The 456,433-nt window shown below is 63.6% G+C and carries 410 protein-coding genes and 17 pseudogenes (2 of these 427 cut by a window edge); 202 read left to right on the top strand and 225 right to left on the bottom strand.

What is annotated here, in order from left to right; genetic code table 11:
• On the top strand, positions 1–858 hold the 3' portion of the coding sequence (locus tag P6U29_RS16095; protein ID WP_407118479.1) for a DUF3616 domain-containing protein. The gene continues 339 nt to the left of window position 1, outside the view; 858 of the gene's 1,197 nt are visible here — the last part of the coding sequence; its start codon lies beyond the left edge, outside the window; it ends in the stop codon at positions 856–858.
• A gap of 53 nt (positions 859–911) precedes the next feature.
• Here the strand turns inward: P6U29_RS16095 and P6U29_RS16090 are convergent, their stop codons facing one another.
• On the bottom strand, positions 912–2,579 hold the full coding sequence (locus P6U29_RS16090) for a fumarate hydratase (RefSeq protein WP_407118478.1): 1,668 nt from the start codon (positions 2,577–2,579) through the stop codon (positions 912–914).
• A 212-nt stretch (positions 2,580–2,791) separates the two neighbouring features.
• Here P6U29_RS16090 and P6U29_RS16085 point away from each other — a divergent pair, with 212 nt between their 5' ends.
• The 3 genes from P6U29_RS16085 (at position 2,792) to P6U29_RS16075 (ending at position 4,530) form a co-directional block, all read left to right on the top strand.
• Positions 2,792–3,265 carry a hypothetical protein gene (locus tag P6U29_RS16085; protein WP_407118477.1) on the top strand — a complete coding sequence of 158 codons (474 nt, stop codon included), beginning with the start codon at positions 2,792–2,794 and terminating at the stop codon, positions 3,263–3,265.
• Positions 3,266–3,564: 299 nt separating this feature from the next.
• Positions 3,565–3,738 (top strand): hypothetical protein, encoded by a 174-nt coding sequence (locus P6U29_RS16080; protein ID WP_407118476.1) that lies wholly within the window; start codon positions 3,565–3,567, stop codon positions 3,736–3,738.
• 117 nt (positions 3,739–3,855) lie between these two features.
• Positions 3,856–4,530, top strand: coding sequence for a methyltransferase family protein (locus tag P6U29_RS16075; RefSeq protein ID WP_407118475.1), 675 nt, complete (start codon positions 3,856–3,858; stop codon positions 4,528–4,530).
• Between the two features lie 28 nt (positions 4,531–4,558).
• On the opposite strand, the gene P6U29_RS16070 is transcribed toward P6U29_RS16075, so the two are convergent.
• From P6U29_RS16070 to flgB, 10 genes are all read right to left on the bottom strand, one after another.
• Positions 4,559–5,266 (bottom strand): glutathione S-transferase, encoded by a 708-nt coding sequence (locus P6U29_RS16070; protein WP_407118474.1) that lies wholly within the window; start codon positions 5,264–5,266, stop codon positions 4,559–4,561.
• A gap of 181 nt (positions 5,267–5,447) precedes the next feature.
• A complete protein-coding gene (locus P6U29_RS16065) occupies positions 5,448–6,125 on the bottom strand; it encodes a lectin (protein ID WP_407118473.1) in 678 nt (225 codons plus the stop codon).
• Between the two features lie 143 nt (positions 6,126–6,268).
• The gene (locus P6U29_RS16060) at positions 6,269–7,270 is read right to left on the bottom strand and encodes a Tim44 domain-containing protein (RefSeq protein WP_407118472.1); all 1,002 of its coding nucleotides are present in this window, start codon (positions 7,268–7,270) and stop codon (positions 6,269–6,271) included.
• A gap of 316 nt (positions 7,271–7,586) precedes the next feature.
• Positions 7,587–10,172, bottom strand: a complete 2,586-nt coding sequence (gene cckA / locus P6U29_RS16055; RefSeq protein ID WP_407118471.1) for a cell cycle histidine kinase CckA — start codon at positions 10,170–10,172, stop codon at positions 7,587–7,589.
• Positions 10,173–10,326: 154 nt separating this feature from the next.
• Positions 10,327–11,406, bottom strand: coding sequence for a flagellar biosynthesis protein FlhB (gene flhB, locus P6U29_RS16050; RefSeq protein ID WP_407118470.1), 1,080 nt, complete (start codon positions 11,404–11,406; stop codon positions 10,327–10,329).
• 13 nt (positions 11,407–11,419) lie between these two features.
• Complete coding sequence (gene fliR, locus P6U29_RS16045; protein ID WP_036027906.1) at positions 11,420–12,190, bottom strand: flagellar biosynthetic protein FliR; 771 nt, start codon at positions 12,188–12,190, stop codon at positions 11,420–11,422.
• 17 nt (positions 12,191–12,207) lie between these two features.
• Complete coding sequence (gene fliQ, locus P6U29_RS16040; RefSeq protein ID WP_011088555.1) at positions 12,208–12,471, bottom strand: flagellar biosynthesis protein FliQ; 264 nt, start codon at positions 12,469–12,471, stop codon at positions 12,208–12,210.
• Between the two features lie 169 nt (positions 12,472–12,640).
• Complete coding sequence (gene fliE, locus P6U29_RS16035) at positions 12,641–12,949, bottom strand: flagellar hook-basal body complex protein FliE (RefSeq protein WP_122402438.1); 309 nt, start codon at positions 12,947–12,949, stop codon at positions 12,641–12,643.
• A 17-nt stretch (positions 12,950–12,966) separates the two neighbouring features.
• Complete coding sequence (gene flgC / locus P6U29_RS16030) at positions 12,967–13,392, bottom strand: flagellar basal body rod protein FlgC (RefSeq protein WP_407118469.1); 426 nt, start codon at positions 13,390–13,392, stop codon at positions 12,967–12,969.
• Positions 13,393–13,431: 39 nt separating this feature from the next.
• Entirely contained in the window at positions 13,432–13,836 is a 405-nt protein-coding gene (flgB, locus tag P6U29_RS16025) for a flagellar basal body rod protein FlgB (RefSeq protein ID WP_407118468.1), read from the bottom strand.
• A gap of 352 nt (positions 13,837–14,188) precedes the next feature.
• Here flgB and P6U29_RS16020 point away from each other — a divergent pair, with 352 nt between their 5' ends.
• From P6U29_RS16020 to P6U29_RS16010, 3 genes are all read left to right on the top strand, one after another.
• Positions 14,189–15,163, top strand: coding sequence for a flagellar biosynthetic protein FliO (locus P6U29_RS16020; protein WP_407118467.1), 975 nt, complete (start codon positions 14,189–14,191; stop codon positions 15,161–15,163).
• On the top strand, positions 15,160–15,921 hold the full coding sequence (gene fliP / locus P6U29_RS16015; RefSeq protein ID WP_407118466.1) for a flagellar type III secretion system pore protein FliP: 762 nt from the start codon (positions 15,160–15,162) through the stop codon (positions 15,919–15,921). Before P6U29_RS16020 ends, fliP begins: the two co-directional genes overlap by 4 nt.
• A gap of 159 nt (positions 15,922–16,080) precedes the next feature.
• Positions 16,081–17,247: an IS110 family transposase gene (locus tag P6U29_RS16010; RefSeq protein ID WP_407112656.1), complete on the top strand. Its 1,167-nt coding sequence runs from the start codon at positions 16,081–16,083 to the stop codon at positions 17,245–17,247.
• 561 nt (positions 17,248–17,808) lie between these two features.
• Here the strand turns inward: P6U29_RS16010 and P6U29_RS16005 are convergent.
• The 3 genes from P6U29_RS16005 to P6U29_RS15995 form a co-directional block, all read right to left on the bottom strand.
• Positions 17,809–21,549: a tetratricopeptide repeat protein gene (locus tag P6U29_RS16005; protein ID WP_407119341.1), complete on the bottom strand. Its 3,741-nt coding sequence runs from the start codon at positions 21,547–21,549 to the stop codon at positions 17,809–17,811.
• 222 nt (positions 21,550–21,771) lie between these two features.
• Positions 21,772–22,602 carry a tetratricopeptide repeat protein gene (locus P6U29_RS16000; protein ID WP_407118465.1) on the bottom strand — a complete coding sequence of 277 codons (831 nt, stop codon included), beginning with the start codon at positions 22,600–22,602 and terminating at the stop codon, positions 21,772–21,774.
• Positions 22,603–22,743: 141 nt separating this feature from the next.
• Positions 22,744–23,463, bottom strand: coding sequence for a FecR domain-containing protein (locus tag P6U29_RS15995; RefSeq protein ID WP_407118464.1), 720 nt, complete (start codon positions 23,461–23,463; stop codon positions 22,744–22,746).
• 303 nt (positions 23,464–23,766) lie between these two features.
• Here P6U29_RS15995 and P6U29_RS15990 point away from each other — a divergent pair, with 303 nt between their 5' ends.
• Positions 23,767–27,870 carry a VCBS domain-containing protein gene (locus P6U29_RS15990; RefSeq protein ID WP_407118463.1) on the top strand — a complete coding sequence of 1,368 codons (4,104 nt, stop codon included), beginning with the start codon at positions 23,767–23,769 and terminating at the stop codon, positions 27,868–27,870.
• A gap of 22 nt (positions 27,871–27,892) precedes the next feature.
• On the opposite strand, the gene P6U29_RS15985 is transcribed toward P6U29_RS15990, so the two are convergent.
• From P6U29_RS15985 to fliL, 5 genes are all read right to left on the bottom strand, one after another.
• A complete protein-coding gene (locus P6U29_RS15985) occupies positions 27,893–28,090 on the bottom strand; it encodes a hypothetical protein (protein ID WP_407118462.1) in 198 nt (65 codons plus the stop codon).
• A gap of 601 nt (positions 28,091–28,691) precedes the next feature.
• Positions 28,692–29,453 (bottom strand): MotE family protein, encoded by a 762-nt coding sequence (locus P6U29_RS15980; RefSeq protein ID WP_407118461.1) that lies wholly within the window; start codon positions 29,451–29,453, stop codon positions 28,692–28,694.
• Positions 29,454–29,462: 9 nt separating this feature from the next.
• Positions 29,463–29,909 carry a DUF6468 domain-containing protein gene (locus P6U29_RS15975; protein ID WP_407118460.1) on the bottom strand — a complete coding sequence of 149 codons (447 nt, stop codon included), beginning with the start codon at positions 29,907–29,909 and terminating at the stop codon, positions 29,463–29,465.
• The gene (gene fliM, locus P6U29_RS15970) at positions 29,906–31,108 is read right to left on the bottom strand and encodes a flagellar motor switch protein FliM (protein WP_209296368.1); all 1,203 of its coding nucleotides are present in this window, start codon (positions 31,106–31,108) and stop codon (positions 29,906–29,908) included. The genes P6U29_RS15975 and fliM overlap by 4 nt, the downstream gene beginning before the upstream one ends.
• A 19-nt stretch (positions 31,109–31,127) precedes the next feature.
• Positions 31,128–31,625, bottom strand: coding sequence for a flagellar basal body-associated protein FliL (gene fliL, locus P6U29_RS15965; protein WP_407118459.1), 498 nt, complete (start codon positions 31,623–31,625; stop codon positions 31,128–31,130).
• A 383-nt stretch (positions 31,626–32,008) separates the two neighbouring features.
• Between fliL and flgF the strand changes: the two genes are divergently transcribed.
• The 4 genes from flgF to flgH are packed head-to-tail and all read left to right on the top strand — an operon-like array spanning position 32,009 to position 35,490.
• Complete coding sequence (flgF, locus tag P6U29_RS15960) at positions 32,009–32,770, top strand: flagellar basal-body rod protein FlgF (protein ID WP_407118458.1); 762 nt, start codon at positions 32,009–32,011, stop codon at positions 32,768–32,770.
• 16 nt (positions 32,771–32,786) lie between these two features.
• A complete protein-coding gene (gene flgG / locus P6U29_RS15955; RefSeq protein WP_407118457.1) occupies positions 32,787–33,575 on the top strand; it encodes a flagellar basal-body rod protein FlgG in 789 nt (262 codons plus the stop codon).
• A gap of 10 nt (positions 33,576–33,585) precedes the next feature.
• Positions 33,586–34,725, top strand: a complete 1,140-nt coding sequence (gene flgA, locus P6U29_RS15950; RefSeq protein ID WP_407118456.1) for a flagellar basal body P-ring formation chaperone FlgA — start codon at positions 33,586–33,588, stop codon at positions 34,723–34,725.
• Positions 34,726–34,728: 3 nt separating this feature from the next.
• The gene (flgH, locus tag P6U29_RS15945; protein WP_407118455.1) at positions 34,729–35,490 is read left to right on the top strand and encodes a flagellar basal body L-ring protein FlgH; all 762 of its coding nucleotides are present in this window, start codon (positions 34,729–34,731) and stop codon (positions 35,488–35,490) included.
• A 341-nt stretch (positions 35,491–35,831) separates the two neighbouring features.
• Here flgH and P6U29_RS15940 read toward each other — a convergent pair whose 3' ends face one another.
• The 3 genes from P6U29_RS15940 to P6U29_RS15930 form a co-directional block, all read right to left on the bottom strand.
• Complete coding sequence (locus P6U29_RS15940; RefSeq protein ID WP_407118454.1) at positions 35,832–36,611, bottom strand: 2-keto-4-pentenoate hydratase; 780 nt, start codon at positions 36,609–36,611, stop codon at positions 35,832–35,834.
• Positions 36,612–37,073: 462 nt separating this feature from the next.
• Positions 37,074–37,439 carry an RNA polymerase-binding protein DksA gene (dksA, locus tag P6U29_RS15935; protein ID WP_085966600.1) on the bottom strand — a complete coding sequence of 122 codons (366 nt, stop codon included), beginning with the start codon at positions 37,437–37,439 and terminating at the stop codon, positions 37,074–37,076.
• Positions 37,440–37,654: 215 nt separating this feature from the next.
• The gene (locus tag P6U29_RS15930) at positions 37,655–38,266 is read right to left on the bottom strand and encodes an NAD(P)-dependent oxidoreductase (RefSeq protein WP_407118453.1); all 612 of its coding nucleotides are present in this window, start codon (positions 38,264–38,266) and stop codon (positions 37,655–37,657) included.
• Positions 38,267–38,429: 163 nt separating this feature from the next.
• Between P6U29_RS15930 and P6U29_RS15925 the strand changes: the two genes are divergently transcribed.
• Complete coding sequence (locus tag P6U29_RS15925) at positions 38,430–38,801, top strand: winged helix-turn-helix transcriptional regulator (RefSeq protein WP_407118452.1); 372 nt, start codon at positions 38,430–38,432, stop codon at positions 38,799–38,801.
• Between the two features lie 248 nt (positions 38,802–39,049).
• Here P6U29_RS15925 and P6U29_RS15920 read toward each other — a convergent pair whose 3' ends face one another.
• Positions 39,050–39,463: a flagellar assembly protein FliX gene (locus tag P6U29_RS15920; protein WP_407118451.1), complete on the bottom strand. Its 414-nt coding sequence runs from the start codon at positions 39,461–39,463 to the stop codon at positions 39,050–39,052.
• Positions 39,464–39,735: 272 nt separating this feature from the next.
• On the opposite strand from P6U29_RS15920, the gene P6U29_RS15915 reads away from it, so the two are divergent.
• From P6U29_RS15915 to P6U29_RS15900, 4 genes are all read left to right on the top strand, one after another.
• Positions 39,736–40,860, top strand: coding sequence for a flagellar basal body P-ring protein FlgI (locus P6U29_RS15915; protein WP_407118450.1), 1,125 nt, complete (start codon positions 39,736–39,738; stop codon positions 40,858–40,860).
• Complete coding sequence (gene flgJ, locus P6U29_RS15910) at positions 40,860–41,231, top strand: flagellar assembly peptidoglycan hydrolase FlgJ (RefSeq protein WP_407118449.1); 372 nt, start codon at positions 40,860–40,862, stop codon at positions 41,229–41,231. The genes P6U29_RS15915 and flgJ overlap by 1 nt, the downstream gene beginning before the upstream one ends.
• 11 nt (positions 41,232–41,242) lie before the next feature.
• Entirely contained in the window at positions 41,243–41,740 is a 498-nt protein-coding gene (locus tag P6U29_RS15905) for a hypothetical protein (protein ID WP_407118448.1), read from the top strand.
• A gap of 159 nt (positions 41,741–41,899) precedes the next feature.
• On the top strand, positions 41,900–42,259 hold the full coding sequence (locus P6U29_RS15900) for a hypothetical protein (RefSeq protein WP_407118447.1): 360 nt from the start codon (positions 41,900–41,902) through the stop codon (positions 42,257–42,259).
• Between the two features lie 89 nt (positions 42,260–42,348).
• On the opposite strand, the gene flaF is transcribed toward P6U29_RS15900, so the two are convergent.
• The 6 genes from flaF to P6U29_RS15870 all read right to left on the bottom strand — a co-directional run bounded on the left by flaF (position 42,349) and on the right by P6U29_RS15870 (position 52,261).
• On the bottom strand, positions 42,349–42,717 hold the full coding sequence (flaF, locus tag P6U29_RS15895) for a flagellar biosynthesis regulator FlaF (protein ID WP_407118446.1): 369 nt from the start codon (positions 42,715–42,717) through the stop codon (positions 42,349–42,351).
• Positions 42,718–42,993: 276 nt separating this feature from the next.
• The gene (locus P6U29_RS15890) at positions 42,994–45,234 is read right to left on the bottom strand and encodes a DUF1522 domain-containing protein (protein ID WP_407118445.1); all 2,241 of its coding nucleotides are present in this window, start codon (positions 45,232–45,234) and stop codon (positions 42,994–42,996) included.
• Positions 45,235–45,476: 242 nt separating this feature from the next.
• Positions 45,477–47,741 carry a DUF1522 domain-containing protein gene (locus P6U29_RS15885; RefSeq protein WP_407118444.1) on the bottom strand — a complete coding sequence of 755 codons (2,265 nt, stop codon included), beginning with the start codon at positions 47,739–47,741 and terminating at the stop codon, positions 45,477–45,479.
• 333 nt (positions 47,742–48,074) lie between these two features.
• Entirely contained in the window at positions 48,075–48,884 is an 810-nt protein-coding gene (locus P6U29_RS15880) for a group II intron maturase-specific domain-containing protein (RefSeq protein ID WP_407118443.1), read from the bottom strand.
• A 7-nt stretch (positions 48,885–48,891) separates the two neighbouring features.
• Positions 48,892–49,470: a reverse transcriptase domain-containing protein gene (locus tag P6U29_RS15875; RefSeq protein ID WP_407118442.1), complete on the bottom strand. Its 579-nt coding sequence runs from the start codon at positions 49,468–49,470 to the stop codon at positions 48,892–48,894.
• Between the two features lie 520 nt (positions 49,471–49,990).
• Positions 49,991–52,261: a DUF1522 domain-containing protein gene (locus P6U29_RS15870; RefSeq protein ID WP_407118441.1), complete on the bottom strand. Its 2,271-nt coding sequence runs from the start codon at positions 52,259–52,261 to the stop codon at positions 49,991–49,993.
• 322 nt (positions 52,262–52,583) lie between these two features.
• Between P6U29_RS15870 and flbT the strand changes: the two genes are divergently transcribed.
• Positions 52,584–53,021 (top strand): flagellar biosynthesis repressor FlbT, encoded by a 438-nt coding sequence (gene flbT / locus P6U29_RS15865; RefSeq protein WP_407118440.1) that lies wholly within the window; start codon positions 52,584–52,586, stop codon positions 53,019–53,021.
• 71 nt (positions 53,022–53,092) lie between these two features.
• On the opposite strand, the gene P6U29_RS15860 is transcribed toward flbT, so the two are convergent.
• The 8 genes from P6U29_RS15860 to P6U29_RS15825 all read right to left on the bottom strand — a co-directional run bounded on the left by P6U29_RS15860 (position 53,093) and on the right by P6U29_RS15825 (position 65,215).
• Positions 53,093–54,592 carry a pyridoxal phosphate-dependent decarboxylase family protein gene (locus P6U29_RS15860; protein ID WP_407118439.1) on the bottom strand — a complete coding sequence of 500 codons (1,500 nt, stop codon included), beginning with the start codon at positions 54,590–54,592 and terminating at the stop codon, positions 53,093–53,095.
• Positions 54,589–55,842 carry a hypothetical protein gene (locus tag P6U29_RS15855; RefSeq protein ID WP_407118438.1) on the bottom strand — a complete coding sequence of 418 codons (1,254 nt, stop codon included), beginning with the start codon at positions 55,840–55,842 and terminating at the stop codon, positions 54,589–54,591. Before P6U29_RS15855 ends, P6U29_RS15860 begins: the two co-directional genes overlap by 4 nt.
• 103 nt (positions 55,843–55,945) lie before the next feature.
• Positions 55,946–56,716, bottom strand: coding sequence for a hypothetical protein (locus P6U29_RS15850; RefSeq protein ID WP_407118437.1), 771 nt, complete (start codon positions 56,714–56,716; stop codon positions 55,946–55,948).
• Between the two features lie 70 nt (positions 56,717–56,786).
• On the bottom strand, positions 56,787–58,670 hold the full coding sequence (locus tag P6U29_RS15845; protein ID WP_407118436.1) for a flagellar protein: 1,884 nt from the start codon (positions 58,668–58,670) through the stop codon (positions 56,787–56,789).
• A gap of 21 nt (positions 58,671–58,691) precedes the next feature.
• Complete coding sequence (flgK, locus tag P6U29_RS15840) at positions 58,692–60,575, bottom strand: flagellar hook-associated protein FlgK (protein ID WP_407118435.1); 1,884 nt, start codon at positions 60,573–60,575, stop codon at positions 58,692–58,694.
• 35 nt (positions 60,576–60,610) lie between these two features.
• Positions 60,611–62,875 (bottom strand): flagellar hook-basal body complex protein, encoded by a 2,265-nt coding sequence (locus P6U29_RS15835; protein WP_407118434.1) that lies wholly within the window; start codon positions 62,873–62,875, stop codon positions 60,611–60,613.
• A 270-nt stretch (positions 62,876–63,145) separates the two neighbouring features.
• Positions 63,146–63,658: a peptide-methionine (R)-S-oxide reductase MsrB gene (msrB, locus tag P6U29_RS15830; RefSeq protein ID WP_407118433.1), complete on the bottom strand. Its 513-nt coding sequence runs from the start codon at positions 63,656–63,658 to the stop codon at positions 63,146–63,148.
• An 87-nt stretch (positions 63,659–63,745) separates the two neighbouring features.
• Positions 63,746–65,215, bottom strand: coding sequence for an NAD(P)/FAD-dependent oxidoreductase (locus P6U29_RS15825; protein WP_407118432.1), 1,470 nt, complete (start codon positions 65,213–65,215; stop codon positions 63,746–63,748).
• 224 nt (positions 65,216–65,439) lie between these two features.
• Between P6U29_RS15825 and P6U29_RS15820 the strand changes: the two genes are divergently transcribed.
• The 3 genes from P6U29_RS15820 to P6U29_RS15810 all read left to right on the top strand — a co-directional run bounded on the left by P6U29_RS15820 (position 65,440) and on the right by P6U29_RS15810 (position 67,155).
• Entirely contained in the window at positions 65,440–65,976 is a 537-nt protein-coding gene (locus P6U29_RS15820; RefSeq protein ID WP_407118431.1) for a SixA phosphatase family protein, read from the top strand.
• A 167-nt stretch (positions 65,977–66,143) separates the two neighbouring features.
• Positions 66,144–66,569: a universal stress protein gene (locus P6U29_RS15815; RefSeq protein ID WP_407118430.1), complete on the top strand. Its 426-nt coding sequence runs from the start codon at positions 66,144–66,146 to the stop codon at positions 66,567–66,569.
• A gap of 136 nt (positions 66,570–66,705) precedes the next feature.
• Positions 66,706–67,155: a hypothetical protein gene (locus P6U29_RS15810; RefSeq protein WP_407118429.1), complete on the top strand. Its 450-nt coding sequence runs from the start codon at positions 66,706–66,708 to the stop codon at positions 67,153–67,155.
• Between the two features lie 791 nt (positions 67,156–67,946).
• Here the strand turns inward: P6U29_RS15810 and P6U29_RS15805 are convergent.
• The 3 genes and pseudogenes from P6U29_RS15805 to P6U29_RS15795 form a co-directional block, all read right to left on the bottom strand.
• Positions 67,947–68,225: pseudogene (locus tag P6U29_RS15805) on the bottom strand (transposase); the annotation flags it as partial.
• 229 nt (positions 68,226–68,454) lie between these two features.
• Complete coding sequence (locus P6U29_RS15800; protein WP_407118428.1) at positions 68,455–69,039, bottom strand: hypothetical protein; 585 nt, start codon at positions 69,037–69,039, stop codon at positions 68,455–68,457.
• A gap of 263 nt (positions 69,040–69,302) precedes the next feature.
• On the bottom strand, positions 69,303–69,491 hold the full coding sequence (locus P6U29_RS15795; protein ID WP_407118427.1) for a DUF1127 domain-containing protein: 189 nt from the start codon (positions 69,489–69,491) through the stop codon (positions 69,303–69,305).
• A 234-nt stretch (positions 69,492–69,725) separates the two neighbouring features.
• Between P6U29_RS15795 and P6U29_RS15790 the strand changes: the two genes are divergently transcribed.
• Positions 69,726–71,069 (top strand): PLP-dependent aminotransferase family protein, encoded by a 1,344-nt coding sequence (locus P6U29_RS15790; RefSeq protein WP_407118426.1) that lies wholly within the window; start codon positions 69,726–69,728, stop codon positions 71,067–71,069.
• Positions 71,070–71,087: 18 nt separating this feature from the next.
• Here P6U29_RS15790 and P6U29_RS15785 read toward each other — a convergent pair whose 3' ends face one another.
• Positions 71,088–71,687: a YdcF family protein gene (locus P6U29_RS15785; protein WP_407118425.1), complete on the bottom strand. Its 600-nt coding sequence runs from the start codon at positions 71,685–71,687 to the stop codon at positions 71,088–71,090.
• Between the two features lie 62 nt (positions 71,688–71,749).
• Complete coding sequence (locus P6U29_RS15780; protein WP_407118424.1) at positions 71,750–72,340, bottom strand: hypothetical protein; 591 nt, start codon at positions 72,338–72,340, stop codon at positions 71,750–71,752.
• Between the two features lie 56 nt (positions 72,341–72,396).
• Here P6U29_RS15780 and P6U29_RS15775 point away from each other — a divergent pair, with 56 nt between their 5' ends.
• Entirely contained in the window at positions 72,397–72,831 is a 435-nt protein-coding gene (locus P6U29_RS15775) for a hypothetical protein (protein WP_407118423.1), read from the top strand.
• A gap of 4 nt (positions 72,832–72,835) precedes the next feature.
• On the opposite strand, the gene P6U29_RS15770 is transcribed toward P6U29_RS15775, so the two are convergent.
• Positions 72,836–75,235 (bottom strand): EAL domain-containing protein, encoded by a 2,400-nt coding sequence (locus P6U29_RS15770; RefSeq protein WP_407118422.1) that lies wholly within the window; start codon positions 75,233–75,235, stop codon positions 72,836–72,838.
• 159 nt (positions 75,236–75,394) lie between these two features.
• On the opposite strand from P6U29_RS15770, the gene P6U29_RS15765 reads away from it, so the two are divergent.
• The gene (locus P6U29_RS15765) at positions 75,395–76,726 is read left to right on the top strand and encodes an MFS transporter (RefSeq protein ID WP_407118421.1); all 1,332 of its coding nucleotides are present in this window, start codon (positions 75,395–75,397) and stop codon (positions 76,724–76,726) included.
• A 57-nt stretch (positions 76,727–76,783) separates the two neighbouring features.
• On the opposite strand, the gene P6U29_RS15760 is transcribed toward P6U29_RS15765, so the two are convergent.
• The gene (locus P6U29_RS15760) at positions 76,784–77,290 is read right to left on the bottom strand and encodes a ferritin-like domain-containing protein (RefSeq protein WP_407118420.1); all 507 of its coding nucleotides are present in this window, start codon (positions 77,288–77,290) and stop codon (positions 76,784–76,786) included.
• Between the two features lie 427 nt (positions 77,291–77,717).
• Here P6U29_RS15760 and P6U29_RS15755 point away from each other — a divergent pair, with 427 nt between their 5' ends.
• From P6U29_RS15755 to P6U29_RS15710, 10 genes are all read left to right on the top strand, one after another.
• A complete protein-coding gene (locus tag P6U29_RS15755; protein ID WP_407118419.1) occupies positions 77,718–78,800 on the top strand; it encodes a YbhN family protein in 1,083 nt (360 codons plus the stop codon).
• Positions 78,801–78,882: 82 nt separating this feature from the next.
• Entirely contained in the window at positions 78,883–80,832 is a 1,950-nt protein-coding gene (locus P6U29_RS15750; RefSeq protein ID WP_407118418.1) for a hypothetical protein, read from the top strand.
• 122 nt (positions 80,833–80,954) lie between these two features.
• Positions 80,955–82,121 carry an IS110 family transposase gene (locus P6U29_RS15745; protein WP_407118417.1) on the top strand — a complete coding sequence of 389 codons (1,167 nt, stop codon included), beginning with the start codon at positions 80,955–80,957 and terminating at the stop codon, positions 82,119–82,121.
• 829 nt (positions 82,122–82,950) lie between these two features.
• Complete coding sequence (locus tag P6U29_RS15740) at positions 82,951–84,303, top strand: MFS transporter (protein WP_407118416.1); 1,353 nt, start codon at positions 82,951–82,953, stop codon at positions 84,301–84,303.
• Between the two features lie 123 nt (positions 84,304–84,426).
• The gene (locus P6U29_RS15735; RefSeq protein WP_122402395.1) at positions 84,427–85,332 is read left to right on the top strand and encodes a LysR substrate-binding domain-containing protein; all 906 of its coding nucleotides are present in this window, start codon (positions 84,427–84,429) and stop codon (positions 85,330–85,332) included.
• Between the two features lie 123 nt (positions 85,333–85,455).
• Entirely contained in the window at positions 85,456–86,400 is a 945-nt protein-coding gene (gene kdgD, locus P6U29_RS15730; protein WP_407118415.1) for a 5-dehydro-4-deoxyglucarate dehydratase, read from the top strand.
• Positions 86,401–86,424: 24 nt separating this feature from the next.
• Entirely contained in the window at positions 86,425–87,768 is a 1,344-nt protein-coding gene (gudD, locus tag P6U29_RS15725) for a glucarate dehydratase (protein ID WP_407118414.1), read from the top strand.
• Between the two features lie 18 nt (positions 87,769–87,786).
• Positions 87,787–89,235: an aldehyde dehydrogenase family protein gene (locus tag P6U29_RS15720; RefSeq protein WP_407118413.1), complete on the top strand. Its 1,449-nt coding sequence runs from the start codon at positions 87,787–87,789 to the stop codon at positions 89,233–89,235.
• A 125-nt stretch (positions 89,236–89,360) separates the two neighbouring features.
• Entirely contained in the window at positions 89,361–90,902 is a 1,542-nt protein-coding gene (gene garD / locus P6U29_RS15715; protein ID WP_407118412.1) for a galactarate dehydratase, read from the top strand.
• Positions 90,903–91,108: 206 nt separating this feature from the next.
• Positions 91,109–91,363 (top strand): hypothetical protein, encoded by a 255-nt coding sequence (locus P6U29_RS15710; protein ID WP_407118411.1) that lies wholly within the window; start codon positions 91,109–91,111, stop codon positions 91,361–91,363.
• 56 nt (positions 91,364–91,419) lie between these two features.
• Here P6U29_RS15710 and P6U29_RS15705 read toward each other — a convergent pair whose 3' ends face one another.
• The 3 genes from P6U29_RS15705 to P6U29_RS15695 all read right to left on the bottom strand — a co-directional run bounded on the left by P6U29_RS15705 (position 91,420) and on the right by P6U29_RS15695 (position 93,810).
• On the bottom strand, positions 91,420–91,773 hold the full coding sequence (locus P6U29_RS15705) for a hypothetical protein (RefSeq protein WP_407118410.1): 354 nt from the start codon (positions 91,771–91,773) through the stop codon (positions 91,420–91,422).
• Positions 91,774–92,085: 312 nt separating this feature from the next.
• On the bottom strand, positions 92,086–92,676 hold the full coding sequence (locus P6U29_RS15700) for a DUF2147 domain-containing protein (protein ID WP_407118409.1): 591 nt from the start codon (positions 92,674–92,676) through the stop codon (positions 92,086–92,088).
• A 105-nt stretch (positions 92,677–92,781) separates the two neighbouring features.
• A complete protein-coding gene (locus P6U29_RS15695; RefSeq protein WP_407118408.1) occupies positions 92,782–93,810 on the bottom strand; it encodes an NAD(P)/FAD-dependent oxidoreductase in 1,029 nt (342 codons plus the stop codon).
• A gap of 182 nt (positions 93,811–93,992) precedes the next feature.
• Between P6U29_RS15695 and P6U29_RS15690 the strand changes: the two genes are divergently transcribed.
• A complete protein-coding gene (locus P6U29_RS15690) occupies positions 93,993–94,469 on the top strand; it encodes an acyl-CoA thioesterase (RefSeq protein ID WP_407118407.1) in 477 nt (158 codons plus the stop codon).
• A gap of 6 nt (positions 94,470–94,475) precedes the next feature.
• Here P6U29_RS15690 and P6U29_RS15685 read toward each other — a convergent pair whose 3' ends face one another.
• Both P6U29_RS15685 and P6U29_RS15680 read right to left on the bottom strand, forming a co-directional pair.
• The gene (locus P6U29_RS15685) at positions 94,476–94,796 is read right to left on the bottom strand and encodes a 2Fe-2S iron-sulfur cluster-binding protein (protein ID WP_128264441.1); all 321 of its coding nucleotides are present in this window, start codon (positions 94,794–94,796) and stop codon (positions 94,476–94,478) included.
• Positions 94,797–94,961: 165 nt separating this feature from the next.
• Complete coding sequence (locus P6U29_RS15680) at positions 94,962–95,306, bottom strand: Hpt domain-containing protein (RefSeq protein WP_407118406.1); 345 nt, start codon at positions 95,304–95,306, stop codon at positions 94,962–94,964.
• 426 nt (positions 95,307–95,732) lie between these two features.
• Between P6U29_RS15680 and P6U29_RS15675 the strand changes: the two genes are divergently transcribed.
• Positions 95,733–101,438, top strand: a complete 5,706-nt coding sequence (locus P6U29_RS15675) for a negative regulator of septation ring formation (RefSeq protein ID WP_407118405.1) — start codon at positions 95,733–95,735, stop codon at positions 101,436–101,438.
• 72 nt (positions 101,439–101,510) lie between these two features.
• On the opposite strand, the gene P6U29_RS15670 is transcribed toward P6U29_RS15675, so the two are convergent.
• The 7 genes from P6U29_RS15670 to P6U29_RS15640 all read right to left on the bottom strand — a co-directional run bounded on the left by P6U29_RS15670 (position 101,511) and on the right by P6U29_RS15640 (position 110,700).
• On the bottom strand, positions 101,511–102,164 hold the full coding sequence (locus P6U29_RS15670; RefSeq protein ID WP_407119340.1) for a response regulator: 654 nt from the start codon (positions 102,162–102,164) through the stop codon (positions 101,511–101,513).
• Complete coding sequence (locus tag P6U29_RS15665) at positions 102,161–105,703, bottom strand: NahK/ErcS family hybrid sensor histidine kinase/response regulator (protein WP_407118404.1); 3,543 nt, start codon at positions 105,701–105,703, stop codon at positions 102,161–102,163. Before P6U29_RS15665 ends, P6U29_RS15670 begins: the two co-directional genes overlap by 4 nt.
• Before the next feature lie 149 nt (positions 105,704–105,852).
• Positions 105,853–107,343 (bottom strand): monocarboxylate uptake permease MctP, encoded by a 1,491-nt coding sequence (mctP, locus tag P6U29_RS15660; RefSeq protein ID WP_407118403.1) that lies wholly within the window; start codon positions 107,341–107,343, stop codon positions 105,853–105,855.
• Positions 107,333–107,509 (bottom strand): DUF3311 domain-containing protein, encoded by a 177-nt coding sequence (locus P6U29_RS15655; protein WP_407118402.1) that lies wholly within the window; start codon positions 107,507–107,509, stop codon positions 107,333–107,335. Before P6U29_RS15655 ends, mctP begins: the two co-directional genes overlap by 11 nt.
• 398 nt (positions 107,510–107,907) lie before the next feature.
• Positions 107,908–108,777, bottom strand: coding sequence for an MlaD family protein (locus tag P6U29_RS15650; protein ID WP_407118401.1), 870 nt, complete (start codon positions 108,775–108,777; stop codon positions 107,908–107,910).
• A 16-nt stretch (positions 108,778–108,793) separates the two neighbouring features.
• Positions 108,794–109,564 (bottom strand): ABC transporter ATP-binding protein, encoded by a 771-nt coding sequence (locus P6U29_RS15645; RefSeq protein ID WP_407118400.1) that lies wholly within the window; start codon positions 109,562–109,564, stop codon positions 108,794–108,796.
• Between the two features lie 2 nt (positions 109,565–109,566).
• Positions 109,567–110,700 (bottom strand): MlaE family ABC transporter permease, encoded by a 1,134-nt coding sequence (locus tag P6U29_RS15640; protein ID WP_407118399.1) that lies wholly within the window; start codon positions 110,698–110,700, stop codon positions 109,567–109,569.
• A 134-nt stretch (positions 110,701–110,834) separates the two neighbouring features.
• On the opposite strand from P6U29_RS15640, the gene dgcA reads away from it, so the two are divergent.
• Entirely contained in the window at positions 110,835–111,830 is a 996-nt protein-coding gene (dgcA, locus tag P6U29_RS15635) for an N-acetyl-D-Glu racemase DgcA (RefSeq protein ID WP_407118398.1), read from the top strand.
• On the opposite strand, the gene P6U29_RS15630 is transcribed toward dgcA, so the two are convergent.
• On the bottom strand, positions 111,800–112,996 hold the full coding sequence (locus P6U29_RS15630; protein ID WP_407118397.1) for an MFS transporter: 1,197 nt from the start codon (positions 112,994–112,996) through the stop codon (positions 111,800–111,802). The genes dgcA and P6U29_RS15630 overlap by 31 nt on opposite strands.
• Before the next feature lie 75 nt (positions 112,997–113,071).
• Here P6U29_RS15630 and P6U29_RS15625 point away from each other — a divergent pair, with 75 nt between their 5' ends.
• Positions 113,072–114,463 (top strand): hypothetical protein, encoded by a 1,392-nt coding sequence (locus P6U29_RS15625; RefSeq protein ID WP_407118396.1) that lies wholly within the window; start codon positions 113,072–113,074, stop codon positions 114,461–114,463.
• Positions 114,464–114,738: 275 nt separating this feature from the next.
• Here P6U29_RS15625 and P6U29_RS15620 read toward each other — a convergent pair whose 3' ends face one another.
• Positions 114,739–115,098, bottom strand: coding sequence for a hypothetical protein (locus tag P6U29_RS15620; RefSeq protein ID WP_407118395.1), 360 nt, complete (start codon positions 115,096–115,098; stop codon positions 114,739–114,741).
• 138 nt (positions 115,099–115,236) lie between these two features.
• On the bottom strand, positions 115,237–115,623 hold the full coding sequence (locus P6U29_RS15615; protein ID WP_407119339.1) for an RbsD/FucU family protein: 387 nt from the start codon (positions 115,621–115,623) through the stop codon (positions 115,237–115,239).
• Positions 115,624–115,843: 220 nt separating this feature from the next.
• Between P6U29_RS15615 and P6U29_RS15610 the strand changes: the two genes are divergently transcribed.
• Positions 115,844–117,643 (top strand): caspase family protein, encoded by a 1,800-nt coding sequence (locus tag P6U29_RS15610; RefSeq protein WP_407118394.1) that lies wholly within the window; start codon positions 115,844–115,846, stop codon positions 117,641–117,643.
• 156 nt (positions 117,644–117,799) lie between these two features.
• Here P6U29_RS15610 and P6U29_RS15605 read toward each other — a convergent pair whose 3' ends face one another.
• The 4 genes from P6U29_RS15605 to thiD form a co-directional block, all read right to left on the bottom strand.
• Positions 117,800–118,783, bottom strand: coding sequence for a threonine/serine dehydratase (locus P6U29_RS15605; protein ID WP_407118393.1), 984 nt, complete (start codon positions 118,781–118,783; stop codon positions 117,800–117,802).
• Positions 118,784–118,847: 64 nt separating this feature from the next.
• On the bottom strand, positions 118,848–119,906 hold the full coding sequence (locus P6U29_RS15600; RefSeq protein ID WP_407118392.1) for a glycosyltransferase family 4 protein: 1,059 nt from the start codon (positions 119,904–119,906) through the stop codon (positions 118,848–118,850).
• 15 nt (positions 119,907–119,921) lie between these two features.
• Positions 119,922–120,734, bottom strand: coding sequence for a UDP-2,3-diacylglucosamine diphosphatase (locus P6U29_RS15595; RefSeq protein WP_407118391.1), 813 nt, complete (start codon positions 120,732–120,734; stop codon positions 119,922–119,924).
• 363 nt (positions 120,735–121,097) lie between these two features.
• Positions 121,098–121,895 (bottom strand): bifunctional hydroxymethylpyrimidine kinase/phosphomethylpyrimidine kinase, encoded by a 798-nt coding sequence (thiD, locus tag P6U29_RS15590; protein WP_407118390.1) that lies wholly within the window; start codon positions 121,893–121,895, stop codon positions 121,098–121,100.
• 131 nt (positions 121,896–122,026) lie between these two features.
• Between thiD and P6U29_RS15585 the strand changes: the two genes are divergently transcribed.
• Positions 122,027–122,272 (top strand): Lrp/AsnC family transcriptional regulator, encoded by a 246-nt coding sequence (locus P6U29_RS15585; protein ID WP_018642903.1) that lies wholly within the window; start codon positions 122,027–122,029, stop codon positions 122,270–122,272.
• 233 nt (positions 122,273–122,505) lie between these two features.
• On the opposite strand, the gene P6U29_RS15580 is transcribed toward P6U29_RS15585, so the two are convergent.
• Positions 122,506–123,432 (bottom strand): c-type cytochrome, encoded by a 927-nt coding sequence (locus P6U29_RS15580; protein ID WP_407119338.1) that lies wholly within the window; start codon positions 123,430–123,432, stop codon positions 122,506–122,508.
• Between the two features lie 155 nt (positions 123,433–123,587).
• Between P6U29_RS15580 and P6U29_RS15575 the strand changes: the two genes are divergently transcribed.
• On the top strand, positions 123,588–124,004 hold the full coding sequence (locus P6U29_RS15575; protein ID WP_407118389.1) for a CHRD domain-containing protein: 417 nt from the start codon (positions 123,588–123,590) through the stop codon (positions 124,002–124,004).
• A 70-nt stretch (positions 124,005–124,074) separates the two neighbouring features.
• Here P6U29_RS15575 and P6U29_RS15570 read toward each other — a convergent pair whose 3' ends face one another.
• The 11 genes from P6U29_RS15570 to P6U29_RS15520 all read right to left on the bottom strand — a co-directional run bounded on the left by P6U29_RS15570 (position 124,075) and on the right by P6U29_RS15520 (position 138,837).
• Entirely contained in the window at positions 124,075–125,358 is a 1,284-nt protein-coding gene (locus P6U29_RS15570; protein ID WP_407118388.1) for a cystathionine gamma-synthase family protein, read from the bottom strand.
• Between the two features lie 287 nt (positions 125,359–125,645).
• Positions 125,646–127,022 carry a group II intron reverse transcriptase/maturase gene (ltrA, locus tag P6U29_RS15565; protein WP_407115831.1) on the bottom strand — a complete coding sequence of 459 codons (1,377 nt, stop codon included), beginning with the start codon at positions 127,020–127,022 and terminating at the stop codon, positions 125,646–125,648.
• Positions 127,023–127,534: 512 nt separating this feature from the next.
• Positions 127,535–127,984 carry a cytochrome c gene (locus tag P6U29_RS15560; RefSeq protein WP_407118387.1) on the bottom strand — a complete coding sequence of 150 codons (450 nt, stop codon included), beginning with the start codon at positions 127,982–127,984 and terminating at the stop codon, positions 127,535–127,537.
• Between the two features lie 95 nt (positions 127,985–128,079).
• Positions 128,080–130,389, bottom strand: coding sequence for a xanthine dehydrogenase family protein molybdopterin-binding subunit (locus tag P6U29_RS15555; protein ID WP_407118386.1), 2,310 nt, complete (start codon positions 130,387–130,389; stop codon positions 128,080–128,082).
• A 274-nt stretch (positions 130,390–130,663) separates the two neighbouring features.
• Positions 130,664–130,897 carry a DUF1127 domain-containing protein gene (locus P6U29_RS15550; RefSeq protein ID WP_407118385.1) on the bottom strand — a complete coding sequence of 78 codons (234 nt, stop codon included), beginning with the start codon at positions 130,895–130,897 and terminating at the stop codon, positions 130,664–130,666.
• An 855-nt stretch (positions 130,898–131,752) separates the two neighbouring features.
• Positions 131,753–132,193, bottom strand: coding sequence for a DoxX family protein (locus P6U29_RS15545; RefSeq protein ID WP_407119337.1), 441 nt, complete (start codon positions 132,191–132,193; stop codon positions 131,753–131,755).
• A 146-nt stretch (positions 132,194–132,339) separates the two neighbouring features.
• A complete protein-coding gene (gene murJ, locus P6U29_RS15540; RefSeq protein WP_407118384.1) occupies positions 132,340–133,866 on the bottom strand; it encodes a murein biosynthesis integral membrane protein MurJ in 1,527 nt (508 codons plus the stop codon).
• A gap of 188 nt (positions 133,867–134,054) precedes the next feature.
• Positions 134,055–135,206 (bottom strand): DegT/DnrJ/EryC1/StrS family aminotransferase, encoded by a 1,152-nt coding sequence (locus P6U29_RS15535; protein ID WP_407118383.1) that lies wholly within the window; start codon positions 135,204–135,206, stop codon positions 134,055–134,057.
• Between the two features lie 34 nt (positions 135,207–135,240).
• Complete coding sequence (locus P6U29_RS15530; RefSeq protein ID WP_407118382.1) at positions 135,241–136,245, bottom strand: Gfo/Idh/MocA family protein; 1,005 nt, start codon at positions 136,243–136,245, stop codon at positions 135,241–135,243.
• Positions 136,246–136,427: 182 nt separating this feature from the next.
• Positions 136,428–137,840 (bottom strand): mannose-1-phosphate guanylyltransferase/mannose-6-phosphate isomerase, encoded by a 1,413-nt coding sequence (locus P6U29_RS15525; RefSeq protein WP_407118381.1) that lies wholly within the window; start codon positions 137,838–137,840, stop codon positions 136,428–136,430.
• A 7-nt stretch (positions 137,841–137,847) separates the two neighbouring features.
• On the bottom strand, positions 137,848–138,837 hold the full coding sequence (locus tag P6U29_RS15520) for an SDR family NAD(P)-dependent oxidoreductase (protein ID WP_407118380.1): 990 nt from the start codon (positions 138,835–138,837) through the stop codon (positions 137,848–137,850).
• Positions 138,838–139,043: 206 nt separating this feature from the next.
• Here P6U29_RS15520 and P6U29_RS15515 point away from each other — a divergent pair, with 206 nt between their 5' ends.
• A complete protein-coding gene (locus tag P6U29_RS15515) occupies positions 139,044–140,003 on the top strand; it encodes a lysylphosphatidylglycerol synthase transmembrane domain-containing protein (RefSeq protein WP_407118379.1) in 960 nt (319 codons plus the stop codon).
• A complete protein-coding gene (locus tag P6U29_RS15510) occupies positions 140,000–141,019 on the top strand; it encodes an MraY family glycosyltransferase (RefSeq protein ID WP_407118378.1) in 1,020 nt (339 codons plus the stop codon). The genes P6U29_RS15515 and P6U29_RS15510 overlap by 4 nt, the downstream gene beginning before the upstream one ends.
• On the opposite strand, the gene P6U29_RS15505 is transcribed toward P6U29_RS15510, so the two are convergent.
• From P6U29_RS15505 to rfaD, 6 genes are all read right to left on the bottom strand, one after another.
• Positions 141,007–141,954 (bottom strand): NAD-dependent epimerase/dehydratase family protein, encoded by a 948-nt coding sequence (locus P6U29_RS15505; RefSeq protein ID WP_407118377.1) that lies wholly within the window; start codon positions 141,952–141,954, stop codon positions 141,007–141,009. The two genes, P6U29_RS15510 and P6U29_RS15505, sit on opposite strands and share 13 nt — an antisense overlap.
• Entirely contained in the window at positions 141,951–143,171 is a 1,221-nt protein-coding gene (locus P6U29_RS15500) for a glycosyltransferase family 4 protein (protein WP_407118376.1), read from the bottom strand. The genes P6U29_RS15505 and P6U29_RS15500 overlap by 4 nt, the downstream gene beginning before the upstream one ends.
• A gap of 2 nt (positions 143,172–143,173) precedes the next feature.
• The gene (locus tag P6U29_RS15495) at positions 143,174–145,087 is read right to left on the bottom strand and encodes an SDR family NAD(P)-dependent oxidoreductase (RefSeq protein WP_407118375.1); all 1,914 of its coding nucleotides are present in this window, start codon (positions 145,085–145,087) and stop codon (positions 143,174–143,176) included.
• Between the two features lie 84 nt (positions 145,088–145,171).
• Positions 145,172–146,458, bottom strand: a complete 1,287-nt coding sequence (locus P6U29_RS15490) for an O-antigen ligase family protein (protein WP_407118374.1) — start codon at positions 146,456–146,458, stop codon at positions 145,172–145,174.
• Complete coding sequence (gene rfaE1, locus P6U29_RS15485) at positions 146,455–147,939, bottom strand: D-glycero-beta-D-manno-heptose-7-phosphate kinase (protein ID WP_407118373.1); 1,485 nt, start codon at positions 147,937–147,939, stop codon at positions 146,455–146,457. The genes P6U29_RS15490 and rfaE1 overlap by 4 nt, the downstream gene beginning before the upstream one ends.
• Before the next feature lie 12 nt (positions 147,940–147,951).
• Positions 147,952–148,932: an ADP-glyceromanno-heptose 6-epimerase gene (gene rfaD / locus P6U29_RS15480; protein WP_407118372.1), complete on the bottom strand. Its 981-nt coding sequence runs from the start codon at positions 148,930–148,932 to the stop codon at positions 147,952–147,954.
• A 172-nt stretch (positions 148,933–149,104) separates the two neighbouring features.
• Between rfaD and waaF the strand changes: the two genes are divergently transcribed.
• Entirely contained in the window at positions 149,105–150,172 is a 1,068-nt protein-coding gene (gene waaF / locus P6U29_RS15475) for a lipopolysaccharide heptosyltransferase II (RefSeq protein ID WP_407118371.1), read from the top strand.
• Between the two features lie 11 nt (positions 150,173–150,183).
• Here the strand turns inward: waaF and P6U29_RS15470 are convergent.
• The 3 genes and pseudogenes from P6U29_RS15470 to P6U29_RS15460 all read right to left on the bottom strand — a co-directional run bounded on the left by P6U29_RS15470 (position 150,184) and on the right by P6U29_RS15460 (position 152,083).
• A pseudogene (locus tag P6U29_RS15470) lies at positions 150,184–150,370 on the bottom strand (type II toxin-antitoxin system HicA family toxin).
• Positions 150,367–150,648 carry a DUF1902 domain-containing protein gene (locus P6U29_RS15465; RefSeq protein WP_407118370.1) on the bottom strand — a complete coding sequence of 94 codons (282 nt, stop codon included), beginning with the start codon at positions 150,646–150,648 and terminating at the stop codon, positions 150,367–150,369. The pseudogene P6U29_RS15470 and the gene P6U29_RS15465 overlap by 4 nt, the downstream one beginning before the upstream one ends.
• A gap of 397 nt (positions 150,649–151,045) precedes the next feature.
• Entirely contained in the window at positions 151,046–152,083 is a 1,038-nt protein-coding gene (locus P6U29_RS15460) for a glycosyltransferase family 4 protein (RefSeq protein WP_407118369.1), read from the bottom strand.
• 126 nt (positions 152,084–152,209) lie between these two features.
• Between P6U29_RS15460 and galE the strand changes: the two genes are divergently transcribed.
• Positions 152,210–153,223, top strand: a complete 1,014-nt coding sequence (gene galE / locus P6U29_RS15455; protein WP_275514412.1) for a UDP-glucose 4-epimerase GalE — start codon at positions 152,210–152,212, stop codon at positions 153,221–153,223.
• Between the two features lie 118 nt (positions 153,224–153,341).
• Entirely contained in the window at positions 153,342–155,150 is a 1,809-nt protein-coding gene (locus P6U29_RS15450) for an ABC transporter ATP-binding protein (protein ID WP_407118368.1), read from the top strand.
• A gap of 4 nt (positions 155,151–155,154) precedes the next feature.
• Here P6U29_RS15450 and P6U29_RS15445 read toward each other — a convergent pair whose 3' ends face one another.
• The gene (locus tag P6U29_RS15445; protein ID WP_407118367.1) at positions 155,155–156,150 is read right to left on the bottom strand and encodes a dipeptidase; all 996 of its coding nucleotides are present in this window, start codon (positions 156,148–156,150) and stop codon (positions 155,155–155,157) included.
• Positions 156,151–156,477: 327 nt separating this feature from the next.
• Here P6U29_RS15445 and P6U29_RS15440 point away from each other — a divergent pair, with 327 nt between their 5' ends.
• The gene (locus P6U29_RS15440) at positions 156,478–157,179 is read left to right on the top strand and encodes a fumarylacetoacetate hydrolase family protein (RefSeq protein WP_407118366.1); all 702 of its coding nucleotides are present in this window, start codon (positions 156,478–156,480) and stop codon (positions 157,177–157,179) included.
• Positions 157,180–157,232: 53 nt separating this feature from the next.
• Here P6U29_RS15440 and P6U29_RS15435 read toward each other — a convergent pair whose 3' ends face one another.
• The 9 genes and pseudogenes from P6U29_RS15435 to P6U29_RS15395 form a co-directional block, all read right to left on the bottom strand.
• Positions 157,233–157,691, bottom strand: a complete 459-nt coding sequence (locus tag P6U29_RS15435) for a YybH family protein (protein WP_407118365.1) — start codon at positions 157,689–157,691, stop codon at positions 157,233–157,235.
• A gap of 12 nt (positions 157,692–157,703) precedes the next feature.
• Positions 157,704–158,633, bottom strand: coding sequence for an aspartyl/asparaginyl beta-hydroxylase domain-containing protein (locus P6U29_RS15430; protein ID WP_407118364.1), 930 nt, complete (start codon positions 158,631–158,633; stop codon positions 157,704–157,706).
• 133 nt (positions 158,634–158,766) lie between these two features.
• Complete coding sequence (locus P6U29_RS15425; RefSeq protein ID WP_407118363.1) at positions 158,767–158,922, bottom strand: hypothetical protein; 156 nt, start codon at positions 158,920–158,922, stop codon at positions 158,767–158,769.
• A gap of 183 nt (positions 158,923–159,105) precedes the next feature.
• Entirely contained in the window at positions 159,106–159,759 is a 654-nt protein-coding gene (locus P6U29_RS15420) for a hypothetical protein (protein WP_407118362.1), read from the bottom strand.
• Complete coding sequence (locus P6U29_RS15415) at positions 159,728–160,384, bottom strand: AAA family ATPase (RefSeq protein ID WP_407118361.1); 657 nt, start codon at positions 160,382–160,384, stop codon at positions 159,728–159,730. The genes P6U29_RS15420 and P6U29_RS15415 overlap by 32 nt, the downstream gene beginning before the upstream one ends.
• Positions 160,385–160,526: 142 nt before the next feature.
• Positions 160,527–161,988, bottom strand: a pseudogene (locus P6U29_RS15410) (flavin-containing monooxygenase).
• Between the two features lie 184 nt (positions 161,989–162,172).
• The gene (gene ahcY, locus P6U29_RS15405) at positions 162,173–163,594 is read right to left on the bottom strand and encodes an adenosylhomocysteinase (protein WP_407118360.1); all 1,422 of its coding nucleotides are present in this window, start codon (positions 163,592–163,594) and stop codon (positions 162,173–162,175) included.
• 126 nt (positions 163,595–163,720) lie between these two features.
• Positions 163,721–164,917 carry a methionine adenosyltransferase gene (metK, locus tag P6U29_RS15400; protein ID WP_407118359.1) on the bottom strand — a complete coding sequence of 399 codons (1,197 nt, stop codon included), beginning with the start codon at positions 164,915–164,917 and terminating at the stop codon, positions 163,721–163,723.
• A gap of 60 nt (positions 164,918–164,977) precedes the next feature.
• Positions 164,978–166,333, bottom strand: coding sequence for a hypothetical protein (locus tag P6U29_RS15395; RefSeq protein WP_407118358.1), 1,356 nt, complete (start codon positions 166,331–166,333; stop codon positions 164,978–164,980).
• Positions 166,334–166,506: 173 nt separating this feature from the next.
• On the opposite strand from P6U29_RS15395, the gene P6U29_RS15390 reads away from it, so the two are divergent.
• Positions 166,507–168,225, top strand: coding sequence for a caspase family protein (locus P6U29_RS15390; RefSeq protein WP_407118357.1), 1,719 nt, complete (start codon positions 166,507–166,509; stop codon positions 168,223–168,225).
• Positions 168,226–168,386: 161 nt separating this feature from the next.
• On the opposite strand, the gene P6U29_RS15385 is transcribed toward P6U29_RS15390, so the two are convergent.
• The 6 genes from P6U29_RS15385 to P6U29_RS15360 form a co-directional block, all read right to left on the bottom strand.
• Positions 168,387–169,505: a cobalamin-independent methionine synthase II family protein gene (locus P6U29_RS15385; protein WP_407118356.1), complete on the bottom strand. Its 1,119-nt coding sequence runs from the start codon at positions 169,503–169,505 to the stop codon at positions 168,387–168,389.
• A 19-nt stretch (positions 169,506–169,524) separates the two neighbouring features.
• Complete coding sequence (locus tag P6U29_RS15380) at positions 169,525–170,241, bottom strand: ABC transporter ATP-binding protein (RefSeq protein ID WP_407118355.1); 717 nt, start codon at positions 170,239–170,241, stop codon at positions 169,525–169,527.
• Positions 170,234–170,989, bottom strand: a complete 756-nt coding sequence (locus P6U29_RS15375) for an ABC transporter ATP-binding protein (protein ID WP_407118354.1) — start codon at positions 170,987–170,989, stop codon at positions 170,234–170,236. The genes P6U29_RS15380 and P6U29_RS15375 overlap by 8 nt, the downstream gene beginning before the upstream one ends.
• Entirely contained in the window at positions 170,986–172,014 is a 1,029-nt protein-coding gene (locus P6U29_RS15370; protein ID WP_407118353.1) for a branched-chain amino acid ABC transporter permease, read from the bottom strand. The genes P6U29_RS15375 and P6U29_RS15370 overlap by 4 nt, the downstream gene beginning before the upstream one ends.
• A gap of 8 nt (positions 172,015–172,022) precedes the next feature.
• Positions 172,023–172,892, bottom strand: a complete 870-nt coding sequence (locus P6U29_RS15365) for a branched-chain amino acid ABC transporter permease (protein WP_407118352.1) — start codon at positions 172,890–172,892, stop codon at positions 172,023–172,025.
• A gap of 197 nt (positions 172,893–173,089) precedes the next feature.
• Positions 173,090–174,268, bottom strand: a complete 1,179-nt coding sequence (locus tag P6U29_RS15360) for an ABC transporter substrate-binding protein (protein WP_407118351.1) — start codon at positions 174,266–174,268, stop codon at positions 173,090–173,092.
• Between the two features lie 589 nt (positions 174,269–174,857).
• On the opposite strand from P6U29_RS15360, the gene P6U29_RS15355 reads away from it, so the two are divergent.
• Positions 174,858–175,151 carry a hypothetical protein gene (locus tag P6U29_RS15355; RefSeq protein WP_407118350.1) on the top strand — a complete coding sequence of 98 codons (294 nt, stop codon included), beginning with the start codon at positions 174,858–174,860 and terminating at the stop codon, positions 175,149–175,151.
• Between the two features lie 96 nt (positions 175,152–175,247).
• Here the strand turns inward: P6U29_RS15355 and purU are convergent, their stop codons facing one another.
• Positions 175,248–176,111 carry a formyltetrahydrofolate deformylase gene (gene purU, locus P6U29_RS15350; RefSeq protein ID WP_407118349.1) on the bottom strand — a complete coding sequence of 288 codons (864 nt, stop codon included), beginning with the start codon at positions 176,109–176,111 and terminating at the stop codon, positions 175,248–175,250.
• A 152-nt stretch (positions 176,112–176,263) separates the two neighbouring features.
• Here purU and P6U29_RS15345 point away from each other — a divergent pair, with 152 nt between their 5' ends.
• Both P6U29_RS15345 and P6U29_RS15340 read left to right on the top strand, forming a co-directional pair.
• Positions 176,264–177,106, top strand: coding sequence for a uroporphyrinogen-III synthase (locus P6U29_RS15345; protein WP_407118348.1), 843 nt, complete (start codon positions 176,264–176,266; stop codon positions 177,104–177,106).
• 120 nt (positions 177,107–177,226) lie between these two features.
• Positions 177,227–178,489, top strand: coding sequence for an MFS transporter (locus tag P6U29_RS15340; RefSeq protein ID WP_407118347.1), 1,263 nt, complete (start codon positions 177,227–177,229; stop codon positions 178,487–178,489).
• On the opposite strand, the gene P6U29_RS15335 is transcribed toward P6U29_RS15340, so the two are convergent.
• Positions 178,486–179,160 carry a Crp/Fnr family transcriptional regulator gene (locus P6U29_RS15335; protein ID WP_407118346.1) on the bottom strand — a complete coding sequence of 225 codons (675 nt, stop codon included), beginning with the start codon at positions 179,158–179,160 and terminating at the stop codon, positions 178,486–178,488. The genes P6U29_RS15340 and P6U29_RS15335 overlap by 4 nt on opposite strands.
• Positions 179,161–179,476: 316 nt before the next feature.
• On the opposite strand from P6U29_RS15335, the gene P6U29_RS15330 reads away from it, so the two are divergent.
• The 6 genes from P6U29_RS15330 to P6U29_RS15305 all read left to right on the top strand — a co-directional run bounded on the left by P6U29_RS15330 (position 179,477) and on the right by P6U29_RS15305 (position 186,771).
• Positions 179,477–180,319, top strand: a complete 843-nt coding sequence (locus P6U29_RS15330) for an ABC transporter ATP-binding protein (RefSeq protein WP_407118345.1) — start codon at positions 179,477–179,479, stop codon at positions 180,317–180,319.
• Positions 180,316–182,247, top strand: a complete 1,932-nt coding sequence (locus P6U29_RS15325) for a long-chain fatty acid--CoA ligase (protein ID WP_407118344.1) — start codon at positions 180,316–180,318, stop codon at positions 182,245–182,247. Before P6U29_RS15330 ends, P6U29_RS15325 begins: the two co-directional genes overlap by 4 nt.
• Positions 182,248–182,470: 223 nt before the next feature.
• A complete protein-coding gene (locus P6U29_RS15320; RefSeq protein ID WP_018643253.1) occupies positions 182,471–183,364 on the top strand; it encodes a branched-chain amino acid ABC transporter permease in 894 nt (297 codons plus the stop codon).
• A 3-nt stretch (positions 183,365–183,367) separates the two neighbouring features.
• Positions 183,368–184,441, top strand: coding sequence for a branched-chain amino acid ABC transporter permease (locus tag P6U29_RS15315; RefSeq protein WP_407118343.1), 1,074 nt, complete (start codon positions 183,368–183,370; stop codon positions 184,439–184,441).
• Positions 184,442–184,486: 45 nt separating this feature from the next.
• Positions 184,487–185,770: an ABC transporter substrate-binding protein gene (locus tag P6U29_RS15310; protein ID WP_407118342.1), complete on the top strand. Its 1,284-nt coding sequence runs from the start codon at positions 184,487–184,489 to the stop codon at positions 185,768–185,770.
• A 161-nt stretch (positions 185,771–185,931) separates the two neighbouring features.
• The gene (locus tag P6U29_RS15305) at positions 185,932–186,771 is read left to right on the top strand and encodes an ABC transporter ATP-binding protein (protein ID WP_407118341.1); all 840 of its coding nucleotides are present in this window, start codon (positions 185,932–185,934) and stop codon (positions 186,769–186,771) included.
• Here P6U29_RS15305 and P6U29_RS15300 read toward each other — a convergent pair.
• A complete protein-coding gene (locus P6U29_RS15300; RefSeq protein WP_407118340.1) occupies positions 186,768–187,922 on the bottom strand; it encodes an AGE family epimerase/isomerase in 1,155 nt (384 codons plus the stop codon). The two genes, P6U29_RS15305 and P6U29_RS15300, sit on opposite strands and share 4 nt — an antisense overlap.
• Positions 187,923–188,008: 86 nt before the next feature.
• Here P6U29_RS15300 and P6U29_RS15295 point away from each other — a divergent pair, with 86 nt between their 5' ends.
• Together P6U29_RS15295 and P6U29_RS15290 are read left to right on the top strand one after the other, a co-directional pair.
• Entirely contained in the window at positions 188,009–189,232 is a 1,224-nt protein-coding gene (locus P6U29_RS15295; RefSeq protein ID WP_407118339.1) for a phenylacetate--CoA ligase family protein, read from the top strand.
• 850 nt (positions 189,233–190,082) lie between these two features.
• On the top strand, positions 190,083–190,289 hold the full coding sequence (locus tag P6U29_RS15290; protein ID WP_407118338.1) for a hypothetical protein: 207 nt from the start codon (positions 190,083–190,085) through the stop codon (positions 190,287–190,289).
• Positions 190,290–190,476: 187 nt separating this feature from the next.
• Here the strand turns inward: P6U29_RS15290 and P6U29_RS15285 are convergent, their stop codons facing one another.
• From P6U29_RS15285 to P6U29_RS15270, 4 genes are all read right to left on the bottom strand, one after another.
• Positions 190,477–190,689 carry a hypothetical protein gene (locus P6U29_RS15285; RefSeq protein ID WP_209296451.1) on the bottom strand — a complete coding sequence of 71 codons (213 nt, stop codon included), beginning with the start codon at positions 190,687–190,689 and terminating at the stop codon, positions 190,477–190,479.
• Positions 190,690–190,856: 167 nt separating this feature from the next.
• The gene (locus P6U29_RS15280) at positions 190,857–190,994 is read right to left on the bottom strand and encodes a hypothetical protein (RefSeq protein ID WP_407118337.1); all 138 of its coding nucleotides are present in this window, start codon (positions 190,992–190,994) and stop codon (positions 190,857–190,859) included.
• 258 nt (positions 190,995–191,252) lie between these two features.
• On the bottom strand, positions 191,253–191,513 hold the full coding sequence (locus P6U29_RS15275; RefSeq protein WP_407118336.1) for a hypothetical protein: 261 nt from the start codon (positions 191,511–191,513) through the stop codon (positions 191,253–191,255).
• 61 nt (positions 191,514–191,574) lie between these two features.
• Entirely contained in the window at positions 191,575–192,138 is a 564-nt protein-coding gene (locus P6U29_RS15270) for a D-glycero-alpha-D-manno-heptose-1,7-bisphosphate 7-phosphatase (protein ID WP_407118335.1), read from the bottom strand.
• Positions 192,139–192,634: 496 nt separating this feature from the next.
• On the opposite strand from P6U29_RS15270, the gene P6U29_RS15265 reads away from it, so the two are divergent.
• The 11 genes and pseudogenes from P6U29_RS15265 (at position 192,635) to P6U29_RS15215 (ending at position 202,626) form a co-directional block, all read left to right on the top strand.
• Positions 192,635–193,390: a YqaJ viral recombinase family protein gene (locus tag P6U29_RS15265; protein ID WP_407118334.1), complete on the top strand. Its 756-nt coding sequence runs from the start codon at positions 192,635–192,637 to the stop codon at positions 193,388–193,390.
• Positions 193,374–193,601 (top strand): annotated as a pseudogene (locus P6U29_RS15260) (single-stranded DNA-binding protein); the annotation flags it as partial. The gene P6U29_RS15265 and the pseudogene P6U29_RS15260, both read left to right, overlap by 17 nt.
• Before the next feature lie 86 nt (positions 193,602–193,687).
• A complete protein-coding gene (gene tnpA / locus P6U29_RS15255; protein ID WP_407118333.1) occupies positions 193,688–194,110 on the top strand; it encodes an IS66-like element accessory protein TnpA in 423 nt (140 codons plus the stop codon).
• Positions 194,073–194,455 (top strand): annotated as a pseudogene (tnpB, locus tag P6U29_RS15250) (IS66 family insertion sequence element accessory protein TnpB). The gene tnpA and the pseudogene tnpB overlap by 38 nt, the downstream one beginning before the upstream one ends.
• A 50-nt stretch (positions 194,456–194,505) precedes the next feature.
• A complete protein-coding gene (gene tnpC / locus P6U29_RS15245) occupies positions 194,506–196,071 on the top strand; it encodes an IS66 family transposase (protein ID WP_407118332.1) in 1,566 nt (521 codons plus the stop codon).
• The gene (locus tag P6U29_RS15240; RefSeq protein WP_122405333.1) at positions 196,068–196,670 is read left to right on the top strand and encodes a plasmid pRiA4b ORF-3 family protein; all 603 of its coding nucleotides are present in this window, start codon (positions 196,068–196,070) and stop codon (positions 196,668–196,670) included. The genes tnpC and P6U29_RS15240 overlap by 4 nt, the downstream gene beginning before the upstream one ends.
• Positions 196,671–196,682: 12 nt before the next feature.
• Positions 196,683–197,132, top strand: a complete 450-nt coding sequence (locus tag P6U29_RS15235) for an ERF family protein (protein WP_407119336.1) — start codon at positions 196,683–196,685, stop codon at positions 197,130–197,132.
• 516 nt (positions 197,133–197,648) lie between these two features.
• Positions 197,649–198,269, top strand: a complete 621-nt coding sequence (locus P6U29_RS15230) for a hypothetical protein (RefSeq protein ID WP_407118331.1) — start codon at positions 197,649–197,651, stop codon at positions 198,267–198,269.
• Between the two features lie 854 nt (positions 198,270–199,123).
• On the top strand, positions 199,124–199,549 hold the full coding sequence (locus tag P6U29_RS15225; protein WP_407118330.1) for an NUDIX domain-containing protein: 426 nt from the start codon (positions 199,124–199,126) through the stop codon (positions 199,547–199,549).
• Between the two features lie 165 nt (positions 199,550–199,714).
• Positions 199,715–201,670, top strand: coding sequence for an SDR family NAD(P)-dependent oxidoreductase (locus P6U29_RS15220; RefSeq protein ID WP_407118329.1), 1,956 nt, complete (start codon positions 199,715–199,717; stop codon positions 201,668–201,670).
• Positions 201,667–202,626 (top strand): NAD-dependent epimerase/dehydratase family protein, encoded by a 960-nt coding sequence (locus P6U29_RS15215; protein ID WP_407118328.1) that lies wholly within the window; start codon positions 201,667–201,669, stop codon positions 202,624–202,626. Before P6U29_RS15220 ends, P6U29_RS15215 begins: the two co-directional genes overlap by 4 nt.
• Before the next feature lie 343 nt (positions 202,627–202,969).
• Here the strand turns inward: P6U29_RS15215 and P6U29_RS15210 are convergent, their stop codons facing one another.
• A complete protein-coding gene (locus tag P6U29_RS15210; protein WP_407119335.1) occupies positions 202,970–204,547 on the bottom strand; it encodes a carbamoyltransferase in 1,578 nt (525 codons plus the stop codon).
• Positions 204,548–206,088: 1,541 nt separating this feature from the next.
• Between P6U29_RS15210 and P6U29_RS15205 the strand changes: the two genes are divergently transcribed.
• Positions 206,089–207,348 (top strand): hypothetical protein, encoded by a 1,260-nt coding sequence (locus tag P6U29_RS15205; protein ID WP_407118327.1) that lies wholly within the window; start codon positions 206,089–206,091, stop codon positions 207,346–207,348.
• 49 nt (positions 207,349–207,397) lie between these two features.
• Here the strand turns inward: P6U29_RS15205 and rfbA are convergent, their stop codons facing one another.
• The 13 genes from rfbA to P6U29_RS15140 all read right to left on the bottom strand — a co-directional run bounded on the left by rfbA (position 207,398) and on the right by P6U29_RS15140 (position 219,034).
• Positions 207,398–208,264, bottom strand: coding sequence for a glucose-1-phosphate thymidylyltransferase RfbA (rfbA, locus tag P6U29_RS15200; protein WP_407118326.1), 867 nt, complete (start codon positions 208,262–208,264; stop codon positions 207,398–207,400).
• Positions 208,261–209,163: a dTDP-4-dehydrorhamnose reductase gene (gene rfbD, locus P6U29_RS15195; RefSeq protein WP_407118325.1), complete on the bottom strand. Its 903-nt coding sequence runs from the start codon at positions 209,161–209,163 to the stop codon at positions 208,261–208,263. Before rfbD ends, rfbA begins: the two co-directional genes overlap by 4 nt.
• Positions 209,160–210,218, bottom strand: a complete 1,059-nt coding sequence (gene rfbB, locus P6U29_RS15190) for a dTDP-glucose 4,6-dehydratase (protein ID WP_407118324.1) — start codon at positions 210,216–210,218, stop codon at positions 209,160–209,162. Before rfbB ends, rfbD begins: the two co-directional genes overlap by 4 nt.
• Positions 210,219–210,234: 16 nt before the next feature.
• The gene (gene rfbC, locus P6U29_RS15185; protein ID WP_407118323.1) at positions 210,235–210,789 is read right to left on the bottom strand and encodes a dTDP-4-dehydrorhamnose 3,5-epimerase; all 555 of its coding nucleotides are present in this window, start codon (positions 210,787–210,789) and stop codon (positions 210,235–210,237) included.
• Between the two features lie 49 nt (positions 210,790–210,838).
• Positions 210,839–211,765 carry a glycosyltransferase family 2 protein gene (locus tag P6U29_RS15180; protein WP_407118322.1) on the bottom strand — a complete coding sequence of 309 codons (927 nt, stop codon included), beginning with the start codon at positions 211,763–211,765 and terminating at the stop codon, positions 210,839–210,841.
• Positions 211,766–211,929: 164 nt separating this feature from the next.
• Complete coding sequence (locus P6U29_RS15175) at positions 211,930–212,814, bottom strand: hypothetical protein (protein ID WP_407118321.1); 885 nt, start codon at positions 212,812–212,814, stop codon at positions 211,930–211,932.
• Between the two features lie 2 nt (positions 212,815–212,816).
• Positions 212,817–213,950 carry a hypothetical protein gene (locus tag P6U29_RS15170; protein WP_407118320.1) on the bottom strand — a complete coding sequence of 378 codons (1,134 nt, stop codon included), beginning with the start codon at positions 213,948–213,950 and terminating at the stop codon, positions 212,817–212,819.
• Positions 213,947–214,864, bottom strand: coding sequence for a glycosyltransferase family 2 protein (locus P6U29_RS15165; protein WP_407118319.1), 918 nt, complete (start codon positions 214,862–214,864; stop codon positions 213,947–213,949). The genes P6U29_RS15170 and P6U29_RS15165 overlap by 4 nt, the downstream gene beginning before the upstream one ends.
• A 155-nt stretch (positions 214,865–215,019) precedes the next feature.
• Positions 215,020–216,123 carry a DegT/DnrJ/EryC1/StrS family aminotransferase gene (locus P6U29_RS15160; RefSeq protein ID WP_407118318.1) on the bottom strand — a complete coding sequence of 368 codons (1,104 nt, stop codon included), beginning with the start codon at positions 216,121–216,123 and terminating at the stop codon, positions 215,020–215,022.
• A complete protein-coding gene (locus tag P6U29_RS15155; protein WP_407118317.1) occupies positions 216,120–217,055 on the bottom strand; it encodes a hypothetical protein in 936 nt (311 codons plus the stop codon). The genes P6U29_RS15160 and P6U29_RS15155 overlap by 4 nt, the downstream gene beginning before the upstream one ends.
• An 18-nt stretch (positions 217,056–217,073) precedes the next feature.
• The gene (locus tag P6U29_RS15150; RefSeq protein ID WP_407118316.1) at positions 217,074–217,940 is read right to left on the bottom strand and encodes a glucosyl hydrolase; all 867 of its coding nucleotides are present in this window, start codon (positions 217,938–217,940) and stop codon (positions 217,074–217,076) included.
• A 72-nt stretch (positions 217,941–218,012) separates the two neighbouring features.
• Positions 218,013–218,678, bottom strand: a complete 666-nt coding sequence (locus P6U29_RS15145; RefSeq protein ID WP_407118315.1) for an acetyltransferase — start codon at positions 218,676–218,678, stop codon at positions 218,013–218,015.
• On the bottom strand, positions 218,675–219,034 hold the full coding sequence (locus P6U29_RS15140; protein WP_407118314.1) for a sugar 3,4-ketoisomerase: 360 nt from the start codon (positions 219,032–219,034) through the stop codon (positions 218,675–218,677). The genes P6U29_RS15145 and P6U29_RS15140 overlap by 4 nt, the downstream gene beginning before the upstream one ends.
• A gap of 512 nt (positions 219,035–219,546) precedes the next feature.
• On the opposite strand from P6U29_RS15140, the gene P6U29_RS15135 reads away from it, so the two are divergent.
• The 5 genes from P6U29_RS15135 (at position 219,547) to P6U29_RS15115 (ending at position 224,385) form a co-directional block, all read left to right on the top strand.
• The gene (locus tag P6U29_RS15135; protein ID WP_407118313.1) at positions 219,547–220,725 is read left to right on the top strand and encodes a glycosyltransferase; all 1,179 of its coding nucleotides are present in this window, start codon (positions 219,547–219,549) and stop codon (positions 220,723–220,725) included.
• 126 nt (positions 220,726–220,851) lie between these two features.
• Complete coding sequence (locus P6U29_RS15130; RefSeq protein WP_407118312.1) at positions 220,852–221,298, top strand: hypothetical protein; 447 nt, start codon at positions 220,852–220,854, stop codon at positions 221,296–221,298.
• Entirely contained in the window at positions 221,295–222,416 is a 1,122-nt protein-coding gene (locus tag P6U29_RS15125; protein ID WP_407118311.1) for a DegT/DnrJ/EryC1/StrS family aminotransferase, read from the top strand. The genes P6U29_RS15130 and P6U29_RS15125 overlap by 4 nt, the downstream gene beginning before the upstream one ends.
• Positions 222,413–223,180: a class I SAM-dependent DNA methyltransferase gene (locus P6U29_RS15120; RefSeq protein WP_407118310.1), complete on the top strand. Its 768-nt coding sequence runs from the start codon at positions 222,413–222,415 to the stop codon at positions 223,178–223,180. The genes P6U29_RS15125 and P6U29_RS15120 overlap by 4 nt, the downstream gene beginning before the upstream one ends.
• Positions 223,177–224,385 carry a glycosyltransferase gene (locus P6U29_RS15115; RefSeq protein ID WP_407118309.1) on the top strand — a complete coding sequence of 403 codons (1,209 nt, stop codon included), beginning with the start codon at positions 223,177–223,179 and terminating at the stop codon, positions 224,383–224,385. Before P6U29_RS15120 ends, P6U29_RS15115 begins: the two co-directional genes overlap by 4 nt.
• A 9-nt stretch (positions 224,386–224,394) precedes the next feature.
• Here the strand turns inward: P6U29_RS15115 and P6U29_RS15110 are convergent, their stop codons facing one another.
• Both P6U29_RS15110 and P6U29_RS15105 read right to left on the bottom strand, forming a co-directional pair.
• Complete coding sequence (locus tag P6U29_RS15110; protein ID WP_407118308.1) at positions 224,395–225,972, bottom strand: lipopolysaccharide biosynthesis protein; 1,578 nt, start codon at positions 225,970–225,972, stop codon at positions 224,395–224,397.
• Positions 225,973–226,311: 339 nt separating this feature from the next.
• Positions 226,312–229,233, bottom strand: coding sequence for a M10 family metallopeptidase C-terminal domain-containing protein (locus P6U29_RS15105; RefSeq protein ID WP_407118307.1), 2,922 nt, complete (start codon positions 229,231–229,233; stop codon positions 226,312–226,314).
• A gap of 195 nt (positions 229,234–229,428) precedes the next feature.
• On the opposite strand from P6U29_RS15105, the gene P6U29_RS15100 reads away from it, so the two are divergent.
• The 7 genes from P6U29_RS15100 (at position 229,429) to P6U29_RS15070 (ending at position 237,279) form a co-directional block, all read left to right on the top strand.
• A complete protein-coding gene (locus P6U29_RS15100; protein ID WP_407118306.1) occupies positions 229,429–229,743 on the top strand; it encodes a hypothetical protein in 315 nt (104 codons plus the stop codon).
• Between the two features lie 144 nt (positions 229,744–229,887).
• On the top strand, positions 229,888–231,081 hold the full coding sequence (locus tag P6U29_RS15095) for a CaiB/BaiF CoA transferase family protein (RefSeq protein WP_407118305.1): 1,194 nt from the start codon (positions 229,888–229,890) through the stop codon (positions 231,079–231,081).
• 206 nt (positions 231,082–231,287) lie between these two features.
• Positions 231,288–232,058, top strand: a complete 771-nt coding sequence (gene rfbF / locus P6U29_RS15090; protein ID WP_407118304.1) for a glucose-1-phosphate cytidylyltransferase — start codon at positions 231,288–231,290, stop codon at positions 232,056–232,058.
• Positions 232,055–233,176: a CDP-glucose 4,6-dehydratase gene (rfbG, locus tag P6U29_RS15085; protein WP_407118303.1), complete on the top strand. Its 1,122-nt coding sequence runs from the start codon at positions 232,055–232,057 to the stop codon at positions 233,174–233,176. The genes rfbF and rfbG overlap by 4 nt, the downstream gene beginning before the upstream one ends.
• Before the next feature lie 5 nt (positions 233,177–233,181).
• Positions 233,182–234,540 carry a lipopolysaccharide biosynthesis protein RfbH gene (gene rfbH, locus P6U29_RS15080; RefSeq protein ID WP_407118302.1) on the top strand — a complete coding sequence of 453 codons (1,359 nt, stop codon included), beginning with the start codon at positions 233,182–233,184 and terminating at the stop codon, positions 234,538–234,540.
• Between the two features lie 15 nt (positions 234,541–234,555).
• Complete coding sequence (locus P6U29_RS15075; protein ID WP_407118301.1) at positions 234,556–236,313, top strand: thiamine pyrophosphate-binding protein; 1,758 nt, start codon at positions 234,556–234,558, stop codon at positions 236,311–236,313.
• Between the two features lie 45 nt (positions 236,314–236,358).
• Positions 236,359–237,279 carry an NAD-dependent epimerase/dehydratase family protein gene (locus P6U29_RS15070; protein WP_407118300.1) on the top strand — a complete coding sequence of 307 codons (921 nt, stop codon included), beginning with the start codon at positions 236,359–236,361 and terminating at the stop codon, positions 237,277–237,279.
• Between the two features lie 3 nt (positions 237,280–237,282).
• Here the strand turns inward: P6U29_RS15070 and P6U29_RS15065 are convergent, their stop codons facing one another.
• Complete coding sequence (locus tag P6U29_RS15065; RefSeq protein ID WP_407118299.1) at positions 237,283–238,236, bottom strand: glycosyltransferase family 2 protein; 954 nt, start codon at positions 238,234–238,236, stop codon at positions 237,283–237,285.
• A gap of 147 nt (positions 238,237–238,383) precedes the next feature.
• Here P6U29_RS15065 and P6U29_RS15060 point away from each other — a divergent pair, with 147 nt between their 5' ends.
• A complete protein-coding gene (locus tag P6U29_RS15060) occupies positions 238,384–240,060 on the top strand; it encodes a hypothetical protein (protein WP_407118298.1) in 1,677 nt (558 codons plus the stop codon).
• A 114-nt stretch (positions 240,061–240,174) separates the two neighbouring features.
• Here P6U29_RS15060 and P6U29_RS15055 read toward each other — a convergent pair whose 3' ends face one another.
• The 6 genes from P6U29_RS15055 to P6U29_RS15030 all read right to left on the bottom strand — a co-directional run bounded on the left by P6U29_RS15055 (position 240,175) and on the right by P6U29_RS15030 (position 245,889).
• Entirely contained in the window at positions 240,175–240,561 is a 387-nt protein-coding gene (locus P6U29_RS15055; RefSeq protein ID WP_407118297.1) for a hypothetical protein, read from the bottom strand.
• A gap of 41 nt (positions 240,562–240,602) precedes the next feature.
• Positions 240,603–241,280, bottom strand: a complete 678-nt coding sequence (locus tag P6U29_RS15050) for a hypothetical protein (RefSeq protein ID WP_407119334.1) — start codon at positions 241,278–241,280, stop codon at positions 240,603–240,605.
• Positions 241,281–241,626: 346 nt separating this feature from the next.
• Complete coding sequence (locus P6U29_RS15045) at positions 241,627–242,493, bottom strand: outer membrane protein (RefSeq protein ID WP_407118296.1); 867 nt, start codon at positions 242,491–242,493, stop codon at positions 241,627–241,629.
• Between the two features lie 168 nt (positions 242,494–242,661).
• Positions 242,662–244,179, bottom strand: a complete 1,518-nt coding sequence (locus tag P6U29_RS15040; protein ID WP_407118295.1) for a tripartite tricarboxylate transporter permease — start codon at positions 244,177–244,179, stop codon at positions 242,662–242,664.
• 13 nt (positions 244,180–244,192) lie between these two features.
• The gene (locus tag P6U29_RS15035) at positions 244,193–244,735 is read right to left on the bottom strand and encodes a tripartite tricarboxylate transporter TctB family protein (RefSeq protein WP_407119333.1); all 543 of its coding nucleotides are present in this window, start codon (positions 244,733–244,735) and stop codon (positions 244,193–244,195) included.
• Between the two features lie 179 nt (positions 244,736–244,914).
• A complete protein-coding gene (locus P6U29_RS15030; RefSeq protein WP_407118294.1) occupies positions 244,915–245,889 on the bottom strand; it encodes a Bug family tripartite tricarboxylate transporter substrate binding protein in 975 nt (324 codons plus the stop codon).
• A 288-nt stretch (positions 245,890–246,177) separates the two neighbouring features.
• Between P6U29_RS15030 and P6U29_RS15025 the strand changes: the two genes are divergently transcribed.
• The gene (locus P6U29_RS15025; RefSeq protein ID WP_407118293.1) at positions 246,178–246,531 is read left to right on the top strand and encodes a hypothetical protein; all 354 of its coding nucleotides are present in this window, start codon (positions 246,178–246,180) and stop codon (positions 246,529–246,531) included.
• An 810-nt stretch (positions 246,532–247,341) separates the two neighbouring features.
• On the opposite strand, the gene P6U29_RS15020 is transcribed toward P6U29_RS15025, so the two are convergent.
• The 3 genes from P6U29_RS15020 to P6U29_RS15010 form a co-directional block, all read right to left on the bottom strand.
• Positions 247,342–248,139, bottom strand: coding sequence for an enoyl-CoA hydratase/isomerase family protein (locus P6U29_RS15020; RefSeq protein WP_407118292.1), 798 nt, complete (start codon positions 248,137–248,139; stop codon positions 247,342–247,344).
• A 52-nt stretch (positions 248,140–248,191) separates the two neighbouring features.
• Entirely contained in the window at positions 248,192–249,391 is a 1,200-nt protein-coding gene (locus tag P6U29_RS15015; protein WP_407118291.1) for a pyridoxal-phosphate-dependent aminotransferase family protein, read from the bottom strand.
• 131 nt (positions 249,392–249,522) lie between these two features.
• Entirely contained in the window at positions 249,523–250,725 is a 1,203-nt protein-coding gene (locus P6U29_RS15010; protein WP_407118290.1) for a pyridoxal-phosphate-dependent aminotransferase family protein, read from the bottom strand.
• A gap of 132 nt (positions 250,726–250,857) precedes the next feature.
• Between P6U29_RS15010 and P6U29_RS15005 the strand changes: the two genes are divergently transcribed.
• From P6U29_RS15005 to P6U29_RS14995, 3 genes are all read left to right on the top strand, one after another.
• Positions 250,858–251,595, top strand: coding sequence for a GntR family transcriptional regulator (locus P6U29_RS15005; RefSeq protein ID WP_407119332.1), 738 nt, complete (start codon positions 250,858–250,860; stop codon positions 251,593–251,595).
• A 103-nt stretch (positions 251,596–251,698) separates the two neighbouring features.
• The gene (locus P6U29_RS15000) at positions 251,699–254,674 is read left to right on the top strand and encodes an FAD-binding and (Fe-S)-binding domain-containing protein (RefSeq protein WP_407118289.1); all 2,976 of its coding nucleotides are present in this window, start codon (positions 251,699–251,701) and stop codon (positions 254,672–254,674) included.
• A complete protein-coding gene (locus tag P6U29_RS14995) occupies positions 254,667–255,095 on the top strand; it encodes a heme-binding protein (protein ID WP_143840933.1) in 429 nt (142 codons plus the stop codon). The genes P6U29_RS15000 and P6U29_RS14995 overlap by 8 nt, the downstream gene beginning before the upstream one ends.
• Positions 255,096–255,279: 184 nt before the next feature.
• Here P6U29_RS14995 and P6U29_RS14990 read toward each other — a convergent pair whose 3' ends face one another.
• Positions 255,280–256,062, bottom strand: a complete 783-nt coding sequence (locus tag P6U29_RS14990) for an enoyl-CoA hydratase/isomerase family protein (protein ID WP_407118288.1) — start codon at positions 256,060–256,062, stop codon at positions 255,280–255,282.
• A gap of 129 nt (positions 256,063–256,191) precedes the next feature.
• Positions 256,192–257,712: pseudogene (locus P6U29_RS14985) on the bottom strand (molybdopterin-dependent oxidoreductase); the annotation flags it as partial.
• Here P6U29_RS14985 and P6U29_RS14980 point away from each other — a divergent pair.
• Positions 257,660–257,953 carry a hypothetical protein gene (locus tag P6U29_RS14980; RefSeq protein WP_407118287.1) on the top strand — a complete coding sequence of 98 codons (294 nt, stop codon included), beginning with the start codon at positions 257,660–257,662 and terminating at the stop codon, positions 257,951–257,953. The pseudogene P6U29_RS14985 and the gene P6U29_RS14980 overlap by 53 nt on opposite strands.
• Positions 257,954–258,013: 60 nt before the next feature.
• Here P6U29_RS14980 and P6U29_RS14975 read toward each other — a convergent pair whose 3' ends face one another.
• The 3 genes from P6U29_RS14975 to P6U29_RS14965 all read right to left on the bottom strand — a co-directional run bounded on the left by P6U29_RS14975 (position 258,014) and on the right by P6U29_RS14965 (position 259,339).
• Positions 258,014–258,352, bottom strand: coding sequence for a hypothetical protein (locus P6U29_RS14975; RefSeq protein WP_407118286.1), 339 nt, complete (start codon positions 258,350–258,352; stop codon positions 258,014–258,016).
• On the bottom strand, positions 258,327–258,941 hold the full coding sequence (locus P6U29_RS14970) for a hypothetical protein (protein WP_407118284.1): 615 nt from the start codon (positions 258,939–258,941) through the stop codon (positions 258,327–258,329). The genes P6U29_RS14975 and P6U29_RS14970 overlap by 26 nt, the downstream gene beginning before the upstream one ends.
• A gap of 239 nt (positions 258,942–259,180) precedes the next feature.
• Positions 259,181–259,339 carry a hypothetical protein gene (locus P6U29_RS14965; RefSeq protein ID WP_407118283.1) on the bottom strand — a complete coding sequence of 53 codons (159 nt, stop codon included), beginning with the start codon at positions 259,337–259,339 and terminating at the stop codon, positions 259,181–259,183.
• 1,241 nt (positions 259,340–260,580) lie between these two features.
• Here P6U29_RS14965 and P6U29_RS14960 point away from each other — a divergent pair.
• The 3 genes from P6U29_RS14960 (at position 260,581) to P6U29_RS14950 (ending at position 264,029) form a co-directional block, all read left to right on the top strand.
• The gene (locus P6U29_RS14960; RefSeq protein WP_407118282.1) at positions 260,581–261,216 is read left to right on the top strand and encodes a DUF3102 domain-containing protein; all 636 of its coding nucleotides are present in this window, start codon (positions 260,581–260,583) and stop codon (positions 261,214–261,216) included.
• 582 nt (positions 261,217–261,798) lie between these two features.
• Positions 261,799–263,436: a MobA/MobL family protein gene (locus P6U29_RS14955; protein WP_407118281.1), complete on the top strand. Its 1,638-nt coding sequence runs from the start codon at positions 261,799–261,801 to the stop codon at positions 263,434–263,436.
• 395 nt (positions 263,437–263,831) lie between these two features.
• The gene (locus P6U29_RS14950) at positions 263,832–264,029 is read left to right on the top strand and encodes a hypothetical protein (protein ID WP_407118280.1); all 198 of its coding nucleotides are present in this window, start codon (positions 263,832–263,834) and stop codon (positions 264,027–264,029) included.
• A gap of 264 nt (positions 264,030–264,293) precedes the next feature.
• Here the strand turns inward: P6U29_RS14950 and P6U29_RS14945 are convergent.
• A pseudogene (locus P6U29_RS14945) lies at positions 264,294–264,672 on the bottom strand (enoyl-CoA hydratase-related protein); the annotation flags it as partial.
• A 299-nt stretch (positions 264,673–264,971) separates the two neighbouring features.
• Between P6U29_RS14945 and P6U29_RS14940 the strand changes: the two are divergent.
• Positions 264,972–265,166 carry a hypothetical protein gene (locus tag P6U29_RS14940; RefSeq protein ID WP_407118279.1) on the top strand — a complete coding sequence of 65 codons (195 nt, stop codon included), beginning with the start codon at positions 264,972–264,974 and terminating at the stop codon, positions 265,164–265,166.
• Positions 265,167–265,632: 466 nt separating this feature from the next.
• Complete coding sequence (locus P6U29_RS14935; RefSeq protein ID WP_407118278.1) at positions 265,633–265,773, top strand: hypothetical protein; 141 nt, start codon at positions 265,633–265,635, stop codon at positions 265,771–265,773.
• Here P6U29_RS14935 and P6U29_RS14930 read toward each other — a convergent pair.
• The gene (locus P6U29_RS14930; RefSeq protein WP_407118277.1) at positions 265,770–266,666 is read right to left on the bottom strand and encodes a hypothetical protein; all 897 of its coding nucleotides are present in this window, start codon (positions 266,664–266,666) and stop codon (positions 265,770–265,772) included. The two genes, P6U29_RS14935 and P6U29_RS14930, sit on opposite strands and share 4 nt — an antisense overlap.
• Here P6U29_RS14930 and P6U29_RS14925 point away from each other — a divergent pair.
• Positions 266,656–267,015: a hypothetical protein gene (locus P6U29_RS14925; protein WP_407118276.1), complete on the top strand. Its 360-nt coding sequence runs from the start codon at positions 266,656–266,658 to the stop codon at positions 267,013–267,015. The two genes, P6U29_RS14930 and P6U29_RS14925, sit on opposite strands and share 11 nt — an antisense overlap.
• A gap of 304 nt (positions 267,016–267,319) precedes the next feature.
• Here the strand turns inward: P6U29_RS14925 and P6U29_RS14920 are convergent, their stop codons facing one another.
• Together P6U29_RS14920 and P6U29_RS14915 are read right to left on the bottom strand one after the other, a co-directional pair.
• The gene (locus P6U29_RS14920; RefSeq protein WP_407118275.1) at positions 267,320–268,201 is read right to left on the bottom strand and encodes a metallophosphoesterase; all 882 of its coding nucleotides are present in this window, start codon (positions 268,199–268,201) and stop codon (positions 267,320–267,322) included.
• A 445-nt stretch (positions 268,202–268,646) separates the two neighbouring features.
• A protein-coding gene (locus P6U29_RS14915) for an IS3 family transposase (RefSeq protein WP_407119331.1) occupies positions 268,647–269,836 on the bottom strand; the annotation gives its coding sequence in 2 pieces (ribosomal slippage) (positions 268,647–269,587 and positions 269,587–269,836; 1,191 coding nt in all).
• Positions 269,837–269,932: 96 nt separating this feature from the next.
• On the opposite strand from P6U29_RS14915, the gene P6U29_RS14910 reads away from it, so the two are divergent.
• The 5 genes and pseudogenes from P6U29_RS14910 to P6U29_RS14890 form a co-directional block, all read left to right on the top strand.
• A complete protein-coding gene (locus P6U29_RS14910; RefSeq protein WP_407118274.1) occupies positions 269,933–270,064 on the top strand; it encodes a hypothetical protein in 132 nt (43 codons plus the stop codon).
• Between the two features lie 47 nt (positions 270,065–270,111).
• Positions 270,112–270,579, top strand: a pseudogene (locus P6U29_RS14905) (transposase); the annotation flags it as partial.
• A 73-nt stretch (positions 270,580–270,652) separates the two neighbouring features.
• Positions 270,653–270,994 (top strand): annotated as a pseudogene (locus P6U29_RS14900) (transposase); the annotation flags it as partial.
• Positions 270,931–271,326 carry a transposase gene (locus P6U29_RS14895; RefSeq protein WP_407118273.1) on the top strand — a complete coding sequence of 132 codons (396 nt, stop codon included), beginning with the start codon at positions 270,931–270,933 and terminating at the stop codon, positions 271,324–271,326. The pseudogene P6U29_RS14900 and the gene P6U29_RS14895, both read left to right, overlap by 64 nt.
• A gap of 188 nt (positions 271,327–271,514) precedes the next feature.
• Positions 271,515–271,783: pseudogene (locus P6U29_RS14890) on the top strand (hypothetical protein); the annotation flags it as partial.
• Here P6U29_RS14890 and P6U29_RS14885 read toward each other — a convergent pair.
• Positions 271,780–273,873 (bottom strand): molybdopterin-dependent oxidoreductase, encoded by a 2,094-nt coding sequence (locus tag P6U29_RS14885; protein WP_407118272.1) that lies wholly within the window; start codon positions 273,871–273,873, stop codon positions 271,780–271,782. The pseudogene P6U29_RS14890 and the gene P6U29_RS14885 overlap by 4 nt on opposite strands.
• A gap of 233 nt (positions 273,874–274,106) precedes the next feature.
• Here P6U29_RS14885 and P6U29_RS14880 point away from each other — a divergent pair, with 233 nt between their 5' ends.
• Genes P6U29_RS14880 through P6U29_RS14865 form a run of 4 tightly spaced genes read left to right on the top strand, consistent with a single transcriptional unit; the run spans position 274,107 to position 278,383 of the window.
• Positions 274,107–275,081, top strand: coding sequence for a tripartite tricarboxylate transporter substrate binding protein (locus P6U29_RS14880; RefSeq protein WP_407118271.1), 975 nt, complete (start codon positions 274,107–274,109; stop codon positions 275,079–275,081).
• Positions 275,082–275,094: 13 nt separating this feature from the next.
• Positions 275,095–275,565: a (2Fe-2S)-binding protein gene (locus tag P6U29_RS14875; protein WP_407118270.1), complete on the top strand. Its 471-nt coding sequence runs from the start codon at positions 275,095–275,097 to the stop codon at positions 275,563–275,565.
• On the top strand, positions 275,562–277,688 hold the full coding sequence (locus P6U29_RS14870) for a molybdopterin cofactor-binding domain-containing protein (protein ID WP_407118269.1): 2,127 nt from the start codon (positions 275,562–275,564) through the stop codon (positions 277,686–277,688). The genes P6U29_RS14875 and P6U29_RS14870 overlap by 4 nt, the downstream gene beginning before the upstream one ends.
• On the top strand, positions 277,685–278,383 hold the full coding sequence (locus P6U29_RS14865) for a molybdate ABC transporter substrate-binding protein (RefSeq protein WP_407118268.1): 699 nt from the start codon (positions 277,685–277,687) through the stop codon (positions 278,381–278,383). Before P6U29_RS14870 ends, P6U29_RS14865 begins: the two co-directional genes overlap by 4 nt.
• 9 nt (positions 278,384–278,392) lie before the next feature.
• Here P6U29_RS14865 and P6U29_RS14860 read toward each other — a convergent pair whose 3' ends face one another.
• The 4 genes from P6U29_RS14860 to P6U29_RS14845 form a co-directional block, all read right to left on the bottom strand.
• A complete protein-coding gene (locus tag P6U29_RS14860) occupies positions 278,393–279,199 on the bottom strand; it encodes an SDR family NAD(P)-dependent oxidoreductase (protein ID WP_407118267.1) in 807 nt (268 codons plus the stop codon).
• A 22-nt stretch (positions 279,200–279,221) separates the two neighbouring features.
• Positions 279,222–280,514, bottom strand: coding sequence for a TRAP transporter large permease (locus tag P6U29_RS14855; RefSeq protein ID WP_407118266.1), 1,293 nt, complete (start codon positions 280,512–280,514; stop codon positions 279,222–279,224).
• A complete protein-coding gene (locus tag P6U29_RS14850) occupies positions 280,505–281,056 on the bottom strand; it encodes a TRAP transporter small permease (RefSeq protein ID WP_407118265.1) in 552 nt (183 codons plus the stop codon). The genes P6U29_RS14855 and P6U29_RS14850 overlap by 10 nt, the downstream gene beginning before the upstream one ends.
• Positions 281,057–281,121: 65 nt before the next feature.
• On the bottom strand, positions 281,122–282,093 hold the full coding sequence (locus P6U29_RS14845) for a TRAP transporter substrate-binding protein (RefSeq protein WP_407118264.1): 972 nt from the start codon (positions 282,091–282,093) through the stop codon (positions 281,122–281,124).
• Between the two features lie 292 nt (positions 282,094–282,385).
• Here P6U29_RS14845 and P6U29_RS14840 point away from each other — a divergent pair, with 292 nt between their 5' ends.
• On the top strand, positions 282,386–283,168 hold the full coding sequence (locus tag P6U29_RS14840; protein WP_407118263.1) for a cyclase family protein: 783 nt from the start codon (positions 282,386–282,388) through the stop codon (positions 283,166–283,168).
• 4 nt (positions 283,169–283,172) lie between these two features.
• On the opposite strand, the gene P6U29_RS14835 is transcribed toward P6U29_RS14840, so the two are convergent.
• The 4 genes and pseudogenes from P6U29_RS14835 to P6U29_RS14820 all read right to left on the bottom strand — a co-directional run.
• Positions 283,173–283,901 (bottom strand): Crp/Fnr family transcriptional regulator, encoded by a 729-nt coding sequence (locus tag P6U29_RS14835; RefSeq protein ID WP_407118262.1) that lies wholly within the window; start codon positions 283,899–283,901, stop codon positions 283,173–283,175.
• A gap of 277 nt (positions 283,902–284,178) precedes the next feature.
• Positions 284,179–284,305 (bottom strand): annotated as a pseudogene (locus P6U29_RS14830) (helix-turn-helix domain-containing protein); the annotation flags it as partial.
• Positions 284,306–284,376: 71 nt separating this feature from the next.
• Positions 284,377–287,070, bottom strand: coding sequence for a GNAT family N-acetyltransferase (locus tag P6U29_RS14825; protein WP_407118261.1), 2,694 nt, complete (start codon positions 287,068–287,070; stop codon positions 284,377–284,379).
• Positions 287,071–287,133: 63 nt separating this feature from the next.
• Positions 287,134–287,394, bottom strand: a pseudogene (locus tag P6U29_RS14820) (universal stress protein); the annotation flags it as partial.
• A gap of 112 nt (positions 287,395–287,506) precedes the next feature.
• On the opposite strand from P6U29_RS14820, the gene P6U29_RS14815 reads away from it, so the two are divergent.
• From P6U29_RS14815 to P6U29_RS14805, 3 genes are read left to right on the top strand one after another with little or no spacing between them, the layout of a single operon-like run.
• On the top strand, positions 287,507–288,490 hold the full coding sequence (locus P6U29_RS14815) for a zinc-dependent alcohol dehydrogenase family protein (protein ID WP_407118260.1): 984 nt from the start codon (positions 287,507–287,509) through the stop codon (positions 288,488–288,490).
• 23 nt (positions 288,491–288,513) lie between these two features.
• A complete protein-coding gene (locus P6U29_RS14810; protein WP_407119330.1) occupies positions 288,514–290,052 on the top strand; it encodes an AAA family ATPase in 1,539 nt (512 codons plus the stop codon).
• Between the two features lie 11 nt (positions 290,053–290,063).
• Positions 290,064–291,038, top strand: a complete 975-nt coding sequence (locus tag P6U29_RS14805; RefSeq protein WP_407118259.1) for a CHAD domain-containing protein — start codon at positions 290,064–290,066, stop codon at positions 291,036–291,038.
• A gap of 165 nt (positions 291,039–291,203) precedes the next feature.
• On the opposite strand, the gene P6U29_RS14800 is transcribed toward P6U29_RS14805, so the two are convergent.
• The 3 genes from P6U29_RS14800 to P6U29_RS14790 all read right to left on the bottom strand — a co-directional run bounded on the left by P6U29_RS14800 (position 291,204) and on the right by P6U29_RS14790 (position 294,016).
• Positions 291,204–291,662 (bottom strand): RidA family protein, encoded by a 459-nt coding sequence (locus P6U29_RS14800; RefSeq protein WP_407119329.1) that lies wholly within the window; start codon positions 291,660–291,662, stop codon positions 291,204–291,206.
• Positions 291,663–291,683: 21 nt separating this feature from the next.
• The gene (locus P6U29_RS14795) at positions 291,684–293,375 is read right to left on the bottom strand and encodes a benzoate-CoA ligase family protein (protein ID WP_407118258.1); all 1,692 of its coding nucleotides are present in this window, start codon (positions 293,373–293,375) and stop codon (positions 291,684–291,686) included.
• A 149-nt stretch (positions 293,376–293,524) separates the two neighbouring features.
• Complete coding sequence (locus P6U29_RS14790) at positions 293,525–294,016, bottom strand: MarR family winged helix-turn-helix transcriptional regulator (RefSeq protein ID WP_122406549.1); 492 nt, start codon at positions 294,014–294,016, stop codon at positions 293,525–293,527.
• A gap of 277 nt (positions 294,017–294,293) precedes the next feature.
• Here P6U29_RS14790 and P6U29_RS14785 point away from each other — a divergent pair, with 277 nt between their 5' ends.
• Both P6U29_RS14785 and P6U29_RS14780 read left to right on the top strand, forming a co-directional pair.
• Positions 294,294–295,469, top strand: a complete 1,176-nt coding sequence (locus tag P6U29_RS14785; RefSeq protein WP_407118257.1) for an ABC transporter substrate-binding protein — start codon at positions 294,294–294,296, stop codon at positions 295,467–295,469.
• 29 nt (positions 295,470–295,498) lie between these two features.
• Positions 295,499–295,954, top strand: a complete 456-nt coding sequence (locus tag P6U29_RS14780) for a cupin domain-containing protein (protein WP_407118256.1) — start codon at positions 295,499–295,501, stop codon at positions 295,952–295,954.
• 9 nt (positions 295,955–295,963) lie between these two features.
• On the opposite strand, the gene P6U29_RS14775 is transcribed toward P6U29_RS14780, so the two are convergent.
• The 4 genes from P6U29_RS14775 to P6U29_RS14760 all read right to left on the bottom strand — a co-directional run bounded on the left by P6U29_RS14775 (position 295,964) and on the right by P6U29_RS14760 (position 301,357).
• Positions 295,964–297,214, bottom strand: coding sequence for a flavin-dependent oxidoreductase (locus P6U29_RS14775; RefSeq protein ID WP_407118255.1), 1,251 nt, complete (start codon positions 297,212–297,214; stop codon positions 295,964–295,966).
• Positions 297,215–297,265: 51 nt separating this feature from the next.
• Entirely contained in the window at positions 297,266–299,617 is a 2,352-nt protein-coding gene (locus tag P6U29_RS14770; RefSeq protein WP_407118254.1) for a bifunctional salicylyl-CoA 5-hydroxylase/oxidoreductase, read from the bottom strand.
• A 102-nt stretch (positions 299,618–299,719) separates the two neighbouring features.
• A complete protein-coding gene (locus P6U29_RS14765; protein WP_407118253.1) occupies positions 299,720–300,556 on the bottom strand; it encodes an enoyl-CoA hydratase family protein in 837 nt (278 codons plus the stop codon).
• A gap of 39 nt (positions 300,557–300,595) precedes the next feature.
• Complete coding sequence (locus tag P6U29_RS14760; protein ID WP_407118252.1) at positions 300,596–301,357, bottom strand: SDR family NAD(P)-dependent oxidoreductase; 762 nt, start codon at positions 301,355–301,357, stop codon at positions 300,596–300,598.
• Positions 301,358–301,546: 189 nt separating this feature from the next.
• Here P6U29_RS14760 and P6U29_RS14755 point away from each other — a divergent pair, with 189 nt between their 5' ends.
• The 5 genes from P6U29_RS14755 to P6U29_RS14735 are packed head-to-tail and all read left to right on the top strand — an operon-like array spanning position 301,547 to position 307,284.
• Positions 301,547–302,362 carry an alpha/beta fold hydrolase gene (locus P6U29_RS14755; RefSeq protein WP_407118251.1) on the top strand — a complete coding sequence of 272 codons (816 nt, stop codon included), beginning with the start codon at positions 301,547–301,549 and terminating at the stop codon, positions 302,360–302,362.
• Between the two features lie 13 nt (positions 302,363–302,375).
• Complete coding sequence (locus tag P6U29_RS14750; RefSeq protein ID WP_407118250.1) at positions 302,376–303,665, top strand: acyl-CoA dehydrogenase family protein; 1,290 nt, start codon at positions 302,376–302,378, stop codon at positions 303,663–303,665.
• Between the two features lie 2 nt (positions 303,666–303,667).
• Positions 303,668–305,203, top strand: coding sequence for a class I adenylate-forming enzyme family protein (locus P6U29_RS14745; protein WP_407118249.1), 1,536 nt, complete (start codon positions 303,668–303,670; stop codon positions 305,201–305,203).
• Positions 305,200–306,288, top strand: a complete 1,089-nt coding sequence (locus P6U29_RS14740; RefSeq protein ID WP_407118248.1) for an NAD/NADP octopine/nopaline dehydrogenase family protein — start codon at positions 305,200–305,202, stop codon at positions 306,286–306,288. Before P6U29_RS14745 ends, P6U29_RS14740 begins: the two co-directional genes overlap by 4 nt.
• 3 nt (positions 306,289–306,291) lie before the next feature.
• On the top strand, positions 306,292–307,284 hold the full coding sequence (locus tag P6U29_RS14735; RefSeq protein WP_407118247.1) for a 3-hydroxybutyryl-CoA dehydrogenase: 993 nt from the start codon (positions 306,292–306,294) through the stop codon (positions 307,282–307,284).
• Here the strand turns inward: P6U29_RS14735 and P6U29_RS14730 are convergent.
• The 6 genes from P6U29_RS14730 to P6U29_RS14705 all read right to left on the bottom strand — a co-directional run bounded on the left by P6U29_RS14730 (position 307,281) and on the right by P6U29_RS14705 (position 313,594).
• Positions 307,281–308,327 carry a peptidase M29 gene (locus tag P6U29_RS14730; RefSeq protein ID WP_407118246.1) on the bottom strand — a complete coding sequence of 349 codons (1,047 nt, stop codon included), beginning with the start codon at positions 308,325–308,327 and terminating at the stop codon, positions 307,281–307,283. The genes P6U29_RS14735 and P6U29_RS14730 overlap by 4 nt on opposite strands.
• Positions 308,328–308,355: 28 nt before the next feature.
• On the bottom strand, positions 308,356–309,123 hold the full coding sequence (locus P6U29_RS14725) for an ABC transporter permease (protein ID WP_407118245.1): 768 nt from the start codon (positions 309,121–309,123) through the stop codon (positions 308,356–308,358).
• Positions 309,120–309,905, bottom strand: a complete 786-nt coding sequence (locus P6U29_RS14720; RefSeq protein WP_407118244.1) for an ABC transporter permease — start codon at positions 309,903–309,905, stop codon at positions 309,120–309,122. Before P6U29_RS14720 ends, P6U29_RS14725 begins: the two co-directional genes overlap by 4 nt.
• Positions 309,902–310,747 carry an ABC transporter ATP-binding protein gene (locus tag P6U29_RS14715; protein ID WP_407118243.1) on the bottom strand — a complete coding sequence of 282 codons (846 nt, stop codon included), beginning with the start codon at positions 310,745–310,747 and terminating at the stop codon, positions 309,902–309,904. The genes P6U29_RS14720 and P6U29_RS14715 overlap by 4 nt, the downstream gene beginning before the upstream one ends.
• 94 nt (positions 310,748–310,841) lie before the next feature.
• Complete coding sequence (gene ilvD / locus P6U29_RS14710; protein ID WP_407118242.1) at positions 310,842–312,536, bottom strand: dihydroxy-acid dehydratase; 1,695 nt, start codon at positions 312,534–312,536, stop codon at positions 310,842–310,844.
• A 74-nt stretch (positions 312,537–312,610) separates the two neighbouring features.
• Positions 312,611–313,594 (bottom strand): ABC transporter substrate-binding protein, encoded by a 984-nt coding sequence (locus tag P6U29_RS14705; protein ID WP_407118241.1) that lies wholly within the window; start codon positions 313,592–313,594, stop codon positions 312,611–312,613.
• A 165-nt stretch (positions 313,595–313,759) separates the two neighbouring features.
• Here P6U29_RS14705 and P6U29_RS14700 point away from each other — a divergent pair, with 165 nt between their 5' ends.
• Positions 313,760–314,677, top strand: a complete 918-nt coding sequence (locus P6U29_RS14700) for an NAD(P)-dependent oxidoreductase (protein WP_407118240.1) — start codon at positions 313,760–313,762, stop codon at positions 314,675–314,677.
• 16 nt (positions 314,678–314,693) lie between these two features.
• Here the strand turns inward: P6U29_RS14700 and P6U29_RS14695 are convergent, their stop codons facing one another.
• The 4 genes and pseudogenes from P6U29_RS14695 to P6U29_RS14680 form a co-directional block, all read right to left on the bottom strand.
• Positions 314,694–315,257 (bottom strand): flavin reductase family protein, encoded by a 564-nt coding sequence (locus P6U29_RS14695; RefSeq protein WP_407118239.1) that lies wholly within the window; start codon positions 315,255–315,257, stop codon positions 314,694–314,696.
• Positions 315,258–315,266: 9 nt separating this feature from the next.
• On the bottom strand, positions 315,267–316,496 hold the full coding sequence (locus P6U29_RS14690; RefSeq protein WP_407118238.1) for an acyl-CoA dehydrogenase family protein: 1,230 nt from the start codon (positions 316,494–316,496) through the stop codon (positions 315,267–315,269).
• A 125-nt stretch (positions 316,497–316,621) separates the two neighbouring features.
• Complete coding sequence (locus tag P6U29_RS14685) at positions 316,622–317,890, bottom strand: CaiB/BaiF CoA transferase family protein (RefSeq protein ID WP_407118237.1); 1,269 nt, start codon at positions 317,888–317,890, stop codon at positions 316,622–316,624.
• 232 nt (positions 317,891–318,122) lie between these two features.
• A pseudogene (locus P6U29_RS14680) lies at positions 318,123–318,299 on the bottom strand (GNAT family N-acetyltransferase); the annotation flags it as partial.
• 5 nt (positions 318,300–318,304) lie between these two features.
• Here P6U29_RS14680 and P6U29_RS14675 point away from each other — a divergent pair.
• From P6U29_RS14675 to P6U29_RS14660, 4 genes are all read left to right on the top strand, one after another.
• Positions 318,305–318,739, top strand: coding sequence for a hypothetical protein (locus P6U29_RS14675; protein ID WP_407118236.1), 435 nt, complete (start codon positions 318,305–318,307; stop codon positions 318,737–318,739).
• Positions 318,717–318,977, top strand: a complete 261-nt coding sequence (locus P6U29_RS14670) for a hypothetical protein (RefSeq protein WP_407118235.1) — start codon at positions 318,717–318,719, stop codon at positions 318,975–318,977. The genes P6U29_RS14675 and P6U29_RS14670 overlap by 23 nt, the downstream gene beginning before the upstream one ends.
• Before the next feature lie 18 nt (positions 318,978–318,995).
• Complete coding sequence (locus P6U29_RS14665) at positions 318,996–319,196, top strand: hypothetical protein (protein ID WP_407118234.1); 201 nt, start codon at positions 318,996–318,998, stop codon at positions 319,194–319,196.
• A gap of 187 nt (positions 319,197–319,383) precedes the next feature.
• On the top strand, positions 319,384–320,901 hold the full coding sequence (locus P6U29_RS14660; protein WP_407118233.1) for an FAD-dependent monooxygenase: 1,518 nt from the start codon (positions 319,384–319,386) through the stop codon (positions 320,899–320,901).
• Between the two features lie 365 nt (positions 320,902–321,266).
• On the opposite strand, the pseudogene P6U29_RS14655 reads toward P6U29_RS14660, so the two are convergent.
• The 3 genes and pseudogenes from P6U29_RS14655 to P6U29_RS14645 all read right to left on the bottom strand — a co-directional run.
• Positions 321,267–321,650 (bottom strand): annotated as a pseudogene (locus tag P6U29_RS14655) (reverse transcriptase domain-containing protein); the annotation flags it as partial.
• A complete protein-coding gene (locus P6U29_RS14650) occupies positions 321,650–322,420 on the bottom strand; it encodes a reverse transcriptase domain-containing protein (protein WP_407118232.1) in 771 nt (256 codons plus the stop codon). The pseudogene P6U29_RS14655 and the gene P6U29_RS14650, both read right to left, overlap by 1 nt.
• A 989-nt stretch (positions 322,421–323,409) precedes the next feature.
• Positions 323,410–323,895: a DUF417 family protein gene (locus P6U29_RS14645; RefSeq protein ID WP_407118231.1), complete on the bottom strand. Its 486-nt coding sequence runs from the start codon at positions 323,893–323,895 to the stop codon at positions 323,410–323,412.
• Positions 323,896–324,071: 176 nt separating this feature from the next.
• Between P6U29_RS14645 and P6U29_RS14640 the strand changes: the two genes are divergently transcribed.
• The 3 genes from P6U29_RS14640 (at position 324,072) to P6U29_RS14630 (ending at position 325,127) form a co-directional block, all read left to right on the top strand.
• Positions 324,072–324,362 carry a hypothetical protein gene (locus P6U29_RS14640; RefSeq protein WP_407118230.1) on the top strand — a complete coding sequence of 97 codons (291 nt, stop codon included), beginning with the start codon at positions 324,072–324,074 and terminating at the stop codon, positions 324,360–324,362.
• A gap of 346 nt (positions 324,363–324,708) precedes the next feature.
• The gene (locus P6U29_RS14635; RefSeq protein WP_407118229.1) at positions 324,709–324,909 is read left to right on the top strand and encodes a hypothetical protein; all 201 of its coding nucleotides are present in this window, start codon (positions 324,709–324,711) and stop codon (positions 324,907–324,909) included.
• A complete protein-coding gene (locus tag P6U29_RS14630; protein ID WP_407118228.1) occupies positions 324,906–325,127 on the top strand; it encodes a hypothetical protein in 222 nt (73 codons plus the stop codon). The genes P6U29_RS14635 and P6U29_RS14630 overlap by 4 nt, the downstream gene beginning before the upstream one ends.
• Here the strand turns inward: P6U29_RS14630 and P6U29_RS14625 are convergent.
• On the bottom strand, positions 325,121–325,390 hold the full coding sequence (locus tag P6U29_RS14625; protein ID WP_407118227.1) for a DUF6894 family protein: 270 nt from the start codon (positions 325,388–325,390) through the stop codon (positions 325,121–325,123). The genes P6U29_RS14630 and P6U29_RS14625 overlap by 7 nt on opposite strands.
• A gap of 111 nt (positions 325,391–325,501) precedes the next feature.
• Complete coding sequence (locus tag P6U29_RS14620; RefSeq protein WP_407118226.1) at positions 325,502–325,750, bottom strand: hypothetical protein; 249 nt, start codon at positions 325,748–325,750, stop codon at positions 325,502–325,504.
• A gap of 402 nt (positions 325,751–326,152) precedes the next feature.
• Here P6U29_RS14620 and P6U29_RS14615 point away from each other — a divergent pair, with 402 nt between their 5' ends.
• The 4 genes from P6U29_RS14615 (at position 326,153) to P6U29_RS14600 (ending at position 329,606) form a co-directional block, all read left to right on the top strand.
• Entirely contained in the window at positions 326,153–327,400 is a 1,248-nt protein-coding gene (locus P6U29_RS14615; RefSeq protein ID WP_407118225.1) for an IS1182 family transposase, read from the top strand.
• Entirely contained in the window at positions 327,303–327,812 is a 510-nt protein-coding gene (locus tag P6U29_RS14610; RefSeq protein WP_407118224.1) for a transposase, read from the top strand. Before P6U29_RS14615 ends, P6U29_RS14610 begins: the two co-directional genes overlap by 98 nt.
• 89 nt (positions 327,813–327,901) lie before the next feature.
• Positions 327,902–328,087 carry a hypothetical protein gene (locus P6U29_RS14605; protein ID WP_035676373.1) on the top strand — a complete coding sequence of 62 codons (186 nt, stop codon included), beginning with the start codon at positions 327,902–327,904 and terminating at the stop codon, positions 328,085–328,087.
• Between the two features lie 232 nt (positions 328,088–328,319).
• Entirely contained in the window at positions 328,320–329,606 is a 1,287-nt protein-coding gene (locus P6U29_RS14600) for an NRAMP family divalent metal transporter (protein ID WP_407118223.1), read from the top strand.
• 64 nt (positions 329,607–329,670) lie between these two features.
• Here the strand turns inward: P6U29_RS14600 and P6U29_RS14595 are convergent, their stop codons facing one another.
• On the bottom strand, positions 329,671–329,955 hold the full coding sequence (locus P6U29_RS14595) for a hypothetical protein (RefSeq protein ID WP_407118222.1): 285 nt from the start codon (positions 329,953–329,955) through the stop codon (positions 329,671–329,673).
• A 176-nt stretch (positions 329,956–330,131) separates the two neighbouring features.
• A complete protein-coding gene (gene rocF / locus P6U29_RS14590; RefSeq protein ID WP_407118221.1) occupies positions 330,132–331,109 on the bottom strand; it encodes an arginase in 978 nt (325 codons plus the stop codon).
• Positions 331,110–331,373: 264 nt separating this feature from the next.
• Here rocF and P6U29_RS14585 point away from each other — a divergent pair, with 264 nt between their 5' ends.
• Entirely contained in the window at positions 331,374–331,634 is a 261-nt protein-coding gene (locus P6U29_RS14585) for a hypothetical protein (protein WP_407118220.1), read from the top strand.
• Between the two features lie 17 nt (positions 331,635–331,651).
• Here P6U29_RS14585 and P6U29_RS14580 read toward each other — a convergent pair whose 3' ends face one another.
• On the bottom strand, positions 331,652–334,393 hold the full coding sequence (locus P6U29_RS14580) for an EAL domain-containing protein (protein WP_407118219.1): 2,742 nt from the start codon (positions 334,391–334,393) through the stop codon (positions 331,652–331,654).
• A 58-nt stretch (positions 334,394–334,451) separates the two neighbouring features.
• Positions 334,452–335,669, bottom strand: a complete 1,218-nt coding sequence (locus P6U29_RS14575) for a FecR domain-containing protein (RefSeq protein WP_407118218.1) — start codon at positions 335,667–335,669, stop codon at positions 334,452–334,454.
• 131 nt (positions 335,670–335,800) lie between these two features.
• Between P6U29_RS14575 and P6U29_RS14570 the strand changes: the two genes are divergently transcribed.
• Together P6U29_RS14570 and P6U29_RS14565 are read left to right on the top strand one after the other, a co-directional pair.
• Complete coding sequence (locus tag P6U29_RS14570) at positions 335,801–337,597, top strand: ShlB/FhaC/HecB family hemolysin secretion/activation protein (RefSeq protein ID WP_407118217.1); 1,797 nt, start codon at positions 335,801–335,803, stop codon at positions 337,595–337,597.
• A 153-nt stretch (positions 337,598–337,750) separates the two neighbouring features.
• A pseudogene (locus P6U29_RS14565) lies at positions 337,751–338,254 on the top strand (alpha/beta hydrolase); the annotation flags it as partial.
• Between the two features lie 227 nt (positions 338,255–338,481).
• On the opposite strand, the gene P6U29_RS14560 reads toward P6U29_RS14565, so the two are convergent.
• The 3 genes from P6U29_RS14560 to P6U29_RS14550 form a co-directional block, all read right to left on the bottom strand.
• Positions 338,482–338,562 (bottom strand): hypothetical protein, encoded by an 81-nt coding sequence (locus P6U29_RS14560; protein ID WP_407119328.1) that lies wholly within the window; start codon positions 338,560–338,562, stop codon positions 338,482–338,484.
• 394 nt (positions 338,563–338,956) lie between these two features.
• Entirely contained in the window at positions 338,957–339,301 is a 345-nt protein-coding gene (locus P6U29_RS14555) for a phasin (protein WP_407118216.1), read from the bottom strand.
• Between the two features lie 138 nt (positions 339,302–339,439).
• Positions 339,440–339,625 carry a hypothetical protein gene (locus tag P6U29_RS14550; RefSeq protein WP_407118215.1) on the bottom strand — a complete coding sequence of 62 codons (186 nt, stop codon included), beginning with the start codon at positions 339,623–339,625 and terminating at the stop codon, positions 339,440–339,442.
• 619 nt (positions 339,626–340,244) lie between these two features.
• On the opposite strand from P6U29_RS14550, the gene P6U29_RS14545 reads away from it, so the two are divergent.
• On the top strand, positions 340,245–340,601 hold the full coding sequence (locus P6U29_RS14545; protein WP_407118214.1) for a hypothetical protein: 357 nt from the start codon (positions 340,245–340,247) through the stop codon (positions 340,599–340,601).
• Between the two features lie 46 nt (positions 340,602–340,647).
• On the opposite strand, the gene P6U29_RS14540 is transcribed toward P6U29_RS14545, so the two are convergent.
• Together P6U29_RS14540 and P6U29_RS14535 are read right to left on the bottom strand one after the other, a co-directional pair.
• Complete coding sequence (locus tag P6U29_RS14540) at positions 340,648–341,223, bottom strand: hypothetical protein (RefSeq protein WP_407118213.1); 576 nt, start codon at positions 341,221–341,223, stop codon at positions 340,648–340,650.
• Between the two features lie 46 nt (positions 341,224–341,269).
• The gene (locus P6U29_RS14535) at positions 341,270–341,794 is read right to left on the bottom strand and encodes a GcrA family cell cycle regulator (protein ID WP_407118212.1); all 525 of its coding nucleotides are present in this window, start codon (positions 341,792–341,794) and stop codon (positions 341,270–341,272) included.
• 164 nt (positions 341,795–341,958) lie between these two features.
• On the opposite strand from P6U29_RS14535, the gene P6U29_RS14530 reads away from it, so the two are divergent.
• Both P6U29_RS14530 and P6U29_RS14525 read left to right on the top strand, forming a co-directional pair.
• Positions 341,959–342,567 carry a helix-turn-helix transcriptional regulator gene (locus P6U29_RS14530; RefSeq protein WP_407118211.1) on the top strand — a complete coding sequence of 203 codons (609 nt, stop codon included), beginning with the start codon at positions 341,959–341,961 and terminating at the stop codon, positions 342,565–342,567.
• A gap of 104 nt (positions 342,568–342,671) precedes the next feature.
• Complete coding sequence (locus P6U29_RS14525; protein WP_407118210.1) at positions 342,672–342,947, top strand: hypothetical protein; 276 nt, start codon at positions 342,672–342,674, stop codon at positions 342,945–342,947.
• 38 nt (positions 342,948–342,985) lie between these two features.
• On the opposite strand, the gene P6U29_RS14520 is transcribed toward P6U29_RS14525, so the two are convergent.
• On the bottom strand, positions 342,986–343,960 hold the full coding sequence (locus tag P6U29_RS14520) for a quinone oxidoreductase family protein (protein WP_407118209.1): 975 nt from the start codon (positions 343,958–343,960) through the stop codon (positions 342,986–342,988).
• A gap of 222 nt (positions 343,961–344,182) precedes the next feature.
• On the opposite strand from P6U29_RS14520, the gene P6U29_RS14515 reads away from it, so the two are divergent.
• The 3 genes from P6U29_RS14515 to P6U29_RS14505 all read left to right on the top strand — a co-directional run bounded on the left by P6U29_RS14515 (position 344,183) and on the right by P6U29_RS14505 (position 346,857).
• On the top strand, positions 344,183–344,383 hold the full coding sequence (locus P6U29_RS14515) for a hypothetical protein (protein WP_407118208.1): 201 nt from the start codon (positions 344,183–344,185) through the stop codon (positions 344,381–344,383).
• Between the two features lie 144 nt (positions 344,384–344,527).
• On the top strand, positions 344,528–345,475 hold the full coding sequence (locus P6U29_RS14510) for an AAA family ATPase (RefSeq protein ID WP_407118207.1): 948 nt from the start codon (positions 344,528–344,530) through the stop codon (positions 345,473–345,475).
• A 5-nt stretch (positions 345,476–345,480) separates the two neighbouring features.
• On the top strand, positions 345,481–346,857 hold the full coding sequence (locus P6U29_RS14505; protein WP_407118206.1) for a vWA domain-containing protein: 1,377 nt from the start codon (positions 345,481–345,483) through the stop codon (positions 346,855–346,857).
• Positions 346,858–346,876: 19 nt separating this feature from the next.
• Here the strand turns inward: P6U29_RS14505 and P6U29_RS14500 are convergent, their stop codons facing one another.
• The gene (locus P6U29_RS14500) at positions 346,877–347,059 is read right to left on the bottom strand and encodes a hypothetical protein (protein ID WP_407118205.1); all 183 of its coding nucleotides are present in this window, start codon (positions 347,057–347,059) and stop codon (positions 346,877–346,879) included.
• A 348-nt stretch (positions 347,060–347,407) separates the two neighbouring features.
• On the opposite strand from P6U29_RS14500, the gene P6U29_RS14495 reads away from it, so the two are divergent.
• Together P6U29_RS14495 and P6U29_RS14490 are read left to right on the top strand one after the other, a co-directional pair.
• Positions 347,408–347,629, top strand: a complete 222-nt coding sequence (locus tag P6U29_RS14495) for a hypothetical protein (protein ID WP_407118204.1) — start codon at positions 347,408–347,410, stop codon at positions 347,627–347,629.
• A 200-nt stretch (positions 347,630–347,829) separates the two neighbouring features.
• Positions 347,830–349,149, top strand: a complete 1,320-nt coding sequence (locus P6U29_RS14490; RefSeq protein WP_407118203.1) for a dicarboxylate/amino acid:cation symporter — start codon at positions 347,830–347,832, stop codon at positions 349,147–349,149.
• Between the two features lie 11 nt (positions 349,150–349,160).
• Here the strand turns inward: P6U29_RS14490 and P6U29_RS14485 are convergent, their stop codons facing one another.
• Both P6U29_RS14485 and P6U29_RS14480 read right to left on the bottom strand, forming a co-directional pair.
• Positions 349,161–350,534 (bottom strand): hypothetical protein, encoded by a 1,374-nt coding sequence (locus tag P6U29_RS14485; RefSeq protein WP_407118202.1) that lies wholly within the window; start codon positions 350,532–350,534, stop codon positions 349,161–349,163.
• A gap of 97 nt (positions 350,535–350,631) precedes the next feature.
• Positions 350,632–351,906 carry an allantoate amidohydrolase gene (locus P6U29_RS14480; protein ID WP_407118201.1) on the bottom strand — a complete coding sequence of 425 codons (1,275 nt, stop codon included), beginning with the start codon at positions 351,904–351,906 and terminating at the stop codon, positions 350,632–350,634.
• A 405-nt stretch (positions 351,907–352,311) separates the two neighbouring features.
• Between P6U29_RS14480 and P6U29_RS14475 the strand changes: the two genes are divergently transcribed.
• Genes P6U29_RS14475 through P6U29_RS14450 form a run of 6 tightly spaced genes read left to right on the top strand, consistent with a single transcriptional unit; the run spans position 352,312 to position 358,182 of the window.
• Positions 352,312–353,424 carry a BMP family ABC transporter substrate-binding protein gene (locus P6U29_RS14475; protein WP_407118200.1) on the top strand — a complete coding sequence of 371 codons (1,113 nt, stop codon included), beginning with the start codon at positions 352,312–352,314 and terminating at the stop codon, positions 353,422–353,424.
• Positions 353,421–354,533, top strand: coding sequence for an ABC transporter permease (locus P6U29_RS14470; protein ID WP_407118199.1), 1,113 nt, complete (start codon positions 353,421–353,423; stop codon positions 354,531–354,533). Before P6U29_RS14475 ends, P6U29_RS14470 begins: the two co-directional genes overlap by 4 nt.
• Positions 354,533–355,459 (top strand): ABC transporter permease, encoded by a 927-nt coding sequence (locus P6U29_RS14465; protein WP_407118198.1) that lies wholly within the window; start codon positions 354,533–354,535, stop codon positions 355,457–355,459. The genes P6U29_RS14470 and P6U29_RS14465 overlap by 1 nt, the downstream gene beginning before the upstream one ends.
• An 11-nt stretch (positions 355,460–355,470) precedes the next feature.
• A complete protein-coding gene (locus P6U29_RS14460; RefSeq protein ID WP_407118197.1) occupies positions 355,471–356,154 on the top strand; it encodes a cysteine hydrolase family protein in 684 nt (227 codons plus the stop codon).
• Positions 356,151–357,683 carry an ABC transporter ATP-binding protein gene (locus P6U29_RS14455; protein ID WP_407118196.1) on the top strand — a complete coding sequence of 511 codons (1,533 nt, stop codon included), beginning with the start codon at positions 356,151–356,153 and terminating at the stop codon, positions 357,681–357,683. The genes P6U29_RS14460 and P6U29_RS14455 overlap by 4 nt, the downstream gene beginning before the upstream one ends.
• 13 nt (positions 357,684–357,696) lie before the next feature.
• On the top strand, positions 357,697–358,182 hold the full coding sequence (locus P6U29_RS14450; protein ID WP_407118195.1) for a nucleoside deaminase: 486 nt from the start codon (positions 357,697–357,699) through the stop codon (positions 358,180–358,182).
• 77 nt (positions 358,183–358,259) lie between these two features.
• Here the strand turns inward: P6U29_RS14450 and P6U29_RS14445 are convergent, their stop codons facing one another.
• Entirely contained in the window at positions 358,260–359,363 is a 1,104-nt protein-coding gene (locus P6U29_RS14445) for a hypothetical protein (RefSeq protein WP_407118194.1), read from the bottom strand.
• Between the two features lie 571 nt (positions 359,364–359,934).
• On the opposite strand from P6U29_RS14445, the gene P6U29_RS14440 reads away from it, so the two are divergent.
• The 4 genes from P6U29_RS14440 to P6U29_RS14425 all read left to right on the top strand — a co-directional run bounded on the left by P6U29_RS14440 (position 359,935) and on the right by P6U29_RS14425 (position 364,638).
• Positions 359,935–361,506, top strand: coding sequence for an ABC transporter ATP-binding protein (locus P6U29_RS14440; RefSeq protein ID WP_407118193.1), 1,572 nt, complete (start codon positions 359,935–359,937; stop codon positions 361,504–361,506).
• A complete protein-coding gene (locus P6U29_RS14435; RefSeq protein WP_407118192.1) occupies positions 361,490–362,581 on the top strand; it encodes an ABC transporter permease in 1,092 nt (363 codons plus the stop codon). Before P6U29_RS14440 ends, P6U29_RS14435 begins: the two co-directional genes overlap by 17 nt.
• Positions 362,568–363,485 (top strand): ABC transporter permease, encoded by a 918-nt coding sequence (locus tag P6U29_RS14430; RefSeq protein ID WP_407118191.1) that lies wholly within the window; start codon positions 362,568–362,570, stop codon positions 363,483–363,485. The genes P6U29_RS14435 and P6U29_RS14430 overlap by 14 nt, the downstream gene beginning before the upstream one ends.
• A 76-nt stretch (positions 363,486–363,561) precedes the next feature.
• Positions 363,562–364,638, top strand: a complete 1,077-nt coding sequence (locus P6U29_RS14425; protein ID WP_407118190.1) for a BMP family ABC transporter substrate-binding protein — start codon at positions 363,562–363,564, stop codon at positions 364,636–364,638.
• A 110-nt stretch (positions 364,639–364,748) separates the two neighbouring features.
• Here the strand turns inward: P6U29_RS14425 and P6U29_RS14420 are convergent, their stop codons facing one another.
• Positions 364,749–366,098 (bottom strand): 8-oxoguanine deaminase, encoded by a 1,350-nt coding sequence (locus P6U29_RS14420; RefSeq protein ID WP_407118189.1) that lies wholly within the window; start codon positions 366,096–366,098, stop codon positions 364,749–364,751.
• A gap of 146 nt (positions 366,099–366,244) precedes the next feature.
• On the opposite strand from P6U29_RS14420, the gene P6U29_RS14415 reads away from it, so the two are divergent.
• Together P6U29_RS14415 and P6U29_RS14410 are read left to right on the top strand one after the other, a co-directional pair.
• Positions 366,245–367,072, top strand: a complete 828-nt coding sequence (locus tag P6U29_RS14415) for an FAD binding domain-containing protein (protein WP_407118188.1) — start codon at positions 366,245–366,247, stop codon at positions 367,070–367,072.
• Entirely contained in the window at positions 367,069–369,795 is a 2,727-nt protein-coding gene (locus P6U29_RS14410) for a molybdopterin-dependent oxidoreductase (RefSeq protein ID WP_407118187.1), read from the top strand. The genes P6U29_RS14415 and P6U29_RS14410 overlap by 4 nt, the downstream gene beginning before the upstream one ends.
• Positions 369,796–369,974: 179 nt before the next feature.
• Here P6U29_RS14410 and uraD read toward each other — a convergent pair whose 3' ends face one another.
• The 4 genes from uraD to P6U29_RS14390 form a co-directional block, all read right to left on the bottom strand.
• Positions 369,975–370,862, bottom strand: a complete 888-nt coding sequence (gene uraD, locus P6U29_RS14405) for a 2-oxo-4-hydroxy-4-carboxy-5-ureidoimidazoline decarboxylase (protein WP_407118186.1) — start codon at positions 370,860–370,862, stop codon at positions 369,975–369,977.
• A gap of 4 nt (positions 370,863–370,866) precedes the next feature.
• Positions 370,867–371,802 carry an allantoinase PuuE gene (puuE, locus tag P6U29_RS14400; RefSeq protein ID WP_407118185.1) on the bottom strand — a complete coding sequence of 312 codons (936 nt, stop codon included), beginning with the start codon at positions 371,800–371,802 and terminating at the stop codon, positions 370,867–370,869.
• Complete coding sequence (locus P6U29_RS14395; protein ID WP_014493672.1) at positions 371,803–372,216, bottom strand: DUF3830 family protein; 414 nt, start codon at positions 372,214–372,216, stop codon at positions 371,803–371,805. It lies immediately after the preceding gene.
• A gap of 91 nt (positions 372,217–372,307) precedes the next feature.
• Complete coding sequence (locus P6U29_RS14390; RefSeq protein WP_407118184.1) at positions 372,308–372,589, bottom strand: hypothetical protein; 282 nt, start codon at positions 372,587–372,589, stop codon at positions 372,308–372,310.
• Positions 372,590–372,619: 30 nt separating this feature from the next.
• On the opposite strand from P6U29_RS14390, the gene P6U29_RS14385 reads away from it, so the two are divergent.
• Positions 372,620–373,030, top strand: a complete 411-nt coding sequence (locus tag P6U29_RS14385) for a hypothetical protein (protein WP_407118183.1) — start codon at positions 372,620–372,622, stop codon at positions 373,028–373,030.
• A 145-nt stretch (positions 373,031–373,175) separates the two neighbouring features.
• The gene (locus tag P6U29_RS14380) at positions 373,176–374,342 is read left to right on the top strand and encodes an IS110 family transposase (RefSeq protein WP_407112656.1); all 1,167 of its coding nucleotides are present in this window, start codon (positions 373,176–373,178) and stop codon (positions 374,340–374,342) included.
• 776 nt (positions 374,343–375,118) lie between these two features.
• Here the strand turns inward: P6U29_RS14380 and P6U29_RS14375 are convergent.
• From P6U29_RS14375 to P6U29_RS14365, 3 genes are all read right to left on the bottom strand, one after another.
• The gene (locus P6U29_RS14375; RefSeq protein ID WP_407118182.1) at positions 375,119–375,268 is read right to left on the bottom strand and encodes a hypothetical protein; all 150 of its coding nucleotides are present in this window, start codon (positions 375,266–375,268) and stop codon (positions 375,119–375,121) included.
• Complete coding sequence (locus tag P6U29_RS14370; RefSeq protein WP_407119327.1) at positions 375,249–376,079, bottom strand: IS110 family transposase; 831 nt, start codon at positions 376,077–376,079, stop codon at positions 375,249–375,251. Before P6U29_RS14370 ends, P6U29_RS14375 begins: the two co-directional genes overlap by 20 nt.
• 469 nt (positions 376,080–376,548) lie before the next feature.
• Positions 376,549–376,941, bottom strand: coding sequence for a hypothetical protein (locus P6U29_RS14365; RefSeq protein ID WP_407118181.1), 393 nt, complete (start codon positions 376,939–376,941; stop codon positions 376,549–376,551).
• A 305-nt stretch (positions 376,942–377,246) separates the two neighbouring features.
• Here P6U29_RS14365 and P6U29_RS14360 point away from each other — a divergent pair, with 305 nt between their 5' ends.
• Positions 377,247–377,498, top strand: coding sequence for a DUF2798 domain-containing protein (locus tag P6U29_RS14360; protein ID WP_407118180.1), 252 nt, complete (start codon positions 377,247–377,249; stop codon positions 377,496–377,498).
• A gap of 237 nt (positions 377,499–377,735) precedes the next feature.
• On the opposite strand, the gene P6U29_RS14355 is transcribed toward P6U29_RS14360, so the two are convergent.
• The 3 genes and pseudogenes from P6U29_RS14355 to P6U29_RS14345 all read right to left on the bottom strand — a co-directional run bounded on the left by P6U29_RS14355 (position 377,736) and on the right by P6U29_RS14345 (position 380,897).
• The gene (locus P6U29_RS14355) at positions 377,736–379,523 is read right to left on the bottom strand and encodes a chloride channel protein (RefSeq protein WP_407118179.1); all 1,788 of its coding nucleotides are present in this window, start codon (positions 379,521–379,523) and stop codon (positions 377,736–377,738) included.
• Positions 379,524–379,535: 12 nt separating this feature from the next.
• Positions 379,536–380,189, bottom strand: a complete 654-nt coding sequence (locus P6U29_RS14350; protein ID WP_407118178.1) for an L-fuculose-phosphate aldolase — start codon at positions 380,187–380,189, stop codon at positions 379,536–379,538.
• A 164-nt stretch (positions 380,190–380,353) separates the two neighbouring features.
• A pseudogene (locus P6U29_RS14345) lies at positions 380,354–380,897 on the bottom strand (MarC family protein).
• 89 nt (positions 380,898–380,986) lie between these two features.
• Between P6U29_RS14345 and P6U29_RS14340 the strand changes: the two are divergent.
• From P6U29_RS14340 to lon, 4 genes are all read left to right on the top strand, one after another.
• Entirely contained in the window at positions 380,987–381,193 is a 207-nt protein-coding gene (locus tag P6U29_RS14340; RefSeq protein ID WP_407118177.1) for a hypothetical protein, read from the top strand.
• Positions 381,194–381,303: 110 nt separating this feature from the next.
• Positions 381,304–381,870 carry a ferritin-like domain-containing protein gene (locus P6U29_RS14335; protein ID WP_407118176.1) on the top strand — a complete coding sequence of 189 codons (567 nt, stop codon included), beginning with the start codon at positions 381,304–381,306 and terminating at the stop codon, positions 381,868–381,870.
• Between the two features lie 153 nt (positions 381,871–382,023).
• Positions 382,024–382,407 carry an Hsp20/alpha crystallin family protein gene (locus tag P6U29_RS14330; protein WP_407118175.1) on the top strand — a complete coding sequence of 128 codons (384 nt, stop codon included), beginning with the start codon at positions 382,024–382,026 and terminating at the stop codon, positions 382,405–382,407.
• 8 nt (positions 382,408–382,415) lie between these two features.
• Complete coding sequence (lon, locus tag P6U29_RS14325; RefSeq protein ID WP_407118174.1) at positions 382,416–384,806, top strand: endopeptidase La; 2,391 nt, start codon at positions 382,416–382,418, stop codon at positions 384,804–384,806.
• A gap of 232 nt (positions 384,807–385,038) precedes the next feature.
• On the opposite strand, the gene P6U29_RS14320 is transcribed toward lon, so the two are convergent.
• The 4 genes and pseudogenes from P6U29_RS14320 to P6U29_RS14305 all read right to left on the bottom strand — a co-directional run bounded on the left by P6U29_RS14320 (position 385,039) and on the right by P6U29_RS14305 (position 389,600).
• On the bottom strand, positions 385,039–385,341 hold the full coding sequence (locus P6U29_RS14320; RefSeq protein WP_027574583.1) for an HU family DNA-binding protein: 303 nt from the start codon (positions 385,339–385,341) through the stop codon (positions 385,039–385,041).
• Between the two features lie 345 nt (positions 385,342–385,686).
• Positions 385,687–386,919 carry an acetyl-CoA C-acetyltransferase gene (locus P6U29_RS14315; RefSeq protein WP_407118173.1) on the bottom strand — a complete coding sequence of 411 codons (1,233 nt, stop codon included), beginning with the start codon at positions 386,917–386,919 and terminating at the stop codon, positions 385,687–385,689.
• 112 nt (positions 386,920–387,031) lie between these two features.
• Positions 387,032–388,495, bottom strand: a complete 1,464-nt coding sequence (locus P6U29_RS14310) for a GH1 family beta-glucosidase (protein ID WP_407118172.1) — start codon at positions 388,493–388,495, stop codon at positions 387,032–387,034.
• A 158-nt stretch (positions 388,496–388,653) separates the two neighbouring features.
• Positions 388,654–389,600, bottom strand: a pseudogene (locus tag P6U29_RS14305) (LysR family transcriptional regulator).
• Positions 389,601–389,678: 78 nt separating this feature from the next.
• Here P6U29_RS14305 and P6U29_RS14300 point away from each other — a divergent pair.
• Positions 389,679–390,263, top strand: a complete 585-nt coding sequence (locus tag P6U29_RS14300; protein ID WP_407118171.1) for a YybH family protein — start codon at positions 389,679–389,681, stop codon at positions 390,261–390,263.
• Positions 390,264–390,487: 224 nt separating this feature from the next.
• Here the strand turns inward: P6U29_RS14300 and P6U29_RS14295 are convergent, their stop codons facing one another.
• Complete coding sequence (locus tag P6U29_RS14295; protein ID WP_407118170.1) at positions 390,488–390,655, bottom strand: hypothetical protein; 168 nt, start codon at positions 390,653–390,655, stop codon at positions 390,488–390,490.
• A gap of 303 nt (positions 390,656–390,958) precedes the next feature.
• On the opposite strand from P6U29_RS14295, the gene P6U29_RS14290 reads away from it, so the two are divergent.
• The 6 genes from P6U29_RS14290 to P6U29_RS14265 all read left to right on the top strand — a co-directional run bounded on the left by P6U29_RS14290 (position 390,959) and on the right by P6U29_RS14265 (position 396,073).
• Positions 390,959–391,921, top strand: coding sequence for a helix-turn-helix domain-containing protein (locus P6U29_RS14290; RefSeq protein WP_407118169.1), 963 nt, complete (start codon positions 390,959–390,961; stop codon positions 391,919–391,921).
• Between the two features lie 192 nt (positions 391,922–392,113).
• Positions 392,114–392,338: a hypothetical protein gene (locus tag P6U29_RS14285; protein ID WP_407118168.1), complete on the top strand. Its 225-nt coding sequence runs from the start codon at positions 392,114–392,116 to the stop codon at positions 392,336–392,338.
• 209 nt (positions 392,339–392,547) lie between these two features.
• On the top strand, positions 392,548–392,838 hold the full coding sequence (locus tag P6U29_RS14280) for a hypothetical protein (protein ID WP_407118167.1): 291 nt from the start codon (positions 392,548–392,550) through the stop codon (positions 392,836–392,838).
• A gap of 122 nt (positions 392,839–392,960) precedes the next feature.
• On the top strand, positions 392,961–394,166 hold the full coding sequence (locus tag P6U29_RS14275; protein WP_407118166.1) for an NAD(P)/FAD-dependent oxidoreductase: 1,206 nt from the start codon (positions 392,961–392,963) through the stop codon (positions 394,164–394,166).
• 89 nt (positions 394,167–394,255) lie between these two features.
• Complete coding sequence (locus P6U29_RS14270) at positions 394,256–395,170, top strand: MBL fold metallo-hydrolase (RefSeq protein ID WP_407118165.1); 915 nt, start codon at positions 394,256–394,258, stop codon at positions 395,168–395,170.
• 156 nt (positions 395,171–395,326) lie between these two features.
• Complete coding sequence (locus P6U29_RS14265; protein WP_407118164.1) at positions 395,327–396,073, top strand: SDR family NAD(P)-dependent oxidoreductase; 747 nt, start codon at positions 395,327–395,329, stop codon at positions 396,071–396,073.
• A 103-nt stretch (positions 396,074–396,176) separates the two neighbouring features.
• Here P6U29_RS14265 and P6U29_RS14260 read toward each other — a convergent pair whose 3' ends face one another.
• Together P6U29_RS14260 and P6U29_RS14255 are read right to left on the bottom strand one after the other, a co-directional pair.
• Positions 396,177–398,639 (bottom strand): TonB-dependent receptor, encoded by a 2,463-nt coding sequence (locus P6U29_RS14260; protein WP_407118163.1) that lies wholly within the window; start codon positions 398,637–398,639, stop codon positions 396,177–396,179.
• A gap of 163 nt (positions 398,640–398,802) precedes the next feature.
• Positions 398,803–400,161 (bottom strand): histidine kinase, encoded by a 1,359-nt coding sequence (locus P6U29_RS14255; protein ID WP_407118162.1) that lies wholly within the window; start codon positions 400,159–400,161, stop codon positions 398,803–398,805.
• A gap of 207 nt (positions 400,162–400,368) precedes the next feature.
• Between P6U29_RS14255 and P6U29_RS14250 the strand changes: the two genes are divergently transcribed.
• Both P6U29_RS14250 and fghA read left to right on the top strand, forming a co-directional pair.
• Complete coding sequence (locus tag P6U29_RS14250; protein ID WP_407118161.1) at positions 400,369–400,989, top strand: response regulator; 621 nt, start codon at positions 400,369–400,371, stop codon at positions 400,987–400,989.
• Positions 400,990–401,058: 69 nt separating this feature from the next.
• Positions 401,059–401,904, top strand: coding sequence for an S-formylglutathione hydrolase (gene fghA / locus P6U29_RS14245; RefSeq protein ID WP_407118160.1), 846 nt, complete (start codon positions 401,059–401,061; stop codon positions 401,902–401,904).
• Between the two features lie 29 nt (positions 401,905–401,933).
• On the opposite strand, the gene P6U29_RS14240 is transcribed toward fghA, so the two are convergent.
• Both P6U29_RS14240 and P6U29_RS14235 read right to left on the bottom strand, forming a co-directional pair.
• Positions 401,934–403,016: an ISAs1 family transposase gene (locus tag P6U29_RS14240; RefSeq protein WP_407113315.1), complete on the bottom strand. Its 1,083-nt coding sequence runs from the start codon at positions 403,014–403,016 to the stop codon at positions 401,934–401,936.
• Between the two features lie 289 nt (positions 403,017–403,305).
• Positions 403,306–403,878 (bottom strand): DUF3280 domain-containing protein, encoded by a 573-nt coding sequence (locus P6U29_RS14235; RefSeq protein ID WP_407118159.1) that lies wholly within the window; start codon positions 403,876–403,878, stop codon positions 403,306–403,308.
• A gap of 60 nt (positions 403,879–403,938) precedes the next feature.
• On the opposite strand from P6U29_RS14235, the gene P6U29_RS14230 reads away from it, so the two are divergent.
• The 6 genes from P6U29_RS14230 to P6U29_RS14205 all read left to right on the top strand — a co-directional run bounded on the left by P6U29_RS14230 (position 403,939) and on the right by P6U29_RS14205 (position 408,798).
• Positions 403,939–405,120 (top strand): ABC transporter substrate-binding protein, encoded by a 1,182-nt coding sequence (locus P6U29_RS14230; RefSeq protein WP_407118158.1) that lies wholly within the window; start codon positions 403,939–403,941, stop codon positions 405,118–405,120.
• Positions 405,105–406,097 carry a YVTN family beta-propeller repeat protein gene (locus P6U29_RS14225; protein WP_407118157.1) on the top strand — a complete coding sequence of 331 codons (993 nt, stop codon included), beginning with the start codon at positions 405,105–405,107 and terminating at the stop codon, positions 406,095–406,097. The genes P6U29_RS14230 and P6U29_RS14225 overlap by 16 nt, the downstream gene beginning before the upstream one ends.
• On the top strand, positions 406,094–406,900 hold the full coding sequence (locus tag P6U29_RS14220; protein ID WP_407118156.1) for an ABC transporter ATP-binding protein: 807 nt from the start codon (positions 406,094–406,096) through the stop codon (positions 406,898–406,900). Before P6U29_RS14225 ends, P6U29_RS14220 begins: the two co-directional genes overlap by 4 nt.
• Positions 406,897–407,745, top strand: a complete 849-nt coding sequence (locus P6U29_RS14215) for an ABC transporter permease (protein WP_407118155.1) — start codon at positions 406,897–406,899, stop codon at positions 407,743–407,745. The genes P6U29_RS14220 and P6U29_RS14215 overlap by 4 nt, the downstream gene beginning before the upstream one ends.
• Positions 407,742–408,356, top strand: a complete 615-nt coding sequence (locus P6U29_RS14210) for a hypothetical protein (RefSeq protein ID WP_407118154.1) — start codon at positions 407,742–407,744, stop codon at positions 408,354–408,356. The genes P6U29_RS14215 and P6U29_RS14210 overlap by 4 nt, the downstream gene beginning before the upstream one ends.
• 136 nt (positions 408,357–408,492) lie before the next feature.
• Positions 408,493–408,798, top strand: a complete 306-nt coding sequence (locus tag P6U29_RS14205; protein ID WP_407118153.1) for a copper-binding protein — start codon at positions 408,493–408,495, stop codon at positions 408,796–408,798.
• Between the two features lie 272 nt (positions 408,799–409,070).
• On the opposite strand, the gene P6U29_RS14200 is transcribed toward P6U29_RS14205, so the two are convergent.
• Together P6U29_RS14200 and P6U29_RS14195 are read right to left on the bottom strand one after the other, a co-directional pair.
• Positions 409,071–409,628 (bottom strand): PQQ-dependent catabolism-associated CXXCW motif protein, encoded by a 558-nt coding sequence (locus tag P6U29_RS14200; protein ID WP_407118152.1) that lies wholly within the window; start codon positions 409,626–409,628, stop codon positions 409,071–409,073.
• A complete protein-coding gene (locus tag P6U29_RS14195) occupies positions 409,625–410,509 on the bottom strand; it encodes a substrate-binding domain-containing protein (protein WP_407118151.1) in 885 nt (294 codons plus the stop codon). Before P6U29_RS14195 ends, P6U29_RS14200 begins: the two co-directional genes overlap by 4 nt.
• A 139-nt stretch (positions 410,510–410,648) precedes the next feature.
• Between P6U29_RS14195 and P6U29_RS14190 the strand changes: the two genes are divergently transcribed.
• Both P6U29_RS14190 and P6U29_RS14185 read left to right on the top strand, forming a co-directional pair.
• Positions 410,649–411,572, top strand: a complete 924-nt coding sequence (locus P6U29_RS14190; protein ID WP_407118150.1) for a quinoprotein relay system zinc metallohydrolase 2 — start codon at positions 410,649–410,651, stop codon at positions 411,570–411,572.
• A 50-nt stretch (positions 411,573–411,622) separates the two neighbouring features.
• Complete coding sequence (locus P6U29_RS14185; protein WP_407118149.1) at positions 411,623–412,441, top strand: quinoprotein dehydrogenase-associated SoxYZ-like carrier; 819 nt, start codon at positions 411,623–411,625, stop codon at positions 412,439–412,441.
• A 99-nt stretch (positions 412,442–412,540) separates the two neighbouring features.
• On the opposite strand, the gene P6U29_RS14180 is transcribed toward P6U29_RS14185, so the two are convergent.
• Positions 412,541–412,900, bottom strand: a complete 360-nt coding sequence (locus P6U29_RS14180) for a hypothetical protein (RefSeq protein WP_407118148.1) — start codon at positions 412,898–412,900, stop codon at positions 412,541–412,543.
• Positions 412,901–412,987: 87 nt separating this feature from the next.
• Here P6U29_RS14180 and P6U29_RS14175 point away from each other — a divergent pair, with 87 nt between their 5' ends.
• The 5 genes from P6U29_RS14175 to P6U29_RS14155 are packed head-to-tail and all read left to right on the top strand — an operon-like array spanning position 412,988 to position 416,642.
• Positions 412,988–413,968: an ABC transporter substrate-binding protein gene (locus tag P6U29_RS14175; protein WP_407119326.1), complete on the top strand. Its 981-nt coding sequence runs from the start codon at positions 412,988–412,990 to the stop codon at positions 413,966–413,968.
• 1 nt (position 413,969) lies between these two features.
• Positions 413,970–414,707, top strand: coding sequence for an ABC transporter permease (locus P6U29_RS14170; RefSeq protein WP_407118147.1), 738 nt, complete (start codon positions 413,970–413,972; stop codon positions 414,705–414,707).
• Positions 414,697–415,425: an ABC transporter ATP-binding protein gene (locus P6U29_RS14165; RefSeq protein ID WP_407118146.1), complete on the top strand. Its 729-nt coding sequence runs from the start codon at positions 414,697–414,699 to the stop codon at positions 415,423–415,425. Before P6U29_RS14170 ends, P6U29_RS14165 begins: the two co-directional genes overlap by 11 nt.
• Before the next feature lie 45 nt (positions 415,426–415,470).
• Positions 415,471–416,268: a pentapeptide repeat-containing protein gene (locus P6U29_RS14160; RefSeq protein WP_407119325.1), complete on the top strand. Its 798-nt coding sequence runs from the start codon at positions 415,471–415,473 to the stop codon at positions 416,266–416,268.
• A 26-nt stretch (positions 416,269–416,294) separates the two neighbouring features.
• On the top strand, positions 416,295–416,642 hold the full coding sequence (locus P6U29_RS14155) for a hypothetical protein (RefSeq protein ID WP_407118145.1): 348 nt from the start codon (positions 416,295–416,297) through the stop codon (positions 416,640–416,642).
• A gap of 9 nt (positions 416,643–416,651) precedes the next feature.
• On the opposite strand, the gene P6U29_RS14150 is transcribed toward P6U29_RS14155, so the two are convergent.
• The 5 genes from P6U29_RS14150 to P6U29_RS14130 all read right to left on the bottom strand — a co-directional run bounded on the left by P6U29_RS14150 (position 416,652) and on the right by P6U29_RS14130 (position 419,424).
• Positions 416,652–416,861, bottom strand: coding sequence for a hypothetical protein (locus P6U29_RS14150; RefSeq protein WP_122406536.1), 210 nt, complete (start codon positions 416,859–416,861; stop codon positions 416,652–416,654).
• A gap of 297 nt (positions 416,862–417,158) precedes the next feature.
• Positions 417,159–418,028 carry a hypothetical protein gene (locus P6U29_RS14145; RefSeq protein WP_407118144.1) on the bottom strand — a complete coding sequence of 290 codons (870 nt, stop codon included), beginning with the start codon at positions 418,026–418,028 and terminating at the stop codon, positions 417,159–417,161.
• 228 nt (positions 418,029–418,256) lie between these two features.
• Positions 418,257–418,337, bottom strand: a complete 81-nt coding sequence (pqqA, locus tag P6U29_RS14140) for a pyrroloquinoline quinone precursor peptide PqqA (protein WP_008562446.1) — start codon at positions 418,335–418,337, stop codon at positions 418,257–418,259.
• A gap of 217 nt (positions 418,338–418,554) precedes the next feature.
• Positions 418,555–418,884 (bottom strand): hypothetical protein, encoded by a 330-nt coding sequence (locus P6U29_RS14135; protein WP_407118143.1) that lies wholly within the window; start codon positions 418,882–418,884, stop codon positions 418,555–418,557.
• 144 nt (positions 418,885–419,028) lie between these two features.
• Entirely contained in the window at positions 419,029–419,424 is a 396-nt protein-coding gene (locus P6U29_RS14130) for a calcium-binding protein (RefSeq protein ID WP_407118142.1), read from the bottom strand.
• A gap of 343 nt (positions 419,425–419,767) precedes the next feature.
• Between P6U29_RS14130 and P6U29_RS14125 the strand changes: the two genes are divergently transcribed.
• The 4 genes from P6U29_RS14125 (at position 419,768) to P6U29_RS14110 (ending at position 423,996) form a co-directional block, all read left to right on the top strand.
• On the top strand, positions 419,768–421,432 hold the full coding sequence (locus tag P6U29_RS14125; protein WP_407118141.1) for a methanol/ethanol family PQQ-dependent dehydrogenase: 1,665 nt from the start codon (positions 419,768–419,770) through the stop codon (positions 421,430–421,432).
• A gap of 10 nt (positions 421,433–421,442) precedes the next feature.
• Positions 421,443–421,799 (top strand): c-type cytochrome, encoded by a 357-nt coding sequence (locus tag P6U29_RS14120; protein ID WP_407118140.1) that lies wholly within the window; start codon positions 421,443–421,445, stop codon positions 421,797–421,799.
• Entirely contained in the window at positions 421,796–422,725 is a 930-nt protein-coding gene (locus P6U29_RS14115; protein WP_407118139.1) for a substrate-binding periplasmic protein, read from the top strand. The genes P6U29_RS14120 and P6U29_RS14115 overlap by 4 nt, the downstream gene beginning before the upstream one ends.
• 269 nt (positions 422,726–422,994) lie before the next feature.
• Complete coding sequence (locus P6U29_RS14110; RefSeq protein WP_407118138.1) at positions 422,995–423,996, top strand: Bug family tripartite tricarboxylate transporter substrate binding protein; 1,002 nt, start codon at positions 422,995–422,997, stop codon at positions 423,994–423,996.
• A gap of 60 nt (positions 423,997–424,056) precedes the next feature.
• On the opposite strand, the gene P6U29_RS14105 is transcribed toward P6U29_RS14110, so the two are convergent.
• Positions 424,057–425,025 (bottom strand): helix-turn-helix domain-containing protein, encoded by a 969-nt coding sequence (locus tag P6U29_RS14105; protein WP_407118137.1) that lies wholly within the window; start codon positions 425,023–425,025, stop codon positions 424,057–424,059.
• 514 nt (positions 425,026–425,539) lie between these two features.
• On the opposite strand from P6U29_RS14105, the gene xoxF5 reads away from it, so the two are divergent.
• The 7 genes from xoxF5 (at position 425,540) to P6U29_RS14070 (ending at position 433,515) form a co-directional block, all read left to right on the top strand.
• Positions 425,540–427,345: a lanthanide-dependent methanol dehydrogenase XoxF5 gene (gene xoxF5, locus P6U29_RS14100; RefSeq protein ID WP_407118136.1), complete on the top strand. Its 1,806-nt coding sequence runs from the start codon at positions 425,540–425,542 to the stop codon at positions 427,343–427,345.
• Positions 427,346–427,459: 114 nt separating this feature from the next.
• Positions 427,460–427,951: a c-type cytochrome, methanol metabolism-related gene (locus P6U29_RS14095; protein ID WP_407119324.1), complete on the top strand. Its 492-nt coding sequence runs from the start codon at positions 427,460–427,462 to the stop codon at positions 427,949–427,951.
• Between the two features lie 61 nt (positions 427,952–428,012).
• A complete protein-coding gene (locus tag P6U29_RS14090; RefSeq protein WP_407118135.1) occupies positions 428,013–429,122 on the top strand; it encodes an S-(hydroxymethyl)glutathione dehydrogenase/class III alcohol dehydrogenase in 1,110 nt (369 codons plus the stop codon).
• Between the two features lie 32 nt (positions 429,123–429,154).
• Positions 429,155–429,718, top strand: a complete 564-nt coding sequence (gfa, locus tag P6U29_RS14085; protein ID WP_407118134.1) for an S-(hydroxymethyl)glutathione synthase — start codon at positions 429,155–429,157, stop codon at positions 429,716–429,718.
• Between the two features lie 627 nt (positions 429,719–430,345).
• A complete protein-coding gene (locus P6U29_RS14080; RefSeq protein WP_407118133.1) occupies positions 430,346–430,798 on the top strand; it encodes a (2Fe-2S)-binding protein in 453 nt (150 codons plus the stop codon).
• Position 430,799: 1 nt separating this feature from the next.
• Complete coding sequence (locus tag P6U29_RS14075) at positions 430,800–433,112, top strand: molybdopterin cofactor-binding domain-containing protein (RefSeq protein ID WP_407118132.1); 2,313 nt, start codon at positions 430,800–430,802, stop codon at positions 433,110–433,112.
• A gap of 145 nt (positions 433,113–433,257) precedes the next feature.
• Positions 433,258–433,515, top strand: coding sequence for a hypothetical protein (locus tag P6U29_RS14070; RefSeq protein ID WP_407118131.1), 258 nt, complete (start codon positions 433,258–433,260; stop codon positions 433,513–433,515).
• A 348-nt stretch (positions 433,516–433,863) separates the two neighbouring features.
• On the opposite strand, the gene P6U29_RS14065 is transcribed toward P6U29_RS14070, so the two are convergent.
• The 4 genes from P6U29_RS14065 to P6U29_RS14050 all read right to left on the bottom strand — a co-directional run bounded on the left by P6U29_RS14065 (position 433,864) and on the right by P6U29_RS14050 (position 438,059).
• The gene (locus tag P6U29_RS14065; protein ID WP_407118130.1) at positions 433,864–435,591 is read right to left on the bottom strand and encodes a methanol/ethanol family PQQ-dependent dehydrogenase; all 1,728 of its coding nucleotides are present in this window, start codon (positions 435,589–435,591) and stop codon (positions 433,864–433,866) included.
• 117 nt (positions 435,592–435,708) lie between these two features.
• The gene (locus P6U29_RS14060) at positions 435,709–436,362 is read right to left on the bottom strand and encodes a ubiquinol-cytochrome c reductase iron-sulfur subunit (RefSeq protein ID WP_407118129.1); all 654 of its coding nucleotides are present in this window, start codon (positions 436,360–436,362) and stop codon (positions 435,709–435,711) included.
• A gap of 249 nt (positions 436,363–436,611) precedes the next feature.
• Positions 436,612–437,076, bottom strand: a complete 465-nt coding sequence (locus tag P6U29_RS14055) for a group III truncated hemoglobin (protein WP_407118128.1) — start codon at positions 437,074–437,076, stop codon at positions 436,612–436,614.
• 131 nt (positions 437,077–437,207) lie between these two features.
• Positions 437,208–438,059 carry a 3-hydroxybutyryl-CoA dehydrogenase gene (locus P6U29_RS14050; RefSeq protein WP_407118127.1) on the bottom strand — a complete coding sequence of 284 codons (852 nt, stop codon included), beginning with the start codon at positions 438,057–438,059 and terminating at the stop codon, positions 437,208–437,210.
• A gap of 474 nt (positions 438,060–438,533) precedes the next feature.
• Here P6U29_RS14050 and P6U29_RS14045 point away from each other — a divergent pair, with 474 nt between their 5' ends.
• A complete protein-coding gene (locus P6U29_RS14045; RefSeq protein ID WP_407118126.1) occupies positions 438,534–439,232 on the top strand; it encodes an ABC transporter permease in 699 nt (232 codons plus the stop codon).
• Here P6U29_RS14045 and P6U29_RS14040 read toward each other — a convergent pair.
• A complete protein-coding gene (locus P6U29_RS14040) occupies positions 439,206–440,015 on the bottom strand; it encodes a substrate-binding domain-containing protein (protein WP_407118125.1) in 810 nt (269 codons plus the stop codon). The genes P6U29_RS14045 and P6U29_RS14040 overlap by 27 nt on opposite strands.
• A gap of 165 nt (positions 440,016–440,180) precedes the next feature.
• On the opposite strand from P6U29_RS14040, the gene P6U29_RS14035 reads away from it, so the two are divergent.
• The 4 genes from P6U29_RS14035 (at position 440,181) to blaBJP (ending at position 443,266) form a co-directional block, all read left to right on the top strand.
• Positions 440,181–440,459 (top strand): hypothetical protein, encoded by a 279-nt coding sequence (locus P6U29_RS14035; protein ID WP_407118124.1) that lies wholly within the window; start codon positions 440,181–440,183, stop codon positions 440,457–440,459.
• Positions 440,460–440,514: 55 nt separating this feature from the next.
• Positions 440,515–441,867: a hypothetical protein gene (locus tag P6U29_RS14030; protein WP_407118123.1), complete on the top strand. Its 1,353-nt coding sequence runs from the start codon at positions 440,515–440,517 to the stop codon at positions 441,865–441,867.
• Positions 441,868–441,967: 100 nt separating this feature from the next.
• Positions 441,968–442,210, top strand: coding sequence for a TonB-dependent receptor plug domain-containing protein (locus P6U29_RS14025; protein WP_407118122.1), 243 nt, complete (start codon positions 441,968–441,970; stop codon positions 442,208–442,210).
• A gap of 168 nt (positions 442,211–442,378) precedes the next feature.
• A complete protein-coding gene (gene blaBJP / locus P6U29_RS14020; RefSeq protein WP_407118121.1) occupies positions 442,379–443,266 on the top strand; it encodes a BJP family subclass B3 metallo-beta-lactamase in 888 nt (295 codons plus the stop codon).
• A gap of 70 nt (positions 443,267–443,336) precedes the next feature.
• Here blaBJP and hutU read toward each other — a convergent pair whose 3' ends face one another.
• The 3 genes from hutU to hutI are packed head-to-tail and all read right to left on the bottom strand — an operon-like array spanning position 443,337 to position 447,788.
• A complete protein-coding gene (hutU, locus tag P6U29_RS14015) occupies positions 443,337–445,007 on the bottom strand; it encodes a urocanate hydratase (RefSeq protein WP_407118120.1) in 1,671 nt (556 codons plus the stop codon).
• A 10-nt stretch (positions 445,008–445,017) separates the two neighbouring features.
• On the bottom strand, positions 445,018–446,577 hold the full coding sequence (hutH, locus tag P6U29_RS14010; protein WP_407118119.1) for a histidine ammonia-lyase: 1,560 nt from the start codon (positions 446,575–446,577) through the stop codon (positions 445,018–445,020).
• On the bottom strand, positions 446,574–447,788 hold the full coding sequence (gene hutI / locus P6U29_RS14005; protein WP_407118118.1) for an imidazolonepropionase: 1,215 nt from the start codon (positions 447,786–447,788) through the stop codon (positions 446,574–446,576). The genes hutH and hutI overlap by 4 nt, the downstream gene beginning before the upstream one ends.
• An 85-nt stretch (positions 447,789–447,873) precedes the next feature.
• Here hutI and P6U29_RS14000 point away from each other — a divergent pair, with 85 nt between their 5' ends.
• From P6U29_RS14000 to P6U29_RS13975, 6 genes are all read left to right on the top strand, one after another.
• Positions 447,874–449,232 carry a formimidoylglutamate deiminase gene (locus P6U29_RS14000; protein ID WP_407118117.1) on the top strand — a complete coding sequence of 453 codons (1,359 nt, stop codon included), beginning with the start codon at positions 447,874–447,876 and terminating at the stop codon, positions 449,230–449,232.
• Positions 449,229–449,957: a histidine utilization repressor gene (hutC, locus tag P6U29_RS13995; protein WP_407118116.1), complete on the top strand. Its 729-nt coding sequence runs from the start codon at positions 449,229–449,231 to the stop codon at positions 449,955–449,957. Before P6U29_RS14000 ends, hutC begins: the two co-directional genes overlap by 4 nt.
• 105 nt (positions 449,958–450,062) lie before the next feature.
• Complete coding sequence (locus P6U29_RS13990; RefSeq protein WP_407118115.1) at positions 450,063–451,007, top strand: ABC transporter substrate-binding protein; 945 nt, start codon at positions 450,063–450,065, stop codon at positions 451,005–451,007.
• Between the two features lie 62 nt (positions 451,008–451,069).
• Entirely contained in the window at positions 451,070–451,843 is a 774-nt protein-coding gene (locus tag P6U29_RS13985) for an ABC transporter permease (RefSeq protein ID WP_407118114.1), read from the top strand.
• Complete coding sequence (locus tag P6U29_RS13980) at positions 451,840–452,625, top strand: ABC transporter ATP-binding protein (RefSeq protein WP_407118113.1); 786 nt, start codon at positions 451,840–451,842, stop codon at positions 452,623–452,625. The genes P6U29_RS13985 and P6U29_RS13980 overlap by 4 nt, the downstream gene beginning before the upstream one ends.
• The gene (locus P6U29_RS13975; RefSeq protein ID WP_407118112.1) at positions 452,618–453,850 is read left to right on the top strand and encodes a Zn-dependent hydrolase; all 1,233 of its coding nucleotides are present in this window, start codon (positions 452,618–452,620) and stop codon (positions 453,848–453,850) included. The genes P6U29_RS13980 and P6U29_RS13975 overlap by 8 nt, the downstream gene beginning before the upstream one ends.
• 682 nt (positions 453,851–454,532) lie before the next feature.
• Here the strand turns inward: P6U29_RS13975 and P6U29_RS13970 are convergent.
• Positions 454,533–455,495, bottom strand: coding sequence for an IS110 family transposase (locus P6U29_RS13970; protein WP_407118111.1), 963 nt, complete (start codon positions 455,493–455,495; stop codon positions 454,533–454,535).
• Positions 455,496–456,020: 525 nt separating this feature from the next.
• Between P6U29_RS13970 and P6U29_RS13965 the strand changes: the two genes are divergently transcribed.
• Positions 456,021–456,433 carry the 5' portion of a transposase gene (locus tag P6U29_RS13965; protein WP_407118110.1) on the top strand. It continues 319 nt past the right edge of the window, so only the first 413 of its 732 coding nucleotides appear in the window; its start codon is at positions 456,021–456,023; its stop codon lies beyond the right edge, outside the window.

Genomic DNA, 456,433 nt, shown 5'->3' with positions numbered 1-456,433 from the left:
ATGAACCTGAGCGGCGCAGCGTGCGTCCCGACCACGCCCAAATTCACGTCATGCCTGATTGCCAATGACGAGAAGAAATATGCGCAGTTCTTCTCGATCGAAGGCAACCTCCTCGTTCCGAAGGATCTCATCCGGCTGTCGGACGATGACGACGACCCCGATGCCGAGGGCGCCGCTTATAGCGAGGGCTTCTTCTATGTGACCGGCTCGCATGGCCGAAGCCGACACAGCGACGAGAAAAACCTGTCGAGTTACACCGTGTTTCGGATCGCCGTGGATCCGAACACCGGAGCTCCCAAGACCAAGCCTAACGCCGAAAGCGTGGACGGCGTGGAGGCGAGCTCGCGCCTGCGCAAGGTGCTCAAGAACGACGACCTCGTCGAGGCGTATTTCGACGAGCCGCTTGCGAAAGGTGGTATCAACATCGAAGGAATTGCAGTCAGAAACGACCGCATGTATTTCGGACTGCGAGGTCCTTCGCTGAAGCGTCACGCCTACGTCGTCAGCGTCGATGCAAATGCGCTCTTCACCAAGCATGACGATCTCAAATCCGACACCGCCGCGCTCGAACTCGGCAAGCATACCGGAATCCGGGATCTCGCCGTGGTCAGGGACGGTCTGCTGATACTCGCAGGCCCGACGCGCGAGGAAGAGGTTCCCTATACCATCTGGCTGTGGGACGGGCGCAGCGAGACGGCTGCCAAGCCATTGGCTACCCTTGATCTGAGCAAGGTGGAGAAAGGCGCCAAAGCGGAAATTCTGCTTCCCCTCGAGGAGGACGCCACCAGCTTTCGCGTCCTCGTCATGTTCGACGGCGTCGAAAACGGGGGCGCAATATCGTTCAGGATCAAGCGCTGAGCGCAGGCCGCGTCGTCCGCCGGTCCGGGAACGCCGGACGACGCTGAACCCGATCAGCCCAGATTCAACTCCTTGAAGAAGTCGTTGCCCTTGTCGTCGATGATGATGAACGCCGGGAAGTCCACGACTTCGATGCGCCAGATCGCTTCCATGCCGAGCTCGGGATATTCGAGCACCTCGACCTTCTTGATGCAGTGCTCGGCGAGGTTCGCCGCGGCGCCGCCGATCGAGCCGAGGTAGAAGCCGCCGTATTTCTTGCAGGCCTCGCGCACGGCCGGCGCGCGGTTGCCCTTGGCCACCATCACCATCGAGCCGCCCGCGGCCTGGAACTGGTCGACGAAGGAATCCATGCGGCCCGCGGTGGTCGGACCGAACGCGCCGGAGGCGTAGCCCTCGGGCGTTTTGGCGGGACCAGCGTAATAGACCGGGTGGTTCTTGAAATAATCCGGCAGCGGCTCGCCCTTCTCCAGCCGCTCGCGCAGCTTGGCATGGGCGCTATCGCGCGCGACGATCATGGTGCCGGTCATCGAGACCCGCGTCTTGATCGGATATTTCGAGAACGTCGCCAGGATGTCCTTCATCGGCTGGTTGAGATCGATCTTGACCACCTCGCCGCCGAGCGACTGCTCGACCTGCGGCAGATATTGCGCCGGATTGTGCTCGAGCTCCTCGAGATAAACGCCGTCCTTGGTGATCTTGCCGAGCACCTGGCGGTCGGCCGAGCACGACACGCCAAGCCCGATCGGCAGCGAAGCGCCATGGCGCGGCATGCGGATCACGCGCACGTCGTGGCAGAAATATTTTCCGCCGAACTGCGCGCCGACGCCGAGCGACTGCGTCATCTTGTGGATTTCCTTCTCCATCTCGACGTCGCGAAAGGCATTGCCGTCGGGCGAGCCGTGAGTCGGCAGCGCATCGAGATAGCGGGCAGAGGCGAGCTTCACCGTCTTCATGCAAAGCTCGGCCGAGGTGCCGCCGATGACGATGGCAAGGTGATAAGGCGGGCACGCCGCGGTGCCCAGCGTCAGGATCTTTTCCTTCAGGAAAGCGAGCAGCCGGTCCTTGGTCAGCACCGAGGGCGTGGCCTGGAACAGAAAGCTCTTGTTGGCGCTACCGCCGCCCTTCGCCATGAACATGAACTTGTAGGCGGCCGCTGAGTCCCCTTGGCCCTCGGCGTAGATCTCGCACTGCGCCGGCATGTTGTTGGCGGTGTTTTTCTCTTCATACATCGAGAGCGGCGCCACCTGCGAGTAGCGCAGATTGCGGCGCAAGTAAGCGTCGCGCGCGCCCTCCGACAGCGCCGCCTCGTCGTCACCGTCGGTGATGACGTTGCAGCCCTTCTTGCCCATGATGATCGCAGTGCCGGTGTCCTGGCACATCGGCAGCACGCCGCCGGCCGCGATGTTGGCGTTCTTCAAAAAGTCCAGCGCGACGAACTTGTCGTTCGGGCTGGCCTCACTGTCCTCCAGGATCGAGCGGAGCTGCTTCAGATGGCCGGGGCGCAGATAATGGTTGATGTCGCCAAAGGCCGCCTCCGACAGTGCGCGCAGCGCCTCGCGTGACACCACCAGCATGTCCTTGCCGAGCACCTTCTCGACCTTGACGCCCTCGGACGAAATCTTCTTGTAGGGCGTCTCGTCCTTGCCCAGCGGGAACAGCGGGGTGTGCTTGTAGGGCGGAACAGGCTTGGACTGGTCGGGAAAGGCGGTGGGAGCGTTCATGGAGCGGATCTCGGGGTTTTGGGCCCTCGCGGGGCCTCTCAGCATAGAAGCGTTCTAAGCGCATTTTGGCGAGAAAAGAAAGGGAGCGGTGCGCATCGGAGCGGCAGGCCGGGCTCGGGAAGGCATTGGCACAGCTCGTGGAAATGCCGTTGCCCGCCCTTGCGCTTCGCGTCCGCCGACGCTTGAATGCGCGCCCTAAGGGGCTTTTCATCATGATTTTGCAACTGAACGTCCGCGGCGCGATCCTGGTCGCCGCCGCCATCACCGGTCTTGTGACCCTCTCCTCGCCTGCCCGCGCCGATCGCTGTGACGACAGCGCCAAGGAGCTGGCGAACCAGATCGACCGCCTCAAGGTGAATTTCCGCGCTGCCAACGTCGTCTATTTGACGCATCCGGCGGCCAAGGAGCTGTCCGTGGGCTGCCGTGGCGACAAATACTCGATCGAGCTCTACGCCAAGGGTGATCGCAAGCCCAAGCCGGAGTTCTATGCGCTGGTCGGATCGATGGCAGCGATCGTCTTCACGGTGACGAAGGACGACACCACGACGGGCGCGACACGCTGCCTGAAGCGGATGGGCCTGCTGCGCGGCGACAAGGTCAATATGCGCTATCGGCGGCTCAACATGGAATGCACGCGCACCAAGACGGAGGCTTCCATCGCCATCACGCGCGGCAAGGACGAATAGGGCACGCCTCGCTTTTGCACCCGGCGCGGTGCATGTGTGGCGCGACGCTGCCCACCACGTACACTGTCATTGCGAGCGAAGCGAAGCAATCCAGTTGTCTCCACGGAGGGACTCTGGATTGCTTCGTCACAAGAGCTCCTCGCAATGACAAGGAGAGGTTTGCCATCGCTCTCATCCAGCGTGGACGAAGGAACAGCTCTCGCTACACCCCCAATCCCTCGCATTTTAACGATTGCCTTGAAGGAAATTTCGCTCCTCGCAGGGCAGGCTCGATTGTTCCCATGTGTGAGGATTTGCGAATGAAGGTTTCCACCGTTGCGCCGCCGCCGATCGCGATCGTGGTACCAAACTACGACACGACCAAGCAGCAGGACGATCAGACCAAGGTCAAGGACGAGGATCCGACCTTCAAGCCGCAGCCGCCGGTGCCGCTGCCGCCGGGTCAGGGCACACGGATCGATCAGCTCGCCTGATCAGGCTTGCCAAGGCTGAAAGCGCCCGATCCGCTCGATCGGGCTTTTGGCGCGTCCGGCCGCATCTTTGCCGGATAGCGGAGCTATGTTGTGCGCGCTTGAGCTTGGGAGCTGCGCATGATCGCACGCCTCTTGCTGCAGAACACGATCTTCACCGTCGCGACAGGCGCGCTGCTCTTCGCGTCCGCCGGCACGCTGCATTGGCCTTCGGCCTGGGTGTTCCTCATCACCTCCGCCCTGCTTGGTCCGCTCTGCGGCTGGTGGCTCTACCGGCTCGATCCGGCGCTGCTGGCGGAGCGTCTGCGTCCGGTCATCCAGAGGGACCAGCCTCCGGCCGACAAGGGCTTCATCACGGCCTTGATCGCGGCGATGCTGGCGTGGCTAGTCGTGATGGGACTCGACCGACGTTGGCTCGCGTCCGACATGCCGATTGCCTTGCAGGTGCTCGGCTTCGTGCTGTTCCTGCTCTGCACGCTGTTCACGATGTCAGTGTTCCGGGAGAACTCGTTCGCAGCACCCGTGGTGAAGCTGCAAGCCGAGCGCGCGCAGCGCGTGATCTCGACTGGCCCCTATGCCCATGTGCGCCACCCCATGTACAGCGGCATGATCCTATTCTTCGCCGGCCTGCCGCTGCTGCTGGGCTCGTGGTGGGGACTGGCGATGGCACCGCTGTTCCTCGTCCTGCTCGTCGTCCGCATCCGTATCGAGGAGCGCACGTTGCGCGAGGGCTTGCCGGGCTACACCGACTATGCGGCGCGGGTGCGCTATCGCCTGATCCCCGGCGTCTGGTGAGCGCACCTCACCTTCTGCACGAAACCGGCTAACTATCCAGCTCGCGATAGCGTCGGAAGATACCCTGCTCGTTGAAGGGAATGCGGCGCTCGCTTTCGAGATAGGCCTTGATGTTCGGCCGCGCGGCGATGCGGTCGTGCAGACCGGCAAGGCCCGGGACATCCGCTTCGAACGCCTTCATGCGCTTCGGAAACGCATAGCGCAGCCCATCGACGATCTGGAATAGCGAGAGGTCGACATAGGTCAGGCGGCGACCGGCGACATAGGTGCCGCCGCTCTGGGCGAGAAGCTGCTCGAAATAGCCGAGATATTTCGGCACGCGCTCGTCCCAGAACTCGGCCGTGCGCTTCTTCGCCGGCGCCTTCTGATCCTCATAATAGAGCGAGGGCCCGAGCGGATGATGGGTGTCGTGAATCTCGACCACGAGATCGGTGATGGTGAGCTGGAGCTGATGCACCCAGAGCCTGCCGGCTTCCGTCTTCGGCGCAAGCCCATGGCGGGCGCCGAGATAGAGCAGGATGTTGGCGGTTTGGCCGATGACGAGCTTGCCCGCTTTCAAGAACGGCGGCGCAAAAGGCGGCGTGCCCTTATGCGCGTCCATCATCTTCATCATCGCAGCCGTTCCGCGCGGACCGCGCGCGACATCGACGTAAGCGGCCCCCGCCTCCTCCAGCGCCAGCCGCACATATTCGCCGCGGCCCTGAATCTCAGGCCAGTAGTAGAGCTCGTATTTCATGGGAGACAGTCCTTTGAGACGCGCGCGGGACAAGCCTAGCACGCGACGCAAGTTCCGTCGTCATGAGGCGGAACACCGGCCCCGCGCGTCATTGCCAGCGCACGCGAACCAATCCAGAGTCTTTCCGCGGAGACAATCTGGATTGCTTCGCTACGCTCGCAATGACGGAGGAGAGAGCGCCTCAATTCGACGCGAAGCAATACAGCAGGCCGTCGCCGCCGGTGCTCTTCAAATCGGCCTGCGAGCAGCCGCCGTCAGGACCGCGCGAGGCGTGAGAGCTGTTCCAAGATTTCGAAGGCTCGTCGTCGCGCAGGCCCTTGCGATCGAAATGGCCGACCATCGCGGCGCCTTGCGTGCTCGACGTCCAATTCTTGCAGGTGCGATCGTCCGGCCCGGCAAACGCGGTGCCGTCCGGTTGCGATCCCGTGAGGATGTCGTGCCGGTTCGGCTGGTCACCGGCACCATTGATGACTTCGCCCTTTTCGCTGAGCGCGGTCTGCTTGGCGAGATTGTTCGCGCCGTGCAGCTCGGCGACGTCCTTGGCGATCACCGCGCCCTTGGCGTTCTGCCACGGCCCCTTGCCGATGCGGTCCTTGGCGTTGACGGCCGGCTTGCCATCGGCGGCCTGCGTCGAGAGATAGGCGCGCCAGGTCTTCGTGCCGGCGCCGGCGGCCTGAGCGAGCTTCTGGCACTGCGCATCGGCTCCCTCCAGCCCGCCAAGGTCGGCGCCCTTGCCCGGGCCGCTGGAGGTCACGAAGAACGTCATGTCGGCCGACTGCGCGTGCACGGATGGCGCCGCCAGCAGCGCCAGCGTGAGCGCGAGCCCTGAAATCGCTATCGGTCTCTCGATACGGATCATGTTGTCCTCCCAGGCATGTTTTTCGTTCGCCGTCTGACTTCAACCCGAGGCCGGCCCGCTTATTCCGAGGCCGCGCTTCGACACGCCCAAAGAAAAAGACGCCGTGCCGGAGCACGACGCCTTCGTCTTCAATCTGCGAGCGATCAGTTGGTCTGCTGGATCGCCGACAATTCCCAGCCCGTGCCCGGCCGTCGGGCAAAGGTCCAGATCTCGGTCGCCTCGCCCGGCTGCTCGCTACCGGCAACGACTGCGCCGGTGTTGCGGTCGACCGTCTTATCGGTGAGCGCGAAGCGCAGCGCCACCGTGGCGTACTCGGTCTCGCCTTCGCGCCAGGATTCCGCGAGGTCGCCCTGCAACAATTTCACGTTGGTGACCTTGTTGACGACGTTGCGCGAGCGGTTCTGCGCAAGATCCTGCTCGAAATAGGAGACCATTTCCGGCGTCGCGAGCGTGTGCAGCTTGGACACGTCCTCGTTCGACCAGGCGGTCTGGATCTCGCCGAGCAGGCGCTCGAACGCCTCATAGTCATCCGGCTTGATCTCGAGCGGCGCGTTGTTGGCGCCGAAGCCGAAGCCGCCAAGACCACCAGCAAGACCGCTGCGATAGTTCGTCTGCGGTCCGGGCGCTGCGCCGGCGTCAGCATTGGCATAAGCCGCTCGCGGGGCGTGACGGCGCTGCCACCAGGACATTGCCAGCCGCACCACCAACACCACGAGCGCGATCTGGATGATCAGGCCGAGGATCGAGGACAGACCGCCGAGGCCACCGAACAGGCCGCCGCCGAACAGCATGCCGAGCAGGCCGGCACCGAGGAAGCCAGCCGCAAGGCCGCCCAGGAATCCGCCGCCGCGGCCGAACAGGCCACCGCGCGCAGGCGCGGAAGCAGCCGAATTCATGCCTGCACCCGGCTGGGTATAGGTGCGGTTGAACTGCGAGGTCGAGCCCGGCGCGGTTGTGGTCGAAGGCGGTGCCGAATAGGTGCGCGAACCGCGCGAACCCGACGACATGCCGCCACCAGCGCGCGCGTCGGCGGACGAGATCGCCAGCGCGGTCGGCAGCGCAAGCGCCAGCACGACGGCGATCGTCTTGAAGAGATTGCGGGAGCGTAGCGAGAAAGTCATGTGCGTTTCCCAAATCCCCGGCATGGGGACGTGCGCCTAAGATGGGCAGACTTCCCGAAAAGTGAAGCTGGTTTCGGAACTTGTGGCTGCGGCCCTCAGTCGCGGGGATGTGGCAAAAGCCCATATTTGACGGGGATTTGGCCGGGCCTGCGGCGAAACCAAGGTCGCCCATTACCGGCGCCCTTGGGACAAGATTTCCGCTTTTTCCTCGTCATTGCGAGCGAAGCGAAGCAATCCAGACTATTTCCGCAGAGACAGTCTGGATTGCTTCGCCGCAAGAGCTCCTCGCAATGACGGCGTTGAAGCAGCGCAATGACGGAAAACCTGGAAACGGCGCTCCTCACCCCTGCTTCGTCATTGTCTCCTTCACCGCCGCCACGAGCTGGCTGAGCGTGAAGGGCTTCGGCAGGAAGTCGAACTGCTGGCCTTCCGGCAGGCTCTTCTCGAAGGCGTCCTCGGCGTAGCCGGAGACGAAGATGAACTTGATGTCGGGGTTCTTTTCCCGCATCGCCTTCAGCAGCGTCGGGCCGTCCATCTCGGGCATGACGACGTCGGAGACGACGAGATCGATCGCCCCGCCCTGCTCCTCCAGCACCTCCATGGCCTCGACACCGTTCTCGGCCTCGACCACGGTGTAGCCGCGCGAGCGCAGGCCGCGGGCATTGAGCGCGCGCAGGCCCTCTTCGTCCTCGACGAGAAGGATGGTGCCCTGGCCGGTGAGATCGGTGCGCGGCTTGGCCTCCGTCGCCGCAGGCGCTGCTTCCTTCGCGGCGCCATTGGTCGCGCTGGCCACAGCCGCGGGCTGCTCGACCTGCACCTCCGGTTCGGCGACATGGCGTGGCAGGAAGATGTGGAACGAGGTGCCCTGCCCCGGCTCGGAATCGACGTAGATAAAGCCGCCGGTCTGCTTGACGATGCCGTAGACCGTGGAGAGCCCGAGGCCGGTGCCTTTACCCACTTCCTTCGTCGAGAAGAACGGCTCAAAGATCTTGTCGCGGATGTCGGCGGGAATGCCGGTGCCGGTGTCGGCAACCTCGATCCGGACATAATCCGCAGCCGGCATGCCCTTGTAGGCGAGCTTGCCTGCGTCGTCGGTGGTGACGTTGGCGGTACGGATGATCAGCTTGCCGCCATCGGGCATGGCGTCGCGCGCGTTCACCGCGAGGTTGACGATCACCTGCTCGAATTGGGAGACGTCGACCTTCACCGGCCAGAGGTCGCGGCCATGGACGAGGTCGAGCTTGACCTTCTCGCCGATCAGCCGGCGCAGCAGCATGGTGAGATCGGAAAGCGCGTCGCCGAGATCGAGCACCTGCGGCCGCAGCGTCTGCCGTCGCGAGAATGCCAGCAGCTGCCGCACCAGGGTCGCGGCCCGCGTCGCGTTCTGCTTGATCTGCATGATGTCCTGGAACGACGGATCGGTCGGCTTATGCGCGTTCAGCAAGAAGTCGTTCGCCATCATGATGGCGGACAGCACGTTGTTGAAGTCGTGGGCGATGCCGCCGGCGAGCTGGCCGACCGTCTCCATCTTCTGGGACTGATTGATCTGGTTCTCCAGCGCGCGCCGCTCGGTGGTCTCGAGCATGTGCACGATGGCGGCTTCCGCCTCGTTTTCGGCGGCGTCCACCGGCGTGACGAAGAACTGGCCCCAGCGCTCCTTGGTCCCTTCCAAGGCGACCTCGACCGGCGCGATGTCGGCCTTGCCCTCGGCGGCCTGGTTGATGGCCGCAATCAAGAGGTGCCGGTCGCGCGAATTGACTGCCCGGAAGATCGACTTGGAGGCGCTGTCCAGGCCTAAGGCCTGACTGAGCTTGGCGTAGCGCGCGTTGGCGCGCACGACGTTGCCGGCGCGATCGACGGTGGCGATCGCCATCGGCGTGTGGTCGAAGAAGCGCATGAAGCGGACTTCGGCGGCGCGGTCGGGATCGCTGCGCTCGTCTCGGGCACGGCTGATCACGAGCGTGCGCGACGGTCCCGGCGCGCCGTCGGCGCCGAAGGCAAGCTTGTGATAGAGCCGCACCGGCATGGTCTTGCCGGTGCGCATACGCAGGTCGATGTCGAAGACCTCGGTCTTCACCTCGCCCGGCACCGCCACGATCGAGGTCAGCAGCGAAGCGCCGTCGCCGGAGACGATGTCGGTGAGCCTCAAGCCGCCCGAGCCGATCTCCGCGAGATCGTAGTCGAGCCAGTTCGCCAGCGTCGCATTGACATAAGCGAGCTCGCCGGCCGGATTGACCGAGAAGAAGCCGCACGGCGCGTGATCGAGATATTCGATCGCATGCTGGAGCTCCTGGAACACGTCCTCCTGGCGCTCGCGGTCGCGGGTGATGTCGGCGATCGACCACACCGCATATTTCGCCTCGCGCTTGCCGGTGCCGAGGGGGCGCACGCGCATGCGTAGCCAGCGGCCCTGGCTGCCGTCGTGACCGGAGATGCGTACCTCTTCCTGCTGGCGCTTGCCCTCGCGGGCGGCCTTGAGCAGGCGGAACACGGCTTCGGAGACGTCGGGGTTGCCGATGAAGACACGCTCGACAGGGCGCACGTCCTGCCGGCCGCTAGCGCCGGTCAGGGTCAGATAGGCGGCATTGGAATAGACCACGTGTCCGCGCGCATCGGTGACTGCGAGCCCGTCGAACGCGTGATCGGAGATGCGAGCGATGATGGGATCGTCGAGATTACGGTCGGCGAAGCGGATGATGCCGGCGGCAAAGGCGAACAGGTTGAACAGGCCGACCATCGCCAGCACGGCGAGGATGCCGAGGATATAGGGCTGCGCCTGCGCGCGCCCGAGCGTCATCAGCCCGACGGCGACCGCGACGAGGCCGGCGGCCACCAGCAGCACCAGCGCGATGCTGCCCGAGCGCGGCGACGGCTCCTGCGCCGCAACGGGCTCGCGTGTGAGGTCGTGGTCGGTCTCAGCAGTCATCTCGAGCTGGCGCAGCCTGTCGGCAGAGAATCAACGCGCCACAGGGCGCGTGGGGTCCTCCCTGCCTGAATCGGACCCTGAGGTGCAAGGGCAGCAGGGGCGAAAGGTACGCTGATTCCCAGATTACGGCCATTTCCGGTACTTTTCGGGTGTTTTATCCCCGCCCCGCGCCAAATCCGCGCTTCAGCCGCATGACGTAGCCGATGACTTCGGCGACGGCATGATAGTGCTCGGTCGGGATTTCCTGGTCGATGTCGACGGTGGCGTAGAGCGCGCGCGCCAGCGGCACGTTCTCCACGATCGGAATGTCGTGCTCGCGCGCGATCTCCCGGATCTTGAAGGCGAGGTTGTCGACGCCCTTGGCGACGCAGATCGGCGCGGTCATGCCGCGCTCGTAGGACAGCGCCACCGAATAGTGGGTCGGGTTGGTGATGATCACGGACGCCTTGGGAACCGCCGCCATCATGCGTTTCTTGGCGCGCTGCTGCCGCAGCTGCCTGATCTTGCCCTTGATGTGCGGGTCACCTTCGGACTGCTTGAACTCTTCCTTGATCTCCTGAAGCGACATCTTTTGCCGCTGGAACCAGCTGCGGTACTGGAAGAAATAGTCGGCGATGGCGACGATCGCGAGCGCCGCGACCACCGCGCCGAGCAGATGAATGGTCATGCTGGTGCTGGCGCCGAGCATGGCCGCCGGATCGAGCCTGACCATCGCCTCCATGCGATGCCGCTCCGGCCACAGAATCATGGTCATGACCACGCCGAGCAGGACCAGCTTGCCGATGCCTTTGAGAAAATTGGCGGCCGCCTGCTTGCCGAAGATGCGCTTGAAACCGGCGCCGGGCGAAATCTTGTTGAATTTGGGTTTGAGGGACTCGGCCGACCACACCAGACGGTGCTGGAGCATGTTGCCGGCAATGGCCGCCAGCACCAGCATCAAGAGGGGCACGCCGATCGCGGCAAGCACGGCGAACTCGATCTGCTGCGTCAGCGCGAGCAGGGCCTTGCCGTCGGTCTTGATCATCCAGGAATTGGCGAGCAGGTTGCGCATCGGCGTCAACAGCCCGCTGCCGACCGAGCCCGAGAAGGTCGAGACCACGAGCGTGCCACCCGCCATCATGAACCAGGTGTTGATCTCCTGGCTTTTGGCGACGTCGCCGCGTTCGAGCGCATCGTCGAGGCGCTTTTGCGTCGGGTCTTCTGTTTGACTTTCGGGATCGTTGTCTTCCGCCATCGATCGACGCCTGTTACCTGAGCGGCATCATCTGGTGCATGACACCGATGAAATAGTCGAGAAAGGTGCCCATCATCGCGGTGAGCACCACGGCGAGCACCAGGAAGCCTGCGAAGATCGACAGCGGCACGCCGACGAAATAGACCTGCATCTGCGGCATCAGCCGCGCCAGCACACCGAGCCCGATGTTGAAGACGAGGCCGAACACCAGGAACGGCCCGGAGAGCTGCAGGCCGAGGCGGAAGGCGGCCGCGAAGGCGCGCGTTGCCAGCGAGGCGACATCGCCGCTCGATACGGTCTCGCCCGGCGAGAAGATCGTATAGCTGTCGTTCAGTGCCGCGATCACCAGATGGTGGCTATCGGTGGCGAACAGCAGCGTCACCCCCAGCATGGTCAGGAAGTTGCCGACCAGCACGCCCTGCTGTCCCTGTGTCGGATCGACCGAAGTGACGAAGCCGAGCCCCATCTGCTGCGCGATCACGGATCCCGCAACCTGGAGCGCCGACAACGTCACGCGCGCGGTCGCCCCCAGCACGATGCCGATCGCGATCTCATGCAGCATCAGCACCAGCAGCGGCGCCAGCGAGCCCATGTCGACCTGATAGGCGTTGCGATGCAGCGGCAGGATGATCAGCGTGAGCAGCAGCGCGATCGACAGCTTGATCCGCGTCGGGATGTTGGTCTCGCCGAGGCCGGGCAGCAGCATCACCATCGCGCCGACCCGGGCGAAGGCGAGCATGAAGGAAGCGGCAAGCGCCGGCAGCAGCGAGACGTCGATGCGCATAGTTCACGCATTGTGCCTCAGCCGCCGATGATTCGCGACGAGATCCGCAGCATGTGGGCGTGGAGCGAGTCGGCCATGAACGGCAGCGCCAATAGCATCGTGGCGAAGATGGCCAGGATCTTCGGCACGTAGATCAGCGTCTGCTCCTGGATCTGCGTCAGCGCCTGGAATAGCGACACGATCACGCCGACCACGAGGCCGACCACCATCAGCGGCGAGGACACGATCACGATGGTCCAGATCGCATCGCGTGCGACGTCGAGGGTCTCGGGTCCGGTCATTTGTAAACTTCCTTATTCAACCTTCATCCCCACCACCGCGGCGAGGAACGAACGCTCCCTCCCCGTCATTGCGAGCGAAGCGAAGCAATCCAGACTGCCGCCGCGGAAGTATTCTGGATTGCTTCGCTGCGCTCGCAATGACACCTGGGGCGAGCGACAGCGCGAAAAATCAGATCGGCATCTTCATGATGTCTTCATAGGCCGCGATGACGCGGTCGCGGACCGAGACCAGCGTGGACACCGCGACGTCGGTGTCTGCGACCGCCGTCACCACGTCCATCACATTGGCCTTGCCGGCGGCCATTGCCACCGTCTGTGCGTCGGACTTGCGGCCGGACTCCATGACGCTGCCGACGGCGTCCTTCAGCAGCGAAGCAAAGGATTGCCCGCTCGGCTCGCTGCCCTTGCCGGCGCCGCTGTTCTCCAGCACGCGGGCGAGATTGGCGTAGGCATTGGCGGCGATTGTCGGTGATGCCATGGCTTAAGATGTCCTGTTCAGCTCTTGAGGATGTCGAGCGTGCGCTGGATCATCCGGCGCGTCGCACTGATGATGTTCAGATTGGCCTCGTAGGACCGCTGCGCGTCGCGCATGTCGGTCATCTCGACCACCGAGTTCACGTTGGGATATTTCACGTTGCCGCCCGCATCCGCCGCGGGATTGTTCGGCTCGTATTTGACACGGAAGGCGGACTGGTCGGGCTTGATCCTGCCGAGCGTGACGACCTGCGCGTCGAGCGTGCGGTCGAGCGCGGAGGAGAAGGTCGGAACCTTGCGCCGATAGGGATCGCCGCCGGCGGTCGGCGCGGTCGAATCCGCGTTCGCGATATTTTCCGAGATCACCCGCATGCGCCCGGCCTGTGCGCGCAGGCCGGAGGTTGCGATCGCCATCGAGCGGGCAAAGTCGCTGCTGTCATTCGCCATGATCCGCCTCCGCTAGCTCTGCTGTTCCAGGATCATGCGCTAGCCCTTGCCGATCGCCGTCTTGAGCAGATGCAGGCTCTTCGAATAGAGCGAGGTCGCCGCCGCATAGTCCATCTGGTTGCTGGCGGCCTTCATCATCTCCTCCTCGAGATTGACGGCATTTCCCGCCGGGCGGGTCTCGAAGCCGGCATTCTTGTTCTGGTCGAAGCCCGAGGCCGCGCCTGATGGTTTCATGTGCGAGGCGCTGGTGACGGTCAGGGCCAGAGGCCCCATGGACCCCGTAACGGAACCGGTCTTGTCGAGCTTCGGCTCGACCAGGTCGCGCGGCCGGAATTTGGGCGTATCGGAGTTGGAGACGTTCTCGGCCAGGACGCGCTGGCGCTCCTGGTGCCACTGCATCTTGGTACGAAGCGCCGACAGCACCGGGAGGTCGTTGATGGACATCGTCGCGGCTCCTTCCGCCCCTTGCGGACCTTGAGGTCCGAAGCTAGGCAGAATTTGCCGCCTGTATGGTTAACAGCTGGTTAAGGACGTCTCGAACCATGTCCTCGAGCGAGACACGATTCTTGAGCGCCGGTGATTCTGCGCCGCGAAAAGTGGCATTAACCCAACCGTTTGGCGGTGCGTGCACAGGGCAAGAAGTCGTTTTGGATCGGGCGATTCATGGGTTATTAAGAGTTGGGGACGGCAAAACTTGCCGTGGAACGTTAAGAAATCGCAGCTTGGGGCATCGTAGGCCGGTGGTTGGCGAATCCGACCATGGGCACGAGAAAAGCGCCATTTGTCGGGGACAAGTATGCAAGGCAGCCCTATCACCTTCATCGTCGCGTTCATCGTCGTTCTGGCGTTGATCGGCGTCGCTGCATGGCTGGTTCGCCGATTCGGCAGCAGTCGGCTGGGCGCCAACACCCAGCGCGGCAGGATGCCAAGGCTCGCCGTGATCGACGCCGCCGCGGTCGATGGCCGGCGCCGTCTGGTGCTGGTCCGGCGTGACAATGTCGAGCATCTGCTGATGATCGGCGGCCCCACGGACATCGTCGTCGAGCCGAATATCGTTCGCGCCGCGCCCAGCCGCGACCAGCTCCCGCAACGTCCGAGCGCCGCCGAACCGCCGCGCCTCGCCCCCATGCCTGATGCCGGCGGCTGGGCCGATGAAGCACCGCGACCCGAACTGCTCGATCATCCCGAGCCGCAAATGCCCGAGCCGCCGTCGCGGCCCGCGCGCCCATCCTTCGCCGACGAGGTGCGCCGGCCTGCTCCTGCACTGGCCGAACGCCGCAGCGAGCCGCCCCCGGGAGGCTTTACGCCCGAGCCGATCGCGCCACGTCCGGAGCGCGAACCACGGCCCGAGCCGCTGCCACCGCGCATTCCCCGCGGCGAGCCGCCGCTGATGCCCCGTCCGCCGCGCGGGAGCGAGCCGATGAAGATGCCGCCCGTGCGCGCCGAGCGCGCCGCTGCACCGCCGCCTCCTCCGCCTGTGCCGCAGGCTCCGGCCGTTCCGCCGCCGGCAGCTGCTGCTACGCCCACGAGCGCCGAGCAGAATCTCGCCGAGATGGCGCAGCGGTTGGAGGCTGCGCTGCGCCGCCCGGCCGGCGAAACGGTCGCACCTCCGGTTGCGCCGGAACCGCCGCCCGCTCCCCCCCGCGCCGCACGCAGCGAGCCGCCGGCGCCGCCGGCCCCGCCCGCAAAGCCGGCCGCGGAAAAGACCAGCTTTGAAAATCTCGAAGACGAGATGGCCTCCCTGCTCGGCCGTCCGAAGCCGTCTTCGTGAGATTGCCGGTCCTCCCGCGTAGAGTTCTGTTTCTTTCTGTCCTGTTCAGCGCGGCCTCGCTCGCGATGCCGGCGCATGCCCAGGACATCAGCATCAATCTTGGCGGCGGCGCTGGCGGCGGCGGTGTCACCGAACGCGCGATCCAGCTGATCGCGCTGCTCACGGTGCTGTCGATCGCGCCGTCGATCCTGATCATGATGACGTCGTTCACGCGCATCGTGGTGGTGCTGTCACTGCTGCGCACCGCGATGGGCACGGCGACCGCGCCGCCGAACTCGGTGATCATTGCGCTGGCGATGTTCCTCACCTTCTTCGTGATGGGACCGGTGCTGCAAAAGTCCTACGACGAGGGCATCCGTCCGCTCGTCGCCAACCAGATCGGCGTCGAGGATGCGCTCCAGCGCGCCTCCGTCCCCTTGCGCGGCTTCATGCAGAAGAACGTGCGCGAGAAGGACCTCAAGCTGTTCCTGGATCTCTCGGGCGAACCGCCACCGGCCACGCCCGACGACCTCGCGCTTCGCATCCTCGTGCCCTCCTTCATGATCTCCGAGCTGAAGCGCGCCTTCGAGATCGGCTTTCTGTTGTTCTTGCCCTTCCTGATCATCGACCTCGTCGTCGCCTCGGTGCTGATGTCGATGGGCATGATGATGCTGCCGCCAGCGACGATCTCGCTGCCGTTCAAGCTGATCTTCTTCGTGCTGGTCGACGGCTGGTCGCTGGTGGCGGGAAGTCTGGTGCAGAGTTACGGGGGAGGATGAACGCAGGGCGACCTCAGCGACGCATGCCCTTCGCCTTCAACGATAGCCCCCGGCCTCTCCCCGTCATTGCGAGCGCAGCGAAGATTCCATGGGGAGTGGATAGCGACCGGGTCTGAGGCCAGACTGAGGTTGCTGAAAGCACTCAACCTGGAGACAACGATGTTGCTCGATCATCTTTCCGACGGACTGGCCGCTATCCGGACGCAGATTGGCGCAATTTTTGTGTCATTGGAACTGAGCCGTTCGACATGGCTGGTTACATCGCTGTCGCCCGGCAAGGGCGAGAAGATGTCCAAACACAGCGTGAAGGCCGGCGCTATTGCGGAGCTTTTGAAGCTCTTTGCTGCGCTGAAGCGTAAGGCCCAGGCGCGAACGGGCGAGAGTTATCCGATCATCACCATCCAGGAGGCGGGGCTGGATGGGTTCTGGCTTCACCGCACTCTGCAGTCGGAGGGCGTCGAGAGCTACGTGGTCGATCCGGCCTCGATCGCGACGCCGCGCCGGCGCCGGCGGGCCAAGACGGACCGGTTGGACGGCGAGACGCTGTTGCGGTCGCTTCTGGCCTACAAGCGCGGCGAGCCACGGGTCTGCGCGATGGTCGTTGCCCCCTCTCCGGAAGAAGAGGACCGCCGCAGGCTTTGCCGGGAGCGGCGGACCTTGATCGCGGAGCGGATCGTGCATGTGAACCGGATCAAGGGTGTTCTGTTTGCGCAAGGGATATTCGACTACGTGCCGCTGCGGCGCGATCGACGGACGCGGCTCGAGGCCTTGCGCACGGGGGACGGGCGGCTGCTGCCGGCGCATTTGAAGGCGCAGATCAGCCGCGAGCTCGACCGGCTCGAACTTCTGCTCGACCAGATCGCGGCGGTAGAGCGCGAGCAGGATGCATTGCTGGCTGCAAGCCGACCAGCAGGCGAGAAGGCTGCATCGAACCCGGTCGCGATGCTGCTCGACTTGAAGGGCCTGGGCCCGAACTTTGCTGCCATTCTCTGGTCGGAGGCCTTCCACCGTCAGTTCACCAACCGCCGCCAGGTTGCGTCCTATGCCGGTCTTGCGGCCACGCCATGGCGCAGTGGCGGCATTGAGCGTGAGCAGGGCGTGTCGAAGGCCGGCAATCCGCGCCTGAGAACCACGATGATCCAGCTCGCCTGGCTGTGGATACGTCACCAGCCTCAATCGGCTCTGACCCAGTGGTTCAAGGCCAACAGCCAGCGCGGCCGCAAGCGCACAATCGTGGCGCTGGCGCGCAAGCTGCTCGTGGCCCTGTGGAAATACGTGACCGCCGGCGTCGTGATCGAGGGAGCCGTGGTGAAGCCCGGCGCCTGACACCACGCCTCTCAGCCTCAAAACCAATCCGCCGAGGTTGATCAGCCTCGGCCGATCCGGGTGGACGAACCGATGGATTGCATGGCTTCAAACGCCGTAACGAAGAAGGGTCTCGTCCTCTCGAGCCTGCCCGCCGCAAGCGGAATGTTGGTGCAGTTGCCACCGCGCAACGACCGAATGTGAGTTTGATCTGGCATGCAAACCAGATTGCCAAAACCGGCTCGACCCTTGGATCGCCAACCATAGGAGTAGTTCACGCCGCACTTCCCGACCTAACGAGCCTGAAGGCGTGCTCGCTCAGGTCAAGACCAAGCCGCTTCGCGGCGGCCCTCACGGGCCGGTCTTGACCTGATCTGCGCGCGCCATCCGAAAAGTTCCGCGGTCGGGACGAAGAGCTGGCCTGCAATCGAACAAAGAGCTGACCATAAATCTTGACACATCAAATCCCCATGTGAGCAATCCAGACTGCCTCCGCGGATAGATTCTGGATTGCCTCGCTGCGCTCGCAATGACGGAGGAATACCGAGCCGTCCAGGGCAGCGCCTTGCGCGGCACCAAGCCCTACCGCGTCATCTTGATCTGCCGCACGACCGGAATCGCAGGCAGCGAGCCGGTGTGGTCGGAGTCGTCCTTGGCCTGGGGCGCGCTGGGGCCGCGCGCCGTGGCGTCGGGGAAGCGCTGCTTCATTTCGCGCAGGAAGCCGTCGAGCGTATCGACGCTGGCGGCGAGCTTGGCGATCTCGGCGAATTCGGCGCTGGAGGCTGCGGCCGGCTTGCTGGCGATATCGAAGGCGAGACGGTCGGCGCTCTCGCTCATCAGCGGCGCGTATTTCTCGCGGAAGCGTGACAGGCCGATCGAGTCGTCGGCGAGCGCGTAGCCGACCGCCGCGCGGATGATGTCGCTCTTCTCGACCGCATTGAGCGGCTTGAAATCGCGGAAACGCTCGCCGTAATAGAGCTCGATCTGCTCGGCGGACTCGCGCCAGCGCCGCGCGGCCCAGAAGATGTCGGAGCGCAGGCGGAGCACTTCGCGCCCGGAGACGTTGGAGACGATGTCGAGCGCGAGATCGTGACGGCCGACGTCGCTCTGCGCACGCGCCTCGAGCAACAGGCGCTGCTGCCGGAGCTCGCCAGAGAGATCGCTGATGCGGCTCACGCGCAGCGCGGTGATCGCCATGTCAGGCTTGCGATTGGCGAGATAGATCATGGCAAGGCGCGCGGCGACCTGGGCGCGCGCCGCGCCTTCAAGGCGATGGTCGACCTGGTACTGCAGCAGTTCTGCCGCCTGATCGAGCAGATCGATCGAGGCGAGGCGGTCCGCGAGCCGGCGGATCAGCTCATCGCCGCGGCGGCCGATCGGCGTCAGCTCGCGGAACTCATAGAACATCCCGAGCGCCTCGACCGGCGGCAGTTCGTCCCCCTTCGGCCCCAGGAATATCTGGGTGAACAGGTCGGACGCGAGATCCTGCGCCAGGCGCGAGGCTTCGGCGTTCGGCTGGAGCCTCGTCGCGGTGCGCGCCGCCATGAGCGCATCCCGGTAACGCCCGTTCTCCGCATACAGCTGCGACAGCATCTGCAGCGTCTTGACCTCGATCGCATCGCCGCGCCAGGTCATCGACAGCGTCTCGAGCTCGCGAAGTGCCTCTTCCTTGCCGATCTCGTCGCGCTTCTGGCGCAGAGCGACCTCGAGCTGCTTGGCCTCGGCCGCAGCCGGACGGTCGTTCGAAGCGACCGCGAACTTGTAGTCGTCGAGCGCGTCCTTGTCGTGGCCGAGCGCCTCGGCGAGCCGGCCGCGCAACACGGCGAAGGCCGGTGCAGCCTCAGGTGGGACACCGACGACCTCGAGCTCGCTGCGGCGCTTGGAGGCGCCGGCATAGTCCTTCACCTCGAGCGATGCGCGCATCGCATCCATCGTCACGATGCGCTGGATGTCGAGCGGCAGGGAGGCGATGGCGAATTCGACGTTCTTGAACTTCTCGCGCGCGTCCGCCCATTTGCCCTGCCGCGCATAGGCGAGCGCCTTCCAGAGCTGGGAATCGTGGCTGTTGCCGATCACGGGATTGGCGAGGTCCTTCAGGCCTTGCGCCGGCCGGCCGATCAGGATGCTCGCGATCGCATGCATGATCAGCGCACCGCTCTCCTCCTTGTTGAGGGGATCGGTCAGCATCACGTCGGTAATGGCCTTGGCCTCGTGGTACATCGCGCGCGACATGTAGAACTGCGCGAGGTCGAGCCGCGGCAGCGAGCGCAGCGCGGGCTCGACCGCTGCGATCGCCGTCATCAGCTCGCTCTGGCGCGCCATGAAGTTTTCCGACTGGCCCTTGCGCCAGCCTTCGGGGCTGAACACCGGGCGCACCGCGGTCGGCGCCCGCTCGGCCGAGATGTCGACAGGCGACAGCGTCAGTCCGCCCTTCTTGCCGAGGATCACCTTGTCGGAGCCGATCTCGACGCCGATCTCGTCGGAGTTTGGCCGGATCGCGATGCCGTGCGCGGATTCCAGCAGCGAGAGATCGACGAGGTCCTGCCGCTTGATGAAGCCGCGCACAGGCCGCCCCGCGGTGACGACATAGAGCGTATCGCCGGCATCGGGATCGGTGAGCTTGTGCAGGAGGCCCGGATTGGCGAAGGGGATCGCGATATTGGCGAGCGCCGGATCGGTGATGTTGCGCGACATCATCAGCGGCAGCGGCGTCGCCTGGATCTTGTCGGCGAGCGTCAACATCCAGTTGGTCTCCTTGCCGACCTCTTCGCTCGTCAGCGAGTAGACCAGCGGCCGGGTGAGACGGATGCGCACAGCCTGCCCCTTGTCGAGCGGGATGCGGCCGACCTCGCCAATCATGGCGCCGCCCTTGGTGCGGATCGCCTCGACATTGATGGGCTTCGGCGCGTCGAACACCAGCCAGACAGTATCGCCGCGGCGGAACGCCGCTGCCGGCGTTGCCACCTGAAGCGGGAACGTCACGCGCAAGCCGTCGCTGTCGCGGCGCGCATCGACGCTGGCGACGGCCTGCTGCGGGGCGGCGGCCGTCTCGGCGGAGGTTGCCTTCGGGGCTTCCTTGACCGGCTCCTTCGCCGCTTCCTTCACGGCCTGCTTGGGCGCCTCGGCAACCACAGGCTTGGCAGGCGCGGCCGGGGCTTCGGCAACAGCCGGCGCAGGCGTTGGGGCCTCCTTGGGTGTCTCCTTGGGCACTTCCGCAGCGTGCGCAGCCTCAGCCGCGGGCGCCGGCCTCGGCGCTTCGGCGACCGGCATTGCGGCGGGCGCGTCCAGCTTCGCCTCGGGCTTCACGTCAATCTTGGCTTCGCGCGCGATCGTGTCGGATGTGGGCGGCGTGATCTCGCGATGGACATCCTGCGGCTTCTCAGCCGCCGGCTTTTCCGGCGCAGGCGCGGGTCCCTGACCGGCAGGCTTCATCTGCGCGATCGCCGCCTCGGGCGTCGCGGCCGACTTGCCCTTGTCGGGTTGGAAGGAGACGTCGACGACATAGTTCTTCTCGTCGCGGAACGAATGCACGTCGGAATCGCCGATCAGCGCGATCTCGACATTGGTCTGGTCGATGTCGGCCTTCTGCTTGATCGAGGCGACGTTCGGCGGCGCCGCGACCACTGCGTCAGCCAGGTCAAAATTGAGGTTGGCGTTGAAGACGAGCGTGAGCTTCTGCTCGTTGAGCACGGAGGAGACGCCGACGCCATCGGGCATCTCGAACACGAAGCGCACGAAGGTCGGCTGCACCGAGGCACGCACGCGGATCTGCGGACGTTTCTTGGCCTCGGCAGCGGCGCGCTGGGCGCGTAGCGCGCGCTCGGCCACGCGTGCGCGCTCGGCGAGTTCCTTGACTACGTCCATGGGCAGGCTCGGCGGCGGGCCCTTCCAGCCCTCGGGCAAGAGGTCGACGAAGGTGCGCTCGCCGGCATTCATGGTGTTGACGGTGACACGCCGCGCCAGCGACAGACGGATGGCGCCGCCATCAGGATCGCGGCGGGCGGAGTTGACGTAGTCAGGCGCGCCTTCCGGAACCCGGTCGACGGGAACATCGACGGGCCGGTCGAAGCGGATGATGAGGATGGAGCCTGCGGTCGTCACCTCGGAGGGAACGTCCTCGCCGAGCTTGATGACGAGACGGGCAAAGCCGCCGCCGGCGGAAAAGGTCGCCTCGCCCCTGATCGGATCGGCCGCTCGGGCGGGCGCCGCGAGGCCAATCAGGAAACAGGCCGCCAGCAAGGTCGCCCCGCGGACATGACGCGACAAACCCCGTGCCAATGCGCGGGCTCGCGACACAAATCCAGCGGCAGCCTCTCGCGCCATTGGCGGCATTTCTTCCAGTTCGGCGGTCATGCCGGCAATGGCGCCGGCGGTGCCGTCGACTGTAGGTCTCGCCAATTAAGGACTTGTTAATGCTGTATCTTGATTTGCGCTGCGGGCAGCACGCCGTGCCGGATCGAGCGGGAGCGATCCGCCAGTTTCAGATTTGAGACGCGGTGGATTAAGCAGTTGTTAACACCTGCACGACGGTGCCGTCGCGGCTCGTCAATCCCTTCGCGGCACCCCATAGCGGACAAAGTCTTCGCCGATTCCAGCGTCGATCGTTCTGGCCGCCGCAATATCGGTATTGGCGCCAGCCAGGTCGCCGAGCTTGAATCTGGCTACTCCGCGACCGTAGAGCGCGCTCGCCAGCTTGGGCGCGAACCGCAGCGCTGAGTTGTAGTCATCGATAGCCGCGGTGAGTTGACCCATTTTCAGATTTATCAGGGCTCGCGAATCGTATGTTGCGGCGTTGCCGGCTCCCGATCGAAGCGCCATATCGCAGTCCTCCAGCGCAGCCTGCAAGGCGCCAAGGACGGCTCGGGCCCAACAGCGTCCGCTCCACGCCGCCTCAAGCTTCGGGTCAAGACGAATTGCTTCGTCATAGTCCTGCGCTGCACGGTCGTACGCGTTCCTCTTCAAGTAGGCTGCCGCACGGTTGGCAAAAGCAGCGCCATAGTTGGGGTTGAGCTTGAGCGCCTCCTCAAAAGCGCCAAGAGCGAGGTCGTGCGAGCCCGTTCTCAGATAGGCCACGCCGAGGTTGTTGAAAGCTTTCGCATAGTTCGGGTTAAGCCTGGTCGCTTCGACGAAGTCCTTGATCGCGCGTTCGTAGTCGGCTTTGGCGCTATAGGCGTTGCCCCTGTTGTTGTGGGCGACGGCGAAGCCGTTTGCGCTCCCCTCGCCCGCATCGATAAACGCCGTGCAGCCATCGATCCGAGCTTCGGGTGACACGCGATCTGAACCGTTACACAGCTCAACATTCTTGAGTGAGCTGCCCTTCTTTGGCTTCTGCGCCAAACCCGACGAACCCGACAACACAACGATGAGAATGAGCATTACTGCCCTGATGACACTGGCTCTTGCGGTCATTTCTACACCAGCCGTCACTCTCCGCGAATGAACAAAGCACTAATCCCAATCTATCTGGCCGGCCGGCGTCGCGCTGGCATTACGGCGGCTTCAAGCCAGGCAAACTTCTTAGCATCCCCGACAGATGTTGAGCCTGCGATCGGCACTTCGATCGGGCTCCGGCGCCGCGGCTGCCCGTGGCTTCTTCAGGAGCTTGCTTTTGCCCTCTTCGATCAGGATGGAAAATTTGACTGTCCCATCATCCGAAATCTCGATATGCGGCGTCGTGCCTCGGATTCCCAGCGTGGCGACGGGAGTATCTACTTTCATGTCACCGGTCTTGGCGACACTGCCCGCAACAAAGGCGAACGTTCCCCTGGCGAGATTGAACAGGGTCGCATTGGACTTGCCGGCCGGCTCATACACATAATGATCCAGCACCATACGGGCGTTGCTCGATAGATTGAACGAGCTGCCGTCGGTGAAGTTGATTCCGACTCGCCCATCGTCCCCGGTCAGCACCACGTCACCGAGATATACGGGATCGCCCCTCTTGGTCTGGCCGGGATCACTCGAGACATTCGCCTGAACGACCACTGCGCCCGCATGTTCGATCGTGACCGAGCCTGTGGCCGCCACCACCTTCCCGATCGGTCTCGACGGCGAGCTGGCGACGGCGGGCTTGGCGGAATCGATTTGCGCTTGAGCCGCACTCGGCAAGAAATTGGCGAGCGCCAAAACAAAGCCGGTCGCCAAAGCGGCTATCGTAGGTCTGCACATGATCCCCCCTTTCTGAGAAGATCTTGTTGCTTTCGGCAGCTCATTTCTTGAACCGCGGAACGCAGCCACAATAAATATAATTGTTGTTTAATTCATTTAATGGTTCTAATTTATATCCAGTGCCACGGAAGCGCTATAATTAAATACGTCTCGTTTGTGAATTTAATCACTTTGGCGGGAGGGATTCGTCGGGAATGGCGGTACGCGTCGCCATCCCCCGCGCAATACGTCTCTCAAGAGCAGACTTGATGATTTCGGCGGGCAAGCCTTCGGCTGCCAGCGCCCAGGATATTGTTCCTTGGCGAGGGCCGCCCCAAGAAAGACCATTGCAGCACGCCGAGCCTGAATCGATCACCCAGGCGAGGTCGAGCCATGTCAGTTGCATCCGACATCCAGGTTGGTAATGGGGCTGCCACCACCCTGCCCGTCCAGATCATTGGCCATATTCATACAGTGATCGGTTGCTGCACGCTCACGCGAGCCACCGGCGTCGCCACACAGGCCGTAGCTGGCGCTCCTGTCTACCGGGCTGATGTGATAGAGACCGATGCCGACGGACAGATCACACTTCGCTTCATCGACGGTACTCGCTTCAACATCTCCTGCGGCACTCACGTCGCGCTGAGCGAATTCGTCTTCGAAGTCGAAGGCACGTCGCCTCCAGCCCTGTTCGACGTGACCCGAGGGAGCTTCGGTTTCGTACCAGGCCGGCTGGAAGAAACCGGGTCTCTCCAGCTGAATACGCCAATTGCAGGCATTCGCGCCCGGAGTCACGCGGGCGGTTTCGGAATGCTGACGCTTGCAGCATTGACTTTCTCGTTCGCGGAAAAAGCGGAGGCCGCGGACCCGGACGTCACATTCCTGGATGACGACTCCATCAGTTACAAGGACCTTGCGCACGGTGCATTTGAGCTCGTGACCAAGGAGCGGATCCCGCGGCACATCATCGTCGAAGATCCCGGCGAGACAATCGTCCTCAAGAAGGTGGGATCTACCATCAGTGTCAATCAGGTCGCGAACACGGCCGCTCGCATGGATGAGTTGCACGCCGCGCAACAGGACTTGCTAGCCAATCTGGAAGGACGAGGGCCGCATGGCTCAAGTACGCCTCCCTTCGTCAAATCCGAGTCACCGCAGCCGATCAATTTCATTCAGCCGGAAGTGCCCACGCTGCAGGTTTTGCCGATGACCTTACCATTCATCACTCTGGCACCTGTGGAACCTGTGCCGCCGACACTCAGCACCGGAGCTGGGCCAACTGAGCTCGATACCGTGGTGTTCGATACATTCACTGCGACGAGAGGAACCTTCAGTGCCAGCAGCACCAGCAGCGGCGGCAAGCTGAGCTTCGGCGTCGTCGGGGCGACTTCCGGGAATACGATCCTGGGCGGAGTGACATACGATCTGTCGAAGGCGAGCCCCTACGGGGTGCTCTACGTGAACAGCACAAGCGGCGCCTACGCGTTCGTGCCTGACGATGCCGCAATCAACGCGCTGAAGGCGCCCACGACGGACGGTTTCGTTGTCACCGTCTCCGACGGAATCACCTCTGTCAGTCAGACGTTCACTGTCACCATCAACGGTGTCGACGACGCCGCAATCATCTCCGGCACCACGACCGGCTCGACTGTCGAGGCTGGCGGCATCGCCAACGGCACGCCAGGCATGCCGGTTGCGACCGGCACCCTCACCGACACCGACGTCGACGATCCGCCCAATACGTTTACCGCAGTGAGCTCGCCAACAGCGAGCGCCGGCGGCTATGGCACCTTCACGATGACCGCCGCCGGCGCATGGACCTACACTTTGGACAATGCCAACGTGGCTGTGCAGAGGCTCAATGTCGGCGAGACGCTGACCGACAGCTTCACGGTGACCACGATCGGAGGCACCGCCCAGGTGGTGACGATCACCATCCACGGAGCCAGTGACGCGGCGGTCATCTCCGGCGCGACGACCGGCGCAGTGATCGAGGCTGGCGGCATCGCCAATGCAAGTCCCGGCACGCCCACCGCGACCGGCACGCTCACCGACGCCGATGTCGACACGACCGCAAATGCTTTCACGGCAATCGACTCACCAACGGCGACCGCGGCCGGCTACGGCACCTTCACCATGACGGCAGCGGGCGTGTGGACCTACACGCTCAACAATGCCAACAGTGCGGTGCAGGCGCTCAATGCCGGCGAGACACTGACCGACAGCTTCACAGTGACCACTCTGGACGGAACCGCCCAAGTGGTGACAGTCACCATCCAAGGCACTAACGATGCCGCCGTCATTTCCGGCACGACGACCGGCTCGGTGACCGAGTCCGGAGGCGTTGCCAACGCGATACCCGGCACTCCGTGCGCAACCGGCGCGCTCTTCGCCGCCGATGTCGACAATCCATCCGATACCTTCACGGCAGTGACCTCGCCCAAGGCCAGCACCAGCGGTTATGGCAGCTTTACGATGACCGCCGCCGGCGTCTGGACCTACACGCTCGACAACGCCAACGGCGCAGTGCAGGGGGTCAATGTCGGCGACACACTCACCGACAGCTTCACTGTCACGACCCTCGACGGCACGCCGCAGGTGGTGACGATCACCATTCACGGCAGCAATGACGCGGCCCTCATTTCCGGCACCACGACCGGCTCAGTGACCGAGGCAGGAACATTCTCACCCGGCGTTCCCATCGCGACCGGCACGCTCACCGATACAGACGTCGACAACGCGCCGAATACGTTCACCGCAGTCACTTCGCCGACCGCGAGCGACCACGGATACGGCACATTCACGATGACCACAGCCGGCGCATGGACCTACACCCTCGACAACAACAACAGCGTGGTTCAGGCGCTCGACATCGGCGACACCTTGACCGACTCTTTCACGCTAACCGCCATCGACGGGACCAAGCAGACGGTGACCATCGCCATTCATGGCGCCAGCGACGCAGACCCGAACGATTTTGACAACCTGGCGACCGGATCTGTCGTGATCTCCGATCCTCCCAACGTATATGGAACACCGGGGAGCGAAACCATCGCGGGCGGCGGCGACACGGGTCAGATCATCTACGCGGGGGCCAGCAGTGATACCGTCAACGGCACCGGCAAAGCCGACGTTCTCTATGGCGGCTCCGGCAATGACACGATCAAAGGCAACGATGGGGGTGACGTCATCTACGGCGGTTCGGGCAACGATACAATCAACGGCAATAACGGCGCCGACACCATCACCGGTGGATTTGGTGCCGACCAACTCACCGGCAGCAATGGGAACGACCGCTTCGCTTATTTGTTCGTAGCCGATTCCAATGCAAGCCAGTTCGACACCATCACCGACTTTGCCTCGGGGGCCGACAAGATCGACTTGACCGCTCTTGGCGCGCTTGGGTTCGTCATCTTGGCCTTGAGCTCAACCAGCTCGGTCGTGCCGGCACACACGATCGCCTGGCTCTATGACAGCACGGCGAACGAAACCATCGTGTACGTCAATCCGACGGACCAGACCCTGCACATCGGCGATTCCAGTCTGCTCGAAATCCATTTGCAGGGGATTGCAAGCATCGACGCGTCGGACTTCATCCCGGCACCGGCGGCGGCACCTGTGATGGCGGCTGCCAGCGAGCTCATCGACCTCACCGCAACTGGGCAGAGTGATGCGGCCACCGTGATGACGAGCACTTCGGGGATCTCATCCGATTCCGGAAGCGGCGACGGCACGCTCCTCACAGGCGGGAGTTCGGCAATCCAGCCGAGCGAGCCGACCTACAGCCTGGAGTCAAACTGGGATCAGGTCGGACGAACTGAATATTCCAGCCTCTCCAGTTCGGACGCGATGCAAACGTCCGCGACCGAAGCGCCCCGCATCGACGCGGAAGCTCCCTCGGCCAGCGGACCGTCTACGATCTTGCAACACGCCGCCGCTTCGACGGAGCCCAGCTTTGTCTTCGACCACTTGACGGGACTCGACACAGCCTCGGCCGCTGGCAAGAACGGCGCGATTGCTGGAAGCGGCCAAATGCCTGACATCGCCGTCGCCGGGCTGAATTTTGGCCACAATGCCGCCGAGCAGCACGCCGGGCGCGGGCTTGCGCTGGGGAGCGATGCCGGGAATCACGTCGTGTCGCCCCCGGGAAACATCGATCAGCCGGCTCATGCCCACGGTCGTAGCAGCGATGAAACGGCGGACACGACGCTCAACCCAAGCCTTCTGAAGTCGTCGACCGGAGGCGCCAGCCATTCGCTTGCAAGCGAGACGCACCAGCCTGGTGATTCATTCCAGTTCAAGGATAACGTTTCGCAGGGCTCACAGCACAGCGTGGTGCCGGATCATCTCTCAGACCTCGCCGGTCATCACGACCACGCTGCAGGATTCCACGGATCCGAGCTGGCGTTCATGCCTGAGACATCGCCGCCCGATATTGGTCCGCCTCATGAGACAAGTACAGCTCACGGCCATCTGTTGCACGATCTGATCGTGTGACGCCCTCAAGCGGATTGCGTTTTCAATGTTGCTTGCCGGCGCTTCCCGCCGCCGAGGAGTTCGCTTCGTCGAGAGAGGATTCATCAGCGTTGCCGTCATCGCCTTCCGGCGGCGCTGCATGCTGGTGGCTCAGGGCGGATGTCCACGCGGATGTCATCGCCGCTGTGAGCAGCCGGTTGACGGCCTCGATGACGCGCTCTGCTGCGGACGAGTAGTTCATGGCCTCCTCCTGCGCTGCCGATTGCGAATGGCCGAAGCGTAGGACGATGCCTTGAGCGCCACTGTCCGCCACGTCACAGTTACGCGCGTCAACTCATCGCAGTCTCAGAGGATGCCGCCTGCCTCAGCCGCATCTGCCACGCGAGCCTGATCTGCCGCCTAGACGAGTTGCTGAGCGCGCGCACTCACAACCTTCGGGGCGTTGCGGTTCGCGCGCGACTCTGAATCAGATGTGAGCTCGGCGATGCGAATCGCATTGGTTAGCTTTGGGGGGTAATCAATGAGTGGAGAAGCCGGTTGCATTGTGTGTAGCAGGGCAAGAGCGGTCGTAGCGATCGTTCCGATCGCCAGAGGATATGCCCTGAAAACATATGAATGCTCTTGTTGCCATAGCACCCTGCAGCTTGTGACGCGCGTCACAAAGGCGGCACTGATCAAGCAGCAGGTCGATATCCTCCCCCGGGTGGAGAAGCAGCTGCGTCCGCCTGTTCGCAGGGTGCAACAGGCCTTCGCGACCTAGGCGCACACGCCGTCTCGCCGGGCTCCGGTCGAGCGACCACGCGATAACGCGCCGGTCGCAAGACCACGCTTCGCTCGAGCCCTCAATTCGGCTTTTGCGTCGGCCTGCCATCGATCTTGGGAAGATCGCCGGCCGAGGCGGATTGATCGCCGCCGCCATTGGCGCGGCGGGCCATCTCGACGGTCAGCCGCTCGGCGGCCTCCGGCGACATCAGCCCCAGGATGTCCGACATCTTCCGCGGCGCGATCGCCGAGGCGATCTCGATCAGCACGCCCATCTCGAGCCGGTCGAACACCCGCGCGGCGTCCTTGGGCTTCATGCCCTCGTACATGGTCACAAGGCCCTTCATGCGCTGGGCTTCGGCGGCTTTCTGCTCGGCCTGCGTCGCGGAGATGCGGGTTTCCACCGCCTTCATCTCCTCGACCTTGCCTTCGATGCGCTTCTCGGCCGATTTGAGCAGGCTTTCGCGAATGTCGATCTCGCGCTGGCGGGCCTCGATCTCCTGCCGCCGCGCCTGCAACCGTTCCAGGATCGCGCGCTCCGAGGCCGAGATCTGCGGCTGGCCTTCCTCGACCTTGACCACGGTGCCCTCAGGCTTGGTCTCGGGCGCGGCGGGCTTGGGCGCCTCCTTTGGCGCGCCATGGGTCGATCCGGTGATATCGGGGTCCTCGCGGCCGGTCGGGAAGTTCAGATTCTCCTGCGCCCAGGATTTCTTGGTCTGGTTCGGCTTGTAGTCGAAGACATAGCCGCCATTGATCACGAGACCCGCCACCTTCAGCGTGGCGAGGCCTGCGACGGCAACCAGGACGACCGGAATGACGCGGATGTTACGGAAGGACTTCATACCCAGGCTTCATGCGGCAAGGCCGTTGGATCGTCGGCGTTCGGAGAAGGCTTCGGCCGCAGCCGCCACCGCCTTCGCGGTCGAGGGCTTGGCCGCCGGCGCGGCAACCGTTTCCGGGTTCGTCACGGGGCGCGCAGCAATCGCGATCTTGGACAGGCGCCGCACGACGTTGTCGGCCTCGCCGAGCTGCTTGTAGAGCTGGTCCGACATCTGCGTCGCGGCGGCGAGCTGGCTGCCCAGGTTCTCGTTGACGTCGCGCACGGCGAGCTTCAGCCCGCCGATCGCGCGCTCGGCGATCTCGGTCGCGGTGATCAGCTCGCCGATGACCGCCTTCAGCGAGTGCTCGTCCGCCTTCAGCCGCGTCAGCCGCTTGTTGAGCATGACGCAGTAGACGATCGTCAGCATCAGCAGGATAGCCACCAGCGACTCGATTGCCATTCCCAGGGAGTGGTTCATGGGGCCTCCATCATCTTGTTCTGCTCGTCCACCTTCTCGAACATCGCAAGTGTCGTACTTGGCTTGCGCAAGGGTTTCGTCACGCGGATGGCGACGCGGTCGCCGACCCGGCCCATCCGTCCCTCGGTCAGCGTGACGTCGCCGCAGCGCACGGTGACGTTGGCGTCGGCGCGCATTTCCAGCGGCAGCGTGTCGCCGACCTTGAGCCGCATCAGTTGCTTGAGCGGAATGTCGGCCTCGTAGAGCACGGCGTCGACGGCGATCTCGGCCTGCACGATCTCGGTGGCGAAATGGCCCTCCCAGACCGGGTCGCGGCCGAACTTTTCGCCCATGAACATCTGGAGCAGGACGCCCCGGATCGGTTCGATGGTCGCGTAAGGCAGCAAGAGCTCGATATTGCCGCCGCGGTCTTCCATATCGATGCGCAGGCGGACCAGGATCGCTGCGTTGGCAGGACGGCTGATCGCGGCGAAACGCGGGTTGGTCTCGAGCCGGTCGATCGTGAAGGTCACCGGCGACAGCGGCCGGAACGCCTGCTCGGCGTCGGACAGCACCACCTCGACCAGCCGCTTGACCAGCTCGGTCTCGATCGTGGTGTAGGGCCGGCCCTCGATGCGCAGCTGGCTGGTGCCGCGGCGGCCGCCGAGCAGCACGTCGATCATCGAATAGATCAGGTTGGAATCGACCGTCGCCATGCCGAAATTCTCCCACTCCTCGGCCTTGAAGACGGTGAGGACGGCGGGCAGCGGGATCGAGTTCATGTAGTCGCCGAAACGCACCGAGGTGATGCGGTCGAGCGAGACTTCGACATTATCCGAGGTGAAGTTGCGCAACGACGTCGTCATCAGCCGCACCAGGCGGTCGAAGACGATTTCGAGCATCGGCAGACGCTCGTAGGAGACCATCGCCGAATCGATGATCGCGCGAATGCCGGAATGATCGTCGAGGTTGACGTCGCCGACGGTGAAGCCGAGGAGATTGTCGATCTCCTCCTGCGACAGCACCCGCTCGCCGGAATTCTTGCCGTTGCCGAGATCGCGACTGCCGTCCTCGACCATGGCCGCCCATTGCAGGGCCATGGTCTCCGATAGCTCGTTCTCGGCGGCAGCCTTTGCCGCCTCGGCGGGATCCTCGGAATCGAGCGAGGCCTCCCACTGGGCGGCAATTGCATCCTGGTCGACCTGGTCGTTGCCCGCCATGATCCCTAGTCCGTCATGCTCACTGGACCACGACTTCCTTGAACAGCACCGCGCTGACCTGGATCGGGGCGACTGCCGCGTTGACGCGCTTGGTCAGTTCCTCCTTGAGGCGGAAGATGCCCGCGGAACCGTTGAGGTCGGAGGGGCGCAGTTCGCGCACATAGGTCTGGAAGATGTCGGTGACGCGCGGCATCGTCGGCTTGATCGCCTCGATCTGCTTCTCTTCCTTCAGCTCCAGCACGATCTTCAGCCGCAGATATTGCACGCGCTCGCCCGGCGCGCCGGCGAGGTTCACCATCATGTCGGGGACGTCGACGAAGGCCGGCGGCTTCGGCGGAGGCGCGGCCTCGGCATGATGCTCGTTTTCGCCGTGACGGAAGAAGAAGAACCAGGTCGCGGCACCGCCGCCGAGGACGGCGAGCACGCCGACGACCATGATGATGAGCTTGAGCTTGTTCTTCGGCGGAGCGGCTTCCGCGCCGTCAGCGGCTGCGCCGCCTTCCTCATTCTCTGCCATGGTTGCCGCGCTCGTTCATCTCTCAAAGGGGTCGAAAGAGCGAAGCCTCCTGGCAGACAGTGACGCGATACAAATGCCCCAGCGCAATGCGCTCCTCTGATGCGCAAACGCTACGGTAATAATGGTTAACGGAATCTTTCGATTGGGCCTCAGCTAGGAAAAATCTGCCGGGCAAACATGGCTAACAGAACCTTTCTGCCGCCCGCCCGCACCCTCCAGAAATCAATAAGCCATTGAAGTTATGCAATTTTCTTAGTTGGCACGGCTTTCGCTGAGAGTGGGTCGAGACCTCACGGTTTGGGAGAACCTGACGGTCTCGGTCACGGGGTCCGCCAAGGCGCTTGGGAGAGCGAAATGGCAGATTCACTCAGGGGAGATTTCCGATGCAGAACGCGCTTCTGATCGGCTTGTCACGGCAGATGACGTTGGAGCGGCAGATGGATGTCATCGCCAACAACGTCGCCAACGCCAACACCAACGGCTTCAAGGCCGACCATTCGCTGTTCGAGGAGTACCTCAACTCGAACGCGCGTGAGGACAATTTCATCGGTTCCGACCGCCGGGTCTCCTATGTGCAGGACCGCGGCACCTTCCGCGACGTCGGCCAGGGGCCGATGGAGCCGACCAACAACCCGCTCGACATGGCAATCGACGGCAACGCGTTTTTCGCGGTGCAGGTCAACGGCGCCGAGCGCTACACCCGCGACGGCAAATTCTCGCTCAACAGCACCGGCCAGCTGGTCACCTCCGACGGCAACCTCGTGCTCGGCACCGGCGGCCCGATCACCTTCCAGCCGACCGACCACGACATCAACATCGCGCCCGATGGCACCATCACGGTGCTCGAGGGCACGGCCAGGACCGATTCGATCCGCGGCAAGATCCGCATGGTCTCGTTCGACGATCCGGCCAAGCTGACCAAGCTCGGCGCCAACCTCTATGACACCGGCTCGGCGGTCCAGCAGGCCGACACCAAGTCCAACGTGCGCCAGGGCTACATCGAGAAGTCGAACGTGAACTCGGTCGGCGAGATGACCCGCATGGTCGAGGTCCTGCGCAGCTACACCGCCATCGCCAGCCTGCTGCAGCAGCAGAGCGACCTCCACAAATCGGCGATCGAGAAGCTCGCCGACGTTCCGGCCTGAATAGGAGAGAACTGACATGCAGGCGCTTCACACCGCAGCGACCGGAATGGCGGCACAGGAACTCAACGTTCAGGTGATCTCCAACAACATCGCCAACCTCCGCACCACCGGCTTCAAGAAGCAGACCGCAGCGTTCCAGGACCTGATCTACGAGCACGTGCGCCGCGTCGGCGCGCAGGCCTCGGACCAGGGTACCATCCTGCCGGTCGGCGTCGACATCGGCGGCGGCGTCAAGACCGTCGGCACGCCGCGCAGCATGACGCAAGGTACGCTGTCGCAGACCGGCAACGACCTCGACCTCGCGATCTCGGGCGAAGGCTTCTTCAAGATCCTGATGCCCGACGGCACCTATCAGTACACCCGCGACGGCACCTTCCAGATGGACAATCAGGGTCGCGTCGTCACCGCGCAGGGCAACCCGGTCCAGCCGACCATCACCATCCCGCAGAACGCCTCGGGCCTGACCGTCAACGAGCAGGGCCAGGTCTCGGTCACGCTGCCGGGCTCGTCGACCTCCTCGATCATCGGCACCATCAACGTGACCCGCTTCATCAACAAGGCGGGGCTGCAGCCGGTCGGCAGCAATCAGTTCACCGAGACGCCGTCCTCGGGCCCGCCGCAGGACGGCACCGCCAACACCGAAGGCTACGGCAAGATCACGCAAGGAAGTCTGGAGCAGGCCAATGTCGACGTCGTCTCGGAGATGAGCGACCTGATCGCCGCCCAGCGCGCTTACGAGATGAACGCCAAGGTGATCAGCGCCGCCGACCAGATGATGCAATCGACCACGGCGCTGTTCCGCTGAGGTGATGACGATGATCCGTGCCACCCTCGCCACGATCTCCACCCTTCTCGCGCTGGCCTTGCCGGCAGCGGCCGCCGACGATTTCATTCCCTCGCCGACGCTGCGCGCAAGCGTCACCGTGACCTCGGACGTGGTGCGGATTGGCGATCTCATCGACAACGCAGGATCGGCTGCGCTGATCCCGGTCTACCGCTCGCCCGATCTCGGCACCACCGGCACGCTGACGGTCGGCCAAGTGCTGTCGGTGTTGCGGGCAAAACAGGTGATCGGCGTCATGACGGGCGACATCAAGGAGGTCCAGGTCACCCGCCTCGCCCGCACGCTCGCGAGCAAGGATCTCGAAAACGCGGTGGCCGCCGCGCTCGAGCGCCGCTTCGGCCTCGGGGAAGCCGCCAACATCACCGTCACGTTCGACCGCAGCGTCGCCGACATGCGGCTGGACGCCTCCAACACCGGCGCGCTGCAGCCGGTCGCAACCCGCTACGACGCCCGCAGCGGCCGTTTCGATATCGCCTTCGAGATTGCCAACGACAACAATCCCGCGCCGACCAAGCTGCGCTTCACCGGCACCGCGATCGAGACGGTGGAAGTGGCCGTGCTGACCCGCGACATCGACCGCGCCGAGCTTCTGAAATCCTCCGACCTTTCGCTGGAGCGCCGGCCGAAGGCCGAGGTCGCCGGCGAGCCCGCCGCGCGCGACCGCAGCATCGGCATGCAGCTGCGCCGGCCGATGCGGGCAGGCACGCCGATCCGCGTCGCCGACATCGTCAAGCCCGACTTCGTGGTGCGCGATCAGGCCGTCACTATCATCTACCAGGTGCCCGGCCTCTATCTGACCACGCGCGGCAAGGCGATCGAGAGCGGCGCCGAGGGCGACACCGTCAGCGTGCTCAATATGCAGTCCAAGCGCACGCTGACCGGCATCGTCACCGGCCGCGGCCAGGTGACGGTTCAGGGCGCCAGCCAGTCCGCACCGACGGCGCCGGCGGTCGAGCAGACCTCGTCGATCAAGCGTGACGAGGCGCCTGCCGCGGTCGACACCGCAGCCCTCGTCCGGAACCTGATTCAGACCCCCGCGTCGCCGGCTCAAGTCGCACAAGCCCAGATCCCGCAAGCTCGCCTCTCGCAAGCTTCAGCCAAGTCAGAGTAAGTCATGTCCACGTTCAGTTCGGCCTCCCGTCTTCGTCGCATCGCGATCTCTGCCCTGCTGCTGGCCTCTTGCGCACTGGGCGGCTGCTCCTCGATCGACCGCCTGTCGCAGATCGGCGAGCAGCCGAAGCTGTCGGCAATCGACAATCCGACGACGCAGCCCGGCTACAAGCCGGTGCAGATGCCAATGCCGAAGCCGGAAGTCGCCTCCTACAATCCGAACTCGCTGTGGCGCAACGGCAGCCGCGCCTTCTTCAAGGACCAGCGCGCCCGCCAGGTCGGCGACCTCCTGACCGTGACCGTGAACATCACCGACAAGGCCAACCTCTCCAACGAGACCCAGCGCAGCCGGACCAGCAAGGAAGACTCCGGGGTTACGGATTTCATCGGCAGCCAGACGGTCACGCAGCCGCTCAAGGTCCTGCCCGGACGTCTTCTTACAACGGACTCGACGTCCTCGGCTGATGGCAAAGGCTCGGTCAACCGCCAGGAAGCGTTGCAGACCAACGTCGCCGCGGTGGTCACGCAGGTGCTGCCGAACGGCAACCTCGTGGTCGAAGGCAAGCAGGAAATCCGCGTCAATTTCGAGATCCGCGAGCTCGTTGTCGCCGGCATCGTCCGCCCCGAGGACATCCAAAGCGACAACACTATCGATTCCAGCAAGATCGCGCAGGCCCGCATCGCCTATGGCGGCCGCGGCCAGATCATGGACGTGCAGCAGCCGCGCTACGGCCAGCAGGTCATGGACGTGCTGCTGCCCTTCTAAAACCTTCTTTAAGAGCTCCCACATCGTGTTCGCGAACCTAGGCGCGAACGACGATGTACGACGCGGCCTCCGGTAGCTCCCCTGCCGGAGGCCGCATGTATTTTGGGATGGTTTGGGGCTGCACACACAGAGGCAACTATGCACATTGCAGCGAAGCCGCCTCCTCACGCTCCTCTTTTGTCCCGGACAAGCCGCATCGCGTCAGCGGTGCGGCGCAGAGCCGGGACCCAGAAGTACACGACGCGCTGCGGCGTGGGCCCCGGCTCTGCAGCGCACTGTACCGGACGATGCTTCGCATCGCCGGGGGCGCTGCGCTGCGGCCGGGGCGCGAGACCGCCCCCTCACGTAAACTCCGCCTCCACCACGCCGAGCCCGTCCAGCTCCATGCGCACCTTGTCGCCGGCCTTAAGCCACAGCGTCTTCACCAGGCTGCCGGTGAGCACGAGCTGCCCGGCATGCAGCCCCTTGCCCTCGGCGGCGAGGTGGTTGGCGAGCCAGGCGAGTGCGTTGTGGGGATGGCCGAGCACGTCGGCGCCGGTGCCGTGGCTGACCTCCTCGCCATTGATGACGGCGCGGCCTTTGACCACCCTCAGGTCCGACACCGAGGAGCGCGGAACCGAGGAACCCAGCACGCAGCCGGCGGCGAAGAAATCATCGGCGATCAAGGTCGGCGCGCCCATCGTCTCCCATTTCACGTAGCGGTCGTCGACGATCTCGATCGCGGGATGGTAGGCCTCGACGGCCTCGCCGACCCATTCGGCCGTGAACGGCGCCTCGCCGGCGGCAAGGTCCCGCTTCAGCCGCACTGCGATCTCGCATTCGACGCCGACCCGGACATAGTTGGAGGTGGCAAGCTTGGCGCCGCTGTCGTGGACGCCCTTTTGGAACACGCCGCCACCGCAAGGGTGCGGGATGCCGATATACTCCTGCATCACCTGGCTGGTGCAGCCGATCTTGTAGCCGACCAGCGGGCCGACATGCGGCAGCAGGAGATCGTGCAGGGCGCGCTGCACCTGATAGCCCTCCGCTTCATCAACCGGAGGACGCTCCAGCGCCGCGAGCGGCGCATGATTGCGGCGCGCCAATGCGATCGCCTTTGCGGATGCGAGAATCCTGTCCATCGGCGACGCCTCCCACGCTGCACAGTCGAAGGCGGCACTTCAGCATCCCCGCTCCGCCCTGACAAGCGCGCTCGGCCCGGGGGCAACCGCCTCCTGCCCGCGTTTAAGGAAATATTGAGTGGGTGGAGGCTTTATGGAGCCGCGCCACCGGCAGCTGTCGCAAAATGCGCACGAGACGCGTGACTACAGCAATGCTTGATGCAGCTGGATCAACGTCTCAACTCCGGAGTCGATCTCGTTGATGCGACTCGCAAAATCTCCCGCACCTAAAGTGAAGGCTGTTTCTCATCCGAATTCACGTGAGCTCGGAGCAACCGGGCCTAGCCCGTTGATCGCGATTCATTTTTGGCGATCACGCCCGCCTACTGACACGCGTGGGAAGCAATAGGCAAACGCCGATCACGGCGTCAACCGGCGCCTTTCGTTCCAAAAACAAAGAGCCGCAACTCTGCGGCTCGGGCTCTATTCGTCGCGATAAACCTTCTCGCGTTTCTCGTGGCGCTCCTGCGCTTCCACCGAGAGCGTCGCGATGGGCCGGGCCTCAAGCCGCTTCAACGAGATTGGCTCCCCGGTTTCCTCGCAATAGCCGTAGGTGTTGTCCTCGATGCGCTGGAGCGCGGCGTCGATCTTGGCGATCAACTTGCGCTGGCGGTCGCGGGCGCGGAGTTCGATGGCACGGTCGGTTTCGGACGATGCCCGATCGGCAAGATCGGGGTGGTTCACGTTCTCCTCCTGCAAAGCTTGCAGGGTGAGCTTGGACTCTTTGAGGATCTCATCCTTCCAGGCAAGGAGCTTCAAACGGAAGTACTCCTTCTGCCGGTCGTTCATGAAAGGCTCTTTGTCGGTCGGTCGGTAGTTTTTCAACTTTTCCAAGGGCGGCCTATCTTTTTAAGCAACGACTCGCGAACGGAACGAGGTCCGTTGAGCCGGGCCTTATATAGTGGCCTCCTGTGACAGACAATATTTCCCTGATGGCGCGGCGGGCGCCCCCAAGCCCTTGCACAGGAACGTTTATCCTTGAGGGCTTGGGGACGGCTGCCGGCTCAGTAGCCGACCGTGAAGCGCTGCCTCAGATGCGCCGGCCGCTCGATCTCGTCGGCGAGTGCAATTGCGTAGTCCGCGAAGGTGATCCAGCTTTTCCCGTTCGCATCTGCGAGAAGCTGATCGGTCCCGAGCCGGAACTTGCCGGTCCGCTCGCCCTCGATGAAGAGGGCCGACGGCGAGATGAAGGTCCAGTTCAGGTCCTTTTCCTGCCGCAGCAGATCGAGGAAGTCGGAACCCTTTTCAGCCTCCGCCTTGTACTGCGCCGGAAAACCGGGGGTTGTGACCAGCTTCACGCCTGGGGCGACCTCCAGGCTGCCGGCACCGCCGACAGCGAGATAGCGTCCCACCTTGGACTCCTTCGCCGCACCGATCAGCTTGAGCGCATCGCTGGCCAGGAAGTGCACGGAACTGATGGCGATGTCGTGCCCCGCCCACAGCCGGGCCAGGCCCGCCAGGTCGAGCACATCGCCCTTGGTGGGCGTCACATTTGGCAGTGCCGCAATCTTCTCCGGGTTCCGGGCGATGGCCGTGACCGTATGGCCGCGGCGGGATAGTTCCTTGGTGATCTCCGACCCGGCCCGGCCCGAGGCGCCGGCAACTGCGATTTTCATGGAAGGCTTCCTTTGCTTCTGTAGTAACTAGTGGAAACTAGATATCGCAAAGAATGCTGGTGTTAAGAGAGCACTTTGTGCTTACCTGATTACGCTGAGGTAACTGATCACGTACAACCGACACGCGGACCACCCGCGACGAGATGGATTCCGAGAACTGACGATGAAACCCGACGTCTACGCAGCGAACTGCCCCACGCGCCAAATCCTGGATCGCGTCGGCGACAAATGGGCGGTGCTGATCCTCTTGCTCCTGCGCGAGGAGCCGATGCGCTTCAATCAGTTGCGCCGCACGATTGAAGGCATCTCGCAGAAGATGCTGAGCCAGGTTCTCAAATCGCTCGAACGCGATGGCCTGATCAATCGCAACGCCATCGCGACTGTGCCTGTGACGGTTGAGTATTCGATCACGCAGCTCGGTCTGACGCTGGCGGCGGCGGTCGATCCCTTACGCGATTGGGCCGAGCAGAATCTGAAAGACGTTCTTGCCGCCCAGCGTCGCTACGACGCGCAGCAGAAGGAGGAAGCGGCGTAGGAGCTCTCCGCAGGAGCGCACTCCGCGCCCCCAAACTCCGCTGTCATGCCCCAGCTTGCCGTCTTCGCTAAAGCTTCGCCGGCCGAGCGCCCTCGTAGGCCCGGCGTAGCCCAGCGGAGCCGGGACCGGGGCATCCAGTACGCCGCGGCCCGTCGATCCAACAATGACTGTCTCTGGAATACTGGGTCGCCCGGTCAAGCCGGGCGACGACGAGAAAATTTTTGAAGTCGCGGGAACTAAATTGGTGATCAGGCCCGCCCCGCCTTCGCCAGCTCGACCTCGACGCGCAGCTCGATTTCGGACAGCACCGCATCGAGACCGGCATCACCCGAAGACGATTTCAAATTCGCAGCAGCATCTCGCAGCCGCATCACGGTGGAGGCGTCTAGATTGCCGGACAAGAGCCCCATCTTGAGATCGTCGAGCACGTCGAGCGCGGTCCTGCCCCGGGCAACCGAGCGCTTGCGGCGCTCGACCGGATCCTCCTCGACACCCTGCAGCGCCAGCAGCGCATCGATGTTGGCGGCGGCCTTCGGTGCCGCAGCGCTCCGCGTCTCCTGCACCGAGGAGGTATCCGGCAGCACGAAGGTGCCGGAGCCCGTCCGCCTGGCCTGGCTGGCCGGCGTTCCAAGCGTGGTGCCGTTCGGTCCGTAGATGCGCATCGGAAGCAATCCGGATGATCGATGCCTCACCTTCGCCGTTTTATGGTTAACGGCGCGTAAACAGCCCGGCAAAATCTGCCGACAGGCGGCAGTTTCGCTCCCCACGGACGACGCCCCCTGACGCCGCTCGAAACAGATTTATTCAACCTATTCAATCGGCTAACCCCACTGCCCCGCGTTGGCACAGCGCTCGCAAGGACAGCGTCGGACCAGCTCGTCATGGGAGTGTCGCAGAGGGTCCTTTCGATTTGAGAGGCCTCGGGGAGCAGAGGATGCCAGGCGTTCGTTGGGTGAGGATTGTTGGGGTGGCCTGCGCCGCGCTGTCAGCGCTGGCGCTCACGGTGACGTCAGCGGCTGCGACCTCGCGCATCAAGGATCTCGCCAACATCGAGGGCGTGCGGCAGAACCAGCTCATCGGCTATGGCCTCGTTGTCGGCCTCAACGGCACCGGCGACACGCTCAACAACATCCCCTTCACCAAGCAGTCGCTGCAAGCGATGCTCGAGCGGATGGGCGTCAACATCCGCGGCGCCACCATCCGCACCGGCAACGTCGCCGCCGTGATGGTGACGGGCAATCTGCCGGCGTTTGCGACGCAAGGGACGCGCATGGACGTCACCGTCTCCGCGCTCGGCGATGCCAAGAACCTCCAGGGCGGCACCCTGCTCGTCACGCCGCTCCTCGGCGCCGACGGCAATGTCTATGCGGTGGCGCAGGGCTCGCTCGCGATCTCCGGCTTCCAGGCCGAGGGCGAGGCGGCCAAGATCGTGCGCGGCGTTCCGACCGTGGGGCGTATCGCCAACGGCGCCATCATCGAGCGCGAGATCGAGTTCGCACTCAATCGGCTGCCGAACGTGCGCCTGGCGCTGCGCAACGCCGACTTCACGACCGCCAAGCGCATCGCGGCTGCGGTCAACGACTATCTCGGCGTCAAGACCGCCGAGCCGATCGATCCCTCGACGGTGCAGCTGTCGATCCCACCGGAGTTCAAGGGCAACGTCGTCGCCTTCCTCACCGAGATCGAGCAGCTCCAGGTCGATCCCGATCTCGCCGCCAAGATCGTCATCGACGAACGGAGCGGCATCATCGTGATGGGCCGCGACGTCCGCGTCGCCACCGTCGCGGTGGCGCAGGGCAACCTCACCGTCACGATCTCCGAGAGCCCGCAGGTCAGTCAGCCCAACCCGCTGTCGCGCGGACGCACCGTGGTCGCGCCGCGCAGCAGCGTCACCGTCAGCGAAGACGGCAAGAAGCTGGCGCTCGTCAAGGACGGCGTCTCGCTCCAGCAGCTCGTCGACGGGCTCAACGGCCTCGGCATCGGCCCCCGTGACATGATCAGCATCCTCCAGGCGATCAAGGCTGCCGGCGCCATCGAAGCCGACATCGAGGTGATGTGATGCAGACCGGCGCGATCAATACCCCGCACCTCACGACGTACTCCCCGGTCTTCTCCGTCGAGAGCCGCAACGGCCGGCCGGACTTCGAGCTCGCCGCCGCGCTCCAAAAGGTCTCGCCGCAGCAACAGGCCAAGGCGCAGAAGACCGCCACCGATTTCGAGGCGATGTTCCTCAACAGCATGTTCTCGCAGATGACCTCGGGCCTGAAGGGCGAAGGCCCGTTCGGCGATACGCCCGGCACCGGCGTGTGGCGCTCGATGCTGACCGAGCAATACTCCAAGAACTTCGCCAAGGCCGGCGGCGTCGGCGTCGCCACCGAGGTCTACCGCACCCTCATCCTGCAGCAGGCCAAAACGATCCGCACGGCATAAGGTCAACCGAGATGAACCATTTCAACGCCTCACGTCAGCCGATGCAAGCCCAGCGTCCGAACATCGCGCCCGGCAGTACCGAGGCGCGCAAGCTCGCCGAAGACCTGATGGACGCAATGAGCGCCCTGCTCGGACTGATCGAGCGCGAGACCGAGCTCGTTCGCGCCGGCCAGGTCCGCCAGGCGATGACGCTGGAGGGCAAGAAGCAGGAGTTGTCACGCAACTACGTCGGCGCCGTCAGCCAGTTGAAGGCGAACCAGGCCCAGCTCGCGAAATCCGCGCCGGAGCTGCTTTCGACGCTGCATCGCCACCACGATGCGTTTCGCGCGATGCTCCAGGTCAATCTCACGGTGCTCGCGACCGCGCACGCGGTCTCCGAGAGCGTCGTGCGTGGCGTCAATGCCGAGATCCAGAAGCGCAACGTGCCGAACACCTATACGGCCGCAGGACGCCGCGCAGCGCCGGGTCCGCGCCACATCACCCCGCTCGCGGTCAGCCGCTCGCTCTGAGCGCGCACAAGAACAACCGACAATTTTACGAAAAACCGCGCGGCGACATCGTCGCGCGGTTAGGTACGTTTGCTTACCGGGTCTTCAAACCTGGTGTTCCATGGTTGCGCTATTAGAGGGGTTGGGATTTGACTCAAGCAAGGCAACCAGGAGGCTGCCATGAGTACAGATTTCAGCATCAGGCCGGTGGGGATCCCGGCGCCCACCCAGATTGTACCGACGTCCAACGCGGCGGCGAATCAGGCTGTGCAAACCGATCTTCCGGTGAGCCAGACGGTCGCCGCGGCGGATACGAGCGCGCCGGTACGCAATGATTTGCCGAACCACGAGAACATCTCGCGCCAGGTCGTGTTCGATCAGGCGGCCGCGTCCTTTGTCTTCCAGGTCGTCAACGACAAGACCGACACGGTGGTGAACCAGTTTCCGGACGAGGCGATGCTGCGCCGGCGTGCCTATTTCCACGCGCTGGATATGAAATCGGAGCCCTCGCGTCCGCTCAGCACGGACCGCAGCGCCTGACGATTCACTGATCCTTTGTCGCGAGGCGCTGCGTGAGCCAGTTCGCGCGGGCTGCGAGATCGCTGACCTCCTGCTGAACAGGCATCGCTTTACGGCCGTCCGGACAAACCGGCGGCGATGTTGCGGTTGATCTCGATGAGCGGGCGGAAGTGATCGAACTGCGGGCTCATCTGCAGCGCGGCGGTTTGGCTCAGCACGAACACGCTGATATTGGCGATCTTCTGCCGCACGTCGAGCGGCTGCGGATTGGTGTCGCGCATTGCCTCGCTCAGGAAGATGGTCCACAGTTTGCGATTGAACATTAACGCCTGCATGGTCTGCTCGCAGAGCGGATCGGCGCTGTTGATGGCGTCCTGGAGCTTGTTCGCGGCCTTCAAAAGGGCTTGCGCTTCGATGTCGCGGGGAGAGGCGGTGGTCGTTGCAACACGCGCGTAAGCAGAGGCAGCGGAATTCGACATCAATCACACCTTGGAGGTTTACCTAGCCCGTTGAACGCGCTTAAGGATTTCTTTCCCAACCCTAGGCAGCACCACTTAAGATTTGCTTACGTGTCTGCTTGGAAGCCCTCCGGATTATTACGGGTCACGGAGTCCTTCGTATGTGCACATGCGCGCTGTAAACACGCTTCGCACGATGCGCATCGATCTCGGCTAATCCTGCCTTAGCGATCTCCTAAAAACGGCGGAGCATCAGCCCCGCCGCGACGTTACAATTCAATTTCTTGCGCCGCGAAACTAGCGGAGCAGCTGCAGCACGCTCTGCTGCGACTGGTTGGCCAGCGACAGCGCGGACACCGCGATCGACTGGCGGGTCGACAGCGCCTGGCTGTTGGCGGCTTCCTCGTTGGTGTCGGCGAGCGTCAGGTTAGACGAGCCGGTTTGCAGAACGTTGATCAGGTTCTTCGAGAAGTCCTGGCGCACCTGCACGATCGAGAGGTTCGAGCCGAGCGCCGAACCTTCCGAGCGCAGCGTGCTCGAGGCCGCATTCAGGCTCGCCAGCACCTTGTTGGTCGCACCGTTGTCGATGAAGTCGACGCCGTTGACGAGGTTGCTGAGGCCGAGGCCGGCAGCATTGAACACCACGCCGTTGATGCTGAGCGTCGAGCTGCCGGTCTCGTTGAAGACGAGCTTCAGCGTGTCGCCGTTGAGCAGGTTGACGCCGTTGAACGAGGCGTCCTGGGAAGTGGTGTCGATCTGCGCCAGGATGTTGTTGAACTGGTTGACCAGATTGGAGCGCGCCGTCTGCGCCACGGGATCCTGGATCGGCGGCTGCGCGGTGGTGAAGGCAACCGTGCCGGTGATCGTGCCGCCGACGACGCCGCCGGCGGTGACGGAGCCGAGCGTCGAGGACGCGTATTCGTTGACGGTGGTGATCGTGAGCACGCCGTTGGCGTCGATCGTCGCCGTCAGGTGGTTGGCCTGAAGCTGGTTGTTGAGCTGGTCGAGCGTCTTGACCGTTCCGTTGGTGCCGTCGCCGAAGGTGACGTTCACGGGCTTGCCGCCGTTGAAGGAGGTGAAGGTCAGCGTCTTGCCGGAAATGCTGCCGGGACCCGGCGCGCGGCCCGCGGTAAAGGCGGTGCCCGTGCCGGTCGGACCGGTCAGCCCGAACGCGGACAGCGCGTTGCCCGTTCCGGTGATCGACAGATCGGCGGTGGTGCCGGTGCTGAGCTTGAGCGCACCATTGACGACCGAGGACAGCGACGAACCGCTCGCCGCGACCACGGCGCCGGCGCTGACGATGCCGGCGCCCGAGGCCAGGTCGACCGCGTTGAGCGAATCCTGAACGGTTGCGCCCTGAAGATAGACGATGGAGTTGCCATTGTTATCCGTGACGATGTTGCCGATCTTGGTCGACCCCGTCGGCGCGGCGGCAGGGACGGCCGCGTTCTTGAATGTGACCGTCTTGCCGTCGACGTTGAGCGTGGAGCCGTCCTGAACAAGCGTGCCCAGCGTCGTCGGGCTCGTGAGACGGGCCTTGATCACATTGACATTGCCGGAGCCGGTCGCGGTCGTCAGGCCCAGCGCCTTCAGGAAGTCGGCCTTGCCCGTGATGCTGAGATCGGCGCCGGTGCCGGTGGTGAGGGTGAGCTGGCCGCCGGCGATGGCGGCGTTGGCGCCCGAGGAGTTCGACAGGGTTGCGGTGCCGCCCGCGATTGCAGCCTTCTGCACGCCACTTGCGAGATCAATCGCATCCATCACGTCCTGGACGGTTGCGGCCGGCGAGGCGTTCGTTCCGAGATAAACCGTGGAGTTGCCATTGCCGTCGGTCACCACATTGTTGTTCTTGCCGGAGCCGGCGGGAACATTGGCCACCGCAGGTGCAGCCCCGGCCCTGAAGATGATGGTCTTGCCGTCGACAATCAGCACATCGCCATCCGATGGCGCACCGTTCGTCGCAATCGTGCTCGCGCTGGGCGTGCCGAGCAAGGTAAGATTGGTAGCCAGGCTGGCCGGGTTGCCAGCACCGTCGGGGGCGGCGTTACCGGTCAGCGCTTGCGAAATGCCACCGAGCGTGGTGGCAGTGGTGATCGGAGTCGTACCGCCGGCGGTACCGTTGGTGACGACGTTGCCGGTTGCCGTCGCATAAGTGTAGCTCGTGGTGCCGCGCAGATCCGCCGGCGTCGCGCCGGGGATGGTGGTCGAGATGTTCGATTTGGTGGAGTAGCCGACCGTGGTCTGGAGCGCCTGGTTGGCAATCGACTTGGCGCTGTCGATCAGCTTCGACAGGGAGGTGATGCCGGTGTTGGCCGCCTGCAGCACCTGCACGCCGTTGTTGATGCCGTCGAGCAGATTGCTGATGTCGCTCGCGCGGTTGTCCAGCCCCTGCGCTGTGAAGAAGTTGGTCGGATTGTCCAGTGCCGTGTTGACCTTCTTGCCGGTCGACAGCCGCGACTGGGTGGTGGCGAGCAGGTCGGCCGTCGATTGCAGCGACAACAGGTTCTGACGAACTGACGCCGAGAGAACGATGTTGGACATTGGCGGTCTTCCTCTTGAACCGGATACGAATCGGACTGGCCGATCTGGAAAGCGGACTTTTGCCAAGTCTTAGGGGCTGTCCTTTAAAGTATGGTTAACGGCGACTTAAGGGATAGGGTTAATGCCGGGTTAGCGCCCTGCCCGCTCTGGAACCCAGGATCTTAGGGAGCCTCGTGGGAACGAAAAAAAGCGGCGGGGCCGAAGCCCGCCGCTCTCTTTTGTCTCCTGATTTCAGCCGCTTATTAGCGGAGCAGCTGAAGCACGCTCTGCTGCGATGTGTTGGCCAGCGAGAGCGCGGAGACTGCGATCGACTGGCGGGTCGACAGCGCCTGGCTGTTGGCCGCTTCCTCGTTGGTGTCGGCCAGCGTCAGGTTGGACGAACCGGTCTGCAGCACGTTGATTAGGTTCTTGTTGAAGTCCTGGCGCACCTGCACCACCGAGAGGTTCGAACCCAGCGTCGAGGCTTCCGAGCGCAGCGTGCTCGAGGCCGCATTCAGGCTGGTGAGCACGCGGTTGGTCGCGGCGTTGTCGATGAAATCGGTGCCCTGCACCAGCGCGGCGAGACCGAGCCCCTTCGAGTTGAAGGTCACGCCGGTGATGTTCAGGCTCGACTTGCCGGTCTCGTCGAACACCAGCTTGAGCTGGTCGCCGTTGAGCAGGTTCACCCCGTTGAACGACGAGTCGACCGAGGTCGTGTCGATCTGCGACATGATGTTGTTGTACTGCGCAACCAGGTTGGAACGCGTGGCTTGGGCGACCGCATCGACAGTCGGTGTCGTCGCGTTCGTCCAGGTCAAGGCGGTCGTGATCGTGCCGCCGATCACGCCGCCGGCAGCAACCGACCCGATCGTCGATGACGCGTAGTCGTTGATCACGGAGACCGTGAGCAGGCCGTTAGCGTCGATCGTCGCCGCCAGGTTGTTGGCCTGAAGCTTGGCGTTGAGCTGATCGAGCGTCTTGACAGTGCCGCCGGTGCCGTCGCCGAACGTCACGTTGACCGCCGTACCGCCGTTGAAGGAGGTAAAGGTCAAGGTCTTGCCGGAGATGCTGCCAGGAGCCGCAGCACGGGTTGCCGTGAAGGCGGTGCCGGTGCCGGTCGAGCCGGTCAAGCCGAGCGCGGACAGCGCATTGCCGGAACCGGTGATCGACAGGTCCGAGGTCGCTCCGGTCGAGATCTTCAGGGCGCCGGCGACGATGGAGGAGTTTGTCTGGCCGCTCGCCGTGCTGAGGGTCGCTGCTCCCGACGCGATGGATGCAGTCTGGACGCCTGTGGCGAGATCAACCGCGTTCAGGATGTCAGCGACAGTGCCCTTGTTGAGGTACACGGTCGAGTTGCCGTTGCCGTCGGTGACGACGTTGCCGGTGACGCCTGAGCCGCTCGCCACGTTCGCTGCGGCAGGGGTGCCGCCGTTCTTGAATGTGATGGTCTTGCCGTTGACATTCAGCGTAGATCCATCGGTGATCAGCGAGGCTAGGCTGCCAGATCCCGTCGCGCGGGTTGCCGTCACCGTCGCGTTGCCGGAACCAGTCGCTGTGGTGAGGCCGAGCGCGCCGAGCAGATCGGCCTTGCCGACGACGCTGAGGTCGGCACCCGTCGAAGTCTCGAGCGTGATCTTGCCGCCCGTGATCGACGAGGCGGTCTGGCTCGTGTTGGTGGTGATGGTCGCAGCTCCCGCCGACACCACGGCATTCTTCACGCCGCTGGCGAGGTCGATGGCGCTCAGGACGTCGCCGACCGTGGCCGTGGAGCTGGTTGCGGAGGCACCCAGATAGATGATCGAGTTGCCATTGCCGTCGGTCGCGATGTTGCCGCTCGTGCCATAACCGGCCGGAGCAGTGGTCGGTACCGCGCCAGCCTTGAACGTCACCGTATGGCCGTTGACGGTGAAGCTGCTGCCGTCGGTGAACTGGGTGGCAGCCGCCGTGCTGAGACCGCCGGTCGCGCCGGTGTCATACAGCTTGCTCGCAGCGGTGATGGCCGCAGGCGTGCCCTGGTTGTCGTTCACCGCACTTCCGGTCACCGTGCCGATGGTGCCGCCGAGCGTGGTGGTGCCAGTCGCGGCCGTGACGCCGCCCGCCGCACCGGAGAACAGCACGTTGGAGAGCGCGCTGGCGCTGGTGTAGGTCGTGGTGCCGCGCAGGTCCGACGCCGTCGCGCCGGCGATCGTGGTCGAGACGTTCGACTTGGTGGAGTAGCCGACCGTGGTCTGCAGCGCCTGGTTGGCGATCGATTTCGCGGAGTCCAGCAGCTTCGACAGCGAGGTGATGCCGGTATTGGCCGCCTGGAGCACCTGCACGCCGTTGGCGATGCCATCGAGCAGGTTGTTGATATCGCTGGCGCGGTTGTCGAGCGACTGTGCCGTGAAGAAGTTGGTGGGGTTATCCAGCGCCGTGTTCACCTTCTTGCCGGTCGACAGACGCGACTGCGTGGTGGCGAGGAGGTCGGCGGTGGATTGGAGAGAGAGCAGGTTCTGACGAACCGACGCAGAGAGAACGATACCGGACATGACTCTTACCCTTCTGGTTTACGCGTCTTCGTTCGATCGCTTCGGATCGAGTGACGCGCAGAGCCTGCGCGGACATGGCTAACAAAGGGTGAAACTCGCTGGCGAGCCGTAAGTGGCGGTTCACCATAAGGGGGCCGCAGCCTTCAAACGGGATAATGATGCGCCTGTAATTTCACAGCTTTTTTGGCGTTTGCTCTCCATTAACCATAACCAAGAGTTACGTTTCGGTGCCGGCTTTCGCCTCTCGATGAACGCCACAAATCGGGTAGGAGGAAGCCTCGCGGCTTCCCCCTCCCACACCACCGTACGTACGGTTCCGTATACGGCGGTTCGTCAAGCACGATTGAGATGGCGGTGCAGTTCGATGAGAGACGGCAAGCCGAGTTGCGTGAAGAAGGCGGCGCGATAGGCATCGTTCATGTGGCTGGCCCCGGCGTTCCACCAGGGGCCTCGGCCGTTGGAGGCCGACCGCCATGCCCGCTCCGGATCGAGCCCGCGTTGCATCAAGCGCTTGCGGCGTGTCCGCGGTCGCTTCCACTGGCGCCAGAGGACGCAGCGCAATTTGCGCCGCATCCAGCCGTCGAGCTCCTCGAACACCCCTTTGGCCTCCGCCAGCCGGAAGTATTGCAGCCAGCCGCGCAGGATGGGGGTTAGGGCTCTGACAGTCGATGCCAGGGTTCGTCCGCGCCCTTGGCGCAACGTCGTCCTCAGCTTGCTCCGCAACCGCTGCACACTCTTGGCCGCGACCCGCAGGCGCGGTTGCTTGTGAGCGGTCATGGTGTAACCGAGGAAGGTACGCGCCCAGGGATGGTCAACAGCACTCTTTGCTGCGTTGACCTTGAGCCGCAGCTGCTCGGTCAGGAAGCGCGTGATCGACGCCATCACCCGCTCGCCGGCCCGCCGCGTCCGCACATAGATGTTGCAGTCGTCGGCGTAACGGCAGAAGGCGTGGCCTCGTCGCTCGAGCTCCTTGTCCAGGTCATCGAGCAGGATGTTCGACAGCAGCGGTGACAGAGGACCGCCTTGCGGCGTGCCTTCGCTCCGTGCCGTCGTGATCCCACCCGTCATCAATCCAGCCTGCAGGTAGCGGCGGATCACCCGCAGCACCCGCCTGTCCGCGACCCGGCGGGCCACTCGTGCCATCAGCACATCATGGTTCACCCGGTCGCTTCTCCAGATCAAGGTCGACGACGAAGCGTCGGCCCTCGGCCACGTGCGTTCGCGCGGCACGCACCGCATCGTGCGCGCTGCGCCCCGGACGGAAGCCGTACGAAGCCTTGGAGAAGCCTGGATCGAACAGCGGCATCAGCACCTGATGCATCGCCTGCTGGATCAACCGATCCACCACCGTCGGGATGCCCAATTGGCGCATCCCTCCACCGGGCTTGGGGATTTCCACCCCGCGCACCGGCTGCGGCCGATAGCGGCCTTCCAGCAGTTCTTCCTTGATGCGCAGCCAATGCTCCTTCAGATACGGCTGCAACTGCTCCACAGTCATCCGATCGATGCCCGCGGCGCCCTTGTTCGCCACCACCCGATGGTAAGCCGCCATCATGTTCGCTCGGCTGACGATCTTCTCTATCAGCCGCACTTCCACCTCCGGAGGGGAAGGTTGCGATCTTGCCGCGATGTTTGATGCACCCGCCTCCTGCTCTGGCGGCTTCCGGCCGCTGCCCTCGGAGCGGGCATGACGCATCTCAGCGCCATCGTCTGCATCTGCTTCCACCATCGACAGACCGGCCTCCTCCGGTACTCGACGTTCGGCCCTTCACCGGCTTGGTCTGCCGGCTACTACGGCCTCTGCTGACTTCTGCCGCCCCATCCCGACGCCTTGCGGCGCCGGTAGCACACCCGTTGCCGGGGGCAGGACGACAGATCTCCCAGGGTTAGTCGCGTGACCTTCGTGCCATGTACCTGTCGCATCTACGGCCGCATCCTCCGGGTGATATTGGGCTTCGGGAATTCTTGCTCCCTCGCCCGGATGCGGACGCCTCCTATGCGCTTCCTGTTCGTCAGGCCGGCACTTTGCTTACAGCTTCCTTCAGACCCCGCCTCGCGACGACGCCCTTGCTGTTCGGCTAACGGTTCCCATCACCAGGGTCCGTAGAGGACTCTCACCTCCAAGTCATCGATCGGACACCACTCCAATCAAATCGCGCCAGTCACGGCGCTCCGCGCCGTGCCTGGCGCACAAGAAAAACGGCGGGGCTGAAGCCCCGCCGCTGCATTTCCTTCGATGTCAGCCGCTATTAGCGGAGCAGCTGAAGCACGCTCTGCTGCGACTGGTTGGCCAGCGAGAGCGCGGAGACCGCGATCGACTGGCGGGTCGACAGCGCCTGGCTGTTGGCCGCTTCCTCGTTGGTGTCGGCCAGCGTCAGGTTGGACGAGCCGGTCTGGAGCACGTTGATCAGGTTCTTGTTGAAGTCCTGACGAACCTGCACGACCGAGAGGTTCGAACCCAGCGTGGAGGCTTCCGAACGCAGCGTGCTCGACGCGGTGTTCAGCTTGGCCAGCACCTTGTTGGTCGCCGCGTTGTCGATGAAGTCGGTGCCCTGCGCCAGCGCGGCGAGACCCAGACCCTTCGAGTTGAAGGTCACGCCGGTGATGTTCAGGCTCGACTTGCCGGTCTCGTCAAACACCAGCTTGAGTTGGTCGCCGTTCAGCAGGTTGACGCCGTTGAACGAGGCGTCCAGCGAGGTCGTATCGATCTGCGTCATGATGTTGTTGTACTGGTTGACCAGGTTCGAACGGGTCGCCTGGGCAACAGCATCAGCAACGGGCGCGGTCGCGTTCGACCAGCTCAGGGCCGTGGTGATCGTGCCGCCGATCGTGCCGCCGGCTGCCGCCGAACCGATGGTCGACGACGCATAGTCGTTGGTGGACGAAACCGTCAGCAGGCCGTTCGCATCAATCGTAGCCGTCAGGTTGTTGGCCTGAAGCGCCGTATTCAGCTGATCGAGGGTCTTGACGGTGCCGCCCGTGCCATCGCCAAACGTCACGTTGACCGCCGTACCGCCATTGAAGGAGGTGAAGGTCAAGGTCTTGCCCGAGATGCCGCCCGACGCAGCCGTGCGGCTGGCTGTGAAGGCGGTGCCTGTGCCGGTCGAGCCGGTCAAACCAAGGGTCGACAGCGCATTGCCGGAGCCGGTGATCGACAGGTCCGAGTTGGCGCCGGTCGAGATCTTCAGCGCGCCAGCGACGATCGAAGAGGCCGTCTGACCGGTAGCCGTGCTGAGGGTTGCCGCACCCGAAGAGATGGATGCGGTCTGCACGCCGGTGGCGAGATCGATCGCGTTGAGGACGTCGGCGACGGTGCCCTTGTTCAGATAGACGGTCGAGTTGCCGCTGCCGTCGGTAACGACGTTGCCCGTAACGCCCGAGCCGCTCGCCACGTTCGCTGCGGCGGGGGTGCCGCCGTTCTTGAATGTGATGGTCTTGCCATTGACGTTCAGCGTCGAACCGTCGGTGATCAGGGAGCCGAGGCTGCCCGAAGCAGTGACGCGGCTGGCCGTGACGGTCGCGTTGCCAGAACCGGTCGCCGTGGTCAGGCCCAGTGCACCGAGCAGATCGGCCTTGCCGACGACGCTGAGGTCGGCACCCGTGGAGGTTTCCAAGGTTATCTTGCCTGCCGTGATCGACGAGGCGGTCTGGCTCGTGTTGGTGGTGATGGTCGCAGCTCCCGCCGACACCACGGCATTCTTCACGCCGCTTGCGAGGTCGATGGCGCTCAGGACGTCGCCGACCGTGGCCGTGGAGCTGGTTGCGGAGGCACCCAGATAGACGATCGAGTTGCCATTGCCGTCGGCCGCGATGTTGCCGCTGATGCCATAACCGGCGGGGGCGGCGCTCGCAGCCGGCGCAGCGCCGGCCTTGAAGGTGATGGTGTGGCCGTTGACGGTGAAGCTGCTGCCGTCGGTGAACTGGGTGGCAGCCGCCGTGCTGAGACCGCCGGTCGCACCGGTGTCATACAGCTTGGTCGCAGCGGTAATGGCCGCAGGCGTGCCCTGGTTGTCGTTCACCGCACTTCCGGTCACCGTGCCGATGGTGCCGCCGAGCGTGGTGGTGCCAGTCGCGGCCGTGACGCCGCCCGCCGCACCGGAGAACAGCACGTTGGAGAGCGCGCTGGCGCTGGTGTAGGTCGTGGTGCCGCGCAGGTCCGACGCCGTCGCGCCGGCGATCGTGGTCGAGACGTTCGACTTGGTCGAATAGCCGACCGTGGTCTGCAGCGCTTGGTTGGCGATCGACTTCGCGGAGTCCAGCAGCTTCTGGAGCGAGGTAATGCCGGTGTTGGCGGCCTGAAGCACCTGCACGCCGTTTGCGATGCCATCGAGCAGGTTGTTGATGTCGCTGGCGCGGTTGTCGAGCGACTGTGCCGTGAAGAAGTTGGTAGGATTATCCAGCGCCGAGTTCACCTTCTTGCCGGTCGACAGACGCGACTGCGTGGTGGCGAGGAGGTCGGCGGTGGACTGGAGGGAGAGCAGGTTCTGACGAACCGATGCGGAGAGAACGATACCGGACATACTGTTACCTTTCTGGTAGCTACGCGTCATGTTTGACCGAGATTGATCAAACGACCGGCGGACGGTGCCTTCGAGCCTCTAACAATCCGTGAAATGAAACCGCCGGTTTGTCCGCGTCGGGCCCAAAGCGCTGTCTTGCACGTTTGCAGCGCAGCTCTTTGCAACCCCCCAAACCATTGACATGGTTACGTTCTTCAACGCGAGCGCCGATCTTTACGACCCGTTAACCACATTCGGCAAGGATTGGACCCAATCAGGACCGGCAGTTGTCATTCACTGCGACGCGCGCCACTCGTTACAAAAGGGTTGATGGAGAACAGGCATGGCTCTCAAGGTCGAGCTCAAACCGCACGAACGCATCATCGTCGGTAACTCCGTGATCACCAACACGGACCAGCGCGCCCGCCTCCTGATCGACGGCGAGAACGTGCCGATCCTGCGCGAACGCGACATCCTCACGCCCGAGACGGCCGACACGCCGGCCAAGCTCGTCTATCTCGCGGTCCAGCTGATGTATATCTCGCCGGATCCACAGACCCAGCACGGCACCTATTTCAACCTGGTGCGCGACATCGTCACCGCAGTGCCGAGCTCGTGGCCGATCATCGAGGGCATCAACAACAACATCATGAGCGGCGATCTCTACCGGGCCCTCAAGGAGGCCCGCAAGCTGATCGCCTATGAAGACAAGCTGCGCGACCAGTACGAGGCCACGCATCCCAAGAACGATATCAAGAGCGACGTCAGCTCGGCCGCCTGAGCGCTTCGCGCATCTGGAAGCAAAACGCCCCGGACCAGGTCCGGGGCGTTTTGCTTTGAGCGACCTTGATCTCACTGCGCCGCAAGCGGCGGCGCTTCGACTTCGATCACGCGTTCGCTGTTCCGCCGCGCACCGAACCGGAGCACGGCCGACACCAGCGCATCGATATCCGTCTCGTCGGTGCGGTGATTGACGATCGCGGCGCGGATCGCGAACTTGCCGTCCAGCGCCGTGCTCGACGGCGCTGCAATGCCGGACTCCTGGACGTCGGCAACAATCTCGCGGTTGACGGCGTCGTCGGCCCGATAGCGGAAGCAGACGATGTTGAGATTCACCGGCGCGAGCAGCTCGAGCCGCGGCTCGGCGAGCACGCGCGCCTCGAGATATTTCGCGAGCGCACAGCTCCGCGCGATCGCCGCGCCCAGCCGGTCGGTGCCGAACGTCCGCAGCGTGAACCAGGTCTTCAGGGCGCGGAAGCCGCGCGACAGGTCGGGGCCGAAATCGCAGGGCCAGACGCAACCTGCCGCAAGCCCCCTCGCCTCGCGCTGGAGATAGGCCGCCGGCTGCGCAAAAGCCTGCCGATGCCGTTCGCCGTCGCGCACGAGCAGGAAGCCCGCGTCGTAGGGCACCTGTCCCCATTTGTGGAAGTCGAGCGCGATGGAATCCGCAAGCTCGATGCCGTCCAGCAGGGGCGCGAGCTCCGGCGAAAGGATCGCGAGCGCGCCGAATGCGCCGTCGACGTGAAACCAGATCCCTTCCTCGCGGCATAGCGCGGCAACGGCCTTGAGATCGTCGATCGCACCGATATCGACCGTGCCGGCGGACGCCGTGACCAGGAACGGCTTGAACCCGACCTCGCGATCCGCGGCGATCTGCGCGCGCAGCGCGGCGACGTCGATGCGATGATCGGCATCGACGTCGATCTTGCGCAGCGCATCGGTGCCGAGACCCGCGATGTCCATCGCCCTGGAGATGCAGCCATGCGCCGCCTTCGATGCATAGGCCGTGAGCAGCGCGCCGTCATTGCCGACGCCGTGCTGCCGCGCCAGTGCGCCGAGCGCGCTCGTGCGCGCCACCAGCACCGCCATCAGATTGGCCATCGACGTGCCCGTGACGAAAATGCCGCTGGCGCCCGCGGGAAAGCCGAACAGATTGCGCATCCAGTCGACGATCTGCCGCTCGATCTCGATCGGCATGTGGTCGCGTCCGCCGAGATTGGCGTTGAGGCCGGCAGCGAGCATTTCGGCGAGCATGCCAACGGCGGTGCCGCCGCCATGCACCCAGCCCATGAAGCCGGGATGGACGTTGCCGGTCGCATAGGGTGCGACGTGCTCGGTGAATTCGCGATAGACCTCGGCAAGATCGGTCGGCTGGCGCGGCACGCCAGCCCTCGCGCTGGCGCGAACCTCGTCCGGAATCGGTTGCCAGACCGGGCGCGCACGAACGCCGGCGATGCCGTCGATCGCCTCGTCCAGCATGCGATGGGCGAGCGCACGAAACGTGCTCCAGTCCTGCGGATCGAGCGAGGTGCCGGCGACGGCGACTCTCGTGCTGCGGATGATCTCGTTCATGCTGCGCCCCCCTCCCTCGCCTTCGCATGCCGCGACAGCATTGCGGTGAACGCGGCAAAGATCTTGCGCATCTGCGGCGGCTTGTATGGAAAGACGTCAGGCGAATCCATGTTGTGCACGACGGCGGTGTTGTCCGCCTCAAACACCAGGAGTTCGCCGTTCTGGTTCTCGGCGCAATCGACGATGAAATAATCGAGGCCGACGCGCCTGCTCATCTCTGCGAGCGCAGGGCCATGGCGTGCTGCAAAGGCCTCGTCGAAGTGAAGCATGAAGACGGCTTCCTCCGCCCGCTTCTCCTCGCTGAACGCCATATAGGCGTTGAGATACCAGATGTCCCAGCGGTCGGCGATCGCCATGTGGCAGGCATAGGGCCGGCGGTCGACCATCGCGAGACGATATTTGCGATAGAGACCGTCAGGGCTCACATAGTCGACGAAGCGCGCGATGAAGAAGTCCTGCTCGTCGCGCCCGGCAACATAGGTTGCGAGCGCCGCCGCGTCGTCGAGCTTGGCGAGGCCGACGCCGGCATGCGAGCCGCGCGGCCGCGCGATCATCGGAAAGCGGAGCTCGCCCGCGATCTCAGTGCAAGCGATCCGCCCTTCCGACAAATCCGACAATTGCGCACGTGTGGCGTGCACCGTTGCAGGAATGTCGAGCCCGGGCACACCGGCCAGCAGCCGATGCAGCTTGTCGCGGTCGAGATTGGCGATGCGATCGGGGCGGTTGAGCAGCGGCCGCGGCAAGTTGGGCGCAGCCTTCTCGATTAGGGCGAGCGCATCGCGGCATTCCTCCGAATCCGAGGCGACGACGATAGCGACGTCGTGCTCCGGCAAGGTTGCCGGCAAGCCGACACCCTTGACCACGTAAAGCGTCAGCAGCTCGATGTCGGAGCCTTCGAGCAGGAATTCGATCGGCGTGTTGCCGCCCATGTCGATATCGGCGGCGAGCGCAAGCACGCGCAGGCTCGGCTTGGGTGCAGCGCTCGGCGTCCGAAACAACTGATGGAAGGACAGGATCTCCGATTGGATCGCAAGTCCCGCCGCCTTGTCGCCGAGCAGCTGGGTGATCAACGAAAGATCCAGCCCTTCGCCCGCCAGCGCAGTGCCCGCCGCGATCCGCGCCAGCAGCTGGTCGCGCATCGGATGCAGATCGACGCCCTCGAAGGCCCGCCGCGTCAGCTGCGCAAAGCCGATGCGGTCGGCATAATGGGGTGCGGTCAGCCCGATGGGTGCGGAAACGGATTGCGGCATGTCACACCTGGAAATTGGGCCTGTTAGGTTCGGCCGGGCCTGGCGCGGATCTCCGGCGCTCAGTGACGGACAGGCGGGATGCGCGGCGCTCATCCTGGATCGCTCACGACGCGGCGGGCGCCGGCGCGAATTGCGAGGCGATGTCGCCGTGGAACACCGACGGCCCGACGTGGTCGAGCGGGCTCTGAATGTCGGCCCAGATCTCGCCGCCGATGTCGGTCCAGCGCTTGCAGAAGGCGAAGTCCTCCGACAGATACGTGCCGGTCGCCGGATCGATCATGCATTCGAACAGCGCGAACCGGTTCGGGCTTGCCGCCAGCGTATCATGCGAATGTTCGCGGAAGAACTGCAGGCTCGCGTAGTCCGGGTGGCGGCACATCGCTTCCAGCACGTGACGCCGGATCATCAGAAAGCCGGTGCCGGCATAGCGCACGCGGGTGAATCCGTTGACCACGACGATGCGGTCGGGTTCCTCGATCCTGAGCACGTAGTCGAGCGAGGCCGCCGGCACGTCGGCGCGGCCTGACTGGATCGCACGCGCGGCCTTCTCCCAGTTCACCCGCTTGATCGGATAGCAGCCGGCGACGACGTCTGCGCCACATTCGATCAGCCGGCACACCTGCTCCGGCTTAAAGCCGATATCGGCATCGATGAACAGGAAATGCGTCGCCTGGGGGTCGTCTAGAAACATCGCGACAAGGTTGGCTCGCGCCCGGGTAATCAGGGCGTCACCGTCGCGCAGGAGAACCTTGAGCTCGAGATTGGACATGCCGTGCACGGCCCGCTGCAGCGCGAAAATCGAGCTCGCATAGATGCTCGACACCTGCCCGCCAAAGCAGGGCGTCGCGACCACCAGCTGCATCTTGTCCGACATCGACCGCTCCGCCCCCTGCAATCCTCACCAAGAGGTAAACAGGCCTGGTTAACGGCGTCTTAACGCACCCTTACAGGAACTTGACGAGCGAAAGCTGCGCCAGGTTCGAGGTCACCTGGTAGGACGCCTGCAGCGCGTTTTGGAGCGCCAGGATCTCGCTCGCGACCTGATCGGGCGAAGCCGATTCCGCCTGGTCGATGATGGTCTGGAGCTGCGCCTTGGCCTGGGTCTGGCGCGTGGTCGCGTCCTTCATCGTGTTCTGGGCCATCGCGATGTCGGTCTGGATGTCCTCGATGCGCTGCTGGCCGGGCTGCTGGGTCAGCGCCTGCGTCACCCGCAGACTCAACGCCGAGACCTGCCCGCCGGAATACTGCCCACCAGGCGTCGTCGAAAACGTCCCGAACACGGCGATCGCCTGCAACTGCCGGCGGATCGCGTCCTCGTTCGCCTGCGCGCCATACTGCACCGTGACGGAATCGTCGACCCTGGCGACCGCGGTCGACCGCGGCGAGCCTGGCCCGTCATTGCCGAGGTACCACTTCACGGTGGTGGCGGAGCCGTTGACCAGCGTCGTCGCCGAGCTCGCAGGCGAGGAGCCGACGCGCAGCGGTGGCTGCGTCGCCGTAATCGGAGACGAGGCAAAGCCGAGCGAAGTCAGCGCCGCGCCGTTCGGGCTCGAAATGTTCAGCGCGGCCGCATCGTCGGTGTTGATCGTGATCACGCCGCCATGAATGGTCGACGGCTTGGAGGTGCCCGTGATCTGGTCGATCTTGCTCATCAGGTTCTGGATGCTGTCGGTGACATTGAGCTGGTTGCCGGTCGCGCCCGAGGCCACGAAGGTCAGCGTGGTGCCGTTGACGGTAATGGTCTCGCCGGCGACGAAGCCCGGCGAGATCGAGTCCGAGGGGCTCGTACCGGACAGCGCCGTTGCACCGCTGATCGGTGCCGGTGGGACCGCCTGGTTGGTCTTAGGCGTGCCGATCGCAGAGCTCGCGGTGTTGAAGAAATTGTTGCCGGCGGTTACGGCCGACGCAGCCACAAGCGAGGTGTTGGCGAGCTTGGTGATCGCGGTGTTCAGCGCGGTGTTGAGGTTGGCGGCGGTGTTGTTCGGGTTGACCGGGACGCTCGCATCGATCGCGAAGCTGCCGAGCGGCGTCGGCGTCGCCGTCGATGCGGTCAGGTCGATCTGCTCGGTGGTGCCGTCCGGCAGGGTGAACTGGACGCTCAGCTTGTCGCCGTTGTTCGGATTGACGCCGTTGAGATCGACCGAGAACGACACCGGCGAACCGCTTGGGCCTGTCACGGTCGCGCCCGTGAGCGTCGAGGACACCGCCTTGATCTTGAGCCCGAACGGCGATCCGGCGACGTCCTCGGACACCTGCACCGAGCTCGGCGTCGGCTGCGTCTGGACCAGCCGCCCCATACCGTTGGCCCCTAAGTCGGCCGCCTGGCGCTCCGCCATGACGGTCTTGAAGCCCGCCTGCGTCGTGGTGCCGTTGATGATGTCGCCGGCATTCGCGACCGGCTGCGTGTTGACCGCTGTGCCCGAGAACAGGTAGCGGTTGCCGGACTGCGTGTTCAGCACGCCGACCATCGAGCCGAACTGGGCTGCGGCCGTGTTCTGCGCGACCGTCTGGCCGTTGACGTTGAGGTCCTGCGCCGTGCTGGCCGAGCCGGTCTGCGTGTTGGTGCGGATCGTCGTCAACGACTGCAGCGCGGTGTTGGCGAGGTTGATGCTGACGTTGACGTTGGTGATCGTGTCGGTGTAGGCGGCGATGTTGGAGAGCTGCGCGCGCCCGGCGATCGCAAAGCCCTCGTTGGTGCCCATGCCGGAATAGATCTGCGACACCTTGCCAGTCGAGAGCTGCGTCGACAGGTCGGTGAGCTGCTGATTGATGTTGCGGATCTGCGCGCCGAGAATCGACGAAGAGTAGTTGATGCTGCTGATCGACATCTTTCAGAGCCCTGTTACTTGTTACACTTGAGCCTGGAGCAACGTGTTCATCATGCTCTGCACCACCGACATGACGTGGGCGTTGGCGGCATAGGCATTCTGAAGCTGGATCAGGTTCGACATCTCCGTGTCCAGATTGACTTTGGAGGTCGAGTCGAACTTCGCCTGGAGCGTCGAGACTACGACGCTCTGGCCTTGCTGGAGCTGGGTCGCCTGGGTCGCGGCGTTGGCCTGCACGCTCAGGAACTGCTGGAGGTAGTTCGAGACGCTGCCGGTGAAGGGCTGGCTCGCCGAGCCGAGGCCGCTCTCCGGCGAATAGGAGAACACCGCATTGGTGAGCTGCGAATAGAGATAGTCCGAGCGCGTGGTGTCGCCCCCCGGCGTCACCGGCGAGGTGTTGTAGACCGACAGCCGGGTCGGATCGGAAACCAGCTGGGTGTTCACGGCGATGCGCCCGGCAAGGCCGGTCATCTGGGAGCCCGACGCCGTGATCGCACCGGTGTAGAGCGACTGTCCACCATCGGTGAACACCGCCAGCTGCGGATTGCCCGAGGTCAGCGACGAGATCGTCTTGGTGGTCGAGGCCGAATTGATCTTGGCAAGGCCGGTGTTGTCGTCGGTCACCCGCAGCGTCGTGGCGGACGCCGGCGACGGGGCGGCGGAGAACGACAGATGCGTGCCTGATAACGCGGTGTTGAGTGCAGCGGCGATCGCTCCCATGCCGCCGGAGAAGTTGACGCCGATCCGCATCGGGTTGGCGTTCGTCGCATTTTGGAGCGGCAGCGCGGCCGGGTCGGTCACGTTGATGAGCGTGATCTGGCGCTGCGTGTTGGTCGCGGTGTCGGTGTAGGTGATGTTGACTGTGTTGCCCGGCTGCGCGCCGGCAAGATCGAGATCGAATCCAGCCGGCGGGCCGGAGACCGTGCTGCCGGCCGTGGTCTTGTCAGACAGCGCGCTCGCCATCGTGGCGGCGAGCTGGTCGATCTGGTTCTGCGCCTGCACCAGCGTCTGGTCGCGCAGCTTCAGGTCGGCCGCGATCTGGCCGGAAGACACCACGTTGTTGGCGACGACGTCGACCTGCGAGCCGTTCGGCAGCTTGATGTTGAACGCGCCGACGCCGGACTTGGCCGGATCGATGTTGTAGAGCGAGGTCGCCGACAATGCGCCGGCGGAGGCAAAGGAGAATTCCGAGGCGAGCCCGGCGCCGACGAGCTGAATACCAGTCGTGGTGTAGATGTTGGCCTGGTTGGAATTGTCGGTGGTGACGCGGACGTCGACATATTTCGACAGCGTGTTGATGGCCTGGTCGCGCTGATCCATCAGCGTGGCGGCCGACGGATCGTTGGCCGACAGGCCCTGGAGCTTGGTATTGATATCCGCGATCTGCTTCATCGCCGCGTTGGCGGCTTGCGCCGAGTTGCCGAGATCCTGCTCGACATTGGAGCGCAGCGATTGGATGCCCTTGGTGGTGACGTTGAGCTGTTGCGCCAAGGTCTGCGCCGCGCCGAGCGCGACGGTCTGCGCAGAGGACGCGCCCGAGCTGGTCGACAACGCCTGGAGCGCCGTGGTGAATTTGTTCAGCGCGCTTTCGAGCGTGCCGTCGTTGCCGGGCGTGCCGTAGACATTCTGAAGCTGCTTCAGGATGTTGGCCATCTGGTCGGCGTAACCGCTGCCGCCGGTCTCGGTCCGAAGCTGGTTCAGCACATAGCTGTCGAGCTCGCGGCTGACGCCGGTTGTCATCGCCGTCGAGCCGAAATCGCCGGTGGTGACCTCGATCTGGTTCGGCGTCTGGACGACGTAACCCGGCGTCTGCGAATTCGCGACGTTCGAGGAGACGATCGAGAGCGCGGCCTGGTTGGCACGCAGGCCGCTCATCGCACTGGCGAGGGCTGAACTCAAACCCATATCACTGACCCGCCTTTGGTTACGTTACGCGCCGATCAGCGCAACACGTTGAGGAGGTCCTGCACCATCGAATTCGCGGTCGTGATCACCTTGGTGTTGGCCGAATAGGCCTGCTGGGTCACGATCAGCTTGGTGAACTCGTCGGCGATGTCGGTGTTGGATCCCTCCAGCGACGAACCGCTGATGGTGCCCGAGGCGCCGTCGATGGCGTCTCCCGACTGTTCAGTCGCGGCATAGGCGCCGCCATCGAGCGCCTTCAGATAATTGGTGCCGTTGAAATGCGACAGCTGCACCTGGGCGAGGTTGAGATTCTGGCCGTTCGAGAACGTCCCGACCACGGTCCCGTTGTTGTTGACGGCGACCGAGCGGAGCTGACCGGCGGCATAGCCGTTCTGGGTGATGGTGTTGATGGTCACCGCGCCGCTGGTGCTGGCATATTGCGTCAGCCCGCCGGAGGAGATGTTGAAGGCGACCGAGCCGAGCGACTGGCCGCTGACGGTGACGTTGTTGATGGTGATGCCGGAGCCGCTCGGCGACGTCAGCGAGCCATCGGCGGCAAAGGTGAAGGTCTGGCCGGTGTTCACCCAGCCGACGGTCGTGCCGGTCGCGTTCGGATCGGTCTGGTAGAACAGGTTCCAGCTATCGGAATGACCCGCGCCCAGCGAGGCGCTGTCGGTCTTGGCCCAGCGCAATTGCAGATTCACCGGCGTGCCGGCGGCATTGTACGCGGTCACGGCGCCGCCGCTGATCGATTCCTTGGTGAAGGTGGCGATGTCGTTGCCGATCACGCCGCCGGTGCCGGCGGTGCCGCCACCGTCGCGATTCTTGGTGATCGTCGAGGTGAAGCCGAGCGCGGCAAAGGCAGCGCTATTCGAGCTGGACACCGTGAGGTTGGAGACGGTGCCGGTGTTCAGCGTGATCACGCCACCGCTGCTGACCGACGACCCCGACGCGCCCGAGAGCGCGTCGATCTTGCCGAGCAGGGTCGTGATATTGTCGGTAATGTTGATCTGGTTCGGACCCGAGGCACCCGAGGCGACGAAGGTCAGCGTCTGACCGTTGACGGTGATCGTGTCGGCGGGCGGACCCGCCGAAAAGCCTGACGTAAGCACCTGGGCGCCGCCGGCGGTCGCGGTGCCGCTCAGCACCGTCGCGCCCGAGATCGGGGGCGAGGACAGCACGTTGCCGCCGCGCGTGATGCTGCTGATGCCGAGCGCCGTAGCTGCCTGGCCGCTGCCGATCGCCACGTCGGTGCCGGTTCCGGTCGAGATGACGATGTTGCCGCTGGCATTCAGCGAAGCAGTGACACCGGCACCGCCGGCAGTCTGGATCGCGTTCAGGATGTCGGACACTCTTGCGGTGGTGCCCGCTCCGAGACCAATTGCGGTGCCGCCAAGGCCATCCGGCGTGACGGTAGTGCTGGTATCGAAAACGATGTTATGACCATTGATCACCAGCGTCTGCCCGGCCAGCTGACCGAGGATGCTGGAGGCGAGGTGCGTGACTGCGGTGCCATCCAACGACGTCGTCCCGGACGCCACGGCCGACGAGTTGTTCTGGAGCCCAACCGTGCCCGTCGCCGAGGTCGACGAATAGGCCGAGCGGACGTTGCCGGTTGCAGCCGCGCCTGACACCGTTGCGTTGGCATAGGGCGCCGGCGGCGTGCCGACCGGCAGCGGATTGGCGGCGAAGTCGGACGGGTTCAATCCGCCGGCCGCCAGCAGCGTGCCGCTCGACGCGGTCGTTTTCGCCACGGTGTTCGGCTGGGTCGGCAGGTTTGCCGCGTATTGGATCGAGGTGGTCGCCTGCGCCGGAATGAAGTTGTTCTGGAATTGCAGGACGTTCGCCACGCTGCCGGTCGGGTTGCCGGTCTTCGGATCGACCGTGACGCCCATCAAGTAATAGCCGGCGCCGTTGACCAGATTGCCGTTGGCATTGAGCTGGAAGTCGCCGCGCCGGGTGTAATAGGTGACACCGTTGAACACCGGCTGGTTGTCGACGATGCTGGTCGCTTTCTGGATCGAGAAGAAGCCATCGCCGGTGATCGCCATGTTGGTGGCGACGGTGGAAGAGGAGATCGTGCCTTGCGTGGTGATGGTCGCCTTGGCGTTGGCCGTCACGCCGCCTGCGACCTGCTTGCTCGGCACCGAGGCATCCGGAATGAGATCGACGAAGCTGGTGCCGATGCCCTTGTAGCCGGTGGTGGATGAGTTCGCGATGTTGCCGGAAATGTTCTGCAGCGCGTAGGACTGCGCCTGCAGGCCACCCACCGAGGTGTTCATTGCATCGAAGATACCCATAACTTTGTCTCCACATCCGATCTCGGCGGCCGGTCGACCATGGCCGCAGTCGGAAGAGACAGTCGCAAGGCCTATGCCAATGCGGGTATCCTCAGGAAATCAATGGCTTAAACGGACGTGCCCCAGTCGGATGACTGGGGCACAATTGCCGGGCCGGCAACAATTGCCGGGGGCACGATGTCATTCCGGGGCGATGCGTCAGCATCGAATCCGGAACCTCGAGATTCCGGGTTCGGTCCTGCGGACCGCCCCGGAATGACGTTCCAAAGATCACGTCGCCGACGCCGCAGCCGGGTGGAAGACCAGCCCGAAACCGTCGATGCAGTAGCGCAAGCCCGTCGGCTTCGGACCGTCGTCGAAGACATGGCCGAGATGGCCGCCGCAACGGCGGCAATGCACCTCCGTGCGGACCATGCCATAGGTGCGGTCGTCGGTCTTGCCGACATTGCCCTCGATCGGAGCATAGAAGCTCGGCCAGCCCGTCCCGCTCTCGAACTTGGCCTCGGACGAAAACAGCGGCAGGTCGCAGCCAGCGCAGGCGAAGATGCCTTTGCGGTGCTCCTTCAAGAGCGGGCTGGAGCCGGGCCGCTCAGTGCCATGATTGCGCAGGATCTCGTATTGCTGCGGCGTGAGCTGGGCACGCCATTCAGCCTCGGTCTTCGTGATCTCGAATTTTTGCGCGGCCTTCTCGCCGGCCTCAGCCGGAGAAGCTCTCAGCCAGCGCAAGGCCGAAAGTCCAAACAGGCCGGCGACAGTGGTCAAAAGGATGCGGCGGTCAAACATCTCATTCTCCTTGCGCGGGGAGCTCACGCCCTGAGATACGGGCTCTGACGGCCGACGTTACACCTCCGGGCGGGATTTTTCTTGGGCTTATTGCGAGACGCCGACGTCGTGCGAGGCCGGTTCTCTGCCCTGCTCTGTGTCTTGAGGCGCAGATTTCGGCGGCAAAGCCGGTCGCGGCCGAACGCCGTCCGGGAGACGGCGTGGACCGGTGCCGGCAGCCCGGTTGGCTTCGGCGAGGCGTGCCTCGCGTTCCCTGTCCTTGATCCTGGCACGCTCTCGATAACGGGCGAGCGAGCCTGCGGCGGCGGAGCTCGCCCTGCCCCAAATCCCGACCAGCTGGCCGGCGACGCGCCCCGTGGCGCCGCCCGCCCAGACCAGCTCGAACGGTGAGAACAGCTTCCAGCGGTCATCGCCCCACAAGATACTTCGCGCGATCATCTGTCCGGCCATGGCGGAGGTGTTCATGCCCTGGCGGCCGAACCCGCTCGCCACCCACAGGCCTTTGCGCAGCTGACCGATCTGCGGCATGCCGTGCACAGTCTGGCCGGTGGCGCCGCCGAACATCTCGGTGATCTCGACATTGCCGAGTTCGGGAAAAATCGTGCGGATCCGCCGCCTGACAGCGCCGGCGAAGCGCTGCGGACGCGCCGCCCAGGTGGTCTCCGGGCTTTCCCACATCAGCCGGTCGCCATCGACGATCCGGAAATGATCGACGCCGTCGGAATCCATCACGGATCCCTTGAAGGCGATGATCTCGTGCAGGCGCTCGCCAAGCGGCGCAGTGATGCCGGCATAGCGCCAGACCGGCAGCAGCGTTTCCGACAGACGCTTCAAGGGCGCGCCGAGATGGACGTTGCCGGCGAGCACGATGTGCGTCGCGCGCAGCCGCGCCGAGGGCGTGACGATGCGCTTGCGGATGCCGGAATGATCCATGCTGACCACCGGCGTGTCCCCGAAGATGCGGGCGCCCGCCCGCCGCGCCAGCGCCGCAAGGCCGTGCACATATTTCCGGCCGTCGACCTGGAACGCCTTGGGGTAATACACGCCGTGAAAGTAGCGATCGGTCTTGAGAACCTGGCGGACGCGATCGACCTGCCAGCCCTCGACCTCGGTATCGAAATCCTCGTTCAACATCTGCAACCGGCTGATCAGCCGGTCGCCGGCATCGACGTTGGAGACTTCCAGCACGCCTTCGCGAAGGCCAATCCCCGCCATGTTCTCTTCCGTGACGTTGGCACGGACGAACTCGGCACCCTCCTTCGACAGCGTCCACAATTCGCGCGCATCCTCGAAGCCGATGCGCTCGATCAGGTCGGTGAGCGGCAGCGCAAAGCCCGGCATCACGGTGCCGAGCTGGTTGCCGGAGGCGTTCCAGCCGACATGCCGGCCCTCGAGCACTGCGACACTGGCTCCGAGCCGGGCGGCTTGCAGCGCGATAGAAAGCCCGGCAAGCCCCGCTCCGATCACACAAATGTCGGCATCGAGATCGAACGACAGCCGCGCGCGGTCGCGAAAGCCGGCTTCTTCCTGGGACACGCTTGTGGAAGTCTCGCTCATGCAGTTTTCTTAGAGCATGATCCGGAGAAGTGTGCAGCGGTTTTCTATGGCGACAAACCCGGAAATCGGATTTGTGCCGAGATCATGCTCAAAACAAAAACTTAAAGCGCGATGAGGGTTTGCCCTAATCTCATCGCGCTTTAAAGGACTGTGCGGGCGCTTGTCACCTTGTCCGCAACAGGCGCCGGTAGATTATCCTGGACACGTAACGATTCGAGAATGCCATGCGCCGTTTGATGCTGCTGCGTCACGCCAAGACCGAGACCGACGCACCGAGCGGCCGTGACCAGGACCGCCGGCTCGACGACCGCGGCCACAGGGATGCCGCGCAGATGGGCGACTGGATCGCCTCCCATCCGCCCTTCCCCGATACCGTGCTGGTGTCGCACGCCGTGCGGGCCCGGCAGACCTGGGACATCGCCTGGCAGGCGATGAAGGACCGCGTCCCGGCGCCGCAGGTCGAAATCCTGCCGGAACTCTATGGCGCCGATCCCGCGCAGATCCTGGAATCCATTCGCACTGCAACCGCCCCGGCCGATCCGAAGCGATTGCTGCTGATCGGGCACAATCCCGGCATGCACGAGATCGCCCTAATGCTGATCGGCGGCGGCGATCCTGATGGCGCCGAGGCGCTCGCCGGCAACCTGCCCACCGCAGGGCTTGCGATCTTCGACTTTAACGTCAAGGATTGGGAGGACGTGGCCTACCGCCGCGGCAAGCTGGTGCTGTTCGTCAGCCCCAAGCTGCTTCGATCGGCCTGAGACGCGCGGGCGCCGTCTCGACCGGTTGGTCAGCTTGGCGTTTTCGAGCGAAGTGGACACCGGTTCGCGTAAAGAAAACGCGTCCAAACAGGAAGCTCGAGCCCCGTTCCGATTCCATCGAAACGGAAATGGCTCTAGACTTCCTGACTGGAAGACTGGAGGCGCAGATGTTCAAGTCCATTCTCGTGCCCATCGATCTCGCCGACACCGATCTCGCCAAGCCGGCGATCGCGACCGCGGCGACGTTGTCGCAGACCTGGAGCGGCACGGTGCGCCTGCTCAACGTACTGCCGATGACGCCGGTGATGCTGGCTGAATACGTGCCGGCCGATTTCGACGAGCAGCAGCGTCAGACCTCGGAAGAAGCCCTCGCCATCGTCGCGCGCGAATCCGGCATCGAGCGTTCTCGCATCTCCAGCGTGGTGCGCCAGGGCGGCATCTATCACGAGATCCTGGAGGAAGCCGCGCACATGAAGGCCGACCTCATCGTGATGACTTCGCACCGGCCGGCGATGCGCACCTATTTCCTCGGCTCCAACGCCGGGCACGTCGTCCGCTACGCCAAATGCTCCGTGCTGGTGGTCAGGCACTGAGGGTTGGATCAATTCCCTTGTAGCCCGGGTGAGCGAAGCGACACCCGGGGCCGCTCACGGTGAGAGTCCCGGATATCGCTTCGCTCATCCGGGCTCCGGCTAACCACCTTAGCGTCCACTGACTCGGAGCAATGTCGTGAAGCAATGGTGGCGGAAATGGACCTACGAGGTCCCGCTCGCGATCGGTGATGCGCTATGGGAGGTGCTGGTCGTGCAACTCGCCGCGCTGCTGGACAGGCCGACGGCGCGGAAGGTGATCGCCTTCATCCCTGTCGCGATTCTCGTGCTGGCCTACTACCACAGGATTCCGATTCCGCCGGAACTGATGCTGGTCGGCGACTTCCTCGCCTACATTGATATCTTCTCGGTGCTGATCCTGCTCGGCGTGCTGAGCCGCGTCACGACCATCCTGTTCGTCGTCAAACAGGCCGCAGCGTGCATCGCCGCGCTCGCGGGCGCTGTCGCTGCGCACCTGCCGCGGCATCGGCGTCAACGCCGCGCCGCTATAAGGGCTCGCTTCAAGCCCAACCGTTTCGAAGACGATCGAGCTCTCGACAGACCGTGGGACCAGGTCGCAATCGCCTGATCCACAGGCCCGTAGCCCCGGGTGAGCGAAGCGACACCCAGGACAGCTCGTGCCGCGAATCCCGGATGTCGCTTCGCTCATCCGGGCTACAAGGCCTTGTGTTGCCCGGGACGGGCAAAACACACGAGCGGTGGGTCAACGCACGCCGCGAAATATTCAGCTTTACCGAAATTCAGAAATGGCGCATATTCGCGCCAACCTGGCCCAAGGAAGAGGGACGTATCGCGATCGTCACGAACGCGGGCCGGGCGGCGGTGGACGCAGGTCGCGTCGGCGCGAAGGGTTTTGCAGGGCAGGCAACTGTGAGCAAGGCCGTCGCGCATACGACCGGTGTGATTTGCGTACGGCAAAATCGTGTGGTCCTGGCGCCCGGGGTCTGTGCGCCAAGTCTTGCGGTGATGTGTGTTGCCCGACCGGGCGCGCCCATCAGCCATCCGCAAGGCGACGGGGCAATAGTGCATCGCTCCCCGCGGGAGAGCGCGACATAAGCCGTCAAACCACTGCGCAGGGAAGGCCGGCATGTCCTGGCTTCACCAGTATGCCGCTGTGCAGATTTCCTGACTGCGAACCTCGCACGGTGGACCGCGGGTGCCAGCCGGCTCCCGGCCTTCCCCATAGGCGTTAAGGTAGCGCGAGCATCGATTGATACGGACGTTTTCGAGGAGGCTCGCGCAGGTGCCGCCCAAGCGCTCGCTTTCTGCGGCGGAAGCAACGGATGGTTGGTTGTGGAATGATCGCTTGTAGCAAGGATGCAACGAGTTGTTGCAAAACACGCCAAGCGCCAGGTGCCGTCAGGCGGCCTGCATCCAGCGGGGAGAGTCCTCGAAGTCGCGGGCAAGCGGCTCGAGCAGCAGGATGATCAAGAGGTGTGCCAGCAAGTAGGGCTTGGCGGAGCGCGGATCGGTTCCAGGTGGCGTCTTGAGACCAATCAGCCTCTTCAGTCGCTTGAAGCCAAGTTCGATGCGCCATCGCAGTCGATAGAGCGCGAGTACATCCTTGGTGGAGAACTCGTCCCGTGCGAGCGACGTGACCAGAATGACCCGGCTTCCAGAGTTTCTTTGGAGATGACGCGGTTTTCGTCTTGTGCGTCGCGCCGGGCTTTACGACGCGAAGCCGCGACTGCACCGGCGGGCTTCTTGACTGCGACCAGACGCATAGCCAGAGGCGCACCGTCCTTGCGTTTGATCCAAATCCTCCGATCGATCAGTCCGTGCGCCTTCGCCGCACGCAATTGGGCCATCAGATCGAACGGAAGGCCTTTGCCATCAAGCCAACGTGCGTTCTTCCAGCCCGCTCGGATCAAAACGTCTGCCCCGGCGTCGCGGACAGCGGCGATGCGGTCAGGTTGCAGATAAGCGCGGTCAGCAATGCGGATCTGTTCTTGACCACCGGTATCCGGTCAAACGTTTCGCCCTCTTGCTGATCTGTCAGCTCGAAGTGACCAAAGCGCTCATATGGCAGATCGAATGCACTATGAACGCGCCAAAGCTCACTGTTCCTGCGCGCAGCCGGTCCTGCCTGAGGCACTGTCGTCGCATCGATAATGCGGATCAGGCGGCCTCGGCTCGCCTTCGGGGCTGCCGCAGCCAGCAAGCCCTCCACCAGCACTGCAAACCAATCGCCACATTGACGCAGGCGATAGAACAACGCCACGCTGCTGAGGTCGGCAAGGCCAACAGAAGCGGCCCACGCGGCTGTCGATCTCAACCCTCTTTCACCCAGACAATAGGCCAGCATCAGCCGAAGTAACGACACCGCATCTGGAATTTGGCGCCGCCGCACGAAAGCCTTCGTCTGGCGCGCACTTATTTCAAGCTGCGCAGCCCCGCCGAGCTGCGCAACCACTCTCGTCCAGTCCTCGTTCAGAAGCGATTCGTCTGCCATCCCGCCTTGGAATCACGTGTGATTCCAACACTCAAGAACAAACTTAACGCCTGTGCGGCCTTCCCTGCGCCCTTGTGTCCCCGAAATCTGCCAGAATGTGGCAACGGGCGGTTGGATCAGAACCGCCCGTTGCCGGCGCAGCGCCTCGGCGGTGCGCAGCAGAGCCGCGGCCCATGCATCAGCCAGCTCTGCGGCCTCCTCGGTCCCGGCTCTACGCAGCAGCGCAAGAGCGCTGCAGCGCGTCCGGGACACGGGAGTGGACTTTACAAATACCGCGACAGCTCGGTCTTGAACTGCCCGTACACCGCATCCTCGATCTGGCTGCGCGTGATGCCGATGTCGCGCAAGGCGCGGTCGTCGAGCTCGTTCAGCGTCTTGACGGCGGAGCGGCGCTCGAGGCGGTTGAACAACGCAGAAGCGCCATGGGCGAGCGCAGTGAAAAATCCGCTCATTGAGGATGGGCGTAAACTCCGCCCGGCAGTTTGCGAGATCGTGGTCATTTTTCTTCTCCGGCCTGTCGTCCCGCGCGGCGAAGCAGGTGCCGTTGGCGCGGACGCTGTCAGCGCCTGCACCTCATTTGCCGTCGGATTGCTCTCGCTCCCCTCGGCTCAATCGCGGAACTTGATGGAACTTAAATGCTCCAGTACACTCCTCGGAGCAAGTAAAACATTGCTCTCGGTGCAATAATGTCCAAGTTCGAATACGTGAAGCTTGCCGATGCCATTGCAGTCGATATCGCTAACGGCACGTTAAGGCCCGGCGACCGGCTGCCGCCGCAACGCAATTTTGCCTATGACCGTGGCATTGCGGTCTCGACCGCCAGCCGGGTTTATACGGAGCTGCTCCGCCGCGGCCTCGTGGTCGGCGAGGTCGGCCGCGGCACCTTCATCTCTGGCGACATCAGGCGCGAGGTCGAGACGCTGAGCGAGCCGGCCGACGCGCGCATCAATTTCGAGGTCAATTATCCGCTATTGCCGCAGCAATGGGCGATGATCGCCAAGAGCCTTGCCGGGCTGGAGCGCGTCGACGCGCTCGAATCCGCACTGCGCGTCTCGACCAGCACCGGCACCAAGAGCGCGCGCAATGCGGCTGCCGCCTATCTCGCGCGCAAGGATTTTACGCCGCAGGCCGAGCAGATCGTCTTCACCGCCAACGGCAAGCAATCGCTCGCGGCCGCGCTCGCGGCGCTCGTTCCGACCGGCGGCCGCTGCGGCGTCGAGGCGCTGACCTATCCATACGTCAAGAGCATTGCCGCGCGGCTGGGCGTGACGCTGGTGCCGATCCCGATGGACGAATTCGGCGCGCGACCCGACGCGATCCAGAAGGCACATCGCGAGGCGCATCTGTCGGCGCTGTATCTCCAGCCCATCATCCAGAATCCGCTCGGCGTCACCATGAACGCGACGCGGCGCGCAGACATCATGCGCATCGCCGAGAAGCTCGATCTCACCATCATCGAGGATGCCGTCTATGGCTTCCTCGCCGATGACACGCCGCTGGCGGCGCTCGGGCCGAACCGCTGCATCGTGATCGACAGCCTGTCCAAGAAGGTCGCGCCGGGCCTTGCGCTCGGCATCCTCGTCGCGCCGCCTCACTTGCGCGAAAGCGTGATGAGTGCGGTCCGCACCGGTGGCTGGATCGCCTCCGGCCACGCACTGGCGGCCGGACAGCGGCTGATGGCCGACGGCACCGTCGCCGAGCTGACCCGGCTCAAGCGCATCGACGCGGCGCGCCGCCAGCAGACCGCCGCGAGGCTGCTCGCCGGCTACCAGCTCGCCGCCGACGCGCGCTCTTATCATCTCTGGCTGACGCTGCCGCCGCACTGGCGCTCGCAGACCTTCGTCGCCGCGGCCGCAAGGCGCGGCATCGCGCTAACGCCGTCCTCGACCTTCGCGATCGCGCATGGACATGCACCGAACGCGGTGCGACTCGCCCTCGCCCCGCCCTCGCCCGAGCAGCTCGATTCCGGCCTGCGCACCATCGTCTCGCTGCTCGGCACCAAGGAAGAGGATTTTGATTCGACGGAGTAGCATACGACCTCGCGCTGCTCAGGGCCCCGGCCATTCCGCAATGAAGCCCCGCGCTATGTAAGGCTCGATCTTGTCCCATTCGTGCAGGACACGACGGCGGAACTCGTCATCCGTGTGCCAAAGCGCGCGCGGCGTCGCGAAGCTATCGACAGTGAGCAGCATCTTGTCGACCTCCGGCCAGTGCCGGTGCAACGTCATCGGATAGCGGCGTGCGGTCCAGGTATTGCCGAGACAGATCACGCTTCGAATATTTTGCAGTCCGAGCGCCGCATCGATGATCGGCAAGGAGAAAATCACGTTCTCGCCGGTGTTCATCGCGCGATGCTCTTCGAGGATAAGGTTCGCCGGAACGCCCGCCGCGGCCATCGCCGCCTTGATGATCGTGCACTCGGATTGCTCCGAGCCCGGCGTCACGCCGCCGCTGACAATCGACCAGCGGAACAGGCCCTCCCGCCACAGCCTTGCAGCGGTGTCGGCGCGCAAGCCCACGTCCTCGCGGGTGCCGAACATGAACAACAGGTCGGCCGGTCGGAGCGGCGTATCGATCAGATGTGTGCGGTTGATCTCTACGATCTCATCTGCCGTCGGCAGACGAGTGCTGCGGTCCATGACTGACATGATCGCAAGATGCGATGCCGGCGCCAAAGCGCGAAGTCAACTTTGATTGCGGTCGATTGCAGCTAAGGCAGCAAGGCCTTCGGCACGCGATCAAAACTGTAGCTCCGCGGCTGGTTGCGCCGGACGAAGCCACCGATCTGCCAGGCGAACAGCGCGGCAAAGCCGAGGATGAACAGCACGCCGGCGAATTCGCCGATCAGAAGCGCGCGGATCAACAGCCCCGCCATTGCCACCGCCAGCAGCGCGAGCAATGCCAGCACCGCTGCATAGGTCTTGCGGCCGAGGCCTGCGGTCAATTCCGCGCGGCTGCCCGCTTTCGCCATCCGCGCATGGAGCTCGATGAGAAAATCGCGAAAGCCGTTGTCCTGCGGCGCCATCAGGGCCGCGGTCTGCCAGCTCGTCGACAGGATCGCGATGCAGCCACCGCCAGCGCGGCTGACATCGGCGCGAAAGCGGTGCTGCTGCATCGAGACGGGGCGGAACGACAGCCGGATCGCCGAGATCTCGTCGTAGCGCCACAGCGAGGAGCGTCCACCGATATGCCAGGACAGTCCCTCCTCCGTCAGCTCGAAGCGATGCGCCGAGCCGATCAGCGAGGCCTTGTAGGCGTAGCTCGTGGCCGAACCAGCTTCAGCTCCCCGCATATCGATCATTGATCCCATTCGCGATCGGCTTGCGCGATCGCCCTCGCCCATCCTACAAGCGAGGCATGGCTGAGACGACCTTTTTTCCGCGCCACCTGATTCTCGGCGCCGCAATGATCTCCGGCGTGCTGCTCGCGCTCGCGGTGCACATGCTGGGCGCGCGCTACGGGCTCGACCTCGGCGGGCTCTGGCGCTCCGACACGCATGAGTTCATGCCGGCCGGCGCCGCGATCGCGTGGTGGCTGATCGCCACGGTCGGCTTCTCCGGCGGCTATTTCACGGCGAGCCTGATGCAGAGTGCGGTCTCCGGGCAGATCCCGCAGCGGATGCGGCAATTCCTGATCGCGGTCGCCGTGCTCCTGCTTGCGGGAGCGGGCCAGGCGGCCTCGGCGCCGAGCCCGATCCCAACCGTCTCGGGCGTGCTCGCCGGGCTCGCCGCCCTATGCCTCGGTGCCGTGATGGCGTTCTGCGGCGCGCATTTCGCGCTGCGCCGCGGCTGATCCTTCAGGCCGATGCGCGCAGCCGCGGGCGGTCCAGCATCATCGCCACGTCGGACGCCGGCCGCGGCTTGCTGAACAGATAGCCCTGCGCCTGGGTGCAGCCCTCGCGCCGGAGCAGCTCGAGCTGCGCGTCGTTCTCCACGCCTTCCGCCGTGGTGACGATGCCGAGGCTGCGACCGAGGCCGGTCACGGCGCGGATGATCGCCATGGAATCCTCGCGCGTCGCCAGCTCCGACACGAACGAGCGGTCGATCTTGATCTTGTCGAACGGGAAGCTGCGCAAATAGCTCAGCGAGGAATAGCCGGTGCCGAAATCATCCAGCGAGATTCGCAGGCCCATGGCGCGCAGCTCGTGCAGGGTCGTCAACGTCGCCTCGCTGTTCTGGAGCAGCACCGATTCGGTGATCTCGAGCTCGAGGCGGCGCGCTTCAAGCCCCGAAGCGGTCAGCGCTTCGGTCACGGACGCAATCAGGTGCGGGCTCTTGAACTGCACCGGCGACAAATTGACGGCGACATCGACATCGTCGGGCCAGGTGGCTGCGTCGGTGCAGGCCGAGCGCAGCACGAACTCGCCGAGCTGAACGATGAGCCCGGTCTCCTCGGCGAGCGGAACGAAGCTGATGGGCGCGACCAGCCCGCGCTGCGGATGGTTCCAGCGCAACAGCGCCTCGAAGGCAACGACGCGACCGCTGGCGACGTCACGGATCGGCTGATAGTAGACCTGAAACTCGTCGCGTTGCAGCGCCGCGCGCAGATCCATTTCCAACAGACGCCGCGCTTGAGCGCGCGCGTCCATGCCGGTTTCGAAGAAGCGATACGTGCCGCGGCCATCCGCCTTGGCGCGATAGAGCGCAAGATCGGCGTTCTTCAACAGCTCGTCCGGATTGCTGCCGTCCTGCGGCGACAGCGAGATGCCGATCGAGACGCCGATCACGATCTGATGGTCGTCGATCTCGTAAGGCGCCGAGATCACCTCGACGAGGCGGCCGGCAAGGGACCTCGCAGCGGTCTCATCGGAACGTCCGATCTGGACCACCGCGAACTCGTCGCCACCGAGCCGCGCCACGGTGTCGTTCTCGCCGACGGTCGCCTTCAACCTGCGGCCAACCTCCTTGAGCAGCGCATCGCCGATGGGATGGCCGAGCGAGTCGTTGATGTCCTTGAAGTGATCGAGATCGAGACAAAGCACAGCGAGCTGGTCGCCCGACTTGGTCCGACGCAGCCCCTGCTCCAGCTCTTCGTGGAACAGCACTCGGTTCGGCAGGCTGGTCAGCGCATCATGGCGGGCCATGTGCGAAATCTTGGCCTGCGCCTCCAGCCATTCGGTGATGTCCTCGAAGGTGGCCACCCAGCCGCCGCCCTGCATCGGCTGGTTGACGACCCGGATGGAGCGGCCGAACCGGTTGACGAGGTCGGTCGTGGTGCGGCCCTCGCGTGCGTCGGCGATGAGGCGCGCGAAGAATTCATCGGCGTCGCCCTGCCACTGGCCCTTGGCCTGCTCTTCCCTGAGCACGTCGACCAGTAGCCGACCGGTGAGCAGGATGTCGGTACGACCGAGCATCGCGGCATAGCGCTCGTTGAACAGGATGATCTTGCCGTCCGCATCGAACATGCACAGCCCCTGCGACATGTTCTCCAGCGCGCTGTCCAACACGATCTGCTGGCGGCCCAATTCGCCCTTGGCGCGGCGGTCGAGCAGCGCGGCGATCAATGCGATCACGATGATCGCAACTGCAGCACTCGCGGTCAAAACCGACAGCGATGTGGGAGGGATCGAGAGTCCACTGATCGCCAATGTCGGATCTGGCGTCAACTGCACGGCGCCCATAGCGGTGAAATGATGCGAGACGATGGCTACCGTCAGCAGCACCGCGGCGCCGAGCGCGCCGGACAAGCTGTCGCGCCGTCCAGCGACATGGAGTGCGAGTGCACCGAAGACCAGCCCAAGCAGGATCGACACGGCCACGGTGCCGGCGGCCCAGCTGACGCGCGCAGGGATCTCGAGGGCCATCATGCCGGTATAGTGCATCGCCGCCACCCCGCCTCCGACAATCGCCCCGCCGAGGGCGACGAGGCTGGGTTGGATGGCCGAGACCGCAACACTCAAGCCGACAAACGTGACGGCGATGGCGAAGATCAGCGATAGCAGCGTCACCGGCACGTTATAGGCGCCGGCCGCGCCCGGCCCGTACGCCAGCATGGCGATGAAATGCGTCGCCCAAATGCCGCAGCCGGCAACGACTGCGTCGAGCGTTAACCATACTAGGCGGCCCGATCCTTGCGTTGCGCGCGCCCGGTGAAACAGGCTGATCGCGGCTGTGCTGGCGAGCAGGCACACCGCGCCGCCAAGCGCGACCAACCGCCAGTCATGTTCGTCAGTCAGACAGTAAAGGACCTGATACATGAGCATTCCCCAAGCCTGCCATCAGCAGTGCGGGGAAGTGGTGGATTTTGAGTAACGGAGGATGACTGCCGTTCCGGATGGTGAACAGGAACTTCCAAAATCAACCGATCGTTGCGGGTCAAAAAGCGTTCGTCCCCTTTTTTCAACGCCGGATGAGCCATGCCATTCCAATCAACCTTGCCGCGCGCGCATGTCAGCCGCGCCGGCTGCACAGGGAACGTGCATGGTTGCTTCGAGTTGGCTGCCGGGACCTACATCCAAGGGTTAGGTATGGCAACGAAGCACTACTCTACTGCCTCACACAGCAGGTCGGAGTTCGGCAAGCCGACGAGTCTTGCAATCGTCGCCGGTCTGATCGGCGTGCTGTTCGCAGGCAGCACCGTGGTGACGCCGCTCTATGTGATCTACGAGCGACAGTTCGGCTTCTCGCAGATCACGCTGACGCTCATCTACGCGGCCTATGTGATCGGCAATCTGGCTGCGCTGCTGATATTCGGGCGCATCTCCGACCAGATCGGCCGCCGCCGGACAGCCCTAACCGCAATGGTCATCGCCATCATCGGCGCACTGGTGTTCCTGTTCGCGCACGGCATCGCCGCGCTCTATGTCGGGCGCGTGCTGAGCGGGCTGGCGATCGGCATCGGCGCCGCAACTGGCACGGCCTGGCTTTCGGAGCTGATCGCAGAGACCGACAAATCCCGCGCCACTGTCGTTGCGACGGCTGCAAATTTCGCGGGCCTCGGTATCGGCGCGCTGATCGCGGGGCTGCTCGCCGACTACGCGCCACATCCGCTGCGGATGCCCTTCATCGTCTATCTGGCGGCGCTCCTGCTCACTGCCATCCTTCTTGCCTTTGCCAGCGAGACGGTTCCGCGGCCACTCGATGCGCTGATGCGGATTTCGGTCCGTCCGCGCGCGGCGGTACCTCCCGCCATTCGCGCCGCATTCGTCGCGCCGGCGGTGACGGGCTTCGGCGCGATGGCGCTGGTGGCGTTCTTTGCCGCGCTGGTGCCGAGCGTGCTCGCCAACGAGCTGCACGAGACCAGCCACGCCATCGCAGGGGCAGTCTTCCTTGAACTCGCCGCAGTGGTGGCCATCGTCATCGCGCTGACGCGCTCGCTCTCGAGCCGCACGGCCATGCTCTGCTCCCTCGGCCTCATGCTGCCGAGCGTGGCATTGATCGTCGCCGCACAATTTCAGGCCTCGGTGGCGCTGATGATCACGGCAACCGCGCTGTGCGGCGTCGCGGTGGGACTGGGTTATCGCGGCAGCCTGCAGGTGGTGAACCAGATCGCGCCGGAGGATCGTCGCGGGGAAGTCGTCTCGGCCTATTTCATCTGCGGCTTTCTCGGCAACGCCCTGCCTGTGATCGGCATCGGCGTGATCTCGACGCTGGCAAACCCGCGTCTTGCGAGCCTTGTCTTCGCCGTGATGATCGCGGCCTTTGCTGTGATCGCGCTCGGCTTCGGCCTCAAATATTCGGACCGCTGACTGTCGAACGCCGCGCTGACGGCGCGGCGTTCTCGACATCGCCCCGGTACATTCGCCTCAGCTCGCCGCGCGCAGATTCACTTTGCTCTCGGCCAGCGCCGTCAGCTTCTTGTCGGTCGCCTTTTCTTCCTCGAGCGTCTTGGCGAGCACCGCCGCACAGTCGCTGCGGCCGAGCTGCTTGGCCCAGGCGATCAGGCTGCCGTAGCGGACGATCTCGTAATGTTCGGCGGCCTGCGCCGCATTGATCAGGGCCGCATCCAGCACCGCCTTGTCCGCAACCTCACCGGCAGTCTCGTCGGCTTCCTCGATGATGCCGTCGATGGCTGGGCAGTCGACCGCCTTCACGGCGACGCCGTGCATTTTGAACACTTCTTCGAGGCGTGCGACGTGCTGGTTGGTTTCCTCAAGGTGCGTCAAAAAGCCCTGTTTCAGCTGCGGATCGGTGGCCCTGCTTGCCATCTTCGGCAGCGCCTTGGTGAGCTGCTGCTCGGCATAATAGATGTCCTGGAGCTGATGCACGAACAGGTCGTTCATGGTTTTGATGTCCTTTGTGAACAGTCCCATCGTTCCGGTCCTCTCGGTTTCGGGAACACGGAGGCGCCGGCTTGCACGAAAAGCCGCATATTCCGCCATGTTCGATTGCTGATCGAGCCTAACGAGCATGCGGCATCGACGTTCCAAAAAGGCCGATGACCGCTTGCGCTGGAACAATGCGAACAATGCCAAGATTTGAAATCATGCTGGCACACCAAGCGCGCGAGAGGAGCCGGTTTCACGACTCATATGCTTAACGCGCATCCGATGTGAACCGCGTATGACAAAAGTGGCCGGTCCAATGCAGAACCTATTGTTGTCAAGGGCTGCACAAGCCGCTGTTTTTGCCTTAAATGAGCTGGATCATGCCTAGCGATCGATGCTTGCCTTTGGCCGTGATCGCGCCCGACCGGCCAATGCCTGGCCCGGTCGTCTTTGCCCCCCGCCGGGAGGATGAATGCACGGACTGCTGCCCGCGCTGAAGCGCGGCTTCAAGAGATGGATCGGCTGGCGACGGCTCGGAATTGCCGCGAGCGTCTTCATCATCGCCTTCGCGATCACAACGCTGGTGCGGACCCTCAAGGGCATCGATACCGGGGTCATCCTGACCGCATTGACCGAGATTCCCCGCGGCAGTATCGGGCTGGCGGCAATCTGCGTCTTCTTTGCGTTCTGTACGCTGACCTTCTACGACTTTTTTGCGCTGCGAACGATCGGCAAGAAGCACGTGCCCTATCGCATCGCGGCGCTCTCCAGCTTCACGTCCTACTCGATCGGCCACAATATCGGCGCCACCGTCTTCACCGGCGGGGCAATCCGCTTCCGGATCTATTCGGACTACGGGCTGAACGCGATCGACGTCGCGAAGATCTGCTTCCTGTCAGGCCTGACCTTCTGGCTCGGTAACATCTTCGTGCTCTCGATCGGCATGGCCATCCATCCGGATGCCGCCTCCGCGATGGACCAGCTGCCCGCGTCGCTGAACCGCCTGATCGCGCTCGGCGGCCTCGCCTCGATCGGCGCTTATCTGGTCTGGCTCTGCATGGGCGAAAAGCGGCGCGAGCTTGGCCAGAAAGGCTGGAAGGTGGTGCTGCCGTCGGCACCGCTGACATTGGTGCAGATCCTGATCGGCGTGGTCGATCTCGGCTTCTGCGCCACCGCCATGTACCTCTTGATGCCGGCCAACCCGCCGATCGACTTCATGTCGCTCGCCGTAGTGTTCATTCTGGCGACCCTGATCGGCTTTGCCAGCCACGCGCCCGGCTCGATTGGCGTGTTCGATGCAGCCATGCTGGTGGCGCTGCCGGAATTCGGCCGCGAACAGCTGCTGGCGACGCTGCTGGTGTTCCGTCTTCTCTATTTCGTGATCCCGTTCGCCCTTGCCATCTCCATCATGGGCGCGCGCGAGCTCTGGATGAATGTGGTCGAGCCCTGGCAGGAACGACGGCGGCTGGCGGAGGCCTGCGCGCAGGCCAACCTGCCCAAGCAGGTGACGACCATGGAACGTGAGCGGTCGCTGCGCCAAGCCGCCAAGCGCTAGGTCTCCCCTGAGACAAAGGTTGCGGGCGGGTGAGCAATGCTCTCTTATTTCCGCCTCAACTTTGCCGTTGAAGACGCGGGCCATGTTCCGATCATCGCTTAAAACCCTCTCCGCAGGCGCCCTGCTGCTTGTCGGGTTGCTGACGATTTTGCCTCCCGAGCCCGCTGCCGCGCAGGACAGCGCCCTGCAAATCACCTGGGAGGTGCGCAACCGCTTCCGGCTGTTCCGTGAGGAACGCGACTTCCTGCTCCATGTCGAAAACGCGCGTAACCGCAGCATCCTTGCCGCCGAGCAGTCACTGGAGCTCCAGAGCGAGGGCCGCGGCTGGGCGCGCAACATGGTCAACCGCCTGTGCATCGACCTCCAGGGCCGGGTCAACCAGCCCTGCACCCGCGACAATGTTAAAGAGAACTACATTACACCGATCGATCATCCGGTGACGGTGCGCCTGACCGGCGCGGTGCCGGTCGGCGCGATCTGCGCCTGGTCGTTCGATGATGGTGATGGACCGCAAGCCTCGACCTTCGACTGCGCCGAGCCGGTCAATTTGCGCGTCCGCTACGGCAAGCCGACGGTCGCGACCGTCGACGTTTCCGCCGGCTCCGATCCGAGCCAGCGGGTCCAGACCGAGATTCAGGTCCGCGACATCTTCATCGCTGGCCTAGGGGACAGCATCGCCTCCGGCGAAGGCAATCCGGATCGGCCGCTGGCACTGGCAGATGAAGGATTTTGCTTCCGCTCCTATCTCGGCACCGCAGGCGCGCAGTATTACCGGCCGAGCCGCCACGGCTTCAAGGGCGGCCGCGCCTGTGAGGCGCCGGATACGCTCGCCAACTGGCAACGCTACGGCGCGCTCTGGTTCAACGCGCCTTGCCATCGCTCGCTCTACAGCTACCAGGCGCGCACCGCGCTGGCGCTTGCGGTGCGCTACACCCACATCGCCGTGACCTTCCTGCCGCTCGCCTGCACCGGCGCCAGCATTGGCGACGGGCTGCTCGGCTCACAGCGCGCCCGCGAATGCCCGCCCGGCAAGACCGGCGTCTGCAACACCAGCGTGAACGCCCAGGTCGCCGAGCTGCGCGAGGCGCTCACCGCGGCAAAGAAACGCCAGCCCGACCGCACGCTCGATCTCGTGCTGCTGTCGGTCGGCGCCAACGACGTCTATTTCTCCGGCCTCGTCGCCGACGTCATCGTCGATACCGCGACCGAGCGCGCGCTGTTCCGCCGCTCCGGCGTGATGGCCAGCGTCGATGATTCCCGCGATGCGCTGCAGCGCGAGCTGCCGCAGAACTTCGTCAAGCTGCGCGAGGCGCTGAAGCCGCTTGTCGGCGGCGACCTCTCGCACGTGGTCTATGTCTCCTACGCCAATCCTGCGCTCGCCGACGGCGGCGTGCCCTGCCGCGGCGGCCGCGCCGGCTTCGACATCCATCCGTCCTTCAACGCCGATCCGCAGCGCCTCGCCCGCGTCTCCAACTTCGTCGACACCGAATTCCTGCCGCAGCTGAAGGGACTCGCCACCTGCACCCGCGGCGCGCTGTGCCGCGATCCCGAATCCGACCGCATGACCTTCGTCGACGCGCACCAGGACGCGTTCGCCGACCACGGCTTCTGCGCCCATTCGGGCAACGATCCCGAATTCGACCGCAGCTGCTTTGCCGAGAACGGCCAGAGCTTCAATCCTGATATCGTCAGCGCAGCGAGCCAGCCGATGCTGTGCGGCCGCGGCGCCTCGGAATATCGCGCCTACCTGCCCCGCGCACGCTGGATCCGCGACGCCAACGACAGCTATTTTGCTGCGATGACCTATCCGCAAGGCCTGCCCGCGGCGAGCCAGCCGACCGACATCCACGACGCGACCTGGGGCGTGCTGTCCGCCGTCTATGGCGGCGCGGTGCATCCGAGCGCGGAAGGTCATGCTGCAATGGCGGATGCTGCGCTGCCGGCCGCAAGCGCCGTGCTGGGGCTCGATGCGGTGCCGCCCAACGTGACGCGAGGATTTCTGCCGCAGTTGCTGCCGAGCGCGCAGCAGTAGTTGCAAGCGCGAGCTCTCTCCGCATCATCATTGCGAGCGCAGCGAAGATTCCATGGGGAGTGGATAGCGACCGGGTCTGAGGCCAGACTGAGGTTGCTGAAGCACTCAACCTGGAGACAACGATGTTGCTCGATCATCTTTCCGACGGACTGGCCGCTATCCGGACGCAGATTGGCGCAATTTTTTTGTCATTGGAACTGAGCCGTTCGACATGGCTGGTTACATCGCTGTCGCCCGGCAAGGGCGAGAAGATGTCCAAACACAGCGTGAAGGCCGGCGCTATTGCGGAGCTTTTGAAGCTCTTTGCAGCGCTGAAGCGTAAGGCCCAGGCGCGAACGGGCGAGAGTTATCCGATCATCACCATCCAGGAGGCGGGGCTGGATGGGTTCTGGCTTCACCGCACTCTGCAGTCGGAGGGCGTCGAGAGCTACGTGGTCGATCCGGCCTCGATCGCGACGCCGCGCCGGCGCCGGCGGGCCAAGACGGACCGGTTGGACGGCGAGACGCTGTTGCGGTCGCTTCTGGCCTACAAGCGCGGCGAGCCACGGGTCTGCGCGATGGTCGTTGCCCCCTCTCCGGAAGAAGAGGACCGCCGCAGGCTTTGCCGGGAGCGGCGGACCTTGATCGCGGAGCGGATCGTGCATGTGAACCGGATCAAGGGTGTTCTGTTTGCGCAAGGGATATTCGACTACGTGCCGCTGCGGCGCGATCGACGGACGCGGCTCGAGGCCTTGCGCACGGGGGACGGGCGGCTGCTGCCGGCGCATTTGAAGGCGCAGATCAGCCGCGAGCTCGACCGGCTCGAACTTCTGCTCGACCAGATCGCGGCGGTAGAGCGCGAGCAGGATGCATTGCTGGCTGCAAGCCGACCAGCAGGCGAGAAGGCTGCATCGAACCCGGTCGCGATGCTGCTCGACTTGAAGGGCCTGGGCCCGAACTTTGCTGCCATTCTCTGGTCGGAGGCCTTCCACCGTCAGTTCACCAACCGCCGCCAGGTTGCGTCCTATGCCGGTCTTGCGGCCACGCCATGGCGCAGTGGCGGCATTGAGCGTGAGCAGGGCGTGTCGAAGGCCGGCAATCCGCGCCTGAGAACCACGATGATCCAGCTCGCCTGGCTGTGGATACGTCACCAGCCTCAATCGGCTCTGACCCAGTGGTTCAAGGCCAACAGCCAGCGCGGCCGCAAGCGCACAATCGTGGCGCTGGCGCGCAAGCTGCTCGTGGCCCTGTGGAAATACGTGACCGCCGGCGTCGTGATCGAGGGAGCCGTGGTGAAGCCCGGCGCCTGACACCACGCCTCTCAGCCTCAAAACCAATCCGCCGAGGTTGATCAGCCTCGGCCGATCCGGGTGGACGAACCGATGGATTGCATGGCTTCAAACGCCGTAACGAAGAAGGGTCTCGTCCTCCTCTCGAGCCTGCCCGCCGCAAGCGGAATGTTGGTGCAGTTGCCACCGCGCAACGACCGAATGTGAGTTTGATCTGGCATGCAAACCAGATTGCCAAAACCGGCTCGACCCTTGGATCGCCAACCATAGGAGTAGTTCACGCCGCACTTCCCGACCTAACGAGCCTGAAGGCGTGCTCGCTCAGGTCAAGACCAAGCCGCTTCGCGGCGGCCCTCACGGGCCGGTCTTGACCTGATCTGCGCGCGCCATCCGAAAAGTTCCGCGGTCGGGACGAAGAGCTGGCCTGCAATCGAACAAAGAGCTGACCATAAATCTTGACACATCAAATCCCCATGTGAGCAATCCAGAGTCCCTCCGCAGAAAGATGCAGAAAGATTCTGGATTGCTTCGCTGCGCTCGCAATGATGAGTTTGGCTGGCTATCTCCACACACTCGCTGTCATCGCCCGACTTGATCGGGCGATCCAGTACGCCGTGACAGCAGTGATTGAATCGAGAAGCCGCGGCGTACTGGAGCTTTCGCGGGGAATGACAGTTGAGCGCGTGGCGCCAGCGCAGCCCATTCGCAATGTCGCGATCGTTCCCTCAACCTGCCGTTCCATCAATCCAAAAACGGTATCGATCGATACTCCCTTGAGCTTGGACACTTTGCCGCGCGCGCCTCTAGGAGTCGCACCGAGGAAACGTTTCGAGTTCTATGGAGGCGCGTGATGAGCGCAGTGGTGTCCGCGGCGGACGTGAGGAGGTCTCGCGTCAGGCTGTTCATCGTGACCATGTTATTCCTGGTCACCACCGTGAATTATGCCGACCGGGCCACGCTGTCGATCGCCGGTCCCGCACTCTCCAAGGAGCTGCATCTCGATCCCGTCGCCATGGGCTGGATCTTCTCGGCCTTCGGCTGGTCCTATGTCGTGGCGCAGGTGCCGGGCGGCTGGTTGCTCGACCGCTACGGCTCGCGCCTTGTCTATGCCTTCAGCATCATCATATGGTCGCTGTTCACGCTGATGCAGGGCTGGGTCGGCTTCCTCAGCGCCGGCGCTGCCGTCGTCGTGCTGTTCGCGCTTCGCCTGCTTGTCGGCATTGCGGAGGCCCCCTCGTTCCCGGCGAATGCCCGCATCGTCGCGGCCTGGTTTCCGAGTAACGAGCGTGGCACCGCGTCGGCCTTCTTCAACTCGGGGCAGTATTTCGCCACCGTGATCTTCGCGCCGCTGATGGGCTGGATTGCCCACTCTTACGGCTGGCGCTTCGTGTTCTTCGTGATGGGCGCGCTCGGCGTCATCATGGGTCTCATCTGGCTCAAGACCATCTATGGCCCGAAGGAGCACCCTTCGATCAACGAGGCGGAGTTCGACTACATCAAGGAAGGCGGCGCGCTGGTCGATCTCGACGCGCCCAAGGATGATCAGCTGCGCGCGCATGCGCCCGAAGCGGGCTCCGGCTGGGACCACATCCGCCAGCTGCTTTCCAACCGCATGATGCTCGGCGTCTATCTCGGCCAGTACTGCATCAACACGCTGACCTATTTCTTCCTGACCTGGTTTCCGGTCTATCTCGTCAAGGAACGTGGGCTGTCGATCCTGCAAGCCGGCTTCGTCGCGACTCTTCCAGCGCTGTGCGGCTTCATCGGCGGCGTGCTCGGCGGCATCATCTCGGACGCCATCCTGCGCCGGACCGGCTCGCTGACCATGGCGCGCAAGATCCCGATCGTGGGCGGCATGCTGCTGTCGATGTCGATCATAGCCTGCAACTATGTCGAGGGACAGGCGCTGGTGGTCGGCTTCATGGCGCTCGCCTTCTTCGGCAAGGGCATCGGCGCACTCGGCTGGGCCGTGGTCTCCGACACCTCGCCGAAGGAAGCCGGCGGCGTCTCCGGCGGCCTGTTCAACACCTTCGGCAACCTGTCCTCGATCACCACGCCGATCGTGATCGGCTACATCCTGGCCGCGACCGGCTCGTTCAACGGCGCGCTGGTGTTCGTCGGCGCCAACGCACTCGTGGCCGCCTTCGCCTATCTCGTCATCGTCGGCAAGATCGAGCGGGTGACGCTCAAACGTTCCTCCTGAGGGCTCCGATGGGAGCTTGACCAGGCAACTCAACGGCGGCCCAAAAGGCCGCCGTCTTTGTTTTGGGAGTGATCGATGCTAGAAGTGCCGGGGAAAGGCCTTATCCATCTAAGGCATGTATCGATGTTCGACCTCAACCAGCTCCGCTGTTTCGTCACGGTGGCGGAGGAATTGCACTTCGGCCGCGCCGCCGCGCGGCTGAACATGACCCAGCCGCCGCTGTCCCGGCAGATCCAGGTGCTCGAGCACATCATCGACGCGCCGCTGCTCGAGCGTACCAGCCGCTCGGTGCGCCTGACACCTGCGGGACGCAGTTTCCTGCCAGAGGCAAGGCGCATCCTCAAGCTTGCGGAAAGCGCCTCGCAGGTCGCCCGCCGCATCGCACTCGGCAAGACCGGCTCGCTCAAGATCGGCTTCACCGCGGCCGCCGCCTACGGATTCCTGCCCGAGCTCGTTGCCGCCTGCCGCGCCAAGCTGCCCGAGGTGGACTTCTCGCTGAAGGAGATGGTGTCGGGCGACCAGTTCGAGGCGCTGACCTCGGGCCAGATCGACGCCGGCCTGCTCAGGCCGCCGATCGCGCGGCCCGAGCTGACCAGCCGCCGCGTCGTCGCCGAGCCCCTGCTCGCCGCGATCCCGAAGAAGCATCCGCTCGCCAACGCCGACGGCATCACCATCAAGGATTTCGATGATCAGCCCTTCGTGATGTATTCGCCCTATGAGAGCCGCTACTTCCACGATCTGCTGGTGGCTCTCTTCACCCGCGCCGACGTGCTGCCGCGCTACGTCCAGCATCTCAGCCAGATCCACTCCATCCTCGCCATGGTGCGCGCCGGCCTCGGCCTTGCCATCGTGCCGGCCGCAGCCGCGAGCCTGAAGATCTCCGACGTGCGGCTGCGCCCGCTGAAGCTGCGCACCCGCGTTCCCGTCGAGCTCTTCATGGTCTGGCGCCGCGACGACGAGAATCCACTGCTGTCGGCGCTGGTCAAAATCGCCGGCGAATTGTCCTCCGCCGAGCTGACGGAGGATTGATGCTCAATCCGCATCGGTCGATATAGGCTTTGGCTTGGACGCGCATCGAACGGTCTCCTAAACCACGGCGCATGGACGCGCAGGCTTGCGTCCTCCACAACACGCACGAAGGGAGCAGCGCCCGTGAGCAAGATGACCCCGCAGGAGATGGCCCAGAAGATCGGATCGGGCCTCCTGTCCTTCCCCGTCACGCCGTTCAGGGCGGACTACTCCTTTGACGAGGCGACCTACCGCGCCAACATGGACTGGCTCTGCGGCTATGATGTCGCAGGTCTGTTCGCCGCCGGCGGCACCGGCGAGTTCTTCTCGCTGACCCCGACCGAGGTTCCGCAGGTCGTGAAGATCGCCGTTGCGGAGACCAAGGGCCGCGTGCCCGTGCTCGCCGGCACCGGCTACGGCACCGCAATCGCCCGCGAGATCGCGATCGGTGCCGAGAAGGCCGGCGCCGACGGCCTGTTGCTGCTGCCGCCCTACCTCACCCATTCCGAGCAGGACGGCCTTGCCGCCCATGTCGAGGCGGTCTGTGCCGCCGTGAAGATCGGCGTCATCGTCTACAACCGCGACAACGCCATCCTCCAGCCCGACACGCTCGCGCGCCTCGCCGAGCGCTGCCCGAACCTCGTCGGCTACAAGGACGGCATCGGCGACATCGAGCTGATGACCCGCGTCCACACCAAGCTCGGCGATCGCCTCACCTATATCGGCGGCCTGCCGACCGCCGAGACTTTCGCGCTGCCCTATCTCGACATGGGCGTGACGACCTATTCCTCCGCCGTGTTCAACTTCGTGCCGGAGTTCGCCACCAATTTCTACGCCGCGGTGCGCAAGCGCGACCATGAGACGATCCACGCCGGCCTGAAGAACTTCATCCTGCCGCTGATCGCGATCCGCAATCGCAAGAAGGGCTATGCGGTCTCGATCATCAAGGCCGGCATGAAGGTGATCGGCCGCGATTCCGGCCCGGTCCGTCCGCCGCTGACCGACCTCACCGAGCAGGAGATCGCCGAGCTGACCGCGCTGGTGAAGAAGCTGCCCGCCGCACGATCGTCACAACAGGCTGCAGAATAACAAGACAACAGGGAGGAGCGTGCGATGGCCCGGACTGAGGTTTCTGGTGCACCGGTCGTCACATCGATGCAGGTGATCCCGGTCGCGGGCCGCGACAGCATGCTCCTCAACCTCAGCGGCGCGCATGCGCCGTTCTTCACCCGCAACATCGTCATCCTCACCGACAATGCCGGCCACACCGGCGTCGGCGAGGTGCCGGGCGGGCAGAAGATATGGCAGACGCTCCAGGACGCGCGCGATCTCGTGATCGGCAAGACTGTCGGGGCGATGAACAACGTCCTCGCCGACGTCCGTACGGCCTTTGCCGACCGCGACGCCGGGGGCCGCGGCAAGCAGACCTTTGACCTGCGGGTGATGATCCACGCGGTTACCGCGATCGAATCCGCGCTACTCGACTTGCTCGGCCAGCATCTCGGCCTGCCGGTCGCGGCGCTACTCGGCGAAGGCCAGCAGCGCACAGCCGTCGAGACGCTCGGCTATCTCTTCTTCGTCGGTGATCGCCGCAAGTCCCGCCTGCCCTATGTGGAAGGCGAGACCGGCAAGCCGGACTGGTTCAACCTCCGCCATCAGGAGGCGATGACGCCGGAGACGGTGGTGCGCCTCGCGGAGGCCACCCACGACCATTACGGCTTTGCCGATTTCAAGCTCAAAGGTGGCGTGCTCCGCGGCGAGCAAGAGATCGAAGCCGTCACCGCCATCGCAAAGCGCTTCCCGAACGCGCGCGTCACGCTCGACCCCAACGGCGCCTGGTCGCTGGATGAGGCGATCGGCCTCTGCAAGGACATGCACGGCATCCTCGCCTATGCCGAGGATCCCTGCGGCGCCGAGGCCGGCTTCTCCGGCCGCGAGATCATGGCCGAGTTCCGCCGCGCCACGGGGCTGCCGACCGCGACCAACATGATCGCCACCGACTGGCGGCAGCTCTCCCATGCGCTGCGCTTAGGGGCGGTGGACATTCCGCTCGCCGACCCCCATTTCTGGACCATGCAAGGCTCGGTGCGCGTCGCCCAGACCTGCCGCGACAACGGCCTGACCTGGGGCTCGCACTCCAACAATCATTTCGACATTTCGCTCGCCATGTTCACCCATGTCGGCGCAGCGGCCCCCGGCAAGGTCACCGCGATCGACACCCACTGGATCTGGCAGGACGGCCAGGCCCTGACCAGAGAGCCGCTGCAGATCAACGGCGGCAAGATTGCGGTCCCGGACAGGCCGGGCCTGGGTATCGAAATCGACAGGGCCGCTATCGACGCCGCGCATGACCTCTACAAGCAGCATGGACTTGGCGCCCGCGATGACGCTATTGCCATGCAGGACCTGATCCCCGGCTGGACCTTCGACGACAAGCGTCCCTGCCTCGTTCGTTAAAATACTCTGGAGGAAACGATGACTGCGATCCTGAAGAACTTCATCGGCGGCGAATGGGTCGACGGCTCCGGCGTCACCAGGAACATCAATCCCTCCAACACCAACGATCTCGTCGGCGAATATGCCAAGGCCGATAAGACGCAGACCGAGAAGGCGATCGCCGCCGCAAAGGCCGCCTTCCCTGCGTGGTCGCGCTCGACACCGCAGGAGCGCTATGACGCGCTGAACAAGATCTCCGCCGAGATCCTCTCCCGCAAGGAAGAGCTCGGCCGCCTGCTCGCCCGCGAGGAAGGCAAGACGCTGCCCGAAGGCATCGGCGAGGTCGCCCGCGCCGGCCAGATCTTTGCGTTCTTCGCCGGCGAAGCGCTACGCCTGATCGGCGAGAAGGGCGCTTCGGTCCGTCCCGGCCTCGACGTCGAGCTCACGCGTGAGCCGGTCGGCGTCATCGGCATGATCACGCCCTGGAATTTCCCGATCGCGATCCCGGCCTGGAAGATCGCGCCGGCGCTGTGCTACGGCAACACGGTCGTGTTCAAGCCGGCCGAGCTGGTGCCGGGCTCTGGACATGCACTCGCCGAGATCATCACCCGTTCCGGCATTCCCGCCGGCGTGTTCAACCTCGTGGTCGGCTCCGGCTCGGTGGTCGGCCAGACCCTGCTCGAGCACCCCGATGTGGCCGCGATCTCCTTCACCGGCTCGGTGCAGACCGGGCGCAAGATCGCGCAGGCCTGCGTGCTTTCGAATCCCATGAAGAAATTCCAGCTCGAGATGGGCGGCAAGAATCCGCTGGTCGTGCTCGACGACGCCGACCTCAAGACCGCCGTCGAGGTCGCCGTCAACGGCGCCTATTTCTCGACAGGCCAGCGCTGCACCGCCTCCTCCCGCCTGATCGTCACCGAAGGCATCCACGATGGCTTCGTCGCGGCGATGGGCGAGCGGCTGAAGGGACTGTCGGTGGACGACGCGCTCAAGGCCGGCGTGCATATCGGCCCCGTGGTCGACCAGAACCAGCTCGATCAGGATCTGCGCTACATCAAGATCGGCCAGGACGAGGGCGCCAAGCTCGCCTTCGGCGGCGAGCTGCTCAAGCGCGAGAACCCCGGTCACTACCTGCAGCCGGCGCTGTTCACCGAAGCCAACAACAACATGCGCATCGCGCGTGAGGAGATCTTCGGGCCCGTCGCCGCCGTCATTCGCGCCAAGAACTACGAGGAGGCGCTCGCGATCTCCAACGACACCGAGTTCGGCCTCGCCTCCGGCATCTGCACCACCAGCCTGAAATACGCCTCGCACTACAAGCGCAACAGCGAGTCCGGCATGGTGATGGTCAATCTGCCCACCGCCGGTGTCGACTATCACGTGCCGTTCGGCGGCCGGAAGGGCTCGAGCTACGGCGCCCGCGAGCAGGGCTCCTATGCCCGCGAGTTCTACACCACGGTGAAGACAGCTTATACGTTCCCCGGCTGATAGGCCGACTTGGTAGGGTGGGCGAAGCGAAGCGTGCCCACCGCCTACGTCCGGTGTAAAGATGGTGGGCACGGCGCGTTACGCCTTTGCCCACCCTACGACTTCAAGTTCTGAGGCAAGAGCAGATGGACCAGGACGTCGCAGCGAAAGAGCAGCCCCGCTACATCAAGCTCAACGAGCGCGACAACGTCGCGATCGTGGTCAATGATTTCGGGCTTCCCGCCGGTTCGCGCTTTGCATCGGGACTGACGCTGCGCGCCTTCGTGCCACAAGGACACAAGACGGCGCTGGTCGACATCGCGGAAGGCGCGCCGATCATCCGTTATGGCGAGATCATCGGCTACGCGCTGTCGCCGATCCTGGCCGGCGAATGGGTCGACGAGGCCCGCATCCGCATGCCGGAGGCCCCTGCCCTCGACAAGCTCGAAATCTCGACCGCCGTCCCCGCCCCGCTGCCGCCGCTCGAAGGCTTCACCTTCGAGGGTTACCGTAATCCCGATGGCTCGGTCGGCACCAAGAACATTCTCGGCATCTCCTCCTCCGTGCAATGCGTCAAGGGCACGATGGAGTATGCGGTCAAGCGCATCCGCGCCGAGCTGCTGCCGAAATATCCGAACGTCGATGACGTCGTGCCGCTGACTCACGCCTATGGCTGCGGCGTCGCCATCACCGCACCCGACGCGGTCGTGCCGATCCGCACCCTGCAGAACCTCGCGCTGAACCCGAATTTCGGCGGCGAGATTTTGGTCGTCGGCCTCGGTTGCGAGAAGCTCGCGCCCGAGCGGCTGGTGCCGGAAGCCGTCAACGACGCCATCGTGCGCATGCAGGACGAAGCCTTTGACGGCTTTGGTGCGATCGTCGATGCCATCATGACCCAGGCCGAAGCCCGCCTGAAGGTGCTCAACACCCGCAAGCGCGAGACCTGCCCGGCCTCCGATCTCGTCATCGGCCTGCAATGCGGCGGTAGCGATGCCTTCTCCGGCGTTACCGCGAATCCCGCCGTCGGCTTCGCCGCGGACCTGCTGGTGCGCGCCGGCGCCACCGTGATGTTCTCGGAAGTCACCGAAGTGCGCGACGCCATCCAGCTGCTGACGCGACGCGCCATCAACGAGGATGTCGGCCGCGCGCTGGTACGCGAGATGGCCTGGTACGATTCCTACCTCGCCCGCGGCGGCGCCGACCGCAGCGCCAACACCACGCCCGGCAACAAGAAGGGCGGCCTCGCCAACATCGTCGAGAAGTCGCTCGGCTCGATCGTGAAGTCCGGCTCCTCCGCCATCACCGGCGTGCTCTCGCCCGGCGAGAAGGCGACGCAGAAGGGCATGCTGTTCGCAGCAACGCCGGCAAGCGACTTCATCTGCGGCACGCTCCAGCTCGCCTCCGGCATGACGCTGCAGGTGTTCACCACCGGCCGCGGCACGCCCTATGGCCTCGCAGCCGCGCCCGTCATCAAGGTCGCGACCCGCAGCGAGCTCGCGCGGCGCTGGAAGGACCTGATCGATTTCGATTCAGGCAGCATCGCCACCGGCGAGAAGACCATCGAGGAATGCGGCTGGGATCTGTTCCGCCTGATCCTCGATGTCGCCTCTGGCCGCGTCAAGCCGTGGTCGGACCGCTGGGGCATCCACAATGATCTCACTCTGTTCAACCCGGCGCCGGTGACGTGAAGACCGCAAGCGTCTTTCCGCGAAACCGTCCGGAAACATTGGCGCGGAAAACTTCTTCTGCATTTCGCCACCTGTCGCCTCACGCAATCAAATATATCCGCTGGCGGCGGGCTGATTGTTCGCATCCAGCGAATTTTCCCCGGCATCAACGCGACCAAACCTCCGATTGAGCCATCCAACGGAGATTTCCAATGCGCATTCTTTCAATGATTGCCGTCGCCGGTGCAATGATAGCCAGCTCGGGCGCCGCTTTCGCCGGCGAGCTTCCCTCATTTGAAGTAAAGTCGTTTCCGATCACGCCGACGCAGGTTCAGGTGCTCGGCGGCGCCGGTGTCGAGGAGCAGTCGGCAAGCCCTGCGATGATCGTCGCCGGCATGCCCGCCTCGCCCGCGCAGATGTCGGTGCTGTCGCCGCGGGTCAAGCAGCTCGCGAGCGCGGGTTCGGAAAACCAGGCGCACTAAGCTTGGCTTTGCCATTCCGGGTCGGCGCTCCGCGCCGCCCGGAATGGCACGCGGGTCTATGTCATGCTGCCCGGCATGAAGCAGCGCACGCGCGGATGGCCGTCGATATAGTGCTTCCACACCATGGTGCGGCCTATCTTGTTCGGCACGGTGATCACCGCACCGTCGGGCACCACGACCCATTCGTCATCGATGCGCACGCGGTAATGGCCGCGATCGGACTCCCAATCGACATCGGCAATGACGTAGCCGTCGGCATCGGAGCAGCACTGCCCGTATTCGCTATGCAGACTCTCGAACCAGGGTTTTAATGGCGAGTTGGCGTAGCGGCCGTTGTCGCGCGCCAACGCCGATGTGGCCAATAGCGCCATCAATCCCAGCAGCGTGGCGGCACACGATATTGCTCTCATGTTGTCTCCGCGGTCCAAGTGATCGCCGCGAGGCAAACGCTACCGTCCGCCCTCCGCATGGTGCGCGGCAGGCGTGGAGACGGCGACTCGCTCCCCCAGCAGCTTTGCCGACAGCTATGCAAATCCGGCGCCAGCGCGCGTTCCGGGCAACTACTGGAGCGGGTCGGGCGCGTGTTCGCCTTTCAGCGAACCCGGCCGCACAGACCGTGGAACGACATCGAGAAGTTGGTAAGTCCTGGATCCCTGCCTAAGCGGGAAGACCACGCACCGAAGCTACGGCTGTTGAGGCGGCGCAACATGCACCGCGTGCGTCTACTGCTTGGCCGGCGCCATCATCGCGCCGCCCTTCTTCGCAGCTGGTGCCGGCGGCTTCGCGGCCGCAGCCTGCGCGGGCAGGTATTTTGCGACGATGGCAGGATCCACCTGGGCAATGTAGGCATCGGGTAGGCGCGTCCAGGTCTCGTCCTTGCCGAGCAGCGCGATGCCGAGATAGCCGCGCAGCGTCAGGGTCTGGCCGTCGGGGCTGACCCGCATATTGGCCTTCCAGATCTGGCCGTCGCGCGGATTGAGCACGTTGCCGCCTTCGTACTTCAATCCTTCGCGCTTCATGTTGCGGACGAAGGAGATGCCGAGCACCGGCGCGTTCTTGCGATCGTCGGTGCACTTGGAGCAGACTTCGTTCGGATTGTCGGTTGGCCGCGGGAAGGTCTTGGCGATCACGCCTTCGAAGACGCCGTTGTGGTCGATGAAGAGGAACCATCCGACCGTCTTGCCGTCTTCGACCTTCTGCCAGAGGCCCGCCGCCGTGGGCTCGGTGCTCTGTGCCGCACACGGCGTCACCGTCGCGAGCGACAATGCGAGCCCGAGGAAGGAGAGCAGCCGAAAGCTGGAGAAATTCCGCATTAGATCACCTTGCTATTCCACGACCGGAATGGCCGCAGACTACGGCGATTTCGCGAACGGTTCCAGCACCAGAAACATGGGGCATCGCCTCCCCGCAGCGTTCCGTCAGTTGACACCGAGCTTCTTTTGCAGGCTGGAGGACGAGGTCGTGTACTGGAACACGAGCCGCTTCTCCGGATAGACATAACGATGGGCTTTTTGCGACATCAGCGCGCCCTCGTGGAAGCCGCACAGGATCAATTTGATCTTGCCGGGATAGGTGTTGATGTCGCCGATCGCGAAGATGCCAGATACGTTGGTCTCGAATGCGGATGTCTCGACCGGCACCAGATTGTTCTCCAGCGCAATGCCCCAGTTCGCGACCGGGCCGAGCTTCATGGTCAGCCCGAAGAACGGCAGCATGGTGTCGCAGGCAATTTCGGTGATGCTGTTGTCGTTGCCCTTGACGGTCGCGCCGGTAAGCTTGCCGCCAGCGCCGGAGAGCGCGGTGACTTGGCCGAGCCGCAGATCCATCTTGCCGCCAGCGACCAGCGCACGCATCTGCTCGACGCTGTGGGGCGCGGCGCGAAATTCGTCGCGCCGATGCAGAAGCGTGATGCGCTTGGCCAGCGGATGCAGATTCAGCGTCCAGTCGAGCGCCGAATCGCCGCCGCCAACGATCAGCACGTTCTTGTCGCGGAACGTCTCCATCTTGCGCACGGCATAATGCACCGATGTGCCTTCATAGGCCTCGATGCCCGGCACCGGCGGACGCTTGGGCTGGAATGACCCGCCACCGGCCGCGATCACCACCACCTTGCACTCGAACACCTTGCCGGTGTCGGTGGTGCAGCGAAAGGCGGGATCGCCGATCTTCTCCACGGTCTCGACCATCTCGCCGAGATGGAAGGTCGGATGAAACGGCTTGATCTGCTCCATCAGCGCGTCGGTGAGCCCCTGCCCCGAAACCCGCGGAATGCCGGGAATGTCGTAGATCGGTTTTTCCGGATAGAGCTCGGCGCACTGGCCGCCGACCTTGTCGAGGATGTCGACGAAATGCGCCTTCATGTCGAGAAGGCCGAGCTCGAAGGCGGCGAACAGACCGCAAGGGCCGGCGCCAATAATCAACACATCGGTTTTGATCACGTCGCTCATGTCGTCTCTTTATCGGTCGTTATCGGTTGGACGGCGCCCGTTGGGCAGAGGTGACCCTGCCTGTCTAGCCAACGGGGATGGAACAGGGAAGGCATAAAAGCGGGATCCCCCCACGGCCGCGCCCACTTGCCGGGTCAGAATAACTCGGCTGTAACGGGATCCGATATGACGGAGATCAATCGGTGAACGCACCAGCCCGCCTCGACACGACGCCGCGCCTTGAGGACTATCCCTACCGTCTCAGCGACAACGTCCGCTTCGGCGATCTCGATCCAAACCAGCACGTCAACAACGCGGTCTACGCCACCTATTTCGAGACGGGCCGTGTCACGCTGATGAAGCTTCCCGAATACGGGCTGACCCCGCCAGGCCTCGCCTGGATCATGGTGCGGCTCGACATGCATTTTCGTGCCGAGCTGCACTGGCCCAACACGATCGAGCTCGGCCTCGGGGTGGTGAAGCTCGGACGAACGTCGGTTACCTTCGAGCAGGTCGTGTTCTCGCAAGGAAAGTGCATCGCGTCGGCGACGTCGGTCGGCGTCTTGCTCGATGAGGCGACGCGGCGCCCCGCGCCGCTGACTGCAGAGGTGATCGAGAAGCTCAGACCCTGGCACAAGCGCGGCATCGAGGTCGCGCCGCCGAGCATCTCGTCTATTTAGGGACGATCAGGCCTGGCGTTCCGGCGTCGCCACAACGAGACCGTCGAGCTCGTCGGAGACCTTGATCTGGCAGGACAGGCGCGAATTCGGGCGCACGTCGAAGCCGAAATCGAGCATGTCCTCCTCCATCGGCGTCGGGCTGCCGACCTTCTCGCGCCAGACTTCGTCGACATAGACATGGCAGGTCGCGCAGGCGCAGGCGCCGCCGCATTCGGCCTCGATGCCCGGAATGCTGTTGCGGATCGCGGCTTCCATCACGGTTGCGCCGTTCTCGATTTCCACCGTGCGGGTTTCGCCCTTGTGGTCGACAAAGTGAATTTTGGCCATATCTGCTCGTGCTGCCGCGGTGCTGGGAAGGAAGGAGGGTCCGGGCTGTCCTATAACGGGTCGGTCAGCCCGGCGCCATAGCGTTTTGATGCGAAATGAATCCCGTTTTGCGGGAAGAAAACGCGTCAAAACAAATGACTAGAGCCCGGCTTTGACCGTATCGGCTTACGGCTTCAGGATCGCCTCGATGGCGGCGCGGACCTCCGTCACCGCCTGTTTCAGCGCGGCGAAGGCATCGGGCCGGCCATTGCCGGTCCTGATCGCGGTCTCCAGGCTGGCTGCGGCATCGGCCACCGCAAAGGCGCCGATCCCTCGCGCCGAACCCTTGAGCTTGTGCGCGAGCGCGCCGGTCTCGGCCGGCATCGCAGACATCGCTGCCAGCAGGCGAACCGCTTGCTCGGCGAACATCGCCAGCACTTCCTGCTCCAACTCGGCGTCGCCGAGCGTCATCCGGGACAGGTGATCGAGGTCGAGCGGGCTATCGATGGGTGCAAGCGGGGGCGAAGGCATCCAGTCCATCCGTTGCAGTTCAGGCGTCATGGCGCAGGCCCCGGCGTCGCGCGGCGGCCGCCGGTCCGGCGGTCAGGTTCCCCTCACCCAAGCATGAAAATGGTTAATGAAATGTTTGGGGTGTTTGACGTAGATCTGCCCGTTTATTGACAATAAGTTGCCGCAATCGGCTGAGTTCGGTGGAGAATTGCATTTATTGCTAAGGCGTTACGCCCCGATCCTGTTAACGATGATTAAGAATGTCTTAATCGCGGGCATTTCATTCGCGACGCTCTGCCAATAGGATGTTGCAGAAATTGGCGGACAAGCCGTCCGGGTGGGGACGGCTCGGAGATCCGCACAAGCGGCATGATCCGGTCTGTGGGCTTGCGCCGCGCGCAGGGCTCGCGGGGGGACGCGTACAAGTAACGAGGGCTCGGACTGAACATGGCGAACACTCCGAAAAAGGTCAAAGACCCCACAGAAGTCGCGCTTTCTGCGATCCAGGAAGCCCTCAACATCAGCGACACGGCTGCGGATACCAGCCGCAACGCCACCGTGCGCAACGAAGCTGCGCCCCCGGTGCCGCCGCCCGCGCCCCCGAACTTCGATGAGCCGAGCTTCGAGCCGCGCCCGGCCGCCAATGAGCGGGCGACCGTATTCGACCCGGTCGAGGAGCCGCGCCCCTCGCGCCGCGCCGCCAATGACGACCGCGAGACCATCGGCCAGCTGCTCCAGGCGCTGCAGAAGGGCCGCCCTGCCCGCAGCGTCTACACCTTCGCCACCATCTTCGCCGGCATCTGGCTCGCCGCCTGCGCCGCGCTGACCGTCGGCTTCCTGCCCTCGATCCAGGCCGCCATGGGCCAGAGCGGCGGCGTGCTCGTTATCGCCGGTCTCGTCGCGATGTTCTTCGCGCCGATCATGCTGTTCTACTTCCTGGCGAGCCTTGTCTGGCGCGGCCAGGAAATGCGCATGATCGCGCAGGCGATGGCCCAGGTTGCGATCCGCTTCTCCGAGCCGGAAGGCTCGGCCTCCGATTCCATGGTCACCGTCGGCCAGGCCATCCGCCGCGAGGTCGCGGCGATGGGCGACGGCATCGAGCGCGCGATTGCGCGCGCCGGCGAGCTCGAGACGCTGGTCGCCAACGAGGTCGCCGCGCTGGAACGGGCCTATTCCGACAACGAGGTGCGCATCCGCGCCCTGCTTCAGGACATCGCGCATCAGCGCGACAATCTGGTCGGCCAGGCCGAGCAGGTCCGCAGCGCCATCTCCGGCGTGCAGATCGACCTGCGCCACGACATCGCGCTGATCTCGGACGCGATCGCCTCCCGTGTCGACGAGGTCGCCAAGTCCATCACCGGCGCGCTCGAAGAGCGCGGTGCCCACATCACCCAGGCGCTGAGCAATGCCGGCGACAACATGATCCTGGCGCTCGGCGAGCGCGGTGGCGACCTGCTCGACCGCCTCGAGGAAGCCAGCAACGAGACCACGCGCGCCGTGCTCGACGCCAGCGAGCGGCTGACCACCAGCCTCAACTTCAAGACCGGCCACGTCCACGACGAGTTCGTCGATCTCGCCGACCGCGTCCATGAGATGCTGAACGAACGCATCGACCGCATCACCGGCGAATTCGAGCAGCGTTCCGCCGCGATCGTCGACGGCATCTCCGAGCGCACCGAGCAGGTGCACGATTCCCTGAAGAATTCGTCGGACTCGCTGCTGCTCGAGCTCGAGCTGCGTTCCAACGACATCTCCGCCAAGATCGACGATGCCGGCAACCGCCTCGCCGGCCAGATCATGACGAGCGGCGACAAGGCGAGCGAGGCGCTCGACGCCACCGTCAACGCCCTGGTCGCCAAGGTCGTGAACCAGACCGAGACCGCACACGACTCGCTGTCGCTGCAGATGAGCGCCTTCGACGAGCTGGTGAGGAACCAGGGCACCGAGCTGGTCGAGAAGTTCGCCCGCGACTCCGGCACGCTGGGCGCGTTGATCACGCGCCACATCTCCGAGTTCGACCGCACCGTGAAGACCTTCGGCGGCGAGATCGTCGAGCGCATGGGCCAGCGCACGCAGGACATCGCCGAGACGCTGAAGACCTATGTCGACAATTTCGACACCCGCTTCACGGCGAATGGCGGCGATATCACGGCCGCGCTCGACCAGCGCCTCGTGCAATTCGAGACCACGATCGGCGAACGCGTCGCCAACCTCGACACCTCGCTGAACGGCAAGATCGCCAGCCTCGACGGCACGATCGAAGGCCACATCAGGAACTTCGACGACCAGCTCGTCGGCCGCGTCGCCGCGCTCGAGCAGTCGTTCGATAGCCGCGCGAAGTCGATGACCGAAACCATCGACGGACGCATCAACACGCTTGCGACGTCGCTGACCGACGGTGCCGCGCAGGCGATCCAGTCGATCGACTCCCGCCTTACCCACCTCACGACCTCGCTGACCGGCGGCGCGTCGCAGGCCATCGAAACAATCGATGCACGCCTGAATCACCTTACAACGTCGCTGACCGATGGTGCGTCGCAGACCATCCAGTCGATCGATACCCGCTTGACCCACCTTACGACCACGCTCACGGGTGGCGCGACGCAGGCGCTCGAATCCATCGACTCCCGCCTCACCTACCTGACCACCGCCGTGACCAACGGCGCCTCGCAGGCCGTGCAGTCGATCGACACGCGCCTCACGCTGCTGACCTCGACGCTCACGGACGGCACCGCGCAGGCGATCGAGGCGGTCGATCGCCGCATCACTGGCGTCACCGAGATCATCGACGGCCGCAGCACGCATCTGACCGATACGGTCACGGCGCGCTTCCAGGACATCCAGCAGGCCATCGAGACCAAGGTCGGCTCCGTCGCCAGCGACATCGACGTGCGCGTGGCGCAGTTCGAGGACCTGCTCGGCTCGCGCGTCGAGGCCGTTGCAGGCCGCATCGAGAGCAGCGGACGCCAGGCCAGCGAGGACATGATGTCCCGCGCCGAGATGATCTCGACCGCGATCCGCTCGCATGTCGAGGACGCCGAGCGCTCGCTCACCAACCTCGTCGTCAACACCAGCGAGACGATCCAGACCGGCGCGCGCACCGCTCAGCAGTCACTGCTGACGGTCTCCTCCGACGTCAACGCCCAGCTCAAGATGACCTCGGCCGAGGTCGAGCAGGCGCTGACCGCGGTCGGCACCGGTGCCGCCAACTCGATCCTGAGCAGCGCCCGCGAAGCGCAGTTGACCCTGGTCGCCGCATCGGGCGAGGCCTCCAACCAGATCAAGGGGCTCGCGGCCGACGTCGAACGCACGCTGTCGGCGGCAGGCTCCGCCACCGCGGCCTCGATCCTGGCCGGCGCCCGCGAGGTGCAGACCACCCTCGTCACGGCGTCCTCGGACGCGGCAAGCCAGGTCAAGGCGCTCACCGCCGACGTGCAGCGTTCGCTGTCGCTGGCCGGCACCACCACGGCGGAATCGATCACCGCCGGCGCTCGCGATGCGCAGAGCGCACTGATCGCGGCCTCGACCGAGACCGCCAACCAGATCAAGGCGCTGTCCTCGGACGTGCAGCGCTCGCTCACGATGGCGGGCACCTCGACGGCCGAGACCATCATGAGCGGCGCGCGCGAGGCCCAGAGCACGCTGGTCACGGCGTCCTCGGATGCGGCGAGCCAGGTCAAGTCCCTCGCGGCCGAAGTGCATCGTTCGCTCTCGCAGGTCGGCCAGACGACCGCCGAGACGATCACCACCAGCGCCCGCGACGCCCAGAGCACCCTGCTCGCGGTCTCGGCCGAACAGACCGGCCAGGTGCGCTCGCTCGCGGCCGAGATGCAGCGCGCGCTAGCGACCGCCGGCGGCGCCACGATCGAGGCGCTCACCAGCGGTGTCCGCGAGGCCCAGGGCTCGCTGATCTCCGCCTCGACCGATGCGGCGAGCCAGATCAAGTCGCTGACGACGGACATCGAGCGCACGCTGACCGCGGTCGGCGCCGATACCGCCTCGACCATCCTCAACAGCGCGCGTGAGGCGCAGATCTCGCTGACCTCGACCTCGGCCGACGCCGCCAGCCAGATCCGCACGATCTCGACCGAGATCGAGCGCACGCTGAGCGCGGCCACCGCCAACGCGACCAACGACATCCAGACCAGCGCGCTCAACGCCCAGAACGCGCTGATCTCCGCCTCCAACGAGGCAAGCTCGCGGGTCAAGTCGAGCTCGGCCGACGTCGAGCGTTCGGTGCTCGCCGCCAGCTCCAGCTTCGGCCAGGCCATGACCGGCAAGACCGACGAGATCGTCACCTATGTGCAGCAGCAGGCCGACCGTCTGTCGAACATGATCGACGCCAAGCGCGGCGCGCTGGTCGACGCCATCGGCTCGAAGGCCAACCAGCTCACGCTCGACATCGACCGCGTCACCTCAGACGCGTTGAAGTCGATCGAGACGCGCGGCCACGCCTTCTCGCAGACCATGATGGGCAACGGCTCGGAAGTCGCCCGCACCATCAACGCGGCGAGCGAGATCGCCACCAGCGCGGTCGGCAAGTCGCTCAAGGACCTTGAGCAGGCCTCGCGTTCGGCGATCGACCAGTCGCGCCAGGTCTCGATCGCGGCCGTCACGGAGATGCAGGAGACCAGCAAGATCCTGCGCACCGACACGGTCGCCCTATTCGAGCGCCTGCGCGAAGGCAACATCTTGCTGCAGGAGGTGCTGACCGGTGCGCACGACAACCTCAACTCGCTCGAGCGGGCCCTGGTGACGCGCGTCGCCGACTTCGTCTCGGCGATGAACGACGTCACCTCGCGCAACGGCGCTGCGACGCAGAACCTGGAAGAGCAGCTCAACGTCTTCAACAGCAAGACCACGAAGGCGCTCCAGGATCTCGGCGAGCTGTCGACCCAGTTCGACAAGCACGGCAAGGCGCTGGTCGAGGCCGCTCAGGTCGTCGAGCAGAGCAACAAGAACACCACCGCCTCGCTCGCCGAGCGCAAGCAGGCGCTGGAATCGCTCGTCACCACGATCGACCTGCGCACGGCCGACCTCGACCAGCGGCTGTCGCGCTTCACCGGCCTGCTCGATGAATCGCTCGCGGCCGCCGAAGAGCGCGCCCGCGACATCGCCCGCGTCGTCGCCGAGACCGCCGGCGCAGGCTCGGCCGCGATCACCCGCCAGTTCGAGGCGGTGCGCGCGGCATCCGAGGAGGAGCACCGCCAGACCATCGAGGCGATGCACGACATCTACCGCCAGACCACGGACGAGGCGGATGCGATGTTCAAGCAGTCGACCGAGAAGTTCACCAACCTCGTCGGCAGCATGAAGCAGATGGCTCTCGAGATGCACAACGAGCTCGAAGCCACCCGCAACGAGCTGCGCCGCGGCGTGCTCGAGATGCCGCAGGAGGCTGCCGAGAGCACGGCGCAGATGCGCAAGGTGATCGTGGACCAGATCGAGGCCCTCGCCGAGCTCAACCGCATCGTGGCCCAGCATGGCCGCGGGCTCGACGTCACCACGGCGGGCCGCGCCAGCGTCCATCGCCAGGACGAACCGATACTGGCTGCCGTCGGCGGCCGGGCTCCCGAGACCCGCATGCGCGACAACGGCAGCGCCTCGACGCTGCCGCCGCCGGACCTCGGCATGCCGGCCGCGCGCCGCACCGAAGCGCCGCCGGTCGCACCTGCCGGCAACGACCAGGGTCGCGACGGCTGGCTATCGGATCTGCTCAACCGCACGGACGCCAATCAGGGCGCCCCGACCGGACGCGAGGCTCCGCGCGGCCGCGCTGCACCGACGCCGCAGCCGCAGGCCCCGCAGGGTGGCGGCAATCCGCTGGAATCGCTGTCGCTCGACATCGGCCGGCTGATGGACCGCAACCTCGCCGCCGAGATGTGGGACCGCTACCAGCGCGGCGAGAACAAGGCCTTCACCAAGCGCCTCTATACGCCCGCCGGCCAGAAGGCCTTCGACGAGGTCGCCCGCAAGTACCGGGCCGACCGCAACTTCAAGGGCACGGTCGACCGCTACGTCGCCGAGTTCGAGCGCCTGCTCGACGAAGTCGCCCGCGACGGCCGCGGCCCGCAGGAGCTGCGCAGCCATCTGATCTCGGAAACGGGGTTGGTGTACACGCTGCTGGCGCACGCGGCGGGCCGGTTGGGATAAGCGGCAGAATTCCAAGGCAACAGAATGAAGACGGAGGCCTCACGGCCTCCGTCTTGTTGTGCGGGAGGAATCTCAGGTGCCGTTGGGCTGACCGAATGACAGCCGCTCGGCTACGACGGCGGCCTGGGTGCGCGAGCCGACGCCGAGCTTGCGCAGGATCGTCGAGACGTGGCCCTTCACGGTCTGCTCGGCGATGTCGAGTTCGCCCGCGATCTGCTTGTTGAGCTTGCCTTCGACGATCATTGCGAGAATGCGCAGCTGCTGCGCCGACAGCGAAGCCATTCGCGCGGCGAGCTCGACGTCGGCGCTCTGGATCGAGCCGCGCCCGCCGACATTGGGCGGCATCCAGATTTCACCGGCGAGTATTTTCGTGATCGCATCCGCCATCTTGGGCAGGCCCAGCGATTTCGGGATGTAGCCGGCCGCGCCGTAGGCAATCGCACGGCGGATCGTGGCGGCGTCCTGCCGTGCCGAGATGATCGCCACCGGCACGCTCGGGAACTGTGCCGACAGGATGAACAGCGCGGCAAACCCTTGAATACCCGGCATGGTCAGATCCCAGAGGATCAGGTCGATCTCGTCGGACTGGGCGGTCAGGATACCGATCGCCTCGTCCAGCGACTGGCAGGCGATGATGTCGAGATCCGGCAGCACGCTCGACAGGGCGCTCTGCAACGCCGCCTGCACCAGCGGATGATCGTCGCCGATCAGGATGCGCATCGTCAGGAAGTCTCCAGTTTCGTCCCGAACTGCCGGCTCAGGGCTTCGCTGCCGAGGAAGCGCCGCAGAGCGGCCGGCTTGATCGGTTTCGTCAGGATCTCGCAGCCGCGCGCCCTTGCCTCCTTGCGCACGGCCTCGCTGCGATCGGCTGTGACGACCAGCGCGCGGACGTCGCGCCCCGACTTCTGCCTGAGATCGTCGAGAAAGTCCAAGCCGCGACCACCGTCGAGGTGGTAATCGAGCAGCACGAGGTGCGGCGGATGGGCCGCGGCCGCCGTCATCGCTCCTTCGGCGTCCGTGGCGACAAGCACATGGTGCCCCCATCCACCGAGCAATGCCGTCAAGCCGTCGAGAATGGCCGCCTCATTGTCGAGGCACAGGATCGTCAGCGTGCGCTCCGCGACCGCGGGCGGCGCATTTGCCACCTTGCGCTGAAGCGGCGTTCCCGCTCCGCGCGCCAGCGGCACCGTGACGGCAAAGCACGAGCCGTGTCCGGGTCGCGATCGGACGTCGATGGGATGGCCGAGGAGCCGCGAGATACGATCCACGATCGCAAGGCCGAGGCCCAGGCCCTTCTCCGATCCGGGGGCCAGACGCTGGAACTCCTCGAAGATCCGCGTCCGATCCTCCATCGCGATCCCGACGCCGGTGTCCCAGACCTCGATGCGCAGATCGCCGCCGCGTCGCCGGCAGCCGAGCAAGATGCGTCCCTTGGGCGTGTAGCGGAGCGCGTTCGACAACAGGTTCTGCAAGATGCGACGCAGGAGATGCGGATCGCTGCGCACGGCGAGACGACAATCGACGACGTTGAGGACGAGCCCGCGTTCGTGCGCCATCGCCGAGAACTCGACGTTCAGCTGCAGGAGCAGATCCGCGATCGGAAAATCAAACGCCTCGGCGCGAACGGCGCCGGCATCATAGGAGGAGATGTCGAGCAGCCTGTCCAGCACGTGCTCGGTCGAGCGCAGCGCCGTGATCGCGCTGCTCGCCAGGTTGCGCTCCTTGTCGACATCGCCGGATCGCGATGCGGCATGCAGGCTTTCGTCGAGCGCGGACAGGAACAGCCGGGCCGCATTCAGCGGTTGCAGCAGATCGTGGCTAGCCGCCGCCAGGAAGCGGGTCTTGCCGAGATTTGCCTGCTCGGCTTCCGCCTTCGCCAGCTCGAGCGCCTCGGTCCGCTCCCGGACACGCAGCTCGAGCCCCTCGTTGGCCCGGCGCAGGGCTTCCGCGGCGCGGTGACGCTCGGTGACTTCGGTGTAGGTCGATACATATCCGCCCTCTGCGACGCGATCATAGACGATCTCGAGCACCGTGCCGTCCGGCCGCTTGCGCTCGTACAGATAGGGCCAGCTCTGCGTGGCGACGTCGCGATTAACCAGGAGCGCGGCGAATTCGGACGCGGCATATTCGCCGCGCTCGACGTTGAAGCCAATGAGGTCCGCCAGCGGAAGACCGACGCGCACGAAATCCGGAGGCAGGTCCAGGAGCGCGATGAAACGGCCGTTCCAGGCCGTGATGTTGAAATCGGCATCGAAGGCGCAAATGCCCTGCGGCACGCTTTCGAGCGTGCTCTGCAAAAGGTTGCGGTTGAAGCGCAGCGCCTCCGAGGCTTCGTCGAGCATCGCCATCGCCGCCCGCCGCGACAGCGAGTGCCCTTCCAGAGATGCGGCGATCACCACGCGCGCCGATGCCGCACCGATGGCACCGGCAAGCAGATTCTCCGTGAAGCGGATCGAGTCGAGATCGACGAGCCCCGACGGATCGAGACGCGGCCCGGTGCCGGCGCTACGCGCCGCGAGATAGTTGTCGAAGGCCGCCGCGCCGCGCTGCGCGCCTACAAAGCGCAACGCCAGTGCGCGGAGATCGTCGAGCCGGACCACCACGCGGGAGGACAGCGTCGGGATCTTTTCGCGGACGACGCCATCGGCGAATGCGGCCGCCTGGTTGCGCTCGACGGTCGACTGCCGCCCCAGTGCCGAGATCATCAGGAAGCAGACGAGATTGGCGCCGAGGCTCCAGAGCGTCGCGTGCGAGATCGGATCGATCCCTTCGAGACCCAGCAACGCGTTCGGCTTCAGCCAGGCGAGCTTCCACGGCCCCTGGCGGACGATCTCCTCGATCGTAGGCCAGAGCGGCGCGGCCGAGGGAAGCAGCAGCGTATAGGCCCAGATGGAAAAGCCGGCCGCGATTCCGATCGAGGCACCGGCCTTGTTGGCCCGCGGCCAGAACAGCCCTCCGACGAACGCTGGACCGAACTGCGCGACCGCGACGAACGACAGGAGTCCGATCAGGGTGAGCGGATAGGACTGATTGACCAGGCGGTGCATCAGATAGGCGAGCAGCAGAATGCCAAGAATCGAGAGCCGGCGCACCGCCACCAGCACCGAGGTCATCGGCCGGCTCTGCGCACGCAGGCCGAAGACGCGCGAGCGCAACAGCAGCGGCATGATAACGTCGTTGCAGAGCATGGTGCTGAGCGCGACCGACGTCATGATCACCATGCCGGTGGCGGCCGAGAGCCCGCCCAGGAACGCCATCAGGCTGATGGTGCCCGCATCCGCCGCGATTGGCAGCGAGATGACGTAAGTGTCGGGGTCCATCATCGCGCCGAACCTCGCAAGCCCTGCCGCGGCGATCGGCAGGATCAGCAGGCTGAACAGCGCAAGGTAACTCGGGTAGAGCCATGCCGCTGTGCGCGTGTGCGCCGGCGCCTCGTTCTCGACGACGGCGACATGGAAGGCCTGCGGCAGACACAGGAAAGCGATACCTGAGATGACGATCGTCGCAGGCCACACCGGCTGCGTCGGATCGAAACTGAGGATCTCCGCCAGTTGCGGCTCCGATTGAAACTGCGACAGCAGGGCGGCAGGACCGCCAGACAGGCCGAACAGCACGAATAGCGCGACGATCAGGAATGCGAGCAGCTTGACGACGCTCTCGAACGCGATCGCGAGCATCAGGCCCCGATGATGCTCGCTGGCATGGACATGCCGGACGCCGAACACGATGGCGAACAGCGCCATCGACGCGGCGACGCCGAAGGCCGAGTCCTGCCAGAACCGCAGTGCTTCGCCTCCGGCGCGCTCGGGCTGTAGGATCAAATAGTCAAAGCTCTTGCCGACAGCCTTGAGCTGGAGCGCGATATAGGGAAGCACGCCGAGCAGCGATGCCAGCGTCACCAAGGCCGCCAGCGCCTGGCTCTTGCCGTAGCGTGCGGCGATGAAGTCCGAAATCGAGGTGACGTTCTGCGCCTTCGCGATCGCGATCACCTTCGACAGGAGCCGTTGGCCGAACAGCAGCACCAGGGTCGGGCCGATATAGATCGTGGCAAAGTCGAGCCCGCTGGTGGCGGCCCGTCCGACCGATCCGTAGAAGCTCCAGGAGGTGTTATAGACCGCAAGCGTCAGGCAATAGCTGATCGCGGCCACCCAGGAGTTTGGCGACACCAGCGGTCCACCGGCGCTCCGCCGATCGCCCCACCAGGCCACCAGGAACAACGTGGTCACATAGCCCGCAGCGATCGCAAGAACGAACCACGCCTGCAAGACATCCTCACCCGAGATCGTCTGATCCGCCGGCGATGAGCGGGGCCGGATCGCGGGCGGATACTATAGCGTTTTCAATCGCATGGAAGGCTATTTCGCTCCGAAGAAGCGGCGGCCGGAGGATCGTCGGCCGCCGCTTGAGGGTCACTTCAGGCCGACTCGCGGGACAGCCGCTCCTGTGGCAAGCGCTTGACCGCCAGGTTGACCACGACGGCAACCGCGATGTTGAGCCCGAGCGCCAACAGTCCGGTGTAGATCGCGACCTTGCCGGCACCGAAGTCGATGCCGTGCAGCGGCTTCAGCCCGTCCGACCAGGCGAGCCACGACCCGCCTGCAAGGCCGACGGCCCAGCCGGCCAGGAGCGCCGTGCTCGAGAACCAGTTCAGATAGAGGCCGAACACCAGCGCCGGCAGCGTCTGAAGGATCCAAAGCCCTCCGAGCAGTTGCAGGTCGAGCGCGAACTGCGTCGGCATCAAGAGAATGGCGAGCAGCGCGCCGACCTTCACCAGCATGGAGGTGATCTTGGCCACCTTCGCCTCACCCGCCGGCGTCACCTTCGGATCGACCCATACCTTCCAGAAGTTGCGGGTGAACAGGTTGGCGGCGCCTATGCTCATCACGGCCGCCGGCACCAGCGCGCCGATCGCGATCGCGGCGAAGGCAAAGCCCGCGAACCAGCTCGGGAACAGGGTCTTGAACAGCTCAGGCACGACGTCGTTGTTGCTCGCGAGCTTCAACCCGGCCGCATGGCCCATGTAGCCCAGCAGCGCGAGGAGACCGAGCAGCAGCGTGTAGGCCGGAAGCAGCATCGCATTCTTGCGGATGGTGTTCCCGCCTGAGGACGCGAAGATGCCGGTCAGCGTGTGCGGGTACATGAAGGCCGCGAGCGCCGAGCCCAGCGCCAGTGACGCATAGGGCACGATCTGCGCCGACGACAGCAGGATACCGCCCGAACCCTTTGCGGCAAAAGCCGCATCCGCCGCGGTGAAGATCGCGCCATAGCCGCCGAGCTTGGAGGGCACGATCGCGATCGCAGCGATCACCACGATGTAGATCATGATGTCCTTGACGAAGGCGATCAGCGCCGGCGCGCGCAGCCCGGACGAGTAGGTGTAGAGCGCGAGCACCAGGAAAGCGAGAACGAGCGGCACCTCGCCGTGAAGCCCGAGCGCCTTGATCGCGACCTCCATGCCGATGAGCTGGAGCGCGATATAAGGCATTGTCGCAAGCACGCCCGTCGCCGCAACAGCGAGCTCGAGGCCGCGCGAGCCGTAGGCACCGCGCACCACGTCGCCCGCGGTGACATAGCCGCGCTCCTTGGCGACCCTCCAGAGCACCGGCATCACAGCGAAGACGAAGGGATAGACGATGATGGTGTAGGGCAGCGCGAAGAAGCCGTAGGCGCCGACCGCATAGACCAGCGCGGGAACCGCGATCACGGTGTAAGCGGTGTAGAAATCGCCGCCGACCAGGAACCAAGTGATCCAGGTCCCGAACTTGCGGCCGCCCAGGCCCCACTCGTCGAGATGAGCGAGCGTCTCCGGCTTGCGCCAGCGCGAAGCGACGAAGCCCATGCCGGTGACTAGAATGAAGAGTGCGATGAATACGGCGAACGCCGCGCTATCGACATCAGTCAGCACGGCGCACGCTCCTGTAGACGATGTAGGTGAGCAGCGAGGTCAGCGGCACCCAGGCGAGCTGATACCAATAGAAGAACGGGAAGCCGAATAGATAGGGCTCCCGGACATTGTAGAACGGCACGATCATCAGGCCGATGAACGGCAACAACAGCAACAGGCGTACCACGCGCTCTCCTCCCCTGTGAGTGAAGTCGACGCGCCTTTTCGTGGACGCGCCTTGAGCGCGATATAGCTGACAACGAGGGGCGGCCCCTCCCCTACCTTGGCTCGGCCCGACCCCCATACTTTCGTACTGGCGCAGCGGCCCCACAAACACCGCCGTTGCTAGGAGCTCGCGACAAGGTTGCACAGCAATTCTGCGCGGATGCGCTCCGCTCTCGTCTCGTGCCCCGGACGCAGCGCAGCGCGACCAGCGGTGCGCTGCAGAGCCGGGGCCCATCTCGCGATGTGTACCGTGCTGGCTTCTGGATCCCGGCTCTGCGCAGCAGCGTTGTACGCTGCAGCGCGTCCGGGACACGAGACCCACGATGACGAACGTGCAGGGTGCGCGAACGCGTCCGCTTACTACCGCCTGCGTTCCGCCGCCGCCGGCTTCGGCGGCTCGGGCGCCGGGGCTGCTTGCGATGAGTTGCTGGCGCCGAACAGCACGCGGGTCGGGTTGCGGTCGAAATTGTTCACGGCGCGGCTGATGTCGCCGAGCGTGCGGCGGCCGTCGCTCATCAGCGCGCCGGAGCGCTTGTCGAAATCCTCGGCGAGCTCGCGGATCGACTTCACCGCCTGGAACAGCTCGCCGCCGTCCTTGCCGCCCGCCAGCGTGTTGAGGCCGAGCATGAGATTGTCGGCCTTGAGCATGACTCCGTCGACCTTGGCCATCACGCCATCGATCTTCTCGGAGTTGCGGGCGAGCGAATTGGTGAAGGTCTCCAGATTCTTCAGCGAGTTCTTCACCGTCTCCTGATTGTCGGCGACGATCTTGTTGATGTTCTGCAGCGTGGCGCGGATCGCCTCGGTGACGTCCTGGAGCTTGTTGGGGTCCGCGGTCAGCGTCGGGATGCCGTCCTGGTCGAGCGGCGGCGGGGCCGCAGCCTCGTCGCCGCCCTTGAGCGAGATTGCGGCGACGCCCGTGAGGCCCTGGAATTCGAGGCCGACCAGGGTGTCCTTGCGGATCGGAGCGTTGTTCTCGATCATGGCGAGTGCGACAACCCGCCGCGGGTTGTCCAGCTTCACCGAGACCACCTCGCCCACCCGGATACCGTTGAAGTTGACGCTGCCGCCGTTGCGCAGGCCCGCAGCAGGCCCCTCGAACACGACGCGCAAGGGGCTGCGCTGCTTGGTAGTGTGCAGCGACTGAAACCACAGCACGAAGCCGATCGCCGCGGCGATCACCGCCAGCGTGAACGAGCCGATCAATACGTAATTCGCCCGCGTTTCCATCAGGTGCTCCGGCTACTCAGCTCATGACCGCGCGGGCGCGCTTGCCATGGAAATACTGCCTCAGCCAGGGATGCTGCGAGGCCTGCATGTCGGCGATCGACCCTGCCGCAATGATCTTACCGTTCCCTAAAACGGCGATGCGGTCACACGCGGTGTAAAGGCTGTCGAGGTCGTGGGTTACCATGAAAACGGTCAGCCCCAAAGTGCGCTGGAGGGTCCGGACCAGCTCGTCGAAATCGCCGGCGCCGATCGGGTCGAGGCCCGAGGTCGGCTCGTCCAGGAAGACGAGGTCGGGATCGAGCGACAGCGCGCGGGCGAGCGCCACGCGCTTGATCATGCCGCCGGAGAGTTCTGACGGAAAACGCTCGGCGACTTCGGGCTTGAGTCCGACCATGGTGAGCTTGGCCATGGTGATCTCATCCATCAGCCGCTGCGAGACGCGCAAATATTCGCGCATCGGAAACTGGATGTTCTGCCGCACCGTGAGTGAGGAGAACAGCGCGCCCTGCTGGAACAAGACGCCCCAGCGCCGCTCGACATTGCGCCGCTGCGACGTGCTCGAGGAATCCAGATCGACGCCGAACACTTCAATGCTGCCCGCGACCTTCGGCACCAGGCCGATGATGGTGCGCGTCAGCACCGACTTGCCCGCGCCGGAGGGACCGACGAAGCCCAAAATCTCGCCGCGCTTGACGTCGAGGTTGAGGCCATCGAGCACGCGTGTTGCGCCGAACTGCACGGTGATGTCGCGGACGCGGATGATAGGGTCTTGAATCTCGCCAGCCATCATCACATCCCGATCGAGGCGAAGAAGATGGCGAACACGCCGTCCATGACGATGACGAAGAAGATGCCCTTCACCACCGATGCCGTGGTGTGCTGCCCCAGCGACTCCGCACTGCCCTGCACGGCGAGCCCTTCGACGCAGGCGACGATACCGATCACGGCGGCCATCACCGGCGCCTTGACAATGCCGACGATGAAATGATCGATCGAGATGGCGTCGCGCAGGCGTAGCAAGAAGGCCTCCGGCTGGACGCCGCCATAGAGCCAGGCAACCAGACCGCCGCCATAGAGCGCGGCCATCGCGCCGAGGAAAGCAAGGATCGGCAGCGCCAGCACGAGCGCCATCATGCGCGGCAGCACCAGGACCTCGATTGGGTCGAACCCCATGGTACGCAGCGCGTCGATCTCCTCGCGCATCTTCATCGAGCCGAGCTCGGCGGTGTAAGCGCTGCCGGAGCGGCCCGCGACCATGATCGCGACCAGGAGCACGCCGATCTCGCGCAGCACCAGGACGCCCAGCATGTCGACGACGAAGATGTCGGCGCCGAACCTGCGGAAATGGAAGATGCCTTGCTGTGCGATGATGCAGCCGATCAGGAAGGTGATCAGCACGATGATCGGCACCGCGCGCCAGCAGACCTGCTCCATGTGGTGCACGGTCGAGGTCAGGCGGAACGAGCGCGGATGGATCAGGACTCGGAAGCCCGCCGCGAGCACCGCGCCGAGCATGTCGACGAGCCCTGCCACCGTACCGGCAAGGCCGGCCACCGCCCGGCCGATCTGCTCCAGCATGCCGGTGATGGTGATGGGGCTGCGGTCGATCACGGGGGTCGCCCGCACCCGCCGCACCTCGTCGACCAGGCTCGAATAATTGGCGGAGAGCCCCGCGATCTGTGGCTCGACCGCGCCTTTTGTCAGGCTGCGGCGCAGCCGCTCGATCAGCCAGGCGCCGAACGTGTCGAGCTTGGCGACCTCGGACACGTCGATGAAGATGCTTTGCGGACTGCCGGCGAGCTTCTCGGCCTCGGCCACCATTCGCTCCAGGACCGGCGCAAAGCTCGCGGTCCAGGTTCCGGTGGCGCAGAGTGCCAGCGCGTTGCCCTTCGCAATCCGCTCCAGCTTCGGATCGCTACTCAAGATGTCCGCTCCCGTGCCGGGGCGGAGAAAATCAGATAGTTGCGCACGCGCCCTTACCCAGAGAAGGTATCCCCAAGTGGTTAATGTTAGTTGCTAGAGGTAACTAGCAGGTTCAGATTTCGCTAGAGTTCAAAATGACTTCCAGCAAACTTGTGGCTCTGGCGGCGCGAATCGAGCGCTTCCCGATCGCCGGCAGCTTTACCATCAGCCGGGGGGCCAAGACCGAGGCCGTGACAGTCGTGGCGGAGGTCAGCCGGGACGGCCTGACCGGCCGCGGCGAGTGCGTGCCCTATCCCCGCTACGGCGAGACACCCGAGGCAACCCTGGCCGCCATCCAGGCCATGCGGGAGGCTGTGGCGGGCGGGATGACGCGGCAGGCCCTCCAGGCCGCCATGCCGCCTGGTGCGGCCCGCAATGCCCTGGATTGCGCCCTGATCGACCTCGAGGCCAAGGCGGCCGGCCGGCGCGCCTGGAACCTGCTGGACCGCCCGGTGCCGGGGAAGCGCACCACGGCCTACACGATCTCGTTAGGTGCCCCCGAGGCCATGGCCGCGGCGACCGCCAAAGCGGCGCAGCGGCCGCTGCTCAAGATCAAGCTCGGCGGCGACGGCGATCCCCAGCGCATCGCCGCCGTGCGCAACGCCGCCCCCGAATCCGAGCTGATCGTCGATGCCAATGAGGCCTGGACCGAAGCCAATCTGGAGCACAACCTCGCCGACTGCGCCGCGGCCGGCGTCACCCTGGTGGAGCAGCCGCTGCCATCAGGCAAGGACGATGCGCTGGCGCGGATCAAGCGGCCGCTCGCGGTCTGTGCCGACGAGAGCGTGCATGACCGCTCATCGCTTGCGCCGCTTCGCGAACGCTACGATGCCGTGAACATCAAGCTCGACAAGACCGGCGGCCTCACCGAGGCGCTCGCCATGGCCGATGCCGCCCAAGTGCTCGGCTTCGAGATCATGATCGGCTGCATGGTCGCGACCTCTCTGTCGATGGCCCCCGCCATGCTGGTGACGCCGCAGGCGCGCTTCGTCGACCTCGACGGCCCCTTGCTGCTGGCGCGCGACCGCGATCACGGCCTGCGCTATGACGGCAGCCTGGTCTATCCGCCGGACGCCTCGCTCTGGGGATGAGCCGAGAATCGGTGCCGCGCCGACCAGATCACCACCGCTCCAGCCGCGGCCATCGCCGCCATGACGTAGTACAGGCCATCACCGATGTGGGCGTAGATCGCGCCTGACGCGATCGAGGTCGCTGCGCCCAAGAGCCCGTTGCAGGCGGCATAGTAGCCCTGCCCCCGCGCGATCTGATGCGAGGGTACGCGCTGCACCAGCAGATTCATGGTGCCGACGATGGTCATGCCGAAGGTGAGGCCGTGGCCGAGCTGCACGATCGCGAGCAGCGCGAGCGGCGGCTCGTTGGCGGTGACGCTCCAGCGCAGCACGGCGGCTAGGCCCCCGATCGCCATCATCGTGGATGGATGCAGCGAGAAGCGCGGCGACCGCGCAAACACGACGATCTCGGCGATCACGCCCAGCGTCCACAGGCCCGCAATGGTCAGCCCACTGATGCCATGGAGCTGCCAGTTGATGGCCGAGAAGGTGTAATAGGCGACATGGCTGCCCTGGATCAGCGCGGCCGAGGCGATGATGGCCCAGAAGCCGGCATCGCGCAGCAGCGCCGTGTCGGCACGCGCTTCGGCACTCCTACGCCTGATGTCGTCGAGAGGCTGAAGCAACAGGCTGGCGAGGATCGCAACGACCGCCCAGGCCACGATGACCCAGATCAGATCGCGCGCCGCGATGACGTCGACGAGATAGCCGCAGGCGAGCGAGCCCGCGGCGAAGGCCGCCGAGCCCCACAGCCTCAAGGGCCCGTAGTCGAGCCCGTAACGGGCAACACCGCGCAGCGCATAGGCATCGGTCAGCGGCATCGTCGGCGTCCACATCACGCAGGTCAGCGCATAGATCAGGAACAGCACCAGCGGCTGCTGTTGTAGTCCAACCGCTGTGAAGCCGATCGCGGTCGCCAGCACCGACACCATCATGGCGGCGCGAATGGCCTGTCGCTTTTCGGCAAATGCCGTGACCTGCGGCAGCGTGGTGAAGCGCGTGATCGCCGGCAGCGCGTTGATGAGACCGATCCAGGCCGCGTCCACGCCGATCGCTTTCAGCCAGACAGGAAAGAACGGCAGATGCGTGCCCGAAACCGCGAAGACCGCCGAATAGAACAGCGCGAGGCTCACGGCGAATCGCCGCTTCTTCGCTGCCGCGATGGGGATTTGTGATTCGGGCTGCATCAAACCAATTGCGATTCGGTCGATATCGTGGTGATCGTTACAGTAACGCGCACTGATTTGCGCGACGAGATTGCCATGGCCAACGAAGCATTCGCCCTCTCGCCCATGTCTGCCCGCGCGGCCGAGCCGAACGAGCAGGATTACGACGCGATCCGCGAAGCCTTCATGGAGACCGCGCGCGGCCGCTGGTTCCTCGGCGAATATGCCAAGCGCAACCGCAATGCCGACACCCGCATGGTGCTCGATGCGGTCGCGAAAATTGAAGAAACCCTTGCGGCACAGCGGCAACCCGTTCTCGAGGACCGCCTGCCCGAGGCGCTGATCGAGATCCGCCGCGCCATTCGCGAGGCCGAGACGATCGCAATCGCGGCGTTCGATCCCGCCGCAATCGAGGCGACCCTCGCGCCGATCCCGCGCGGGGTGCGCATCATCAAGGAGATCTCCTGGCGTTGGCGCGAGATCGGCGCTGACGGCCGAATCTGCGACCTCATTGATTCGCAGCTCGCCTCGATCGAGGCCGCCTGCGGACAGATTTCGACCCTCGACCCCCGCGTCGAGCTCAAGGCCGCGTTCGATCTGCTGAGGGAGCGGATCGAGCAGACCGAGGGCGGCGCATCGTCGCAGGCAGAGCGTCCCTCGCCGGCTCCGGTGCAGGAAACACCGCCGCCCGTCGCGGATGCCGCCCCCGCCGAGATGGCGAGGGAAGCTCCCGTGGCTGTCACGGAGACGCCGCAGGACATCGCCGCCACTCGCGAGCCCGAAGCCGCCATTGAGGACGCCGGCGCCGCCGAAGCATTCGCGATGGCTGAGCAGGCGATGGATGCGGCCACGCCGGAGATCGCTGCCGAGAGCGAGGTCGCGCCCGACAAAGCCGCGCTCGAGAACGCCGCGCATGAAGACATTGCTTTTGAAGAGCCGGTCGCCGAGCCCGCCGCCCTCGCGGAGGTGACCGACGAGTTTGCACTCGACGCCGCCGCGGAAGCCGAGGACGAAGCTATCCTCGAGGCGATCGCGCTGGAGATGGCCGCACCCGATCCTGAGTTCGACGAGATCATCGAGCCGGTCGAGATGGCCGCCGCAACATCGGAACCGATGCCCACGGATGTCGCAGCGCCCATTGCCGCCGAGCTTCCGGAGCCGACGGCACCTCAGCCGGTCGTCGCAGCCATCGCGGAGCCCGCCGCCGACGCACCGATCGCGATTGACTCGCTCGCGCGCCTCACCGACGCCATCGCGGAAGCCGCCGCCGAAGTGATGGAGCGGCAGGCCCCGGCCATGGCGGCGACGGCAACCTTCGCCGCAGCGCCGACGGCGACGCTGCCGATGCCCTCGCCTGTCCCCGAGCCCTCGCTCGGCGCCACCATCCTCGCCAGCGGCATCCTGCAGAAGCCGCGCGCGCCGGCCAACGATCCGCTCGCACCGATCCGCCGCATGACTCAGGCCGAGAAGATCGCGTTCTTCTCGTAAAGGCGGAACGCGTATTTCACTTTCGTGTCCCGGACAAGCGAAGCGCAGATCCGGGACCCAGAGCCACAACCTCAGTCGCAAACTGGGCCCCGGCTCAGCAGCGCACCGTCGAAGAGACGCTGCGCTGTCCGGGGCACGAGGCGAGCCTTGAGGCGCACACCCTCGCCACATCGTCGTTGCGAGCGCAGTGAAGCAATCCAGGCTGCCGCCGCGGAAAGATTCTGGATTTGCCTCGCTCCGCTCGCCATGACGGATCGAGTGCCGCACCTAGCCGCTCACCCGCAATTCCACACCGCCCCGATCGGCGTCCGCGTCCAGCACGGCCCAAAGCTGCCGCCGTTGTATCGGCCGCCATTGAAGCCGGGGCGGCCGAAATAGTGCCACTCGCCATCCCAGCGGTAATACTGAGGAACCGGGTCGATGTACCAATGGCGGCGGTCATTGCGCGCAAGGCGCCGCATCGCGTCCTTCTGCTTGTAGAGCGGAATGCTGTTGCTCAGCGGCTGGCGGTAGCCCGGCAGGAAACCGTAGCCCTTCCACACCGGCTTCGGACGCTTTTGCACGGGCTCCGCGGGCGCGACAGCCGGCAGCAGCGACAGGATGATGGCAACGAAGAGACACATTAGGCGGGACATGGATCAACCATAGACACTCGCCTGCTGGAAGGCCATTCAAATTCGAGTGCAGGCTGATCGTCGCCATGCGCAGGATCATCGCACACGATGGTCGCATCCGCTTTACATCAAGCGGTGCGTCGATCGAACGCAACTCCGCTAGCTGATCACACCCTTCCTGATCAGGAAGCAGCCATAGCCCCTGCTGTCGCCGACCTGCACCACGCCAAACCCGGCCGCTACCGCGCGATAAAAATCCGGACGCGAGAGCTTGCCGGGCCTGACGGCGCTGCCGCTGGCGCGTTCGATCTCGGCCAGCACCGCGCGCTGCACGTCGGGCACGCGGTCGGGATCGTCGACCGGCATCATCACCCGCACCGGATCGGGATCGAAATCGTCGAGCGGATAGACCGACATGATGGCGCGGATGGCGACCTCCATGCTCATGCCCGGCAGCTGGATCAGGCGCTGCGATGAGGTGCTCTGCGCGATGCGGGTGGCGGGGTGATTGGCATCGACGAACACCAGGTCGTCGCTATGGCCCATCGCGGCGAGCAGCCAGAGCAAATCGGGCGTCAGGATCGGATCGATCGATTCAGCATGTGACGGACTTCCTCCCAATCAAGCATTCACCATAGGAGGTTCCGAACGTGATTCAGATCACGCAGGCCACCATGGTGATAGGGATCACGGACCGCAAGCTCGAACGCGGCCAAGCTTCCTCGCAACCAATCTCGCATCGAGATGAGTGCCAGAGGAGCACGCCATGTTCCGCCTAAAGCCTTTCCTGATGACTGCGGGTCTCCTGGGAAGCCTGTTCGGCTTCGCCTGCGGGCCCGTTTCCGCGCAAGTCGCCCCGGCCCAGCCGGCTCCCACCGCCCTGCAAGGCCCGGAGCAGCGGGTGGCGCTGGTGATCGGCAATGCGCATTACCAGAACGCGCCGCAACTTGCGAACCCCGACGATGATGCGCAATCGATGGCGCAGTTCCTGAACTCGGCCGGCTTCGAAGTGGTCGCCGCGACCGATCTGACCCAGAACGACATGATCCGCGTGGTCCAGGACTTTTCCGCCAGGATCGCCTCGCGCGGTCCGAACACGGTGGCGATGGTCTATTACGCCGGGCACGGCGTGCAGCTCGCCGGTGAGAACTATCTCGTTCCGGTCGACGCGAAGGTCTCCAACCCGACCGAGCTCGTCAACAATTCGGTGCGCCTCGTCGACGTGATGTCGACGCTGGAGACGATCCCGAGCCGCATGCGCATCGTCATCCTCGATGCCTGCCGCAACAACCCCTTCCCTCAAGTCAACGATGCCGGCCGCGGCCTTGCCATCGTCGATGCGCCGAACGGCTCGATCGTCGGTTACTCGACCGCACCGGGCGCCGAGGCGCTCGACGGCACCAATGGTCACAGTCCCTATACCCAGGCCTTCCTGAACATCGCGCGTGAGCCCAACGTGCCGATCGAACAGCTGTTCAAGCGCGTGCGCCTGCAGGTCAACCAGACCACCAGCGGCGCGCAGATTCCGTGGGAGAGCTCGTCACTGACGAGCGACTTCACCTTCTTCGGTGACACGGCGGTTGCGGCCAACCGTGCGCCGGTGAATGCACCTGTCGTGCAGATGGCCTCCAACCTGCCGAGCCGCTCGACGCGCCAGGCCTATGACTACGTCGTGTCCGAAGGCCGTCCGGAATATTATCAGGAGTTCATCCAGATGTATCCGCACGACCCGCTGTGCGACCACATCCGCTGGCTGCTCAAGAACCTCCTGATCTCGCAGGCCTGGCACAAGGCGGTGCTCGCCAACTCTCCGCTTGGCTACAAGAACTTCTATGACAGCTACGGCAACAGCCCCTATGCGCAAGTCGCGCTGAAGCTCGAGGCCCAGCCGAAGCAGATCCCTCTGATGCAGGCGACCAAGTTCCTGGCGCCGCAGAACATTGCCCCGACCCTCAAGATCGGCAATCTCGGCCAGCCCAAATACATGCCGCTGCAGCAGGGCAATGGCGCGCAGGTGAACGGCAATCTGCCGGTCGTGCAGAAGCCGGTCGACGGCAACATCATCGGCAAGCTCGGCAATGGCGGCCAGATCGTCAATCTGCCCGCGGGCGGCAACAAGCCGAACGGTACGCCGTCGCAGGCCCCAGGCAAGATCGTCACCCTGCCCGCGCCCACCAACACGACCAACAGCAATGGCGGCATCGGCAAGATCGTGACCTTGCCTGCAACCAACACCACGCCGAATGGCGGTAACGCCAAGCCGGGCAAGATCGTGAGCACGCCGGTGAATATCGGCAAGGGCGGCGCGAAGATCGACGTGAAGCCGGTCAATGTTCAGACGCAGAACCAGCCGATCCGCGTCAACAACGGCAACACCGGCATCGTGAAGCTCAACAACAACCCGGTGAGCAAGGTGCAGGTCCAGAACAACGTGCAGACCAATCGTCCGCAGCTCAACACGATGCCGAACCGCATGGTCAACAGCAACAACAACTTCAGGCAGTCGATGAACCAGGCGCCGAGCATGAACGGTGGCGGCAACCGTCGCGGCGGCTTCATGCACTGATTGCGGAAAACGCAGACGACAAGGGCCAGAGCGGCGACGCTCTGGCCCCTTTTCATGTCGGGAGATAGAAATCAGGTCTGATCGGGCTGGGCTAGCTGCCCACCTCTCCCGTATGGAGAGGTGGACCGGGTTCCCTCGCTCGCATCGTACCTTGGATCAGGCCACCAGCTCGGCAAACAAGTCCGCGTCAACATTGCCGCCTGACAGCACGATGACGACGTTCTTCCCTGCGACTTCCAGGCGTCCCGCAAGCAATGCGGCAAGGCCCACCGCGCCGCCGGGCTCGACCACGAGCTTCAGCTCGCGATAGGCGAACGCAACGGCCGCGCCGACTTCCTTGTCCGAAGCCGTGACGCCGCGCGCGAGCAGCTTGCTGTTGATCGCGAAGGTCATCTCGCCCGGCATCAGGGCCATCAGCGCATCGCAGATGGTGCGCCCCGCCGGCGGATGCGGCTCGCGATGGCCAGCGGTCAGCGAAATGCCGTGATCGTCGAATGCCTCGGGCTCGGCCACCACGATCTCGGCCTGCGGATAGCGCGCCTTCACCGCGGTTGCGACGCCCGCGATCAGGCCGCCGCCGGAGGCCGGCGCCACCACGATGTCGGGGGCGAGGCCGAGCGTTGCCATGTCTTCCGCGATCTCGCGGCCGGCGGTGCCCTGCCCTGCGATCACGAAGGGATCGTCATAGGGCTTTACAAGTGTCGCGCCACGTTTCTCGGCGATGCCGCGCGAGATCGCCTCGCGGTCGTCCTTGTCGCGATCGTACAGCACCACCTCGGCGCCGTACGACTTGGTGCGTTCGCGCTTCGACAACGGCGCATCCGCAGGCATCACGATGGTCGCCTGCATGTCGAGGATCTTTGCTGCCGCGGCCACACCCTGGGCGTGATTGCCGGAGGAGAACGCGACGACGCCACCGGCACGCTTGTCCTGCGGGATCGAGAACACCTTGTTGAACGCGCCACGGAATTTGAAGGAGCCGGTGCGCTGGAGCATTTCCGGCTTCAGGAACACTTTCGCACCGACGCGCTCGTTGAGCACGGGGAAGGACAACAGCGGGGTGCGGATGGCATAAGGCGCGATCACACGCGCCGCGGCATCGATGTCGGCAGGGCCGACCGGAAGGAGCTGTTCGGTCATGGCGGAATGTTATCGCGGCCGATGAGGCCCGGGCAAGACACCTCCGCGAGAGGAAATTTACCCCTTAGGCGACGAAGCGCCGCTGTTCCGCGCCGGTCCGTCCGGGCAGCACCGCCCCGACCGCCTGGATGCTGTCGATGAAGACCCGCGCCGAGGCTTCCCAGGTGTAATTGGCGGCAAACGCAACGCAGTCCTGCCGGGAGATGTCGAGTGCGGCGAAGCAGGCATTGCGCAGATCGTGATCGAGCGCGCCGACCGGCGCGTCGCCGATCACGTCGCGCGGCCCCTTCACGGGGAAGGCCGCGACCGGCAGGCCGCTGGCGAGCGCTTCCAAGAGGACCAGGCCGAAGGTATCGGTCTTGCTGGGGAACACGAACACGTCGGCGGCCGCATAGATATCGGCCAGCTCCTCGCCGTGCTTCTCGCCGAGGAAGATCGCATCGGGATAGGCCTCTTCCAACGAGGCGCGCGCCGGGCCGTCGCCGACGACCACCTTGGTGCCGGGCAGGTCGAGGTCGAGGAACGCCTCGAGATTCTTCTCCACCGCAACGCGGCCGACCGACAGGAACACCGGTGCCGGCAGGCAGAGATCAATGACGCGGGGATGGAACAATCGTGTGTCCACGCCGCGCGGCCACAGCACGACATTGTCGAAACCGCGCTCGCCGAGCTCCCGGGCCAGCGCCGGCGTTGCCGCCATCACGGCGCGGCTGGGGCTGTGGAAACGGCGCAGCGCCCGCCAGATCAGCGAGCCAGGGACCGGCACGCGGGCCCGGACATATTCGGGGAAGCGGGTGTGGAAGCTGGTCGTGAACGGCAGCTTGCGCTGGCGGCAATAGCGACGGACCATCAAGCCAATCGGCCCCTCGGTCGCAATATGGATGCTGTCCGGCCGCGCCTCTTCGATCAGCCTCGCGATCCGCGTCGGACGCGGCATGGCGAGGCGCACGTCGCGATAGCTCGGCATCGCGAAGGTGCGGAACGATTGCGGCGTCAGGAACGAGAATTCGACGCCAACACCTTCAATGCGAAGCCCCTTGGCGGCGTCAGCAAGCTTGGTCAGCGTCCGAACCACACCGTTGACTTGCGGGTGCCAGGCGTCGGTCGCGACCAGGATGCGCACATCAAGCGGTCCTTATCATGCAGCTCTTGCCGCGACCTGCGGGACGGTTGCCGGCCTTTGCAAACGATCCGCCCAGGTGATGATCTCGAAATGGCCGTCATCATGCTCGACGAGGGCCGTGCAGCTCTCGACCCAGTCGCCGCAATTCATGTAGCGGATGCCGGCCTCGTCGCGGATGACGGCGTAGTGGATGTGGCCGCAGATCACGCCGTCGGCCTCGTGGCGCCGCGCCTCGGCCGCAAGCGCCTGCTCGAACGCGCCGATATAGTTGACGGCGTTCTTGACCTTCTGCTTGGCCCATTGCGACAGCGACCAATAGGGCACGCCGAACAGGCGGCGGAAGAAGTTGACGAGGCGATTCATCTGGATCGCGAAGTCGTAGGCCTTGTCGCCCAGATGGGCGAGCCAGCGCGCGTTCTGCACCACGAGATCGAAGATGTCGCCGTGGATGACGAGATAGCGCTTGCCGTCCACGCCGGTGTGAACCGTGTTTTCGACCACGTCGATGCCGCCGAAATGCGTGCCGTAATAGTTGCGCAGGAACTCGTCGTGATTGCCGGGAATGTAGATGACCTTGGCGCCCTTGCGGGCCTTGCGCAACAGCTTCTGGACGAGATCGTTGTGCGATTGCGGCCAGTGCCAGCTCGATTTCAGCGCCCAGCCGTCGACAATGTCGCCGACGAGATAGATGGTGTCAGCATCATGGTAGCGCAGGAAGTCGAGCAGAAGGTCGGGTTGCGAACCGCGGGCTCCGAGATGGACGTCGGAGATGAACAACGTGCGAAAGCGCCGCTCCGGGCTCTCGTCACTCACATCGTAACTTCCCATGCGCCAGCCTGTAACAATGTCCCGTGACAGGGGGATGACCGATTGAACCTTGAGGCCCCTCAGATACGAATCAAACTTCGCCTCGTCCTCTCCGCGAATATCAGCCGCATGCGACAATCAGGCGACATCGCGCCGCAGGCAGGGGGGTGTCCGCAGCAATCCTACCCTTCCCTGGAGGGCGAGCGGGGTGGGGTGATCTCTCTCCTCTCGGGTACTGTTGGTTGTGGAGAGACCGTCACCCCACCCCGTCTCACATTTCGCTGCGCTCAATGTGAGCCGACCCTACCCTCCAGGGGCGGGTGAACTAGCCCCGCACGAGCAGCGCTGAACCGATGAACGGGCGCGCTTCCGGGGGCCCTCGCGTCAGTAGATCTTGTGGAAGTGATGGACCGGCCCGTGGCCGTGCCCGACGCTGAAGCGGTCGGCGGCGCCGATGGCAGCGCTGATCCAGGCCTTGGCGTTGCGCACAGAGTTTTCCAGGCCCTCGCCCTTGGCTAGCCCCGCGGCGATAGCCGAGGACAACGAGCAGCCCGTGCCATGGGTGTTCTTGGTGGCAACGCGCGGCGCGGCGAGTGCGATCGTGGTGTCGGCACCGACCAGATAATCGATGCTCTCCGCGCCCTCCCCATGCCCGCCCTTAACCAGGACGGCGCGGCAGCCGAGCGACAGCAGGCGCCGGCCCTGGCTTTCGATCTCGGCCTCGCTTGCCGCCATGGGCTCGTCGAGCAGGGCCGCGGCCTCCGGCAGGTTCGGCGTGATCACGGTGGCCAGCGGTATCAGCTTGGTGCGCAGGGCGTCGACGGCCTCGGAGGCGAGCAGGCGGTCGCCGGAGGTCGCCACCATGACAGGATCGAGCACGACGTGCCTGGACGCCCAGCGCGACAGCGCGGCCGCGATCGCATCGATGCTGGCGGCCTGGGCCACCATGCCGATCTTCACCGCGCCGATTTCGAGATCGGAGAACACCGCGTCGATCTGCGCGGCGACGAACTCGGCCGGCACCGCGTGAATGCCGGTAACGCCGCGCGTGTTCTGCGCCGTCAGCGCCGTGATCACGGAAGCTCCGTAGACGCCGAGCGCGGCAAAGGTCTTCAGGTCCGCCTGGATGCCGGCGCCGCCGCTCGAATCGGAGCCGGCGATGGTGAGTGCGACCGGGGTCATCCGACGATTTTCCGCATTTTCGAAGACATGACCCGTTCCTAGCGCGCCCTCCCTTGCGCCGCAAGTTCGCTTGCTAAATACGGCTGGTTTTGGCCTATTAGCCGCCAGATACGCTTTCGGAGTGCCCTGAGATGGTTCCTTTCTTCGTTCAGATCAAATGCAAGCTCGGCCAGTCCTATACGGTGGCCAATGCGCTTGCGGAAGCTGAGATCGCCTCCGAGATCTACTCCACGGCCGGCCAATACGATCTCCTGGTGAAGTTCTACGTCGACAAGGACACCGACATCGGCCATTTCGTGAATGAGAAGGTGCAGGTGCTGCCGGGCATCCAGGATACCCTCACCATCATCACCTTCAAGGCGTTCGGCACGGGCTAGACCTGCAACACTAAAGTTCTGTTGGTTGTACCGATGCAAGCCGAAGAGGTCACCTCTCCCGAAGGGAGAGGTCGGAGCGCATCGAAGATGCGATCCGGGTGAGGGCTCCAGGTCTCAGTGGGTGCTACAGCCCCTCACCCGGATTGCTCAGGCGCGCAATTGCGCGCCACAGCAATCCGACCTCTCTCCGTCGGGGAGAGGTGAACACGGACAGCCGCGACGACGTTCATACCTTAGCTGCCCTGCTTGCGTTTCGGTGGCGTCGGCCCATCCACCGGCGGCAGCGATTTGAGGTACTCCGCCATCGCCGCGAGATCCCCGTCAGACAATTGCGAGGTGTTCTTGATCACGCGCGTCATCGCGCCGCCGACACTGTCGCCATCGGGCAATTCACCCGTTTTGAGGAAATAGGCGAGATCCTTCGCGCTCCACTCGCCAAGGCGCTTCTGGGTGATGTTCGGGACCCAGCCCTCGCCTTCCGGATTGGGACCGCCGGCAAATCGCTGGCCGGCGATGATGCCGCCCAGCACATTGCGCGGGCTGTGACATTCGGCGCAATGGCCAAAGCTGTTGACCAGATAGGCGCCGCGTGTCCATTCCGGCGACTTGCTGCCATCGGCAACGAAAGGCTTTTCGTCCAGAAACAAGAATTTCCAGATCCCGACATTGCGCCGGATGTTGAAGGGAAGGCCGACGTCGTGGTCACGCACTTTGCCCGCAACAGCCGGCAGCCTTTTCAGATAGGCAAAGATATCAAGTACGTCCTCGCGCCTCGCGTGCTGATAGGAGGTATAGGGAAACGCCGGAAAGTAGTGCTGTCCGGCCGGCGAGACCCCGTGCATCACCGCATTGACGAAATCGGCGTCCGTCCATCTGCCGATACCGTCGTTCGGATCCGGCGAGATGTTCGGTGCGTAGAACGTTCCGAACGGCGACTTGATGGCGACGCCGCCACCGAGCCTCAGACGCTCGGGCTGATTGGGAACGGCATGGCAGGACGCGCAGCCGCCAGCGTTGAACATCACCTCCCCATTGGCGAGATCGGGCACATGGGCCGGTGGATTGCCCACCGCCGCCACCCCCGGCGCGCTGAGCCACCAATAGATGCCGGCAGCAGCGACCGCGGCGAGCAGCGTCACCAGAATTGTTCGTTGCAACATGCGCATCCATTCACTCGTTGCGGCGAACTTATGATCGATGTCGTCGCGGCTCCAGCCACGAAGAATTTAGCCCGCCCTGGCCGGAGACGGGAATAAACTGGAATGCCGGCTGTTGGAAGTTTGCCAGCCCGAACGGGTTCAACAGGGAGAATGTCATGAACAAATTCGTCATCGCCGTGTTCGCGCTCGGTGCCGTCGCTTTTGCCGAGCCGGCCTGCGCCGAAAAGCTGAAAGCAACGCTCGACGGCAAGTCCGAGGTGCCCGCAACGACTACCAGCGGCACCGGAACGGCCGATCTAAACTACGACGCCGCCAGCAAGAAACTGTCCTGGACCGTCACCTATTCCGGCCTCTCCGGCCCCGCCACCGCCGCGCATTTCCATGGGCCTGCCGAGGCCGGCAAGAACGCCGGCGTCGCGGTCGCGATCCCGAATGCGGCCTCGAGCCCGGTCAAGGGCGAAGCGACGCTCACGGATGCGCAGGCCGCCGATCTGCTCGGCGGCAAGTACTACATCAACATCCACACCGCGGCGAACCCGGGCGGCGAGATCCGCGGTCAGGTGACGAAGTAAGCGTCAAGGCTGCTTCGTTGCGCGAAGGCCGGGCGCAGGAGGGGCGTTCGGCCTTTTCGATTCAAGGCGCTCAAGCCGCGTTCAGCGCCTGCGTGAGGTCGGCGATCAGGTCCGACGGGTTCTCGATGCCGATTGACAGCCGGATCGTGGAATCGAGGACGCCGATTTTGCGGCGGATCTCGGCGGGAACGCCGGAATGGGTCATGGTTGCGGGCAGGCTCGCAAGCGACTCCGTACCGCCAAGGCTCACGGCCAGCTTGAGGATCTGCAGCGCGTTGAGAAATTTGACCGCCGCCTCCTTGCCGCCGGCGATGTCGAACGAGAACGTGGATCCGGCACCGAGACACTGCCTCGCAAACGCGCGCCCGGCCGGTGACGCTTCCTCGTGATGACCGAGATAATGGACCTTGGCGACCTTCGGATGATCGCGCAAGAAGTCCGCGACGAGCCGCGCATTGTCGTTGGCCTTCTCCATCCGCAGGCTCAGCGTCTCGAGCGAGCGGTTGATCATCCAGCAGGAATGCGGATCGAGTTGGGTGCCGATGGCGCCGCGCAGCGCCTTGATGCCCTTCATGATCGCCTTCGAGCCGAGCGCGGCCCCCGCGATCAGGTCGGAATGACCGCCGACATATTTGGTCAGCGAATACAGCGAGAGGTCCGCACCGTGCTCGATCGGGCGCTGAAACACCGGACCGAGCAGCGTGTTGTCGCAGGCGATGATCGGTGTGTGTCCCTGCGCCTTTCCGATCACGTCGGCAACGCGGCGGATCATCGCGATGTCGACTAGGCCGTTGGTCGGATTGGCGGGCGTCTCGATCAGGATCATCGAAACCCGTCCCTTGCCCATGGCCTCCTCCGAGGCCTGCCTGACTGACGTCTCGTCGATGCCGTCGGCAAAGCCGACGGCGCCGATCGACAGACGCGCAAGCGTGTTCGTCAGCAGGGTTTCCGTCCCGCCATACAGAGGCTGGGAATGCAGAATGACATCGCCGGGGCGAACGAAGGCCAGGATCGTGGTTGCGATGGCCGCCATGCCGGATGAGAACAGCGCACAACTCTCGGTGCGCTCGTAGATCGCGAGCCTGTCCTCGACGATTTCGCTGTTGGGATGATTGAAGCGCGAATAGACGAGGCCTGCGCCCATGCCTTCCGGCGGCTCGCGGCGGCCGGCGACGTAATCGAAGAAGTCCTGCCCATCCTCGGCCGTCTTGAACACGAAGGTGGAGGTCAGGAACACCGGCGGCTTGATGGCGCCTTCCGACAATTGCGGATCATAGCCATAGGTCAGCATCAGCGTTTCCGGATGCAGCATATGGTTGCCGATATGGGTCTTCGACGGGAACGGTTTTACCATGGCCTGCCTCGCTGTTGCTTCAGGTGCTCGCCGCGCGTTGGAACTCCTGACGTCGTGAGGCGTCGGGTGTGAGATGCACCAGCATCTGACAGCTCAAATCAACGCTGCGGCGGCTGGAGCAAAGATAACCGCTCTGGCCGCGATCCGTCAGGCCTTGCGGATAGAATTTCCGGCGGCGCTGCCGACCGACTCACGCCATGCCGCGCAATCGGGATAGGGGGAAGCCTCGCGGCTTCTCCCCTCCCACACCACCGGACATACGGGTCCGTATCCGGCGGTTCGGTAGATTATGCTGGTTGCTGTGCCGCGACGGAAGCCAAGCCGAGTGCCCTGAAGAACGCGATTGGCATGGCGATGGTGAGCGCGGGGCTGTTCGCGAGCCGCCAGGGGCCATGTGGGTTGCCGACGGTTTGTGCCGCCAGATTCCGGCCGACGCCGCGACGTCGCAACTCGGCGAAGCGGGTGCTCCCACGCTTCCATTGCTTCCAGGCGATGGCGCGCAACCGCCGCCTAGTCCACTCATCAAGTGCCTGCAACACCGACGGCGTTTGGCAGAAGCCAAAGTAGCCGCGCCATCCCTTGAGATAGACCGACAGCTCTTTGACGATCTGCGCGAGGCTTCGGCCGCACGTGCGCCGCGTCAGCTCCCGGACTTTCGCTTTGAAGCGGGTGAGTGCCTGGGGCGCGATGCGCCGCCGCGGCTCTGTCCCGCCGGTGAAGCTGAAGCCAAGGAACTTGCGAACGCTCGGTTTGGCAACCGCGCTCTTAGCCTTGTTGATCTTGAGCTTGAGGCGCTTTTCCAGGAACTTCTCGATGCCCGCCAACACCCGCTCGCCCGCCTTCTGACTGCGCACATAGATGTTGCAGTCGTCGGCGTAGCGTCCGAAGCGATGGCCGCGCTTCTCCAGTTCCTTGTCCAGTACATCCAGCATCAGATTCGACAATAGCGGCGAGAGCGGGCCGCCCTGCGGCGTGCCCTCGTCCGTCGAACTGACCAGCCCTCCTTCCATCACACCCGCATTCAGGAACGCGCGGATGAGCTTCAGGAGGCGCTTGTCAGTGACCCGCTTCGCGACCAGCCCCATCAGGATGTCGTGGTTGACCCGGTCGAAGAACTTCTCCAGATCGATGTCCACGACAACGGCGTGCCCGGACGCGATATACGCCTGCGCCCGTTCCACCGCCTGATGTGCCGAGCGGCTCGGCCGGAAGCCGAAGCTCGCCTCGGAGAACGTCCCGTCCCAATCCGCCTGCAGCACCTGCAGCACCGCTTGCTGGATGAAGCGGTCGAGCACCGTCGGGATGCCGAGCGGCCGCAGGCCACCCGACGCCTTCGGTATCTCCACCCGCCGCACCGGTTGTGGCTTGTAGGTCCCGTCAAGCAACTGGGCGCGGATCGCGAGCCAGTGCTCCTTCAGGTGGGCCGGCAACTCGCCGACAGTCATCCCGTCGACGCCCGCCGTCCCCTTGTTGCGCGTCACTTGCGCCAACGCATTCTTCAGATTCTCACGCTCGACCACTGCTTCCATCGTCGGCCCTGCGACCGCCGGGCGTTCAAGACTGGTCTTCGCCGCGCTTGCTTCGATCTCTCGGGCGGCGGCGCTTTGGGCTTCACCCTCCGCGCCGGTGCCCGAGTTCAGTTCGACCTGACTTTTCTGTCGCATGGCTCGCGCGAGATGGACTGCTCTACTAACCACTTCCACCGTTCGGGCCTTCGGCGGCGCGCCGCCGCCTACTATGCCCTCGGCTGACTTCTGCGCTGCGGTCAGGCCGCCTTACGGCCGCCTCAGTCCCGTTACCGGGACACAGCGCAGACCTCCCGAGGTAAGACCGACCGCCTTCACCGCACGCCCGCCGGATTTACCACCCCGACCTTTGATGACCATGGACTTCGCAATCATGTGCTTGCTCGTCCGGCCGGGTAGGCCTCATTATCCGGTTCTTGTCCATCGGGTCGCGGCTTTGCCCCGCGCTGTCTTCAGACCCCATCTCGCGATGACGCCCTTGCGCTTCGCTAATCCTTCGCCGTCATCAGGCTGGATAGAGGACTTCCACCTCCAAGCTGTCGTTCATACTCGGCACACACAGAAAAAGCGGCTGCTCTCGCAACCGCCTTCTATAGCTGGCATCAGCCAGTAGCCTCTCCATCCGGGCTACGGACGGAAACTGTACCCTGTTATTTCAACTTCACCCGATACGTCTCGTGGCAATCGTTGCAGCGATCGTTGATCGCGGTATAGGCCGCTTTCAAGCTCGCAACATTAGTAATCCTGCCCTTGACGTCGGCGATCGCCTTCTGCACCGGAGGGATCTTGGAGTCGAAATCGGCCTTGTTCTGCCAGACCTTCTGCGAGGCGCCGTAGGTCGCGTTCACCACGTCCTGCTTGGGATTGACTTCGAAGGTCTTGGCGATCTTGGCGACATCGGCTTCCATGCCGGCGATGGCCTGATCAACCGCTTTCTGGTCATAAGGGATGTCACCCTTCGTCATCTTCTGGATGATACCGTACTGGTTCTTGGCGATTGAGCGCATCAGATTGTCCTGCTGAACGGCGATCTCTTGCTGCGCCATCACGGCACCTGCACCCAGCAAGAGGGTACCTGCGACAATCATCATTCGTTTCATTGGCTAACGTCTCCGGCTCGCAGAGGTGAGGATGGGCCCATTCATGGATAAAACCCCGCGGCGGATGTTTATTCCCGCCGCGGATAAATCGCCGCCTACAGGGTGTGGCGGCGGTGATGCTCGTCGATCGCGATCCACACCCGCTCCGGCGTTGCCGGCATGTCGATGTGGTCGATCTTGTATTCGCGCCAGAGCGCGTCGACGATGGCGTTGACGACGGCCGGACAGGAGCCGATCGCGCCGGCCTCGCCGGCCCCCTTCACGCCCATCGGATTGGTCTTGCAGGGGACGTTGTGGGTCTCGAACACGAAGGCCGGCCCATCCGCCGCGCGCGGCAGCGCATAGTCCATGAAGGTCGCGGTGATGAGCTGGCCGTCGGTCGGTCCATACACCACCTGCTCCATCAAGGCCTGGCCGATGCCCTGCATGGCGCCGCCATGCACCTGCCCCGCCAGCAGCAGCGGATTGAGCGTCTTGCCGAAATCGTCGACGATCACGTAGTTGATGATTCTGATGATGCCTGTGGCCGGATCGATCTCGACCTCCGCCAAATGCGTGCCGTTCGGATAAGTGCCGTCGGCGCTGGCAAACGTCGCGCTGCCGTTCAGCTTCGACGGATCGGCGCCGGGTCGCTTGGCGAGATCGGCGAAGGAGATCGAGCGGTCGGTGCCGGCGATCCGGATCACGCCGTCGGTGATCTCGAGATCGCCAGCGCTCGCTTCCAGCGCCTGCGCTGCAAGCTCCTTCAGCTTCTTGCCGAGATCGCCGGCAGCGCGCTCCACGCAGACGCCGCCGGTGGGAATCGAGGCCGAGCCGCCGGTGCCGAGGCCCGTTGCGATCTCGTCGGTGTCGCCCTGGTGGATATGCACGCGCTCCGGCGGCAGGCCGAACTGCTCAGCGACGATCTGCGCATAGGCGGTCTGGTGGCCCTGCCCGCTCGACTGCGTGCCGATCAGCACGGTGACGTCGCCATTGGGATCGAGGCGGACGTTGGCCGTCTCCTCACCCATCACGCCGCAAATCTCGACATAGCTCGCAAGGCCAATGCCGCGGATAAGCCCCTGCTTCTTGGCCGCCTTGGCACGCTTGGGGAATTCTTTCCACTCCGCGATCTCCATCGCGCGCTTCAGATGCGCAGCGAAGTCGCCGGAATCATAGATCTTCCCCGTGGCTGTCTTGTACGGCAGCGCCTTGGGCGGGATGAAATTCTTGCGACGGATGGCGTCCGGCGTCATGTCGAGCTTTCGCGCGCAGGCATCGACGAGGCGCTCGATCACATAGGCCGCCTCAGGCCGGCCCGCGCCGCGATAGGCGTCGACCGGCACGCTGTGGGTGAAGATGGTCCGCACCCGGCAGTGGAAGGCCTGGATGTCGTAGAGACCCGGCAGCATGCCGGCGCCGCCATGCGGGATGTAGGGCCCAAAGGTCGAGAGATACGCGCCCATGTCGCCCATCAGGTCGCAATCCATCGCGAGGAATTTACCGTCCTCGGCCAGCGCCATCTTCGCGGTGGTGACGTTGTCGCGACCCTGCGCGTCGCCCATGAAATGCTCGGAGCGGTCGGCCGCCCATTTCACCGCCTTCTTCAGCTTGCGCGCGGCAACCGCCATCAGCGCGTATTCCCGATAGGGAAACAGTTTTGTGCCGAAGCCGCCGCCGACGTCGGGACAGATCACCCGCATCTTGTCGGTGGGGATGTTGAGCACGTTCTGGCACAGGATGTCGCGCAGGCGGTGGCTGCCCTGGCTCCCGACCGTCAGCGTCAGATGGTCGCGCTTGGCGTCGTATTCGCAGACCGCCGCGCGGGTCTCCATGAAGTTCGCGACCACGCGCGGATTGATGATGGAGATTTCGGCCACCGCATGCGCCTTGGCAAAGGCAGCTTCCGTCGCCGCCTTGTCGCCGATCGAGACGTCGAACAGCACGTTGCCCGGCTTGTCCGGCCAGACCTGCGGCGCGCCCTTCTTCACGGCATTGACGACGCCGGTCACCGCCGGCAGCGGCGACCATTTGACCTCGATCGCCTCGACCGCGTCACGGGCCTGATCGATGGTCTCGGCGACGACGAAGGCGATGGCATCGCCGACATGGCGCACCTCGTCCTTGGCCAGGATCGGATAGGGCGGGCCGGTGAACGGATCGGTCTCGAGATTGAACAGGCAGGGCAGATTGCCGAGATCCTTGACGTCATCGGCAGTCAGGATCAGCGCGACGCCGGGAAGCGCGCGGGCCCGGTTCACATCGATGGTGTATTTGGCATGCGCATGCGGCGAGCGCAGCACCTGGCAGCGGAGCGCAGCCTGCGGCGCATAATCGTCGGTATAGCGGCCCTTGCCGCGGATGAGCGCATCATCCTCCTTGCGCAGCACGCTTTGGCCAACGCCGAACTTGATGGGAGCCGCCATTTTGTTTTCCCGTTCTCATGGTTGTTTTGCGAGCCATATTGCCGTGGAAAAAGTGGCAAGGCAAACAGGTTTAGCCGCGCACACTGGTCGCAGGCCGGGAAAGCACCGCGGACCCGTCACCATCGCGTCCAGATTGCGCCGCGAAACAAGACCTCATCTTGAAGGGGGCCGCCAAAAGCGGGCGTCTCGAAGGATCGGCCACGAAGACGCGGCTCACCAAGCCTCTTGACAAGTTACATGCCACCGCGCCCCCACGGATCCAGCGCGCGATCTTTCAGCCTGTCGAGAGCCCTTGCAGACGTGAATAGTCGATCTCGCTACGCGTCAGGCCAATATCCATCAGCTCCCTGTCGCTCAGGTCGTGCAAGGTGACTCGCTGGCCTTGGCGCCGCTGCAGAAACACACGCCAGTATCGCTTGAGTAGGCTCAAGACGATGGAGAGGTCGAGGCCGCGCCTTGCGGCGTCGCCCTCAATCTCGGGTGAGACGTTCGTCAATTGTGGTGGCATCGGATGCTCCTGCTGTTGAGCCGGCAGGGAGCGTGGCCACGAAAAGGGCCCCGTCCGATGCCGGCGGGGCCTGGTGGAAAAGATGTCGTCGTCGAATTGCTAGCGCACGACTCCTTCCACGGCCCAGCCGAAGCGGGTCATGCGCATGAAGTTGACGGTGCGCACTGATTTGATCATGAGACGCTGGTAGCACGGCAATCGCGCAAAATCAAGAGATGTACCGATCTTGGTTGCATCCTAGAGGCGAGCCATTCGCCCCGGCGCATTCGTCTCTGGAAATTAGCCTGATCACACCGCGAAGAAGCGCCAGCAGCAGATTGGTTTTGCTTCCCCGGCACACACCCAGATGCAGTGCTTCGGCGAATGTCATAGTGAGCCAACGCTCTTCCGAGTATTTCGGCGTCTTGCCACTTATTGGAGGACTTGCCACGTGGCTTTCGTTCGGTAAGACTGCTCGCATTTCAAGTACTTGTTTGAAAGGGTGTTCTCATGCCCGAAACTTTGGAAAGCCTATTGTGGTGTGCCGCGCTGGCGACGTGGCTGATGCTTTTCTTCGGGGCCACAGCCGAGCGTTTGAAACCTCTCGCAAGATTTCTCGGCCATCTGCTCGAGGTTGCGTTCAGGCTTAGGGCAAAGTGACGCAATAACAGCTTTCAAGGACGCGGCTTGGCAGCTGCCAAACTGGCAGAGCCGCGCGTCGCGCTGATCGCGTAAGGGCAGACGAACCAGAGCGCGCACATCGTGCGGCCGCTCTCTCAGCTTTGCGAGAGAGCAACGATGCTTGCACCATGCCTCCTGGTAAGTTCAGGTAAGTTGTTGGCTACCATGCTGAGAGAGGCGGAAACGAAAACGGCACTAGTCTGCCAGCCTCCGATCGACGGAGAACCGCCCCCCTCCGGTGACCAAGATCAACAGAGCGCCTCCCAAGATTGAGATGTTTTTCAAGAAATTATTGTACTGCCCAATCTGTTGCGGACCGGCGGGATACTCCCAGTAGCGATGAGCGATTGCAGTAGCCGCGAATACAAATAGCAAAACCAAAATTGCGCAGTAGCGCGTCAAGCCAGTCGATATCAGTATTTCCAGCATGACGGTCGTCATCGTGAACAGCTGGGGCACTGGAAGGTTCAGCGACCGAAAATAGCTCACTGAACCATTGAAGTTAGTAAGCGCTCCGTACGCGCTTCCAACAAAGACCCATGCAAGCAGGATGCGGCCGATCAGGATCAGCAGGTCGGCATTGCTGGTGGCGAACTCGTTGATCCGTGATGTGGGCGGGAGAGAGCGGAACGGCATGGTCACTGCCTCGTCGTGTGTTTGCCTGAGGGCGGCACCTGGAACATCGTAACACGATCGGCGAACCGCATGAAGGGCTCCCGGCGGGGCGCATGATGCGCTGTAGATGCGATGACAGGGTAGGAGTGCTGGCTTTCGATATAGGCCTAGCCGCGCACCAGCGAGACCAGCCAGCTCCGGCCGAACAGCATGAGAATCGTGAGCGCATAGACGATCGTGCCCCCGACGGCCAACAGGACCAGCGTCACTTCGTCCCGGAAATGCATCGCGCCCAGCAAAGAGCCGCTGAAGCGCGCAATCAGCCAGAACGCGGCAGCCAGGATGATGCCGATCAGCAGGAATTTGGCCAGCGACAACAGCCAGGCGCGGTCCGGCACGAGAAAGCCGCGCCGCACGGCGAAGAACAGCACCAGCAAGAGATTGGTCCAGACGCCGATGGCGGTTGCCAGCGCGAGGCCGATCTGGGCCAGCGATCCCATCAACGCGACCTTCAGCGCGACGTTGACGGCGATGCCAGTCAATGACGCCCGCACCGGCGTCGCCGTGTCCTTGCGCGCATAGAAGGTCGCGACCGCGCTGCGGATCAGCACGAAGGGGATCAGGCCGATCGCATAGGCCGCGAGCGTCGCACCGGCGGCGGCGGCATCGGCCTTGGAGAACGCACCGCGGGCGAACAGCGCGCGCATGATTGCGTCCGGCACGGTAATGAAGGCGGCAACGAACGGGATTGAGAACAGCAGCGTGAAATCGAAGGCGCGGCGCTGCGCCTTCATCGCGCCGTCATGGTCGTTGGCGGTGATCCGCCGCGACATCTCCGGCAGCAGCACCGTGCCGATGGCGATGCCGATGACGCCGATCGGCAGCTGGTTGAGCCGGTCGGCATAGTAGAGCGCCGACAGCGCGCCCGCGGGCAGGAAGGTCGCGATGATGGTGTCGGCGAACAGCGCGACCTGCGTGCCCATCGAGCCCAGCGTCGCCGGCCCCAGCGCCTTGAAGAAGCCGCGGACGTCTTCGTCGAGCTTCAAGGGCGCAAAGCGCGGCAGGCCGCCATGGCGGGCGAGATCGCCGGCGAGCAGGAAATATTGCAGGAAGCCCGAGATCAGCACACCCCAGGCCGCGGCATGGCCCGCAGTCGGAAACCAGACGGCAACCGCCAGCGTCATCATCATCGCGACGTTGAGGAAGATCGACGCGGCCGCGGCGCTGGCAAAGCGCTGCATCACGTTGAGCATGCCGCCATAGAGCGTCACCAGCGTGATCAACAGCAGATAGGGAAAGGTGACCCGGGTCAGCTCGATCGCGAGCTTGCGCTGCTCGGCATCCTCACTGAAGCCGGGCGCCAGAATGCTCATCGCCTGCGGCATGAACAGCCAGGCGACGACCAGCAGCACGACTTGCGAGGCCAGCAGCAGCGTGAAGATGCGGTCGGCGAACAGGTGCGCTGCCGCCTCGCCCTTCTCGCCATGGACATGCGCATAGGCCGGCACCCAGGCGGCGTTGAAGGCGCCCTCTGCGAAGATCGCGCGGAAATGATTGGGCAGCCGCAGCGCCACGAAGAAGGCGTCGGCCACCGGGCCGGCGCCGAGGATCGCCGCGAGCATGATGTCGCGGGCAAATCCCGTCAGCCGCGAGAGCAGCGTGTAACCACCGACCGTGAAGATGCGTCCGAGCATGCGGACTGTTTTAGAGCATGGCGCGATTAGGTCTAGGTACAAGCGGCGAAGAAGGTTCGCCCCCTCCCCCGCTTGCGGGGGAGGGTTGGGGAGAGGGTGTCTCGACGACGAAGACTCCCCAAGAGGAGAGAGCCCTCACCCGGCGCTTCGCGCCGACCTCTCCCGCAAGCGGGAGAGGTGTACCAAGATCAGCCCGCAATCGCGCCTTGGACGGCGGCGATGATTCGCTCCTGGTCGGCTTCGGTCAGGTAGGCGTGCATCGGCAGGCTGATGACGTCCTGCGACAGGCTCTCGCAACCCGGCAGGCCGCCCTCGGCGACCGGATACTGCTTGTAAGCGGTCTGCTGATGCATTGACTTGCCGTAATAGATGGCGGTCGGCACGCCCTGGGCCTTCAGCGCGGCGGCGAAGCCGTCGCGATCGGTGCCTTTGGGCAGGCGGATCGTGTACTGCGCCCAGACCGAGGTGTTGCCGGGCGCCAGGCGCGGCACGGTGACCACATTGGACAGGCCGCGCGCGTAACGCTCCGCAACCCTGTTACGGGCGGCGATTTCGTCGTCAAAAATCTTCAACTTCTCGATCAGGACCGCAGCCTGCATGGTATCGAGCCGGCCGGTCAGGCCGAGGCGGACGTTGTCGTATTTGTCGACGCCCTGCCCGTGCACGCGGATGCTGCGCAGCTTAGCTGCGAGCTCGTCGTCATCGGTGAAGATCGCGCCGCCGTCGCCGAAGCAGCCGAGCGGCTTTGCCGGGAAGAAGCTGGTCGCCGTTGCGTGCCCGAGCGTGCCGAGCTTGCGGCCCTTGTAGCTCGCGCCAAAGCCCTGCGCGGCGTCGTCGAGCACGAACAGGCCTTCGGCCCTGGCGATCTCGGCAATGGCGTCGTGATCGGCGGGCTGGCCGAACAGGTCGACAGGAATCACGGCGACCGGCTTCAGGCCGGCCTTGCGGGCGCTCGCGATGCCGCGCTTGAGCGACTCCGGACTCATGTTGAAGGTGGTCTCGTCGACGTCGACATAGACAGGCGTCGCGCCGGTCCGCGCCACCGGCGAGGCGGTCGCGATGAAGGTGAAGGACGGACACAGCACGGCATCGCCGGGCCCGACATTCTTCGCCATCATCACCATCAGGATCGCGTCGGTGCCGCTGGCGCAGCCGATGACGTGCTTGGCGCCGCAATAGGCCGCCAGCTGCTTCTCCAGCTCGAAAACCTCGGGACCATTGACGAACTGGCAATGATCCATCACGCGCTTGACCGCCGCATCGAGCGAGGCGCCGAGCCGGCGGCGCTGCGAGCCGACGTCGATGAAGGGAATGGGTTCGGAACGCAGATGCTGGTTCATGGCGGCTTCTTGAGTGATCGACATGGAGAAGAGATCAGCCGGCGACCCGGCGCGGAGCCTTGCGGGCGGGCGCCGCGGCGGCGGGGCGCGACGGTGTCTCCAGGCACTGCGTCGCGATCTCGAGGCTGGCGACGCCTTCGTCGCCGGTCACTGCCGGCGTCTCGCCGTTACGTACCGCCTTCAAGAACGCGAGCAGCTCGGCGCGGAGCGGCTCATCATGGCCGACCGGCAGATGCCGCATCGAATAGCTACCATCCGGCTTGAAGCCGAAGCACTCGGTGACCTGGCGCGTGAGCAGATCGCCCATCACGTATTTGTCGCGCGTTGCGACCGTCACGCTGCGCGCCTTGAACGGCGTCAGCCAGTTGGTGTTGATGTGGGCAAGCACGCCGCTCTCGGTGCGGAATTGCAACAGCGCGATGTCCTCGCGCTCGGCGACCGCGCTCGACAATTGCGGCTGCACCTCGACGATGTCGGATTCCGTGAACCAGCGGATCAAATCGATGTCGTGCACGGCAAGGTCGATGACGACGCCGACATTGGACATGCGCGGCGGGAACGGGCCGACGCGGGTGATCGCGATGGAGAGAATGTCCTCGCCTGCGATCGCCTGCTTGACCGCGGCGACAGCCGGGTTGAAGCGCTCGACATGGCCGATCATCAGCGTCACGCCGGTCTTTTGCGCGGCGGCGACGATCTCGCGGCCCTCCTCCACCGTCGACGCGATCGGCTTCTCGACCAGCACGTGGATGTTCTTGGCGATGCAGGCGAGCGCGACCTCGTGATGCAAATGGGTCGGCGCCGCGACGGTGACGGCATCGACGCCTTCGGCGAAGAGCTGGTCGAGCGTTTCGAAGCTTGCGCAATTGGCAAGTTCCGTGGCCCGCGTGCGATGCGCCGGCGAGGGATCGACGACGCCGACGAGGCTCACGCCAGGCAGGCCGCTGAGCACGCGTGCATGATTGCTGCCCATCACACCGGCGCCAATGACACCGACGCGCAGGCCGGCCTTTGCCGGTGCAGACCCTTTGGAACTCATCTGAGCAAACCCCGATTCAACGCAAATCCCCGGGCCGCTTCTAGCACGGACGCCACATTTGTGGCGAATGCCGCCCTTGCGGGCCGGACACGATTTGATTCAAAAAGTTACACGTTCCCCGGGCCTTAAGCCGAAAAAGATACCGCTTCTCGGCCCGGGTCGCGTGATTCGGAGTTTGCTGGTTACGACCTTTGATAGTCGTCTTCAATCCGGATGATGTCGTCTTCCCCGAGATAAGAGCCGGTCTGGACCTCGATCAGTTCCAGCTGGATCTTGCCGGGATTCTCCATCCGGTGGACGGCGCCCATCGGGATGTAGATCGACTCGTTCTCGTGCACCGTCTTCACCGTCTCGTTGACGGTGACCTGGGCCGTGCCGCGTACCACGATCCAATGCTCGGCACGATGGTGATGCTTCTGCAGCGACAGACGTCCGCCCGGCTTCACCACGATGCGCTTGACCTGGTGGCGCTCGCCATTGTCGACGGACTGATAGCTGCCCCACGGCCGGTGCACCTTCAGATGCTCCTCGGTGACCTTCGGCGCGACCGCCTTCAGCTTCGTCACCAGGCGCTTCAGCCCGTTGGCATCCTTCTGGCGCGAGACCAGAACCGCGTCGGCGGTAGCGACCACGACGAGATCGTCGACGCCTTCGAGCGCGACCAGCGCGGAATCGGTGGTGACATTGCAGTTGCGGGAGTCCTCGAACACGGCGGTGCCGTGCGCCGCATTGCCCAGCGCGTCCTTCTCGGAGAGCTCCCACACCGCGTGCCAGGAGCCGACATCGGACCAGCCGCACGACACCGGCACCACGGCAGCGCGCGAGGTCTTCTCCATCACCGCGTAATCGATCGAGATCGCCTTCGCCGCGCCGAACGCCTCGGGCTCCAGCGTGACGAAGCCGAGATCGCGGCCGGCATTGTTGACGGCGCTGGTGACGGCCTCGACGCTTCCCGCATCGACCCTGCGATATTCGTCGAGCAGCAGAGCGGCCGGGAACATGAAGTTGCCGCTGTTCCAGAGATAGCCCGAATTGACATAGTCGGATGCCTTCACCGCGTCCGGCTTCTCGACGAAGCGCGCGACCGCATGCACTTCGCCGGAGATCACCTCACCCGGATTGATGTAGCCATATTCGGTCGCCGGCCGCTCCGGCTTGACGCCGAAGGTAACGATGCGACCGGCATTCGCGGCCGCAAGGCCCTCGCGGCACGCCGCGACGAACGCGGCATTGTCCTGCACCACGTGGTCGGCGGCGAGCGCGAGCACGATCGCTTCACTGGCGCGGTTCTGCGCGAACACCGCGCCTGCCGCGATCGCGGGGCCGGAATCGCGCCGCATCGGCTCGAGGATTACGTCGGCCTCGATGCCGATCTCGGCGAGCTGCTCCAGCACCATGAAGCGATAGGACGCATTGGTGATGACAACAGGACGATCGAACAGCGAGGGATCGGACACGCGCAGCAGCGTGTCCTGGAACGTCGAACGCGTGCCGAACAGCGGCAGGAACTGCTTGGGGCGCACCTCGCGCGAAGCGGGCCACAGCCGCGTGCCGGCACCGCCGCACATGATCAGGGGGATTATGCGTTTGTCCATCGTGATCTCAAACCTTGAAGTAGTCGCGATACCAGGTGACGAAATTATGGACCCCATGCTCGATCGGCGTTGACGGTGCAAAGCCGGTGTCGCGCATCAAATCCTCGACATCCGCGAACGTTTCCAGCACATCTCCCGGCTGCATCGGCAGCAATTCTTTGATCGCCGTCCGGCCCAGCTCCCGCTCCAGAAGACCGACGACGTGCATCAGTTCCTCCGGATGATGATTGCCGACATTGTAGAGCTTAAACGGCGCATTTGCGGCAGCCGGATCGTCCGCAGGCACGAGATCGATCAGCTTCGATACGACACGGGTCACATCATCAATATAGGTGAAGTCCCGGCGCATCCTGCCATGGTTAAAGAGCCGGATCGGCTTGCCCGCCATGATGGCGTTCACGAACAGAAACATGGCCATGTCGGGCCGGCCCCACGGACCGTAAATGGTGAAGAAGCGCAGCCCCGTGACCGGCAGGCGATAGAGATGGCTGTAGGACTGCGCCATCACCTCGTTCGCCTTCTTGGTCGCGGCATAGAAGCTCACGGGATGATCGGTACGGTCCGCAACCGCAAATGGCAGTTTTGTGTTGGCGCCGTAAACGGAAGATGACGAGGCGTAGACGAGATGACGACAGCCGTTGTTGCGGCAGCCCTCCAGCACGTTGAGAAAGCCCGCAAGATTGGAATCGACGTAAGTCTGCGGCTTCTCGATCGAGTAGCGCACGCCGGCCTGCGCCGCGAGATGCACGACTTTGGCAAAACGATGTTGCGAAAACAGCGCCGCCATCGTCTCGCGGTCGGCGAGATCGGCCTCGACGAAGGAGAAGCCGGGCGCGTCCCTGAGCAGCGCAAGGCGCGCTTTCTTCAGCGCCGGATCGTAATAGCTGTTGAGATTGTCGAGCCCGACGACGGCGCGGCCTTCGCCCAGGAGCTGCCGGGCGACGTGGAAGCCGATGAACCCGGCCGCGCCGGTAACCAAAATCGCCTGATCTGTCATCCTGTTCCCTAGGATCCGAGCCGCCCCTGTTTAGCCGCCACGTTGACAGGGTCGCAATAGGCTCGCCGCTCCTCATGAGAACTCCGCGCGGCGTCCTTAACGACGGCTATTGCAAGATCGGCGCCAAAACCATACCAAAGCGGCCGAATTCGGCGCCTCGCGTCGGGTTGCCTCAAATCTTCGCAAACCCTGTCCATGCGGGCGAGATGCGCCGAATCCTGTTGTCGACGGCCAAAATCCTGATCTCCGCGGCGCTGCTCTATCTGGCGCTGCGCAAGGTCGACCTGTCCGAACTGTTTTCGCGCTTCACCGTGACCAGCCTGTTCTGGATCGGCGTCGCGATCGCGGTCACGTTCCTGCAGATCTTCATCGGCGCGCTGCGCTGGCGCGAGATCAGCGCCGTCTGCGGCGCGCCGCTCGAGCTCGGCCGCGCCATGCGCTACAACGTGATCGGCTCGTTCTTCAACCAGACCCTGCCGTCGGCGATCGGCGGCGATGCGGTCCGGCTGTGGCTGGTCGCGCGCGCCGGCGCCGGCTGGCGTGCGGCGACCTACTCGATCTTCGTCGATCGCGCGATCGGCCTCATCGCGCTCGCGATCGTGATCGTCGCAAGCCTGCCCTGGAGCTACACCCTCATCACTGATCCGCACGGACGCTCGGCGCTGCTGCTCGTCGACCTCCTGGCGCTCGCCGGCGGCATCGGCTTCCTGATTTTCGGCGCGCTGAAATGGCGCTGGCTGAAAACCTGGTGGGGGACGCATCACATTCACGCCTGTGCCGTGATCGCGAACCGCGTCATCTTCAGCCGCAGCCGCGGGCCGATCATCGCAATCCTGTCGATCCTCGTTCACGTGCTCGCCGTCGTCATCGCCTGGTGCGTCGTGCAGTCCATTGCGGCCCCGGTTCGCTTCAGCGACGTCTTTCTGCTGGTGCCCCCGGTGATGCTGATCACGATGATGCCGATCTCGATCGCCGGCTGGGGCGTGCGCGAAGCCACGATGAGCCTTGCGTTCGGCTTCGCCGGGCTTGCCGCCAATGAGGGCGTCAACGTCTCGCTGCTGTTCGGCGCCGTGTTCTTCATTGTCGGCGCATTCGGCGGCCTGATCTGGATCCTCAGCGCGGAGAAAGCCGCGCAAGGATCGGCCCCGATCGGAGTGCCGGAGTGAGCTCGGCCGCCGATGCGCTCGCCGGCGCGCTCTTGCTGCTTGCCGTTGCGGTCGCTGCGCTGATCTCGGCGCTCGTCACCTGGACCAGCCGCCCCCTGCTCCAGCGCTACGCGCTGGCGCGGCCGAATGCGCGGTCCTCGCATCGCATCCCGACGCCGCAGGGCGCGGGCATCGCGGTGATCGCCGCTACCCTGATCGTCGCCTCGCTTTGGGGGGCCACGGCCAATGTCGCGATCCCGCCGGAGCTGGTCGCCGCGACCGTCGTGATCGCATTGGTCGGCTTCGCCGACGATATCGTGTCGCTGCCGGTGCTGGTGCGGCTGGTGCTGCAGGCAGCCTGCGTTGGCGCAGTGGTGTTCACCGCGCCCGAGACCGCGCGCATCGTGCCGACGCTGCCGCTTCCGCTGGAGCGTGGCCTCATCGTCCTTGCCGGCGTCTGGTTCGTGAACCTCGTCAACTTCATGGACGGGCTCGACCTGATGACGGTGGCGGAAGTCGTGCCGGTCACCGCCGCGCTGCTGCTGCTGGGAATGCTTGGGGATCTCTCGTGGCCGGCCGTGCTGATCGCCACCGCGCTGTGCGGCGCCATGCTCGGCTTTGCGCCGTTCAACCGTCCCGTCGCAAAAGTCTTCCTGGGCGATGTCGGCAGCCTGCCGATCGGCCTCTTGCTCGGCTGGTGCCTTTTGGAGCTCGCCTTTCGGGGGCAGCCGGCCGCGGCGCTGCTACTGCCCGCCTATTATCTTGCAGATTCCACCATCACGCTGTTTCGGCGCATCATCAGGCGCGAACCGTTCTGGTCGGCACATCGCACTCACTTTTATCAGCGTGCGACCGACAACGGCTTCACGGTCAAGCGGGTGATCGGCGAGGCATTCGCGCTCAACCTCGTGCTGGCATTGCTCGCTATCGCCACCGTTCGCGCCGGTTCGATGACGATCACGATCGTCTCCCTGCTCGCTGGCGCGGGCGCGGTCGCACTCGTGCTGCGGCGTTTCTCCCGCGCTCAGGCGTCCTGAGCCGACAACGCGCGCCGCAACCCCTCGTCCAGGGAGACCTCCGGCTGCCAGCCGGTCGCGAGCACCTTGGAGATGTTGAGCTCGAGCGAGCCGATCAGGCTGTCATGCGTATCCTGCCGGCCCATCACGTTGAGCAGCGTCGAGAGCAGCCTCGGCGGCATGCCGAACAGAACCGGGCTCTTGCCAGACGCAATGGCCAGGCGCCGGATGAATTCGGGCGTCGAGACCTGTTCTCTGTCGGCCACCAGGAAGATCTCGAAATTGCTGGCGGGATCGGGATGGCTGAGCCGGCGCAGGATGAACGACGACAGGTTCTGCACGGCAAGGAAGGCGCGCTGGTTGCTGATCGCCGCAAAGGGCAGCGGCAGCCCCAGGCTCACTGCGCGCGTCAGCAGCGCGAAATTGCCCTTGGCGCCGGCGCCATAGACCAGCGGCGGCCTGATCACCGAGATCTTCATATCGCTGTCGCGCGACAATGTCCTCAGGCCCGCCTCGGCCGCTGCCTTGGACATGCCGTAGAGGCCGCGCGGCGTCAGGACGTCGTTTTCGCTGAACGGTGCGCGGCCTTCATTGCTGCGGCCGTGAACGAGAACGGTGCTGATGAAGATGAATTGGCGCACGCCCGCCGTCGCCGCGCAGCGCGCCAAATGCAGCGTGCCGGCGATATTGACGTTGCGGTAGAGCTGGACTGCGTGCTCCTCGTGCTTGTGGTGCACGCGCGCGGCCAGATGGACTACGGCATCGACGCCTTCCAATGCAGCCCCCCAGTCGGTCTCGGGACCGATCGATTCGATCACGACCTCGCCGTCGACACCTTCCGGGCTGCGGACCGCGCGGCGGACCGACCATCCCGCGCGCATGAGCGCCGGCACGAGGTGACGGCCGACGAAGCCGCTCGCTCCCGTCACCAGCACGACCGGTTTACGCTCGCTCATCGCTGCTCCGAAAGGTCCGGGTTGCGCAACAATTCGTCGATCAGCGCGGCATAGGCGTTCATCGCGGTCGTCCTGTCGAACCGGGATGCTGCCTTCACCGCGCGCGCCGCGATGCTGTCGTCGTCGGAACGGAACGCGGCGCGGATCGCTTCGGCGAGCAGGTCGGCACGGTCCGGCGACACGACCCAGCCGAGCCTGCTCTCCACGACCGTCAACGCCGCCTCGGCCTCCGGCTCGGACACCAGCACCACGGGACGACCGACCGCCAGCAGATTGTAGAACCGGCTCGGCACCGACACGCCCGCAACGTTCTTCCGGTACGGAATGATCCAGAGATCGGCGGCGGCCAGAAACGCCTCGAGCTCGGAATCCTCGACGCGCCCGACAAAGGAGACATTGGAGAGGTTCGCCGCCGCCTGCAACTGCTTGAGCCGTTCAAAGCCGATGCCCCAGCCGGACAGCAGGAAGTGAATGTCCGCCTCGTCCTTCAAAAGCCGCGCCGCTTCGAACACGATCTCGGGATCGTGGGTGAAGCCGAGATTGCCCGACAGGCCGACGATGAAGCGCGCGGGAATCGCCTTGCGGAACGGATTGTCGGACGTGACCGGCCGCGGCGCGGGCACCAGCGTCGCCCAGTTCGGGATGAAGCGGATCTTGCTCCGCCTCATCCCGGAATAGCTGAGCAGCGGCCGCTCCGCGTCTCGGCCGATGGTGATGACGGCATTGAGCGCGCGGAACATCAGGCTGTTGGCGGCGCGCATCGTCCGCGTTACGAACGAGCCAGGCTTCAGGAGGCCCGCCATCACCAGCACATCGGGAAAGAGGTCGTGCATGATCAGCGCCGAGCGCGCGCCCCTGACCCTTGCCGCCGCTGCCACCGCATAGGGCAGCATGAACGGCGCGGTGACCGTGAGCACGACGTCCCCTCGCCTCAGCTCCCGCACCAATGCGAAGAACGTGCGCGCCGCGAACAACAGCTCGGAGACGCCGCGCCGCACCAGCGCCGCCTTGCCCGCCATGCGGTTCCTGATCGCGACGACGCGCGGCTTGCCCGAGCCGGTCTGCGCGGCCGGCAATGCACCCGGCGAGCCTGAGAGCACGACGACCTCGTGCTCGGTGGCAAGCCGGCAGGCGATCTCGGCCATGATCGCCGCCGTCGTGCTCGGGTCAGGCGGATAATGCTGGCTCGCGACGACGATCTTGCCTCTGGGCTGCATGATCAGGCTGCGGTCGACCCGAATTCGGGCACCGCGTCCTTCAGGATGGTCCTGATGGTGGCGCGATCATCGCGCGCGATCGCCTGCTCCAGCGCCGCGATCCATTTGCGCAGCGTCTGCATCGGCGGTTCGTTCGGCTGCGCGGCCATGATCCCGGCGACGCCGATCTCGCGGGTCGGCTCTTCCGAGGCGAACAGGATCTCGTGCAGGCGTTCGCCCGGCCGCATGCCGGTGAACACGATCTCGATGTCGTAGCCGGGCTGCAGTCCGGACAGCCGGATCATGCGCTCGGCGAGATCGACGATCTTCACCGGCTGGCCCATGTTGAGCACGTAGACCGAGACGTCATGACGCTGCGTTCCAAGCGCGTGCGTGGCCGCGGTGATGACGAGATCGCAGGCCTCGCGAATGGTCATGAAGTAGCGGACCATGTCGGGATGCGTCACGGTCACCGGGCCGCCGGCCTCGATCTGGGCCTTGAACTTCGGCACCACCGAGCCGTTCGAGGCCAGCACGTTGCCGAACCGGACCGAGATCAGCCGCATCGGCGGCTTGGTCCCGCGCACCCCGGCGGCGAGGTCGTGATCCAGTGCCTGGCAGTACATCTCGGCGAAGCGCTTAGTCAGGCCGAGCATCGACACCGGCTCGATCGCCTTGTCGGTCGAGATCATCACCATCGCCTCGGCGCCGGCCGCCACGGCGGCATCCGCAACGTTAATCGAGCCGAAGATGTTGGTCTTGACGCCCTCGCTCCAGTCGCGCTCGAGGATCGGAACGTGCTTGAGCGCCGCCGCGTGGAACACGATATCAGGCTTGAACTCCGCCATCAGGCGCATGATGCGCTCGCGGTCGCGAATGTCGGCGATCCGTCCTTCGATCTCGGCTGCCGCGCCTTGCGCGGCAAGCGCTTCCGTGATCGCGTAGAGCGCCGGCTCCGAGTTCTCCACGATCAGGAGCCGCGCGGCGCCGAAGGCGACGACACGCTCGCAGATCTCCGAACCGATCGAGCCGCCGCCGCCGGTGACGATCACGGCCTTGCCGTTGATCAGCGCTTCCAGGCGCGCATAGTCGATCTTTTCGCTCGGCCGCAGCAGGAGGTCCTCGACAGCGACGGCCGTGAGCCGCGGCGTGTCGCCGCTCTCCAGCGAGGGCATCCGGTTGACGATCACGCCCAGCTTGCGCGCCCGCATCAGGATCGATTCCGGATGAGTCTCCGGCTCGAATGCCGAGGGCGTCATGACGAGTCGCGCGATCGGCTTGTTGCGCTTGGCAAAGTCCGCGATGACGTCTTCGACGTCGTCGATCCCGCCCAGCACCGGCACGTTGCGGATGAACTGGCCGCGGTCGGCGCTCGACGGTGACAACACGCCGACCGGCCAAATGCCCTTGATCGCCCCGCTCTCGATCCCGCGCAGCAGCACCTCGGCATCCGCGGCGCGGCCGATCAGCAGCGTAGGCGCGGCATGATCGGTCCTCGCATGACGACGCACCCGCGTATAGCGGAAGTAGCGATAAGCCATGCGCAGCGCGCTAAGGAAGGAGATCTCGAGGAACCAGTAGAGGACGATCGTCACCTTGCCGAGGAAAAAGGCGCCGCGGACATTGGGGGCGACGAAGATGTAATCGAGCACGAGCAAGGCGACCGTCAGCACGGTCGCGACGCGGATGATGTTCAGCGCGTCGGGCAGCGAGATAAAGCGCCATTTCGTGGTGGTCAGGTTGAAGAAGAAAAACACCACCACGCTGAAGGCGAGGAAGTAGGGCAGGATCTTGAACAGCAGCGGCAGGCGGTCATAGAAGTAGTCGCCGCCCTCGAAACGCAGGTAGAAGGCGGCAAAAAGCGCCGCCGTGGTCGCCAGCAGGTCGTGGAGCGCGATAAGGAAATTGCGCAAAGTGAGATGCGAAAGACGCGTCATCCGCCGACCGATGAAAACCCAGTTAGATGCAACCTGACCGCGCTGATAGCTCATCTGGACAAGACTTGCCAGCCGCGCGACAGCTCAGGAACCGGCTTCCCCCATCTTCGCCTCGACCTGTTGTGCCCGGATCACCATGCCGCCGGCGACGCCGACGCCGATGACGTACATCCAGCCCTCATGAAAGTCGAACAGATGGGAATTGAACAGCGAGGTGAAGACGTTCTGCACCACGACCAGGAGCCCGATCCAGTTGGCAAGCCCGTCGCCGCGAAACAACCGCAGATGCAATATCCAGATCGCGTAGAGAATGGCGATGCCGATCACGCCCCATTGCACGGCAACGTTCAGCGTCTGATTATGCGGGTTGCCGATCACCTCGGCAGACGCCTGGTACTGACCGGCGGGCGTCGCGACGCGTTCGAACAATCCGCGGGTCGAGCCGGTGCCATGCCCTTTGATCGGCGCCTCCGCGAAGAAGCCGAGCGACTTGCGCCAGAATTCGAGCCGCAGGCCCGCCGAGGTCGGTTCGCCCTTTTCCATGTAACGCGTGTAGTCGTCGGAAAACCTCTCGGCGGTATGGCGCAAATACGGCGAGGCCTGCCAGGCGAGAACGGCGCCGACGAGCAGCGCGGCGGAGATGAGCGCGATATTGCGCCATTTAAGGTGAAGCAGCGCAAACACGCCGAACATGATCGGAATGGTGACGAGCGCGGTGCGTGAAACCACCACGAATGTCATGTTGATGAAGAAGCTCAGCGCCAGCACGGTCAGCAGCCCGGCGAACCAGTATCGCTTCTCGCGCAGCAGCATCACGATCGGATAGGCGAGCGCGACCGCGCAAAGCGCAAATTCCTGGCTCTGGTCGATGTAGTTCTTGACGAAAATGCCGCGCTCCATGGGGTCGGTCTTGAGCGCGAGGTTCGGATAGAAGGCGACCAGCCAGGACATCACCGACAACAGGGCGCAGGACACCAGGAACGCGACGAAGACCCAATGGCCCCGCGGCGAGCGCTCGAAATGATAGAGCAGGACGGGCAGCACGAGCAGCTTGACGGTCGGATTGACCGCATAGAAGCGCGCGCCCCAGGCCGCATCCGACCACAGCGTCCCAACCAGCGCGAGCAGCACCAGCGCGATCGGCGCCGCACAGATCGGACGCTTCAGCGATTGCAGGAAGGCGCCGAAGTCGAGGAACGGCACCACGCAGAGCAGCATCAGCGCGTTGAAGATCCCCGCAAGCGACGTCGACCAAGGCAGCGAGGCCGCGGTCAGGATCGCAAACAGATCGACTGTGTCGCGCCAGGCCGCCGGACTGCGCAGGCGCCGCCGCAACATGTGGCCGGGGGTCTCTCGGGCAAGCACCGTCACTTGTCCCCTCCCCGCGCGCGATGAACCAGTGCCGTCGTGCTGAAGCCCTGGAGAATGTCGACCAGTACGACCGTTCCGCCCGCGGCTTCGACGACCTCGTGGCCGACGACCTGCTCGCGGGTGTAGTCGCCGCCCTTCACCAGCACGCCGGGCTTGATCCGGGTGATCAGCTCGATCGGCGTGTCCTCCGCGAAAATGACGACGAGATCGACCGCTTCGAGCGCGGCGAGCACCTCGGCACGCGCGCGCTCGTCCTGCACCGGACGATCGGCGCCCTTCAGCCGCCGCACCGAAGCGTCGCTGTTGAGCCCCACGATCAGGCGATCACAGGCGGCGCGCGCCGCGGTCAGCACCTTGACATGACCGGGATGCAGGATGTCGAAGCAGCCGTTGGTGAAGCCGACGCGCAGGCCCTGCCGGCGCCACTCGGCGAGTTGCGCGTCGAGCGCGCCCGGCTCGAGCACGATCTTCTCCTCGGCCGCAAGATAAGCGTGCGGCAGGATCTTGCGCCGCAGTTCGGCCGTGCTCACGTTGGCGGTGCCCTGCTTGCCGACGGCGACCGCAGCGGCGGCATTGGCGACGCGCAGCGCCGTGTCCCAGTCCGCGCCCGCCGCGAGCGAGACCGCGAGCGCGGCGGCGACGGTGTCACCGGCGCCGGAGACGTCGCGCACCTTCACCGGGAAAGCCGGAACGTGAACGGCCCCGCCACCCCGCGGCACCAGCGTCATGCCGTGCTCGCCCTGGGTGACCAGGATCGCATCGCAATCGGCGAGCCGCATCACATCCTCGCTGGCCTCGACGATGCTCTGCACCGTCTCGGCGCGACTACGGGTCGCTTCCGAGAATTCCTTGCGGTTGGGCGTAAGCAGCGTAGCGCCGCGATAGATCGCCCAGTTCAGACTCTTGGGATCGACGATCACGGGCTTGCCGAGCTTTCGCGCGGCATCGATGGTGTGGCGGATCACGCGCGCCGTCAGCACGCCCTTGGCGTAATCGGACAGCGACACGATGTCGGCGCGCGCGATCTGCGGCCGGATGGCATCGATCAATTTCGTTTCGACGTCATCGGACGCAGGCAGCGCCTGCTCCCAATCCGCGCGCAGCATGTGCGTGGAAAAATGCTCGGAGACGAAACGGACCTTTCGCGTGGTCGGCCGCGAGGGGTCGCATACCAGCACGCTTTCGATGCCGGCTTGCTCATTGAGCGCCACCTTGAGCCGTGCACCGGCCTCGTCCTCGCCGACGAGGCCGACGAAGATGCAGCGCGCGCCGAGCGAAGCGACATTGCGCGCAACGTTGCCGGCGCCACCGATGTGGATCTCGCTGCGTTGGGCGGCGATGACAGGCGCCGGCGCTTCCGGCGAGATCCGCGACACCTCGCCATAGACGAACTCGTCCAGCATGATGTCGCCGATGCACAGCACCGTGCGGCCTGAGATGGCTTGCGCGAGGGCATCGAAATCGAGAATGGGCGTCGGCATGGTCCAAGGGCCTCAGCGAAAGCGATCGGGCCGATCGAGATAATCCCCGACATAGGCCTTCACCGCGTCCTCGAGCGTCGTGAAGCCGCCGTTATAGCCGGCGCGGAGCAGACGATCGACCTTGCTCTGGGTGAAATACTGGTAGCTGTCGCGAATCTGCTCGGGCATGTCGATGTATTCGATTTTGGGCTTGGTGCCGAGCGCCGCATAGGCAGCCAGCATGAGGTCCTTGAAGCTGCGCGCCTTGCCAGTGCCGACGTTGAACAGGCCGGACACCGACGGCGTGGCCAGCAGCCACATGATGACGCGCACGACGTCGTCGACATAGATGAAATCGCGGCGCTGGTCGCCGTCCTCGATGCCTTCGCGATGCGACTTGAACAGCTGCACGACGCGGCCTGCCCTCACGTCGTCGAAGCGCCGCGCCAGCACGCTCATCATCGAACCCTTGTGATACTCGTTCGGGCCGAACACGTTGAAGAATTTCAGGCCGGCCCATTGCGGCGGGAGCCGATCGCCGCGCGCGACGCGTTCGGCGACGGCGAGATCGAACAGGTGCTTGCTCCAGCCGTAGAGATTCATCGGCCGCAATTTCTTCAGCGCCGGCAGCGAGGCGTCGTCGTCAAAGCCTTCCATGCCGTCGCCATAGGTCGCCGCCGAGGATGCATAGATGAACGGCACCGCGTTCATCGTGCACCAGTTCACAAGGCGCATCGACAGGCGGAAATTGGTCTCGATGACGAGGTCGCCGTCGATCGCGGTGGTCGCGGAAATCGCCCCGAGATGGATCATGCCGTCGAGCTTGCGGCTCTTCAGCCAGCCCTCCAGCTCGGCCGGGGGAACGATATCCACAAGCTGCCGCTTGGCGAGGTTGCGCCACTTGCCCTCTGTGCCGAGCAGGTCGCAGACCACGACGTCGCTGCGGCCAGCCCCGTTCAGCGCGGCCACGACATTCGATCCGATAAAACCGGCCCCGCCGGTCACCAGCAACATTCCACCTACCTGCCCGATTTTCTTAAGGTCCGACCCTGCCGTAGCGCATCATCCGCCAAAGTGTAAGCATTTTGGGCAGGCGCTTTTGGACTCGCGCTCTCCCTGCTTTACGTCCTGGCCCGGAGCGGCTAACCGAACCGCCACATCAGCTCGCCTTCGCCCCTATTAACGAATGAACAAAGATTCGCAACTTAGTGGACATGCAGATCGGGACGACACGCGTCCGATTCTGATCATCCCCTACATGTGGATCGGCGATTTCGTCCGAAATCACACCGTGGTGCGGGTCCTGAAGGAGCGGTGGCCGAACCGGCCGGTCGATCTGCTGACCACATCCCTGTGCGCGCCGCTGGTCGATTACATGCCCGGCGTCCGGCAGGGGATCGTCTGGGACCTGCCGCGCAGCCGGCTCGCCGTGGGCCGGCAGCTCGGACTGGCAAAACTCCTGCGGAAACGGAACTACGGCACCGCCCTGGTGCTGCCCCGGACCTGGAAGGCGGCTATCGCGCCGGCGCTGGCCGGTATCCCCGAACGGGTCGGCTTCGTCGGTGAGTTCCGTTTCGGGCTGATCAATCGGTGGCGCTGGGGCGAGAAGAAGCTGCCCCGCTTCATCGACAAGAACGCCGCCCTCGCCCAGCCCGACGGCGCCCCCCTGCCAGCGGAATGGCCGGTGCCGCAACTGCGCGTCCCGACCGAGGACATCGCCCGCTGGCGCGATGCCAATGCCCTCAGCGCCGGCGCCGCAGTGGCGCTCGCCCCCGGCTCGGTCGGGGTCTCAAAGCGCTGGACCTATTATCCCGAAGCCGCCCGCCTGCTGGTCGAGTGCGGGCTCGAGGTCTGGGTGGTCGGCGGCCCCGCCGAAAAGGGGCTCGCCCAGGAGATCGTCGCGGCCGGCGGCCCGGGCGTGCGCGACCTCACCGGCAATGATCTGCGCAACGGCGTCCTCGCGATGGCCGCGGCGGGCGTTGCGATCTCCAATGATTCCGGTCTGATGCACATCGCAGCCGCGCTCGGCACGCCCACCATGGGCATCTTCGGCCCAACCAGCCCCTATCTCTGGGCGCCGCTGAACGGCCTCGCGGCAACGGTGGTGCAGGACAAGAGCGAGCTCGCCTGCCAGCCCTGCCAGAGCACGATCTGCAAGATGAACGACCACCGCTGCATGCGGGCTATCGCAGCGGCGGAGGTGGTGGGGATTGCGCAGCGGGTGCTGGGGGAAGCGGCGAAGGCGAAGAGCTGAGCAGGAGCAAGTCAAAACTGCTTGGGCAGTCCAGCCTGCTTCAAAACCGCATTCGCCGTATGCCGGGATTTGATATTGTTATCGACAGTAAAGCGAGACTGGGCTCTCCCCAATCTCGTGATCGCCACGCCCATGTCGAACGAAGAAACATCCCGCCTTCTCCAGAATTCGCTTCAACTCCGGAGTGAAGCTGTTCATGCGGCTTCTTCTGCGGAACCGATCTTGATCCGTCTGGAGAAGCTCGCGATCACCTCGATGGGCACCTCATACCCGTCGGTAGCGCCTCCATCTTCCAACAGATCGCGAATAAGGTCAGGCAACTTGGCATCGAGCTCATCGAGGCCCGTGGCTTCCGTGACGAGACCCGGAAGGTCTGAACTCTCGGCCGTCCAGACAGATGCCTCGCTATCCCAAGTCGCTCGAACGACAATGAGATGGCCCATTTTTGGCGTTCCCCCTGTAGCGATTTCTTTCATGAAAGCAGTCCTCACTGATCATGGCAACCGCATAGCAAGCAGAGTGCCAGACAACGCATTAACCTCAAGTTAGCCGCGCCAAAGGCGGATAAATCCATCTCCACCACATAACACATTGAATTGATATGCATTTTTGCACAACAGCCCCTGGCCTTGGGTTGCGCACGAGGAAGAGCGCTTAGCGTTTTGGAGGGAGTTCGCCTACGGCGAGGACGACGCAAGTTCGACGAGTTCACGACTATGCACGTCTACCCCTGTTTTGCCCCGACGGGTCAAACCAACTTCGCAAAATCAGCAATCGATTGACCCCACTGCCAAGCCATTGATTCCACTATGCCCAGCTACTGTGCATGGGGTTGTTTTCGCAGTTTTTGTTTCGCAGCCCCAGGAACTTTGCTCAGAGCAGCGGCCGATAGACCTCGCCGATCCGCGCCGCTTCGGCATCGAGGCTAAATTGTTCGAGCACCCGCGCCCGCCCGCGCTCGCCCATGGCCGTCGCAGCAGCCACATCCCGCATCAGCGGCTCGAGCGCGGCGGCTAATGCATCGGCATCGCCGGTCGGGATCAGCACGCCGCTCACGCCGTCCTCCACCACCAGTGCCGAAGCGCCGGCGCGTGCGGCGACCAGCGCACTGCCGGCCGCCATCGCTTCGATCAGCGTCAGGCCAAAGCCTTCGTTGCGTGAGGTGAAGGCGTAGATCGTCAGCCGCTGATACCAGCGCTGCACGGCTTCGATCGGCAACTCGCCGGTGATGACGATGCGCGACTGCAGGTTGGCAGCTTCGATGCGCTTCTTCAGGTCATTCGCGAAGGCAATCTGCTCGGGGGTAACCTGCCCGACGATGACGGCCGTGAAATCGGGATAGTGCGGCAACAAGCGGCACATCGCATCGACGAACACATCGGTGCCCTTCTGCGCACGCACGCGGCCGAAACAGCCGATGGCGTAGCGGCCCGGCAGCGCGGCTTCCGCGAAGGCCGCAGCGCGATCTGCCGGCGGCGCGTAGACGTCGGTGTCGACGCCGTGCGGGATCACTGTCGCCTTCACCTTCAGGAACGAGGCCGAGAGGTCGCTCGTCGCGATGATAGCATCCATGCGCCGGATCAGCCAGCGCGTGATCCAGCTGTGATGCCGCTGCGCCGCCGAGGTGAACACGAGTTTCAAAGGCCAGCCGAGCGCGCGCAGCACGACGCCCGCGATCATCTCGTTGTTGCGGCGTGCATGCCAGATCACGGGCCGCCTGCGGCGCCACAACTTCAGAAAATCGGCAACGCTCAGCCGCGCGATCCCTTCCGGCGCGTCCGAGCCGAACCAGGCCGCGCGATACAGTTTCGCCAGCCGCGGCGCCACCATCCGGTTGGTCGCGGTGACCCCGGAATAGCGCCTGTGCAGATTTGGCACGATCACTTCGAGATCGCCGGGGAACTTCGTCACGTCACACTCCGTTTCGCAAAGTCCCTATACGCAACATTAAGCATAGTGACCAGTTCAGCCCTGCCGATACCGCCTCTTCACCACGCAAGCGCTAGCCTTGCGCGTTGATCGAAGACGGGTGAGATCATGACTGTGCTAGTCACCGGCGGCGCCGGCTACATCGGAAGTCACACGGTCCTCGCGCTGGCGGAAGCCGGCGAGGACGTCGTCGTGATCGACGATCTCTCCACCGGATTCTCCGCTTACCTGCCCGAAGGCGTTCCGCTGTTCATCGGCGATGCGGGCGATGAAAACCTGCTCGAGGGCGTGATCGCCCAGCATGACATCGAGAGCATCATCCATTTCGCAGGCTCGGTCGTCGTGCCGGACTCGATGCGCGATCCGCTCGGCTACTACCGCAACAACTTTACGACCGCGCGCAATCTGCTCAACGTTGCGGTCAAGCGCGGCATCGGCCGCTTCATCTTCTCCTCGACCGCCGCGGTCTACGGCAATCCGGACCAGGTGCCGGTGCCCGAGCACGCGCCGACGCGGCCGCTGTCGCCTTACGGCTCGTCGAAGCTGATGACCGAGATCATGCTGCACGACGTCGCCGCCGCCTACGGCATGCAATACGTGACGCTGCGTTACTTCAACGTCGCCGGTGCCGATCCGCAGGCGCGCATCGGCCTTGCTACCGTCGGCGCCACGCACCTGCTCAAGATCGCAGTGGAAGCCGCCACCGGCCAGCGCGCCAAGATCGACGTGTTCGGCACCGACTATCCGACCCCGGACGGCAGCTGCATCCGCGACTTCATCCACGTCACCGACCTGTCGCAGGCGCATCGCTCGGCGCTGGCCTATTTGCGCAATGGCGGCGCATCGACCACGCTGAACTGCGGCTATGGCCGCGGCTATTCGGTGCTGGAGACCATCGATGCGGTGCGCCGGGTTTCGGGCCGCAGCTTCGCCGTGCAATATGCCCCACGCCGACCCGGTGACATCATGACCATGGTCGCCGACACCAGCCGCATCCGCAGCCTGCTCGACTGGCGGCCGCAATACGACGACCTCGAGACCATCGCAGCCCATGCCCTGGCCTGGGAGGACAAGCTGTTCCGCGAGCGCCACGGCGAGCTCCGCCACGCCGTCTCGGCCTAGAATCATCCCAAGCGCAAGCCCTTAATTGGGCTTGAAAAACCCGGCTTGAGCGGGCACAGAGGCCCATCGATCCCTGACGCGCGGGCAGGCTTTGTCCTGCGCCGTCAATGGACACCGGATGGCCCAGTTTCCAAAGAAAATCACCGACGATCCCTACGCGGCAGCGGTCCTGATCCGCCGCCTGATCACGGAACAGGGAATCGTCTACTGGCGACGTTACCTCGTCGCCTTCGCGCTGATGACGCTCGCCGCAGGCGCCACCGCAGGCGCCACCTATGTGCTCGGCCAGGTCATCAACCAGGCCTATGTCGACAAGAACATACCGGGCATCGCGATGTTCTCCGGCATCACGGTGGCGCTGCTGTTCATCAAGGGCGTGGCGACCTACGGCCACATGGTGATCCTGACCAAGATCAGTAACGCGATCCTCGCCACCAACCAGCGCCAGTTGTTCGCCAAGCTGATGCGCGAAAGCGTCGGCTTCTTCTCCGAACGGCATTCGTCCGAGTTCCTGGCGCGGCTGACGGCCGGCGCAAAATCCATCACCGACGTGCTCAACATGCTGGTCAACGCCATCGGGCGCGACCTGTTGATGTTGCTCGCCATGATCGGCGTGATGGTGTGGCAGGATCCGCTGATGTCGTTCATCGGCCTCGTCGCGGTGCCGCCGGCGATGCTGGTGCTGCGCAAGCTGGTCAAACGCATCAAGGGCCTCGCCTTCAACCAGTTCACCGGCACCGCCGACATCATGGAGACGATGCAGGAATCGCTGCAGGGCATCCGCACCGTCAAGGCCTTCACTCTTGAAGAGACCATGCAGAAGCGCATCGACGAGAACATCGCGATCGTCGAGCGCAATGCCAACAAGATGGCTCGCGTCGCCAATCGCTCCAACCCGCTGATGGAAATGCTCGGCGGCTTCGCGGTTGCCGGCTGCCTGATGTATGGCGGTTATGCCGTGGTCGCGCTCAACGCCACGCCCGGCGCGTTCTTCTCCTTCATGACTGCCTTCCTGATGGCGACCGAGCCGGCCAAGCGGCTGGCGCGGCTCAACATCGATTTGAACAGCCAACTGGTCGGCGCGCGCATGCTGCTCGAGGTCGTCGACAGCCCCGCGAGCGAGCAGTCCGACGACGACAAGCCGGCGCTGAAGCTCTCCGATGCCCGCATCGAACTGCGTGACGTCAGCTTCGCCTATCGCTCGGGCGAGACCGTGCTCAACCGCATAAGCTTCATTGCCGAGCCCGGCACGGTGACCGCGCTCGTCGGTCCCTCCGGAGGCGGCAAGTCGACCGTGCTGGCGCTGCTCTTGCGCTTCTACGAGGTCACGCAAGGCGACATCGTGATCGACGGCCAATCGATCCCCTCGGTCTCGCGCAAGTCGCTGCGCGCGCAGACCGCCTATGTCGGCCAGGACGTCTATCTGTTCCGCGATACCATCCGCAACAACATCGCCTTCGGCAAGCCGGGCGCGAGCGAGGACGAGATCATCGAGGCGGCGAAAGCAGCTTGCGCGCATGATTTCATTATGGGCTTTCCGCTCGGCTACGACACGCCCGTCGGCGAGCACGGCACGCAGCTCTCCGGCGGCCAGCGCCAGCGCATTGCGGTCGCGCGCGCGCTGCTCAAGAACGCGCCGATCATCCTCTTGGACGAGGCCACCGCTGCGCTCGATTCGGAATCCGAGCGGCAGGTGCAGGAGGCGATCGAGCATCTCTGCCGGAACCGCACCACCATCGTGATCGCACACCGCCTGCACACCATCATGCACGCAGATAGCATCCTGGTAGTGGAGGGCGGCGAGATCGTCGAGCAGGGCCGGCATGACGAGCTGCTCCGCCGCGGCGGCCGCTACGCCTCGTTCTTCCGGTTGCAACACCGGGACGCGGAGGCTGCGCCCGTGTTGGCCTACTCCGCCAACTCCTGACCGGTCAGGACGGCGCCTGTCCTGCGCGGATCACGCGCAGGACGTTGCCGCCCATCACCTTGCGGATGTCCTCCGCGGAGAAGCCTGAACTGAGCAGGGCCTGCGTAATCGCTGCGACCTGGCTTGCGTCAAAGCCCGTCGTAGTCGAGCCGTCGAAGTCCGAGCCGAGACCTACGTGATCGATGCCCACGAGATCACGCACATAGGCAATCGCCCGCGCTGCGGCCTCCGGCTTGGTCGAGCAGATCGCCCCTTCCCAGTAGCCGATTCCAATCACGCCACCGGTTCTAGCGATACCCTTGATCTCCTCATCGGAGAGGTTGCGGTTGACCTTGCAGGTCGCTTGCACGCCGCCATGACTGGAGACCACGGGTCGCTTCGCCATCGCCAGCACCTCGGCCACCGTCGTATGGCTGGAATGCGCCAGATCGACGATCATCCCAAGTGCCTCCATACGCTGGACCACCTGCCGACCAAGTGGTGTCAGCCCGCCCTTCTGCATGCCGTGCATCGAGCCGGCCACGTCATTGTCGAAGAAATGCGCGAGACCCGCCATGCGGAATCCCGCGGCGTAAAGGACATCGAGGTTTTCGATGCGCCCCTCAATATCTTGCAGCCCCTCGATTGAAAGCATTCCGCCCACAGCGGCGGCTCCGCCGTTCCTGTCTACGAGGAGCCGGTCAACTTCCGCAGGCGTCGTGATCAGCCGAAGCCGTCCGCCCGACCTCGCGGCAAAGTCTCGCAGCTTCTCGGCATGCCATAGCGAGCGCTGCAATAGTGAATTCCAGGTTCTGATCGGCTGCAGATCGATGATGGTCAACGAGGTGATAGTGTCGCTGTCGGCATCGTTGGCCTTGTAGTTTTGGCCCTTCGGCGATTTGGTCACGGACGAGAACACCTGGAGCGCGTAGTGCCCTTCGATGAGGCGTGGAACGTCCACATGTCCGCGATCGGATCGTTCCAGCAGGTCGCGCTTCCAGAGCAGGCCGTCGGCATGCATGTCCGCTACATCCAGCGTTGCATGCAGGGCTTGCGCTGCCGGCGTCACGTTCAACGCGACCGGAGCGATCCCGGTTCTGCCCCCGTTCGATGCGTCCCGGCGTGACGATGAAGAAGCGAATGACAAGACCGAGCAGCACGATTGCGACGACGGCAGCCCCCGCCAATATCCATTTCTTCACGGCCCCCTCACTCGCATTCACGGCGCTGTACCCGGCCGGCGAGGCCGCGGGTGGTGTTCCTTTTTCCGCCCGGCACCACTAGCCTCGCCCCCTGCAACCGCGTAAATACGGCAACGCCCTCTCTTTGCAACCTACCGAGACCTTACATGAACGCCGCCTCCTACGTCATCCCGCTTCCGCCTCAGGCTTCGCTTCCCGTCGTCGGCGAGAGCGGCCGTTATCCGGTGCGCCGCATCTGGTGCGTCGGCCGCAACTATCTCGAGCATATCCGCGAGATGGGCAACGATGAGCGCGCCCCGCCGTTCTTCTTCGCCAAGCACGCCGACATGCTGGTGCCCGATGGCGCAACCATTCCCTATCCGCCGCTGACCAAGGATTTGCATCACGAGGTCGAGCTGATCGTCGCGATGAAGAGCGGCGGCCTCGACATTCCCGCGGACAAGGCGCTCGACCATGTCTACGGCTATGCAGTCGGCATCGATCTCACCCGCCGCGATCTCCAACTCGCCTCGCGCAAGAAGGAGCGTCCATGGGAGATCGGCAAGTCGTTCGACTATTCGGCGCCCTGCTCCGCGGTGCAGCCGGCCTCGAAGATCGGCCATCCCTCCAAGGGTAAGATCTGGCTTACGGTCAACGGCAAGGAAGCCCAGAAGGGCGACCTCACCGAACTGATTTGGAACGTGCCCGAGATCATCTGGCAGCTCTCGCAGCAGGTGAAGCTCGCCGCCGGCGACATCATCATGACCGGCACCCCGGCCGGCGTGTCGCAGCTCCAGGTGGGCGACAAGCTGGAATGCGGCGTCGACGGCGTCGGCACGCTGAAGGTGAGCATCGGCCAGCCGGAATAGGCTGCACACTGGAAATCGAAAGGCCCCGGACACCATCCGGGGCCTTTTTGTTTTCACCAGGCCTTCACTGGCCGGTTGGCATGGCTCGCCTGCGGCACACCGCGATTGAGTGACATGTGCGAATGCACGCACAGCCATCCATCGCCATTTCTTGCAAACACCATGGTCGCGCGGCCCGGCCGCGGAAATGCGCTGCCGTCTGGATGGTAGCCCGTGCTCGTCCACGGCGCGATCACAGTCGCCATCGTGCCGTCGGCAGACGCCAGCACGGAAGTCTGCTCGAGGACGAAACGGAAGTCACTCGTCTTGGGCCAGACGTTATCCCATTGCGTCGAGACCCATTGATCGAGGCCGGGGATGACATCGTTATGCGTGCCGAAGGCAAGCACATCCGGATGGAAGAGCGGCCGCGCCGAAGCGTAGTCGACCTCGCGGACATAGCCCGCGAAGATTTCCAGCCACTGGCGGAAGAATTGCGTGATCTCCGCGTTAGCAATCGGCAAGGGCGCCATTGCCCGCATCATTCACCGCAGCGCCGACAGCACGATCAGACCGAGGATCAGCGCCGTCAGCGAGTATTTGAGCGTGTAGTAGACGTTGCGGTTCCACTCCTTGACCTTGCGGCTGGCGAGATGGATCTCGTAGAGCTTACCGAAGACCTTGTTGAGCACGCCGACATTCTCGCCGTCGACGTTCTGGGTCGCCGACGCCTTGACGATGTGGTGGCTGACCCAGCGGTTGATCGCGGTCATGAATCCGAACTTCATCGGGCGCTCGACATCGCAGAACAGAATGATGCGGTTGACGTCCGTCGCATTCTCCGCGCTGTGGATGAAGGTCTCGTCGAACATGAAGGCTTCGCCGTCGCGCCAGACGCATTCGACGCCGTCGACGAGGATGCGGCACTTGTTCGAGTTCGGCGTGACCAGGCCGAGATGATAGCGCAGCGAGCCGGCGAAGGGATCGCGATGCGCACCGAGCTTGCCACCCGGCGGCAGCATCGCGAACATCGCGCCATGCACGCTCGGAATCGACTTGAGCAGCTCCACCGTCTTCGGACACAAGGTGTTCGCCGAGGGCAGGAAGTCGTCGTACCATTTGAGGTAAAAGCGCTTCCAGCCGCTCTTGAAGAAGGAATAGAAGCCCCAGTCGTTATTCTTCGCGGCGGCGCGGATGAAGCCTTCGTCGAACAGGCGTACCGCCTCGTCGCGGATGGTCTCCCAGTTCTCACTCAGGGGCTTCAGCTCGGGAAACTGATCGACCGAGATCACCGGCTTGTTGGGCACCGCCGAGCCGGCATACATCAGGACGTTGTAGGGTGCGAGATAGGTCGAGTGGTCGCCGAGCTGGCGCGCGAAGCGCAGCCGCTGCTTGCCGCGGAAGTGAACGTAGATCGTCGAGGCCGCAAGCACATAAAGAATGACGAGTTGCGGCGCAAAAAGCTGTTTCAGCATTTCCCCAATCCCAAGTGACCCAGCCGGGGTGTCGTGTAGCCCGACCCGGCCCGAGCAGCAAGGTATTCACCGGTGGGTTGCAATCACGCCGGAGAGAGCAAGGGGATGGAACTTGGGGCCAAGCCGGGCCAAATCAGGCTCGCGACAGCGCCTGCAGCCCCTTGAAAGTCAGGCGCTTGGGGTCGGTGACGCCAGCGAGGTAGAGACGACGGATGAAGATGATGACGGCGTCGCGGTCACAATCGGTCAGCGCGACGACGGCGTCGACCGCGATTCTCTGGGCTTCCATTGGGCTCACCTCGGCCTTGCGAGTAACCCGGCCGGAACAGGCTAGGACTCATCCGTTAATCCGGCGTTAACCGTTGGGGCAGGATGGCTGATTCAGACGGGCGGCCGAATACGCGAGAAAGATTCGCGGGCGGGACGCACCGCCCACCCCCACCCACGGCGATATCCTGATTTCCGATGCGCGCTATTCGGCGCCGGACGTTCTCGCATTGCGTGTCAATGATCTTAGCAATTCGGCCTGTTGTCGCACCAACTCACATTGCTTTCGCGCATGCGAGCTCGACAACTCGACCCACTGCGAGAGCGTTCTCACGCGGCTCAACTCGCGCGTATACTGCAGCGTCGCGCCTGCATTCACTTTCATCAACTCGAGCACGACAGCGTGACATTCGGCAGCAGCTCCGTCCAGAACGTCGCTTTCCGGGCTGGCAATATCCTTCGTGTATTCGAACGCAGCATGCACGCCCAGCGTCATTGTCTCAAGGGCACGCGTCTGCATCTCTTTGGCGATCTCCACGGCGAGAGCGGAGGTGTTGCTGGCATTTTGGAATTGCGTCGAACGCAACTCGACCTTGGTAGACGGGCAGGTCCCGGCGCTGTCGATTACCGCGGGAATGGTCGTCTCTGCAGGCACCTTTCGAGCCGGTGTCTTGCGAGCAGGCCTCTTGGCTGCCCGCTCGCTCCGATGTCCATCGCCCCCTGGGGTGGCGACCGGATTCGGCGGCGTCTCCAAAAGGCTCTCGTCGATGGTACCGCTCACGACCGCGGTCAGATCCACCAGCGACCGACGTCTGGCGCGTACGCCATCAGCAGGCTGTCTCGACTGCGCCTTGCCCATGATGATTCGACTCCGTGAAAATGTGTTCCGAAATCCACCGCCACAGCCCAACGATCTCGTCCGAGGCTTTCCCCTCCGGTGCATACTCGGTGACGCCCAAGCCTACGCCCAGCGCATCCTGGTGGTCGTTGCGCTGTCCAATGAAGGGCAGCGCAAGCACGCCAAGCGAGTTGAGCGACGTGGCAGCTTCACTGAGCCGGCACCCCCGTGTGGGCGTCTGATTGAGGATGAAAGCAAACCGGCGGTTACCCCTGCGAATGGCCAGCAGCGTAGGGATAGCAGCTTCGATATCGGCCGGGCTCGGACGCGCCGGGATGAGACAGAGGTCGGCATTGGTGATGGCGCGCAGCGCCAAGGCGTTATTCGTGGCGGCCGTGTCGATGATTGCGAGCCCAATCCCTTCAGCCTGGAGCCGAGATAGCACCGGCTCGATCTCCGCCGGATTCGCAACGCACTCGACGCGGGGAAAGCAATTCTCGCGACGCTGCTTCCATTTCGAGATGGTGCCCTGCGCGTCCGCCTCAATGAGAGCGACGCGCTCTTCGCGTTCCATCGCGGCCACTGCAAGCCCAACGGCCAGCGTACTCTTGCCGCTTCCGCCTTTTTGCGTGACCAGAGCAAGCACGTGCACGTTCCGCGCTCCCATCAATGCCAGCGACGCGGAACTCAGGCGCTGTCGGAAGTAAATTGCATGCGACGCAGCAATACTACTTCAAGTCGCGGTTCGCCTCAAGCGATCGGCGGGTTCCTCCGGCAACATACGGAGATCAGGAATACTTCATCACACCGTCGTCGATCCGGCCGAAGCGCAACGAGACGATGTCGAGCGCGTAATTCTGGTAGAGGCGCCACGGCCGGTTCGAGCCCTGCTTCGGCATCTTGGCGATCGAGCGCTGCACGTAGCCGGAGGTGAAATCGAGCGAGGGCTGAAGGGTGACGTCCGGGTCGTTGTTGTGCGGCATGCACTGGCGGAAATTATGCCGGTCCATGTAGTTGATGAGCCGGCAGATGTACTCGCAGGTGAGATCGCATTTCAGCGTCCAGGACGCATTGGTGTAGCCGAAGGCGGAGGCCATGTTCGGCACGTCGGCATACATCATGCCCTTATAGGTCAGCGTGCCCGCGAAATCGACGGCGCGGCCGTCGACGCTGACGTCGAGGCCACCGACGACCTGGAGCATGAGGCCGGTCGCGGTGACGATGATGTCGGCAGCGAGCTCGCGGCCGTCCTTCAGGCGGATGCCGTCGCGCGTAAACGTGTCGATCTCATTGGTGACGACGGAGGCGCGCTGCTCCCGGATCGCCCTGAACAAATCGCCGTCCGGCACGAGGCACAGCCGCTGGTCCCAGGGATTGTAGCGTGGCGTGAAATGGGTGGCGACGTCGTAGTCGGGGCCCAGCGCGATTCTCACGCCTTTGAGGATGAGGTCCTTCACCTTGGCCGGTCGGCGCCGGCTGAGCTGGAAGAAGAACATTCCCCACATCACGTTGCGCCAGCGGATCAGATGATAGGCAACGCGCGTCGGCAGATTGCGCCGCAATTTGTTGGCAAGGGCATCCTCGGCCGGGCGCGACACCACATAGGTCGGCGAGCGCTGCAGCATGGTGACCTGCGCCGCTTTCTTGGCGAGCTCCGGCACCAGCGTCACCGCTGTGGCGCCCGAGCCGATCACGACGACGCGCTTGCCCGCGTAATCGATGTCTTCGGTCCATTTCTGCGGATGCACGATGCGGCCGGTGAAATCCGCTACGCCCTTGAACTCCGGCGTATAGCCCGCCTCGTACTTGTAATAGCCCGAGCACAGAAATAAGAAATTGCAGGTGAAGCGCACGAGCTCGGTCGTGCCCTCGCCCGAAATGCGCTCGGCTTCCACCGTCCAGCGCCCGTCCGGTGTCGACCACGCCGCGCGCTTGACGCGATGATGATAGCGGATGTGCTTGTCGATGCCGTTCTCGCTAGCGGTCTCGCGCACATAGTTCAGGATCTGCGGCCCGTCCGCGATCGCCTTCGCGATCGGTCCACGGCTTGAACGAATAGCCCAGCGTGAACATGTCGCTGTCCGAGCGGATGCCGGGATAGCGGAACAGGTCCCAGGTGCCGCCGATGCAGTCGCGCCCCTCCAGGATGACGTAGCTCTTGGTCGGACATTTCGTCTGAAGATGATAGCCCGCGCCGATGCCGGACAGGCCGACGCCGACGATGAGGACGTCGAAATGTTCTTGTTGCATCGATCCTCCCGCCGTCGTCATGCCCCGGCTTGACCGGCATCCAGTATTCCAGAGGCGCGATGTCACGTCTGCTGGATCGCCCGGTCAAGACCGGGCGATGACAGTGGAGGTTGTGGCGGAGCTCTGTCAATCTCGTTGCGAGCAGAAGCTCGCAACGGCCGTAGTCCGTCCTAAGCCGAAAAGCTCAGTACCGGTAGTGATCCGACTTGTACGGGCCTTCCACCTTCACGCCGATATAGTCGGCCTGGTCCTTGCGGAGCTCAGTGAGCTTGACGCCGATCTTGGCGAGGTGCAGGCGCGCGACCTTCTCGTCGAGCGTCTTCGGCAGCACGTAGACCTTCTTCTCGTACTTGCCGTCCTTGTTGTTGGCGAACAGCTCGATCTGCGCCAGCGTCTGGTTGGTGAAGGACGCCGACATCACGAAGGACGGGTGCCCCATCGCGTTGCCGAGGTTCACGAGGCGCCCCTCCGACAGCATGATGATGCGGTGCTTGTCGGGGAACTCGATCTCGTCGACCTGCGGCTTGATGTTGGTCCACTTGAGATTGCGGAGCGCCGCGATCTGGATCTCGTTGTCGAAGTGGCCGATGTTGCAGACGATGGCGCGATCCTTCATCGCGCGCATGTGCTCGATGGTGATGATGTCCTTGTTGCCGGTCGCCGTGACGAAGATGTCGGCGCGGGGCGCGGCGTCTTCCATGGTCACGACCTCATAGCCTTCCATCGCGGCCTGCAGCGCGCAGATCGGGTCGACTTCGGAGACCATGACGCGGCAGCCGGCCTGGCGCAGCGAAGCCGCCGAGCCCTTGCCGACATCGCCGAAACCCGCGACCATCGCGACCTTGCCCGACAGCATCACGTCGGTACCACGGCGAATGCCGTCGACCAGCGATTCCCGGCAACCATAGAGGTTGTCGAACTTCGATTTGGTGACGCTGTCGTTGACGTTGATGGCGGGGAACAGGAGCGTACCCTTGTTGGCCATCTCGTAGAGGCGATGCACGCCCGTGGTGGTCTCTTCCGAGACGCCCTTGATGTTCTTGGCGATCTCGCCGAAATAACCCTTCGGCTTCTCCTTCAGCAGGCGCTTGATCAGCGCATAGAAGATCTCCTCTTCCTCGGAAGCAGGCTTGTCGAGGAAGGCAGTGTCGCCGTTCTCCGCACGGACGCCGGCATGCACCAGCATGGTGGCATCGCCGCCGTCATCGAGGATCATGTTCGGCGTGCCACCGCCATGCCAGTCGAACAGCTTCGCGGTGTAGTCCCAGTATTCCGTCAGCGTCTCGCCCTTGACGGCGAAGACGGGAATGCCGGCGGCGGCGATCGCGGCCGCAGCGTGGTCCTGGGTCGAATAGATGTTGCAGGAGACCCAGCGGATGTCGGCGCCGAGGGCTGCGAGCGTCTCGATCAGCACCGCGGTCTGGATCGTCATGTGCAGGGAACCGGCGATGCGCGCGCCCTTCAGCGGCTGCTTCGGGCCGAACTCCTCGCGGGTAGCCATGAGACCGGGCATCTCGGTCTCGGCGAGCGAGATCTCCTTGCGGCCGAAATCGGCGAGCGAAATGTCTTTGACGATGTAATCGGTGAAGCCGGGCTTCGCGTTCATGGCGAGTGTCCTGTTGTTGAACTCGTCATTCCGGGTCGCCCAAAAGAGGCGAACCCGGAATCTCGATGTGATTGGATGAGTATCCCGGGTTCGCTCGCGTATGCGCCCCCGGGATGTCGCGTAAAACTAGAGCGCGCGCTTGAGCTGCTCGACGAGATCGGTCTTCTCCCAGGAGAAGCCGCCCTCGTTGTCGGGCGTGCGGCCGAAATGGCCGTAGGCCGCGGTGCGCGCGTAGATCGGGCGGTTGAGGTCGAGATGGGTGCGGATGCCGCGGGGCGTCAGATCCATCGCCTTGGCGGCGGCCTTCTCGAGCTGGTCCTCCGACACCTTACCGGTGCCGTGCGTGTCGATGTAGATCGACAGCGGACGCGCGACGCCGATGGCGTAGGCAAGCTGCAGCGTGCAGCGGTCGGCAAGACCGGCAGCAACGATGTTCTTGGCAACGTAGCGCGCGGCATAGGCCGCAGAGCGGTCGACCTTGGTCGGATCCTTGCCGGAGAACGCGCCGCCGCCATGCGGGGCCGCGCCACCATAGGTGTCGACGATGATCTTGCGGCCGGTCAGGCCGGAGTCGCCATCGGGACCGCCGATGTAGAACTTGCCGGTCGGGTTGATGTGCCAGATCGTCTTCGGCGTGATCCACTCCTTCGGCAGCGCCTCGCGCACATAGGGCTCGACGATGTCGCGCACCTGCTTGGAGGTGAGGTCCTCGATCAGATGCTGGTGCGAAACCACGATCTCGCGGACGCCGATCGGCTTGCCGTTCTCGTACTGCACGGTGACCTGGCTCTTCGAATCCGGACCGAGCACCTTCTCCTTGCCGGAGTGACGGGCTTCGGAGATCAGGCGCAGGATCTTGTGAGCGTAGAAGATCGGCGCCGGCATCAGATCAGGCGTCTCATTGGTGGCGTAACCGAACATGATGCCCTGGTCGCCCGCGCCTTCTTCCTTGACCTCGCCCGGCTGAAGCGCGTCGACGCCCTGGGCAATGTCGGCCGACTGCGGATGCAGCAGGATCTCGATATCGCAGGTCTTCCAGTGGAAGCCCTCCTGCTCGTAGCCGATGTCCTTGATCGCGCTGCGGACGACGCTCTCGATCTGCTCGTTGGTCACCGATTTCGGACCGCGGGTCTCACCGGCGATCACCACCTTGTTGGTGGTCGCCAGCGTCTCGCAGGCGGCGCGGATGGCCCAAGGATCGATGCCCGCCTTCGGCCCCTCACGATAGAACAGGTCGACGATCTCATCGGAGATCCGGTCACAGACCTTGTCCGGGTGGCCCTCAGACACGGACTCGCTGGTGAAGAGATAGGATGCGCGCATCAGTAACCCCTTGTTCCGCCGCTAGCCGGCGGGCGTTTGCGATGTTTACTTTTGATGATGTCAATCACGCCGACGCGAGATGACGTAGGATTCGTCGAGAAACCAGAGCCCATTGTACTTTCGCAGCACGTCCCTGGCGGCATCCAGAGTGCGGCCGTTTTGAGTCATTTCTGTCAACCGGTCGTCCTCAATCTGAGCGACATACACCGCCGCATTCCACGCTGCAAAGGCCGTCGAGGTTCCGATGCTACCCGTGACCTCGTTGGGCAGCGCTTCCATATCATACCTGAAGATCGAACGGTTATCCGCGTAGGCATTAAAGTTTAAGTCGCGGCCCACCGATCCAAGTTCATACTTAACTGCACGCAGTAGCTCATGACGGCTGACTGAGAAAGGATTTTCTCCGGGCCAGATCGCCTGGATCATTTCCATACCGGGATCGTGGCCGTGGGAGTGGATTCCGATCAGCCTGCCGCCCGGCCGAAGTGCCCGCGCCAGGGGCGCAATGATCCGCTTGGCTCGGAAATTGACCGAGGACAGGGCTCGGTAGGGCTGGGACGCGATGACGAGATCGAAATTGGCTTCGGCCTGGCCCGGCCGCGGAATGGTCGAATCCAACAGGAATCTGTGGTCCTCGCGATAGAGCACGAGGACGACGGGCCGCTCGTAGAGCGGCATAGCCGTGCGTGGGCTGATCGCAGCGCGCCAGTTTTGCTCCAAGAACGGCCTCAGCTCCGCGATCTGCTGCTCGAACTCGCCCGATGAACCGCCGCGAAGCGGCACCTCGTGCCAGACAGTGGCAGCCGCAGCCGCAGGCGATGCAGGCGTGAGCCATGGCGCCTCCGCGTAAAACATGTTGGTGAAGACGAACACCGACGCCGGATGCTCGAAAATGCGGTCCGGCACCTTCTCCAGCGTCAGCCGCAGGTCCTCCAGGCTGAGCTCCTTGCCGGCGACATAGAACGGTATGTGTGGAAAACGCTGGTGCGTTGCGCGCAGCACCCGCGCCAGCACCGTGCCGTCGCCGACGCCCGCGTCGAACAAACGCAGAGCTGGCGGGCGCGGGTGGATGGATGAAAGCTCCAATGCAACCCGGTCCGCGATCACGCGCTTTTCGCTGCAGGTGTGGACGAACAGCAGATATTTCTGGCGGTTCTCGAAGAAGCGGAAATTGCCGCGCGGATCGCGCTTTTCCGGCGGCACCTGAAGTCCCCGCGGCGGCGGCACGCCGCCGGCCATCGATGCGGCCATATAGGCCTGGATCCGCTCCAGCGTGTCGATGGTGATGCGCTTTCCCTCGCGCAGGCGATGCACCAGCTTCCCATCGTTCACCGCGCGCCGGCCGAAGGTCGTTTCCGCCATGTCCGCCTTGCGGCAGAACTCGGTGATCTGGCTCAGGATTTCGTCGTTCTTCATAAGTGGGAAGCGGTGGGCAGCTGGGTTGGGTCCCACCTCTTAGCAAATTCTGCCCACTCAGGGAATAGCAAGGATCGAGGCGGCGCGTTTCCCTGGGGGCGCCAGGGCGGAACGGTGAACCCCTACGTGCTCTTGGGCAACAAACAAGCGCTTCTCCTCACGGGACCATCGCCATGCGCCGTCTGCTCGTCGCGCTCTGCCTGCTCACCGTCGCGCCGGGAGCCCTGCCCGCCTTCGGGCAGGCGCGTAATCAGCTCGGCCCGCTCTGCACCACCGAGACCACGCCAGCGGACCAGATGGTCGACGCCTGCACCAAGATCATCGCGCTGAAGGTCTTCAAGGGCGAGCAGCTCGCGACCGTCTTTTTCTGGCGGGCCGTCGGCTGGAATAAAAAGGGCGACTACGCCAAGGTCATCGCTGATGCCACGGAGGCGATCCGGCTGCAGCCGAGCCAGGCGGCCTACAACTTGCGGGGATCGGCCTATTACGACAAGGGCGACTACGACATCGCGATCGCCGATTTCGATGATGCGCTGAAGCTCGGCCCGCCCAGCGGCATCATCTTCCACAATCGGGGCAACGCCTGGCGCGGCAAGCACGACTATGCCAAGGCGATTGCCGACTACGACATGTCGATCAAGGCCGATCCGAGATCGGCGTTCTCGTTCCAGAACCGTGGCATCTCGAAGGAAGCGCTCGGCGATCTCGACGGTGCACTCGCCGACATCAACCAGGCGATCCGGCTTGATCCCTCGCTGCCGCAGCCACTGATCAATCGCACCGCGATCTGGCGCGCCAAGGGCGATCTCGATCGCGCCATCACCGATGGCAGCGAGGCGATCCGGCTCGCCAAGGAGAAACCGCCAGTCAACATCATGACTCCGCCGAACAGCGTGCTGATCTCTGGCTACATCCATCGCGCGCTCGCCTATGAGGCCAAGGGCGACTACGCCCATGCCCGCGAGGACTACAGGGCGACGCTGGCGATCGTGGCGTCGGACGCCGGCAGCAAGGCCAACCAGGCCACCGCAAGAGTGCGCCTGTCGCTGGTGACAGACGCGACCGCGCCGATCCCGCGCGATGCGCCCTCCCCTGCGACGCAGCCGGCGGCAACCCCTGCCCCGCAGCAGACCGGCTCAGCACCGACACCTTCGCCAGCTCCGGCCGTCCGCGGCACGCGCATGGCGCTAATCATCGGCAACGGCGCCTATGCGCATGTCAAGGCGCTGCCCAATCCGCCCAATGATGCACGTGCGGTCGCGAAGAGCCTGCGCGATATCGGCTTCAGCGTGTCCGAGGGCGTCGATCTCGATCGCGCTGCGATGCAGAAGATGACGCGCGACTTTCTACGCGAGGCGGCGCGGGCGCAGGTGGCAGTGGTCTATTATGCCGGCCATGGCGTGCAGGTCGACGGCCGCAACTATCTCGTTCCCGTCGACGTCGCGCTCAAGCCGGGCGCGAACATGACGGAGGCGATGATCGACATGGACACGATCATGGCCGGCCTCGACGACCAGGTCCGCACCAACATCCTGATCTTCGATGCCTGCCGCAACAACCCGATGGCGCAGCAGGTCGCAGCTGCCGGAAATAATCGCGGCATCGAGGGCACCTCGGGCCTCGCCGCGCCAACGAGTCTCGGCACCGGTGCGACTTTAGGGGCCGGCACGCTGATCGCATTCGCGACCGCACCGGGCCAGGTCGCGCTCGACGGCGAAGGCGCCAACTCGCCGTTCTCCGCCGCCCTCTCGCGCCATATCGGCACCCCCGGGCTGGAGGTGCAGCAGATGCTGACGCGGGTGCGGGCCGAGGTGGTCTCGACCACGAAGAACAAGCAGGTGCCGTGGTCGAATTCGTCGTTGCTGGGCGAGGTTTACCTGGCAGAGAAGTGAGATGTGCCCCGGACGCAGCGCAGCGCTTCTTCAGCGGTGCGCTGCAGAGCCGGGGTCCATACCACCGAGCGGCAAGTGTAGCAGGGAGGGTCCCGGCTCAGCGCAGCAACGCTAAGAGCGTTGCAGCGCGTCCGGGACACGAGCTCGGCTAGTTGCGAGGCTCAATTACCCCACACTTCCTTCGCGATCTCCACCGCAAGGCTCAGCTTCGCCCACTGCTCTTCCTCGGAGAGGATGTTGCCCTCTTCCGTCGAAGCAAAGCCGCATTGCGGGGACAATGCAAGCTGCTCCAGCGGAGCAAATTTGGCGGCTTCTTGCAGGCGGCGCTTAATGTCGTCCTTCCTCTCGAGTTCGCCGAACTTCGAGGTGATAACGCCGACCACGACGACCTTGTTGCCCTTGGGCAGAAAGCGCAGCGGTTCGAAGCCGCCGGCTCGGTCGCTGTCGTATTCCAGGAAGTAGCCGTCGTAATTGGTGCCGGCGAGCAGGGTCTCGGCCACCGGCTCGTAGCCGCCCGAGGAGATCCAGGTCGAGCGGAAATTGCCGCGGCACACATGCGTCGTCACCACCATGTCGGCGGGCTTCTCCGCCAGGGCGTAGTTGATGATGCGGGCGTAGATCTGCTGCAAGCCTTCGGGATTGTCGCCGCGCTCGCGCGCCTTCTGCAATTCGTCCTGCGAGCAGAGATAGGCCCAGACGGTGTCGTCGAACTGCAGATAGCGGCAGCCGGCGTCGTAGAACGCTTTCACCGCCTTGCGATAGGTTTTGCCGAGATCTTCGTAGAAGGCATCGAGGTCGGGATAGACGTCCTTGGAGATCGACTTGCGGCCGCCGCGGAAGTGCAGCACGGCCGGTGACGGGATCGTCATCTTGGCGGTGACGTGGGCCTGGTCAGCGACCTTCTTCAGGAAGCGGAAGTGATCCAGCATCGGGTGGTTATCGGGAAAATCGAGCTTGCCGATGACGCGGACCGCATCGTGACGGGTCTGCACGCCCGTGAACTGGATGCCGGTGTCGGGGTGGAACAGCTCGCAGCCGGTGAGCTTGGCCAGGAAGTCGAAATGCCACCAGGAGCGGCGGAATTCGCCATCGGTCGCGAGCTTCAGGCCGATCGAGGCCTGCTTATGCACGACCTTCTCGATCTCCAAGTCCTCGATCTTGCGCAGATCGTCAGCCGAGATCTCGCCCTTCTCCAGTTTTGCACGGGCTTCCTTGATCTTGGCGGGGCGCAAAAGGCTGCCGACCTCGTCGGCGCGGAAGGGGGCTTTGGTTCGCTGCATGTGTTACTCCCTGCAAATTTTAGTGTGCCGCCGCCCCTGCCACGCCGAGATGGCGCTCCAGGACCGATGGGTCGGCCTTCAGCGCAGCGCTCGGAGCGTCGTGGACGATCGTTCCGCGCTCCAATATCACAACGCGGTCGGCGAGCCCCAGAATCTTTTGGGCATTCTGCTCGACGATGATCGAGCAGATCCCTCCAGCCCGGGTGATGGTCCCAATCGCCTTCAGAAGCTCCTCGACGATGATGGGGGCGAGGCCCTCGGTCGGCTCGTCCAGCAGCAGGACCTTCGGGTTGAGTGTGAGCGCGCGGCCGATCGCCAGCATTTGTTGCTCGCCGCCGGAGAGCTGGTTGCCAAAATTGCTCCGCCGCTCCTTCAGCCGCGGAAACATTTCGTAGACCTTCTCCACCGTCCAGGGACCGGGTTGCGCCACCGCGGTCATGTTCTCTTCCACCGTGAGCGAGCGGAAGATGTTGCGCTCCTGCGGCACCCAACCGATGCCGGCGCGCGCCCGCTGGTCGGGCCGCATGGCCGTGACGTCGGTGCCGGCGAGCGTGATGCTACCTGCGAAGCGGCGGGTGACGCCGACGATGGAGTTGATCAGCGTGGTTTTGCCGGTGCCGTTACGCCCGAGCAAAGCCAGCACCTGCCCCTGGGCGAGGCGGAGCGTCATTTTCGGCAGCACCACGGCCTCGCCGTAACCGGCGCGCAGTGAATCGATCGCGAGCAGGTCAGACATTGACCGCCTCCTCGCCGAGATAGACCGCTTTCACCTGCGGATCGCGCGCGACCTGCTCGGGCGGACCCTCCGTCAGCAGCGCGCCGGAGACCAGCACCGAGATGCGATCGGCAAAGGAGAAGACGAGGTCCATGTCGTGCTCGATCAGCAGCACGGTGACATCCCGCGGCAGCGCGCCGACGACGGCGAGAATGTCGTGGCGCTCGCTCTCGGGCACGCCGGCGGCGGGCTCGTCGAGCAGCAGCACGCGCGGCTTGGCCGCGATCGCGACCGCGATCTCGAGCAGGCGCTGCTTGCCGTAAGGCAGCGTCACGGTCTCTTCGTTCATGACGTCGAGCAGGTGGAAGCGCGTCAGCAGCTCGGCGATCTCACCGTTGACGTCGCTGCGCGTCCCCATCCGCCGCCACCAGTCGCCGCCATGGCCGAGGCGCTCGGAGACGGCAAGGCCGATGGTCTCGAGCGGGGTCAGGTCGGGATAGAGCTGGTTGATCTGGAAGGTGCGCGACAGGCCGCGCAGCACGCGTTTGTGCACGGGTAGGTCCGTGATGTCCTGGCCCTCGAGCAGGATGCGGCCGGAGTTCGGCTTCAGCACACCGGTGAGCTGGTTGATCACGGTGGTCTTGCCGGCGCCGTTAGGGCCGATCAGCGCATGGCGGGCGCCCTGCTCGATTCTGAGCGAGAGATCGCGGGTGACACGCAGACCGCCAAATGTCTTTTCGAGATTCCGGGTTTCGAGCGCGATGGTCATGCGTCGCTCTCCGGCACGGCGACGACGGCTTTACGTCCCGCAACCTGCTTGATGATCAAGTTCGGCACATACAGCACCCAGCGATGCAGGCGCTGGCGGCCGACCAGCACAATCACGACCAGCACGAGGCCGATCCAGAACTGCCAGTATTGCGGGGTGATGGTCGAGAACAATTCCTGAAGCATGCGGAACACCACCGCGCCGATCAGCCCGCCATAGAGATAGCCGGTGCCGCCGATCACGAGTACCAGCATCAGGTCGGCGGAGCGCTCGAAGGCAAACACGTCGAGCGAGGCGATCGCGGTAGTCTGGGTAAACAGCGCCCCCGCAATGCCGGCATAGAACGCCGCCAGCGTATAGATCGCGATCAGGCGGCGATTGACGGGGATACCGATGGCGGCGGCACGCAGCGGATTGTTCTTGATCGCGCGCAGCGACAGGCCGAATGGCGAGTGCACGACGCGGCGGGCGAATAGGAACAGCACGAACAACACGGCGAGCGAATAGAAGAAGCCGGCCTTGCCGAACATGTCGAACGGGATCTCGCCGAAAATCGGCTGCATCTCGATGCCTTGCAGACCGTCGGTGCCGCCGGTGATGTTGGAGAAGCGCTCGGCGAGCGCTTCCAGCAGCAGGGCGATTCCGAGCGTCACCATCAGCCGCGTCAAGTCGACGCCGCGGATCACCAGGAAGCTGGTGGCGAACCCGAGCACCATCGCGGCAAGGCCGGCGACGACGAGCGCGAGCACGGGCTCGTTGATGATCCCGTGCAGGGCAAGAAGTCCCGCGGCATAGGCGCCGACGCCAAAGAAGGCGGCGTGGCCGAGTGAGACGATGCCGGCATAGCCGAGGATCAGATCGAGCGACATCGTGAACAGCGCGAGGCGCAGGATGTCGGTCATGATCAGATAGCGCGACGGAAACAGAAAGCCGCAGGCCAGCACGATGAGCCAGAAGGCGACTTCGCCGTAGTGCCAGCGCGCCTGGCGCTGGGCGTGGTGCCCGACGTCGGAAGCAGCGGTCATCGGCGAACTCACCGCGCGGCCGTGCGGCCGAACAGGCCGTTCGGACGCCAGATCAGGATCACGATCATCATGGTGTAGATCACGAAGGGGCCCATCTTTGGCACGTAATATTTGCCGGCGACGTCTCCGATGCCGAGCAGGAGCGAGGCCAGGAACGGACCTGTTATGGAGGAGGAGCCGCCGACGGTGACCACGATCAGGAAGTAGATCATGAACTTCAGCGGGAAATACGGATCGAGCCCGAGGATCTCGGCGCTGAGCGCGCCGCCGAGGCCGGCGAGCCCGCAGCCAAAGGCAAAGGTGAAGGCGAACACCTGCGGCACGTTGATGCCGAGACCACTGGCGGCGCGGGGATCGTCGACCGCGGCGCGCAAGCGGCTGCCGAAGCGTGTCTTCGCCAGCACCATCTGCAGGCCGATGGTGAGCAGGCCGCAGATCACGATGATCATCAGCCGGTAACGGCCGATGCCGACGCCGAACACGTCGAACTGCCCCTGGAGCGCGACGGGTAAATTGATGAAGACGCGCGAAGAGCCTTGGATGTAGTCCACGGCCGCCACCGACATGAAGGTCAGGCCGATGGTGAACAGCACCTGGTCGAGATGGCTGCGCGTATAGAGGTGGCGGTACAGCGTACGTTCGAGCGCGATGCCGATTGCGGCGGCCGAGACGAAGGCGAGCGGCAGCGCGGCGAAGAACGGCCACCCCATCCGGTTGACCAGCACCATGCAGACATAGCCGCCGGCCATGGCGAAGGCGCCGTGGGCAAGATTGACGAAGTTCATCAGGCCGAGCGTGACCGCGAGCCCGCAGGCGAGCACGAACAACAGCATGCCGTAGGCAACGCCATCGAACAGGTTGGTGAGGATTGCGGTCATCAGGAGTCGAAGGTCATCTCAAGTGTGGCCAAGGGCCGTGCTGCACTCCCTCTTCCGCTTGCGGGAGAGGGTTGGGGAGAGGGTCTTTCCACTGAGAGACTCCCGACGAGGAGAGAACCCTCACCCGGCGCTCTGCGCCGACCTCTCCCGCAAGCGGGAGAGGTGAGGAGAGCCCCGGGATGACGCGCTTGCGCGCGTCACTTCTTGGTCTTGCCGAGATCCTTGACGGCCTCGAAGGTCGCGAACTCGACATTGTAGAGCTCGCCGTCGACCTTCTCGACCTTGCGGATGTAGATGTTCTGGACGATGTCGCGGGTCTCGGGGTCGATCGAGATCGGGCCGCGCGGGCTCTCCCACTTCTGGCCCTTCATCGCCTCGATCAGCTTGTCGCCGTTGGTGTCGCCACCCGTCTTCTTCAGCGCCTCATAGATCAGGTGGATGCCGTCATAGCCGCTCACGGCCATGAAGCCCGGACGGTTGCCGAATGCCTTCTTGTAGGCCGCAACGAAATCCTTGTTCATCTGCGAGGGGTGCGCCGCGGAATAGAGATGCGCGGTGACCGTGCCGAGCACGGCGTCACCCATGTTGTTGAGCAAATCGTCATCAGTGACGTCGCCGGGTCCGATCACCTTGATGCCGGCCTTATCGAGGCCGCGCTCGGCATATTGCTTCATGAAGTTGCCGCCCTGGCCCGCCGGCACGAACACGAAGATCGCGTCGGGCTGGGCATCCTTCATGCGCTGGAGGAACGGCGCGAAGTCGGGATTTTGCAAGGGCACCTTGACCTCTTCGACCACCTCGCCGCCGCCGGCGGTGAAATGCTGCTTGAAGAAATTCAGCGCGTCATTGCCCGGCGCGTAGTCCGAGGTCAGCGTCGCCACCTTCTTGATGCCGTTCTTCACCGCCCAGTCGCCGATGATGGTCGAGGACTGCGCCAGCGTGAAGCTGGTGCGCACGATATAGGGCGATCGCTCGGTGATGATGGAGGTGCCGGCCGCCATTACGACTTCCGGGATCTTGGCCTGTGTCGCCAGCGGCGCGGCGGCGAGAGCTGCCGGCGTCACGCCGAAGCCGGCGATGAAGTTGACCTTGTCGTTGACGATCAGCTCCTGGGCGGCGGTCTTGGTCTTGTCCGGGATCGCGGCATCATCCTTGACGATGATCTCGATCTTCTTGCCGGCGACGGTGTCGCCCTTCTGCTGCATGTAGAGCTTGATCGCGTTCTCGATCTGCTTGCCGGTAGAAGCCTGGCCGCCGGTCATTGGCAGGATCAGGCCGACCTTGACGCTGTCCTCGGCCTTGGCGGACGCGACGGCCGCGAGGCCCGCCATGACGGCCGCTGCTGCGATGCGTGAAAAGATCTTGCGTTCGAACATCAGATGTCCCTCCCCTTCATTCCTGACCTGTTGTGCGCCGGACCGAGTGCCCGGTCCTTGCCGCGCTTCACTCACGGACAAGCCATGCCGTGCGGCCACATGGCGTCCTCTGCAACCCCGTTGTCAATCGGACGTTGGGCGACCATTCGGCGCAAGCCGTGTGATCTGCCGCAACGACGGCAGGGAGAGATTTGTACGATTGTACAAATAATCTGGTCCTGTCAACGAAAAAGCCCCTGGTGGCATTGACCGGTCGGGTGATGGCTTGTTGATGCCCCATTTGTAGGAAGGCCCGCGCAACGCGTGGATGGAGGATTCCGCCTCTCATTTGCAGAATTTGGATATCTCACGTGCTTCGCGGTGAGGCCATCCGGCGGCTCTCTCCGAACAAGCACGAGTGAATACTCGATGTATACCGTATCAGTTAGATTTACCGCTTCAAGGACTAAATCTACTTACCATAGTACCTCTTTGTATACAGACGCACCAACCTCGAATAGGCCAATTTTACATGTTGAGGAGCTATAGTTCGTCGTAAACGCCCATGTGGCGTCCCCTCATCCGCGCCCGATCGGGCACGACCTAAAAGATGTCCATGCGTTCCCGTTCGCTTTCGATCGCTGCTACAGTCGCCCTGCTCGCTTGCAACCTCTCAGGCTGCGGCACGGTCAACGAGAAACTCTCGGCCGGCATGGGCGACTACGTCCCGCAATGGGCCGGCGGCCTGCCCGCCGATGCGCCGCCGCGACCGGGCACACCGCAATACGATGCCTACATGAAGGAACGCGAACGCAAGCGACTGCTGCCCGCCGCGGATCGCGAGAAGGAAGAGCAGGCCCAGAAGAGCGCGACGGGGACGACGTCGGCCGGCGCGGTGCGCTGAGGGGTAGCCGTCATTCCGGGGCGACACGCAGAGGCGAACCCGGAATCTCGAGATTCCGGGTTCGCGCTTCGCTCGCCCCGGAATGATGCCATCTAGCTAATCCACGAACACCACCGTCTTGCGGCCGTTGAGGATGACGCGATCATTGAGATGGTAGCGGATGGCCCGCGCCAGCACGCGGCGCTCGATGTCACGGCCCTTGCGGACCAGATCTTCCGGCGTGTCGCGATGGCTGATGCGCTCGACGTCCTGGTCGATGATCGGGCCCTCGTCGAGGTCGCGCGTGACGTAATGCGCGGTGGCGCCGATCAGCTTCACCCCACGCTCATGCGCCTGGTGATAGGGTCTTGCGCCCTTGAAGCCAGGCAGGAACGAGTGGTGGATGTTGATGCAGCGGCCCGAGAGCTTTGCCGAGAGATCGTCCGACAGGATCTGCATATAGCGGGCGAGCACCACCAGATCGGTCTTCGTCTTGCCGACGAGGTCCATGATCTGCGCCTCCTGCTCGCGCTTGGTCTCCTTGGTGACAGGCAGGTGGTGGAAGGGGATGCCGCCGAAATCGAGCCCGGCATAGACCTCGCGCGGATGGTTGGAGACGATCGCGGTCGGTATCATCGGCAATTCGCCGGTGCGCCAGCGATAGAGGATGTCGACCAGACAATGGTCGGATTTCGATACCAGCAGCATCACCTTGCGATGCGCAGCCCGGTCGCGCATCTGCCACTCCATGCCGAAACGCTCAGCGATCGCGGCAAAGCCGGTCTGGAGCGCCGATAGTTCCACAGCAAGATCGGCCGCTGTGAACACCACCCGCATGAAGAACTTCTCGGTCTCGACGTCGTCGAACTGCTGGGCGTCGAGGATGTTCTGTCCGTTGTGGGCAAGGAACGTCGACACCGCCGAGACGATGCCGGGGCGATCCGGACAGGAGAGGGTCAGGACATATTGATGATCGGGCATGTTGACGAACGGCTTGGCTCTTGATGAAGGTTTGTGCAGCGGAACTATCCGCGATTTTCGCCCTGCTCTAGCACCGACCCCGCCCTTGCGCCAATCCCGCGCGCGGAGTCAGGATGAGCGGACGATTGCGATTGTCTGACCGGAGCATACCCATGGCCGACCGCTTGAACGGCTACCGCATCCTGATCCTGGAAACGCGGGAGGAGGCGCAGTTTTCGAAGCTTCTGGTCGAGCAAGGCGCCGAGGTCGTGCAGTGCCCGATGTTCACCATCCATGATGCGCCGGACCCGGCTCCAGTGGAGGCCTGGATTCGCCGTGCAATCGACAAGCCGTTTGACGATCTCGTGCTGATGACGGGCGAAGGCCTGCGTCGCATCATGAAGCTCGCCCGCGCCCGCGGGCTCGACGCCGCCCTTATCGAAGCGCTCGCCAGAGCGCGCAAATTCACCCGCGGCCCGAAGCCGGGCAAGGCGCTGCGCGAGATCGGTCTCGAAGCGCAGCAGACCACGGAGAAGCCGACCACAGAGGGCGTGATCGAGATGCTGGCCAAGCTCGACCTGAAAGGACGACGCCTCGGTCTCCAGCTCTATCCAGACAAGGATCACCGCGCGCTGACCAGCGCGCTGGCCGCGCAAGGCGCCGCGGTCGATACCGTGCTGCCCTATGTCTACGATTCCAAGGCTGCGGATGCGAACATTGTCGCCGCCATCGACGAAATGGCCTCGGGGCGGATCGATTCGCTCGCGCTGACCAATCTCGGCCAGGTCCGTCGCCTGATCGAGGCCGCAAAGGCACATGGCAGCGAAGCGAAACTGCGTGCAGGCCTCGAACGGACGTTGATCGCCTCGGTGGGGCCGGCGGTCTCCGGTGAGCTCGCCGCGCACGGTCTGCGCACGGATGTCTCGCCGGCAGATGAAGCGTATTTCATGCGACCGCTCATCTCGGCGATGGCCGCGGCGCTGGCGGAGCGGAAGCCGAGAGCCGCCGCGAGGTAAGAGCGGAGCGCGGGGGCGGCCTGCGGCGGCTGCGATTGACACAAGCATCGCCAGCGCTAGGTTGCGAGCAAGAAGAAACAACAAGGGCAAGGGAATCGCCATGACACGCGTCATCGCGTCGTGAGCGCCACAGCACGACCTTCGGCGCTCGCGCCATTCCGCATCCGCAATTATCGCTTCCAGTGGCCGTCCGACCTGCTCACCTCCTGGGCCTTCGAGGTCGAGACGCTGGTGCTCGGCTGGTACATCATCGTCGAGACCGGCTCGGTGCTGCTGCTCACCGTGCTCGCTTCACTCCAGTTCGTCGGAACACTGGTCGCGCCCGTGTTCGGCATGATCGGCGACCGCATGGGTCATCGCGATCTCCTGGTCGCGATGCGTCTCGCCTATACGGCCCTCTCTTCGACCATCATGGTCCTGGCGCTGACCGGTCATTTGTCCCCGCTCAGCGTCATGGTGATCGTCGCGATCATGGGCCTGATTCGTCCCTCCGATCTCGGCGTCCGCGGCGCGCTGCTTGCCGAGATCATGCCGCCCGAGCAATTGGTGGGGGCCATCAGCGTTGCGCGCACGACCCAGGACAGCGCCCGCATCGCCGGAGCATTGACGGGCGCCGGGCTGTTCGCGATCCTTGGCATTGGCCTCGTGTATGTGGCGATCGCCGGTCTCTACCTCGTAGCTGCGCTTCTGATGCTCTGCCTGACACGGCCGAAAAGGCCTGTCACCACGAGCGATCTCCCGGCGAACAGTCACGCCGTTTCGAGATTGCTGGGCGATCTGAAGGAAGGCATCGTCTATGCCTGGAATGGCCCGGGAATGCGCGCGGCGCTGTGCGTCGCCTTCCTGGCCAATCTCACTGCATTCCCCTTCACGGGCGGATTGTTGCCCTACATCGCGCGGGAGATCTTTCATACTGACCAGACCGGCCTTGGTTATCTCTCGGCGAGTTTCGCCGTTGGCTCTCTGATCGGCTCCATAACGCTCAGCCTGGTCAATGGCGTGCGCATTGCCCGACTTCTGATCGGCGCGACGCTGGCCTGGTACGCCATGCTGCTCGTGTTCGTCGAGATCAGGACTTTACCGGTGGCGATGGCCTGCCTCGTTCTCGCCGGCATCGCCCAGAGCATGTCCATGATCTCGGCTGCCGTGATCCTGATGCGTACCGCGAGCGCTCATCTGCGCGGCCGCGTCATGGGCGTGCGCATGATGGTGATCTACGGCTTGCCGATCGGACTGCTCGCGGCCGGCAGCCTGATCGACATCATCGGCTATTCCGCGACGGGGTCGCTCTATGCCGTCGCAGGGTTGGTCGCGATGATCGCGATCGCGGTGCGCTGGCGCGCCGACCTCTGGCCAGTCCATGCCCCCGCCAATGCGCGCTAATCTCCGTACCCGCGCAGCCGCTCGATATCGAGGATGGTGACGCCGCCATATTCCAGCCGCAGCAACCCCTCCTTCTCCAGCCGGTTCAGCGCGCGATTGGCGTTCTGGCGGGACATGCCGGAGAGTGCGCCGATCTCCTCCTGGGTGATCTCCAGATGCGCGGTTGATTCCGGATAGAGGATCGGATTGAACAGCGAAGCAATGCTGCGGGCGAGGCGCGCGGTGGCATCGAGCGTCCGGTTGACCTCGAGCATGCCGATGAACTGGCCGAGCCGTTCATTGAGCTGGCGCACCAGGAAGCGGTTGAAGCCGACGCTGTTCTCGAACAGCCACATGAAGGCGCTGCGTTCCATCAGTGCGACGCGGCTGTCGCGCAGCGCGACCACGTCATAACGGCGCGGCTCGTTCTTGAGCACGCTGCCCTCGCCGAACCAGGCCCCCGCCGTCAGCCCGGCAAGGCTGGTCTCCTTGCCGTCGCGCGAGACCCCGCCCATGCGGGCAAGTCCGCTCACCATGCCGGCCCAATAGGCAAAAATATCGCCGCGCATGAACACGCTCTCGCCGGTGCCGTAGGACCGCTCCGTGATTCCGGCACGCGCGACCTCGATCTCCGCTCGTGTGAGTTCGCGCGACCAGGCGGCGATGCGCTTCAGATGATCCTCTGAAATCATGATCTCGAAGCCAGCCGCACCGTTTCGTCACTCCGTTCTTCTGTTGCACCGCAACAAGATCGCTTCAGCCATCCATCCGACGAAAGATGAAGGCGCCTCCGCCCGAAAAACTTTGTCGCAGAATTGTCAGGCCGGAGACATTTCAAAATAGCGCTTTCCCCTATTGAGGACCACATCGGGCGATGCGGCTTTTGATCCCAAACGGGAGCGAGAGCGGTGCGGCTCCGGTCGAGACCATCTGCTGCATGGCCTCACCGCCACCGCCGTACTAGGATCGCCCGAGAGGAACGGACGAAGAGCGCCGCTAAAAAGCGCCATGACCGGGAGGGATCCGTTGGTGGCTACCAGTCTTGAAGTGCGCGGCGTGTCGTTGCGATTCGGCGGCGTCAGAGCGCTGACCGATGTCGGCTTCGCCATCAGGGAAGGCGAGTTGTTCTCGATCATCGGTCCCAACGGCGCCGGCAAGACCTCGATCGTGAACTGTATTTCCGGCCGCTACAAGCCGACCGAAGGCCAGCTGTTCTATCAGGGCCGCGACATCACCGGTTTGACGCCGAATGCCCGCGCCTCCCTGGGCATCGGCCGCACCTTCCAGAACCTGGCACTGTTCCACCACATGAGCGTGCTCGACAACATCATGGTCGGCCGCCATCACCTGCTGAAGAACAATTTCCTCACGGGCTCGCTGTATTGGTTCACCGGCGCGCGCAAGGAGGAGCTCGAGCACCGTCGCAAGGTCGAGGAGATCATCGACTTCCTCGATCTGCAGTCGGTGCGCAAGGCGACCGCGGGCACTCTCTCCTACGGTCTGCGCAAGCGCGTGGAGCTCGCCCGCGCCATGGCACTGGAGCCGCGCCTCATTCTCCTCGACGAGCCCATGGCCGGCATGAACTTCGAGGAGAAGGAGGACATGGCCCGCTACATCGTCGATCTCAACGAGGAGTTCGGGATGACGGTGGTGATGATCGAGCACGACATGGGCGTGGTGATGGACATCTCCCATCGTGTCATGGTGCTGGATTTCGGCAAGAAGATCGCCGAGGGCGATCCGGCCACCGTGCTCGCCGATCCGCACGTCAAGCGCGCCTATCTCGGCGAAGAGGACGAGGTGCTGGTCGATCCCGATGATGCTGCTCCGGCGCAGGAGAGCGCGGCATGATGGATTATGCAGGCCGCGTCGCACAGGCCGACACCTATCCGAAGATGCTCCGGCTCAATGCCAAGGAGCACGGCAACGAGATCGCGCTGCGCGAGAAGGATCTCGGGCTGTGGCGCATTTTCACCTGGAACGACTACCAGAGGCGGGTGCGCGATTTCGCGCTCGGCCTGGTCGAACTCGGTCTTGGTCGCGGCGATGTCATCGGCATCATCGGCGACAACCGGCCGGACTGGGTCGCGGCGGAGGTCGCAACTCACGCGATCGGCGGACTGAGCCTCGGGCTCTATCGCGACGTGCTGGATGAAGAGGCCTCCTATCTCCTGAATTATGGTGAAGCACAGCTGGTCTTCGCCGAGGACGAGGAGCAGGTCGACAAGCTGCTCACCCTTGCCGAGCGCGTGCCGAAGCTGAAGCACATCATCTATTCCGATCCGCGCGGGATGCGGAAATACGACGATCCCAGGCTGATGTCGGCCGAAAAGTTCGCCGAACTCGGCCGCGCCCGCGCAGCGCGCGAGCCGGAGTTTTACGACAAGCTGGTCGATGCCACCAAAGGAGAGGACGTCGCGATCCTCTGCACGACATCAGGCACCACCTCGCATCCGAAACTTGCGATGCTCGCAGCCGGCCGCGTGCTCGGCCATTGCGCGACCTATCTCGCCTTCGATCCGAAGGGGCCCGAAGACGAATACGTCTCGGTGCTGCCGCTGCCCTGGATCATGGAGCAGGTCTACGTGCTCGGCAAAGGCCTCTTGTGCCGGATGAAGATCAACTTCGTCGAAGAGCCCGACACGATGATGAACGATCTGCGCGAGATCGCGCCGACCTTCGTGCTGTTCGCACCCCGCGTCTGGGAATCCATCGCCGCCGACGTCCGCGCCAAGGTAATGGATGCAACGCCCTTCAAGCAGCGACTGTTCGATGTCGGCATGAAGAGCGGCCTCGCCGCGCTCGAACAGGGGAAGCGGTCCGGCTTTGCCGACGCGATCCTGTTCCGCGCCCTGCGCGACCGCCTCGGTTTCACCCGCCTGCGCTCGGCCGCGACCGGCGGTGCAGCGCTCGGCCCTGATACATTCAAGTTCTTCCAGTCCATGGGCGTGCCGCTGCGCACGCTCTACGGCCAGACCGAGCTCTTGGGCGCCTACACGCTGCACCCCGAGGGCAAGGTCGATCCTGACACCACCGGCGTGCCGATGGCCGAGAGTGTCGAAATCCGCATCGACAATGCCGACATTCACGGCGTCGGCGAGATCGTGGTGCGCCATCCCAACATGTTCCTCGGCTATTACAAGAATCCCGAAGCGAGTGTCGCCGATATGAAGGACGGCTGGCTGTGCTCGGGCGATGCCGGCTATTTCAACGACGACGGGCAGCTCGTCGTGATCGACCGCATCAAGGACCTCGCCGAGACCTCGCGCGGCGAGCGCTTCTCGCCGCAGTTCATCGAGAACAAACTGAAGTTCTCGCCCTATATCGCGGAAGCCGTGGTGCTCGGCGCCGACCGTGACGCACTCGCGGCGATGATCTGCATCCGCTATTCCATCATCTCGAAATGGGCGGAGAAGAACCGGCTCTCCTTCACCACCTATAGCGACCTCGCCTCCCGACCCGAGGTCTACGCGCTGCTTCAGAAGGAGGTCGAGACCGTCAACGCCACGCTGCCGCCGGCCCAGCGCATCTCGCGCTTCCTGCTGCTCTACAAGGAGCTCGATGCCGACGACGGCGAGCTTACCCGCACGAGAAAGGTCCGCCGCGGCGTCATCAACGAGAAGTACGAAGGCATCATCGACGCGATCTACCGCGGCGTTTCCGACATCCCCGTCGATACCGTGATCCGCTTTCAGGACGGCACCACGCAGCGCGTGCGAACGACGCTGCGCGTGGTGGATCTCGGCGGACAGAGGCACATGGCGGAGGCTGCGGAGTGAACTTCGTTTCAATCACGAGCGTGATGCGGATTGCTGCGCCCTCTTCCCTTGTGGGAGAGGGCGTCTCCGCCGGGAGCCACGGCCGCACTCGAGTGAGGGGTGCTCTCTCCGCACCTCTCCGGCCGAGACAACCCCTCATCCGTCTTCGCTTCGCGAAGCTACCCTCTCCCGCAAGGGGAGAGGGTACACCGTCATCGCTTCTGCATTTTGCGCGGGCCGCGACATGAACACCGCCTTTCTCATCCAGCTTCTGGTCAACGGCCTCGTGGTCGGTACGCTCTATGGCGTGGTCGCGATGTCGTTCGTGCTGATCTACAAGGCGACGCAGGTCGTCAATTTCGCGCAAGGTGAATTGCTGCTGGTCGGCGCCTGGGTGTGCTGGGCGCTGCTCGCCAAATACCAGGTGCCGTTCTGGATCGGCATGCCGATCACGCTGGTGTTCATGTTCGTGTTCGGCATCGCGGTCCAGGTCCTGATCCTGCGGCCGATGATCGGCGAACCCATCATCTCCGTGATCATGGTGACGATCGGGCTCTCCACCGTGCTGCAGGCCACGCTAAAATGGATGTTCGGCGTCAACCCGCAGCCGTTCCCGCGCGTGTTCGAGAGCCAATCGGTCAGCCTGTTCGGCCTCCAGATCCAGACCGTCTATGTTATGAGTCTCGTGGTCTCGGTCGCGATGATGATCGGCATGGCCTGGTTCTTCCGCGCCTCGAAATACGGTCTTGCGATGCGCGCCACCGCGTTCAACCAGCAAGTCGCGCAGTCGCTCGGCATTTCCGTCAAGAGCGTGTTTGCGATGGCCTGGGCGATCTCGGCGACAGTGTCGGCCGTCGCCGGCGTCGTCGTCGCGGTCGTGAACGGCGTGTCGTCGGGCCTTGCCGCCTACGGCATCAAGGTGTTCCCGGCGGCGATCCTCGGCGGGCTCGATTCCGTCGGCGGCGCCGTGCTCGGCGGCATCATCATCGGACTGCTCGAGAACGTCGCGCAATATGTCGACAGCGAGTACCTGCACTGGGGCAATCTCTACGAGATCGCGCCGTTCTACGTCCTCATCATCGTGCTGATGATCAAGCCCTACGGCCTGTTCGGCACCCACGACATCGAGCGGATCTGACCCATGGCTGGCCCTGCCCTCATCCCCGCTGGTGATTTCCGCACCTCCTACGCGGCCGACACCACGATCTTCCCGACCGCCACCAGCCGCAATTTTGCGATCGCAGGCGTGCTGCTGCTCTGTCTCGCACCGCAATTCTTCAGCGGATACTGGCTGAGCATTTTGATCCAGATCGGCATCTTCTCGATCGCGGCGCTCGGTCTCAACATCCTGGTCGGCTTCACCGGCCAGATTTCGATCGGGCACGCCGCCTTCTTCCTGCTCGGCGCCTTCACCTCGGCCTACATCTCCAACAACGCCCCGATCCCAGTGTTCTTCGCGATCCCCCTTGCGGGCGTCATCACCGCGCTGGTGGGGCTGATCTTCGGCATCCCCGCGGCGCGGCTGAAAGGTCTTTACCTGGTCATCGCGACCCTTGCCGCACAATACATCCTCCTCGACTTCTTCTCCCGCGCCGAATGGTTTTCCGGCGGATCGGTGCCGGCGAGCGCCGAACCGTTTTCGATCTTCGGCTACACGCTGCGGGGGGACAGACAGTATTTCTACGTCGTGCTGGCCTATGTGCTCGCGAGCTACATCCTCGTTACCAACCTGATGCGCACGCGCGATGGCCGCGCGCTGGTGGCCATCCGCGACCATTATCTCTCAGCCGAGATCATGGGCATCAATCTCACCAAGTACCGCACGCTGTCGTTCGGCCTCGCCGCCTTCTTCGCCGGCATCGCCGGTGCACTCTACGCGCATTACCAGCTCGTGGTGTCGCAGGAGGGTTTCGGCATCGAGCGCTCGATCCTGTTCCTGGCCATGATCATCATCGGCGGCACCGGCTCGATCATGGGCACGCTGATGGGCACCGCCTTCGTGGTGCTGCTGCCGGAGTCGATGGAATTCCTCAGCCTGTACTTGAAGGGTGGCGCGATCGACAAGGCGCTGTCGCTGAACAACAACATCACCTTCCTGCGCGAGATCGCGATCGGTGTGATCATCATCGCATTCCTGATGTTCGAGCCCGACGGGCTCGCGCATCGCTGGCGGCAGATCAAGGCGTATTGGAAACTCTACCCGTTCTCGCATTGAGCGCGGGCAACTTCAGTTAAACAATAAACAGGAGGAACCGACCCCATGACGATGAAGTCCTTTTTGAGCACCGCATCGCTCGCGCTGGCGATCGCCGCATTCTCGGCAAACGCGCAGGCGCAGATCGCGATCGGGCATCTCGCCGATTATTCCGGCGGCACCTCCGACGTCGGCACGCCGTTTGGGCAGGCCGTCGCCGACACCTTCGCCTGGGTCAACAAGAACGGCGGCATCGGCGGCAAGCAGGTCAACCTCGACACCAACGATTATGGCTATCAGGTGCCCCGCGCGATCGCGCTCTACAAGAAGTGGTCGGCACCGGACAGCAAGGTCGCCGCGATCATGGGCTGGGGTACCGCCGACACCGAGGCGCTGACCGGCTTCCTCGCCCAGGACAAGATCCCCGACATGTCCGGCTCTTACGCCGCTGCCCTCACCGATCCCGAGGGCGTCAGCGGCAAGGCCAAGCCCGCTCCTTACAATTTCTTCTACGGCCCGAGCTATTCGGACGCGCTGCGCGCGATGCTGATGTGGGCGGCCGAGGACTGGAAGGCCAAGGGCAAGTCCGGCAAGCCGAAATTCGTGCACATGGGCGCCAACCATCCCTATCCGAACGCGCCGAAGGCCGCCGGTGAAGCGATGGCGCAGGAGCTCGGTTTCGAGGTGCTGCCGCCGCTGGTGTTCGCGCTCGCGCCCGGTGACTACAGCGCGCAGTGCCTGAGTCTGAAATCCTCGGGCGCCAATTACGCCTATCTCGGCAACACCGCCGCCTCCAACATCTCGGTGATGAAGGCCTGCAAGACGGCCGGCGTCGACATCCAGTTCCTCGGCAATGTCTGGGGCATGGACGAGAACGCCGCCAAGACCGCCGGCGACGCTGCCAATGGCGTGATCTTCCCGTTGCGCACCGCGGTGAGCTGGGGCGGCGATGCGCCTGGCATGAAGACGGTCATGGAGATCTCGAAGATGTCCGACCCCACCGGGAAGGTCTATCGTCCCGTGCACTACGTCGCCGCCGTCTGCTCGGCGCTGTACATGAAGGAGGCGATCGACTGGGCCGCCAAGAATGGTGGCCCCACCGGCGAGAACGTCGCCAAAGGTTTCTACCAGAAGAAGGATTGGGTGCCGGCCGGAATGGAAGGCGTCTGCAATCCCTCAACCTGGACCGACAAGGACCACCGCGGCACGCTGAAGGTCGATCTTTATCGCACCAAGATCTCCGGCGCGACCGATGGCGACCTCAACGACCTCATGGCCAAGGGCACGATCAAGCTCGAGAAGGTCAAGACCGTCGAGCTGCCGCGCAAGCCGGAATTGCTGGGGTGGTGAGCGCGGCTCTAACCACACCCACAACAGTCATCCCCCGCCTCGTGCACATTGCGCACTGGAGCGGGGGATCCAGTACGTCGCGGCTTATCCGTGAATCTCAGGCGCCTCTGGAATACTGGGTCGCCCGGTCGAGCCGGGCGACGACAGTGGAGTAACAAAGCATGACCGAGACCGCAGAAGCCGTTCGTCCCTCCCCCAGCATCGTGCCCGCACCGCCCCTCCTCGCCGTGCGGAACATCGAAGTCGTCTATGATGACGTCATCCTGGTGCTGCGCGGCCTCAGCCTCGACGTGCCCAAGGGCGCGATCGTGGCACTCCTCGGCGCCAACGGCGCCGGCAAGTCGACGACGCTGAAGGCGATCTCGGGGCTGCTCAAGACCGAAGACGGCGAGGTGACGCGCGGCGAGATCCTGTTCGAAGGCGAGCGGATCAACGGCATCGACCCCGACAAGATCGTCCGCCGCGGCATCTTCCAGGTGATGGAGGGCCGGCGCATCGTCGCCGACATGACGTCGCTGGAGAACCTCAAGCTCGGCGCCTTCACCCGCAGGGACCGCGAGATCGATGCCGATCTCGACATGGTCTTCAACTACTTCCCGCGCCTGAAGGAGCGCACTGGCCTTGCCGGCTATCTCTCCGGCGGTGAGCAGCAGATGCTCGCGATCGGCCGCGCCCTGATGGCGCGCCCGAAGATGATTCTGATGGACGAGCCTTCGATGGGCCTGTCACCGCTGCTGGTGAAAGAGGTGTTCTCGATCATCCAGAAGATCAATCGCGACCTCGGCGTCACCATCCTGTTGGTCGAGCAGAACGCACGCGCTGCGCTCTCAGTCGCAAGCCACGGCTACATCATGGAACAGGGCAAGGTCGTGTTCGACGGCAGCGCCGACGAATTGCGCGATAATGAGGACGTCAAGGAATTCTACCTCGGCGGCGCCGGCGACCAGCGCAAGAGCTTCAAGAACCTCAAGAGCTTCAAGCGGCGCAAGCGGTGGCTTTAACTTTCAAGCACCTGCTCCGCTTCCGTGACTGCGCAGAGAACATGATAGAACGACGACGCAGGAATGGTGTCGATCAGCGATTTGCCGTCGCGATCGAACTGGTCGTACCAGCCGCCTTTCACGGGATGGCTGAGATAATGCCGTTCGAGCCGCACCAGCGCCGCGCGCGCCTCATCCGCCGCCCCCGCCTCGCCGGACTCGGCTTGCGCGATCCACGCCTTCGCGATCTCGGTCTGCGGCCACAGCCGGCGCGTGCTGCGGCGGATGTTGCCGCTCGCATCGCCCTCGTCGATCAGGCAGCCCGTCGCTCCGTCGCAATAGCGCAGCGCGGTCGCCAGCAGCTCCGCGCGCCGCTGCCCGGTCGGACAACCCGTGATGCGCTCAAATCCCTTCAGCAGCCAGACCCATTCCGCCTGGTGGCCCGGCTCGACGCTGACCGGCTCGATCTTCGACCAGTCCTCCTCGAAATACTCCGACAGGATGCGCTTCTGCTTGTCGTAGAGATTGGCCAGGAACAGTGCGAAGAATTCTCCGGCACGGCTCTGGAACGACAGATCGTGGGTCGCCTCGAAGCATGCGATCATCGCTTCGAACAGATGCATGTGCGGGTTCTGCCGGCGCGGCAGCGAGACCGGAAGGCCTTCATGAACGCCACCATGCGGCGAGCGCAGATGGCCGTCGAGGAAGGCGAGCAGCGCATCGATCTCGGCGCGGACCTGCGCATCCTGATCGAGCGAGTAGACGCCGGCGAGCGCAAACAGGATGAAAGCGTGATCATAGGCATCGCGCCGGGCATCCAGCACCGATCCGTCCGGCGTCAGCCGGTGCACGTAGCCGGGCCGGCCATCGGGCGACCTCGCTCTGGCAAGCAGATGCTCCAGCCCCTTCAGCGCGATGGCACGTCCCTCAGGATACCATCCCATCTGTGCGGCCTTCGCATAGCACCAGATCTGACGGGCCTGCACAAATACGCGCCGGGGCGCGGCCGCATCCGCTGCGCCATCGCGGTGCAGTCTATCGATGAAGCCGCCGGCGGCGTGATCCCAGCCGATCGTCGACCACAGCGGCAGCGCCTCGTCGACCATGCGGCACTTCAGGCGCGCGACGACGTTCGACGCCTCGTCCGCCGCAATGATTCCCTCGTCCGCCATCGGGTCCCCTTCAAGCCTCGCCAATGGCGGTCTGATAGCCATGCCGGTGGCGGCGCGCAACGGATGCCAACACGGAAAGAACAGCCATGACCGCCCATTACGACGCGCGCGAGACGCGTGAGCCAGCCGCGCGCGAGGCCGACCTGTTTTTCCGCCTTCCGGAGGTACTGCGAGCCGCGATGGCCGCCCCAGCCTATGCCGAGCGGCTCAAAGGTTTTGATCCCGCCGCAGTGACCTCCAGGGCGGCTCTGGCGGGCCTGCCGGTGTTGCGCAAGTCGGAACTGCCCGCCCTGCACAAGGCCTCTGCGCCCTTTGGCGGCTTCGTGGCAGGGGCTCCCGGCTCGTTCGCCCGCCTCTTCACCTCCCCGGGCCCGATCTTCGAGCCGGAAGGGCGACAGGCCGATCCCTGGCGCGGTGCGAGGGCGCTGTTCGCCGCCGGGTTCCGTCCCGACGACATCGTCCTCAATACCTTCAGCTACCATCTCACCCCCGGGGGGTTCATCTTCGATGCCTCGGCTCGCGCGCTCGGCTGCGCGGTGATCCCGGCCGGCCCCGGCAATACAGAACAGCAATTCGAATTGATCGAGGCCTACCGGCCGGTCGGCTATAGCGGCACGCCGGACTTCCTGAAGATCCTGCTCGATGCCGCGGCGAGCGCGGGTCGCGACGTCTCGTCGATCAAGCGCGCGCTGGTCTCGGGCGCGGCCTTCCCGCCCTCGCTCCAGGCCGAGATCAAGGCGCGAGGCATCGACGCCTACCAGGCCTTCGGTACCGCCGATCTCGGCCTCATCGCGTTCGAGACCGAGGCGCGCGAAGGCCTAGTCGTGAACGAGGACCTGATCCTGGAGATCGTCAAGCCCGGCACTGGGGATCCGGTCGCGCCGGGCGACGTCGGCGAGATCGTCGTGACCTCGCTCGATCCGCACCATCCCTGGATCCGGCTCGCGCTCGGCGACCTCACCGCGGCCTTGCCCGGCACGAGCCCATGCGGGCGCACCAATATGCGCATCAAGGGCTGGATGGGCCGCGCCGACCAGACCACCAAGATCAAGGGCATGTTCGTCCGGCCCGAGCAGGTCGCCGAGATCGGCAAGCGCCACGCTGTGCTCGGAAGACTACGCCTCGTCGTCACGCGCCAAGGCGAGACCGACGCAATGACGTTGAGAGCGGAAACGACAGGCGCGAGCGAAGCGCTACGCGAGGAGATCGTCGGCACTTTGCGCGCCGTGACGAAGCTCGGCGGCACGGTCGAGCTGGTCAGCCCCGGCACACTGCCGAACGACGGCAAGGTGATCGCAGACGAACGGTAGCGCTTGCCCCCCTGTCTCGTAACAGCGAATAATTCGGCAAACGACGGTCCCGTTGAAGGGCCGTTGAGGGGGATGTGTGCACAAAACCCGCTCGTCGAAGCAGCACCGCGCGAAAGCACTGGAGGCTAATTCGTCGAGACCGCGGCTCACGAAAGCGAAGTCACGAGCGGCAAGCTCCAAGGTCAATGATCCGCTCGAACATTTGAGCAGCGATCGTCCGATTCCTGGACGATCAGTGTCCGGATGCCATGGACGTGAATTCGTCTCCGAGGATTTTCGGGACAATCGATTTAGCAGGCACATCCTAAATGCGAGCAACAAAGCTCAGCCCGAGCGTCGGCACAAGGTCTCAAAAGCGGATTGTCGGACATCAGTGTCGCCGGTGCATCTTTCTGATTTTGGATTGCGCAGCTTTCGGCCCGCTTGCTCCAGGCAGGCAAGTATTAGGACGCCTCGAGCCATCTCGACCTCCGTTGGCAAATTGCAGGCGGGGATCACTCAGGGAAGGACGGGCGTTGCCGGGGCTGACAATCTCAACTACAGGCCCGCTCTAACCCCAGCGCCTCCCTCTCGGGCCGCAGACTGTGCATGGGCGCGCTAAAAAACGGGCAAGCGTCTCCGTTAAAGCCGGCGAGCCACCGTGCTAAGGTCAGCGAGCGAGCTCTAACGGGGTCGCAATCTCAGTTAACTCCCGCCGGCTTCCAAGTCGGCGGGTTTTTCTTTGAACCTTGAGATCGACGAAATGCGCCGATGCAGACCGCCGGACATTAACTTGGCTTTAAGACCCGTTGTGCGGTGGCGCCGGGTCATGTAGATAGAGCCTGTGTTCGCGTAGTTGCGTTTGAGATTCATGATTACGTACAAGCAGTACCACATCCAGCGATTTGAGCACGGCCATAAGCGCTGGGTTGCCCGCATCACGCGGGCGGATGGTCAGAACATCCGCACCATCCTGCCGGCTTCTGAGCATCCCTACCTTGATACGAAGCCCGCCGCCTCCGCCGAGGAAGCCGAGGAGCTCGCCAAGGAAGGCATCGATTTTGGCGGTATGGTTTAGTCGGCTCCTCCAGAGCTTACGTCTCGGCTTTTGCGCACGACATCTCGCGACAGCGCGTGGCGCAATCGCCCGCTTAGCCGGAAGTCGCGCCAGCCTTCTTGCGATTCGATTGCCCGGGGCGCAGCGAGGGTCCTTATGCGCTTCCAGATGGGCAATGGCCTTGTTTAGAAAGCTATCAGCCGGCAGCTTACAGCAGCATACCCCGCTTCCCGAGCCACGCCAGCGCCGTCGAGCAAGCGGCCGAAAGCAATGCGGTCCAAAACCAGGAACGTCCACGGGCGGCGCTGATTGAGCGCAGATACAGGAAAGCTCCGAGGATCTTTCCGTAATTCCTTCGAAATTCTCCGTTAAGCTTAGCTACTTCCGGCAGATCGGATAACGGCTTGCATTCGTCGGCCATTGCGCTGGGCTCCATTTGCGGCTGAACCAGCACCCTATGAACCACTGTTTTGCCCGACGATGCAAGTCCATTTCGGGTTTTTCGATGCGCTGCGGGTCGCCGGCCGCTAGACGCCTGGTATAGAGTTGGTCGCCAACCAAAAATGCCGACCCAAGTAGCTCAGTCGCCTATCTCAGACTTGAATCGGGCCAGCGAGGAACCTCATCGGCGGGCCGGGATCGACGCAGGTTCGGCCGCACCATCGCGTAGAGCAGGAAAAGGCCGATGGTGATGGTCACCGCCAGCAGGGGAAAAATGTAGTTCATGCCGCCTCCAAGTCTTCGAACTAAATGCTAGCAAGGATGCATATGCCGTCCAATTGGGATGCTATTCTCCGGCTTGAGCCCGCACCGTTGAATTCCTGCTTCGTACCCAGCCCAGCTTGAGGTCTCATCCGTTGTTCCGCTTCAAGCGTTTGAATCCTCGCCTCTGCCGCGACAGGGCGGTCTTCTCATAACGTTCCAAGCCCTGCAGAAGTCTCACTTGTTTTGGTTCAGCGCCCTCGCTCACAGCCAAGATCAGATCTAGCCGAAGAGCTCGCAGGCGATCTTGTGACTCCTGGCTTGAGCCAGATCTTGAAGCGCGATCTCCATACCCGCGCCTTTAAACTCCTCCGCAAAAACTGCATCGAACCCGGCGAAACCAGAACCATCGGAATCGTCCCAACGAGATAAACCATGCCGATAAGCGTTGCGGCTCGACATTGCTTTCCCAGCACTTGTTTGCGGGCCGGTACTCTTCGCTGCGTTTGCGCGATTGGCTTCGATTTGTCGCTTTGATGCCAACTTCCCTCCTTGATCTCGCTAGCTAGCAATCGACCGATCCGTCGACCGTGAATCGACGGCATCAATCCTCCGTTCCCGCAACTCCGCGATGCGACAGTAATGGATGAGGAGGATCGTGGGACCAAACCGTCAACAGCGGGGCGATGAAGGTATGGAGGTTAGACCCGTCAAACAGATAGGCTGCGATGCCGGCTGCCTGCGCTGCAGCAAGGTCGCTCTGCTTATCCCCGATCATGAAGCTAGCATTGATATCCACCGGGTATCGCTCAAGCAGAGCTCTGATCATCCCCGGCTGCGGCTTGCGACAGTTGCAGAGGACACGGTATCGCTCAATCAATCCATCGGGGTGATGTGGACAGAACTCGAACGCATCGATATACGCACCAACGATAGCAAGCTCACGCGACATCCATTCGTGCAAATTGCGAACATGCCGCTCCTCGTAAAAGCCCCTCGCAATCCCTGATTGGTTCGTTACGACAAACGCAAAATACCCGGCGCCATTGACTGCCTTTACGGCCTGTTGGGCTCCTTCCACCCACCGGATCTTGTCCGGATCAAAAGCATAGCCGTCGTCCTCATTGAGGACGCCATCACGATCAAAGAAAACTGCTGGACGCTTCAAAGCTCACTCACCCACATTCGGAGGAATACTCCTGATCTTCCGACAATCACTGCTCCATTTCAACAAGTCGCGGTCGGACAAGACCCTTCCCTGCGCCGCGCCCTTGCATCCAGCTGTTTGCTGTTGAAGAGTAAATTGGCTTCGTTTTGTCGCTTTGATGCTGGTCCGCCTCCCGTCGTCCCCACCCTAAGCGCGTGAGAACAAGAGACATTCTTGCCGCTAAAAACGAGCAACAATGTTGCTGCAGAAAGGACTGGCATTCCGGCGCGATTGGAGCGTTACTGAGTCGGCCGGGCGCCAACTTCGATCACAGCGCCGGTATCTCGCCTCGCGGACGCGGGGCTTCGGGCAGTGCGGCATGTACAGCCGCCTGTTCTTGCGTAGGAGATACCGGTGACAACCATTCAAACGAATGGCGCAGACGCGCCAAATCATATCATCAGGTTCAACCCACGACCGCCGCCATTTCATCGGCGGTTCAGACGCCCGCATCATTATGGGGGATGATCAAGAGAGCCTGATCCGCCTTTGGCGCGAAAAACGCGGCGAAGCGGAGCCGCAGGATTTTTCGGACAATTTGATCGTTCAGCTCGGGACCGTGACCGAGGTCTTGAACCGCGCCTGGTACCAGCGCGCAAGCGGTCACACCGTCAAAGACATCCAGAAGCGTGTTCGCCACCCCGTGCACAAATGGATGGCGGCAACGCTGGACGGGGCCGTCGAGCAGACCGGCGCCGTCTTCGAAGCCAAATTCATGCTGCCCTGGGCCTTCACTGAGGAAGCTGCGGCCGAGAAGCACATGGCGCAGCTGCAGCACAACATGTGGGTGATCGCCGCCCGCAACGCGGTGCTCTCGATCATCACCGGCGGTGGCAAATGGGTCGAGATCAACATCCACGCCGACCCGCTCTACCAGCATCTCCTCCTCACCGCCGAGAAGAAGTTCTGGCGCTGCGTCCAGAGCGGCGAGCCCCCCGTTCTGTTCAACATCGAGACGCCCCGCCCGCGGCTGGAGCCGGTCAAAGTGGTCGATATGTCCACCTCCAATCAATGGGCCGAGCTGGCGGCTACCTATCTGCGCACCCGAGACGCGCACGGGCAGCATGAGGCGGCCAAGGCCGACTTGAAGAAACTCGTGCCGGAGGACGCCAAGGAAGCCAGTGGGCACGGGATCAAGTCCAAGCGCTCCAAGTCCGGCGCAGTCAGCTTCGAAGCTCAGGCGACGGAGGGGCCCCATGCATCAGTCCAGTGAGCGGATCGGGACCATCGCGGCGGCCCTCGCCCGGGCCCAGGCCGAACTGACGAACCCCGAGAAGACCTTGACCGCCGTGATCCGATCGCCGTTCCCGCGGGAGGATGATCGAACTTTCCGCTACGCGTCCCTGGCCTCCGGCCTCGACATCGTCCGCAAGACGTTGAGCCAGCAGGAAATCGCCACCATCCAGACCACCTGGATTGAGCGTAAGCGTAGCGCCGAGGCCCTTTGGATTGTTTGTGCGGAGTCTTGAGAGCACCGTTAGAAGAGTCATCTTCTGGAAGGGTGCTCACAATGGACGACCATTCTGACGACATAAGACGACCGTTGTCACCGCGTATTGAAGTGTTCGCTGGCGCAGGTCGAAAGCGCTGGCCGGATGATTTGAAGGCACAGATTGCCGCGGAAAGCCTCGAGCCGGGGGCGGTTGTCACAGACGTCGCCCGTCGCCATGGCTGCCAGCCCCAGCAGGTGCATGACTGGCGGCGCCGGGCGCGTTTGGGCCAGTTGGTGCTGCCAGCTTCGGCGGAGACGCTGTCGTTCGTGCCGGTGGTGTCGGAATCGGCGCTACCGGCGGCCGCAGAGCCCACCGGGTCGCCGGAAGCAGCCGTTGTGACGGTTGAGCTCCAGGGGGCACGAGTGGAGGTGCGGGGGGCGCCTGGCCTTGCTGTGTTGAGTGATGTGTTCTTGGCGCTTCGACGGACACGTTCATGCTGACGCCGCCTGCGAACCTTACGATTTACGTGGCGACGCAACCTGTGGACTTCAGAAAAGGTGCGGAGGGCTTGGCGCGCTGGCGAAGGAGACGCTGGGCCATGATCCGATGAAGGGCGTGGCGGTGGTGTTCCGCGCGAAGCGCGCCGATCGGGTGAAGATTGTCGTCTGGGATGGCAGCGGCCTTGTGTGTATTGGAAGCGGCTCGATAGCAACGGCTTCAAATGGCCTCCCATCGTGGCCGGCGTGATGCGGATGAATGCCGCGCAGTTGTCGGCGCTTCTGGCCGGCATGGATTGGACGCGGATGCACGCGCCTCGGATCCCGCAGCCGAAAGCGCTTGCGTAAAGATACAAATCTCGCTGCATCGGGGCGCGAAGCATGGCAGACTCGGGCCAATGAGTGATTTGCCTGATGAGCTGCCGAGTGATCCAGCTGAGTTGCGTGTCTTTGCCGCGGCTCTGCTGGATCGCTGCGCCAGGCTCGAGCGGTTGCTCAAGCTTGCAAAAGATGCGCAGTTCGGTCGGTCCTCGGAAAAGCTGGACGCTGATCAGCTGCAGCTTGTTCTGGAGGACATCGAAGAGGCCGTCGCGGCCCTCGAAGCAGCCGAGGATCGCGCCAATCCCAGAACCTGCGAGAAGAGGACGGCCGAGCGCAAAGCCAACCGTGGTCAGCTGCTGGAGCATTTGCCGCGCATCATCGAGACCCTGATGCCCGCTGCAACCTGCTGTCCGTCCTGCAAAGGCGATCTCTTTGAGATCGGTCACGATGAGAGCCAGAGGTTGGACGTCGTACCGGCGCAGTATCGCGTGATCGTCACCCGCCGGCCCAAACTGGCCTGCCGCGCCTGTCACGGTGTCATCCTCCAGCATGCTGCTCCCGAGCGACTGATCAGGGGAGGATTGCCCACCGAGCGGCTGGTCGCGCATGTGATCGACGCGAAGTATCATTGGCATTTGCCGCTTTATCGCCAGGCGCAGATGCTGGAGACCCACGGAATAGCGCTGGACCGTTCCACGCTCGCCTTCTGGGTCGGCTACGCCGCCCAGGAATTGAAGCCCTTGTGGCATCGTCTGCGCCAGCTTCTGCTGGCCTCCTCGAAGCTCTGTGTCGATGAGACCCCGGCGCCGGTGCTGGATCCGGGGCGCGGCAGGACAAAAACCGGCTACTTCTGGGCGCTGTCACGCGATGATAGGCCTTGGGCCGGACCTGATCCGCCTGGGGTGGTCTATGCCTATGCACCGGGCCGCGGCGCCGTTCATGGCTTGCGGCTGCTTGAGGGCTATCGCGGCATCATCCACTGCGACGGCTATCAGGCTTACAAGACCATGACCCGAGAGACGCGTGCGGACGCCCTGTCCGGGACGCTCGCCTTCTGCTGGTCGCATCTGCGGCGCCAGTTTGTGAAGATCGAGCGGGAGGCTGCGCCGGCGCCAGCTCCGGTTGCCCGCGAGGCGCTCGCGCGCATTGCCCAGCTCTACGCGGTCGAGAAGGCACTGCGCGGCCGCTCTGCTTCCGAGCGCTGCGCCGGCCGACAAGCGCATGCCCGGCCTCTGGCTACAGCCTTGAAGCAGTGGTTTGAGGCCAAGCTTGATCACCTTGCGGGGAAGAGCGACACGGCGAAGGCTTTGCGTTATGCGCTACGCCATTGGGACGGCCTGACGCTCTACCTTGATGACGGGCGCATCGAGATGGACACGAATGCGGTCGAGCGTGCGATGCGGCCGATCAAGCTCAACGCCAAGAACTCCCTTTTTGCCGGTTGCGACGAAGGTGCCGAGAATTGGGCATTGCTGGCTTCGCTCATTGAGACCTGTAAGCTCAATGGCGTCAGTGCCGAGCACTGGCTCGCTGACGTTCTCGCCAAGCTCGTCAATGGTTGGCCTGCGGCGCGACTGGACGAACTGCTTCCCTGGGCGTCGACCTATACGATGCATACACACGATCCGAGGCTGGCGGCATGAGCCTGAACACGACCGCGGTCCGGATCAAGGTGACCCTCAAGGATGTGAAGCCGGAGGTGATGCGTCGCCTTGTCGTACCCGTCACCCTGCGCCTTGATCGGTTGCATCTGACGCTTCAGGAGGCATTCGGCTGGACGAACAGTCACCTCTTCGAGTTCTTCGCTGGTGAGGTCCGTTGGGGGATTCCTGATCCCCACAACGATTACGGCCACCAGCCCATGGATGCCCGCAAAGCGCGGCTTTGCGATATCGTTCGCGAGACCGGCGCCAAGACGATCCACTATCTCTATGACTTCGGCGACAGCTGGGACCATGTGATCAAGCTCGAAAAATGGTTCGAGAACACCACGACGGAGGGGCTTCCCTTCCTGCTCGAGGCCGCCGGCCGTTGTCCTCCGGAAGACGTCGGCGGTGCGCCAGGCTATGCCGAATACCTCGCCGCCATCAGCGACCCCGGCCATCCCGAGCACGAACACATGCGCCTCTGGGGCCCGGAGCGGTTCGATCCCAACGTCGTCGACCGGAAGGCGCTCGAAGCCGCCGTCAAGGCGTTGTCCGACACATGGATACCGCGGCGACGCGCCACGCGAACAAAATAGGCGTCAAGCGTCATTCAGAAGGGCTGCAGAGCTACGCTTACGATTGAGCAGGTCACCGGCCAGATCCATCTCACCACTCTGCTCGCCCACGCATCAGGAGAGTGGATCTCCTCGGACCTACCGGTCTGCGCCTCCAAGGAGGTCGAGGCGCCGCACCGGATGGGCGCGGCGCTGACCTATGCCCGCCGGTATGCCCTATTTGCACTGGTCGGGATAGCGGGAGAGGACGATCTGGATGCGCCTGATGTCGTGACAGGTCCTCCTCCTGCCACCGAGCCGCAGGCCACACCAGGATCGAAAGGAAAATCGCCTAAGGGCATCCTGAACCGGCCACCGGTCCTGGCCCCTGAACACTCTGCCGAGCTGCTCGATCGGCTCTTGGGCGAGCTTACTCTTCAGGAGGGCAGCGAACGGTTGCTTGCCTGGGCCAAGATTTGTCGAGGCGGACGCCCGCGCTCTTGAGGCCGCCTACCAGAGGAGGCTCGAGGAAACTGCGCTTCCGGAGATCGATCCAGCAGAGCAGCGGGTCGCGTCAGCGGCCGCACGGTCTCTACCTGAGGAATCTCCTTCCCAGGCATCCGGCGACAATTTCGCACCTGCCACTTCCTCTCCCGGAGAGCAGGTCGGACTTGCCTTTCCAAAAGAGCCGCCTCGCCGACGGAGCAAGGATCACCTCGCCTTTATCCGCAGCCAAGGCTGTCTGGTTTGTCAGAAGATACCTGCTGATGCGCATCACCTGAAGTTCGCGCAACCACGCACCTTGGGTCGCAAAGTCAGCGACGAGTTCACGGTGCCGCTCTGCCGATCGCATCATCAATCGCTGCACCGACACGGAGACGAAAGAGCCTGGTGGAGCAATCTGCAGATTTCGCCGCTGCCGATCGCGAAGGAGCTTTGGGATGCCAGTCCCGTTCATCTGGCGAATGGAGCAAGAGTTGCCGCACCCTCTGCGCGTCCGCTATCGGAGGCGCAAGATCAATGAATGGTCCTGTCAGCCTCCCTCAACCGCAGTGGGAAAGCGTCTTGCCGCCCCAATTCGAGGCTCTGTGTCCTCCGCCTCAATTATTGCCGGGAGAAAACATCGACCACTATCACGCACTTCAGGCCGCGATCTTCCGCGACATCAATCCTCAATCGGCAATCGAATGTCTGCTCGTTGTTGATATCGCTGAGTTGACATGGGAGATCCAGCGCTACCGGGTACTGCGTCACAGGCTGCTAACCACGTACCGCCAAAAAGCAATTGAGATAACCCTCCGCCGCGTTGATGTGGCAGGCAACTCTCCCGAAGCTCGAAAAGTTGCCGAATTCTACACCGTCCAGAATGCCTTAGATTGGCAACTCGACTCGAAAGCAGCAGCTGAGATTGAGGCCCGTCTTCACGCCTACGGGTTTGACCAACACGCCGTCAACATGGAAGCTCATGTTCAGGCGCGGGAGGTCCTCTCATTGTTTGAGGCACTGCTTACTGGAGCCCAGCTGCGGCGGCTATCCCTATTGAAAGAGCTCAATGCGTTCCGCGCAAGCGCTGGAGCCAGTTTTGGAAGCCGGTTGCGCACCTTGAACAACAGCGTGCACGCGACTCATCAGGGAAAGTAGGTGGCTCCAAGCAATATTGTTGCAACTGACAGGGCGTCCAAAGCAGGTCCCAGTTGGATCCGGCCAATCTAACCAATGTTGCCTCCGGTCTCTTCATTGCGCCCGATTCCCTGGAGTTGCTATAGCGCTGATAAATTCAGCCGCTGAGCGGACTGATCGTACATTCTTAGCAAATTTGCTGCGCGAGCAAGTCTCGGTTCGCGCGCCCTTGCGCTCAGCTCTCAATAGACAATCACAAGGCGGTCGCTTCCAGACTGCCGAGACGGAGAACGAGCGCTATCGGCAAAGGCGGCCGCACTGTAAGTGGGCAAAACCCTACGCCTATGATGCGTCAATTTGCGCGTCAAGTGACACGATGATGCCGCGCAGCATTGGAGCAAGAATATCTCCCCGGTCGAGAGGGTGGGGGATTTTTTTGGGAATCTGTACGCTCAATCAGGAGTCAACTGCCAGGAGCTGAACACGAGTCAGATCCGCTCGCTGGGCGCTTTTAGGGATTGCTCCCATTGGATATAACACCCAATCCTGGCGCTAGAATTTTGGATGCAAAAATAAGACGGGGCAAGGGTCAAGAACTGATTGTCGGGAATCGAAACTGTTGAGGCATAGAGCTGACGGAGAGAGCCGCTCAATTCAAAAAAGGACAGCGATAACATCGTAAACAGGGTCCGCATTTCGGATCGGTTCCCTAGCATTTAGACTATCTCAACAACTGTTGCTCTTCGTGCGATCACTCCACATTTCGCTAGCTCGCAAAAACTTGGATGTGCACTCCAGAGACCTTGATTTTGGCACCTTGAGGCGAGCGAAAAGACGGCTTGCGTTGAGGCTCCGATGCGGATTTAGTATACCGCATGGAACCAAAACGACGTGAAGCCGCCGCCGCCATTATCTTTGCTGAGGATGGACGGCTTGTACTGCAGCAACGTGATGTCGTACTTGGAATTCTCCATCCCGGAAAGGTGGGTTTATTCGGCGGCCACCGGGAGGGCAATGAGTCTTTTATCGATTGTATCGTACGGGAAATCCATGAGGAGCTCGGCTATTATCTTCCGGCTCACCAGTTCGAGCCCTTGGTTACCAGATCTGGCGACGACCCTGACGTGCCAGGCGGATTTGTGCACGGAGAAATCTTTGTGGCTCGCAATGTTCCTGTCCAGCGATTGTTAGTCACGGAAGGAACATTGCTCGTGATCGAGCCAGCAGCGCTTTCAACAATTCGCGAAAACCTTGTCCCGTCCGCCCTCTTTGCCTTTGAACAACTCGGCCTCCGCACCTGACTTCTACGATCGGCGGCGTCCCATCTGTGCACCCTCGCACACGTTTAACAGCAGAAAGTGCCCAGCAGCTGACGCTTTGGACCCGGCTCCCCCAGTGGCAAGTCCTGGGGAGATAAGCTATCACGTCATGAAATTGCATCTAACTGGGTTTTCATCGGTCGGCGGATGACGCGTCTTTCGCATCTCACTTTGCGCAATTTCCTTATCGCGCTCCACGACCTGCTGGCGACCACGGCGGCGCTTTTTGCCGCCTTCTACCTGCGTTTCGAGGGCGGCGACTACTTCTATGACCGCCTGCCGCTGCTGTTCAAGATCCTGCCCTACTTCCTCGCCTTCAGCGTGGTGGTGTTTTTCTTCTTCAACCTGACCACCACGAAATGGCGCTTTATCTCGCTGCCCGACGCGCTGAACATCATCCGCGTCGCGACCGTGCTGACGGTCGCCTTGCTCGTGCTCGATTACATCTTCGTCGCCCCCAATGTCCGCGGCGCCTTTTTCCTCGGCAAGGTGACGATCGTCCTCTACTGGTTCCTCGAGATCTCCTTCCTTAGCGCGCTGCGCATGGCTTATCGCTACTTCCGCTATACGCGGGTGCGTCGTCATGCGAGGACCGATCATGCCGCGCCTACGCTGCTGATCGGCCGCGCCGCGGATGCCGAGGTGCTGCTGCGCGGGATCGAGAGCGGGGCGATCAAGGGCATTTGGCCGGTCGGCGTGTTGTCACCGTCGAGCGCCGACCGCGGCCAGTTCATCCGCAACGTGCCGGTGCTGGGCGGGATCGACGACGTCGAAGACGTCATCGCGGACTTTGCCAAGCGCAACAAGCCGATCGCGCGACTCGTCATGACGCCCTCGGCATTCGAGCCGGAGACTCATCCGGAATCGATCCTGATGCGGGCGCGCAAGCTGGGCGTGATCGTCAACCGGATGCCCTCGCTGGAGAGCGGCGACACGCCGCGGCTCACGGCCGTCGCTGTCGAGGACCTCCTGCTGCGGCCGAGCGAAAAGATCGACTATGCGCGCCTGGAAGCGCTGATCAACGGCAAGGCCGTGATCGTCACTGGCGGCGGCGGCTCGATCGGTTCGGAGATCTGCGAGCGTGTCGTCGCCTTCGGCGCCGCGCGGCTCCTGATCGTGGAGAACTCGGAGCCGGCGCTCTACGCGATCACGGAAGCGCTTGCCGCGCAAGGCGCGGCAGCCGAGATCGAAGGACGGATCGCCGACATTCGCGACCGCGAGCGCATCATGCGCCTGATGGCGGAGTTCAAGCCTGATATCGTGTTCCACGCGGCGGCGCTCAAGCACGTTCCGATCCTCGAGCGCGACTGGAGCGAGGGCGTCAAGACCAACATCTTCGGCTCGATTAACGTTGCGGATGCCGCCGTGGCGGCCGGCGCCGAGGCGATGGTGATGATCTCGACCGACAAGGCGATCGAGCCGGTGTCGATGCTCGGCCTGACTAAGCGCTTCGCCGAGATGTACTGCCAGGCACTGGATCACGACCTCGCCGCCGGGGTGCGCGGGACCAAGCCGCCGATGCGGCTGATCTCGGTCCGGTTCGGCAACGTGCTGGCCTCGAACGGCTCGGTGGTGCCGAAGTTCAAGGCCCAGATCGAGGCCGGCGGCCCGGTGACCGTGACGCATCCCGACATGGTCCGCTACTTCATGACCATTCGCGAGGCCTGCGATCTCGTCATCACCGCGGCCACGCACGCGCTTGGAACGCAGCGTCATGACGTCTCGGTCTACGTGCTCAACATGGGCCAGCCGGTGAAGATCGTCGATCTCGCCGAGCGCATGATCCGGCTGTCCGGACTGCAGCCCGGCTACGACATCGAGATCGTGTTCACCGGCATGCGGCCGGGCGAACGCCTGCACGAGATCCTGTTCGCCTCGGAAGAGCCGACCCGCGAGATCGGCGTCGCCGGGATCATGGCCGCGCAGCCGAACGAACCGCCGATGCAGACGCTGCGCAAATGGATCGCGGCGCTGGAGCAGGCGATCGCGCGCGATGATCGCGCCACCATCAGGACCATCCTGAAGGACGCGGTGCCCGAATTCGGGTCGACCGCGGCCAATCATTGCAATATCTGCAATGAAGCTACTATGAGTACAAAATGAGCGTGAACGGGAAATCTGTACTGATAACCGGGGCAAACGGGTTCATTGGTCGCCATCTTGCCCCGGCTCTTCTGAACGCAGGATGGAAGGTCCGCAGTGCCGTCCGCAGCCCGGCAGGCTTAGCAGATGAGGTCGTGATTGGAGCAATTGGCCCAGGAACTGATTGGCGAGTTGCGCTAGATGGAGTAAGCGCCGTCGTGCATCTCGCCGCGCGCGTGCATCACAAGGACGAGGAGCATGCGGTCAAGCTCTACCGCGAGGTCAATATCGATGGAGCTATGAATCTCGCGCGCCAGGCGGCGAAGGCAGGAGTGCGCGAATTCATTTTCCTTAGCACCATCCTTGTACATGGCCGCAGCAATGATGGTCGACGGCCCTTCACTGAGGAAGATATACTTACCCCCCGCGGCCTCTATGGAATGTCCAAAGCCGCGGCGGAGGCAGGCCTCAAAATGCTCGCCCATGATAGCGCTATGAGGATCACCGTTATCAGGCCTCCTCTGGTCTATGGTGCCGGTGCCAAAGGAAACTTTGCCCTGCTGACGCGCGCGCTGAAGTTGAGAATACCTTTACCATTTGCCGCGATCCGCAATCAGCGCGCCTTTCTGGCGGTACAGAACCTCTCATCATTCATCTTGCAAAGGCTGACCCAGCCCCAACCCGGAAGTAATTTCGACATATTCCTAGTGGCTGACAGTCAGCAAGTTTCCACGCCTGAGTTTATCGAGCATCTGGCAATTGCATCCGGCAAAAGGCCCAGGCTATTTCGCGTACCACCCGAATTCTTGAGTTCGTTCTTTAGGATGATTGGAAGAGAGGACACGCACCATAGTCTGCTCGGCTCACTTGAACTTGACATATCTAAGGCGTTGGCAACCGGATGGAGGCCACAGGTTTCGATTGACGAAGGCCTAATTCTTGCGTTTTCGGTTCAGGCCACCAAAAGCGCTCTCTAGGACCATTCTTAGGATACGTCTCAGCAAGGTGTGGGCTTCACTCGGCACTGAGACAACCTGTGCCTCTGCGGCTCGGCGGCAATCGTCGGCCACTTCCAAGAACGCATCCCGCTCGAGATTAGACGTCGCAAAACTCGCCTGCCGCAAGCAGATGCGCTCCAACCTCCTAAATTCTCTAAGGTCGCTCCTACCCACCCATTTTGACCTTTTTGAACCATATCTACATAGCGAGGCAGGTTGCTATTTGCAACGATTGCATCGGGTGCTTGGGGCCATCCTGTAGTTCCGTGATATTAATTTCCGAATGGAACAAGAGCACGGAGACCTGAAGCGTTTATGGTCCTCAACGCGATGACTTCGACAGTCGGTAATTTCCTAGATAGAGAACATCGAGGCCTGAACAGAAGTAGGTGTGCAAGGCCTCCAACGGTGCATTCACGGTCGGTTGCTCGTTAATATTGAGGCTGGTATTGATCACAACTGGCAATGAGGTCGCTTTCGCGAATTCGCGGATCAGCCGGCTGTAGAGCGGGTTACTGTTCGCATGCACGCTCTGGATACGTGCGGTGTTGTCGACATGGACCACCGCAGGCATGGTCTCGGCCACTTTCCCGTTGACCGGGAACGTCACTACCATGAACGGCGCGTCGAACGTGTCCTCGAAGTAGTCGGCCTGTCGCTCATACAGCACTGATGGACAGAATGGACGGAACTCCTCCCGATATTTGATCGTGAGATTGATGCGATCCTTCATGCCCGCATGGCGAGGATCCGCGAGGATCGAGCGGTTGCCAAGCGCCCGCGGACCGTACTCCATCCGCCCCTGGAACCAACCCACCGTCTTCTGCTCCGTCAGGTCGTTGACGCAGCGCGAGACGGGATCGTCGAGCAGCTCGAAGTTCGCACCGATCTTTTCCAGTGTTTCCCGGATCGTGTCGTTGGAATATTCCGGTCCCCAGTATGCGTGGGTCAGCGGCGCGATCACGTGACCCGCTTCGGCGCATTTCATCATCGCGGCGCCGAGCGCCACGCCTGCATCGTGCGGCACCGGAGGAACGTAGAGACGCTTCACCGATGGCTCCGCCGCGATCGCCATGTTCATCTTGCAGTTCAGCCCGACGCCGCCGGCGATGCAGACGTCGCTGCAGCCGGTCTCTTGAATCGCGGAGCGGATCACCTCGGTGGTGACGATCTCGAGCTGCTTCTGGCCGCTTGCGGCGATGTTGGTCAGGCGGTGGTCGAGCGGTTGGCCGCGCAGCCGCCGCGGACCCAAAATCTCCTCCATCTTCTCGGTGAAGATGCGTTCCTGCCGCGTCGAGAAATCGCTGGTGAAGATGTCAGCGTCGCGTCGGCGCTTGTCGAGCTCGGGATCGAGCTCGTAGTTGATGCCGTTCGGACGCAGGAGCTTGGCGAATTTGTCGAGATAGTCCGGGCTACCGTAAGATGACAAGCCCATGACCTTGTACTCGTCATTGGTCATCTGATAGCCGAGATACTGTGTCAGCATCCCGTAATAGAGCCCAAGACTATTATGGCGGCTGAACCGCGTCAGCACGCGAAAATCGTTGCCGCGCGCATGGGCGACGAGGCCGGCGCTTGAATCGCCGGAGAAGTCGAAGCAAGCAACTGTCGCCTCGGAAAAACCAGAGCCGTAGAACGAGCTCGCAGCGTGACAGAGATGATGGTCATAAAGCTCGATCCTCGGACTATGGCCGAACTGGTAATTGAAGTATTCGGTGAGGCGCTGAGTGTAATTCGTGTACGTCTTCAGGGGTGAGCAGATCCAATCGACGTCGCGCATGGTGATGCCGGCCAGCTTCAGGCAGAAACCGATCGCGCCGCGCGGCAGCTCGCCGCGCGCATGCTTGGCCAGTGTGAAGCGCTCCTCCTCGGCCGCAGCGATCAACTCACCGTCACGCATAAGCACGGCCGCTCCGTCGTGGTGACCGTGTTTAATGCCGGAGCTGATTCCAATCACATACATCTCAAATACCCCTGCCGCCTTCTAGGCACGAAGCCAAGTTAACAAGATTGGTATTACCAACCGAGTCGGTCAATGCTGCCTGCTCTGCACATAGAGACGTAACCGTGTAAATACCCTGCCTCAGATTTGTATGAGCCGATCTGGACGACAGCCTGTTAATTCTGTAAGCTCTTAAGCACCAGCGTTGGTAGTGAGGCCCGATTCGGTAGAGATATGTTCCAACGGTTCAAGCCCGGAGTCCGAGCGATACTCGCTGCGCTCGCGCTACTGCTCGTGTGGCTCACGGTCGCTGTCCTCACATATGACGATGACTCCCAGCTTGGCGCAAAATTGGACCGACTGAGGTAAGTGTCGCCTGACGCGCGGTGGCGGTCTCGATGATGCCGGCTGATGTTGGAAACGGATTCATCCATTGAGCGACCAGCGATCTAGTGTTGCACCGGTGCACGGATGCCCCCCATTGGGGAACATACGTCGTAGCACAGCCGCTGCTCAGAAGGTGCACGACGGCCGAGATTCCGTATTGCGACTAACATAGTATTCAGCCAACTCATGATCGTTAGCACGTCTATCGTGTCTCGCTGAGCCCAGCTTGCGTAGCCTGCCCGCCAACTACTAAGCCCCGCAAAGAGGTGAAGGTCCAAGCGACTCCTGTACCTGTTCCCACTCGCTCTCATTAACCCTATGTCGTCCCACCTCCTCCTCACATCGACTGCGCGCCTTTTGCTGCCCGCCCCAAGAAGAAGAGCCGCTCCGACTTGAGAACAGAACAGGTGCCCGGGCAAACTCTAGCATCTAAAACTCCCGACGGCTGGCCTTGCCCTCATTTGCAGGCTAGACACTGTAAAGCGGCGTTGGTCTTTACCTACCTCTCTGCCCTCGTTCAACGGGATAAGGTCGAAACGTGTTTGCAATGATGTGTATGGGAAAGCGTAAGCCTGAGGTTTTCTTCCGCAACGGCGTCCTGAACGAAGGCAGCAGGCATGTATTCGAGATTAGCAGACTGAAGCGGATCGACGGTGCACGCGGCGCGATTAAGGCGGACGATGAGGCTGGCTATTTCGTCTCCCTCGTGAGAAACCAGTCCCGGATCATAAGAGGCTTGTACAACGAGAGTCCCATCGACGCGCTCTACACATGGATGGCCAGCGTACGGCCAACATGCGGGGCCCATAGCGACATTTTCGAATACTGCCCTTACCACCCTCTGGCCGCCGTCAAGCGATGTCGTCAGCCTCGTCACAGCCGGAAGCCTGCTCGTGGCATGATCACCGATCTCGTCGGCGCTACTCGGTCGACGCGAGCCGCAGGATGCTGATCGAATATAATCATCTGAAGGCGACCACCGCCGCAGGCATCTGCGTGTTCCTGTTTCCGAGCGGCGATCTCCATACATTTGTTTGAGCCACTCTATCCGCGGAAAGAAGCAGAACGTTATGACTGGGCACGGCTGGAAAGCATCGATCGGAAGAGGAGGCATGATCTGCCTGGTGGCCCTGCTGGCGGCGCTCTGCTGCGTCTCGCTGTTCTACGTCTCCAAGCGCCTCGATTACGTCCCCTTTCATCCCGAGCATCTCGTCGAGGCGATCAGCGTTGTCGCAGCGTTCTCCTTCATGGTCATCGCTATGTTTGCGGTGGCGAGGTTCAGCTTTGGCTATGTGGTTGGTCTTCACCTCTTCACCATGATGGCCGGGTTTCTCTGGATCAATACCTTCTCGAAATATGCATATGATCACCAGCTCGCCCGCATCTCTGCCATTGCGTCCTTCCTCGCTTTTCTCGCACCAGCGATTGTGACGTTCTCCCGATTCAAGCGTCATTTTGAACTTTCGGAACCCGCGCTCGACAGGGTCCTGTTGACTATCGAGATCATGGCGCTCATCACGCTGCTCGCAGCCTCGAGGTACAATTTTCGGCTGGTGTCGCTCGAGCGCATCTACGAGTTCCGTCAGGAAATCGAATTTCCAGCTCCAGTGCGCTACGCGATCGGTATCTTCCTGAGCGCATTGTTACCATTCGCTTTTGCATCGCACCTGGAGCGGCGTCGGCTGAAGCGAGCCGCGCTCCCGCTGATCCTGATGCTTGCCTTTTACCCGATCACATTGAGCAAGCTCGCCCTATTTGCGCCGGCGCTTCTGCTGTGGCTTCGGCTGCTTGTCTCGATTTTCGACGCCAGGGCGGCGGCTATCCTGTCGCTGCTGCTACCTCTCGCGGCTGGCCTCGTACTGACCAATTTGGCTCCGGTGGGACCGTCGGGATTACCGGAAGCCTATTTCGCGGCGATCAACATCCGGATGTTCGCGATTCAGTCGAGCGCCCTTGATATCTATAACTCATTCTTTTCTACCCACCCTCACACTTACTTCTGCCAGATTTCAGCTCTCAAGCTGGTTATTGCGTGCCCTTACGATGTGCCGCTCTCAGTCGTGATGCAAAACACCTACACAATGGGGTACATGAACTCCTCGCTTTTCGCGACGGAAGGCGTGGCGTCGGTAGGTCTTTGGCTTGCGCCTGCCGCGGCATTGGCCTGCGGCACCGTTTTCGCCCTCGCTAATTATGTCTCATCAAGGTTGCCGCCCCGCTTCATTCTGGTGTCAAGCGGATTGATGCCGCAAATCCTAACCAACGTCCCCCTCGCGACTTCAATGCTAACGCACGGGCTCGCGATCCTGCTTGCACTCTGGTGGATAACCCCGCGGCGGATCAGCGAGACGCAGCGGACTAGCGCCACCTGAGGAGCGGTCAACGTCGCGGGCGTCCACCTGCGCACGGGTCATTGCCTGCTCAGACGGTCGCCAGGTTGCGCAGGTAGCAAGCGTAGTCGCTCTTCCCCATATCGGACGCCAGTCGCTCAAGTTGGCTCCGATCGATATAGCCCTGGTTAAAGGCAACCTCCTCGGGGCATGCTATGCGGAAGCCTTGTCTCTTCTCGACCGTTGCAACAAATTCCGATGCATCGAGCAGGCTCTCGGGCGTACCTGCATCGAGCCAGGCGAAACCCCGCCCCAACCGCTCAACATGCAGGTCTCCTCGCTCAAGGTAGAGCCTATTCAGATCGGTGATCTCCAGCTCGCCGCGCGCCGAGGGCCTTATTGTTGAGGCGAGGCTTGCGACCTGCTCGTCGTAAAAATAGAGGCCCGTAACCGCGAAGTTCGATTTTGGCTTCTGCGGCTTCTCCTCGATAGAGCGGGCGTTACCCCCTTCATCGAATTCCACCACGCCATAACGATTTGGATCGGCCACTTGATATGCGAAGATGGTCGCGCCGCTCGTGCGGCCCGTGGCGTTGGCCAACAGTTGATGGAGCCCCTGGCCGAAGAAGATGTTGTCACCCAGAATCAGGGACGAACGTTCGCCTGCGACGAAATCGGCGCCGATGATAAAGGCCTGAGCCAGCCCCCCAGGCGTGGGTTGCCGAGCATAGGACAGCGATAAGCCCCATCGGTCGCCGTCTCCCAGCAGCGCTTGGAACTGAGGCAGGTCGTGCGGCGTCGAAATGATCAGGATCTCCCGGATCCCTGCGAGCATCAGAGTGGTGAGCGGATAGTAGATCATCGGCTTATCATAGACCGGCAACAACTGCTTCGAGGTTACCAGGGTCATCGGATACAGCCGCGTGCCGCTGCCGCCAGCGAGAATGATTCCTCTCAAGATGGGCCTCCCTGCTCCTGCGAGATACGAACAAGGCAGTCGTCGAGCGACGTCTGCAGCGATTGCAGCTGGATATCGAAGACCGATTGCAGCCGCTTGGTCGATAGCCGTGAATTCGCCGGACGAACGGCGCGGGCGGCATATGCGGATGACGAGACCGGAATAATCTCGGCCGAGTCCCCCGTTTCGGCCGTATACCTCGTCGCGATTAGACGCGCAAAGTCGTACCAGGTGACGGACTCCGAACCGACGATATGCGTTATTCCGGCATAATCGGATTGCCAGCCTGTCCGTATGAGGAGGCGCGCCAGCACGATTACAGCGTCGGCGAGGTCCGGCGCGTAGGTTGGACAACCCGTCTGGTCATTGACGATCTTGAGCCGCTGCCCCTCAACGAGCCTGCGCCAGATCGTCCGCACGAAATTGGTTCCAAACGGCGCATAGACCCAGGACGTCCGCAGGACGACGTGCCGGACGTTCGTGGACATCACGGCTCGCTCGCCCTCCAGCTTCGAACGTCCGTAAACGTTCTGCGGATTGGGAGCGTCCTGCTCCTCGTAGGGACTGGGCTTCTTTCCGTCGAACACGTAATCGGTCGAGAAGTGGATGATGGGAGCGTCCTCGCTCGCAGCAGCCGCGGCGACTTCCCTTGCGCCATCCCGGTTGATCGCAAAAGCGACGTCCGGTTCGTTTTCGGCCTTGTCAACCGCAGTATAGGCGGCTGCGTTGACGACGATGTCCGGACGAAACCTGGCAATTGCCGCCGCTACCGCTCCGGGCTGCAGCAGATCCACCTCGGGACGGCCGACGGAATGAAGAACGAGATCAATCTCCCTGGCAGCGGCTTCGCGCAAAGATCTGGCGATCTGGCCTTCGCGACCGACGACGAGGAGCCTCATGAACCGTCTTTTCCGATCAGCCCCAGCCGCTTGCCACTGTAGACACCGTCCCGCAAAGGACGCCACCAATCGGCGCGGTCCATGTACCAGCGCACCGTCTTTTCGATGCCCGTCTCGAAAGTCTCGTTGGCGCGCCAGCCGAGCTCGCTTTCCAACTTCGTTGCATCGATCGCATAACGCAGATCATGCCCAGGGCGATCCTTGACGAATGAAATCAGATCATGATGCGACGTACCGGTCGGACGCAGACGATCCAACAAAGTGCAGATCTGTCGCACCACATCCAGGTTGGTCCTTTCGTTGCGTCCGCCCACATTGTAGGTCTCGCCCGGACGGCCTTTGGTCAGGATCGTCGCGAGAGCGCGCGCGTGATCTTCGACGTAGAGCCAATCGCGAACGTTCAAGCCGTTCCCGTAGACCGGCAGCGCCTTGCGGTCGAGCGCATTCAAGATCATCAGGGGAATGAGCTTCTCGGGAAATTGGTAGGGCCCGTAATTATTGGAGCAGTTAGAAACTATCACCGGCAGTCCGTAGGTGCGGTGCCATGCTTTCGCGAGATGATCCGAGCCGGCCTTGCTGGCGGAATAGGGAGAGCTGGGGTCGTAGGGGGTCGTCTCCGTGAAGGCGCCCTCCGCGCCCAAGGAGCCATAGACTTCGTCGGTCGAGACGTGCACGAAGCGAAACGACTGAGCGGCGCTCGGACTGCGCTCGATATAGCGACGCGAGACGTCCAGAAGGGTAAAGGTCCCGAGGACGTTTGTTCGAACGAAGACCTCGGCATGCTCGATCGAGCGGTCGACATGGGTTTCGGCCGCAAGGTGAACGACCGCACTCGGCTCATATTTACGGAAAACCGCTTCAACGGCATCTCGGTCGGAAATATCACCCTTTTCGAAAGCATATCGTGGACTCCGTGAAACCGGAGCGAGCGACTCCAGACTAGCTGCATAGCTAACGCCGTCCAGCACGACCACGTCTAGGCCAAGACCAGAGATGAAATGCCGGCAGACTTCCGATCCGATGAACCCGGCCCCGCCAGTCACAAGAACCCGCATGATCACTACCTACAGCTCAGTTGGAGCGCCGTGCCAGTTCGCCCAGACGCGGAAGATTACGATCCTTGTCCGACAAAATCGCCTCGATCGGAGAGATGCCCCAATCAATCTGGAGCGCGGGGTCGTCCCAAGCGATCCCTCGTTCATTATCCGGTGAATAATAATCGGTGGTTTTATAGATGACCTCGCAATTGTCGTCTAGCGTGATATAGCCGTGAGCAAAGCCCGGCGGCACCCAGAGCTGCCGCCAATTGGCTTCCGACAGTTCGACCGCAACATGCTTCGCATAGGTTGAGGACGTCTCTCGAACGTCCACCGCGACGTCGAGTATCGCCCCTCTTGGGCACCTCACGAGCTTGCCCTGCGCCCGAGGTTCCGTTTGATAGTGCAGACCGCGTACAACTCCCCTGCGTTTCGTGATGACGTGATTGTCCTGCACGAAATCCGCACGGACACCATGGGCTGCTAACAGATCCGCTCGAAACGTTTCCGAGAACGAGCCACGTTGGTCGACATGCCGCAGGGGTGTCAACAGCAAGACGTCCGGAATACTCAAACGTTCGATTTTCATGAATACCGTCCAGCGAGGTTGACCGAGTTCCGCGGCTGGGCGACAGCCGTCAAATGCGGCCAAAGATCGCCGCAAAATTGAGTGCGAAATTCTCCATGGCCGTCTGCCGATAGACCCCAGACCGCCAAAGTAGCCACAATCGCATGGGCAGCCAAGCGGTTCGAGCCCTGGAGAACAGGTCCAGGATCGCGAGGTTGTCTGAACGCAATTCGCCACGAATCTGATTGAGTAGTTTCATATTGATCTCATTCCATTGAGCCATCTGCCCGGATGCCAGGCCGAGCGCTCGCGTCAGGCGCGCTTGGATGCCGACGTTTTTCCCGAACACGTTCTCTCCGTGCTGCCGGTAGGCCAAGCTGGGCCGCGGATCATAATGTACGATCCCTCCAACCCCCGAGATGACTTGATACGTCCACCAATCGTGCGCAACCATCAGCGCCTCCGGCGGCGTCTTCTGAAGTGCAAGTCGAGCTGCCTTATTGAAGATCATGGTGTTGCCACCGCCGAGGTTCTGGACTAGCGCATTGGCGAAGGCCGGCGCTCGTTTGAACGTCCGCGAGAAGCCGATCGGCACTCCCTGCCGGCTGACGAGCTGGGTGCGGGTGCAGAAGAGCGCCGGCTGGTCTTTTGAAATCTGCTCGAACCAGTCGACCGCGTCCGCCAGCTTGTGGGCGAACCAGACGTCGTCTTGGTCGCTGTAGCCGAGCAAATCACCGGAGACCTCCGGGCTTCTAACCAGTGAGACGAAGTTCTGCCAGAAGCCCTTTTGCGGTCCGCGAAGAATAATCACCCGCTGGGATACAGATTTCGCGAACTCTTCAACCAGCGCCAGCGTGTCATCGGTCGAGCCGTCGTCGGATACAACGAGCTCCCAGTTCGAATAAGTTTGAGCGCGAAAGGACTCGAGCTGTTCGCGAATGAACTCCGCCCCGTTTCGGGCCGCCAGCAGGATAGTGACTTTGGGATATCTGGACAATCGAAGTACCACTTGTATGCCGGCCGCTTGGGACTCACTCAAGGGCTGGCCAAGCCCCCCCTAAATCAGACCCGCCTGCCTACCAAATCGTAATGACGCTTTCCACGCCCTTGTTAGCATCTGGCCGAAGTAACTCAGCTAGACTCAACGCCGCCTGGCCTCCCTTAGGCGGACAGCGGCTGGGATCGCCTCCTGACGACGTAGTCGCGCAGCATGGCGAACACAATTCCGGCAGCCAGACCCATGACAATCCCGAAGAGGATGATAAGACCTCGGCTCGCCCCCCCGATTCTAACCGACGAAGTCCTCCCCATCATTTCAGTCGGAGCGGACTGATACTTGTCGCGCCGGACTAGGAGAAATCTCTGACGATCGAGTTCCCATATTCCCCTGGCATTTCTTTCAATGGCCGGTGCAAGCGATGCCATGGCCGAGGATCCGTCATCCGCCCCCGAATTGCTTGCAGACGCAAACGCCTTCTCAAGTTTTGATTGCACTTCACGCAAGCCTGCAAGCTCCGTTGCATATTGCTCCGCCAGGAGACCGACTTCCGACCGTGCTGTTCGCGCCAGCTCTTCATGTACAGATTTCAGCTGCTCGAATATTGCAGTTACCGCGTCCGCTGAAGCGTCAGCGGTCGAGGCCCGCACCGTGATCCGGATCAGAGCCGTCGACGGGACTGGATCGATCTTTGCACTTACAAACGATACGCGGGCCGTAGCGGCACCCGGAGAGACCTCAGATATCTTCAGCGCGTCTCGCAGGAATGAGTTTGTGCGCATCCGCTCCTGCACGTCCTGAAGCGACTCGACCAGCCGCGGGGAGTTCGCGAACGCGTCAAAGACCTGACCGATCCGGACCGTCGCCTGGGCCTCCCACTGCGGTTTGATCCAGCTCAGAGGCACAATTGCAATAACGGCCACAATCACGAAGGTCGCCGCGGCCCATCTCCATTGGCGCATGAAGAGCTGACGGAAGTCGTCGAGTTCGATCCCCTCCCCTCTAGCGACAGCTTTCGCCGGCGCGAATGCATCCTGCTGAACCGTCATCATCAGCTCCCTTTCAACTCTTCACGCACGCCACCAGGAAGAAAATGCGCGGCGACCGGGATCATCAAACAGAGCGCCACGAATCCGAAATTCGTCCAGGTAAAAGCCTGCGGGGCAAACGGCGACATCACAGATACGTAGGCAATGCGAAGGAAGATCAGGAAGCGCCACACCGAGATAGTTCTGCGCAACAGCACGATACTCCAGAGCAGCATGCCATAGAGCAGCAGCACGCTGAGAAACGCGCCGCTCCATCCGGCAGCCATCAGGAATGGAAAGAACTCGGTGCCGACATTGATCGTCGGCGCATCGAGAGGTATGTCCGTTCCGAGCGTCTCCACCGATCCACTAAATGGGATGAGCTGGCTTAGAAGAAAGCCCGCGTTTTGATAGTTCTTTGCCAGGATAGAAGAGAAGTTGTAGAGGCCTGCGCTCACATAGAGCAGCGGCCACTTCACTCCTTCTGGAGAGCTCTCGAACAAGCGGCTCAACGGAAGGTTGAGATGGTTCAAAGTCCCTGAGCGAACCACTCCCAACAGTGAAAAAGCGGCCAATCCTCCGAACAGGAGAGGCACAATGATTTTCCAGGAAAGCAGCACCGACCTCCTCTGCAGCAGAACCAACGTCAGCCCCAGTGAAAAAATGGCTGCGAAGAGGCGGTTCCGATCGATCACAAGTATCGGGAAGATAAGGCCGATCACCACCAAGGCGATGCGCGTTGCTTTGCTCCGAAAGCAAAGGAACGCGAGCGGCGGCAAAATCCAGCTCAAATTGGAGATGTGGCGGACATGATTGCGACCATTCTCGAATATCGCGTAGGAGGAGGGATCGACTACGAGAGGGATTGGAAAGAAGGTCAAGTCGATGACACAGAATCCGGCCACCAGCCAGCAAAGGGCCGCCGCAACGGCTCCCTGACGCGTGCCCGCAAAATCCATGCTCTGAAACGACTGCAGCGGCGGCAGACGAATATCCAAAACGAAATCCATCATGACGATGGCGACGGCGGCCGTCGTGAAGAACAACACTCCTCCGACCATGGCCGTCGAAAACTCGAAGCTGACGAGCATAACCGACAGTGACAGCAGGATCGGGAGCGCCAGATAGAACGACGGATATCGCAGCGCCGCACTCACCCCGTAGCTCCCGGTCGCGCCGGTGCCGAACCGAGAAGGGCAATGGCCCTGAGCCCGCCAAACATCAGGACATTCCAGGCCGATGTGGGATAGTGACTCTGCAGATAGGCGATCTTAGCCGCGATCAGCCGGCCCTGTGCCTTCAGCAATGTCCTGTAGCAGCCATGGAACGAGCCGAGATTCCGACTGACGGCCTCAGCCATGTTGCGGAGGTTGGCGATCCGCCTCTCAGTATCCTTGGTCTTGCTGGTGTTGGTGCCATGAACCCGGTAGGCACCCACCTTGACGTCAATGAAGCCGACAACCCCCAGTGCAGCGAGACGCAGGAAGAAATCCCAGTCGTCGATGAGGAGATTCTCGTTCCAGCCCTCGGCTGCATCGAGCCCCCTTTTTCGAAGCAGCGGCACAGGGCCACCGATCGCCCATCGGCAGATGATTTCACGCCGAATTCCCTCATCCGTCAGGTAGCGGGTTTTGTCGACATTGAACAAGCCGACCATTGCGCTTTCGTGAACGGTCTGGTCCTGATCGTCGACGACGATCGAGTCGCCGACGACAGCAAGCTTGGTCTGATTGGCCTGGAGGTAGGCGACCTGCGCGATGGTCCCGTCAGGCAGAAAATAATCGTCGCTCGCGCCGAGGCGCAGATAGTCCCCACTGGCCAATGCGGTGAGCTCGTTGAGGGTCGCTGCGATCCCCTTGTTCTCGCGATCCACGTAGCGGATGTCGAGCGAGGATTTATGCCTAGCTACCCACTCCGATATGATCTGCGCTGTCCGATCACGCGAGCCATCGTTGATGATCACTAGCTGCTTGTTCGCATACTTGTCGAACAGAACGCTGTTGAGGCATTTCTCGATGAACCGCTCATGGTTGTAGGCTGGAACAAGAAACGACACCAACGGAATATTCATCGGCGAATTCGACGCTATTTGCTCCCGACTGAGGCTCATGACGATTGCAGACCTTTTCCGTGCGTAGCAGGCAATCGGCTAGACCTGAACAGGCCCGACAACGAACCGATTGCAGCGACCGTCGCCGCCACGATGACAGCTGGCCGGAATTGAACCTAGAACTCGCAACATGCGGATATGACCTCTCCAACCTCCTCGGACCGCAGCGTCGGCCCGAGAGGCAGGCTGAGAACCTCGCGGTGAAGTCGCTCGGAGATCGGGAGCGACAGATCATGCAGGACCGGATAAGCTTTCTGCAGGTGCGGAGGGACCGGATAGTGGATCAGTGTCTGGATGTCTCGGGATGCGAGATGACGCTGCAACGCCTCGCGCTGCTCGCATTGCACGACGAAGACATGCCAGACGTGGGCGGCCGGATCGCCGGCTACGAAGGGGAGCCGAATTTTTGGGTTCTTGATGCCATCCAGATAGCTAGCGGCAATTCGCCGGCGTGAAGCGATCTCGTTGTTGAGATACTTCAGCTTGACGCGCAGCATGGCCGCCTGGATCTCGTCCAGCCGCGAATTGATACCTTCACATTCGTGGTAGTACTTGACTTTCGAACCGTAATTCCGAAGCTCGCGGAGCCGCTCAGCCAACACACTATCGTTCGTTAGTACCGCGCCGGCATCGCCCAGGGCACCTAAGTTCTTTGTCGGGAAGAAGCTGAAGGCTGCTGCGTCACCGAACGCGCCGGCCTTCACGCCGCCGCGCATTGCACCATGGGCCTGTGCGGCATCCTCGATCAGCAGGATATCACGCGCTCGCGCGATCGCAGCCAATTCCGGCATGGCCGCCATTTGTCCATAGAGATGCACGGCCATGATGGCTCGCGTCTTAGGACCTATCGCTCGCGAAACACATTCAGGATCGATGTTGAAAGTGCGCGGATCCGGCTCGACGAGAATGGGCTTCAGGCGATTCTGTGTGATCGCCAAAATTGTGGCGATGAAAGTGTTGGCAGGCACTATGACCTCGTCGCCCTCGGATATCCTGCCGATCGCGATGTAGGCACGCAATATCAGGATCAGCGCATCGAGGCCGTTCCCCACGCCGACGCAGAAGCGAGACCCGCAATAATCCGCGAATTCGCGCTCAAACGAGTTGAGCTCCTCGCCCAGAATATACCACCCCGACTCGATCACACGCGACGCGGCGAGCTTGAGCTCGTCCATGTATGGTGCGTTAGCGTCTTGCAGGCTGAGAAACGGAATAGTCATTTGAGATCCATCTCGTAAAAGTCATGAACGACACCGCGCCCTCCGAAGCCTTCCTTCTGCGCCACCAGCCCCTCGTTGAGGAAGTGCCCCGACTGCTCAGTCGAAATGCCAAAGCTGAAATAGCGTCTATCTGCATATTGGTCGTTAACGAGCTCCGAAATGACGAGATCGAGCGCGCCGTTCGTACGACCTAGCTCACTCGAAACCAGATATTGCGTATGCACCGTGCTGCCGAAATCGTAGATGAGCGCCCCTGCCTGGAGCAGGCCCTCCGCCCTCGCCTCGTACAGAACGATCTGATCTGGAAAACGCGACTTCAGCAGCTGCAATTCGGCCAGCGTATGGACTACCTGCCGTCCGCGCTCGTTCGCTTGCTGGCAAAGAAGTTCGTGGAAGTCCTCAAGCCGATCCGACGCAGCCAGCACGAGTTTCGCCTTCTTGGCCTTATTGATCGTCCACTTTCGCCCCTTCGAGTATTTGGGAGCTTTGCCGATCTCAACCACCGACGAGATGTCCCGCCGCTGCAATCGCGCACCCATCCGGAACAGGGCATACAAGTCCTCCTCGGACGGATAACGATGAAAGATGTGGGGCACCGCCTTGTAGATCAGCTTATCCCGTCCCGCGGACGCATAGTGCGACACGATCTTCTCGAAGGCCTCGAGCGTCGCTTGGGCTCGCATGTCCGTCGTCGCAAGGAGGCCGCCATAGGTAAGTCCTCCGTGACTGCTGATCGAGTCATCATGGAGGCTCGCCGGAAACACCGCACACGGCTGATCATCCTGCAGAATCATCAGCGATTGATCAATAAAGCGATCCGCGTGGTAGTCCATATAGGAGCGAAAGTGCAGGAAATTACCAGTTCTCGACTGCCGAACGATGTCATTCCAGGTAGCCTCGTCCCGAGCCGAGTATGATCGAACATTGATCATTCTTCCTGTCCATCAGCCCTAACCGAGGATCCCCTCGGCACGCGCGAGGCCAAAGCCGTCAGCGCCCATGTCGTTCCCATTGTAGAACATGAGGATGCTATCGCGATGCTGGATCAACGCCGGATAGCACAGGGCGCGAGAATCCCAACCTGAAGGGCTCAGGGAAAGTCCGACGTCTTCGTCTTTGCGAGCCCACTCGATTCCATCAACCGAACAGGCCACGCCGGGCAGATAGTCACCCGAAGTGGTTCCATACGTGAAGTACATGACGTACTTGCCACCCATCCTGTAGACGCGCGGTCGCCCGATCCGGTACTCGTCGTTCCTTGGCTTGAGGCATTCGCGCCCGAGCCGCGGCACTTCCACCAAATCGGAGGTTTCGACGTAGCGAATGTGATACTGAGGATAAGGTTTGCCGCCGATGTACTCCCACCCATCGCCGGAGGCAAACCATATTTTCCAGCGTCCTTTGTCGAACATGGCGGTATGCACAGCGCCAATCGTCGTTTGCCCGGGACCGCGGTCGAGGATCGGTGCCTCGGACACTCTGGCAAAGCTTTCGCCACCGTCGGTTGACTTTGCGAGCCCGGTGAAGGCGAGGAACTTCGCCTTGGCGACCAGCTGAAATCCGACATAGAACATGTAGATGCCGTCCGGCCCCGGGACAACATCTCCAAGAATGACTCCATTATCGTCGAAGCAGCCATCCCGACCAATATCCAGGGCTGGCCGGCGAGATATCCCGACGATCGTCGCGGGTGCGTCAGCAAGCACATCCACGTAGCCGATCCGGCTCACGCCAGCGCCGTCTCTAAACCCCGCATAGATGCGAATGGTGTTTTCGTTCAGACGCATTGGCGTAGGCGTCAGGGCAGAGTTCGCCATCCAGCTTCCGACGCAATGGTCCGATGCCCGAAAGATCAGCCCTTCTTTTTTCCACCTAAGCATCCGGACAGCTCAGGTCTCGGTGTCGTGGCTCGACTTGCCGGGAACTGCGCGCGCAGGCATCGTTGCATAGATCTTGTCCGGCTCCGTATCCTTCGCAATCAGCGAACCCGACCCAATCACGCAGCGCGGTCCTATCGTGACGTGGTCATTGATGGTCGCGTTGACGCCCAAAAACGAGTTTTCGCCGATGTTGCAGTACCCTGAAATGACGACATGAGAGGTGACGAACACGTTGTCGTTGATGACAGTGCGATGCCCCACATGATTTCCACTCCAAAGCACGCAGTTGTTCCCGATTGTGACGAACGGCTGAATCACATTGTTCTCGAAGATGAAGGTATTTTCCCCGACCTTGGCATTGCGCCAGACGAAGGCGCGCGAGCTGACATAGGTTGCGAACCGATACCCCTTCTGCTTGGCATCGTGGTAGAAGCGCGTGCGCAGGCGGTTCAGCTGCGTGGAAGGAATCGCAACGAAGAGGTCGTAATCCAAGGGCGGGTAGCGGTCGACCAGCTCGCCATAAGGAACGATGGGAAGCCCCTCCAGCTCGGGACTCTTGATGAATTCCGCATCCACGGAGAAGGCCGAGACCTCATAGTCGGAATCATGAGAGAAGTACTGGAATGCGATCTCCGCGAACTCACCTGCTCCAATGATCACGAGACGCTTCATCATTTTCTCTCCTGTTTGGCGAGGGTGCAGAACTCCTGATAGTCACGAACATAATCGCTTGGATCATAGAGCCCGTCAGCAAGCACCATCAGCACGCAATCGGAGCTGAATTTGGACATCTCGCGCCAGACCATGCTGTCCAGCAGCAGGCCGCGATAGGGGCTGTCGAGCGTCACCTCCATCGTATCGAACCCGTCATCCAGATGGACCGTTACGCTCCCGGAGACGGCAATCATGATCTGCTTCAACTGGCGGTGCGCGTGATAACCACGGCGCACATGAGGCTTGGTGTCGATCAGGTAATACACCCGACGAATCGTGAACGGAATGTTGCGCTGCTCCTCAAGCGCGACCAACATTCCACGCTCATCTCCGTGTCGCTGGAAATCGACGAACGTCACCCTCATACCCGGCAACTTCTTCTGAAAAAGCACATAGATTTGACCTTTACAGAGTTTCACCCCCTGGTCAACACAGCGAGGTGGACGCTGGAACAAGTTGCAATATGTGTCAGAGATTGCGATGCGTCCGGAGACCGGATCGGAAGGAACTCCGATGCCGGTCTGAAGACGAGTTCTCGAAACGCATGCCGGATTTTCACGGTTGCCGACAACCGCGACCAGACATGCAGTCCTAAGCGAATTTGCGGGGGTCGTGCAACTCAGACAGCCGACTTGCCGCCGCAATAGAAACTTCCTATTAGGCTTTGGGGCTCGGCCGCCCTCAAGCGTAAACGGGTCTGCATCCTATTTGGTGCAGCTCACGTCCTCCTTTTTGAGCGGGGGCAATCGCAAAGCTCCGAACTGCATTTCAGGTCAGCGGCAAGCACCTGACACCGCCCGAGATTGCCCAGAACGTGGTGCCTGAATCGATGCGCATCCTGATCCTCAACGCCGATTATCCGCGCTTCCTCTCCTGGCTGTACCGACGGCGGCCCGGCCTCGAGACCGAGCCCTATGCGGCGCAGATGGCGGCACGGAACGCCAGTCTGTTCGGCGTCGCCGATTTCTACTCGCGCAATTTCGCCGGCCTCGGTCACGTCGCCGCCGACATCCACGTCAACAATCCCTGGATGCGGGCGGCCTGGGCGCGCGAGCACGGCCTTGCCGTCAGCGAACCGCCGTCGCCGGGCGCGCAGGCGGCGCGCGATGCCGTTCCCGGCTGGCTGCAACGTGCAGTCGCGCCGTTCAAGCCGGTGCTGCGACCGCTCGCACGCAAGGTCGGCCTCAGCCCGCGCCTCGACGCCGAAGCGGAACAGATCCTGTTGGCGCAGATCGAGGACTTCAAGCCCGATCTCGTGCTCAATCAGGATCTGTTTCACGTCAACACACGCCTCGCGCGCAGGATCAAAGCGATCGGCCGCCCACTCCTGATCGGGCAGGTCGGCATCTCACCCTCACGCGGCGAGGACTGGTCGGTCTACGACCTCATGATCTCGCAGATGGCTGCGGTGGTGGACTTCTTCCGTGCCCACGGAGCGCGCAGCGAAGTGGTCCATCTCGGCTTCGAGCCAGGCATCCTCGACGTCCTGCCTCCGCCGCCCTCACAAGAATTCGAAATCACTTTTGTGGGGGCGGTGTCGGCGGATCACCAGCTGCGCGTGGCGCAGCTCGAATCGGTAGCGCGGCGCTACGATCTCAAACTGTTCGGCAGCGGCCTGCAATCCCTTCCCGCCTCCTCGCCGCTGCACCGCTGTTATCAAGGCGAGGTGTGGGGGGTGGAGATGTATCAGGCGCTCCGCGCCTCGCGCATCACCCTCAATTCGCACATCGACATGGCCGGCCGCGAGGCGGGCAATGCGCGTCTGTTCGAAGCAACCGGCGTCGGCGCATTCCTGCTCACCGACGTCAAGGACAATCTCCACACGCTGTTCGCGCCCGAGCGTGAGGTCGCCGCGTGGCACAACGTCGAGGACTGCGTCGCGATGATCGATCGGTATCTCACCGACGATGCGGCGCGCCAGTCCATTGCCAAGGCAGGACAGGCGAGGACCTTTGCCGCGCACACCTTCCGCCGGCGGGTCGAGGAGATCCTTGCTCACCTCGGCTGAACCCTTATCGGCGGGCGCAGCAATCGTCATGTTTCGTGTGCCCTTGACGGTCCCGGCCAAAATGGCCAAAGTGCGCAGCAGGGATGGCTATCTCACTCTAATTACAGCGATTTTTTGAGGCCCACGATGCAACACGTCGAACATGTTCGATTCGGCGACCAGCTCTACGCGATAATCGTGCGGGCCTCGTTTCGCGAGCCCGGCATCCACTTCTTTTCGACGCCGGAGCTGTCGCAGCAGCTCGCCTTCATGAGCCATCCACAAGGCAAGACCATCGAGCCTCATCGCCACAACAAGGTGACGCGGGAGGTGCACTACACCCAGGAGGTCCTCCTGATCCAGAAGGGTAAGCTCCAGGTCGACTTCTACACGGTCGAGGAAAAATATCTCGAAAGCCGCGTCCTCGTTGCCGGCGACATCATCCTGTTGTGCAGCGGTGCCCACGGCTTCCACGTGCTCGAACCGCTCGAGATGTTCGAGGTGAAGCAAGGGCCCTATTCCGGCGAGAACGACAAGACCCGCTTCCCCGAAGCCTCCCCGTCCGAAATCCGGATCAAGGGTCCGGGCCTGTGACCGCACCGTTCATTCCCGTCAACACGCCGCTGCTCGACGTCAACGAGGCCGACTACCTCGCCGAATGCATCCGGACCGGGTGGATCTCGTCTGAGGGACCGTTCATCAAGCGCTTCGAGCAGGCGATGGCCGCGGCCGCCGGACGGCGGCACGGCATCGCGGTCACCAACGGCTCGGTCGCGCTCGACATCGCGGTCCATGCGCTCGGACTCGAGAAGGGCTCCGAGGTCATCATCCCGACCTTCACGATCATCAGTTGCGCTGCCGCCTTGGTGCGGGCGGGCCTCGTGCCGGTCGGGGTCGATTGCGATCCCGCGACCTGGAACATGACGGCGGAGGGCGTGGAAGCCGCGATCACGCCGCGCACGCGCGCGATCATGATGGTCCACATCTACGGCCTGCCGGTCGATCTCGATCCGATCCTGGCGCTTGCCCGCAAGCACGATCTGAAGGTGATCGAGGACGCCGCCGAGATGCACGGCCAGACTTATCGTGGCGCGCCCTGCGGCAGCTTCGGCGACGTCTCGACCTTCAGCTTCTACCCCAACAAACACGTCACGACGGGTGAAGGCGGCATGATCCTCACCGACGACGACGCGCTCGCGGATCACCTGCAGTCCTATCGCAATCTCTGCTTCCAGCCGCAGCAGCGTTTCGTGCACGAGGAGCTCGGCTGGAATGCGCGCATGACCAACTTGCAAGCCGCGCTTGGCGTCGCCCAGGTCGAGCGCCTGCCGCGCACGGTCGAGATCAAGCGCCGGATCGGCCGGCTCTACGACGAACATCTCGCAGGGCTCAACCGCATCCGCCGCCCGGTCGCCCACACCTCGTATGCCGACAACATCTACTGGGTCTACGGCGTCGTGCTGAACGAAGACGTGCCGTTCGACGCCAAGGAGGCGATGCGACGCCTCGGCGAAAAGCGCATCGGGACGCGGCCGTTCTTCTGGTGCATGCACGAGCAGCCGGTGCTGCGCCGGATGGGTCTGATGCTCGACGAAAGCCATCCGAACGCGGAATACATCGCCCGACGCGGTTTTTACCTGCCGAGCGGGCTTGCCCTGACCGATCACGAGATCGCGCGCTCGGCTGAGGCGCTCAAGGAGATCCTGGCGTGACGGTGTTCGCCGACTACGCGCCCTGGTACGATCTTCTCTATCAGGACAAGGATTACGCGGAGGAGACGGCCTTCGTCGAAGGGCGGCTGCGCAATCACGGCGTTGCCCCAGGCAAGCTGCTCGATCTCGGCTGCGGCACCGGCCTGCATGCACTCGCCTTCGCCCGCCGGGGGTGGAATGTCGCCGGCATCGATCTCAGTCACGACATGATCGCGCGCGCCAAAGTACGGACCGAGCAGGCCGGGCTGTCGATTCCATTCCGGCAGGGCGATGCCCGGGAAGCTGGCTCCGAGCGCGACTTCGACGCGGTGGTGTCGCTGTTCCACGTTGCGAGCTATCAGACCAGCCCCGATGCGCTGGCGGCCATGTTCCGCACGGCCCATGCGGCGCTGAAGCCGGGCGGCGTGCTCTTCTTCGACTATTGGTACGGCGGCGCCGTGCTGGCGCAGGGCGTCGAAACACGCGTCAAGGTGATCGAGCAGAAGCCGCTGCGCCTCACCCGCATTGCGCAATCCGATCACGACGAACAGGCCGCGACCGTCACCGTGAACTACACGCTGTTCTGCGAGGACATGGACCGCGCCACGATCCGGCGCGTCGACGAAGCGCACCACATGCGCTACTGGTTTCCGTTCGAGATCGACGCCGCGCTTGCCGCGAGCGGCTTCCAGCCCGCAGCTCACGCCGCGTGGCTGACGCAGGACGCGCCGAACTCGAGGAGCTGGGCGGCCTATGCAGTCGCCAGAAAGAGTGTCACGCCGTGAGACCACTGCGGCTCGCCGTGATGCTGGAACAAGCGCTCGAGGTCGGCGGCGGCTTCCAGCAGCCGCTCAACGACCTGCTCTGGCTCCGCGACTGGGCGGCCGGTTCGGGCAACGAGGTCGTGGTGTACTCGCCCTATCCGAAGACGTTGGAAATCTTGAAGGAGTTCGGCGTCGCGGCCCGCCTCCTCAAATTCGGTCCGTTCGACCACATCTTCCTGTTCCTGAAATATTGCCGGCCGTTCGATCTCGTTCAGATCGCGCTGAAGCTGAAATCATCGTTCGAGCGCGCGCTGATCCGAGACGGCATCGATGTCGTGCACTTCACCTCGACCTCGAAGCGGCACCTCTTGCTCTACGAGCTGCCCTTCATCATCACGATCTTTGACGGCTGTCATCGCGACGCGCCGGAGTTTCCGGAGGTCAGGACGTTCGGAGAATTCGAGCGCCGCGAGATCCTGTTCGGCCTGGCCAGCACCAAGGCGGCAGTCGTGATCGTCAATGCGCCGGAGCTGGTGGACGATCTCAGCCGCCGTTATGCCATGGAACGGGAGCGCGCGGTGTGCATCCCGTTCTCGCCTTCCACCTATGTCAGCCAATCCACGTCCGACGCCTCTGACGATGCGGCGGTGCTGGCAAGATACCGGCTCGAGCCCGGCTATCTGTTTTATCCGGCGCAGTTCTGGCCGCACAAGAATCACATGACGCTGCTCGCAGCGCTCGCAAGCCTGCGCGAACGGGGCATCACGGAGCGGCTGGTGCTGTGCGGATCGGATCGCGGGGGCCGCGACAAGATCGATGCAGCGATCCGCAGCTACGGCTTATCGGATCAGATCTCCATCATCGGCTTCGTCGAGTCCGCTGAACTCGGTGCGCTCTACCGCGGCGCCGCGGCGCTGGTGATGCCGAGCTATTTCGGCCCGACCAATCTTCCGCCCCTGGAAGCCTGGGCGGTCGGCACGCCGGTGATCTATCCCGAGGCCTTCGCGGCCCAGGCCGGCGACGCCGCGATCCTGTTCGACTATGACGATCCGCGCTCCCTTGCGAATGCCATCGTCGCACTCCGTACCGACGGCACGCGCGAGCGGCTGCGCGCAGCCGGCGAGGCACGGCTCGCGCGGTTTGCCGAGGACACAGCTGCTGGACGGCTGCAGCTCGCGATGCATATCGAGCGGCTCAAGTACCGCCTGGCACTCCTGCCCCGCTAAATCCGTTTGTCACTCCGGAATGTTGGATGTCAGGCTGGCACGGATTTTCCTGCTGGCAAGCGGACTCGCAATCGCGGCGAAGACGATGAGCCAGATCGCGCATTCGACGATGAAACCTGCGACGGTGCGTCCCTCGACGTGGGACGCAATCACGATGCCGATCCACCATCCTGCCGACACGATCGCAATCATGATCGCGCCGAGGAAGGCGACGTGCCGCACCGGATGTCGCAACGTCTGCCCCATGATGACGAGCGCCAGCAGGCCGAACTGGATTGCCAGATCGCTCGCAACCATCGCAAGAGCGGCTCCGAGTGGCCCCAGTCTTGGGATCAGGATCCATGACAGCACCAGGAACGCGGCCAGTTGCAGCAGCTTGGTGCGGGCCAGCAACGGGCCACGATTGCTGTGATAGGCGAAGACAAGTGCGAGCAGCGAGGGCGCCGTCGCGGCAGAGCCGAGCAACAACACGATAGTAAGCGGCGCGTCATAGGGTATGGTACCGTGCGTCCACAACGCGAAGAAGTCCCTCCAGAAGGGCAGCAGCGCTCCGACGATCAGGCTGGCGATCGTCGTCACAAAGACTGATCCCCGTGCATAGAGACGGCGCAATCGGTCCTTGTCTCCGACGGCATGATCGTGGCCCAGCTCTGCGGCGAGAGGCGTGCTGACCTGCTGGCAGAGCCCTCGCAGCAGGGTCGCAACCACGCGGGTCAGCCCCCATTGCGCAACCGCAATGCGATCGACCACAAGAGAGCTTACCAGGAGGATCGGCAGGTTGACCAGTGCGAGCTCAGTAAAGCTGCCGGCCGCGAAAGGCAGTGAGAGGCCGAACTGGCCGAGGTACCAGCGAAGCGATTGCCGCCGACGCTTCCGCACGCCGCTGCGTCGCAGGAACGGAAACAGGCGCGGCGCATCGAGCGCGATGAGGAAGACCGCGAAAGCGATCTGCGTGGAGACGAAGGCGATCGCCACGGCCAACAGGTTGCCAAACACCATGACCGCTGCCACCTGGGCGATCTGGCCTAGCAGAAGCGCGAGGTTCTGCAGCCAAACAGTTCGGCTGTAGTGGCCGCGCACGCGATAGAGACCCGAAGCAAGGTTGGCAGGCACCGTCAGGAGCATCCCGAGCGTCATCACGACTAGCGCGGGATCGAAGTAGGCTGTCGCATGAAATCCAAGCACCACGGAAGGCGGCCAGAGCTGCGTCGCTCCGATGAGCAAGACACCGAGCACGAGGACGGCCGAGAGGTAGATGCGCAACATTCCGGCATAAAAGCTCGCGGTCCGGCCATCGCAATCAACACAGGTCTTGAAGGCGAGAAAGCGATTGACTGCGCGCAACTGCAACCCGCAATCGGCTACGACCATGAGACTTCCGGACGCATAGATTGCAAGCCAGGCGGCCAGAACATCTCCCGTCCAGACGTGCAGGAATGCCGGAATCAGGAGAAGCTGCTGGGTGAGGCCGAGCAGGACCTGCACCAGATTTGCCGACCAGCCGTGGACCAGTCGCTGCAGGCGAGTTGGGCCGTCCGGCATCGCCTCGTCCACCATGGTTTCCCGCCGAGACGGCGCGTGGTTCACGATCGGACCTCTACGGCTGCTTGGAATGAACTGCTCCGTAACCCATACGTCGATGCTGTCGCAAAGTCATCAAGCGTTCATAGAAGCTCAATGGGAGGCCAATCGACCGCGTCAAGGCGGGCAGCAGGATCGAGGCTCGAGACCAGATTGCACAGCCGACCACGTCAGCGCCGTTGACACCGTTAGTCCGCAGTCAGGCTCGATAACCCGCTGCGCGCAGTATATTCGCAATCGTGATTATCTCAACCGACGCGTGCTACACGCCAACGCCAGAGCACGGCGTCGGGCCTTCAGATGGTCTAGCCAAGCCTGCATGGCGGATCGGCCCGCCCCTCTTTATCACCGAAGCACAAAGCTGTCGGCATGCATCTCGGCAAGTTTGATGGCCCAGTCGGGATGGAGAACGCTCACGAGCTCGGCAGCCGGCAAGTACGAGCCCTCGCACAGAAGTTGCGATGCCAAGGACAATCTCGACAACATCTGATGCTGGATCTGGAGCTCCGTGGTCAAAGTGGTCGCCGAATCGATCTCGGGCTGCGACGAAAAGACGAAGTTATCGTGCAGCGGCGATGTCGGGGAGCCAGTGCCAGTCACCCCATCGCCGTTGAGGTCTTGATGAAACGTCGTTTCCAGAGACATCACTGTACTGGTTTTGCCGGCCGCGTCGGGAGCCAGGTAGCTGGTGAAGTTGCCGTTGGTGTCCGCGCTCCAGAACGAGAACACTCCGGTCGAGGAGTTCTTCCAAGCGATGTCGTAACCGCCCGATGCCTGCTCGGCGGCGACCGGCGACCATGATGTCCACATGCCTGCCGTCACCGCCGAGCCGCCATACTTCAACGTCGGTCCGGTCCCGGTGCTGATGGCCTCGAGGTAGTAATTGGCACCCACCTGAACCAAGCTCGTGGAGCCCGCCGCTTCGACGACCGTGGAGGTGCCGATCATGCCGTCGCCGTTGAGGTCCTGGTGAAATGTCGGTTCCATCGACATCACCGTATTTGTGTTGCCGGTCGCATCAGGAGCCACATAGCCGGTGAAATTGCCGTTGCTGTCCGTGCTCCAGAACGAGAACACGCCGGTCGAGGAGTTCTTCCAGACGACGTCGTAGCCGCCGGACATCTGCTCCGCGCCAACCGGTGACCACGATGCCCACATGCCAACCATCACCGCCGCGCCGTTATATTTCAATGTCGGCCCGGTCCCGGTGCTGATGCTGTCAAGATAATAGTTCGAACCTGACTGAACGAGGCTGGTCGAGCCTGCCGCCTCTACGGTCGTGAAGGACGTGGAAGAAACAGGGATACCGATGACCCCGTCGCCATTGAGGTCCTGGTGAAAGGTCGTTTCCATCGACATCACCGTGTTGGTGTTGCCGGCTGCGTCAGGAGCTAGGTAACTGGTAAAGTTGCCGGTGCCGTCCGTGCTCCAGAACGAGAACACGCCGGTCGAGGAGTTCTTCCAGACCACGTCATAGCCGCCCGACGCCTGCTCGGCCCCTACGGGCGCCCACGACGTCCACATGCCAACCGTCACCGCTGAGCCGCCGTATTTCAGCGTCGGTCCGGTCCCTGTGCTGATGCTATCGAGATAATAATTGGTGCCCGCCTGAACCAAGCTGGTCGAGCCCGCCGCTTCGACGACAATGGGCGGCCCGATCATGCCGTCGCCGTTGAGGTCCTGGTGGAATGTCGTTTCCATCGACATCACCGTATTGGTGTTGCCGGTCGCGTCAGGCGCCAGGTAACCGGTGAAGTTGCCGTTGCTATCCGTGCTCCAGAACGAGAAGACTCCGGTGGAGGAATTCTTCCAGGCGACATCGTAGCCGCCGGACAGCTGCTCAGCGCCGACCGGCGACCACGACGCCCACATGCCAACTGTCACCGCCGAACCGTTATATTTCAGCGTAGGCCCGGTGCCCGTCGAAATGCTGTTTAGATAATAGTTGCCGCCGGACAGCACCACGCTGGTCGATCCGAACGCCTCGATCGTGCTCGGCACGAGGCTCGAGCTGGCGACCGTGCCATCCCCAAATTGGAAATACTCGACGCCGGTGACGGTATCGGTGCCGTCCGGCGAGCCGCTGCGCAGATCGGCCAGCGTGAACGTCTGTGTCGTCGCGTTGTAGGAAACCGCATAATTAGCTCGGCTACCCGAATAGACTGCCGTGTCGGTGCCGTCGCCGCCATTGATGGTGTCGTTGCCCGCACCGCCGGTGATGGTGTCGTTGCCGCCGCCGCCGTTCAGCGTGTTGGCGATGGCGTTGCCGATGATCGTGTCGTTGCCGGACCCGCCGGTGGCGTTGTCGATATAGGAGCGCGTGTCGCCATTATAGAGATAGGCGTTGTAGACATTGCCCGACGCGTAGTGGCCGTTACCGAGATAGGCCAGCTGCACGGAGGAGAACACCGACGAAGCACCGGGATTGAGGTTGATGCTCAGGTTCGTCGTGTAGTTCGACAGGTCGTAGGTATCGACGCCGCCGCCGTCCCAGATCGTCTCGTAGATGCGGTTGGCCGAGCCGCCGGCGCCACCGCCCGGCGCGAGCTGACCGACACCGTTGATGAACTCCTGGCCCGTCGTCGGATTCCAGGTGTAGACCGTGTTGCTGCTCTGGGTCGTGTAGTTCGCGCCATACATAGCCTGCAGCGCGAGGATATCGTTGGCCATGTAGGTCTGCGGATATCCATACGATTCATTGGTGTAGCCGCTCGTTGTCGACGCACCGACATAGCTGCGATAGCTCATGACGGTGTATTCGCTGTCATCATGCGCGCTCGGCACCGCGACGTTGGCAGGGCCGCCGGCCTCCTGGCTGTGCTTGAGGCCCAAGGCGTGGCCGAGCTCGTGCAGCGCGGTCGTGAAATAGTAGTTGCCGAGCTTGGCCAGCGAGTAATTGTACTGGGTGCCGAACCATACATCGCCCCCCGCTGAATAATTGCCGGGGTAGTAGGCGTAGGAGGTCGGATTGGCCGACGGGGACTGCGCGACCATGATGTCGGCGCTTCCAGTCCCGTTGTACTGGATCGTGGCGTTGGTGTAACCGAGGATCAGCCCGATCGCGTAGTTGATCGCCGCCTGCATCTGGGTGGGCGCCGAGGCGAAACCCGACGAGGTCGGTTCGCTGCTGCCACCGTAGTATGGATTGGAGTAATCGCTGGGCGAATCCGGAAAGCTGTAGCTGATCGTGCCGGTCCACTTGTAGCCCGACAGCAGACCGTCGATCTCAGCATTGTTGGTTGCACTGACATTAACGGCGGTGGCCAATGAACTCTCCGGAGCAATGCATCGCGCGATTCGCTGTGCTGGGGTATGATTCTAGCTAGAGAGCTATACGTTTGGTTTAATTTGGGCGTCGACCCGTCGGCCGGGCCGTAACGCCCTGTTAGCCAACAAATCCCGTAGTAATACGGATCAGCAGCGGCACTCGCTTGGCGGCTAGTCTGTTCCGTAAAGGAAACCATGAAACTGGGCCCACTTTCGGCCGGTCTGATCGGAGCCTTGGCGATGCTCGCCGGGCCGGACCGTCTGCCCATCGGAGAGCAATCTGTCATGGCCTCGAAAGCCAATGCGGACGACAGCGGCAATGGGAATGCCAAGGCAGGACGCGCCCCCGCAATGCCAATGGCCCGCGATCCATCCGCTGCGGTGGCGGAGGAATTCGAAGCAGCCCGTCGGACGGGAACGCGGCAGGCTTTCGAGCTCTTCATAGCGCGCCACGGCGACGACCCGCTGGCCGAGCAGGCGCGTGCGGAGCTGAAGCGCCTGTCGCGCTGATCCTTGCGCAAGCGCAGGACACTGCGTCGGGCGAGCCCCGGTCAGGCCTGCATTTCGACAGTCGGCATCCGCGTCGAGGCAGACTTGCCGCCTGATGTTTCGGCACTATGGTGGCTCCGCAATCTGTCCCCGGAGCCTTTCAAGATGCCCCTTCCGCATGCCTCGGAAGCCCTGTCGCGCTTCACCGTGCTCGATCTAACCCGTGTCCGCTCCGGGCCGACCTGCGTGCGGCAGCTCGCCGATTGGGGCGCCAATGTCGTCAAGATCGACGCGCTGACCGAGGATGCCGGCGGCGAGCAGCCGGGCGGGCCGCGGCGCGGTTCCGACTTCCAGAATTTGCACCGCAACAAGCGGGCGATGACGCTGAACCTGAAGGACGAGCGCGGGCTCGCCGTGTTCAAGCGCCTCGCCGCCAAGGCCGACGTCGTGGTCGAGAATTTCCGGCCCGACGTGAAGAAGAAGCTCGGCATCGACTATGACAGCCTCGCCGCGATCAACCCGCGCATCGTCTATGGCAGCATCTCCGGCTTCGGCCAGGACGGCCCGTACCATAAGCGGCCGGGCTTCGATCAGATCGCACAAGGCATGGGCGGGCTGATGTCGATCACCGGCGCGCCGGGCGAAGGCCCGATGCGGGTCGGCATTCCCGTCGCCGACCTCAGCGCCGGCCTGTTCTGCGCCATGGGCATCCTCACCGCGCTGCTCGAACGCGAGGTCTCCGGCAAGGGCCAGTGGGTGCAAACCTCGCTGCTGCAGGCGCAAATTTTCATGCTCGACTTCCAGGCCGCGCGCTGGCTGATGGAGAAGGAGGTGGCCAAGCAGGCCGGCAACAACCATCCGACCAGCATTCCGACCGGTGTGTTCAAGACCGCCGACGGGTACATCAACATCGCCACCACCGGCGGGCGGATCTGGGAGCGCTGTGCGCAGGCGATCGGCGCGCCGGAGCTCGTCAGCAATCCGGACTACGCGACCGCGCCGGCACGCTCGAAGAACCGCGACGCGCTCAATGCCGAGATCGAGCGGCACACCATGACGAAGTCGACCGAGAGCTGGGTCCGCGAGCTCAACGAGGCCGGCGTGCCCTGTGGGCCGATCTATGCCATCGACCAGATGTTCGAGGACGCCCAGGTCAAGCATCTCGGCATCGCACAGGAGGTGCCGAACGACCAGGGCCGGCATATCCGCCTGGTCGGCCAGCCCGTCGCGCTGTCGCGCACGCCGAGCAGGATGGTGGCGCGGCCGCCGGAATTCGGCGAGCAGACCGACGAGGTACTGAAGGAATTCGGCCTCAGTGGGGACGAGATCGCAGCGCTGAGGGAAGCCAAGGTGGTTTGATCCCGCAGAGGAGATCGACCTCAAACGAGCTCGCCCCGCACTGGAGCTGGTCACGGCCTTCGTACCGCAGCCGGGCAAGGAGCCTGCGGTGGCGGGAATCCGCGCAGGAGCCACCAAATGCCAGCGATTCTTACGGTTTTCAGGTGCTATTGGTTCGTATAGAAGGCCTGGAATGCGAGGAGAGCTCCTCCCGCTCGGAGCAACGAATGAAGGTGGTCATACTCGCAGGGGGCTTGGGAACCCGAATCTCTGAGGAGACCGGCACCCGTCCGAAGCCTATGGTCGAGATCGGCGGTAAGCCGATCCTGTGGCACATCATGAAGATCTATAGCCATCACGGCTTCAATGATTTCGTGATCTGCGTCGGCTACAAGGGCTATCTGATCAAAGAATATTTCGCCAATTACTTCCTCCACATGTCCGACGTGACGTTTCACCTCGCCGAGAACCGGATGGAGGTGCACCGCGAAACGGCGGAGCCCTGGCGCGTGACGCTGGTCGATACCGGCGAGGAGACCCAGACCGGAGGGCGGCTCAAGCGGGTGCTGCCCCATGTCGCCGACGAGCCGTTCTTCGCCCTCACCTATGGTGACGGCGTCGCCGACATCGATCTGAAGGCCGAGATCGCCTTTCACCGGGATCACGGCCGCATGGCGACAGTTTCGGTGGTGCGGCCGGCGCGCAGGTTTGGTGCCGTTGCGATCGAAGGCGACAAGGTCATCGATTTCGAAGAGAAGCCGCACGACGATGGCGGCTGGATCAACGGCGGATTCTTCCTGCTGTCGCCCTCCGTCGGCGAGCTGATCTCGGGCGACCGGACCGTGTGGGAGCGCGAGCCGATGGAGCAGCTTGCCCGCAGCGATCAATTGCGCGCCTTCGTGCATCACGGCTTCTGGCACCCGATGGATACGTTGCGCGATCGCATTTATCTCGAGGACGAGTGGGCCAACAACCGCGCGCGCTGGAGGGTCTGGTGACGGATCCGGCGTTCTGGCGCGGCAAGAAGGTCTTCCTGACCGGGCATACGGGCTTCAAGGGCGCGTGGGCCTCCCTGCTGCTGCGGCACTTTGGCGCCAGCGTCTACGGCTTTGCCCTGCCGCCGACCCATCCCGCGTCGCTGTTCGTGACGGCGCGGGTCGCCGATGACATCAGGCATTGCGTCGGCGACATCCGCGACCTCGGCAGCTTGCGCGCAGCGCTGACGGAAGCCGAGCCGGACGTGATCATCCACATGGCGGCGCAGGCCCTGGTGCGCCCGTCCTATGCCGAGCCGGTCGAGACCTTCGCGACCAACGTGATGGGCACGGTGCATGTGCTGGAAGCTGCGCGGCACCTGCCGTCGGTGCAGGCGGTGCTGATCGTGACCAGCGACAAGTGCTACGAGAATGACGGTGGTCAGATCGCCTTCCGCGAGGGCGATCGCCTCGGCGGCAATGATCCTTACAGCAACAGCAAGGCTTGCGCCGAGCTCGTCACGCATTCGTATCGGCGCAGCTTCTTCGGCGCCGCCGGTGCGGCCCGCATCGCGAGCGCGCGTGCCGGCAACGTGTTCGGCGGCGGCGACTGGGCGCGCGACCGCCTGGTGCCCGACGCCATGCAGGCGTTCATCGACCGTCAGCTTCTGCGCATCCGCAATCCCAATTCGGTGCGGCCCTGGCAGCATGCTCTCGATCCCATCCTGGGCTATCTCACCCTGATCGAGCGGCTCGCCGACGATGCAAGCTTTGCCGACGGCTGGAACTTCGGTCCGAACGCTGAGAGCGAGCAGCCGGTGCGCAAGGTCGTCGAGCATTTGCAGGCGGTGTGGGGCGACGGCGCCGGCTGGACCAGCGATGACGGCCCGCATCCGCATGAAGCGGCGTTTCTGCGGCTCGATTGCGAGCGGGCTCGCACGCGGCTGAACTGGACGCCGCTCCTCGATCTGCGCCAAGGGCTCGGCATCACGGTCGCCTGGTACAAGGCGCAGCAACGCGGCGAGGACATGCGCCGGACCTCGCTCGAACAGCTCGAGCGCGTGCTCGACGGCGCCGTCGCGGGCGGCGCGACGGCCTCCGAACCATTGCGCGGCGAGTTCGCCGCGGTCAACGCGAAGTGAGTCACATGAAATCGGCGCCAGCACCCGCGCGCGCGGGACAACGAAGCCCGGAGGACATCAGGGCCACGATCATGGAATTGGTGGAGGAATACTCCGCGCTGGCCCATGCGCCGAAACCGTTCGTCGCCGGCAAGTCGCCCGTGCCTGTCTCGGGGCGCGTATTCGATGCGAGCGATGTCAAGTCGCTGGTGGATTCGGCGCTGGACTTCTGGCTGACCGCGGGCCGTTTCAACGAGAAATTCCAGCAGAAGCTGGCAAAGCGCGTCGGCGTCCGCTACGCCATGACGGTCAATTCCGGCTCGTCGGCCAATCTCGTCGCCTTCTCGGCGCTGACATCGCCCTTGCTTCGCGAACGTCAGGTTCCTGTCGGAAGCGAGGTGATCACGGCCGCGACCGGATTTCCGACCACCGTCAATCCGGCGATGACGCAAGGCATGGTGCCGGTGTTCGTCGACGTCGATATCCCCACCTACAACATCATTCCGGAGCTCGTCGAAGAGGCGATCACGCCGAACACGCGCGCGATCATGGTGGCGCACACGCTCGGCAACCCTTTCGAGGTCGGCAAGATCGCCGACATCGCCAAACAGCATAAGCTCTGGCTCATCGAGGATTGCTGCGACGCGCTCGGCGCGACCTATGCGGGGCGCCATGTCGGCACTTTCGGCGACATCGGCACGCTCAGCTTCTATCCGGCACACCACATCACCATGGGTGAAGGCGGCGCGGTCTTCACCAGCCATCCGGGCCTGCGCCGAGCAATGGAGACGTTCCGCGACTGGGGCCGCGACTGCTATTGCGATCCGGGCAAGGACAACACCTGCCAGCGCCGCTTCGACTGGCTGCTCGGTGAGCTGCCTTATGGCTACGACCACAAATACATCTACAGCCATCTCGGCTTCAACCTGAAGATCACCGACATGCAGGCCGCGGTCGGCGTCTCCCAGCTCGACCATCTCGAGGACTTCATCGCCGCCCGGCGGCGCAATTTCGATCTGCTCAAGAGCGGACTCAAGGCGCTCGAGGAGTTCTTCATCCTGCCCGAGCCCACGCCGAACAGCGACCCCTCCTGGTTCGGCTTCGTGCTGACGGTGCGCGCGGGCGCGCCGTTCAAGCGCGACGCCATCGTGCGTCATCTGAACGAATGCGGGATCGGCACGCGCCTGCTGTTCGGCGGCAATCTGGTGCGGCAGCCCTACATGACCGGGCGGAATTTCCGCGTGCACGGCTCGCTCGCCAACAGCGACAGAATCATGAACCAGACCTTCTGGATCGGGGTCTATCCGGGCCTCGGGGATGATCACCTCGAATACGTGCTCGAGGTGATCAGCGATTTCTGTGCGGCGAAGGTCCGCGGCGCCTGATGTGGGAATGACCCGATGAACGGAGCCCAGTACATTGCGGAATTCCTCGCGCGAGTCGGAAGCGACCGGGTCTTTCTGCTGACGGGCGGCGCCTGCGCGTTCATGATCGACGCGGTCGCGCAGCATCCGAAGCTGCACTACACCTGCTTTCAGCATGAGCAGGGCGCGGCCATGGCCGCCGATGCGCTCTGGCGCGTCAGCCAGAAGGTCGGCGTCACGCTTGCCACCTCCGGCCCCGGCGCGACCAACCTCATCACCGGCATCGCCACCTCGCATTTCGATTCCATTCCGTCGCTGCACATCACCGGTCAGGTGAACCAGCGCGAGAGCAGCGCATTCCACGGTGCCAATGTGCGCCAGGCCGGATTTCAGGAAACCCGGATCGTGGAGATGGTCCGGCCGGTCACGAAATACGCGGTGATGGTCAAGAGCGCGGCCGAGCTGCGCGAGGAGCTGGCCAAGGCTTATGCGATCGCAACGTCGGGCCGCATGGGACCGGTGCTGATCGACGTTCCCATGGACATCCAGCAGGCCGAAGTGGGGGACGAGATCCTGCTTCCGTCGAGGCAGTCCGAAGTGGCCGAGCCGCCAGCGCACGCTTTGGCGGATCTGAAGCGGACGCTGGCGGAGGCAAAGCGTCCGGTGGTGCTCTGGGGCGCGGGCGTCGGGCTCGCCGGTGTCGAGCGCGAAGTTGCGGACTGGCTGCGACAGAGCGGCCTGCCCTTCGTCTCGAGCTGGGCCGGTCTCAGCTATTTCGATCACGATCATCCGGGCTTCGTCGGCCAGATCGGCGTCTATGGCAATCGCGGCTCGAACTTCGTGTTGCAGAACGCCGATGCAGTCATCGTGCTTGGCAGCCGGCTCGACAATCGCCAGCGCACCGGCAACACCAAGCAGTTTGCAATTGGCGCCACGGTCCACATCATTGACGTCGACAGGGAGGAGCTCGCCAAGTACCGCAACGACGGCTACCGCGTCAACCATCTGGACTTCTCTGAGCTGCCGAACCTGTTGCGCCAGCTCGATGTTCCACCGCCCAGCCGCGAGTGGAGCGACTACGTTGCCGAGATGAAGCAGCGCTACTACCAGAAGGAGGTCAGCACCTCCGCAGCGCGGCTGAACTCGCTGTCGCCTTACGACGTCATTCGCCGCGTCAACGAGATCATCGCGGAAGACGCCATCGTGATCGGCGACACCGGCGCCGCGGTCTGCTGGCTTTACCAAGCCTTCAAGGTGAAACGGCACACGTTGTTCAATCCGGGCGGCAACTCGCCGATGGGCTATGCGCTGCCGGCCGCGATCGGCGCCAAGATCGATCAACCGGACCGCCAGGTCATCTCCTACAACGGCGATGGCGGATTCCATCTCAACATCCAGGAGCTCCAGACCGTCCGCTACAACAATCTCGACATCGCGATCATCGTCATGAACAACGGATCGTACGGGATCATCAAGCAGTTCCAGGACAGCTACATGCAAGGCCGTTACAGCGCCTCGCGCGACGGCCTGAGCTTTCCCGATTTCGGCGCGCTCGCCGCAGCCTACGGCCTGCGCTACGCCCGCATCGAGCGTCTCGAGCAGATCGACCCAGCGCTGTTCACGGGCGGCCCGATCGTGATCGACGTGATGCTGAGCGAACACACACTGATCGAGCCCAAGCTCGAGATGGGGCGTCCCATCAACGACCAGTTTCCCTATCTCAGCGAGAGCGAATACGCGGCAGGCAATCGTTTCGTGGATTATCTCAGGCCGGCTTCGCTGCGAAGCGTTTAGGATGGTCCGGGCAGCAGGTCACTCCAGGGGATTGGCGGGATCACGATGCGCATCTTCGTGACGGGCGCCACGGGCTTTCTCGGCTGTCATGTCGGCGAAGACCTAATCGAGCACGGTCATGAGGTCGCAGTGCTGCTGCGGCCTGGCACCAAGCCGTGGCGGCTTGCCACCATCCTGGATCGCCTGACCGTCATCGAGGGCACGCTGGATGATCCCGCCGCGCTCGGCACCGGAATTCGCAGCTTTGCGCCCGATGCCGTCGTGCACATGGCCTGGCGCGGCGTCGGCAATAGCGAGCGCAACAGCAAGGACCAGGTGCGCAACATCGCGGACACCCTGGAGCTGGTCGATCTTGCGGTCGATGCAGGCGCGACGATCTTCATCGGCGCAGGTTCACAGGCCGAATACGGTGCCTACGATCGTGCGATCACCGAGACCGACGTGCCGCGCCCGACCACGCAATATGGTATCGCTAAGCTCGCAAGCGGGTGGATGGCGGAGCGCCGCTGCGCCGACCGCGGGCTGCGCTTTGTCTGGCTGCGCATCTTCTCCGCCTACGGCCCGCGGGATAGCGAAGCCTGGCTGATTCCGAGCCTGATCCGCACGCTGCGGGCGGGTGGGCGCATGCCGCTGACCGTCTGTGAACAGCGGTGGGGCTTCCTCCATGCCCGCGATGCGGCGGCCGCAGTCCGCATCGTGCTCGCGAACCCGGCGGCGCAGGGAACCTACAATCTGGGTAGCCCCGATGCGCCGCAGCTCCGGCAGACGGCGCAACAGCTCAGAGATCTGATCGGTCGCGGCGAGCTCGGCTTTGGCGAAGTGCCGTATCGGCCCGACCAGGTCATGGTGCTGGCCGCCGACGTGACCCGGCTGGAAGCGCTGGGCTGGCATCCCGTGGTCGGCCTCGATCAGGGCCTACGGGAAACCGTTGCCTGGCACGCGGCAACCGAGCGGGGCGCGAGCTGAATTCTATGGCTGCGGCGGGTCGAAATTGACGCGCTCGTGCTCGAACACAACGGGCTTCTCGCGGACCTGGCCGTAGATCGCCAGGATATATTCCCCGATCATCCCCATGAAGAAGAGTTGGACGCCGCCGAAGAAGAACATCGCGACGATCAGGGTCAGGATGCCGGGTTCTGCAAGGCGCTGATAGAGGATGACGCCGAGCAGCAGGTTGATGATTGCATAGGCGATGCTCGCGAAGGACAACATGAAACCGGCATAGAGGCCGATCCGCAGCGGAGCCGATGTGAACGAGACCAGGCCATTGATGCCCTGGTCGATGAGCGCCGCCGCGCGATTCTTCGATATCCCTTTGTTGCGGGCGCGCCAGGTATAGGGCACGCCGACGGAGCGGCCGCCGCATTCGAAGGTCATCATCCGCATGAACGGGTATCCGTCGCGGACGCACCGCATCCGCTCCACCACCTTGCGGTCGACGAGCTGAAAGTCGCCGACGCCCGGCGGCACCTTAATCTCGGAGAAGCGAGTGAGCAGGCGATAATAGGCGTTGCGGATGCCGCGCATGAGCCGCCCCTCTTCGCGCACGGCGCGGATGCCGTAGACGATCTCGTTGCCCGCTTCCCACAACTTGACGAAATCGGGCAGCAATTCCGGCGGGTCCTGAAGATCGGCCGGCATGAACAGAAGCACGGCATCGCCCGTCGAGGCCATAACGCCGTTGAACGTGTTGCGCAGCGGACCAAAATTGCGCGCATTCACGATGATCTTGACATGGGGGTCGGCGGCTGCGATCTCCCTCAGGATCTCGACGGTCCGATCGTCCGACGCGTTGTCGCAGAAAATGTGCTCGCGCCGATAGCATGGCAGACGGTCGTCGAATACTTTGCGGATCGCCTCGTAGCAATCCCGAACGTTCACCTCCTCATTGTAACACGGTGTAACGATACTGAGTGTCTTCACTGTGGGATCCTAGGGCCGCTCTAGAGGCTGCCATCCTGGAAAGCGGTGACTTCGAGGCGAGCAAGGCGAAAATTCAGGGGACTAGACCACCGCAAGGCCAAGTATGCAAGGGCTGCGACTCTCAAGAGCGGCGCTTGGCCTGTGCCGGTGTCCCGGCCTGAACCGATTCGAAACGGCAAGACGCGCCTCCGCCATCCCAGAGATGGCTTGTTATGGGTTCATTGTTGTGGGACATGCTCTGACGAGCCGTCTGGCACGTCGTCGGCGGTGGACAACGCTCACGAGAGACCATGCGATATGCGCAAGCACCCTCTGAAATCGGGCGCATCGACAACGCTGTTCTGCATGATCGCCATCGTTCTCGCCCTCGGCCTTGGCAATCTCCTGTTTGGCGAGCTGGTTCCTGCCGGGGAAGGGTTTGGATGGGACGGCGTCACCTACGCGGACATGGTGCGCAGGCTCGGTGCCATGATTGCCGACGGGCAGCTCAGCCGATATTATTCACAGCGGATTCTTCCCTCGCTGATAGTACGGACGGCGCTGACGATCTCGGGAGCCGAACTGTCCAACCACAACATCATCCTTGGATTCCAACTCCTCAATCTGTTGGCCCTGGTGATCGGCACTGTCGTTTGGAAGCGAATGACCGACCTACTCTCGATCGGACCGAGCGGACAATGGATCGGGTTCGCCAGCCTCTTTCTGAATTACTTTGCAACCAAGCATCTCGCCTATGCCCCCGTCACCACCGACGGCCTTGCGCTGCTGGTGAATCTATCGATGCTGTGGTTTTTTCTGGAAGGCTGGCCGGTCCTGCTCCTCGTTGCGACGATCGCAGGTTCTTTCGTGTGGCAGCTGACCGGCTTGTACGGCGCCATCCTGCTGATCTTCCTGAACCAGAATTTGTCGGCGACCGAGAACGTGCAATTGCCCGCGACCATCTCCGGTTGGCGGCAAAGCGATCGGCGGACGATGCGGATTTTCGGGCTCTTCGCCGCGATTGCAGCGCTGGCAGTCTCGATCATCGTGCTGTCCGATCTGCTCGGCGCAGTCGCGCGTGGCTTCGTGGTCCACGAAGCCGCAATCTTTCTGACCGGCGCACCATCCCTGGCCATCGTTGTGCTCGCCATCTGGATTCTCGTAGGGCCCATCTTCCTGAGGCGCTCTCAGATGGCGCTGCTCGCGAATGTGCCTCTGCGCTATTTCATCCTCGCAGCCGCCGGCATACTGATCCCGCAACTTGCATTCACGGCGCTGTCGAATCCGGATGTCCCAAATCCAAGCGGCGTGCTGTACGTGCTGAAGTTGATCGTGTTTCCGCTGACCGGGAGAGGGAAATTTCTGATGCCCTTCGTGGCTGCCACCCTGCTTTGGGGACCAGCCGTGTTGGTCGTGATGCTCAGGTGGCAGGCCGTGAGTTCCGAGTTGCGGAGGCTGGGTCTTGGACCTGCCGGCGTGGTTGCAGCAACTCTGCCGCTGATCTTGGTGACTGAAGCCCGCTTCATACTAGGGGCGTGGCCGAGCCTCGTCTTGGCACTCGCTCTCGTCCTGGACAGGTCCGGCACATCGAAATTCTTCCGGTATCTCTTTGCCGCGCTAACGCTTCTGAACACGCAATTGTGGGTCAAGTTCAACATCGGTCCGTGGGAGGGCAACGATTACGCCGATCTCACGGAATTCCCGAAGCAGATGTTCTTCCTTCACTATGGACCCTGGATGGGCTGGCCAGCCTATCTGGTGCAGCTTCCCTCGGTCCTCTTGGCCGCCTACCTGCTCTGGATCTCAATGCGGGGGAAAAGCGTCCGGTCAACCGGCGTTGGCTAAACTGGATATGGCCGCGCGGAAGCATCTGCGGTCACCGCGCTTGCTGGATGCGTAAATCAGTCTTTCTATAACAACGGGCGAGACAGTCCTTGTTCACGTCGGCATCCAATCCCATCAGCAGCGACGGCGTAAACCTGTGCCGCACGACAACGGGCGCGGGCTCCACGCTCGCGCGCAGCGCGCGGTCGCGTTCGATCGCCTCGTGACGGAAGCCCGCGAACGCGCCGCTTCGGTCCGTAGCAGGCGACCGGCCGGGCTGAAGACGAGGCTTGCGCCAACAAGCCCTGCCAACAAGACCGGAGCCATCGGGGTTGCGGGGACGAGGTTCGGACGCCACACGCGAGCGAGCATCGCTGCGGCAAGCGTCGTCCCGAACAACAATAGGACGAGCGCCTGATTTTGCGCCCGTTCGACCAGGCGGATGCCGGTCGAATAGGCATGGGCGAAGAATTCGAAATAGCAACATGTCAGGCACAGCAAGATGATGCCGGCTGCGAGCAATCTCATTCGACGTTGGTCGTTCGCCGATACTGGCGCACTGGTCAGGGCAACAGCGATCGCGACCGCGAGGGTAGCCAACACCGGTGGTTCTGTGATGAACCTACCCACACGCGAAATCGCATAAAGGAGGCCATCGATCTGCGCGCTCCGGAGGTGCCCGGAATAGCGTCGAGCCGCGCGGCATTGCCGGGCGCGGCGACGGTTACGGCAAAGCCAGCGAGGACGGCTGCTGTCACGACGCCATGCGCTGTCCATTCTCGAGGCATGCCGGTAAGCTGACGAGCAACAATTGAAAACACCAGGATCGACGAAAGCCAGACTGCGGTGAATTCGTTGCATATCGCAACGATTAGGCCCGCGCTCGCCAGCCCGGTGACCTGGAGAGGCGAAAGAGGTTCCAAACGCGTCAGCAGCCCAAGGAAGATGATCACGACCGTCGCCGGCGGAACATAGCAGGCTGGGCCTGGTAACCAATACAGCAGCTCATGCGGGCTTGGGGCGACTGCGATAACGCCCGCGACGAAAGTTGCAGTCAACGCAAATAGCCGCGAGCCGCACACGCACCAAGCGGTTCGAACTGCAACCGTGCTGCCGGTGACGAAGACCACGAAGAGAACGGCGAGCACCAGCGGATACGCGGATGGAAAGTTTATGGAAAGACTCGAGGCCAGCACCTGCAGCAATTGGATGAGCGCGAGCGGCGTTATGCGGCCGGTCAGCTGGGTGTAAAACTGCCGGCAGTCGCATGTCCGTATGCGAAACAGTAGTCGTCATGCTCTGGCACCGCCAGGCAGAAAAAGGAACGCAGATGCGGAACACGGCTGGCACAAGCCCAGCGAGAAGCCAACTAATGTCCCGCCGATCCGTCACTGCAGGTCGTTGCGCCTCCGACGTCAGCAAATTCGGCCCTCTTCGCTTTGCTGCACCGCTCCCCCAAACGGTCTCCACTACGTCAAAAAAGCCCGCCGACCTCTCGAGCCGTCGGGATTTTGGAGTGTGAGCACGAGAGACGACAAAGCCCGGCGCAAGGCCGGGCTTTTCTTGTTGTTGATGCCTTTGTTGATCTCAGTACTTGGCGACCACCGGGCCACCGAACTGATAGTTGATGCCGGCGCGCAGGATGTGGTCGGTGAAGCGCGACGACCCAGTGGCTGCGATCGCAGAAGCGGGCGCGAGCGTGAACGGACCCGACGAGAAGCGTCCGAGATCCATGTAGAGATATTCGAGCTTGGCGCTCCAGTTCTGGGTGATCTTGCCTTCGACGCCCGCACCCACAGTCCAGCCGGCGCGGGTCTCGGAGGTGGAGCCGATCGAGGCAACCGCGACGCCAGCGGGCGTGAAGCCGGTCATGGTGCCCGTGGTCTTGATCTCGCCGAAAGCCAAACCGCCGGTGCCGTAGAACAGCACCTTCGGCGTCGCCAGGATGCCCACCCGGCCGCGGACCGTGCCGAACCACTGCAGATGCTGGTCGATCGTCACCGTCGTGCCGGCGGCACCGCCGGCGGGAAGGAAGGTCAGCCCGGGAAGACAGGGCCCGCCGGCAGGCGCGACGCCGCCGCAATTGAAGGTCGCACGGCCCTTTTCGTCGGACCAATTCAGGTCGCCCTCGATGCCGTATACCCAATTCGCGTTCTGCCAGTTGTAGCCGGCCTGGCCACCGGCGACGGCGCCGTTCATGTCGAACGAGGCGCTGGTAATGGAGCCGGCCGGCGGCGCGATCACCGCACCGGTCGCCGTGTTGGTGTAGGTGACGTCAGTGCGCGAACGGCCCCAGCTGTAACCGCCGTTGACGCCGACATAGAAGCCCGTCCAGCTCCAGACCGGATCGACGATAGGCGCCTTGACATAGGGCTTTGCCGCGAGATCGGCGGCCAGCGCTCCCGTCGCAAACAGCGACATTGCCGCCGCCATTCCAATCACTATCCGCTTCATGGAGAATCCCCCCTTGCACGATCTTGTGATCAAAATATACGCGCGAGGCCGCCGAAGGGCTGTGCCGCAGTGGCAACATTCAGAAACAATCGAGCTTGAGGTAGTGTTTGGACCAACACGCTACCTGGCCGCTAAACGACTGATATCAAAAGAGATTGCCATAGAGTCCTAGGCCGATGTCGTCCTGGTCCGATGCGTCAATCCGACACGGGCGAGCAAATTGTCGATCACCGGCCAGAACAGCAGCAGAATCGCCAGCGTTGTGATCGAGCCGACCAGGCCGTTCGACCAGAACACCTTCAAAGTCCCGCCCGAGCCGATCATCGACAGGCGGAAGGCATCCTCGGCGCGGTTGCCGAGTACCAGCGCGAGAGTGAACGGCGCCAGGGGAATGCCGATCTTCTTGAATACGTAGCCGACTACGCCGAAGCCGAGCATCAGCCAGATGTCGAACATCGCGTTCTGGATTGCGTAGGCGCCGATCGCGCAGGACACCACGATCATCGGCGCCACCGCGGCGAACGGCACGCGCAGGATCGAGGCGAAGATCGGCACCGTTGTCAGCACAAGCACCAGGCCGACGACGTTGCCGAGATACATCGAGGCGATCAGGCCCCAGACGAAGTCCTTGTGCTCGACGAACAGCAGCGGCCCCGGATTGAGCCCCCACACCATCAGGCCGCCGAGCAGGATCGCGGCCGTGCCCGAGCCGGGAATGCCGAGCGCCAGCATCGGCAGCAGCGCCGAGGTGCCGGAAGCATGCGCCGCCGTCTCCGGCGCAAACACGCCCTCGATGCGGCCCTTGCCGAAGCTTTCGGGCTCCTTGGCGAAGCGTTTTGCCAGGTTGTAGCCCATGAAAGAGGCCGCGATCGCGCCGCCCGGGGTGATGCCGAGCCAGCAGCCGATGAAGGAGGAGCGCAGCAGCGTCACCCAATATTTCGGCAAGTCCTTCCAGACGCCGAGCACGACTCGGAGCGAAATGCCCGCCGCGTGTCCGCGCAGCGCCAGGCGCTCCTCCATCGTGAGCAGGATCTCGCTGATGCCGAACAGGCCGATGACGGCGACCAGGAAGTTGATGCCGCGGAGCAGCTCCGGCGAGCCGAAGGTCATGCGGAGATTACCGGACACGGTATCCATGCCGATGCCGGCGAGCAGCAGGCCCAGCGACATCGAGATGACGGTCTTGTGCTTGGCCTCGCGCCCGAGACCGACGAACGAGCAGAAGGTGAGCAGATAGACCGCGAAGAACTCCGGCGGCCCGAACTTCAGCGCAAAGGACGAGATCATCGGCGCGAGGAAGGTGATCAGGAGCACCGCAACCAGCGAGCCGATGAAGGAGGAGGTGAAGGCCGCGGTCAGCGCCTCCGCCGCCCTGCCCTGCTGCGCCATCGGATAGCCATCGAAGGTGGTCGCCACCGACCAGGCTTCGCCGGGGATGTTGAACAGGATCGAGGTGATCGCGCCGCCGAACAGCGCACCCCAATAGATGCAGGACAGCATCACGATCGCCGAGGTCGGATCCATCGTGAAGGTGAGCGGCAGCAGGATCGCGACGCCATTGGGGCCGCCGAGCCCGGGCAGCACGCCGACGAAAATGCCGAGCACCAGCCCGACCATCATCAGGACGAGCGTCTTCCAGGTGAGCAGGACGGCAAACCCGTGGAGCAGGAGACCGAAAGCTTCCATCGCGCGCGCCCGCCTAGCGGCCGAGGGCCGCTTCGAGCGGTCCCTTCGGCATGATGACGTCGAAGGCGACGTCGAAGGTGACGAACATGATCGCCGTGAACACGAAAGCGGTGAGCAGCGACTTCCACAGCGCGATCTTGCCGACGAGCCGCATGAACCCCGCGATCAAGAGGAAGCTCGCGACATAGAGGCCGAGGAATTGCGTCACCAGGCAGAACAGCAGCGTCGGCACGAACACCGCCAGGACGCGGCGGCCTTGCGCGCGCGTGACGAAGATCTCGCGGGCCGCGCGGTGCGAGACGAGCGCCGCGATGAGGCCGTAGAGGCTGCCGCCGCCGAGGATGATGGAGAGATAGAACGGGAAATAACCGGGCTCCGGCCCGGTTGCATCCCAGGACGCGCCGGTGCGCCAATTGTCGTAGCCGAGCGTGATGGCGAGCGCGAGCAGCAGGAGGCACACGATGATCTCGATCGTGCCGGAGGCGACGACGGAGGGCGAGTCGTCTTCAGGCGCGGTCGGATCGTCGACGACGATTTCGATATCGGTTTGGGACATGAGTTGAGCGGATGCCGTGGCCAATCCCCTCTCCCCGCTTGCGGGGAGAGGCTTAGGGTGAGGGGGAGTCTCCACGAGGAGGTGAGAGTCAGACCGGCGGAGAGTCCCTCTCACCCGGATTGCATCTTCGATGCAATCCGACCTCTCCCCGCACGCGGGGGGAGGCGAAGAACAGCAAGTTACTTCGCGACGAAACCGGCTTCCGTCATCAGCGACTTGTTCAGCGCGTCGTCCTCCTCGAGGAACTGCACCATGTCCTTGCCGGTAAGGAAGATCGGCTTCAAGGCCTGCTTCTCCATGTAGTCCTTGTATTCGGCGGTCTGCGTCACCTTGTGGAACAGATCGACATAGAACGCCTGCTGCTCCGGCGTGACCTTGCCGGGCAGGAACATCGCGCGCAGCATCAGATACTGCACGTCGACGCCCTCCTCCTTGCAGGTCGGGATGTCGGCCCAGGACAGGGTGTCCGTCACCTTGGTCGTGTAGGAGATGCGCTCCTTGTCGAACACGCAGAGCGGACGCACCTGGCCGGCGCGCCAGACTTCGAGATTTTCGGACGGATTGTTGACGTTGGCTTCGGTGTGGTTGCCGACCAGCTGGGTCGCGGCTTCGCCACCGGACTTGTACGGCAGATAGGAGAATTTCGCGCCGGTCTTCTGCTCCAGGAACACGGTGAGCACGTGATCCTCGCGCTTGGAGCCGGTGCCGCCCATCTTGAACGGCGAGCTCGCCGCCTTCGCGGCCGCGACGAATTCCTTCACGGTCTTGGGACCTGCGCTGTTGTCCCAGAGCACGAACTGGTCGAGCGCGACCACAGAGACCGGCGTCAGCTCACGCCAGTTGAACGGGATCTTCGCCGACAGCGGCAGCATGTAGATCAGCGAATAGGCGATCAGCACCTTGTTCGGATCGCCCTCGCTGGATTTCATGTACATCAGCGCTTCCGCGCCCGAGGCGCCGCCCTTGAGCGAGACCACCATCGGCTGCTTCATCAGATTGTTCTTCTGGATCGCGGCCTGCATCATCCGCGCCATTTGATCGGAGGCGCCACCCGCGCCCGCCGCCACCACGATCTCGACAGGCTTGGTAGGCTCCCAGCCGGCAAAAGCCGGCGTGCCGCAAAGCGCGGCCGCAAGCGCAATTGCGGCCTTCATTCCATGTCCCACGTGCGTCTTCCCTATGTTCTTGTTTCGATTGGAAATTCAGATATGAATTCCGCCCATTGTGCTGGCGAATCCAGCCGAGTTCAAGCCATCCCGCATCATTCCCGTTATGACTTTGGAATGAGACAAGTCTCGTGCGATCGGAGTTAGTTAGAAGGGAGCCGCTGGTCCTATGGGGAGGCGAAGGAAGTCGATGGCCTTCATGGGCCCGGAGATCTTAAGATCCTAAGCGCTTTCGGTTTTCTGAGTATGCGAAATTTATGTTGCAGTGGTGAAGTGATGCCGCGCCTCCTCTACATCAACGAGAAATTTTGCCATGACGCAACGATCGTCCTTGACAGCGGGGAGGCCTGTTGGATCTCCGTTGGCAAGAAGGGCGTCTTGGTACGCTCTCACAAGCACAGCTTCTGGGGTGGATTGTTGGGAAGCCTGTTTGGTCCGAAGCTCTATCAGGAGCGGGACGTCTACCGCGCATTAAGTGTGGCTCAAGCTCTCGCCGCGACGTTTCGGCCGGTTCCACAAATTCGGTGCAGAGACGTGATCCTCAAAGCATTCTGCACAGCAGTCTGGCACAGCTCCTCACCCGCACGCGTTAAGGACGTTTTGAATGACCCGGCTCTGCTCGACGGGTAAGATTACTGGCCGGAAGCCCGGCTCCTAGCGCGCATTTCGGCTTCGCCTCTGCTTGCAATTTTCTTTTCCGACCATATTCCTCAGAATATGAATACCCGTAGAAAATTGAGTTTGGACCACGACCACGAGCGGCGGAGAACGCGGTGGAAAGTGCAGTGGGGAGTTCCCGCGCGAGCCGCTGGGGGCACTGCAAGAGCAGCCGCGCTATCCGTTGAGGAGCGAAGGGAGATTGCTCGGAAGGCCGCCGAGGCCCGTTGGGCGAGGCATCTGCCGCAGGCGACGCATGAAGGCACCATTCGAATTGCGGATATTGAGATTGAGGTTGCAGTCCTCGACGACGGCCAGCGCCTAGTGACTCAGAGTGGGTTCATGGTGGGCTTAGGTCGTATTCGGCCGGGCAAGGGACATCGGTATTATAGGGGCCGCACCAATCTTCCCGGATTTTTGACAGTGCAGAATCTGAAGCCCTTCGTTGCTGAGGACCTAGCTGCGATAGCTAGCCAGATTGAATTCCGCACAAAACAAGGCGTAAAGACTTTCGGCTACGCAGCGAACTTTCTCCCAAAGGTATGCGAGCTCTTTGAGCGCGCCCAACATGCGGGAGTCCTGAAGGAGACCCAGCGTAACATTGCGAACCGAGCGCGAAAAATTGCCGAGCAACTTCGACGTTCAGGTACGATCCGCCTCATCGATGAAGCTACAGGTTACAAAAGACCTCGGGAAAGATAGGGTAAACGCGTGAGGTACTTTCGGGCGCAATGAGTAAGTTCTTAGCGCACCGGAATTACGGGTTTTCTTGTCAATCTTCCGCTACTTGCCCTTCCAGACGGGCGCACGCTTGTTGAGGAAGGCGTCCATGCCTTCGCGGAAGTCTTCGCTCATATAGGCTTTGAGGATCAGGTCCTCGCCCTCCTCGCGCGACAGCGTGCGGCGGATGCGGCGCACCGCTTCCTTGGTTGCTTCCAGCGTCAGCGGCGCATGACTTGCAACGAGCTTCGCGGTCTCGTCGGCGCGGCGCTGCAGCGTCTCAACGTCGGGCACGACCTCGTTGAGCAGGCCGAGGGCGAGCGCCTCCTGCGCCTCGACGAGGCGCGCCTTGAAGATCAGATCCTTGGTACGGGCAGGCCCGACCAGCGCGACGACGCGGCTGATGTTGGACATCGACAGGCAGTTGCCGAGCGTGCGCGCGATCGGAAAGCCCATCCGCGTCGTCGCAGTGCCGATGCGGAGGTCGCAGCAGGCCGCAATGCCGGCGCCGCCGCCGGTGCAGGCGCCGGCAATGGCCGCGATCACGGGCACGCGGCACTGCTCCAGCGTGCCGAGCACCCGGTCGATGCGTGCCTCGTAGTCGAGCGCGTCCTGCGCGGTCTTGAAGGCACGGAACTGCGAGATGTCGGTGCCGGAGGCGAAGGCCTTGTCGCCGGCGCCGGTCAGGATCAGTGCCTTGATCGAACGGTCGGCGTTGATCTCCTGGCAGATCTCCGCCATGCGGTCATACATGGCGAAGGTCATGGCGTTGCGCGCTTGCGGGCGGTTGAAGGTGATCCGCGCGATGCCGTCCTGGACGGAGTAGAGCAGGTCTTCGTTGGCAGTCGCAGGTAGGTTCATCGTGCGCTCACTTTCCTTACTTCAGTTCAGTCGCCCTTAAGCGACCGGGTCCCTAAGCGACTTGGGCCTTGGTCATCGGCACCACGTCGCGTCCCTTCAGGACGTCCATGGCCGCCAGCACGCCACCGCTCCGGTGCGGGATCTTTGCAAGATCGAGACCCATCTCGACACCAGCGAGGGTGCCCATCAGCATCAGATCGTTGAAATGGCCGATATGGCCGATGCGGAACACCTTGCCCTTGACCTTGTTCAGGCCAGTGCCGAGCGACATATCGAAGTTTTCCAGCACCACCTTGCGGAAGGCGTCGGCGTCGTGACCCTCGGGCATGCGCACGCCGGTCAGCGCCGGCGAATGCGCGGCGGGATCGGCGCATTGCGTCTCTAGGCCCCAGACCTTGACCGCGGCACGCGTCGCCGCGCTGTGACGCTTGTGGCGGGCCCAGACGTTCTCCAGCCCCTCCTCTTCCAGCATCTTCACCGCTTCGCGCAGGCCGTAGAGCAGATTGGTCGCGGGCGTATAGGGGAAGGTGCCGAGCTTGTTGAAGCTGATGACCTCCTGCCAGTCCCAGTAGGAGCGCATGCCCGGATTAGCCTTGGCGACCGCGAGCGCCTTCTCCGAGACGGCGTTGAAGCCGAGGCCCGGCGGCAGCATCAGGCCCTTCTGCGAGCCTGCGACCGAGACGTCGATGCCCCAGGCATCATGCTCATATTCCATCGAGCCGAGGCCGGAGATGGTGTCGACCATCAGCAGCGCCGGATGCTTCGTGCGGTCGAGGATCTTGCGCACCTCCAGCGGCGGCGTCACGCAGCCGGTCGAGGTCTCGTTGTGGACGACGCAGACCGCCTTGATCGCGTGCTGCTTGTCGGCGGCAAGACGCTTCTCGATCTCGGCGAGGTCGGCGCCATGGCGCCAGTCGCTCGGAATGAAGTCGACGTCGAGCTTGAACTTGTCGGCGATGCCACGCCAGAGCACGGCGAACTGGCCGGTCTCGCACATCAAGACCTTGTCGCCGGGCTCGAACACATTGACCATCGCCGCTTCCCACGCGCCGGTGCCGGACGAGGGGAAGATGATCACGGGCTGCTTGGTGCGAAATACGCGCTGCATCGCGGCGAGGACGGCAAAACCGAGTTCGGCGAACTCCGGACCGCGATGGTCCAGCGTCGGCATGTCCATCGCCCGCAGCACCCGATCGGGCACGTTGGTCGGTCCTGGAATCTGTAGAAAATGCCTTCCAGTATGCACAGTCATCGGCGTCCTTCCCGGTCTAGCCTTGATTTGGTGGGCGCCGAATAGCACCATTTGACCGGCTTGTCCCGTCCTCCAAAAGGGATCGTCCGTGCAAAGCGGCCGGCCTGCCATCCGCTCCCACCACGACCACCTTAAGTGCCGACCACTTTCAGATGCGGCGGGGCGTTGCCCTGCGGACGCTGTTCCAGCAGCTTCATCGCGACATCGACACCGCCGGAGCGATGCGGCACGCCTGCGACTGACAGACCCATCTCGACGCCGGTGAGCGCGCCGAGCAGCGTCAGCGCATTGCATTCGCCGAGATGGCCGATGCGGAAGACCTTTCCGGCGACCTTCGAGAGCCCAGAACCGAGCGACATGTTGTAATTGTCGAGCACGATCTTGCGGAATTGATCCGCATCATGGCCGGGCGGCATCAGCACCGCGGTCAGCACCGGCGAGAATTCCGAGGGCTCCTGGCAGAGCACTTCGAGCCCCCAATGATTGACGGCGGCGCGCGTCGCGGCGGCAAGCCGCTGATGCCTGGCGAACACGTTGTCGAGCCCCTCCTCCAGCAGCATCGCAATCGCCTCGCGCAGGCCGTAGAGCAGATTGGTCGCGGGCGTATAGGGGAAGAAGCCTTTTGCGTTCGGCTTGAGCATCTCCTCCCAATCGAAATAGGAGCGCGGCATCTTGTTGGTCTTGGACGCCGCCAGCGCCTTCTCCGAGATCGCGTTGAAGCCAAGGCCGGGCGGCAGCATGAAACCCTTCTGCGAGCAGCTGACGCTGACATCGACCTTCCACTCGTCGTGGCGGTAATCGACCGAGCCGAGCGAGGAGATGGTGTCGACCATAAGGAGCGCCGGATGCGACGTGCGGTCGATTGCGGCGCGGATCTCGGCGATGCGGCTAGTGGCGCCGGTCGAGGTCTCGTTGTGCACGACCATCACGGCCTTGATCGCGCGCGCGGTATCCTCAGCGAGCTTCGCCTCGATCACCGCCGGATCGGCGCCGCGGCGCCAGTCGCCCGGGACGAAGTCGACCTCGATGCCGAAGCGGCCGGCCATCTGCCGCCACATGGTGGCGAAGTGACCGGTCTCGACCATCAGCACCTTGTCGCCCGGCGACAGCGTGTTGACGATCGCGGCCTCCCAGGCGCCGGTCCCCGATGAGGGGAAGATCACCACCGGCCCCTTGGTCTGGAAGATCTTCTGGCTGCCTTCGAGCACGGTACGGCCGAGCTCGCCGAACTCCGCGCTCCGGTGATCGATGACAGGCATGTCCATGGCGCGCAGGACGCGCTCGGGGACCGGGCTCGGACCCGGAATCTGAAGGAAATGGCGTCCCTGATGCATCAAAACCTCCCTGTCGACGAATTTCGGCTGGCTCACCAGCCATTTTGCATTCATTTTTTGTCTCTTCAATCAAAATCTGGTATTCGATTGTGGACGTCGACGCGACCAAACCGGCAAACTACTGTACTGCAAATGAAATCCACGATTCCCGACACCGGGGTTCCGATCACCCCGCTCGACGCAAATGGCGGCGACCGCCAGGAGGCCTCGCTTCACGGCGAGATCCTGCTGCGACTGCGCGACTACGTGGTCGAGGGCAACATTCCCGAAGGCGGGCGCGTTCCCGAGCGGCAGCTCTGCGAGATGCTCGGCATCTCCCGCACGCCTTTGCGCGAGGCCTTGAAGGTGCTCGCCGCCGAGGGGCTGATCGAGCTGCTCCCCAACCGCGGGGCGCGGGTGCGCCAACTCAGCCAGCGCGACCTGGAGGAGCTGTTCGATATCATGGCGGGGCTGGAAAGCCTGGCCGGGCGCCTCGCCTGCGAGACCATTACGGATGCGGAAATCACCGCGATCGAGCAATTACATTACGAGATGTACGGCCATTATCTGCATCGCGACATGCACGGCTATTTCCAGGCCAACCAGCGCATCCACGAAAGCATCGTCGCGGCCGCCCGCAACGAGACGCTGAAGACCGCCTACGCCAATTTTGCCGGCCGGATCCGCCGCGTCCGCTACTCCGCCAATTTCGCCCGCAAGCGGCAGCGTTGGGCAGAGGCCATGCGCGAGCACGAGGCCATTCTTGATGCACTGCGCCGCCGCGCCGGCAGCGAGCTCAGCGACATCCTGTTCCAGCACCTGCGCAACAAGCGGACGGCGGCAATCGAGCACCTGACCGAGCCGCAAGAGGGCGCACAGGCATCGCCCTGAGGGCCGATCAGCTTGCCCATTTTGCATTCATAATGTAACCGGCAAACGCAAGAGTGAATAATCCACTGGGCGGAACGCCATGTGGATCACCTCGGGATCAGGAATGACCAACGCCTCCTCGCTCGAACGACGCCTGCGCGCGGAAATGACCGGCGACGTCCTGTTCGACGGCTTCAGCCGTGGCCGCTATGCTACCGACGCCTCGTTCTACCAGATCATGCCGACGGGCGTGGTGGTGCCGAAGAGCATGGACGAGGCCTTGCTGTCGCTGGCGATCGCCCGCGACGAGGGGGTGAAGGTCACCCCGCGCGGCGGCGGCACCTCGCAATGCGGCCAGACCGTCAATGACGGCCTCGTGGTCGATCTGTCCAAGCATCTCAACCGCATCCTGTCGCTCGATGTCGAGGGCCGCACCTGCGTGGTCGAGCCCGGCATCGTGCTGGACGATCTCAACCGGCAGCTCAGAAAGCACGGCCTGTGGTTTCCGGTCGACGTCTCCACGGCCTCCCGCGCCACCATTGGCGGCATGGCCGGCAACAATTCCTGCGGCGGCCGCTCGCTTCGCTACGGCACCATGCGCGACAACACGCTGTCGATGGAGGCATCGCTCGCCGATGGCACGCTGAGCCGCTTCGGCGAGGTGTCGCGCGATCTCTCTGACATCGAGGCGTCCGACAGCACCCGCGCCCTGTTCCGCGACATGCTCGATCTCGGCACGCGCGAGGCTAAGGAGATCGCGGCACGCTTCCCGAAAGTGCAGCGCCGGGTCGGCGGGTACAATCTCGATGCGCTGGTGCCGCGCAATGCGCCGAACAACATGGCGCATCTCCTGGTCGGCTCGGAAGGCACCCTCGCCTTTACCACCAAGGTCGAGCTGAAGCTGTGGCCCGTGATCCGCAACAAGGCGCTCGGCGTCTGCCATTTCGGCAGTTTTTACGAAGCGATGGATGCGGCCCAGCACCTCGTCAAACTGAAGCCGATCGCGGTCGAGCTGGTCGACCGCACCATGATCGCGCTCGGCCGCGACATCGCGATGTTCAAGCCGATCATCTCCCAGGCCATCAAGGGCGATCCAGACGCCGTGCTAGTGGTCGAGTTCGCCGAAGAAGATCAGGCCGACAATCTGGTGCGCCTCAAGCAGCTCACCGAGCTGATGGCCGATCTCGGCTTCGGCTGGAATAACGACAAGCGCAAATGGGGCGGCGTGGTCGAGATCACCGAGCCGGCACTGCAGAGCGGCATCGCCGATTTCCGCGCCGCCGGCCTCAACGTCATGATGTCGATGAAGCAGGAAGGCAAGCCGGTCTCCTTCGTCGAGGACTGTGCCGTGCCGCTGCCGCATCTCGCCGATTACACCGCGCGGCTGAACGAGGTGTTCGCCAGGCACGGCACCAGCGGCACGATGTATGCGCACGCCTCCGAGGGCTGCCTGCATGTGCGGCCGGTGCTGAATCTCAAGCTGGAGAAGGACGTCAAGGCGATGCGCGCCATCGCCGAAGAGGCCTTCGCCTTGGTACGCGAGTACAAGGGCTCGCATTCCGGCGAGCATGGCGACGGCCTGGTGCGCTCCGAATTCCACGAGACCATGTTCGGCGAGCGCCTCGTTGCCGACTTCAGGGAAGTGAAGCATCGCTTCGATCCCAAGGGCGTCCTCAATCCCGGCAAGATCGTCGATGCCCCGAAGATGGACGATCGCTCGCTGTTCCGCTTCAAGCCGGACTATCGCGTTGGCGAGCTGAAGACCAAGCTCGACTGGTCGGCTTATCCGGGCGCCGGCGGCGGTTTCCAGGGCGCGGTCGAGATGTGCAACAACAACGGCGCCTGCCGCAAGCTCGAGGGCGGCGTGATGTGCCCGTCCTACCGCGCGACGCGCAACGAGAAGGATGTCACGCGGGGCCGCGCCAACACGCTGCGCCTTGCGATCTCCGGCCAACTTGGCCCCGATGCGCTCGCGTCCGACGAAATGATGGAGACCCTGAAACTCTGCGTCTCCTGCAAGGCCTGTCGCCACGAGTGCCCCACCGGCGTCGATATGGCCAAGATGAAGATCGAGGTGCTCGCGGCGCGCGCTGCCCGCCACGGCCTGACGCTGCGCGACCGACTGGTCGGCTACCTCCCGCGCTATGCCGGTCTTGCCGCGCGCTTCGCGCCAATCGCGAATTTGCGCAACCATAGTCCGCTGTTGCGAAAGCTGTTCGAGCGCTTTGCCGGCATCAGCGCACGCCGGACGCTCCCCGCCTTCCGCAGCGATGTATTTGTTCCGCCCGCCGGCAGCGTCGGTCCCGAAACCGGTCGCGAGGTCGTGCTGTTCACTGATACTTTCAACCTCATCTATGAGCGCGAGAATCTCGACGCCGCGCTGCGCGTGCTCACGGCCGGCGGCTATCGCGTGCATCTGCCGAAGCCTGTGAGCGGCAGCCGACCGCTGTGCTGCGGCCGCACGTTCCTCTCGGCTGGCCTCGTCGACGAAGCCAAAGCCGAGCTCGACCGGCTGGTCTCCGCCTTCGCGCAATACGCTGCGCGCGGCGTGCCGATCGTCGGTCTAGAGCCGAGCTGCCTTTTGACGCTTCGCGATGAGCTCGCATCACTGCGCAAGGACAATGACGCCAAGGCTGTCGGCACTCATGCGCTCACCTTCGAGGAATTTTTGGTGCGCGAAGCCGAGACCGGAAGGCTGCAACTGCCACTCGGCACCGTCGCCGACAAGGCCGTGGTGCACGGCCATTGCCATCAAAAATCCTTCGGTGCGTTCAAACCGGTCGAGCAGGTGCTGCGCCTCGTTCCCGGCCTGAAGGTCGAAACCATCGAGTCCAGCTGCTGCGGCATGGCCGGCGCCTTCGGCTATGGCGCGGACACCTACGATGCCTCGATCGAGATGGCCGAGCTGTCGCTGTTGCCGGCCGTGCGGCGCGCGGATCCGGATACGCTCGTCGTCGCCGACGGCACCTCGTGCCGGCATCAGATCCACGACGGCGCCCAGCGCGAGGCGCTTCACGTCGCGCGCGTGCTGGCCATGAGCCTCGATCGCGCCGAAACCCATTCCATCTCTCAAGCTGCAAAGGAAACCAGCCATGGCTGACCTTACGCTCGACACCGCCCGCAAGATCCTCGACGCCGCTTTCGCAAAATCCACCGAGCTGAAGCTGAAGCCGCTGGTCGTCACCATCCTCGATGCGCGCGGCGTGCTCAAGCTCGCCGCCGCGCAGGACGGCACCAGCCTGATGCGCGCCGAGATCGCCCACGGCAAGGCCTATGGCGCGCTCGCCATGGGCATGGGCTCGCGGGCGCTATTCCAGCGCGCGCAGGAACAGGCCTATTTCATCGACGCCGTGAACACGATTGCCAAAGGCGCGCTGGTGCCTGTCCCCGGCGGCGTGCTGATCATGGACGGCACGACGCTGCTTGGCGCCGTCGGCGTCTCCGGCGACACCTCGGACAATGACGAGGCCTGCGCGGTCGCGGGCATCCAAGCGGCGGGGTTGAAGGCGAACGCGGGGTAATCCACCTCTTCTGGCGGGCACACTCTCGCTCCCCGGACGCTGCGCAGCGCCTCTTGGGCGATGCGCTGCAGAGCCGGGGGCCCATGTCACCGCAAATGTCCATGCCTTCTCCTGGGTCCCGGCTCTGCGCAGCAACGCAAACGCGTTGCAGCGCGTCCGGGATACGAGAGCGGTGCCCTCCCGTTCACCGTCCCGTCCAGACCGGCTTTCTCTTTTCACTAAACGCCTTCAGCCCTTCCTTCGCGTCTTCGGTCATCGCGAGCAGCGCGATCTGGCTTTCGGTGTAGGCGATGCTCTCGTCGAACGACATCGCGGCGATGGCGCGCATGGCGTATTTGCCGCGGCGGATTGCGGTCGGGGATTTATCGACGATGCGGCCGATCAGCCAGTCGACCTTGGCGTCGAGCTCGGCCGCAGGCACCACATAGTTGAGAAGGCCTGCGGCTTGCGCGGCCTTGGCATCGAACGGCTCGCCGGTGAGGGCCCATTCATTGACGAGGCGCGGCGGCGCGATCCTCTGCAACAGGCTCAGCACCTGCATCGGGAACACGCCGACCTTCACCTCGGGCAGGCCGAAGATGACGTGATCGGCAGCAACCGCCATGTCGGTCATGCAGAGCAGGCCCATGCCGCCGGCCATGCAGACGCCACCGACGCGCGCAATCGCCGGCTTGGTCGCGTTCTGCGACAAGCGCAGCAGATCGGCATAGTCGACATTGGGTTTGGAATGATCCATCGCGAAAGCCGCGCCGGAATTCTGCAGGTCCGCGCCCGCGCAGAACGCCTTGTCGCCCGCACCCGTCAGCACGATGACGCGAACGTCCTTGTCGTCATGCGCGTCGCGATAGCCTTTGCTGATGCCGGCGATGACATCGCCGCTCAGCGCGTTCCGTTTCTCCGGCCGGTTGATGGTGATCCAGAGCGCCTGCCCGCGCTTTTCGGTGATGACAGCTGTGGTGTCGGTCATGGCACGCTCGCTTTCGTGGCTCCGTTTGCCGCCATTTGCGGCAGCTTGAGCCAGAGGTGCAAGCGCAAACTGCGGGGCGGCGCCGCTTTAGCGCCTCGACACAAATTGCGCGGCGATCGCCATGCGCGCTCAGGCGACCGCTTTCCTGATCCAGACCTTGTTGTCGTGGAACGCGGCCCCGCCGATCGGAGCGATCGTATCCGCGCCCGTCAGCATGTTGATGCCGCGGCCGCCGATGTGGCCCTTGTTCGGGTGAACGGATTCGGCGATCAGCACGCCGCGCCGCACGCCCTCGAACAGCGTTGCGACCAGCGTGGTCTCGCCGCGGCCGTTGCCGAGCGTCACCGCATCGCCGTCGGCGATGTCGAGCGCGGCTGCATCCAGGGGATGGATCATCACGCTCGCCTTGCCTTCACGCGCCTGCGACGACGGCGTCTCGTTGAACGTGGTGTTGAGGAAGCTGCGCGAGGGGCTGGTCGCGAGGCGGAACGGGTGAGCCTGGTCGGTATGCTCGATCACCGCCCAATGGTCCGGCAGCGAGGGCATCTTGTCGAAATCGCCCATCGTCTGGCCGAACGGCGGGTGCGCCCAATCTGCCCTAAAGTGGAATTTCTTGTCGGCATGGGCGAAGCCGTCGAGATAATGCGAGGTGCGGAAGTCCGGCTGCAGGTCGCGCCAGAGGTCGGCTTCGAGGCCAGCGATGTCGCCGTGATTGCTCAGCTTCAGCGTCGCGTCGATCAATTCGCGCGGGCTCATCTCGAAGCCCGGATGCTTGGCGCCGAGCCGCGGCGCCAGCGCCTGCAGCAGCTCGTGGTTGGAGCGGCATTCGCCGGGCGGATCGATCAGTTTCGGCCCGACCGAGATATGCTGGTGGCCGCCGCCGTAATAGAGATCGTCATGCTCCATGAACATGGTCGCCGGCAGCACGATGTCGGCCATCTCGGCGGTCTCGGTCATGAAATGCTCGTGCACCGCGACGAACAGATCCTCGCGCGCAAAGCCCTGCCGCACCAGCGCCTGCTCCGGCGCCACCGTCATCGGGTTGGTGTTCTGGATCAGCAGCGCCTTGACCGGGCCCTTGCCCTGCAGAGCTTCGGCATCGCCGGTGAGGATGCGTCCGATCTGCGACTGGTCGAGCGCGCGCGTGGACTTGTCGATCGCGTCGTGGCCCTCGATGATGGATTCGTTGAAATGCCACAGCGCGTAATTGTTGAAGAAGGCGCCGCCGCCTTCATATTGCCAGGCGCCGGTCACCGCGGGAATGCAGAGCGCAGCATGCATCTGCGTCGCGCCGTTGCGCGAGCGGGTGAAGCCATAGCCGAGGCGAAGGAAGGTCCGCTTGGTCTCGCCGACGGCCTTGGCGAAGGCCTCGATCTCCGCCACCGGCACGCCCGAGATCGCCGACGCCCATTCCGGCGTGCGCGTCTTCAGATGCGCCTCGAGCTCGGCCGGGCAGTCCGTGTATTTGTCCATGTAGGCGCGGTCGGCATAGCCGTCGCGGAACAGGACATGCATCACGCCGCAGGCGAACGCGCCGTCGGTGCCGGGGCGCAGGATGACCTTGATGTCAGCCTGCTTCATGGTTTCATTGTCGTAGATGTCGACCGCCGCGATCTTCGCGCCGCGCTCCTTGCGGGCACGCGAGGCGTGCTCGACCGCTTGGATGCTTTGCGCGCGCGATGTGTCCGCGCCCGGCTTTGTGCGCGATCATCACGCGCCGATGCCGCCAGTGCCGGCCGGCTGCTCGACCGGCACTATGCTGGCCTTGAATGCGCGTTCCAGCCTTGAAGCCGCAGGCAAGCTGAAGCGTCATGCCCGATCCTCCCTGCGAGCGCGCGGGGTATCGAACGCGCGCAGCGCCTTCAGCACGTTCTTCTCGGCCGGGCCATAGCCGCCGGGCGATACTCGAACCAGGAGATCGGTCGTGGAATTGGAGTTTGGCGGAACCTCCCTACTCCGCGCGCGCGATCGGCGCGGGGGTGCGCAGACGCACCCACTTGGTAGCGGCAACATGCGCGCCGGTCACGAACTTGGCCGCCACTGCGGGAGAGAAGAAGGTCCAAGCGACCTGAAAGCGCAAACGATCCTTCACGCCGGCGATCGGCACCACGACGCCCCTCGCCAGGAGATCCGCGCGCAGCGCCTTGATGTTTTTCCTGAGGCTGGGGTTCTCGACGTCGCGAACTTCCGAGCCCGCGGAGACCACGAACCCCTCGTGAACGTGGTGGCCCCGCGCCCAAATGCCGCAATATTCGAGCTCGAGTTCAATGCGGTTGGGCGGGGTTGCCATCGGCAAGCCGATCCCGATCTCCTCCCCCACATCCCTGTCGTTGGCCTCGGCTTCCGCGGGGCCGCTTCTTCGCGAAGTTGGCGTCGAAGATTCGGCAACCGGCGTCGAACAGCAGGCGTCGGGCATCCGTCACAAGCCGCTCGAGGGTTGCGATCTGTTCGAGCGGCCACGGCAGAACCCGCGGCTCCACGGTCTTCAGGGTGACCAGGCCAGTCTCTTTGGCGAGCCCAGTCAGCCGGTGCTCCAGGTAGAGCCGCGCCGACCACTCCAGCGTGTGCGGCTCCTGCGCGTGGAGGAGGAAGACTTCCGTGGCGAAGGCTTTGGAGGCGCCCGCGGCATGCTCGGCGACGCACTTGATCGCGCACCTAGTCTCGCCGATGTAGGCGTCGCCGTCTCCTGCGATCACGTAGCAGGCGGAGCACAGATCGAAGCTTGCCGAAAGGCTCCTGGCCATCGCCAGCGGAAATGCCGTAACAGCCAGACGGCCGGCCGGATCGCGGATCTGGCGATAACCTTCGATCCCGCCGAGCGGGCGATAGATCGTGTGGGTGCAGGGCTGCACGGGAATAGTCTCGTTGGAAAACGTCATGAATCGATCTCTCTGTTGTCTGAGAGAGCGCAAAGCCGACGACATCGGAGCGACTAACGCGCCACCAGACTGCCCTGCCAGAGGGCGAGGGCCGTGCCCGCAGCTTGCGTGGCCATTCCGTAAAATCGCGGACGCGAGGATTGCGTCCCTGATCGGCGGATCGCCAACGCATGCAACGGACGGGGACCGATTCATGCGACGTCGTCGCGCCGCATGACGTCGAGCCTTGCGACCCGTGCCTAGCCGATGGAGGTGATGATGGTGGAACGGGAGTTGACGTTCGCCATGCACCCGAAGCCGGGTACGATTGCGCAGCCGCTGGTCACATTGGACCAGACGAGCATCGGAGGGAACGGGAGAAGGAACGCCGAATCGGCGGTATAGTCGTCCGTAGCCATGATGACTCTTCGTAAGTCGTTGTGGTCAGGCCGCCTGCCGGTGGTGCCAACACCGGCGGCGGCCGCCTTCGCAGGAATTGCGAAGTAACCTCAATATGCCGCCTGTTCCCGGAATATTCCAGCCGAGGGTGGCTCTCCTTCGAGATCCGTGGTTAACGACATCCGAGCGACAGCCCCTCGAGACAGACCGTGTTCTGCCGATCGAGAGATGGGCATCGTAATAGCCCTCCGCCACGCAGTTGGCGAAGGAGCGCGTCGCGCGCTTCCATTCTGACCGCGCCCACCAGTAGCGGCCTCAATGACGGCAGCCATCAAAAGATCGGCTTAGGATTTCCGGTGGGCGGCCACTAGTAAACGCCTAAGTTGGCCGAGTGTTGTCACTGTGAAGCCCGGACAATCGACCGCGCCTCCGACGCAGGAAATTGTCAAAGTCGTTCCTCTGTCGACGCCGCCGCTCGGTGTCGGCCTGAATGTAGCAGGTATCTCGCGCGAACACAGTCTGGGTCGCCCCGTCCGGCAGATCTTCTTCTATCGCCTGGGATGGGGAACCAGCCGTCCGCCGCACGTGTCGCGGGGGCCAGCGAATTTGAACAGATGGGCAGCAAATCAGAATCTGCTGCCCATTGCCCCGTTTTGACCTGCAACAAGAAACTGAAAGCTCCGACGTAAGAGTCTGGAATAAAAACAATTTTCTCGTGGACGATGCCAACTGTCAGGATCGTGCCCGATCTGCTTCTCCTCCCTCCTCAACGTGACGAGCACGAGGATGGTTGAGCACCATGCGCCATTCGGGCCCCATTCTTGGCCACCTCCAGACACACAGATTGCTGCGTAGGAACCGGCTGCACACTTGCTTGGACGCGATCTCAAGCGCATCACTATTGAGAACGACGTCATTGGTGAGGAACGGAGCCGTGGGTAGGGCGAGTTACTGACCGACCTGGACTGAAGCCGCTTTGCTTGCGCATGTGGTGGCGCGTCGGTGGAGGTGAGATCGAGAAGCTGGCTGCATCTGTCCATTGGCTTCTGCCGTGTGTTCTACGTCATGAGGAGCCAACCGCCGGCCCGCGTTTTCACATGTGTCAAATGCGAAATGTTTTCGCATTTGACGATTTGCGTTGTGGGTTGTCGCAAGCTGCCAACAATATGCATTTGACAGATCTTGACTTTTTCCTCTCGACGCAGCGCTAATAATCGAGACGTGGATGGTTTGTGCCTGGATCTCGTTGGGAGTGCTGGCCATGGAAACATTCGACTACGGCACGGTACCGGAGCACGCCGAAGAATTGCGCGAGCTTGCGGCCGCGATCGCGGAGGCGACGAAAAAAGTCACGCAGACTGGGATTGCGATCGGACAGATCTTTCTCGCCGCGAAGGCCAGGCTGGTGCATGGAGCCTTCATCAACTGGTGCGACGCGGAAACGCCCTATTCGCCGCGCCGCGCCCAGATGTACATGAATCTCACCGAACTTTTCCATCGCCTCGACAAAGATGACCGGGCATATCTCTGCTCGCTGCCTCTGACGGCTGCGCTTGATCTCGCGGGCCCATCGGTCGTTGATGCGACCGTCAAAGACATTTTGGCGCGCCTGCGGAATGGTGAGCGGCTGAAGGTCGAAACCGTCAAAGAGCTGCTGCGCCGCCCGAAAGGCGATACCCGGGATACTGGACCTGATTGCTCGCGGGCGATGGGTCATATGGTGAAACATGCACTCGACACGGATCAGAGGGAGTTGTTGTTCGCGTACCTACGAGCCGCCCCTCGATCGCACGGTCGGCGGTTCGTCAACAGCTTGCTGGAGGTTCTCCGCGAGCAGGCTCCGGCAGACGAGCATCACGCCAAGCGATTGATCATGCGCGAGATGATCGCCGCCTAAACTAGAATCGGGGATTTCGATCGGCGCCGCAGCCCAGGTCTCAAGTGTAACGTCTCAGGCGATCGATGGTCCGGCCATCGACCGGAAAGCGTGTCGATGCTGCGGCAGCTCGCGTTCCGCCGCGCCGCTGCGATCGGTCCACTCGTTTGGTTGATTACGGGGCTGTCTCAGAGGCGATGCGGTGGAGCCCGCGCTGGGCGCCTTGTCATTGGGGCCGCAAATCCAGGCCGTTCGCCGGCGCACTGCGTACTCGCGACTGGAGCAGCTGCATGGCCACGTTTGTTACAACGGCAAAGCTCAACAACTGCCGACGTGATGGCCCGCCGCCTGCACCGCACGGCTCGACGAGCTGCTCTCGTGGGAGTGGACGAAGGCCCTTCTTTTCGCTCCGCTGCCCGATCAGAGCTCAGCGGTGCGCGCCTACCCCGCGCCCCTCACAGGACCGGTTCTTAATTTTCCTCGCCGACACCCTCGGTGCGTTTGAACGCATATCTCGCGCTCGAGACTTGCAAGAGCATTTGGTAAGGATCGGGAGGAAACGCCGCGGCGACACACGTCCTTTATACATTGGCGACGAACTACATGGGCTTCAGCTACATCCATTTTGCCATTATTCAGCGCTCAAAGGGCTACACGGCTCTCGCGCGGCTTGGCTACCAGACCTGTGGATCCGTGAATGACGGCTTCAGGCGAGTGAGCTACCGGGCCTATGCGGCGCACCACCTGGGCGGGGCAGTTCTGCTGCCAAAACACGCGCCGGCGGAGCTGGCCGATCTTCTGGAATTCGTGGCAGCCGTGGGTCTGAGGGAGAACCGACGGGACGCGCAGGAGGGCCGGATCGTCGATTTCGCGATCCCACGCGCGGTCCCGTCAGAGCTTTTGTTGACCGTCGCGGCATTTGTGCTCCTCCCCTTCGTCGATCTCGGCATGGCGGTCCGCGTCGACGTCGAGTGTCCGCCCGCAACCGACGGCGAGCCGAATCCGCACGCGCACGCCTATTTAGCAATGCGAGCGGTGGACCGATACGGCTTCGGTGCGAAGGAAAGATCTTGGAACCAGCTGTTTTGGCGCGACCGCGGGCGCCACGTGCGGTCGATCATTGCCGCACGGCTCACGCTAGCTTGCGCAATCCTTTGCATCGACGCCTATGTCGACCCGCGCCAGAATGAAGCCAAGGGAGTGGACACGCCGGAGCCGCGAGTGCCGGGAGTGCTGTTTCGCCTGCACGACGCCGGCAGATCAGTCCATCAGATCGAGGATCTCAAGACGCAGCGACATGGCAAGAAGGCGCGCAAGGCGCAGCCGCGTACGCCGAAGGTGACGAGTGGGCTGATGATCACGAACGCTGCGGCATATAAGAAGGATCCGAACAAGGCGGCCGCCGTCCGCAAAGCGTTCGCCAAGAAGGCCACGGAAGTGGGCTATGAGTTCGAAGTCGCGCCCGACGAGCAGCTGCTATCGCTGGCGGGCACCGCCGTCTCGTTCGATGGCGTCGCGTTCAGGCTTATGGAGGAGTGCGAGGCGGAGGACGCCGAGATCGTGGTGCTGTTTGCGCGCATTCTTGGCTGGCCGGCCTTGGTCGCCGAGGGGGACGCGAAGGTTGCCGATTTGGTCGCCGTCGCGGGTGCATCCATCGACATGTTTATGGTCAATCGGTCGCCCTCTGCCGCTGCGCGGCACATGATTTCGCAGACGAATTTCGAGAGATTGAAGAACGCGATCGCGCGCGCCGACCGGCTCGGTATCGTGTCAAAATCGCTGGCGGTCGTTGCACCCGGACCGGCTGTTGCGCCCGCCGGCGTCGCAGCATCGGCCACCGCCTTTGAAGTTGAGCCGGCAGTCGCCGCAATCCATGCAGAGCCGATTTTGGTCCAATCAGGCCCAGAGGTGTCGGCTGAGCCGACTTCGGAGGCGATCCTCGCCAATGTCCGCTCCGCCGAGGTCACCTCCAATTCTGGCGATCGAGCGGCGATGGATCCGACGATCATCTCAGCCCCATCGCCTGACGGCCTTGAAGACCTTCCTTGCGACGATTCCTGGAAGATCAAACCCATTCCGGACGTGGTCAGGCAAAACGCGCGGCATCTGCAGCTCCACTATGACCGCCTCCAACGCCAGATCGCGGAGGCGGACGAGATCGCACGCAGGATGACGATTCAAGTGAATGGGCACGATCCGCATCTGAGCTTAGCCGAGTTTTCTCCACGTCCGAGAAGATGATCTTCATCGCTGGCTTGCTTGCGACGCCAAGGCCATGGCAGGTACCGAGCGATAATCTCAGCAAGCTTTGCGGTAATGGCGGTCTAAGACAGCCACCGCATCACCAAGATGGCGTGCATATTTGGGCTATTCGGATTACCGTGTTGAAATACCGAGACACTTGGACCGGATCTCTGTCTGGATTCGGGTGACAGTGGACGCATAGGTTGCCGGGATGGCGGCTTCTACTCCTGGAGTGGCCGGAATGTGGTCCGATGCCCTGTCGATGGTCGCGGCTGTCGTGCTAGTCTCGTTGGAGTGAAATCCATGATCTCCGCTGACGATCCCATTGAGCCGGCGGGCGTCCGAGCCCCAATCGGGACCGAGGTGCGCATGACGGCGAAAGGCGCAAAGCCGTGCTTGAGAGTGGCAATTGGCTGACCGCCGTACAGATCGCCGAGATGGCCGGATTCAGCGCCAGCAACCCCAGTGCCGAGCCGAACAAGTGGATGAACGACGGGCAGATCTTTGCCGTGCGCCATCGCGGCGTGGACTACTTCCCCGGCTATGCTCTTGACCCCTCGCCGGCTATCGGTCGGCTGAGGGGCTGGTGAAGGTGATGGGCGTGTTTCGCGGACGGAAGGACGACTGGGGTCTCGCTTACTGGTTTGCCTCCCCCAACAGCTTCCTTGGCGGGAAGCGGGCGCAAGACTTGTTGATTGCCTGATCGCGTCTTCGCTGCGGCGGATGACGAGGTAGCTGGCATGCAGCATGGCTGACAAGAAATGAATAGTCTTCGGCGCGGTGGCGGGGCGGCTGTAGCGTGTGGGCGGCGCCACTCGCGCACACCACACCGGTAGCAAGCCCAAGCTTTACTGATCCGAAGCAACCGCCATGTCATTCATGTATAACAAGCCGATACCGCCGGCCATGCAGACGCCGCCGACACGAGCGATCACAGTTTTAGTCGCGGCCTGCGACAGGCGCAACAAATCCGCGCAGTCCACATTGGGCCTCGAGAAATCCATCGCAAACGCGGCACCCGAATTCTACAAGTCGGCGCCGGCACAAAACGCCTTGTCACCCGCGCCCGTCAGCACGATTACGCGGACGTCATCATCGTCATGAGCGTCGCGATCGCCCTTGGCTATGTGGGCGATCACCTGACCATTGAGCGCATTGCGCTTCTCCAGGGTTGATCGTGATCCACAACGCTTGCCCGCGCTTCTCGGTGATTACGCTTGTTACATCGGTCAAGGTCCGCTCGGTTGTTTCTCTCGCCTACGGGCCTTTTGCGGCAAGTCGGACGCCGTCCGCAAGGACAGTCTGATCTACGAAATCGTCATTCCGCGTTGCCACAACTTCGCCTGTCGATTGAAATTTGACGGATGCCCGCTTCGAGAGGAGATTTCATCACCGAAGAACAATTTCATGCAAGCCTCGATCGCTTGTTGCTGAAGAGGCCTGATCATTGCTCGCTTCGGCGAGTTCCTCGTCGCTGATCCGACAAAAATTGCGCTCGTATTCGGAACGCCAAGCATCCCGACAACGAAATCGTGCTGAATAACGTAGCGAACAACGCGAACGATTTGGCGGACGAGCTGAAGCGCTACGGGTTCGTCGTCAATAAGACGATCGAGCTGACGGGCGATGCGGCAGGCGCTGATCGCTTCTATGCCGAAATCGAGGAGGGATCGGTCGCGCTGATCTTCTTCGACGGCTTTGGCGTGCAATCCAACCGGGCACACTAGCTTCTGCCGGTCGAAGCCCAGATCTGGACCGAGCCGGAGTGTCGCCATCCTAGGCGAGATGCACGACCGCGGCGCTGCCGTCAAGATCGCACCGATGGACGCTTCGCGCCGCAATCCAATCAAGTCGCGTTTCCGCCGCCATTCGGCTGGCCTTTCGCCGGTCATCTCGCCCGGTAATTCGCTCGGGCTCTCCTCGACCGGGCTCGGCTGTCGCGAACATCACTAAGAAGACCACCGCCTGTTCGGCATGAGTTGTCATCGCGCTTTAGATTATTGTTGAGCATGATCTCCGCGCAAACGCGTTGGTCGCGATGGAAAGCCGCTTCGCACTTGCACCAGCGCGGCCCTACGGGACGGCACCCACAGGATCAGCATCAGAGAGGTTCCAGGCCTCGAGTATTTCACCGCGCACGATCTGCACGCTGAATCGTTGCAACGATCGCTAGGCGCGCCGGGGCGTCGCGGCTTGATCAAGGCGTTGCTCGGTCACTGCAATGGTGACGTGACAGATGTCTCCAAAAAATACGATGCGCTCAAAGAGAAACGGGACGTCATCCGCATTTTTGACGGCGTGATCGGCGTTCCGCCGTCGAGTCCGCGACACTAGCCGTCGACGACGCCGCCCATTTCGTCAGCTGCCGCCGCCGCGACGCAATCTGGGTTTCGGATCAGCAAATCCTGCGGTCGCTCTCCGCCCAGGAAGCTGTTGGCCGACGAGAACCAGGAAACGAGACTCCAGTCGTCCTTTTGTCCGCGAAAGATGGCTAGCACTCTCGCCAAGCACTTAACCGGCCGATAGTCGGTCGAAGGACCCAAGACGTAGTCCGGGAAGTACTCGACGCCACGATGCTGTACCGCGAAGATCTGCCCGTCCTTCTTCCACCTATCCAGCCGGGCACTTCCCGCGATCTCGGCGATCTGTGTCGCGGTCAGCCATCCGCCGACCGCAATTATAACATCGCGGAGTGCGGGAGCGAAGATGCGCGTTGGACTGCGCCGCGTCTGTCCGTCGGCGACGTTCGAGATCGCCAACACAGGCCAAATCTCCCTGCGGCGGCGCGGTCTCTTCGGTGCCCTATGATGGTTGTCCGGCCGCGCCGGATCCTCTTCTTTCGGATCTTTTATCTTCGAGCAAAACTGTCGCCTGTTGTGCTTGGAAACGGCGCAGTCAGAGACTTCGCACATACATTCAGGCCACTCGCATCCTGGGTCATGTAGCGAACGATATGTGTGTCCAGACGCCTTAGCCGCCTCATCGGCCGCACAGGCAGCGACCTTCTCGACAAGAGCCCACACTGACGCCCTACGATAATGCTGAAGAATTTTGCCTTCGGCGGACCAGGCCTGGGTTCCCGCAATTGGGTTATCGCCCTCCTTTACACGAATGGCATAGTCGCTCGTGTCGGCAAGGTCGCTGATGTTGCCGATATCAGCGGTGGCTAAGGTCCGCGCCAAGCGCTTATTTCCACCCGGCCAGATCTCAACTGTGATGCGCAGCATTGTCGTCTCCTCAATATACGATCGCTATGAAGCCAACTGTCTCGCGGTCGTAGCGTTGGCGCTCGACCTCTCTTACGTCGCCCGCGATTCTTTCCACGGTCTGAACGAGCCGGAGTATAGATTGGCGTCGATTGGTAATCGTCCCTCGGCGAGCGCCGCGCAGCGTCTTGTCGGCCAACTGGGCCGAAAATTCGCCGAATTCGGCGTATATCTCGCATGTGCAAGCGGAACGAGCTTCCGCCAGATCGATGGCTTCTTCACCAGGGCTACCGCCGATGGCGTCAACATGCCCTCCCAGTATAGCATTGCCGTGCCGTACTTTTCCTTGGTCTCCGTGAACACGAACTGACCACTGTCCGCTTGCACGGCGGCGCGTATACGAGCGCCTGCTCAGAGGTCCCCAGCCGTCACCAACGAAGCTCCCTTCGCCAATTCTCCGCCGCCATCTCATTCCTCGCGCCAAGCGTTCGTGCTCATCGAGAAGCCTCTACTCACCGGAATCGGACTCGTCGTCCTGCTCGCCTGAACGATGCACCTGCTCATCAGCATTGCGCCAGTCCCGGCGATCCAATCGGTCGCGTGGACGCGGTACCAGAGTGTCTTCGAACTCTAGCTATCGAGGATCTGGCATTTGTCGACAACTGTGACCTTGATCATTGGTCGCCATCCTCCGGAACCTCAATGATTAGATTCGGCTTGAAGCGGCCGCCCTCAACGGGGTTGCACACCGCGCGGGTCCTGCCGTGCTGTTCATCGAACGGCACGTGGACGTGTCCGAAGATCCAGGCATGCGGTCGTAAGACCTCCGGCATCTTGGGAAGCAGGTCCGAGCAATAGAATGCCGGCGTCCACCATGGTCCCTGCTCTCGATAGACGTCAGCACCATGAGGGAGCGGGCAATGGTGCGTGACCACAACGGCTGGTGTCTTGTCATCCGCATCAAACGTCGAGAGCTCGTCGAACAGGATCGCCTTCTGACGGGCGTGTTCAGCCACGACATCATATGGTGACCACGCCCGATCCACCCCTAGCCGAATTGCGCCGTACTCGCGCACGCCATTTCGCCAATGCCGGGCCTGCTGTCTCGACGCCGCTGCGTACATCTCGTCGCAATGGCCTGGTGCCGTTGATTCCGACGCCCATCGACCAGCTAGTGCCCAGTCGGTCCAGAGAGTGAGGCCGACAAATTTGACGCCGCTTATTTCGCAGTCGGGATTGTCTGACGTCAGAACTGTTACAAGGTCAATGTCGCGGCAGCGCGCATTCTGTCGGCGAGCCTCTTCAATGAACAGCCGCTCGAAGTCGGTTATCGTACGCTCGTCCTGGAAGTCGGCTCTGTAGTAGTCGTGATTGCCCGGGACCAGTATCGCCGGCTTCCCGCTCGCGAGTTCAACGATGCTCTGCACGCTCTTCTCTGGTTCACTTTGCCAGATGTCGCCGGCACACACGAGAACATCGAATGGAGAATTGAGCGGAGGCAATTCGTTCAGCTTGCGTCGCTCGAGATGTAAATCTGAGATTGGAAGTATTCGCATAGCTCCGATCTAACGATCGGGCCCTCAGCAGCGCAACACATTTTTCTGTACAGGGCTGAGTTGGCAGGTGCCAACCCCAACCTAAGTCGCCGTTCGCTTGGCTACCTGGCCTGATAACCCAACCGAAGTCGCAATTAGGTTGGGTTATCTCTGCGACCGGAGCCGCCATTTTGGTCCGCTGAGTCTCCACAGAGAGTTGGCACTTGCCAACTTTTGATGGCTCGAAATTGCGCGGGACAGAAGTTGCCAGCTGACAACTCTTGGTCGCTAGAGGGAGAGTCGCCAGCTGGCTACTTGGCTCACTACTGCAGTTGAGTGAGACTCCAGTGCGCACCTGCCAACACCGGTCATCGAGGGTAATGTGCAGAAGGTTCTGCAAAAGCTGAGCGGCTGAAGCGCTCATGGTAAGTCCGGTGGTTGCGAAAATTGACCTTGCCCCCAAGTTTTATCCAATCCTGAGTTCGCTCCGGTCGTTGGATTTGCCCGATTGGGCGGTGGAAGCGACGGGAGCTGGCGCGGAGCCTTCGGCATAGCGCAGCGCCAGATCCCGGCGCGGGTGACAGGTGAAGGCGAACTCGGAGGGCGTTTTCCATCCGAGCTGCGAGTGGGGTCGGGCATCGTTGTAATCGGCCCGCCAGCATCCGAGTGCGACGCGAGCCTGGGCCAGTGACGTGAACAGCGTCTCGTTCAGCAATTCATCCCGCAGCCGGCCGTTGAAGCTCTCGATGAAGGCATTCTGCATGGGCTTGCCCGGCGCAATGTAGTGCCAGGCGACGCGGCTCTGATCCGCCCATGTCAGGATGGCGTTGCTGGTCAGCTCGCTGCCGTTGTCGCTGACCACCATTTTCGGCTTGCCGCGCTCGATCATCAGCCGGTCCAGTTCCCGCGCCACGCGGATGCCGGAGAGCGAGGTATCGGCCACCAGCGCCAGGCACTCGCGGGTGCAGTCATCGACCACGGTGAGGACGCGGAAGCGGCGGCCGCAGGTCAGCTGATCCGACACGAAGTCGAGCGACCAGCGCTCGTTCGGCCCCATCGGCACCGTCATCGGCGCCCTGGTCCCGATGGCGCGCTTGCGGCCGTCACGGCGGCGCACTGCAAGCTTCTCTTCCCGGTACAGCCGGAACAGCTTCTTGTGGTTGACCCTATAGCCCTCCCGCTTGAGCAGGACATGCACGCGCCGATAGCCGAAGCGGCGGCGCTCGTGCGCGATCGCCTTCATGCGCTGGCGAAGGCCGCCATCGTCCGTCCGGATCGTCTTGTATCTCACAGTCATGCGGCAGCTGCCGATGGTTTTACACGCCCGCCGTTCGCTCATCCCGTGGGCATCCATGAGATGGGCGACAGCTTTCCGCCTCCTCGCGGGCGTCACCATTTCTTTCCCAGCAAGTCCTTCAGCGCGACATTGTCGAGCATGGCATCCGCCAGCAGCCGCTTCAGCCGCGTGTTCTCATCCTCCAGCGCCTTCAGCCGCTTAGCCTCCGACACCTCCATACCGCCGAACTTCGCCCTCCATTTGTAGATGCTGGCGTCGCTAACGCCATGCTTGCGGCACAGGTCGGCAACCGAAACGCCGGCCTCGTGCTCCTTCAAAATCCCGATGATCTGCTCTTCCGAAAAGCGGCTGCGCTTCATGCTCTGGTCCTTGTCGTGGGCCAGAACGAACTTCAAACTGGATTAAGCCCGTGGGGCAAGGTCAAAATCACCGCTCGCAGAGGAGCAAGGACCACCATGACCGTGACGAAGATTAGGACGGATGTCTCTGCCGTCAAACAGCTTTTGGCGTCGGATAAGGAGTTCCTGAAGCCGCTGATCCAGGCCGCGGTGCAGGAGACGCTCGAAGCCGAGATGCGGAGACGCTAGGTGCGGAGAAAGGGGAGCGCACCGAGGCGCGGCTTGGCTATCGCTCCGGCTATTACACGCGCTCGCTGATCACCCGGATCGGCAAGATCGAGCTGAACGTGTGGCAGGATTGTCAGGGCCGGTTCTCGACCGAGCTGTTCGAGCGCTACCAGCGTTCGGAGAAAGCGCTGGTTGCGGCACTGGCCGAGATGTACGTGCAAGGCGTCTCGACGCGGAAGGTGAAACAGGTCACCGAGGAATTGGTGGGCCATGCCTTCTCGGCGTCGGCGATCAGCGCGATTAACAAGCGGCTGGATGCGTCACTGAGAGCCTTCTGCGAGCGCGAGCTGAAAGAACCGTTCCCTTATCTGATCCTGGACGCTCGCTACGAGCGGGTTCGGGAGGATGGGATTGTTGGCAGTCAGGCGGTGCTGATCGCGATCGGCGTCGACTGGGAAGGCCGTCGCCCGGTGCTTGCGGTCGAGCTGGCCAATCGGGAAAGTCGATCGAGTTGGAAGGAGTTTTGGAGGGGCTGAAGGCCTGCGGTCTGCATGGCGTTGACTTCGTCTCTCCGATAATCGCCCGGGGCTGAAGAAGGCAATCGCCGAGGTGCTCGCCGGCGTATTCTGGCTGCGCTGCTATGTGCACTTCCTCAGAAACACACTCGACTATGTGCCGCGCAAGGTGGATGACGATTGCCTGCTGGAGCTGCGCTGGATGTACGACCGGCGCGATCTGGCCGAGGTGCGGCGGGATCTGGCGGGCTGGCTTGCCAAATGGGGCGGAGTCTATCCCAAGCTCACCGGCTGGGTGGAGGAAAACATCGAGGAGACCTTGACCTGCTTCCGCCTCCCACTGGCCCACCGCAGGCACATGAAATCGACCACATGCTCGAACGCCTCAACGAGGAGATCAGGCGCCGCACCTATGTGGCGCGAATCTTCCCCAATGAGGAGCTGTTTGCGGCTGGTGCGGGCGCTGACCATCGAGCGGCACGAGGCCTGGCTCGAGGACCATCGCTACCTCAACATGGATCTGCTCAAGGAACACAAGAAGGAGGCGCTACGCCAGACGGCCTGACGATGCTCGGGCCCACCAAGGGGAATGCACGCCACCTTCTCCGCCGCCGTCGCTCGCCCGCTGCGCGTCTGGGTGAGACAAGCGACGGCGGCTCCGAGGGGATAGCTCAACCGGATCCCATGATCAATTTTGCTGAACTTGACGCACAGAACTTCATCGAGCAGGCCAGGCGCGCGTTAGTAATGAATCGTGAACCTTTGTAAAAGCGCTCACACAATCGCCACAAGGTCAGGCCGCGACTCGAGTTGGAAGCTCCCAACGACCCCAGCGGCGTGGAGACCTAGGCCGATACACATGATCCAGCTCATCCGTCTGACGCCCAACTTCCGAGCCGGACCACGGCGGCCGGGCCTTTGAACAGCGTATCTCGCCAGGCATTGTCCTCAGTGCGGCCGCGGCGTCAATTGAGGAGCTGCCCGCCGAGGTCGTCATCGCCGAGACGGCCAATGATGCCCGATCGCCGCCAAAAAGGCGCTCGCCGTCGTCCCCAACAACCCGTCACACGCGCTCAAATGTGCGCTCGACAAGCATCTCTATGCCCAGCGCCATCTCATGGAATGCTGCTTCTCCAAACTCAATCAGTTCCGTCGCGTCGCCACCCGCTTCGAAAAAACCGCCCGAAATCGTCCTACGGATGCGACAAGTGTCCACACGCCCTAGCTAGAGGTGACGGCCTTCTTTAGCCAAACCTTGTTGTCGTGGAACGCAGCCCCTCCGATCGGAGCGATCGTGTCCGCGCCCGTCAGCATGTTGATGCCGCGGCCGCCGATGTGGCCCTTGTTCGGGTGAACGGATTCGGCGATCAGCACGCCGCGCCGCACGCCTTCGAACAGCGTCGCGACCAGTGTGGTCTCGCCGCGGCTGTTGCCGAGCGTCACCGCATTGCCGTCGGCGATGTCGAGCGCAGCCGCATCCAGCGGATGTATCATCACGCTGGCCCTGCCCTCGCGCGCCTGCGAGGACGACGTCTCGTTGAAAGTCGTGTTGAGGAAGCTGCGCGAGGGGCTGGTCGCGAGGCGGAACGGGTGAGCCTGGTCGGTATGCTCGATCACCGCCCAATGGTCCGGCAGCGAGGGCATCTTGTCGAAATCGCCCATCGTCTGGCCGAACGGCGGGTGCGCCCAATCTGCCCTAAAGTGGAATTTCTTGTCGGCATGGGCGAAGCCGTCGAGATAATGCGAGGTGCGGAAGTCCGGCTGCAGGTCGCGCCAGAGGTCGGCTTCGAGGCCAGCGATGTCGCCGTGATTGCTCAGCTTCAGCGTCGCGTCGATCAATTCGCGCGGGCTCATCTCGAAGCCCGGATGCTTGGCGCCGAGCCGCGGCGCCAGCGCCTGCAGCAGCTCGTGGTTGGAGCGGCATTCGCCGGGCGGATCGATCAGTTTCGGCCCGACCGAGATATGCTGGTGGCCGCCGCCGTAATAGAGATCGTCATGCTCCATGAACATGGTCGCCGGCATTACGATGTCGGCCATCTCGGCGGTCTCGGTCATGAACTGCTCGTGCACCGCGACGAACAGATCCTCGCGCGCAAAGCCCTGCCGCACCAGCGCCTGCTCCGGCGCCACCGTCATCGGGTTGGTGTTCTGGATCAGCAGCGCCTTGACCGGGCCCTTGCCCTGCAGAGCTTCGGCATCGCCGGTGAGGATGCGTCCGATCTGCGACTGGTCGAGCGCGCGCGTCGACTTGTCGATCGCGTCGTGGCCCTCGATGATGGATTCGTTGAAATGCCACAGCGCATAATTGTTGAAGAAGGCGCCGCCACCTTCATATTGCCAGGCGCCCGTCACCGCGGGAATGCAGAGCGCCGCATGCATCTGCGCCGCGCCGTTGCGCGAGCGGGTGAAGCCGTAGCCGAGGCGGAGGAACGTCCGCTTGGTCTCGCCGACCGCCTTGGCAAAGGCCTCGATCTCCGCCACCGGCACGCCGCAGATGGCGGACGCCCATTCCGGGGTGCGCGTCTTCAGATGCGCCTCGAGTTCGGCAGGGCAGTCCGTGTATTTGTCCATGTAGCCGCGGTCGGCATAGCCGTCGCGGAACAGGACATGCATCACGCCGCAGGCGAAGGCGCCGTCGGTACCGGGGCGCAGGATGATCTTGATGTCAGCCTGCTTCATGGTCTCGTTATCGTAGATGTCGATTGCCGCGATTTTCGCGCCGCGCTCCTTGCGGGCACGGGAGGCGTGCGTCATCACGTTGACCTGGGTGTTGACGGGGTTGGTGCCCCAGATCACCACGAGGTCGGACAGCGCCATCTCGCGCGGGTCGACGCCGGCGATCTTGCCGGTGCCGATCGCAAAGCCGATGCGCGCGACGTTGGCGCAGATGGTCTGATAGAAGCGCGAATACTTTTTGACATGCGTGAGGCGGTTGAGACCGTCGCGCATCACGAGGCCCATCGTGCCGGCGTAGTAATAGGGCCAGATCGATTCCGCCCCGAACTCGCGCTCCGCCTGATTGAGGCGCTGCGCAATCTCGTCCAGCGCCTCGTCCCACGAGATCCGCGCGAACTTACCGGAGCCCTTGGCGCCCGTTCGCCGCAGCGGATACATCAACCGCTCGGGGTGATGGATGCGCTCGGCATAGCGGGCGACCTTGGCGCAGACGACGCCGGCGGTATAGGTCTGCTTTTTCGAACCGCGGACGCGGCCGATGCTGCGGCCCTCGACCACCTCGACATCGAGGGCGCAGGCCGAGGGGCAGTCGTGCGGACAGGTCGAATGGCGGATCTCGATCTTGGCGTGCTGGTTCATGTCCCAGTTCGTAACATCAAAATACCTGTTAGCCGAGGGCATTTATCCGGCGATGCCCATGCGATTTGCTCAAACCGCGCGCGGCAACGGTTCCTGCTGCGACCGCGAAATGCGGACCGCCACACCGACAGTCATCCGGTATTCCCGGTCCAATCGCTGCTGTGAGGCGTCGACAGCCCGCATTCCCTGCCGCTACAGTGCCGGCCAACAAGAACGACATCAGGGAGGTGGGCATGACAGCCCGAAGCTTCATGCTGGCGATGGCCGCCGGCCTGCTCGCTGCATTCTCCGCAGCCCCCTCTTCCGCACAGGATTATCCCAGCCGCGCGGTCCGGATCGTGGTGCCCTTTGGCGCCGGTGGGCCGGCCGATGTCGCGGCCCGGCTGATCGGCAACGTCTTCCAGGAGAGCTTTGGCCAGCCCTTCGTGATCGAGAACCGCACCGGCGCGGGCGGCGTCATCGGCACCGTGGAAGCTGCGAAGTCGCCGGCCGACGGCTACACGCTGCTGATGATGTCCAACACCCAGACCGCGAATGAATCGCTGCTGACACCGGACAAGCGCAAGTACGAGCTGATGCGCGATCTCGCGCCGATTGCGCCGGTGAACTATTCCGATCTCGTCATCGTGGTGAACCCGAGTGTCCCGGCGAAGACGCTGCCAGAGTTCATCGCGCTCGCCAAGGCGCAGCCCGGAAAGCTGAACTACGCCTCTTCCGGCCAGGGCACGCCCTATCATATGGCCGGCGAGCTGTTCAAAGCGATGGCCGGCATCGACATCGTCCACGTCCCCTATCGCAACAGCGGCGAGGCGCGCGGCGGCGTGATCGGTGGACAGGTGCAGATGATGATCGATGCGGTGCCGGCGATGGCCCCGAATGTCGCCGAGAACCAGGTCCGCGCGCTCGCGACCACGGGCAAGCAGCGCTCCGCGGTGCTGCCGAACGTGCCGACCGCGATCGAAGCCGGTGTTCCCGGCTATGAGGCCACGATCTGGCTCGGTCTGATGGCGCCCGCGGGCACGCCGAAACCCGTCATCGACAAGCTCAATGCCGCCGTCAACGCAATGGTGAAGCGGCCCGACATCGTCAAGCTCTGGACCGAGCAGGGTGCCGCACCCATGTCGATGACACCGCAGCAATTCGACAAATTCCTGCGCGGCGACATCGCGAAATGGGCCGATGTCGTCAAGAAGTTCGACAAGTCCTGAGGCCGCGCTGCTCATGCCCTCTCTTCAATTCCGCCTCAATGGCGCAGCGATCGCCGTCGATGCCGATCCAGATCAGATGCTGCTCGACGTGCTGCGCGGCCAGCTCGGCGTCACCGGTTCGCATTTCGGCTGTGGAGCCGGTGGGTGCGGCGCCTGTCATGTCATGGTCAACGACCGCGGGATGACCTCCTGCGACATGCCAATGTGGTCGGTCGCGGACAAGGATGTCGTCACGGTGGAAGGCCTCGGCACAGTGCAGCAGCCGCATCCGCTGCAACGCGCCTTCATCTCCGAACAGGCGATGCAATGCGGCTATTGCGTCTCGGGAATCCTGATCAGCGCTGCCGCGCTGCTGAAACGCAATCCGTCGCCGACGGAGGCCGAGGTCAGAGCGGCACTCGACCGCAATCTGTGCCGCTGCGGATCGCATAACCGCATGGTCCGCGCGGTGCTGCGGGCAGCCTCTGAGATGGCCGCGCCATGACCTCCCCTGCCCCGAAACTGCCGGTCAGCCTTACGGCCAATCCAAGGCTGTCATCTTGGGTGCGATTCTCCGGCGATGGCCGTGTGGCGATCTCGCCCGGCAAGGTCGAGATCGGCCAGGGCGTCGTCACGGCGCTGGCGCAGATTGCGGCGGACGAGCTCGACGTCGATCTCGGCCGCATTGACATGATCCGTGCCTCGACGGCGATGAGCCCGAACGAAGGTGTCACCTCGGGCAGCCTGTCGATCCAGCAATCCGGCCGTGCGCTGCGCCACGCCTGCGCCGAGGTGCGGCAACATTTCCTCGCTGCCGCAACGGAACGTCTCGGTGTCGATGCAGCGTTGCTCGATATCGATGACGGCACGATCTCGGGTCCCGGCAATGTCACGACCAGCTATTGGGAGCTCGCTGGCGAGGTCTCGCTCGACCACGACGCCACCGCGGGCGCGCCAGCGAAAGGCGCTGCGAGGCGCGCCCTCGCCGGACATTCGGTCCCGCGGGTCGACATTCCCGACAAGGTGTTCGCACGACCACGATTCATCCACGATTGCGCGCTGCCTGGCCTGCTGCACGGACGCGTGCTACGGCCGGATGTCTCGCGCGCCAACTTGATCGCTCTCGACGAAGCGTCGGCGCGCGCCGTCCCCGGCCTCGTCGCGATCGTCCGCGACGGCAGCTTTGCAGGCTTGGTTGCCGACGGCGAGGCCGCGGCGGAAGCCGCTCTGAAGATCTTGCGCAAGGGCGCGACATGGTCGGCCGGCGAGCCGCTGCCCGATGAAGACGATCTCGCGGGCTTCCTGAAAAGCGAGCCTGTCGAGACCACCGTCATCGACACCAGGACGGCGACCTCTCCGAAGCAAGCCGTGCGCATCCTCCGCCGGCAATACACCCGCCCGTACATCGCACATGCCTCGATCGCACCCTCCTGCGCCATGGCGCGATGGGACGGCGATCGGGTCCACGTCTGGACGCACAGCCAGGGCGTCTATTTGCTGCGCGCCGATCTCGCCATCGTGCTCAAGCTGCCGGCCGAGAGCATCGTGGTCGAACACATGGAGGGCGCAGGCTGCTACGGGCACAATGCCGCCGACGACGTCGCGCTCGATGCCGTGCTGCTGGCGAAAGCGGTCGGCGGCCGTCCGGTGCGGGTACAGTGGTCGCGCCATGACGAGATGAGCCATGCGCCGTTTGGTGCGGCTATGGCCATCGAGATCGAGGCCGATCTCGATGCGGACAACGAGATCGTCGGCTGGCGCCATGCGATCTGGAGCAACGGACATGCGGCACGGCCCGGGCGCGCGACACAGCCGGCGCTGCTTGCCGCTACCGAGATCGAGAACCCTTATCCCCGCATGATCTCGACCAATCCACCGGCTGCGAATGGCGGCGGCGGTGATCGCAATTCCGTGCCGCTCTATGATTTTCCAGCCTGGACGATCACGAGCCACCGGCTGCTGACGATGCCGGTGCGTACCTCGGCGCTGCGGACCCTCGGCGCGCAAGGCAATGTGTTCGCCATCGAATCCCTGATCGACGAGATTGCCTGCCTGCGGGGCGAGGACCCGATCGCATTGCGCTTGCGCCACCTGCGCGACGAACGGGCGAAAGATGTGATCCGCGTCGCAGCGCGACGCGCGCAGTGGAAGCCGCAGAAGCGATCCGGCATCGGCTACGGCGTCGGCTTTGCCCGCTACAAGAACACGGGGGCCTATTGCGCCGCGATTGCGGAGATTGAAGGCGCCGACGACATCCGCGTGAAGCGGCTGACGCTTGCGGTCGATGTCGGCGAGGCCATCAATCCCGATGGCGTCATCAATCAGATCGAGGGTGGCGCCATCCAGGCGACGAGCTGGGTGCTGAAGGAGCGCGTCCGCTTCGATCGCACGCGCATCACCTCGGCCTCCTGGACCGATTATCCAATCCTGAGATTCAGCGAGGTGCCGGCGGTGGATGTCGAGATCATCCAGCGGCCGGAGATCGAGCCGGTCGGCGCCGGTGAGGCCGCGCACGGCCCGGTGACGGCGGCGATCGCCAATGCGGTCTACGATTGCCTCGGCGTGCGCGTGCGCGACCTGCCGATCACGCGCGACAGGATCATTGCAGCTGCGGAGCTCGCATCGTGACGACAGTGAACATTTTGAGCGGCGGCGCGGCGCAAGGCCTGGTGCGCGGCCTCACCGAGACCTTCAAGGCGCAGACCGGCCTCAGTATCGACGGCGAGTTCGGCGCGGTCGGGATCATGGCCGACAGGCTGCGTGCGGGAGCACCGGCCGACCTCGTGATCCTGACGCAGGCGCTGCTTGCAAAACTCGCCCAGGAGAAGCTCGTCGTTGCCTCCTCGGTCGCGGATGTTGGTCGGGTCGAGACCGCGCTGGCGGTCCGCAGCCGCGATCCCAGGGTGGTGGTGAAGACCGAAGCCGATTTGCGGGATGTGCTGCGTTCCGCAGACGCCATCTACGTCCCGGATACCAAGGCCTCGACCGCTGGACAGCACGTTGCAAAGGTGCTGGATCAGCTGGGCATCGCCTATGAGGTCGCCTCGCGTCTCAAGATCTTTCCAAACGGTGCGACCGCGATGCGGGAGCTTGCAGCGTCAACTGCGCAAAGACCGATCGGATGCACCCAGGCGACCGAGATCATCGCCACCGACGGCATCGCGCTATCAGGATCGCTGCCGCCGGGATGCGAGTTGGTGACGATGTACGCGGCCGGCGTGACCACGCGCGCCGCGTATCCAAAGGAGGCCGCTGCGCTGGTCGCACAATTGACCGGCGCAGACCGGAGGGAACTGCGCCGGCGCGTGGGCTTTGCCGACTAAATGGCCGGCCTATTTGTGCAGCTGGGTGAGGCCGGTCGGCGGACCGTCGACCGCGGTCCAGCCGCCATCGACGAACAGCGTGCTGCCGCTGACATAGCTCGCGGCGTCCGAGGCGAGATAGGCCACGGCGGTCGCGACCTCGTCGGCGCTGCTCCAGCGATTGAACACGGTGTGGCCGGCGTAGAGATTGTAGATGTCGGGGCGCTGCTTGAACGGGCCGGTCAGCGCGGTTTCGGCAATGCTCGGCGCGATCGCATTGACGCGCACGCCTGCATGCCCGACTTCGGAGGCGAAGCCCTTCACGAGGAGGCCGATCGCCGCCTTGGTCGAGCCGTAGACGCCGAGGCCCGGCTCGATGGTGACCGCGCGTACCGAGGAGCAGGCGATGATACTGCCGCCCTTCTGCTCCACCATGATGCGGCCGAAAGCCTGGAAGAACCACACCGTGCCCTTGACGTTGAGATTGAGGACGCGATCGAGATCTTCCTCGGTGTAGTCGAGGATAGTCTTGCGGATATTGAGACCCGGTGTCGTCACTGCGATGTCGAGCCGCGGAAACTTCTGCATCACGGTTTTGGCCAGCGCATTGACGTCCGCAGCGCTTGCGGCGTCGCAAGCCGCTGCTTCCGCCAAGCCGCCCTTGTCGCGAATGCCGGCGGCGGTCGCCTCCGCCGCATCAAATGCGCGATCGGCGCAGACGACGCGGGCGCCGAGATCCGCAAGCGCCTCGGCCGATGACTTGCCGATGCCGGAAGCGGCACCAAGCACGACTGCGGTCTTGCCGGTGAGATCGAAGAGCTTGCGGTAGTCCGTCACTGATAGCTTCTCCCTGATGCTGCTAACCCTTGTAGCCCATCAAGAGGCGCGGCAGCCACAGCGAGAATGCAGGGACGTAGGTCACGAACATCAGTGCTGCGATCAGCGCAGCATAGAACGGCAGGATGGTGCGCATCACCGCGCCCACCGAGATGCCGCCGATGGCGCAGCCCACGAATTGCGTCGTTCCGACCGGCGGGGTGTTGAGCCCCAGGGCGCAGTTGATCAGCATCAGCATGCCGAACTGCACCGGATCCATGCCCGCCTTCATCGCGATCGGCAGGAAGATGGGGGTGCAGATCAGGATGGTCGCCGCCATGTCCATGAACGTGCCGAGCACGAACAGGATGATGTTGATGAGCAGGAAGATCATCCAGGGTTGCGTCGAGACCTTGCTCATGAGGTCGCCAGCGAAATCGGCCACCTCGTAGAGACCCATCAGGTACTGGAACATGGTGGAGACGCCGATCAGGAGCAGCACCACACCCGTCGTCTTCACCGCCTTGGCCGCGGCCCGCAGGAAGTTCTGCAAGGTCATGGTGCGGTAGATGAAGAAGGTCAGCAGGATCGTGTAGGTGACCGCGACCGCTGCGGATTCCGTTGCCGTGAAGACGCCGGACAGGATGCCGGCCAGGATGATGCCGACGATCAGCAGGCCCGGCAGCGCGGCCGCGAACGAGCGGAAAACCTCAGCCCAGCCCGGGAATTTGCCGGCGGGATAGCCGCGCTTCACCGCGACCGCGTAGGCGGCGACCAGCATGCAAACCATGAGCACCAGTGCCGGCAGGAGCCCCGCGGCGATCAGCGCGCCGATCGAGACCTTGCCGCCGGCAGCCAGCGCATAGATGATCATGTTGTGGCTGGTCGGCATCAAGGCCCCGACCAGCGAGGCATGGGTGGTGACGTTGACGGCGTAGTCGGTGTCGAACCCTTCCTTTTTCATCATCGGGATCATCACCGCGCCCATCGCCGACACGTCGGCCACGGGCGAACCCGAGACGCCGCCGAACAGCGTGCAGGCGACCACGTTCGACATGCCGAGGCCGCCGCGGATGTGCCCGACGAGGTTCTTGGCGAGCTGCACGATCTTGTCGGCGACGCCGCCGTGCAGCATCAGCTCACCGCTGAAGACGAAGAACGGAATGGCGAGGAAGGAGAAGATGTTCATCCCCGACATCATCTGCTGGAAGATGACGGCGACCGGCAGGCCTTCGTAGAGGATGGTGCAGATCGCCGACAGGCCGATCGCGAAGGCGACGGGGACGCCGAGGACGAGAAAGCCGAAGAAGGTGGCGCCGAGGATGATCAGTTCCATGAGGGGACGACCTCTTCGCCGCGCAGGAGAGCAATGATGTGCTCGATTGAAAACGAAACGATCAGGATGCCGGAGGCGATCAGCGGCACGTAGCGGATCACCTCGGGAAGGCCGAGATTGGGAATCTTCACGGTGCCGACCGATGCCCCGAGGATCCAGCCGTTATAGGCCATCGCAATGCCGAACACGGCCACCAGGACGTGGATCACGATCTCGATCTTCTCGCGCACATGATCCGGAAGCATGACCAGCAGGCTGTCCATGCCGATGTGTCCCGCATCGCGCACGCCGACGGCGGCGCCGATCAGCGTGACGTACAGAATGAGGACCAGGGCAAGATTCTCGGTCCAGGTCGGGCTGGAGTTGAGCACGTACCGTCCGAACACCTGGTAGAACACGATGGTGACGATGACGAGCAGGCCGGTCACCGACAGATACATGCCCACGCGCGCGATGGGTGCATTGATCCGCGACAGCAGGCCGGTGGACGGGCGTCCGGTGACCGCCTCCTGCTCGTGATCTGCGACGTGTGGGTCTGTCATCCCGCGCCTCCTTGTGAGGGCCCGGTGACGCCTCGCAGCGACGCCGGACCCGGTCCCCGCCGTGTCTACTTCGTGTCCTGGATGCGCTTGACGAGGCTCTGCAGCTTCTCGTCGCCGGCGAACTTCTGGTACACCGGCTTCATCGCATCGACGAATTCCTGCTTGTTGGCGATGGTCACGACCTGAACGCCGGCTGCCTCGACGGTCTTGCGGGAGGCCTGCTCACGCTCGTCCCAGAGCTTGCGCATGACCGGCACCGATTCCTTGGCCGCCTTGCGGATCATCGCCTGATCCTCCTTGCTCAGCGTGTCCCAGACCTTCTTCGACATGACGAGGACTTCGGGCGCCAGCGAGTGCTCGGTGACGTTGTAGAACTTGGCCGCCTCAAAATGACGCGAGGACTCATAGGAGGGCCAGTTGTTCTCGGCCGCGTCGACGAGGCCAGTCTTGAGCGCGGTATAGACCTCGCCATAGGGCATCGGCGTCGGGTTGGCCCCGAGGCTCTGGATCATGCCGACCCACAGGTCGGACTGCTGGACGCGGATCTTCAGGCCTTTGAGGTCGGCGAGCGACTTGACCGGTGCCTTGACGGTGTAGATCGAGCGCGCGCCGCTGTCGTAATAGGCAAGGCCGACAAGGCCGGCAGGCTCCATCGCGGCCAGGATCTCATCGCCGATCGGCCCATCGAGGACGGTGCGCATGTGCTGCGTATCTCGGAAGACGAAGGGCAGGCAGAGGGCGATGGTTTCCGGCACGAAGTTGTTGAGCGGCGATGAGTTGATGCGCATCATGTCGAGCGCGCCGATCTTAAGCTGCTCGATGGTGTCCTTCTCTGAGCCCAGGGCCCCGTTGGGAAACACCTTCACGCCGAGCTTGCCGCCGCTCGCCGCTGCGAGCTGCTTGCCCATGAACTTGACGGCCTCGACGGTCGGGTAATCGGCAGGATGCACGTCGGCGGAGCGGAAATCGCGTGCGGTCGCCAGGGGCGCTGAGACCGCCAGTGCAACGGCTGTGATGATACCGGTGAGCGTCTTCATCTGGGCTTTCCTCCTGGGTTGATTGGACTGATTATATCGTTGTCGGGGCGGCTGCTGGCCGCCTTGGGTCGCTCCACTTCAGGTGTGAAGTCAAGCACCAAGTCGTCCCTAGGGCGGCCGGCATTCTCTGTCCAAGCTAAATGCGGCATCGATCGATGCTAGAGTTGCATCGATCGATCTGGCGCAATTATGGAGACCACGGGCCGGGTTGGCGTCGCCGGCACGTGAATTGACGCTACCAAGGCGGCCCCTCAAGATGCCGGAAACTCCGGATCATCTTGAGGGAATGCCCATGCCGCGGAAGCTGATCGATATCTCGGTGCCGCTCACAAACGACGTGACCGCCGATCCGCCCGGCAATCACCCGACGATCCAGTATATCGATCACCAGCAGGGCCTGCCGCGCATGCTGCAGTTCTTCGAGGGCCTCAAGGCGGAAGACCTTCCGGACGGCCAGGGCTGGGCCGTCGAGCAGGTCTCGCTATCCACCCACAACGGCACCCATCTCGATGCGCCCTGGCACTTCCATCCGACCATGAACCGCGGCGAGCGGTCGTGGACGATCGACGAGGTACCGCTGGAATGGTGCTTTCAGCCCGGCGTGAAGCTCGACTTTCGGCATCTGCCCGACGGCTACGTGGCGAGTGCCGAGGATGTCGAGAAGGAGCTGAAGCGCATCGGGCACAGGCTGTCGCCGCTGGAGATCGTCGTCGTCAACACCAGCGCCGGCGCAAAATTCGGCAAGGCCGACTACGTCAATTCCGGCTGCGGCATGGGCTATGAAGCCACCATGTATCTGCTCGAGCGCGGCGCGCGGCTGACCGGCACCGACGGCTGGAGCTGGGATGCGCCGTTCGTCTACACCGCGAAGAAATATGCCGAAACAAAAAATGCCGGCCTGATCTGGGAGGGCCACAAGGCGGGACGGCATATCGGCTATTGCCATCTCGAGAAGCTGCACAATCTCGACCAGCTGCCTTCGACCGGATTCACGATTTCGTGCTTCCCGGTGAAAATCGAGCGCGCCTCCGCGGGCTGGACCCGCGCGGTCGCCATCATCGACAACGAGGTCTGAGGCGTCACTCGCCGTCGAGGCCGCTCTCGGCGAGCTCGCGCAGCGCGTCGGTATCCAGCACGACGATGGCGCCGTGCTCGAGGCGGACCCAGTTGCGGCCGGCCCAGGCACGCAATTGCTTGTTGATGCTCTCGCGCGTCATCCCGACCATCTCGCTGATCTCCTGCTGCGTGATGGCGAGCGTGCCGCTGCCGGAATCGAGCTTGCGCTCTTCGGTGAGACCCAGCAGCGCACTTGCAAGCCGGCCCGGCAGATTTTGGAGGATCACCTGCTCGACCTGCTGACTGGTCCAGCGCAGACGCGCGCACAGCAGCTCGATGAATTTCATCGCCAGCGCCGGCTGGCTCTTGACGAAGGGCAGGAAGTCCCGGCGATCGATGACGTAGAGCTCGCAATTGGTGTTGGCGGTCGCATCCGCCGATCTGGGAGCGCCGTCGAGCACGGCGATCTCGCCAAAGATTTCCCCGGGACCGATCAGATTGAGGATGGCGTTCCGTCCGTCGGGCGACGAAGAGGAAATCTTGACTGTCCCCGCGATCACCGCGAACAGACTGGTACCGGGATCGCCCTTGGCGGCGATCGTTGCGCCGCGCTTGACCGTGGTGTGCTTGGCATAGCGGCAGAGCTGATCGAGCGCATCCGGCTCCAGATCCGCGAAGATCGGGTGCTTGCGTAGGACCGATAGTTTGTTGCCCGCCGACTGTCGGGGGTCGCCGGTCTTGTCCTGAGGCACGCCGCGGGGCTCCTAAGACTACGAGGCACTGGGTTCCTGCGTAGTCAACGTTATCAGGCTTTTCAACCGGAAAGCACCCGCGCGATTCGAGGCAAATGCCACGAAATCGCCGGTAAAGTCGGAAGTTCGCATCCGAAGGATGCGCCGATGCGTCTCAGTCGATGCAGAGTTGCAGGCAGCGCAAGCCGAGATTGCGTTGAGACGCTGCCGAAGGCCAGCGCGCTTGGGCGAGCATCGGTCGTCGGCGCGCCGGACGCGGACTAAGGACTGAGGAGCTTCAGTGCTTAGAATCCGGATCGACCAGACTGATGCCGCCGTGGATGATCTCGATCACGCCCTCACGCTCCAGCTTGGCGAAGGTGCGACTCACGGTTTCGATGGGCGATGTCCTGGCGGCTCATCGGCCCGCTCACGTCAGCCGAGCAGCAAGGTCGCAACCTTCTCGCCGGCCGAGGCGCGCTCCTAGCTGACGCGCTCATAGCTTGAGCCTGACGTCGCAAATATCAGGCTCGGCCGGATCCGGCTTGACCTCGAAGCCGAGCTGCCCGCACATGTCGAGCATGACGGTGTTCTCCTGGAGCACGTCGCCCGATATGATCTTCAACCCTTCCGACCGCGCGTAGTCGATGATCAGCTGCATGAGGGTCCAGCCGAGCCCCCTGCCCTTGAGATCGGACCGCAGCAGGATCGCGTATTCGCCGTTCTCATAGATCGAATCGGAATGGAGCCGCACGACGCCGACCATTTCGCCGGTGGCCTCGTCGAATGCGATGAAGGCCATCGCGCGTGCATAGTCGAGCTGGGTCAGGCGTGCGATGAACTCGTGGGTGAACTCCTTCATCGGTGCGAAGAAGCGCAGGCGAAGGTCGTGCGGCGTGACGTGACGCAGGAATTCGTGAATGGTCGGCTCGTCCTCGGGCCGCATCGGCCGCACGAAGATGCGCCAGTCATCCTTGAGGTTGAGGTGCCGCTCCCATTGCGACGGATAGGCGCGAACGGCGAAATTGGCCGGGCCGGAGCCGGCGAACTTCCGTTGCGGCGGCCCGACCGCGACGCGGGCATCCACCGCGGTCACACCGGTTTCGTCCGCCAGCAGCGGGTTGATGTCGAATTCGCGGATCTCGGGAATATCGGCCGCCATCTGCGCCAGCTTGACCAGCACCATGGCGACCGCGTCCTGCTTGACCGCAGGCACATCACGATAGGCCTTCAGCAGCCGCGACACGCGCGTGCGGTCGATCAGATCGCGGGCCAGTTGCAGATCGAGCGGCGGCAGCGCAAGCGCCTTGTCGTTGATGATCTCCACCGCTGTCCCGCCGCGACCGAAAACGACCACCGTGCCAAAGGTCGGATCGTCGGCGAGGCCCAGGATCAGCTCGCGCGCCTTCGCCTTGACGACCATCGCCTGGACGATGACGCCGCCGATGCGGGCCTCGGGCCGCTGCCTTCTCGCCCGCGCGAGAATGTCCGTAGCCGCCGCACGCACGGCCTCCGGGGTCGTCAGATTGAGCACGACGCCGCCGACATCGGATTTGTGGACGATGTCCCGCGACATGATCTTCAGCACGACGGTGCCGCCCTGTGCGAAGATATCCTTCGCATAGGCCACCGCCTGCTCGACATCGGTTGCCGCATGGGTCGGCACCATCGCGACGTCATAGGCTTCGAGCAGGTGCTTGATCTCGACAGGCTCGAGCCATTCACGACCGTCCGCGATCGCGGCGGTGACGATCTGCCTCGCCCCCCGGGCGTCCGGAACGAACGTATCGGGCATCGCGGGAGGCACCTGGCTCAGCTCCTCCACCACTTCGCGGTGCCGGACCAGATGCATGAAGCCACGCACGGCATCGTCCTGGGTCGGATAGTTCGGCACACCGGCGCCGGAGAGTGCCTGAATGATGTGCTGATCAGCCCCAACCCAGGCCGCCAAGATGGGCTTGGCCCATCGACGGTGCTGCTCGCGATATTTGCCGACGAGCTCCGTCACGGTCGTCGCGATCTCGGCGGCCGAGGCGATCGCGGTTTGCACGTTGAGGACGAGGACTGCGTCGTTGTCGCGATCGGCCAGCAGTTCCTTCAGCGCCGCAGCGTAGCGCGAGGCATCGGCGTCGCCCACGATGTCGACGGGATTTGCACCGGACCAGGTCGGCGGCAGCGCCGCGTCGAGCTTCTTGCGCGCCTCGGCCGAGATGGTTGCCGGAACTCCGCCGAGTTCGACCAATCGATCGACGGCGAGGACGCCGATGCCGCCACCGTTGGTCAGGATGGCGAGCCGCTTTCCCGTCGGCGATTCGACCCGGCCCAGTGTCTCGGCACAATCGAACAGCTCACGCAGATCGGACACCCGCAGCACACCTGCGCGGCGGAACGCCGCGTCATAGACGGCGTCGGCGCCGGCAAGCGCACCGGTATGCGTGGCAGCGGCCTTCGCACCCTGCGCCATACGGCCGGACTTCACCACCACGACAGGCTTCACGCGCGCGGCGGCGCGCGCCGCCGACATGAACTTGCGCGCGTCCCTGATGGCCTCGATGTAGAGCAGGATCGCGCGGGTCTTGTGATCCATCGCGAAATGGTCGAGCAGATCGGCAATATCGACGTCGATCTGATCGCCGATCGAGACGATACCGGAGAAGCCGACGCCGCGCTGCGCGGCCCAATCCACCATGCCGGCGGCAATCGCGCCCGATTGCGAGATCAGCGCGAGGTTGCCCGCTCCCGGCATGTGCGCGGCGAAACTGGCGTTCAGGCTGACGCCGGGCATCATGATGCCGAGGCAGTTCGGCCCGATCAGCCGCATGCCGTGCTTGCGGGCAGCAGTGCTTGTAGCTTCGTGCAGCGATCCCGGTCCCTGGCCGAACCCGGCCGAGACGATCAGCGCGCCCGCAGACCCGCGACGCCCGGCTTGATCGACAATGTCTGGAATCTCGCTCGCGGGCGCGGTGATGACCACGAGCTCGGGCACGAAGTCCAACCTGTCCAGGCTCTTGACCGCCGCGACGCCGCCGATCTCGGCATGGCGCGGATTGACGAGGCCAAACCGCCCCTTGAATTCGGCCTTGCGAATGTTCTCCAGGACGGCGCGTCCCACGGACGCCGGACGCGCACTCGCCCCGATGAGCGCAACTGAGCGCGGCGACAGCAGGTTGTTCAGGCGATAGATCGACATGGAGGCAAATGCGCCGGGTCAGCGGCGGTTCCGATGGTTGACGATCAGGCCGGACGAACGAGCCTAGTGTGAGACCATAACCCAGTACGGTGGCTGGCCAATGATGGTCATTGTCACACCGCCCCCTACGATCTCGTTCAGGCGCGAATGATGATAGGCGCCCATCACGATGGCATCGACGCATGGGAATTCGCCCAGCTTCCCAACACCTTGCCGATCGAGCTGCCGCCGCGTTTCGAAGGAGGAATAGACCCCGTTTTCCCTCAAATGATCGACGAGAGCCGTTCCGGATTGCACAACCGCGTCCGTCTTGTCCTCCGCCAGGAGGAAACTCTCCGTCCGGTCGCCCGGGAACAGGCGTTGACCGACGCCAAGGACTGGCCGCTCGGTCATTCCATGAATAATTCAATCGGAGCGGTTCGCCCCGGAGAGACTCATGCGTGCGATGGTGTTGTCGGCCCGACGAGCACGGCTCCAGATGGAGGAGCGGCCTGACCCGATGCCGGGCGAGGGTCAGATCCGGGTGAAGATCAACGCCTGCGGCGTATGCCGGACCGATCTTCATCTCGTCGATGCCGAGCTGCCCGATATTCGCTATCCGATCGTGCCTGGCCACGAGATCGTCGGCCGGGTCGATCTCGTGGGTCCGAATGTGACAACGCATGCGCCTGGCGACCGGGTCGGCATTCCCTGGCTCGGCTTCACCTGCGGAAAGTGTCGCTTCTGCCGGGAGGGTATGGAAAACCTCTGTGACGCCCCGCTTTTCACCGGCTACACGCGCGACGGCGGCTACGCAACACACACCATCGCCGACGCACGCTACGCTTTTCCGCTCGGCGAGGCCGGCAGCGAGGTGGAGATTGCCCCTCTGTTGTGCGCAGGGCTGATCGGCTGGCGCTCGCTGGTCCTGGCCGGCCCCGCCGACAGGCTCGGCCTCTATGGTTTTGGCGCGGCCGGCCACATCGTCGGGCAAGTCGCGGTTTGGCAGGGACGATCCGTCCATGCATTCACGCGACGCGGCGACGCAACTGCACAAGACCTTGCGCGTCGTCTCGGCGCGGTCTGGGCCGGGTCATCGGATCAAATGCCGGACGAGCCGCTCGATGCCGCCATCATTTACGCACCGGCCGGCGAGCTCGTCCCGGCCGCGTTGCGTGCCGTCCGCAAAGGCGGTCGCGTCGTATGCGCCGGCATCCACATGACCGACATTCCAAGTTTTCGGTATGACTTGCTCTGGCAGGAACGGCAGCTGGTCTCGGTCGCCAATCTGACCCGGCAGGACGGCCTCGATTTTCTAAAGATCGCTCGGCAGGCCGGCGTGCGAACCGAGACGACGGCGTTTCCGCTCGATCAGGCCAACGAGGTTCTGAGCATGCTGCGGAACGGCCAGATCCTCGGCGCGGCCGTGCTGACGCCCTGATGGTGCTTCGGATGCCCGCTCCGCTGAAAGATGAAACGGCAACCCAGGAGCGCATCTTCCAGATGCTGACCGACCGTCCCGGCGTGACGCGGATCGACACGCATGCAGCCTCGGTGTTCCTGGACGCAAAGCGCGCGCTGAAAATCAGGCGCGCTGTCCGGTTTCCGTTCCTCGATTATTCGACACTCCAGAAGCGCAAGGCGGCCTGCGAGGAGGAGATCAGGATCAACCGGCCGCTGGCGCCGCAGATCTATCACGGCGTCGTGGCGATCACGGAAGAGCCGGATGGATCGGTGAAGGTCGACGGCGCCGGCCGGCCGATCGAGTATGCGGTCGACATGACGCGCTTCGACGAAAACAGGACGTTCGATCATCTGGCCAAGGCCGGCCCGCTGGACACGAAGCTCGCCTCGGCGGCTGCTGACGCGATCGCGGCGTCACACGCGGCGGCGACGCGCGCCAACCGAAATGCATGGGTCTCCTCCATCCCTACCCTGATCGACGGCAACAGCAACGGTCTGCGGGCCGGAGGACATTTCAGCGCGGAAGACATCGAAAAGCTCGGCAAGGTCTCGCACGCGGCATTTCCACGAATTCGTCCCCTGCTCGCAGAACGCGCCCGCCGGGGCTTCGTGCGCCGCTGTCATGGCGATCTGCATCTCGCAAATATCGTTCTGATCGATGATCAGCCCGTGCTGTTCGATGCGATCGAGTTCGATGCGCAGATGGCAACAATCGACGTGCTCTACGATCTCGCATTCACGCTGATGGACCTGTTGCAGCACCACCAGCCAAGCGCGGCGAACATGGTCCTGAACCGCTATCTCGCCACGACGTCGGCTGACAATCTCGACGCTCTCTCGGCCCTGCCGCTGTTCATGTCGATCCGGGCGGCGATCCGCGCCCAGGTTGCCTTGGCACGGCTAAAGCCGCCGCATTCCGACACTCCCGGTATTGTTGACCAGGCGCAGCGGTATTTTGAACTCGCCCAGATGCTGATCCATCCTCCTGCTCCGCGTCTGATTGCGGTGGGCGGACTGTCCGGCACCGGAAAGACGGTCCTGGCGCACGCGCTCGCGCCGGTCGTCGCGCCGCAGCCGGGAGCCGTCGTGCTGCGCAGCGATCTCGTCCGCAAGCAAATGTTCGGGGTCGAGGACACGCACCGCCTGCCGTCATCCGCCTATTCGCCGGAGGTTACGGCCCGCGTCTACGACACGCTGGCTCAGCACGCCCGGCGGGTGCTGGCGCAGGGGCATTCGGCGATCATCGACGGCGTATTCGCTCGCGAGGACGAACGCGACGCGGTCACCGCGCTCGCGCGCGAGCGCAATGTGTCGCTGAACGGTCTGTTCCTGGTTGCAGACCTCGCGACCCGGCAGATGCGGATCGGAAGCCGCCGGGGAGACGCATCGGATGCCACGCAAGAGGTTGCCGCGCTGCAAGAGCACTATAATATCGGTTATGTCGACTGGGCGACCATCGATGCATCCGGGACACAAGAGCAGACGCTCCAGAACTGCCGGGACGCGATCGCTGTGGGGCAGATAGGGCAATCGGATTGATGCGGGCAAGGATGTCGCGACCCATCACAAGCTCGACGGCGACCACGCATGCCAAGCCGGCGGCGCGGCGCAATACCCTGCCCGCCCGCCTCAGTCCTGGCATGGCCTGCGATACGGCGTTCCGGATTATCGCCCGCCGTCACCTCGACGCCGTGCTCGCTCAGCACGACGGCACCTGCCGCGGCGATCCCGACGCGCTGCACCAGATCCGCATCGCACTGACGCATTTGCGAACTGCCATCCGCTTCTTCTCGCCGATGGTCGACGATGCCCTGCGGCCGAATGTCTGGGCCGAACTGAAATGGCTGAACGACCAGCTCGGCATGGTGCGGGACCTCGACGTGGCCATCGAGCGGGTCGTCGCCGAGAGCGGTGACGAGCTTGCCGTGATCGCCGAGCTTCAGCACTGGGACGAGAAACGGGCCGAGAGCCACCGGCTGCTGGCGCGCGCGCTGCAATCCGCGCGTTACCGCCGCCTGGTCGAGCAAACCTCGATGTGGATCGATAGCGGCCCCTGGTCGACCCGGCGCAGCAAGGAAGCCATTCGATTGCGCCGCCGCACGCTCGCCGACCACGCGACGGAGCGGCTGACCGAGTGGGAAACGACGCTGCTCAAGAAGGCCCGGAAACTGAAGAGCCTCGATGTCGAGAAACGTCACAAGCTGCGGCTCCTCAACAAGCGGCTGACCTATTCGGTCGAGTCGCTTGCGGATCTGTTCGCCGACGGGGCGGCGACGAAGCAGAAGTCCATCCTCAAGCAATTGCGCAAGGCGCAACGGTCGCTCGGGCAATTGAACGACGATGCACGAGGACAAGCGCTGGCAGCGTCATTGAACGGTGGCGGCCTCGATGCCGGCCATCGCTTCCTCAATCGCAAGCGGGAAAAGAAGCTGTTGCGAACGGCGTCAGTGGCCTACCGGAAACTGGACAAGGCCAAGCCGTTCCGCTCCTCGGACCTCGCGCCGAGTTCGGAGCCCGAGGATTAAGCCGGGTATCGCCGCGGCGGAGAACGTGCGTGAAGACGGTGCACGACCATCTTTGCTGGGTCGACACCATGTCTGGCGTCTATCTGAACTCGCCCGAGGACGATGAGCTCGCCAAGGCGAGCTAACCAAGGCGAGCTGATCAAGGCGAGCCGATCGCGGCAGAGCTCAGCGAGGAATGACGGCGGTGGCTTCGATCTCGACGCGCGCCGCCTTCTCCACGAGGCGAACGACCTGAACCAGCGCCATCGCAGGATAGTGCGCTCCGAAGACGTCGCGGTAGACCCTGCCCAGCTCCTTCAGATGAGCCAGGTACTCGTCCATATCGACGACGTACCAGGTCAGGCGCACGAGGTGCTCGGGCCGGGCACCGGCCTCGGCCAGGATCGCAGCGATGTTGGTCAGGGTCTGGCGCACCTGCGCGACGAAGCCGTCGGCGAGACGCTCTTCGGCGTCCCAGCCGATCACCCCGCCGGTGACGACGATGCGCCCCTCGGCAGCCATGCCGTTGGCATACCCCTTCGGCACCGGCCAGCCTGACGGCTGGAGGATCTGCGCCTTGATGCGCGTTCCATCCTCAGTTGCGGTCGGCAGCACCGCGAGTTGCGGGCCTTTCGGCGTCGTCACAGACAATTCGCTATCCTTCTCTCATTCCGCTGCGACACCTGAGGACGTCGCTGCAGCTTGCGCCAGCTGCCGCAGGGCAAAGCGTTTCAGCTTGCCGGTCTCGGTCTTCGGCAATTGCGTCACGAATTCGACGGCGCGCGGATATTTGTACGGCGCGATCTCGCGTTTGACATGCTCCTGCAACTCGGCCACGAGCTGAGCGTCAGGCGTTACGCCGGGCGCGGCAACGACATAGGCCTTCACGATCATGCCGCGCGCCTCGTCCGGGGCGCCGACCACACCGCATTCGGCGACCGCCGGATGCGTGAGCAGCGCCGCTTCGACATCCGTGCCCGCGATGTTGTATCCGGCCGATACGATCATGTCGTCGGAGCGCGACTGGTACCAGAAATAGCCGTCGCTATCCATCAGATAGGTGTCGCCGGTGATGTTCCAACCGTTCTGGACGTACTTCCGCTGCCGCTCGTCGGCGAGATAGCGGCAGCCGGTCGGCCCACGCACGGCGAGACGGCCCATCGTCCCGGGCGGCACGTCGCGGCCCTCGTCATCGACGATCTTAGCCTCATAGCCCGGCACAGGCTTTCCGGTGGCGCCGGGACGGATCTCGTCCTCGGTCGCACTGATGAAAATGTGCAGCAGTTCGGTCGAACCGATGCCGTCCATCAGCTTGATGCCGGTGGCCTTCAGCCAGGCTTCGAATGTCGGCTTGGGTAGCGTCTCGCCGGCGGAGACGCATTTGCGAAGCGAGGAGATGTCGCGGCCTGCGAGCTTGCCGAGCATGGCCCGGTAGGCGGTCGGCGCCGTGAAGCAGACCGTGATCCTGTACTGCTCGATCGCATTCAGAATGTCGTCCGGCGTGGTCTTCTCCAGCACCACGAAGGAGGCGCCGATATGCATCGGGAACAGCACGCCGCCGAAACCGAAGGTGAACGCGAGCGGCGCCGAGCCGACGAAGCGATCCTTCTGCTCGGCCCGCAAGATGTTGCGTGCATAGCCGTCGCACACCGCGAGCATGTCGCGATGAAAATGCATGGTGCCCTTGGGATCGCCTGTCGTGCCCGAGGTGAAGGCGATCAGGCAGATGTCATCGGCGGCCGTATCGAGGACCCTGAACTCCGGGCTCGCATCCGCGATCAACGCTTCGAGCGAATCGGAAGTGCCATTGCCCCAATAGACGATGCGCTCGAGACCGGGCGCTGCGGCCTTCGCCTTCTCCATCTCCTCGGAGAGCTTTCCGTCGCACAGCGCCAGCGTGATCGCCGCTTTCTGGATCGGATAGGACAGCTCCTTGGCGCGGAGCAGTGGCATCGTCGCCACGACGATGCCGCCGGCCTTGATCACCGCGAGATAGGTCGCAACCATCATGGGGTTGTTGGCAGAGCGCAACAACACGCGGCCGCCGGGGACGAGACCAAGCTTGCCGACCAGCACGTTGGCGATGCGGTTCACCAGCGCCTGCAGCTCGCGATAGGTGTAGCTGACGTCTGGGCTGATGACGCAAGGTGCATCGCCCTGGCCCTGCTCGACCCAGTGATCGAGGAAATAGCTGACGCAGTTCAGTCGCTGGGGATAGCGCAGCTCCGGCCGCGAGAAAATGAATTCGGGCCAGAGTTCGCGCGGCGGCAGATGCTGCCGCGCGAACGTATCGACATGGGCCGTCGCGGCATTGCCGTCACACGGACCCGACACTCGAATCTTGGCGGCGTTGGCCATCGCACGCTCCTTTCAGCATGGATTGCACCCGGCAGCACGATCTTGGAAAACATTTTAGGCTTAAAACAATTTGGTGCAATAGCGGATTTTGGGCATGCCGTGCTTTTTCCTGTGGCAAAGGGAATTGGCGGCCTGCTCGGCCGGCCTGTTTATGGCCGGCGCCGGGCGGCGGATTTCTGCGCCGAAGCCTTGGTCTTGGCCAAGAGGCGCATCAATTCGCGTACGTCCTTCGGCGAGAGGTCGGCGAAGAGATCGGCGATCCAGGTCTCGTGTTCCGCGGCCATCCTGCGAAACTCGGCACGCCCGAGCTTTGTGAGGCGGATCACCTGGACGCGGCGGTCCGTCTCCGAGGTGCGCCGGTCGAGATGGCCTGATTCCACCAGACGCTCGACCAGACCAGTGACGTTCCCGTTGGAGACCATCATGCGCTTGGAGACGTCGGACAGCGTCATGCCGTCAGGCGCCTTGTCGAGCTGCGCCATCAGGTCGAAACGCGGCAGCGTGACATCGAACCGCTGCCGCAGCCGGCCGCGGACCTCGCCCTCTATCAGGGTCGTGCAGGTCAAGAGCCGCAGCCACAGCCGAAGCTCTTCGGCGTGGTCCTCCGGTGTTTCGACGGCCTTGGTCTCGGAATCAAGCATCTGATGCAGTCATTGACGGCAGGCATTGGCGCCGGCACGGACTCCCCAACATTTTGAGCTTCAAATAAATTGAAGCCGGCCGCAAGTCCAAAGCTGCAGCAATCGACCGGATGCCGATTTCTTTAGGCTTCAAATAATTGGCGCGCCGCTTGCATGCGCCGCTGCCGGCACGACTTGGCGCCTCGTGCTCGGCTTGCCGCGGCTGCCATCATCAGCATAAGCTAGGAATGAAGTACGTGGCTTGCAGCACAAGCCGTTCGTCACGAGGGGACAGATCATGAAGACGAAAATGACCTTGGCCGCAGCCGCCATGCTGCTCGGCACCGCGATGAGCCCTGCCCTCGCCCAGGAAAAAATCAAGCTGGGTGTGATCGTGACCCTGTCTGGGCCCGCCGCAGCGCTGGGCCAGCAGGTGCGCGACGGCTTTATGCTCGCAGTGAAGGATCTCGGCAGCAAAATGGGCGGCCGCGACGTCGAAGTCGTTGTCGTCGACGACGAGCTCAAGCCGGATGCAGCGGTGACCAAGGTCAAAGGCCTTTTGGAGCGCGAGAAGGTCGACTTCGTGGTCGGCCCGATCTTCTCCAACATCCTTCAGGCGATCCATCGGCCCATCACGGAATCGAAAACCTTCCTGATCAGCCCCAATGCCGGGCCGTCGACCTTCGCCGGCAAGGACTGCAACCCGTTCTTCTATGTGACGTCGTATCAGAACGATCAGGTGCACGAGATCCTCGGCAAGGTAGCGCAGGATCGCGGCTACAAACGCATGTACCTGATGGTGCCGAACTATCAGGCCGGCAAGGATTCGGTGGCGGGCTTTAAGCTCGACTACAAAGGCGAGATCGTCGAGGAATCCTACATGCCGCTGAACACGCTGGACTTCCAGCCGGAGCTGTCCAAGATCTCGTCGCAAAAGCCCGATGCACTGTTCACGTTCATGCCGGGCGGCCTCGGCGTCAATCTCGTCAAGCAGTACCGGCAGGCCGGGCTCGCCGACACCATTCCGGTGCTCTCAGCCTTCACGGTGGATGAATCGACCCTGCCTGCGCAACAGGACGCCGCCGTCGGCATGTTCGGTGGTGCCAATTGGGCACCCAATCTCGACAATCCCCAGAGCAAGAAATTTGTCGCAGCTTATGAGGCCGCCTACAACAGCGTTCCGGGCACCTACGCCGCTCAAGCGTATGATGCCGCCATGCTGATCGACAGCGCGGTCAAGGCGGTCAAGGGCGATCTCTCCAACAAGGACGCCGTGAAGGCCGCGCTGAAGAAGGCGGACTTCACATCGGTGCGCGGCACTTTCAAGTTCAACATTAACGGCTACCCGATCCAGGATTTCTATCTGACAAAGGTTGCCAAGCGCCCGGACGGCAAGTTCCAGACCGAGATCGTGCAGAAGGTCTTTGAGAATTATGGCGACCGCTATGCCAAGGACTGCAAGGCGGCGAACTGAGTCCGCGCGTCGCGTTAAGAGAGGACAGCATGAACAGCGAAATCACCGGCATCACCCGGGCCAATGAGGGCATCCAGGGCATTTCCTGGAACATCCTCGGCCAGACCTATGTGCCGAAGAGCTACGCCGAGAACAGTTTCTCCTGGCATGCGACGCTGCCGCCGGGCACGTTCGTGCCGCCGCACATCCATCCCGATCAGGATGAATATCTCTACATGCTGGAGGGCAAGCTCGATTTCGTGCTTGGCAATTCGGAAGCGCAGGCAACCGCGGGTGACCTGATCCGCCTCGGCATGGGCGTGCCGCACGGCATCTTCAACAAGTCGGAGCAGACCGCCAAGGTGCTGTTCTGGGTCTCGCCGAGCCGCAGGCTGTTCGACCTGTTCTGGGGCCTTCACAACATGAAGGAGCAGAAGCCCGAGGACGTCGTGGCGATGGCCGCCGAGTTCAACATCCACTTCCTGCCGCCGCCGCCCGGCGGCTAGCAGCGCGCGTCAGGCGCGCACCGCCGCAAGTCCCGGCACCGCGGCGAAACCGGCCTTTGTCGCATAGCCCCGCACAATCGCCTCGCGCTGGGAATAGCTCAGGACGTTGTCGACATTGTCGAAGCCGTCGGGCGCGAGCTGCTCGACCGCGTCGATGACGCCCTCGGGGCCGCCGCGCCGATTGGAGCGGACGATCTCGGCCGTCATCGGCAGGCGCTTCTTCTCGTACTCGAGCAATGCCTGACGCGGATGCTCGGCGAGCACCAGAGCGTCCGCAAGGCAGCGCGCATCGAGGATCGCCTGCGAGGCGCCGTTCGATCCGACCGGATACATGGGATGCGCGGCGTCGCCGAGCAGCGTGACTCTGCCCGATGACCAATAGGGCAAGGGATCGCGATCGCAGGTTGGATATTCGTAGAATTCGGGCGTTGCCGAGATCAGGCTCTTCACGTCGATATAGGGAACCGAGAAGCGCGCGACATGCGGCATCAGCTCCTCGCGGCGGCCCGGCCGTGACCAGTCCTCCTTGCGCGGTGGCGGGGCATTGCCCTCGCCGACCTTCACCAGCACCGCCCAATTGGTCAGCCGGCTTGCTGGGCTCGAACCTTCCGCGATCGGGTAGATCACCACCTTGGCATTGAGACCGCCGGCCACGATCATCGACTTGCCGGTCAGGAACAGCGGCCAGTCACGGGCGCCGCGCCACAGCATCAGCCCATTCCAGCACGGCGGCCCTTCGTTCGGGAACAGCGTCTCGCGGACACGCGAATGGATGCCGTCGGCGCCGATCAGGATATCGCCACGCGCGGTGTGGACGTGCGCGCCGGCGCGATCGAAGAAGTAGGCCGTGACGCCGCCCTCGTCCTGCGTGAAGGCACCAAGCCGGCAGCCGGTGTGAATTGCATCCGCCCCGAGCCGCTCCTCGACCGCGCGATGGATGACGCCCTGAAGGCGGCCGCGGTGGATCGAGAATTGCGGCACGTCGTGGCCGGCGTCGATGCCTCGGGCTTCGCGCCAGACCTCCTGGCCATGGCGGTTGAGATAATAGAGCTGATCGGTGCGGATCGCGACTTCGTCGAGCTTCTGCAATAGGCCGAGCCCGGCCAGCTCCCGCATGGCATGCGGCAGCGTGTTGATGCCGACGCCGAGCTCGCGAATGGTGTCGGCCTGCTCGTAGATTTCGCAATCCAGGCCGCGCGAGCGGAACATCAATGCCGTGGTGAGGCCACCGATACCGCCACCGACGATAATCGCCTTCATCGCCCTAACTCCACTCGAAACACAGGCAATGGGTTAACGTCGCACGGGCGGTCACTCCGCCGCAAGCGGCTTTGTCGCCTCCGCTTTGAGCTCGGCCCGGGTCTTGGGCTTAGCCTTAATTCTCAGCTCCTCGAGGTCCTGCCGGTCGCGCACGCTGTTGCGGAAAATCTGATCCTTGCCGGGCAGATATTGCGGGGGGCAGAAGGCGTCGTTTGCCCCGTACCAGGCCGCCGCCTTCATGGTGAAGAAGGGATCGACCAGATGCGGACGGCCGAGTGCGACGAGATCGGCCCGGCCAGCGGCCAAAATCGTGTTGGCCTGGTCCGCCGTGGTGATGTTGCCGACGCACATGGTGGCCACGCGCGCCTCGTTGCGGACCTGGTCGGAGAAGGGCGTCTGGAACATGCGCCCGTACACCGGCTGCGCATCGCGCACGGTCTGACCGGTCGAGACGTCGACGAGATCGACACCCGCCTCGGCGAAAACGCGCGCGACGGCGACGGCGTCGTCGCCGGTGATGCCGCCGTCAGCCCAGTCGGTTGCGGAGATGCGCACCGACATCGGCTTGTGCGAGGGCCACACCGCACGAAGTGCCTCGAAGACCTCGCGCGGGAAGCGCAGCCGGTTTTCGAGCGAGCCGCCATACTCGTCCGTACGGGTATTGGTCAGCGGCGAGATGAAGCTTGCGAGAAGATAGCCGTGGGCGCAGTGCAATTCGAGCATGTCGAAGCCGCAGCGCTCGCCGCGCTCGGCCGCCGCGACGAAAGCGTCTCTCACCGCATTCATGCCGGCCCGATCGAGCTCGCGCGGCACCTGGCTGTCGGGGAAATAAGGTAGCGGTGATGCCGAGAAAACTTCCCAACCGCCCTGCTCCAATGGGCGGTCCATGCCGTCCCACATCAACCTGGTTGCGCCCTTGCGGCCGGCGTGACCCAGTTGCAGGCAGATTTTCGCGGCTGAATTGGCGTGGACAAAATCCACGATGCGCCGCCACGCGGCTTCTTGCTCGTCGTTCCACAGGCCGGCGCAGCCGGGCGTGATCCGGGCATCGCGGCTGACACAGGTCATCTCGGTGAAGATCAGCCCTGCACCGCCGATCGCGCGCGAGCCGTAATGCACGAGGTGGAAGTCTGTCGGCATACCGTCCTTTGCCGAATACATGCACATCGGCGACATCACCGCGCGATTGGCAAGCTTCATCTCTCGCAAGCGGAACGGCTGGAACAGCGGCACCATCGGCCGATCGGTGTCGACGTCGAAGCCGCTGCTGCGCACCTGCCTGGCAAACGACTTGTCGACCTCCGCCACGAAATCCGGCGCGCGGAGCTTTAGATTGTCATAGGTTATTGCCTTCGAGCGCGTCATGACGCCGAAGGCGAACTGCACCGGGTCAAAATCCCAGAAGCGGTCGACATGCTCGAACCACACCAGCGAGACGTCGGCGGCATGCTGCGTCTTCTCGACCTCCTCGCGGCGGCCGTTCTCATAGACCTGCAGCGCCGCCTCGATGCTGGGCGCCTTCTCCATGGCTTCGGCCAGCGCGATCGCGTCCTCCATCGCGAGCTTGGTGCCGGAACCGATGGAGAAATGCGCGCTCGCCTTGGCGTCGCCGAGCAGGACCATGTTGTCCTTGACCCAGCGCTTGCTGCGGATCATGGGGAAGTTGCGCCACATCGAGCGGTTCGTCAGCAGCTTGTGCCCATTAAGGAACCAGCCGAAGATGTCTGCCATCCGCGCGGCAGACTGAGCCTCGTCTAGCCCTGTCAGCCCCGCCCGCTCGAACGTTTCAGGGTCGGTCTCGAAGATCCAGGTCGAATGCCCAGCCTCATACTGATAGGCATGTGCAATGAACGGGCCCCACTCGGTTTCCTGGAAGATGAAGGTGAAGGCATCGAGCGGCCTGGTCGATCCCATCCAGGCGAACTTGTTGGAGCGGACGTCGACCTCCGGCTGGAAATAATCGACGTATTTCTCGCGGAAACGGCTGTTGATGCCGTCAGCGATGAGGATGAGATCGGCATCGGCGAAGCGGGATTCATCGTCGATGTCCACCTCGAACTGCAGCGCGACGCCAAGCTCTCTCGCGCGCTCCTGAAGGATCAAAAGCAGCTTGCGTCGCGAGCAGCCGCAAAAGCCGTTGCCGCCGACCCGGTGCACCGTGCCGCGGAAATGCACGGCGATGTCGTCCCAATAGGCGAATTCCTGGGTGATGCGGCGATAGCTCGGAAGATCGTGCTTCTCGAAATTGTCGAGCGTCGCATCCGAGAACACCACGCCGAAACCGAAGGTGTCATCGGCGCGGTTGCGCTCATATACGGTGATGTCGGCGGTTGGCCGCTGCTTCTTCAGCAGGATCGCCGCATAAAGACCCGCAGGTCCGCCACCGATGATCGCGACTTTCATGGGAGCCTCGCCAATTCGACCGGCCATGAAAACTATTTTAAGCCTAAAATAATTTCACGCAAGTCCCCGTTGCTGGCTTGGCTGCAGATAATAGCAGCTGGCTCAGTCGCCCCTGAAGACCGGCTTGACCTTGTTGGCGAAGGCCTCGAAAGCACGCTCGAAATCCGCCGTGGTCATGCACAGTGCTTGGGCAACGGCCTCCGCTTCGATCGCCTCCTCCACTGACATCGCCCATTCCATGGCCAGCATCCGCTTGGTCATGGTGTTGGCAAAGGTCGGCCCTTCCGCGATCTGTTTCGCTAGAATTTGCGCCTGGGGCAGCACCTGCTCCGGCGTGACGATGCGGCTGAAGAAGCCCCAGCGCTCGCCCTCTTCCGCGGTCATGAACCGGCCGGTATAGAGCAGCTCCGAGGCGCGAGACTGCCCAATGATCCGCGGCAAGATCGCGCAAGCACCCATGTCGCAGCCGGCCAGACCGACCTTGGTGAACAGGAACGCCACCTTCGCCCCGCTCGTCGCAAGGCGCATGTCAGATGCCATGGCGATAATCGCCCCCGCGCCCGCGCAAATGCCTTCGACCGCGGCGACGATCGGCTGCGGGCAGGCCCGCATCGCCTTAACGAGGTCACCGGTCATCCGTGTGAAGGCGGTCAGCCCCTTGGTGTCCATCTTGACGAGCGGACCGATAATCTCGAACACGTCGCCGCCCGACGAGAAATTGCCGCCGGCACCGGTGACGACGATGGATTTTATCGCGTCGTCGAAAGCGCAGGCACGGAAGAAATCGGTCAGTTCCCGGTAGCTTTCGAACGTCAGCGGATTCTTTCGTTCGGGGCGGTTGAGCGTGACCGTCGCAACGCCGTCCACCACGGCCAGCAGGAAGTGCTGCGGCGAATAGTCTACAAGCGGCACGGTGACGGGATTGGCGGGTCTGCTCATGCGATCTCCTTGGCTTCCTTGGATGGGGCCTTACGCACCTTAGATTTCACCACCGGCAACCGCGATCGCCTGTCCGGTGATCGCGCCTGCGCCCTCGCCGCACAGCCAGAGAACCGCGTCTGCGACCTCCTGAGGCGTGATCAGGCGCCCTTGCGGATTGTGTTTCGCAAGCTCTGCGACGGCCTGCTCGCGGCTACGCCCCGTCTTCTTCATGATATTCTCGATGCTGCTGGCAACGAGATCGGTGTCGGTGAAGCCGGGACATACCGCATTCACGGTGACGTTGCTTTCAGCCATCTCGAGGGCAAGGGAACGCACGAGCCCGACCACGGCATGCTTGGCGGCAGCGTATGCGCTCACATAGGCGTAGCCCTTGAGTCCGGCCGTGGACGCAACCGCGACGATGCGGCCATAGGAACGATCCCTCATGCCCGGCAGCACAGCCTGGACGGCGTGGACCACGCCCATGAAATTGACATCCATCATGCGCGCAAAAAGAGCGGTGTCCGATTTCGCAAACGGCGCCGATTCAGCGCTGCCCGCGTTGGCAATCAGAATGTCGATCGGCTTGCGCGCGCTTGCCGCGGCAATGGCGGCTTTCAGTGACGTTTCGTTCGAGACATCGGCGACGGACGCAAAATGCGCGGCACCTGCATTGACCGCCTCTTCGAGAACCGCCGCATTTCGGCCAAGCACGGTTACGGTCGCGCCAGCGTCGACCAGAGAAGCAGCTATCGCACGGCCGATGCCGCGACCGCCACCGGTCACCAGCGCGTGCGGCGAATGCGGCAATCCGGACATGCGCGGGCTCCCTGGGCTGCTGATCGTTCCCCGATATATTTTAACCTTCAAATTTTTGCAACGAAAGCGCCGATCGACATCGCAAACGCCGCATGGCGCCCGGCCCGAAAATTGCTTTAAGTATAAAATTATCGCTTCCCATCGCCGGCAAGCCTGTTAGCATCGAAGGGCCCAGCAAAAGGATGTCGCGTGTCGCAGCCTGCGCCAATGATAACAAAGGACGGACGCTTCGCCTATGAAGCTGCGGGCGATCCGGGCGCGATACCACTGATATTCCTGCATGGCATCGGCGGCGCGGCGCGGGCCTGGCGGCAGCAGCTTGCCAACTTTGGCGACCGCTTCCGCGCGATCGCATGGGATATGCCGGGTTATGGCGGATCGGCGCCGCTCACCAGCGTCAGCATCGCTGCCCTGGCGGAAGCACTCCAGCAGTTCATCGAGCAACTCGGCGTCAGCAGGCCCGTTCTGATCGGCCATTCCATCGGCGGCATGATCGTCCAGAGGTGGCTGGTTCAGTTTCCCAAACTGGCACGCGCGGTCGTGCTGGCGCAGACCAGCCCGGCCTTCGGTAAGTCCGACGGCGACTGGCAGAAATCATTCATCGCGGCGCGGCTCGGGCCGCTCGACCGCGGGGAGACGATGAAGTCGCTGGCACCTTCGCTGGTGAAGGAGCTCGTCGGCGACGATCCGGATCCGAAGGGAATGGAGGTTGCCCGCGAATGCATGGGGAGCGTGCCTGAGGCCAGCTACCGCGCCATGATGCTGGCTCTCATCGGCTTCGATCAGCGCAGCACGCTTGGGAATATTTCCGTTCCCACACTCCTGCTGTCCGGCTCAAAAGACAACAACGCGCCTGCGCCGATGATGGCAAAGACGGCGACCTATATTCCGGGAGCCGAATATGTCGAGCTCGCGGGCGTAGGCCATCTCGCTAATCTCGAACGCCCCGGTGCCTTTGATGAAGCTCTCGGCCGGTTTCTGAACCCTCTCGCTACCAAAGCGTAAAGGTAACTGCGCGATGACCATGCAAGTCAGCAAGACGATTGGCACGACCAACAAGGTCGCGCTGGATGCGCCGATCTTCGACCCTGTCGCATTCCGCTTGAACGACGAGCAGGCCGGCATCGTCACGCGCGCCCGCGAGATCGGCCAGACTGTGTTCGCTGCGCGCGCCGCGGCCTACGATCGCGAGGCGACCTTCCCGACTGAGAATTATCGCGACCTGCATCGCGTCGGCCTGCTCGGCATTGCCGTTCCCAAGAGGCATGGCGGCCTCGGCGCGAACTACCAGACCTATGCCTTGGCGGCCGCCGAGATCGGCCGCTATTGCGGTGCGACCGCGCTGACTTGGAACATGCACGTCTGTTCGACGCTGTGGTCGGGTCCCCTCGCCGACGATCTCGACATGGATAAAGAGACGCGCGCCGAGCACGAACGGCGGCGCGCGGTCCACTACAAGCGCATCGTCGAGGATGGTGCGATCTATTCGCAGCCCTTCTCCGAAGGCGGCGCGGCGGCTGCGGGTGGGGTCGCATTCGGCACGGAAGCGAGGCCGGTCGAAGGCGGGTGGATCGTCAACGGCAAGAAAATCTTTGCGTCGCTCTCCGGTCATGCCGACTATTACGGGGTGCTCTGCACCGAGATCGAGCAAGGCGAGAAGGCTTCGCGCCGCAACACGCTTTACCTTGCGATTCTCGCCAAGTCGGAAGGTGTTTCCGTCGTCGGCGATTGGGATCCGCTCGGCATGCGCGGCACGGTCTCGCGGACGCTTCTGTTCAAGGATGTGTTTGTGCCGGATGATTCCGCGCTGATGCCGCGTGGCGTCTATTTCCAGGCCGCGATGCGCTGGCCGCACATGTTCCTGACGTTGTCGCCGACCTATATGGGCCTCGCGCAAGCCGCCTATGACTTCACCGTACGTTACTTGCGCGGCGAGGTTCCGGGCATGCCGCCGGTCAAACGGCGGATGTACCCGACCAAGCAGATCGCGGTCGCGCAGATGCAGATCAAGCTAGAGCAGATCAAGGCAATCTGGTTTCAGGCTGTGACCGAAGCGCGCGCCAATCCGAGCAAGGAGCAGGTTCTGCGCGCCTATGCCGCGCAATATTCGGTGATGGAGGGCGCCAATGAGCTCGCCGCGCTCGCGATCCGCACCTGCGGCGGTCAGGCCATGCTCAAGTCGCTGCCGCTGGAGCGGATCTATCGCGACAGCCGCTGCGGCTCGCTGATGCTGCCCTGGACCGCCGAGCTCTGCCTCGACCGGATCGGGCGCGAAGCGCTGTACGAGGCCGGCGAAACGGACAACTGACGGTGGACCTCTGTAGCCTGATCGACCGCAACGCGGCGTTCGCGCCAGATAAGACAGCCATTGCCTTCGAAGGCAAGCAGCTGAGCTACGCGGCATTCGCCGCGCGCATCGAACGGACCGCGACGGCGTTGAAGCAACAGCTCGGCGTCGGCCGCGGCGACCGTGTCGCGATTCTGAGCCTGAACCGGCCGGATTATCTGGTCCTGCTCTACGCGTGCGCGCGGCTCGGCGCGATGCTGGTGCCGCTGAACTGGCGGCTGGCTGTCGCCGAGCAGCTGTTCATCCTCAGCGATGCCGGCGCCAAGGTCCTGGTACTCGAGCAGGCATTTTCCGGAGTGCTTGCCGAGCTTGGGCAGACCGCGCCGGGGACATCCGTCGTCGGCCTCGACTTCACGCCGCCTCGAGGCACGACGTTCGAAGATCTGCTGGCTCGCAGCCAGGGCAGCGACCGCAACCGGCACACCGACCTCTCCTGCCCGCTGCTCATCGTCTACACGTCAGGAACGACGGGACGGCCAAAGGGCGCGGTGCTGCGGCAGGAGGCGCTGTTCTGGAACGGCGTCATGAGCCAGCACATGCACAACATGACCTCCGACGACCATGTGCTGACCGTGCTGCCATTCTTCCACGTCGGCGGTCTCAACATCCAGACCACGCCCGCGCTCCAATTGGGCGCGACCGTCACGATGCATGCGCGCTTCACGCCGGATGCCGCGCTTGCGGCCATCGAACGAGAACGGCCGACACTCACGGTCATGGTACCTGCGATCATTCAGGCGGTGAGCGAGCATCCCGCCTGGACCACGACCGATCTCGCGTCACTTAAGGCCGTCGCCACCGGCTCGACCATCGTGCCTCCGTACCTGATCGAGCGTTTCGTCGCGCGCGGTGTCCCTGTGCTGCAGGTCTATGGCTCGACGGAAACCTGCCCGATCGCCGTCTACACGCGGCTCGGCGGCGATCTCTCGCGCGGGGGATCGACCGGCCTTGCCGGCCTATGCTGCGAAGCCAAGGTGATCGACCAGGCCGGCAACGAACTGCCCGCGGACACGCCGGGGGAGATCGCGGTGCGCGGACCCAACGTGTTCTTCGAATATTGGGGTAACGAGGCCGCAACGCGCGACGCGTTGCACGACGGCTGGTACCGTACCGGTGATATCGGCCTGTGCGACGCCGACGGCTATTTCTGGGTCCGTGACCGCAAGAAAAACATGATCATATCGGGCGGCGAGAACGTCTATCCGGCCGAGGTCGAGCGCGTCCTGCTCGAACATCCTGATGTCAGCGAATGCGCCGTGATCGGCCGGCCGGATCCGCGCTGGGACGAGGTGCCGATCGCCTATATCATTGCGAGATCCGGCTGCCGGCTCGACGCGAACGAATTGAGGGCGCATCTTCAGGCGCAACTCGCGCGCTACAAGGTTCCGCGCGAGATCGTCTTCGTCACCGATCTGCCGCGGACGGCGCTGGGCAAGGTCCAGCATTTCCTGCTGAAGCAGCTTGATGCGCAGTCCCGCGCGCAAGGAGAAGCATCTTGAAGATCGCAGTTCTAGGTGGGGGAAACGGCTCTTTCGCGGCCGCGGGCGATTTTGCGCTGTCGGGCCATGAGGTGCGACTTTGGCGCCGCGATGCCGATCAGGTCGCGGCGCAGCGCGCCGCGGGAACGCGCATCCTGGTCAAGGATCACAACGGCCACCACGACGTGAAGCTCGCGCTGGTCACGACCGACATCGCCGAAGCTGTCGACGGCACGGAGCTGATCCTGTGCCCCGCCCCTGCCTTCGCTCAAGCAGATATCGCTCGCCAGCTCGCGCCGCATCTGCGGGACGGCCAGGTCGTGTTTCTGCCGCCGGCGACATTCGGCTCAATGATCTTCGCACAAGCCGCACGGCATGTCGGCAACAACGCCCGGGTGAGCTTTGCCGAAACCGGCACGCTGCCCTGGCTGACCCGCAAGCACGGACCATTCGAGGTCGCGATCACCATCCGCGCCAAGCGCCTGCCGGTCGGTGTATTCCCGCTTGATCAGGCGCCGCATGCACTCGAAGTCATCGGACGCGCATTTCCAGGCGTGATCGAACCGTGCGGAGATACGCTGTCAGGCGCGCTGATGAACGCAGGCCCGATCATCCATCCGCCGCTGATCGTGATGAATGCGGGCCCGATCGAACATTTCGAACGCTGGGACATTCACAAGGAAGGCACCCAAGCCGCGATTCGCCGAGTCACCGACGCGCTCGACGCCGAACGCATCGCGGTGCGCGAGGCGCTCGGCTACGGCGCACCGCATTTCCAACTCGCCCATCACTACGCGAAGGAAGGCGAGATCTGGATGTATGGCCGCGGTTCACATGACCGTCTGACCGATTCCGGCGACTGGCGCGAAAGAATTGTTCTGACCGAGCACCGCTACATGCGCGAGGATCTGCGGCTCGGGCTGTCGCTGCTGGTCTCCGTCGCTGGCCTTTCCGGCGTAGCCACGCCATTGGCCAAGGCGTTTCTGTCGATCGGCGGCGCCGTCTGTGGCGAAGATTTTGCACGAGGTGGCCGGACGCTCGAAACACTGGGTCTTGGCGATCTCAGCAAGGCCGAACTGCAGACGCTGCTTCGCAACGGATTCTGATCGATGACCAATCGCGTCAATATCGCCTGTCTCGGCGCTGGCCGCATGGGACGCGGCATCGCCGTCGCGTTCGCCTATGCGGGGCATGCGGTCGCGATGGTCGACGTTAAGGCGCGCTCCGCGGCGGAGTTTGCCAAGCTGGAAGCGGATGCGCTTGGCGAGATCAGGACGACCTTTGCCAGCCTATCGAAGCTGGGGCTCTTGACCGAGGCAGATGTAGATCCCCTTGTCGCGCGGATCTCAGTGATCGCGGCCGGCCAAAGCGATGAAGCACTATCCGACGCCGGGATGGTTTTCGAGGGCGTTCCTGAGGTCGTCGAGCTCAAGCGTGAGGTGCTCGGGGCGGCTTCAAAGCAGGTCGGTCCGGATACAGTCATCGCATCGACAACCTCGACCATCCTCGTCGATGATCTATCCAGCGCGATCGTGAACCCTCGCCGCTTCCTGAACGTGCACTGGCTTAACCCGGCCTATCTGATCCCGCTGGTCGAGATGTCACCCGGCAGAGCCACTGATCCCATCGTCGTCGACGAGGTCAAGGCGCTGCTCGAAGGCATCGGCAAGGTCCCGGTGGTCTGTGCAGCGACGCCCGGCTTCATTGTTCCACGGATCCAGGCGCTGGCGATGAACGAGGCCGCTCGCATGGTCGAGGAAGGGGTCGCCAGTGCCGAGGAGATCGACAAGGCGATCCGTTACGGTTTCGGCTTCCGCTACGCCGTGCTCGGGCTGCTCGAATTCATCGATTGGGGCGGCGGCGACATCCTCTACTACGCAAGCAGATATCTGGAAGGCGCGCTCGGCAGCGAGCGTTATCGGGCACCGGATGTCATTTCACGCAACATGCATGAAGGCCGGATCGGCCTGCGCACCGGTGCAGGCTTTCTCGATTATTCCGGGCTCGACGTCGACGTCTATCGCGCGAAGCGGCTCCAGGCCATGGTCGATCTGCTCCGGCACTTCGGACTGGCGCGCCCCCCAGTGCTCGACCGCAACTAGCCAAAGACGTCCTGGAGCACGCCCTCCCGGACCACTGGAACGCCATCGAGCTCGATGGTCGTGCCCATCATCGGCAGATCGAAATGACCCGCCGTATAACGGCCGGCGAATTCATTCGCGCCGGTTGAGAACAGGAAATTGCCGGAGACGGCCCGAATCTCGGTGCCGTTGGTGTCGCGCTGATCGTACATCGACAGCGCCTCGTAGCGCGCGCCGGGGTTCATGCCGAAGCCGACATGCGACACCGCATAGGCTTCGCGATCCCCCCAAGCAGCGAGATAGGCGCGCATCATCGCGGCATCCGTGCCCTCGCCTTCCAGCTCGACGACGTAATCGTCCTTCAAGGTCATCTTCACGGGCGACGTCAGGTAGCGCTTGAAGGTGAGATTGATGTCACCAGGCGCCATCACCAGCGTGCCGTTGATGGTCCCGCTCTTGGGGAAGCTGACGACGATGCCACCCGGCCAGTGCGCCAGCGTGCCAGGTTTGTCAGTCCAGCCCCACACACCGACCGTCGATGCGCCGACCATGTCGACATCGAGCGCCGTGCCGGCTTTTGATGTGACGCGCATCCGCTTAGTCCCCCGTAGCAACTTCGCCGCCGCGCGAACGCGCTTCTCAAGCGCGGGATCCGGCACCATGCGCTCCAGCGCTTCGGGATGCTCGTTGGAGATCACCAGGATCCGCGCGCCGGCCTTGAGGATCTCGGGCGTCTCTACCGCGTGCATCAGGCCTTCAATGGTGCAATCCACCACAAATCCAGCCTGCTGAAGCGCCGTGATGACTGGACCGAGCTTTTGGATCGCCTCGCTCGCGCCGGTGGAGCGAACCGGAACGACATGACGGTTACGCGGTGTCGGCATCACCACGTGAAACGGCCGCGCGCCCATGCGCAGCAGGGCTAGTTCCGCAAGATGCACGTTCAACGCACGCGACTGGGTTTCCGAGAGGATCGCCGCGGTATCGCCGGTCTTGACGGCGCATCGCTCAAAGATCTCGCAGAATGCGTCAATCCATTTTGCTTCGATGCGATCAGCCAGCATGATTCTCTCCCGGTCTTCTATTTGTTCGTTACGCTTCGGGAAAGCCCCGAAGCAAGTACGATCGCACGGCTCCCAGCAGGCCATTCAGGATCAAACCTAGCAGCGATATCGTGATCAGCGGGACGAACATGTCCACCGCCTGGAAGGTTCTGGCCGCCGTCACGAGCGCGTGGCCTAGTCCATCCGTCGATGTGATCATCTCGGCCAGAAACACCACGATACAGGAAATGACAAGGCCGATCCGGCACCCAGTCAGGATCGATGGCATCGCCGCAGGCAGCACCACCTTGAAGAGGATTTCATAGCGCGGTGTTCCCGCCGCCATAGCCGACCAGATCAGCTTCTGCTCGACGGTCGATGCACCATAATAGGTCGAGAGCAGAATGGGAAAGAGCGCGTCCGCGGCCACCAATGTGACCTTCGATCCGTGACCGAACCCGAGCAAAAGCAGGAGCGCCGGATAGAGCGCGACCTTGGGCAGTGGCGCCAAGACGCGGACGATCGGACGAACCGCGGCGTTGATCGCGGCACTGGCGGCGGCGGCGATGCCGATACTGACCCCAAGCACGACCGCAATCGCAAACCCGGCAAACAGACGGATCAGCGTTGCTGCGATTTCCTGCTGAAACGTCAACGTCACGAGCTGCTGAAGCAGCCGGCTGAAGACGAAGCCCGGCGGCGGCAGCAAAACCGCGGGCGCAAAGCCGAATGACACCAGGCCCTGCCACACCGCGATCGCCAGCCCGATCGGCGCAATCCCAAGCAAGATGTTTGGGGAGAGAAGGCGCGACATCATGAGAAGCTCAGCGGCATGTCGAACTGCGGCTCGGACCAACGCACGAGCCTGGCACGAACCCTTTCGAAAATCGCGTCGAGGCAAATTCCCATTGTCCCCACGATGATGATCATCGCAAAGACGGTGTCGTATTGGCCCATATCGAGCGCATTGAACAGGATGTTGCCGGCGCCCGACTGACGGGCGATCATCTCGCTGGTGATCATCGTGATCAGTGCCAGCACCAATCCCGTGCGGCATCCGGTCAGGATTTCCGGCAGCGCCGCGGGCAGTACGATCCGCACCAAGCCTTGTGCGGGCGAAAGTCCCATCGCGGCACCCGACCACAGCATCTTCTCCTCGACCGCCTTGGCACCCTCGAAGCTGTGATAGATCACGGGAAGGCTGACGCCCAGAAAGATCACCAGTGTCTTGGTGATGTCGCCAACGCCAAGCCAAAGCATGATAATCGGCATCAAGGCGGCCTTCGGCACCGGATAAATCACCATCAGGAGCGGATTGAAGAAGGCCGCGATGCCCCGGCTGCGTCCCATCAACAGGCCCAGCGGAATCGAAACCAGCACCGCCACGCCGAACCCGATCGCCATGCGACGAAGCGAAGCGAGGATGTTGATGAGGGATTCCTTGTCGCCGAGAATGTCGGGAATTGCCCGGATCGCCTCGATCGCCGTCGGGAAGCTGTCGTTCTTCAGCACAAGCGAGGCGACCTGCCACACTGCCAGCAATCCGATGCAGGCCAGTACCGGAGCAGCACGCCTGGTCAAGACAGCCGGCGATATCATGAGACAGGCCCGGCCTCGTCGCCCTCATCGAACATGCGCTCGATATCGACGACGTACTTCTGGTAGCGCGGATCCAACAGCAGCTCGTTGCGGCGGCGCGGTCGCGGCAGATCGATGTCGATGACTTGTCGGATTCGGCCGGGCGATTTCGACATCATGACGACCTTGTCCGAGAGGAACACGGCCTCGTCGACCGAATGCGTGACGAACAGCACCGTCTTGCGGTCGCGCTCCCAGATGTTCAGAAGATCGTTCTGCAGGCGCGTCCGTGTGTGCGCGTCGAGCGCACCGAACGGCTCGTCCATCAGCAGCACTTCAGGATGGTAGGCGAGCGTGCGCGCCAGCGCCACGCGTTGCTTCATGCCACCCGACAATTCCTTGGGATAGAAATTCTCAAAGCCCTTAAGGCCGACCATCTCAATCAAGGCCCGGCTCTGCGCCTCGGCCTCGGCGGTGCGCACACCTTGCTGGCGCGGCCCATACATCACATTGCCCAGCACAGTTTTCCAAGGAAACAGGGCAAACTCCTGGAACACCGGTCCGCGATCCGGACCCGGCCCGGTGATCGCATGTCCCTTGATCTTCGCCATGCCGCTGGTCGGGCGGACAAAGCCGCCGACGATATAGAGCAGTGTCGACTTGCCGCAGCCGGACGGACCAAGGATAGAGACGAAGGCTCCCTCCTCGATCGTCAGCGAGATGTCCGATAGTGCCAAATGATCCTTGCGCGCCGAGGTCTGAAAGACCTGGGAGACACGATCGATCTCGATGATTGCAGAAGCCGGCTCTTGTGACGTCACCGGTCTCATCCATTCGCTCGATCTCGCAGGCACTACCGTCATCCTGTCTTTCGTCTCACGCGCACGAACATTCAGCGGCACGAGCTCAGCAAGAAGCCTGCCAGATAGGTGGTCGTTTTCGCACCCGTCCAGTGCGTCATTCGAACCACGGCCATTCTGCGGGGCCTTCATGCGTCACGGCTCCGCCCGGCGCCTGCCCAACCAGTCGCGCGTACTTTGCAAGCGCACCCGCACGGTGACGCGGCGGACGCTGCTTCCAATCGCGGCGCCGCGCGGCGAGTTCCTGCTCATCGAGCAGGAGATCCATCCGCCGGTTTGCGGCATCAATCCGGATCCTGTCACCGTCGCGAACAAGCGCCAGCGGACCGCCAACAAATGCCTCGGGGGCCACGTAGCCGATGCACATGCCACGGGTTGCGCCGGAGAACCGGCCATCGGTGATCAGCGCCACTTTTTCGCCCATGCCCTGCCCGTAGATCAGTGCGGTGACGCCGAGCATTTCGCGCATGCCGGGTCCGCCGACCGGCCCTTCATTGCGGATCACGAGAACCTCGCCCGCCTTGTAGCTGCGATCACGAACCGCTGCGACGCAAGCTTCTTCATCCTCGAAAACACGCGCCAGGCCTTCGAAGAACTGGCTCTTCAGGCCGGCGACCTTGATGACCGCACCGTCCGGACAGAGATTGCCCTTCAAAACCGCCACGCCGCCGTCAGGCATGATCGGTGCACGAGACGCATAAACCACCTCGCCGTCCGGCGCGTTGGCCGCGCCGTGTTCTTCAGCAAGCGTGCGGCCGGTGATGGTGATGCAGCTGCCATTGATGTGACCGCTCTGAATCAGCTCGCGTATCACCACGGCGGCGCCGCCGATATCATAGACATCCTTTGCTGTGTATTTGCCACCCGGCCGCAGGTTTCCAATCAACGGCGTCCTTGCAAAAACCTCACCAACGTCATCGATCGTGAAGGCAATGCCGGCCTCGTTCGCTATCGCCGGCAGGTGTAGCGCGGCGTTGGTCGAGCCGCCCGTCGCGGCAACGATCGCCGCACCGTTCTCCAGGGATTTCCGCGTCACGATGTCGCGCGGCAACGGCCCGCCACGAGCCAGCATCTCCATGATCAGCCGCCCGGCGCGCTGCGAGATCTGCGCACGCTCCGCATAGACACCAGGCACCATGGAGACGTTGGGAATAGTCAGCCCCATCGCCTCGGAGACCATGCCCATGGTGTTCGCGGTGAATTGGCCGGCGCACGCGCCGATGGTCGGCAAGCAGGCACGCTCGATCCGCTCGAGCGTGGCGCCGTCGATGTCGCCAGTCATGAAACTGCCGACAGCCTCATATGAATCGAGCACCGTCAGCGTACGCCCGTCCACGCGGCCCGGCAGCGAGCTGCCGCCATAGATGAAGATGGACGGCACGTTGCAGCGAACCATACCCATCATCACGCCGGGAAGGGTCTTGTCGCATCCGCCGTATCCGATCAGCGCATCGTAGGCCAGCCCATGGACGACGGCTTCGATCGAATCGGCGATCAGCTCCCGAGAGAACAGGGAGAACTTCATTCCCTCGTGATTCATGCTGATGCCGTCGGAAACCGAGACGGTCGAGAACTCGCGCGGCGTGCCGCCGGCTTCCTCGATTCCAGTTTTGGCCGCAGCCACCTGGAAGTCGTGGGTCATGTTGCAGGGCGTCTGTTCGCCCTTCATGCTGACGATGCCCACCATCGGCTTGGCTATCGCAGCATCGTCGAGCCCCATGGCACGCATGAATGCACGATGCGGGGCTCGGTCGAGCCCGTCTGTGGTGACCCGTGATCGCAACTTCTTCATATGTGCATCTTCTTCATGCAGCGCCCCGGATGATCCTGAACGCCACGATCTTACGCTCGATAATTCGCCCGCTTCTATTGCAGCGGAGCGACGATCGTCTGATGCTTGAACTGCGCGACATCTAGCTTCGGCAGCATTCCTGTCTCTGCATAGATATCCAGCATCTTCTGGATCGCCGGGAAGTTTGGTGCTGCGCCTGGATCGCGACCAAAATCGTTGTCCTTGAGCAGATAGGTCTCGAGCACCGGAACGGGCGCCTTGAGCACTTCGGACACCACCTTCAAGGTTTCCTCGCGGTTGGCCAGCACCTTCTTCATGCCTGACGTGATGTCGCGGACATAGGCTTTGACCAGCTCCGGATTCTTGTCGACGAAGTCAGCACGGCAGGCTTCCAGGATGTGTACGATGTTCGGCATGGCCTGGGACAACGAAAACAGCTTCCTGGTGCCGCCCTTCGCCTCCGCGCGCGCGGCAAACGGCTGGTTCATGTTGACCGCATCGACGCGACCTTGGCGCAGCGCGTCCTCGGAGACGGCAAAGCCGACCTCGACAAGCTTGATGTCCTTGGCCGGATCGACGCCATTCTGTTTCAAGAGCAGATTGAACGGCCCTTGCGTGCCGCCACCGATCACGGAAATGCCCACAGTCTTGCCCTTGAGATCCGCGATTGTCTTGATGGGCGAGTCATCCTTGACGGCCCAGTAGACCGAGAAGCCGCCGGGCTTCTCGAAAACGTGCTGCGCCACGATATAGGCCTTAAGATTGCCGCCGACCACGCCGTTGGCGAGCGACAGTGGCGCCTGGGTCGCACAGTCCAACGCACCGGCCGCCAATGCCTGCGTCATCGGCGCGGTGCCCTGGAATTGGGTCCATTCGATGTTGTAGGTCTTGCCGATACTCGGAAATTCGGCCGGCCTGCGCATCATCCAATATTTGGATTCCTCGGCCGGAATCGTCCAGCCGACGCGGATCGTCTGCTGCGCCCATGACGGGCTTGCCCCCGCACTCGCGGCCGCTGCCGCCCCCAAAGCCAGGATCCACCTCGAAACGGTTCGCATCGTGCCACTCCGCTACTCCGGCGCCGACCGGCGCCCGCCAACCCGACCGCCTCAAATGTTTCATGGTTCAAACAATCAGGCAAGCCATGCGAGCCGAGCGGTTTTGCCGTTCGATGCGCAATGTATGGTAAAGCGGCGTCGCATTGCGACAGAAGGAGGCAACCTATGGCTGATGAGAACAAGGCAAACCCGCAAGGCGCCGAGAAGCTCGGCTATCTCGGCCTTGGACTCATGGGAACGCCGATGGCCCGACGCCTGCTCAAGGCCGGCTACCAAGTCGCTGTCTGGAACCGCTCGGAGGGCAAGGTGGCGCCGCTCGCCGAGGCCGGCGCCAAGCGCGCGATCACGCCTCGTGATCTCTTGGTGAACTCGGATATCGTATTCATGTGCGTGACGGATGCGGTGGCGGTCAAGGAGGTGATCTTCGGGCCCGAAGGTCTGGCATCGGCGCCTGGCTCAGGCAAGCTTGTCGTCGACTTCTCGTCGATCCATCCAGACGCGGCGCGCGATCTTGCAACGCGACTGAAAGACGCCAACGGTGCGGGCTGGATCGATGCGCCGGTGTCCGGGGGCACGAAAGGCGCCGACGAAGGCACGCTCGCCATCATGGCGGGCGGAGAAGCTGGCGACATCGAGAGGGTGCGGCCCTATGTTCTGGCCATGGCGCGCAGGTTCACTCACATGGGCCCGGTCGGCGCCGGCCAGACCACAAAGCTGTGTAACCAGGTGATCGTCGGATGCGCGATGGCCGTGCTCGCGGAAGCAACGCGCCTGGCCGAGAACGCCGGAATCGACGCCAATCGATTGCCCGAAGCGCTCGCCGGCGGTTTTGCAGATTCAATCCCGCTCCAGCTGTTCGTGCCACGGATGGTGCAGGGCATTCACACCCCGCCGCTCGGCCACATCGCCACGATGCTCAAGGACCTCGATACCGTTGCCGATGTCGCACAGGCGACATCGACGGCGGTACCGATGGCTTCGCTTGCCGGACAGCTCTTCAGGCTAGCGAAGGCCGCGCGAGGTGCGGAAGCGGACGCGTTGGAGATCTACAAGCTTTCAGCGGCAGAGCGCCACGCTGTCTAAGGCGACCTGAAGAGCGTTAAGGCCCCTTCTTGCGCTCATCGTCGGCCATGAAGCGACCGAACGCTCCTCTCGCGAAGAGCAGCGGCTCCTTCGCATTGTAGGTGTAGGCCTCGACCGCGCCGAGAAAGATCACGTGGTCGCCACCATAATAGCGATTCACGGAGCGGCATTGAAAATTGGCGACGCTCTCGGCGAGCACCGGCGCATTGCCGAGGCCGGGTGTCCAGCCGACGCCGGTGAACTTGTCGTCCGACGATTTAGCGAATTTGTTCGCAAGTGCTTGTTGCGAAGCGCCAAGAACATTGACGCTGAAATGGCTGGCATTCTGGAAGATGGTCAGGCTCGAAGAAAAGACGACGAGGCTCCACAGAACCAGCGGAGGATTCAGCGAGACCGAGGCGAACGAATTGCACGTCAGTCCGTAGGGCTTGCCGTCAGGCGCTGCCGCCGTGATGATGGTCACGCCCGTTGCGTAGGTTCCGAGCGCATTGCGAAAGTCGCGAGGGTCGATCTGCGAGCTGTCGCTCGCGAACTCGTTAGCGGGATCGGGAGCACGGGGCTGCTTCGGCAGATCATTCATCGGCCGACCTCACAGCGTGAGATTCTCGGACGGCAGGCCGAGCGCCACTCGTCCATAATTGGTCCCCGCCGCATCGAAGTTGAATGCGAGATGCGAGTTGATCGCGTGCGCATCACGGAACTGCCGCTGCAACACGCCGCTCGTGAACAGACCACGCGCGCCGCTCGCGGCAAACAGCATCGAGACCGCGTCCGTGCACAAGTTCACTGAAAAAGATCCATCGCGCCTATATCTGGTCTTGGTCGCCATGTCAGGGATTTGGCCGCACCGTGCGTTCTCCATGGCATCGAGGCAGGCCGACCGCATGATCAGGCGTGCGGCGTCGATCTTGGCCGAGGCTTCCGCGATCTTGATCTGAGTGCTCTGAAAATCGCTCAGCTTGGCGCGGTTGTAGGTCGAAATGCGATGACGTGCGACCTCCATATAATCGTCGAGACACGCCTGCGCATTCCCCAGCGCGACACCGGAGAGAACGTACGGGAACAGCGAGAACACGGGCAGCGCATACAGCGGATTCGGATTGACCTTGCTTCCGGGTGTCGGACCACCGGCAAGATCCCCGACGGCGACCGTCATATGGTCAGCCACGAAAGCGTCCCTGACCTCCACGTCGCAAGATCCGGTCCCGCGCAGTCCGGCGACGTTCCAGGTGTCCAGCACCTTGTAATCGCCTTTCGGCAACAGAAAGATTCGATACTCGATGCCATCCGCCTCGTCGTCGGAGTAGACCACGCTTGCAAGCATATTCCATTCGCACGAGGTAACGCCCGAGGAGAATGGCCAGCTACCGTGCAGCCGGTATCCGCCCTCGACCCGCGTGGCACGTCCGGCGGGAAAAATGAACGAGGATGCGATCAGTGCGTCCGGATCGCGGCCCCAGACCAGATCCTGCGCCTTCTGCTCGAACATGCCGAGCATCCAGTGATGGCTTGCCAGATTGGCGAGATTCCAGGCTACCGACGCATCCGCCTGCCCGAGCAGCTCGCCGCAATCGACGAGAGCGACATAGTCGAGCTCGGCCCCGCCAATCCGGGCCGGTTGGAGCATTCGGAACAGGCCAGCGTCATGAAGATCCATCTCGGTTTCCGAGGGGAGATGCCGCAGCTCCTCCGTCCGCGCCGCCCGCTCGCGTAGTCGCGGCACGAGGTCCCGGGCCTTCGCGATCATTGCCGCATAGGCGCCTTCGCCGGCTTCCGGCCCGGCGGACTGGCCGATGTTCGGCTTTCGATCCGGCGCCATTCGTGTCCCTCAATTTCACATATTTATGCGGCCGCCCCTTCGTCAAATCAAGCCAATGCAGCCAGGATTGCTAAGCATCGATCCGCACGCTGCACGATGCCTGGTGTCATGGGACGGCCTTGGGCTCACATTGGCGTCGAGGGTTTGCCGGAGCCAAAAACACCTTTCTGGGTAAACTCTGAGATGCGACATTCGTCGTAACCGAGGATACTGCGCAAGACGTCTTCGGTATGCTCGCCCAACAGGGGCGCCGCAACGGGATCGATCGCGCCGGTCAGGCTCATGGTAATCGGCGGCTCGATGTTGGGCACCCATTCCGCTGTAGGGTGCGGAATCCGGTTCAGGCGATGGCGCTCGCGAGCCTCGGGCGCATTGAAGCCCTCCTCGACCGTCCGGAGATAGCCGACCGGGATATTGGCCAGCTTCATCTTTGCCATCCAGTTCTCCAGAGTATCGCTGGCAAAGACCTCTGCAATGGCTGCCCGCAAGAGCTCCTTGTTCTCCGAACGGGCTTTGCGCGTGGCAAACCGCGGATCGGTGATGAGATCGGGCCGATTCAGTACCTCGACCACGAGCCGGCGGTAGAGCCGGTCGTTGGCGCAGGCCATGTAGAGCGGCCCGTCAGAGGCTTCGTAGACGCCGACGGTGGGAGACCCGCTGGGCGAATTGCCGAACCGGCCGGGATTTTCGCCGTTGATGAGATAAGCCATGCCGTAGAAGCCCGTCATCCCCATCGCGACGTCGAACAGGGCGACTTCGACATGTTGGCCGCGGCCGAGCCGGTCCCGCGCCAGCAACGCCAACAGGATGGCATTGCAGGCAGACATCCCTGTCGCCATGTCCACAATGGGCGGGCCGGTACGAACCGCCGGGCCGTCGGCAAATCCGTTGAGCGACATGAAGCCGCTTTCCGCCTGCGTGATGGGATCGAAGCCCGGCCGCGAGGCAAACGGTCCGGTACGTCCGTAGGCGGAGATCGAGCAATAGACCAGCCGGGGGTTGAGCGGCGCGACCGACTCATAGTCGAGCCCGAACTTCTTCATGACCCCACTCGAAAAATTCTCCACGACCACATCTGCCTTGCGGATCAGGTCCCGTGCGATCTCTCGGGCCTCCGGCACGGCAAGGTCGAGCGCAATGCCGCGCTTGTTGCGGTTCAGGCTGAGATAGGCGGCGCTTTCGCCGCCAATCTCTGCGTGCTCATAAGCACGCGTGTCGTCGCCGCCGTCGGGGTTCTCGATCTTGATGACGTGCGCGCCATAATCGGCGAGTGTCTGGGTGCAGGCCGGGCCGGCGACCACGCGCGTGAAATCGACGACCAGCAGACCATCGAGTGCACTCGGCCCTCCCGTCCCTCGCGACGAACGTACCGGCAGTTGAGGTTTGGTGGGCATCAATAGCGCTCTCCCTTACATCGGCTTATGGCCGCCGAATTCCCTGCAGGAGCAAACTTAAAGCCCGGCGCCGCCAAGTTCGCAAGTACCTGACCCGCATCGCCTCAACACGAAAAAGGACCCGGCAGCCGTTAGGCTGCCGGGTCCTTCTGGGCACGCGAGGTCACGTTACATCTCGCGCCGGCTATTCTACGCTGTCCGCGTTCCGCATCACGGAAACCTGTTTCTTCCCTCAGCGGAGCCACTTTCGCCAGTAAAGCGTGTGTGACCAGGCCCAGGGCAATTCGGGTTCATAGAGCCGATAGCCCGCCTGAATGAAGTTGTTGGCAGATCTCGGGTTATCCGTTGTATCGGAAACGATGCTCTGCCATCCGACCCGCCGTCCCCGCGCCTCGACAGCGCGCATCAGGACCGGTGGCAATCTCCATTCAGAAGAGCCTGAATGGGAAGCTCAAGGATTCTCCCTGGCGCGCGGCCTACTGCCCTCTGGAGACGCAGCGCGCGCTTGCCGAGGCCACGCTGAGAGCCAAGGTAGAAGCGAAGCAGAAGGTCGAGCAGGATCGAGCCCTCAAGGAGGCCCACCCGCGGGATGGTATCTACGCAGCGGCAGGCCCCGATTTCGAGGACCGCTGCGCGAAATTCAACGACACCATCGTTGCGTTCGCCGGCAAATCGATGACGACGGCCTCCAACATTTGCAAGATAGAAAATACGCCAGTTCAGCTTCCCGATACCGTCAGGATCGGCGCGGCCTGCACGATGCAGCCCGCTTCGGGCTCGGAGGCTGTCAGCGTACAAGGCCTCTACTCCGGATCGCGAGAACCTGATGTTCAAGAAGATCGACGATAAGACCGTCATCCTCTGGATCATCAAGGATGGACACTTCACCGGCGATAGCCGAAAACTGTCCTATTGCAGCGACCAGGTGCAGCGCGCGGTAAGCGGACTAAGAACTAGGGATCACCGAAACGAAAAGCCCGCGGCGGGTTGCTTCCCGCGCGGGCTGAACCAATCTATTTCGATGATGCCATTCTGCCAGTGTTTTGCCCGACGTGTCAAACGAACGAATTCGCGTACGCCGCGTTAGACGATCGGGAGGATCGCCATGACACCTCAGAGGACCTCATCCAGGACGTCACGAAACCTTCCGGGACCAAGGTCGCGCATCGACAAGGAACGTGCCGCGCGGGATGAGCTCATCGAAGACGTTGGGGAGACGGAAGACAAGAGCCGCGATCTCGTGCATGGCGACGGCGGCAGCATCGATCTGCCTACAAAACCCGGAGATTTGTCGAACGACGATTAGGCCACCTGGGAAGCGGCGCGCATCTCGATGATGCCATTCTGCCGGTGTTTTGCCCGACGTGTCAATCGACGCGCAAAAAAGGGAGCCCCTCCTCCCGGCTCAATATGTGGTGCGCAAGGGGCTTGCTTCAAGCCCCCGATGATCGCGTAGAAGCCTCGACCCAACCAACGAGTCGAGGGGTCACGACATGCCTGTACTGCTTCCGACATCCCGCTCACGGACGAGCACAAGCCGCGCGTCAGCCACCGGCCATGCGGTCGTCATCGCCGGCGGCGGTCCGACCGGGCTGATGCTGGCCGCGGAGCTCGCGCTGGCGCAGGTCGACGTCGCCGTGGTCGAGCGGCGTGCGAACCAGGAGCTATCAGGCACGCGCGCCGGCGGACTGCACGCGCGCTGCATCGAGCTCCTCGATCAGCGCGGCGTCGCGGATCGCTTCCTGCGCGAGGGACAGATCGTCCAGCTTGCGGGCTTTGCATGGACGCGGCTCGACATCAGCGACCTTCCCAGCCGGCACGCGTATGGACTCGCGCTGCGACAGAACCACATCGAGCGTCTCCTGGCCGAGTGGGTCGCGGAGCTCGCGGTCCCGATCTATCGCAACGCCGAGGTGACGGGCTTCGCGCAGGACGAGACCGGCGTCGACGTCACGCTAGCCGGCGGCGAGACGTTGCGCGCAAAATATCTGGTCGGCTGCGACGGCGGCCGCAGCCTGGTGCGCAAGATCGCCGGCATCGACTTCGGCGGCTCCGATCCGACGCTGAGCAACCTCATGGCCGAGGTCGAGATGCGCGAGGCGCCGGTATGCGGCCTGCGTCACGACGCGCTCGGCTTCCACGGCCTCAGTAAAGCCGAGAGCGGGCGCGTGCTGGTCGTCGTGACGGAAGCGAGGTGCGAACGCAGTGGCGAACCCACCTTGCGCGACCTCAGCGAGGCTCTCGCCGCCGTTTACGGCACCGACTTCGGCGCGCACAGTCCCGCCTGGATCTCGCGCTTCACCGATGCGGCGCGACAGGCCGCATCCTATCGCAAAGGGCGCGTGCTGCTCGCCGGCGATGCCGCGCATATCCATCATTCCGTCGGCGGCCAAGGCCTCAACACCGGCCTGCAGGACGCGGTCAATCTCGGCTGGAAGCTGGCGCAGGTCGTGAGCGGCATTTCGCCCGACAGCCTGCTCGACACCTACCACACCGAACGTCATCCTGTGGCCGCGCGCGTGCTGCGCAACACCAGGGCGCAGATTGCCCTGCTTCGCCGCGCCGACGCCGGCCTCATCGCCGCGCGCGAAATCATCTCCGAACTCCTCGCCATCGACGAGCCGCGCAAGCGCTTTGGCGCGATGATGAGCGGGCTCGATATCCGCTACGATCTCGGCGAAGGCCACGTATTGCTCGGACGCCGCATGCCCGATCTCGACTTGACGGTCGAGGGACAGAAACTGAGGCTGTTCACGCTTCTGCACAGCGCGCGCGGCGTGCTGCTCAATTCTGGCAAGCGGGGCGGCATCGACATCATGCCGTGGGCGGATCGCATCGGTGTCGTCGATGTCGCTTATGACGGCCCATGGGAGCTTCCCGCCGTCGGACAGGTCGCCGCGCCCAAGGCCGTGCTCGTGCGGCCCGACGGCCACGTGGCCTGGGTGGACAATGAGAACCGATGCGGACTTGCGGAGGCGATGACGAAATGGTTTGGACCGGGTGGCGCGTAAACTACGAACGCCTCATGCGGCGTCAAATCGGGATAGGGGGAAGCCTCGCGGCTTCTCCCCTCCCACACCACCGGACATACGGGTCCGTATCCGGCGGTTCGGTAGATTATGCTGGTTGCTGTGCCGCGACGGAAGCCAAGCCGAGTGCCCTGAAGAACGCGATTGGCATGGCGATGGTGAGCGCGGGGCTGTTCGCGAGCCGCCAGGGGCCATGTGGGTTGCCGACGGTTTGTGCCGCCAGATTCCGGCCGACGCCGCGACGTCGCAACTCGGCGAAGCGGGTGCTCCCACGCTTCCATTGCTTCCAGGCGATGGCGCAACCGCCGCCTAGTCCACTCATCAAGTGCCTGCAACACCGACGGCGTTTGGCAGAAGCCAAAGTAGCCGCGCCATCCCTTGAGATAGACCGACAGCTCTTTGACGATCTGCGCGAGGCTTCGGCCGCACGTGCGCCGCGTCAGCTCCCGGACTTTCGCTTTGAAGCGGGTGAGTGCCTGGGGCGCGATGCGCCGCCGCGGCTCTGTCCCGCCGGTGAAGCTGAAGCCCAGGAACTTGCGAACGCTCGGTTTGGCAACCGCGCTCTTGGCCTTGTTGATCTTGAGCTTGAGGCGCTTTTCCAGGAACTTCTCGATGCCCGCCAACACCCGCTCGCCCGCCTTCTGACTGCGCACATAGATGTTGCAGTCGTCGGCGTAGCGTCCGAAGCGATGGCCGCGCTTCTCCAGTTCCTTGTCCAGTACATCCAGCATCAGATTCGACAATAGCGGCGAGAGCGGGCCGCCCTGCGGCGTGCCCTCGTCCGTCGAACTGACCAGCCTCCTTCCATCACACCCGCATTCAGGAACGCGCGGATGAGCTTCAGGAGGCGCTTGTCAGTGACCCGCTTCGCGACCAGCCCCATCAGGATGTCGTGGTTGACCCGGTCGAAGAACTTCTCCAGATCGATGTCCACGACAACGGCGTGCCCGGACGCGATATACGCCTGCGCCCGTTCCACCGCCTGATGTGCCGAGCGGCTCGGCCGGAAGCCGAAGCTCGCCTCGGAGAACGTCCCGTCCCAATCCGCCTGCAGCACCTGCAGCACCGCTTGCTGGATGAAGCGGTCGAGCACCGTCGGGATGCCGAGCGGCCGCAGGCCACCCGACGCCTTCGGTATCTCCACCCGCCGCACCGGTTGTGGCTTGTAGGTCCCGTCAAGCAACTGGGCGCGGATCGCGAGCCAGTGCTCCTTCAGGTGGGCCGGCAACTCGCCGACAGTCATCCCGTCGACGCCCGCCGTCCCCTTGTTGCGCGTCACTTGCGCCAACGCATTCTTCAGATTCTCACGCTCGACCACTGCTTCCATCGTCGGCCCTGCGACCGCCGGGCGTTCAAGACTGGTCTTCGCCGCGCTTGCTTCGATCTCTCGGGCGGCGGCGCTTTGGGCTTCACCCTCCGCGCCGGTGCCCGAGTTCAGTTCGACCTGACTTTTCTGTCGCATGGCTCGCGCGAGATGGACTGCTCTACTAACCACTTCCACCGTTCGGGCCTTCGGCGGCGCGCCGCCGCCTACTATGCCCTCGGCTGACTTCTGCGCTGCGGTCAGGCCGCCTTACGGCCGCCTCAGTCCCGTTACCGGGACACAGCGCAGACCTCCCGAGGTAAGACCGACCGCCTTCACCGCACGCCCGCCGGATTTACCACCCCGACCTTTGATGACCATGGACTTCGCAATCATGTGCTTGCTCGTCCGGCCGGGTAGGCCTCATTATCCGGTTCTTGTCCATCGGGTCGCGGCTTTGCCCCGCGCTGTCTTCAGACCCCATCTCGCGATGACGCCCTTGCGCTTCGCTAATCCTTCGCCGTCATCAGGCTGGATAGAGGACTTCCACCTCCAAGCTGTCGTTCATACTCGGCACACACAAAAAAGCCCGCGGCATACCCGCGGGCTTATTCGAGACATCAGGTGATCGAAACGCGGCTCAACATCCGAATGTTGCGCCGCTCGTTGCTTTCTGATGTGGAATTTTTACCCGGCGAGCCCAATTGGGGAGTCCGGCTTTCAGGCTTGTATGCAAGCGCGTCTGCGATCCATTGAGGCTATCCGAGTTCTTGACTTAGCTCAACGCGCGGCTGACGCAGCTTTTGTGAGTTTACGCTCATGTATTCTCCTGGGAAAGAGGCCAAAGCTCCTCGTGAGACACGTCGAAATCGTTTGTCGCGCCGACACTTCCAAGAACGCTGAACCACCATTACTCCAACGCAATCGCAGGCACTAACAAGTGGTTGGCGTCTCATCCCCTGACGCCGTAGCACATCGGCTCTTGCCATACGGCCCTCCCTCGAAATGGAACTGGATGCCGAGCAATTTAGCCGTGTAGTGCAGAAGTTTCAGTCTCATGTCAGATTGTCCAAACAAAAGCCCGGGCACGATTGCCCGGGCCTAATAATTAGCGTCCAAGGCTGCGTCGGGAACCGCCTATGTCTTCCCGTAGGTCAATCCAAGAGCCCTCTTTAAGCGCCTCCCCCTCACCCCCTCCTCAGCCCCATCGCCTCCGGCAGCGACGCCAGCAGCAGCACGAGGCAGACGGCGAGCAGCACGATGTCCTTGAACAGAAACTCGCCGGTGAGATTCCACGCCATCGGGTCGGTCGAGAGTGACCATGTCACCACGCCGGGCGTCGTGAAGAAGAACGAGAAGGTGACCGCGAAGGTCACGACACCCATGAAGGCGCCGAGCGCCGAGAGCAGCGGGCTAAAGGCGCCGGCGATCAGCAGCACGGCGATCGCGAATTCGGTGACGCCGAGCACATAGGCTTCGCCGCGCAGGCCGAACACCGAGAGCCAGGAGATGAACGGGCTGTTGGTGATGAACTGCGCGATACCTCGCGCCGATTGCGGCGTGAATTTCTGCATGCCGAACGAGATGAAGATGATCACCATGACCCAGCGGAGGATGGCGAGAAGGCGATAGGATCCGTTGCCTGCTTCGGCGACGTTGAATTCCGTTTTCATTGGACGTGGTCTTCCCCTGAGCATCCCCGCTTGCTCGCGGGTTGCCGGTGATACGAGGCAAGCTCCGGCCCGTTACGTCCGCCGTCGTCACGCGGGACTCACGAGTCCGTGGGCAGCGCTGCCGGGAACAAGCAGCAAGAGGCTGCGCTGCACCGCAATGCCCGGGGCGCGCGCCGATGCCGCCGTCCGCGAAGCGGAAACGCGTCGCCTTGATGCGGCGCGAGCGCTTGCTCGCCCGCACCATCTGCGGCCAAGCCATGCAAATCCGCACACTGAAAACAGGCCTGCTGCCGGCGGTGGCGATCGAGCTGGCGATCAGGAGCCTTTCTCGGAAGTCGCGCCGGGATCGCCGGGAAAAGGCTCCTGCGTCTTGCGCCCAAGAAACGTATCGGGTGGAGGTTCAACAGCTCGCGGCATTCGCGCACGATCTGTCGCATGTATTCGGCCTGCTCATGCTCGGCAGGTAACGGCCGATAGACCCTCATCTCGATGCTCCCCTTGCTTTGCAGGCGGGAGCACGCTCGGTCTCTCAGCCACCGACGCCCACGGACGAAAGCCTTGACCGGTGATGTCCTACAAACTCGCTGGGGTCGCTCGGTTCAAAAGTGGACTTTGGTATCACGCGCCCAAGATGAGTAAGTGGCTCAAACGGCTGAACTTGCACCCGAAAATTTAATACGCGCAACATATCAAATGATGTGACTCGGCTCTGCCAGGAGCATAAGGTTAAGCCATCACCGCAAGGCTTGAGGCATCGATCGGTGATGAGAACGCCAGTTGCGCTCCCGCCCTACTCCAATGAGGAGCTGCGCCATGCTGAAGCGGCGTCGTTTCAAACAGACCACGACCCTGACCGAAAGACTCGCGGACGAGGCCGCTCGCTGCCGCGAGGAAGCGCGCACGCTGGCACCGGGCCGCCGCCGTGAGATGCTGCTGCGCCAGGCGCGGCAGGACGAGACAGCCATGCAGATCGAGGCCTGGCTGCGCTCCCCCGGCCTGAAGGCGCCGACATGACGCAGCAATATCGCGCTTACCTCGTTGGCGAGAACGGCGTCTTCCGCTCCGCCGAAGCGTTCGAAGCCTCGTCCGATTCCTCCGCCTTGGCCTTTGCGAAGCAGTTCACGCGGCTGGGCAAGGTCGAGGTCTGGCAGCTCGGCCGAAAGATCGCCGTGCTGGAGTCCGAGCAGTCTCGGTCACCCGAGCCATCCTGCCCGACACTGACGCGTCAATGATCGCGTGCGTGCGATCGTGACCTGAGATCTTCGATCTCTAAGCAGAACGTCACCTGCATGATGGGACCGCCGGCGTCGCGAATGTCGATCGCCATCTCTTGGCGACCGCCGGTGAGCGGCGTGGAGAGCACCGCATCGCGCGCCATGTCGGCAACCGAGTTGGCGGCCTCGGCCTGAACCGCGCGCGGGCCGGACAATTCCAGTCCCTCCTCGTCCAGCGCAATTCCCTTCTTGTCGCGAAGATCGAAGTAATATCGGGGCATGGCCGCATCCTCTGCCCTAATAGGTCAAGGCGCGCGCAAAGGTTTCTAGCAGGACGAAAAATTCTCTTGGGATCAGGGGGCTTCGGAACGCGCCTGCCTGCGCATGCACCCTCACTCCTCTGCAAGTTTGCGCTCGATATAGGCGTCCACCGTCTCGGCGAACGAGCGCTGCACGCCGACCGCGACATCGTGCTGGTCGAGTGCGTCGCGCTGGAGCACGCGCAGGCCGCGCCCGCGGGCGCTGGCCGGCGCCGTGTTCAGAAACTGATCGATGACACCTTTGGCGAGCGGGATGGCCTTGGGATCGCCCCGAGCGATCAGGAGCCGCAACAGGCTCTGGCATTCGGCCAGACCGGGCATGGCCTCGCTCACCTTTGCTGCGATTTCGGCTTCGGCCGCTTGACCGGCTGGGTATGGGTGCCGAACAGCGCCAGCAACAGCGCGACTTCTTCCTTCGAACCGATCTGGATCATGATTGTCTCTCCTGTTCGCTCCGTTGGTCGGGGCTTGGCCCGGTGGAGTTCAGGACGATCTGGTTTCAGCAATGTTTCAGGCGTGTTTCGTCGGGGCGATCTGCGGCGACAGGCCCCAAAGACAAAGCCATTACGACAAAGGCCCCGCGAAGCGGGGCCTTTTTTCATGTCGAACCCCGGTCATCATTGCGACGCCGGCGCTCGCCTATGATGCCATTTTGACCGTGTTTTGCCCGACGAGACTGAGCAAGAACTCGGCATTTTGGTGAGTTGATGTACGATTCTGTTCATGACGAATCGCACATTCAAGACCGGCGAGAGCCGCGACCAGGCCAGCCTGCTTCCTGCTCGGATTGAGGACTATGTCGGACCGGACAACCCCGTCCGGGCGATTGAGAGCTTCGTTCGTGTCCTCGACCTTGCCAAGCTCGGCTTTCGCCATGCGGATCGCAAGGCTGAAGAGGTCGGCCAGCCGCCATACGATCCAGCCGATCTGCTGAAGCTCTACCTTTACGGCTACATCAACCAAATCAGGTCGTCGCGTCGGTTGGAGCGGGAGGCCGGCCGCAATCTGGAACTGATCTGGCTGCTGAGGAATCTGAAGCCGGGTTATCGGACGATCGGCAATTTCCGCAAAGAGAACTGGGCGGCGCTGAAGGCAGCCAACCGCAGCTTCGTGCTGCTGATGCGCGAGCTTGGTCTTGTCGGCGGCAGCGTTGTTGCAATTGACGGCTCGTTCTTCCATGGCGACGCCAGCAAGGCCAGCATCTTTACGCGCAAACGGCTTGCCGATCAGATCATCAAGCTGGACCAAGAGATCGAGGCTTACGGCAAGTGCCTTGAGGACAATGATGCCGCGGAAGCCAAGAAGCCGGGCAAGGATGGCCCCGATGGCGGCGGCGGAGGTGGCGGCGACATCGGTGCGAAGATCGCGGCGCTGCTGGCGAAGCGCTTGCGCGCACAAGGCGACCTTGCTCGGCTGGAAGAGAATGGCGCGACGCAGCTATCCCTGACTGATCCGGATGCCCGGCTTCTGGTCAAGAGCGGCCAGGGCGTCGCAGGCTACAATGTGCAGACCGCCGTCGATGACAAGCACAAGCTCATTGTCGCCAGCGAGGTGGTGAACGACAGCAGCGATGTCGGCCAGCTACATGCGATGGCCATGGCGGCAAAAGAGGCTCTCGAGGTCGGGGCCCTGCAGGCGCTGGCAGATGAGGGCTATTACAGCAGTCGCGAACTGAAGGCCTGTGAAGACGATGGCATCACGCCCTATGTGCCGGTGCCGGAGGGCAACGCCCGGCTCGAGAAGCAAGGCCGCTTTGCCCTCAAGGACTTCAACTATGATGGCGCAACCGACACCTACCGTTGTCCTGCCGGCCAACCGCTACATCCGATGAAGAGCAGGCAAAAGAACACCAGCGGCCGCATCGAGATCCGCTATGCGGCGCGCGGAGCGATCTGCAGGACCTGCCCGCTCAAGGTCCAGTGTCTCTCGTCGAACGCGGGCCTACCGGACGATCGGTCGCTGGGAGCATGAAGGCGTTCTTGAACGTCATCGCGCGCGGATGCAGGGTGCAGGCGAGCTGATGCGCCGTCGTTTTGCCATCGTCGAGCATCCGTTTGGCACGCTCAAATGCCGCGCCGGCTATCGTCATTTCCTGGTCCGCGGCTTCGATAAGGTCCGCGGTGAGTGGAACCTGATGGCGCTCTGCTACAACTTTACCCGCGTGCTCAACATTCTTGGCTTAGACGTGTTTCTGGCCGCCCTCGCAAAGACGCTCGCTCCTGGCCGAGGCACCCTCGCAGCCCTCCTGCAGGGCATCCAGCTTGCTCCAGAGGCCTTCTGGATCAATCACCCGCCTCCGATCGCAATCGGTCGCCCACACCGGCCTGACTCCGCCAAAACCAGTAATTCTTGCTCAGTCTCGACGGGTCAAACTTTATCTTAAATGCAGCAAAGTGGATTCGGCGAAACGAAATCTCTTCGCGTCATGCTGGGACATGTCGCCTGGAACGGGGCAAGCCGGAGAGATCTTCAATGTACTACGTCGCCGCTGCATTGCTGGTGCTGTCGGGACTGTTCTATTCCGCGAGCCGTCATGAGCTCGGCCAATTCGGAGCAGACGTGTGCAGCTATGGCGGCACCTTCTGCGACAATCCGGTGGTCCTTTTCACCGGCGCGGCGCTGGCCGCCGCCTGGGGCATGTTCGTCAGCGTCAAGTAGGACGCTGGGGCACAGCACCACTTCCATCCGGCATCCACATCCGCCACCGGGCGGGAAGCCTGGCGAACGGCCGTGAATCGTGAATTGCTCGATGATGGCAAGCTACCCCTGTTTTGCCCGACGGAGCAAGCAGACTTGGCATTATCAGAAATTGGCGTCTTGCGTGGCCGGGAACTTTCATTGCCTTGTCGGCATTTGCTATGAGGACACCACCCTGACTGAGGCCCCTTCCATGAGCGACAGCGCCGCGGCCCCCACGAAAACCGCGCCGACGCTGCTGCAACGATTGGGGCCCGGCCTCATCACCGGAGCTGCCGACGACGACCCGTCGGGCATCGCCACCTATTCGCAGGCCGGCGCGCAATTCGGCTATGGTCTGCTGTGGACCGTGTTTCTGACCACGCCGTTCATGATCGCGATCCAGCTCGTCAGCGCGCAGATCGGACGCGTCACCGGCAAGGGGCTGGCTGCCAACGTCATGAAGGTCGCGCCGCGCTGGGCGGTTCTGGCACTGGTCGCCATGCTCGTTACCGCGAACACGTTCAACATCGCCGCCGACATCGCCGCGATGGCCGAGGCCCTCTCGCTCGTCATCGGCGGCCTGAACCACGAGCACGCGCTGATCTTCGCGGCCGGCTCGACCCTGCTCCAGGTGTTCCTGCCCTACCGACGCTATTCGCCTGTATTGAAATTCCTCACCTTGGCGCTGTTCGCCTATGTCGCGACCGCCTTCACCGTCAAGATTCCCTGGAGCACGGCGCTGCTCGCTGCGGTGTGGCCGAAGGCAAATGTCAGCGGCGATTATTTTCTGATGGTGGTGGCCGTGCTCGGCACCACCATCAGTCCCTATCTGTTTTTCTGGCAGGCCTCGCAGGAGGTCGAGGAGCTGAACCAGGGCAAGCGTGACAAGCCGCTTCGCCAGCTCAAGCATGGCGGCAGCCCGGAGCTCGCGCGCATCAGGGCCGACACCATCTCCGGCATGCTGCTCTCCAACGGCATCGCCTTCTTCATCATTCTCACCACGGCGTCGGTCCTGCACGCCAACGGCGTCACCAACATCAGTTCGGCGACGGAAGCGGCTGAAGCGTTGCGGCCGCTCGCCGGAGATTTCACCTTTGCCCTGTTTGCGATCGGCATCATCGGCACGGGCTTGCTCGCCATCCCGGTGCTGGCGGGCTCGGCCGCTTATGGCGTTGCGGAGATCTTCGGATGGCGTGCCACGCTGGAGGCGAAGCCGGACGAAGCGGCCGGCTTCTACACCATCATCGCCGCGGCAACCCTCATCGGCTTCGGCCTCGGCTTCACCGGGATAGACTCGATCCATATGCTGGTGTGGAGTGCGGTGCTCAACGGTATCGTCGCCGTCCCCATCATGGCGATGATGATGCTGATCGTCTCCAGCCGCGCGATCATGGGCCGCTTCAGGGCCCGCTCATGGCTGATCGCGCTCGGCTGGCTCGCCACCGCCCTGATGACGCTGGCCGTTCTCGCTTTGCTGGGTTCGTCGGTGACTGGATAACGCGAACTGCGCATCATTGCCGCGCGCATCCGCCGAAGCCGAGCGGCCGCAGCAGTCGAGAGCGCTACGGCGTCACGGGATTGACGGTCGGGGACGTCTTGGGCCCCGGCCGCACTGGCTCGATCGGCGACTTCGGTTTCGTCGGGAGCACCGTGGCGCCGGCGGCCCGTGCCGCTTCACCCGTGGTCGCGTACATCGCAACATGGGCCGGCTGCGTCTTGGCGCGGCTCCAGGGTCCGTGGTCGACGAGCAGCATTGCCGCAATCGTCACGCCCGCGACGATCAGCGCGATCACGCCGGGATGGCGGAGCGCGGTGGAGATGGAGCTTGCGAAACGACCACTTGTCATCGAAGGATCCGCTATCTTCTCTATCCCAGGTTAATGCGATTACGCCCGGTCAGGTTCCCCGTTTCCATCAAGCAAGTTCCAAGCCAACAGGGCCTTTCCCTATTTGCTGAAACCAAATTCCACGCCGGGAACACGTTTCCGACCGCTGCGCTTTCAGCACACACGCGTCCGCCGCTTCACTCGCCCGGAGTGATTGCGTTGCTCGGCGTCGGCCGGTCGGTGATCTGCTGGCCGAATAGGCTCCCGATCAGCTCGACTGCAGTACGCGCGGTCCGACCACGTTCGTCCAGGAAGGGATTCAGCTCGACGATATCGACCGATCCTACGACGCCGGAATCGTGCAACAGCTCCATGATCAGGTGCGCCTCGCGATAGGTGGCACCACCCGGCACCGTGGTGCCGACACCCGGCGCCACGCAGGGGTCGAGAAAATCTACGTCGAAGCTGACATGCAGCACGCCATTGCTCGCCCTGACCCGCTCGATGACGCGGCGGATCAGGACGGCGACGCCGAACTCGTCGATCTGGCGCATGTCGATGATCCTGATCCGACGCAAGCGCATCAACTCCTTCTCGAGCTTGTCGATCGAACGGGCGCCGAACAGGTCCAGCTTGTCCGGGTTGATCGAAACGCGCGGATCGTCACCCAGCAGGCTGTCGAGCCCGGGCTCGCCGCACAAGAACGCGGCTGCCATGCCGTGCATGTTTGCCGTGATCGTCGTCTCCGGTGTGTTGTAATCGGCGTGGGCATCGAGCCAGAGCACGAAGAGCTCGCGTCCACGTTCCTGCCAATGACGCGCCATCGCATTGACCGATCCCATAGACAGCGTGTGATCGCCGCCCAGGAAGATCGGCAGCGCGCCGGTTGTCGCGATCTCATAACCCTTGCGGCTCAGCACGCGCGTCCAGCGCTGGATTTCGCGGTAGTGATTGGCTTTTTCGGGCGGGCTGTCGGTGAGGTCCGGGACTCCGGCTACGGAAAGATCGCCATAGTCGACGACCTCGAAATCCAAGCTTTCGAGCAGTGTCGTAAGGCCGGCGGTGCGCAGTGCCGCAGGGCCCATCAAGGTGCCGCGCTGCGAGGCCCCCATGTCGATGGGAGCGCCGAGCAAGGCGATGCGCCGGGCTCGATCCGTCATGGTTCGATCGGTCACGGCTGTCTCCTGACATCAGCAAGGTTGACCAAGCCTAACAGAGATTCGCACCCGTCGTTTCCCCCGGGAAGGTCCGCCCCGGCCGAGATATCATCCGGAACAAAATCCCGCGCGCTGAATTGCCCATCCAAGGCCGGCACCCGCCGTCAATCACGGCGCCTGTCGCGGATAGCCAAAGGTCATCAGACCCGCTGTTCAAAACGAGCGCTCGCGCGGATAGCCAAAGGTGTCGGCCCGCTTTGTTTAGGCCTGGAGGTCGCGCCCGTGAGCACGGAGATACCGCAATCCCCCTCCCAACCCGGTGTGGCCGAGCGTGCCATCGACGCAACGACGGATGTCTCCCGCACGATCGGTGAGGTCGCCGGAGGCCTGCGCACAGCTGTCGACCGCCTGACCTCCACAATCGAGGAAGCGCGAAAGCCTGGCGGGGCTCTCGCGACAGTTGCGGCGATCACACGCGAAGCACCGCTGACCAGCTTGTTCGTCGCATTCCTCTTTGGCGTCGCAATAGCGCGCCGGCGGTAGCAGCAAAGCCAGCCTGCTCAGGCCCCGCTGACAGCCTCGAGTTCGGCCGCCAGGAACTGCTTTTCGAATGCCGCGGCAGGCATCGGACGGCCAAAGAAATATCCCTGCCCTTCCTCGCATCCCATGCTGACCAGGAAGTCGGCAGTTGCCTTGTTCTCGATGCCTTCAGCCACGACCGTGAGACCGAGCTGCTTGCTGAGGCCGATCGTCGAGCTGACGATGGCAGCATCGTCGGAATTCGCGAGAAGACCGAATACGAACGATCGGTCGATCTTGAGCCCGTCGAGCGGAAACTTCTTGAGATAACTCAGGCTCGCATAACCGGTACCGAAATCATCGAACAGGATTCGGACGCCGAGCTCCTGAATCCGCTCGAACATGGCGAGCACGCGGCGCTCATCATGGAGCAGGATGTCTTCGGTAACTTCGATTTCGAGAAGCGATGGCGTCAGCCCCGTCGCGCCGAGCAGTGCTGCAACCGAATGCGCGAGATCGCCGGATTGAAGCTGCGAGGGTGAGAGGTTGAGTGCGACGCGCACGTTTTTGCCGGACAATTCCCAGGCTCGCGCCTGACGGCAGGCGGTTTCCATCACCCAGTTCGCGATCCGCTCCGACAGGGCCGAAGTGTGGACCACCGGCATGAACTCTCCGGGCGAGACGTAGCCGCGCACCGGATGTCGCCAGCGAATGAGCGCTTCGGCTCCGACCAGACTGCCGTCGATCAGACGAACCTGCGGCTGGTAGAATAGTTCGAACTCGCCGCGGTCCGCGGCAAGCGCCAGCTCGCTTTCCAGCGTTAGCCGGTTCTCGAGCTCCTGCCTGATCGCGCTTTCGAAGATTACATGGCTGCCGCGCCGGGTCGCTTTCGCGCGGCTCAGCGCCAGATGGCCGTTGCTCAGGAGATCGTCAGCCTTTTGCCCGCCCTCCGGATAGACCGCAACGCCAACGCTGATCCTGACGCGGTGCTGCCGCGTGCCCGTTGCGAGCGGCGCTTCAAATGCGCGCGCGATCCGCTCGGAAAAAGCCGCGATCGGCTCGTCGACGTTCGCGCAATCGATCGCGATGGCAAATTCGTCGCCGCTGAGCCGGGCGACGATCGCCTTATCATTGACTTCGCTCTGGAGACGCTCAGCAACCGCGCGCAGCACGAGGTCGCCGGCCGAGTGTCCGAGCATGTTGTTGATCTCTTGGAAGCCGTCGAGCCCGAGCACGAGCAGGGCGATGCCGGGAGACCGCCGCTCCGCCGCACGAATCAGATCGGTGAGGCCAGCATGCAGCATGCTCCGGTTCGCAAGCCCCGTCAGCGCGTCGTGTTCGGCCAAATATCGAATACGCTCAGCTTCACGTTTGCGGACCGAAATATCGCGCAGGATCGCTCCGTATTGGAAGCCGTCCGTTCCCTGCCAGCCCGAGAAGCTCGCCTCGACCGCGAAAGTTTCCCCGTTCTTGCGCCGGCCCTCGAACTCGACGACGACCGCCCCGCCCGGAACCAGAAGCGCCTGGCGCGCGGCGTCGTGCATGGACGGCATTGCACCGCCGTCCACCGGCAAGGCGCACAACGTTTCGAACGGGCGGCCAATGATCTCGGCCGGCAAATAGCCGAAGATCACGCTCGCGCCGGGATTCCAAACCGTGATCCGGTGATCCTCGTCGGTGCAGACGAGCCCGTCGCCGAGCGACATCGCGATGCGCTGAAAGCGGCTCTCTGCAATGCGTCCGAGCAGACTACGAAAATCGATCTCGTCCAGCGCAATTGCCGTCAGATAGGCGATGAAGGCGATGTGAAACAGCGATGTGTCGATGACGAGGGCCCATCTCGCCTGCACCAGGGCCGCGACCAATTCGAGGCCCATCCCGGCCGCGATGAGGATCGCGACGCGAATTCCTGGTGCGAAGCGGCGCCACGAATACATCATCAGCACGCAGATCACGCCCAGGCCAAGGATCATGCCGATATCGGACGTCCGGCGCAGCATCCGGTTCTGAAGGATCGATTCAGCGGCCAGCGCCTGGAGGACGGGTCCTGAGATGATCTTGCCGTTCGGAACGCTGAATCGGTCTCCGAGCTCGAGCGCCGTCGCACCGACGATGATCTTCTTGTCTTTCAGCTTGCCGAGCGTGGCGGTATCGCCGCGCAGCACGTCGACATAGGAGACAGTGGGAATGGTGGCCGCACGGATACTGAAATCTATCAGAAAGGGCGGCCGCCGATTGGCATCCTGTCCCGCCAGCACGACTGCCATCGAAGGCATGAAGGCGTCGCCGAGCTTCTCGCCGAACGGATAGCGGCGAACGAGCCCGTCGGATTCGACTGCGACATTGACGACGGCCGGCCACGACTGGTTGCTGAACGACTTGAGGGGGCGGTTGACGTGAGCCGGACCACCATTCGGCGTCGGCTGCTTGAAGGACGGCAGGATGGTCGAGCCGCCGACCTCACGAAGCGCATTGACGAAAGCCTCGTCGGATGCCGGATCGGACGGCGTGCTGAAATCGACATCGAAGGCTACGTCCTGCGCTCCCGCCGCGCCGAGCCTGCGCAGCAGCGCTGCGTGCAACCCGCGCGGCCAGGGCCAGACCCCAATCTGGTCGATCGACGGCGCGTCGATCGCCACGACGACGACATTGCCGCTGGCGTCACGTGACTGCCAGGCGAACCGCAGGTCGGTGAGCGCGTTGCGAAGCGAACTATGCCATCCCGTGGACAGCACGATCGCAAGCGCGATCGCAACCAGAATATGTGGCCGATAGCGTCTCACTGATCCTCCCGCGCGCCCGCTCCAGCGGGTGCGCCCCCTCATCCCCTAGCAAACCGCCTCAGTGTCGGTCGCGGCCATGGCGGCCATTGCTGCCGTGACCACCGCCACTCCAATTGCCGTTCCCGTTGTTATTCCAGCCGTTGCCAGTGGCGCCGTTGCTGCCGTTACTATTGATGCCATTGCCGGAGTTGCCATTTCCGCCGGCATTTCCGTTGCCGCCCGAGTTTCCGTTGTTTGCCGCCGCGGCGGCTATTGCGGCGCCTGGATTCGACGAGCCGCTACCGCCAGCCGTTGCGGCACCACTCGTCGTTGCGGGAGTCTCAATCGCGCTGTTGGATGCGGTCGTGCTGGTCTTGTTGTCGCTCCAGACCGTCTCGGCACCCGTGCTGGCATTGGCGTGGCGCACCTGGCCGGGAGCCACGGTACCGTGGGCAAGTCCGCGCGTCACCTTATGGAAGTTCAGCTTGACCTCGCCGAGCGAGCTCGAGATCCGCACGACGCCGGCCTTGGGGACATGACCTCCAGCCGCCTGATGCGATGGCTTCGGCGCGTCGGCCGTCTTGGTCCTCTTGTCGATCGGACCGAGCGCATGGATCGCACCGCCGTGCGCCGCATTACGCGGCGCCGACAACCCTGATTTCGGCACGGGAACGCGCTCGATCGTCGAGGCCCGCGGCTTGCCCTGCTCGATCGGATTGAACATCCCGGCACCACTTAGGCTGATGCCGGATTTGCCGTGCTCAAAGACGCTGGCCGCTTGTCCCGGCATCACCTGCGCAATTTGTCCCGTCTTGAAGTCGGAGACTTCGACCTGGCCGCGGAGCACGCCGACCTTGGTACTGCCCGCTCCCACCGTGACGCTGAATTGCGTTCCCTTGACCACGGCGGCCAGATAGGGCGTCTCGACCTCGAAATGCTTGACGTTGCGCTTCTCGACCTCGAGCAGGATCGAACCTGCCTGCTGGATGATGGTGGTCGAGAGCCCCTCCTTCTTCTCGGCCGGCAAGCCGACCACCGAATTGGGAGAAATCAGAATCGTCTCCTCGCCGCGGACAAGCAGGACGCGTCCGTTGCGCCCGGTACGAATGGTATCGCCCGGTTTCAGCGTCCCTTCCTGGCTCAACGACACCTGCTGGGTGCCGTTCGTTGCAAGCCAGACCTCGCCTGAGGACTTGCTGACGGACCAGACACCGTCATCTGCAGCGAATGCGCTGGAGGTCGTTCCCAGGATCAGCACTGCCAGCAAGGCGCGCCGTATTGCAACTTTGCCGAACATGATGATCCTCAGTCCGCATTTACGGTCAGGCCTGAGGGCTATCCGAAATCACTCAAAATAGGATTATCGGGCAGCCGCGAGCAGCGTGACCGGATTAACCAATCGTTGACCATAAAAAACTATGAAAAATCATGCGACTAACGAACTCTTACCGCCCTCGGGGACAGTCTCCGTCGAACTACGGAGACGGGTTCACTGCGCGTGGTGAGAAACGGCACCTTCTTACCGCGCTGGTGTTGCTGGGCCTCATTTTCACGGGAGCTCCGCAGGCATTCGCGCAGCAGGTGAACCAGCCGGGCTTCGATCCGCGCCAGCCCGAGAAATACTTTGAAAACCAAACCGAGCGGGACTCGCTGAACCGGCCTCCGGTCAAGCTGCCGAGTGTCGACCGGCCCAGCACGGGCGGCGATACCAAGCCGCAGTTCGTGCTGCGCGGGATCAGCGTCATCGGCGCTCACGCCATCTCCCACGATCGCATCGCAGCGGTCTATCAGCCTTATCTCGCCAAGCGGGTTTCGCAGGCGGACCTCGCCGCGATCGCCGGCGCAATCAGCGACCTCTACCGCGAAGCCGGATTCCACTTGAGCCGGGCCATCGTGCCGCCGCAGGACATTGTCGACGGCCGCGTCCGGATCCAGGTCATCGAAGGCGCGATCGTGCAGGCCGAGCTGAAGGGCGACGGCGCCGAGCAGTTCGGCGTAAGACCGATGCTCGGCCCGGTTCTGGCCGAACAACCGTCGCGGCTGGCAACACTCGAACGCCAGCTTTTCCTGATCAACGGCAGGCCGGGCATCCGGATCACCGACACCGCGCTGGAGGAGATCGGCGGCACGACCGGCCGCTTCCGCCTGACCATCTATTTGAAGACCTCGCACGTCTTCTCCTCGTTCGGCCTGGACAATCTCGGATCGTCGTCGGTCGGTCCCTGGCAAACCTACGCCACCGGCGCGCTCAACTCCTATCTCACGCCTGGCGACGCGCTGGCGGTCAACCTGTCGACCATTGTCAACGACCCCCGCGAGCTCGGCTTCGCACGCCTGTCCTATGACGCGCCCGTCGGCGTCGACGGTGTCCGCCTCGGTGCTTCCGTCCTGTACAGCGCGGTCCGGCCGGGTGACGCACGCCGCCTCGACAGCGACATCACCACCACCGAAGCTTTCGAGGTGCGGGCAAGCATCGTGCCCTTCATGTCGCAATCCTCGGGGCTGACGCTTACCGTGGCTGGAACCTTCAGCAACGTGTCCGAGCACGACATCTACGGCCCCTGGTACAACGACCACATCAGGACCGCCAGCCTGACCGCCGACTACCGGCTCCAGGATCACTTCGGAGGCACCAATCTTGCGACGCTGACCTACCGCCAGGGCCTCGATATCTTTGGCGCATCGCATTTCGACGATGATCTGTTATCGCGCGACGGCGCTTCGTCGAACTTCTCGGTGCTGAACGTCTGGTTCACCCGCTACCAGACGCTCAACGACGCCTGGTCGCTCAAGCTCTCAGCTGCGAGCCAGACGGCATCACGGCCATTATTCACCTCGCAGCAATTTTATCTTGGCGGCGCGGCCTTCGGCCGTGGCTATGGCGCAGCCGAGATCAGCGGCGACAACGGCCTTGCCGGCTCGGCCGAACTGCGTTTCGATCAGAAGCTCAATTTCCGCTATTGGTCCGGCTATCAGCTCTACGTCTTCGGCGATGCCGGCGCGGTCTGGAATGACGGTTACCGCCTAAGCGACGGGCTGTCACTGACATCGGCCGGAGCCGGCGTGCGGTTCTTCCTGCCATACGATCTCCAGGCCGATCTCGGCGTGGCGGTCCCCTTGAGCTACCGGGCGCCGGACAACGAGCGCCGCAGCCCACGCTTCCTTTTCACGCTCTCGAGCGCATTCCGGGTCTGCCCGGAACGCGGCAAGGCCGGCTGTCTCTAGCCGCCCTGTCCTTCGGGCCAACGACCCGGTATGCGGCCCTTTCGCGGCCCTGCTCACAGACTTGCCTAAATTTAATCCCGTAACCTGCTCACGATCGCTCGACCGGAGGTTCCCAATGACCATGTTCAGTTAAAAGGTGATTTGAGACAGACCATGAAGAAGGTGTTCGCAATCCTGGCGTTTCTCTGCATCCTCGGCGTCGGGCAGTATTTCGTCGTCAGCCAATTCGCAATCCGCCATGAGACCTTGACCCTCTTCGACACCTCGCGCCAGCGGCCGATCTCGGTCGAGATCGCCGTGCGGCGCGATTATGAGACCAAGGCCAATCTGGGCCTCTGGAAGCTCCCGCTCGCCATCATCAGCAACGGGAACACTGTCAAAGCTACCGAATATTCCTTCCTCGCCAACGTGCTCGCCGCGCGAGGCTATCTGGTTGCTAGCATCCAGCAGGACTTGCCGAGCGATCCGCCGTTGATGACCCATGTCGGTCAGCCATATGTCGGCCGCCGTGAAGTCTACATCCGCTGCGAAGCAAACATTCTCTTCGTGCTGGGCGAACTGAAGAGGCGGCAGGAGAACGTCGAATACGACCACATCACCCTGGTCGGCCATTCGAACGGCGGCGACGTCTCCATGTATGTCGCCCATCAGCACCCCGAGTTGGTGTCGAAGGTGATCACGCTCGACAATCTGCGGGTGCCTTTCGTGCTCAGCGATCATCTGAAGATTCTCTCGTTCCGCTCGAAGGACCCTCATTTCCTGACCGATCCCGGCGTCCTGCCGACGCCGGAACAGGCTAAAGCGCGCGGCATCGACATCGTCCACACCGGCGCGCAGCATACCGAGATGAGCGATCGCGGTCCCGACGCGGTCAAGGAGAAGATTCAGGCGACGCTCGACCGTTTCCTGCGCGACAGTGCCAGCAGCGCGCTGGCCCCGGCCGATACGAAAAGCCCGATGATCATGAATCCCGGCGACTATTAGCCGGGAGCGCTTTGCGGCAGATCAAGGCTACCGAGCCGGCAAGGTAGAAGTGCGGCACAGCGTCGGGGCGACACGTGTCGCACTGTACCGAAAGTCTCGATACGAAAAAGTCTTGATACGAAATGTCTCGATAAAATGTCTTGGCCCGCCCGGAGCAAGGATGCCGGCGTTCGTACGGCATCTCTATCGTTCGGACGATCACGACCTGTCACAAATGCAAATCCCTGCCGGAAGACCGGCAGGGATCAGCAGAAAGGATGACGGACGGCGAATGGAATCATTCGGTGGCCCGTCATGGACCTGCGCAAGCATCGAAGCGCGGATCTCCGTGCCACACAAGATCAATTTGCGGGCACGCTGTACACACGCCGAGAATCAGGACGACTTGCCCTTGCCTGATTGCATGAAACTGCCGGTCATCTGGCGCATGTGATCTCCCGCGCTGGTGAACTGACTGCGCAGGAAATCGGACTGGATTTGCATCGCTTCCTGGAGATCGGTGGCATGCACCAGCTTGCGCGCATGCTCGAAGGCCGACTTCATGTTCTGCTCTGTGAAAGCAAGCGCCTGCTTCGACACCTCAGTCCCCGCGCCCGGAACGGACGACATCGATTTGGTGGCGGCTTCAAAAAACATGCCGAATGCCCTTTCCGCCTGGTCGATCGTCTTTTCGGCCAAATCGCGCAGTTCGGCCGGAACCTCGAGCTTCGGTTCAATCATGGTCGCACTCCTCCCTTTTCCCAACTGAATACCACACTTGCCGGACCGCCTTCCAGCGGCCAGCCTCGGGGAACGACGCCGGCGAGCCAGGCTCTGGCAAGAAAGAAAGGAGACGAATGGGCCCGGCGCGCGGCCGGATCAGGACAAGGGGTGCTCGGGAAGAGCTTCTTCGGTGGCGAGATCTTCGACCAATTTGATCACTTCGAAACGCTGTCGAGGCGCGAGCTTCAGGAACGCGCGGAGCAGGCGCAGACTTTCGACAGTGCTGCTTGTAGGCACACCGAGCTTGAGATGCAGCTCAGCCGCGAAATTGAGGTTTTTCATCTCGCACCTATGACAAGCATCGGCCTTCGTGATCCACTCAAGAACCGAACGCCGCAACAGAACCTATCGCGACGAACTCTCGGCCGGGGGGCCGCCGGGTCGGCACACTGGACGACATCCCAAACGGCGGCCTCCAGGCGGTTGTAGTTATGCCAAGGAACAACCCATCCGGCAAGCCCAACCATGGGTGTAGCGATGCTTCATCTGCATCGCACCACGGCGATTCCGGTTAACAGGAATATCGACCGCCGTCACCCACCTGCGTCAAGAAGCGGCATCAATCACGCACACAGCCCCTGATTGCCGGCAATCGGCGCAGCGTTTCACCTTGTTTCCGATGTGAATGCAGATTGGCGCGCACGAATTGGCGATCTTTCAGCATATGCACGTAATTGTTGAGTCGGATCGCGGCGGTTGCATCGCCAGCATGAAAGTCGATCTTACAGCCGGTCCTGGGGTGGCTGCTCGCGGCAGGATCCATCCGTCTGGATATGATTTCGCCATGAACCGCTGTCCGCGAGCGAGCGACCAAGCCGTTGCGGCACGGCCACGCAGATACGGGCGCCATGGCTGAGGACTCTTTGATTTGGGCGCACGTCAGCACCAAAAGGACGACGGCATGCTTTCTCGCTGCGATCTCATCAAGGGCGCCGCGGTCGCGCTTCTCACCCTTTCGATACAAGGCGCATGGGCCCTGGAGACCAAGATGAACCTGTTCAAGATCGTCACCATCAAGGACGAAATCGTCGTCGGATTGTCGGCGGAGGAGCTTCAGGCGCTCGGCGGCAATGATGCGAGCGCCGTTGCACACGCGCTGGCACAGAAGGGCGATCTCACCGTCTGGCAATACAACGTGCATCGTGGGCCGAACGGCGAATTACGGCAGGCGCCGACCGCAAAAATCGGGCTTCTGGCCAATGCCTCGCTCCGCGTCGAGCCCTACACCACGCCCTACCAGATTGTCCCTCATCCGTAAGCAACGGGCCACGACGCCGGCGGCCAAGGCCGCCAGCGTCGCGCAATCATCTACGCCGGTCCGCACGCGGTGTTCCCGTCTCCGTCGCGAAGCCGTAGACGTGCGCCAGCCGATCCAGGCATTCGCGAAAACGCCGCGCAAAATAATCGTTCCAGCGCTGCGTGCGGACGGCGCGACGCTGCCCCACCTGATCCATGGTCAGACCAAGCACCAGCACGTCGTGCACCAGCGCGGCGCCATCGGTGCCGAGCTCGCGCTCGACCCGGTTCAGCCGCAGCGCCGCCTGTCGCTGGCTCTCGGTGACCGGCTCGCGCGTGCCGGTACCATCGACATATTCGCGGGTCGTATCCACCGCCTGGGGACCCCGCTCCGCTCGCACCCAATCGTTCTGGAAGGCTCGCCCGCCGCGATATTGCGTCTCGTCGATCTGGTGGTGCGCGTGCAGCCGGCCGAGCGGATCACTACGGATCGAGCGGATGGCCAGGATCTTCTCGCCTGGATCGAGCGCGAGCGGATTGTCCACCTCGACCTCCGCCACCTCGGCGTTGAACGGCACCTCCCGCGACCGCCGGTCGTAGATCTGCGCCAATTTGTAGGACTTGTTACGTCGGGCACGAGCCACTCGGATCCTCCTTGGAAGTCTGACGATTGAACGGACGGCTGCACCTTCAGGCGGCCGAGACCAACTTCAGCACGACGGGGCCTGCGACACGGGCGGACCCAGCCTCGGAACGGCGCGTCAGGCGGGCATGCGGCGTGCAATAGCTGGAGCCCGGCTGGCGGGGGTGGCCGCAGAAGGTGATTTCCTCCCCGTCCTTGTCGCCGCCATAGGGATAGCGGCAGTCGGCCGGCTCGAGTTCGACCAGTTGGATCAGGCGCGGCTGGACACCGACGCAACGCAACTTGACCCGCGCTGCAGGCTTCATCGCGGACTTCGGCGGCAGATTCAGGTTCGGCAACGCCGCCCGACGCGGCGAAAGCAGGCTGGGTTCACCTGGCACGATCGACGGACTAGTCATCCATTCCGGCAGGACGAGCCCGAGCCGCTTGGCGCGGCCGACCACCGCGCTGCGCGTGTAAGCCGTTCCAAACCTTGCGTTAATCTGTCTTCCGATCTCTGCATAAGACATGCCTTTGAGAAAATAGTCGCGAAGCGCGTCGGAGTGCTCCGACGGCCAATGGCCCGGTTCCATGCTGCTGTCCTGTGATGCGCCTCCCACCCACGACCGGGAGACGAAACATACATTCCGTTATTCCGAATACATTGTCAACGCAATAATTCTGATATTCATAATTGCATCAATTCCGAATTTCGGATTATAAGAGGCGAGACGGTGCGCAATCGAGGGGAATCACCATGTTGGACGTAGCAATGATCGAGCGGGGCCTGGAGAAGACCGGCAAGAGCAAGGGCGGCCTGGCGGCGGCTATGGGCGTGCGCCCCGGCGCGGTCTCGGAGATCCTCGGGGGCGAGCGCCTGGTGAAGGCCTCGGAGATCATTCCGATCATGGAATATCTCGAGCTCAATCTCGCGCCGATCATGGGCCGCGTCGGAGCCGGCGCGGTGATCGAGCCGGACTATGAACAGGTTCCGCCGGAAGGTCTCGGCGACGTCACGCTGCCCTTCCCTATCATGGAAGAGACGATCGCATTCGAGATCGTGGGCGATTCGATGCTGCCCAAGTACGAAAGCGGCGACGTGATCGTGGTCTACAAGGACCAGCGCCATCCGCTGTCGAGCTTCTACGGCGAAGAGGCGGTGGTCCGGCTCAAGTCCGGCGAGCGCTATCTGAAGACCATCGAGCGGGGAAAATCACCCTCTGTCGTCAATCTCACGAGTTTCAATGCCAAACCGATCGTCGGCGTCAAGCTCGACTGGGTCGGAGAGATCTGCCTGTCCATGCCCAAGGGGCAGCTTGAGCGATTGCGTGCGAAATCGGCGCGCCCTCGCAAAAAGGGCAAGTAAGGGAGCGCACGGCCAGCGACTTCTGATTTACAGAAATAACGGTTTACGAATTTCAGAAATACTCTGCCGCGTTCCCGACCACGGGGCGCGGCAGGATCGTTTTCATGCAATATTTCGTCGTGATGATCGATTATGGACGGCGGGGCCGCGAGGCGGTCGTCGATTCCGAAATCACAAGGCGCGAGGTCATCTCCCGCATCGCCTCGGGCGAATACCAGAACATCTCGTTCATCCACGAAATCGTGGAGAATGCGGTCGAGGACGTGACCGAGGCCATCCTGACCGAGGCCGCCCTGCCCCAAATCCCGCCCGAGGATGTCGACCTGCAGGCAATCGGCCTTGATCACACCCGCGACCTGCGCAAGCACGAGCGGACGTGACGCAGGCCAGATGGCTTGCGTCACGCCCCGGTCGAGCATTAGACCATGAGCACGGTCGATCCCGTGGTCTTGCGCGCAGCGAGATCGGCATGCGCCTTGGCGGCGTCCTTCAGCGGATAGGTCTGGTGCACCTCGATCTTGACCGCGCCGGACTTGACGACGTCAAACAGTTCGTTCGCCATCGCAACCAGATTTTCGCGCTTGGCGGCGTAGGTGAACAGCGTCGGACGCGTGACGTAGAGCGAGCCCTTCTGCGCCAACAGGCCGAGATTGAGCGGCTCCACCGCGCCGGAGGACTGACCGAACAGTGCGGCGACACCGAGCGGCGCGAGGCAATCCAGCGATTTCAGGAACGTGTCCTTGCCGACGGAGTCGTAAACCACCGGCACTTTCTTGCCACCGGTGATCTCGTCGACCCGCTTCACGAAATCTTCCCGGGTATAGATGATCACATGGTCGCAGCCATGCGCCTTGGCGAGCTTCGCCTTCTCGTCGTTGCTGACTGTGCCGATCACGGTCGCGCCAAGATGCTTGGCCCACTGGCTCAAGATCAGGCCGACACCGCCAGCCGCGGCATGAAGCAGAATGGTATCGCCCGCCTTCACCCGATAAGTCTGTCGGATCAGATATTGCGTGGTGAGCCCCTTGAGCATCATCGCCGCCGCGGTCTTGTCATCGACCCCATCGGGCAGCTTCAGCAGACGATCGGCGGGAATCAGCCGCGCCTCCGAATAGGCCCCGAGCGGCGAGGCGCCATAAGCGACACGATCGCCCGGCTTCAGATCGGTGACGCCGGGCCCGACCTCCTCGACGACGCCGGCCGCCTCGCTGCCGAGCCCGCTCGGCAGTTGCGCCGGATAAAGGCCGGAACGGTTATAGATGTCGACGAAATTGAGGCCGACAGCGGTGTGGCGGATGCGCGCTTCGCCGGGTCCAGGCTTGCCGACGCTGACCTCCTCCCAGACTAGGACTTCCGGACCGCCGGTTTTGTGAAAGCGAATGGCATGCGTCATGGGCGTGCTCCCTTATCGTTGAGGTGAGGTCCGAACACCGGATCGGCCTGTCAAATAGGCATTTGGTCCGCCCGTTACAGTACAGAGCCGTAACAAGAATGTCACAGCGACCGACAAACGGTCGTCGTTCCGTCTCTGTTCGAAAGAGTTGATGAGGGCTCCAGAGTAACCGGCAGTACCTTTTGCGCGGGGTTTGATGGTCGCCTGCGAAGGAGAGCCGAGATGCCAGCTTACGTTCAGCATCATCTGGATATCGAGATCGCGCCTGTGATTTGCCCCACCTGCATGGGGTTCCTGCCGATGTATGTGCGCGAGGTCGAGCCGCATTGGAGCCTTGCCAAGATCGACTTCGTCTATGAATGCGCCGATTGCGGCGCCGAGCTTAGACAGACGATCCGCAAGCCGGAGCTGCTGCGGCACTGATCGCGACCAGCGTCCCGCTCAACTATTTGCGCGAAGCGGAAAAAAGCCGTTCGCGCCGGACTGAGGTCTCCCAAACGAGGCTTGTTCTTTGCCGGGAACGCAGGCAGAACAAGCCTCAACCAAGACCTTTGGGAGCGCCCATTCGTGGCAGATCAGAAGGCCTCGACCTCGATCGAGGCAGTGGAGAGCGGCCTCGCCGCGCAAGGTTACATCGCGAGCCGGCAGATCGCGACCGCCGTCTATTTGTCGCAGCAGATCGAGAAGCCGATCCTGGTCGAGGGCCCCGCGGGCGTCGGCAAGACCGAGCTCGCCAAAGCGATCGCGGCTTGGCGCGGCATGAAGATGATCCGCCTGCAATGCTACGAGGGCCTCGATGAGGCCAAGGCGCTCTATGAGTGGAAATACGCCAAGCAGCTTCTCTACACGCAGATCCTCAAGGACAAGCTCGGCGAAGTGCTCGGCGGCGCGCAGACGCTGCACGCCGCGCTCAACCAGCTCCATGATTTCGGCGACGTGTTCTTCTCCAAGGAGTTCGTCGAGCCGCGCCCCCTGCTTCAGGCGCTGGAGCAGCCGAGTGGCTGCGTGCTCTTGATCGACGAGATCGACAAGTCGGACGCGGAATTCGAATCGCTGCTGCTGGAGATCTTGTCCGACTTCCAAGTCACGATCCCCGAGCTTGGAACCGTCTCGGCCATCACGCCGCCGACCGTGATCCTCACCTCCAACAGCGAGCGCGACCTCGGGGACGCCCTGAAGCGGCGCTGCCTGCATCTGCATATCGGCTTCCCCGAGCAGCGGCTGGAGGAGCGCATCGTCGAAAGCCGAGTGCCCGGCATCTCGCAAACGCTGCGCCGACAGATGGTCGGTTTCATCCACGAGATCCGCTCGCTGGATCTGAAGAAGCTGCCGTCGGTCAGCGAGACCATCGACTGGGCACGCGTGCTTGTGCTGCTCCAGGCCGCCGAGCTCGACACCGAGATCGTCAAGGACACGCTCAACGTGCTCCTGAAATACGAAGCCGACATCGAGGCAGCAGCGCCGCAGGTGACGACCTTCATTGCCAAGGCGGCGCGGTCCAACGTCTTCGGTTGACGCCGATGCGCGAGAACCTCCATCGTTTCTTCCGGGCGGCGCGCGGCGTCGGCGTTCACGTCTCGCCTGCCGAAAGCATCGATGCGATGCGAGCAGTCGCGCAGGTCGGCATCTCCGATCGCGCCGTCCTACGCGACGCGCTGCTGCTGACGCTCGCCAAGTCGCAGGAGGAGAAGCTCGCGCTCGACGACTGCTTTGATCTCTTCTTCAGCCAGCCGGAGCCGCGGCAGGACCAACCCGAAGCCGACAACAACGACACTCCGCAGGACGCGAATCAATCGCCTTCCTCCGGCGCAGCCAGCGACGCCGACGAAGGTCGGCCTTCCGAAGGTTTGGGCCCGCTTGCGCAGATGCTGCTATCGCAGGACCGCAATACGATCACAGCCGCCATCGCCTCCGCTTCCGAGGCGGCCTCCCTGTCCGACATCCGTTACTCCACTCAGCGCGGCATCTTTTCCAGCCGCATTCTCAACGCCATGGGCCTCCAGCGCCTGCGCGACGATCTCGATGAGCTGACCGCGACCAACCCGGCACTGGCCGAGCGTCTACGCGCCGCGCTCGACGCCTTGCGCGAAGCCGTGCGCGATACGGTGTCTCAGGGGCTTGCACTCTATGCCCGTGAGGAGGCCGAAAACCTCCGCAACGAGATCCTGCGCAGTGCTCCGCTTGCCCGCATCGAGCGGCGCCAAGTCGCCGAGATGCGCGCCCTCATCCGCCAGATCGCGCGACGCCTGCGCGAGCGCTATTCCAAGCCGCGCAAGCGCCAGCGCCGCGGCCATCTCGACGTTCGCCGCACGCTCCGCCGCAACGCAGCCTGGGGCGGCGTGCCGTTCCTCACGGCATGGAAGCGCAAGCATCGCGACCGGCCGAAGATCGTCGCCCTGTGCGACGTCTCGGGCTCCGTCGCGCAAGTATCCGATTTCTTTCTGCTGCTGATCCACTCGCTGCACGAGGTGGTCGACGATGTCCGCTCCTTCGCCTTCTCCTCGCACCTGATCGAGGTCAGCGAAATCCTGGAATCGAAGTCGCCGGAGGAGGCGATGTCCGAGATCATGTCGAAGGTCGGTTTCGGCTCGTCGGACTACGGCTCTTCGCTGGTCGATTTCGAGAAGGAGTTCATGAGTACACTGACGCCACAGACCACGGTGATCGTGCTCGGCGATGCCCGCAGCAACAATCTCGATCCGCGCGCGGACATTTTGCGCCGGATCTCCGACCGCTCGAAGCGACTGGTCTGGCTCAATCCCGAGGGGCGGCTCGCCTGGGGCTTTGGCGATTCCGAGATGCCGCGCTACGCGACCTTTTGCAGCGTGGTGCGCCAATGCGCCACGGCGCAACAGCTTGAGCGCGCTGTGTCCGACATCGTGGCGACTTATCAGTGAGCAGCAATAACCACCAGCGTCAGGCAGCGTTCAGCTCGGCCGGCGCGAGATTGCACTCCCGAAAGTGATAGGCGATCTCGTCGAGTGCGCGCTGCTCCCACTCCTGAGCCTGCGCGAGCCAGAATACCCGACGCTTCGAATCGAGCGCTGCGCGCTCGCGGCACAAAAATTCCTGATTGCGAATTTCAACCAGCCTGTTCATGCACTCCACTCCTGCCATGTGAAGCCATTCCCCGCAAATCAACGTAACAGAGTCCTGAACCGCTCGCCTGATCATTTCTGTGCATATCGCGACGCGGAATGGGACAGCGATACTTCCCGTGCACTGCGCCAGTTCGCACTGCAACATCAAGCAAAGATCATCAATTAGTGATCGAAAACCGGAACGACGTTCGTGCGTGAACGATCTTAACGCTTGTGGCGCAACGAAGTGAGGCAATTTGTGAAGAGACATTCTAAAGGACGCACCGAATTCCCGACTCATTGTCGTCGCATGGTTTTCATGCGGTGCCGCTAACAGGGCCGCGACTGGACTATCGCTTGAGGCAAAATGAGCAACGACGTTGATTTCGATCTTTCGCCGGACCAATGGGAAGCTCTGCGCACACTTCGCAATTCGACGTCGAGCGGTCGCCTCTCGAAGGCCTACCTGATCGAAAGCCTCGTCAAGCTCGGCCTCGTCGTCGTCAATGACGGCGTGCCGGCGATGACCCCTAGGGGACGCAAGGTGCTCGTGCGCGGATCATGCCGGCTGCTGGATCTCGTGGCATGACACGAAAGCACCACGACTGACGACGGGTCCTGCGGCCTCTCGGCGGCCACGTGATGAATCCCCGCCCCGCGGTGCACCGCTGAAGAGGTGCCGCGCATTCTGGACATGACCGCCTGCGATTCTTTCCGGATCACCGCGACAATCTGGCACGGTTGTTGCTCCTTTTGACGTTCAAGACGCGTCAAATCGGGGAGTCCACCATGTCGACCATTGCCGCGGCACCCGCCGCCGAGCCGAAGCCGCTTTTCACCTCGCTGTTCGTCCAGGTTCTGGCCGCGCTGGTGCTCGGCGTCATCCTGGGGATGGCCGTTCCGGATTTCGCGATCGGGCTCAAGATTCTCAGCGACGCCTTCCTGAAGCTGATCTCGATGATCGTGGCGCCGATCGTATTCTGCGTCGTCGTGCACGGCATTGCCGGCGCCGGCGACCTCAAGAAGGTCGGGCGGGTCGGCGTCAAGGCGCTGGTGTATTTCGAGGTCATGACCACGGTGGCCCTCGTCGTCGGCCTGCTGCTCGCCTATCTCTTCGGCCCCGGCCACGGCATGAACATCGATCCCTCGACGCTGGATGCCAAGGCGCTCAACACCTATGCCGACAACGCCCATAAGCTGTCCGGCGGCGGCATCGGCGCCTTCCTGATGAACGTGATCCCGACCACCTCCTTCGATGCGCTCTCGCGTAACGACGTGCTCCAGGTGCTGTTCTTCGCGGTGCTGTTCGGCGTCGGCCTTGCGCTGGTCGGCGGCGAGAAGGGCGCGCTCATCACCTCCGTCATCGATGCGGCCTCCACCGTGCTGTTCCGCGTCATGGGCCTGATCGTGCGCGTCGCCCCGCTCGGCGTGCTCGGCGCGGTCGCCTACACGGTCGGCAAATACGGCGTCGGCTCGCTGAAGCAACTCGTATCGCTGGTAGTGCTGTTCTACGTCTCGGTCGGCATCTTCGTGCTTGGCGTTCTTGGCGGGGTGATGGCGCTCGCGGGCATCAACATCCTCAAATTCCTCGCCTACCTGCGCGAGGAGCTGACCATCGTGCTCGCGACGGCGTCCTCGGACGCGGTGCTGCCCCAGATCATGAAGAAGCTGGAGCGCATGGGCGTGAAGGATTCGGTCGTCGGTCTCGTCATTCCGACCGGCTATTCATTCAATCTCGATGCCTTCTCGATCTACCTCACACTCGCGGTCGTCTTCATTGCGCAGGCCACCAATACGCCGTTGTCGTTCGGCGACCTGCTGCTGGTGCTCGGCGTGTCGCTCATCACGTCAAAAGGTGCGCATGGCGTGCCGGGCTCGGCCGTCGTGATCCTGGCCGCGACATTGAACGCGGTGCCGAGCATCCCCGCGATCGGCCTCGTGCTGGTGCTGTCGGTCGACTGGTTCATCGGCATGGCCCGCGCGCTCGGCAATCTCGTCGGCAATTGCGTGGCGACGGTTGTGGTCGCGGCCTGGGAAGGCGACCTCGACCGCGCCAAGACGGCCAAGGTGCTGGAGGGCGGCGAGCTGGTCGATGTGACGGCGGGGTAGCGGTTCGCTGATCAGTCATTCCACTGGAGCAGCGGTGTGCCGTACGCCCTCCTCCAGACCGACAGAAAGCGCGGAAACCAGGAGTGGGCCACGGCGCCCTTATAGGCCCAGGTGCGATACTTCAGACCCTGCTCCGAGATCAGCTCCTGATAGCCGCCGTGAACCTCAGTCGCCGTTCGGATGTCCCTCAAGATGCCCTGCGCGCAAGCCCGGTAGGTATCGCTGCCAGTGAATTCATCATAGTCCAGCATGCGATCCGCGAACTCGACGTTGAACGTCGGCCAGGAGGAACGTCCCTGATAGGCGCGTGCAGCAATCTTGTGGATCATCTTGTTCCTGGGATTATCGGCTGACACCAGGAAATGAAACGTGCTGGGGATGCGAAACCGCGGTTCGGCAATGATCAGATCCGCCGTCGCGGCAAACAAGGCTCGTTCGCTCGCCTCGCGCATATCCCAAAATCCGCGATGCACGCTGACGAAATCCAGCGCGACCGAGGAGGCCGGCGTGCTCGCCGGACCATCCAGGGAATGCCTGATATGGCCATCCTTGCCGAACAGGCGGAGCAGGTCCCTCTTGTACTGCGCGATGTCGCGCCCGAGCAGCCGCTTCAGCTCGTTCTCGTCGACGATCCCGAGCTGCACCCCCCACACGAAGGTCGTGTAGACGGAAGCATTGGTCACGAAGCGCCTGCGTTCGGCGCGGGTATCTGTTGCGGCGGAGCGAGGTGCGTGGACATCGCAAAGCAAATACCTCGTGTCGTCATCATTGAACGGTTCGAGCTCGCTTGCGAGCTGGAGGATCGCCCGCTTCAGGTCACCGCCATATTCGGCCAGCAACAGACGGCCTGCGTGTGCGCATTGCGACATCGCCAGATAGGACGACGTCCTCTCCTCGGCAGAGATCATCTGCTGGAGACCGGCGAGAATGCCGAGCAGCGTATCCGAGGGCCGCGAGAAATAGTTCACGCCGAGATACCGGCCGCGGCCCGCCGGCACGATGGTCGTGGTGACGACGTTGGCGCGGACCGCCTCCAGCAGCAGGCGCACGCTCTTCTCGAGCAGGCGCACCCGCCGCACCGCGTCATGCGAATCCATGATCGTTTCAGGATCGAGCACATCAGGATAGAACCACGCGAAGTCGCGCGGATAATAGGCGGAGGCGTGCGGCGCGCCCGTGACGAGGAAAGCCTCGGTCACCGAGAACGCGCTGTCCATCGAGTGCCGATAGAGGTCCTCGATGGCCGACAACGAATGATGCGACTTTCTCAGGAACCGATCACCGAGGAAATTGACCGCCTGAAGCGCGTTGGCGACAAACGTCGCAGCCATGCCCTGGTAAAACCGGTTTCCGCGATGTGACGGCCGGGGAATGTCGCTGTTCATGTGCACCTAGTGTCTCGCGATCCCGGCGATGGCCGGTCACCATTCCAAGCGTGATCGATTCGTATCTCGCCCCGATGACGAACGGCCGTCCGGCTGTTCAGCTCGCTCCGGCGCGGCTCTCCCGCGTCTGAAAATTCTCGATTACCCTGAGCAACACCCGGGCGCCGGCATCGGCATCGGCGAGTTCGACATGCTCTTCTGGGTGATGGCTGATGCCCCCGCGGCAGCGGACGAAGATCATGCCAACATCGGCAATGTCGATCATCGCCATGCCGTCGTGGCCAGCCCCGCTCGGCAGCTCGAACACGGAAAAACCTTCGGCTTCGATCGCCTGCGCGATCTGCTCCTTGAGCCACGGCGCGCAAGGCGCGGTGCGGTTCTCATGGGTGACGTCGAGTTGGAGGGCCAGCTGCCGGCGCTTGGCGATCGCCTCGATCTGGCGGACGACGTCGGCCACCGCGCGCTTGCGGTGCATGTCGGTCGGCGCACGCATGTCGATGGTGAAGGATGCTTCGCCCGGGATGACGTTGGTCGCGCCGGGCCTCGCCTGGATGTAGCCGACGGTGCCGACCAGGCCGCCGTCGTCGGTGCGGCAAAACTGCTCGATCGCACCGATGCATTCGGCCGCGCCGGCGAGCGCATCACGGCGCAACCGCATCGGCACGGTGCCGGCATGGCCGGCCATCCCGGTCAGCCGCGCGGCAAGGCGCGTGGCACCGGCAATCGCGGTGACGACGCCCACGGGCAGGTTCTGCGCTTCCAGCACCGGCCCCTGCTCGATGTGCAATTCGAGATAGGCAAGCAGCTCGCGGCGCGCCCGCGCGGCCGCGCCGATATGATCGGGATCGAGGCCGAACTGCACGAGCGCGTCGCGCATCGACACGCCGTCGCTGTCGCGCGTATTCAGGACACTCTCGTCAAAAGTGCCGGCCACCGCACGGCTGCCGAGCAAGGTCGACGCGAACCGCACCCCCTCCTCGTCGGCAAAGCCGATCACCTCGATCGCAAACGGCAGGCGCTTGCCGCGACGGTTGAGATCGGCGACGCAAGCGATCGCGGTGATCACACCCAGCGGTCCATCCCATTTGCCGGCATCCCGCACGGTGTCGTAATGCGAGCCGAGCATCAGGCTGGGCGCGCCCGGCCGGTCACCTTCGTAGCGGCCACAGACATTGCCGATTGCGTCGAGCCGGGCGCTCATGCCGGCTTGGCGCATCCAGCCAAGGATGAGGTCCGCTGCCTCGCGTAGCTCCTCGGTGAGATAGATGCGGGTGAGGTTGTCACCTCTTTCCGAGATCGCGCCGAGCTCGTTGATGCGGCGCACGATCTCTTCGCCGAGCGATGTCGTTTGAACGGCGTTCCCAGCAACCATCTCGGCGGCTTTCCATCTCGCGCGGACCGCAGCAGCGGCCCTGATGACAATCGATACAAGTTCGGTGCCAGCGAAAATCACTCCTCCGGCGCCGTCCCAATCCGCGCGTGGTTAGCATGAATGCGAGCAACCGGCCGACAGTCCCGCTCCCGTCACGCACACCTGCGAACAGGTTAAAGCTGCTTAACTCCATTGCATACAATTGGGAATTACTGCCTACAAATTAATCCATCGATCTTCTGATCAGGATTCAGGCAAACTGGAAATTCTAAAATTCTCAATAGCTTACGCTCAAATGAACGTTCCGCAGCCTGTGGCATGAAGCTTGCGACACTTATCCCGAGCTCCGCCAGACCGGCGGTAGCCGCGAGATTGAGGCGGGGCATCCGCCAAGGGGAGCAAGCAATGGGTTTTGGCAGGATTTCACGACGGCATTTGTTGCAAGGCGGTGCGGCCCTTACCCTCGGCGCCGCGGCTGGTGTCCGCCCGGCCTTGGCGGCGGAGACGACCATCGGCTTCATCTATGTCGGCTCGCGTGACGACTATGGCTACAATCAGGCGCACGCGCAGGGCGCGGCGGCGCTGAAGAAGATTCCTGGCCTCAAGGTGGTCGAGGAGGAGAAGGTGCCGGAGACCGACGCGGTCGAGAAGACGATCGAGTCCATGATCAATCTCGACGGCGCCAGCCTGCTCTTCCCGACCTCGTTCGGCTACTACAATCCGCACATGATCAAGATGGCCAACAAGTACCCGAAGCTCCGCTTCGAGCACTGCGGCGGTCTGTGGAGCGACAAGGATCCGAAGAATGCCGGCAGCTATTTCGGCTATATCGACGAAGCTCAATACATCTCCGGCATCGTCGCCGGCTACACCTCCAAGAGCGGCAAGCTCGGTTTCGTTGCGGCCAAGCCTATCCCGCAGGTGCTGCGCAACATCAACGCTTTCACGCTCGGGGCCAGGCTCGCCAATCCGAAGGCGACCACGCAGGTCATCTTCACCGGTGACTGGTCGATGCCCGTCAAGGAAGCTGAAGCCACCAACAGTCTGATCGACCAGGGCGTTGACGTGGTCACCTGCCATGTCGACGGCCCCAAGACCATGGTCGAGAACGCCGCGCGACGCGGCGCCTTCGTCTGCGGCTATCACACCAACCAGTCGCCGCTCGCGCCGAAGGCGTATCTCACCGGCGCGGAGTGGAATTGGGAGGCGCTCTATCCGAAGTTCGTGAAGATGATCGCCGCCGGCGAGAGCATCCCGAATTTCTATCGCGGCGGCCTCAAGGAAGAGATCGTCAAGACCTCGCCATATGGCGAAGCGGTTTCGGCGGAGGCCCGCAAGCACGCGGACGACATCAAGGCGAAATTCCTCTCGGCCGAGGGCTACACCATCTTCAAGGGTGGGCTGATCGACAACAAGGGGAAGACGGTGATCGCGGCCGGCACCGATCGCGGCCAGAAGGATCCCGAGCTGGAGAAGATGGACTACCTCGTAGAAGGCGTGATCGGAGCGACTTCGTGACGACGGAAGCTGTGGATTCCACTGATGCGGCCGGGATGATTGCCCCGGCCGCCGATCTCGGCTTTCTTCAGCGCCACGGCGCAACAATTGAATACATCCTTATCCCGGGCGCGGCGCTCGTCGGCGCGCTCACGGTCTTCGGCATCTTCGTCGCGATGTTCGGCAAGAATCCGCTCGACCTCTATTTCTACATGTACTACGGCGCGTTCGGCACCTGGTTCTCCTGGCAGAATACCCTGACGCGCGCGGCGCCGCTGATCCTCACCGCACTCTGCACCGCCCTGCCCGCGCAGCTCGGCATGGTCATCATCGGTGGCGAGGGTGCGCTCCTGATCGGCGCGCTGTCGGCAACCGGCGCCGCATTGGCGCTCCAGGGCATGCCGCCGCTCGTCGTGCAGATCGCAATGGTCTGCGCGGGGGTAATGGGCGGCGGATTCTGGATCATGCTGTCGGGCGGCCTGCGACAGTATCGCGGCGTCAACGAAACGATCTCCAGTCTGCTGCTCGTCTACATCGCGCTAGCAATTCTCAACCATCTCGTCGAAGGGGCGATGCGCGATCCCGGGAGCCTCAACAAGCCCTCGACGCGCGAGATCGGCGTCGCCAACATGATCGGCACCATTCCCGGTACCGACGTGCATTGGGGCCTTGTGTTCGGCCTGATCGCCGCCATTGCCGCCTACATCCTGATCTATCATACCGTGTTCGGTTTCGCTGCGCGGGTTGCCGGCGGCAACATCCGCGCCGCGAAGATCGTCGGCCTCGGCGTCGACAAGCTGATCCTGACCGTCTGCTTCCTTGCCGGCGGCGCTGCTGGCCTTGCGGGCATGGTCGAGGTCGCCGCCGTGCAGGGACGCACCAATGCCAACCTCGCGGCCGGCTACGGCTTCACCGGCATTCTCGTCGCCTTTCTCGCGCGGCACAATCCGCTCGCCATCATCCCCGTTGCGATCCTGCTCGGCGGCATCAGCGCCAGCGGCGGGCTGCTGCAGCGGCGTCTGGGATTGCCGGATGCATCCGTGCTGGTGCTCCAGGGCATCATCTTCATTTTCGTGCTGGCCAGCGACGCGCTCTACGGCCGCACCAGATTCCTGCAAGGCAAGTCCTGATGGCAGACGGATCGATCGGACTCTGGACCGTGCCGCTCGCCGTGCTTGGCGGCGCAATTCGTGTCTCCACACCGTTCCTGTTCGTGAGCCTCGGCGAATGCATTACCGAGCGCGCCGGCCGCATCAATCTCGGTCTCGAAGGCACGCTGGTGATGGGCGCGATGAGCGCCTATGGCATCTCCTACCTCACCGGATCGCCCTGGTTAGGGGTGCTCGCCGCCGGCATCGCCGGCGCCCTGCTCGGTGCACTGCATGCCGGCATCTGCTCGCTGCCGCGCGTCAACGACATTGCGGTCGGCATTGCCCTGATGTTGTTCGGCACTGGTCTTGCGTTTTACCTCGGCAAGCCCCTGATCGAACCGACCGCCCCGCGGCTTCCCGCGATCGATTTCGGCTGGTGGAGCGACATCCCGCAGGTCCGCGCGGCGCTGCGTATCAATGTCATGTTCCTGATCGGCGTCGCGCTCGCGCCGATGCTGTATTGGGCCTTCCGCACCACGCGCTGGGGCTTGCTCATCCGCACAGCCGGCGAGAGCTCGGATGCCGCGCGCGCGATGGGCCACTCCGTGCTGCTGATCCGCCTGCGCGCCACTATGGTCGGCGGCTTTCTCGCCGGCATCGGCGGCTCGTTCCTGTCGCTGTTCTATCCCGGCAGCTGGAACGAGGGTCTCTCCTCGGGCCAGGGCGTCACGGCGGTGGCGCTCGTGATCTTCGCGCGCTGGGACCCCCTGCTCTGCCTATGGGCCTCGCTCGCCTTCGGCGGCGCCGCGGCGCTGGGGCCGGCGCTGCAATCGGTCGGCGTCACCTCCGGCTATCACCTCTTCAACGCCGCGCCGTACTTCCTGACGCTGGCGATCATGATCATCACCTGCTCGCCCAAACGCACACTGACCGGAGCCCCGGCCGAATTGTCGATAACACGCTAGAGAGCAAGATCATGCCCGAGCGCCACATCAAGTCCGAACCCTATGCTTGGCCGTATAACGGCGATCTTCGTCCCGAGAACACGGCGCTCATCATCATCGACATGCAGACTGATTTCTGCGGCGTCGGCGGCTATGTCGACAAGATGGGCTACGACCTCTCGCTGACGCGGGCACCGATCGAGCCGATCAGGAAGCTGCTCGCGGTGATGCGCAGCCAAGGCTTCCATATCATCCATACCCGTGAAGGCCACCGCCCCGATCTCTCCGATCTTCCCGCCAACAAGCGCTGGCGCTCGCGCCAGATCGGCGCCGGCATCGGCGATCCCGGCCCGTGCGGACGCATCCTGGTACGCGGTGAGCCTGGCTGGGACATCATTCCCGAATTGGCGCCGCTGCCGGGCGAGCCGATCATCGACAAGCCGGGCAAGGGCTCGTTCTGCGCCACCGACCTGGAGTTGATCCTGCGCGTGCGCGGCATCGAGAACATCGTGCTGACCGGGATCACGACCGACGTCTGCGTTCACACCACGATGCGCGAGGCCAACGACCGCGGCTTCGAATGCGTGCTGCTGCAGGATTGCTGTGGCGCGACTGACAAAAGCAACCACGATCACGCGCTGAAGATGATCAGGATGCAGGGAGGCGTGTTCGGAGCAGTCTCGACCTCCGATGCCTTCATCGGAGCGATTTCGTGATCATCGGCGAAACACCACCGCCGTCAGGCGCCTTCGGCGTCGACGCCGTCGCCATGACCATGCGCTTCGGCGATTTCCTGGCGCTGGACAATGTCGAGCTGAAGGTGCGGCCGGGCTCATTCCACGCGCTGCTCGGCGAGAACGGCGCCGGCAAATCGACCCTCGTCAAATGCATCATGGGCTATTACCACGCGACCGAAGGCGACATTCTCGTCGGCGGACGCGAGCAAGCGATCGGCAATCCAAAGGACGCCCAGGCCCTCGGGCTCGGCATGGTCTATCAGCATTTTACGCTGGTGCCCGCGATGACGGTCGCCGAAAACCTCGTGCTGGCCCGCGACGACGTGCCGGCCGTGGTGAACTGGCCGAAGGAGATGAAAGGGCTAGAGGCGTTCTTGGGCCGCATGCCTTTCAAGGTGCCGCTCGGCGCGAAAGTTTCGGACATCTCTGCCGGCGAACGGCAGAAGTGCGAGATCCTCAAGCAGCTCTACCTGAAGCGTCGCTTCCTAATCCTGGACGAGCCGACCTCGGTGCTGACCCCGGCGGAAGCCGACGAGGTGCTCGGCATGCTCCGCGAGATGGTCGTCAGGGGCGAGCTGACGATCCTGATGATCACGCACAAGTTCCGCGAGGTCATGGCGTTTGCCGATGACGTCACGATCCTGCGCCGCGGCAAGCTCGCCGGTGCCGGCAAGGTCGCCGAGCTCACGCCGGACGCGATGGCCCGCACCATGATCGGCGCCGAGGAGTTGACGGTGCAGCCGCCGCGCACCGGTAAGCCTGGCCAAGCCAGGCTCGAGCTGCAAAAGCTCCGCGCGCTCGACGATGCCGGCGCAGTCGCCGTGCATGATCTTTCGCTCACCGTCCGCGCCGGCGAGATCGTCGGCATCGCCGGTGTCTCCGGCAACGGCCAGCGCCAGCTGGTCGAGGTGCTGGCCGGCCAGCGCGAAGCCGAAAGCGGCGAGATCCGTGTTGCCGGCGATCCCTACCGCGCCAGCCGTGAGGAGATGCGGCGCCACAAGATGTCCCTCCTGCCCGAGGAGCCGTTGAAGAACGCCTGCGTCGGCGGCATGAGCGTCGCCGACAACATCGCCTTCCGTGAATTCGACCGTGCGCCCTTCGCTCGTGGCGGCTGGTGGCTCAATCATGGCGCCTTTCGCGATGACGCCGGGAGGAAGATCGCGCGGTATAAGATCAAAACCCGCACGCCGGACACGCCGATCTCGGCACTGTCGGGCGGCAACGTGCAACGGGCCGTGCTCGCCCGCGAGCTCGGCGACGACGTCGAGGTGCTGATCGCAGCCAATCCCTGTTTCGGCCTCGATTTCGCAGCGGTGGCGCAGATTCACGCCGAGATCATGGCCGCGCGAAACCGCGGCGCCGCCGTTCTGCTCGTCAGCGAGGATCTCGACGAATTGCTCGAACTGTCCGATCGGCTGGTGGTAATGTTCCACGGCGAATTCGTGTATGAAGCACGGACCAGCGAGGCCGACCTCACCGTGGTCGGCCGGCATATGGCAGGGCACTGACCACGGAGGAGCGATGGACGGCGCATCCGAGGGTGACGAGCACTTTTTGCGTTTGTCCTTCGCGGTCGCTCGCCGCTCGCTCACCCATGGCAATCATCCCTTCGGCTGCATCGTTGTCGCGGCCGACGGCAAGGTGCTCATCGAGAGCGAGAACGGCTACATGCCGGATCATGACGGCACCGCACATGCCGAACGGCTCGCGGCCACGCAGGCCTGCCGCACTCTCAGCCGCGAGGCGCTGGCGAAAGCCACGCTTTATTCGTCAGCCGAACCCTGCGCGATGTGTGCAGGCGCGATCTACTGGGCCGGCATCGGCCGCGTCGTTTATGGCCTCAGCGAGCATCGCCTGCGCGGCATCACCGGCAACCATCCCGAGAACCCGACCCTCGACCTGCCGTGCCGCGAGGTCTTTGCCAGCGGCCAGCGGCCGACGGAGGTCGTCGGCCCGCTGCTTGAAAAGGAGGCTGAAGCGCTGCACGACGGCGCTTGGACGAAGTAGCAGCCCATTCAAAAGGAGATGACGCCGCGGAGGCTTGGCGCGGCGCCATCGTCTTTCACCTGCAGAGCGTCAGGCGGTCAGAACTTCACGGTGATACCGGAGTAGAGCGAGGACTCGGTGCAGGAGCCGGTGCTCACCGTCCGGCCACCGACGGCCGTGGTACAGCCGACCGCAAGGTTGTGATCGAGACCGAACTTGTTCTGCCAGTAGCGGTAGGCCACCCAGACGTCCACGAAGTGCGAGTACTTGTCACCCCAGGCCGCCTTCGAAGCATCGAAGGTCAAACGGATGGGCTCCGAATTCAACTCGACCGCGGTGTTGTAGACGCCATTCGCCGGGCTGTAGGGAAGCGGCTCGGTGTCGGTGCCCTTCTTGCCGTACCAGCCGGCGCGGCCGCTGATCGAGAAATACTGCATGTTCGGCGGCAGGAAGCCGAGGTCCATGTAGTAATTGACCTCGACAGCCCAGGTTGGCTTGAACGACGTGTTGCCGTCCGCAAGGCACGTGACGCCGGGAACGCCTGGACCGAACAGGCCGCATTGGCTGAAGGAATTGTGGTTGGCGAACTCCCAATAGACCAGCGGCGCGACGTTGATGTACCCCTTGTAGGGCAGATCGAATGCAAACTGCAGACCGCCGACGACGTCGCGCTTGGCAGCGCCGAAATACCGGTTCTCGGTATTGGCGTCCATGCCGACCTCGAACGAGATGTTGTGCAGCGGCCCCGCGGTGAAAGCCTTGGTGTCGAAGAGCTCGTTCCAGCCGAAGGTCGAGCGGAACAAGCCATAGATTTCGGTCGCACCGGCGCAGGATGCCGGCGCGCCGAAGATCGTCCCCGCATTGGTGCATGGCCCGGCCGGATCATTGTGATCCGACTTGAACATGGAGATGGTGAAGAAGTTCGTGCCGTACGCCCAGAGGTCGAAATGAGTGAAGGAATAGACCTGCTTGGTGGTCTTGCTGTCGATCGACCCATCTGGCCGGAATGACCACGCGCCGGGCTGCGAAGCGTTGAAGATGTATGAGAATGTGACGCGATTATCGATCACCAGGAAGAACGGAAGCTCCGAAGCCTTCTTGGCCGCCTTGACCGGCAGATCCGCCGCCTGAGCTGGGCCACCGGTGGCCAGCGTGGCAAGTGACAGCGCCGCTGCTGCCACTGCCGTATAACGAAACAACATCCTGAATACCCCCTCGTTTGGGCAAGAAAAAATGCGCGCCCCTGGGTGCGACATTTGCGCCGATCTCTCGGGGTGAGAAGCCTCAACTTTTCACATGGCGTGCCGCTTGTTTCGGCAGGACGCGACGACTCATGATCGAGATTGCGGAGTCCCGCAGGAAGCGAGCACCGGAGGCAAGGATCACTGTTGCCGAACATTCCCTGATTGTTTTTATTCGGATTTTCTGGATCGCGCCGGATGCGATTCCGGATTCGAGCAGCTGTCGCTACCGCTGCGCTCCAAGCCGATGAACGGACCGACGCGTCAGTGCTCAACATGGCGTCAGGTCTGCACAGCGGGTTCCGATTTGGCTTGGACCGTCACAAATTTGCAACAGACACACCGCTTGCCGGCGCTATCGCTCCCGCAGTCCAGGTGCCGTTTGCGGAGGTGGTCGCTCAGAATCGATGACGACTGATGGGCCGATCGCCTGCCGAAGCGTTGAGCAAGGGATGATGCTTTTTCACATCTTACGCCGCGGTTCAAACTGGCCCAGTATTGAGGCACTTCACCCATGCAAGCGCATCAGCGAATGTTAGATCCGACGCCCAACGGCCAGCATTCCGGCGAGTCCCCGCTCCTGAGGACCATTGGCCTCACCAAGCGTTATGGCGATTTTCTCGCCAACGATTCCATCGACATCGACATCTGGCCGAGGGAAGTCCACGCCCTGCTCGGCGAGAACGGCGCCGGCAAGTCGACGCTGGTCAAGGCGATCTACGGGCTGATCCAGCCCAGCGCCGGCGAGATTCGCTGGCAGGGCCAACGGATCGTGCTGTCCGGTCCGTCCGAAGCACGCAGCCGTGGCATCGGCATGGTGTTCCAGCATTTCTCGCTGTTCGACAATCTGACGGTCGCCGAGAACGTCGCGCTCGGCCTCGACGGCAAGGAATCCTTCAAGGACATGTCGGCCCGGCTGGAGCAGGTATCGAAGATTTACGGTCTACCGCTCGATCCCAAACGAGAGGTCTGGCAACTCTCCGTCGGTGAGCGCCAGCGCATCGAGATCGTCCGCGCCTTGATGCAGGATCCCAAATTCCTGATCCTGGACGAGCCCACCGCGGTGCTGACCCCGCAGGAGGCCGACCAGCTCTTCATCGTGCTGGAGCGGCTCAAGGCCGAAGGCCGCGCCATCCTCTACATCAGCCACAAGCTGGAGGAGGTAAAGCGGCTCTGCGACACAGCGACGATCTTGCGCGGCGGCAGGAAAGTCGAGACCTGCAACCCCAGGCTCGAGACCGCGGCCTCGCTCGCACGGATGATGGTCGGCGGGGAGATCAAGGAAGTGAAGGCCGTATCCGGCCGCAAGACCACCGTGCCGCGGCTCGTCGTCAACGATCTCTCGCTGGCCCCCAGCGAAGCGCATGGCGTGCGACTCGAGCATATTTCGTTCGAACTCAAGGGTGGCGAGATCCTCGGCATCGCCGGCGTCGCCGGCAACGGCCAGGACGAATTGTTCGCCGCGCTCTCCGGCGAGCGCCTCGCGAAGGATCCCGGAACGGTGGTGATCGAAGGCATTGCCGCCGGTCATCTCTCGATCACCCAGCGGCGCAAGCTGGGCGCGGCCTTCGTGCCCGAGGAGCGTCTCGGCCACGGCACCGCGCCGCGCATGAAGCTGTCGGAGAACGCGCTACTCACCGGGCACGCCGCGAGCGGCATGGTCCGGCGCGGCTTCATCGATACTGCGGCCACGCTGAACACCGTCGACCGCGCGACAGAGACCTTCGACGTCCGCAAGGCCAAACGCGATCCGGAAGCGGCAAGCCTGTCCGGTGGCAATCTGCAGAAATTCATCGTCGGTCGCGAGATCCTGCGTAATCCTGCGGTGCTGGTGGTGAGCCAGCCAACTTGGGGCGTCGACGCCGGCGCTGCCGCCGTCATCCGTCAGGCGCTGCTTGATCTCGCAACCGCAGGCGCCGCCGTCCTCGTGACCAGCCAGGACCTCGACGAACTCGCGGAGATCGCCGACCGCATCGCCGTGATGTTCCACGGCAAACTGTCGGCTCCGCTCGCCGCCAGAGAGGCGACGCGCGAAAAGCTCGGCCTTCTCATGGGCGGCAGCAGCCTGGAGCCGAGGGAGGTCGCGCATGCAGCTGGTCCTTGAAAAGCGCGCCGAGCGCTCTGGCACGATCGCACTCGTGTCCCCACTGATCGCGATTGGCCTCACGATCGTGACCATGGTGATCCTGTTCGCGATCCTCGGCAAGAATCCGCTGCTTGCCCTGCACGCCTATTTCATTGCGCCACTGACCGACGGCTATTCGCTCCAGGAGATCGCGGTGAAGGCAACGCCGCTGGTGATGATCGCAATCGGCCTGTCGCTCTGCTATCTCGCCAATGCCTGGAACATCGGCGCTGAAGGGCAATTCCTGATCGGCGCCGTGGCCGGAAGCTGGATTGCAGTGAAGACGCAAGGCACCGACGCCGGCGCCTGGGTGCTGCCGGCCATGCTCGTGCTCGCCGCCGCAGCGGGCGCGCTCTATGCGTTGATCCCGGCGATCTGCAAGGTCAAGTTCGGCGCCAGCGAAATCCTGACCAGCCTGATGCTCGTCTATATCGCCGACCTCTTCCTCGACTATCTCGTGCGCGGTCCCTGGCGCGATCCGCACGGCTTCAACTTCCCGACCACCGCTGAATTCGATCCGGTGGCGACAGTGCCGCTGCTGATCGAAGGCGGCCGGCTGCATCTCGGCTCGGTCATCGCACTGCTCGTTGTGGCGGCAGCCGCAATCCTGCTCGGGCGCACCATCAAGGGTTTTGAGATCCGCGTGGTCGGCGTGGCGCCGCGTGCCGCACGGTTCGGCGGCTTCAATGCCAACCAGCTGATCATCCTGACGTTCGCGGTCTCCGGCGCGCTGGCCGGGCTTGCCGGCATCATCGAGGTGGCAGGTCCAGTCGGGCATCTCCAGCCGGGCATCTCACCGGGCTACGGCTTTACCGCGATCATCGTCGCCTTCCTCGGCCGGTTGAACCCGCTTGGAATATTAATTGCAGGCCTTTTCCTCGCATTGACCTTTATCGGCGGCGAGCAGGCTCAGATCGCGATGAAGATTCCGTTGGACGTCACCAAGGTCTTTCAGGGCATTCTGCTGTTCTACGTGCTCGCCTGCGACTCCCTGATCCTGTACCGCTTCAAGCTCGTCTTCCCGAACCGACAGGTGACCCGTGGAGCTGGTTGAAGCCATCATCCTCGCGGTGCTCGCCGCGTCGACGCCGCTGCTGATTGCGGCGACCGGCGAGCTCGTGACCGAGCGTTCCGGCGTGCTCAATCTCGGCGTCGAGGGCATGATGATCGTCGGTGCGGCCTGCGGCTTTGCCGGCGCGTGGCTGACCGGATCGATTCTGGTCGGCGCGCTGTTCGGCATCATTGCGGGCACGCTGATGTCGCTCGTCTTCGCGCTGATGGCGCTCGGGCTCGCCGTCAACCAAGTCGCGACCGGTCTCGCACTGACCATCCTCGGCATCGGGCTCTCAGGCCTGATCGGCGCCGGCTTCGTTGGCGAGCGCATTACACCGGCCGTGCACCTCTCTATTCCCGGCCTGACCGACATTCCGCTGATCGGCCGCGTGCTGTTCGGCGAGGACGGCTTCGTCTATTTCTCGGTCGCGCTGATCGTTGGCGTCTGGTGGTTCCTGTACCGCACGCGGGCGGGATTGATCCTGCGCGCCTGCGGTGACAATCACGTCTCCGCGCATGCACTCGGCTATCCCGTGCTGCGCATCCGCACCTTCGCAGTGATGTTCGGCGGCGCCTGCGCGGGTCTTGCGGGGGCCTATCTGCCGCTCGCCTATACGCCATTCTTCATTCCCGGCATGACCGCCGGCCGCGGCTGGATCGCGCTGGCGCTGGTCGTGTTCTCGTCCTGGCGGCCGGGCCGGCTCGTGGTCGGCGCCTATCTTTTCGGTGCGGTGACGATCCTGCAATTGCATGCGCAGGGCTGGGGCGTCGGCATTCCCTCGCAATTCATGTCGGCGCTGCCTTACCTTGCGACCGTCATCGTGCTGGTCCTGCTCTCCCGCGCACGCAGCGGCGGCTCGACCGCGCCGGCCGCGCTCGGCACGGTGTTCGTGCCCGACCGGTGAATTTCGTTTCCGCGGCGTACGCGATGGGGCGCGCGCGTTGCGGATCGTGGCTTTCCCCTGATGTTGGAGATTGATGATGAGGAAATCACTTCTTGCACTGGCTGCCGGGCTCTTGCTTGCCGGCAGCGTCAGTGCAGCCTCCGCCGCCGACAAGCTGAAGGTCGGTTTCATCTATTTGGGTCCGATCGGAGATCTCGGCTGGACTTATCAGCACGACCTCGCGCGTCAGGCGCTGGTGAAGGAATTGGGCGACAAGATCGAGACCACTTATCTCGAGAACGTGCCCGAAGGGCCCGACGCCGAGCGCTCGATTGAGCAACTGGTCCGCGCCGGCAACAAGCTGATCTTCACCACGTCGTTCGGCTACATGGATCCGACGCTGAAGGTCGCCAAGAAATATCCGAACGTGCATTTCGAGCACGCCACCGGCTACAAGCGCAACCCGAACATGTCGACCTATTCGGCGAAATGGTATCAGGGCCGCTACATTCAAGGCCTGATCGCGGCCAAGATGTCGAAGTCGGGCGTGCTCGGCTATATCGGCTCGTTCCCGATTCCGGAGGTCGTCTCCGGCATCAACGCCACGATGCTTGCGGCGCAGACCATCAACCCGAACATCAAGGTCAAGATCATCTGGGCCAACACCTGGTTCGATCCGGGCAAGGAGGCCGACGCCGCCAAGGCGCTGATCGACCAGGGCGCCGACGTCATCATGCAGCACACGGATTCGCCAGCGGCGATGCAGATTGCCAGCGAACGCGGCAAGCTCGCCTTCGGCCAGGATTCCGAGATGATCAAGTTCGGGCCCAAGACCCAGCTGACCTCGATCCTCGATACCTGGGGCCCCTACTACATCGAGCGCGTCAAGGCCGAACTCGCCGGCACATGGAAGTCCGAGGACACCTGGGGCGGCCTCGACAGCCACATGTTCGCGATGGCGCCCTACACCAACATGCCTGACGATGTGAAAAAGATGGCCGAGGATGCCCAGGCCGCGATCACCGCGGGCAAGCTGCATCCGTTCAAATGCCCGATCGTTGGGCAGGATGGCAAGCCGGTCGAGTGCAAGGGCGGCGATCACCTCGACGACGGCCAGATCCTCGGCATGAATTTCTATGTGAAAGGCATCGACGACAAGCTGCCGGGCAAGTAGCACGCTTCTTGCATCGGCTAAATCACCTGCTCCTCCCGGAGGAGGTTCGGAGGGGGTGGCCAGAAGCACCCGGCACTTGTGGTCGCCCCCTCTTTCAATTTTCGGCCTGACTATCTGGCCTGCATGGCCCGCGCCGCCGAACTGTGGCGGCGGATGAGGTCTGTGACATTGAGGCCCGGGATCGCGCCATCGATCACCGCCCATTTTCCGGCCACCATCATCCGGTCGGCGCGATGCGCCCCGCAAAGCACCAGGGCGGCAAGCGGATCGCCATGGCCCGAGAAGCGCAGCTCGTCGAGCTTGAATAGCGCCAGGTCCGCCGCCTTGCCGACGGCGATCTCGCCGAGCTCGGGACGGCCGACGCAGGCCGCCGAGCCCTTGGTGGCCCAGCGCAGCGCATCCTTGTGGCTGACCTTCGTTACCCCGTAGCGCGCCCGCTGCAGCAGGAAGGCCGCGCGCAGCTCCTGCATCAGGTTCGATCCGTCGTTCGAGGCAGAGCCGTCGACCCCGATGCCGATCCCGACGCCGGCCTCTTCCATATCGCATACCGGGCAACAGCCGGACGCCAGCAGCTGGTTGCTGCACGCGCAATGGCTGATGGTCGTCTTCGCCTCGGCGAGCCGCTTGATTTCGTTCTCGTTGAAAAAGATGCCGTGGGCGAGCCAGGTTCGCGCGTTGAGCCAACCGCATTGCTCGAGATAGTCGAGCGGGCGGCAGCCATACATCTGCTCGCAGAATCCGTTCTCGTCCTCGGTCTCGGCGAGATGGGTGTGCAGGCGCACGTCGAGCTTGTCGGCGAGATCGGCGGTCGCGCGCATCAGCGAGGTCGTCACCGAGAACGGCGAGCACGGCGCCAGCGCGATCTGCACCATCGCATCCAGACCGCGCTGGTGATACTTTGCGACCACGCGCGCACTGTCGGCAAGGATGGTGTCCTCGTCCTGCACCACGCTGTCGGGCGGCAGGCCGCCATCGCGCTGCGACAGGTTCATCGAGCCGCGCGTGAGCAACACCCGAACGCCGAGGCGCTTCGCCACCGCCACCTCAATATCGACGGCGTCTTCGAGTCCGGCCGGGAAAACATAGTGGTGATCGGTCGTGGTGGTGCAGCCGGAGAGCAGCAGCTCGGACATCGCCACGGTGACGCCGAGCTCGAGCGCGTCCGGCGTCAGCCGCGCCCACACCGGATAGAGCGCCTGAAGCCAGGGGAACAGCTCGCGGTCCATCGCGGCCGGCAGCGCCCGCGTCAGCGTCTGGTAGAAATGATGATGGGTGTTGATCAGGCCCGGCAGCACAACGTGTTCGCCCGCGTCGAACACCGCGACATCAGCGGTTGCGGGCACACCGCCGGCCGGCACGAGCTCGACGATCCGGCCGTCCTTCACCACGATGCCGCGCTCCGCACGGTCGGCGAGGATGGCCAGGGGATCCCTGATCCAGGTCGGACTTGTGTCACTCATGATCCTGCTTCTCCTCACACCCGCTGACGGCAGGCCTGGAAGGCGGAGGACGACTGCCTCCTCGCTCCGACTTGTTGTTGCCACTTGGCTCCCGTCTTGCAACACTTTCTCTCGACCATTCAGCCGGCGGAAGGGTTGGCGCAGCCATGGACTTGAATACCATCACAGCGGTCGCTCATCCGCAAACGCGCGCGCAGCTGCCCGTTTGGACGGCAGGTGATGCTTGGCTCGCAGGCGGCACTTGGCTGTTCTCGGAGCCGCAAGCGCATTTGACACGTCTGATCGATCTCACCGATCTGAAATGGCCGGCGCTGACACTCACCGAGAGCCACCTCCGCATCGCCGCCACTTGCACCATCGCAGAGCTCGATGGACTCGCCTGCCCGTCCGATTGGCTCGCGGCACCGCTGATCAACCAGTGCTGCCGCGCCTTCCTTGCTTCGTTCAAGATTTGGAAGGCGGCAACGGTCGGCGGCAATCTCTGCATGTCCCTGCCGGCGGGACCGATGATCTCGCTCACCGCCGCGCTCGATGGAGTCTGCACCATCTGGAAGGCCAACGGCGGTGAACAGAGGCTTCCCGTGGTCGATTTCGTCACCGGCAACCAGCGCAATCGCCTGACGCCGGGCGACCTGCTCCGGCAGATCGATGTCCCGATTGTCGCACTGAAGCGCCGCACCGCCTTTCGCCAGATCTCGCTGGCGCCTGTCGGCCGCTCGGCAGCACTGCTGATCGGAAGTCTCGAAGCCGATGATACGCTGACACTCACAGTCACCGCGTCGACGGTGCGGCCGATCCAGCTCCTCTTTCGCAAAGCCCCGGACGCGAGCGCGCTTCGTACCGCGCTCATGCAGCAGATCACGGACGACCTGTACCACACGGATATCCATGGCAAGCCGCTCTGGCGCAAGCACATGACGCTTCGGTTAGCCGAGGAAATTCGCGGCGAACTCATGGGAGCGACGCGGCCATGAGCTTCGAGGTCAACGGCAAGGCGTTTTCTCAGGAGCCACGCGCCGGGCAATGCCTGCGCACGTTCCTGCGCGAGCTCGGCCATTTCGGCGTGAAAAAGGGCTGTGATGCCGGTGATTGCGGCGCCTGCACCGTGCTGCTCGACGGCGAGCCGGTGCATAGTTGCCTGATCCCAGCGTTCCGCGCCGAAGGTCATGCCGTCACCACGATCGAAGGTCTTGGCGGCGACCACGGCGCCCATCCGATGCAGCAAGCCTTCCTCGACGCGCAGGGCTTTCAATGCGGCTTCTGCACCGCCGGCATGATCCTGACCTGCGCCTCGCTGAACCAGGCGCAGCGCACCGATCTCGGCACCGCGTTGAAGGGCAACATCTGCCGCTGCACCGGTTATCGTTCGATCGAGGATGCGATCCTCGGCAACACCAATGTCGAGGTGATCGTCGAGACCGGCGCTGCATTTGGCCGCAGCCTGCCGGCGCCCGCGGGTCCCGACATCGTGCGCGGCAAGGCACGCTATACGTTCGACACCGAGGTCGAGGGCCTGCTCCAGATCAAGCTGCTGCGCTCGCCTCATGCGCATGCGAGGATCGTCGCGATCGACACGTCGGAAGCCCTTCGCGTTCCCGGCGTGCACGCGGTGCTGACGCATGAGGATGCGCCATCGGTGCTGATCTCGACCGCGCGCCACGAAAAGGACTGGATGGACCCCGAGGACACCCGCATCCTCGACGACGTGGTCCGCTTCATCGGCCAGAAAGTTGCCGCCGTCGTCGCCGAGACTGAAGCCGCAGCCGAGGAGGCGGGCCGGCGGATCAAGGTGGAGTACGAGATCCTGCCGGCGCTGATCGATCCCGAGCAGGCGATGGCACCGGGTGCGCCCGTCCTTCATCCCGATCGCACCACCGCCAACCGCATCGCGGATCCCCAGCGTAACCTCGCGGCGGAGACGCATGGCGAGTTCGGCGATGTAGCCGCAGCACTCGCCACCTCCGCCGTCACCTACGAGGCGACCTTCCACAGTCACCGGGTGCAGCACGCCGCACTGGAGACGCACGGCGGGCTCGCCTGGCTCGATGATGCGGGCATTCTCAACGTCCGCACCTCGACGCAGGTGCCGTTCCTGACCCGGCGCGCACTGTCCGACATTTTCAAGCTGCCGATGGACAAAGTCCGCGTGTTCTGCGAACGCGTCGGCGGCGGCTTCGGCGGCAAGCAGGAGATGTTCGTCGAGGACATCCTGGCGCTTGCTGCGCTGAGGACCGGGCGGCCGGTGAAGCTGGAGCTCACCCGCGAGGAGCAGTTCATCGCGACCTCGACGCGGCATCCGATGCGGGTCCACATCAAGGCGGGCGCGGACGCCGATGGCAAGCTCACCGCGCTCCAGCTCGACGTGCTCTCCAATACCGGCGCCTACGGCAATCATGCCGGCCCCGTGATGTTCCACGCGCTGGCCGAGTCCATCGCCGTCTACAATTGCCCGAACAAGCGGGTCGACGGTTACGCCGTCTACACCAACACGGTGCCGGCGGGTGCGTTTCGCGGCTATGGCCTGCCGCAGGCGCTGATCGCGGTGGAAGCCGCGATCGACGAGCTGGCGAAGCAGCTCGGCATCAGCCCCTACGAGATGCGCCGGCGCAACATCATCAAGCCCGGCGATCCCATGCTGTCGCCTCCGCCGTCCGAATATCACGACGTGCTCTATGGCTCCTATGGGCTCGACCAATGCCTCGACCTCGTCGAGCGCGCGATGCAGGCTGATGGCCCGCACCCCGAGCTGTCGCCCGAATGGCTGGTCGGTGACGGCATCGCGCTGACCATGATCGACACCGTGCCGCCGGCCGGCCACATCGCGGATGCGATGATCACGCTCAACCACGACGGCAGCTTCGACCTGACAGTCGGCACCGCCGAGTTCGGCAACGGCACCAGTACCGTGCACCTCCAGATCGCCGCAACCACGCTGGCGACCACGGTCGAGAGAATCCGTCTGCGTCAGTCCGACACTGCCCATGGCGGCCACGACACCGGCGCCTATGGCAGCGCCGGCACCTTCGTCGCGGGCAAGGCGACGCATGCGGCAGCTGCGCAGCTTGCGACCGAGCTGAGGGCGGCGGCCGCTGATGCGTGGCTCTGCGACGTGGACACCTGCGTGCTCGAAGGCGAGGCTGTCGTCAGCGGGGTGCGGCGGATGCCGTTTACGGAACTGGCGAAGCTCGCGCGCGAACGCGGGCAGCCGCTCGCGGGCACCGGTAGCTCGAACGGCACGCCGCGTTCGGTCGGTTTCAACGTGCAGGGTTTTCGCGTTGCGGTGAATAAGGGCTCCGGCGAGCTCAGGATTCTCAGGAGCGTGCACGCCGCGGACGCGGGCGTCGTCGCCAATCCCATGCAGTGCCGCGGTCAGGTCGAAGGCGGCGTGGCGCAGGCGCTCGGCGCCGCGCTCTATGAGGAGATGGTGATCGATGCGGACGGCCGCGTCATCAACCCGAAATTCCGCGACTATCACCTGCCCTCCTTCGCCGACGTTCCGCGCACGGAGGTGTTCTTCGCCGAGACGTCCGACACGATCGGACCGCTGGGCGCAAAGTCGATGAGCGAGAGCCCATACAATCCGGTCGCCGCCGCGCTCGGCAACGCCATTGCCGATGCCACCGGCATCCGCTTCACCGCGCCGCCCTTCAAGCCGGACCGGCTGTTTCCGGCTCTGCTCGACAGGTTTGGTGGTTAGAGCGGCATGGTTCGGTTCACCTCTCCCGTAGGGAGAGGTCGGAGCGCATCGAAGATGCGGTCCGGGTGAGGGGTTCAGGTCTCACTGAACGCCGCAGCCCCTCACCCGGATTGCTGCGCAATCCGACCTCTCCCCGTCGGGGAGAGGTGAACCACGAACAGTCGCCGAACCTACATGCTCTAACTGCCGCGATAGGTCGAATAGCTCCAGGGCGTGACCAGCAACGGCACGTGATAGTGTGCCTCCGGCTCGCTGATCGCAAAGCGCAGCGGGATCTCGTCGAGGAATGGCGGGTCCGACAGCGGCACATTGCGCTCGGCATAATATTTGGCAACGCGGAATCGGAGCTCGTAACGGCCGATCGGCAGCGGACGCCCGCCGATCAGCGGCTGATCGGTGCGGCCGTCGGTGTTGGTCACCGCGCGCGCGATGACGCGGTTCTCGCCAAGACTCGCAAGCTCCACGAGTTCAATCGGGATGCCTGACGCGGGCTTGCCAATGTGATTGTCCAGCACATGGGTCGAGAGCCGGCCGTGCACCTTCAGCCGGTCGTCCGCAATGACGAGCTGATCCAGCCGCAGCGCCGAGATGCGGCCGATCTCCTCGATCGCGCGCCTTATCTCGGTCTTGACGATGTTGGGCTGCCGCGTCTCGAAGTCGCGCAGCACGGAATCCTTGGTGTGACGGCGCACGCAGACGATATAGGGGAAACCGAACTTGTCGCGGTAGGCATTGTTGGCACGCTCGAACGCCGCATATTCTGCCTCCGACAGCCGGTCGAGTCCGGCGCTGTTCTGCTCGTCGGTCGATTCCGCCGTGAGGCCCGCGGCGCGCTGGGTCTTGTTGGCGAGATCGGGATGCGCCCGGATCAACGCCAACTGAACGTCCGGCTCGGCACCCTGGATCGCCGCCATCAGCGCAGCGTGCAACTCGTTGATGCCGGCAAACGGCCGCTTTGCCGCGAGCTGCTCGGCGATCCACGGCGAATATTCGACGATGTTGGCGAGCGCCGCGACGAAATCGGCTTTGCTTGCAGCGTTGAGATCGGCGAGCGAGATCTGCGACATCGTCTCACCCGATCTCGAATGCGTCGGTGGCAAGATGCGCGTGCTTGTCGTGCCAATGCTGCGCGATCTGCAACCGCGTCGGCACCCAGACGCGCTCATGCTTGCCGATATAGTCTAGGAAGCGGATCAGGCCCGCCGCGCGGCCGGGCCGGCCAGCGAGGCGGCAGTGCAGGCCCACCGACATCATCTTCGGCGCGGTCTGCCCTTCCGCGTAGAGCACGTCGAAGGCATCCTTCAGATAGGTGAAGAACTGCTCGCCTTCGGCAAAGCCCTGCGGGTTGATGAAGCGCATGTCGTTGGCATCAAGCGTATAGGGAATGATGAGCTGCTTGCCGCCTGGTCCCTTCACCCAATAGGGCAGATCATCGGCATAGGAGTCGCAGAGATAGAGGAAGCCGCCTTCCTCCATCAGCAGGCGGTTGGTGTTGATCGAGGAGCGCCCAGTGTACCAGCCGAGCGGCCGCGATCCTGTCGCCTCCGCGTGGACGCGAATGGACTCCGCGATCTCGGCGCGCTCCTGCGCCTCCGTCATGTCCTTGTGCTCGATCCATTTCAGGCTGTGGCTCGCGATGTCCCAGCCCGACTCCTTCATCGCCGCGACGATCTCGGGGTTGCGCTTGAGCGCAGTGGCGACGCCGAACACCGTGGTCGGCCACTTCCGCTCGTTGAACATCCGCCACAACCGCCAGAAGCCGGCGCGCGAGCCATATTCGAACATGGATTCGATATTGGCATGGCGCTGGCCGGGCCAGGGCTGCGCGCCGAGCACGTCGGACAGAAACGCTTCCGAGGCGCGGTCGCCGTGCAGGATGTTGTTCTCGCCGCCCTCCTCGAAATTGACGACGAACTGCACCGCGATCCGCGCGTCACCTGGCCATTGCGGGTGCGGCGGATTGCGGCCGTAACCGCGGAGATCGCGCGGGTAGCGGGGCTCACTCACTCAGACTTCCTCGAAGCGGATCGGCAGCGCGCCCTTCCACAGCACGCTCTTGCCGAGCGTCGCCAGATTCTCCAGGCCCGAGGTCAGCGTGATGAAATGATTGCCGGCGAGCTGGCCCATCTTGCTCGCGAAATGCACGCCGCCATAGGCGAGCAGGATCTCGGTCTCGCTGATGCCGCCCGGGTACAGGATGATCTGGCCTGGCGCGGGATAGCTGGTGTGGTTCTCATAGCCGACGCCGAAATCGAGGTCGCCGAGCGGCATCCACACGCCCTCGCCGCTCCAGCGAACATGGATGATGTGGCTTTCGAACGGCAGCGCCTTGCGGAAGGCGGCCACGGTCTTGGGCGCCAGTTGCTCCTCGAAACGGGCATCGAAGGTGAAATCGCCGGCGCGGATAACGAGTTTGCTCATCTCATCTCTCTGGATCGGGGGCTAGGAGGCCCCGCGGGGAACCTTCAGCAAAAGCACTCCATCGGGCTTCGCGCAAGGGGCGGAGTCGCAATCACCTGCGGTCGTAGGACCAGCCGAAAATACCGCTCCGCCGCACCTCCGGCTCCGGCTCGGCGGCTGCCGCAGGCGGCGCCTCCTTCAGTTCCGCCTGCGGCGGCGGTGCGGGGGGCGCCGGCAGGTTCTCGCATTTCATGGAATAGACCAGCTTGCCGTCCGCGGTCCGCCCGATCGGCGCGCAGGGGTCGGGATGCGCCGCAGTGGTCTTCGGTGTCATCTTGACTTGCGCGGCCGCGGGCGAAGCGAACAGCAACAGGACCAGCAGATATCTCGACATTGTTGTCGCCTGGAAACTCAGCTGGTCCCATTGAACCGGATTGCGGCGGGCAAGTCCATCGGGGGCCGAGGGCTGGCTGCCGAATATTTAGCCGGGATCAAAAAATTTGCTCGCTCCATCGTGATGGCGCCGCCGCTGATATTCGGAAAGGCCCATCGCCATGTCAGCCGCGACGACGACAAGATCTCTCACAGCCGGAGCGTCGTCACGGGAGAAACAACGATGCAAAAGATTTTCGCCATTCTCGGCGCCATGCTGATTGTCGCCGCCGTCGTCCAGACCGCCGCCGCAAGCGACCGCCACCACGCCCGCAAGGTGCAACGCGCTCCCATCACGCAATCGGTCCGCGACTCCAATGCCGCGTTCTGGCCGCCGCGGCCGACCGCCCCCGATTGGTCGCGCTATGTCAACGGCGCGATGTCGGCGCCAGCGGGACGGTGATGTGGGGAGCGTAGGCGACCGAGCGCCGACTGCTTCCACACCGTCATTGCGAGGAGCCCTTGCGACGAAGATTCCATGGGGAGTGGATAGCGACCGGGTCTGAGGCCAGACTGAGGTTGCTGAAGCACTCAACCTGGAGACAACGATGTTGCTCGATCATCTTTCCGACGGACTGGCCGCTATCCGGACGCAGATTGGCGCAATTTTTGTGTCATTGGAACTGAGCCGTTCGACATGGCTGGTTACATCGCTGTCGCCCGGCAAGGGCGAGAAGATGTCCAAACACAGCGTGAAGGCCGGCGCTATTGCGGAGCTTTTGAAGCTCTTTGCAGCGCTGAAGCGTAAGGCCCAGGCGCGAACGGGCGAGAGTTATCCGATCATCACCATCCAGGAGGCGGGGCTGGATGGGTTCTGGCTTCACCGCACTCTGCAGTCGGAGGGCGTCGAGAGCTACGTGGTCGATCCGGCCTCGATCGCGACGCCGCGCCGGCGCCGGCGGGCCAAGACGGACCGGTTGGACGGCGAGACGCTGTTGCGGTCGCTTCTGGCCTACAAGCGCGGCGAGCCACGGGTCTGCGCGATGGTCGTTGCCCCCTCTCCGGAAGAAGAGGACCGCCGCAGGCTTTGCCGGGAGCGGCGGACCTTGATCGCGGAGCGGATCGTGCATGTGAACCGGATCAAGGGTGTTCTGTTTGCGCAAGGGATATTCGACTACGTGCCGCTGCGGCGCGATCGACGGACGCGGCTCGAGGCCTTGCGCACGGGGGACGGGCGGCTGCTGCCGGCGCATTTGAAGGCGCAGATCAGCCGCGAGCTCGACCGGCTCGAACTTCTGCTCGACCAGATCGCGGCGGTAGAGCGCGAGCAGGATGCATTGCTGGCTGCAAGCCGACCAGCAGGCGAGAAGGCTGCATCGAACCCGGTCGCGATGCTGCTCGACTTGAAGGGCCTGGGCCCGAACTTTGCTGCCATTCTCTGGTCGGAGGCCTTCCACCGTCAGTTCACCAACCGCCGCCAGGTTGCGTCCTATGCCGGTCTTGCGGCCACGCCATGGCGCAGTGGCGGCATTGAGCGTGAGCAGGGCGTGTCGAAGGCCGGCAATCCGCGCCTGAGAACCACGATGATCCAGCTCGCCTGGTTGTGGATACGTCACCAGCCTCAATCGGCTCTGACCCAGTGGTTCAAGGCCAACAGCCAGCGCGGCCGCAAGCGCACAATCGTGGCGCTGGCGCGCAAGCTGCTCGTGGCCCTGTGGAAATACGTGACCGCCGGCGTCGTGATCGAGGGAGCCGTGGTGAAGCCCGGCGCCTGACACCACGCCTCTCAGCCTCAAAACCAATCCGCCGAGGTTGATCAGCCTCGGCCGATCCGGGTGGACGAACCGATGGATTGCATGGCTTCAAACGCCGTAACGAAGAAGGGTCTCGTCCTCTCGAGCCTGCCCGCCGCAAGCGGAATGTTGGTGCAGTCGCCACCGCGCAACGACCGAATGTGAGTTTGATCTGGCATGCAAACCAGATTGCCAAAACCGGCTCGACCCTTGGATCGCCAACCATAGGAGTAGTTCACGCCCCGACCTAACGAGCCTGAAGGCGTGCTCGCTCAGGTCAAGACCAAGCCGCTTCGCGGCGGCCCTCACGGGCCGGTCTTGACCTGATCTGCGCGCGCCATCCGAAAAGTTCCGCGGTCGGGACGAAGAGCTGGCCTGCAATCGAACAAAGAGCTGACCATAAATCTTGACACATCAAATCCCCATGTGAGCAATCCAGACTGTCGCGGAGAGACTCTGGATTGCTTCGCTTCGCTCGCAATGACGGAGCAAGGTGAACCGACGTCGTTTTCAAATTCGCATTCTACTCGCAGACATGCGTTCGCATCCTCGCGGCTTGTTTCGCCCGAGCTTTGCGTCATCTCTCGCTCCTCTTGTCCAAGAGCAACTGGGTCGGAGTAGACCGGCGATCAGACGGGCTCAAGGCTGGTGCTGGCGCACCCCCGCCTTCGGCGGCTGACGGCCTTGACCCCGTCTGCACGCCGGTCTTTGGCTTGGCATGCGCTCGGCCGAGGTCCGAGCACGAGAAGGCGCGCTCGTCAGGCCAACCTGTATTTCTTCGGATCCCACGTCTCGCCGCGAGCGATCATGGTGTTGAGGATGACGATCAGCTTGCGCATGCAGGCGACGATCGCGACCTTTGGCGGCTTGCCCTTGGCAATCAGGCGCTCATAGAAGGCCTTGAACACCGGGTTGTTCAGCGTCGCGGCGCCGATGCAGGGCATGTAGAGGGGCGTTCCGCACCCAGCGGCGACCACCCTTGATGCAGCGTTCACCTCGACGTTTGCCGCTATCGTCGTCATAAGGAGCAACGCCCACCAACGCGACGACAACTTCGTCGCTCACCTGCCCCAACTCCGGTACGCCTCCAAGCAGCGCCATTGCGGTCCCCTCAGCAAAGCCTGGTACGCTCTGGATGATCTCGGCGCGTTTGGCAAAGTCCGGCGTTGTCTTGATCGTCGCCGCGATCGCGGTATCGATCGCGGCGATTTCGTCAGCCAGCTTCTGAAGAAGACGCGCGCGAGCCTTCCGAACAAGGGCCGGCGCCTCATGCTCGTTCTGCATTTCCAGGCGAGCCCTGACGTCGATCAGGCCTTGGCGTCCCTTCACCAGTGCCTTCATCTCCTCGTGAGCGGGATCGTCGACTTGGCTGGGAGCCTCGCTGAATGTCTCGGCGAACCAGGAGATCATCTCTGCGTCGATCTTGTCATTTTTAGCAAGGCGTCCCGCCGATTCCGCAAAGTGGCGAACCCGTTTGGGATCGACGATCCGTACTTCCAGCCCGGCTTGGCGCAACGCCTTGGCCCATACCCGCTCGTAGCCGCCGCTTGCCTCCATCACTGCCTTGCCGACCCGATGCTTGCGAAGCCATGCAATCAAGCTCCGTCGCCCCGCCGCGGTTGTCGGGCAAGTCTTCCGCTCCGTTACGGTCCGAATGCACGCATCAATCTTGTCTTTGGCGACATCGATGCCGACGACAACCAGATCGTCTTGTGTCATCATCCACTCCCTTCCTTGCCTGGTACGGGCTCGCAGCCCTTGCAACTGTTCGGGTTGAGGAAGACACCGGAGCTGTCCCTTGCTCTTTAACAGGCTCTGTCGCCTTTGGGCGCAACGGGCTCAGTTCCGGCAACGGGCGGTTCTGATCCAACCGCCCGTTGCCACATTCTGGCAGATTTCGGGGACACAAGGGCGCAGGGAAGGCCGCATAGGCGTTAAGGTAGCGCGAGCATCGATTGATACGGACGTTTTCGAGGAGGCTCGCGGTGGGATTGACAGAGGGCGATACAGCAAGACGCGGTAGCCCTGATGCAGCTCCAGCGTAATCCGGGACTGTGCGAGATGCCGGGCGAGTGGCCCCGGATTACGCTTCCGCTCCATCCGGGCTACGCCGACGCATCAATAAAGGGCGGCACAAGGCACCGCCCTTTTCGCGCAATCCAATCCGGCCACCGTTGAAAACGACCGTTCAATATGGCCCGTAACGGTAGCCGGGATCGTAGTAAAAGGGACTGCCGCCGTAATAGCCCGGACCACCATAGTAAGGACGCGGGCCATAATAATAGCGGTTCTCGTAGTAGTCGCGGCGCCGTTGCTCAGCGATCACCCCGCCGATAATACCCGCGGCGGCGCCCATAAAAGCGAGGCCTGCCGCGCTCGGTCCGCGTCGATAATAGTGGCGACGTCGGGCGGCGCTGAAATCGGTGACGTCGGCGGAAGCCTGACCTGCCGCAGCAGCCTTCACGGACACGGCCGGGGCCGAACCTGGGGATGCCGCTGCTGAAGGCGACACGGAGGCGGCGAGCAGCGCCACACTTGCGAACGCGGCCAGGACCGTGTTGCGGCCGGCTACGGAAATCATCGGTGCATCACTCATCTCGATCTTCCTCTGTTTTCGCCCAAACACATACGTAAGCAAACAGTCTGTAACGCGCAAATCACTGAAATGGTTTCATAATCGCGGCGATCTGCCACGCCTTGAACGATTGTAAACCGAACGATCCGATCCAGCCTGCACCATCCAACCTGAGCGGATAATGAACAGCCGCGCCGTTTTCGGTCGCCGTAAGCGTTTCACGTGAACCAACGCATCAACGGACGCCGTCGGGATCGATGCCATTTGCAGGGCTCAACGTGACTGACGCGTCCTTTTCCAAGAGAAACCAGATGATTGCGGTTCGCAAACTGCCGGCGCGCTATGCGCCGATCGTGATGCCATTCGTGCTCTCCATCCTCATGGCGGCGGTGGTGTCTGTCATTTCGACGCTGCGAAGCCTCGGCGCAACGCCGGCGTTCCTGGCGACCTGGCCGGGCGCCTGGGCGCTGTCATGGCTCGTCGCCTATCCGACGCTGCTCGTGGTCCTGCCACTGGTCCGCCGGATCGTGGCCTGCCTCGTTGCAGCCCCAACCGGCCGATAGCGGGCGCACACTCCTCCGGTTCACGCACAAAAGCGAGATGTGATCACCCCAAATTGCAGCAAAGGCGGAGGTGCGCTCCCTCCCCGCTTGCGGGGGAGGTTGGGGAGAGGGTGTCTCCGCAATGGGACAATCCCCCAGAGGAGACAGCCCTCACCCGGCGCTTCGCGCCGACCTCTCCCGCAAGCGGGAGAGGTGAACGACGCCGCGGCCTCTTGATTCAACCTAAATCATTCCGCCTTACGACAGCGCCCCAAGCACGCCCCTCGTCGCCTTGTCGATCTCCTCGACATAGCGGCGGCGGGCGAAGCTCTCAGTGAGGAAGCCGACCACCTTGCGGCTGTCGGTGGAATCGACCACCGCCAGCATCTCGGCCTCGGCCTCGTCGAACACGGCCATCGCCGACTTCACGTTCATTTCCGGGATCAGCACGATGTCGACCAGTCGGGCGAGCTCGATCACCTGGATGTCGTCGGCGATGGCATCGAGATCGCTGGAGAACAGGTCGGGCAGCATGACGAGACCGACATATTCGTCAGCATTGTTGACGATGACGATCCCGGGCCGCGAGCCCAGCGCGAATTCAGCTCGCGTCGCTGCGATCGTCGTGGTCGACGGCACCTTGCCGACGTCGGAGCGCATCAAGCGCTCGACCGTGAGATTGCGCAACCAGCCGACGTCGTTGGCGCTGCGGATGGTCTCGCCGCGCAGATGCAGGCGCCAGGTCGAGAAGGAGTGGCCGAACATGAAGCGCACGCAGATCGAGGTGACGATGCAGCCGGCCAGCACCACGGCGGTGACGTCGACATTGCGGGTCATCTCGAGCACGAGGAACGACATCGTAAGCGGGCCGCCGACGATGGCGACACCGAGCGTCGCCATGCCCGTCAGCATCGCCACCAGCGGATCGATCACGAAGTGCGGACTGATCAGCTCCAACAGCTCGGCGAAGAACTTCCCGATCAGGCTGCCGACGAACAGCGAGGCGAAGAACAGGCCGCCGCGGAAGCCCGAGGCGAGCGAGATCAGGCAAGCCGTCACTTTCAGGGCGATGATCAGCGCAATCAGGCCGATCGTCATGTCGTGAAAGAGATCGAGCACCATGGCGCCGTGGCCGGCCGCCAGCACCTGCGGCGTGACAATCGCAAAGCCGCCGACGATGAGGCCGCCAAACACCGGACGCAACCAGACCGGCAGCCAGGCGAACAGGCGCTCGAACGTCGGCGAGGAGCGCATCACGGCGATGCCGACGCCGCTGGTGACGAGGGCAAGCCCGATCAGGGCCAGGTACTGCTCGACGCCGACGGCGCTGACCTTGGGTATCTCCAGCGAGTACGGCGCGCCGCCCAGCCATTGGGCGGTCAGGGCGCCCGCGAGCGAGGCCGCCAGGATCGGCGCGGCGCTGCCGACCGAATAGACGCCGACGATCAGCTCGCAGGCATAGAAGGCGCCGGTGATCGGCGCACCGAACGCCGCCGCGATCGCCGCCGCGGCGCCGCAACCGACCATCAGGCGCAGATCATTGCGGCGCAGGTTGAAGAACTTGCCGAGCAGCGAGGCGATACCCGAGCCGATCTGGGTATAGCCGGCCTCGAGGCCAACCGAGGCGCCGCAGCCGTTGGAGATCAAGGTCTGGCTCGACACCACCACGCTGTCGCGCATCGAGAGATTGCCGCCGCGCAGCGCATTGGCCTCGATCGGGTCGACCGCGTTCGAGATCTTCATGCGCCGCCGCGACCATTCCATGATGCCGAGCGCCAGCCCGCCGAGCGCGGGCGCGATCAGCGCAGCCCAGGGGCTCACGCGCGCATTGGCCGACAGGCGAACGTCGACCGGAATGCCGTAGATCACCACATGGGCGATCTGCGCGATCTCGGCCATCAGGGTCACGACGGCGCCGGCAAGCGTGCCGATCACCAGCGCGAGCGGGATCAGGTAGAACTCGTTGCTGCGCAAGAGGGCGCGCATCCGAACCATGGTGCGGTCCGTACCCTTGCGATCGACGAGATGTCTGATCCGCACGAACACCTTCTGCCCGCCCTACTCTTCCGACAGGCCGTAACCGGCCATGCGCTGGCGGACCCGTTCGATCTCCTCACTCGGAAGCAGCGGCGGTTGTCCGATCTGGAGGCAGCCGTGATATTGCCGTGCCAGCGTCTCGACCTCGACGGCGAGCCACATCGCCTTGTCCAGCGTCTTGCCGATCGCGATCATGCCGTGATGGTCGAGCAGGCAGGCAAGCCGGCCCTCCAGCGCCCGCACCGCATGATCGGACAGCTCGACCGTTCCGAACGTCGCATAGGGCGCGCAGCGGATGCTGTCGCCGCCGGTAGCCGCGATCATGTAGTGCACCGGCGGAATCTCCATGCCCATGATCGCCAGGATGGTGCAATAGGTCGGATGGGCATGCACGACGGCATTGACGTCGGGCCGCGACTTCAGGATGTCGCGATGGAAGCGCCATTCGCTGGACGGCTTCTGATCGGGCGCGTGTGTGCCGTCCATCGCCATGAAGACGATCTGGTCCGGGGTCATGGTCTCGTAGGGCACGCTGGTCGGCGTGACCAGGAGCCCGTCCACATGCCGGACGCTGATATTCCCTGATGTGCCCTGGTTGATGCCGAGCGCGTTCATGCGGCGGCAGGCGTCGATGATGGCTTGCCTCTTGTCGAGTTCGTCCGCAGTCATCGACATCTCGGTTTCTTCTCGGCTTCTTGGCGATGGACGTTAGATGGGAAGTACGTCAAAGCCATGCGGCAGCGCAAGCGAAAGCGACCGGATCGCGCCCCGTCTCGTCGACGGATTCCCCGCTCCCCGAAACAGACCGCGAAATCAACAGATTAGCAGATTGCCGCACCCTACGACAGGCTCGCCCGGACGGCCGCAATCCCGTTGATGACGAACTGAACCGAATAGGCAGCGAGCAGCATGCCGAGCACGCGCGAGAGCACGGCATTTCCAGTGCGCCCGAGCGTGCGCGCGATCAGGCGAGCTGAGACGAAGCACAGCATGCAAAGCAGGCAAACCGCGAGCACCACAGCGATGATGATCGCGAGCTTCGCCCCGGAGCCGGCATCGCCCGACAGCAGCAGCGTGGTCGCGTTGTCGGCCTCGCGCGCCTCACGGTGCGGACGATTCCCGAAGATCGTCTGATAGGAGACGCCGAACAGCAGCCCGCCGGCGATCTGGAAAGCCGGAAGCCGATCCCGAGCTGGCAACAGCCAGTTTCCGACCAGGGCGATCACGACCAGGATTGAAGCGGCGATCAGCGGCGCGCAGCGCGATCGTTCGCTTGACCTTGTCGGGTATGTTCCCGGTCGCAGCGAGGAAGGCCGGTGCAAGACCGATCGGATCGAGCACCAGGAGCAGCGTCACTAAGGCTGACAGGGCGAAGTCGAGCATGTGTCGGCGAGGCCCCCCGGGGGCTGGAACGATGGCTCCCGGGCAGACTTAGCCCAGCAAAGCCGCTTTGGAAATCACTGGAGACGACAATGAGCGACAGTGGAATCGGAATGCTCCTCGGCCACCTCTCGGCCAACCTGCTCTGGCTCTGGTTCATCGGCGCGTTCGTGCTCGGCGGGTTCCTCGTTTACGGGGTGATGAAGGCCGGCCACCTGCGCCGCAGCGAGCGGGCACGCCTCGACCGCGCGACGGAAGAGCGACAGCACCAGGAAGACCCCTACAAGCGCCCGACCTGAGCGAGCCGCGAACCCCGGTTGCAGTTTGGAACTTTCGTTCTTCAACGGGTTTTATCGCCCGAGGATCGAGGAAGGCGAGGCCTTCCCGTATCGCCTCACGAGGAGGACGTATGGCTAAACGAGCGAAGAAACGCACAAGCAAGAAGACGGCGGCGCGCCGGCCGCGCCGGGCGCCGAAGATGCTCAGCGATCTGTTTCTGGAGACGCTGAAGGACATCTATTTCGCCGAGAACAAGATCATCAAGACCTTGCCCAAAATGGCGAAGGCAGCGCAGTCGAAAGAGCTGGTGGCCGCCTTCGACAAGCATCTGCGCGAGACCCAGGGCCAGGTCAAGCGGCTGGATCAGATCTTCAAGATGCTGGACAAGCCTGCACGCGGCAAGCCCTGCGAGGCCATCAACGGCATTGCCGACGAGGGCGCCGAGATCATGAAGGAGTTCAAGGGAGCCCCGGCGCTCGATGCGGGACTGCTCGCGGCCGCCCAGGCGGTCGAGCATTACGAGATCTCCCGCTACGGCACGCTTCGCACCTGGGCCGAGGAGCTCGGCATGCAGGACGCAGCAAGGCTGCTCCAGGAGACGCTCAACGAGGAAGAGGCGACCGATCGCACTCTGACGGAGCTCGCCACCTCCGTGATCAATCTTGAAGCGGAAGAAGAGTACCGCGCTGCGGCCTGACCCGCGCCCCTGGCAAAGAGGGAACGTCGCGGCCCATGCCGCGGCGTTCGCTTGTTTTGATCGCACGGTGGCGCATGGCACACCGGCGCCACCGCATTGGATTTCCCGGGAACCAGCCCCATATGCAGGCTTTGCCACCCCAGAGCCCGCATCATGCAACCCAAAAATCCCCTCGACTGGATGCTCTCTGAAGCCTTGGACTCGCTGACCCGCGCCGATCGGCTGCGCCAGCAGTTCGGGCGCCAGGAAGCCTGCTGGGAGCCGCCGATCGACGTGCTCGAGACCGAGCGTGAGCTCCTGATCCTGGTCGCGCTTCCCGGCGTCAATCCGGACAATGTCGAGACGGTCCTCCATGACGGCGTTCTCATCATCTCCGGTCAGCGCACCCTCCCGCCGGAGCTTCGCAACGCCCGCATCCATCGGCTCGAGCTGCCGCAGGGCCGCTTCGAGCGGCGCATCGCGCTGCCCCTTGGCCGCTACGCCATCAGCCGCTTCGTGATGGACGGCTGCGTCGCACTTCGCCTCGCCAAATCCTGAGGTCGATCATGGCCACCGAACAGATGAACTACGAACAGACCAATAACGACGTGAAGATTCCCGACGACGCGCTGATCATCGTCCCCGTGCGCGAGATGGTGCTGTTTCCCGGCGCCATCGCGCCGATCACGATCGGCCGGACGAAGTCCATCGCCGCCGCGCAGCAGGCGCTGCGCGAACAGCGGCCGATCGGCATTGTCCTGCAACGCAGCCCTGAGACCAATGACCCCGGGCCGGACGACCTCTATCGGGTCGCGACCATCGCCAATATCGTGCGCTACATCACCGCGCCCGACGGTACCCACCACATCGTCTGCCAGGGCGTGCAGCGCGCGCGCATCCTCGATTTCCTGCCGGGGACGCCGTTCCCGGCCGCGCGTTTCCAGCAGATCCCCGAGCCGACCACGACCTCACCCGAGATCGAGGCGCGAGCGCTGAACCTGCAGCGCCAGGCCATCGAGGCGGTCGAGCTGCTGCCGCAGGCGCCGCCCGAGCTGGCGACGATGTTCCAAGGCACCAGCGCGCCTGGCGCGCTGGCGGATCTCGCAACCTCGTTTATGGACATCAAGCCGCAGGACAAGCAGGAGGTGCTGGAGACCATCGACATCGCTCTTCGCGTCGAGAAGGTCTCCAAGCACCTGGCCGAGCGGCTGGAAGTGCTGCGCATCAGCAAGGAGATCGGCCAGCAGACCCGCGCCAGCTTCGACGAGCGGCAGCGCGAGGCGATCCTGCGCGAGCAAATGGCGACTATTCAGCGTCAGCTCGGCGAAGGCGACGGCAAGGCGGCCGAGGTCACTGAGCTGACGGCTGCCATCGCCAAGGCCAAGATGCCGCCGGAGGCGGAGGCGCATGCCAAGAAAGAGCTGCGCCGTTACGAGCGCATGCCGGAGGCCGCCGGCGAAGCCGGCATGGTCCGCACCTATCTCGACTGGCTGATCGAGCTGCCCTGGGCGCTGCCCGAGGAGAAGCCGATCGACATCAAGGAGGCGAGAGCCATCCTGGATGCCGATCATTTCGGCCTCGAGAAGATCAAGAGCCGGATCATCGAATATCTGGCGGTGCGCAAGCTCGCCCCGCAGGGCAAGGCCCCGATCCTGTGCTTCGTCGGCCCGCCCGGCGTCGGCAAGACCTCGCTCGGCCAGTCCATCGCCCGCGCGATGGGTCGTCCCTTCGTGCGCGTCAGCTTGGGCGGCGTGCATGACGAGGCCGAGATCCGCGGCCACCGGCGCACCTATATCGGCGCGCTGCCCGGCAACATCATCCAGGGCATCAAGAAGGCCGGCAGCCGGAACTGCGTCATGATGCTGGACGAGATCGACAAGATGGGCCGCGGCGTACAGGGCGATCCCTCCGCCGCCATGCTGGAGGTGCTCGACCCCGAGCAGAACGGGACGTTCCGGGACAATTACCTGGGCGTGCCCTTCGACCTGTCGCACGTGGTGTTCATCGCGACCGCGAACATGCTGGACCAGATCCCGGGTCCGCTCTTGGACCGCATGGAGCTGATCAGCCTCGCCGGCTACACCGAGGACGAGAAGCTGGAGATCGCGCGGCGCTACCTGGTGCGGCGGCAGCTCGAGGCCAACGGCCTGACCGCCGAGCAGGCCGAGATCGAGCCGGAGGCGCTGAAGCTGATCGTCAAGGGCTACACCCGCGAGGCCGGCGTGCGTAACCTCGAGCGCGAGATCGGCAAGGTGTTCCGGCATGCCGCGGTGCAGGTCGCCGAAGGCATGGCCACGAAGGTCGTGGTGACGCCGAAGGACATCGCCACCGTGCTCGGCCAGCCGCGATTCGAAGGCGAGATCGCGCTGCGCACCAGCGTTCCCGGGGTGGCCACCGGCCTTGCCTGGACGCCGGTCGGCGGCGACATCCTGTTCATCGAGGCAACGCGCGTGCCCGGCAAGGGCGGTCTGATCCTGACCGGTCAGCTCGGCGACGTCATGCGCGAGAGCGTGCAGGCTGCGATGACGCTGGTGAAGAGCCGAGCCACTCAGCTCGGCATCGATCCCCAGCTGTTCGAGAAGAGTGACATCCACGTTCACGTCCCCGCGGGCGCAACCCCGAAGGACGGGCCGAGCGCGGGCGTTGCGATGTTCACGGCGCTGACGTCCCTGCTCACCAATCGCACGGTGCGCAGCGACACCGCGATGACCGGCGAGATCTCGCTGCGTGGCCTGGTGCTCCCCGTAGGCGGCATCAAGGAGAAGGTGGTGGCCGCGGCTGCTGCCGGATTGAAGCGGGTGATGCTGCCGGCGCGCAACAAGCGGGACTATGACGACATCCCGAAGAGCGCGCGGGATAATCTCGAATTCATCTGGCTGGAGCGCGTCGACGAGGCGATCGCCGCGGCGCAGCCGACCGAGGCCCAAGTCAATTCGAAGGTCGAAGCGGCGGAGTAGATGGGATGAAGAAACTGCTGGAAGGAGCGAAGAGATCGCGGAGAACGCAGCGGCTGCGGCAGTTGCTCGATCGCGCGATCGACCGGGTTCGCGATACGCTTGCGGCGCCTGAGCCGCGGCTTCAGCCGGTCCCGGTCCGGGTGAAGCGCCGCAAGGGTTGAGCCCTCCGTCTCGAGCCCTCGCGGCTGCCCCAAACAAAAGGCCCCCTCCTTCGAGGGGGCCTTTTGCGTTGTTAGGACACGGCGTCCTTGGCGGCCTTGACCGGGCGGGCGCGGACGATCTTCCGGGCCGGCTTGGCCTTGAACATCATCTCTTCACCCGTGAACGGGTTGGTGCCCTTGCGCGCCTTGGTCGCGGGCTTCTTGATGACCACGAACTTGGCGAAGCCCGGCACCAGGAACAGACCGTTCTTCTTGAGCTCCTTGTGGCCGACGTCGGTCAGCGTCTCCATGACGTTCTTGACGTCACGCTTGGAAAGCTCGGTGGCGGTCGCAATCTTTTCGATCAACTGCGATTTGGACATTTGGGTTGGCATCGTGTCTCCTCTGATTCGTTGCCGGTTGCATATTAGACCAACCGTTGAAGGCCTATAGCCTTCTGCACAGTTTTGTCGCGATTTTACGGGCTTTTCTGGCCCTGTGTGACAAAAAACCCTGCATTTTAGCGACTTCCGGAGCGAAAGAAGCCTCGGGCAGCGGTTTTTGCCTTGTTTCAAAGGCCCGCACGTCATCTTGCTAAAGCTGATTCGCGGCTTTCGACAAGCGACGACCGGCCTCTTTGTGAAGGGCCGGTCGTGATTCACCCTGATAAATAAGGGCCGGATCGCACGTAGGTGCTCTTCCTCCCCGTAAAAGCAGGGAGAAAGCGACGGGGAGATTGGCTAGACGCGCTCGATGATGATGGCGGGCGCCATGCCGCCGGCGGCGCACATGGTGACGAGACCACGCTTGAGGTCGCGCCGCTCGAGCTCGTCGAGCACGGTGCCGATCAGGATCGAACCGGTGGCACCGATCGGATGACCGAGCGCGATCGAGCCGCCATTGACGTTGACCTTGGCGCGGTCGAGCTTGAGGTCTCGGATATATTTTTCCGCCACCACCGCAAAGGCCTCGTTGATCTCGAACAGGTCGATGTCGTCGATGGTGAGGCCCGCCTTCGCCAGCACCTTGCGCGTCGCCGGCACCGGCGCGTTCAGCATCAACGTCGGCGAATCCCCGATGTTGGCCATCGCGACCACGCGAGCGCGCGGCTTCAGGCCATGGGCCTTGGCGTAAGCGGGCGAAGCGAGAAGGATCGCGGCGGCGCCGTCGACGACCCCGGAGGAGTTGCCGGCGTGATGCACGAAGTCGATCTTCAGATCGGGGTATTTCTGCAGGATCAGGCCGCGATAGGTCGTGCCCTTGTCGTCGAGCGCGTAGTCGGCGATCGCCGGAAACGCCGGCTTCAGGCTGCTGAGGCCTTCCATCGTGGTTTGCGGCCGCGGATACTCCTCGTGATCGAGCGCGAGGCTGCCGTCCTCGCGGTGGACGGGCACGAGGCTCTTCTTGAAGTGGCCGTTCGCGATCGCAAAGCCTGCGCGCTTCTGGCTCTCCAGCCCGAGCGCGTCGACGTCCCTTCGCGTGATGCCTTCCATGGTCGCGATCGCGTCGGCGCAGACACCCTGATGCGACTGCGGATGATTGGCCCGCAGGCGCAGATTGCCGCCGTCCATCATCATAGGACCGCCGCCGCGGCGTCCCTCCATCGACATCATCTCGCAGCCGCCGGCGATGACGAGGTCTTCGGCACCGGCCATGATCGAGCTTGCGGCCATGTTGACGCTGGTGATGCCGCTGCCGCAGAAGCGGTCGAGCGTCACCGCGCTGGCGCGCACGTCGTAGCCGGCATCGAGTGCCGACATACGGCCGAGATCGCCGCTTTGCGTTGCGACCTGCGCGCTGCAGCCCCAGACGATGTCGTCGACGTCGGCGGTGTCGATGCCGGTGCGATCAGCGAGCGCGCGCAGCACGGTCGCCCCGAGCTGCTGCGGATGAATGCCCGAAAGGGCTCCCTTGCCGGCCTTGCCGATGCCCCGCGGGGTCCGGCAGGCATCGATGATCAGCGCGTCAGCCATTGGCGTCGTCCTGTTGTTATGGGTGTTTGGAGACGGTTCTGAATAAGGGGAAGAGGAGAGTCAATGCGCGGCGCCTCCTTCGCCTCTCCCGCAAGCGGGAGAGGCGAAGGCATCACACCCCCGCCGCGTTGTTCGCGATCACGTTGCGGTAGAAGCTGGCGCTGAGCTTTGGTGTGCGGACCTGGGTGTCGAAATTGACGTGGTACAGCCCAAAACGCTTGTTGAGGCCATACACCCACTCGAAATTGTCCATCAGGCTCCAGAGAAAATAGCCGCGCACCGGCACGCCCTCATTGGTGGCACGCTGGAGCTGGGCGAGATAGTTGCGCAAATACATGATGCGGTCGGTGTCGTAGATCTTGCCGTCGGGCCTCACCACGTCGTCGCCGGATGCTCCGTTCTCGCTGATATAGATCGCATCCGTCTTCCAGATCTTTGCAGCCAGCTTTGGCACCCAGTAGATCGTCTCGGGCCCGACACGCAGCCAGTCCGAATTCATGTGCGGGAACGATTTCGGGATCGGCAGCGGCATGAAGCCCGCGCCCTGGTCGGAGGCCACGACATAGTTCTGCGGCGCGTAGATGTTGAGGCCGAGGAAATCGACCGGCGAGGAGATGATCTTGAGCTCCGCGTCGGTGAATTTCGGCGCGTTGGGCCCGGCGTATTTCAGGAAGGCGTCGGTATAGCGGCCCGTCATGATGACGTTGAGATAGCCGGCGTTCATCTCGCGCAGCGCGATCTCCGCGGCGCGAACGTTTTCCGGCGTATCGATCGCAGGCGCGCAGGCGTCGATGTTCTCGGCCGGGCCCACTTTGGTGCCGCGGCGGCCATGGGCGCGCACCGCCTGCACCGCGAGCCCGTGGGCCAGCGCGCTGTTGTGCCTGATCTGGTTGACCTCTCCTTGCGGCAGCGTCAGGCCCGGCGCGTCGATCCCGATGCCGTAGCCGAAATAGACGAAGCGGCCGCTCTCGTTCAACGTGAACACGTTTTTGACGCGGTCGGTCAGACGCTCGGCGACATAGGCCGCATAGTCACCGAAGATCTTGCAGGTCTCCGTCGAACGCCAGCCGCCGAAGCGATCCTCAAGCGATTGCGGCAGGTCCCAATGATAGAGCGTCAGCCACGGCTCGATGCCGTTCTTCAGGAGCTCGTCCAGGAGACGATTGTAGAAGTCGAGCCCCTTCGGGTTGGGCTTGCCGTCGCCGTGCGGAAACAGCCGCGGCCACGCCACCGAGAAGCGATAGGCCCTGCAGCCGAGCTCCTTGATGAGCGCGATATCCTCCTTGTAGCGGTGATAGTGCTCATTGGCGCGGTCGCCGGTGGTGCCGTCCTCGATCTTGCCGGGGATGCGCACGAACTTGTCCCAGATCGAGGCCCCTCGCCCATCCTCATTGACCGCGCCCTCCACCTGATACGACGAGGTCGCCGTGCCCCAGACAAAGCCTGCCGGAAAGCCGCTTCCATTGCGCGGCGGTGCTGTCGGCTTGGCTTCGACGGCCTCAAGGGGACTCGCAATCCCGGCTGCGGACAATCCCGCCAGCTTGGCAAACCGGCGGCGCGAGACCCTGTCCGTCATTGATGCTGCTCCACTTGTTTCGTGCCGGCACAATGAACAGTTCCGGGCGATTTGAGAAGGGGTGCGGGAGGACCCAGATCCGCCACCGTAGACGGCGCGGCAGGCACAATTGGCGTTCCCTTTCCGAGATCAACGCCTATTAGGTTTCAGACTGGATTCTAGCGTCGGCCCGCTCCAATTGAACCGACCACAACTTGCATCAGCCACGCGATGCCGGCATCTCTCATCGCCGCCTTGGTCACGATGGCCCGGATCGTGTCCGGTTTGCGCGCGAAAGGCAGCTCGACAAAGACCAGGCCGAAACGGCCGGCGTGCTGCTCCACCAGTCGGCGCGGCAATGCTGCGATCAGTTCAGACCCGGAAAGCTGGACAAGCGCCATCATGAAATTCGGGACAGTCAAGGCGATGCGGCGTTCGAGGCCGCCAACATCTCATCTACGAAACCGCGCGGTTCACCACTGAGAGAGACCAGCAGGTGCTGTGATCGCGCGAATGCAGCATGGGTTGGCGCTTTGGCCAATGGATGCCCCTTGCGCATGGCCAGCACGAACTCCTCCTCGTAAAGCCTGCGCGCCTCGAAACGCGGTGATACCGCCGGCAGCGGCAGCATTGCGACGTCGAGCTCGCGTCTTTCGAGCATGTCGAGACTTTGCTGCCAAGGCTCCCCGATCGGGCCACCGCGCGGCGCAGGCATCAGGTGGATCAGCCCGACGTCGATGTGGGGCGCCGCAGTCGCGATCGATCGCAAGAGCGGACCGATTGCCGAGACCAGTACGGCATCGGGAGCGCCAATCGTGAAGCGACGGCTGCTCTTCTCCGGGTCGAACGGTGCGGCCGAGCCGATCAGCTGTTCGAAGCGCGCAATGATCTCGGCCACCGGCTCGCCAAGCTCCAAGGCCCGGGCCGTTGGAACGACGCCCTTCGGCGTCCGCAAGAACAGCGGATCGTTCAGCAGAAGACGGAGCCGGCCGAGCGCATGGCTGACGGCCGACGGCGTCAGGCTCAGCCGAGCGGCTGCACGCGCGACATGGCGCTCTTCCAGAACCACGCGGAAGAGCACGAGGAGACTCAGATCAATCCTGGATAGATCAATTTGGTTCAGCATATTGCTGAAATCATATCGCTGGATTCATCAGGATCAAGGCTCATGGATTGGGCTCGTCGTTCGATCAGGAGCTGACAAATGACCAAGAAACCGTCCGGACTGAACAGGTGGCCATGCGGGCAGGAAAAGATGTCGCGGCGCTCGATGATGGCCGCGACCGCTGCGATGCCTCTGTCCGGTCGGCTTTCGGCCGATGCGGCCGCTGGGAGCGACGCGATAGCGGGCCTCATCGAACGCGCCCGCGAGAAAAATGCCGCCTTCATGCGTGGCGATATGGATCGCTGGTCCCAGCTTGTCCGCATTGCGCCGGATTTAACGCTGATGCAGCCCTTCGGCGGGCCTACGAGTCGCGCATTCGAGGCGAGCCCCCAGCGTCTGGCAGAACTATCGCGATACTTCAGGGAAGGCGAAACCGAGCTTGAGGTTGTGCAAACCTATGCATCGGACGCGCTCGTCGCTCTCGTCATGATCGAACGCCAGCGCGCCGAGGTGGGCGGGTTGCCGGCTCAAGACTGGTCGCTGCGCGTGACCGAAGTCTACCGCAAGGACGGCAGGGATTGGCAACTCGTGCACCGTCATGCGGATCCGCTGTCCGAAGCGTCACTTTGCAGCAAGCGGCGATACTCGCCCGGGGCTGGCCGGAGGAAAAATGACGATGGTTGATTCACGTGCCGGCGGCTGCCGTTCGGTCAGAATAAGCGTGCCATGGAGGATCATTCCCCCGCACCTGTGTGCCGTCGCGGTGTAACTCGCGATCTTGCCGGGGCAGTGTCCTTCGACATCCAGCGTGAGCTCGTCTTCAACGCCGAAGACCGTTGCCCGCCCATCGGGGTGACGCTTCGTCGATGGCGGTGAAGCGGTCGCCATCAACCTTGCAGGAGGAACGGCTAATGACCCGGCGCGTGCCAATCCGGTCTTTCCTTGCGCAGCTCGGCCTCGAGCTCCTCGATGATGCTGTGAAGCAGATGCGCGGCAAGCGGGTCGGTCACCTCGCGCTCCAAATGCCGGTAACGCGCGATCAGGTATTCCTGCTCTCTCAACTGGCGTTCGGTCATCAGACGGGCCCTCCGACACATCGACGCGGAGAGGACCGAGCAGTTTCGTTAAAGTTTTCAGATCATTTGCTATGGTTTCTGATGGGTTAAGAAGGCCGCGCGGGCTTCGCCCGCGGGGCCGGGACGATGGCTTATCGCCCTCATCGTGCGTTTGCGAAACCGCGCGATTGCCTGGAGCAGGATCGGGCAATACAGAACCGTTTTAGGCAAGACCGGGAGCCTCTGCGCCGCATAGAACCCGCACCGACCCGTACAAGCACGGGCCGCTGATCTCAGGCAGCAGCGATCAGAAGGAGCCACGCAATGACCGGGAGCACCGCACCCGCGCGCAATCCCTCGTCCAAGGACCAGCCACCCGTCCCTGGTGCAGAGCCCGCGGATATCGCGATGTCCGAGCGGCGCGCCGCCGGAACGGAGATGGCACGGGTGCTCCGGACCGAACCGACCCGCATGGCCTTGGACGCCTCCGGCGCCGGGATCGCGCACTGGAACCACGATCCGCTGCATGACGTCGTCGAGCCCATGAGCCACCACGTGATCATGGCGTATAACGGAGTGATCCAGCGCATGGAGCGCCGGTCGGGAAAATCGGTTTCGATCGGCACATTTCGCCCCGGAGTCGTGATCATCATTCCGGAGGGATCGAGCTCCCGATGGGACATTCCGAAGCCCGTCGATGTCGTTCAACTCTACCTTCCGAATGCGACACTGAAGCGCGTTGCCGGCGAAGCGGGGATCACGGGAGCGACCGACCTGCTGGAGCGGACGGCGCATCCTGACCCCATCACGTCCAGACTGCTCTTGAGCGCAGCGGATGCGCTCGAAGGCAACGGGGTCCTGGATGCGCTGTTCCGGCATCAGGTGACGGATCTTCTCGCCACCCGCGTCCTGGCTGCGCACACAGGTGCACCGGCCACGTTCCATCCGACCATGGGCGGGCTGTCGCCGAAGGTTCTGCTCCGCGCGATCGAACGGTTGCGCTCGGACAGCGATATGGACGTCTCCCTCGATGCGCTGGCATCCGATGCCGGCCTCTCGCGCTTTCACTTCTGCCGCGCCTTCAAAGAGAGCACCGGACTATCGCCGCATGCCTGGCTGCGCCAACACAGGCTCGAGCAGGCCATGAACAAGCTGCGGGCGAGCGACGAATCGATCGTCTCGATCGCTGCGGCGCTCGGCTATTCCTCGCAGACAGCGTTCGCCGCGGCTTTCAGGAAGCTGACCGGCGAAACGCCGAGCGAGTGGCGCAGGCGCCACTCGCGGTAGCGGCCATCGCTTTCGAGCGACAAGGTCTCCCGATGGCGGGGACGCGTCGATGAGCTGTAAGCCTGGCCGGTACGAGCCTTCTCAGAGCCTGCCCGACACCTCGGAAACGCGAATGCGCGATTTGCCGCCGGGCGAACGCCCCCATGCCGATGCGGAAATGATGCGCGTGCTCAAGATGGCACCCGCTATAGCATGGCCTCGGATCCGTCCAGCGACGCGATCGCCTATTGGAAGCATGACGCGTTGCACGACGTCGTCGCCCCCATGGCCGACCACGTCCTGATGACTTTCCCTTCGGGGTCGCTGCGCTTCGAGCGGCGCACAGGGAAATCGGTCGTGCTTGGAACGGCGCGTCCCGGTACGATAACGGTCATCCAGGCTGGATCGCGTCCCGATGGGACATTCCCCGGCCGCTGAGCGTCATTCACTTCTATCTTCCGCAGCGAACGCTGGAGCGCGTTGCGCTCGAGGCCGGCACGGCTGGCCCCCGCCGATCTGCGCGAGCGAGTGGCGCAGGCGCATGCGTTAGCAGCAATCGCTCTATAGCGACAGCAATCGCTCTGGGGCAGTGGCATGCCCGATCGGTTAGACCATCACCATGTCCAATCCCACGACGGAGAGAGATGATGATCGGGAAAGATTTCGTCCACCGGCTGGCAACCATCTCATCACGCAAGGGTCTCGCGACCGCGGTCGTGTACGGACTTACGCTGACGGTCCGCTTCGTTTCAGCCGCAGGTGAAGAGGCGGATCTTCCGCCGCAATCCGTACAACACGCTCATCCTGTGATTTCAGTCGTGACCGGGGACAGCTCCCGTCTTCCCTACCAGGACTGGGGCCGCAAGGTCGCGCCCTCCATCGTCTTTCGTCAGAACTGGCCACAAAGCTCGCAGCCGCCGGGCTGCCCCCTCCATTAAGCGCCAGCAAATTCGCTTCAACACTTCGCAGCGTTGCTGACCGCAACAGGCCTTGCCGCAAACCGGTAGCGGCGGCGGCAACGCACCTGTGTCCAGGAAGATCCAACCAGAGGAGAACGTCAATGCGACTAGTCATCATCGGCGCCGGCTTCGCCGGCATGTATGCCGCTCTTTCCGCTGCCCGCCTGCGCGAGATCCAGGGCGTCTCGCCCGACGAACTCGAGATCGCGCTGGTCGCGCCGGAGCCGACGCTGGTCGTCCGCCCGCGGCTGTACGAACAAAATCCCGAGACCTTGACGGCACCGCTGCTCGATGTGCTCAAGGCGATCGACGTCACCTATGTTCAGGGCAGCGTCGAGACGATCGAAACCCAATCCCGCATGGTGAGGATCGCCACGGCGAAAGGCACCAAGAAGACGCTCTCTTACGATCGTCTCGTGGTCGCCACCGGGAGCCGGCTGTTCCGTCCGAACATTCCGGGTCTTGCCGAGCACGGCTTCAGTGTCGACTCGCTCGATGATGCGATTGCGCTCGACAAGCACCTGCACGGCCTTGCCAAGCGGCCGGCCGTGAACGGACGCGACACGGTCGTCGTCGCCGGCGGCGGCTTCACCGGCATCGAGGCGGCCACCGAAATGCCGGCGCGGCTGCGCGCAATCCTCGGCCCGGGTGCCAAGACTCGTGTCATCATCGTCGAGCGCAACAGCGCGATCGCGCCCGATATGGGCGCAGGTCCTCGACCGGTCATCGAAAGCGCCCTCAGCAAGCTCGGCGTAGAGACCCGCCTCGGTGCCGGGGTCGCCTCGCTCGATAAGTCCGGCGTTACATTGTCGAACGGTGAGCAGATCGAAACCGAAACCGTGATTTGGGCGGCGGGTATTCGTGCGGCCCCTCTGACAGCGCAGATTCCCGCCGAGCGCGACAATTTCGGCCGGTTGCTGGTCGACCCCTGTTTGCGGGTGCCGGGCGTCGAGGGCGTGTTCGCGACCGGCGATGCGGCCCGTGCCGCCTGCGACGACGAAGGCAATTACGCGCTGATGTCGTGCCAGCACGCGACGCGCATGGGCGCCTTTGCAGGCAACAATGCCGCCGCCGAGCTGCTCGGCGTTCCGACCAGGCCGTACCACCAGAAGGCCTACGTCACCTGTCTCGATCTCGGCGAAGCCGGCGCACTGTTCACGCGCGGCTGGGATCGCAAGGTCGAGATGGTCGGAGACGTCGCCAAGAAGACGAAGCGGGAGATCAACACCGTCTGGATCTATCCCCCGAAGCCCGAACGTGCCGCTGCGCTCGCATCGGCCGATCCGGAACGCGTGACCAGCCTCTAACGTACGAAGCGATTACGGCCGCGTCCTGGCTGTGCGGCCTGCTCCACCAGAACTAGTCAGCAGCCTTTACCATGAAACAGGAGACAAACATGAACGTACACAACACTCCCCTCGGCACATCGGGATCCGAAGAGCTCGTGCCCTCGCGCTATGCGCTGAAGATCGGCGAGATCGACGTGCTGGTGGTCAGTGACGGCGTGCTGCCGCTGCCGACCACCATGTTGGCGCACAACGCCGCCCCGGCCGACCGGGCGAGCTGGCTGCGCGGCATGTTCCTGCCGCCGGATGCCTTCGATTGGGCATTGAATGCGGCGATGGTCCGCAGGGGCGGCAAGACCATTCTCATCGACGCCGGGCTAGGCTCCGATCCGGATCTGCACTTGCCTCGGGCCGGGCAGTTGATCAAGCGACTGGAGGCTGCCGGCATCGACCTTGCGTCCATCACCGATCTGGTGCTGACCCATATGCACATGGACCACATCGGCGGGCTGCTCGTCGACGGTGTGAAGCAGCGGCTGCGCCCGGACCTGCGGATCCACGTGGCGGCGAAGGAGGTCAAATTCTGGGAGGCGCCTGATTTCTCCCACACCAACATGCCGCAGGGCTTCCCTGATGCGCTGCGGGCGACCGCCAAGCAGTTCGTGAAAGCATATGGTAGTCAGCTCAGGCCCTTCGATGAGGAGCACGAGATTGCACCGGGCGTCGTCGCACGTCGCACCGGCGGTCACACCCCCGGACACAGCGTGGTTCGCATCGCATCCGGCGGCGAGGCGCTGACGTTCGCCGGCGACGCCGTGTTCGCCGTCGGGTTCGACCAGCCCGACTGGCACAACGGTTTCGAACACGATCCCGAGGAGGCGGCGCGCGTTCGTATCCGTCTTCTGCGGGAGCTGGCCGAGACCGGCGAGATGCTGGTGGCCACGCACCTGCCGTTCCCGTCGGTCGGACGGGTCGCGATCGATGGCGACGCCTTCCGTTGGGTGCCGGTGTTCTGGGACTACTGACGGTTTGCTCGGTCAGGTCAAACTCGGAGCGCGCGCTCATGGCAGTGATGAGCGCGCGCCTCAATCGAATCTCGCGCAACCAAGAAACCGACGAAGTCGAAGTGAGAGTGCGGTCTCGAGCACCTCGAACTTCACGACAAAGCAGGACGAACGGAAATGCAGAACGAGAAAGTCGTGATCATAACGGGTGGCAGTTCCGGCATCGGCCGGGCGGCTGCACTCCGTTTCGCCAGCAGGGGCGACAAGGTGCTCATCACCGGCCGTCGCGCCGACCCCGTCGAGCAAACGATCGCCGAGCACAAGAACATCATGGGCCTGGTTGCGGACAGCAGCTCTGCCGAGGATGCCAGACGGACTATCGCAGAGGCGGTCGACCGCTGGGGCCGGGTGGATGCGCTCGTCAACAACGCTGGCGCGGGCGCCATCCTTCCATTGTCGGATGTGTCGCCCAACAGGATTGTGGACATCTTTTCCGTCAATGTTCTCGGTCCGAGCCTGCTAGCCTCTAGCGCGCTTCCTCACTTGAAAGCGACGCAGGGCGTCATCATCAACATCTCCTCGACGTACGGTCACCGACCGGCGGCCGGACTATCCCATTACGCTGCCAGCAAGGCAGCCCTTGAACACCTGACCCGGTGCTGGGCGCTCGAACTCGCACCGCTGGGAATAAGGGTGAATGCCGTCGCCGCCGGGCCCACGGAATCCGGTGCCTTGACCGGGATGATGGGGCTGTCCGCAGAGCAGGCTGAAGCCGTCAAGCAGGAGGAGCGCGGAAAAATCCCGCTCGCCCGACGCGGCGATCCCGACGAGATCGCGAATTGGATTGTACAGTTTGCGAGCCCCGCCTCACGATGGGTAACGGGACAGGTTCTCGCAGTCGATGGCGGCCTCGGACTGATCTAGAGCGCGATGAGATCTAGATGAATCATCGTCGCCGCTTCAGCTCGTTGTTTGAGCATGATCTCATGCTCAGCGTCCGCGCGATTTTTGACGCCTTTCGAGCGGGCTAGAACGTCACCCGCATCCCCGCATAGAACGCGCGGGGCCTTGCCGGGCTCAGCGAGCGCGGGTCGATGAAGTCATTTCCGCCGTTGGCGAAGTTGGGCAAGGCATCGCGATCGAAGAACTGTCCGTAGGTCGCGTAGCGCTTGTCGAAGACATTGTCGACGCGGCCGTAGAGCTGGATGTTCTTCGTCACCTGGTAGGAGGTGTGGAGATTGAACACCGTATAGGACGGCAGCTTCGCGAACTGGTTCGACTCGTCGCCGACGAGATATTGGCTGGAGACGAACAGTGCGTTGCCGCCGACCTTCCAGACGTCGGTTACGGCGTAATCGACGCCGACCTTGACGCGGTGGCGCGGGATCGCGGGGAGCTGGTTGCCGGGCCTGACCTGGATAGTGTCGGTGGCGGGATCGGCGAACGGGCTCTCGGAGCCGAGCTCGAGCGGATCGAGGAAGCGGGCGTCGACGAAGGCATAGCTCGCCTGGAACTGGAGCGTGGGCGACTTGATGTTGACCTCGGCCTCGAGGCCCTGCCGCCGTGTCCGGCCGACATTGGAGAAATAGCCAAAGCCTGTTCGCCCGACGGCGGGCACCGCTACGATGTCGTCATAGTTTGTGGCGCGGAAGCCGCCGACCTTCCATCCGAGCGTGCCGATGTTCAGCTCCTTGGTGCCGCGGAAGCCGGCTTCTACGGTCTTGGAGACGACCTGCTTCAGCGGCGGATCCGCGACCAGGAAGGCCGCGAGGAGGCAGGGCCTGGCGGGATCGGCGCAGCCGAGCTCGAGCGGCGTCGGCACACGGTTGGCCGCGGAATAGCCGGCATAGGCGGTCAACTCCGGTGTGATCTTGTAAGTGCCGCCGATGATCGGATTGAAGCGAGTAAAGGTGTGATCGCCGTTGAGCGCGGTCCCGAGCTGATCTTCCAGCGAGATCCGCGCCACGTTGAAACGGCCGCCGCCGGTGATGGCGAAGGCATCCGTGACGTTGAACGTATCCATCGCATACAGGCCGTTATATTGATTGACGGTCCGCAGCGAGACGGGGCCGGCAACGGGGTCTGCCGTGGGGGTCGCGCCCAGGAAAACGCCGCTGCCGCTGACGACGTAGTTCTCTCCTATCGAGCCGATCTCGGCGGTCGCGTTGTAACGCGTGACACTGGCGTCGTAGGTGGCGCCCATCACGAAGCGGTTGTCATGGCCGAACAATTGATCGGTGTTGGTGGCCTGCCCCGACACGCCCAACGTGGTCGAACGTATCGAGCCCCGATCGATCTCGCCGAGGATGGTTCCCGGAGCAAAGGGATTGGCGAGTTGAACGCCACCCGCGCCGTTCGCGGCGGTGGTGTCGTCACCGAAGCACAGTAGAGCTGGATCCGCACCGCACTCCTGCACGTCGGTCGGATTGCCGTCGACGATCTTCTGCTCGTACCTGCGCACATGAGCGGTGCCTTCGAGCGTCCAGGTCGGCGTCGCATCGACCTTGCCGGTCAGGTTGAGATAGCCGACGCGATTGGAGGTCGTTTGCGGCGTGGTGTAGGTCGCGCCCCAATATTTGTCGAGGAGCTCGGCCGGAACAGTGGCGCTGGCACCGAAATCGTTCTTGGCCACGCCCATATTGGCGTGGAATTCGCTGTCGCCGGCCTTGTAGGCGACATCGCCGTAGAAGCGCCGCACCGTCGATTGGGAAAAATTGCGGAAGCCGTTGTCGCGCAATCCTTCGAGCGCGGCATAGACGCCGTAGTTCTTGTCGACCTGCTTGCCCCATTGCGCCGAGCCCTGGATGCGGCCGAACGAGCCACCCATCACGTCAAGCTCCGCGCCTTGATAGGTGAAGCCGTCCTTCATTTGCAAGTTGATCGCGCCGCCCAGCGCATTGAGGCCGAAGGCCGGGTTGTTGGTCACCAGCGTCACCGACCTGATCGCGGCAGTGGGGATCAGGTCCCAATTGACCGCGTCCGAGAATGCCTCGTTGATGCGGACACCATTCTGGTACACCGCGAGCCCCTGCGGCGTGCCGGTCACGGGGGAGGCAACAAAGCCGCGGAACTCGACATCAGGTGTGAACGGATTGCCGGTGACTTCGCTGATATTGACGCCGGCGATGTTGTCGCGCAGCGCGTCTGTGACGTTCAGCGAGCCCGTACGCTTGATCTGGTTGGCATCGACGGCATTGATCGCCGATGCAACCTTGTCGACATCGAGACCCCTGCCCGTGCCCGGCGAGGTCGGATAGACGTAGATGCGTGTCCTCGGGGCGGCGGATGCCGGCGCTCCTATGCGCGCGACCGGTCGCGGCGCCGCGGTACGCCTCGCTGTCGGAGGCGGCGGCGCAGTGACCTCGACCGGCGGCAGGTTCTGAACGTTGGTTTCTTCGTCCTGCGCGGCCTCGGCGGGGCAGGCGAGAACCAGCCCTGTCGAAACCGAAGCCATCAACAAACGACGCTTGAACCGAAGACGCGCGCCCATCCCTGCCTTCCCATCCGTCACCACCGGCCGTTTTGATTTTCGCCGTTTGGTCGAGAGGAGTGTAATCAGGGACTGTTCGCGCGCCAGCCACAAAAGATCGGGCAATATCCACACCCGTTTTCCCGACCAAATCGGGAATTTTTCCCGATCGCTTCGGGCGCGGTCAGGGGGCCGCGGTCGGAATCAGCGCCTCGACGGTCAAGCCGCCGTCACCGGAGACGACGCTGAGCGTGCCGCCCAGCGCCAGGATCCGCTCGCGCATCCCGACGAGGCCGAAGCCGAGCTTCTGGCCCGGCTCCATGCCGCGGCCGTTGTCGGTGACCCGCACCCGGGCGCAGCCGCGGCCATCGCCCGATGCCTGCTCCACCGGCTCGATGACGACATTGACCGAGGTCGCACCGGCGTGGCGGAATACATTGGTGAGCGCCTCCTGCACGATACGATAGATGGTGAGATCGGCGGTCTCGCCGGTTGCGCCCAGCGCCGGCGAGATGACGGTCTCGATCGCGACGTCGGGATGCGACTCCCGCCACAGCCGCGACAGCGATTCGAGCGCCTGGCGCAAGCCGAGCTCGGCAAGGCCCACGGGCCGAAGGCGCTCCAGCACGCGGCGATTGAACTGCTGCAGTGCATTGAGCTGCTCCAGCATGGCGCTGCCGTGTTTTCGCACGGCATCCGCACTCGGCGCGCGCCCTTCCGCCTGCTTCGCCAGCGCGCTCGCATGTGCGCGCAGCGAGAACAAGTAAGGCCCGAACTCGTCGTGGAGCTCGCGCGCGATCTCCTTGCGCTCGATGTCCTGAAGCGACACCGCGCGCTCCGCAAGACGCCGCTTGTCCTCGACCGCCTCATGGAGCGTCGCGGCAAGGTGGTTGAGCTTGGTGCAGATCGCGGCGAGTTCCGGCGCGCCCCCCGGCGCGACACGGGCCTCATAATGTCCGCCTTCGAGCTTGCCCATTGCCTCCGCCAGCGACTGGAGCGGTGCCAGCGCCCGGCCGACCACATTCATCATCAAGAAAAACAGCGCAAGCGCGATCACCGAGCCGACCTCGAGCTGGGTCACGATGCCGTCCCATATCTCGGCGATCTCGTCGTCGGGATGCGAGGTGATCCGCAGCGAGCCCGGCTTGCCATGGATCGACACAGGCACGCTGACCGCGGTCTGCTCGGGATGGACCAGGCTGAGGAACCAAGCCGGCGGGGCGCGCGTGTCGTCGTCGGTATCGGGCCGCGGCGGCGTGAGCGGGTTACCGGCGGCATCATGAAGCGCGATGCTGACATGGCGCAGGCGGCTGAGATCGCGCGCGATCTGGTTCAGCCTTGCATCCGGGTCGGGCGCCTCGTTGAGATCGGCAACGATCATCTCGATGAACTCTCGGGCAAGGCGGATCACGCTCTGGTCCTCGGCCTGCACCCGGGGACCTGCTTCCGCGACCTGCCGGCCGATATTGACGGCAAGCCCCAGCGCCAGCAGCAGCGCCAGCAACAGGTTGATGCGTCCACGCAAGGATAAATTTTGCCACATTGGTATCGCCTGTGCCTCGCGAAGGATGCCCGCGCCTGTCCGATGACGTTGACAGAGACGAAGCGCCCGATATCTAATCGGAAGCGTACAGCAATCCCGGCCGGGTTGCATGAGGCCACATGAGACGCGCGCGTCTTGCCTGGCCGCCTCATGCGGCGCAGAACAGGCCAGTTCTATCAGGGGAACGGGCTGTCGCGAGGAACGCCTATGCGCATTCTGATCGTCGACGATCATCCCATCGTCGCCTCCGGCTGCCGTGCCGTGTTGGCCGACGAAGGCGAGATCGAGATCTTTGAGGCCGCCGACGCCGAAGACGGCGAGAGCGTCTTCATCGTCGAACGCCCCGACCTCTGCATCATCGACATCAACCTGCCGACCGTCTCCGGCTTCGAGCTCGCACGCCGCATCCTCGAGCGCGCGCCCGAGGCCCGCATCATCATGTTCAGCATGAACGACGATCCCGCCTTCGCCGCGCGCGCGATCGAGTGCGGCGCCAAGGGCTACGTCTCCAAGACCGGCGATCCCGACGACCTCGTCGAGGCGATCCGCGCCGTCGGAGCCGGCGGCACTTACCTTCCGACCGCGATCGCGCGCAGCATCGCCTTTGCCGGACCCGCGCTGGCGCAAAGCCCGCTGTCGAAGCTGAACGCACGCGAGATGGAAATTTTGCGGCTGCTCAGCGCTGGCAAGAGCCTGTCCGAGATCGCCTGGCTGGTGCAATCGTCCTACAAGACGGTGGCCAACACCTCCTCGATCATGCGACAGAAGCTCGGCGTGAAGACGTCGGTCGAGCTGGTGCGGCTGGCGATCGACAGCGGCGTCGCCTAGCGACGCCACAAATTCGGTCACACAAGCGTTGCAATCTTGATGTGGTGAGATGCCACGGAGCTCTAGGGCATGACGATTCAGACTGTCTCGACGAACAAATCCTACGGCGGCGTGCAGGGCGTGTTTCGCCATGCGAGCCAGGCGACCGGAACCGAAATGGTGTTCTCGGTCTATGTTCCGCCGCATGCCGATGGCGCCAAGCTGCCCGTGGTCTGGTACCTCTCCGGGCTCACCTGCACCCATGCCAACGTCACGGAGAAGGGCGAATTCCGCAAGGTCTGCGCCGAGCTCGGCCTGATCTTCGTCGCGCCCGACACCTCACCGCGCGGGCCCGACGTGCCGGGTGATGCCAACAACGCCTATGATTTTGGCCTCGGCGCCGGCTTCTATGTCGACGCCACGCAAGAGCCCTTCGCGCGTAACTATCGCATGTGGAGCTATGTCACCGACGAATTGCCCAAGGTGGTGGCGGAGAATTTTCCGGTCGATGCCAAGCGGCAATCGGTGATGGGGCACTCGATGGGCGGCCACGGCGCGCTGACGGTGGCGCTGCGCAACCCGCACCGCTACCGCGCGGCCAGCGCCTTCGCGCCGATCGTGGCACCCTCGCAAGTGCCCTGGGGCATCAAGGCGCTGACCGGCTATCTCGGACCGAACAAGGACGCCTGGCGCAACCACGACACCGTGGCGCTGATCGAGGACGGCGCGAAATTCTCCGGCTTCCTGGTCGACGTCGGCGAGGCCGACAATTTCCTGAAGGAACAGCTCAAGCCGGAGCTGCTGGACGCCGCCTGCACCAAGGCCAACATCCCGCTGACGCTGCGGCGGCAAGCGGGCTACGACCACAGCTATTATTTCATCTCGACCTTCATGAGCGATCACCTGCACTGGCATGCGGCAAGATTGACGGCGTGATCCTTCTTACCCTCCCCTGGAGGGTAGGGCTATCGCATATGGCCGAGGGTGGAGAGAAGGAAGTCATTATTCCATCTGGCTTGGAGCATTTTATGGCTGATGCGCGCAGGACCGGGGGTTGCCTGCAGCGTATTGATGGCCAGCTTGCGGATGAGGGCGAGATTTTCCGCAGCGTGATCCTTGCGGCTGCGGCAGGCATCCTCATCGAACAGAACGTCGAGGACCCAGTGCAGGTTGTTCTCGATGCTCCAGTGGGTACGCACGACCTCGAGCAGCTTTTTGGCCGACAGCAGGCGCGAGGCCAGGAAGTATCGGACCGTATGCTTGGCGGTCTTGCCAGAGTTGGCGCGCCAACTGTCGATGCGAGCGACGGCGGCGATAGCGGGGAAGTCATATTGCTTCGCCAACTGTGGCGCCGGCGCGACGATGGCCTGCCGGCGCTCGACGCGGCCGTGCGCGGCGGCCTTCCGTTGACTCGCCCGTGCGGGCTTTCGGGCTGTGTCGATCAGCGTCTTGACGGCCTTGAAGAGCCGGCCACGGTTGCTCTTGATGGCCAACACGTAGTGCCCCTTCCGGTCGCGGATGGCCTGTGCGGTGTCGGGCCGGCAATGCAAGGCGTCGGCGGTGACAAGAGCCCCGTCCAGATCGAGCAGCGCCAGGACTTCGAGAGCCCCGGCAACCTCGTTGCGATTGGGAGCCTTCCGCTGAGCCAACGCCATGCGAGTGCCGGCCGCCCAGACATTGACCATATGCAGTGGCGTGGCCTGCCGGCCACGCGTGAAGGCTCCGCGCAGAGCCTTGCCGTCGATGCTGACCACCCCCTTGATGCCGAAGCTCTTGCTGAACTTGCGCAAAACCGCTTCCAGACCCTTCGGGTCCAACGCACGGAAGACGTTGCTGAACGTATCGTGGCTCGGAATGCCGTGCCTGAGCTCCAGAAATCGCCGCAACAGCTCCTCGCGGCCTTGGCCAAAGAACTCGAACTCGGTGCAGGTCTTGGCGCCAGCCAGCGTGGCTGCCAATGCAATGACAAGGACATCCACCAGATCGTGTCGGGTGTTGCTGGCGCGCGGATCCTTGAGCGGTCGAAACAGGCGCTTGAGCTTGCGCATTCAGGGCTCCCTCGAGAAGCGAGAGACACCCTAAGAATCCAGTTCCAACCCCTTTGCAATACCCCTCTAGCGCCATATGCGATTCCCCTACCCTGGAGGGCAGGATGATCGCATATGACGTCGGAGGGGCGCCAAAGCTTCCACAGCGTCATGCCGGGCCTTGTCCCGGCCATCCACGCCTTACCCAGCAGCACGAGGAACGTGGATGCCCGGGACAAGCCCGGGCATGACGACCGCGTCGAATTGTTCATATGCGATTGCCCTACCCTTCAGGGGAGGGTAAGCGCCCCTACTCCGGCCGCCCGTAATTCGGCGCCAGCAGGCGGTTGCGGATGAGATAGCTCATCGTGCGTGACCAGGATTCATCGGTGTTGCCGCGCATGTCGGCGCTGGCGGCCGTGATCATGTTGCCGGTCTTCACGTCGCGCAAATAGATGTTGAGATTGATAATCAGGTTCGAGACCTTTTGCACGAGGCCCGTGATCTCCAAATCGGCGCCGAGCTGTCCGGCGAGCTTGAGGTCGCAGCCGCCGCAGGCCTGCAAGTTCGCGTGACGGGCGGCATCCCTGACCGGCGCGATGTCAAGCACCTGGAACCGGCCTGACTCTGCCAATTCCTTGCGCAGCTGCTCGCTGATGCGCGCGAGCCGCGCCTGCTCGGGCCTGGAGCCGTAGAACTCGCCGGGCAAGCTGGTGTCGATCAGCTCGAAATCGAACACCGCGAGTTTCGGCGGGTCGGCCAGCGCGGCCGAGCCCGTCAACAACAGAGCGGCGAGATATATCAATGCTCGCATGATCGTGATTCCCCGTCTCGCGCTCGTGGGGACGAAATGCGGGGTTGCATGCCCTGACAAATTGGTCATGCTTGAAGCAGAGACAATTCTTCACCGGCGGTCAAGCCGGGGAGATCGTCTGGAGGAAACATGATCCGATGGTTGGCCGGCCTGATCGGCTTTGGTCTTGCCGCGACGAGCGTGCTCGCGGCCGAGCCTGCCCTGATCGGCGTCGGCTATCTCGGCGTCGCGGCTACCCGATCGACGCTATCGCTGGTCGAGCAGCCCGCGGAGAATGACGGCGTCGCCGGCGCCCGCCTCGCGATCGAGGACAACAACACCACCGGAAAATTCACGGGTCAGCGGTTTACGCTGGAGGAGCGCCGCATCAAGGAAGGTGAGGACGCGGTACAGGCCGCAACCGTGCTCGCCGAGAAAAACGCCTTCATCATCGCCGACCTGCCGGCCGATGCGCTGCTGAAGGTCTCGGATGCCCTGCGCGAGCGCGGCACGCTGCTGTTCAACGTCGGCGCGATCGACGAACGGCTGCGCGAGGCCGATTGCCGCGCCAACGTCATCCATACCGCCCCCACCCGCGCAATGCTGGCGGATGCGCTCGGCCAATACCTGGTGTGGAAGAAGTGGTCGCGCTGGCTGCTGGTGGTCGGCTCGCACGACGAGGACAAGCTGTTCGCCGATGCGCTGAGGCGCACCGCTACGCGGTTCGGCGCCAAGATCGTGCAGGAGCGAACGTTCGAAGATAAAGGCGGCGCTCGCCGCACCGATAGCGGCGTGACGTTGATCCAGCGCCAGATGCCTGTCTTCACCCAGCAGGCGCCGGCCTATGACGTGCTGGTCGTCGCCGACGAGAGCGAGGTATTCGGTGCGTACCTGCCTTATCGCACCTGGGATCCGCGCCCGGTCGCGGGCTCGGCCGGCCTGGTGCCACGCAGCTGGGACGCATCGCAGGACCAGTGGGGCGCGATCCAGATGCAGAACCGCTTCATGAAGCTGAATTCGCGGCGGATGACCGCGCTCGACATGCAGGCCTGGACTGCGGTGCGCATGATCGGGGAAGCCACCTCGCGCACCAATTCCGGCGACGTGAAGAAGGTCACCGACTTCATCAAGGGCCCGGATTTCTCCGTCGCCGCCTTCAAGGGCACGCGGCTGACGCTGCGCGACTGGAATCTGCAGCTGCGCCAGCCCATCCTGCTGGTGGACGGCCGCATGGTAGTGTCGGTGTCGCCGCAGGAAGGATTCTTGCATCAGGTCTCCGAGCTCGACACGCTCGGCTTCGACCGTCCGGAGAGCAAATGCAAATTGAAATGAGGACGCAGATGTTGCGGATGTGGCGTGTTGGGCTTCTCTCCGGACTAGCGCTGGCCGCAGCCCCAGCACACGCGTTCATCGCCTATGTCTCGAACGAGAAGAGCAACACGGTGTCGGTGATCGACACCGACAGCTGGACCGTGACCAAGACCATCAAGGTCGGCCAGCGTCCGCGCGGCATCGAGTTCACGCGCGACGGCAAGTTCGTGATGGTGGCAGTCGGCGACGACGACACCATCCAGGTGATCGATACGAAAACACAAAGCGTGGTCGACAGCCTGCCATCCGGGCCCGACCCCGAATTATTCGCCCAGGATGCCGCCGGCAAGACCCTCTATGTCGCCAACGAGAACGACAACACGGTCACCGTGATCGACCTCGAGAAGCGCGCGCGCCTCGGCGACATCCAGGTCGGCGTCGAGCCGGAGGGCATGACCATCAGCCCCGACGGCAAGACGCTGATCAACACGTCCGAAACCACCAACATGGCGCATTTCATCGACACCAGTTCGCGACAGATCGTCGCCAACGTGCTGGTCGATGCGCGTCCCCGCTTTGCCGAGTTCAAGCACGACTCTTCGGAAGTGTGGGTGTCCTCGGAGATCGGCGGCACCGTGTCGGTGATCGATCCGAAAAAGCACGAGGTGATCGGCAAGGTCACGTTCGAGATCCCGGGCCTGCGGAAAGAGGCGATTCAGCCGGTCGGCATCGGCATGACAAAGGACGACAAAACCGCTTTCATCGCGCTCGGCCCTGCCAACCGCATCGCCGTGGTCGACGTCGCGACGCGCAAAGTGACGAAATATCTCCTGGTCGGGCAGCGGGTCTGGCACGTGGCGTTCACGCCCGACGAGAAATATCTGCTCACCACCAACGGCGTGTCGAACGACGTGTCCGTCATCGACGTCGCCGCGCAAAAGGTGATCAAGACCATTCAGGTGGGCGAACTGCCCTGGGGCATCACGATCGCGCCATGACCAGCCCTGCTCCCATCACCGAGCCACGCGAGACGCCAGGACCGCATCTGGCCACGGTGCCGGCGCTATCGATCGACGACGTCAGCCATTCTTACGGCCCGCGGCGCGCGTTGATGGACGTGTCTTTCAATGTGCAGCCCGCAAGCTTCACCGCACTGCTCGGGCTCAACGGTGCCGGCAAGAGCACGTTGTTCTCGCTCATCACCCGCCTGTTCGGTATCCAGTCCGGCCGCGTCTCCATCTTCGGCCATGACATCAGCAAGAGTCCCGGCGAGGCGCTGCGGCTGCTCGGTGTCGTGTTCCAGCCGCGTACGCTCGATCTCGATCTGTCGCTGACGCAGAATTTGCTCTATCACGCCGCGTTGCACGGCATCAGCCGCCGCGAGGCCGCCGCGCGCAGCGCCGAGCTGCTCGGCCGCATCGGACTCGCAGACCGCGCCGGCAGCAAGGTGCGCGACCTCTCCGGCGGCCAGATGCGGCGGCTGGAGATCGCCCGCGCGCTATTGCACCGGCCGCGGCTGCTGTTGCTGGACGAGCCGACCGTCGGGTTGGACGTCAAGGCGCGCGCCGACATCATCAGCCATGTCCGCCAGCTCGTGACCGAGCAAGGCATCGGCGTGCTCTGGGCCACGCATCTGTTCGACGAGATCCTGCCCGGTGACGATCTCGTGGTGCTGCACCAGGGCAAGGTGTTGGCGCGGGGGCCGATGAGCCGCGTCATCGCGGAGGCCGGCGCGCAGGACGTCAACACCGCCTTCATGCGTCTGACCGGCGCGCAAACGATGCCGGGAGGTGGCGCATGAGCAGCATCACCACGCGCGAGGCACCGCGCGGCTTCTCTGCCGCCGAGTACATGACGTGCCTCACCGGCATCGTCTGGCGCGAGGGCCTGCGCTTCCTGCATCAGCGCGAGCGCTTCGTCTCGGCGCTGGTGCGGCCACTGGTGTGGCTGTTCATCTTCGCCGCCGGCTTCCGCCAGGTGCTCGGCATCTCCATCATCCCGCCTTATGAGACCTACATCCTCTACGAGGTCTATATCGCGCCCGGGCTGATGGCGATGATCCAGCTCTTCAACGGCATGCAGTCCTCGCTCTCGATGGTCTATGACCGCGAGATGGGCAATATGCGCACGCTGCTGGTGAGCCCGCTGCCGCGCGGGTTCCTCTTGTTCTGCAAGCTGCTCGCGGGTACGGCCGTCTCGCTGCTCCAGGTCTATGCGTTCCTCTTGATCGCCTGGTTCTGGGACATCACTCCGCCGCCATCGGGCTATCTCACCGTGCTGCCGGCGTTGATCCTGTCCGGGCTGATGCTGGGCTCGCTCGGCATGCTGATCTCCTCCGGCATCAAGCAGCTGGAAAACTTCGCAGGCGTGATGAACTTCGTGATCTTCCCGATGTTCTTCGCTTCCTCCGCGCTCTACCCGCTCTGGCGGGTGCAGGAGGGCAGCCCTTATCTCTACTATGTCTGCGAGGCCAATCCGTTCACCCATGCGGTCGAGCTGATCCGCTTCGCGCTGTACGGACAGATCAACTGGATCTCGTTGGCGGTGGTCGCGATCTGCACAATCGTCTTCATGATCGGCGCGATTTTGGCCTATGATCCCTCGCGCGGGCTGGCGCGACGCGGGCCTGCGGGAGGCGAAGGATGAAGGTTCGGGTTCTGGCGACGGCTGTTCTGGCGTTCGCTGTTGCGAGCACGGCGGCGCGCGCGGCCGATCCACGCTACCCCGACTGGCCGTGCACACAGGCAAAAGTGCCGGAGATCTCGCTCGCGGCGGTCTGGGCCGGACCGCCGCTCGACGACGTCCAGAACAAATGGAAGGACGACGCCAGGATCAGCGCGCTGGTTGCCAAGCTGTCAGCGCGCAAGACGCCGCTCGAGGACGCCGAGAAGTCCGTGAAGGAGTTTCTGGCCGCCTCCGGCTCGGACAAAGCCTCCAACGCAAAGCTGCTGTTCGCCGGCCTGTTCGACACGCTCAACGCCCAGCGCTCACAAGTCATGAACGGGCTCGAACGCGTCAGCCGCAAGCAGCGCGATGCTGCCGACAAGATTCGCGAGGAGACGCTTCAGCTCCAGGCCCTGCAAGGGGCGACTCCGCGCGACGAAGCCAAGGTCGAGGCGCTCAGCAACGAGCTGATCTGGAAGACCCGCATTTTCGAGGACCGCCACAAAGTGGTGCGCTTCGTCTGCGAGGTTCCAACCGCGATCGACCAGCGCCTGTTCGCGCTGGGGCGCGTGATCCAGCAGGAAATGGAATAGCGTCAGTTACACTGACGGCTCACGAAAAGTTCCCGCGATCGCCTCGGGAGCGCTACCCTTTTGCCGCGCTATCTGCCGGAACCAAATCGATTTATGTTGGCTTGTCGAAGTGAACTCCAGACGTCGGGAGGCCTCGATGGGAACAAAAAGATTCATCCTCGCGGGCGCTGCAGCGCTCAGCATGCTCGCAACCAGCGCCCTTGCTGACGATATGACTGGAATGGTCACGCGAATCGATCGGCTCAACGGCACGATTTCAATCCAGCAGACGCAGAAGGGCACGGTCGGTGCCAGCGCAGGCAGCGCCGGCGCGCTCCAGGAGTACAAGGCGAAAGATGCCGCAATGCTGGATGCCGTCCATGCCGGCGACAGGGTCAGCTATTCTGCGACCGAGACCAACGGCACGGGCACGCTGACGAAGTTGCAGAAGCAGAAGCCGTAGGTGGATCTTCGCCTCTCCCCGCTTGCGGGGAGAGGCCGGAATTCGCGCGAAGCGCAGATTCGGGGTGAGAGGGAGTCTCCGCGAATCCGTCAGTCGACATACGCGACATCCGCCCACGTCATCATTGCGAGCGTAGCGAAGCAATCCAGAATCTTTCCGCGGAGGGACTCCGGATTGCTTCGCTACGCTCGCAATGACGAGGAGGAAGCAGCCCCTCACCCCAATCCTCTCCCCGTAAGAACGGGGCGAGGGAGCGCACCTACGCCCAATCGTCACTGGTCCGGCCGCGGCTCCGGGTGCGCTTCCTCGGTCGGAAGTTTTGCTCCCTCCCAGCCGTCGGCGCCGTCGGGATACCAGGCGATATTGGAATAGCCATACGCCAATGCACGCTTGGCGGCGTTCCAGGACATCCAGCAGTCGGCCAGACAATAGATCACCAGCAGCGCGGCCTTGTTGCCGCGCGACGCCTGCGCAAGGCCGCGCCGGAGATAATCGTCCATCGCCGGTGGCAGCGTGCCGTAGCCGGTGTCCGGCAGCCATAGGCTGCCCGGAATGTTCCTGCGCGGCGCATCGCGCCACACGGTGCCTGCAGGAAGGTTCTTCGGTTTCGGCGGGCGTGGCATCACGTCGACGAAGGCGCCGCTGTTCGCGCGCCAGATCGCCTCCGCCTCCTCGGTCGTGAGCACGCGCGCCCCAGCGAGCGTCGCCGGCACCGGCGCGCGATAGTTGTCGGTGCGATAGCCCTCGGGCTCGAACGGCTCCTGCTGCTGCGCGAATGCCGGCGCCGCCAGGATGGCGACAGCGAGCGCAGCGGCAGCAGGCCATTTCATCGCGTCTTCTTTGCCGTCTCCGCGCCGAGCGGCCGGTCGCTCTCATCCAGCAGCGGCACGCCGAAGTCGAGCAGGATCTTGTTGATCTCGCCCTGGTTCTCCTGGATCAGCTTGTTCAATTGCCGCTTCCAGTTCTGGTCGGCAGGGCGCACGCCCATGCCGATGCGATAGACCAGCTTCGGGCCGCTGGATTCTTTCACCAGCGGCGTGACGTGGAGCGAAGAACCGGCCTTCTTCGCATAGTAGCCGGCCATCGGTCCCCACAATACGCCGGCGTCGATCTTTCCGGCTGCGAGGTCATCGATCATCGCCTGGGCCGAATTGTCGAAGCGCGTGTCGATCATCAACGGATAGGGCTTGGCGTCGCCCATCAGGCCGGCCAACGCCATGTTGGTCGCCGGTGGCGTGCCGGCGACGATGCCGATGTGCTTGCCCTTCAGGCGCGCGTCCTCCAGCGTGTCGACGTCCTCGAGCCCGCTGCCGGCCTTCGCGACCAGCGCATAGGTCGTGCGGTAATAGGGATTGGTGCCCTGCACGAGATCGTCGCCTTGCGGGAAGCCCATGATGACGTCACAGCGATGGGCACCCAGCGTCATCCGCACGAAACCGGTGGCCTGCGGAAAGAAGACGTAGTCGAGCTTCTTCTGCAGCTTGTCCGCCAGGAATTCGGCGAGCTTGTTCTCGAACCCCTCGCCCTTCTCGTTGGAGAACGGCAGGTTGCGCGGATCGGCGCAGACGCGCAGCACCTTGGGATCGACCAGCTCGAATGAGAGATCGCCGGTTTCGCTGGTCTGCGCGCTGGCGACACCGCCGAACGCACAGGATGCGACCACGACCCACAGTGAAAACAACCAGCGACGATGTCGTCCGGCCTGCGTCATCGCGCTTCCTCCGCGTTTTGGTTGAATGTTATCCATGCAATGCATGACGCGCCATGTGATGCGCCATGTGTGCCAACTTTGTGCTGGCTTCGCTTTGTTGCAGTGCAATGAGACGAACCCTTTGAACTGAGGCGGAAAAGTGTCTCGCATCGCTCTCGTGATCGCAGCCTTGTTCCTCGGACTCGCGACGCTAGCACGCGCCGGGGCGGCCGAATTGCCTGTGAGCGAAGTCGCACCCGGAATCTTCGTACACTCCGGGACCATCGCCCTGATGACCCGCGAGAATGAGGGCGACATTGCCAATGTCGGCTTCATCGTGGGCGATGAGGCCGTAGCCGTGATCGACACCGGCGGCAGCCGTCGCGAAGGCGAGGCGCTGCTGGCCGCGGTGCGGGCTCGTACATCCAAGCCGATCCGCTATGTCATCAACACCCACGGGCATCCCGACCATGTCTTCGGCAATGCCGCCTTTGTTGCGGACGGAACCAGCTTCGTCGGCCACAGCAAGCTGCCGCAGGCGCTGGCGACGCGCGGGCCGTTCTATCTCGACAATTTCCGCCGCATCATGGGCAGCGAGCTGATCGATCCCGTCAAGATCATCGCCCCGACCCTGCTGGTTTCGGACACGACGATCGTAGATCTCGGAGCGCGGCGCCTGACCTTGCGCGCCTGGCCGGCCGGACACAGCGACACCGATATGACCGTGTACGACGTGACGACCAAAACTCTGTTTGCGGGCGACCTCGTCTTTCTCCGCCACATTCCGGTCATGGACGGGAGCATCCGAGGCTGGCTCGATACATTGAAACGTCTCGAGGCGATCCCAGCGCTGCGGGTCGTTCCCGGACACGGCCCCGTGAGCAGCTGGCCTGCCGCACTGACCGATGAGCGGCGTTACCTGTCAACGCTGCTGTCCGACGTCCGCACGCTGAACAAGAACGGCGAGCCGATCCGCGCCGCCGCGGACAAGGCGGCCGCGTCGGAACGGCCGCATTGGCAGCTGTTCGACGACTACAACGCCCGCAACGCAACCGCAGCATTCTCGGAAATTGAATGGGAGTAGCTGGCGCGCTAGGCTGTACCGAACGATGTATCGTCCGCAGGACCATGGCCATGACGGGATGCACACGCCGACTGACTCTCGCCGCTCTCCTGCTCGGCCTCGCTTGCGCGATGCCCGCGCAGGCTGAAGAGGCCTACGATCCCTGGCCGGGCCTGGTGCAGGACATCTTCAGCAACCGTCCGATGCACGACGGCAGCGCCGTCATCGGCATCGAGATGCCCTATCGCGCCGAGGATGCGGCGATCGTGCCGGTCACCTTGCGAAGCAAGCTGTCGCCCAGCGACAGCAGGCGTATTCGTTCGATCACGCTGGTGATCGATCGCAATCCCGCACCGATGGCGGCGAAGTTCGAGCTTGGCCCGGACGCCAATGTCACGGAGATCTCGACGCGCGTGCGCGTCAACAATTACACCGACGTGCATGCGGTGGCCGAGCTCAGCGACGGCCAGCTCTATGTCTCGAAAGTCTATGTGAAGGCCTCCGGCGGCTGCTCGGCGCCGGCAGCAAAGAATGTCGAGGAAGCCAGGAATCGGCTCGGCCAGATGCGCTACCGGCAGTTCGCACGCGAGGAGGCGCCGGCGAGCCGCGTGCGCGAGGCGCAGATCATGATCGGCCATCCCAACAATTCCGGGCTGCAGATGGACCAGGTCACGCAGCTCTATGTCCCGGCCTTCTTCATCAAACAGCTCAAGCTGACCCAGGACGACAGCCCGGTGCTGTCAATGGAAGGCGGCATCTCGATCTCGGAAGATCCCAATCTGCGCTTCACCTATGTCTCCAACGGCGCCAAGCATTTCCGCGCCGAGGCAAAGGACACGGACGGGCACGTGTTCCGCAACGAGTGGAACGTGGAGAAGCCGGGGACGTGAGTCTCTTGCTGTCATTCCGGGGTGGTCCGCAGGACCGAACCCGGAATCTCGAGATTCCGGGTTCGATGCTTCGCATCGCCCCGGAATGACGGTGCTAACTCAAAAACACCTCACCTCGGCTTCCGCCTGCGCGCGGCGCAGATCATTCACCGCCGTGTTCGCCTGCTCCGAGGTGCGGAACTGGACGCCGAGATTGCCGCGCACTTGCGACATGCTGAGCGCGGTCTCTGCGGTAACATAGCGCTCATAGGGCACGATCGAGGCGACCACGTCGATTGAGCAGGAACATTGTTCGATTGCGGCCCGCGTCTCACCATTGGCCTTCATGCAGCCATAGACATATTCCGCGCGCGCCGCGGTCGGATAGTCATTGGCCTCCTCCGCCCGCGCCACGCATGCGGAAGCCGCCAATACCGCGAATGCGGCGACAATCGGTCGTAGCTGCCCGGCCAGTTTCATGCGCGTCCTCCCGCTGGTTGCGACCAAAGCTATGCTATGCCTATTGTCCTGAAAAGCACTCCGTCAGAGGAAGCGGCTCACAAGGTGATGAGAGTTTGGGGACGAATATTGGTGTTCGCGGTGCCGCTGGCGCTGACGCTAGCCGCGCCGGCCCGCGCTGCAGATACCATCCGCTTGGCGGTGCAGAAGACCGGAACATTCTCCTGGGAGCTGGCCGCAATCCGCAGCGCCGGCCTCGACAGAGAGGCCGGCCTGTCGCTGCAGGTCACCGAACTCGCGAGTACCGAGGCCGGCAAGATCGCGATGCGTGCCGGCAGCGCCGATATCATTCTGTCCGACTGGCTGTGGGTGTCGCGCGAGCGTGCGCTCGGAGCCAAGCTCACCTTCTATCCCTACTCCAGCGCGCTCGGCGCGGTGATGGTGCCGGCCTCCTCGCCGATCAAGACGCTCGCGGATCTGAAGAGCCGCAAGCTCGCAGTCGCCGGCGGGGCGATCGACAAGAGCTGGCTGCTGCTCCAGGCGCGGATGAAACAGGACGGCATCGACCTGAAATCGGAAGCAACCATCGTCTATGGCGCGCCGCCCCTGATCGCGGCCAAGGCGCTCGACGGCGAGATGGATGCGAGCCTCAACTTCTGGAATTTCTGCGCCCAGCTCGAAGCCAAGGGTTTTAGACGGCTCACCGGGATCGAGGACATTTTGCCGAAGCTGGGCGCCAAGGGCGCCGTCGCCGCGGTCGGCTACGTCTTCGACGAGAACTGGGCCGCGAGCCATCGCGACGCCGTGGCGCGCTTCATCGCAATGACCCGCAAGGCCAAAGAGCTGCTGGCGACTTCGGATGCAGCTTGGGACAAGGTCGCGCCGCTCACCGGCGCCACCGAACCGGCCGTGCTCAACACCTACCGCGACCGCTATCGCGACGGCATTCCGCGCCGGAGCATCGACGACGAGGAGAAGGACGCGCGCGTGCTCTATCGCGTGCTGGCCGAGATCGGCGGCCGCGAGCTCGTCGGCCCCGCAGCCGAGCTCGACCCCGGCACCTTCTATCACGCAGTCCCCGGAGATTGAGGTGCTGCGTCTTCTCTCGTTCGCCCTGTTCCTAGCAATCTGGTGGATCGCCGCGTTGTTCGTCGGGGGCGCAAAGCTGCCCTCCCCGCCGGCCGTGCTCCAGGTCATGATCGCGGAGTCATCATCCGGCGCGCTGTTCCTGCATCTCGGCGCCACGCTGGCGCGCGTCGCACTCGCCTTCGTGCTGGCGATGTCGCTCGGCAGCGCGATCGGGTACCTGATGGGCCGGGTCAAGCTCGCCGATCGGCTCGGCGATCCCTGGCTGATCCTGCTGCTCAATCTGCCTGCGTTGGTCGTGATCGTGCTGGCCTATATCTGGGCTGGCCTCACCGAGGCTGCCGCGATTGCGGCGATCGCCATCAACAAGCTGCCGACCGCCATCGTCACCTTGCGCGAAGGCACCCGCGCACTCGACCGCTCGCTCGACGAGATGGCGAGCGTGTTCGCGATGGCGCGCTGGCGCGCCTTCCGCCACGTCGTGCTGCCGCAGCTTGCGCCCTATATCGCGGCCTCCGCCCGCTCCGGCCTGTCGCTGGTGTGGAAGATCGTACTGGTCGCCGAACTGCTGGGCCGGCCGAACGGCGTCGGCTTCGAGATCGGCGTCGCCTTCCAGCTGTTCGACACGCCGCGACTGCTGGCCTATTCCCTGACTTTCGCCGCAGTCGTGCTCGTCATCGAAACCTTGCTGGTGCAGCCGTTCGAAGCCCGCGCAAACAGGTGGCGGCCCCGTGCGGCTTGAGGTCGAGATATCAGGCAAGACGTTCAGGAGTGCCGCGGGCGGAACGCACGAGGTGCTGGCGCCGGTCAAGTTCGCGCTTCAGTCCGGCGAGGTCGGCGTGCTGATCGGCCCGTCCGGTTGCGGCAAGAGCACGATGCTGCGCATCATCCTGGGATTGGACCATGACTTTGCAGGCCACGTCGCGCGACCGCCGGAGGCGCGGATCGGCATGGTGTTCCAGGAACCGCGGCTGCTACCGTGGCGCTCGGTCGAGCAGAATGTGCGGCTGGCTGCGCCCGACGTGGCTGATGCCAAGCTCGCCGAGCTATTCAAAATCCTCGAGCTGGAAGCGCATCGCAACCACTATCCAGGTGAGCTCTCGCTGGGTTTGGCCCGGCGCGTGGCGCTCGCCCGCGCCTTTGCCGTCGAGCCGGACATTCTGGTGCTCGACGAACCGCTGGCATCGCTCGACGACGCTCTCGCCGGACGCTTGCGCGATGAGATCGCAACGCTCGTCGCGAGCCGTCCGGTGATGACGCTTTTGGTGACACACAGCCTGGACGATGCAGTGCGGCTGGGCGATCGGTTGTTCTTCCTCTCGCCCCGGCCAGCGCGAATCGTGGCCGAGGTGCCTATCGGTATCCCGCGCGACACACGCGGCGAGGCCGAGATTGCGGCGATCAAGGCCAGCCTCGCCCAACGAATTCAAGGCGACCGCACTGAGCGAGATGTCTCATAGCCGGTCGCCTGGCGGACGTGCTAGACTAGGCCGGCGGCGGAGATGATGATGACGCGGACGGTCGCCTTCGCAACGCTTGGCCTTGCACTCGTGGCGATGACGGCGAGCGCGCAGGACATGATGCGTGACGTCGACCTCACCTCGCCCGCGATGGTCTCGGCCGAAATGACCAGGCCAGAGCTCGAGGCGGTGCTGGCCAAAGCCAGTGCTGCGCAGCCTGCCGATTTCACTGGCAAACGCCTATCGGGCCTCGATCTCTCGGGCCTGGACCTGTCCAACGCGGTTCTCCGCGCCGCGCGGCTCAACAGGACGATACTCCGGGACGCCAAGCTTGACCGTGCAATCCTCGATCAGGCGTGGCTGCTGGATGCGGATCTTACCGGCGCAAGCCTGAAGGGCGCCCATCTGTTCGCGTCGCAAATGGCCCGCGCACGTCTCGACGGCGCGAACCTGTCTGGAGCGCGCATCGTTGCCGATCTCACCGGCGCAAGCATGATCGGCGCCTCGATCGCGGACGCGAAGCTTGGCGCCGATATGCGTAACCAGTCGATGGGGCTGATGCGCGCGGTGTTGAGATCCGCCAATCTGGAACGGCTGAACGCGCGCAACGCCGATTTGTCGCGCGTCGACCTCGAATTCGCGACCCTCAGGGGCGCCGACCTGAGCGCTGCATCACTGAAAAACGCCGAACTCGGCGGAGCCGATCTGACCGGCGCCATCGTCACCGATGCCGATTTCGACGGCGCCAATCTCGTCTCGGCGAAGCTGATCGCTCCGAACGGCCTTGACCGCGCCAAAAATTTCGACAAGGCAAGGAACCGCGAGCGCCTGATCAGGGAATGACGGCCCGCCTTTGGGAGGACTGGCTGATGCGTTGGATTCTGGCTTTGATCGCGTTGTTGACGCTTGCCGGCGAAGCCGCCGCGCAGGCCAAGGGCAAAGGAATCCGGCTCTGGAATCTGACGACCGAGACGATCTCCGGCTTCCAGCTCGCTCCGGCCGGCAGGACCGATTGGGGTCCGAACCAATGCTTGAACGACAAGGACAAGGAGGTCGACCACGACGAGCGGCTGCGCATCCTCGGCATCGAGCCGGGCCATTACGACGCCAGAGTAAGCTATCCCAACGGCCGGCAGTGCATCGTCCGCGGCATCGAGATCAGGGCCGACGCGGTGTTCTCAATCGCCGATAAGGATTTGAAGGATTGCACCAAGTAGCGCCGCCGCTCACGCCTTGTCATGCGTGTGCGGATATTCGCAGCGCCAGCGCACCGCCTGCCATTTCGGATGCTCGCCGACCCATTGCGCGATATAGGGCGGCGCGGCCATCACGCATTGGCGAGGCGACCCGAAATAGTTGAACACCAGATGCTGCTCCTCGCAGGTCGCAGGCGAGAGCACCGCACACACAGTCACCACCAGGTCAATCGGGTTCATGCCGGGATCCTTGCGCAAGGGGCGCGGTGGAGATTAGCACGAAGGGTTACGTTCCAGGGAGCGGGAAAGTTTCAAACGGAGGTCAGGGACGGTACAGGGAACTGGCGATCGACACTCCTCTTCCCTTGTCCCTTTGTCGGAGAAAAGTGGCGCGAAGCACCGGATGAAGCCCTCTCTCCGCCCCCAAAAGCAGTTGGCCTCGCGGAGAGAGATCCCTCACCCGGCTTCGCTATCGCGAAGCCACTTTCTTCCACAAGGGGGAGCGGGTCTACCTGCGTCGCGGCAAGAGGCTCAAACCTAGAAATTCACCCCGAACACCAGGCGCGCCTGATGCCGCTCGAAATTGACGAGGTCGAGATTGGCTCCCGATCCGGCCGGGCGTCCCCAGGCCTGCATGCTCCAGCTCATGGTCAGCCGCGAACTTGGGGAGAGCTGGAAATAGGCGGTGGGGCCGACGAATAGGGCCTGGCCTGCGAACTCACCGAGGCCGATGCCCTCATACTGCCGAAAATAGCGCATCTCGCCGCCGAGGAGCACATCGGGCCGGACGCGCACAAGGGTGGCAAACGCCGCGCCGATCGTGGAGCTCTTCTCGGATACTCCTCCAATCTCGAAGCGCGCCCATTCCGGCTGATAGATCAGGTTGAGGGCGCCGATGGCGAAGTTCGGGAGGAGTTCGCGGTCGAAGGCCAGCGTGAAATCGGTGCCATACATCCGCCCTTTCGCGCCGCTGGTCTCGTCGATGCGATCGCCGTGGAGCTCGGCCGCGATGGTGAGGCCGAACGGCGCGCGCTCGCGGTTGAGCAGGCGATAGCGCAGGTCGAGCGAGGCGCCCTGAAAGTTGAACTGGCGGCGGTCGTCGATATCAGGCACGCCCGTGATGTCGTGCAGGCTCGCGGCTCCGCCGACCTCGATACGAAAATTCGGCAGCGGCACCACCTCGATCTCGACCTCGTGCTCGAGCGCGCGATAAGTCCCCCCGCCTTTGCCTAAGCGCCCTGTCGTCTGGGTCTGCAATTCGCGCTCGCCGACATTGCCGACATCGGTGCCGATCATGAAGCCGAAGATATGCTCGGTATCAAAGCCTTCTTCAGCGCTGGTGCGTGCCGGTGCCAGCGCGATCGCGCACCCCATCACCATCCAGAACTTACAGGCTCTGCCGCCCATCCTGTGCCCCAAAGGCGCGCGCCGCTCTGATGCGGCAGCAGCGCTGACCGAGCATCAGCGTAACACAATTGCCGCAGAGCATGGTCGAGATTTTGGGGGGAGAGGATCGAACCCTTTGCACGCGCGGCTTCGCGTCAATCGCAAAGCACGGAGCACGACGAGGCCGAAATCCGACACTGCCACGGCTGCGACGGCGTTCGCCGTCGAAACCGCGGCAGGTCGTCGGTCTTATTTGCGCGAAGCGCAGGCGTACATGTTGATTTCCATGCCGACCGGCACTTCCACGATCTTCGGAGCTTTCCAAGCCATTCGGGTCTCCCAAGGTATTGAGCGCGACATCGCGCGGCGCAAAACCTAGGGCTGCCTCAGGTGCAGTTCAAGCCTCGATTCGACCGCCGGGCGCGTCTGTGTCGATTCTTCGCGGCTGCATTTCTCTCTCGGACAAAGCCAGTTCTCTCTTGGTCAACACGACCAGCGAGACACCACCTTGTGCAACGCACCGCGCGCCGAATCGACAACGGCGCTGTCAGCAGCCCTTGTCGGCCATTTCCGCATTCGGCTTGGCGCCTTCGGCGCGCTGAGCCGCCGTCGGCTCACTCTGCATTTGCCGCTGCGCATCCTCGGACGAAGCCGCCGTTTCACCGCTTGCACGATTCATCGTGCTGGTCGGCGGATGCTGGCTGGTATCACTCGCCGAACTGGACGAGTGCGATTGCGCGGAGCCCACGGTGACCGGACCAGAACCAGCATCCTTGTCGATGCTGGCGCTGCCGGTGTTGCACGGGCCGGCGACGGCGACGCCGGCGCTCAGCGTCATGATCGCGCAGGCCGCAAGAACGGAACGCATTGTGTTCATCTGCATCTCCTCTTCTCCCGCCGCGCAGCCCCGGCGCCAGGCAGGACGTTGCGGAGAAAACAGGCCGAGCAGCCCGATGTTCCCGAGCGTCAGACCGGAACGACCGCAAACGTAGCGCTCGTCATGTCTGTTCCCATTGCCGCCTCACCGCAGCAATCGCAACAGCGCGCGGCCGGCGCGCGAGTTCAGCTCTTTCGCATCCAGCGTTCCGTCCTTGTCGGGATTCGCCGCGTTGAAGCGCTGCTCGACCACGGACAAATATTCGTCGAGCGTGAGAGTCCCGTCGCGGTCGGGATCGGCGGCAGCGAGTTCTTTCGCCGTCAACCGTCCACGCAATTCGCGCGCATCGAGCGTGCCGTCATGATCGGGGTCGAGCTTTGCGAATAGTGCGGCGGCCGCCTTCTTCACCTCGGCAAGATCGAGCGTGCCGTCATTGTCGCTGTCGAACAACTTGACCGCATTGCCGGAGGCCGACCACGCCGGACCGGCTGACAGTGCAATCGTAAGCGCAAGAGCAGCAATTGAACGACGCGAAATCATCAAGACCTCCCCTGACGAAGAACCCCGGATCGACCGGGACAGAAGCGACATAAATCCACAAGCGAACCCCGGTTCAAGTCCGGAAATGCAACTTGGGCGCGTCACCGCCTAGGAACCCGGCCGAGCGTCCGGCGACTTGCCCCCCGAGACTACATCGTGCCGCGGAATTTTCTCAGCGTCTCCGCACAAGTGGGAGTTGCTTGTGTCAGGTTTCCGTAAGGTGACCAGCACCAGCGTCCAGCGATATCGGCACGGCACTTGCGACTTTCGTATTGACGCGTTTTGCATTCCGGCGGAGTGTTGCAGTCGCAGCGTCAAAAGGCGCGCATATTGGGAGGAACGGATGAAACGCTTTGCGATGGCCGCAGGCCTCGTCATGCTTGCGTCAACCTGTGCAAATGCACAAACCAGCGAGCAGCTGGTCAAGGGGGCGACCGACACGTCGAACGTTCTCAATTATGGAATGGGCTACAACCTCCAGCGCTTCTCGACGCTGAACCAGATCAACAAGGATACCGTCAAGAACCTCGTCCCGGTCTGGAACTACTCTTTTAACGACGATCGCAGCGAGGAATCGCAGCCGCTGGTGTACCAGGGCGTGATCTACGTGACCTCGCACAACGCGACCATGGCGGTCGACGCCAAGACCGGCAAGCAGATCTGGAAGACCAAGGTCGAGTACCCCGCTGAGACGCCGCGCATCGTCTGCTGCGGCATCATCAATCGCGGCGCCGCGCTCTACGACGGCAAGGTGTTCCGGACCACGCTCGACGCCCACGTGATCGCGCTCGACGCCAAGAACGGCAAGGAGCTGTGGCGGCAGAAGGCGGCCGACATCAAGGAAGGCTACTCGATGACGGTTGCCCCGCTGGTTGCGGATGGCGTCGTCATCACCGGAATCTCCGGCGCCGAATTCGGCACAAGGGGCTTCATCGACGGCTGGGATCCGGCAACGGGCAAGCACCTCTGGCGCACCTACTCGATCCCCTCGCCGGATGAGCCCGGCGGCGACACCTGGAAGGGCGATACCTGGAAGCTCGGCGGCGGCTCGACCTGGATCACGGGTTCTTATGACCCCGAGCTGAACACGGTGTATTGGGGCATCGGCAATCCCGGCCCGTTCAATTCGGCGGTGCGCCCCGGCGACAATCTCTACACCTGCTCCGTGCTGGCGATGGATCCCAAGACCGGCAAGATCAAGTGGCACTACCAGTTCTCGCCGAACAATCCGTTCGACTATGACAGCGTGGCCGAGATGGTCCTCGCCGACATGACGATCGAGGGCAAGCCGACCAAGGTGCTGATGGACGCCAACCGCAACGGCTTCTTCTACGTGCTCGACCGCACCAACGGGAAGCTGCTCGCGGCCAATCCTTACGTGAAGGTCAACTGGGCGACCGGGATCGACATGAAGACCGGACGTCCGATCGAGACCGACGTTTCCAAGGACGCGCGCGAGGGCAAGAAGGTCACGGTCTATCCATCCATCCTCGGCGGCAAGAACTGGGAGCCGATGTCGTTCAATCCGCAGACCGGCCTTGCCTATGCCAACACGCTCGCGTTCGGCGGCAGGTACAAGACCGAGCCCGTCACCTTCAAGCAGGGGGAATGGTATCTCGGCATGGATCTGACCGACCTCTGGGAGTACGGCGACGGGCCGCGCGGTCACCTCAAGGCCATCGACCCCCTAACCGGCAAGTCGAAGTGGGAAGCGCCGAGCGACATTCCGCGCTTCTCGGGCGTGCTGTCGACGGCCGGCGGCGTCGTATTCTCTGGCGCGCTGACCGGCGAGTTCGAGGCCTTCGATGCCGATACCGGCAAGAAGCTCTGGCAGTTCCAGACCGGCTCCGGCATCGAGGGACAGCCGGTGACCTGGCAGCAGGACGGCGTGCAGTACGTCGCCGTGACGAGCGGCTATGGCGGCGTCTACTCGCTGTTCTCCGGCGACGAGCGGCTTGCCAACGTGCCGCCCGGCGGCTCGCTGTGGGTCTTTGCGGTCAAGCAGTAATCACGGCACGATGCTGAGAGAAGTATCACACAGGACGGTGGCGAGCCTCGCCACCGCCGCGATGCTGACGGTCGCGCTTGCGGCGACCGTTCGCGCCGCGGATGACGCAACCGGCAATCCGCTGCAGGCGCAGATCGACCATGGCAAGTCGACCTATGCCGCGAAATGCTCGCACTGCCACGGCCCCAATCTGATGAACTCCGGCACCATCACGCCGGACCTGCGCGCCATCCCCGACGACAAGACGCGCTTCGTCACCACGGTCAAGAACGGCAAGAACAACAAGATGCCGCCCTGGGGCGACATCCTCTCCGACGACGAGATCGGGAACCTCTGGGCCTTCGTCTCCAGCCGGAGAAAGCCATGAGGGGCCGGCGCATTGCCTGGAGCGTTGCGGCCTTTCTTTCCACAATGGCGTCGGTCGCTCTTGCGGCCGACGATCCCCTGAAGGTCTGTCTCGACGAGGACCGGCCGCCGCTCTCGGCGCATCACCGCGGCAAGCCGGATGCCGGGTTCGACGTGCTGCTGGCGCAAGCGGTCGCCGAACGCCTGCGGCGACCGCTGGCGATCCAGTGGTTCGAGAGCAAGCTGGACGAGGATTCGAGCCCGCAGCTCGAAGCCAACGCGCTGCTCTCGGACGGGCGCTGCGCGCTCGTCGGCGGCTACGCGCTGACGCAGGATTCGCTCGTCGTGCCCGGGATGAAGACGGCGCGCCTGCCGGATTTCGCCGGGGCCACACGCGACGATCGGCGGCGCCGCGTGCCGCTGGGCGTGCTCGCGCCGAGCCAGCCTTACGTCTATTCGCCGATGACGGTGGTGCTGGGGCCGAAGGCCCGCGGCCGCAAGATCGGCGACATCGGCGATCTCGCCGGCCTTCGTCTCGTTATCGAAAGCGGGTCGCTCGGCGACGCCATCCTGATGACCTTCGACAAAGGGCGCCTGATCGACAGCATCACCCATCTCGTCCCCAGCCGCGACGATCTCCTCGGCGCGCTCCAGCGCGGCGACCATGACGCGACCCTGATCGATCTTGCCCGCTTCGATGCCCATCGTGCCGCGCACCCCGACACGGCGGTCACGGCGTCCGGCTACTACTACCCGATCGGCGCCAATCGCGGCTATGTCGGGCTCGCCAGCGATGGCGCACTGATCGAGGCCGTCAACAAGGCGCTGACGGAGCTTGCGGCTGAGGGCAAGATCGCCGAATTCGGCAAGCAGGCCGGCCTCACCTATCTGCCGCCGCGCGAGCCCGCGATCCTCGGCGATGTCTGGACGAAGATCATTCAGCGATAGGGCTCTCGTGTCCCGGACGCGCTGCAACGCCTCTTAGCGTTGCGGCGCAGAGCCGGGATCCATGCGGCATAGCTTGCGGTTGAGGCATGGGCCCCGGCTCTGCAGCGCACGGCTGAAGTAGCGCTGCGCTGCGTCCGGGGCACGAACGCCGCGCACACCATGTCCCACTCTGTCCGACCGAATGCGCCAATCTGTCTCGCCTGCGGCCCATGGCAGCGACGGCCCGATGCAGTAGGTTCGCCAAAATCCGGGAGAGAATGGAGAGAATCATGTCCGCCAAACTCGATCGCCGCCAATTCATCGCCGCCGGCACCACTGCAATCGCGATGCCGTTCGTCGTGCACAACGCATCGGCGCAAAGCACATCGCAAGGCACCTGGCCGGCGCGGCAGATTCGCATGATTTGCAGCTATCCCGCCGGCGGCCAGACCGATCTGCTCGCGCGCGCCTACGGCGAATTCATCTCCAAGCAGGTAGGCAAGACCGTCGTCGTCGAGAACAAACCCGGCGCCTCCGGAGCGATCGGCACGGCGGAGGTCGCCCGCGCCGAGCCCGACGGGCACACCATCCTGTGCTCGATCTCGACCACCTACATCATGAACCGGGTGATGATGAAGAATCCCGGCTACGACATGGACAAGGATTTGACTCTTGTCAGCGTCATTCCGGGCGCGGGCCTGTTGCTGGTGGCGAACCCGAAAACCGGGGTCAAGACGCTGGAGGATTTCGTCGCCTTCGCGCGCAAGAGCGGCAAAGTGAACTTCGGCACCTACAGCGCGGGCTCGGCCCCGCACATCACGATCAGCGAGCTCAACAAGCAGTACGGCCTCAACATCGAGCCGGTGCACTATCGCGGCGAGGCGCCGATGTGGACGGGAATGCTGGAAGGCACCCTCGATGCCGCGATGGGCAGCTACACGGCCGCGCAGTCGGTCCTGCAAAGCGACCGCGGCACCGTGTTCGCCGTGCATTCGAAGAAGGTCGACGCGATCCCGACCATCAAGACGCTGCCGGAACAGGGCGCGACGTCGAAATTCTTCACCGTGAGCGGCTTCACCGGCTGGGCTGTGCCGAAGGCGACGCCGCAACCGGTGGTCGATCGCATCGCCGAGCTCTGCGTCGCCGCCAACAACGATCCGAAGGTGAAGGAGGTTCTCGCGACCTTCGTGCTCGAACCCGCGATCGGCTTCAAGGAAACCAATGCGCTGTACCAGCGCGAGCTGCCGATCTGGATCGAGAGCGCGCAGGCGCTCGGCCTCGAGCCGGCTTGACCTGAAGCCGGACCGCAATCAGGAGGACGGGCTCATATCCGTCCTCCTGAAGGGCTACACTTAATGCTCGCCCGAGCTAGCCGTGCCGTGCTGCGCCTTGTGGATCGAGGACGGCACCACGCCGAAATACTTTCGGAACACCCGGCTGAAATGCGATGAGCTGGAGAAGCCCCAGGAGAAGGCGACGTCGGTGATGGTCTTGCCGGCGTGGGCCTCGAGCTCCTGGCGGCAGTTCTGCAACCGCGCCTGCCAGATGTAGTCGCTCACCGTGGTGCCGCGCTCCGAAAACAGCATGTGGAGATAGCGCTTGGAGCAGCCGAGCTCGGCCGAGATCTGGTCGATGCACAGATCCGGATCGCGCAGGTGCTCGCGGATGAAGAACTGCGCGCGCACATACATCGCTTCGGGCCCGACACGATCGAACATCGTGTCGGCTTCGCGCAGCGGCAGCAGCAACAGATCGATCAGCGAATCGGCGACGCCGACCGCGCTGTTCGCCGACAGTTTTGCCGCCTCATCGAAGGTGGCATGGACGAAATCATGGGCGATCCGGCCCGTCCCGGTCTTCGCCGACAATTTGCACGCCGGCATCCGCTGCGATGGGAAGCCGCGGTCTCGCAGCAGCGCCTTCGGAACGATCACGACGTCGTGACGCGTGAAGGCGGGGCTGATGATCGAATGGGGGCAGGAAACATCATAGGCGATGATGTCGCCCGGGTTGATTTCGATGTGGCGGCCTTCCTGCTCGAAATAGGACACGCCGTAGGTCTGGAAGTGGATCTTGATGTACGGGTGCTCGTTGGCCTTGGCGCGCGCAAGCGTGTGCGCGATGCGATGCTGGCTGACCTCGATCTGGCAGAGCTTCAGACGCGAGACCGTGGTGTAATCGATGCGGCCTTCGAGCGAGGAGGCCTCCAGCGGATCGACGTCGAAATACCCGCACAGGCTCGTCAGCCCGTCGATCCAGCTCTGGATCTGCCGCTTCGGCGTCATTCCGGTCGTCGAGAGCGTGTGAATGGTGTCGGACATTAATCCAGCCACTGATTTGATCCGGAGATTCGGCGCGAATCGCAACCAGCGCTGCCGGAGCCCTCAGCTGTGATTGCGTGACGTTTACCTCGAATTTGAGCGGTCTCTTGCAACGAGCGCCATCGTTCCATTGCCACTCTTGAAACTTAATCCTCCGCCTTAGTTGCAGCGCCGTCAAGGGGAACCTGAGCGTAGACGACGGTCTCAAAGGCGCGCCGAAGCCGCTGAATTCGCTACTGCAAAATCAAAATCTTCGCCTCCGTGCGCTGTCAAGCAAACCGGCTTCTCTCTTGGGCAAGTTTCCCGATGACGAAGTCGTTAGGGATTGCGGCAGGAACAACAAGAACGGGCCGCTCCCGCACGTGGACCCGTGGCTCTCATCAGGAGGAGGAAACAGCACAGCATCGTTTCTGGTCCCAATCGTGACCGCCCTGCACGAGCAGACGCCGGACGAGAAGCCCGGCGATTCAGCAATGCTTCGGAAACAATAAACGAGACCAACGGAGGAATAACTATGCGCAAGGTGCTACTGGCGACCTATCTCGGCTCCGCGGCGGCTCTCGCCGTCGGCAGCGCTTCAGCCAATGACGAGCTGATCAAGATGTCGCAGAACCCGAAGGACTGGGTGATGCCGGCGGGTGACTATGCCAACACCCGCTATTCCAAGCTGAACCAGATCAACGCTCAGAACGTCGGCAAGCTCCAGGTCGCCTGGACGTTCTCGACCGGCGTGCTGCGCGGCCATGAAGGCGGCCCGCTGATCATCGGCAACGTCATGTACGTCCACACGCCGTTCCCGAACAAGGTCTACGCTATTGACCTTTCCAATGAGAACAAGATCATCTGGAAGTACGAGCCGAAGCAGGATCCGAACGTCATTCCGGTGATGTGCTGCGACACGGTCAACCGCGGCCTGTCCTACGGCGACGGCAAGATCATCCTGCATCAGGCCGACACCAACCTCGTCGCGCTCGACGCCAAGACTGGTCAGGTGGCCTGGACGGCGACCAACGGCAATCCCGCGAAGGGCGAGACCGGCACGTCGGCCGCGCTGGTCGTCAAGGACAAGGTCCTGGTCGGCATTTCCGGCGGTGAATTCGGCGTGCAGTGCCACGTCACCGCTTACGATCTCAAGAGCGGCAAGCAGGTCTGGCGCGCCTATTCCGAAGGTCCGGATGACCAGATCAAGTTCGATCCGGCCAAGACGATGTCGCTCGGCAAGCCGGTCGGAGCCGACTCCAGCTTGAAGACCTGGCAAGGCGATCAGTGGAAGATCGGCGGCGGCTGCACCTGGGGCTGGATCTCCTACGACCCCGCTCTAAACATGGTGTACTACGGATCGGGCAACCCCTCGACCTGGAATCCGAAGCAGCGTCCGGGTGACAACAAATGGTCGATGACCATCTTCGCGCGCGACGCGGACACTGGCATGGCCAAGTGGGTCTACCAGATGACGCCGCACGACGAGTGGGACTATGACGGTGTCAACGAGATGATCCTCACGGATCAGCAGATCAACGGCCAGCCGCGCAAGCTGCTGACTCATTTCGACCGCAACGGTCTCGCTTACACCATGGACCGCGAGAATGGTGAACTGCTGGTCGCCGAGAAATACGATCCGAAGGTGAACTGGACCTCCGGCGTCGACATGAACAAGAGCTCTCCGACCTATGGCCGCCCGAAGGTGCTCGACGCAGCTTCGACGGACAAGGCGGGCGAGGATGTCAACGTGAAGGGCATCTGCCCGGCCGCGCTCGGCACCAAGGACGAGCAGCCGGCAGCCTACTCGCCGGACACGCAGCTGTTCTACGTTCCGACCAACCACGTCTGCATGGATTACGAACCGTTCAAGGTGAGCTATACCGCGGGCCAGCCCTATGTGGGCGCGACGCTCTCGATGTACCCGCCGCAGGGCGAAAGCCACATGGGCAACTTCATCGCCTGGGACAACAAGACCGGCAAGATCGTCTGGTCGAATAAGGAGCAGTTCTCGGTCTGGTCGGGTGCGCTCGCAACCGCCGGCGGCGTGGTGTTCTACGGCACGCTCGAGGGCTACCTGAAGGCGGTCGATGCCAAGTCCGGCAAGGAGCTCTACAAGTTCAAGACTCCCTCCGGCATCATCGGCAACGTCACCACCTATGAGCACAACGGCAAGCAGTACGTTGCTGTGCTCTCCGGCGTGGGCGGCTGGGCCGGCATCGGTCTGGCGGCAGGTCTGACCGATCCGACCGCCGGTCTCGGCGCCGTCGGCGGCTACGCGGCCCTCAGCAACTACACGGCGCTCGGCGGCACGCTGACCGTGTTCTCGCTGCCGAACTAGGCCCATCAGCATCGCTCCGGCGCGTGGAATCACCTCCACGCGCCGGCTCGTCTCCACCGAACGCCTTCGAGGAACACTCTCTTGCGTAAAATCTGCTCTGTCGTTGCTGTGATGATGATCTTCGTTGCGTCCGGAGGAGTCGCGGTCGCGGAGGGTCCTGGCGACCCGACCGCGGTGAAGAAGGAAGACGACGGGAAGTGGCTCGATAAGGAGGGAAATCCCACCTACAAGATTTCGGCCGACGGCACCGTGGACTGGTTCACCTATTCCGGATACCGCCGCTATCACTCGGACTGCCATGTCTGTCATGGCCCCGATGGCATGGGCTCCACCTACGCGCCGGCGCTGAAGGATTCCGTCAAGTCGATGAGCTATGGCGACTTCCTCAGCGTGGTCGCCTCCGGCCGCAAGAATATCTCGACGGCCTCCGAGAACGTCATGCCGGCCTTCGGCGACAATCCGAACGTCGCCTGCTACATGGACGATCTCTACGTCTATCTGCGCGCCCGCTCCAACGAAGCATGGGGTCGGCAGCGTCCCTCCAAGAAGGAGGAGAAAACAGAGGCCTACACCAAGGCGGAAGACGCCTGCATGGGCAAGAAATGAACGCTACGAGGACTGCCGAGACTACCTCTTGGCGTCCTACGAGAATCTAAGGAGTTCTACGATGAAGACACGTGCCGCCGTTGCTTTCGAAGCCAAGAAGCCGCTCGAGATCGTCGAGGTCGATCTGGAAGGCCCGAAGGCCGGCGAAGTCCTGGTCGAGATCAAGGCGACGGGCATCTGCCATACCGACGCCTACACGCTCGACGGCTTCGACAGCGAGGGAATTTTCCCGTCGATCCTGGGACATGAGGGAGCGGGCATCATCCGCGAGATCGGCCCGGGCGTGACCTCGGTGAAGCCGGGCGATCACGTCATCCCGCTTTACACGCCGGAATGCCGGCAGTGCAAAAGCTGCCTCAGCCAGAAGACCAATCTCTGCACCGCGATTCGCGCGACGCAGGGCAAGGGCGTGATGCCTGACGGCACCAGCCGCTTCTCCTACAAGGGCAAGCCGATCTACCACTACATGGGCTGCTCGACCTTCTCGAACTTCACCGTGCTGCCCGAGATCGCGGTTGCCAAGATCCGCGAGGACGCGCCGTTCGACAAGAGCTGCTACATCGGCTGTGGCGTCACCACCGGCGTCGGCGCCGTCGTCAACACCGCCAAGGTCGAGCCGGGGTCCAACGTGATCGTGTTCGGCCTCGGCGGCATCGGCCTCAACGTCATCCAGGGTGCCAAGATGGCCGGCGCCGACAAGATCATCGGCGTCGACATCAACGACTCCAAGGAAGATTGGGGTCGCCGGTTCGGCATGACCCATTTCGTGAACCCGAAGAAGGTCACCGGCGACATCGTTCAGCACCTCGTCGGCCTCACCGACGGCGGTGCCGACTACACCTTCGACTGCACCGGCAACACCACGGTGATGCGCCAGGCCCTGGAAGCCTGCCATCGCGGCTGGGGCACCTCGATCATCATCGGCGTCGCCGAGGCCGGCAAGGAGATCGCCACTCGCCCGTTCCAGCTCGTCACCGGGCGCAACTGGCGCGGCACCGCCTTCGGCGGCGCGCGCGGCCGCACCGACGTGCCGAAGATCGTCGACTGGTACATGAATGGAAAGATCCAGATCGATCCGATGATCACCCACGTGCTCAAACTAGAAGAGATCAACAAGGGTTTTGACCTCATGCACGAGGGCAAATCCATTCGTTCAGTCGTCGTGTACTAGCTCGAAAGCCATCACACCAAGGAGGATCGACCATGACTGTTGCACTCCATCCCTCGATCGACAACGGCATCAAGCAGGGCAGCGGCAGCTTTGCCGGCGGTACGCTGGTCTGCAAATGCAAGGACCATCCGGTGAAGGTCGGCATCAAGGGCGACGTCGCGCACAATCACGCCTGTGGCTGCACCAAGTGCTGGAAACCGCAGGGCGCGATCTTCTCCGTCGTCGCCGTGGTCCCGCGCCAGAACGTCACCGTGCTCGAGAACGGCGACAAGCTTCAGATCGTCGACCCCTCCGCGGTGATCCAGCGCTACGCCTGCACGGCCTGCGGCACGCACATGTACGGCCGCATCGAGAACAAGAACCATCCGTTCTACGGCCTCGATTTCATCCATCCCGAGCTGTTCCAGGAGGAGGGCTCGCAGGCGCCGCAATTCGCCGCCTTCGTCTCCTCGGTGATCGAATCGGGCGTGAAGCCGGAGCAGATGGCCGGCATCCGCTCGCGGCTCAAGGAAATCGGGCTGGAGCCCTATGACTGCCTGTCGCCGGCGCTGATGGATGCGATCGCGACGCATGTCGCGAAAGCCAAAGCTGCCTAGGCAGGCTGCCTGAGCTGGCTAGGCCGCCGAGCCTTGGCCAGACCTTCTTCGGCTCGCTGGCGCCGATCGCCGCCGGCGAGTCGCACGGGTCCCCCTGTGGGATCACTGCGGCGATGCCGCCGCTACTGCACCACGCGTATGTGAGGGCCAACAGCTCCTCAGTCCTGGTCTCTGAATGACTGCGCAGGGCCGTCTGCTTCCGGCTTGAAGTTCGCGGTGCTTGCGTTCTCCCTCCCTCGACTGAGGCATCCTGCTTCGTCCGCATTCTTTCTGGCGGACGAAGCCTTTTTCATGTCGGTTTCGTAAGCACGCGGCATGACCTCGCGCCCTGCTTTTGACAAACCATCGATGCAATCTTTTCCCGGTGAGAACACTCGGCTGTGAACGCCGAGCCGGAGCGGTCTCTGCTACTATCGCGCCGTCTCGATGCCGCGCGAAATACAATCAATTAAGAACAAAACGGGAGGTATCGAGCACATCCAGACATCGCCATTGGCGTTCCTGCCCCGTTTCGGGATTTGCCCGCGCGGGATGACGGCAGGATGTGGCGAGACGACGCAAGAACCGTCGCCGATCGGCGTCGGCGGACTTTGAATTTGGCATGCTTATGAAGAGCGAGGGACGATCATGATCAAGGTGAAGATCAACGGCCAAGAACAGAGCTGGGACGGCGACCCGGATCTTCCGCTACTCTGGTTCCTGCGTGACGAGGCCGGGCTGACCGGCACCAAATACGGCTGCGGCCAGGCGCTGTGCGGTGCCTGCACCGTCATCGTCGACAAGGAAGCGGTTCGCGCCTGCATCACGTCGGTCAACGACGTCGCCGGACGCGAGGTCACCACGATCGAGGGATTGCACTCCAACGGCGATCACCCGGTGCAGAAGGCTTGGCGCGAGCTCAACGTGCCCCAATGCGGCTTCTGCCAGGCCGGCCAGATCATGCAGGCCGCAGCCCTCTTGATGGACAATCCCAAACCCTCGCATGACCAGATCCGCGAGGCGATGTCCGGCAACATCTGCCGCTGCGGCTGCTACCAGCGCATCGAGAACGCCGTCCATCTCGCATCGACGGGAGTGTGACATGAATTTCATCGACAATCCCCGCAAGCTTCGCGGCTTCGAAAAGCATATCAGGGTCGAGAAGGTCTCGCGCCGCAGCATCCTGAAGGGGCTCGGCGTCACCGGCGGCTTCGTGCTCGCCGCCCCCGTGATGTCGCGCCAGGCGCTCGCCTATGAAACCGGTGCCGGCAAGATGCCGCACGGCGTCGTGGTCGATCCGCGCGTGTTCGTTTCGGTCGCCTCTGATGGAATCGTCACCATCGTCGGGCACCGTTCGGAGATGGGCACCGGCGTGCGCACCAGCCTGCCGCTGATCGTCGCCGAGGAGATGGAAGCCGACTGGTCCAGGGTCAAGGTGCAGCAGGCCCATGGCGACGAGGTCAAGTTCGGCAACCAGGACACCGACGGCTCACGCAGCACGCGGCACTATCTGATCCCAATGCGCCAGATCGGCGCCTCCGCCCGCACCATGCTGGAGCAGGCCGCGGCGAAGCGCTGGGGCGTGCCGGCGACCGAGGTCAAGGCGGTCAATCACGAGGTCGTCCACAGCGCCAGCGGACGCAAGCTCGGCTTCGGCGAGCTCGCCGCCGATGCTGCCAAGGAATCAGTGCCGAGCATCGAAAGCCTCAAGTTGAAGGATCCCAAGGACTTCCGCTATCTCGGCAAGGGTCAAGTCGGCATCGTCGATCTTCACGACATCACCACCGGTAGGGCGCGCTACGGCGCGGATGTCCGCTTGCCGGGCATGAAGTATGCCGTGATCGCCCGCCCGCCTGTGACCGGCGGCAAGCTGGTCAAGTTCGAGCCGGAGGAGGCGCTGAAAGTCCCCGGCGTCGAAAAAGTGATGCAGGTGCGCGGCTGGCCATGGCCGTCGAAGTTCCAGCCGCTCGGCGGCGTCGCCGTGATCGCGCGCAACACCGGCGCGGCGATCAAGGGCCGCGACGCGCTGAAGCTGGTCTGGGACGACGGTCCGAACGGCAAATACGACTCGGTCGCCTACCGCAAGGAGCTCGAAGAGGCCTCGCGCAAGCCCGGCCTCGTGCTGCGCAAGGAGGGCGATGCGGACGCCGCATTGAAGAGCGCCGACAAGGTGATCGTCGGCGAGTACTACCTCCCCCATCTCGCCCATGTCTCCATGGAGACGCCGGTGGCGGTTGCCGATGTCAAGGGCGACAAGGCGGAGATCTGGGCGCCGGTGCAGAGCCCCGGCGGGACGCGCGAGGACGTCGCCAAGACGCTCGGCATTCCCGAAGACAACGTCACCGTCAACGTGACGCTGCTCGGCGGTGGGTTCGGCCGCAAGTCCAAATGCGACTTTGCGCTCGAAGCCGCGCTCTTGTCGAAGGAGCTTGGTGCGCCCGTGAAGGTGCAGTGGACGCGGGAGGACGACATCCACAACGGCTTCCTGCACACCGTCTCGGTCGAGCGGATCGAGGCCGGCCTCGACAAGAGCGGCAAGGTGATCGCCTGGCGCCACCGCAGCGTGGCGCCCAGCATCGCCTCGACCTTTGCCGCCGGCACTGTGCATCAGGCACCGTTCGAGATCGGCATGGGTCTCGTCGATATGCCCTTCGAGATCGCCAACATCTCCTGCGAGAATCCGGAAGCAGCCGCGCATACCCGCATCGGTTGGTTCCGCTCGGTCTCGAACATCCCGCGTGCCTTCGCCGTGCAGTCGATGGTGAGCGAGATCGCGCAAGCCACCGGCCGCGACCAGAAAGACATGCTGCTCGAGCTGATCGGCTCGCCGCGCATCGTCAAGCCCAACGTGAAGGACCTCTGGAATTACGGCGAACCCCAGGACAGCTACCCGATCGACACCGCGCGCCTGCGCAAGGTGGTCGAACTGGTCGCCGAAAAGGGCGAGTGGGGACGAAAGGTGCCGAAGGGCCACGGCCTCGGCATCGCTGTGCACCGCAGCTTCGTCAGCTACATCGCGACCATCGTCGAGGTCGCCGTCGACGACAAGGGCAAGCTGGCCGTGCCGCGGGTCGACACCGCGATCGACTGCGGCACCTATGTCAACCCCGAGCGCATCGCCTCGCAGATCGAGGGCGCTGCAATCATGGGGCTCAGTCTCGCCAAGTACGGCGAGATCACCTTCAAGGACGGCAAGGTGCAGCAGAAGAATTTTGACGACTTCCAGGTCGTCAGGATCGACGAATCTCCTGCGGTGACCAACGTCTACATCGTGCCGCCCGGACCCGACACGCCGCCGAGCGGCGTCGGCGAGCCCGGTGTTCCCCCATTCGCACCGGCCCTGATCAATGCGATCTTCGCCGCGACGGGAAAACGCATCCGCTCGCTTCCGATCGGCAAGCAATTGGAGGCGTGAGGGCACCGGTTTCCCCTCGCGACAAACGCGGAACGCGTTTGCGCGGAGATCATGCTCAAACAAGAAAGAGCGCGATGGAAGTCTATCGCGCTCGGGAACACAAGCGGCCTCGCGCCGTTTGCACCGATCTGACAGGAGCAGATCGATGACCAACATCTCAAAGGCGCTCGCAGTCTCGCTGTCGAGCGCCTTTCTTTTGACCACCACTGGTGCGTTTGCCCAGAGCAACACGACGCCGCCGACGACCGCCACGCGGCCCACCGCGCCCGATCAGAACTCGCTTCCCAACGCCAATGCCCCGCCCGCTTCGACCACCCAGACCACAGAGCAGCACAATCCGGACCCGAAGGTTCGCGAGATGAACCAGAAAGAGAAGGGCAAGGTGGAGCGCGAGGGGAAGTAGGCTTTGCAGGCAGCGCCCTTCCGCTGGCCACGGTCCACATCCTCGCCTGTGCCAATTGATGTGCCCTCTCCCCCCTGTGGGAGAGGGCTGCGAGGCCGGCTGCCACGATCTAGCTTGGGTGAGGGGTTTGCCTCCTCGCGTCAATCTCGCGATGATCGCGCGTGGATAGAACTCCCTCATCCCGCGCGCGGTGCGCGCGCCAACTTCTCCCACATCCCCCTTCGCCAGGGCTTCGGCGGACATGAGGGGAGAAGGAAGACGTGCGCCACACCAAGAATGCGGCGGACGTTGCCGTCCGCCGCATTCGCCACCCCCCGGCTGCTCCGCTTCTTCGATCCGCCCGCGGAGCTATTTCTTCAGTGCGAACACCCAGATGACGCCGCCCTGCGGCACATTGGCTTCGATGCCGATATTGTTGGTCACGAGCGCATCCTGGATGCGCTGCGCGTCCACGCCCCATCCCGACTGGATCGCGATGTACTGCGTGCCGTCGATCTCGTAGGACACCGGCATGCCCATGATGCCGGAGTTCGTCTTTTGCTCCCACAGCAGCTCGCCGGTCTTGGCGTTGAAGGCGCGGAAGTTGCGGTCGTTGGTGCCGCCGGCGAAGACGAGATCGCCCGCGGTCGCCGTCACCGAGCCAAACAGCTGCGATTTCGGGAAGTTGTGCTGCCACACCTTCTTGCCGGTGGCGGGATCCCAGGCCTGAAGCTCACCGAAATGATCCGCGCCCGGCTTCGCCTTAAGGCCGATGTCCTCCGGCTTGGTGCCGAGCCAGAGCTCGCCAGGCTTCAGCGCGACCTTCTCGCCGGTGAAGCCGCCGCAGAAATTCTCGTTGGCGGGCACGTAGACGAGACCGGTCTTCTGGCTGTAAGCCGCCGAGGGCCAGTCCTTGCCACCCCACAGCGAGGGACAGAACTCCACGCGTTTACCGAGGACGGGCTTGTGCGCGGGATCGACGATCGGCTTGCCGGTCTCGGGTTCGATGCCCTTCCAGACGTCGGTGGAGACGAAAGGCCAGCCGGCGACGTAGTTGATCTTGGTCGGCGTACGCTCGAGCACCCAGAAAATCGCGTCGCGTCCCGGATGGACCAAGCTCTTGATGTTGCGGCCATTGCGCTGCAAGTCGATCAGCATTGGCGCTTCGACCTCGTCCCAGTCCCAGGAATCGTTCTGGTGATACTGGTGATGGGCCTTGATCTTGCCGGTGTTGGGATCGAGTGCGAGCACCGATGATGTATAGAGATTGTCGCCGGGATGCGAGTCGCCGGGCCAGGGCGCGGCGTTGCCGACGCCCCAATAGATCGTCTTGGTCTCCTTGTCGTAATTGCCGGTCATCCAGGCCGAGCCGCCGCCGTTCTTCCAGTCATCGCCCTGCCAGGTGTCGTGACCGGGCTCGCCTTCGCCCGGAATGGTGAAGGTGCGCCACAGCTCCTTGCCGTCCTTGGCATCATAGGCGGCAACATAGCCGCGCACACCGAACTCGCCGCCGGAGCCGCCGACGATGACCTTGCCGTCGACGATCAGCGGCATCAGGGTCATGTACTGGCCCTTCCTGTAATCCTGCACCTTGGTGTCCCACACCACCTTGCCGGTCTTGGCATCGAGCGCCACGACGTGATCATCGGTTGTGGCAAGGTAGAGCTTGTCCTCCCAGAGGCCGACGCCGCGGCTGGTCGGATGCAGCTGGAACAGATCATCGGGGAGCTGCCGCTTGTAGCGCCAATATTCGTCGCCGGTCTTGGCGTTCAACGCGATCACCTGCCCCATCGGGGTCGCCACGAACATCACGCCGTTGTTGACGATCGGCGGCGCCTCGTGGCCTTCGACGACGCCGGTGGCGAAGGTCCAGACCGGCGTGAGGTTTTTCACGTTGGAGGTGTTGATCTGGTCGAGCGGACTATAGCCGTGCCCGTCATAGGTGCGCCGGTAAAGCATCCAATTGCTTGGCTCCGGATTTTCCAGCCGCTGCGCGGTGACCGGAGAATAATTCTCGATTGGACCCGACACGGCGGCCGTCGAGGCGAGGCAGGTGAAGGCGGCGAAGCCGGACAGGTACCATTGCTTCCTGGTCATGGACGTTCCCCTTTTCATCCGTTTGAATTCTTGTTGTGAATTCTTGTCGTTAGTCCCGTCGTCCGCCCATCGGCGGAGGCGGCCTCTCGTGACGCGGGCCCAGCCCGCAACCGTCCATCATCCTGGCTGCGCGCCACCTACCTTTCCGACGAAATTGCCGGCGACGGTGAGTGAGCCGTCAGCGAGTGCCAGCGGCAGCGCCGCAAGCCGTCGCGGCGCCGGCCCGAACACGACCTGCGCGCTGGCGCGAGGATCGTATTCGGAGTTGTGGCACATGCACTTGAACACCTCCTTGTCGCCCACATCGCTCTTCACCCAGGCGGTGACGGGACAGCCCGCGTGCGAGCAGATCGCGGAATAGGCGATGATGCCGTCGACGGCCCGCGCGCGGGTCTTCTCGTCGAGCTCGGCGGGATCGAGCTTGATGATCAAGATCTCGTTGAGCCGTGAGGCGCTGCGCACCACCGATGTGTTGGGATCCTTCGGCCAGGCATGGACCGGCGGTCCGCCTGCCGTCAGATCGGCCGCGGTGATGAGTTTCCCTTCCTTGTCGCCTTCGGAGAAGACGAGCAGATCGCCTTTCTGCGGCCGTTCGTCGGAGCCGGGCGGATCCTCACCTGCGCGCGCGTGGGTGGAACAGCCGAGACACGCGGTGGTCGCAAGCGCAGCCAACAGCAGGATTCGCCGCGTCTGCCCCGTGCCCGCGCCAAGGTCGGGTTCCGCAGCACTCTCGGAGATTGTAGAATTGGTATCGAACGATGCACAAGCCATGCCCGCTAGCAGGCGCTGGAACTCTGCCAAAAAGAAGGCGAAGAATTGGCGCCGCAGCGCATCAATATGGCTTCGCTCGCGTTGATTGAATCAAAATGAAAGCCAGCAAGCGCGTTTTCGCGAATTCTATATCGGATTGCGCGAACCGCATGATGATTTTGCAGATCAGCCCGATGATGTAGGAATTGGTGCAACGCGCCAATCACAGGCGACGCGAGCTGCGCGTTTCTCAGGCAGGCATTCTGTATTTCACGACCTGAGCACGTGACGCGGCGAAGCGATGCGGCCCGCAACGGTTGCCGACGCCATCTCAAAACTGTCGGCAATGCGCCGTGCCTTGTCGACGAAAAGTGCGGCCGCCGCCGGCGGACAGACTTCGCGCGCGGTCTGTTCGAACAGGTCGAGCCAGCGGTCGAAATGGCCGCCAACCAGGCTCAGCGGCAGGTGTGCCCGCATCGGCGAGCCATGATAGCGGCCGCTCATCAGCACAACCGACGACCAGAAATCCCGAAGCTTGGCGAGATGCTCGTCCCAGTTCTGGACGATCGCAAAGACCGGACCAAGCAGCGCGTCCTCGCGCACGCGCCCGTAGAAGCGCGTGACGAGTTCCCCGATCATCTCCTCGGTGATCCCGGTGCGCTCGATCGCATCCTGGGTCAGCGGGTTCCGCCGCGCAGCCGCCGCCTCGCGCTCGGCCTTCAGTCGATCCGACATGTCCTCTCTTGTCCGTCCGTTGTTCCCGCGAGCCGTCCGTTCATTGTCGGGCCGATTGCGCGCGGCGATTGTCGCAGCGCAAATTGCGGGAGCTGGCGGCGGACGCAGAGTGCCCGCCGCCAATGCCTTCATCAGGCGCTATAGGTGTAGAAGCCCTGCCCGGTCTTGCGGCCGAGATGGCCGGCATCGACCATCTCTTTCAGCAGCGGCGCTGGCCGATATTTAGGATCGTTGAAGCCCTTGTAAAAGACCTCCATCACCGAGAGCATGGTGTCGAGCCCGACGAGATCGGCAAGCGCCAGCGGCCCGATCGGATGGTTGCAGCCGAGCTTCATGCCGGCGTCGATCTCTTCCGCCGTCGCGATGCCCTCCTGGAGGGCGAAGATCGCCTCGTTGATCATTGGACACAGGATGCGGTTGACGGCGAAGCCTGGGCTGTTCTTGGCCGTGATCGCCACCTTGCCGACGCGCTTGGCGAAATCCAGCGCCTTGGCATGCGTGTCGTCGGAGGTCTGCAGGCCGCGGATGAGTTCGAGCAGTGCCATCACCGGCACCGGGTTGAAGAAGTGCATGCCGATGAAGCGGTCGGGACGATCGGTTGCCGCTGCGAGCTTGGTGATCGAAATCGACGAGGTGTTGGTCGCGATCAGCGTACGCGGCGACAGCGTGGCACAGAGATCCTTCAGGATCTTGACCTTGAGTTCCTCGTTCTCGGTGGCAGCCTCGATGACGAGGTCACAATCCGACAGCTTCGCCCGATCGGTCGTGCCGGTGATGCGCTTGAGCGTCGCCTCGCGATCGGCCGCCGACATCTTGTCCTTCTTGACCAGGCGGTCGAGGCTGCCGCCGACAGTCGAAAGCCCGCGGTTCACGGCCGCATCGGAAATGTCGACCATCACGACCGAGAGCCCGGCCGCGGCGCAAACCTGCGCGATGCCGTTTCCCATGGTCCCTGCCCCGATGATGCCAACGGTTTGGATCATTGCGTCACATCCTTCATCTTTGCGGGCGAGCCAGTCGCAGCCCGGCCCCATTGTTCCTGCATCAGGGTCTAGCACCGCAACCGGGCGGGTGCGACCTGATGCTATCCCTTCCTAAGTGCATCCACGGGCGGAATAAAGCGGTCCACGGCCGCACCGCGCCAGGATTTGGGCTCCCCCTGCCCGAAATGGCCGGATCTTGTGCCTCCCGCCCCTGGACAACCCGATGAAGGCCCGGCATCGGGCGCCCGATTCATATGGACAAAAGCGCACCCTGAGCACCCCGAATTTGCGCCCCCTTGATTGTGGCGGCGGTAGCGGCCAGAACCGGTGCAGTTGCCATCCAAGGATGTGCAGGGGGGGGGGACCCGGCTCGCCGTCGACGCGAGCCGAAGCTGTCAGGGGGCTGCTAAGGATGAAGGAGTGCGCGACAGACGTGATCACCGGCATCGAGCCGGCGCAACAGCGTCAGGCCGGATGAACGATTTCGCACGATCCATCGGTGCCGCCTTCACGCTCATCGGCGAAGCCGACGCCGAGCTGCTGGGCATCGTCGCATTGTCGGTACGGGTCAGCCTGAGCGCCAGCATCATCGCGCTCCTGATCGGCGCGCCGTTCGGGGCCCTGCTTGCGATCACCCGTTTCCGGGGGCGTCAGGTTATCGTCATTCTGACCAATGCGCTGCTCGGCCTTCCGCCCGTCGTGGTCGGGCTCGCCCTCTATCTGCTGCTGTCGCGGTCCGGCCTGCTCGGAGCTGCAGGCTTGTTGTTCACACCGGCCGCCATGGTGATCGCGCAGACGCTGCTGGCCACGCCGATCGTGGTGGCGCTGGTGCACCGGCCGGCAAGCCTGCTGTGGGCAGAGTATGGCGACCTGGCGCGGATCGACGGGTTGTCTGCGTTGCGCAGCATGGCCCTCCTGTTGGCGCTCGGCCGGACCTCGTTGCTGACGGCCTTTCTCGCGGCGTTCGGGCGCGCCATTGCGGAAGTCGGCGCCATCATCATCGTCGGCGGCAACATCCGCGGCTTCACCCGCACGATGACGACAGCGATCGCGCTGGAAACCAGCAAAGGCGACCTGCCGCTGGCGCTCGGACTCGGACTGATCCTGCTCGCGCTGAGCGTCGCGGTGTCGACCGTCGCCTTCGTGTTAGTGGGGCGCGTTGGGGAAAAATAGCTGCTCGCCGCCGACCTTGTACCCGGCTATCGCTTCCTGCCCCTTCGACGAGATCAGCCAGTCGATGAAGGCCTGCCCGTCCTTCGCCTTCACGTTCGGATGCTTTTCGGGATTCACCAGCATGACGCCGTACTGGTTGAAGAGCCGCTTGTCACCCTCGGTCAGGATGGCGAGTTCGCCACGGTTCTTGAACGACAGCCAGGTGCCGCGGTCCGACAGGAGATAGGCGTTCGACGATGAGGCCATGTTCAGCGCCGGGCCCATGCCCTGACCGATCTCTCGGTACCAATTGTCCTTGCCGGCACTGAGGCCGACACCCGCCTCTTTCCATAGTCTCAGCTCGGCCGCGTGCGTGCCGGACTTGTCGCCGCGCGAGATGAACGGCGCCTTGGTCGCCGCGATCTTGCGCAGCGCATCCGTGACATCCTTGCTGCCGGCGATCTTCGCGGGATCGCTCTTCGGGCCGACGATGACGAAGTCGTTGTACATCACGTCGAAGCGCTTCACGCCCTGCCCTTCGGACATGAACTTGTCTTCGGCCGCCCGGTCGTGGACAAACACGACGTCGGCATCCCCACGCCGCCCGATGTCCAGTGCCTGACCGGTGCCGACGGCAACGACCTTCACGCTGATGCCCTCGGCCTTCGCGAACAGCGGCAGCAAATGGCCGAACAGCCCAGACTGTTCCGTCGAGGTGGTCGAGGCCACGGTGATGGTGCGGTCCTGTGCGAATGCGATTGTGGACCAGAGCAGAACCGCTCCGATGGTGGCAAGCTTCCTCATGCGCCGTCCTCGACCAGACAATGACGGTCCCCAATAGCCGCTGGCGCTGAGGGCGGGAACCCCACCTTAGGTCGCAACGAGAGTTGGTGCCAAAGTCTGCGCGCGTCGGCAGGAACGTCGTCCGCGCATGCGAGTTGCCCGGGATGCAAAGTCAAGGAGAATCCGATGAAGAAGATCGTCCTGGCATCCGCTTGCATCATGGCGCTGGCGACAGGTGGCGCTTTCGCGCAGACACAACCCGCCCCCGGCGAATCCAGTCAGGGCGGCGTCGGCCCCTCGTCACGAGGCCCGGCGACCAAGGGAATGACGACGGGGCGTTCGTCGAACATGCAGAACGAGGCCAGCGACAGCAAGGGCGCGCAGACGCCATCCGCCGGCGGTAGCAACACCAACAATATGGGCAGCCAGGCCGGCGGAGGCGCGGGCTCCGGCTCCGGCAAATGAACTGAGGATCGAAGATCCCGGGAAGGGGCAGCCGTCCCCTTCCACTCCGAGCAGCGTGTCGATTGGAGAAAGGCGCGTACCGCAATTCGCTAAGCGGGATGAAATTCACCACGCACTGTGGACGCGTGGATGTTCTGCAATTGGTCCTCCCTACATTGACACGGGTGTGACGGCCGGGGCAGGTTTTCACATTGCTGGCGAATCAGCGATAGCCTCACGCCGAGTACCTCTTGGACAACTCCCAGTGCTTTCGAGACTGATATCGTTGCTGCGCCGCATCCCTGCGGTGAACTGGGCGTTTACCCGATTTCGGCCCTCGCCGCACAGCGGCAACATTGAGGTCGCGCCGATCGCCACAGACGCTTCGCCCGCCATCGTCGAAGACGTCGCGGCGACTGCTCAAGCTCCAATCGCCGAGATCAGCACCGACCCTGTGCGAGGCGATGCTGACCTCGCCACCCAGGCTCCGGTCGCGGAGAACGAAGCGGCTGTGTCTGTCGTCGCGGAGAACCCGTCCGACGATATCTGTATCAGCGAGGACTCATCTCCGGAGAGGGCGACGGAAATCGAGGCGCCGGCGACGGCACCGGTCGCCGAGGAGGTGTTGGTTTCAACGGCCGACGCAGAGAACGAGCCAGTTGCGGACTCTGATCTCGCCAGCACTAGCGAAGCATCGCCCGCTGGCATCCCCGCAGAAGTCGATTCCGTCGTCGCAGAAGAGGTTGTGGTTTCATCATCAGACGTCGCGACCGCTTCGACTGATGCTTCGGATGCCGTCGCCGAGGCTGCCCCCTCGCCCGAGGTTTCCGCCGAGATCGAAACGGTCGCGGTCGAAGCAATCCCGATCCTCCTTGGCGAGGCCGAGAGCGTTCCGACTAATGTCTCTGAAACCCCTGCCGCCAGCGGCCCAGCGCTCGTCGTCGAGATCGCGCCGGCTCCTGCAAACGATGTTCTGCTCGCCACAGCCATTGCGACGGCAGTCAACGAGCCATCCAGCGGCGTCACCGAGATCGAACCGACTCCAGCTCTCGCATGTCCTTCTCCAGAGATCCGCAGCGCACCGAAAGTGCGCGCGAGAGCCGCGGAACCCCCCGATCGCGCCGCGCTGATCCGGCAGCGCTGGGCGGAGAGCGGAATCAGGATGTGGAATCCGCGGCTTCACGGCACCGGCGAGGCCGCGCTGAACATCCAGGGAAGCATCGAGCTGCTGCCGCCGGCGTCCGGCGAAACAATGCCGCGCTACGACAAGCTGGAATTCAAGATGCTCCGCGGACAGATCGTCTGTGAGGGCGTCATCGTCGAGGCGCCCGTACAGGCGAGCCATCGCAATTTCACGCGCCTCGCCGAGCCGCGGACCATCGAGCGGATCCGTGAACAGGCGCGGGAGCGCCGGGCCGTTCTCGCCTGATCCTTTCTTCTGCGATCACCGTCACGATGTGCTAGGCTGATGTCCCGACATGGGAGATCGCATATGCGAGCAAGATCGTTGCTTTTAGTCGTGATCTCCTTTGCAATCTCACAGCCAGCGCTCGCCGCGGGCAAACGGCCGCGTCCTGCAGCCACGGCCCGCTCCCGCCACCGATCCGGTTGCGCCCTACAAGGCCGATCGGCTCTCTTCCTCACACGGAGAGACGATCCTCGATACGCCCGGCCAGACCACCGTGCTGACACGACAGGTCCTCGACGACAAGAAGGCAACTAGCCTTCGGGACGCCATGCGCTCGACCGCCGGCGTGACGATCGGACGCTAGGCCTCTCGCCGCTTTCGACAGAGTTGCCGTTATTGGTGCGCGGCACATCGATATTTCCAGACACGAAGCAGTTGCCCTCAACACCGGGCACGACGTAACTTGCACGGCGGGCGAGCCACACGACATCCGCGCCGAACGAAACGACAAGAACAATCTGGGAGGCAAATCATGAGAAGACTAGCGGCCGCGCTGTGCGCACTGACCCTGTTCGCAACGGACGCGCAAGCGCAGACCATAAAAGATTTCCTGGCAGCCGTGATGCAGAAATGGACGGCGCCATTCGAGCCGTTTCAGCTCATCGGCAACATCTACTATGTCGGGACCGAAGGCATTGCCGTCTACGTCATCAAGACATCACAGGGCCTGATCCTGATGGACACGGCGATGCCCCAGTCGACCGGCATGATCAAGGACAACATCGCAAAGCTCGGCTTCAAGGTCGCCGACATCAAGATGATCCTCAACACGCATGCGCATCTCGACCACACCGGCGGCTTCGCCGAGATCAAGAAGGAGACCGGCGCGCAGCTCGTGGCCGGCGAGCGCGACAAGCCGCTGCTCGAAGGCGGCTACTATCCCGGCGACGAGAAGAACGAGGTTCTCGCCTTCCCGCCGGTGAAGGTCGATCGTGTCGTGAAGGAAGGCGACAAAGTCACGCTCGGCGACACCACGCTGACGGCGCATGCGACGCCTGGCCACTCGCCGGGTTGCACGAGCTGGCAGATGACCGCCAAGGACGGCAGGGAAGACCGCGAGGTGCTGTTCTTCTGCAGCGGCACGGTTGCGCTGAACCGGCTGGTCGGCCGGCCGACCTATCCCGGCATCGTCGACGATTACCGCGCGACCTTCGCCAAAGCCAAGGCGATGAAGATCGACGTGCTGCTCGGGCCGCATCCGGAGGTCTATGGCATGCAGGCCAAGCGCGCGCAGATGAAGGACGGCGCACCGAACCCGTTCGTCAAACCGGGAGAGCTTGCGACCTACGTCACCGGCCTGTCGGAAGACTTCGACAAGCAGCTCGCCAAGCAGACCGCAGCGCTCCAGCCTGCGAAATAGCCGTCGTACGACGTCTTCATCGATTGCCTCCTCACCTCTCTCCGATTGGAAGAGGTGGCCTGAGCCGCTGTCACTTCGCCAGGCTCGGCAGATCGAGCCCCTTGTCGTGAGCGCAATCGATTGCGATCTCATAGCCAGCGTCGGCGTGGCGCATGACGCCGCTGGCGGGATCGTTCCACAGCACGCGCTCGATCCGCTTCGAGGCCTCAGGCGTACCGTCGGCGACGATCACCATGCCGGCGTGCTGCGAATAGCCGATGCCGACGCCGCCGCCATGATGCAGCGAGACCCAGGTCGCCCCGCTGGCGCAATTGAGCAGCGCGTTGAGCAGAGGCCAATCGGACACCGCATCCGATCCGTCCTTCATCGCCTCGGTCTCGCGGTTGGGGCTCGCCACCGAGCCGCTGTCGAGATGATCGCGGCCGATCACGATCGGCGCTTTCAGCTCGCCCCGCGCCACCATCTCATTGAAGGCAAGGCCGAGGCGATGACGATCGCCAAGGCCAACCCAGCAGATCCGCGCCGGAAGGCCCTGGAATTTGATGCGCGCCTTCGCCATGTCGAGCCAATTGTGCAGATGCTTGTCATCAGGCATCAGCTCTTTCACCTTGGCGTCGGTCTTGAAAATGTCCTCGGGATCGCCCGATAGCGCGGCCCAGCGGAACGGCCCGACGCCGCGGCAGAACAACGGACGAATATAAGCGGGAACGAAGCCGGGAAAATCGAAGGCGTTCTTCAGGCCCATGTCCTGCGCCATCTGGCGGATGTTGTTGCCGTAGTCGAGGGTCGGAATGCCCTGCGCATGGAAATCCAACATGGCCTGGACGTGCTCGACCATCGACGTCTTCGAGGCGCGCTCGACCGCCTTCGGATCGGCGGCGCGCGTGGCTTCCCATTCCGCGAGCGTCCAGCCCTTCGGCAAGTAGCCGTTGATCGGATCATGCGCGCTGGTCTGGTCGGTGACGATGTCAGGCTTGACGCCGCGGCGCACCAGCTCCGGGAAAATCTCCGCGGCATTGCCGAGCAGGCCGACCGAGACCGCCTTCTTCGTCTTCGCCGCGTCCGCCATGATCGCCAGCGCCTCGTCGAGTGTTGCCGCCTGACGATCGAGATAACCGGTACGCAGGCGCATCTCGATGCGGCTCGGCTGGCATTCGACCGCGAGCATCGACGCACCGGCCATGGTCGCCGCCAGCGGCTGCGCCCCGCCCATGCCGCCAAGACCTGCGGTGAGGATCCATTTGCCGGCAAGGCTGCCGCCGTAGTGGCGACGGCCGACCTCGACAAAGGTTTCATAGGTGCCCTGCACGATGCCCTGGCTGCCGATATAGATCCAGGAGCCCGCCGTCATCTGGCCGTACATCATCAGGCCCTGACGATCGAGCTCGTTGAAATGATCGAGCGTCGCCCAATGCGGCACGATGTTCGAGTTTGCGATCAGGACGCGCGGAGCATCGGCATGGGTACGGAAGACGCCGACCGGCTTACCGGACTGCACCAGCAGCGTCTGGTCGCCCTCGAGCTTGCGCAAAGCCGCAACGATCCGGTCAAAGCTCTCCCAGTCACGCGCGGCGCGGCCGATGCCGCCATAGACGACGAGCTCGCTCGGACGCTCCGCCACGTCAGGATCGAGATTGTTCATCAGCATGCGCAGCGGCGCTTCCGTCAACCAGCTCTTGGCGCTGATGTCGCTGCCGCGGGGCGCGCGGATGGTGCGGTCGTTGTCCAGTCGGCGGTTCATGCGGACCTCTTCAGTCAAGTCTCGGGAACGGATCGGATGAAAGCGCAGCAATCGCCGCAACCGGCAGCGCATCGGCTTCGATCAGCGCAGTGGCCCTGGCGAGATCGCCAGCCATGTAACGGTCGGCGCCGAGTGCGGGCACCTCTTCGCGAAGGGTCGCGATGACCGCAACGAGCGGCGCGCTGGTTGCATGCGGCGCGCGCAGCGTGATGCCTTGGGCGGCAACCAGAAGCTCGATGCCGAGGATGGCGGCGAGATTGTCCGCCATGTCGGACAAGCGCCGCGCGGCATGCGCGGCCATCGAGACATGGTCTTCCTGGTTGGCGCTGGTCGGCGTCGAGTCGATCGAGCAGGCGAGCGCACGCTGCTTGTTCTCGGCATACAGCGCGGCCGCCGTCACCTCGGCGATCATGAATCCGGAATTGATGCCGGGATCGGGGGTGAGGAACGGCGGCAGGCCGAAATTCAGCGCGGGATCGACGAGCGTCGCGATGCGTCGCTCGCTGATCGCGCCGATCTCCGACAGCGCCAGCGCGATGGTGTCGGCGGCAAAGGCCACCGGCTCAGCGTGGAAATTGCCGCCGGAGACGATCTCCCCGGTTTCGACCAGCACCAGCGGATTGTCGGTGACGGCATTGGCCTCGACGATCAGCGTACGCGCGGCCTGCGTGATCAAGTCGAGCGCGGCGCCCGCGACCTGTGGTTGGCAGCGCAGGCAATAGGGATCCTGCACGCGCTCATCGCCTTCGAGATGTGACAGGCGAATATCGCTGCCGTCGAGCAAGGCCATGAGTGTTTCAGCCGCCGCGATCTGTCCGGCATGGCCACGCAGCGCCTGAATTTCGGGACGGAACGGCGCCGTCGAGGCCATCGCCGCATCCACCGACAATGCGCCGGTCACGAGCGCGGCACGGGCGATGCGAAATGCACGCAGCGCGCCTGATATGGCGTAGGCGGTCGAGAATTGCGTGCCGTTGATCAGCGCAAGACCTTCCTTGGGCCCGAGGGTCAGCGGCGCGAGACCGGCGGCCTTGAGGGCCTCGGCGCCCGACACCGTCTTTCCGTCGACGATCGCCTGCCCTTCGCCGATCATCACGGCCGTCATATGTGCAAGCGGTGCAAGATCGCCGGAGGCGCCTACGGAGCCCTGCTGTGGCACCAGCGGATAGACATTCCGTGCCAGCATGTCCTGCAGCTGCTCGATCACCTCGCGGCGCACGCCGGAGGCGCCACGCCCGAGCGAGATGATCTTCAGCGCCATCATCAGGCGGATGATCGGCTCGGGCGTCGCCGGGCCGACGCCGCAGCAATGCGAGACGATGAGGTTGCGCTGGAGCAGCGCGGTCTGGTCTGGCGGGATGCGCTTCGATGCCAGCTTCCCGAAGCCGGTGTTGATGCCGTAGACGGGGGCATCCGCGCGCGCCGCTCTTGCGACGACCTCCGCCGCTGCTTCGATGCGCGGCCAGAACGACGGATCGAGCACAACGGGCGCACCATCGAGCGCGCACGCGAGATCATCGAGACTGACCTCCCCCGGTTTGACGACGATCGAGGTGTCCTGCTCCGTCACTGCCCCCTCCAGACCCGGCGATTCAGCGGATTGAAGCCGATGCGATAGACCAGCTCGGCAGGGCGCTCGATGTCCCAGATCGCAAGGTCGCACCATTTGCCGGCCTCTAACGTGCCGGCCTCGTCGAGCACACCGAGCGCCCGCGCGCCTTCCCGGGTGATGCCGGCGAGGCATTCGGCCACGTTCATCCGGAACAGCGTCGCGCCCATGTTCATCGTGAGCAGCAGCGAGGTCATCGGTGAGCTGCCGGGATTGCAGTCGGTCGCGAGCGCCATGGGAACGCCATGCTTGCGGAACGCCTCGACCGGCGGCTTCTGCGTCTCGCGGATGAAGTAGAACGCACCGGGCAGCAGCACCGCCACCGTACCGGACTTGGCCATTGCGGCAGCGCCGGCTTCGTCGGTGTGCTCCAAATGATCGGCCGACAGCGCGGAGTATTTTGCGGCAAGCGCCGCGCCGCCGAGATTCGACAGCTGGTCGGCATGCAGCTTCACCGGCAGCCCAAGCCCTCTCGCGGCCTCGAACACAAGCGCGGTCTGCTCAGCCGAGAACGCGATCCCTTCCATGAAGGCATCGACGGCATCGGCAAGACCAGCCTTGGCGATCGCGGGCAGCATCTCCTTGCAGACGAGATCGATGTAGCGATCCTTGTCGCCATCGGCCTCCACCGGCAATGCATGCGCGCCGAGAAAGGATGTTCGGATCGCAACGGACCGTTGACGACCGAGAATTCGCGCGGCGGAGAGTTGCCGCATCTCGGTTTCAACATCCAGCCCGTAGCCGGACTTGATCTCGACCGTGGTCGCGCCCTCGCCGATCAGCGCGTCGAGCCGCGGCAGCGCACTTGCGACGAGCTCGGCTTCGCTCGCCTTGCGCGTCGCGGCCACTGTCGAGACGATGCCGCCGCCGGCGCGCGCGATCTCTTCGTAGCTTGCGCCCTTCAGGCGCAGCTCGAATTCATGCGCACGGTTGCCGCCATAGACCAGATGGGTGTGGCAGTCGACGAGGCCGGGCGTGATCCAGCGCCCCTCGCAATCGATCCTTTCGACCGCATCGGCATCCGGCAGGAAATCGGTCTGCGCACCCGCGTAGACGATACGGCCGCCGCGCGCGGCGATCACACCATGCTCGATCTCCCCGAGATCGGGACGGTCGGCCCGCATCGTGGCGAGGCGGGCATTGTGCCAGATCCGGTCGAAGCGCTCTGCCATGAGAATATCCATTCGCCGTCGGATGCTTGACTTATATGTCTAGACATATAATCGTAAGCCGGTTCTGTCCAGCCGGCGTGTAATCATGACCCGACTGCATTTCGCTTCCGCGCTCCTGCCTTCGGGCTGGGCCAATGACGTGCAGGTGGTCGTCGCCGCCGGCGCGATCGCGGCGGTGACGCCGGGCGTGGTACCGGCCGCCGGCGACGAGCGCCACGCGATCGCGCTTCCTGGACTGGCGAGCCTGCATAGCCACGCGTTCCAGCGCGGCATGGCGGGGCTTGCCGAATTGCGCGGCGATTCCACCGACACGTTCTGGACCTGGCGCGAGACGATGTATCGCTTTGCGCTGGCAATGACGCCCGACGACGTCGCAGCGGTTGCGACGCTGCTCTATGTCGAGATGCTCGAGCAGGGTTTTACCCGCCTCGGCGAATTCCACTATTTGCACCACGATCGCGACGGCTCGCCCTATGCCGACATCGCGGAGATGGCCGCGCAGATCGCGCAAGCTGCCGAGGCCTCCGGCATTGCGCTCACGCTGCTGCCGAGTTTTTATGCGCATGGCTCCTTCGGCGGCGCGGCACCGCATGACGGCCAGCGCCGCTTCATCTGCACGATCGATCAGTTCGCTGAATTGATGACGGCCTCGCGCAAGGCCATAGCAAACCTGCCGGGCGCCAATGTCGGCATCGCGCCGCATAGCCTGCGTGCGGTGACGCCGGACGAACTTCGCGCGATCATTCCGCTTGCTGACGGGGGGCCGGTGCACATTCACGCCGCCGAGCAGGTAAAGGAGGTCGAGGACTGCCTGGCCTGGTCGGGAAGACGCCCGGTGCAATGGCTGCTGGAGCATGCGCCGGTCGATCAGCGCTGGTGCCTCATTCACGCGACGCATACGACGGACGCGGAGATCGCTGCATTCGCGAGGACCGGCGCTGTCGCGGGTCTCTGCCCCATCACCGAGGCGAGCCTCGGTGATGGCATCTTTCCAGCGCGTGAATTCCTCGATGCCGGCGGCGCATTCGGCGTAGGCACCGATTCCAACGTGCTCGTCGGAATCGCGGACGAATTGCGTCAGCTCGAATACGGCCAGCGCCTGAAGCATCGCCAACGCAACGTCCTCTCCGGCGGCGCAGGCCGCTCGACGGGACGCAGGCTGTTCGACCACGCGCTCGTGGGTGGCGCACGGGCGCTTGCACAGCCGATAGTCGGCCTCGCGCCCGGCGCGCACGCCGACATCGTTACGCTGGACAGCGCGCATCCGTCGCTGGCGGGACGCAGCGGCGACGCCGCGATCGACGGCTGGATCTTTGCCACGGGCAACGGCGCAATCGATTGCGTCTGGGCCGGCGGCCAGAAGGTGGTCGAAGCTGGTCGTCATAAGCTGCGCCAGGCCGCTCGCGAGCGCTTCAACACGGTGGTACGGAGGCTCGTTGCATGAGCCTCGCCACAGATGCTGCGGACCAGCCGACGCTCTACAAGCGCATCCGCGCCGACATCGAGAAGCGCATCCTGACCGGCGAGTGGCCGCCCGGGCATCGCATTCCGTTCGAGCACGAACTGGTCGCGCGCTACGGCTGCTCGCGCATGACCGTGAACAAGGCGCTGTCGGAGCTCGCGCAGGCCGACCTGATCGAGCGGCGGCGGCGCGCCGGCTCCTTCGTGCGCCGGCCGCAGCATCAGTCGGCGGTGCTCAAGATCGCCGACATCCGCGCCGAGATCACCGCGCTTGGGCGGTCGTACGGCTACGAGTTGATGGGCCGCAAGCTGCGCGCGGCGACGGCTGCCGATCGCGACCGTCTCGGCGTGAAGAAGGCTAGCAAAGTGGTCGCGATCACCTGCCGCCATAGCGCCGACAACGTGCCATTCGCTGTAGAGGACAGGCTGATCGATCTCTCCTCCGTGCCGAATGCCGCGACCGCGGATTTCTCGCGCGAGCCGCCCGGTTCCTGGCTGCTTCACCATGTCCCATGGACAGAGGCCGAGCACACGATCAGTGCCATCGTTGCGGACGAGCGCACAGCGGAGACGCTCGACATCGCCGTCGGCGCGCCTTGCCTCGTTATCGACCGCTACACCTGGCGCAGCGCGCGCACCATCACTGCCGTGCGCCTGCTTTATCCCGGTGACTCTCACCGCCTTGTCGCCCGATTCAAAGGAGGCTGAGAGGATATGTCGGCACAAATCGTGCAACGCTTCGGGCAACGGTCCATGCGGGACCACAATGATCAACAGGATGTCAATCCATCGATCGGCAAGAGGACGACAATCATGCGTAGTTCGACAATATTTGCGACCATCATTGCTCTCGCGGCCGCCACGCCCGCGCTCGCCGACGACGTCAAGGTCGGCGTCGGCATCTCCGGATGGACCGGCTTCGCGCCGCTGACGCTGGCGAAGGAGGCGGGCATCTTCAAGAAGAACGGCCTCGACGTCACCATCAAGAAGATTCCGCAGAAGGACCGTCACCTCGCGATTGCCTCCGGCGACATCCAGTGCGCGGCGACCACGGTGGAAACCTGGATCTCCTGGAACGCCAATGGCGTTGCGACCAAGCAGATCTTCCAGCTCGACAAGAGCTATGGCGCCGACGGCATGGCGGTGCGCAACGACGTTGCCGCGATCAAGGACCTGAAGGGCAAGACGGTCGCCGCCTCCGCGCCGGGCACCTCGCCCTATTTCGCGCTGGCCTGGATGCTGAAGAAGAACGGCCTCACCACGAAGGACGTGACCGTGGTGAACCTCGAGCCGGCTGCGGCCGCGCAGGCCTTCGTCTCCGGCCAGAACGATGCGGCGATGACCTATGAGCCGTATCTGTCGACCGTGCGCGCCGCGCCAGACAAGGGCAAGATCATCGCCACCACGCTCGACTACCCCATGGTCATGGACACGTTTGGCTGCACGCCGAAGTTCCTCACCGAGAACCCGAAGGCCGCCAAGGCGCTCGCGGACAGCTATTTCGAGGCGCTCGAGATGATCGCCAAGGACCAGGCCAAGGCCTATGAGATCATGGGCGCCGACGTGAAGCAGACCGGCGAGCAGTTCGGCAACTCGGCAAAGTACCTGCGCTGGCAGGATAAGGCCGCGAACCAGAAATTCTTCGCCGGCGACTTCCTGACCTTCAACAAGGAGGCCGCCGAGCTCCTGCTCGAGATCGGCATCATCAAATCCGCGCCGAAGGTCGAAGACCTCTACGACGCTAGCTTCATCAAGTAGATTTCTGCAAACTGCCGGCTCCGCCGAGAGGCGGACCCGGCACACCATTCGGAAACAGTTTGATGCGTCCCCTGGATCCCGTGACATCGAAGCAGCGCGCGGCGTACGGTCTTGCGTTCTTCGTGCTGTTCGTTGCCCTCTGGTCGTGGGCGACGTTCGGCGGCCATGTGTCGAAGACCTTTCTCGCCAACCCGCTGACTATGGTGCAGGAAGGTTTTGAGCTGCTGACGAAGCAGGGCTTCGTGTTCGATATCGGCATGACGATCTGGCGCGTCGTCGGCGGCTTTGCACTCGCGGCGATCATTGCGGTGCCACTCGGCGTGCTGATGGGCGCCTACAAGCCGGTGGAAGCATTCCTCGAGCCATTCGTGTCTTTTGCGCGCTATTTGCCCGCGTCCGCCTTCATTCCGCTCCTGATCCTGTGGGCCGGCATCGGGGAGCTGCAAAAGCTGCTCGTCATCTTCATCGGCTCGGTATTCCAGGTCATCCTGATGGTCGCGGTGACCGTTGGTGCCACGCGACGCGATCTGGTCGAGGCCGCCTACACGCTGGGCGCCAGAGACCGCGGCATCATCCGCCGCGTGCTGCTGCCCTCCTCGGCGCCGGAGATCGCAGAGATCCTGAGGCTGGTGCTGGGCTGGGCCTGGACCTACGTCATCGTCGCCGAACTGATCGGCTCGTCGTCTGGCATCGGTCATATGATCACCGACAGCCAGGCGTTGCTCAACACCGGCCAGATCATCTTCGGCATCATCGTGATCGGGCTGATCGGACTGATCTCGGACTTCCTGTTCAAGGCATTCAATGCCTGGCTGTTTCCGTGGAAGCTCGCATGACGACGCTCAGGATCGAACAGGTTTCGCGCACCTTCCCTGCGCGCCACGGCAACGCGCCGACCAAGGCACTGGAGCCGACCGACCTCATCATCGGCAACAACGATTTCGTCACCATCCTCGGTCCCTCCGGCTGCGGCAAGTCCACGCTGCTGCGCATCGTTGCGGGCCTCGATCGCCCGACCAGCGGCCGCGTCACGCTCGACGGGCGCGAGGTGACCGGGCCCGGCGCCGATCGCGGCATGGTGTTCCAATCCTACACGCTGTTCCCATGGCTGACAGTGCGCGAGAACATCGCCTTCGGCCTGCGCGAGCGCGGCGTGTCCGAGGCTGAGCGAAACAAGATCGCGGATGCCTTCATCCGTCAGGTCGGCCTCACCGGCTTCGAGAACCACTGGCCGAAGCAGCTCTCCGGCGGCATGCAGCAGCGCACGGCGATTGCGCGCGCGCTCGCCAATGATCCGAAGATCCTGCTGCTCGACGAGCCGTTCGGCGCGCTCGACAACCAGACCCGCGCCCTGATGCAGGAAATGCTGCTCGGCATCTGGGAACGCGACCAGAAGACCGTGCTGTTCGTGACCCACGACATCGAGGAAGCCATCTTCCTCGGCAGCCGCGTCATCGTCATGAGCGCACGCCCCGGCCGCATCAAGGCCGAAATCAATGTGGACCTGCCGCATCCTCGCTCCTACAAGATCAAGACCACGCCGGAATTCGTCCGGCTCAAGGAACGCCTCGTCGAGGAGATCCGCACCGAGGCGTTGAAGGTTGCCGAACATGCCTGACACTCAGCTCCGCGCCGATGGGAATCGCATTCTTGCCGATCTCAATGCGCTGCGCGCCATCGGCGCCTACAAGACCGGCGTGCACAAGCCGACCTTCTCGGAGCCGCACAAACAGTCGCTCGACTGGCTGATGCGCAAGCTGCCGGAGGCGGGTCTCTCCGCCACAATCGATGGCATCGCAAACGTGTTCGGCACCAGCGCGAAACCCGGACCGAAGCTGCTGGCGGGTTCGCATCTGGAAAGCCAGAACTACGCCGGCTGGCTCGATGGCCCGCTCGGCGTCATCTACGCGCTCGAGGCGGCGCGCGTCCTCAATACCGATCCATCGCTCAAAGGCGCGGTCGAAGTCGCCGCCTGGTGCGACGAGGAGGGACATTTCGGCCATTTCCTTGGCTCGCGCTCCTATGTCGGACAGGTGACCGAGGCCGACATCGATGCCGCACGCGACCGCACCAGCGGCCGCACCATGCGCGATGCACTCGCCGAGATGGGGCTCGCCGGACGCCCGCGCGTCACCACCGAGCCGGGGCGCCACGTCGGATATCTGGAAGCGCATATCGAGCAGGGCGACACGCTCGAAAGCAGCCGCCTCGCGATCGGCGTCGTGACCTCCATCGTCGGCATCTGGCAATACCAGATCAATTTTACCGGCGAGCAGAACCACGCCGGCACCACGCGCATGGCGGTACGCAAGGATGCCGGCCTTGCACTGGCGAAGTTCTGCGTCGCGATCGACGAGCGCTTTCCGGCTGCCTGCGGCCCGCGCACGGTCTGGACCACCGGACGCATCTCGCTCGATCCGGGCGCGCCGAGCATCATTCCGGGTGGCGCAGAGATGCTGTTCCAGATCCGCGACGACGACCCGGCTGCGATCGCGCGACTGGAGCAATTGCTGCGGACCATGGCGGACGAGGCCAGCGCCAAAGGCCCCTGCGCCGTCACCGTTACGAAGCTGCGCACCGGCGCACCGGCCATGATGAATCCCGGCTTCCAGGATGCGATCGAAGCCGCGAGCAAGGCCATGGCCGGCGGCCGCTCGGTCCGCATGCCCAGCGGCGCCGGGCACGATGCGCAGATGCTGGCGACCGTCATGCCCGCGGGCATGCTGTTCGTGCCCTCGATCGGCGGCATCAGCCATCACTGGACCGAGAACACCGCCGACGCCGATATCGTCACCGGCGCAGATGTGTTCGTCGACGCTTGCCGGCGGATACTTGGCGGCTAGAGCGATCTGCGGCGGCCGAAGCTGCGGCAGCCGATCGCACGCGGCACAAGCATCCGTGTCCCGGACAAGCTGCAACGCGCAAAGCGTTGCGGCGCGGAGCCGGGACCCAGGGCAACACGGCGCGGTGCGGATAGATGGGCCCCGGCTCTGCAGCGCATCGTCGAAGGGACGCTGCGCTGCGTCCGGGGCACGAGAGCGGAGTATAGCGCAAGGCACCCTCCACACCGTCATTGCGAGGAGCTCTTGCGATGAAGCAATCCAGGCTGCCACTGCGGAAAGACTGGATTGCTTCGCTGCGCTCGCAATGACATGTGGCGTGGGCTTCGTCCTCAGCACCGCTGTCATTCCCCGCGAAAGCGGGGAATCCAGTACGCCGCGGCCTCTCGATTCGATCACTGCCATGTCGGAGTACTGGATCGCCCGGTCAAGCGTGGCGATGACAGCGCGTGTCTAGTGACACGCCTTCGCAACCTCGCGGCTTGTTTCGCCCGAGCTTTGCGCCATCTCTCGCTCCTCTCGATCCAAGAGCAACTGGGTCGGAGTAGACCGGCGATCAGACGGGCTCAAGGCTGGTGCTGGCGCACCCCGCCTTCGGCGGCTGACGGCCTTGACCCCGTCTGCACGCCGGTCTTTGGGCTTGGCATGCGCTCGGCCGAGGTCCGAGCACGAGAAGGCGCGCTCGTCAGGCCAACCTGTATTTCTTCGGATCCCACGTCTCGCCGCGAGCGATCATGGTGTTGAGGATGACGATCAGCTTGCGCATGCAGGCGACGATCGCGACCTTTGGCGGCTTGCCCTTGGCAATCAGGCACTCATAGAAGGCCTTGAACACCGGGTTGTTCAGCGTCGCGGCGCCGATGCAGGGCATGTAGAGGGCGTTCCGCACCCAGCGGCGACCACCCTTGATGCAGCGTTCACCTCGACGTTTGCCGCTATCGTCGTCATAAGGAGCAACGCCCACCAACGCGACGACAACTTCGTCGCTCACCTGCCCCAACTCCGGTAGGCCTCCAAGCAGCGCCATTGCGGTCCCCTCAGCAAAGCCTGGTACGCTCTGGATGATCTCGGCGCGTTTGGCAAAGTCCGGCGTTGTCTTGATCGTCGCCGCGATCGCGGTATCGATCGCGGCGATTTCGTCAGCCAGCTTCTGAAGAAGACGCGCGCGAGCCTTCCGAACAAGGGCCGGCGCCTCATGCTCGTTCTGCATTTCCAGGCGAGCCCTGACGTCGATCAGGCCTTGGCGTCCCTTCACCAGTGCCTTCATCTCCTCGTGAGCGGGATCGTCGACTTGGCTGGGAGCCTCGCTGAATGTCTCGGCGAACCAGGAGATCATCTCTGCGTCGGTCTTGTCATTTTTAGCAAGGCGTCCCGCCGATTCCGCAAAGTGGCGAACCCGTTTGGGATCGACGATCCGTACTTCCAGCCCGGCTTGGCGCAACGCCTTGGCCCATACCCGCTCGTAGCCGCCGCTTGCCTCCATCACTGCCTTGCCGACCCGATGCTTGCGAAGCCATGCAATCAAGCTCCGTCGCCCCGCCGCGGTTGTCGGGCAAGTCTTCCGCTCCGTTACGGTCCGAATGCACGCATCAATCTTGTCTTTGGCGACATCGATGCCGACGACAACCAGATCGTCTTGTGTCATCATCCACTCCCTTCCTTGCCTGGTACGGGCTCGCAGCCCTTGCAACTGTTCGGGTTGAGGAAGACACCGGAGCTGTCCCTTGCTCTTTAACAGGCTCTGTCGCCTTTGGGCGCAACGGGCTCAGTTCCGGCAACGGGCGGTTCTGATCCAACCGCCCGTTGCCACATTCTGGCAGATTTCGGGGACACAGCAGGGAAGGCCGGGGGAAGGCCGGGTGCCGACCTCGCACCCGCGGTCCGCTGCGCAAAAGGCACGCGCAAAAAGACCGCACAGCAGCATACAGGTGAAGCCCAACACACGGCCTTCCCTGCGCGATGGTCGGACGGCTTATGCCGCGCTCTTGTGTCTGCAAATTGTGCCAAAAAACGCCAACGGGCGGTTCTGACCAACCGCCCGTCGCTGGATCTGAGCCCGACCGTGCTCAAAGGCCTTGAGAGCCTGTCCGGGAGCGTGGGACAGATCCGGTGTCTTCCTCAACCCGAACAGTTGCATGGGCTTCGAGCCCGAACCGAGCAAGGAAGGGAGTGGATGATGGCACAAAACGGTGGCGTTGTCGTCGGGATCGATGTGGCCAAGGACAAGGTGGATGCATGCATCCGCGCGGTGTCGCAACGGCAGACGTTTCCTAGCACTGCAGAAGGACGGCGCGGTCTGATCCGCTGGCTGCGCAAATACAAGGTTGCCAAGGCGGTCATGGAGGCATCTGGCGGTTACGAGCGAGAGTGGGCTAAGGCGCTGCGTCAGGCCGACATCGAAGCCCGGATCGTCGACCCCAAGCGCGTGCGTGATTTCGCTCGATCAGCCGGACAACTCGCCAAGAACGATGCGATCGATGCGGAGATGATCGCCTGGTTTGCCGAGACCTTCACCGATGCTCCAGATCAGGCCCATGACACGGCCCGCGAGAATCTGGTGCAGGTCGTAAAAGCGCGCCAGAGCCT

This window comes from Bradyrhizobium sp. LMG 9283 (genome assembly GCF_045571415.1).
Classification (GTDB): Bacteria; Pseudomonadota; Alphaproteobacteria; order Rhizobiales; family Xanthobacteraceae; genus Bradyrhizobium.
The sequence above is the reverse complement of the archived record's forward strand: the minus strand, read 5'-3'. Positions and strand labels throughout refer to the sequence as shown.

Excerpts from the sequence above, each read along its gene's own strand:
- P6U29_RS14395 (WP_014493672.1), bottom strand. The coding sequence starts at position 372,216 with ATGAGCAAACTCGTTATCCGCGCCGGCGATTTCACCTTCGATGCCCGT.
- gfa (WP_407118134.1), top strand. The coding sequence starts at position 429,155 with ATGACTGTTGCACTCCATCCCTCGATCGACAACGGCATCAAGCAGGGC.
- rfbF (WP_407118304.1), top strand. The coding sequence starts at position 231,288 with ATGAAGGTGGTCATACTCGCAGGGGGCTTGGGAACCCGAATCTCTGAG.
- P6U29_RS14155 (WP_407118145.1), top strand. The coding sequence starts at position 416,295 with ATGCGTTGGATTCTGGCTTTGATCGCGTTGTTGACGCTTGCCGGCGAA.
- P6U29_RS15205 (WP_407118327.1), top strand. The coding sequence starts at position 206,089 with ATGATCTGCCTGGTGGCCCTGCTGGCGGCGCTCTGCTGCGTCTCGCTG.
- P6U29_RS14910 (WP_407118274.1), top strand. The coding sequence starts at position 269,933 with ATGACCGTGACGAAGATTAGGACGGATGTCTCTGCCGTCAAACAGCTT.
- fliR (WP_036027906.1), bottom strand. The coding sequence starts at position 12,190 with ATGCGCATCGACGTCTCGCTGCTGCCGGCGCTTGCCGCTTCCTTCATG.
- P6U29_RS15040 (WP_407118295.1), bottom strand. The coding sequence starts at position 244,179 with ATGGAAGCTTTCGGTCTCCTGCTCCACGGGTTTGCCGTCCTGCTCACC.
- P6U29_RS15790 (WP_407118426.1), top strand. The coding sequence starts at position 69,726 with ATGTCCAAGTTCGAATACGTGAAGCTTGCCGATGCCATTGCAGTCGAT.
- P6U29_RS15010 (WP_407118290.1), bottom strand. The coding sequence starts at position 250,725 with ATGCATCAGGGACGCCATTTCCTTCAGATTCCGGGTCCGAGCCCGGTC.
- P6U29_RS14965 (WP_407118283.1), bottom strand. The coding sequence starts at position 259,339 with ATGGCTACGGACGACTATACCGCCGATTCGGCGTTCCTTCTCCCGTTC.
- P6U29_RS15330 (WP_407118345.1), top strand. The coding sequence starts at position 179,477 with ATGACCGGGAGGGATCCGTTGGTGGCTACCAGTCTTGAAGTGCGCGGC.
- rfbC (WP_407118323.1), bottom strand. The coding sequence starts at position 210,789 with ATGAAAATCGAACGTTTGAGTATTCCGGACGTCTTGCTGTTGACACCC.
- P6U29_RS14705 (WP_407118241.1), bottom strand. The coding sequence starts at position 313,594 with ATGCGAACCGTTTCGAGGTGGATCCTGGCTTTGGGGGCGGCAGCGGCC.
- P6U29_RS14615 (WP_407118225.1), top strand. The coding sequence starts at position 326,153 with ATGACGAATCGCACATTCAAGACCGGCGAGAGCCGCGACCAGGCCAGC.
- P6U29_RS15395 (WP_407118358.1), bottom strand. The coding sequence starts at position 166,333 with ATGAAGAACGACGAAATCCTGAGCCAGATCACCGAGTTCTGCCGCAAG.
- P6U29_RS15515 (WP_407118379.1), top strand. The coding sequence starts at position 139,044 with ATGCGCCGAATCCTGTTGTCGACGGCCAAAATCCTGATCTCCGCGGCG.
- P6U29_RS14690 (WP_407118238.1), bottom strand. The coding sequence starts at position 316,496 with ATGGCGCCGGATCGAAAGCCGAACATCGGCCAGTCCGCCGGGCCGGAA.
- P6U29_RS15310 (WP_407118342.1), top strand. The coding sequence starts at position 184,487 with ATGACGATGAAGTCCTTTTTGAGCACCGCATCGCTCGCGCTGGCGATC.
- P6U29_RS15070 (WP_407118300.1), top strand. The coding sequence starts at position 236,359 with ATGCGCATCTTCGTGACGGGCGCCACGGGCTTTCTCGGCTGTCATGTC.
- P6U29_RS15130 (WP_407118312.1), top strand. The coding sequence starts at position 220,852 with ATGCAACACGTCGAACATGTTCGATTCGGCGACCAGCTCTACGCGATA.
- blaBJP (WP_407118121.1), top strand. The coding sequence starts at position 442,379 with ATGAGAAGACTAGCGGCCGCGCTGTGCGCACTGACCCTGTTCGCAACG.
- P6U29_RS15295 (WP_407118339.1), top strand. The coding sequence starts at position 188,009 with ATGACCGCCCATTACGACGCGCGCGAGACGCGTGAGCCAGCCGCGCGC.
- P6U29_RS14215 (WP_407118155.1), top strand. The coding sequence starts at position 406,897 with ATGAGCAGCATCACCACGCGCGAGGCACCGCGCGGCTTCTCTGCCGCC.
- P6U29_RS14000 (WP_407118117.1), top strand. The coding sequence starts at position 447,874 with ATGACCCGACTGCATTTCGCTTCCGCGCTCCTGCCTTCGGGCTGGGCC.
- P6U29_RS14415 (WP_407118188.1), top strand. The coding sequence starts at position 366,245 with ATGGACTTGAATACCATCACAGCGGTCGCTCATCCGCAAACGCGCGCG.
- P6U29_RS14150 (WP_122406536.1), bottom strand. The coding sequence starts at position 416,861 with ATGAACCCGATTGACCTGGTGGTGACTGTGTGTGCGGTGCTCTCGCCT.
- P6U29_RS16090 (WP_407118478.1), bottom strand. The coding sequence starts at position 2,579 with ATGAACGCTCCCACCGCCTTTCCCGACCAGTCCAAGCCTGTTCCGCCC.
- P6U29_RS14575 (WP_407118218.1), bottom strand. The coding sequence starts at position 335,669 with ATGTTCGGCAAAGTTGCAATACGGCGCGCCTTGCTGGCAGTGCTGATC.
- P6U29_RS15360 (WP_407118351.1), bottom strand. The coding sequence starts at position 174,268 with ATGTTCGAACGCAAGATCTTTTCACGCATCGCAGCAGCGGCCGTCATG.
- P6U29_RS15885 (WP_407118444.1), bottom strand. The coding sequence starts at position 47,741 with ATGTCCGGTATCGTTCTCTCTGCGTCGGTTCGTCAGAACCTGCTCTCT.
- P6U29_RS14450 (WP_407118195.1), top strand. The coding sequence starts at position 357,697 with ATGGACGGCGCATCCGAGGGTGACGAGCACTTTTTGCGTTTGTCCTTC.
- P6U29_RS15785 (WP_407118425.1), bottom strand. The coding sequence starts at position 71,687 with ATGTCAGTCATGGACCGCAGCACTCGTCTGCCGACGGCAGATGAGATC.
- P6U29_RS14780 (WP_407118256.1), top strand. The coding sequence starts at position 295,499 with ATGAACAGCGAAATCACCGGCATCACCCGGGCCAATGAGGGCATCCAG.
- P6U29_RS14530 (WP_407118211.1), top strand. The coding sequence starts at position 341,959 with ATGTTGGACGTAGCAATGATCGAGCGGGGCCTGGAGAAGACCGGCAAG.
- P6U29_RS16010 (WP_407112656.1), top strand. The coding sequence starts at position 16,081 with ATGTTGCTCGATCATCTTTCCGACGGACTGGCCGCTATCCGGACGCAG.
- P6U29_RS15265 (WP_407118334.1), top strand. The coding sequence starts at position 192,635 with ATGGGGGATGATCAAGAGAGCCTGATCCGCCTTTGGCGCGAAAAACGC.
- P6U29_RS14125 (WP_407118141.1), top strand. The coding sequence starts at position 419,768 with ATGAAACGCTTTGCGATGGCCGCAGGCCTCGTCATGCTTGCGTCAACC.
- P6U29_RS16065 (WP_407118473.1), bottom strand. The coding sequence starts at position 6,125 with ATGATCCGTATCGAGAGACCGATAGCGATTTCAGGGCTCGCGCTCACG.
- P6U29_RS14520 (WP_407118209.1), bottom strand. The coding sequence starts at position 343,960 with ATGACGCATGCCATTCGCTTTCACAAAACCGGCGGTCCGGAAGTCCTA.
- P6U29_RS14365 (WP_407118181.1), bottom strand. The coding sequence starts at position 376,941 with ATGATTTCCGTAGCCGGCCGCAACACGGTCCTGGCCGCGTTCGCAAGT.
- P6U29_RS15095 (WP_407118305.1), top strand. The coding sequence starts at position 229,888 with ATGCCCCTTCCGCATGCCTCGGAAGCCCTGTCGCGCTTCACCGTGCTC.
- metK (WP_407118359.1), bottom strand. The coding sequence starts at position 164,917 with ATGCGCGCATCCTATCTCTTCACCAGCGAGTCCGTGTCTGAGGGCCAC.
- fliE (WP_122402438.1), bottom strand. The coding sequence starts at position 12,949 with ATGGCATCACCGACAATCGCCGCCAATGCCTACGCCAATCTCGCCCGC.
- P6U29_RS14635 (WP_407118229.1), top strand. The coding sequence starts at position 324,709 with ATGCTGAAGCGGCGTCGTTTCAAACAGACCACGACCCTGACCGAAAGA.
- P6U29_RS15280 (WP_407118337.1), bottom strand. The coding sequence starts at position 190,994 with ATGAACTACATTTTTCCCCTGCTGGCGGTGACCATCACCATCGGCCTT.
- P6U29_RS16000 (WP_407118465.1), bottom strand. The coding sequence starts at position 22,602 with ATGCTCATTCTCATCGTTGTGTTGTCGGGTTCGTCGGGTTTGGCGCAG.
- P6U29_RS15930 (WP_407118453.1), bottom strand. The coding sequence starts at position 38,266 with ATGAAAATCGCAGTTGCCGGCGCCTCGGGCCGGGCCGGGTCGGAGATC.
- P6U29_RS14600 (WP_407118223.1), top strand. The coding sequence starts at position 328,320 with ATGAGCGACAGCGCCGCGGCCCCCACGAAAACCGCGCCGACGCTGCTG.
- P6U29_RS15695 (WP_407118408.1), bottom strand. The coding sequence starts at position 93,810 with ATGAGCGACGTGATCAAAACCGATGTGTTGATTATTGGCGCCGGCCCT.
- P6U29_RS14785 (WP_407118257.1), top strand. The coding sequence starts at position 294,294 with ATGAAGACGAAAATGACCTTGGCCGCAGCCGCCATGCTGCTCGGCACC.
- P6U29_RS15100 (WP_407118306.1), top strand. The coding sequence starts at position 229,429 with ATGAAACTGGGCCCACTTTCGGCCGGTCTGATCGGAGCCTTGGCGATG.
- P6U29_RS14035 (WP_407118124.1), top strand. The coding sequence starts at position 440,181 with ATGAAGAAGATCGTCCTGGCATCCGCTTGCATCATGGCGCTGGCGACA.
- P6U29_RS15325 (WP_407118344.1), top strand. The coding sequence starts at position 180,316 with ATGATGGATTATGCAGGCCGCGTCGCACAGGCCGACACCTATCCGAAG.
- P6U29_RS15285 (WP_209296451.1), bottom strand. The coding sequence starts at position 190,689 with ATGGCCGACGAATGCAAGCCGTTATCCGATCTGCCGGAAGTAGCTAAG.
- flgK (WP_407118435.1), bottom strand. The coding sequence starts at position 60,575 with ATGGGTTTGAGTTCAGCCCTCGCCAGTGCGATGAGCGGCCTGCGTGCC.
- P6U29_RS14295 (WP_407118170.1), bottom strand. The coding sequence starts at position 390,655 with ATGACCGAACGCCAGTTGAGAGAGCAGGAATACCTGATCGCGCGTTAC.
- P6U29_RS15210 (WP_407119335.1), bottom strand. The coding sequence starts at position 204,547 with ATGCGTGACGGTGAGTTGATCGCTGCGGCCGAGGAGGAGCGCTTCACA.
- P6U29_RS15585 (WP_018642903.1), top strand. The coding sequence starts at position 122,027 with ATGGTTCCTTTCTTCGTTCAGATCAAATGCAAGCTCGGCCAGTCCTAT.
- P6U29_RS14960 (WP_407118282.1), top strand. The coding sequence starts at position 260,581 with ATGGAAACATTCGACTACGGCACGGTACCGGAGCACGCCGAAGAATTG.
- P6U29_RS14105 (WP_407118137.1), bottom strand. The coding sequence starts at position 425,025 with ATGTCCGACACCATTCACACGCTCTCGACGACCGGAATGACGCCGAAG.
- P6U29_RS15580 (WP_407119338.1), bottom strand. The coding sequence starts at position 123,432 with ATGTTGCAACGAACAATTCTGGTGACGCTGCTCGCCGCGGTCGCTGCT.
- P6U29_RS14765 (WP_407118253.1), bottom strand. The coding sequence starts at position 300,556 with ATGAGCAGACCCGCCAATCCCGTCACCGTGCCGCTTGTAGACTATTCG.
- P6U29_RS15760 (WP_407118420.1), bottom strand. The coding sequence starts at position 77,290 with ATGGGACTGTTCACAAAGGACATCAAAACCATGAACGACCTGTTCGTG.
- P6U29_RS14685 (WP_407118237.1), bottom strand. The coding sequence starts at position 317,890 with ATGCCCACCAAACCTCAACTGCCGGTACGTTCGTCGCGAGGGACGGGA.
- P6U29_RS14825 (WP_407118261.1), bottom strand. The coding sequence starts at position 287,070 with ATGTCGATCTATCGCCTGAACAACCTGCTGTCGCCGCGCTCAGTTGCG.
- P6U29_RS15230 (WP_407118331.1), top strand. The coding sequence starts at position 197,649 with ATGAATGGTCCTGTCAGCCTCCCTCAACCGCAGTGGGAAAGCGTCTTG.
- P6U29_RS14990 (WP_407118288.1), bottom strand. The coding sequence starts at position 256,062 with ATGACCGACACCACAGCTGTCATCACCGAAAAGCGCGGGCAGGCGCTC.
- P6U29_RS15550 (WP_407118385.1), bottom strand. The coding sequence starts at position 130,897 with ATGCCACCACAATTGACGAACGTCTCACCCGAGATTGAGGGCGACGCC.
- P6U29_RS14370 (WP_407119327.1), bottom strand. The coding sequence starts at position 376,079 with ATGACACAAGACGATCTGGTTGTCGTCGGCATCGATGTCGCCAAAGAC.
- P6U29_RS14435 (WP_407118192.1), top strand. The coding sequence starts at position 361,490 with ATGCAGCTGGTCCTTGAAAAGCGCGCCGAGCGCTCTGGCACGATCGCA.
- P6U29_RS15045 (WP_407118296.1), bottom strand. The coding sequence starts at position 242,493 with ATGAAGCGGATAGTGATTGGAATGGCGGCGGCAATGTCGCTGTTTGCG.
- rfbH (WP_407118302.1), top strand. The coding sequence starts at position 233,182 with ATGAAATCGGCGCCAGCACCCGCGCGCGCGGGACAACGAAGCCCGGAG.
- P6U29_RS14175 (WP_407119326.1), top strand. The coding sequence starts at position 412,988 with ATGAGAGTTTGGGGACGAATATTGGTGTTCGCGGTGCCGCTGGCGCTG.
- P6U29_RS15700 (WP_407118409.1), bottom strand. The coding sequence starts at position 92,676 with ATGCGGAATTTCTCCAGCTTTCGGCTGCTCTCCTTCCTCGGGCTCGCA.
- P6U29_RS14645 (WP_407118231.1), bottom strand. The coding sequence starts at position 323,895 with ATGAAAACGGAATTCAACGTCGCCGAAGCAGGCAACGGATCCTATCGC.
- xoxF5 (WP_407118136.1), top strand. The coding sequence starts at position 425,540 with ATGCGCAAGGTGCTACTGGCGACCTATCTCGGCTCCGCGGCGGCTCTC.
- P6U29_RS14055 (WP_407118128.1), bottom strand. The coding sequence starts at position 437,076 with ATGTCGGATCGACTGAAGGCCGAGCGCGAGGCGGCGGCTGCGCGGCGG.
- P6U29_RS15680 (WP_407118406.1), bottom strand. The coding sequence starts at position 95,306 with ATGCCTTCGCCCCCGCTTGCACCCATCGATAGCCCGCTCGACCTCGAT.
- P6U29_RS15440 (WP_407118366.1), top strand. The coding sequence starts at position 156,478 with ATGAACGCCGCCTCCTACGTCATCCCGCTTCCGCCTCAGGCTTCGCTT.
- P6U29_RS14210 (WP_407118154.1), top strand. The coding sequence starts at position 407,742 with ATGAAGGTTCGGGTTCTGGCGACGGCTGTTCTGGCGTTCGCTGTTGCG.
- P6U29_RS14220 (WP_407118156.1), top strand. The coding sequence starts at position 406,094 with ATGACCAGCCCTGCTCCCATCACCGAGCCACGCGAGACGCCAGGACCG.
- P6U29_RS14735 (WP_407118247.1), top strand. The coding sequence starts at position 306,292 with ATGACCAATCGCGTCAATATCGCCTGTCTCGGCGCTGGCCGCATGGGA.
- P6U29_RS14550 (WP_407118215.1), bottom strand. The coding sequence starts at position 339,625 with ATGAAAAACCTCAATTTCGCGGCTGAGCTGCATCTCAAGCTCGGTGTG.
- tnpC (WP_407118332.1), top strand. The coding sequence starts at position 194,506 with ATGAGTGATTTGCCTGATGAGCTGCCGAGTGATCCAGCTGAGTTGCGT.
- P6U29_RS15035 (WP_407119333.1), bottom strand. The coding sequence starts at position 244,735 with ATGTCCCAAACCGATATCGAAATCGTCGTCGACGATCCGACCGCGCCT.
- P6U29_RS14280 (WP_407118167.1), top strand. The coding sequence starts at position 392,548 with ATGATCGGGAAAGATTTCGTCCACCGGCTGGCAACCATCTCATCACGC.
- P6U29_RS14260 (WP_407118163.1), bottom strand. The coding sequence starts at position 398,639 with ATGGGCGCGCGTCTTCGGTTCAAGCGTCGTTTGTTGATGGCTTCGGTT.
- P6U29_RS14340 (WP_407118177.1), top strand. The coding sequence starts at position 380,987 with ATGAGCGACAGTGGAATCGGAATGCTCCTCGGCCACCTCTCGGCCAAC.
- P6U29_RS15165 (WP_407118319.1), bottom strand. The coding sequence starts at position 214,864 with ATGAATATTCCGTTGGTGTCGTTTCTTGTTCCAGCCTACAACCATGAG.
- P6U29_RS14515 (WP_407118208.1), top strand. The coding sequence starts at position 344,183 with ATGCCAGCTTACGTTCAGCATCATCTGGATATCGAGATCGCGCCTGTG.
- P6U29_RS14440 (WP_407118193.1), top strand. The coding sequence starts at position 359,935 with ATGTTAGATCCGACGCCCAACGGCCAGCATTCCGGCGAGTCCCCGCTC.
- P6U29_RS14425 (WP_407118190.1), top strand. The coding sequence starts at position 363,562 with ATGAGGAAATCACTTCTTGCACTGGCTGCCGGGCTCTTGCTTGCCGGC.
- P6U29_RS14560 (WP_407119328.1), bottom strand. The coding sequence starts at position 338,562 with ATGATCATCGGGCTTTTCGTATCGGCCGGGGCCAGCGCGCTGCTGGCA.
- P6U29_RS15175 (WP_407118321.1), bottom strand. The coding sequence starts at position 212,814 with ATGACGGTTCAGCAGGATGCATTCGCGCCGGCGAAAGCTGTCGCTAGA.
- rfbD (WP_407118325.1), bottom strand. The coding sequence starts at position 209,163 with ATGAGGCTCCTCGTCGTCGGTCGCGAAGGCCAGATCGCCAGATCTTTG.
- P6U29_RS14670 (WP_407118235.1), top strand. The coding sequence starts at position 318,717 with ATGTTCAAGAAGATCGACGATAAGACCGTCATCCTCTGGATCATCAAG.
- fliQ (WP_011088555.1), bottom strand. The coding sequence starts at position 12,471 with ATGACCGGACCCGAGACCCTCGACGTCGCACGCGATGCGATCTGGACC.
- P6U29_RS15425 (WP_407118363.1), bottom strand. The coding sequence starts at position 158,922 with ATGGAAGCCCAGAGAATCGCGGTCGACGCCGTCGTCGCGCTGACCGAT.
- P6U29_RS14285 (WP_407118168.1), top strand. The coding sequence starts at position 392,114 with ATGGCCTCGGATCCGTCCAGCGACGCGATCGCCTATTGGAAGCATGAC.
- hutC (WP_407118116.1), top strand. The coding sequence starts at position 449,229 with ATGAGCCTCGCCACAGATGCTGCGGACCAGCCGACGCTCTACAAGCGC.
- P6U29_RS14130 (WP_407118142.1), bottom strand. The coding sequence starts at position 419,424 with ATGATTTCGCGTCGTTCAATTGCTGCTCTTGCGCTTACGATTGCACTG.
- P6U29_RS15385 (WP_407118356.1), bottom strand. The coding sequence starts at position 169,505 with ATGCAGCGAACCAAAGCCCCCTTCCGCGCCGACGAGGTCGGCAGCCTT.
- P6U29_RS14065 (WP_407118130.1), bottom strand. The coding sequence starts at position 435,591 with ATGACCAGGAAGCAATGGTACCTGTCCGGCTTCGCCGCCTTCACCTGC.
- P6U29_RS14760 (WP_407118252.1), bottom strand. The coding sequence starts at position 301,357 with ATGTCCGGATTGCCGCATTCGCCGCACGCGCTGGTGACCGGTGGCGGT.
- P6U29_RS14660 (WP_407118233.1), top strand. The coding sequence starts at position 319,384 with ATGCCTGTACTGCTTCCGACATCCCGCTCACGGACGAGCACAAGCCGC.
- P6U29_RS14460 (WP_407118197.1), top strand. The coding sequence starts at position 355,471 with ATGCCCGAGCGCCACATCAAGTCCGAACCCTATGCTTGGCCGTATAAC.
- P6U29_RS15145 (WP_407118315.1), bottom strand. The coding sequence starts at position 218,678 with ATGATGAAGCGTCTCGTGATCATTGGAGCAGGTGAGTTCGCGGAGATC.
- waaF (WP_407118371.1), top strand. The coding sequence starts at position 149,105 with ATGAACAAAGATTCGCAACTTAGTGGACATGCAGATCGGGACGACACG.
- P6U29_RS15890 (WP_407118445.1), bottom strand. The coding sequence starts at position 45,234 with ATGTCCAACATCGTTCTCTCGGCGTCAGTTCGTCAGAACCTGTTGTCG.
- P6U29_RS16005 (WP_407119341.1), bottom strand. The coding sequence starts at position 21,549 with ATGGCGCGAGAGGCTGCCGCTGGATTTGTGTCGCGAGCCCGCGCATTG.
- P6U29_RS14180 (WP_407118148.1), bottom strand. The coding sequence starts at position 412,900 with ATGAAACTGGCCGGGCAGCTACGACCGATTGTCGCCGCATTCGCGGTA.
- P6U29_RS14090 (WP_407118135.1), top strand. The coding sequence starts at position 428,013 with ATGAAGACACGTGCCGCCGTTGCTTTCGAAGCCAAGAAGCCGCTCGAG.
- P6U29_RS14870 (WP_407118269.1), top strand. The coding sequence starts at position 275,562 with ATGACCTCCCCTGCCCCGAAACTGCCGGTCAGCCTTACGGCCAATCCA.
- P6U29_RS14535 (WP_407118212.1), bottom strand. The coding sequence starts at position 341,794 with ATGGAACCGGGCCATTGGCCGTCGGAGCACTCCGACGCGCTTCGCGAC.
- P6U29_RS15720 (WP_407118413.1), top strand. The coding sequence starts at position 87,787 with ATGACTGCGATCCTGAAGAACTTCATCGGCGGCGAATGGGTCGACGGC.
- dksA (WP_085966600.1), bottom strand. The coding sequence starts at position 37,439 with ATGAACGACCGGCAGAAGGAGTACTTCCGTTTGAAGCTCCTTGCCTGG.
- P6U29_RS14275 (WP_407118166.1), top strand. The coding sequence starts at position 392,961 with ATGCGACTAGTCATCATCGGCGCCGGCTTCGCCGGCATGTATGCCGCT.
- P6U29_RS14320 (WP_027574583.1), bottom strand. The coding sequence starts at position 385,341 with ATGCCAACCCAAATGTCCAAATCGCAGTTGATCGAAAAGATTGCGACC.
- flgC (WP_407118469.1), bottom strand. The coding sequence starts at position 13,392 with ATGGCGAATGACAGCAGCGACTTTGCCCGCTCGATGGCGATCGCAACC.
- P6U29_RS14665 (WP_407118234.1), top strand. The coding sequence starts at position 318,996 with ATGACACCTCAGAGGACCTCATCCAGGACGTCACGAAACCTTCCGGGA.
- flbT (WP_407118440.1), top strand. The coding sequence starts at position 52,584 with ATGGCTCTCAAGGTCGAGCTCAAACCGCACGAACGCATCATCGTCGGT.
- P6U29_RS14920 (WP_407118275.1), bottom strand. The coding sequence starts at position 268,201 with ATGCGAATACTTCCAATCTCAGATTTACATCTCGAGCGACGCAAGCTG.
- P6U29_RS14135 (WP_407118143.1), bottom strand. The coding sequence starts at position 418,884 with ATGAACACAATGCGTTCCGTTCTTGCGGCCTGCGCGATCATGACGCTG.
- P6U29_RS14160 (WP_407119325.1), top strand. The coding sequence starts at position 415,471 with ATGATGACGCGGACGGTCGCCTTCGCAACGCTTGGCCTTGCACTCGTG.
- P6U29_RS15375 (WP_407118354.1), bottom strand. The coding sequence starts at position 170,989 with ATGACCATCGCGCTCGAAACCCGGAATCTCGAAAAGACATTTGGCGGT.
- P6U29_RS14695 (WP_407118239.1), bottom strand. The coding sequence starts at position 315,257 with ATGAATGATCTGCCGAAGCAGCCCCGTGCTCCCGATCCCGCTAACGAG.
- P6U29_RS14420 (WP_407118189.1), bottom strand. The coding sequence starts at position 366,098 with ATGAGTGACACAAGTCCGACCTGGATCAGGGATCCCCTGGCCATCCTC.
- P6U29_RS15445 (WP_407118367.1), bottom strand. The coding sequence starts at position 156,150 with ATGCATGCCGACGGCCTGCTCTGGAAGCGCGACCTGCTGGAACGATCC.
- P6U29_RS15855 (WP_407118438.1), bottom strand. The coding sequence starts at position 55,842 with ATGCCGCAATCCGTTTCCGCACCCATCGGGCTGACCGCACCCCATTAT.
- P6U29_RS15820 (WP_407118431.1), top strand. The coding sequence starts at position 65,440 with ATGCGCCGTTTGATGCTGCTGCGTCACGCCAAGACCGAGACCGACGCA.
- flgJ (WP_407118449.1), top strand. The coding sequence starts at position 40,860 with ATGCAGACCGGCGCGATCAATACCCCGCACCTCACGACGTACTCCCCG.
- P6U29_RS15705 (WP_407118410.1), bottom strand. The coding sequence starts at position 91,773 with ATGAGAGCAATATCGTGTGCCGCCACGCTGCTGGGATTGATGGCGCTA.
- P6U29_RS14235 (WP_407118159.1), bottom strand. The coding sequence starts at position 403,878 with ATGACCAATTTGTCAGGGCATGCAACCCCGCATTTCGTCCCCACGAGC.
- ltrA (WP_407115831.1), bottom strand. The coding sequence starts at position 127,022 with ATGCGACAGAAAAGTCAGGTCGAACTGAACTCGGGCACCGGCGCGGAG.
- P6U29_RS15315 (WP_407118343.1), top strand. The coding sequence starts at position 183,368 with ATGGCTGGCCCTGCCCTCATCCCCGCTGGTGATTTCCGCACCTCCTAC.
- P6U29_RS15495 (WP_407118375.1), bottom strand. The coding sequence starts at position 145,087 with ATGACGCGTCTTTCGCATCTCACTTTGCGCAATTTCCTTATCGCGCTC.
- P6U29_RS16075 (WP_407118475.1), top strand. The coding sequence starts at position 3,856 with ATGATCGCACGCCTCTTGCTGCAGAACACGATCTTCACCGTCGCGACA.
- flaF (WP_407118446.1), bottom strand. The coding sequence starts at position 42,717 with ATGTCGAATTCCGCTGCCTCTGCTTACGCGCGTGTTGCAACGACCACC.
- fghA (WP_407118160.1), top strand. The coding sequence starts at position 401,059 with ATGACGATTCAGACTGTCTCGACGAACAAATCCTACGGCGGCGTGCAG.
- hutU (WP_407118120.1), bottom strand. The coding sequence starts at position 445,007 with ATGAACCGCCGACTGGACAACGACCGCACCATCCGCGCGCCCCGCGGC.
- P6U29_RS14795 (WP_407118258.1), bottom strand. The coding sequence starts at position 293,375 with ATGGCCAACGCCGCCAAGATTCGAGTGTCGGGTCCGTGTGACGGCAAT.
- P6U29_RS14330 (WP_407118175.1), top strand. The coding sequence starts at position 382,024 with ATGCAACCCAAAAATCCCCTCGACTGGATGCTCTCTGAAGCCTTGGAC.
- P6U29_RS14840 (WP_407118263.1), top strand. The coding sequence starts at position 282,386 with ATGCCGCGGAAGCTGATCGATATCTCGGTGCCGCTCACAAACGACGTG.
- P6U29_RS15005 (WP_407119332.1), top strand. The coding sequence starts at position 250,858 with ATGAAATCCACGATTCCCGACACCGGGGTTCCGATCACCCCGCTCGAC.
- P6U29_RS14720 (WP_407118244.1), bottom strand. The coding sequence starts at position 309,905 with ATGATATCGCCGGCTGTCTTGACCAGGCGTGCTGCTCCGGTACTGGCC.
- P6U29_RS15880 (WP_407118443.1), bottom strand. The coding sequence starts at position 48,884 with ATGGCACGAGTGGCCCGCCGGGTCGCGGACAGGCGGGTGCTGCGGGTG.
- P6U29_RS15135 (WP_407118313.1), top strand. The coding sequence starts at position 219,547 with ATGCGCATCCTGATCCTCAACGCCGATTATCCGCGCTTCCTCTCCTGG.
- murJ (WP_407118384.1), bottom strand. The coding sequence starts at position 133,866 with ATGCTCGGACGCATCTTCACGGTCGGTGGTTACACGCTGCTCTCGCGG.
- P6U29_RS15990 (WP_407118463.1), top strand. The coding sequence starts at position 23,767 with ATGTCAGTTGCATCCGACATCCAGGTTGGTAATGGGGCTGCCACCACC.
- P6U29_RS15320 (WP_018643253.1), top strand. The coding sequence starts at position 182,471 with ATGAACACCGCCTTTCTCATCCAGCTTCTGGTCAACGGCCTCGTGGTC.
- P6U29_RS15520 (WP_407118380.1), bottom strand. The coding sequence starts at position 138,837 with ATGACAGATCAGGCGATTTTGGTTACCGGCGCGGCCGGGTTCATCGGC.
- P6U29_RS14445 (WP_407118194.1), bottom strand. The coding sequence starts at position 359,363 with ATGTTGTTTCGTTATACGGCAGTGGCAGCAGCGGCGCTGTCACTTGCC.
- P6U29_RS15975 (WP_407118460.1), bottom strand. The coding sequence starts at position 29,909 with ATGAACCACTCCCTGGGAATGGCAATCGAGTCGCTGGTGGCTATCCTG.
- P6U29_RS15925 (WP_407118452.1), top strand. The coding sequence starts at position 38,430 with ATGAAACCCGACGTCTACGCAGCGAACTGCCCCACGCGCCAAATCCTG.
- P6U29_RS15765 (WP_407118421.1), top strand. The coding sequence starts at position 75,395 with ATGCCATTCCAATCAACCTTGCCGCGCGCGCATGTCAGCCGCGCCGGC.
- P6U29_RS14390 (WP_407118184.1), bottom strand. The coding sequence starts at position 372,589 with ATGTCGAGATATCTGCTGGTCCTGTTGCTGTTCGCTTCGCCCGCGGCC.
- P6U29_RS14475 (WP_407118200.1), top strand. The coding sequence starts at position 352,312 with ATGGGTTTTGGCAGGATTTCACGACGGCATTTGTTGCAAGGCGGTGCG.
- P6U29_RS15650 (WP_407118401.1), bottom strand. The coding sequence starts at position 108,777 with ATGGAAACGCGGGCGAATTACGTATTGATCGGCTCGTTCACGCTGGCG.
- P6U29_RS14495 (WP_407118204.1), top strand. The coding sequence starts at position 347,408 with ATGAGCAACGACGTTGATTTCGATCTTTCGCCGGACCAATGGGAAGCT.
- P6U29_RS15390 (WP_407118357.1), top strand. The coding sequence starts at position 166,507 with ATGCGCCGTCTGCTCGTCGCGCTCTGCCTGCTCACCGTCGCGCCGGGA.
- tnpA (WP_407118333.1), top strand. The coding sequence starts at position 193,688 with ATGGACGACCATTCTGACGACATAAGACGACCGTTGTCACCGCGTATT.
- P6U29_RS15915 (WP_407118450.1), top strand. The coding sequence starts at position 39,736 with ATGCCAGGCGTTCGTTGGGTGAGGATTGTTGGGGTGGCCTGCGCCGCG.
- P6U29_RS15735 (WP_122402395.1), top strand. The coding sequence starts at position 84,427 with ATGTTCGACCTCAACCAGCTCCGCTGTTTCGTCACGGTGGCGGAGGAA.
- P6U29_RS14360 (WP_407118180.1), top strand. The coding sequence starts at position 377,247 with ATGATTGCGGTTCGCAAACTGCCGGCGCGCTATGCGCCGATCGTGATG.
- P6U29_RS14115 (WP_407118139.1), top strand. The coding sequence starts at position 421,796 with ATGAGGGGCCGGCGCATTGCCTGGAGCGTTGCGGCCTTTCTTTCCACA.
- P6U29_RS13980 (WP_407118113.1), top strand. The coding sequence starts at position 451,840 with ATGACGACGCTCAGGATCGAACAGGTTTCGCGCACCTTCCCTGCGCGC.
- P6U29_RS14545 (WP_407118214.1), top strand. The coding sequence starts at position 340,245 with ATGCTTTCTCGCTGCGATCTCATCAAGGGCGCCGCGGTCGCGCTTCTC.
- P6U29_RS15610 (WP_407118394.1), top strand. The coding sequence starts at position 115,844 with ATGTTCCGCCTAAAGCCTTTCCTGATGACTGCGGGTCTCCTGGGAAGC.
- P6U29_RS14775 (WP_407118255.1), bottom strand. The coding sequence starts at position 297,214 with ATGAAGGCGATTATCGTCGGTGGCGGTATCGGTGGCCTCACCACGGCA.
- P6U29_RS14505 (WP_407118206.1), top strand. The coding sequence starts at position 345,481 with ATGCGCGAGAACCTCCATCGTTTCTTCCGGGCGGCGCGCGGCGTCGGC.
- purU (WP_407118349.1), bottom strand. The coding sequence starts at position 176,111 with ATGCCCGATCATCAATATGTCCTGACCCTCTCCTGTCCGGATCGCCCC.
- P6U29_RS15780 (WP_407118424.1), bottom strand. The coding sequence starts at position 72,340 with ATGATCGATATGCGGGGAGCTGAAGCTGGTTCGGCCACGAGCTACGCC.
- fliM (WP_209296368.1), bottom strand. The coding sequence starts at position 31,108 with ATGGCGGGCAACGACCAGGTCGACCAGGATGCAATTGCCGCCCAGTGG.
- P6U29_RS15335 (WP_407118346.1), bottom strand. The coding sequence starts at position 179,160 with ATGATTTCAGAGGATCATCTGAAGCGCATCGCCGCCTGGTCGCGCGAA.
- P6U29_RS14995 (WP_143840933.1), top strand. The coding sequence starts at position 254,667 with ATGGCTGACCTTACGCTCGACACCGCCCGCAAGATCCTCGACGCCGCT.
- P6U29_RS14970 (WP_407118284.1), bottom strand. The coding sequence starts at position 258,941 with ATGACGTTTTCCAACGAGACTATTCCCGTGCAGCCCTGCACCCACACG.
- P6U29_RS15420 (WP_407118362.1), bottom strand. The coding sequence starts at position 159,759 with ATGGGCAAGGCGCAGTCGAGACAGCCTGCTGATGGCGTACGCGCCAGA.
- P6U29_RS15015 (WP_407118291.1), bottom strand. The coding sequence starts at position 249,391 with ATGACTGTGCATACTGGAAGGCATTTTCTACAGATTCCAGGACCGACC.
- P6U29_RS14980 (WP_407118287.1), top strand. The coding sequence starts at position 257,660 with ATGTCGACCGCCGCGATCTTCGCGCCGCGCTCCTTGCGGGCACGCGAG.
- P6U29_RS15570 (WP_407118388.1), bottom strand. The coding sequence starts at position 125,358 with ATGGTAAAACCGTTCCCGTCGAAGACCCATATCGGCAACCATATGCTG.
- P6U29_RS15240 (WP_122405333.1), top strand. The coding sequence starts at position 196,068 with ATGAGCCTGAACACGACCGCGGTCCGGATCAAGGTGACCCTCAAGGAT.
- P6U29_RS14620 (WP_407118226.1), bottom strand. The coding sequence starts at position 325,750 with ATGCCCGGTCTGGCCGAATGCCAGAGCCTGTTGCGGCTCCTGATCGCT.
- P6U29_RS15575 (WP_407118389.1), top strand. The coding sequence starts at position 123,588 with ATGAACAAATTCGTCATCGCCGTGTTCGCGCTCGGTGCCGTCGCTTTT.
- P6U29_RS15800 (WP_407118428.1), bottom strand. The coding sequence starts at position 69,039 with ATGGCAGACGAATCGCTTCTGAACGAGGACTGGACGAGAGTGGTTGCG.
- P6U29_RS14875 (WP_407118270.1), top strand. The coding sequence starts at position 275,095 with ATGCCCTCTCTTCAATTCCGCCTCAATGGCGCAGCGATCGCCGTCGAT.
- P6U29_RS15000 (WP_407118289.1), top strand. The coding sequence starts at position 251,699 with ATGACCAACGCCTCCTCGCTCGAACGACGCCTGCGCGCGGAAATGACC.
- P6U29_RS14975 (WP_407118286.1), bottom strand. The coding sequence starts at position 258,352 with ATGGCAACCCCGCCCAACCGCATTGAACTCGAGCTCGAATATTGCGGC.
- P6U29_RS15595 (WP_407118391.1), bottom strand. The coding sequence starts at position 120,734 with ATGGGAAGTTACGATGTGAGTGACGAGAGCCCGGAGCGGCGCTTTCGC.
- P6U29_RS15870 (WP_407118441.1), bottom strand. The coding sequence starts at position 52,261 with ATGTCCGGTATCGTTCTCTCCGCATCGGTTCGTCAGAACCTGCTCTCC.
- P6U29_RS14080 (WP_407118133.1), top strand. The coding sequence starts at position 430,346 with ATGATCAAGGTGAAGATCAACGGCCAAGAACAGAGCTGGGACGGCGAC.
- P6U29_RS14845 (WP_407118264.1), bottom strand. The coding sequence starts at position 282,093 with ATGAAGACGCTCACCGGTATCATCACAGCCGTTGCACTGGCGGTCTCA.
- msrB (WP_407118433.1), bottom strand. The coding sequence starts at position 63,658 with ATGTTTGACCGCCGCATCCTTTTGACCACTGTCGCCGGCCTGTTTGGA.
- P6U29_RS15710 (WP_407118411.1), top strand. The coding sequence starts at position 91,109 with ATGATTGCCGTCGCCGGTGCAATGATAGCCAGCTCGGGCGCCGCTTTC.
- P6U29_RS13975 (WP_407118112.1), top strand. The coding sequence starts at position 452,618 with ATGCCTGACACTCAGCTCCGCGCCGATGGGAATCGCATTCTTGCCGAT.
- fliL (WP_407118459.1), bottom strand. The coding sequence starts at position 31,625 with ATGGCAGAGAATGAGGAAGGCGGCGCAGCCGCTGACGGCGCGGAAGCC.
- P6U29_RS14335 (WP_407118176.1), top strand. The coding sequence starts at position 381,304 with ATGGCTAAACGAGCGAAGAAACGCACAAGCAAGAAGACGGCGGCGCGC.
- P6U29_RS14640 (WP_407118230.1), top strand. The coding sequence starts at position 324,072 with ATGCCGCCGTCCGCGAAGCGGAAACGCGTCGCCTTGATGCGGCGCGAG.
- rfaE1 (WP_407118373.1), bottom strand. The coding sequence starts at position 147,939 with ATGCCGACGCCCATTCTCGATTTCGATGCCCTCGCGCAAGCCATCTCA.
- P6U29_RS14770 (WP_407118254.1), bottom strand. The coding sequence starts at position 299,617 with ATGAAAGTCGCGATCATCGGTGGCGGACCTGCGGGTCTTTATGCGGCG.
- P6U29_RS15940 (WP_407118454.1), bottom strand. The coding sequence starts at position 36,611 with ATGGACAGGATTCTCGCATCCGCAAAGGCGATCGCATTGGCGCGCCGC.
- P6U29_RS15370 (WP_407118353.1), bottom strand. The coding sequence starts at position 172,014 with ATGACCGCTGCTTCCGACGTCGGGCACCACGCCCAGCGCCAGGCGCGC.
- pqqA (WP_008562446.1), bottom strand. The coding sequence starts at position 418,337 with ATGGCTTGGAAAGCTCCGAAGATCGTGGAAGTGCCGGTCGGCATGGAA.
- flgH (WP_407118455.1), top strand. The coding sequence starts at position 34,729 with ATGTCCACGTTCAGTTCGGCCTCCCGTCTTCGTCGCATCGCGATCTCT.
- P6U29_RS15555 (WP_407118386.1), bottom strand. The coding sequence starts at position 130,389 with ATGGCGGCTCCCATCAAGTTCGGCGTTGGCCAAAGCGTGCTGCGCAAG.
- P6U29_RS15850 (WP_407118437.1), bottom strand. The coding sequence starts at position 56,716 with ATGTCGGACAAGATGCAGCTGGTGGTCGCGACGCCCTGCTTTGGCGGG.
- P6U29_RS15560 (WP_407118387.1), bottom strand. The coding sequence starts at position 127,984 with ATGAAACGAATGATGATTGTCGCAGGTACCCTCTTGCTGGGTGCAGGT.
- P6U29_RS15025 (WP_407118293.1), top strand. The coding sequence starts at position 246,178 with ATGCCGCGCCTCCTCTACATCAACGAGAAATTTTGCCATGACGCAACG.
- P6U29_RS15435 (WP_407118365.1), bottom strand. The coding sequence starts at position 157,691 with ATGGCGCCCTTGCCGATTGCTAACGCGGAGATCACGCAATTCTTCCGC.
- P6U29_RS14205 (WP_407118153.1), top strand. The coding sequence starts at position 408,493 with ATGGGAACAAAAAGATTCATCCTCGCGGGCGCTGCAGCGCTCAGCATG.
- P6U29_RS15750 (WP_407118418.1), top strand. The coding sequence starts at position 78,883 with ATGTTCCGATCATCGCTTAAAACCCTCTCCGCAGGCGCCCTGCTGCTT.
- P6U29_RS15450 (WP_407118368.1), top strand. The coding sequence starts at position 153,342 with ATGGCCCAGTTTCCAAAGAAAATCACCGACGATCCCTACGCGGCAGCG.
- P6U29_RS14955 (WP_407118281.1), top strand. The coding sequence starts at position 261,799 with ATGGGCTTCAGCTACATCCATTTTGCCATTATTCAGCGCTCAAAGGGC.
- P6U29_RS16085 (WP_407118477.1), top strand. The coding sequence starts at position 2,792 with ATGATTTTGCAACTGAACGTCCGCGGCGCGATCCTGGTCGCCGCCGCC.
- P6U29_RS15150 (WP_407118316.1), bottom strand. The coding sequence starts at position 217,940 with ATGGCGAACTCTGCCCTGACGCCTACGCCAATGCGTCTGAACGAAAAC.
- P6U29_RS15625 (WP_407118396.1), top strand. The coding sequence starts at position 113,072 with ATGGCCAACGAAGCATTCGCCCTCTCGCCCATGTCTGCCCGCGCGGCC.
- P6U29_RS14465 (WP_407118198.1), top strand. The coding sequence starts at position 354,533 with ATGGCAGACGGATCGATCGGACTCTGGACCGTGCCGCTCGCCGTGCTT.
- P6U29_RS16080 (WP_407118476.1), top strand. The coding sequence starts at position 3,565 with ATGAAGGTTTCCACCGTTGCGCCGCCGCCGATCGCGATCGTGGTACCA.
- P6U29_RS14240 (WP_407113315.1), bottom strand. The coding sequence starts at position 403,016 with ATGCGCAAGCTCAAGCGCCTGTTTCGACCGCTCAAGGATCCGCGCGCC.
- flgG (WP_407118457.1), top strand. The coding sequence starts at position 32,787 with ATGCAGGCGCTTCACACCGCAGCGACCGGAATGGCGGCACAGGAACTC.
- P6U29_RS14185 (WP_407118149.1), top strand. The coding sequence starts at position 411,623 with ATGACGGGATGCACACGCCGACTGACTCTCGCCGCTCTCCTGCTCGGC.
- P6U29_RS15380 (WP_407118355.1), bottom strand. The coding sequence starts at position 170,241 with ATGTCTGACCTGCTCGCGATCGATTCACTGCGCGCCGGTTACGGCGAG.
- P6U29_RS14805 (WP_407118259.1), top strand. The coding sequence starts at position 290,064 with ATGTCGCGACCCATCACAAGCTCGACGGCGACCACGCATGCCAAGCCG.
- rfaD (WP_407118372.1), bottom strand. The coding sequence starts at position 148,932 with ATGTTGCTGGTGACCGGCGGGGCCGGTTTTATCGGATCGAATGTCGTG.
- P6U29_RS15770 (WP_407118422.1), bottom strand. The coding sequence starts at position 75,235 with ATGTATCAGGTCCTTTACTGTCTGACTGACGAACATGACTGGCGGTTG.
- P6U29_RS14230 (WP_407118158.1), top strand. The coding sequence starts at position 403,939 with ATGATCCGATGGTTGGCCGGCCTGATCGGCTTTGGTCTTGCCGCGACG.
- P6U29_RS15500 (WP_407118376.1), bottom strand. The coding sequence starts at position 143,171 with ATGCAGCCCAGAGGCAAGATCGTCGTCGCGAGCCAGCATTATCCGCCT.
- P6U29_RS15900 (WP_407118447.1), top strand. The coding sequence starts at position 41,900 with ATGAGTACAGATTTCAGCATCAGGCCGGTGGGGATCCCGGCGCCCACC.
- P6U29_RS14485 (WP_407118202.1), bottom strand. The coding sequence starts at position 350,534 with ATGAACAGCGACATTCCCCGGCCGTCACATCGCGGAAACCGGTTTTAC.
- P6U29_RS15675 (WP_407118405.1), top strand. The coding sequence starts at position 95,733 with ATGGCGAACACTCCGAAAAAGGTCAAAGACCCCACAGAAGTCGCGCTT.
- P6U29_RS14250 (WP_407118161.1), top strand. The coding sequence starts at position 400,369 with ATGCGCATTCTGATCGTCGACGATCATCCCATCGTCGCCTCCGGCTGC.
- P6U29_RS15300 (WP_407118340.1), bottom strand. The coding sequence starts at position 187,922 with ATGGCGGACGAGGGAATCATTGCGGCGGACGAGGCGTCGAACGTCGTC.
- P6U29_RS14570 (WP_407118217.1), top strand. The coding sequence starts at position 335,801 with ATGCGACTAACGAACTCTTACCGCCCTCGGGGACAGTCTCCGTCGAAC.
- gudD (WP_407118414.1), top strand. The coding sequence starts at position 86,425 with ATGGCCCGGACTGAGGTTTCTGGTGCACCGGTCGTCACATCGATGCAG.
- P6U29_RS14145 (WP_407118144.1), bottom strand. The coding sequence starts at position 418,028 with ATGGGCGGCAGAGCCTGTAAGTTCTGGATGGTGATGGGGTGCGCGATC.
- P6U29_RS15745 (WP_407118417.1), top strand. The coding sequence starts at position 80,955 with ATGTTGCTCGATCATCTTTCCGACGGACTGGCCGCTATCCGGACGCAG.
- P6U29_RS14930 (WP_407118277.1), bottom strand. The coding sequence starts at position 266,666 with ATGCTGCGCATCACAGTTGAGATCTGGCCGGGTGGAAATAAGCGCTTG.
- P6U29_RS14050 (WP_407118127.1), bottom strand. The coding sequence starts at position 438,059 with ATGATCCAAACCGTTGGCATCATCGGGGCAGGGACCATGGGAAACGGC.
- P6U29_RS14750 (WP_407118250.1), top strand. The coding sequence starts at position 302,376 with ATGACCATGCAAGTCAGCAAGACGATTGGCACGACCAACAAGGTCGCG.
- P6U29_RS14110 (WP_407118138.1), top strand. The coding sequence starts at position 422,995 with ATGTCCGCCAAACTCGATCGCCGCCAATTCATCGCCGCCGGCACCACT.
- P6U29_RS15345 (WP_407118348.1), top strand. The coding sequence starts at position 176,264 with ATGGCCGACCGCTTGAACGGCTACCGCATCCTGATCCTGGAAACGCGG.
- P6U29_RS15430 (WP_407118364.1), bottom strand. The coding sequence starts at position 158,633 with ATGCTGAAACAGCTTTTTGCGCCGCAACTCGTCATTCTTTATGTGCTT.
- P6U29_RS15020 (WP_407118292.1), bottom strand. The coding sequence starts at position 248,139 with ATGAACCTACCTGCGACTGCCAACGAAGACCTGCTCTACTCCGTCCAG.
- P6U29_RS14045 (WP_407118126.1), top strand. The coding sequence starts at position 438,534 with ATGAACGATTTCGCACGATCCATCGGTGCCGCCTTCACGCTCATCGGC.
- P6U29_RS14730 (WP_407118246.1), bottom strand. The coding sequence starts at position 308,327 with ATGCTGGCTGATCGCATCGAAGCAAAATGGATTGACGCATTCTGCGAG.
- P6U29_RS15835 (WP_407118434.1), bottom strand. The coding sequence starts at position 62,875 with ATGGGTATCTTCGATGCAATGAACACCTCGGTGGGTGGCCTGCAGGCG.
- P6U29_RS14500 (WP_407118205.1), bottom strand. The coding sequence starts at position 347,059 with ATGAACAGGCTGGTTGAAATTCGCAATCAGGAATTTTTGTGCCGCGAG.
- P6U29_RS15775 (WP_407118423.1), top strand. The coding sequence starts at position 72,397 with ATGGCTGAGACGACCTTTTTTCCGCGCCACCTGATTCTCGGCGCCGCA.
- P6U29_RS15605 (WP_407118393.1), bottom strand. The coding sequence starts at position 118,783 with ATGACCGAACAGCTCCTTCCGGTCGGCCCTGCCGACATCGATGCCGCG.
- P6U29_RS15305 (WP_407118341.1), top strand. The coding sequence starts at position 185,932 with ATGACCGAGACCGCAGAAGCCGTTCGTCCCTCCCCCAGCATCGTGCCC.
- P6U29_RS15985 (WP_407118462.1), bottom strand. The coding sequence starts at position 28,090 with ATGAACTACTCGTCCGCAGCAGAGCGCGTCATCGAGGCCGTCAACCGG.
- P6U29_RS15740 (WP_407118416.1), top strand. The coding sequence starts at position 82,951 with ATGAGCGCAGTGGTGTCCGCGGCGGACGTGAGGAGGTCTCGCGTCAGG.
- P6U29_RS14290 (WP_407118169.1), top strand. The coding sequence starts at position 390,959 with ATGACCGGGAGCACCGCACCCGCGCGCAATCCCTCGTCCAAGGACCAG.
- P6U29_RS15535 (WP_407118383.1), bottom strand. The coding sequence starts at position 135,206 with ATGAACCAGCATCTGCGTTCCGAACCCATTCCCTTCATCGACGTCGGC.
- P6U29_RS14120 (WP_407118140.1), top strand. The coding sequence starts at position 421,443 with ATGCTGAGAGAAGTATCACACAGGACGGTGGCGAGCCTCGCCACCGCC.
- P6U29_RS16060 (WP_407118472.1), bottom strand. The coding sequence starts at position 7,270 with ATGCCGGGGATTTGGGAAACGCACATGACTTTCTCGCTACGCTCCCGC.
- P6U29_RS15215 (WP_407118328.1), top strand. The coding sequence starts at position 201,667 with ATGAGCGTGAACGGGAAATCTGTACTGATAACCGGGGCAAACGGGTTC.
- P6U29_RS14270 (WP_407118165.1), top strand. The coding sequence starts at position 394,256 with ATGAACGTACACAACACTCCCCTCGGCACATCGGGATCCGAAGAGCTC.
- P6U29_RS15160 (WP_407118318.1), bottom strand. The coding sequence starts at position 216,123 with ATGACTATTCCGTTTCTCAGCCTGCAAGACGCTAACGCACCATACATG.
- P6U29_RS16070 (WP_407118474.1), bottom strand. The coding sequence starts at position 5,266 with ATGAAATACGAGCTCTACTACTGGCCTGAGATTCAGGGCCGCGGCGAA.
- P6U29_RS15075 (WP_407118301.1), top strand. The coding sequence starts at position 234,556 with ATGAACGGAGCCCAGTACATTGCGGAATTCCTCGCGCGAGTCGGAAGC.
- flgF (WP_407118458.1), top strand. The coding sequence starts at position 32,009 with ATGCAGAACGCGCTTCTGATCGGCTTGTCACGGCAGATGACGTTGGAG.
- P6U29_RS14480 (WP_407118201.1), bottom strand. The coding sequence starts at position 351,906 with ATGGTTGCTGGGAACGCCGTTCAAACGACATCGCTCGGCGAAGAGATC.
- P6U29_RS14850 (WP_407118265.1), bottom strand. The coding sequence starts at position 281,056 with ATGACAGACCCACACGTCGCAGATCACGAGCAGGAGGCGGTCACCGGA.
- P6U29_RS14790 (WP_122406549.1), bottom strand. The coding sequence starts at position 294,016 with ATGCTTGATTCCGAGACCAAGGCCGTCGAAACACCGGAGGACCACGCC.
- P6U29_RS14095 (WP_407119324.1), top strand. The coding sequence starts at position 427,460 with ATGATCTTCGTTGCGTCCGGAGGAGTCGCGGTCGCGGAGGGTCCTGGC.
- P6U29_RS14350 (WP_407118178.1), bottom strand. The coding sequence starts at position 380,189 with ATGTCGATGACTGCGGACGAACTCGACAAGAGGCAAGCCATCATCGAC.
- P6U29_RS15630 (WP_407118397.1), bottom strand. The coding sequence starts at position 112,996 with ATGCAGCCCGAATCACAAATCCCCATCGCGGCAGCGAAGAAGCGGCGA.
- P6U29_RS15465 (WP_407118370.1), bottom strand. The coding sequence starts at position 150,648 with ATGAAAGAAATCGCTACAGGGGGAACGCCAAAAATGGGCCATCTCATT.
- P6U29_RS15620 (WP_407118395.1), bottom strand. The coding sequence starts at position 115,098 with ATGTCCCGCCTAATGTGTCTCTTCGTTGCCATCATCCTGTCGCTGCTG.
- P6U29_RS14380 (WP_407112656.1), top strand. The coding sequence starts at position 373,176 with ATGTTGCTCGATCATCTTTCCGACGGACTGGCCGCTATCCGGACGCAG.
- P6U29_RS13970 (WP_407118111.1), bottom strand. The coding sequence starts at position 455,495 with ATGATGACACAAGACGATCTGGTTGTCGTCGGCATCGATGTCGCCAAA.
- P6U29_RS15525 (WP_407118381.1), bottom strand. The coding sequence starts at position 137,840 with ATGGACAAACGCATAATCCCCCTGATCATGTGCGGCGGTGCCGGCACG.
- P6U29_RS15825 (WP_407118432.1), bottom strand. The coding sequence starts at position 65,215 with ATGAGCGAGACTTCCACAAGCGTGTCCCAGGAAGAAGCCGGCTTTCGC.
- P6U29_RS14075 (WP_407118132.1), top strand. The coding sequence starts at position 430,800 with ATGAATTTCATCGACAATCCCCGCAAGCTTCGCGGCTTCGAAAAGCAT.
- P6U29_RS14070 (WP_407118131.1), top strand. The coding sequence starts at position 433,258 with ATGACCAACATCTCAAAGGCGCTCGCAGTCTCGCTGTCGAGCGCCTTT.
- garD (WP_407118412.1), top strand. The coding sequence starts at position 89,361 with ATGGACCAGGACGTCGCAGCGAAAGAGCAGCCCCGCTACATCAAGCTC.
- P6U29_RS14255 (WP_407118162.1), bottom strand. The coding sequence starts at position 400,161 with ATGTGGCAAAATTTATCCTTGCGTGGACGCATCAACCTGTTGCTGGCG.
- P6U29_RS14715 (WP_407118243.1), bottom strand. The coding sequence starts at position 310,747 with ATGACGGTAGTGCCTGCGAGATCGAGCGAATGGATGAGACCGGTGACG.
- P6U29_RS15365 (WP_407118352.1), bottom strand. The coding sequence starts at position 172,892 with ATGACCGCAATCCTCACCAACCTGTTCGATGGCGTTGCCTACGGCATG.
- P6U29_RS13990 (WP_407118115.1), top strand. The coding sequence starts at position 450,063 with ATGCGTAGTTCGACAATATTTGCGACCATCATTGCTCTCGCGGCCGCC.
- P6U29_RS14315 (WP_407118173.1), bottom strand. The coding sequence starts at position 386,919 with ATGGCTGACGCGCTGATCATCGATGCCTGCCGGACCCCGCGGGGCATC.
- P6U29_RS13985 (WP_407118114.1), top strand. The coding sequence starts at position 451,070 with ATGCGTCCCCTGGATCCCGTGACATCGAAGCAGCGCGCGGCGTACGGT.
- P6U29_RS15615 (WP_407119339.1), bottom strand. The coding sequence starts at position 115,623 with ATGGGCCATAGCGACGACCTGGTGTTCGTCGATGCCAATCACCCCGCC.
- P6U29_RS15505 (WP_407118377.1), bottom strand. The coding sequence starts at position 141,954 with ATGAGCGAGCGTAAACCGGTCGTGCTGGTGACGGGAGCGAGCGGCTTC.
- P6U29_RS14225 (WP_407118157.1), top strand. The coding sequence starts at position 405,105 with ATGCAAATTGAAATGAGGACGCAGATGTTGCGGATGTGGCGTGTTGGG.
- P6U29_RS14700 (WP_407118240.1), top strand. The coding sequence starts at position 313,760 with ATGGCTGATGAGAACAAGGCAAACCCGCAAGGCGCCGAGAAGCTCGGC.
- P6U29_RS14265 (WP_407118164.1), top strand. The coding sequence starts at position 395,327 with ATGCAGAACGAGAAAGTCGTGATCATAACGGGTGGCAGTTCCGGCATC.
- P6U29_RS15355 (WP_407118350.1), top strand. The coding sequence starts at position 174,858 with ATGTCCATGCGTTCCCGTTCGCTTTCGATCGCTGCTACAGTCGCCCTG.
- P6U29_RS14310 (WP_407118172.1), bottom strand. The coding sequence starts at position 388,495 with ATGACGGACAGGGTCTCGCGCCGCCGGTTTGCCAAGCTGGCGGGATTG.
- P6U29_RS14525 (WP_407118210.1), top strand. The coding sequence starts at position 342,672 with ATGCAATATTTCGTCGTGATGATCGATTATGGACGGCGGGGCCGCGAG.
- P6U29_RS15530 (WP_407118382.1), bottom strand. The coding sequence starts at position 136,245 with ATGAGTTCCAAAGGGTCTGCACCGGCAAAGGCCGGCCTGCGCGTCGGT.
- P6U29_RS14625 (WP_407118227.1), bottom strand. The coding sequence starts at position 325,390 with ATGCCCCGATATTACTTCGATCTTCGCGACAAGAAGGGAATTGCGCTG.
- P6U29_RS14490 (WP_407118203.1), top strand. The coding sequence starts at position 347,830 with ATGTCGACCATTGCCGCGGCACCCGCCGCCGAGCCGAAGCCGCTTTTC.
- P6U29_RS14880 (WP_407118271.1), top strand. The coding sequence starts at position 274,107 with ATGACAGCCCGAAGCTTCATGCTGGCGATGGCCGCCGGCCTGCTCGCT.
- P6U29_RS14300 (WP_407118171.1), top strand. The coding sequence starts at position 389,679 with ATGACCAAGAAACCGTCCGGACTGAACAGGTGGCCATGCGGGCAGGAA.
- P6U29_RS15155 (WP_407118317.1), bottom strand. The coding sequence starts at position 217,055 with ATGATCAATGTTCGATCATACTCGGCTCGGGACGAGGCTACCTGGAAT.
- P6U29_RS14040 (WP_407118125.1), bottom strand. The coding sequence starts at position 440,015 with ATGAGGAAGCTTGCCACCATCGGAGCGGTTCTGCTCTGGTCCACAATC.
- P6U29_RS15905 (WP_407118448.1), top strand. The coding sequence starts at position 41,243 with ATGAACCATTTCAACGCCTCACGTCAGCCGATGCAAGCCCAGCGTCCG.
- P6U29_RS14595 (WP_407118222.1), bottom strand. The coding sequence starts at position 329,955 with ATGACAAGTGGTCGTTTCGCAAGCTCCATCTCCACCGCGCTCCGCCAT.
- P6U29_RS15755 (WP_407118419.1), top strand. The coding sequence starts at position 77,718 with ATGCACGGACTGCTGCCCGCGCTGAAGCGCGGCTTCAAGAGATGGATC.
- P6U29_RS15875 (WP_407118442.1), bottom strand. The coding sequence starts at position 49,470 with ATGGTGGAAGCAGATGCAGACGATGGCGCTGAGATGCGTCATGCCCGC.
- rfbB (WP_407118324.1), bottom strand. The coding sequence starts at position 210,218 with ATGCGGGTTCTTGTGACTGGCGGGGCCGGGTTCATCGGATCGGAAGTC.
- ilvD (WP_407118242.1), bottom strand. The coding sequence starts at position 312,536 with ATGAAGAAGTTGCGATCACGGGTCACCACAGACGGGCTCGACCGAGCC.
- P6U29_RS15030 (WP_407118294.1), bottom strand. The coding sequence starts at position 245,889 with ATGAAGGCCGCAATTGCGCTTGCGGCCGCGCTTTGCGGCACGCCGGCT.
- dgcA (WP_407118398.1), top strand. The coding sequence starts at position 110,835 with ATGACTTCCAGCAAACTTGTGGCTCTGGCGGCGCGAATCGAGCGCTTC.
- P6U29_RS14885 (WP_407118272.1), bottom strand. The coding sequence starts at position 273,873 with ATGAACCAGCACGCCAAGATCGAGATCCGCCATTCGACCTGTCCGCAC.
- P6U29_RS14725 (WP_407118245.1), bottom strand. The coding sequence starts at position 309,123 with ATGATGTCGCGCCTTCTCTCCCCAAACATCTTGCTTGGGATTGCGCCG.
- P6U29_RS15290 (WP_407118338.1), top strand. The coding sequence starts at position 190,083 with ATGATTACGTACAAGCAGTACCACATCCAGCGATTTGAGCACGGCCAT.
- flgA (WP_407118456.1), top strand. The coding sequence starts at position 33,586 with ATGATCCGTGCCACCCTCGCCACGATCTCCACCCTTCTCGCGCTGGCC.
- P6U29_RS14605 (WP_035676373.1), top strand. The coding sequence starts at position 327,902 with ATGTACTACGTCGCCGCTGCATTGCTGGTGCTGTCGGGACTGTTCTAT.
- P6U29_RS14195 (WP_407118151.1), bottom strand. The coding sequence starts at position 410,509 with ATGACGCAGGCCGGACGACATCGTCGCTGGTTGTTTTCACTGTGGGTC.
- hutI (WP_407118118.1), bottom strand. The coding sequence starts at position 447,788 with ATGGCAGAGCGCTTCGACCGGATCTGGCACAATGCCCGCCTCGCCACG.
- P6U29_RS15140 (WP_407118314.1), bottom strand. The coding sequence starts at position 219,034 with ATGTTGGTCGCGCTTGAGGAGCAGCGCAACATTCCGTTCACGATTCGT.
- P6U29_RS14895 (WP_407118273.1), top strand. The coding sequence starts at position 270,931 with ATGCTCGAACGCCTCAACGAGGAGATCAGGCGCCGCACCTATGTGGCG.
- P6U29_RS15795 (WP_407118427.1), bottom strand. The coding sequence starts at position 69,491 with ATGAGCGGATTTTTCACTGCGCTCGCCCATGGCGCTTCTGCGTTGTTC.
- P6U29_RS14410 (WP_407118187.1), top strand. The coding sequence starts at position 367,069 with ATGAGCTTCGAGGTCAACGGCAAGGCGTTTTCTCAGGAGCCACGCGCC.
- P6U29_RS16020 (WP_407118467.1), top strand. The coding sequence starts at position 14,189 with ATGCAAGGCAGCCCTATCACCTTCATCGTCGCGTTCATCGTCGTTCTG.
- P6U29_RS14060 (WP_407118129.1), bottom strand. The coding sequence starts at position 436,362 with ATGGCTTGTGCATCGTTCGATACCAATTCTACAATCTCCGAGAGTGCT.
- P6U29_RS15220 (WP_407118329.1), top strand. The coding sequence starts at position 199,715 with ATGACGCGTCTTTCGCATCTCACTTTGCGCAATTTCCTTATCGCGCTC.
- P6U29_RS14815 (WP_407118260.1), top strand. The coding sequence starts at position 287,507 with ATGCGTGCGATGGTGTTGTCGGCCCGACGAGCACGGCTCCAGATGGAG.
- P6U29_RS14555 (WP_407118216.1), bottom strand. The coding sequence starts at position 339,301 with ATGATTGAACCGAAGCTCGAGGTTCCGGCCGAACTGCGCGATTTGGCC.
- P6U29_RS15645 (WP_407118400.1), bottom strand. The coding sequence starts at position 109,564 with ATGGCTGGCGAGATTCAAGACCCTATCATCCGCGTCCGCGACATCACC.
- cckA (WP_407118471.1), bottom strand. The coding sequence starts at position 10,172 with ATGACTGCTGAGACCGACCACGACCTCACACGCGAGCCCGTTGCGGCG.
- P6U29_RS14925 (WP_407118276.1), top strand. The coding sequence starts at position 266,656 with ATGCGCAGCATTGTCGTCTCCTCAATATACGATCGCTATGAAGCCAAC.
- P6U29_RS14610 (WP_407118224.1), top strand. The coding sequence starts at position 327,303 with ATGCGGCGCGCGGAGCGATCTGCAGGACCTGCCCGCTCAAGGTCCAGT.
- P6U29_RS15845 (WP_407118436.1), bottom strand. The coding sequence starts at position 58,670 with ATGTCGATCAGCAGCATCAACTACTCTTCGTCGATTCTCGGCGCGCAG.
- P6U29_RS15225 (WP_407118330.1), top strand. The coding sequence starts at position 199,124 with ATGGAACCAAAACGACGTGAAGCCGCCGCCGCCATTATCTTTGCTGAG.
- ahcY (WP_407118360.1), bottom strand. The coding sequence starts at position 163,594 with ATGAACGCGAAGCCCGGCTTCACCGATTACATCGTCAAAGACATTTCG.
- P6U29_RS15685 (WP_128264441.1), bottom strand. The coding sequence starts at position 94,796 with ATGGCCAAAATTCACTTTGTCGACCACAAGGGCGAAACCCGCACGGTG.
- P6U29_RS15545 (WP_407119337.1), bottom strand. The coding sequence starts at position 132,193 with ATGCCGTTCCGCTCTCTCCCGCCCACATCACGGATCAACGAGTTCGCC.
- uraD (WP_407118186.1), bottom strand. The coding sequence starts at position 370,862 with ATGTCGCAGATCTCGCTCGCCGATCTCAACGCTGCAAGCAAAGCCGAT.
- galE (WP_275514412.1), top strand. The coding sequence starts at position 152,210 with ATGACTGTGCTAGTCACCGGCGGCGCCGGCTACATCGGAAGTCACACG.
- P6U29_RS15860 (WP_407118439.1), bottom strand. The coding sequence starts at position 54,592 with ATGAACGAGATCATCCGCAGCACGAGAGTCGCCGTCGCCGGCACCTCG.
- P6U29_RS14855 (WP_407118266.1), bottom strand. The coding sequence starts at position 280,514 with ATGGAACTGATCATCCTCGGCGCCACCTTCTTCGGCTTTCTCGTCCTC.
- P6U29_RS15980 (WP_407118461.1), bottom strand. The coding sequence starts at position 29,453 with ATGAAGTCCTTCCGTAACATCCGCGTCATTCCGGTCGTCCTGGTTGCC.
- flgB (WP_407118468.1), bottom strand. The coding sequence starts at position 13,836 with ATGTCCATCAACGACCTCCCGGTGCTGTCGGCGCTTCGTACCAAGATG.
- P6U29_RS14200 (WP_407118152.1), bottom strand. The coding sequence starts at position 409,628 with ATGAAATGGCCTGCTGCCGCTGCGCTCGCTGTCGCCATCCTGGCGGCG.
- thiD (WP_407118390.1), bottom strand. The coding sequence starts at position 121,895 with ATGACCCCGGTCGCACTCACCATCGCCGGCTCCGATTCGAGCGGCGGC.
- lon (WP_407118174.1), top strand. The coding sequence starts at position 382,416 with ATGGCCACCGAACAGATGAACTACGAACAGACCAATAACGACGTGAAG.
- P6U29_RS15920 (WP_407118451.1), bottom strand. The coding sequence starts at position 39,463 with ATGCGCATCTACGGACCGAACGGCACCACGCTTGGAACGCCGGCCAGC.
- flhB (WP_407118470.1), bottom strand. The coding sequence starts at position 11,406 with ATGGCGGAAGACAACGATCCCGAAAGTCAAACAGAAGACCCGACGCAA.
- P6U29_RS14630 (WP_407118228.1), top strand. The coding sequence starts at position 324,906 with ATGACGCAGCAATATCGCGCTTACCTCGTTGGCGAGAACGGCGTCTTC.
- P6U29_RS15815 (WP_407118430.1), top strand. The coding sequence starts at position 66,144 with ATGTTCAAGTCCATTCTCGTGCCCATCGATCTCGCCGACACCGATCTC.